Genomic DNA, 454,494 nt, shown 5'->3' with positions numbered 1-454,494 from the left:
CGAACTGTTCGAACAGGTCCGCACCGACCTGCGCCCGGCGGCCGGAGCCGCCGGGGCCACCGTCGAGGCACCCGGACCACTGCCGCTGGTCGACGGTGACCCGGTGCTGGTCCGGCAGCTGCTGCAGAACCTGATCGGCAACGCGATCAAGTACCGCGATCCGTCCCGGGACTGCCGGGTCACCGTCACCGCCGAACACGGCCCGGGCGGATGGACCGTCGCGGTCGCCGACAACGGGCTCGGCATCCCGCCGGAGCAGCGGCGGCGGGTGTTCGAGATGTTCACCCGACTCGGCAACGGCTCCGCCGGTGGCCACGGCATCGGGCTGTCCACCTGCTGGCGGATCGTGGAACGGCACGGCGGTGACATCCGGGTCGACGAGACCCCGGGTGGCGGCACCACCGTGCTGTTCACCCTGCCCGACCGGGCCGCCTCAGAAGAGGGGTGACCGGCCCTTGTATCCGGTACTGACCCGCACCCCGGCCACGAAGCCCTTGCCGTTGCCGCGGTAGACCATCAGGTGACCGGTCGACGTCTGGATCGCGGCCAGGTCGGTCCATCCGTCCCGGTCGAAGTCGCCCACCCCGAGCAGGTCGCGCAGCCCGGTCGCGGTGCCGATCTTCAGCGCCGCCTGGAAACCGCCGGCCTTACCCCGGTAGAGGTAGAGCGCGCCGGTGCTGTTCAGTTTGACCAGCAGGTCCGGGTAGCCGTCCCGGTTGAAGTCGCCGACCCCGGCGAACTCGCTGCGGTTGTTCCAGTCGCCGTAGGCCAGGGCCACCCGCTTGCCGAACTTGGCGCCGGCCACACCCGGGTACAGGTAGACGTTGCCGTTGCTGGTCTGCGCGGCGAGCATGTCCGGGTAGCCGTCCCGGTTGAAGTCGCCGATCGCGGTCAGCTCCCGCATGTGGCTGAAGTTCTTGGACAGCTGCTTGCGGGCGCCGAACTTCCCGGTGCTCAGGCCGGGGTAGAAGAACAGCGCGCCGGCCTTGGTGCGGACGATCAGATCGGTGAGGCCGTCCCGGTTGAGGTCCATCCGCAGCAGCGCGTTCGCCGACGGGTAGACGCCGACGGCGGTGCGGCCGCCCTCGGAGACCCACGTGCCGTTGCCCGGGTAGGCGAACAGGTTGCCGGTCGACGTGGTCCGGGCCATGATGTCCGACCAGCCGTTGCGGTTCCAGTCGGACAGCTTCGCCGACGGCAGCAGGGCGAAGTCCAGGTAGTCGTTGTCGATGTTGATCGTCACGCCGCCCCAGGTCTCCTGGTGGGCGCCGCGGTACTGCTTCATCCGCCGCTTCGGGGTCCAGTAGCTCGCCGGGATCGCCTTGTCGGTGACCGTGACGACCTGGTCCCAGCGGGCGAAGTCGACGTAGTCGGGCCGCACGTACCCCGGCCGGTTCCAGACCGCGACCATGTCGGCGATGCCGGTGGCGGCGCTGCTGTAGTAGCCGGAGAAGTAGCCGTAGTCGTGCAGGCGGGCGGTCCACGAGTTCATGAACGTCAGCACACCGTCGCGGCAGGCGATGTTCTTGCTGTCGTACGACTCCATGTCGTAGATCAGCACGCTCTCCTTCGACAGCCCGAGCGCGGCGGCCTGGCGTACCGCGTCCTCGGCGGTGGCCCGGCCCTGCGCGGCCGCGTTGGCGTTGTCGATCAGGTTCCGCTTGGTGAGCGTGGTGCAGCTGGCCTGCGGGCCGACGTAGAGCGGGATCAGCCGCCAACCGCGGGTCACCTGCTCGCGGACCCACTCGGCGGTCAGGTTGGCCTGGGTGCAGCCGCGGTTGTTGCCACCGAAGTAGATGCCCGCCGCCCGGTACGGCGACGACTTCAGCCACGCCGCCATCGTGTCGCTGGACGGGGCGGTACAGGCGTCGAACCCGTACCCGGTGAAGTTGCCCGGTTGCGGAGCGAGCGCGGCGGCGGCGCCCGCGTTGCCGTTGATCAGCGCCAAGGGGGCGACCGAGAGTGTCACGACCACTGCCGCGAGTAGCCGCCTCCGGTATCTGACGACGCCGGCGGTGAACTTTCGCAGCATGGGAACCTACTTCATCGATACGGAAGGCCCATAGAGGTAAGCAGACCGGGTCCCGACGGTCAATGCCGGGCTCCGCCCCGGCCCGGACGTCGACAGTTCACCTGATGTCCATGTCTCGTTGTGGCGGGTGAACATAAGGCCGCGCCTATGGTGGTCAGACGCCTGAACGCACGGTTAACGAAAGGCAAGTGCGATGCGAGACCCGGTTCTCGAGGTCAGCACGAGCGCCGACGGCAGTGTGGTGATCCAGCCGCACGGCTCGGTCGGTCCGGACGAGGCGGTGGAGCTCCGGCAGCTCCTGGTGCACACGGTTCGCCGGGTGCGGCCGTTGCGCCTGATAGTCGATCTCGCGTACGTCCGTGAGCTCGACCCGATCAATCTCGGTTCCGTCGTCGCCGCCTGCGGCCTCGGCGACGACCATCAGGTGGCCGTCTTCGTCGACAACCCCAGCGGCCCGCTCGCCGCACAGCTCACCGCGGCGGGTGTTCCGTCCCAGCGGCTACGCGTCGGTTGACTGTTTCGATCAGCGGTCATCGTCCGTCCATCCGCCGTTAACCTGCGGAGACGTAGCATCCGGCGATGACCGCTGTTCTCGCTCCCACCCGCGCCCATCTGGCGCGCTCCGTCGCCGAGGCGTTGATCGGCGACAGCGGCAACCGGTGGAGGCACACCGCCGGGGTGGCGGAGCGTGCGGCGGAGCTCGCCGACCGGCTCGACCTCGATCCGGACGTCCTGGTGGCGGCCGCGTGGTTGCACGACATCGGCTACGCCGCGCCGATCGCGCTGACCGGTTTCCACCCGCTCGACGGTGCCGTGCACCTGAGCGCCGAGGGTTGGCCGGCCCGGATCGCCGGCCTGGTCGCGTACCACTCCGGCGCCCGGTTCGTCGCCGTGGCGCGCGGTCTCGCCGGGCCGATGGCCGCCTTCCCGGACGAGCGCAGCCTGATGGCCGACGCGCTCACCTACGCCGATCAGACGGTCGGCCCGGCCGGCGTCCGGGTGGACACCGAGACCCGCTACGCGGAGATGCTGCACCGCCAGGGCCCCTGCTCGTGGAACGCGAAGGTCGGCGCCGCCCGCCGTCCCCACCTGCGGGCGATCGCCGCCCGCGTCGAGCACCTGCTAGCCGTCCAGACCCGTTAGAAACATCTCGAGCGCGCGGCGGTACGGGTCGAGCGTCCGCAGATCGACATACTCCTCCGGCCCGTGCTGCCCGTCGCCGCCCGGCCCGAAGATCACCGCGGGCACGCCCTCGGCCGAGTAGAACCGCCCGTCCGCCGCCCCGTGTTTACGCAGCAGCGACCCGTCGTATCCGGCGTCCCGCGCGGCCTGCTGCAACCGGAGCACGTCGGCACTGCCCGGATCGGCGAAGTGCGGCGCCCCCAGCGCCTCGACGGTGGCGGACAGCCCGGTCACCGCGGTGAGGAACGCGGCCACCTCGTCCGGCCCGCGCCCGGCCAGATCCGGATCGGACGGCGGGAACCTGATGTCCAGCAGCGCACCGGCCTCGGCCGGCACCACGTTGGCGGCCTGGTTCGGGGTGTCGATCCGGGCCACGTTCACCGTCGTCACCCACGCCTCGGCGGCCGGGGTGGGGTACCGCTCGAGCAGCCGACGCACCCCCTCGACCACCGCGGCCAGCGCGTTCGACCCGAGCCACGGGTAGGCGGCGTGCGCGGTCCGGCCGGAGGCGGCGAGCCGGGCCCGGATGATCCCCTTCGACTCGTTGACCACCCGCAGCCCACTCTGCTCGCCGATGATCACGAACCCGGCCCGGATCCCCCGCGCCACCTGGTGACCGGTCCCGTCGAAGCCGCCCACCTCCTCGTCGGTGACCAGCTGCAACCCGATCGGGTAGGGCAGAGTGGCGGCCAGGTCCCGGAAGACCTGGGTCATCACCAGAGCGGCAGCCTTCATGTCGTGGGCGCCGCGGCCGTAGAGCCGGTCGCCGTCCAGGCGCGGGACGAACTGGTGCGGCTCGCCGGGCACCACGTCCAGGTGCGCGTTGAGGATCACCCGCGGCGGGCCGGGCCGACCGGGGGTGGTCAGCAGCGCGCTCGGCCTGCCATGGGACTCGAATCGCCGTACCCGGAAATCCGGACCGGCCACCGTGAGCAGCAGGTCGAGCGCATGCCGCAGCTCGTCCGGGCGATCCGCGGTCGAGCGGATCGCGATGAGCGCCGCGAGGTCCTCCATGGACGGACCCTACGCCGGAATCCTCTCGCCCGCCTCGACCGCGACCGGCAGCTTGTTGCCGGCCGGCGGCAGCGGGCAGGTCGCGAAGTCGACGTACGCGCACGGCAGGTTCGTGGCCCGGTTGAAGTCCAGTGTCACGGTGCCGTCCGCGGCGGGCGCGGCGACGGCCAGGCTCCGGTTCGCCGCGTAGGTGGTCAGCCCCGACGTCGCGTCGGTGAACAGCACGGACAGCGACCCGGGCGTGTTGCCGTTGAACGCGATCAGCGACAGCTGCTCGCCGCCGGCCTCGAACTCGATGCGCCCCGGCGCCTCGTAGACGTGCTCGATGCCCTCGGCCACCGAACCCACGGTGGTCGGCTTCGGCTCGTCGAACCTGACGAACCGCCCGGTCACCACCCACTTCTCGTCGGCCGGATAGGCGGGCGTACCGGTGTAGGCGGTGAGCAGCGGGCTCCGCGGGCTCCGTGGCCGCACCACGTCGTAGCCGCCGCGCCGGGCGATCTCGATGTGCACGTCGCCGTGCTCCACGATCACGTCGGCGCGCTCCGCGATCGGCTCGAACGTGTGCGTGCCGGTGATCGTGCCGGTCGCGGTGGTCAGCGATTCACCCTCACCCAGGGCCACGGTGACGCCGGACGGTCCGGTACTCCACGCGCCGGGGGCGTCGTCGAAGCTCTGCGGCGTCTCGGTGAGCCAGTGCAGGCCGGTGATCGCGAGGAAGCCGTGCGGATCGGCGCGCCGCTTCTCGTGCTCGGTGTGCCATTGGTCCCACTGCTGCTGGAACGAGGTCGTCATGAGGCATGACTGTATTCCCTACTTCGAGCGTGGGAAATGGACGACGGACGTGACATCTGCTAACTTCGGCGGCAGGTCATGAGTGCCAGCGCGTAGCCCCGGCTTGCTGGCCGGCAACCCTTCCGTTCGCGACGGGGTGCCCCGGGTGAGGACCGGGCCGTCTGTCGACCGACAGCGGCAAACGGCGAACCCGTGGAGGCGCGGTCATGCCATCTTCCTCTCTCGCATTCAGCTCCCCGCTCGACGTCATCGGTCCGGACGACGACTTCGTGCATCTCGACTACGCGGCGTCGGCGCCCTGCGTGCGGGCGGCCGCCGAGGCCGTTCAGGACCTCCTTCCCCGGTACGGCAGCGTGCACCGGGGCACCGGGGTGCGCTCGCAGGCGTCCACCCTCGCCTACGAGCTGGCCCGGGACGTGGTGGCCGAGTTCGTGGGCGCCCGCCCCGGCGACTCGGTGATCTTCACCCGGAACACCACCGACGCCCTCAACCTGCTGGCCCGGGCCCTGCCGGCCGGGACCACCACCGTGCAGTTCGAGGGCGAGCACCACGCCAACCTGCTGCCCTGGCCGAACCCGCTGCGTCTGCCCGCCCCGGCCTCGCCCGACGACGCGATCGCCGCCCTCAAGCAGGCCCTCGACGGGCGGGTGGGGCCGGTGGTGTTCACCGTCACCGGGGCGAGCAACGTCACCGGCGAGGTGTGGCCGGTGCGTGAGCTGGCCGACGTGGCGCACTCGTACGGCGCCCGGGTGGTCGTCGACGCCGCCCAGCTCGCCCCGCACGTCCCGGTCGACCTCGACGACCTGGGCGCCGACTATCTGGCCTTCTCCGGTCACAAGCTGTACGCCCCGTTCGGTGCCGGGGTGCTCGTCGGCCGCTCGGACTGGCTGGACGCGGCCGAGCCGTACCTCGCCGGTGGGGGCGCGAGCGCCGCGGTGGGTGACCGTCCCGGCGAGCTGACCTGGGCCACCGGCCCGGCCCGGCACGAGGGCGGCACCCCCAATCTGCTCGGTGCGGTGGCCCTGGCCGCGGTCTGTGAGGCGCTCACCCAGGCCGGCCGGGTCGCCCGGCACGAGCACGAGCAGCGGCTGCTGGCCCGGCTGCGCTCCGGCCTGGCCGGGGTGCCGGGGGCGATCGAGGTCAGCCTGTTCGGCCCGGACCACCCGCGGGTGGGCATCGTGTCGCTGGCGCTGCCGGGTCACGACCCGGCCGAGGTCGCCCAGCGGCTGGGCCGGGAACACGGCATCGGCGTCCGGGCCGGCCAGTTCTGCGCCCACCCACTGGTTCGCCGGCTGACCGACAGCGACCGGACCGGCGCGTGCGGCGACGGCGTGACCGGCCTGCTGCGGATCAGTTTCGGGCTGGGCAGCACCGAGAACGACGTGGACCGGGCGGTCGGTGCGCTGGCCGCGGTACTCGGCACGGATCGCACCTGACCTACAACCGGCCCGGTCCTGTGACCCGTACCCCATCCGGCCGATGCTGCGTTCGTGGCGACGTGGATGGCGAGGCTCCGCGACCGGCTTCCGGCCGGGGGAGGCTCAACGACGAGGACTGGGCGGGTCGGCACCGGCTGCTGACGGTGCTGCTTGCCCTGTGCATGGTGTTCTTCACCGTGTTCGGTGTGCTCCGCGGCGCCGGGGCGCCGGAGCTGCTGATCACCGACGGACTGGTGCTGACCAGCCTGGTGATCGCGACCGCGCTGAGGAACCGGCGGATCCGTTCGGTCGCCGTGGCGCTCGGTTACGTGGCCGCCTGCGGCGGCTTCGTGATCGTCTGCGACGGTCTCACCGAGGCGCATTTCACGTTCTTCATCCTGATCCCGGCGCTCGCCCTCTATCGGGACTGGGCGCCGTTCGGTGGCTTCCTGGTCGGCACGACCCTGCACCACGCCGGGTTCGGTGTGGCCGAGGCGGACCACACCTTCGGCCACGACTCGGCGCAGCAGCACCCGCTGGTCTGGGCGCTGCTGCACGGCGCCGCGGTGCTCTGCGCCGCGTCGTTCCAGCTGGTCGCGTGGCGGTTCAACGAGATCGAGGAGCAGCGTGCCGAGGAGCACCTGAACGAGAGCCAGGCCCAGCTCAGCGTCGCCTTCGACGAGACGCCGGTGCCGATGGCCATGTTCGCCACCGACGGCCGGCTGCTGCGTACCAACGCCGCCTACCGCAACTGGCTGCGCCTGCCCGCCGAACTCCCCGCCGACTTCACGGTCCGCAACCTGCCGCTGCGCCCGATGCAGCCGGACGAGCCGCGGTACGCCCAGCTGCTCACCCAGACCCGCGAGCCGATCACGATGACCCGGCAGTACATGCGTACCGACACCGGCGCGCTGATCTGGGTGCAGACCCACGCGACCGGCCTCTACGACCGGGACGGCGGGCTGCGGCTGATCTTCGTGCACTGCAACGACGTGACCGCGGTCCGCGACCACGAGGCCGAGCTGCGCTACCAGGTGCGGCACGACTCGCTGACCGGCCTGCTGTCCCGCAAGGCGTTCGAGCAGGACCTGACCGAGATGCTCAGGGTCGCGACCCAGCCGGTCAGTGTCATCTACCTGGACGTCGACCGCTTCAAGTCGATCAACGACGGCGCCGGGCACACCACCGGCGACGACGTGCTGCGCGCCCTCGCGGTCCGGCTGACCCACGTGGTCCCGGCCGGCTCCCTGCTCGCCCGGCTCGGCGGTGACGAGTTCATCGTCGCGTTGACCGGACCGTCCGGTGGCGGGCTGCGGGTCGCCGACGACATCCTCGCCTCGCTGGCCGAGCCGCTCGCGGTCGGCGGCTACGAGCTGCCGGTCGCCTGCAGCATCGGCGTCACCACGGTGACCGGGCCGAGCCACGCCGACGACGTGGTCCTGGCCGCCGACACCGCGATGTACGCGGCCAAGCGCGCCGGCGGCAACCGGGTCCAGGTGTTCACCGACGAGCTGCGCGTGCCCGTACAGGAGAAGATCGCCGCCGAGGCCCGGGTCCGCCGGGCGCTGGCCGGCGACCCGCGGCTCACCCTGCCGCTCTGGTTCCAGCCGGTGGTCTCCACCGTGACCGGCCGGATCGCCGGTGCCGAGGCGCTGGTCCGGATGCGTACCCCGGAGGGGGAGATCCTCAGCCCGTTCCACTTCATCCTCGCCGCCGAGGAGACCGGCCTGATCGTGCCGCTCGGCGAGCACGTGCTGCGCTCGGCGATCGACCACCTGCTGCACTGGCAGGACCGGCTCGGCTACGTCTCGGTCAACGTCAGCCCCCGCCAGCTCGCCGAACCGGACTTCGTGCCGATGGTCGCGAGCGTGCTGGCCGGGTTGCCCGGCTTCGACCCGTCCCGGATCGTCCTGGAGATCACCGAGACCGCCCTGCTCGCCTCGACGGTCGACGTCAGCGAGCGGCTCACCGCGCTCAAGCAGCTCGGCGTACGGATCGCGCTGGACGACTTCGGCACCGGGTACAGCTCGCTGACCTGGCTGAAGTCACTGCCGGCCGACATCGTCAAGCTGGACCGCTCGTTCGTGGCCGGCCTGGCCGAGGACCAGCGCAAGGCGTCGATCATCCAGGCCGTGCTGTGGCTGGCCCGCTCGCTGGGCATGTCCACCATCGCCGAGGGGGTCGAGGAGGCGGCCGACTGGGAGGCACTGCGCGTCGCCGGCTGCCCGGCCGTGCAGGGCTACTTCTTCAGCAAGCCGCTGCCCGCCGCCGAGTTCGACGTCATGCTCCGCGAGTCCTTCGAAAGGGCCACCTTCGAGGGAGTTCACTTGCGCGAAACCATGGGGACAGCTGTGGCCGGTTAGAGTCCGGCCATCCTTGACAAAGTAGATCCATTCATCGGCACCGCGGCCACCGACCTGCCCAGGGCACACGGTCTGGCCGCCACGTGGTGGTGGCCGAAGCCGCAGGTGGGTAACACCCACCCCGGGGCCACCTCCCCCCTCGGCATGGTCTCGGCCTGCGCGTACTCGGGGGCGTACCCGACCGGATATGGCCGGTACGCCAAGAACACCGAGGGCGTGCCCGAGGAGATGTTCGACAGGCACCAGGCCTCCGGGTTCACGCATTTCCAGCAGTCCGGCACCGGCGCGATCCGCAAGTACTACAACTACGTGCGGGTCACCCCGATGGTCCAGCCCCTCGACGACCTCGGCCAGTCCTGGCCGCTGGAGGACGAGCGGGCCGAGGCCGGCTACTACGCGGCCAATCTGGACACCGGCGTGCGCTGCGAGATCACCGTGGGGGAGAAGGTCGCGGTCCACCGCTACACGTTCCCCGACCACCACAGTGCCCGGGTCGTCATCGACCTGTCGTGCGGTGGCCTGGCGATAGACCTCGGCCGGACCGTGCCGCTGCGTGCCCAGGCCGAGAGCATGGGCCATGGCCGCGCCCAGGGCACCGTGGTGATGGAGGGAATCCCGCTCTCGGTGCACATCGAGGTGGACAGTCCCGGCTGGCGGCAGATGCTCTGGTACGACCGGCGGCTCATCCCCGGCGGCACCCGGCTCGACTTCGACAGCATCCGGCACACCACGCTGCGCCCGTTCGGCATGCTCTTCATGGGACCGACCCGCGCCGGGCAGACCATCGAGGTCCGGATGGGTTTCTCGCTGCGCGGCTGCGACCAGGCCCGGCAGAACCTGGAGCGCGAGTGCGGCACCGGCGTCTCGGCCTTCGAGACCGTGCGCGACAAGACCCAGGACCGCTGGCGCGACCACCTCGGCCGGGTCCGGGTCGACGGCGGCACCGACAACCGGCGCACCGTGATGGCCACCGCGCTGTACCACTCGCTGATCAAGCCGTGCATCGCCGACGACGAGAGCCCCAACTGGCCCGACCCCGGCCCGTACGCGTTCGACATCTGCACCATGTGGGACATCTACAAGACGCAGATGCCGCTGCTGTCGGCGATCGCGCCGGACCGCTACGCGGACATGCTGGAGTCGCTGATCCGGGTCTGCGAGGAGGAGGGCAACTTCCCGATCGGCTACCGGATGGCCCGTGGCGCCGACCGGTTCTTCCGGCAGGCCAGCGCGCTCGCGCACACCGCCCTGGCCGACGTGCAGGCGCTACGCCGGCCGGGCATCGACTGGACCTGGGCCCTCGTGCACATGGTCGACGACCTGCGGCGGATGTACGGCGAGGACTTCTGGGAACACGGCGTGGTGCATCCGATCACGCACACCCTCGATCTGTCGTACGCCCACCACTGCACCGCCAAGGTGGCCCGCGCCCTCAACGACCACCGCCTCGCCGCCGACCTGGAACGGCGCAGCCGCGACTGGGTGAATGCCTTCGACCCGAAGACCGGACTGCTGCGCGACTCGGAGTTCTACGAGGGCGGCAAGTGGAACTACTCGTTCCGCCTGATGCACGACATGGCCGGGCGGATCGCCCTGGCCGGCGGCGACGCGGCGTTCAGTTTCATGCTGGACCGGTTCTTCGGTTACGGCGCGGCCCCGGTCAAGCAACCCGGCCGCTGTCCCGACCCGGTCGAGATGGCCACCGGGTACGCCTTGAACCGGTTCGAGGGCCTCAACAACGAGCCGGACATGGAGGTGCCGTGGGCGTACCACTACTCGGGCCGTCCGGACCGGACCGCCGAGATCGTCAACTCGGCGCTCACCTGGCAGTTCGGCACCGGGCCGGGCGGTCTGCCGGGCAACGACGACTCGGGTGGCCTGAGCGCCTGGTACGTGTGGGCGTCGCTGGGCCTGTTCCCGGTCGCCGGTCAGAACATGTTCCTGGTCAACGCCCCGGCGTTCGAGCGGGCGGCGATTCAGGTCGAGGGTGGCGAGTTCGTCATCGAGACCTCAGGACATCGAGAATCACCGATTGGTGTCGACGGTGCTGACCGCGACCCGGCACCCCAGTACGTTCAGTCCGCGACCCTCAACGGGAGGCCCCTGCACGCCACCCACCTGAACGCCGCCGACGTCCATCAAGGCGGACGGCTGCACCTGCGACTGGGCCCCGAGCCCTCCACCTGGGGACACGGGATCCGGCCGCCATCCCTCTCAGATTCCCACCCTAAGGAACAACGATGAGCCGACCGACCCGCCGCCTCGTCATCGCGGTACGCGCCGATCCGGTCATCTGCGGGCACTCCGGCGAGGCCCGCAACCTCGCCGAGGTCGCCCTCACCCGTGGCTTCGACGACGTGGTGCTGCTCACCTGGCCGATCCCCACCCTTCAGGCGGCCGGCCTGCCCCTCAAGCCCCTCGACCGGCTCCTGCCGTACAGCCCCGGAATCACCGTCGAGCGTCCCGAGGCGGTCGGCGACTACCGGGTGCCGGACGGCCGTCACCTGGCCGGGCTCACCGGCCGCCTGGTCGAGCTGCTCTCCGAACCCGTACCCACCGTCTGCCTGTCGATGTACCTGGTACCCCACACCCAGGTGATCAACGACGCGGTCACCGCGGCCCGGGCCGCCGGGTTCGACCCCGACGTGCACACCATCGCCAAGGCGGTCGGCTCGGACGTCACCAACGTCATCCGCTCCTGCCTGCGGGAGGGCCGGTTCGGGGCGGCCACCGTCCTGCTCACCACGTTCCTGGCCAGCGACGAGGTGGTGGCGGTCTCCGAATACACCCGCAACGAGATCATCGCCTCGGCCGAGGAGGTCGACGCGCACTGCGGCACCACGTTCGCCGAGCAGTGCCGGGAGCGGGTCGCCGTCAGCTATCCGCCGATCGACTCGTCGGCCTTCACCGACCTCGACCCGGCCGCCGTCGACGCGGCCCTCGAACGCCGCGGCCTCAAACGCGACCGCTATGTCCTCTTCCTGTCCCGGGTGGCCCGGGCCAAAGGCATTTACGACCTGGTCATCGCGTACGGCCAGATGCGCTGCCGGGACGACGTGAAACTCGTGGTCGCCGGGACCGGGCCGGCCCTCGAACACGTGCAGGCGATGGCCAAGGAGGACGACCGGATCATCTTCCTCACCGACGTCGACGACGACGAGAAACCGCTGCTGATGGCCGGTTGTGCGGCGTACGCCCTGCCCACCAAGCCGGAACCGGACTTCGTCGAGACCTTCGGCATCGCTCTCGCCGAGAAGGGCCTCGCCGGAGGCGGGCCGATCATCACCACCACGACCGGTGGTGTCCTGGAGGCGGTCGGCGACGCCGCGGTGATCGTCGAGGCGGGCGACATCGGCGGCCTCGCCGACGCGGTGGACCGGGTCGTTCTGGACATGTCCGAACAAGAGCGGCGAGACCTGGAGATCCGGGCGCGGGAGCACGCCATGGCCTTCGACCGGGTCGCGGTCTTCGACCAGCTCTTCGCGGCAAAACCCCTTTAATCGGTACGGGGCGCGCCGCTCGATGCGACGCGCCCCGTCCCCCTGTTCACTGTGACGACGATCTCCGATATGGTCTCCTCCGCTGTGGAGGGGTCGTATCGGGGGATGAGCATGTTCAAGTGGATCAGTGCTTGGTTCAACGAGCGCGTCGACCCTGCGCCCAATCCGCTGCGGATGACCGTCGCCGATGTCGACGCCGAGCTGGCCGCCGTCCGGGCCGTGCCCGGCTGGGAGCGGGACAGGTTCGCCCGGGAGCGGGCCGACCAGCTCCTCGACGTGCGGGCCGTGCTCCTGCGGCACGAGGCCGAGGACGCCGCCGCTCAGATGCGGCCCTCGACGGCCAGCCGCTCCAGCTTGGCGTACCCCTCGTCGACGCCGACCTCCATGCCGCTCTTGAGCCAGGCGTCCCGGCCCTCGAAGCTGTCCACCAGCGACTGAGCGTGCAGGCGGGTCCGCCCGTCACCCAGATCCTCGAACCACAGGGTCTCCAGGGCGACCCCGTCGGGCTGGCCCTCGAAGGTGAAGGTCTGCACGATCCGGTCCGCCCCGACGTGATGGAACGAGCCGTGGAACGCGTACTCCTCGCCGTCGCGGGAGGCCACGTAGCGCCAGCTCCCGCCGGTCCGGGCGTCCCAATAGTCGATCTTGTTGACCAGTGAGTCCGGCCCACACCACTGCACGAACAGATCCGGGTCGGTGTGCGCCCGCAGCAGCTGCGCCGGGGTCGCGGCGAAATCCCGGGTGATCCGGATGATCGGCAGCTTCGGGTCGGCCTCGATTTTCGCCTCGCTCATGACTCTTCCTCTCCCTCGGTGTTGTCGTCCTCGTTCATCTCCGCCAGCACGGCGTCGAGCCTCGAGTAGCGCTCCTCGGCCCGCCGGCGGTAGCGCTCGATCCACGCTTCCATCCGGTCGAAGACCTCCGTCTCCAGACGCACCACGCGGGGCTGCGGGCCGGGCGGGCGGCTCACCAGACCGGCGTCCTCGAGGACGCGCAGGTGCTTGTAGACCGCTTGAAGCGACATCCGGTACGGCTCGGCGAGCTGGTTGACCGTGGCATCGCCGCCGGCGAGCCGGGCCACCATGTCGAGCCGGGTCGGGTCGGCCAGCGCGCCGAAGACCCGTTCCATCGTGTCCGCCGACATTAGCCCCTCATTTCAACTTTCTGGTTGAAACACAAGGTAGACGCGTCTGGCGGCGGATGTCAACCGGGAAGTTGAAAGGCCTGCTCAGAGGCGTGCGTGGCGGATCGTCCCAAAACCTGAACGCGATGCCCCGGAAAACGATCCGTAAACGTACTCTCGACAGATGGTTACCGAACCGTGCGCCTCGGGGTCACCTCGGAACCTACGATCAATCTCACTCGCCGCGTCGCGGGGCACGCATCCCTGACCCACCCTGGACTGTTGCTGCCCGGCGGCCCGCCCGGAACGGGAGGGATGTCCACGTGCACGACGAGATGCTGACACTGTTCGACGACTGCATCGAGCGGATGCTCCAGCTCCGTGCCCACCTGTCGGCCAGCCGCCGCGTCCATCCGGGCGAACGCCACGCCACCGTGGTCAGCGCCATCGAGGTGGCGGCCCACTTCGCCTCCGAAGCCACCCGGACCGTGTCCCTCATCGACCCGCCCCCGGCGATCCCCCTGGCCCTGCCGCGCCCCGCTGCCGTGCCGCCTGCGGCTTTGCGCCCGGCTGCGGCTGCCGTGCCGCCTGCGGCTTTGCGCCCGGCTGCGGCTGCCGTGCCGCCCGCCGCCTTGCGCCCGGTCGTCGCGCCGGCTGCTGTGGTGCGTCCCGCCGCCCTGCCGGCCGCGCTGTCGGCCCTTCCCGGCGAGCCGGCGCCCTCGGCGAAGCCGATGACCACCTTCCCCACCCTGACCGCCACCGCGTAGCCCATCGGCCAGGGCGCATGCGACACCGGCCGGTCGCCACGCGGTTCGCGGCCCGGCACCCCTGATCGCATTTGCGCCGGGCGGGTGTCGAGCCGGGGTCGCCGTCAATCTTCGGCGTGGTGGCTCAGGGGTGGGCGGCGACCGTGTCCAGGATGTCGTCGGCGGGGCAGCGGCCGCGATAGACGTACCGCTCGGTGAACTCGGCGACCTCGTCACGCAGCTCGCGGGAGACACCCTGGCGGGTGAGTGCCGCGTAAGCGGCCAGGAAACAATCCCGTGCCGCGGCGGCCAGCGCCGGATCGGTGAGGGCGTCGCGGGCGGCCCGTTCCCAGAGCGCCGGTGAGTCGGCCAGGTGGGCGGTCGCCCCGGTCGCCTCCTCGGCGGCGCGCGGGTCGTCCAGAAGTACCGAAGTCACCGCGGCCGGAAGGCGCCACCCGTTGCCGGGCTGCCGGTCCGCGGCGTCGATCTCGAGATGGCCGCGAGCGGCCACCGCGGGCCGCAGCCCGGCCATGTGCCGGTCCAGATCGGCGGTGGTCACCCGGCCACCGGCCCGGATCGTCTGCCGCGGCGTCCTCCCGGAGCTTCCCGGGGCATCCAGGACGTACGCCGCCCACGCGTCCCGCGGCTCCCCGGCCGGTGGGCGAACCGGCTGGTCACGGCGAAGGGCCTGGCGTGTGCTGCGCCATCCGGACGGCCGACCGTCGCGCAGTGGAGAGTTCGCGAAAGCGGCCGCCAGCACCGGGGCCAGGGTGTGCGCCAGCTCCCAGCGGCGCGGCAGCCCGAGCGGCCCGCCCCCGTCGAGCCCGGCCTCCAGCCCCACCCGGACGCCCGCCGTCGCGAAGTCGAGAGCCGGCCCTTCCGGAGCCGCCGCCTGCGACAGAACGGTCAGCCGATGCTGATCGACGATCCGCCCCGAGGCGCCCAGGTCATCGCCCATCCGGCGCAGCGCCACCTCCAGCCCCGGCGACGGCGGCCCGCTGACCACGAGAACCCGCGACGACCTGGTATCGAGGAATCCATGCCGCAGCGGCCGTCGCCCAGTCGGAGCCCAGGCCGGATCAACCAGAAGATCAACAGCGATCCCGACGAACCCGGGCAGCCCCGGCGAGAACGCCCGCGCCGCGACGAACTCCTCGGCTGCCTGCTCGCTAAGGATGCCCACGCCCGCTCACTCCTTCTACCCCGGGGAGCGGCGAGCATATCATTCCTATCTGCCAAATAGGAGAAACGACGACGCGTGCCGCCATCGTTCGGCGCCTCCGCACCATGCTGCTTCGCCGCCTCGCGCCGCACCGCGCCTCGCGCCGCCTCGCGCCGCCTCGCGCCGCCCGCCCGCGCTGCGTATGCCGGTCTCGGCGCCGCACAGGTCGACTGGTGTCGGTTCCTTGGGGGTTGGAACGGCGGCAGCCGGGATTTGGGATGGGTTCCTAGGATGCCTTAGGGGTTGTGGGGTGGGCACCTGGGGGTGGAACCGGGGTTGTGCCAGGGAAAGCGCCGGAACCACCGATTTGCCGCTCGGCCGTACGGTCGGGCCATGCCTTCGAGTCGGACCAGAGCATCGGGAACCGTCACTGTTCCGGGTAGCGTGACGCTGCTGGAGGCCCCCGCGATGCGGAGCGTCGTCACGGTTCCGGACGATCGCGTGGCGCCGATCGGGGCCGGGGCGGTGGTCGCGCACAGTCTCACGGTTCGGCATGCGGCGGTGGATGCTCCGGTTCTGCTGCTCGTCTACGGGCTGTTGCGGCTGGTCGACGGGCTTGACGGTGCAACCGGTCGAGGGCTCGCCGCCGACTTCGCGCACCTGGCGCTGTTCGCCTCGATGGTGTTGTTCGGTGTACTGGCCGCGGCGGTCCGGCCGCTGGTGCCCGTGGGTGCGCGTCCGGTGGCCGCGTTCGCTGCGGCGGCGACCGTGGCCGGCACGGCCTGCTTCCTCTGGACGCTCGTCTCGACGGCGATCGCCGGGGTGACGCCACTTCCCGATCTGCTTCGTCTCGCCGGTCCGCTGCTGTTCTCGCTGGGCATGCTCACGCTGCTCGGCCTGTTGGTCGCGTCCCGGCACGCTCCGGCGTGGAGCCCGCTGCTGTTCGGTGCCGGCATCGTGGCGGTGCTGATCGACGCCGACTCCCTGCCTCCGGCCGCGCTGATCCTGCTCGCCGCACTGGCCCCGCTGGCCCGCCCGTCCGAGCCCCGCCCGTCCGGCGTTCGGGCACCCTGAGGCGGGACCGGCCAAGGCCCGCCTGTCCGAAGACCTGCCTGTCCGAAAACCGCCCGTCCGGCGCCGGCGGGGCCGACTCGCGCGGCTGAGACCCGCGCGACGAGGATCCGCGCGACGAAGATCCGTGCGGCGAGACCCGCGCGACGAGGATCCGCGCGACGAGGATCCGTGCGGCGAAGATCCGTGCGGCGAGACCCGCGCGACGAGGATCCGCGCGACGAGGATCCGTGCGGCGAAGATCCGTGCGGCGAGACCCGCGCGACGAGGATCCGCGCGACGAGGATCCGTGCGGCGAAGATCCGTGCGGCGAGACCCGCGCGACGAGACCCGACCGGTTGTAGCCTGGCCGGGCGGTGTCGGGATGGCTCAGGGGGCGATCTCGACGGTGACCAGGCCGACGGTCATGGGGGCGACCTGCGTCAGCACCTCGCCGGCCGGGCTGATCACGCTGGTCGGGCCGTAGCCGATGTGTGAGGTGCCGCGTTCGCCGGTGACGTCGGCGGACACCAGCCACATGCCGGTTTCGCGGGCACGTTCGGCGCGGATCCGGTGGTGCAGGGGTTTCCAGTGTTCGGCGTTGGTTCGTCGCATCATGTTCTGGGCGGGCACGAGCAGCACCCGCGCGCCCTGTGCGGCGACCGCGGCCGCCGGTGCCGGGAACCGGGTGTCGTAGCAGATGTTGATGCCGAAGCGGACGCCGCCGATGTCGAACACCGGATATCCGTCGCCGGGGGTGAAGGCGGCTTCCCCGTCGACGAGGTGTGTCTTGCGGTAGGCGCCGAGCAGGGTTCCGCCGGAGATCACCGCGGCCGTGTTGTGGAAGCGGGTTCCCCGGCGTTCGATCAGGCCGAGCACGAGGGTCGGCCGGATCGGGGCGAGCCGCTCCAGGATCGCGGCGAACGAGGGGGACGCCAGGTCGTATCCGGTTCGGAGGAGATGTTCCGGTGTGACCGTGTAGCCCTGGAGGAAGCACTCCGGGAACAGCAGCACGTCCATCCCGGACGCCTCGGGTCGGGCCGCGAACTCCTCCACCGTGGCCAGGGCGGCCGGCACGTCGTCGAGCAGTTCCGGGGTCTGGCAGGCACCGATACGCATGTTCGCAGGCTATTGGCATGATGCGTATCCGTGATGCTGCTGGTGCCCTCCGATGTTCTTCGCCCGCGTCGTCCGGACGAGCATTTCGCCGACGAGGCGGGTGCCGCCCGGGAGGCCGGGATCGAGGTGGCGCTGGTCGACCACGACGCCCTGGCGAGCGATGACGCGGACGGCGGGGTGGCGCGGGTTCCGGCCGGTGCCGATGCGGTCTATCGCGGCTGGATGCTGGACGCCGACCGGTATGCCGCGATGGCGCGGGCCCTCACCGCCCGTGGGGTGTCGCTGCGGACCGGGCCGGAGCAGTATCGGCGGGCGCACGAACTGCCCGGCTGGTATGCGGCGATCGTCGGGGACACCCCGGAGTCGGTGTGGACGGTCGGGGACGGGCGGGCGGAGTTCCGGCGGGTGTGCGGTGAGTTGGGTGCGGGACCGGCGGTGCTGCGCGACTACACGAAGTCGATGAAGCACTACTGGCATGAGGCGGCGTACCTGCCGGACGTCGCCGACGATGCTGCGGCGTGGGCGGTGGCGAGCCGGTTCCGGGAGTTGCGGGGGAACGGTTTCGCCGGTGGGTTCGTGGTGCGGCGGTTCGAGTCGTTCGTCGGCGCCGAGGTGCGTACCTGGTGGGTGGGCGGGGTGTGCCGGTTGGTCACGGCGCATCCGGACACTCCGGGTGAACTGCCGCCGGCGGACGTCGTACTCCCGGATCTCGGTGGGGTTGATCTGCCGTTCGTGACCGTCGATCTGGCGCGGCACGTGGATGGCCGGTGGCGGGTCGTCGAGATCGGTGACGGTCAGGTCAGTGATCGTCCGCGGAGCACGGAGGCGGCGGCCCTGATCACGGCTCTGGGTTAGCGAGCAGGGCGGCTCGTTTGGCGGTGTACTCGTCATCGGTGAGCACGCCCGCGGCGTGGAGTTCGGCCAGGTTGTGCAGCAGCGCCGTGTGGTCGGGGGCGGCGGTCATCCGCCGGCGGATCAGGGCGGCCAGGTAGGCGGCGGTGTGTCGGTCGGCGCTGAACGACAGCGTGTTGCCGCCGGTGCTGATCTCGACCGACGACCGGATCAGGCGATCACGGGCGGTCACGTCGTCGACGGAGGTGAGGGGTACGCGTTCCCGGCCGGCGCCGGTGCCCATCAGGCTGCCGGTGCTGGCGAGTTCCAGTCGGTCGGGGTAGACGAGCAGGTAGATGTCGGTGCCGCTGTTGCGGTTGTGGGCGACGGCCAGGGCTCCGGTGGTGTCGACGCTGTGCCGCCGGGCCCGGTCGAGGGCTTGGGTGCAGTGATCGGGAACCGTCATGCCGTCGTCGGGGTTCACGATGAGTCACCGTAGCGCATCGACGTGGGTCCATCGGGTGCGTAGGCTTGCCGCCCATGGAGGAACGGGTCTTCACCGATCGGGGGGAGCTGGTCCTGCGGAGCCGGGATGGACACTTCGAGCTGATCAGCAACGGTGTCTTCCTGATGGACACGCGGTCCGGCCGTTCGGAGCGGGTGCTGGTGCGGGCTGCCCTGGCGGCGGTCGGGCCGCGTCCGCGTCTGCTTCTCGGTGGGCTGGGGGTGGGGTTCGCGCTGGCCGAGGCGGTTCGTACGGACGCTGTCGAGATCATCGTGGTGGAGGTCGAGCCGGCTGTCGTGGCGTGGCATCGGGGGGTGTTGCGGCCGTTCAGCGAGGGGGCGCTGGACGATCCGCGGGTGCGGGTGGTGACCGCCGACCTGGCGGTGTGGTTCACCGGTACCAGTGATCGGTTCGACGCGATCTGCCTGGATGTCGACAACGGTCCGGGTTGGACGATCGTCGATCATGGCACCGGGTTGTTCCGGCGGTCCGGTCTGGCCATGCTGCGGGAGCATCTGCGGCCGGGTGGGGTGCTTGCGCTGTGGAGTGCGTCCACCGCTCCGGGCTTCGCGGCGACGTTGGATCGTCTGGTGGGGCCGGTGCACACGGTTCGGATCCCGGTGGAGCGGGGTCGGCCGGATGTCGTCTACGTGGCGTCGTGTGTGGGTGACGACCGTGGTGGCGTGCGTGGCGTCCGCAGCCCGTGAGGTGGTCGGGGAGTCGCGGGGTGGGTGGGTGTGGTGCGGGCGGGCAGGTGGTATTCCATGAGCTCCGGGTGTGGCGGGAACTCGTCGGGGACCGAGATCCCGGTCGGCTGCCAGCCCATTCTCTGGTAGAAGCGTCTCGCCCGGTGGTTGCCGGTGAGCACCCACAGGCGACCGGTGCCACCGAGCATCTCGACGAGTTCGTCGTGCGCGGCCGAGGCCAGCCCGGTGCCCCAGGTGCGGGTGGCCGTACCGAAATGAAGAAGTTGATCTTGAAGTAATGCGGCATATCCGGCGACCCGTCCGTCCTGGAGGATCACCAGGACCCGGATCGCCGGGTCGTTGATCTCGGTGAGCCACCGTTCGGTGAGTTCGGCGCGGGGGAACGGGTACTCGTCCTGCGGGAAGATCTCGGACAGCGCCCGGACCGAACCCTCCTCCTGGACGTCCATGATCGCTTCGACGTCGGCCGTGGTGGCCGGACGCAGCACGGTCATGCCACACCGAACCAGCGTTCGGCCAGCTCGTCGAAGGACGCCGCCGGTGGTAGCCGTTTCATCCAGGCGGGCAGATTGCTGAAATAGTGCAGCAGCGACCAGGCCACCATCCGGCGCGGGAACCCGTCGTCGACCGGGTGCCGGTAGGCGCGCAGGAACCGCCCCAGGAACCGCCGGTCACCCTCGGCGACGAAACAGCCCACGCCGACGAACTCGTACTCGGGTGCGCCCCGCATCGCGGGTTCGAAATCGATCAGTCCGCTGAACCGCCACCGGCCGTCCGCGCCCGGTGCCACCAGCAGATGGTCCCGCATGATCTCAGTGTGCAGAAGCACCCGCCGTCGGTCGGTCAGATCGACGTCGAGCGCTTCCGGGATGCGGTCCAGCCAGGCCTCGCTCAGGCCCCGACTGCGCTGGCGGTCCACGCACCCGGCGCGCTGCCCGGCCACGAAGCCGTCCCAGTCGTCGGGCCACCAGTCGTCGATCTCCGGTGGTGCGAGCGCGTGCAGCGCCGCCACCGCCGTCCCGAGTTCGTCGGCCAGCCGGTCCCGGTCACCGGGCGCGATCCGGTCCCACACCCCGGTCAGCGGTGTCCCGGGCATCCGTTCCATCAGCACGAACCCCCAGCCGTCGCGCTCCCCGGCCGCCGTCACCCGCGGCGTGGCGATCGGCAGCTGTCCATGAATCGCCCGCAGAACCCCGGTCTCGACCGGAAACTCCGACCGGTAGACCTGCGGAAACAGCTTCAGAACGAGTTCGCCGGCGGCATAGACGGGCAACGAGCCGGACGCGAACCGGTGCGCCGCCGCATCCACCCCGAGCTCCCGCAGCAGCTCCTCGGCCCCGGCCCGCAGCACCCCCTCGTCGAGGGCGTCGAACGCCTCCGCACTCTCGGCCTTCGGCAACTTCAACACCGGAAGACCATAATGCCCATGCGGTACGGCCACACCCACCCGACCACACCGACCCCGCACCCGGCTGCGCCGCGACCGCCCTCCTGGAGGCTGCCGGAGCCGGGCGTCGACGATCTCGTCGTCGGCCGGAGTGCGGACCGCGGGCCGGTTCGGGTTCCGGTGATGGATCTGCGGGCCTCGGTGATCCGGCCGCCGCGAGGGATGCGGTGTACGCCTCCACGCCCGCCCGGGCCTCGATCGCCGCCGGGATCTCGACGGGGGTGCGATAGCGGGCCACCCAGCCCGTACGCTGGATCACAAGACCTACCTGCACCAGCCGGAACAGCACCTCACGCACCGGGTGTGCGGCCGGCCTCCAGTCGGTCGTCTCCACGAGGCGGTGATCGGGGCGCACCTCGGCCGGGAGGACGGCCTCACGCAGCCGCTCGTGGACCACCTCGGCCGGGTCGCCGGAGCGGGTCGGAGGGGGCGGTGTGGTCATGAGTGACTTTGGTATACACGTTGGTACACCGTTGCGCCTCCGGGCGGGATTGAAATGTTTCAAGCGTCGTGCTTACCATCAGGGCGCCCGTCCCCGCCACGGTTAGAAAGGCCCAGGTGTTGACTCAGCAGCCCCGCAACGGTCGAGCCCCCTCGGTCAAGGACGTCGCCGCCGCCGCGGGCGTCTCCCTGGGCACCGTCTCCAACGTGCTGAACCGGCCCGCCGTGGTCAGCGCCGCCACCCGCGAGCGCGTCGAGCGGGCGATGGCCGAGCTCGGATTCGTGCGCAACGAGTCGGCCCGCCAGCTGCGGGCCGGCACCAGTCGGGCGCTGGCCTACGTGATGCTCGACGGCGGCAACCCGTTCTTCCACGACGTCGCCGAGGGCATCGAGACCGCCGCCGAGGACGCCGACCTGTCGCTGTTCGTCTGCAACAGCAACGGCCGCTCCGAGCGCGAGGCCAAACACCTCGACCGGCTCCTCCAGCAGCGCGTCCAGGGCATCCTGATCACCCCGGTCGACCCGGACGCCCCGCACCTGGCCGACCTCGCCCAGCGCGGGCTGCCGTTCGTCATGGTCGACCGGTTCAGCCGGGCCGGCGGGCACTGCTCGGTCGCCGTCGACGACGTCCTCGGCGGCCGGATCGCCGTCGAGCACCTGATCGATCGCGGACATCGGCGGGTCGCATTCGTGGGCGGGCCGGCCAGTATCGGCCAGGTCCGGGAGCGGCTTCAGGGCGCGCGGGCGGTGTGGGACGAGTTCGGGATGCCCGAGGACGACCTGATCCACCTGCCCACCGAGGCGCTCACCGTCAACGAGGGGCGCTCGGCCGGCGAACGGCTGGCCGGCCTGCCGTCCCGGCGTCGGCCCACCGCCGCGTTCTGCGCCAACGACCTGCTCGCCCTCGGGCTGCTCCAGCACGCCGTCACGGCCGGCCTGCGGGTGCCCGACGACCTGGCGATCGTCGGATTCGACGACATCGACTTCGCGGCGGCCGCGGCGGTGCCGCTCACCTCGGTCCGGCAGCCACGGCAGGAGCTCGGCCGTACCGCGGCGCGCCTCGTCCTGGACGAGGCCACCAATCCGGATCACGTGCACGAGCAGGCGACGTTCGTACCGGCCCTGGTGGCACGCGCCTCGACCGGCACCGTCCGGCGCTGATCCCCATCACGGTCCTGCCTCGGGCGGCGGTGACCCGGCGTCCCGCGGCTGATACCGTCCGTCGGTGATCGAGGGGCTCTACGACGTCATTCACCGCCGCCGGGACGTTCGGGCGGAATTCACCGGAGAGCCGGTCCCCGACGAGGTCCTCGACCGGATCCTCACCGCCGCGCACGCCGCACCGAGCGTCGGCCTCTCCCAGCCGTGGGACTTCGTGCTGGTCCGCTCGAAATCGGTGCGGGCGGCCTTCCACGAGCACGTCCGCACCGAACGGGACGTCTTCGCCGCCACGCTCAGCGGGGAGGCCGCCGAACGGTTCGCCCGCATCAAGATCGACGGGGTGCTGGAGGCCGGACTGTCGATCGTGGTCACCTACGATCCGTCCCGCGGCGGGCCCGCCGTCCTCGGCCGGCACGCCATCGCCGACGCCGGGCTCTACTCGGTCTGCCTCGCCATCCAGAACCTGTGGCTGGCCGCCACCGCCGAGGGCCTCGGTGTCGGCTGGGTGTCGTTCTACCGCGAGGAGTTCCTCCGTGAGCTGCTCGGCATCCCGGCCGGGATCCGGCCGGTGGCCTGGCTCTGCGTCGGGCCGGTCAGCCACCTCGCCACGGTCCCCGACCTGGAGCGGCACGGCTGGCGGCAGCGACGGCCCCTCGACCGGGCCGTGCACGCGGATCGGTGGGGTTCGCGGTGAGGCTGCACGTCGGCTGCGCCATGTGGAGCCTGAAGTCGTGGCAGGGCCGGTTCATCCCGGCGTCCGGAACCGATCGTCTTCGGTCGTACGCCGGGTGGTGCAACGCGGTCGAGGGCAACACCACCTTCTACGCGACGCCGACCCTCGACACGGTTGCCGGCTGGGCGTCGCAGGCACCGGCCGACTTCCGGTTCGTCCTGAAACTCCCGCGCGAAGTGACACACTCGTCCTTCACCGACACCTCCGGACTGTCGGAATTCCTGCGCGTGATCGAGCCGCTCGGCGACCGCGTGCACGCCCTGTGGGCGCAACTGCCGGGATCCTTCGGACCCGGCGACCTCCCGGCTCTCTCCCGGTTTCTGCGGCGCCTGCCCGACTCCTTCCGGTACGCCGTGGAGGTCCGCGATCCAGCCTTCTTCCACGAGCCGCGCCGCCTCGAGGAACTGCTCGCCGACACCGGCGCCGAGTGGGTGCCGTTCGACACGACCGAGTTCTTCCGCACGCCTCCGACCAGCGACGCCGAACGTGACGCGTGGCTCAAGAAGCCCCGCATGCCGCTGCGGACCGAAGCCCTCACCGACCGGCCGATCATCCGCTACCTCGGCCGGGACGCCACCGACCGCACCGTCGACGGCTGGCGGCGCTGGGTCCCGATCGTCGCCCGGTGGCTGCGCGAAGGCCGGTCGCCCACGTTCTTCGTGCACACCCCCGACAACGCGGACGCGCCCGAGTTGTGTCGCCGCTTCCACGACGAGGTGCGTGCCCTGGTGCCCGGCCTGGAGCCGCTGCCCGAGCCGCCGCCTCTGCCGGCACCGGAGCCGGACGGCCCGCCGACCCTGTTCTGACGCCCGCCGCCGGTGTGCTGAGTGGAGGGTTGTAGGTTGCCGTCCATGATCAAGACCCGGCTGCTGGGTGCGGCACAGTTCCTGCTGATCACGCTGTACCTGCTCGGCGGATTCGGGGTGCTGGTGCTCGCGGTGGTACGCAGCGGCGACTGGGGTGCACTGTTCGCGCCCGGACTGGATCGGCTCGGCGACCCGAAGGACTCGATCCCGCTCGGCTGGGACTCGGCCACCAACCCGTTCGCGTGGATCTTCGGCATCGCCCGGGTGACCACCATGCTCGTCGTCCCGGTGGCGACCGCCGGCGTGCTGCTCGGCGGCTTCACGGTGGCCGCCGCCCGACAGGACGGCGACGGCCGGCGAACCCGACGGGCCCTGCTGGCGATCGGTGTCTGGGTGCTGCTGGCGGCGCTGGCCTTCACCCCGTACGGCGGAGCCCTGCACACCTGGCTCGCCGATTAGAGAGTCACCGGAGTCTAGAGTGCTGCGCCATGGGTGTGATGTATGACTACTTCCGAGGTCCGGACGCTGCGACCGTGACCGATCTGATGGACCGGACCGATGCTGATCCTCCGGGCACCATCGAGGAGTGGGTCACCGAAGTGGTCGACGTCAAATGGCTGGACGCGGCCGTGTGCGTCGGTGCGTTGTGTGCGTTCATCGCCGGAGTGGGCCGGGCGGCCGGTTCGTCCGGCATTCGTCTGGTGTGGCCGGTGCTCGACCCGGAGGATCTCATGGAACACCAGGGGCCCTGGGTCGAGCAGTTGACCGACGAGATGCGCGACACGCTCGCCGGGGTCGATGACGGGCGGATCCCGGAGCTGGCCGCCCGGTGGGTCCGGATCGAGGAGATCTACCGACCCGGCGCGGCCGACGACGAGCTCGTGCCGGTGGTCACCGACCTGGTGGCCCTCGCCCGCGCGGCCCGTGCGGGCGGCGAGCACCTCTACTGCTGGGTCTGCCTCTGAAACAGGCCGCGAGAGGGTCCGGCCGCGCGGCCGGACCCTCGGTGCGGAGCGTCAGGAGTGCGGGCAGGTGTCCCGGTACTCCTGGATCGCGGTGCCGGACGGGGCCGGGCACAGGAACTGGTCGTAGCGGGTGTCGTTGTCGATGAAGCGCTTCAGCCAGGAGAGGCTGTATTTGGCGACGGTCACGCTGCCACCCTCGGTCGGTGCCGAGTGGCTCGCGTTGTTGAGTTCCAGATAGGCCTTGTCGGGCGCGGTGGTCAGGCTCGTGTAGAACGGTTCGGCGTGTGACGACACCGGGGCCACCGTGTCGTTCTCGGCTCCGATGATCAGGGTCGGTACGCGGACGGTGGTCCAGCTCTTCGTGCCGTGCCACGGGGTCATCGGGACCGCCGCCTGCAGTGCGGGTCGGGTCCGGGCCGCGGCCAGGCTGCCTCCGCCGCCCATCGAGTGGCCCATCACGCCGAGGCGGGTGGCGTCGATGCGGGTGCGGACCGAGCTGGTGTTCGTCAGGTAGTCGAGGGCACCCAGCAACTGTGTGCCGCGGCTGTCCGGCTGGTCGAGGGTGCTGCGGGTGTCGATGGTGATCACCACGAAGCCCTGTGAGGCGAGCCGCGGGCCGAGCCAGGCGATGCTCGACTGCGACGCGGTGAAGCCGGGGGAGATGGCGATGGCCCCGAACGTTCCGGCGCTGGTGTCGGTCGGGTAGTAGATGGTTCCGCCACCGAACGTGGAGACGCTGGCGCGTGCCACGGTGACCTGGGCGATCGCGAACGTGCCGCGGGACGCCTCGATGCTGGCGTTGGTGGGTGCCGGGCCGCGCTCGTACGGGTTGGCGGCCGCGGCCGGTAGTGCGGGCGTCGCCAGGACGAAGGCGGCGCAGAGAGCGGTCAGTAGCGGGGCCTTCCGGATTCGGGCAGGAACGGGCATGGGAACTCCCTGGGGTATTGGGGCTCCTGGAATCGATGGATGTCAATAAGTTAACCCGCCGGTAACAAACGAGGTAATCCCAGCCCGTACCTGAACCCGGCGGTATGTCAGGCGGACCTTAAATCGGTTGCCGTGGTCCGGCCGGTCCGGTTGGGTGGACCGCATGACGTACTGAGGCCTTCACCCAGCGCACCCCGCGGCGTCCCCTGCCGCGCCACTCCGGCACCGCCCTCGTCGGCGTGCCGTGAACCGTGCCCTCAGCCTGGCGCCCCCGCTCTCCGCGGGCCGCGCCCCACCGTCATGGGAAGAAGCATTTTGTCTTCACAGCAGTCCACACGTGCCACCGTCACCGTCTTCGCCGAGCCCGGCAGCTGGATCGAAACCGACGCCGTCGACCAGTGCCACCAGGTCGCCGCCCTGGACGGCATGATCCACGTCGCCGGGATGCCCGACCTGCACCCCGGCAAGGGCGCCCCGATCGGCGCCGCCATGCTCTCCTCGGTGCTCTACCCGTTCCTGGTCGGCTCGGACATCGGCTGCGGGATCGCGGTGTACCCCGTCAAACTCAAGCGGGTCGTCCCGGAACGCCTGGCCGGGCGCTTCCCCGACCTGGACGAACCGGTCGACCCGACCGGCCTCGACGTCCCGGCCGGATACACCGACCAGCTCGGCACCGTCGGCCGCGGCAACCACTTCGTCGAACTCGCCCGGGTCGACGAGATCCTCGACAGCGGTCACGCCGAGCGGCTCGGCCTGGCCGCCGGTGACACCGTCCTCATCGTGCACAGCGGCTCCCGGGGACTCGGCGAGCGCATCCTGCGGTCGCACACCGAGGTGCACGGGGCCGGCCCGGCCGCCGACCCGCCCGCCTACCTGGCCGCGCACGACGACGCCGTCCGGTGGGGACACCTCAACCGGCGGATCATGGCCGAGCGGGTCGCCGAAGCGCTCGGCGCCGAACTCGGCGAACCGGTCACCGACGTCTGCCACAACTCCGTCGAGATCCGCGACGGTCACTACCTGCACCGCAAGGGCGCCGCGCCCGGCGACGGCGCCGACGTGCTCATCGCCGGCACCCGCGGCACCCGGTCCTTCCTGGTGACCGGGCACTCCGGCCCGTCGGCCGGGCATTCGGTGGCGCACGGCGCCGGACGCAAGATGTCCCGGACCGACGCGCTGCGGCGCGGCAAGGCCAAACACACGGTCGAGGAGCTTCGGCGTACGGCCGTCGGCTCGATCGTCGTCTGCGGCGACCGGCAGTTGCTCTTCGAGGAGGCACCGGGCGCCTACAAACGGATCGAGCAGGTGATCGGCGACCTGGTCACGCACCGGCTCGCCACGCCTGTCGTCAGCACGGTCCCGCTGGTCACCTACAAGACGGCCGATCTCGCGCCGCGGAAGGGAGGCCGTCGATGAGCGCGGCTGCTTCGTCTGCTTCATCTGCGTCGTCCTCGTCCTCGTCCTCGTCGAGTGCCGCGGCGCTGCGGGGGGTCACCGGGTGTGTGCCGGTGCTGCGGTGGAAGCGGTTCGCCGACCGACCGCCCCGGCCGGTGTTCTTCACCAGACCGCCCCGGCGCGGTGGGTCCCGGCACGCGGTCGGCGGTGGCAGCCGGTGATCGGCTGGTGGAAACGCGCTGCTCATCCGGCGCCGGCCACCGGCGGACTGTGTCGGCCGGTGTTCACCGGGCCGGAGCCTCGCCGCGGGGCGGGTTCGGTCGGCGGCTGCCGTGGAGCGGGCTCCTGTCGGGCGACGGGGGCGATCGGCGGCTGCCGAACAGTGCCGTCCCGTCCACTGGGCACCGGCCGAATCGCGCCGTTCCGGAGGTGGGCGTGATCCCGAGCGCGGACCGTCCACAGGTCGGTGTTTTGGCCGGTTCCGGCGTGGGTGTTTTGTCGGGCGGGGTGAGGGCGGGCGGGATGGCTCACCCATCGGGGACGGCCGGCCTCGCACCTTCTGGAAGGGGGGCACGATGGCCGTACGACATCTGATGGTTTCTGCTGGTCGCGGGCCGCAAGAGTGCTCGTGGGCGCTGGCCCGGCTGGTTCGTCGGCTGGAGGCCGATGCCGCGAAGCGGAAGATCGTGACCCGGCGGGTGGAGAGCGTGGCCGGGGAGCGAGCCGGGACGTTTCGGTCGATTCTGCTGGAGATCGGTGGGGACGGGGCGGCGGAGTTCGTGGATTCGTGGAGTGGGACGCTGTGCTGGCAGGCGCCGAGTCCCTATCGGGCCGGGCTGGGGCGCAAGAACTGGTATGTGACAGCGCAGCCCTGTTCGGTGGATGTCGAGCGGACCGTCTTCGACGAGGCCGATGTGGAGATCGTGCCCACCCGGACCGGTGGGCCCGGTGGCCAGCATCGGAACAAGGCGAGCACCGCGGTCCGGGCCACGCATCGGCCCAGCGGGATCGTGGTGGTCGCCGACACCGAGCGGCAGTTCAGCCTGAACCGCGGCATCGCGCTGCGGCTCATCCGGGAACGCCTGGAAGCCGGTGATGCGGCAGCGTCACAGGCCGCCGAGACGGCCCGGTGGCGGATCCACGACGAACTGGTCCGCGGCAACCCGACCCGCGTCGAACGCCCATAGGAACCCTCGCGCTCACGGCCGTGCGAGACGACTGCGGAGGCGGTCCCGCGAAACGCTCGGGTGAAACCGTCGTGTGAAACGCTCGGGTGAAGCCGTCGTGCGAAACGCTCGCGTGAAGCCGTCGTGTGAGGCGGGCGTTTGAAACGGACATGCTGAGGGGCGGCGGCCCGAACCGGTGCCGCCGCCCCTCGCAAAGAGCTCCGTCACACCGGCCGACCGCGAACCGCGATCCCGCCGACGCGCCGGGCGTGACGCCCTCATCGATCAATGACGTCCCCTGGGGGCCGATGGTTGCCCGAGACGCGGGAACGTAACGGGGTGTTCACACTCGGCCGAGCTGCTTCACATGCCGCAACAGGGGCGCGGACTCGACCCGGTCGACGCCGTCGAGGCCGCTGATCCGTTCGGTCAGGTAGCGGTAGAAGGCCGCCATGTCGGTGCAGATCACCGTCGCGACCAGGTTCGTCGAGCCGGTGGTGGCGGCCGCGAAGACGACCTCCTCGTGTTCGGCCAGGGCGGCTCCGACGGCGGCCAGCCGGGACGGTGCCACCGTCACCCAGAGCAGCACCGGGGCCAGGAAACCGAACACCTGCGGCTGCACCTCGACGTCGTAGTAGAGGGCCCCGCTGCGGCGCAGCTCGCGCATCCGGCGACGAACCGTCGACTCCGGCCAGCCGGTCGCCGCCGCCAGCTCGGCGTAACCGGCCCGCCCGTCCCGCGACAGCACCCCGAGCAGCGCCTCATCACCGTCGGCCAGCCGCACCGGAGGAAGCCCGGTCGGCCGCACCGGAGGAAGCCCGGCCGACTCGGCCGGCGGAAGTCCGGCCGGCCGCACCGGAGGAAGCCCGGCCGATTCAGCCGGCGGAAGTCCGGCCGGCCGCACCGGAGGACGTCCGGCCGATTCGGTCGGTGGGAGCCCGGCTGGTCGCGCTGTCCGGATGTCGAGCGGGACGTCCGGGTCGCCGGGCTGGGGGGAGCCGCCGATCGTGAACGGCGGGGGTGGTGGTGCCGGCACCCCGTCGGGGGTCAGTGCGGCGACCTGCTCGGCGGTCAGTGCGTCGTCGCGCCGGTCCGGGCCGACCGCGCCGCCGACGAAATGGTGGATCAGGCAGTGTGCGGTCACCGACACCAGCCGGGGCGTGCGCGGCAGCTTGTCCAGCAGCAGCGACTCCCGGTCGGCGTGCGCGGCCAGCCGGGCCAGGCAGCTGATCTCGGTGCCGCCGGAGAACACGCTCACCCAGGCCGTGTCGGGTCGGCGGGCCAGCGCGTCGGCGAGCGGCCCGGCCATGTCCGGTGAGGTGTGCAGCCGCAGCATCCACGACTCATACCCGAGCCGGATCGGATTGGGCATGCCCACCACCCGGACCCCGGCGCCCTCCCGTAGACGCCGGTAGCGCCGGGCCACCGTCTGGTCGGAGACACCGAGAACCGCGCCGATCTCCCGGTAACCGGCCCGACCGTCGACCCGCAGCGCGTGCACGATCTGCCGATCCAGCGTGTCGATATCCACCCGCAAGACCCTAGCCGAATGTCGAGATCCGCCGCATGCCGTCGAAAACGTGGTGCGTTCGGAAGGACGGGCGGCAGAGTACGGCGCATGCGAAAGTGGTCACCCCTGATCGCCGTCTGTCTCGGCACCTTCCTGCTCCTCGTCGACGTCACGATCGTGATCGTCGCGCTGCCCAGCATCTCCGCCCACCTCGAAGCCGGCCCGGACGACCTGGCCTGGGTCCTGGACGGCTACGCCCTGGCGCTCGCCGCACTGCTGCTCGGCGCCGGAGCCCTCGCCGACCGCTACGGCCGTCGAGTCACGTACCTCATCGGTCTTCTGCTCTTCGGTGTGTCCTCGCTGCTCTGCGCGGTCGCGCCGAGTGTGGACACGCTGGTCGGCGCCCGCGTGCTGCAGGGCGTCGGCGGAGCCGCGATGTTCGCCACCACGGTGGCCATCCTCAACGTCACCTATCGGGGGCCGCGACCGGGGCGTCGCGTTCGGCGTGTGGGGCGCGGTCAACGGCGCCGCCACCGCGGCCGGGCCGCTGGCCGGCGGCCTGCTCACCGAACATCTCGGCTGGCGTTGGATCTTCCTGGTCAACCTGCCGATCGTCGTGGTCGCGGTCTGGTTCACCATGCGTACGGTCACCGAGTCCCGCTCCGACCGGGCCGGCCGTTTCGACATCCCCGGCACGGTCACCTTCACCCTGGCCGCCACCGCCCTGGTCTACGGGCTGATCCGGGCCGCCGACGAGGGCTGGACCGCCGCCGTCGTGCTCGGTCCGCTCGCCCTCGGCCTGGTCGGGGTCGTGCTGTTCGTCGCCGTCGAACGCCGCTCGGCCGCTCCGATGCTGGACCTGAGCCTGTTCCGGCAGCCCGGGTTCACCGGCCTGATCGTCGCCGCGTTCCTCTGCCAGGCGGCCGCGTTCGCCTACCTGCCGTTCACCACGATCTGGCTGCAGCGGGTGCTCGGGCACGGCCCGGTCGACGCCGGGCTGCTCGGCGCGCTGCCGCTGAGCGGGGCCGCCCTGCTGGTCGGCGCGCTGGCCGGTCGGTTCCTCCAACAGGTCCGGCCGTGGCCGGCGATCGGGCTGGGCCTGCTGCTGATCGCGGCCGGTGACCTCGCCCAGTCGGTGGTCGGCGCGGACAGTTCGGCGACGGTCCTCATCCCGGGCCTGATCCTGGTCGGGCTGGGCGCCGGGGTGGTGCTGCCGGTGCTGTCGTCGGCGGTGCTGGCCGAGGTGCCGCACGAGCGCAGCGGCATGGCCGGCGGGACGTTGAACACGTTCCGGCAACTCGGGTTCGCGTTCGGTGTTGCGATCTTCGGCACAGTCGTCGCCGACGTCTCCCCGCAGCAGAACCGATACGCCGACGGGCTGAGTGACGCGGTCCTCATGGCCGGCGGGTTCGCCCTGGTAGCGGCCCTGGCCGTGGTGCTGCTGGCCCGGCCGAACGTGGAACAGCCGGTGAAAATCGGATGACAGGCCCCGGCGGCGGTGCGGCAGCATGGCCGATGTGGTGGATACGCGCGGACCCGTCCGATATCTGTGGTGGCTGGCACGGCAGGTGAAAGGGTGGGTGGCGCGCGGGGCGATGTACGGCTCGCTCTGGTTCGTCAGTCTGGCCGTCACCCCGTACCTCATCTCCCAGGCCATCGACCGCGGCCTCGCGCCGCGTCGTGCCGGTGTCCTGTTCGCCTGGGCCGCGGTGGTCCTGCTCGTCGGGGCGGCCAGCGCGGGCCTCGGCATCATGCGGCACCGCAGCATGACCAAACTGCGGCTGGCCGCCGCGCTGAAGACCGCCGACCTGGTGATGACCCACGCCACCCGGCTCGGCGCCGCGCTGCCCCGCCGGGTCACCGCCGGTGAGGTGGTCACCATCGGCATCTCCGACGTGTGGACGGTCGGCCGGGCGATGAACGCGGGCGGCGTCGGCGTGGCCTCGATCATCGCGTTCTGCGTGGTCGCGTTCCTGCTGGAGCAGATCTCCGGCCTGCTCGCCGCGGTCGTCCTGATCGGGGTGCCGGTGCTGGCGCTGATCATCGCGCCACTGCTGCGCCGCACCCAGCGGGCCGCCGGTCGGTACCGCCACCACCAGGGCGAACTCAACGGCCGGCTGGTCGACGTGATCGGCGGGCTGCGGATCCTGAACGGGCTCGGCGGCAAACAGACCCACCTGGAGCGGTACCGGCGGGAGTCGGCGAAACTACGCGACCAGGGCTACCGGGTCGGCGGGCCGTCCAGCTGGATCGGGGCGCTCGGCGACGGCCTGCCGGTGGTGTTCCTGGCCGTGGTGATCTGGCTGGCCGCCCGGCTCGCCGTCGACGGTGACCTCACCGCCGGGCAGTTGGTCGCGGTCTACGGCTACACCGCGATGCTGGTCATCCCGGTCAACGTGATGATCTTCGTGGGGTTCGACGTCACCCGGGGCATCGTCGCCGCCCGCCGGATCACCGACTTCCTGCGGCTGCCCGAGGACGACCCGGCCGGCGAACCGGCACCGCCCGGCCCGGCCCCGCTGCGCGACCCCGAATCCGGGGTGTGCGCCGAACCCGGCCGGTTCACCGCGCTGGCCGGTGACCGCCCGGCCGACGCCGCCGAAATCCTCGACCGGCTCGGCCGCTACCGGCCCAGCGACGCCACCTGGGGCGGCCGGCCGCTCGCCGGGATCGCCCAGCCCGACATCAGGTCCCGGATCCTGGTCGCCACCCACGACGCCGACCTGTTCGCCGGGCCGCTGCGCGTCGTCGTCGCCGGCCCGGCCGAACCCGACGACGACCGGGTCCACCGCGCCCTGCAGACCGCGGTCGCCCACGACGTCGGCGACGACCTGGACCGGCCGATCGACTGGGGCGGGCGCAACCTGTCCGGCGGGCAGCGGCAGCGGGTCCGGCTGGCCCGGGCCGTCTACGCCGACCCGGAGATGCTGCTCGCCGCCGAACCCACGTCGGCCGTCGACGCACACACCGAAGCGGCCATCGCCGACCGGCTCAGCACCGCGCGTACCGGCCGCGGCACCGTCCTGGCCACCACCTCACCGGTGCTGCTCGACCGGGCCGACACCGTGCACTACCTGGTCGGCGGCCGGGTCGCCGCCACCGGCACCCACCGGGAACTGCTCGCCGCGGAACCCGGCTACCGCGCCCTCGTGGCCCGCGCGTTCGGAGACGACGAATGACCACGCTGCTACCCGTCGCCAGTCCCCGTGAGGTCGTCGTCGCCGCCCGGCGGCTGATCGCCGCCGACGGCCGGGCCGTCACCGGGATGCTCGTCCTCAGTGCGCTGGCCGCCGCCGCCGGGCTCGGCGGGCCGTGGCTACTCGGCCGGATCATCGACACCGTCGCCGCGGGCGGCCGGGTCGGCGACGTCGACCGGCTCGCCCTCGCCGTACTGGTCTGCGCTCTCGCACAGACCCTGCTGTCCCGGTACGCGCTGTCGGCCGCTTACCGGTTCGGCGAACGCACCGCCGCCCGCATCCGGGAACTCTTCCTCGACCGGGTTCTCGGCCTGCCCGCCTCGGTCGTCGAACGCACCCCGGCCGGTGACCTGGCCGCCCGCGGCAGCACCGACGTGGACGGCGTCGCCACCGCGCTGCGCGACTTCCTGCCACCGATCTTCGTCGGCCTCGTCCAGATGGTGTTCCTGATCGTCGCGGTGATCGTGCTCGACCCGCTGCTCGGCGTCGTCGGCGTGATCGGCTTCTCCGGCATCTGGTTCGTCACCCGCTGGTACCTCAGACGGGCCCGCGGCGCCTACCTCACCGAGGGCGCCGCCACCTCCCGACTCGCCGACGAACTCGCCGCCACCACCGACGGCGCGCGGACCGTCGAAGCGTTCGCCCTGCATCGGCAGCGGATCACCGCCGGTGACGCGGCCCTCGCCGAGACCCGCCGCACCAGGCTCGTCACCCTCGGCCTGCGCAGCGTGTTCTTCCCGCTGGCCGAGACGTCGTACGCGGTGCCGGCGGTGCTCGCCCTGGTTCTCGGCGGGCTCCTGCACATCGACGGCCGGGTCACCGTCGGCACCGTCGCCGCGGCCGTCCTCTACCTGCGGCAGCTGGTCAGCCCGCTGGACACCATCCTGATCTTCCTCGACCAGATGCAGGCCGGTGGCGCGTCGTTCGCCCGGGTCGAGGGCCTCGGCGCGGTCCCGGCCCCGGTACTGACCGTCGACCGGGAACCCGTCGACGAGCGGATCGAGGTACGGGCCGTCCGGTACGCCTACGACGAGGGCCGGGATGTGCTCCACGACGTCGAACTGACCGTCCGCCCCGGCGAACGGCTCGCCATCGTCGGGCTCTCCGGCGCCGGCAAATCCACCCTCGGCCGGCTCGTCGCCGGTGTCGAACGCCCCACCGCCGGCAGCGTCACCGTCGGCGGCGTCGCCATCGCCGAACTGCCACCCGACCGGCTACGCCGCCACGTCGTCCTGGTCACCCAGGAACACCACGTGTTCCGGGAGACGCTGCGGGAGAACCTGATGGTCGCCGCGCCCGACGCCGAACTCGAGGCCGCGCTGCGCACCGTGGGCGCCGACTGGGCCGACGACCTCGACCGTGACCTGGGGGAACACCCGCTCGACGGCGCGCAGGCCCAACAGTTGGCGCTGGCCCGGGTGGTCCTCGCCGACCCGCACACGGTCATCCTCGACGAGGCGACCGCACTGCTCGACCCGACCGCGGCCCGGGCTGCCGAACGGTCGCTGGCGGCGGTGCTGCACTCGCGTACCGTCATCGCCATCGCCCACCGCCTGCAGACCGCCCACGACGCCGACCGCGTCGCCGTGATGGAGGCCGGCCGGATCATCGAACTCGGCACCCACGACGAGCTGGTCGCCGCCGACGGGCCGTACGCGGCACTGTGGCGTTCCTGGCACGGCGGCGAGAGCATGCCCTCCCCGGCGTGACGGCCTTCGATTCTCGACGGCCGCCCTCAGGTCGGCGGTCGTCGGTCTTTCGGGGGCCGCCCTCCGGTCGCCGATCTTCGGGGCCGCCTCCCGGTCGCCGGATGATTAGGGTGCGTCCATGATCGACGATGAGCTCGCCGGGCTGCTGGACGACCCGGGCGCGAACCTCGACGAGATCTGGGACGCGATCTTCCCGCAGGGGGCGCTCTCGGCGGGCCACCGTCGCGGCCGTGCCGATCCTCGCTGCGGCCGCCCGGACCGCCTCGGCCCGGCGAGCTGACATCCTCTGGCTGGTCGGCATGATCGCCGACGACCGGCACGCCTACGGCGACCTGCTCCCGGACGCCCGCGCGGCGGTTGCGGCGCTTCCGTCGCCGCCCCTCGACGACCCGGACCCACGGGTCCGAGCGGCGGCGGCCTACGTCGTGGCCCGGGCCGGCGGTCCGGTCACCGCCCTGCACGACAGATTCAAACTCGAGGATGTACGGCCATCGCTCCTGCTCGCACTCGGCGAACTCGATCCGGAGGGTGCCTCCGCGCGCTTCCCCCACGACGGTCCGGCCGCCGAACGCTACGCGGCCGGGCTCGCCGTGATCCGCGCCGGCGGGATGCTCCCGATCGGGGGAGCGGACGCGGTCACGGACGCCATCGACGACGGCGTCGAACCGGACTACGCCTGGGTGACCCGCGAACCCGTCGACGAAATCGTGCTGACCGCCACCCCGACCGCCGCCGGTGACCTGGTGGCCGCCCTGGTTCGCAGTCCGGTCCCGGCCACCCGGCAGGCCGCCGCCTTCGCCGTCGCCGAACGGTCCCGCGGCCTCCGGTCCGGCACCCGGCTGGTCGCGCTGCTCTCCGGCCTGCGCGACGACCCGGACCAGGCCGTCCGCGACGAGTTGCTGGAGACACTGCGCTCCTGCGGCCGGGCAGCCGCCACCCCGTTCCGGGAATGGCTAGCCGCCATCGCCACCGGCTCCGCCGTCCCGGACATATCCGGTTCTGCCGTCTCGGCCGCGTCCGGTTCTGCCGTCTCGGCCGCGTCCGGTTCTGCCGTCTCGGCCGCACCCGGTTCCGCCGTCCCCGACACATCCGGCTCTGCCGTTTCGGCCGCGTCCGGTTCTGTCGTGCCTGACACATCCGGCTCTGCCGTTTCGGCCGCGTCCGGTTCTGTCGTTTCGGCCGCGTCCGGCTCTCTCGGCCCGGATCGTCCCGTCGCTTCGGGTGGTGGCCCCTCGGATGTCCGTCGGCGGCGCAAGGCCGTCGAGACGCTTCGGTGGCTCGGCGACCCGCGCTGGGTCGAGCTCGATCCACGCCCGCGGGCCGGTGAGCTGCGGTGGATCCCCTGCACCGCCGAGGTGCTGGCCGCCGTGCGCCGCCACCTGCGCGGCAATGACGCACTGGTGGACCTGCTCGGTGTCTGGGGACCTGAGGCGGCGGAGGCCGTACCAGATCTGATCGATCTTCTCCCGGACCTCGGATCCGTCGCCGCCGGGGCCCTGGCCCGGATCGGGCACGCCGATCCGCGGATGCAGCCGCACCTGTGGAGCCTGGCCGCCGACGGTGACCTCGCCGCGGCCGCCGCCGTCCGGCGTCTCACCGGCGACCCGCGAATGCTGCTGGAGGCACTGGCCGGCGCGTTCCGGACGGGCGAAACCGGTGGCGTTCTGGCGCAACCGATGGCCCCTGCCCGGCTGCTGCCGCTGAGCCCCCAGCCGCCGCTGAGCCCTCGGCCGCCGCTGAGCCCCCGGATGCCGCTGAGCCCTCGGCCGCCGCTGCTGGATCCCGGAGCCGATCTGTTGCCCGCCGTTCCCGCCGCCCGGACCTGGCTCATCGGGGACTCCCTGCGGACCCACGACGGACGACAGACGCAGATCCTCGCGGCCGCCACGGTGCTCGCCGCCTCCGACGGCACCGTCACCGCGGAGGACGCCACCGCGGTCCGGGACACGCTCCGTGCCCTGCTGGTACCCGGCTTCTACGGTGTCGCCGACGCGGCCGCACTGCTCGCCGGCCTCGACCCCGAACTACCGCGGCGGGTCACCGACCTGCTCCGCGACCCGGTGATCAGATCCGGCAGCGCCACCGACCTGATCTGGCTCGACGAGCTGGTCAGCGCCCGGCTCCGAGCGCACCTGACCGAATGACCCACCGCCACCGGCCGGCCACGTGCCGGGCGCTTTTGCGTTCCCTTTTTCGGCCGGCGGTCGTATCAGCGGGTCGGCGCGCTTCAGGCGGCCCCAGGTTTCGGATCTTGTGTCGGCTGGGTGTCAGGGCTGTCCCAGGGTGTCCGGAGCAGCCCTGAGGACCAGCTGGACTCGACCTTGATCGTTGCGTGTCCGGCGGTGCTCGGGTCTGTTCGGGCATCGCCGGACAGACCTGATCCGATCGGGCTGATCGGCAGCGCTGATCCCGGCGCCGTCGGACAACCCTGGGAGCCGGCCGGGATTTGATCTCGGCGGCCCTGCCCGGGCTAATCGGTTGCCTTACCGCCCGGCTGCCCACCTGCCCAGTTACCTTACCGCCCGGCTGCCCACCTGCCCGGCTGCCCACCTGCCTGCTGATTTCAGGGCCTGGCTGCCGGATATTCGGTTGAGTGGGGGGATCGGGGTGCCGGCTGTCAGGCTCTGGTCGGGCGTCGGGCGTCGGGCGTCGGGCGTCGGGCGTCGGGCGTCGGGCGTCGGGCCTCGGGCGTCGGGCCTCGGGCGTCGGGGGGTGGGGTGGGAAGAGGGCGGAGATGGCCTTGACCCGGGTTGGCGGGCGTGCGTAATCTACCGGTAACTCTGAAACGTTTCACGATCTGACGCCGAACACGACGAAGAAGAGCGGATCACCGATGACCAACCCCGCAGTCTCCGAGCTCCTCGCCCGCTCGAACCGCCTCGGTGCGGATCCGCGGACCACCAACTACGCCGGCGGGAACACGTCCGCCAAGGGGGCCGACATCGACCCGGTGACCGGGGACGCCGTCGACCTGGTGTGGGTGAAGGGCTCCGGCGGCGACCTCGGCACCCTCACCGAGAAAGGGCTGGCCGTGCTCCGGCTGGACCGGCTGCGGGCGCTGACCGGGGTCTACCCGGGGGTGGAGCGCGAGGACGAGATGGTCGCCGCCTTCGACTACTGCCTGCACGGGCGCGGGGGCGCGGCGCCGAGCATCGACACCGCGATGCACGGGCTGGTGGACGCGCCGCACGTGGACCACCTGCATCCGGACGCCGGCATCGCGATCGCCACGGCCGCCGACGGGCCGGCGTTGACCAAGGAGATCTTCGGCGACCGGGTGCTGTGGGTGGACTGGCGGCGGCCGGGCTTCCAGCTGGGCCTGGACATCGCCGCCGCGTACCGGGCGAACCCGCAGGCGATCGGCGTCATCCTGGGTGGGCACGGGATCACCGCGTGGGGCGCGACCAGCGACGAGTGCGAGGCCAACTCCAACGAGATCATCAACACGGCGGCGGCGTACATCGCCGAGCACGGGCGCAGCGAGCCGTTCGGGGCGCGGACGGTCGCCGCGTTGGAGGAGACCGCGCGACACGAGCGTGCGGCCGCGCTCTTCCCGGTGGTCCGGGGGCTGGCCTCCACCGACCGTCCCCAGGTCGGGCACTACAACGACAGTGATGTGGTGCTGGAGTTCGCCGGCAGTGAGCGGGTCGGCGAGCTGGGCGCCCTCGGCACCTCCTGCCCGGACCACTTCCTGCGCACCAAGGTGAAGCCGCTGGTTCTGGACACCGCACCGGACGCCCCGCTGGACGAGGTGATCGCCCGGCTCAAGGAGCTGCACGAGGCGTACCGGGCGGACTACCGCGGCTACTACGAGCGGCACGCCACCGCGGACAGCCCGGCGATCCGGGGTGCCGACCCGGCGATCGTGCTGGTCCCGGGCGTGGGCATGTTCTCGTTCGGAGCGAACAAGCAGACCGCCCGGGTGGCCGGCGAGTTCTATGTGAACGCGATAAACGTGATGCGCGGCGCGGAGGCGATCTCCCGATACGCGCCGATCGACGAGTCGGAGAAGTTCCGCATCGAGTACTGGGCGCTGGAGGAGGCGAAGCTGCAGCGGATGCCCAAGCCGAAGCCGCTCGCGACCCGGATCGCCCTGGTCACCGGCGCCGGTTCCGGCATCGGCCGGGCGATCGCGCTGCGGCTGGCCGCCGAGGGCGCGTGCGTGGTGGTCAGCGATCGGGACACCGAGGCGGCCGCGAACGTGGCGGCGGAGATCGGCGGCGCCGACGTGGCCGTGGCGGTGAGCCTCGACGTCACCGACGAGGACGCGGTGGCTGCCGCCGTACGGCAGGGGGTGTTGGCTTTCGGTGGTATCGATCTGGTCGTCAACAACGCCGGCCTGTCGCTGTCGAAGTCGCTGCTGGACACCACCGCCCGGGACTGGGATCTGCAGCACGACGTGATGGCCAAGGGCTCGTTCCTGGTGTCGCGGGAGACCGCGCGGGTGCTGATCGCGCAGGGTCTGGGCGGCGACATCATCTACATCTCCAGCAAGAACTCGATCTTCGCGGGACCGAACAACGTCGCCTACGGCGCCGCCAAGGCCGACCAGGCCCACCAGGTCCGTCTGCTGGCCGCCGAGCTCGGCCCGCACGGCATCCGGGTCAACGGCATCAACCCCGACGGAGTGGTACGGGGATCCGGCATCTTCGCCGGGGGATGGGGCGCCGACCGGGCGGCCGTCTACGGGGTGCCGGAGGAGAAGCTGGGCGAGTTCTACGCGCAGCGCACCCTGCTCAAGCGGGAGGTCCTGCCGGAGCACATCGCGAACGCGGTCTTCGCGATCACCGGTGGCGACCTGACCCACACGACCGGCCTGCACGTCCCCGTCGACGCGGGTGTCGCCGCGGCGTTCCTGCGATGAGCGACGCGTTCGCCGCTGTCGATCTGGGCGCGTCCAGCGGGCGCGTCGTGGTCGGCCGCTTCCACGACGGCACCCTGGACCTGGAGGTCGTGCACCGGTTCCCGAACGAGCCGGTGCGGGTCGGCGGCACCCTGCATTGGGACATCCTGTCGCTGTACCGGGGGGTGCTCGACGGACTCGCCAAAGCCGGGCCGGTCCGCAGCATCGGCATCGACTCGTGGGCCGTCGACTACGGGCTGATCGACGTCGACGGGGCGCTGCTCGGCAACCCGGTGCACTACCGGGACTCGCGCACCGACGGGATCGCCGACCGGGTCAAGGACCTCTACGGTGTCTGCGGGCTGCAGAAGCTGCCGTTCAACACGGTGTATCAGCTGCTCGCGGCGGAGCCGACGGCACAGTACGCGGCGGCCGACCGGCTCCTGATGATCCCCGACCTGCTCGCCTACTGGCTGACCGGGCAGATCGGGGCGGAGTACACCAACGCCTCGACGACCGGGCTGCTCGATGTCCGTACCCGCGAATGGTCCTTGCCGTTGATCTCCGAACTGGGGTTGCGGGCCAGGCTGTTGCCGCCGGTGCGGCACCCGGGCGACCGGATCGGCGACTTCGAGGGCACGCCGGTGATCGCGGTCGGGTCGCACGACACGGCCAGCGCGGTCGTCGCCGTCCCGGCCGAGGGTGACGATTTCGCCTACATCTCGTGCGGCACCTGGTCGCTGGTCGGCCTGGAACTCGACGAACCGGTGCTCAGCGAGGAGTCGCGCGCGGCGAACTTCACCAACGAGGGCGGCGTCGACGGCACGATCCGCTACCTGCGCAACGTCATGGGCTTGTGGCCGCTGCAGGAGTGCGTGCGCGAATGGGGTTCACCGGATCTGCCGGAACTGCTGGCCGCGGCGGCCGCCGAACCCGGCCTGGCACACGTCGTCGACCTGGACGACCCGGTGTTCCTGCCGCCCGGTGACATGGCGGGCCGGCTGCGGAAACTGGCCGGGCTGCCCGACGACGCGAGCCGCGCGACGATCGTGCGCTGCATCCTGGACAGCCTGGCGCTCGCGCAACGGCGCGCGGTGCGCCAGGCCCGGGAGCTCGCCGATCGGCAGGTCGGTGTGGTGCATCTGGTCGGCGGGGGAGCGCTGAACGAGTTGCTCTGCCAGTTGACCGCGGACGCCTGCGGACTGCCGGTGCTGGCCGGGCCGGTCGAGGCCACCGCCATCGGCAACCTGCTCGTCCAGGCCCGCGCGGCCGGAGTGGTCGAGGGTGGACTGGATGCGATGCGGGCGCTGGTGCGCGAGACTCAACAGATCGTGCGCTACGAACCGGGCGGAACACCGGCCGCCTGGGACGCCGCGGCCGCACGAGTGGGGAGGTGACCGTGCGGATCGCGTTCTTCGCCACCTGTCTGGCCGACACCCTCTTCCCGGAGGCGGCCAAGGCCACGGTGCGGCTGCTCGAACGGCTCGGGCACGAGGTGGTGTTCCCGCCCGAGCAGACCTGCTGCGGGCAGATGCACATCAACACCGGATACCAGAAGGAAGCATTACCCCTGGTCAAACGGTACGCGACGACCTTCGACCGCTACGACGTCATCGTTGTTCCGTCCGGGTCGTGCGCCGGGTCGATCCGGCACCAGCACAGTATGGTCGCGTCCGCCTACGGCGAGGCCGGGCTGGCCGCCCGCAGCGAATCGGTGGCGGCCCGCACCTACGAGCTGTCCGAGTTGCTCATCGACGTGCTGAAGATCGAGGACGTGGGGGCGTACTACCCGCACCGGGTCACCTACCACCCGACCTGTCACAGCCTGCGGATGACCCGGGTCGGTGACAAGCCGCTGCGCCTGCTGCGTCAGGTGCGCGGGCTCGACCTGGTCGAACTGCCCGCCGCCGAGCAGTGCTGCGGGTTCGGTGGCACGTTCTCGATCAAGAACGCGGAGACGTCCACCGCGATGCTCGCCGACAAGATGACCAACATCGTGTCCACCGGCGCCGACGTCTGCACCGCCGGCGACACGTCCTGCCTGATGCACATCGGCGGTGGACTGTCCCGGCTGAAGACCGGGGTGCGGACGGTTCATCTCGCCGAGATCCTGGCCTCGACGGAGTACGCATGACGACCTTCTTGGGAATGCCGGCCACGGCGCCGCGCGGGGTCGGTCATCTGCGCGGTGACCAGACCTTCCCCCGGGCGGCCCGGGACGCTCTGCAGAACTCGCAGCTGCGGCGCAACCTGCGGCACGCCACCACGACCATCCGTGGCAAGTCCGGCCGGGTGATCGCCGAGCTGCCCGACTGGCAGCTGCTGCGTGACGCCGGCTCGGGGATCAAGACCGACGTGATGTCCCGCCTTCCGGAACTCCTCGAACAGCTGGAGGAACGCGTCGTCGCCGTCGGTGGCGTGGTGCACTGGGCGGCCGACGCAAACGAGGCCAACACCATCGTCACCGAACTGGTGAAGGCGACCGGCTCGGACCGGGTCATCAAGGTCAAGTCGATGGCCACCCAGGAGATCGGCCTCAACGAGGCCCTGGAGGCGGCCGGGATCACCCCGGTCGAGACCGACCTCGCGGAACTGATCGTGCAGCTCGGCGACGACAAACCCAGCCACATCCTGGTCCCGGCCATCCACCGGAACCGGTCGGAGATCCGGGAGATCTTCCTGCGGGCCATGCCCGGGGTGGATCCGGCGCTGACCGACGACCCGCCGGTCCTGGCCGCGGCCGCCCGGCGCTACCTGCGGGAGACGTTCCTGTCGACGAGGGTGGCCGTGTCCGGGGCCAACTTCGCGATCGCCGAGACCGGCACACTCGGGGTCGTCGAATCCGAGGGCAACGGGCGGATGTGCCTGACCCTGCCGGACACCCTGATCACCGTGATGGGCATCGAGAAGGTCCTGCCGTCCTGGCGTGACCTGGAGGTCTTCCTGCAACTGCTGCCCCGGGCGTCCACCGGGGAGCGGATGAACCCGTACACGACCATGTGGACCGGGGTCACGCCCGGGGACGGGCCGCAGAACTTCCATCTCGTGCTGCTCGACAACGGGCGCAGCGCGGTCCTCGCCGACACCGTGGGGCGGTCGGCGCTGCACTGCATCCGCTGCTCGGCCTGTCTCAACGTGTGCCCGGTCTATGAGCGGACCGGTGGGCACTCGTACGGCTCGGTCTATCCGGGACCGATCGGGGCGGTGCTGTCGCCGCAGCTGACCGGGGTCGCCGACAACGCCTCACTGCCGTTCGCGTCGTCGCTCTGCGGAGCCTGCTTCGACGCCTGCCCGGTCAAGATCGACATTCCGTCGCTGCTCGTGCATCTGCGCAACCAGGTACCCCATGCGGCGGTCGAGAAGGCGGCCATGGCGGCCGCCGCGCGGATCATGGACAGCCCGCGGTGGTACGCGTCCGCGCAGCGTGCCGCCAAGATGGCCCGGATCGCCGGCCGGCGTGGACGAGGGCTGCCGCCGCCGCTGTCGGGATGGACCGCCGGTCGTGATCTGCCGGAATTCCCGAAACAGACGTTCCGCGACTGGTGGGCCCAGCGAACGGATGCCCCCGCCGCCACGCGTGCGTCCGGCTCTTCCGGTGGCCCGTCCGGCTCTTCCGGCGGCGCCGCTGCGGCTTCCGGCGGCCCGTCTGCGGGTTCCGGGGACCGGTCTGAGGCGCCGGATGGCACGCGTTCTGAACGGGAGGACGGGCGATGAGCTCGCGGGACCTCATTCTCGGGCGGGTGCGGGCCGCGCTTCGCGACGCTCCCGTGGTGCCGGAGGCGCCCCGCGACTACCGACCGGCCGGAACGAATCGGGTCGACCTCGAGATGCTCGTCGACCGGCTCGTGGACTACAAGGCCGAGGTCTACCGGGTGACCTCGGCCGAGGTGGCCGCGACCGTGTCCGGGCTGGTCGGGGCAGGCGGCGCGGTCCTCGTACCCCCTGGTCTGCCGGAAGAGTGGCGCCCGGAGGGTGCCTTCGCCGACGAGAACCTGCCGCCGGACCGGATCGCCGCCGCCGACGCCGTGCTGACCGCCGCGGCGGTGGCCGTCGCCGAGACCGGAACGATCGTGCTGGACGCCTCACCCGACCAGGGGCGGCGGATCATCACCCTGCTCCCGGACGTGCACGTGATCGTGCTGCGGCCGGCGCAGGTGGTCGCCTCGGTGCCGGACGCGATCGCCCGCCTCGATCCGACCCGGCCGCTGACCTGGATCAGCGGGCCGTCCGCGACCAGCGACATCGAACTCAACCGGGTCGAAGGCGTGCACGGCCCCCGCCACCTGCACGTCCTGCTCCTGACCGACTGACTCGGCTACCGGCGTCGGACGCCGCCACGGTCACCCTGTCGTCCACCCGCAAGGCGGCGTTCACCGAGGCCGGCATGTTGTCGACGGCGTGGTTGAGGGTGCCGCACAGCGGGTCGACGAGCCATACCCGGTCGCCGTCGCCGGTGCGCCCGCTCTCCTCACCGAGCACCTGATCGCCGGGTCGCGCGTCCCGCGAGGAGGGCGAGGATCGCCTGCTCCGCCTCGATGTCGGCGATGGTCGCGAAATCGTCCCCGTCCTCGCCGAACCGTTCCAGCGGCGAGCCGTAGCGGGCGCGGACGACGGCGGTTCCGGCCCCGGCCGCAGCGATGGCCGGTTCCCGGTCGTTGATCGACATGAATGCCCCCGACGAGGCCGGCCTGCGCGGCGGTCGGCTGTTACGCTAGTTTGCGATCAGTGTTCGCGAATGGCGGGCGGTTGAGTCGACTTGCTCGTATGGTTAATACTCGTGGGCGAGTAATCGGCGGCGAGTTCGAATCGGGAGGGGCGGCGATGGGAAAGCGTCGCAAGGTGGGCAACCTGCTCGGGTTGCACATTCTGGCCACGCTGACCCTGCAGCCGATGCATCCGTATGAGATCGCCGCTCAGTTGCGGGCCTTCGGCAAGGATCAGGACATCAAGATCCAGTGGGGCTCGCTCTACACGGTCGTGCGAAATCTGGAGAAGCACGGGTTCATCGAAGCGGCGGAGACGGTCCGGGAAGGCCGTCGGCCCGAGCGCACGGTGTATCGGCTGACCGAGGCCGGCCGGCACGAGATGACCGACTGGCTGCGCGAGCTGATCGGGCAGCCGGAGCCGGAGTACCCCCGGTTACGGTCGGCCCTGTCGGTCGCCGGAGTGCTCCCGCCGGACGAGATGATCGAGCTGATCCGCCGACGGCTGGCGGCGCTCACCGCGGAGAACCAGGCGGCCCGGGCCGCACTCGCCGCCACCCGGCGGGAGGTGCCGCGGCTCTTCCTCATCGAGGCGGAGTACGCGTTGGCCATGCGTGAGGCCGAGCAGGTCTGGCTGGCCGGCCTCGACCGGGAACTGCACGACGGGTCGGTCCCGGGGCTCGGCGCGTGGCGCCGGTTCCACGAGACCGGCGTACTGCCCGACCTCAGCGAGCTGATGGGGCCGGATTGAAACGGGCCCCGGCCGGTGCGGGAACACCGGACGGGGCCGCCACCTCACCACCGACCGCGGGAACGGTCCGGGCATCCGAGGCGTGTAGCAGCATCCAGGATATCCGGACACGGCCCGTGGAGATCAGGAGTGATCACCATGAGTCATGCCGTGACGGCTGACGATCTGCGCAAGTCCTATCCCGGCGGCGTGCGGGCCCTCGACGGGTTGAGCCTCGACGTAAGGGCCGGCGAGGTGTTCGGTCTGCTCGGGCCGAACGGTGCCGGCAAGTCCACCACCGTCAAGATCCTGACCACCCTGGCCCGGCCCGACTCCGGTACCGCCTCGGTCGCCGGCCACGACGTGCTGCGGCATCCGGAGCGGGTCCGCCGCGAGATCGGCGTGGTCGCCCAGAGGTCCGCGCTCGACCCGATGGCGAGCGGCCGGGACAACCTCACCCTTCAAGGGCGGATCTTCGGGGTACGGGGACCCGCCCTCCGTCGCCGAGTCGACGAACTCCTCGAGCGCTTCGACCTGACCGGTGCCGCCGGCCGGATCGTGCGCGGCTGGTCCGGCGGCATGCAACGGCGCCTGGACGTGGCGCTGGCGCTCGTGCACCGCCCCGGGGTGCTGTTCCTGGACGAGCCGACCACCGGGCTCGACCCCGAGGGGCGGGCCGCCATGTGGGCCGAGATCGGGCGCCTCGCCGCCGACGAGTCGATGGCGATCCTGCTCACCACCCACTACCTGGACGAGGCGGACCGGCTGGCCGGTCGGCTGGCGATCGTCGACGGTGGACGTGTCGTCGCCCACGGGACGCCCGCCCACCTCAAGGAGGAACTGCGCGGGGACGCCGTACATCTGGAATTGCGGCAACCGCCCGATGAGCCGACGGCGCGGCAGGTGATCGAGCTGGTGACCGGCTTGCGGGAGGTCGCCTTCGACGGACGGCGGCTGAGTGCGCGAGCCGACGACGGCGCCGCGGCTGTTCCGGCGGCCCTGGCCGCACTGGAGTCGGCCGGCATCGGCGTAGCGACCGTGACCGTGGCCCGGCCGTCCTTGGACGACGTGTATCTGCGGCACGCGGGACGGAGGTTCGCAGCGTGAGCACCCTTGTCCTGCACACCTGGTGGATGACCGGTCGGCGGCTGAAAGTGCTGGTCAAGCAGCCGGCGTTCGTGGTGATCCTGCTGGTTCAGCCGGCCATCTGGCTGTTCCTGTTCGGCAATCTGTTCCGTCGGGTGGTCGAGCTGCCGGGCTTCGGGGCGGCGAACTACCTCGACTACATCGTGCCCGGTGTGGTGGTGATGACCGCGGTGTCGTCGAACATGTGGGCCGGCATGGGTGTGCTCGAGGAGATCGAACGCGGCACCCTGAACCGGCTGCTCACCACCCCGGTGTCGCGGTCCGCGATCATGAACGCGGCGGTCGTCGAACAGGCGATCAGCACCGCCGTGCAGGTGCTGGCGATCATGCTGCTGGGCCTGCTGGCCGGGGCCGACTACCCGGGCGGGCCGGCCGGACTGACCGTGCTGCTGGCGTCGGCGCTGCTGCTGGGCACCGTGTTCAGCGCGCTGTCGAACACGATCGGGATGCTGGTCCGGCAGCGGGAGACCATCATCGGCATCAACACGCTGCTGCTGTTGCCGTTGACGTTCCTGTCGTCGGCGTTCATGTCCGAGGCGCTGATGCCGTCCTGGATGCGGACGATCGCCGCCGCCAACCCGGTGAACTGGGCGCTCGAAGCGTCCCGGGCGGCGATGAGCGCCGACCCGGACTGGGCCGTCGTCGCGAGCCGCTGCGGATGGCTGGCCCTGCTGGCGGCCGCGATGGTGTTCCTGTCCACCCGGACCTTCCGGGCCTACCAGAAGTCGGTGTAGCGGCTCACCGGGCCAGGGCCTCGACCCGACGGACGAGGTCCTGGGCGGTGAACGGTCTCGACAGGTAGTCGTCGGCACCCGCGTCGAAGGCGGCGGCCGCCTCCAGCCAGCGGCCCCGCTCGGTGATCAGCAGGATCGGGACGTCGGCGGTGTCCTCGGCCGAGCGCAGCGCGTGGCAGAGGTCGGAGGCGGTCATGTCCCGGCCGGTGGCGAGCACCGCGCAGTCCGGCCGGTGGGCGTGGGCGGCACGGAGGGCGGCCTGGGCGGTGTTGCGCGTGGACACCTCCAGGCCGGCCGACGTGAGAACGGTTTCGATGATGCGCAGCAGGGTCGGATCGTCGTCGACCACGAGAACCGAAGTCACCCTCACCCCAAATCGTCCCCGGCGGCGTTGATCACTCCCTACAGTAAGGGCCGTGCCGGAGGTCGGGGACCGGATCTGGAGCGTCAGGCGCCTGGTGCGCGTGGCGATGTCACTGACGCTGACCGCGGTCGCCGTGGTGGCGGCCACCGGGTTCCTCCGCAACAGCGAGAGCCTGGACGCCCACGCCGAGTTGCAGCGGTCCGGCGAGATCATGGACCGGATCATCGCGCTGCGTACCCCGGCGCCCGCGGATGCCGTCCGTTTCCAGATCGACGAGCTGGGCCGCCTGGCCGGTGCCGACCCGGTCCACCGGGAACTGCTCCAGCGGATCGACCCGGCCGCCGACCTCAGCGTCCTCCGGGCCGCCGCCGACGAGATGCTGGACCACGAGCAGACCCGGTTGGACCGCCGGATCGGGGACAGTGGCGCGGTCGCCCGCAACAGCCGCTGGATGATCGTCTGGGTCGCGGTCCTGATGTCGGTGCTGGTCCTGATCGTGGGCCGGCGGCTGGAACGCCACTTCACCGCGGCCGCCGACCGGATGGCCGCCGCCACCCGCCGCGCCCGGGCCGGTGATCTGACCCATCCCGCCGTCGTCGACGGCCCCCGCGAACTCGCCGAGATGACCACCGTCTTCAACGAGTCGATGGCCGAGCTGGCCGAGGCGCGCGACGAGGCGAACGCGGCGACCACGGCGGGCGCGGCGTTCCTGGACGCGATGAGCCACGAGGTCCGTGCGCCGATGACCGCGCTGACCGGGATGACGAGGCTGCTCCTGGAGACCGGCCTCGACGACAGGCAGCGCGAACTCGTCACGACGGTCCACGACAGCGGGGCCACGCTGCTCACCGTCGTCGACGACCTGCTGGACCTGGCCCGCATCGAGACGGGTGACCTGCCGCTGGAGCGCCGCCCGTTCTCGCTGCGCGACTGTGTGCGCCGGGCCATGGATCCGGTGGCCGACGCGGCCGCGGCGAAGGGCCTGCACCTGGCCGCGCACCTGGGTACCGGCTGTCCGGAACGGGTCCGCGGCGACGACGCGCGGGTCCGCCGGATCCTGACCGCCCTGTTGCGGCAGGCGGTCGAGTCGACGGAGCACGGGTCGGTCACGGTGAGCGTCTCCGCTCACTCCCGGTCGGACGGCGTGGAGGTCCACTTCTCGGTCCGGGACACCGGACTGGGTGTGCCGGCGGAACATCGGCCGGATCCGGGTGGCCGGCTGGCCCGCTGTCTCGCCGCGTCGATGGGCGGCGGCGTCACCGTGGAGGACCGGCCCGGGCAGGGGACCACGGTCACCGTCACCGTGCTGCTGGGCGAGGCGCACCAGCCGGACCGGTTCGGGCGGTCGCCGGTCATCGGCCGCAAACAGCAGCTGCTGGTGCTGGTGGCCGAGGACGACCCGGTGGATCAGCGGCTGACCAGGCGCCTGCTGGAACGCCGCGGCCACCGGGTGGTCACCGTCGCCGACGGGGAGGCCGCGGTCGAGGCGGTCCTGCGCGACCGGTACGACCTGGTCCTGCTCGGCTGCGGGCTGCTCGTGCTGGACGGGCCGACGGCGGTCCGGCTGATCCACGCCGACCCGCCGGTGCACGGTGTGCCGCGGATCATCGCGATCTGCCCGGACTCCGAGGAGAAGGACGACTTCGTCACCGCCGGTGCGGACGGGATCCTGGCCCGCCCGGTGGACGCCGGGGACCTCGACGTGGTGCTGGCGACGGCGGCCGCGTACGCCGATGTCCGGCTGGCCGGTGCCGGGCCGCTGCCCGGACCGGACGACGGCGAACCCGCGATGATCCGTGCCTGTGTCGACGTGATCGCCGGCCCGGACGCCGATCCGGCGGACCGCCGCCGGCTAGCCGAGATCCTGCACAACTTCGCCGACCGCCTGCCCGGTCTGCTGGAACGCATGGACCGGGCCGCGGCCACCGGCGACACCCGCAACCTGGCCCGCCTCGCGCACGGTCTGAAGGCGTCCTCGGCGACGCTCGGCGCCAACCGGTTCGCCGCGCTCTGTGCCGAGCTCGAGGACCGCGCCCACCGTGACCCGGCCACCGTCGACGTGCTCCACGACCTGCACGCACGGGCCCACGAGATCAGCGAGACGATGGAGACCATCTCCCGGCAGCTCACCCGGGCCTCCTGAGCCCCACAGGTCTTGCAGATTTCGGCCGCCGACCCGGCATGAACAGTAACAATCACGTTCGTGAGCAATGAAACGGGGCAAAGCGCGAGTAAGCGGCGTATGCGGTGGACCGGTGCCGCGATCGTCGTCAGCGGGGCCGTCGTCGGAGGCGTGATCGGGGCCCTCAACCGGGACGGCGTCGACCAACCGGCGGCGATCGTGGTGGCGGTCGCCGACCGCGGCGCGGTCACTCTGGACGTGGCGACGATCGGCACCGTCGAACCGGCCACCACCCGGAGCCTGACCTTCGCCCTGTCCGGAACCGTGGCCTCGGTGCACGTCCGGGCGGGCAACAAGGTCAGCAAGGGCCAGAAGCTCGCCGCACTGGACACCACGGACGCCGCCGACGCTCTCGCCGACGCCCGGACCGCTCTCGCCGAGGCCCGCGACCGGCTCAGTGACTCCCGGACCGTCGCCGCCCGGGCCACCGCGAGCGCCACCGCCTGCGCCCGGCCCGGAAAGACGGTGGAGCCGGCGGCGGTGCCGGAGATCCAGCTGCCCGTCATCGAGCCGATGGCCGTGGAGCCGGCGCCGAGCGCGGAGCCGGCGATCCGGGGGCGGGCGGCCACCCCGTGCGCGACCCACGGCTACCCGGACACCGGCAGCGACCAGGTGCTCACCGCGGAACAGCAGGTCAACCGAGCCGAGCGCGCGGTCGAGACGGCGCAGCGGGCCCTGGACGGCACGGTCATCACCGCCCCGATCGCCGGGACCGTGGTCGCCGTCGAGGGCAAGGTCGGCGACCAGGTTCGGACCGGGTCGACCTTCGTCAGCCTGGCCGACACGTACACGATGCAGGTCCGCGCCGACTTCCCGGAGGCCGATGCGGGAGCCCTGACCGCCGGGCAGGGCGCGACGGTGAGCCTGGCCGACTCCGACGACACGTACCAGGCCGAGGTGGTCCAGGTCGATCCGGCCGGCACCTCGGACGGCACCCTGGTCCGCTACGGCGTGCTGCTCAGCTTCGCCGATTCGCCGTCCGACCTGCTCGTCGGGCAGAGCGCCCAGGTACAGGTGCGCACCGGTGAGGTGGCCGACGCGCTACGGGTGCCGTCGACGGCGGTGCACGACGTGTCCGGCGGATCGGGCACCGTGCTGGTGCGGGCGGCCAACCGGTCGGAGGAACGCGTTGTGGCAGTCGGGCTCCGCGGGGACCGATACACCGAGATAACCGGCGGACTGGAGCAGGGCGACCAGGTGGTGCGTTCCTGGTAGCGACCGGGTTGTTGATGGCGAGGGTGGGCGAGGGTGGCCGAGGGTGATTGCTGGAAGACAGCACGCCACGAACCGGCCGGAAGGCATGATGACGGTGTGAATGCGCTGCGTCGTCCCAGCACGGCCGTGAACGCCCTGCTGGCCCTCCTGATCGTCGGTGCCGGTTTCTGGGGCTGGGCCCTGCTGCGGGACACCTCGGAGACGACCCGGGCCAGCGCGTCCGGCTCCCGGACGGTCACCGCCACCCAGGGCACCGTCACCCGTACCGTGTCCGCGGACGGGGCGGTGGCCAGCGCCGCGACCGCCACCGCCACGTTCACCACGTCCGGTACGGTCACCGCGATCGGCGTGAAGGTCGGCCAGACGGTCACTTCGGGCGCCCTGCTGGCCCGGGTGGACGCCACCGACGCCAAACGTGACCTGGAGCTGGCTCAGGCCAACCTGGACGCGGCGCAGGACGCGCTGGAGCGGGCCGAGGACGCGGGCACCGACACCGACAACGCGTCGAATGCGGTCACCGAGGCCGAACTGGCCGTGGACGAGGCGGAGGCGTCGGTGGCCGGGACCCGGCTGACCGCGCCGATGGCCGGCACCGTGGTGGCGGTCAACGGGAGTCTCGGCGGCTCGTCGCAGGGCACCGGCGGCACCGGCGGATTCGTTGATCTCGCGGATCTCACCAAACTCCAGATCACCGCGGCGTTCTCCGAGGCGGACGCCACCGAGCTCAAGGAGGGGCAGAGCGCGACGATCGTCTGGAACGCTCTGCAGAACGCCGAGACGACAGGCACCGTGGTGGCCGTCGACCCGACCGCGACCAGCGAGAACAGTGTCGTGACGTACGGCGTGACGGTAAGCCTGCCGAACCCGCCGGACGGCGCCAAACCGGGCCAGACGGTGACCGTCTCGGTGGTCACCGGCAGCGTGGAGAACGCCGTCATGGTCAACTCGGCAGCCGTCACCACGATCGGCAACCGGCACAGCGTGACCGTCCTGGACAGCGCCGGCCGGCAGGAGGTCCGCCAGGTGCAGGTGGGCTTGGAGGGCGACGACGCCGCGCAGATCACCTCGGGCCTGGCCTCCGGTGAGCGGGTGGTGGTGCCGACCAGCACGACGACGACCACGACCACCACCGACATGCGCGGTGGCGGCAACGGCTTCCCCGGTGGTGGCGGCGCGCCCCCGGGTGGTGGCGGGAACGGCGGGCGCTGATGAGCCGGCCGGTCCTGGACGTACGGGAGATCACCAAGATCTACGGCGAGGGCGACACCGAGATCCGTGCCCTCGACGATGTCAGCCTGGCGGTCGAGCGGGGCGAGTACGTGGCGGTGATGGGTTCGTCCGGCTCCGGCAAGTCGACGTTGATGAACATCCTGGGCTGCCTGGACGTCCCCACCACGGGCACCTACCTGCTGGACGGGGTGGACGTCGGCTCGCTCAGCGACGCCCAGCTGGCCCTGGCCCGGAACCGGCTGATCGGGTTCGTCTTCCAGGCGTTCAACCTGATCCCGCGGACCAGTGCCGTGGCCAACGTGGAGCTGCCTCTCGCGTACTCCGGGATGAAGGCCGCCGAACGGCGCCGCCGGGCGATGTTCTCGCTGGATCTGGTCGGTCTCGCGGACCGGGCCGAGCACGAGCCGAGCCGGCTCTCCGGCGGCCAGCAGCAGCGGGTCGCGGTGGCTCGCGCGCTGGTCACCGAACCGGCGCTGCTACTGGCCGACGAGCCGACCGGCAACCTGGACAGTCACGCCACCGAGGAGGTGCTCGCCGTGTTCGACGACCTGAACGCGGCCGGCCGCACCATCGTGCTGATCACGCACGAGGACGAGGTGGCTGCCCGGGCCGGCCGCCTGATCAAGCTCTTCGACGGCCGGGTCACCTGCGACTCCCGGCAGGAGCCGTCCGGACGACACGCAGCGGCGGGGGTTTAGGGTGAATTCTGCGGAGATTTTGAGATTTGCTCTGCGGGGGATCGCGGCGAACAAACTGCGCTCGATCCTCACCATGCTCGGCATCCTGATCGGTGTCGCCGCCGTCATCCTGCTGGTCGCGGTCGGCAACGGCTCCGCCAAGTCGATCGCCTCCCGGATCGAGGCGCTCGGCACCAACACGCTGACCGTGATGAGCACCAGCCGCGGCAGCGGCGGCCTCACCATGCGGATCGCCGAGTCCCTCGACGACCCCGCGGTCGCGCCGGACGTGCGGTCGGTCTCCCCGGTGGTCAGCACCTCGGCCACCCTCACCTACGAGGGCGCCGAGCACGAGATCAGCTCGTTCGTCGGCACCACACCCAGCTGGTTCGCCGCCTCCAACTTCCCGGTCGCCACCGGCGCGATCTTCACCGCCGACGACGAGGCGCAGGCCCGCCGGGTGGTGGTGATCGGGCAGACCGTGGCCGAGGAGCTGTTCTCCGGCGTCGACCCGGTCGGCCGGCAGGTCACCGTCGGCGGCGCGCTGTTCACCGTGACCGGGGTGCTGGCGGAGAAGAGCTCGTCCGGGTTCCAGGATTCCAACGACACCGCGGTCGCCCCGATCGGCGCGGTCCGGCAGGTGCTCGCCGGATACGGCTCGCTCAGCTCGATCCTGGTCGAGGCGGCCGACCCGTCGATGGTCGACACCGTCCAGTCCGAGATCAGCACGATCCTCGACCGGCGACTGGACTCCGACGCGTACCGGGTGCAGAACGCCTCCCAGCTGCTGGAGACGCAGACCGAGACCGCCGACACGTTCACCACCCTGCTCGGCGCGGTGGCCGCGATCAGCCTGCTCGTCGGCGGCATCGGCATCACCAACATCATGCTGGTCACGGTCACCGAACGGACCCGGGAGATCGGCATCCGCAAAGCCCTGGGCGCGCCCCGGCGGGTGATCCTCTCCCAGTTCCTGATCGAGGCCACCCTGCTCAGTGTCATCGGCGGTGGGCTGGGCGTGGCCGCCGCGGTGATCGGCAGCCGCTTCTCGATCGTCGGGGTGCAGCCGGTGATCGTACCCAGCTCGGTCGTGCTCGCCCTGGGCGTGTCCGTACTGATCGGGCTGTTCTTCGGTGGTCTGCCCGCCGCCCGTGCCGCCCGCCTGCGCCCGATCGACGCCCTCCGCTACGAATGAGGTAGACCACGTGACTCCGACGAACCACGACACCGAGGTCCTGCCCCGCCCGTCCGGCACCCACCCGGAGCTGAACGAGGCGCTGGCCGCCGCCGCGCCCCGCCGCTGGTGGAACCGCACCACGCTGGCGCTGCTCGGCGCGGTGCTGCTGGCCGGTGGTTTCCTCGGCGGCGTGCAGGCGCACGAACGCTGGGGCACCTCGGACAGCCCCTCCGGAGTGCCGAACGGGGCCGGTATGCCCAGCGGGTTCGGGGGTTTCGGCGGTGCCGGCGGCCCGTCGCGGGGGCCCGACGGCGGCGCCCAGCCGGCCGCCGCCGGTGGGACGACCGGGACGGTCAAGATGGTCGACGGCACGACGCTCTACGTGCAGACCGCAGACGGCGGCACGGTCACGGTCCGGACCGGCGACACCACCACCGTCAAGGTCAGCCAGACGGCCACGCTGGAGAGCATCACGTCCGGTGTCCCGGTGACCGTCGAGGGCGTACCCGACTCCGAAGGCATCATCACCGCGACCACCGTCACCGCCGGCTGAAAGATCACAGGATGCCCGGCGGGCCGCCGATGACTGACGGCCATGACCACGATCAGCGGCGTGCCCGCCTCCACCGGCGCCTACTCCTACTACTGGATACCGGCCACGCAGCGCCGGGAGAACCCGATGGTGCGGGTCGCACAGACCCTCGGCATGACCGCCGACGAGCTGCGCGCCCAACTGGACACCGGCCGCAGCCTCAACGACATCGCCACCACCCGCGGCATCACCCACGATGCGCTGATCAGCGCGATCAAATCCGGGCTGACCCCGGAGACGACCGCGGCCGAGGGAGCCGACGCGGTCGCCGAACGGATCGCCGGAAAGACCCACACCGACCCGGACACACCACCGCCGCTACCACCCGGCGGCCCCCGCGGGAACAACGCCGGCCTGCGTGACGAGACCAAACTCGCCGGGGTGAGCCGCCTACTCGGCATGCCCGCCGAGGACGTCGCGGCGGCCGCCACCGGACCGGCCGCCGTGGTCACGCTCCTACAGACCAAGGGCGTTCCTCTGTACGCCCTCCGCGGCGTCCTGAACAGCGGCGACCTCGTGGACGTGGCGGTCTGACCGGCGTGGCGCCCACCAATTGGCCCGCCCCATCAGCGCCATCGACGCCGGGACGAGCAGCCCCCTGATCACCGTCGCGTCGATCGCCACCGCCACCGCCAGCCCGAGACCCGTCATCTTCACCACCGGACTCGGGCTCAGGACGAAACTCGCGAACACGCAGACCATCACCACGGCGGCCGAGGTGATCACCATCCCGGTGCCGGCCAGCCCGTCCCGCACCGACCGCCGGTTGTCGCCGGTGACGTCCCACGACTCCCGGACCGCAGTCAGCAGGAAGACCTCGTAGTCCATGGAGAGCCCGAAGAGCAACGCGAACAGCAGCATCGGCACATACGACTCGATCGGCACCGGCCCGTCGAGCCCGACCAGCGTGACACCCCAGCCCCACTGGAACACGGCGGTCAGCACCCCGTAAGCGGCCGCCACCGAGAACAGGTTCATCACCGCCGCCTTCACGGCGACCACCGGGGCCCGGAAGGCGATCAGCACCAGGAGAGCGGCCAGGACGACCACGAGCCCGATGACGTACGGCATCCGCGCCCCCACCCGCTCGGCCAGCGCCGCCTTGACCGCGGTGGGACCGGTAACGAACACCCGTGTGCCGGACACCGCCACCCGTTCCAGCGCGGCCACCGTGCCGACGGTCGCCGGGTCACCCGGCCCGGTCGCCGGGACCACCCGCACCGACACCACCCGCCCGTCGCCGGAGACCCGGGCGGGGTGTGCCCGGGCCACCCCGGGAACGCCGCCGACCGCCCCCACCAGCCCGGCGACCCGCGGATCCGATGCCCCGCCGGGCGGCGTCAGTTCGGCGACCACGGTGAGCGGCCCGTTCACCCCCGGCCCGAACGCCTCGGCCAGCACGTCGTAGCCGGCCCGCCCCGCGGTTCCGGCGGGTTCGTCCCCCGCATCGGTCTGTCCCAGCGTCATCCCGGTCACCGGCGCCGCCACCACGAGCAACAGGACCACGCTGACCAGCGCATACGGCCAAGGCCGCCGGGTGACCCGATCGGCGAGGCGCCCCCAGGCCGACGCCTGATCCGCCGTCGGCGCTCTCCGGCCGCCGGGTTCGCCCTGATCGCCGGGTCCGGTGTCCGGTGGGGTCGGCGCTTTCTGGCCGCCGGGTCTGCTGTCCGGTGGCGACGGCGGGCGGGGGATCCGGAGGGCGTGGATGTGCGGGCCGAGGACGGTCAGCAGGGCGGGCAGCAGAGTGACGGCGGCGGTCACCGCCACCAGGACGATCAGACCTGCGGTCCAGCCGAGCGTGACCAGGACCGGCACCCCGGAGATGGTCAGGCCGGCCAGGGCCACCACCACGGTGCCGCCGGCGAAGGCCACCGCGCTGCCCGACGAGGCGACCATGGCGGTCACCGCGTCCGGGACCGGTGTGCCGGCGGCCAGCAGCGCCCGATAGCGGGTGATCATGAACAGGGCGTAGTCGACGCCGACCCCCAGCCCGATCATGGTGGCGATCGTGCCGGCCACTGCCGGGACCGCGGTGAGATGGCCGGCCAGGCCGATCAGGCCCAGCCCGCTGACCAGCGTGAACAGCGCGGTCAGCAGTGGAAGCCCGGCCGCCACCAGCCCGCCGAAGGCCAGCACCAGCACGACCAGGGCCACCCCGAGGCCGAACGCCTCGCTGCGCCTGGTGTCCGGCTCGGTCCGGGCCAGCGCGCCACCCGGAAGCACCTCCACACCCGGTCCGGTGGCCGCCCGCGCCGCGTCCAGCACTTCGCCGGTCAGTCCGCTTTCCAGGTCACGGGGCCCGACGTCGAACTGGACGGACAGGTAACCGGTGGACCCGTCGGCGGTCAGCGAACCGGCGGCGACGCTCGGCGGGGTCACCGAGGTCACGTGCCCGATCGCCTCGATCCGCGTCACCGCCTCGGCCGTCGCGGCCGTGTTCAGCGGGCCGTCCGGCGAGCGCAGGATGACCGAGCCGGTCGCCCCGTCGGTTCCCGGGAAATGCTCGGCCAGCAGGTCCCGGCCCCGCTGGGCGGAGCTGCCGGGCAGCGTGGTGTCGTCGTCGGTGGGCCGGCCGAACACGATCACCAGGGCCGCCACCGTCACCGTGCACAGCACCCATCCGGTGATCGTCCACCACGGCCGCCGCACGGCCGCCCGGCCGATGCCGGCGAACAGCAGGTGGGTGCGGGTGCCCGTGCGGGCGGCGCTCATGCCGTGCCACCGGGGGAGCCGCAGCGCGCCGAGGACCCGGCCGCAAGGGTGTCCGTGGTCAGGCCGGTGCCCTCGACCGACAGGCGCAGGCCGTCGGGGGTGGCGGTGACCCCGGTCCAGGACAGTCCGCCGGGGAGTTCGGGCAGGCCGGCACTCGGCAGCTGCTTCAGCGCGCCGAACCGGGTGGCCGGCAGGCGCAGCCCGGCCGACGGCACCTCCACCTCGACCGGCCGGACGGTCAGCTCTCCGCCGGAGATCTCCGGGGTGGCGATGACGGTCACCGGGATCTTCCGGCCGAACAGCGTCCGGGTGGCGGAGAACAGAAGGTGACCGGAGTCGTCCGCGGTGACCTCGTCCAGCAGCCCGGCGACCGCCGTCGGGGTGGAGCCGTCCGTTGCTCCTGCGGCGCGCAGCAGGTCGTACCCGATGGTGATGGTGGCCTTGAGGGAATCGGCCCGAACCGCGCCGCCGTCCGGAAGCCGCACGCCGGTCGCGGTGGCTTCGACACCCACCCGGTAACGCCCGGCCGGCACGTCGTCGGCGGCGACCCGGATGCTGTCGAAGGTGCCGAGGGCCAGCTGGCTCAGGAACGGGAAACCACCGAACGAGACAGACGGGTCGGACGACAGGCCGGCGGCGCAGCGCAGCCGCTCAGTGAGCCGGCCGGCCGCGGCCGAGGCCGTGACCCGATCGGTGATGACTGTCGTGACCAGCAGAAGACCGGCCACGACACCGAGAATCAGACGTTTTCGCATGGGGCCATGTCACAGGTCGCCGATGACGGCCCGGCGGGAACCGGATGAGAGTCAGATGGGAATCTCGAACCACACTGTGAGACCCGGCCCGCCCACGTCGATGCCGGTGGCGCCGCCGTGGGCGCGGACCGCTTCGGCGACGATGGCCAGGCCGAGCCCGGCGCCGTCGGTTCCGGCGCGCGACGGGTCCGCCCGCCAGAACCGCTCGAACGCCCGGCCCGCCTGGTCCGCGGGCATCCCCGGGCCCTCGTCGGCGACCGTGACCCGGACCCGGCCGCCCGACGGCACCGCGCTGACCAGCACCGCCGTGCCCGGCGGGGTGTGCGCCCGGACGTTGCTGAGCAGGTTCGCCAGGACCCGTCGCAGCACCCCCTCGTCACCGGGAACCGTCACCGGCCCGGCGACCGACACCTCGACCGGCCGGTCCGGCTCGACGGCCCGGGCGTCGGCGGCCGCGTCGCCGATCAGCCCAGCCAGATCGACCGGATCCCGGCGGGCCGGCGGGTCGGACTCCAGCCGGGCCAGGTACAGCAGCTCGTCGACGAGGGTGCCCATCCGGGTGGCCTCCTCCTCGATGCGCCGCAGCACGTCGGGGCGGGTGGACAGGTCGACGACACCGGTCCGGACCAGTTGCAGGTAGCCGCTGATCGACGTCACCGGGGTACGCAACTCGTGTGAGGCGTCCGCGACGAACGCCCGCATCCGCTGCTCGGACCGCTCCCGCACGACCATCGCCGCCTGGATCCGGGCCAGCATCCCGTCCACGGCCACCGACAGCCGCCCCACCTCGGTGCGGGCCGCCGCCGAACCCGGCTCCGGCGCGCCGACCCGGCGGTCCAGATCACCTGCGGCAATCGCCCCGGCGGTGGCGGCGATCTCGTCGAGCGGGCGCAGCCGCCTGATCACCAGCCAGCGGGCCAGGACGGTGAGCAGCGCGAGCACCAGCACGGCGGTGACGGCGGCGACCCACGCCAGCCGGGTGACGGTGTCCCGGACCGGGGCGAGCGGCAGCCCGACCAGCACCGTGCCGTTGCCGACCGGCACCACCCGTACCCGGTAGTCGCCCGCCACCGTCTGCGGCCCGGTGTCGTCCGGCCGGACCCGGTCGAGCAGCGGCGTGCCCGGCAGTGGGGTGCCGCCGACCAGGCGAACCGTGTGCCCGTCGGCGCGGCGGAACTCGATCAGATAGTCGGTGACCGACACCGCCGACCGGAGCTCGGCGCCAGTCGGGCCACTGATCAACGCGGCCCGCTGCCGGACCAGCACCGCCGCCGCGGCGAGTTGCTCGTCGGCGCGTTCCATCAGGTACGACCGGAGCGCCACCGCCGCTGTCACCCAGGTGATCACCAGCGCCGCCGCGGTCAGCCCGGCCACCCCGGCGACCAGCGAGAACCGCAGCGACCGGCGGCCGCTCACCGGTCGGCTCGCAGCGCGTACCCGAAACCGCGGTGGGTGACGATCAATGGTGGCCCGTGCCTGTCGAGTTTGCGCCGCAGATAGCCCACATATGTGTCGACGACGTTCGACACGTTGCCGGAACCGCAGTCCCACACGGCGTCCAGGATCTGTGCCCGGGACAGCACCCGCCCCGGATTGGTCAGGAAATATCGCAGCAGCCTCAGCTCGGTCGGCGACAGCGTCAGCGGCTCGCCGTTGCGGGTGACGGCCAGGGTCTCCGGGTCGAGGACCAGGCCGGCGTAGCTCAGCACCGCAATCGCACCGTCTGCCCCGGCCGGAACCCGGCGTAGCACCGCCCGCACCCGGGCCAGCAGCACCTCCACGTCGAACGGCTTGGTGACGTAGTCGTCGCCGCCGTATGCCAGACCGGACACCTGATCGGTACGCCCGTCACGCGCGGTGAGGAAGATGATCCCACCGGTCATCCCACCTGCGCGCAGCCGCCGGCACACCTCCAGCCCGTCGCCGTCGGGCAGCATCACGTCCAACAGCACCAGGTCGGGCCGGTGGTCGGCGGCCGACGCGACGGCCGCCTCGGCGGTGCCGGCGGTGTCGACGGTGAAACCGTGGAAGGCCAGCACGGTTTGCAGCAGGTCGACGATGTTGGGCTGGTCGTCGACGACGAGGACACGGGCGCTCATGGTCCTGTCATAGGACCACGTCCGGATGAGAGCCCGATGAGAGAACTGTCAGCGGCGCAGGTGGCGGCGGACCAGGACGACCACGACACCGGCCACGAAGAGGTCGAGCACCACGATCAGGCCCGGCCAGCCGAACAGCAGCATCACCGGTGGGACCAGGATGAACAGGGCCGCACACAGCACCGCGATCACCGGGAACGGCACTTCCCTGGGCGGGCCGGCCATCCGCGCGGCGAAATCGGGGTCACTCAGGTGGATCCGGCGTTCGAGTTCCGCGATCGTGCGCCGGTCGTCATCGTTCAGCATCGATGCCCCTCCCGGAGGCTACGAACAGCCCCCATTCCCGGAGATCCGCGAGTCTAAACGACTCGTTGGAGGGAAATCTGTACCCATGACGAAAGACCCGACGAAAAACCCGACCATTCAGCCGTCCGAGACCACCGTCGAACGGTTGCCCCGTCACCCGGCGTCACGGCCCCGCGCCGAGGCCGACCGTGAGCTGGTGCCGCCCGATGCCGATTTCGGCGAGCCCGCCGACGCCGCCGGCGGGCGGGAGGCAGCCGCCCAGGGCTGATCAGAGACCGGTCAGAAGGGCGGCGAGGAGGGCGGTCCGCTCGGCGATGCCGGCGACGGAGACCCATTCGGTACGGGCATGCGCGCCACCCCCACGTGGGGCCAGGCCGTCGACCGTGGGGTGGCCGAGCGCTCCGGCGGTGTTGGTGTCGGCGGCACCGTCGGCGGGCCGACCGTCGACCTGTCGGCCGATCCCGGCGGCGATCACCCGGATCCGGTCCAGCAGGTCGGCGCCGGCCGGGCCGGGACGCCAGGTGGGCCGGTGTGACAGCAGCCGGGTGGCCACCGACGCCCGGTCCCGGACCGGGCGCAACCGGTCGAGCGCGCCGAGCACCGCCTCCTCGTCGGCCGGGTCGGAGAACCGCAGCCCCAGGTCGGCGTGCGCCTGCCCGGCGACCACGTTGGTGCGGCCGCCACCCGCGATCGTCCCGGTGTTCAGCAGCACCGGCCGGTCCGCCACCACCGACCGGATCAGGATCAGCTGGTCGACCAGTTCGTCGATGGCGCTGGCCCCGGCCTCCGGGTCGAGGGCGGCGTGCGCCTCCACCCCGGTCACCTGGATCCGGGCCCGGGTGCTGCCGCGACGGCCGGTCTTCAGGTCGCCGCCCGGGTGCGGTGGCTCCAGCCCGAGCACCGCGCGTGCCCGGGCCGCCTCCGCGCGCACCAGGTCACCGGCGGACGGCGAGCCGATCTCCTCATCGGCGACGACGATCACCCGTACCTCCGGATGGTCTTGATCCTTGATCTCACCCGCCGCCGAAAGGAGCGCGGCGAGGCCCGCCTTGGTGTCGTAGACGCCCGGCCCGCGGAGCACGTCGCCGTCGACCGACCACGGCATCGTCGCCAGCGTGCCCACCGGCCAGACCGTGTCGTAGTGACTGAGCAGCAGGATCGGATCACCGCTCACGCCGCGGGCGGGCAGCGACCAGATCAGGTGATCCCCGGTCGGGTGCGTCTCGCGGGCGGTGTGGAAACCGGCCCGGGCGGCGTCGGCGTCGAGGACCTCGGCCAGGGCGGCGAGCGAGCGGGGGTCCCCGGTGGGCGACTCGCACAGCGTGTACCGATGCAGGGCGTCGAGCGTGGCTGGCGACATATGCGAAAGCTAAATTGTACGCTGCCCGTTGTCAACGAGCGATGATGTTGCCACGATGACGTTCATACGAAACGTATCTTTCGATCGGAGGCCGTCATGGACGTTGTCGTGCGGGAGCTGGACGGGCCGTCCGAGCTGACCGCGGCCGCCCGCCTCTACCGTTCCGTCTTCGGCTACACCCAGCCGGAGTACGGGGTCAGCCCGCGCCTGCTCGCCGCCCTGCGGGAGAACTCCGGGTCGGTCATCGGCGCCCTCGACCCGGCGGGCACGATGATCGGCTTCTGTTTCGGGTTCTCCGCGGTCGACCGCGGCGAGCTCTACCACTACTCACAGGCGGCGGTGGTCGACGCGGCGGCGCAGGGCCTCGGCATCGGGCGGCGCCTCAAACAGGCCCAGGCGCAGACCGCGCGCGGCACCGGGGCACGGACCATGCGGTGGACCTTCGATCCGTACGCACTGCGCAACGCCCACTTCAACCTGAACGTGCTGGGCGCCACCGGGATCCGGTTCCTGCCCGACTACTACGGCGGTGGCACCGACCGGGTCCTGGTCAGCTGGGATCTGTGGCACGCCCGCAAACCGGGTGTACCGGCCGGCACGCTCGAGTCCCCGGCCACCGACCGGGCCGCCCAGCGCTCCGGCCTGGAACGGCACTTCGCCACCGGCGCCCGCTGGACCGGCGTGACCCACGACGCCGACCGGGTCACCTGCACGTTCGAGAATGACGAATCGTGACGACCCATCGCTCCACCCCGTCCGAACGGTTCGACCGCAACGTCCAGCGCCGATCCGCGCACGTCCTCAAACAGCGGGTCCTCGAACAGCAGCGGGAGGAATTCGACAAGGCCCTGGCCTGGGCGGCCGAACAGGACGCCATCGAACGGGCGGCCGCGCTCATCGTCTCGGCCCGGCGCCGATACCTTCTGGGGTACGGCAAATCGCTCGCCTACGCGTCGATGCTGGCCACCGACCTGAGCGCCGGACTGTCCGGGGTGCACCTGGTCGGCGACGGATCGCTGCGCGCCCTCGACGTGCTCAGCGACGTCCGCCAGGGCGATCTGCTCGTCGCCGTGTCGATGTCCAGATACCGCCGGGAGACCGTCGACGTCGCCGCCGCCTACGTCCGGCACGGCGGTGACCTGGTCCTCATCACCGACGCCGAGGACGCCCCGCTCACCACGGTCGCCACCACGAGCATCGTGATCGGTACCGGGAGCGCCTCCTACGCGAACTCGCCGACCTCGGTGATGCTGGCCCTGCATCTGCTCGCCACCCTGACCATCGCCAGCTCGAAGGGCGCCGGCCGTCGCCTGCACCTCCGCGACGAACTCGCCGCCGAACTGGGACTCTATGCGGAGGATCATGATCAAGATTGACCGCGTGGAACTGCGCCGTGTCCGGCTGCCGCTCGTCCACCGGTTCCGGACCAGCTCCCACGCCAAACGCTCGCTCGAACACATCATCGTCACGCTGACCAGCACCGACGGGGCCGTCGGATGGGGCGAGACCGCCTCGCCGAGCGGGCCCTACTACTCGGCCGAAACCGTGGACAGCTGCTGGGCGGTGGCCCGGTCGTTCCTCGCGCCGCTCGTGCTCGACACCGGCTGGGAACATCCGTCGGAACTCGCCGCGGTCATGGCCAGAGTGCGGGGCAACCACTTCGCCCGAGCCGGATTCGACACGGCCGCCTGGGCGCTGTGGTCCCAGGTGTCCGGGGTGCCGCTGGCCGAAGCGCTCGGCGGAGACCGGGCCCGGGTCGAGGCCGGCGTGTCCCTCGGCATCGAACCCACCGTCGACGAACTGCTCGAACAGGTCGCCCGGCGAGTCGGCGAAGGCTACCGGCGGGTCAAACTCAAGATCGCACCCGGCTGGGACGTCACCCCGGTCCGTGCGGTCCGGACCGCGTTCCCCGCCGTGCCGCTGCACGTCGACGCCAACGGCGCCTATCCGGTCGACGAGGTCGCCGTCTTCCGGCAGCTCGACCACCTCGGGTTACTGATGATCGAGCAGCCGTACGCGCCACGCGCCCTCGTCGACCACGCCGCCCTGCAAGCCGTCCTGGAAACCCCGCTCTGCCTCGACGAATCCATCGAAGAGGTGGACGACCTGGTCACCGCCCTCCGATTGCGGGCCGGCCGGATCGTCAACATCAAGGTCTCCCGGATGGGCGGCCTCACCGCGGCGGTCCGCGCCCACGACCTGGCCCTGGCCCACGGGATCCCGGTGTGGTGCGGCGGCATGCACGAGTTCGGCATCGGCCGTGCGGCGAACGTGGCGCTCAGCTCCCTGCCCGGCTTCACCCTGCCGTCGGACGTGTCCGGTTCGGCCAAGTACTACGCCCGCGACATCACCACGGCCCCGATCGTCTGCACGGACGGCTGGGTCGAGGTGCCCACCACGGCTGGTCTCGGCTACACCCCCGACCTGCCGTTCCTGACCTCGCAAACCCTCGACCACCACACCACCGCCCGGTGATCCCGGTCTTGCCCCGACCGGTCCTCAGGACTGCTTTCGGCGTGTCTTACGCCGGCCGGTCCGCAGGGCGGTTTCGACGTCTCTTTCGCCGGCCGGTTCTCAAGGCCGTCCGGTGAAGGCCGACTCCACCTCGGCGGAGGTCAGGCCCCGCGAGCGGTAGCCGGTGGTGCCCGACTCCAGCAGCTCGCGGGCGGCGTCGCGAAGCGCACCGTAGGCCGCCCATGCCAGCGAGCCGCCGGTGGACACCCGGCGCACGCCCAGAGCGGACAACTCGGCAACGCTCGGCGTGCCGCCCAGGGCCAGCACGTTGACCGGAGCCCGCACCGCCTCGACCACCCGGGTGATGTCCTGCCGAGCGGTCAGGCCGGGGGCGAACAGCACGTCGGCGCCGGCATCGCGGTAGGCGATCAGACGGGTGATGGTGTCGTCGAGGTCGGTATGGCCGTACAGCAGATTCTCGGCCCTCGCGGTCAGGACCAGATCGTGGCGCCGCGCCGCCTCGGCCGCCGCACCGACCCGCTCCGCGCTGACGGACAGCGACTGGACGCTCCCGGTGACCGGGTTGTAGTCCTCGATCGACAGCCCCGACGCACCGGCCGCCGCCAGCAGGCCGACAGTCTCCGCGATGCCCTCGGCGGAGTCGGCGAACAGCCACTCCGAGTCGACACTCAACGGCACGTCGACCGCCGCCGCGACCGCCGCCACATGGGCGACCAACTCGTCCCGGGTCACCTGCTGGTCCCGCTTGCCGAGACTGGCCGCGAGCCCGGACGAGGTGGTGGCCAGCGCCGCGAACCCGGCCTGCCGCAGAACCCGGGCCGACCCGACGTCCCACGCGTTCGGCATCACGAACGTCCCGGCCGAGTGCAACTCCCGAAAGCGTTTCCGAAGCGGATCCATCCCCACACCCTGCCACACCCGGCCCGCACCCCGGCGGCCCGCGACCGCCGGGGTGGCGGGTGATCTGATCGGCAGTTCCCGTCGCCCCGGCTGGGCCGGCGCCGGCGCTGGACGGTGGTCTCTAGGGTTTGCGGCGTGGCTGTTTCTGAATACATCAAGCGCATGCGCGGCTCGATCGGGCACGACCTGCTGATGCTGCCCGGGGCGAGCGCCGTGGTCACCGACGACGACGGGCGGGTGCTGCTGGCCCGGCGTTCGGACAATGGGCGCTGGTCGGTCCCGGCCGGGGTGGTGGACCCCGGCGAGCAGCCCGCGGACACCGCGGTGCGGGAGGTCTTCGAGGAGACCGGGGTACGCGCGGAGATCGTGCGGCTCGCCGGGGTGGCGTCGCATCCGGTGGTCTACCCGAACGGGGACCGGTGCGAATACCTCAACGTGTGGTTCCGGTGCCGGGCCGTCGGCGGCGAGATCGGGACGACCGACGACGAGTCCCTGGAGGTGGGCTGGTTCGCGCCGGACGCCCTGCCGGCACTCGACGAGTGGTCGCTGCTGCGCATCCGGACGGCACTGGGGTCAGAGGGCCCGGCCTGGTTCGCGACGGCCGCCGAGAAACACCCGGCGCTGAACCGGCCGGACGCCCTCTGACCGGCCCCGGCCGGAAGGCATTCAGCGGGCGCCCTTGACCAGTCCTCGGCCGAAAATGATCAGTCGAGTCAGTCGAAGACCGAGATTCGGGTGCGGTGGTGCGCCGGGGTCTCGATCTCGTCGACCACCGCGACCGCCAGGTCCGCGTAGGACAGGGTGACCCCGCCGCCGGTCTCGCCGCCGCTGCGGTAGGCGCCGCGCCGCGGGGCGTCCGGGAGGAGCTGGGCCGGCGGCGTCAGCACCAGCCAGTCGACACGGGTGTCGGCGGCCCGGAGCCGGTCCAGACCGGCCGTGTGGGCGACCGCGAAGTGCCGGAACTCGGCGGGTAGCACCGCCGGATCGTCGTAGAGCGGTTCGCCGTCGGCGTCGACCAGGTTGGCGAACAGTCCGATCACGACCAGGCGCGGGACCCCGGCCGCGGCGAGGCCGTCGAGAAGGTTGTCGGTGGCGGTGATGTAGAACCTGCCGTCCAGGGTGCCGAGCGCTTTGAGGGCTTCCGGGTCGGAGGCGGGCGAGACGGCGTTGACGGCGGCGTCGTGGCCGGCGACGAGCGCGGCGACCGACCCGGCGTCGAGGATGTCGCCCGGCACGACCCGGCCCGGCAGCCGGTGCTTGGCGGGGTCGCGGACGACTGAGGTCACCTGGATGCCACGGCGTTCGGCCTCGGCGGACACGGCCCGCCCGGCCCGGCCACCGGCTCCGAAGATCACGATGCTGGTCATGCGGCGGACGCTATGCGACGGGGGCCTGGTTACCGCAACGAAACCGGCGCTAACGTGGGCGGATGGAAACGCTGGATCCGGAGATGTTCGCGCCGGAGTGCCCGACGCGGCTGGTGCCGATGCGGGTCGGTGACAAGTGGACGGCGATGGTGGTGATCTGCCTGGAGGGCGGGCCGCGACGGTTCGGTGAGCTGTTGGTCCCGCTGCGCTCCATCACGAAGAAGGTGCTGGCCGAGACGCTGCGCGCGATGGAGCGCGACGGCATGGTGACCCGCCGGGAGTTCCCAGCGAACCCACCACACGTGGAGTATGAGCTGACCCCGCTGGGGCGGAGCCTGCTCACTCTCATCGACGCCGCCCGCGACTGGTGCCACGAGCACCTGCCGGAGCTGATCGAGGCCCGCCAGGCGCACTACATCTGAAGCTCCTTCAGCGCCGCATCGAAGATCTCGTGGTGCCGGGCCACGTCGGCCAGGGACGTCTCCGGGCACATCAGCGCCATGTTGTGGAAGGGGGTCAGCAGCACACCCCGGTTCGCCAGGTAGAGGTGCAGGAAGTCCTCCAGTTCACCGTTCGCGTTGGCGGCCGACTCGGTGCCGTTGCGTGGGGCGGGGCTGGCGAACCGGTATTCGACCCGCGCACCCAGCCTTGAGACGGACCACGGTAGCCCGTACCCCTCGATGATTTCGATCAGTCCGTCGGCGAACGCCGACGCCGTCTCGATCATGGTGGCGAACGCGGCGTCGGTGAGGACCTTCTGCAGCGTGGCGCGGGTCGCGGCCATCGACACCGGGTTGCCGGCCAGGGTGCCGCCGACGCCGCCCATGTCGACCAGGTCCAGGTCGCCGCGGCCGCTCAGCGCGTCGGCGAGTTCGGCGCTGAGGCCGTACGCCCCGACCGGCACCCCGCCACCGATGGCCTTGCCGATCGTCAACACGTCCGGTTCGAGGCCCCAGAACGCGGTCGCGCCGCCCGGCCCGGCCGAGAACGTGTGCGTCTCGTCGTTGATCAGGTAGGTGCCGTGCCGCCGGGTCAGTTCCCGCACCCCGGCCAGGTAGCCGTCCTCGGGCAGCACGATGCCGATGTTGGTCAGCGCCGGCTCCATCAGCACCGCCGCCACGTCACCGTGCGCGAGCTCCCGTTCCAGGCCGGCCAGGTCGTTGAACTCGGCGACCCGGCTGGTCAGCGTCACGTCGACGGGCGCGCCGACGTTGCCCTCCCGGCTGACGCCCCGCCCGTCCGGTCCGACCACGATCAGCGACTCGTCCACCGAACCGTGGTAGCAGTAGCTGTTGACCAGGATCTTCGGCCGGCCGGTGACCGCGCGCAGCAGGCGGATCGCCCAGCGGTTGGCGTCGGTGGCGGTCAGCGCGAAACTCCAGGCGGGCAGCCCGAACCGGCGGGCCAGCTCGGCGCCGGCGATCGCCGCGTCCTCGGTCGGCATCATCGTGGCCAGGCCATGCTGGACACGCTCGGTGACCGCGGCGACGACCGGGGCGGGGGAGTGGCCGGCCATCGCGCCGGTGTCCCCGAGAGCGAAGTCGACGAACGTGTTCCCGTCGACGTCGACGATCCGGTTACCGTTCGCTTTCGCCAGGTAGATGGGGAAATCGCCGGCGGTCTTGTTCATCCAGGTCATCGGGACACGACCGAAGAGATGATCAGATCTCTGGTACGCGGCCCGCGAACCCGGATGACGGTCGGCGAAGGTGACGCGCTCCCGCGCCATGAGCGACTGCAAACGTGAATCCGTCGACATGGCGCGACGCTACCAGGGAATCATCACTCCTCGGTCGTTCTCAGCACGGTAACCGTCTTCCCGCGGCCATCGGTCACATACAGCCGCCGTCCGTCCGGGGCGATCGCGTTCACCCGCGGGCTGTCCCCGACCGCGACCGTCGACACCACCTTGCCGTCACCGAGAGCGATCACCGACAGGTTGTCCGAGCCCTCGTTGACGATGTACGCGTGCTTCCCGTCCGCGGAGATCATCACCGCCTGTGGTTCCCTGCCCACGTTGACCCGGTGGACCAGCCGCTGGTCGCCGGTGTCGTACACCTCCACGGTGTCCAGGTCGTAGTTGGTCACCACCAGCCGGGTGCCGTCCGGCGTGACCGCCAGCGCGTGCGGTGACCGGCCCACCTTGAAATTCTTCCGGACCAGCCCGTCGGCCACGTTCACCACCGAGATCTGACTCGACTCGTGGTTCGCGGTGAACGCCGTCCGCCCGTCCGGGGTGAAGACGATCCAGTGCGGGTTCGGCGGCACCGAGATCCGCGCCGCCTCGGTCAGCGACTGCGGGTCGTAGATCTCCACCCGCGCCCCGTTGTGGATCGGCACCCACACCCGGCCGTCCGGCGCCACCGCCGGCTCGAACGGCCGCGGCCCGGTCCGGATCGTCTTCACCAGCGCCTTCGACGCCGTATCGATCACCGCCAGCCCGTTGCCGGTGAAGTTGTTCTCGAACAGTGTCACGTACAGCCGGGCACCGTCCGCGGACAGCGCCAGGAACCGGGGTGTATTCGGCACCTTCACCACGTCGATCTTCTTCGACTTCACGTCGATGAAGTGCACGTCCTTCGAGTTCTGGTCGGCCACGTAGATCGTCTTGTGGTCCGGCGAGACCGTCACGCCCTCCGGTTCCTGGCCGACACTGATCCGGTCCACCACCACCGGTTTCGCCAGGCTCGGCGGCGCCGGAACCTCGGTACCGGCCGGATCGGTCGCCGGCACACTCGCCTGCCCGCCGCCCGGCTGCGTCCCGGTCTGCTCCGGCGTCACGGTCTGCTGCGGCGCCGCCTCCGGCTGGTCACCGGCCAGCGCGAACCGCACCCCGAGGTAGGACCCACCGGCGAGCAGCGCGAGCACCACGACCCCGGCGGCGATCAGCGCGCCTCGGCGGCGCGGTTTTCTCTCTTGGGGGTACGGGGGACCGCCCGCCCCCGGCGGATACCCCGTCCCGCCGTTCCCGGAGTCGTGGCCGCCTCCCGGATCACTCGGGAACCCACCCTGGTAGCCGGCCGGATACCCGGTCCGCGGAGGCCGTCCACCCGGCCCCGCCCCGGGACCGTTCCCGGTCGGTCCCGTCCCGCTTCCGGGATGGCCCGTGCCCGGCCCGGCCGGGGGATACCCGCCGCTTCGGCCCGCGCTCGACCCGCCCTCGTTGAACCCGGTTCCGGTCGGCCCTCCGGGGAACCCGGTCTCGGTCGCCGCTGTGGGGTAGCCGGCTCCTGGCTGGCCGCTCACCGGTCGTCCCGGATACGTGGTGCCCGCACCCGCCGCGTTCCAGGCGTCCGTCCCAGGCCAGGGCGACGCCGGTGAAGTCGGCCAACCGCTCGTCGGCGCAACCGGCCAGCCGCCATCCACCGGCCCGTTCGGGTCCACTCCCGGAGTACCCGGCCACGGAGCGGTGTGCGCATCCGGTTCGGACTGTCCGCTGTTCCGGCCTTCCACATTCGCCGGAGAGCTTCCCCACGGACTGGCCGGGACGCCCGGCTGTTCGCTCCCGACCCATCCACGCCCGGCCGAACCGGCACCCGCATCCGCGAACTCCGCCGACCCCGAGCCGGCCTTCGCCGGTTCGGTCTGCGGTGTCCTCTCCTGGTCCGGGGTGGCCGGCATCGACTCCGCCCGAGCCGGCTCCGCCAACCATGGAGCACTATCGTCGGCGGCTCGCCGGGGCGCCGGAACAGGCCCCCCATGCCCTGGCGCCCCATGCCCTGGCGCTGCGTGCCCAGCCGCCCCGGGCCCAGCCGCCCCGGGCCCAGCCGCCCCGTGTCCTGGCGCCCCGGGCCCAGCCGCTCCGTGTCCTGGCGCCGCACCAGACGCGCCGACCGCCGAATGGCCGGGCGGCCCGGCTTCGGATCCGGCCGGTGAGTCGATCAGCGAAGGGCGGGATGTCCCGGCTTCCGCTTCGATCGATGTGCCGGCCGGCGGCCGGCTGGGCGTCGCGTTGTCGGATTCGGCCGGTGCACGGCCGGACGTCTCGCTCTCGGATTCGGCCGGCGCACGGCCGGAAGTCTCGTTCTCGGATTCGGCCGGTGCGGAGCGGGATGTCTCGGTCTTGGATTCGGCCGGTGGGCCGTAGAGCGGCTGGTCGGATGGCCCGGCCGGCACTCCGCTTCGGGTAGCGGATCGGCTGGGGTCGGCGACAGTTCTCGCCGGGGCGCCGGGCTCGCCAACGAGAGGGCCATCGGCCGCGGACCCGATCTGCTCGGACCGATCGCCTGTCGCCGGGTGCCCGTTGTCTGCGTCATCGGCGGCGGCCGGTTGCCCGGGTTTCCGCCCAGCGGCGGGCCAGACCCCATCCGGATCAGAGCGCCCCCAGGTGCCGGAGTTCCCACCGGGCCAGGTCATCGCCCCGGCGGCCAGACCGGCCGCGGCCCCCCAGCCACCGGCGAACCCGGTCCGCTCACTCGCCAGACCGGCCGATTCACTCCCCGGCCCCGCAGCTTCCCCTGCCACCCGACCCTCGCCGGTCGGTTCACTCGCAGACCCGTCGGCCGGACCTCCGGAGCCGTCGGCCGACTCCCCGTGCCGATCGTCCACCTTGGGGGAATCCTCACTCGCGGTGCCGACCCGATCCGTCGACCCCGCACCGGCGCCACCCACGACGCCGACAGCGCCCACCGACTCCTCGGCGACGCCGTCCGAGCCGATGTCCGGAGTGCGGGACGCGCCCGTGTCCGTCGAGTCACCTGCTGAAGTGACGCCCATGGGGTCGCCGCCCGCAGTTCTGTCCCGGTTCGTGAACTCACCAGCCGCGGTGATGCCGCGGTCCGCCGGGTCCTGAGCTGCGGTGATGCCGCGGTCCGCCCCGTCCTGAGCTGCGGTGATGCTGCGGTCCGCTCCGTCGTCGGCCGCGGTGATATCGCGGTTCGTCGGATCACCGGCTGCGGTGATGTCTCGGTCTGCCGGATCACTGGCGGCGGTCTTGTCTCTGCTCGCCGGGTCGCTGTCTGCTACCGAGTGCGTCGGGCTGTCATGCGTAGTCTGTTGCGGCTGGTCCGGGACGTTCGCGGGATTCGCTCCGGCACCGAACTGGCCCCCCGTCGTGCCGAGCAGCGGTTCGGCCGGGCCGACAACCGGGTTCTGCGGCCTGATCACTCCGTCCGACGAGCCGGTACCGATATCCGAAATATCGGAAGAGTCCGATCGGCGTGATGAGGACGACGGCTCCGGCCATTCAGCGGTCGGCGTCGCTGCCTCCGGCCGGATGGCCGACGGCAGGCCGGCATGAGAACCGGCATCAGCATGGGAACCAGCGTCGGTATGAGGGCTGCCGTCGGCATGGGAACCAATGTCGGCGGGGGGACCGCCGTCGGCATGGGAACCAGCGTCAGCGGGAGAACCAGCGGTGGCATGGGAACCAGCACCGGCGTCGACGTCGGCGCCGGTGACTTCAGGACCGAGTGGCCCGGTGTGGACCACGCCGTCAGCCGATCGCGAGTCTTGCGGTGACTGACCCGTCTCGGAACCTGCCGAACTCCGTTCCGCGTGCAGCGTTGTCGGAATCTCCGGCGTCGACGCCACCGGGAAGGAACCCCGGACAGTGGCCTTCGGCGCGACGAGCAGCGCGTCCTCATCCGCCGAGTCGGACGCCCCGGAACCAGCTTCCTGCCGGACTGACGCTCGACCATCGCCGGGCGTTGCAGATGGCGGCTGAATCGGCGGTCCGGAGGTCGGCTGACTCGGTGTTGCGGAGGGCGGTGCTGCGGAGTGTGGCTGGCTCGGCGTCGCGAAGGGCTGCGGTCCGGAGGCTAGCGATCCGGAGGGCGACGGTCCGGAGGCCTGCGGCCCGGAGAGTGGCGGTCCGGAGGCCGGCGGTCCGGACGGCGGCTGGGTCTGCGGTCCGGAGGACGGTCGGCTTGGTGTTCCGGGTTCGGGATCGGTCGGTGGGAGGGGTTCCGGGCGGCCGCTCACCGGTCGCTGTGCCCAACCGCCGCCGGCCGGTGGCCCGCTGATCGGAGCCCAGGGCGACACACCCCGCCCGACGGCGGGCGCGGGGGGTCCACTGGCGGACGCGGCGGAGGGTGGGCTCGATTCGGGGGGTGCTCCGGCCGTACCGGATGAAGGGTCGGAAACGGTCGTGCCGGATGAAGGGGCGGAGACCGGATCGCCTGCCGGGACCGGCGGGGTCGACACCGGGCCTGTCGGTTGCCAGCTCGTTTCGCCCGGCCAGGTGTGGTCCGGGTTCTCGCCGGGCCAGGCCGACTCGCCCGGCCAGGCCACGTCGCTGCTCGGGAGAGCCCAACCCGCGCCCCAGCCGACGACCCCACCGACCGGCGGCCCGGACGGATCACCGGCCGGAGACCCGAACGGAGACCCGGACGAAACACCCGCCGGAGACCCGAACGGCGGCGCGGACGGAACACCCGCGGGAGACCCCGACGGCGGCGCGGACGGAACACCGGCCGGAGACCCAACCGGCACCGCGCCGTTTCCGCCGGTGGTGGCATCCGCGGAGACCGAACCGGTGACGGCGAGCCGGGCCGCCCCGGCCGGTCCGTCGAGCGTGACCGCCCCGTCGAGGCGTCCCACGGTGGGGAACCACGACACCCGCAGGAGGCTGCCTTCGAGGCGGGCGTGCAAGCCTTCGGCGTCGGTCGACACGACTGATGCGGCGGCCAGTGGCGGCCCCTGCACGGCGATCTCGGCGGCCAGCTGACGGGTGCCGGGGGCGACGGCACCGAAGTCCAGGGACGGCTCGGCGATGCGGATGGACGTGCGGCGCAGGGCGGCGGTCGCGGCGGCGGCGACCCGGCCCTCACCGGTGGCCAGGCGGCGTAGGGCTTCGCGGGCCTCGACGGCGCGGGACAGGTCGTTCCCGGCGGCGGCGACCGCGAGTTGGGCGATCAGGGCCATCTGGTCGCTGCCGGGCCGGCGGACCCGGGCCAGCCACGGCTGCCGGCCCGAGCCGAACACCCACTGCCGCACGCTGGGGTCGCGTTCGCGCAGGTGGTCGTAGAGTTCGCTGATGCCGATCCAGCCGTCCCGGTCGCGGTCGGCGGCGCCGCCGGAGACGCCTTCGGCGATCAGGCCGGCGAAGGTGGGCGGTTCGGGTCGCGGGGTGGCGGCGATGACGACGCGGCTCTGCCATTCGGCGGAGCGGGACGCCCGGAAGTGGTGGCCGGCGTCGACGGGGCCGCCGGTGCGTCCGTCGAGCAGGATCACCGCCTGCCCGGCGCGGCTGCGCTGCATGAGCGCGGCGATCTGCGCCACGTCGATCGCGGTGTCGGTGGGCCGGCCCATCACGGTGTCGGCGGCGGCCAGATACAGCCCACCGCCGGGCCCGGTCAGCATCACGCCCCGGAAGTACAGGAGGACACAATCCTCCTGGTCACGCCCCTCGAACAGGGACTTGACCCGCCCGTAGGCCTCGCGCGCCCCGGGATCCCGCAGATGCGTGGTCTCGAACCCGCCGAGCGCTGGATCCCCGAGCACCTCGGCGAACGTCGGCACATCGGCCGACGGCACGGAGAATCGCCGCAGCACGGGGTCGTCGTGCTGCTCGACGCTGATGACTACCGCAACTCGTCGCCCGTTCATCGAATGCATCACCCGTCATCCATGGTGCGATGCCGAGGCCGGACACGAAACCCCGAGAAGATTACAAACCGCGTTTTCTCCCTCGCGGAGCGTTTTTGATCTCGTTTTCCGGCGTCCCATTCATGATCGATTGCCGAAGCGTGCAGATGTCGATCTACCTGCGGTGATGTTGCTCAGCTGAACGCGTGAACTGCGTTCATTCCATGCTCTTCCGGACGCGCCCCGCAGTCACGAAAATTTCCCGGAGATCACCGGATCCGGTGGCGTGAGGTGGGCGAACGTCAATGTGACGGATACGCGTCACGGCGAAACCTTGCGTCACTCGCCGCCCGCCTTTCTGTCCGACTCAGATCAAACCCCTGCGGCGGTACGCTCCACCCCTCGGACGACCGCAACCGTCGCGAACCCGAGCTACCCCGCAAGCCAGGTGGCCCATCCAGGCCAAAACGCGCCCGCCGGGCCGAAGCGGCCCGTCACCGCTGACCCACACCCACTGACCGCATCAGATCACTGAGGCCGATGCCGCATCGGGGTGCTCGTCGTCGCCGGTTTCACGGCGCCCCGGCACGCACCGGCGAGTCCGGCGATCCGGCTTGTCTTGGTCCGGCTTGTCTCGGTCCCGCTTGCCTCGGTCCGGCACGCGGCGGCCCGGCACGCACCGGCGGGTCCGGCGGTCCGGCTTGCCTCGGTCAGGCGAAGACGTCGAGGAACCGGCCGCTCCGCTGGAAGGCGGCCACCTCACCCGTCCGCGCCGCCTCGATCCTGGCGACCTCGGCCTCGGCGTGGACCACCGCGGCCCGGTCGGCGGTGATGACGGACGGCGCGGCGGCGCAGGGGATCTGGTCGGTGACGAGCTTGGCCCGCGCACTCTGCAACCGGCCGTAGGCGGCCGAGCTGTCGTAGCTAAAGGACGACGCGGCGTTGACCTTCATCGTGGATCCTCCGTTGCTCTTCGGTTGCGCCCCTCGGGGACAGCCCGATACATCGTCTGCTCCACTCCCCAGCTGCAACTTTTCCAAGTGACCTGGGCAACAACCGCCCTGCAACCATCCGGCCCGAGCGGCATCGAGCAGCGCACACCTCCGCGCCCTGACGTGGATCTCCGGCGCGTCGCGCGACATGACGAAGGGCGTGGCCCGGTGCCTCTCGGTACACCGGGCCACGCCCTGTCCGTGCGGTGAGCGCCCGTGGGGCCCACCCGGGGGTTCAGCTGTTCGCGCCGACCAGTTCGCGGGCGCGCTCCGGCCACGTGGCGAGACTCGCCGAACCACGCATGCCGGCCGCGTTGATCGCCTGCTTGAGGCTGGTCACGTCCGAGTCGGCCAGCTTCGCGAAGGTGGTGATGCCGGCCGCGGCCAGCGCGATCGCGACCTTAGGACCGATACCGGGGATCTTGGTCAGGTCGTCGGGCTGGGCGACCGGGGCGGGCGTGCCCACGAGGTCCGGCTCGGCCGTGATGACGGCCTGCGCCGGGACGACGGGCTCCGGAGCCGCAACGGGCTCAGGCGCGGCGACCGGCTCAGGCGCCGCGACGGGCTCGGCGGCGGCGACGGGTTCGGGCGCGGCGACCGGCTCGGCGGCGGCGACGGGCTTAGCGGCGGCGACCGGCTCAGGCGCAGCGACGGGCTCAGCGGCGACCGGCTCGGGCTCGGCGGCCGGGGTGACGACCGGGACGGGCTCGGAGACGACGGTCGCGGCGGGCTCGTCCACGGTGGTCGCGGACTGGGCACCCTTGCCGTTGGAGAGCTTCACCGTCGGCTCGTCGGAGTCCGCGGGGCTCTCCGCGACCGGCTCGTCGACGATGGCGACCGGTTCGGTGGCGGCGGATTCAGTGGCGGCGGGTTCGGCGGTGACGGGCTCAGCGACCGCGGCCTTGGGCTCGGCGTCGGCCACAGTCGCCTCAGCGGCGCTTGCGGCGGCGACAGTCTCGGCCGGCTCAGTCGCAGCAGGCTCGGCGGCGGCCTCGGCGGCCTCGGCGGCCTCAGCGGCGTCGGCGGTCTCGGCGCGCTCGGCGGCCGCGACAGACTCGGTCGCGCCCGGCGTGGCGAGGGTCTCGGCCTTCTCCTCGGCGTCGTCCGAAGCCGCCGCGGCGATCGACTCGGTGGGGGTGTCCGAGGCGTCGGTAGAGGGCTTGGTGGGTACGGCCGCCGCGTCGTTGTCGGCGGTGGGGCTCTCGGCGACGGCCGGGGCGGCGACAACAGCCGCCGAGGCGGGCTTGGTGGTCGTGGTGGCGCCGGTGCGGCGTCTCCCAACCAACCAGCCGCCGATCGCGCCGATCACGAGCCCGGCAACAAAGTAGAGGAATGATGCCATATCGGGCCTCCGGACAGGAGAGGAGGGTGCTTGTGGTAGCGGGCAGCTTTGCACATCCCGATGAGCTGTCTCGACGTGGGTGTCGACCAACGTCGAACAGCTACCACCTGCGACGTCCGGGGGTTTTACACCAAAGGTGCGGGACAACCGTCAAACGACCGGTCACCCGATCAGGTACGGGAGATCGCGCCCGGAATGAACCGGTTGGACAGATAGGTGATCACCCACAGCACCACCCCGATGAGCAGCAGTACCCCGGCCACCCGGTAGTCGGCCGTGGCCCGCCCGGACAGCGGGCTGGCCAGGAAGGCACAGGCGACCGCTCCGACGATCGGGATCGCGGTGGGCGCCCGGAAGTGCTGGTGCGAGACCGGGTCCCGGCGCAGCACCAGCACCGCGATGTTGACCACGGTGAAGACGCAGAGCAGCAGCAGTGCCGTGGTCCCGCCGAGCGCGGTGAGGTCGGCGAACCAGATCAGCCCGAACGCGATGAGCGTGGTGAAGACGATGCCGACCCACGGCGTGCGGCGGGTGCGGTGCACCTTCCCGAGGACGGTGGGCAGGACCCGCTCGTTGGACATCCCGTACAGCAGGCGGCTGGCCATCATCATGTTGATCAGCGCCGAGTTGGCGACCGCGAACATCGTGATGAACGCGAAGATCGACAGCGGGAAGCCGGGCGCCCCGGCCGAGACGACCTTGAGCAGCGGCGTGTCGCCGGAGCCGAGCTCGGCCGGCGGGACGAGCGCGACCGCCGAGATGGCCACGAGCACGTAGATCGCCCCGGTGACACAGAGGCCGATGAGCATCACCTTGGGGAAGATCCGTACCGGATCGCGGGTCTCCTCGGCCATGTTGACCGAGTCCTCGAAGCCGACCATGGCGAAGAAGGCGAGGGCGGTTCCGGCGGTGACCGAGAGCAGCACGCTCTCTCCGGGCGGGGTGTTGAACTCGGTGAGTCGGGACAGGTCGCCGTTTCCGCCGCCGAGCGCCCACGCGCCGACCCCGATCACGATCAGCAGACCGGTCAGCTCGACGCAGGTGAGCACCACGTTGGCCTTGACGCTCTCGCCGACCCCGCGGAAGTTGATCAGCGCGACCAGGGTCATGAACCCGAGGGCGACCGCGGTGAGCGCGATGCCGTCGCCGAGGGAGAGGTCGAAGGCCTTGGCGAAGTTCCCGGCGAAGGCCTTGGACGCGCTGGACGCCGAGGTGAGCCCGGAGCACATCACCGCGAACGTCACCATGAACGTGAGGAAGTGCAGCCCGAACGCCTTGTGCGTGTAGAGCGCCGCCCCGGCCGCCCGTGGGTACTTGGTGACCAGCTCGAGGTAGCTGAACGCGGTGAGCAGCGCGACCACGAACGCCAGCAGGAACGGCAGCCACACCGCACCACCGACCTCGTTGGCGACCTTGCCGGTCAGCGCGTAGACGCCGGTGCCGAGGATGTCGCCCACCACGAAGAGCAGCAGGAGGGCCGGGCCGATGACACGGTTGAGTTCCGGCTGCTGGGAAACCGGTGCCACATCCGCCATGAGTGCTCCCCGAGAAAAAGGTCCACTGCGGATAAGTGACGTTACGCGTACCTTGAGTGACATGCATATCGTGCTCGCCGCAAACCCCGAGACGGAGCAACCGTGGGTGACCGATGCGGTCGCCGATCTGGTGCGGCAGACCGGCGCGTCGGTGGCGGTGGTCGCGGTGGACGAGCTGGAGAGTGAGCATCTCGCGCCGCTGCCCCGCAGTGTCTACACCGAGCGGGCGCGGAAGGCGGCGGAGGCGGCCACGGCACGGCTGGCGGCCGCGGGCATCGAGGCGACGCACACGGTCCTGCCGGGCCGTCCGGCCGAGCAGATCATCAGATTCGCGGGGGAGCAGCGGGCCGACCTGATCGTGTCCGGCTCGAGCGTCCGTCCGGCGATGGCCCAGCGGCTGCTGGGCAGTGTGCCGCTGACCCTGATCGAGAAGGCGGGCCGTCCGGTGCTGGTGGTCACCCGCCCCGTAACCGGGTGACCACCAGCGGGTGTTACGGGACTGCCGGGTAGTTCGTCACGAAGACCGGCTGGCCGACCTTCGTGGTGTCCGCCGCCTCGCCGACACCGTTGACCACGTGGTCGACGATTCCGGCGCTGAGGTTGACGGTCATGATGTGCTTGAGCTTGACGCCGGGCGTGTTCGGCACCTCGAACCCGTTCTCCGTGTGGATCGACGGGTTGTTCTGGTTGAACACGTAGACGCCACCGCCGTACAGCTGGTGCTTCTTGACCTTGTTGCCGACCTTGTAACCGGCGTAGCCCTCGACGGATCCGTTCATCCAGTCGGCCTGCGTGGGCGGGTCGTACGGCAGCTCGTTCTGGTACAGCACGGTGGTGCCGCGCTCGCCGTTCCAGACGGTGTTGTACTTCTGGAAGTGCTCGACGAACAGGCCGGTCGCGGTGACGTCGTCACCGTTGATGACCGCGCCGTACCGTCCGGTGTTGGTCTTCCACCGGTCGGTGTCGCCGTTCACGCCGTTGGTGAAGCCCTCGACGCCGTGGTCGCCGCGCCACACCCAGGTGTGGTCGATCAGCACGTCGTCGCTGTTCACCTCGAGCGCGATGTTGGTCTTGCCGATGTGCGGGCCACCGACGCGGAAGTACACGTCGTTCAGCGTGGTCGGGTTGGCCGCCGAGGTGAAGCCCAGGCCGTGCTGCCGGCCGACGCGCAGCAGAACCGGGGACTCCTTGGTGCCGGCGTCGATGGTGACACCGGCGACGATCACGCCGGGAACGTCGGCGACGTCCAGCGGGATCGAGCCGTTGACCGCGGTGAGCGTGGCGTGGCCGAGACCGAGCACCACGGTGTTCGGACGGAACACGTGGATGCTCTGGGCGATGTCGTAGACGCCCGGCGTGAGCAGCAGGTTCTTGCCGAGAGCCAGCTGCAGGTTGATCTTCGCGACCGAGTCACCGGGCTTCGCGACGTAGAAATCGGAGAGCGCGATGGTACGGCCGGAGGTGTCGGTCCACGAGGAGCCGACCGTGTTGCGCTTGGCCGCGGGCACCCGGACCTGGTACTTGCCCTTGGCGTCGACGAACAGGAACGGCTTCTCCCGGCTGACCGGCGTGGTCGGCAGCGTGGTGTACGGCGGGTTCGGGAACGCCGAGTCGTCGGGCGCTCCGGTGACGCCGGAGAAGACCTGGTTCCACACGGCGTTGGACCAGCTCTCCACCTCGCTGTTGCGGGTGAGCCACTGCTGCTGCGAACCGTTGACCGTGGTCGGCAGCTTGGAGTTGGCGATGAAACCACCGGAGGCGTACTGCGGACCGGCGGTGCAGTAGTCCATCAGCGACAGGGTGCCGCCGGTGAACTGGGTGCGGCGCAGCGAGACGGCCTGCGACACGGCCCAGAAGTTGGCCGTCTGGCGGCAGCCGTCCTGGCCGGCACCGTTGATGTTGACGGTCAGGTTGGACAGGGTGCGCCAGAAGTTGACCAGCGCGATGCAGTTCGGGTTGGCCGGGTCGGAACCGAGGCAGCGGTTGTACGCCTCGACCTTGCCGTTGATCACCACGTCCCCGGGGTTGGCCCCGAGACCGGCGATCTCCGTGTAGTAGCCGACCTTGATCTGGAGCGGCTGCTCGGCGGTGCCGTAGGTACCCGGCTTGAACAGGTACGCGTACCGGGCCGTACCCATCTCGTTGTCGACCTGCTTGGCGTAGGTCGCGTCCAGGGTGGCCTGGATCTGGCTGACCGGCGTGCTCGGGTCGAAGACGGTGACGTTGGGGCCGAGGTCCTGGACGCCGGCGGTCCAACCGTGCGCGGCGGCCGGCAGAGCCGGTGCCACGCTGAGGGCGAGCCCGAGGGTGAGCGCCACCGTGGCGGCGCGACGGATCGGGCGGGGTCTCGTCATGCGGAGGGATTCCTTCCGAAACAAGATCGCAATGATGCCCGTCACAGAACCAATCGTCGAAGCTCCATGTCAAGCAGGGGTAACCGGCATACCGCGAAGATCGGTATGAACCTGGCGAGTTCCGGAACCAAGCTGACCGAAAAGAGGGGTGGAACCGGTCCCGGAATCGGTTTCGGACCCCTAATGCGCGGCGTCGGCGAACACCACCACGTTGCTCCGGTAGCTGCCCTCACTCCGGTCGAAGGCACCGCCGCACGTGATCAGGCGGAGCCCCGGGCGGTTGATCGGCGCGTACACCTCGGCCGTCGGGAAGTCCCGCTTGGCATAGAGCGCGACCCGCGACACCCGGAACGTCGCCACGGTGCCGTCGTCACGCCGTACCGCGATCGGGTCTCCGGTCTTGAGCTCCCGCAACCGGAAGAAGACCGCCGGGCCGTCCCGCGCGGTGTCCACATGCCCGGCCAGCACCGACGAGCCGGTCTCGCCCGGCGTCGGCGAGTCGCGATACCAGCCGGCCGGCGCGTCGCCGCGCAGCGGCGGCACCTCCAGAGACCCGTCCCGTTGCAGCCCCAGCTGCATGATCGGAGTGTCCACACCGATCGCCGGAATCCGCAGCCGCACCGGGATCGCCCGCTGCAGGGCCGTCACCGGCGTGGGCGCCGCCTTCGCCGCCGCCGGGGGTGTGGCGTCCGCCTCCGCAGCCCGGGGCGCCGCCTGAGCCGGAAGCACGGGTGCGGCGGCCGGAAGCGGTGGCAGGCCGTCCTCGGTGCGCAGTCCGATGGCGACGGTCAGGGCGCCGAGCAGCGCCAGGACGACGGCGAACGCCGCCGCCCGACGATCACGGATGCGCGGCCGGGGCACGGTCAGCGATGGTGCGGAGGTCGACGGATGGCGTACGTCCCGACGCCCGCCGCCGCGACCAGGAGGAATCCACCCGTCACCAGAAGGGCGAGTCGTCGGCCGTCGGTCTGGCTGCCACCACCGGCGTCCACCCCACCCTCCGGTGTGGACGTGTCCTCCGGGTCATCGCCGCCACCGCCGGTCTCGTCCTCCGGTGACCCGGTGGGATCCGCGGTGGTGACCTCCTCGGTCGGCGTGCCCGGGGTACTGCCGCTGGGTATCGGCGCGGCCTCGCCGCCTCCGTTCGGCGGCACCGCCGAACCGGTGGCCGACGCGCCCACGCTGCTGCCCGGATCCGCGGTCGTCGAACCCGGATCGTCGGGTGTCGTGCAGTACGCCAGCAGCGCGAAGAGCAGGATCACCAGCAGCGCCACACCCACGCCGACGGCGATCAGCCGGTTGCGCTGAACCGAACCGGGCGCACGATGTGCCGGCGAACCGTTTCCGGACATGCGGTCCTTCCGCCGGAGGGCTGGGACTGACCGAACCACGTGGTGATCACGCTATCCGTCCAATACCCCAAGCGCACCCGTCTATCCGTGATCGGTCACTTCGGACTTCCGCGGCCGGCTCTCAGAGCCGGCCGGAGTGATCGAACAGTTACCGTCCGAGGGCTTGACAGGGGCCGGGAGAATGCCCGGCATGATCGAGATCCGGGATCTGACGAAGACCTACGGGAAGGTGGACGCCGTCCGCGACGTGACGTTCACCGCCGCTCCCGGCCGGGTCACCGGCCTGCTCGGGCTCAACGGCTCCGGCAAGAGCACCACCCTGCGGATCCTGCTCGGGCTGACCCGGCCCACCAAGGGCGCCGCCCTGATCAACGGCCGCCGCTACCGGGAGCTCGACCACCCGGTCCGGCACGTCGGCGCGGTCATCGAGCAGGGCCTGAGCCATCCGGGTCAATCCGGGTACGCCCACCTGCGCACCCAGGCGCTGCTCGGCGGCTTCCCCCGCGAGCGGGTCGGCCGACTGCTGGAGTACGTGGGCCTGGAGGACGCCGCCACCAAACGGACCGGCGACTACTCGCTCGGCATGAAGCAGCGCCTCGCGGTGGCCACCGCCCTGCTCGGCGAACCGTCTGTGCTGGTGCTCGACGAACCGGCGAACGGCCTGGACCCGCCGGGCATGGCCTGGCTCCGGGAGTTGCTGCTGGCGCACACGGCGGGCGGGGGCACCGTGCTGATCTCCAGTCACCTGCTGGCCGAGCTGGAGCACTTCGTCGACGACGTGGTGATCATCGGGCAGGGGCGGATCCTGGCGTCCGGGACGCTGGCCGAGCTGACCGGGACCGCCCGGCTGCGGGTTCGGGGCGCCGACCCGGAACGGCTGACCAAGGCCTTCGAGCATTACGGCGCGAGTGTCGTACCGCAGGGGCCGTTTCTGTTCGTCTCTGGTCTCAGTCCGGAGGAGGCCGGTGACATCGCGCTCGCCGCGCAGGTCGCGGTCTACGAGCTGGTGGCCGAGTCGCAGAACCTGGAGGACATCTTCATGAGCGTGTCGGAGGCCCGATGATCGCCGTCGTGCGCAGCGAGTTGTACCGCAGCGTCAGCATCATGTCGTCGTGGCTGGCACTGATCGGGTTCGCCTTCATGGCCGCGCTGTTCGGCTGGTTCAGCCGGGAGGCCTGGTCGCTCTTCGCCGGGCTGGGCGCCTTCGGCATCGCGGTGACGGTGACCGCGCAGCACTTCCAGCACCGGACCATGGTCCTCGTCTACCTCAACCACCCGCACCGGTGGCGGGTCCTGATCGCCCAGTGCCTCTCGGCGGCGGTGCTCGGCACGGTGCTGGCCGCGGTCAGCGGGGTGGCCGTGCTGCTCGACGACAACGCCGCCCACTACCGGTCGACGGTGCTGGTGGCGCCGGTGATGGCGGTCTTCGGGACGCTGTGCACCGCGGTGGTCCGGCGTCCGCTGTGGCTGCTCGGTGGCGTTTTCGCCTGGCTGCTGTTCGCCGAGGGAATCATCAACCGGATGGCGATCGGCCTGCCGTTCGCCTCGTTCGCGATGGCCTCCGCGGGCAACACCAAGGCCCTGCTGTTCCTGCTCGCGTGGACCGCGGCGGCGGTTCCGGTGGCCCTGTGGGCGATCCACCGGGACCTGTCCGACTGAGGATCGGTCCGGGCCGGGCGGGGCTGCAGCTTGGGGCGTGAACCCCGCCCGGCGTGGTCACAGGATCGTCGACGGCGCTCTCGAAACGCTCTCGGTGCGCTCCCGGCCGTTGACCGGACCGGTCAGTGACCCAGCAGGATGAAGGTGACCAGGGCCAGCACGATCGCCGCGACCAAGGCGAGGGCCACCGGCCCGGCCATCCGCCGCCAGCCGGCCGGGACCGGCTGTTGCGGGGCCGGGGCGGGCGGGGCGAAACCGAGGCGTTCGGCGACGGCGTCGACGGGCGGCATCGAGTACGGCACGGTCGGCACCTCGGGATGCGGCGGCGGAGCGGCGGGCCGGGACTCGGCGAGGGTCGGCAGGCCACCGTGCTGGAATCCGGCCGGCTGGGTGGCGTAGAGCGGGGCCTGTTCCGGGTCGTCCGGCGCGATCGTGTGCGCTCCGGGTGCGGCCGGTCCGCTGGGCGGGACCGGTGGGAAGTACCCGTTCGGCGGCGGTATCGGGGTGCCGCCGGGCTGGACGTGGTCGGTCCACTGCCGGCCGTCCCACCAGCGTTGCGCCGGCAGGCCGCTCGGATCGGCATACCATCCGGCGGGCTGCGTCATGGGGGTGCTCCTCACTACTGACCGGGGCCGGGACTGAGGTCCCCGATCGGCCGGGAGCATCCGGGGTTGAGGATTTCCGCCCGCCGGCACGGGGCCGGCGGGCGGATCCGTCCTACGAGCGGGTGATCACGAGGTTGTCGACGGCCGCCTCGACCAGTGACGCGGTGCCGGCGTCGGCTGCCTCCACCTGGATGCGGATCGTCTGTCCGGCGTACGACGACAGGTTCGCCGTCGCGGTCGTCCAGGCCGCCGCCTTGTTGGCCGCCGCCGCGGTCTGGCTGAGCACCGTCGTCGTGGTCGTCCCGGACACCACCCGGACGCGCAGGTAGTCGGCGCTCGTGGCGTTGTTCAGGTAGGCCAGGTACCAGGACAGGCTGAGGGTCAGCGTGCCGGTCGGCAGGGTGATCGACGGCGAGGTGATCGTGGTGATCCCGCCGTCCAGGTCGTTGGCGCCCGCGCTGGCTCCGGCGGTGGCCCCGGTCACCAGGGCGTAGCTGCCCTCGGCGGCCGCGTTCAGCTGGGTGGCGACGCCCGAACTGGTGGTCGCCTCCGGGTTGCCGCGCTCCAGCCGGCCGGCCGTGGCGGTGTCGGTCGTGCCCTGGGTCCAGCCGGTCGCGGTCTCCAGTCCGTCGGACCAGACCGTGGTGCCGGGCGGCGTGGTGGTGCCACCGTCGGCGAGCGTCCACACCGTGTACGCGATGGCGTCGCTGTTGCGGTCCAGCGCGGTGTCGTTGATGTTCGACGTGGTGTCGCACGACGCGTGGTAGCAGGGGTCGAACCGGCCGGTGGTACCGCCCCAGAGCGCGACCTGCGCGGACGTCTTGGACTGCTCGGCGCCGGTGAAGATGCCACCGGCCGGGATGCCGGCGGCGATGAACGGGCCGTAGTCGCTGCGGCCGTCGAAGTCGGTGCCGCGGGTCGGTACACCGATCGAGGTGAAGTACGCGGCGAGGGTGGCTTCGATCTGTGCCGAGCCGGCCGGGCCGGGGCCGGATCCGGTGCCGTCGGAGTTGTCCCCGTCGTAGAGGAAGTACCCGGGGTTGGGCGAGCCGATCATGTCGAAGTTCAGGTACCCGGTGATCGCCGCCTTCTGCGCCGTGGTCAGCGAGTTGACGTACGCCGTCGAGCCGCGCAGCCCCAGCTCCTCCGCACCCCACCAGGCGAAACGCAGGTGCCGGTCGGGCTGGAAGCCGGAGCGGGAGACCTGCAGTGCCACTTCGAGGATGCCCGCCGAGCCGGATCCGTTGTCGTTGATGCCGGGGCCCGCGGTGACGCTGTCCAGGTGCCCGCCGATCATCAGGGTGTCGGACGTGTCGCCGCCCGGCCAGTCGGCGATCAGGTTGTAGCCGGTCGCTCCGTTGTAGGTGAACGACTGCTGCGTGGTCGTGAACCCGGCCGCGTCCAGCAGGTTCTTCACGTAGGTGACCGAGGCCAGGTATCCGGGCCGGCCGTGGGCGCGGTTGCCGCCGTTGGCGGTGGCGATGCTCTGCAGCTGGGTGAGGTGGGCCTTCACGTTGGCGACCGGGATGTCCGGCGCCGCGGCGGCCGCCTGGGCCGGGGTGGCGACGGCGAGGCCCGAGGCGATCAGCCCGGCCACGCCCACGATGGATAGTGCTCGCACGGGGTGGTCCTCCGTGTACTGAGGGGAACGGACAGAGTCCGAAGCATCGCACCGGAGAGCGGCTGGGCTTTCATATCAATCGATACCTACCGTGGCATGAACTCATGCCCATATCTGCATGTGGGCGCATGTCCATGTCTGGATGGTTAGGCTGCGGGAACCGCCCCGGGCCGGACCGGCTGGACGGGCGGCTCGACAAGCGGAAGGCAAGGGATGCAGAAAATCCTGGCGGCCACCATCGCCGCCTCCGTCGGTCTCCTGATCGGCGCCGGCACGATTCCGGTCGCGGCGGCAGCGACGGCCAAGACCGGCGGCTACACCCCACCAGCCATCGACTGGGGTACGTGTACGCGCCCCAGTCTCCAGGCGCGTGGCGCGCAGTGCGGGTTCCTGGTGGTGCCGCTCGACTACGCCAAGCCGAACGGCACCAAGATCAAGATTGCCGTCTCGCGGATCAAGCACAAGTCCGCCGACTCCGCCTACCAGGGCGTCATGCTCACCAACCCGGGCGGCCCCGGCGGCTCCGGTCTCGGCCTGGCGGTGCTCGGCGAGTACGTGCCGAACGGCGCGGGCGAGTTCTACGACTGGATCGGCTTCGACCCGCGCGGCGTCGGCTCGAGCGTCCCGTCACTGGCCTGCGACCCGAACTACGCCGGTTACAACAGGCCGTTCTACGTCCCGGTCACCCGGCAGCTCGAGAACACCTGGCTGAACAAGGCCAAGGGGTACGCGAAGGCGTGCGACGCGGCCGGTGGCGCCCTGCTCGACCACCTGAAGACCACCGACTCGGTCGCCGACATGGAGAGCCTGCGCAAGGCCCTCGGCCAGTCGAAGATCAACTTCTACGGCTTCTCGTACGGCACCTACCTGGGCCAGGTCTACGCGACGCAGCACCCGGACCGGGTCCGCCGGTTCGTCTTCGACGGCGTGGTCAACCCCGAGCGGGTCTGGTACGACGCGAACCTCGACCAGGACATCCAGTTCGACAAGAACATGGACGTCTTCTTCGGCTGGGTCGCGAAGAACGACGCCACCTACCACCTCGGCAAGACGGCCAAGGTGGTGAAGCAGAAGTACTATTCGACGCTCTACTCGCTGATCAAGAGCCCGGCCGCCGGCAAGATCGGCCCGGACGAGTGGAACGACATCTTCGTCTCGGCCGGCTACTACGTCTTCGGCTGGGAGGACGTCGCCTCGGCGTTCGCCGCCTGGGTCAACGACAAGGACCCGGCGCCGCTGCTCGATCAGTACGCCGAGCCCGGCGCGGCCGGTTCGGACAACGGTTACGCCGTTTACCTGGGCGTCCAGTGCACCGATGTGAAGTGGCCGCAGAACTGGTCGAAATGGCAGCGGGATAACTGGAAGATCTATTCCAAGTACCCGTTCATCACCTGGAACAACGCCTGGTACAACGCACCGTGCCTGAACTGGGGCGCCAAGGCCGGAAAGCCCGTCGAGATCAACGGCAAGAAGGTTCCGCCGATCCTGCTGATCGCCGAGACCAACGACGCCGCGACCCCGTACTCGGGCGCCATCGAGGTGCGTAAGCGCTTCCCGAAGTCGGTCCTCATCGAGGGCGTCGGCGGCACCACCCACTCCGGTTCGCTGAACGGGATCGCCTGCACCGACGACACCATCGCGGCCTACCTGGCCACCGGCGAACTGCCGGACCGGGTCCGCGGAAACCGTTCCGACAAGCAGTGCGACCCGATTCCGCAGCCGAATCCGGCCGCCGTTTCCGCCTTCGGCTTCAGCGGCGCAGACAATGCGCGGGCCGAGATCCAGGACGCGATCGGCGTTCGCTGAGTCAAAAAGGGCCCGGTCATCTCGTACGGATGACCGGGCCCTTTTGTTCTGCGGGTTTATTGTCCGGCGTTCTTCTTCGCCGCCTGGATCTGCTCGTAGACCCTGGTCCGCATCGCGATGAACGCCGGGTCGGCCCGGGTGGTCAGCTGGTCGCGCTCGGCCGGCAGGTCGATGACCAACTCGTCCTGCACCACGGTAGGTGACGACGACAGCATCACCACCCGCTGCCCCAGATACACCGACTCGTCGATGTCGTGGGTGACGAACAGGATCGTCACACCGAGCCGTTTCCACAGCTTACGGACCAGGTCCTCGAGGTCGGCGCGGGTCTGCGCGTCGACCGCCGCGAACGGCTCGTCCATCAGCAGCGTCTGCGGCTCATAGGCGACCGCCCGGGCGATCGCCACCCGCTGTTGCATGCCGCCGGAGAGCTGCCACGGGTAGGCCGACTCGGAGCCGGACAGGCCGACCGCGTCCAGCGACTGCTCCACCAGTTCGGCCCGGCGGGCCTTGGCCACCTTCTTCTGCTTGAGCGGCAGCTCCACGTTGTCCCGCACGCTCATCCAGGGGAACAGGCTCCGCCCGTACTCCTGGAAGACCACCGCCATGCCCTCCGGCGGACCGTCGACCGCCTTGCCGTTGACGCGGACGTCCCCGCCGGTCGGGTCGAGCAGGCCGGAGATGCAGCGCAGCAGCGTCGTCTTGCCGCAGCCGGACGGGCCGACCAGGCAGACCAGATCGCCGTTGTCCACAGTGAACGTCAGGTCCCGAAGCGCTTCGACCTCGCGACTTCCGGACCGGTAGACCTTCCGCAATCCCTTGACTTCGAGCATCGTCGCCCCCTAGCCGGCGCGCTGCGCCGCGCGCAGGCCCTCGTACCACCGCAGAACCCGCCGCTCGGCGAGCCGGAAAAGCAGCGACAGCATGAAACCGAGCAGGCCGAGCAGGATGATCCCGCTCCACATCTCGGGGATCGCGAAGCTGCGCTGGAACTGCACGATGGTGAAACCGAGACCGTTGCTCGCGGCGAACATCTCGCTGATCACCATCAGGATGATCGCGATGGACAGCGCCTGGCGCAGTCCGGCCGCGATCTGCGGGCTGGCCGACGGCAGCACCACGTGGGTGAGCCGGGCCGGCCCGTTCACCCCGTACGAGCGTGCGGTGTCCAGCACCACGCTGTCCACCGCGCGGACGCCCTCCACCGTGTTCAGCAGGATCGGCCAGATGCACCCGAACACGATGACGGTGACCTTCATGCCGTTCCCGATCCCGGCGAACAGCATGATCACCGGCACCAGCACCGGCGGCGGGATGGCCCGGAAGAACTCCAGAACCGGCTCCATCGTGGCGCGCAGCCGGCGGTTCAGGCCGATCGCCACACCCAGACCGATGCCGATCAGAGCGGCCAGCAGGTATCCGGCGAACAGGCGCAACAGGCTCGGCAGCACGTCGGCCTTCAGACGCTCGGTCTGCCAGGTGTCGCCGAACGCGGTCAGGATCTTGGACAGCGGCGGGGCGTAGAAGTTCGTGCTGCCGGCACTGAACACGTACCAGCCCACGAACAGGACCAGCGGCAAAGCGACCGCCAGCCCGACTCTCTTGGCGATGGTCACCATCACACAGGCACCTCTCCCCGCACGGACTGGTGCCAGGCGAGCAGGCGGCGCTCGCCGGTACGAGCCAGCAGGTTGATCAGGACACCGAGGATGCCGGTGACGACGACCAGGGCGTACATGGTGGGCACGGCGTCCGAGGACTGGGCGACCGCGATCTCCTTGCCCAGGCCCGGCGAGCCGATCACGAGTTCGGCGGTGATCGCCAGGACCAGAGCCACCGAGGCGGCCAGGCGGATGCCGGTGAACACGTACGGCAGGGCAGTCGGCCACAGCACGTACCGGATCCGGGCCCACGCCGAGAAGCGGAAACTCTTCGCGGTCTCGAAGGCGACCGGATCCACGTCCGCCACCCCGTACAGGACCTGGACCAGGACCTGCCAGAACGAGGCGTAGCAGACCAGCAGCAGGGTCGAGCCCAGGTCGGTGCCGTACATCAGCACCGCGAGCGGGATCAGCGCCACCGACGGGATCGGCCGCAGGAACTCGACTGTCGACGCGGTCAGCGCCCGCAACACCGGAACCGACCCGATCACCAGGCCGGCCAGCACCCCGGCGACGACCGCGATGGCCAGGCCGATCGCCCACGCGACCATGGTGTCGGACAGCGCCGTCCAGAACGCGGCGTCTGACGCTTCGTCGACCAGGGCGCCCAGGATGGTGCTGGCCGGCGGCAGGAACCGCTCGTCGACCAGCCCGATCCGGGGCGCCAGTTCGATGACGAGGAGCAACCCGGCCAGGCCGGCAACCCCGAGCAGAGCGGGGTTGCCGGACCGGACCGGGTTGGCCGGGCGGGCCGTTGTCACGGCAGCAGCTTCGCCAGGTCCGGAGTACCGGTGAAGATGCCGTCCTTCTCGCCGAGGGACGCCAGGGTCTGCACCGACGCCTCGTTGATCTGGGTCGGCCACTTCGGCAGGACCAGCGACGCGCGCAGCTTCTCGTCGATCTTGGTGTATGAACCGAGGATCGTGCGGACCTCGTCCGGGTGCGAGTCGGCGTAGGTCAGCGACTCGTTGATCGCCTCGGTGAAGCGCTTGACCAGGTCGGCGTTCTCGGCGATCAGCTTCTCCGAGGTGAAGTACGCGGCGACGGTCAGGTTCGGGGCGGCGTCGACGAAGGTCGAGGCGATCTCCCGGCCACCGGCGGCCTTGATCGTGGACAGCTGCGGCTCGACCACCCACGCGGCGTCGACCTCGCCCTTCTCCAGGGCGGCGGGCATGGTCGGGAAGGCCATCTCGACGAAGTTCAGCGTCTTGTCGTCGCCGCCGGCCTTGCGGACCGACTCGCGGGTGACGGTGTCGCCGATGTTCTTCAGCGTGTTCACCGAGATCTTCTTGCCGGCCAGGTCCTTCGCCGTCTTGATCGGGCTGTCCGCCTTCACGACCACGGCGCCGAAGTCCTTGCCGGCCTCGCCGGTCGACGAAACACCGGCGGCGACCGCCTTGATCGGCAGACCCTTGGTCTGGGCGATCATCAGGGAGGTCAGGTTGGAGAAGCCGAACTGGGTCTGGTTGTTCACCACACCCGGCACGATCGCGGCGCCACCCTGACCGGCTTCCAGGGTGAGCTCGATGTTGCGGTTCTTGAAGAAGCCCTTCTGCTGCCCCAGGTAGATCGGGGCCACGTCGACGATCGGGATGACGCCGACCTTGACCTGGTCGGCACCGCCCTCGGTCTTCGCCCCGCCGCCGGAATCGGAACCACAGGCCACCAGGGAGCCGGCGAGCGCAGCCGCCGCGAGCCCCGCGAGAAGTCGCCGCATATTTACTCCTTCGAAATGTGTGCGCATGACGAACGTGAGTTCTCATGGAGAACGCTATGATGTGCCCCGTGTCACGTCAACGATTCGGGTCGATCATCTGATGCCGCGCGAACCGTACTACGTTCAGTCGCTGGAGCGGGGACTGGCGGTGATCCGCGCGTTCGACGCACAGCACTCCGAGCTCACGCTCAGTGACGTCGCCCGGGTCTGCGGCCTCACCCGGGCCGCGGCCCGCCGGTTCCTGCTCACCCTCACCGATCTCGGGTACGTGCGCACCGACGGGCGGCTGTTCTCGCTGGCCCCGCGGGTGCTCGAGCTCGGGTACTCGTACCTCTCCAGCATCTCGCTGCCGGAAGTCGCCGAACCGCACCTCGAACGTCTCGTCGCCGAGGTCCGCGAATCGTCGTCGATGTCCGTGCTCGACGGTGACGATATCGTGTATGTGGCCCGTGTCCCGACAAGTAGGATCATGCGGGTCGCCATCAATGTGGGCACCCGATTCCCGGCATACGCCACATCGATGGGCCGGGTCATCCTCGCCGGGCTACCCGCCGCCGAGTTGGAGGCCTACCTGGGCCGGGCCAAACTCGAACCCCTCACCGACCGGACCATCTGTACGCCGGACGCGCTCCGCGCCGAACTCGTGCAGGTCAGGCGGCAGGGCCACGCGATCGTCGACCAGGAACTCGAGGAGGGCCTGCGCGCGATCGCCGCCCCGATCCGGGACCGCGCGGGCACCGTGACCGGAGCCGTCAACGTCTCCATCCACGCGGCCCGAGCCACCGTCGACGACATCCGGGCGCGCATCCTGCCCCCGCTGCTCGCCGCCACCGCGGCCATCGAGGCCGACCTGAAGATCGCCCCGCGCCGCTCGGCCTCCTGACAGCCCCTCGCGCCGTCCGTCTCGCGTCGGCTCGGCCCGCCCTTCGTCTTGGCCGCCGGCCCACCCGTCCTGTCCGGCTGCTGCGGGTCGGTGACGTTCCGCGCCGCTGCGGCGCTGTCACTCTTGTGGACGAGGTAGGCGGACTCCGGGTCGCGTTCGGCGGCGTGCATCGCGGTATCCGCGCGCCGCAGCGGGTCTGCCACGTCGTCGCCGGCCGTGCCCATGGCGTGGATGCGCGGCGGCCCGCCCCGGGTGAGCCGGGTGCTCAACTCCGGCCGGGTCCGGCCGATGGTGACCGTCGTGCCGAGACTTGTGCGTGTCCCCGGATGGCTGGTCTGGCTGATGTGCGGGCTGGTCGTCGCCGTCGGATACACCGCACTGCCCTACGGGTGGGTTTCTCTCACCGTCTCGACCGCCGTCTCTGCCGGATCCTGCGTCGTCATGATGGCCGGCACCCGTCGCAACCGTCCGGCCTCGGCCGGCAACTGGTACCTCTTCGTGAGCGGAGTCGCCACCTGGATCCTCGGCGACATCGTCTACGCCGTCCAGATCCTGGTCGGTGGTGCGGCCGCTTTCCCCTCCTGGGCCGACGCCCTTTACCTCGGCGCCTACCCGATGCTCACGGTCGCGCTCTTCCGCCTCACCAGGGAACGCCGCACCGACCGCGGTTTCCTCAGCGGCAACCTCATCGACTCCGCGATCATCGGTGTCGGCGTCGGCATCGTCTACTGGACCTTCATGATCGAGCCGGTCGTCACGGACTCCTCGATACCGGTCCTCACCCGCCTGGTCACCGCCGGATACCCGACGGTAGGCGTCCTGCTCTGCGCCGTGATCACGCCGATCCTGCTGCGCCGCGGCCCGCGCAGCCCCAGCCTGTGGCTGCTTACCGCGGGCAGCGCCATCACACTGGCCGGCAACATCTCCTACACACTCCTGCCCCATGCGGTAGACCCGGTCTATCTCTACGCCGGATACCTCGTCGCCTACACCTGCTGGGCCGCCGCGGCCGCCCACCCATCGATGGCCCGGCCGGTCACCGGCGACCGGGACGGCCTCGGCCGCAGTCGCCTGCTCGTCCTCACCGGCTCCACCCTTCTCGTCCCCGCCGTGCTCCTGGTCCAGGGTGAACACGGCGGCGGCCGGGTCAGCTGGGCCGCCGTGGCCGTCGGCTCGATGGCCCTCTTCGTCCTCGTCGCCACACGCATGAGCGGCTACGTCTCGCGTGTCGACATACAGGCCCGACAGCTACGCGAACTGGCCATGCGCGACGACCTCACCGGCCTGCCCAACCGCCGCGACTTCGAACAGCGGGCCACCCTCGCCGTACAAACCGCCCCCTGTCACATGATCATGATCGACCTGGCCGGCTTCAAACACGTCAACGACCGCCTTGGCCGCGCCGTCGGTGACCAGGCCCTGATCGCCGTCGCCGAACTGCTCCGCCAGAGCATCCGCGACGGCGACGTGGTGGCCCGGATGGGCGCCGACGAATTCGCCGTCCTCGTCCACGACACGCTGCCCGGCGACGGCGAGGCCGTGGCCGGCCGTCTCGCCGAGGTGTTGCGACACCCCGTCCACGCCGGCGAGCACGAACTACTCCTCAACGCCCGCATGGGCGTCGCCTCCTCTGCTCCCTCGGCCCTGCCCGCTACCTCTTCGGGCCCGCGTCTGTCGTCTATCTCCTCTTCGGCCCTGCCCTCGTCTTCTACTTCTTCTATCGCCGACCGTGCCGGAACCGGTTCTGTCTCCGGAGCCTCCTCTGGTGTGTCGGGCGTCTCTCTCGACGGTGCGGCCGAGCTGATCCGCCGCGCCGACACGGCCCGGTACGCGGCCAAGACCAGCGGCGGCCAGCTCGTCGAATACACGCCGGAGCTGGACGAACGCACCGAAGCCGCCGAGCGGCTCGGCGCCGACCTGCGGCACAGCCTCGACGACGGCGACTTTCAGGTCGTCTACCAGCCGATCATCGACCTTCGCGACGATCGCCCGGTCGCCGTCGAGGCCCTGGTGCGATGGACCCATCCGGTACGCGGGCCGGTCAGCCCCGCCGCGTTCATCCCCGTCGCCGAGGACAACGGCCTGATCGTCGAACTCGGCGAGTGGATCATGCGAACCGCGTGCCGACGGCTCGCCGACTGGCGTACCACCCTGGGCGCGGAGGCGCCGCTCTACATCAGCGTCAATGTGTCCCCGCGCCAGCTGAGCGAACCCGGCTTCCCGGCCGTCGTCCTGGCGATCCTGGCCGAGACCGGCCTTGAGCCGGCCGCCCTCCTGGTCGAGGTGACCGAGACCGCCATCTTCGGCGGCGGCACCGCCATCGAGGCCGTCGAGACCCTGCACCGGGCCGGCATCCGGATAGCTTTGGACGACTTCGGCACCGGGCACTCATCGCTGGGCCTGCTCCGTACCGTGCCGGTCGATGTCTTGAAGATCGACAAGTCTTTCGTCGACGAGATCACCGAACCGGGGCGACGCGCGGTCGTCGTCGACGCCCTCATCCACGTCTGCGCGGGCTTGGACCTGCGGGCGGTCGCGGAGGGGGTGGAAACGGCGGAGCAGGCCGAATATCTGCGCGAACTCGGCTACCACTACGCCCAGGGCTACCATTTCGGCCGCCCGGTCCCCGACCCGATCACCCCGGTGGCGGACACGCTGCCGGTTTGACCGGATGGGTTTGGCTGGACGCGGACTGGCGGGGCTATTTGTCAGCGGTCCGCGGCATGCTGTGCCAGGGCAGAGGATCTGTGGTCCGATGCCACCACCAGCGGTCCGGCACCGGGCCGCTGGCAGCGGTGAGAGATTCGCCCCGGTCATCGACAGTGGCGACGGTGAAATGGCTGTCGATCGTCTCCAGGGCAGTCACGAACTCGGCTCGAAGCGAAATCGGAAGCACCTCGAAGGCGTCGCCTAGCTTGTCCCGTAGTTCCATGTCATCCCGGTAATAGTCAGGCGGGTACCAGCCGTCCGGGGGCCAGCCGGAGACGAGCCGGGCAACTGCGGCCTCCCAGTTCGCGAGAACCTCGATCGCAGGCTGGACCATGGTCTGCTCCGTCGTCGGGAGCCTTCTCCGCAAACCATCGGCGATCGGCGTCGGCATCCGATACTCGCCGATCACTTCGACGAGAGGCGCCACCGGAACGTCGGGAAGCAGGGGCAGCACGCTTTCCGTGGCGGCTATCCGACGGCCCGATGACAGGAGATTCCCCTTCTCGTCCTCGTCGAGAAGCCGGGCCCGGGTGCGCTGTCCATCAGGTCCCACCAGCCAGTAGGCGCTGGGCGGTAACGGAACAGACTTGTACGCGACGACCGTGTTCAGGCGAGCCGCCAGCCAGGCAGCGGCATCTGCATCCGATGGTGCCGCGACGCTGTCGTTGAAGTAGATGTCCAGGTGGAGCGGAAGGTCGCCGTCCAGATGGGAGACCGTGCAACTGATCGGAGCCGCCCAGTTGCGCTCGTTCACGCCGTCATCACCGACGTCGATCGCTGTCACCGGCAGCGACAGCATCTCGGCGAGGACCTCAGCGAGCGACGACCGGTCGACTTCGTGTCGAAGAAGAAAGAGGTAGCTCACTGCTCGTACGTCCCGTCGTAGATGGCCTTCGCCTTGGCGATCACATGAGGATTCTCGAAGAAACGCGGGTTGAACTTCAGTTGTGGTGCGGCCTCCGGATCGCCATTCGCCCTGGCGATCTCCCTCAGGGCTGTGTATTCATTCCGATCCAGCTTTACGAGACCGACTCCGGAATCCGGGTACACCCGACCGCCAGGTTCCACTCCATATGTGCGGCCGTTGACCCTGTAACGGCTGATTTCTTTCTCCCACTTGGCCTCTCCCGCGGCGATCGCGGCGACATCTTGAGCTGCGGCGTCTTCATATGTTCGCAGGTAGACGCTGTTGTGCTCGTCGGTCTGGCCGGAGCGGACGCCTGAAAGGGTGTGCCGAGGATGCGGCAGTTTGACTACTCCCCATCTCTGGGCCGGACCCACGACAGAATCGGCGACCGGCCAGGTCGGTTCGTTGCGGCCGGCGGGGTCGGCGTTCACGAACGGGGTGGTGCCGTCGGTCATCGGGGTTGGGGTGGCCTGGGGGTCTACTACCAGGGCGTCCATTCGGAGTACGTCGCCTGGTACGTCCAAACCGGTGTGGGTCTGGATCGGGAACGTGCTCACCCGGCGGGACTGGGGGTCCAGGTAGAGGATCGTGCCGTTCTGGTTCACCGCGGCGAAGGCGTGGGTTCGGCCTGCCTGGTCCTGGGTTTCGATGAATGCGAAAGCACCGTGGCCCAACGACGTCAGGTGGGTTCTCAGGCTGATCTCGGCCATCTTCATCTGGACTCGGGCGTCTTCCGGGTCCAGGTTTCCGACGTCGGCCACGCCCTCGAAACGGCCGCCTACCGTGTCCTCGATTCGGGCGGTCACTCCGGTTTCGGCGCCTATCGGGCGGGACGGGTCGCCGTCGTGATAACCGTCGAACGTTCGTGGGGCGGAAACGCGCGGGCGGGCGTGTACGTACGTCTCGTACAGCGACAGGACATTGTCGCCGCAATTGTTCGAGCGGGTCGGGTCGGCTTCCGGGCCGCCGTCGTTCTGCAGGCCGAACCAGTCGCCCTCGCGCGGGTCGGCGTGGCGGATCACGTTGCCGTTCTGGTCGCGGGGCATCGCCCGTTCCAGATCGGTCTGGTGAGTCTTCAGCGGCGGGCGCAGGCCACCGCGACGGTTGTACGGGCGTGCGCGATCGGCCGACGGTGGATGGTCGTTTCCGGTCAGGGCGGATCTGTCGTCGGTTTCCACCGGGCCGGGGGCCAAGTCGCTGGCACTGTCGTTTACCAACTCCCAGTCGTTGCCGGTGAGCTGGACATCATCCATCGGGCCGTCGCCCTCGATGCGTCGCGCCTGGTCGAGAAGATCGTCGGCCTCGGCCTGCAAACGGTTGGCTTCGATCTCGGCGGCGGCGCGGTCCGCGAGGGCGCCCCGATTCGCGTCATAGCGACGGTCCTCGGCGTCCAACGCCTTGTTGTTTGCCTTTTTCCGCAGGTCCCGAGCGGTTTCCTGACGATGCTCATCGGCGAAACGATGCCGCCGCTGATGGCCCTCGTAGTGGTAATTCTCCCGGGCCTGCGCGTCGGCCGCGTCCCGGTCGGCCGTCACCGGCACCGCCGGCGTCGGCGTGGTCTCCGCCAGCCTGGCATGATGCTGGGGCTTGGCGCCGTAGTCAGGATCAAGAACGGACAGCGGGTCCTTGACTGTCGGTCCGTTCATGGAGACCGGATCCAACACCGAGAGCGGATCGAAAACCGGGCGATTCGGCGCGGCGTCCGTTTTCGGAGACGATTCCGATTCGGTACGGCCAAACTCGTCCACAGTCGGAGCCGGCGACAGCGGCACCGTATCCGTCCGTATGGTCAGCTCCTCCGGCCGCACATCGTTGAAGTCGGGTGCGGTATCGGTCCGGGTGGTGAGTTCCTCCGGCCGGACGTCGTTGAAATACGGTTCCGGTTGTTCGGACGGAGGTACATCGTCGGTCCGGATCGTCAGCTCGTCGGGCCGGATGTGATGGAGATCCGGCTGCACTGTGTTCGTCTGCACCGGAGCCGGAGCCGGAGCCGGAGCCGGAGCCGGAGCCGGAGCCGGTGCCGGTGCCGGTGCCGGGGTGGGTGCCGGGGTGGGTGCCGGGGTGGGTGCCGGAGCCGGAGCCGGAGCCGGAGTGGGCGTCGGTGTGGGCGGGGGCGTGGGCGCCGGTCCGGGCGCCGGGGCCGGCGGGACGATCGGAGGAGGCGGCGGCGGAAGCGGCGCCGGCTGGTTGCTGACCGGCGGCACCGGCGGCTGCTGGAGCGCCTGCTGCTGCAACTGGTAGGCGATCGGCGGCGGAGGCGGCGTGGACCGGTTGCTGTAGAACGGCGCCGGCGGCGTGTTCGGAACCGCCATCGGGTTGCCGCTACCGTCGACCATCAAGGCGTTCAGCGCGACGACGTTGCCGTTGCGCGGGGTGCCGTCGTGGCCGTACAGCGTGGGGGGCCGGGTTGCCGAGAAGTTCGCGGAGTCGGCCCACTGGCCCAGCTGCGGGTCGACGAAGACGATGGTCCCGTTGTGGTTGACGGCGTTCCAGGCGTGGGCGCTGCCGTCACCCCACACGTTGATGATCACCGCGGTGGAGCCGTGACCGCCCAGCGCGAGGGTGTCGATGATCTGCTGGAAGCCGTGGTCGACGGCCGCCTTCACCACGGCCTGTGGGCGCGGGTCGTTGTTGATGTCACCATAGAACGGGGCGAGCTGGGTGAAACCGCTGCCGGTCACCCGTTCGGCCCGGAGATGGCCGTCGAACTCGCCGACGTGATTGTCGGTCTGCCCGATGCCGTAGGTGTCCACGGTTCGCGGAGCGGAGACGGTCGGACGGCCGTGCAGGTACGTCTCCAGGAACGACAGGGCACAGTCCAGACAGTTGACACCACGGGTCGGGTCCGCGGCCGGTCCGCCGTCGTTGAGCACCCGCAGCCAGGGCCGGCGGGGGTCCGGATTGCGTTCCGGCTGGTTGTTCGCATCCCGCGGAACGGCCCGCTCCAGGTCCGCCTGATGGATCTGCAGGGGTACGCGGAGCCCGCCCCCGGTCGTGTAGGCCCGGGACAGGCGTGAATTCGCCCGCTGGCCCGGACCCGGAATCGCGGACTGGTCGTTGCTCCAGATCGGCGCGTCGGAGAGGACGCCGCGGTCGGTGTTCGCCGGGAGGAAGCTCGACGAGTTCGTGAGGTTCCACTGGCCGGCCAGGACGGCGCGGGGATCCTTGCGCAGGGCGTCGAGCCGCTTGCTCGCGTCCCGGGCGGCCCGGCGATGGCCGGCCTCCTCCTTGAGCGCGTCCCGGACACCCTTGAAGTCGAGCGCCCGAGCGGCATTGCGTGCGCTGCGCCGGGAGTCCTCCGCGTCGGCGCGCTCCTGGGCGATCTCGGTGGTCAGCGCCTGGTGCCGGAAGTTGTAGATCTCCTGGAACGTGTTCTGCCGGTTTGCGGCGAACTGCGCGAAATATTCTTGCTCGCGAACATTGTCCTGAAAAGTCCGCGGCTGCATGGGAAGCGGCATCGGTACGGGCGCGGTCCCGGCAAGCGCCGGATCGGCACGCCCGGGATCGGGCCGTCCCGGGTCGGGCCGTCCCGAATCGGGCTGCGTGGTGGTACCCGGCTGCGAAGGGCTGGTCGCCGACGGCCCGCTCTGGGTTCCGGGAGTGGCCGGAGCGGCAGGCGAGGTCGAACCAGGGGGAGAAGTGGTGCCCGGGAGGGTCGTGCCCGCCGGAGAGCCGGCATTGGCGGAGGTGACGCCGACCGGAGACGTGGTGTTCGGTGGGGTCGTTCCGGCCGGAGGTGTCGTGCCGACGGGCTGCGGAGTGGCGGGAGCGTGGTGCGGCGCTGGCGTGCTGCTGGTGGGCGTGGTCGTGCTGGTCGACGGCGTCGGGGAGCCGGTCGGGCCGTTGCCCGGATTCCGTCCGCTGTCCAGGTTCTGTGGAGGGGTGCCGTTAGTCGACGGATTCGTGAGGTTCGGCCCGCCGTTGGGGGTGCCGACCGTGGGATTCGTCGTCGAATGACCGCCATTGGCGAGCGACACGTTGGGCGCGGGATTGGCGGAGACATTCGAGGTGGTGGAAACGGACGGCCCGGAAGACACGCTCGGCCCGCTGGACACGGCCGGGTTGGCGGACACGGAAGGCCCGGACGAGTAGCTCGGCCCGGAGGAGACAGCCGGGCCGGTGGAGAGCGGAGTGCCGGAGGAAGCGGACGGGCCGGTGGAGACGGACGGGCCGGGGGAAACCGACGGGCCGGAGGAGACGGACGGGCCGGTGGAGAGCGGCGCGCCGGGGGAGGTGGTCGCGATCATCGGGGACCCGGCCGGTCCGGTATTGCCGGTGGACGGCGCGAGGCCGACCGGCGCGGTGGCGGTCGGCGATCCGGCCGAGGCGGGCGCCGAAGACGGCATGCCGGCGCCGGTGGCGGCGCTACCCGGCGCTTCCACCGGTGGCGCGACCGACGACAGCGTCACGTTGCCCGGCGAGGACGCGGACGAGACGGATGACGCGACATGATCGGCCGCGGTGGTCGACGTCGGCGCGTGCGCGGCAGCCGCCGAGGTCTCGGCGTGACCGGCCGAGGCCACCGCCGACGACGCATCCGACGCCGAATAGGAAGGCCCCGAAACCGACGAATCCGACACCGAATAGGACGACGCCGAAACCCCGGCGGACGAAAAGGACGATCCGGACGAGGTGGAAGGCGCCGAGGTGGAGGACGCCGAGGCGGAGAAGGCCGAGGTGGACGATGTCGAAGTGGAGGACGCCGAGACGGAAGACGCCGAGGAGCCGGAAGACGCCGAGGAGTAAGACGACGAAGCGCCCGCCGACCCCTCGGACGCCCCACCGTTGGACAGGCCGGTGACGGCGGAGCTTCCACCCGTACCGGATGAGGGGTTGGAAACCGACGAGGGACCGTCGAGCTTGAGGTCTCCGTTGAAGCTCGCTCCGAAATCGGAGAAGGCGTCCCGCGTGCCACCGACCGCCGATCCGGCGGCGCCGGAGGTGCCGGCCTTGGCCAGGTCCTCGAACGACGGCAACTGGCCACTCGCGGCCGACCCGCCCAGTTCACCGAAGACCTCACCGGCCGCGCCGCGGAACAGTCCGCCACCCTTATTACCGGCCCCGATCATGGCCCCGCTGGCCGAGGCGCCACCGGCGGCCCCGGCCAGGGTCGACATCCCGAGATCCTTCAGATCGATTCCGTCGGAATGCCCCACCCCGGCCTGATACGTCTGGATGCCGAGGTTGGTGAGGAACTCCTCGCGGGCCTCCTCCTTACCCTCCTTGAGCGCCTTCTTGCCGAGGTTCTGCAGGCCCTTCTTGGTGAGCAGCTCCTTCCCGGCGCGCTTCGCGGTCTCCTTGACGGCGGCCTTGATCGCCTTCTTGGAGAGCTGCGCGATCAGCCGTTTGAAGATCTGCTGGATCGCCATCCGGGTGGCCGCGATGATGCCGCCGGCCGCGGGCGAGGCGGCACCGAGGGTGAGCGCCACGGTGACCGCGAGGCCGATCAGCTCGATGACGAACAGGCCCAGCTCGATCCACGCCTCGAGTTTCGCGGCCTCGATGTCCTGGGCGCACTCGTCGACGACCTTGCCCATCTCGGCGGCGAACGCGACGAGCGCGTTGAGTGGCGCCTCCTCGCCCTCGGCCACCTCTTTCCACGCGGCGATGAACGCGTCGACGGTGGTGCCGCTGCCGCCGTACGCCGCGATGAACTGCCCGGCCGCGTCGGCGGCGTCCTGGCGTGGCGCGGCCATCGAGTCGACCAGGTCATACCACTGGTCGGCGAGGTCCCAGGTGGTCTTCTCGTTACCCTCGGGCCAGTCGAAACCGACGACCCATTCGAGCGCCTCGTACGCCCAGCCGGGCAGGTCCCAGGGCGAGTAGTCGAGCGGATGCGGGATCGGGCTGGGCAGGATCGTCATGCGGTCAGGCCCGGTAGGACTTGGTGACGGTGGCCGAGGCGCGTGAGTCGGCGGACTCGTTGTCGGTGACGGTCTGCACCGCGGCCTCGCCGATGCCCTCGACGTAACCGGAGACCTTGCCGAACGCCTCGACGAACTTCTGCACCATCGGCCCGTAGTCCTTCTGGAACGCGGCGCCGATGTCGTCCCGGCCCCATGGCTGGTCGGCGCTGACCGCGGCGATCTCGGCGACCGAACCGTTGCTCATGCCGACCAGCTGCGCGCCCGCCGCCGAGAGGTCACGGCCGCTCGCGGTGGCCTTGGGCGCGTCGAGATAGAGCTGCTCACCGGCCATCGTCGTCGCCCGCCTCGCGCATGATCCGGTCCTGACGGGCCAGCAGGTTGCCGAAATTGCCGTCACGCATGAAACCGGCCGCGGCCGAGCCGGACGGCAGGAACTCGCCGACCATCTCCTGCACCCGGTCGCCGGTCCGGGCGACGGCCCGCTCGACGGTACGCAGAATCGTGCGCGCCAGCTCGTCGGGATCACCCTGGCGGTAGATGTCGCGGCTGAGTCGCAGGTCGATCAGCTGGCCGCGGGCGCCGACGGTGGCCCGGACCGAGCCGTCCGCCGACTCCTCGGTGACGGCCAGTGTGGACAGCCGCTCCTGGATGTCGTCCAGGCCCAGACGCAGGCGCTGATACTGCGACACGACGTCGTCGAACCTGGCGCGCAGGGCGTGGTTCACGTCCCGATCGGCCTGTCTGCTCACGGCTGTCTCCCCGAGGACTCGCGAATTGACTGCAAGAACCTACCAGCCGCGACCCGGTCCGGGGCCGCCGCCGAGTGACCGGCCCCGATAGCTCTAAGCTCGCAGTCCGGGGACCGAAGGGGGCGGGCCAGGATGATCACACGGGCCGAGGCGGAGCACATCGCCGACGGCTGGGCGCATCGCCAGTCGATCCGGCGGGGCTATCCGTGCACGCCGTTCGTCGAGGAGTTGGCCCTCGGCTGGGCCGTGTCGATGGTGCTGCCACCTGATGCGCGCCCGGAGCCGGGCGCCGACGTGACCACCGTCATCGACCGGGCGACCGGCCGCCTCTCGCACTGGCCACCGTCCCTCGGCGCCGACCTGGACCAGCACTACACCGAGCGCCGGGAGGCCGCGGTCGGCGCGCACCAGACCGCCGACCCGATCGCCGAGCTGCGCCGCGAGTCGCACCGCCGGGTCAGCCCGTCGGTGGCCGCGCACCTGACGCTCGGCGGCCGGCTCTTCCGGGCCCGCGGCGCCAAGGGCGACCAGGAGCTGCGTCACCATCCGATCGTCGCCGCCCGGCTGGCCGTGATCCCGCCGGGGCGGATGGTCCGGGGCGCCGCCCGGCACGCCGAGCTGCTGGTCGTGTCGGACGTGCTCGTCGCGGCCGACCGCACACGGGCCGCCGACGGCATCGCCCCGCTGACCGACGATGAGGCCCGCGCCCTGCTGCGGCACGGCCGACTCGAGACGTTCCACATCCGGGAGAGCGGCGACCGGATCGGTGGCCAGGCCGCGACGTTCTGTGTGACCTGCGCCGACGTGCTCTTCGACCTGACCGTGATCACCGACGCCGAGCGGGCCCACCCGCGGCCGCGGGTGCTGACCTCGGGGACCGATCCGCAGCCCGGCCGTTTCCCGGAGGAGGTGGCCTGGCAGCTGTCCGCCGGGGACTGGGGCGCCGAGCCGGAGTGGCGTGAGCGGCGCGGTGCCGGGTTGGTCGAGCGGATCGAGAAGTCTCCCGGGCGTGAGCACACCCTGACCCGGTTCCCGGTGGTGGAGGCCGCGTTGCGCGAGTTCTCCGACGTGGCACCCGGCCGCAACGGGCCCGGTGTGGCGCAGTGGGTCAGATGGTTCCACCTCGGCGGCGGCAACCTGTTGCACCTGGCCGACCCGCTGCACGAGCTCGGCTCGATCGTCGGCGCCCGGATGTTCCCGATCGGCCGCGAGGGCTTCGACGAGGCGGTGCTCGCCATCGACGAGCACGGCCGGGTGTTCGCCCTGGACCAGGGCGGTGAGTGGTTCATCGCCGACACCCTCGACCGGGCGATCGTCGCGCTGGCCACCGGCCTGCCGGCGGCCCGGATCCGTGACGACGGCACCTGGCAGGAGACATCATGATCACTCGTGCGGAGGCCGACGCGGTCGCGGCGGCGTGGGCCCGGTCCGAGTCGCTGGCCCAGGGCCGTGAGCACCAGGCGACGGTGGAGGAGTTCGATCTCGGCTTCGCGGTGAAGACCGCGGCGGTCCGGCGGCTGTTCTCGCCGTCCGAGGTCGGCGCCGGGTGGCGGATCGTCGACCGGGCGACCGGCCGGGTGTCGAACTGGCCGAACTGGCCGGTCGAGACGCTGCGGGAGGTCTACCGGGAGCAGCGGGGCGACATCGTCGATCCGCCGAAGACCGCCGACCCGGAGGTCCAGCTGCGCCGGGAGATCCACCGCCGACCCGCCCCGGGCATCGCGGCGCACGCCACCGTGCAGGGCCGGGTGTACATCGCCCGCGGTGCCAAGGGCGACCAGAAACTCAACCATCATCCGCTGGTGCTGGAGCGGCTGGCCGAGCAGACCCCGCAGGAGAAGATCCGCGGGTGCGAGCGGCACGCCGAGATGCTGGTCTGCTCGGACGCGCTGCACGACGTGGACCGGCGGCGTGGCCTGGACGGTCTGCCGCCGCTCACCCTGGACGAGGCCCGGCAGGTGCTCGGCGAGTCGCTGTTCGAGACGTTCCAGATCCTCGAACCGGGCGCGGAGCACGCCGGCGAGCCGAACACCCCATGCCCGACCTGCTCGTACGTGCTGACCCAGCTCGCGCTCCTGCCCTGGGGGTCGACGGCGGCCCTCTACGTGGACGTCGCACCGGAACGGCCCAACCCGGACCCGGCCAGGTTCTCCGACGTGACCGCCTCGGAGCTGCTCAACGGCCGGTGGAAACCGGAGACGCCGTACCAGGTCCGTTACCGGATGGCCGAGGTGATGGCCGGCGACACGGTGAAGGCCAAGGGCCAGGAGCACCGGCACGAGTCGTTCCCCGCCGTGTTCGAGGCGTTCGGCCTCACCGGCAAGCTGCTCGTCAAGCGCCGGGCGCCGGGTGTGGAGCAGCGGGTCCAGCTCTTCGAGATCTGGTCGATGCCGGTCCGGCACACCGCCGACGTGCTGTACGAGTTCGGCCGGGTGATCGGGGCCCGGCTGTTCCCGCTGGGTCGGGTCAACTTCGAGTCGGTGCTGGCCATCGACGAGCACGGCCGGGTCTTCCACCTGGACCAGGCCGGTGAGTGGTTCGTCGCGGACAGCTACGTCGAAGCCCTGGAGACGCTGATCCAGGGGCGGCGGACCCACCGGGTGCGCGACGACGGCACCTGGGGGTAGGGCCGGGCGGCCGATGGCCGCGGGGTCGGAGCCCGTCGATACTTTCCCGGTGGATCAACCTGCCGGTACGGCCGGAGCGAACCGCCGGATCGCGATGGCCCTGTTCGTCGCGGTCATCGCACTGCTGGTGCTGCCGTGCGTGCTGGTGGTGCGGCCGTGGCAGCGGTACGGCGTACCGCTGACCGTGATCGCCGTGGTGACCGGGGTCGGACTGGTCGGCCTGTTCTGTGCACTGCTCTACCGCAGCGCCGAGAACCGGCCGGACTGGAACCACGCCCGGGTCGCCACCGAGTTGACCGACCGCGGGACCGTCATCGTGACGATCACCTGCACCGACCTGATCCCGCGGGCCACGTTCCGGTCGTTGACGCAGGACCTCCGCACCGCCTTCGAACAGCCCGGCCACGACGGCATCGTGCTGACCGTCGAGCCGCTCGAGGGCCGCGAGCACGTGCTGCATCTGGAAACGACCCCACCCCGGCTGGAGGCGGCGATGCGGGTGCTGCGGGACGAGTTCGCGCGGCACGGCATCGCCCGGATCGGACCGTCCACGAGTCAGTGAGGGCGTCGGCAACCGGGTGCGACCGGTCGGGCAACCGATTCGCAACCGGTGGATGGCATCGTCGCAGCGTGACCGGAGCCCGTACCCCCGTATCCCGCCTTGCCAAAGCCGGCCTGGCGGCGGCCACCGTGGTGCTCGGCACCGGCCTGGCGCCGCTGCCGGCGAGCGCCGACGGGCCCGGTTACGGCGGCAACGCCGACGCGCTCACCGTGATCTGGGAGATCAACGCCCAGCGGCGTGGCCTGGCGGTGTACGCCGTCGGGTTCCGGGGCGGCTCGTCGGTGCGGGTCCGGATCGGTTCGGATGCCGAGCGGACCGTCGTCGCCGACCCGTACGGGGCGGTCGACCTCCTGTTCATCGCGAAGATCGCCAGCACCGGCAAGGTCAAGAGCACCTGGAAGCTGGCCAGTGCCACGACACCCCTCGGCGCCACCACCCTCGCTGACGGCGGCACGTCCGAGCTCACCGCGGCCACCGGCGCGAGCGTGCTGGTCAGCGGACACACCCCGGCGGGCGAGTTGCGAACGCTGGTCGGCGCGGTCCCGCCGGAGATGACCGAGAAGGGGGCGGCCGAGCTCATCCCGTGGGTGGTCGCGCTGGCCGGTTCCCTGATGGCCGGACTGTGGCTGCGCCGCCGGTACGGCTTCGCGTTCGCCGGCGACCCGCGCCGCCCGCCGGCCCGGCACCGCCATCTGGCCCGCCACCGGGCCTGACCGGTCTCACGGCTCCTTGAGGTACTCGGCCATCGCGACCGCAGCCGCCGCGGCCGCCCGGTCCACCTCGGCCACGGCGGCGGCCAGGACACCCGCGTCGACCGGGGAGCCGGCCAGCCGTTCGACCCGGGCGCAGGCGTCGGCCAGGGTCTGTGCGCCCAGCAGGGCGCTCGACGACTTCAGGGTGTGCGCCACGGCGGCCAGCCGGTCGTTTCCGCCGGTCTCCAGCGCGGTGGCCATCGACTGGCGGCGGCCGTCGAGTTCGCCCAGGAACATGTTGACGGTCATCGCCACCAGTTCCCGACCCTCCAGTTGTTCCTCGAGCTCACGGAGCTGGGTGCGGGACAGGACGTCGCCCGATGCCGGCGGGGCGGCCGGTTCCGGTTGCTCGGGTTCGGCCGGGGCGGTCAGGTACGGCTCCAGCGCCCGGCGTAGCTCCGGCAGGGTGACCGGCTTCGGGAGGTGGCTGTTCATGCCGGCGTCCAGGCAGCGGTCGTGGTCCTCGGTCAGGTTGGTCGCGGTCAGCGCGATGATCGGGATCCGGCTTCCGGCGGCCCGGATCGCCCGGGTGGCGGTCAGACCGTCCATGGCGGGCATGTGCATGTCCAGCAGTGCCAGGTCGTACTTCTCGTCGCCGAGCAGTGCCGTGACGGCGGCCGCACCGTCGGGGACGGTGTCGCACTCGACGCCCAGCACGCTGATCATCCGCTGCAGGACGGTCCGGTTCACCTCGTCGTCCTCGGCCAGCAGCACCCGCCCCGGCGGCAGCGGTTCCAGCGCCGGCCGGCTCCTGGCCGACGGCGAAGGCGACGGCGAAGACGAAGACGAAGGCGACGGCGACGGCGACGGCGAAGGCGAAGGCGACGGCGGCCCGGCCAGCTGCTGGCGTAGCGCGGAGGTGAGCCGGTCCAGGGGCACCGGGACGCTCAGGGTGACAGCCCGGCCTGCGGCCTGCTCCCGCGGACCGGCCGGGCCGATCGTGAGGATCGGATCGGGCCGGTCCTCGCAGCGGAGCACCAGGTCAGCCCCATGATCGTCGGCGTCGGCCGGGGTCGGCTCGGCGCCGGTCGCAGCGACCAGCCAGGTCAACGCCAGGGTGGCCCGGGGACTCGGCGCGGCGACGGCGACCCGGCCTCGGACCGGTTCGGCCCGGTCCGGACCATTCGGACCGGGCAGTGGGCGCATCGGCAGCCGGACGCTCCATCGGAACCGTTCACCGGACTCCACGCCTACGATTCCCGTCGCACCCCGGGAGGCGGCGGCACTCCGCATGGCGGCGGTGCGGCTCAGGGAAGTGGTTTCACCGACGACTCCGCCGCCGGCCGGCGTGGTGGTGCCGGTCATGGTGGCGGCCAGCCGGGAGGCCAGGGCCAGACCCGCCCGGTCGTCCGGGTCGAGGTCCGGTTGCGGGTCTCCTTCGGCGGAGACCTCGATGCGGTACGCCTCCACACCATCCGCCTCGGCGGTGACCACCACCTCGCCCCGGGCGATCCGCCGGATCGCGTGACCCACCGCCGAGGTGAGAACCCGGCGCAGCACACCGGCATCACCCTCGACCGCCGCGGGCAGACCCGGTGCCGGGGCGGTGAACAGGCGGATCCCCTTCGCCCGACAGTCGGCCCGGAACGATTCGGCGACATCCTCCAGCACCCGCCGCGGCACCACCGGCCCGGTCGGCGACGACGGCTGACCGGTCTCCCGGCGGGCGAGCTCGGCCAGGTCGTCGGCGAACGTCTGCAGGCCGCGGGCGGTTCGTTCGATGTCGTCGATGGTCTCCTGGGCGGCGTCCGGCAGGGCCTGGCCACGCAGGAGGTCGATGGCGGCGGCCACGGCGGCCGCCGGGGTTCGGATCTCCGGGCCGAGCAGCCCGAGCAACCGGTCCCGACCGTCGGCCGGGGCGGTCTCGATCGTGACCAGGCGACGCTGCGCTCCGCAGGTACTCTCCAGGGCGGTCACTCGCAGGGTGCCGGTGGCCGCCGGATCACAGCGGCACGGCCGGACCGTGTCCGATTCGGTGCTTGTCGTCCGTACCAGATCGGGCAGGTCCTGATGTCCTGGGCAGTCGGGATCGGTGGCGGTGACCGACCATCGGGCGTTGGCGACCAGGACCCGGCCGTCGTCGTCGGTGATCGCCGCCGGGTACGGCAGGGCGTCGGCCAGGCTGCGTGCGGCGAAACTCATGCTCTGACCCCTTGCAGAACCGGTGTGCGGCGTGTCCAGGCCCGGCCCTCGGCCACCGCGATCACCAAGAGCGTGGGCAGCAGTGCGGCGGCCGAGCACGCGGCGATCTGGGCGGCCGAACCGTGCCACAGCTGGATCAGGACGATCTCCAGAACGGCCCCGGCCCAGGGCACCAGTGTCATCCAGGAGTGGCGGGCGAGGGCGGCGTTCGTCAGGACGGTCACCAGGGAGGTGACCCCGGCAACCCCACTGAGCACCTGGACGAGCGTGGTCGCGCCGGAGTAGCCGTCGCCGTAGAGCACGGTCAGCACCAGCGCCGGGACCACCGCGACGACCGCCGCGCCGACCAGCGCCGGACCGGCCACCGCAGCGCACGCGGTGAGCAGGGTGCGGGCCCGGCCGGGCCGGTCGTACGCGGCGACCAGGCGTGGGAACACCGCCGCCATGATCGCGGCGGGCAGCGCCAGGACGGTCTTCGCGACGGTCGCGGCGGCGACGTACGCCCCGGATTCGGCGCCGGCCAGGTGGTGCCGGGCGAGCAGCAGATCGACCGTGGAGAACAGGAACAGGCCGGTCACCGCGACCGCGGCGCCGCCGACCGCGCCGAGCCGTAGCGTGGTCCCGGCGCCCGGTTCGCGGTCGCGGACCAGCACCCGGACCGCGGCGGCCAGCGCCGCGACCTCACTGAGCAGGGTCGCGGCGAGCGCCCCGGTGACACCGAAAGGCAGAGCAAGAGCAACACCGAGAATCAGTCGTACGGCTGTCGCGATCAGATACGTGCCGGCGACGGCGGTGATTCGCCGGGTACCGAGGAGGAGCCCGCGTGCGGTGGCGAGGAGGGCCGCGACCATGAGGTAGGGCCCCAACTGGGCGCTACCGGCCATCCCGTCGAGGTGGAACCAGTCGCTGAGCAGCGGCGCGCAGAGCAGGGTCAGCACACCGGCGGGCAGGCTCCACAGCGTCACCGCCCGCAGGGTGCCGATCGTGGTCGCCCGGCCCGCCCCGGACGCGGCCGCGTGCGCCGAAGCCGCCGTCTGCAGCGCGCCGAGCGGGATGCCCAGCATCACCATCGCGGCCAGCAGCGCGCCGAGCGCCCCGTAGGCGGCCGGTTCGAGGAGCCGGCCCACCAGGGCGTGGAAGGCCAGGTTGCCGGCGCTCTGCACGGCCACCGCGACGGCGATCGGTCCGGCGGCCCGGAGGAGCGCGCCACCGGCACGCCTGTGGTCGAACTGCACGTGATCCATATCGGCCGGCCGGTCCCTAAGCTGCTGATTCTCCGGAACGTTGCTCGCATCGGGAGGTGTTTGGCGTACTTATAGGGGTATGTCCGGGAAAATAGTTTCAGGTTCGGTGGACGGCCGGGTCGCGGTGCTCGACACCGTGGTGGCCGCCCTCAACACCACCGGAGAGGACTGGGCCTGGCAGGGAGCCGCCGGCGCCCCGGACCGCTGGGTGACCGACCACGGTCCCGCCGACCTGGACGTGTGGCACGCGGGTGGCCGGTCGGGTGCGGCCGACCCGGTGGCCGCGCTGGCCCGGGCGCATCCGTGCGCGGTGGTCGCCGACGCCTCGGATCCACGGCGGCTGCGGCACACCAGCGTCGCGGTGCTCACCGACGCCGGGCTCGCCGTCGTCGACTTCACCCACGGTGACCTGCGGGTCGGTCCGGTTCTGCTGGTCCCGGCGGCGGAGATCACCGTGGACCGGGTGAGTCACCGCCTGACCGGGGTGGCCGCCGTCGCCGATCTTCTGGTACGCCCGGTGCTGCGCGGCCGGATACCCGACGAGGAGCGCCTGGCCGAAGCCGTCGAAGCGTGGGCGAAGGCCGAACCGGCGCGGCGATCGTCGCTGGCCCGGCGGCTCACCGGGCAGCTCGGTGCGGCGGTCGCCGCGGATCTGATCGGCATCGCGGGCGGCGCCCGGCCCGATCCCGGCCTGCCCCGTCGTGCCCGTCTCCGGCTGGCGGCCCGCAGCCTCACCCCGGGCACCGTCGGGGCCACCTGGGCGCAGCGGCACAGCGTGGTGCCGGCCGGTCCGGCCACCGGACCGCTCGGCCTGCGAACCCGCGGTGTCGTCGTCGCGCTCGTGGGCACCGACGGTTCCGGTAAGTCCACGGTCGCCGCCATGCTCGGTGATCGTCTCCGCGGCCGGGGTTTCGCGACGTCCTCCGCCTACTTCGGGATGGCCCGCGGAAACCTGCCCGGGGTGGCCCTGGCCCGCCGCCTGTTGGGCGTCGGCCCCACCGTCCCCGACGCTCATCCCGGCGTCTCTCCCGACGATCTTCCCGACGCCGATTCCGACGATCTTCCCGGCGTCTCCTCCGGTGCTCTTTCCGGCGGGTCTCCCGGTGTTCTTCCGGGCGTCTCCGCCGGTGTTCTTCCGGGCGTCTCCGCCGGTGTTCTTCCGGGCGTCTCCTCCGGTGCTCCTTCTGGCGCGGACGACCCGGTGGCCGGGCTCGATCACCCCCGGTTGCGGCGGGTGGCGGCCTGGTACTACGCCGGCGAATACGGCTGGCGTTACCTGCGTGACGTCCTCCCGGCGCTGGTCCGCGGCCGGGTGGTGATCGCCGACCGCTGGGTCTACGACCTGCGCGAATCGCCCTGGCCGGGTTCACCCGCGGCCCGCTTCGCCGAACTGCTCGTGCCCGCGCCGGATCTGCTGGTGCTCCCCGACGCCCCGATCGACGTGATCCACAAGCGCAAGCCCGAACGCGGCCCGGCCGAACAGCGCGCCCAGCAGAACCGCTTCCACGACCTGCTCGCCGAACATCCGGCCCGGCACGCCGAGATCCTGGTCGACACCTCCGGCCCGGCCTCCGCCGGCGACGTGATGACGCTGGTCGCGGCCGTGATCGAAGCGGCCCACACCCCTCGGCGCCGCCGCCGACCCCCATCCGGTCAGGGTTCGAAGCGGTAGCCGACGCCTCGCAGGGTTCGGATGTGGCGCGGGGAGGACGCCGACTCGCCCAGCTTGCGGCGCAGGTTGCCGACGTGCACGTCGATGATGTGGTCGTCACCGAAGAAGTTGTCGCCCCAGACGTGTTCCAGCAGCTGAGGGCGGGTGAAGGTGCGGCGCGGCGCGGATGAGAGCAGGTCCAGCAGATCAAATTCGATCTTGGTCAGCTCGATCACCGTGCCGGCTCGGGCGACCTCCCGGACCTCCAGGTCGATGCGGAGTTCGCCGTACTCGCGGACGGCCTCGCGCCGGGCCTGGGCGGTGGCGCGGGGGCGCCGTCGCATCGCCTGGATGCGGGCGGCCAGTTCCCGCGGGGAGAACGGCTTGGTGACATAGTCGTCGGCGCCGACCGAGAGGCCGACCACCTTGTCCAGCTCGTCGGTGCGGCCGGTCACCATGATGATGTACGCGTCGGTGAACTGCCGGATCTGCCGGCAGACCTCGATGCCGTCGAAATCGGGCAGGCCGAGGTCGAGGATGGCGATCTCGGGACGCTGCTTCTGGGCCTGCGTGACAGCCTCCTGGCCGTCTCCGGCGGGCACTACCTCGAAGCCCTCCTTCTCCAGCAGATGACGGCAGATCATCATGAACTCGGGGGAGTCCTCGACGACGAGCGCGCGTGGCATGGTCACGGCACCTCCGATGGCGATGGAACGACGGGCAGATCTCTCATCGGCCGCGGGGCGGGCGATCAAAGGTTGTGCGGCGGTGATCCTCAGGCGCGTTCGCGGGCCTGGTGCAGGAGCTCGACGAAGCCGTACGCGTCGATCTCGGCGGCGCTCTCCACGTCCAGGACGGCGACCCAGCGGCCGGAGGTGACCGCGGCACCGGCCCGCACCGAGGTGTTGACGAACCGGGTCAGCGGCAGGCCGTTCACCTCGTCGGTGGCCAGCGCGGTGGCGTCCGCGACCCCCACCACCTCGAAGCTGATGCACTGCGCGTAGAGGGCCTCGGACAGCCGCTCGACGACGTTGCGGACCGCGGCCGCGGGCCCGTTCACCGGAAGGACCAGGGTGAGGTCGACACCGGTCTGGCCGAGCCCCGGGACGACGGTGGGAGCGGCCGGAACCGGGGCGGCGGTGGGAGCGGCCGGAACCGGGACGGCGGGCGCCAGGAAGGTGGCGGCGGGCACGGTCGCGGGCGGCCGGAACGCGACGGTGGTGGTGGCCACCGGCGCCGGGGCGCGGAAGGTGACGGCGGGCAGGACCGGGGCGATGAGCTGTGAGTTCGTCATGAATTGAGGATGCTGGCCGAACCTCAAGCGCGGCTCATCCCGATGTCAAGCGGTGGGCAAGCCCGCCGGTCAGACCTCGGTACGCCGCCGCGGCCCGGTCGGTGGCCTGCTCCCAGCCCATGTGGTCGCGTGCCGAGTCCCGTCCGGCGGCGGCGTATCGGTGCCAGGTCGCCTCGTCGGTGAGCAGGCTGATCAGGGCCCGGGCCAGTGCCGGCGGGTCGGCCGGCGGGACGGACAGCCCGTTCACCCCGGGGTCCAGCACGGAGCGGACACACGCGACGTCGGTGCCCACCACCGGCAGGCCCACCGCCATCGCCTCGACCAGCGCCATCGCGGGCGGCGAGGTGGTGTAGTCGAACTTGAACGGCCACGTCCCGACCTGCGCCGCCGCGAACTCGCCGAGCAGATCCGGAACGGGTTCGGTGACGACGTCGATCGCCTCGCCGGCCTCTCCGGCCCGGGCCAGGATGGCGGGCAGCTCGGGGCGAGGGATCAACAGCAGCCGCAGCCGTACGCCCGGCACCCGCTCGCGAACCGCCGGGAACGCGTCGAGCAGCGTGTCCAGCCCGCGTACCGTCTCGGCCCGCCCGGCGAACACGATCACCGGTGACGTCCGGTCGAACCGGGCCCGGCGCTCGTCGTCCGGGGCGCCGCACGCGTATCGCACGATCTCCGGACCGCCGGGCCGCCCGAGCCGTTCCTCGACCCGCGGATCGGGGGTGAGCACCGTGGTGACCCCGGCCCGGCGCAGCGCGGCGGCGGCCAGCGCGGGCGGCAGCACGGTGGTGACCGCGACCCGCGGCCGCAGCACGTTCGACGACCACATCTCGGCCGGGGTGCCCCGGCGCCAGGCGCGCGGGCCGGGCAGCGTGGGCCAGGCGTAGACGGTGAGTAGTTTCGGGTACGGCCGCAGCGCCGGATGCAGCGCGAGCAGCGGCCCGAGCGCACCGGCGTGCACATGCACCAGATCGGGGCGCATCCCGGCCAGCACACCGGCCAGTTCGGCCGCCCGGCCCAGTGGGAACGTCTCCAGGGCGCCGCCCAACTCGTGGGTGCTCGCGAAGATCCGGCCGCCGTCCACGACGTGTGTGGTGATCAGGTGGTGTTCGGCGGGCACCCGCTGGACGGTCTCGGTGACGGTACGCCCCATCGCCTCCCGCCCGGAGAACTCGGCGATGACATGCGCGACCCGGGTCACGCCGGCACCATCCGGGCGGCCGGACGGACCCGACGCAGCACGTGCCCGGCCGCCCCGAAACCGAACTCACTGATCTTCATGAACCACATGCCGGCGTAGAGCAGTGGGTGGGTGCGCAGGTAGCCGATGTTGCGCAGGTAGAGGGCGAACCGGTGCAGGATGTTGATCTGCCAGCGGAACGCCTCGGGGTGCTCCTGCGCGAAGACGTCGGCCGTTCCCACGTACCCCAGCTTCTTCTTCAGGGTCCGGGAGAGCCGCAACCCGCCCTCGTTGTGGAAGAGGAAGCCCCGGGTCCGGCCGACGCGATAGCCGGCCGCCCGGACCCGCAGGTCGAGATCCTTGTCCTCGGAGAAGACCATCCGCTCGTCGTGCCCGCCGAGCTTCTCGTAGATGTCGCGGCGCAGACAGCGCAGCGATTCGATCTGCTCGACGCCGTCGTAGCACTTCTTCTCCAGCCATTTGCACCGCGCCCAGAACGTGGTGCCGAACGACTCCTCCGGGATGACCAGGGCGTCGTAGTCGCCGTCCAGCAGGTCGGCGCACTCGCCGAGCAGGCTCGGCGTCACCGTCATGTCGGTGTCGAGGTGCAGCAGGATGTCGCCGGTGGCCTCGGCGGCGCCGCGTCTACGGCCCTGGGCCATCGACCGGTTCTCCTTCAGGTAACGCACGGCCAGGCCGCGGGCCTGATGTTCGGCCACCACCTCCGGCGTCTCGTCGGACGACCGGACGTCGTCGTTGACGACGATCTCGAAGTCACGGAAGTCGGACGCCTGGAAGGAGGCCAGGAACTCGCGGAGCAGCGCGGCGCTGTTGTACGCGGGCACGATGACCGAGAGCGTCGGAGGACGGGTCATGACCCAGTATGGCCACATTTCTCCGCCTCTGGAGGCAGGTATGACGACGGTGGGCCGGGGCTCCACGAGCCCCGGCCCACCGATGTGGTTCCTGCCCTAGCGGGTCAGGACCAACGACAGCGCCCAGAAGGTCAGCGTCGTCGCCTGGACCGGGGTGAGAACCGGCTTGGCGCCGTTCGTCATCGCGGTCACCTTGGCGATGTACGCGACGATCCGTCCCGCGTAGAGGTCGTTCTCCAGCTGCTGGAGGGTGACCGCCGAGGCTGAGGCCGCGTACTTGCGGGTCAGCGCGACCAGCCACGCGACGTTCAGCTTGACGCTGTAGGTGATCTGCGTCGGCGTGGCGGCGTTGCCGGCCTTGTCGACCGCACCCGTGCACTTCACGGTGTGCGTGCCGTTGTTCTCGGTGTGGCTGAGCACGGCGGCGGTGGCCACGCCCGACAGCGGGTCGGCGGTGGCGCAGGCGACCACCGGGTTGGCGTCCGGGCCGTAGACGGCGCCGTCGACGGCTCCGGTGACCGAGACGACGGGCGCGGTGCGGTCGACCTTGACCGTCACCGAGGCGCCGGCGGTGTTGTCCGCCTTGTCGACGGCGGTGCCGGTGACGACCTGGGATCCGTCGGCGTTGACGGTGGTGTCGGCCGGGCAGGTGGCGATGCCGGAGGTGCCGTCGGTGCAGGTGTACTTCACCGACGGGGCGGTGCGGTACCAGCCGGAGGCACCGACCGTACCGGTCAGCGTCGCGCTGATGGTGGGGGCGGTCCGGTCGATGTTCAGGGTGACCGTGGCCGTGGAGCTGTTGCCGGCCTTGTCGGTCGCCGTGCCGTTCACCACCTTGCCCAGGCCCTCGGTGTTCACCGTGGTGTCGGCCGGGCAGGTGGCGATGCCCGAGCCGGCGTCGATGCAGGTGAACCTGGCGGTGGGGGCGGTCCGGTACCAGCCGGCCGCGTTGGCCGCCGCGTCGACCGAGGAGGTGATCGCCGGGGCGGTCTGATCCAGGTTGACGGTCACCGAGGTGGTGGCGGTGTTGCCGGCCTTGTCGACGGCGGTGCCGGTGATCATGTGACCGGCGATGTCGGTGCCGACCTTGGTGTCGGCCGGGCAGACGTCGATGCCCGAGCCGGTGTCGGCGCAGGTGAACTCGACGGTCGGCGGGGTGCGGTGCCAGCCGGCCGGGTTGGCGGTGCCGGTCAGGGTCGCGGTGATCGTCGGGGCGGTCCGGTCGACGTTGACGGTGACCGAGGTACGTGCGGTGTTGCCGGCCCGGTCCACGGCCGCGCCGTCGACGACCTGGGTGCCGTCGGTGTCGACGGTGGTGTCGGTTGGGCAGGTGTCGATCGCGGAGCCGGTGTCGGTGCAGGTGAAGTGAACCGTGGGAGCGGTGCGGTACCAGCCGTTGTCGTTCGCGGCCTGGTCGACGGAGGAGGTGATGACCGGTTCGTTCCGGTCCAGGTTGACGGTGATCGACGTGCCGGCGGTGTTGCCGGCCCGGTCCACGGCGGTGCCGTGGACGACCTGGGTGCCGTCGGTGTCGATGGTGATGTCGGCCGGGCAGGTGTCGATGCCGGAGCCGGTGTCGGTGCAGGCGAAGTGAACCGTGGGGATGGTGCGGTGCCAGCCCGAGCCGTTGGCGGCGGTGGACAGTTCGGCGGTGATCTGCGGTGCGGTGCGGTCCACATTGACGGTGACCGACCGGCTCGCGCTGTTGCCGGCCTTGTCGACCGAGACGCCCTCGACGACCTGGCCCGCACCCTCCGTGGTCACCGTGGTGTCGGCGGTGCAGGAGGCCAGCCCGGAGGCGGGGTCGGCGCAGTTGAAGTGGACGGTGGGGACGTTGCGGTACCAGCCGGCGTCGTTCGCGGGCTGGTCGACCGAGCTGCTGATGACCGGGGCGGTCCCGTCGAAATCCAGGACCATGGTCTTGGTGCTGGTGTTGCCGGCCTTGTCCACCGCGATGCCGCTGACCTTCTGGCCGAGCCCTTCGACGCTGACCACGGTGTCGGCCGGGCAGGTGGCGATCCCGGATCCCGCGTCCGTGCAGGAGTAGTGGATCGTCGGAGGCGAGGTGTACCAGCCCGCGGCGTTCGGGGTGCCGAGCACCGTGGCGGTGATCTCCGGCGCGGTCACGTCGACGTTGACGGTCACCGTGGTGGTGGCCGTGTTGCCGGCGGCGTCCCGGGCGGTGCCGGTGAACCGCTGGGCCGCGCCGTCGGTGCCGGCGACCATCGGAGCCGGGCAGAAGGCGACCGTCCCGCTGTCGTCGTCGCAGGTGAACTCGATCGTCACCGGGCTACCGAACCAGTCGTCCACCGGCTGCCGGGACAGCGCGGCGGTGATCGTCGGGGGAGTCCGGTCCACGACCGGCGCGACGGTGGGTTCGGTGGTGGGCGCCGGGGTGGCCGGCACCTCGGTGACGGTGGCCGGGACGGCGCTGGTGACCGCGTTGCTGCCACCGTTCTCGTTGTACGCCTTCAGCTCGACGACCCAGCGTTTGTCGGCGGCCAGGGCGAGGGTGCTGGACCGGGCCGACGCGTCGACCTTGACCAGCTTCGTGACCTTCTCGGTGCCGTACCCGATCTGGTAGTAGGTGGGCACCGGCCCGCCGGTCGGAGCCTTCCACACCATCTCGACCGTGCCCGGCGCGTCGGCCCGGCGTTCCGCGACCACGTTCGTCGGTTCGGCCGGTCGGAAACGGTCCACCAGCGACCTGGTCGTGACGCATGCGCCGTATTCGTTGACGGTGGTCAGCGACAGTGTGTAGGCCCGCTCCGGGTCGGCTCCCGAGTAGCGGAACGACATGTCGGTGCCGGTCTGGTCGGCCAGCACCGCGCCGTCGATCATCCGGGTGAAGACCGCGCGATAGCCGGTCAGCGGGGTGTACCCGGTCCACGCCGGGAGCTTCCAGGTGGCGGTGGCCGTGGTACCGTCGTCGGCCCGGCCGGTGGACACACCCGTGACGGCGCTCGGGGTCAACGCGCGCAGCGAGTAGTAGCCGGTGTTCGCGATCACGCCGGCCGAGTCGACCGCGCCGACGCGGATCTTGTACGCCGTACACGGGTTCGGCGCGTCGATCGTGTATTCGGTGGTGGTGGCCGGCAGATCCAGCACGGTCTGGATGTCACCGGCGGTGATGTCGATCGCGTAGTGGTCGGCGTCGGGAACCGCCTTCCAGACGACGCGTAACTTGTACACGTCGTCGGCGGTTCGGTTCACCGCCAGTGTCTTGGGCGCCGTGAGAGCGGCTTGGGCGCTCGACGGGAGGGCGACCGTTGAGGTCACCACCCCGAGCGCCGCCGCGCCCACCGCGACCATTAGTCGCCTCAAGTCCATCAGGACCTCGTTCTTCTGTGGGGGGATCCGGGGGATACAGCGGCGGTGGAATCTCAGACCGGGGTGTGGTCGAGTTCGGGAACCACGGCCGGCTGCGGATCGCCGGCCCTCCGTGCCGGCGGCAGGGTGAACCAGATGCGGGCTCCGCCACGGAACGAGGGATCGGCGCCGATCGCGCCACCCATCCGTTGCACGATGCGGCGGCAGATGGGCAGACCCAGACCATTTCCCGGGTACGCCTCGGGATGCGCCCGGTGAAGTTCCTCGAAGATGGCCTCGTGCTGCCCGTCCTGGATTCCGATTCCGTGGTCGGTGATCTCGATCCGGACCATGTCGTCGAGCACCCGGGCCGAGACGTGCACCCGGGCCGCCTCGCCGAGCGGCACGTACTTGATGGCGTTGCCGATCAGGTTCTCCAGCAGCCGCCGCACCATGCCGTGGTCGCCGTGGACCGCGGGCAGGATGTCGTGGGTGATCGTGGGGGTCGGCCGGATCAGGCCGACGGCGTCCGCGGTCAGGTCGTCGACCAGCGTGGACAGGTCGATCGGGCCCAGCCGCAGCGGACTGTCGGCGGTCGCCGAGTAGGCCAGCACGTCGTCGATGAGCCGCCGCATCCGGTCGGCGCTGCGGTTGATCTCGGAGACGAACTCGTCGTACCCGGGCGGGCGGGGCAGTCCGAAGTCGAGGTGCTCCAGCAGCTGGGCGTAGCCGAGGATGCCGGCCAGTGGCGCCTTCAGGTCGTGGCTGACGTCGCGCGCGAAGGTCCGCAACTCCTCCACCGACCGGTTCAGCCCGTCCATCGTGGCCCGGAGGTCCGCGTTGCGGTCGCGCTCCAGCTCCAGCTCGGCGCGGAGACCGGCGATTTCGACGTTCACGGGTGCGGCGCTGTCGGACACCGTGGGCCTTTCCTGGGATGAGTTCATCGGGCCATCACCGGCGCCGGGTCGTCGTCGGTCTGGATCGGGGAGAGGGTCGGGCCGTCCGGGTCACCCGGTGGCGCGGTCGCCGCGGGATGCAGATAGGGCGCCAGCGCGGCCCGTAGTTCGGGCAGCGTGATCGGCTTGCTGAGCCGCCCGTTCATCCCGGCCGCCAGGCATCGGTCCCGGTCCGCGGGTGCGGTCGCGGTCAGAGCCAGGATGGGGGTACGGCACCCGGCCGCCCGGATCAGCCGGGTCGCCTCCAGGCCATCCGTGCGGGGCATCTGCACATCCATCAGCACCACGTCGTATTCGGGCCCGCCGAGCGCCGCCCGGGCCGCCGCCGCGCCGTCCACGACGGTGTCGCAGGTGACGCCCATCAGCTCGATCATGCGGCGGAAGACCGTACGGTTGACCTCGTTGTCCTCGGCCAGCAGCACCCGGCCGCCGGACAGCGGCGGCACCGTCACCGGTGCACCGCGGACGCCGGTCCGCTCCTGGTTCAGGGCGGCGACCAGCCGGTTGAGGATCAGCGGCGCGGTCAGCACACCGGGCCGGCGGACCACCCCGGTGCGCGGGTCGGTGGTGCTGATCATCAGGCCCTGACCGTCCGGGCCGACCGCCCGGCCGACGGTGTCCGCCCGGTAAGCCGCCTCCGGGTCGTGCGAGTCGTCGCACCACACCACCGTGTCGACGTCCGCCATCGGCCGGATCACCTCGTCGAACACGGCCGCCACCGGCTCCGCGCCGGCCCCGGCCAGCAGCCAGGACAGCGCCCGCGTGGACCGGGCGGTGGGCGCCACCACGGCGATCCGCCGGCGGATCAGCGGGCGCGGCTCGGGCTCGGCCGCGGCCGGGGCGACCTGCAGGGGCAGCCGGATCCGGAACATCGCCCCGGCGCCCGGCGACGACTCCACGTCGATGGTCCCGCCCATCCGGGCGACTAGCCGGGACGCCAGCGCCAGGCCGAGACCGGCGCCCTCATGCCGCCGGGCGCTCGACGAGTCGGCCTGGGTGAACGGCTGGAAGATCCGGGCCCGCTGCGGTTCGGTGATGCCGGGACCGGTGTCCGACACGGTCATCACCCAGGTGCCGTCACCGGGAGCCTCGGCCAGCACCACGACCTCACCCTCGGTGGTGAACTTGACCGCGTTGCCGACCACCGCGTCCAGCACCTGCCGCAGCCGCCGGGCGTCACCCATGAGCACCGGCGGGAGATCCGGGGCCGGGGCGGTCAACAGCAGGATGCCCTTGCTGCGGGACTCCCGCTGGAGCGGCTCGACCACGCCCTCCAGCAGTGCCCGTACGGTCACCGGCTCGTCGGTCAGACGCAGCCGGCCGGTCTCCAGCTTGCCCAGGTCGAGCAGGTTGTCGGTGAGTGTCTCCAGGGCCCGGGCGGAGAAGTAGACGTTGTCCACGATCTCCCGGACACCCTGTTCCAGCGACTGCGCGCGGAGCAGCTCGACCGCCGCCACCACCGTGGTCACCGGGGTGCGCGCCTCGTGGCTGAGCAGGGCGAGGAACTCGGCACGGGTGTCCTCGCCGGGTTCCTCGGCGATCTCGGTGACCAGGCACTGGCGTTCGCCGTCGCCGGTCGCCAGGGTGGCCACCTGCAGCACGCGTTCGCCCGCCTCGTCGCACCGGCACCGGATCCGTACCGGTGGGGCGGTCGGCGTCAGATGCCACACCGCCTCCAGCACCCCACGGTGCCCACCGCACGGTCCGGGCGCGGCGCTGAGGAAACCGCCCTCGGCCGGGTAGAGCTCGCCGTCGCGGCCGGGCGCGGACCATCGCCCGTTGGCGACGAGCACACGACCGTCGAGGTCCAGGATCGCCGCGGGTGCGGGGATCGCCTCGACGAGGGTGCGCGCTGCATATCCCATGCCAGACCTTTCGCGTGGGAGCGACCCGGGCGGGGGAGCCCGGAATTTCATGTTGTGCGGTCTCGGGAGCGGGGCGGGGTGGCCCTCGGTTGCCGATCGGTTTCAGACACCGCGGCGGCCCGGCCGAACCGGTTGTGTCGGTTCGACCGGGCCGGCGGGGGGCGTGGCGGCTGCGGTGGCCCGCCGGGGTGGCGACCGGGCCGGCGGGGGCGTTGCGGCGGAGGTTCAGGCGGCGTGGCGGCTGCGGTAGCCGGCCGGAGCGGCGACCGTGCCGGCGGCGGTGCGCCGGCCGCGGCGCAGCCAGAGGCCCAGCGGCAGGGCGGCCAGGGCGAGGGCGCCGAGGCCCCAGGGCAGCAGGTCGACCGGGCCGCGGGCGGCCGCGCGGGGCGGGATCGCCGAGATCAGGATGCGCGAGGTGCCGGAGACCGAGCGGCCCGCCAGGACGATGCTGGCGCCGGACATCCCGGCGGTCAGCAGATCCTGCGGGACGCTGACCTCGATCCGGCCGTTGTCGTCGCCGCGGGTCTGCTGGATCGGGCTGCTGCCGAGCCGGACCTCGACCAGATCGCGGGCCCGGTAGCCGACGCCGCTGACGACCAGGCGGTCGCCGCCCTCGGCCCAGTTGAGCACCAGCCGGTCGCTGCTCGCCGCGGCGCCGGCCGGCTTCGCGTCGAGAACCAGCGCCATGCCGCACACCGCCAGGAAGATCATCAGGGCGGTGACGGTACGGCGAGCGGCGGCGCTGGTGTTCGTCATGGGTAGGAGCTTGCTCGACCCCGACCGCCGAGGGAACGCCTACGAGGCAACCTTGCCTGCGTCCTGACCTGCTCTTGAGCTTGTTCCGGCGGGCTTGAGACTGCACCCGCTCAGCGAAGCCGGGAACGCGCCGAAGGGTAGTTCGAGGGCAGATGTCCGGAGGTTCGCCGTGGCGCTCGATCTTGCCCAGCCGGTGGTGCCGGACCGGGTGGTGTCCGCGCCGGATCCCGGCCGTCCGGTGCGCCGGGAGGCCGCCCGGCATCGGCGCCGTCGTCGTGACCTGCGGGCCCGGGCCGTCCGGCTGTGGCGTCCGGCGCTGCTCGCGGCGGTGGTCCTGTTCGCGTTGAGTGGACCGGCGCACGCGTTCGGCCGTACCACCGTGGTGTTCTGGATGGTGTTGATCGGCCTGGCGCTCGCCGCGGCGGCCGTGCCCCTCGGACTGCTCGCGCTCCGCGGCCGTGGCCGCCCGTTGGCCGATCTGCCGCGCCGCGCCGCGCTGGTCGCCGCACGTCCGTATCTGATCGTGTTGGGCCTGGACGTGCTGATCGTCAGCCGCTGGTTCCGGACCGGGACGTTCATCGCCGGCGGCGACATGGGCGCCTTCATCCGGCGCGGCTGGGAACCGGAGATGGCCTGGTCGTGGAACCACCAGATCACCGGGGCGGGTTCGGCCGCCTACACGATGGCGCGGGGTTTCGAGTTCGTGCTGATCCGGCTCTGCCGGCTGGTCGGGCTGACCGAATATTCCGCCCAGTGGCTGTACTACACGTGCATCTACGGGTTGGTCGGGTTCGGGGTGGCGTACCTGGCCGGGGCGTTCGTCCGCAGCCAGGCCGGGATCGTGGTGGCCGGCGCGTTCGGGATGCTCAACGGTTTCTTCCTGACCCGGCTGCCGAACCCGCTGAACGTCATCTCGGTGGGCTCGGTCGCGCTGATCACCGGCGTGGCGATGCGGGTCGCGTTGGGCCGCCGGGTGCCCGCGCCGATCGCCGGGTTCGCGCTGATGCCCACGTCGTTCCTGAGTTTCAACCCGCCGATGCTGGTGGTCGCGTACGCCTGGGCGGTGGCCGGCACCCCGCTGATGGCCGCCCTGCTGATCGGGCGCGGTGCGGCCTGGCGGCTGCTCAAGTGGTTCGTCGCGGCCACGCCCTGGGCGCTGTGCCTGAACGCGTGGTGGCTGCTCCCGCTGGCGCAGAGTTTCACCGGTGGCGGCGGGGCGACCGCGAACGCCACCTTCACCGACCCGACCAACTGGTCCTGGTCGCAGGTGAACAACATTCCGCCGAACATCCTGACCATGGTGGCGAACTGGGCCTGGTTCCTGCCCCAGTACCTGCCGTTCGCCACCGATCTGGACCGGCCGTGGTGGATCTGGATCCGCTACCTGTTGCCGGCGCTGGTCTTCATCGCCCCGCTGGTGGCGTCCCGCCGGCTGCGACGGGTCACGCTGGGCCTGCTGGTGGCGATCCTGGTGTTCGTGTTCCTGGCCAAGGGGCTGCGCCCGCCGCTCGCCAAGATCAACATGTTCCTGTACCTGCACGCCCCGGGCTTCTGGCTGTTCCGGGAACCGATGAGCAAACTCGGTCAGCTGCTCATCTCGTTCTTCGGGGTGATGCTGGCCGTCACGGTCGAGGGCCTGCTGCTGCGGCTGCGCCTGCTACCACGACCCCGGCGGCGGTACGGCCTGGTCGCGGCAGCCGTACCGGTGGTGTTGGCGCTGGCCTACCCGTACCCGCTCTACACCGGCGGGGTGATGCCGGACGAACGCCCGACCCAGCCCTCCATGCATGTCCGGGTGGCACAGGAGTGGTGGGACGTGGCCGAGCACATCGACGCCGACCCGCGCCCCGGCAAGGTGTTCGTGCTCCCTCTGGACGACTACTACCAGATGCCCACGACCTGGGGTTTCTTCGGCGCTGACAGCATCGCCAACCTGCTCGTCAAGCATCCCGTGGTGCAACCCAAACCGGACGGCTACTTCGGCGACGTGCCGGGGTTCGCGGCCGGTCTGCGGCTGATCGAGAGCGCCCTGCTGGCCGGCGACCTGGAGCCGGTACCACGACTGCTCCAGTCGATCGGCGCCAGCCGGGTGATCGTCCGGCACGACCTGGTCCGCGGTCTGCCCAACCGGTACTTCGCCGACGACCGGGTGCTGGCCGCCGCGATGGCCCGGGTGCCGGGCGCCACCCTGGAGGTCGACGGCCTGCTCCAGGTGTGGCGGCTCGGCGACGGGTCCAGCCAGACCGTGCGTACCTATGACCGGGTCCTGGACGCCCCGGCCCGACCGGACGCCGGAGCGGCGGTGCTCGGCACGGTCGGCGAGACCACCGCGATCCGGGCCCGCCCGGACACCACCGCCGCGGCCACCAGCCCGCAGGTCGACGACACCGCCGCGGTCACCCCGGACGTGGTGCACTGGCCGGTCCCGGCGGTCGACGAGGGCGCACCGTCGACGACCGTGGAGGTGGCCGCCGGCCGGTACACGGTGGCCCAGCGGGCCCGGGCCGCGCCCGCGCTGATCCCGCGCGTCGACGGCGACGAGCTGCTGCTGGAGGACCGGACGGTGGTGAAGATCGACGGCCGTACGGTGTCGCGCCGCCCGGCCGTCCGGGTGCCGCTGCCGGACGGCCGTCGGGTGCTGGCCGTCAAACCGGCGGGCACCCGCCGGGTGGTCTCCCTCGACGTCGAGAAACCGGCCCCGGTGCCGGTCGGCGCGGCCACCGAACTGACCCTGCTGGCCGCCGACCCGACCCCGGCCAGGGTGAGCGGATTCAGCCCGGTCTTCGACTGCAACAACTACGAGCCGCGGCCGTTCAAGGAGCTGGGCCTGTCGGCCGAGATGACCGACACCAAACACGGGCGGAAGGTCCGGCTGAGCGCCGCCGACCACGCCGGCTGCACCCGGATCATCGTCAGTGACGCCGCGCCCGGCCAGATCTACCGGGTCCGGCTGCAGTACCGGCACGTCTCCGGGCCACGCCCGCAGATCTGCCTGTGGCAGTCCGGCGCAGCCGGGTGCGAACTGTCCTCCCGGCCCGCGCTCAGCCGGGACTGGACGTCCTACGAGGGCGTGGTGACCATGGACGCCGGCGGCCTGTTGCAGATCATCCTGCACGCCGACGTGGGTCGCCGACTCGCCTCGCCGACCGTGGTCGAGTACCGGGACGTGCAGGTGCAGGCGCTGGAGGAGGTGGGCAGCCACGAGGTGTGGCCGCCGGCCGTGCCGGAGACGACAGTCGACCTGACCGCCGGGAAGCACCAGCTGCGGGTGGACGGCGGGCTGTCCGGCTCGATCCTGTCCGACTTCGAACCGCTGGAGGACTGTTACCGCTACGACGACCAGACCGCCGAGCAGGCCGGGCTGGCCGCCGAGTCGGCGGTCGGCGGAGACGGCGAGACCACCTACACCCTCAAGGCGGTCAGCCACCTGGCCTGCATCGGCGCGACCGCCGACGACTTCGGCGGCTCGGCGCTGTACGAATTGTCGATGGAGGCGCGCAGCGTGGCGCTGCGCAACCCCAAGTTCTGCCTCTACCTGCGCGGACCGGACCTGTGCCGGAAACTGCCGACGGTCGCGGTCTACAACGGGTGGACGCCGTACGAGGCGCTCATCCCGCCTGACCCGAACACCGTCGAGGCCCGCCTCTACCTGTACGGGCTGCGTGACCTGGAGGGCCGCCAGCAGTCGCAGGTGGAGTACAAGGGCGTCCGGATCCGCCCGGTCGCCTCCACCTCGGCGGTGGTCCTGATCCGGCAGGACGAGCCCGGCCCGGAGTCGGTGGTGGACTGGCAGCGGGAGAACCCGGCCCGGTTCTCCGGCACGGTCACCGGCGACGGCCCGGCGGTGCTGGCCCTGGCCGAGAGCGCGGCTCCCGGCTGGCGACTGACCGGCATCGACGGGGCGGAGAAGGTGACCCTGCAGGGCTGGATGAGCGGCTGGACGCTGCCGGCCGGCGGCGACTTCACCGTCCACTACACCCCGGCCACCCTGTCCCGGTACGCCTTCTACCTGCTGCCGGTCACGGTGGCGCTGTCGATCGGGTTCATGTACGCGGTCCGCCTGCCACCCGGCCGTCCGGGCGCCTGGACCATCCGTCACCGTCGCCGGTTCCGGTGGCGTCCCGATCTCCGGTGGCGTCCCGGTGTCCGGTGGCGGGTGTGGCGCCGATGATCGGGATCGTCGGGCGGCTGCTCGGCGGCCGGTCCCGGCGGCGGATGCGCTGGGCCCGTCGCCACCTGATCCTGTGGACCTCCGGCGCCCTGGCCGTCGCACTGGTCGCGGTGCTGTTGTGGCCGGCCGGGCGACGGTTCATCATCGCCCCGTCGGTGGTCACCGTGGTCGCCGTCGGGGACATGGCCTGCGACCCGGCCGACCCGGACCTGAAACCGGCCGGCGAGCCACCCGGCGACCGGTGCCGCCAGCAGTCGGTCTCCGATCTCGCGGTCGCGGTGGATCCGGACTACCTGCTGGCGCTGGGCGACGTCCAGTACGAGGTGCCGACCCGGGAGGCGTTCCGCACCGTCTACGGCCCGTCCTACGGCCGCCTGCGCAACCGCACCGTGCCGGTCTTCGGCAACCAGGAGTACAAGGTGCAGGACGCGTCGTCGTTCAAGACCTACTTCGGTGATCGGGTACGCGACCCGCGCGGCTTCTGGTCCGAGGAGATCGGTCAGTGGCACCTGGTGGTGCTCAACTCGAACTGTTCGGCGGTGTCCGGTGGCTGCGCGCGGGGCTCACCGCAGCAGACCTGGCTGGCCGCCGATCTGGCCGCCGCCGGGGACCGCTGTGTGATCGCCGCCTGGCACCATCCGCGCTGGTCCAGTGGTCTGGCCGGATCCGACGAGCGGACCGCCGACCTGTTCCGGACCCTCTACGACAACCAGGTGGAGCTGGTGCTGTCCGGCCACGACGCGCACTACGAGCGGTTCGCCCCGCTGAACCCGGAGGGGCGGACCGACGACAAGGGGGTGCGGCAGTTCGTCGTCGGCACCGGGGGACAGGCCCATTACCGGCCCGAGCTGCCGCCCGCGGCCGGGGCGGTGAAGGGCGAATACGTCGACTACGACCACCACGGGGTGCTGTCGCTGACTCTGCGGCCGACCTCCTACCAGTGGGGGTTCCGTCCGCTGGAGGCGTCCGAGACACTCACCGACGAAGGGTCGGCGAACTGCCTGTGAGCTGTCGTCAGGCCGCCACCCGCATCGGGCCGCGGGGCACCCTGGCGTGCCGCTGGACCTCGGCCAGCAGGGTGTCGGCGACGGTGTCCCAGGAGTGGGCGCCGCCGTACGGCAGCGGTGCCGGCGCCGCCCGCAGCCAGCCGGGCAGTGACTCGGCCAGGCTCGCGGCCATCGCCTCGGGCCGGGCCGCCACCACGACCCCACCGGCCGCCGTGGTCGAGTCGCGCAGCCCCGGCACGTCGTACGCGATGGTCGGGGTGCCGAGCGCGGCGGCCTCGGTGACCACCAGGCCCCAGCCCTCCCGCACGCTGGCCGCCAGGTGCACGTGCGACCGGGCCATCAGGTCGTGTTTCTCCTCCTCGGAGACCCGTCCGTGGAATGTGACGTGGGCGGGCGCCGCGGCGGCCAGCCGGTCCAGCAGTGGGCCCCCGCCGATCATCCGCAGCCGTAGCCCGGGCACCCGCTCGCGGGCCAGCCCGACCGCCCGGATCACGTCACCGGGCCGCTTGTAGCTCACCATCCGCCCGCAGAAGACGGCCGTGGGCTGCTCGTCCTTGGCCGGCCGAGGCAGCGGCAGCGGTGGCTCGTAGCCCTCCGGCACCACCGTCACGTCGTCCGCGCCGAACCGGGCCAGCGCCTCCCGCGTCGACTCGGACACCGCCAGGATCGGACCGCCGCCCAGGCGCCGCAGCCAGTTCGGCTCCAGCCGGTGCCGGCCCAGATGCGCGAGCACCGGCGGCGCGTTGATGTGCCAGATCTCCTCGCAGGTCTGGTGGACCAGGGCGACCGTCCGGGTACCGTCGTCGACCCACTCGTGCGCGTGGAACGGCACCGTGTTGGTCTCGTCGATCACCACGTCGAAATTGCCGCGCCCGTGGCGCTGCCACCACCGGCGGGCCTCCCGGTAGACGGTGAACCGGCTGCCGGCGCGGACGATCCGGTAGCCGTCCCGGATCTCGTGCGCCGGCCGCCCGTGCACCGCCGCCGCGAACAGGGTGACCTGGTGCCCGGCCGCCGCCCACCGGCGCAGCACCTGCTCGGTGTAGACCTCGGCCCCGCCGGCCGCCGGGTGGCTCAGGTCGCGCCAATTCAGGATCAGGATCCGCATGACCGGGAAGATCGGTCGCCCCGCACCGTGGTTGAGAAACGTTCGCTGATATCCACACCGCAGCTCTGACCAGCGGCGATAGTGGATTAAGTGACCGATGACCGCCGAAACCGGTCCGGCCGGCATCGGCGGCGGCTGGTCGTGGCCCGGTTCAGCGGGCCGACCGCGGAGTCCGTGCTGCTCGGCCTGATCGCCGGTGTGCTGGTGGTCGCGCCGTGGACCCGGTCCGGCTATCTGCTGCTGCTGGACTGGGTGTCCGGGCCGCACCAGGCGCTCACCCCGGGTCTCTACGGGCTCGACCCGGCGGCGCTCGACGCGCTGCCGTACCGGCTGGCCACGCACGGGATCAGGGCCGTCTTCGGGGCCGGGGCGACGAGCTGGCTGATGATCCTGGCCTACTTCCCGATCGTCGCGGGCGGTGTCTCCGCACTGGCCGGTGGCAGCCGGTGGCGGCGGCACCCGGCGGCGCTGTTCGCCTGCCTCAACCCGTTCGTGGTGGAGCGGATCCAGGCCGGGCACGTGCCGTTCCTGCTGGCGGTGGCGCTGCTCGGCCCGATGGCGGCGTCGGCCGTGCACGCCCGGCGCCGGGGCCGCTGGTTCGCCGCCCGCCCGGCCGGCTGGTACGCGTTGGCCATCTCGGTCGGCGCGCACGCGGCCTGGCTCGGCGCGACGCTGCTGATGGCGATCGCGCTGCTGCCCCGCCCGCGGTGGCCGGATCTGGTCCGTACCGTGGTGGTGATCGTGTCGGCGGGCTGCGTCTACGCCTACGCCGCGGTCGTGGTGGCCAACGCGATCCTCACCGTCCGGGTCGGTGACCAGGACCTGGACGTGTACCGGACCTACCCGGGCCAGGCGGGTCTGGCCGGGGCGGTCTTCACCCTGCGCGGTTTCTGGCGGGGCGCCGCCGACAGCAGCCCGCAGGCCGCCCTGAACGTGGCCCCGGCCACCGTCCTCGTGGTGTCCGCGCTGGCCGGGCTGGCGGTGCTGTGCTGGCGGGAGCCGGTGATCGGCCTGCCGTTGAGCGCCGTCACCGTGGCCGGGGTGACCCTCGGCGCGGGTGTCGACGGTCCGCTCGGCGCCGTCTACCGGATCGCCTTCGACGTCCTCCCTCTCTTCGAGGCCATGCGTGAGCAGCAGAAATGGGTTGCGCTGGCGATGCTCGGGTATGCCGTCGGGGTCGGCGCCACGGTGGAGGCGGTGATGACCCGGCTGCGGTCGAGCACCTCCGGTCTGCGGCAGGCGGTCGCGATCACGGCCGCGCCGGCGCTGATCGGGATGTACGCCACGCTGGGCGCCTCCCTGGTGTGGGGGCTCGGCGGCACGGTACGGGTGAGTCACTACCCGCAGTCCTGGTACGCCGCCGACCGGATCATGGGGGCCGGTGACGAGTCGGTGCTGTTCCTGCCGTGGCACCAGTACCAGCCGTTCGCGTTCACCGCGAACCGCAGTGTGGCCACCCCGGCCGGGGCGTTCTTCCGGCGGCCGGTGCTCAGCAGTGACGCGGCGGAGCTGGGCCAGGTGCGAACCAACTCGGCGTCGCGGCGGATGGCGTACCTCGACGAATTGATCGCGCGGGGTGGCGGTGGCCAGTTCGGGCAGTTGATCGCGCCGCTCGGGGTCAGGTACGTCGCGCTGGCCCGGGATCGGGAGAGCGACATGTATGCCTGGTTGGACCGGCAACTCGATCTGGCGCCGGTGCTGAGAACCCGTGAACTCGACCTCTACCGGGTGTCGGCTGAGGGTACGGGCCGGGTGGTGAGCGCTCGGAACGGGGATCTGGCCGATGCGCTGGGCTGGGCCGCGAAGCGGCGCCTGGGAACGGAGACGGTGCTCGCCGGGGCCGGTGACGGGATCGTCCCGTCCACCGCTACGGGGAGTCTGCGCCGCGCCGGTTCGACACAGTGGCGGGTCGCCGAGGGCGCGGCCGGCTGGGTGGTGGTGCCCGAAGAGTGGTCGGCGAACTGGACCGCAGGTGATCAGGTCACCCGGCCGACCGTCGCGGGGACGGTGGCGGTCCGAGCCGGTACCGGAGCCTTCACGGTGCGGTACGCGCCGTGGAAGTGGTTGCGTCTGGGTCTGGCGGTGTCGCTGTCGTCACTGGCGGCGCTGCTGGTCGTCGGGGTGCTGGAGCACCGGCGGGAGTGGCTCAGGCGGCGGCCTGACGGTAGTGACCGGCCAGGTGCCGGCGGTGGATCGTGACGGTGTCGCGCAGCGTGCGGACGATCGTGTTGGTGGTGACCGTGCTGCCGTTGGCGCCGGTGTTCAGGGCGACCGGGGCGGCCTGCATGTTGCCGATGCCGGCGGCCTTGGCGGCGACGAAGAACTCCAGGTCGAAGGCGAACCGCTGCTCACGCAGGTGCGGCAGCAGCTGGGCCAGCGCGTCCCGGCGGATGATCTTGCAGCCGGTCTGGGTGTCCTTGACCTTGAGCAGGAAGAGCAGGGCGACCAGGGTCGAGTAGACGATCGAGATGAGCTTGCGGAGTCGGGTGGCACCGCTGACCGAGCCGGAGTGTCGCTTGTCGGCGTAGACCGCCGTGTGGTCGCCACCGCGGGCCAGCATCAGGTAGGTGGCCAGGTGGTGCGGCGCGATGTCGCCGTCGGCGTCGATGAACCCGATCCAGGCGCCCCGTGCGGCGGCGAAACCCTGGTGCAGTGCGTTGCCCTTACCCGAGTTGGTGCGGTTGTCGATCAGGCGGACGCCGGGGATGCCGTACACGTGGTGCTGCGAGCCGTCGGTGCTGCCGTCGTTGACCGCGATGATCTCGTGCCCGACGCCGGCGGCGGTGAGCGTGGCGGCGATGTCGCGGATCGTGCGGGCCACCACCGGGCCGCAGTTGTAGAAGGGGACGACCACGGTCAGCTCGATGCCCGCGGTGGCCGGGGCCCACAGGTTGGGGTCGGCCGCCGGCGCCAGGGTGGCGACGGCGGCGGCGGTGACGGGGCGGTGGATGGTGGCGGTTGCGTTCATGGCCAAAACGTTCGAGCCGCAACCTCAAGCTCAGTTCTGGCCGGATTCAGGCTTGAGACAAGGGTGTTCCCACCGGTAATCCAGAGCCCGGGTTGAACCCGGCTTGAGAAAGGCTCCGCACCATTTGGGCATGACTTCGCAGACGGCGGCTACGAGCCAGGCCACGATCGACATCCTGCACGGGGTGCTGCGCACCGAGGCGATCGAGCCGATGTTCCAGCCGGTGCTGCGCCTCTCCGACGGCGCGGTCATCGCCTACGAGGCCCTCGCGCGGTTCCACAAGGACACGTGCCTGAACCCGGACATCGCGTTCGCCGCCGCCAACGAGGCCGGCCTCGGGGTGGAGCTGGAGCTGCTGGCCATGCGGCGGGCTCTGGCCGCTCTGGACGAGGTGCCGGCCGGCGCCTACCTGAGCACGAACCTGTCGGTGGAGGCCATCCTCGACCCGCGGGTGCAGGAGATCCTGCTGGCCCACGCGCACCGCCGGATCGCGGTCGAGCTGACCGAGCACACCCAGGTCTTCGACTACCCGGGGCTGGTCGCGGTCACCGAGCAGCTGCGCGCCTACGGGATCCGGATCGCGGTCGACGACGCCGGCGCCGGGTTCGCCAGCCTCAGCCACATTCTGCAGCTGCGCCCGGACATCATCAAGCTGGACATCACGCTGACCAGCGGCATCGACATGGACCCGGTACGGATGGCGTTGGCCCGCTGCCTGGCCGGGTTCGCCTCGGACATCGGCGCCATGCTGGTCGCCGAGGGCATCGAGACCGAGGCCGAGCGGGAGAAGCTGCAGGAGTTGGGCATCCGCCTCGGCCAGGGCTACCTGCTGGGCCGCCCGGCCCCGCTGCCGAAGCAGGGCCGGACGGTCTGACTCAGGGCAGCCACTTCTCCCAGACGGTGCGGTGCGCGTCGGCCCACTTCTTCGCGGCGTCCTCGGCGGACAGCCCGTTCTGGACCATGTCCTTCGCCACCTGGTTCTGGTCGGCGTTGGTCCACTGCCAGTTCTTGATGAAGGTCGCCGCCGGGTTACCGGAGTCGACCCACGCCTTACGGCCGATCTTGTCCAGGTCGTACGGCTGGTAGTCGCAGGCCACCTTCTCCGGGTCGGAGTCACAGCCCGGCGTGTAGTTGGGCAGCGGGATGTGCACCAGTTTCACGTCCGACAGGAACCACTGCGGCTCGTAGAAGTACCCGAGCAGCGGCGTCTTGTCCGCCTGTGCCTTCCGGAACGCCGCGATCAGCTTGTCCTCGCTGCCGGCGTACACCACCGTGAAGTTGAGCTTGAGGTTCTCGATCAGCGCCGGGTCGTTGGAGACGAACGACGGATCGCCCGCCAGGAACTGGCCCTTCGCCCCGGATTTGGCCGTCTTGAACAGTTCGGCGTACTCGTTGAGGTTCTTCCAGTCGGTGATGTCCGGATAGGTCTTGGCCATCCACGGCGGCACGTACCAGCCGAGCACGCCCTTGTTGCCGGTCAGACCCAACTCGACCGCGATCTTCTGCCGGTCGATGTATTTCTTCTTGAGATCGTCGTGGCCCCAATTCTCCAGGATCACGTCGATGCTGCCGTCGTTGAGACCGGCCCAGGAGGCGGTCTCGCTCAGTTCGGCGGTGGCCACCTTGCAGCCCATCTCCGATTCGAGCAGATAGCTGACCACGGCGGCGTTCGCGGCGTACCCGGACCAGGGGTTGACCGCGATGTTGACGGTCCCGCAGCGGTTGTTGACCGGCACCCCCGGTGGCGGGCTGATCGCCGCCTCGCTGGTCGAGCAGCCGGCCAGGGCCGCGAGACCGATCGCGGCGATCACCCGGGGCAGGATCCGCCCGGTCACCACGCCGAGGCCCGTTCCCGGGCGGCCCGCTTGAGCAGGACCTGCTCGGTGAGCGCCACCAGCACGCTCTTCACCGACTCGCGCTCCCGGGCGTCGCACTCCACCAGCGGCAGGCCGGGGCCGACGCCGAGCGCGTCGCGGACCTCCTCCAGGTGGAAGCGCTGCCCGCCGCTGAAGCGGTTGATGCCGACGATGAACGGGATCTCGTGCTCCTCGAAGTAGTCGATGGCCGGGAACGAGTCCTCGATCCGGCGGGTGTCGACCAGCACGATGGCGCCGAGTGCCCCGTCGACCAGGTCGTCCCAGAGGAACGCGAACCGGTCCTGTCCCGGAGTGCCGAACAGGTAGAGCAGCAGCGCGTCGTCGAGGGTGATGCGGCCGAAGTCGAGGGCGACGGTCGTGGTGGTCTTGCCGGACACCGCGGAGGTGTCGTCGATGCCGATCGACTTCTCGGTCATCTCGGCTTCGGTGACCAGCGGTTCGATCTCGGAGATGGCGCCCACGAACGTGGTCTTGCCGACGCCGAAACCACCGCTGATAACGATCTTGACAGCGACGGGGTGCGCTGCCGAAGGCTCCCTAGAGCGCCCGGACACGGTCCCTGATCCTTTCGATCAAACTGGTAGAGAGCTCGCCGACCGACTCCTGCACGGTCAGATAGCCCTGCGTGATCAGGTCGGCCACGATCACTCGGACCACGCCGAGCGGCGCGCGCAGCGCCACCGACAGGTCCGCGACCGACCTCGGCGACTGCGCGAGCTCGACGATGCGCCGGGACTCGAAGCGCAACGGCGCCGACAGAGCGGCCGGAGCCGCGTACAACAACGTCTCGATCCGCAGCCCGTCCTGCAGAGGCTGGGTCCGCCCGTTCGTGAGCATGAACGGGCGGATCACCGGGTCCTCGTCCGGGTCGGTGGAGTGCAGCCCGGAAGACGGCCGGTGGGAGCCGGCGTACGGGATCATCTCGGGCTCGGAGCCCCACGAAGGGCTGGTCATCGCGGTAGGTGTTGCCGGGACTCTGCGATCAGGGCCGGGGTGAGCAGGTCTCCGAACCGGTCGGCGAGCAGGGAGATCTCGTAGCCGACCAGGCCCAGATCGCACTCGCTGCCGGACACCACGCCGAGGACGCTGCCACCGCGGATGACCGACACCAGCAGGAAGCCCCGGTGCATCTCGATCATGATGAGTTTGAGGCCGTCGAAGTCGTACCGCCGGGAGGCGCTGCGCGCGAGGCTGGCCAGGCTGGAGACGATGGCGGCCAGTTGGTCCGCCTCGGCCCGGTTCAGCCCGTCCGAGCTCGCGATCAGCAGGCCGTCGGAGGACACCGCCACGGCATCACGCACGCCGTCCGTCTGGTGCACGAAGTTGCCGAGCAGCCAATTGAATTGGTGCCGATCCGCCGACGTGTCTACGCTCATCATTCTTCTTTCCAGGTTGCTGCCAAGGGGCCATTTCGGGATAGCAGTCACGACAACCCCGCTGTTTCGGCACTGCCACGCTGGATGCCGCCACGCAGCGCGTTGAGCCGGTCACGTACCGACTCGGGCGAGTCGTTGATCAGGCTCGACTTCTCGATCGTCGGTGCGGCCGTCTCGGCCTTCCGTGGCTGGCCGCCACGCTGCGCGCGGGGGGTGCGCTTGCGCAGGCCGTTCGCCGTCCGGGGCGCGCTGTCGTCGGAGAGCGAGAAGGTGTCCATGCTCTCCAGGGGCTCCCGCTGCGCCGGGATCGACACCGGCGCCGGTGCGGGCACGGGCGCCGGCGCGGCCGCATGTCCGTCGTCCACCACCACGTACTCGATGGCCGTCGACTGCAGCGGCCGGATCGGGGCGGCGTCCATGGTCGGCAGCGGCGCCGGCATGACCACGGTGGGCGCCTCGATGGTCGCGGTGATCTGGCGGGCCGACGAGGACGCCGGGCGGGCCGCGGGCCGCGGCGCGGCGCCGACCGGCTGCGCACTGGCCAGGATGTCGGCGGGCAGCGTGATCCGGGCCGTCACACCGGTCACCGGCGACGGCGTGAGCTGCACCTCGATGCCCATCTGCATGGCCAGACGACCGACCACGTAGTGACCGAGGAACCGGGCCGGCGCGGTGATGAAGTCGCCCTCGCCGCGCAGGCGCTCGTTGGCCCGGGCCATGTCGTGCGGGGACATGCCGATGCCCTGGTCGCTGACCGCGATCAGATAGCTGTCACCGATCCGGCGACCGTGGATCTCCACGTCCACGTCCGGCGGGGAGAAGGCCAGACCGTTCTCGATCAGCTCGGCCAGCATGTGCGCGATGCCGCTGACCGTGGAGCCGGTGACCAGGCTGTCGTCCACCCGGCGCAGGGTGACCCGGCGGTACTCCTCGACCTCGGAGACCGCGGCCCGGATCACGTCGGTGACGTTCAGCGGCTCGGAGAGCTGCCGCGGACTGGACGCGCCGACCAGGATCAGCAGGCTCTCCGCGTTCCGCCGCATGCGGGTGGCCAGGTGGTCGAGCTCGAAGAGGTTGGCCAGACCGGTCGGGTTCGACTCCTCCCGCTCCAGCTTGGTGATGAAGCCGAGCTGGCGGCGCAGCAGGTTCTGGTTACGGCGGCCGAGGTTGGCCAGCGACTCGGCGGTGGTACGCCGCAGCACCGCCTGCTCGGTGGCCAGCTCGTAGGCGGTGGCCTGGATCCGGTCGAACGCGTCGGCCACGAGTCGGACCTCGATACTCGCGCCGCGTGGCACGAGCACCGGCAGTGGTGGCGCGGTGCTGTCGCCGGTCGCCGCCCGCTGGACCGCCTCCGGCAGCTGGAGGACGGCCAGTCGGTTCGCCTCACCGGCGAGCACGGTCAGCGGCCGGGCCACCGACTGCGAGGCCACGGTGGCCAGCCAGATCGAGCCGGCCAGACAGATCAGCACGGCGCCGAGCAGCACGCCCATCCGAACCGACGCCTCGTCCTCGAGGGTGTTGGCACGGGCCGAGATGACCGAACCGACGTGCCGCTCCAGCTGGAGCATGTCGTCCAGCAGCGTGGTGTGCGCCGACCACCACGCCTGCGGGTTGACCTGGAGGTAGCGCCCGTCGCCGGAGAGCAGGGCGACCTGCTCGAAGTAGGCCGCCTCCCGGGCCGGGCCGGTGTCGAACAGGTATTGCCGGGCGGCCCGCTCGGTGTCGTTGGCGTACCTGTCGAACGCGGTCAGCGCCGCGTCCTTGGTGGACCGCTGGGTGACGAACTGGAGGAACTCGCCCTGCTTGAAACCGCCGGCCGAGAAGACACCGTTGAGGAAGGCGCGCTCCTGGGCGATCGCCTCCTTGGCGGCACTGAGCGACTCCAGGGCGGCGGCACCGCGGCGCAATTCCTCGTCGCCGGTGCTGTCCAGGTCGAAGTCGAGATTGCTCAGGTCGGCGATGCGCGCGGTGTAGAAGGCGAAGGTGGCGGCCCGCACGCCGGAGCCGGTGTCGGTGCCGGCGCGGACTCCGGCCAGGCCGTCCAGCTGCTGGACCGCGGCGGCCACCCGGTCCTCGACGTCACCGCCGTCCGAGACCAGCACTTCGAGCTGGTCACGGCTCAGGTCGACGGCGTCCCGGGCGGGCAGCAGCTCGTCCTGGAAGCCCTCGTTGCCGCCCAGGTAACCGGCGGTCAGGCCACGCTCGGTCTGCAGATCCTGCACCAGTTCCTGCACCGCGACGTTGATGTCGACGGCGCGGGCGGTGGCCGACGCCTCGCGATAGTTGGCGACCTCGCCGACGGCGACGATGGTGAGCAGCACGAGGGTGGTCGCGACCGGCAGGGCCAGGGTACGGATCACCCGCCGGCGGATCGTGCCGCCGGTCCGGTGGCTCAGGACCTGCTTGTCACCTGCGTGGGCGCCGGGGGCCGGTGTGGTGTCACCGGCCGGCTCGGACAGCTCGGCGCCCTCGACATGGACGGACAAGCGATCAGCTCCTCTGTCGGCTGCCGGCGGGGCCCCGTCCTGCGCCGGCACGCGATGCGATTCACGGCAATGAATCGTTAAAGTTTGTTAAGCAAAGTGGATCCGAAGCAGCGCGCGATGACGGTCGCGGAGTCGGAAATCCGACCTTCCGTGATCGCCGGACAAGAATCTTCTTTTCCTTGTTGATGGTCAACACCGCAGACCGAAATTTACGATGGTGCAACCTCTTTACGCATTGCGCGTATTACTGTCCGTAGTATGGGAGCGCTCTCAGTGACCGGCGGTGAGTTCTGGGCTCACGTCGAGAATCCACGCCGCGAGATGCGCCGCGAATGACGAACGCACCAGAACCCGGAATCCCGATTCGCGGCGCTGTAACACCACGGGCGTGTGCGCGAGAATCGTCTGCGCGCAGTCGCCGATCGCGAAGACACGCGGATGCAGATCGATCGAGCAACCGAACGCCAGAAGCTCCCGGACGGCCGGACCGCTCAGATCGAGCGCGGTGCGTTGCGCCGAGACGTCCACAACGGACGCGTCCGGGCCGTGGTACGCCGCGGTCAGCCGGTCCTCCGAACCGGGCGGTCCGACGACGAGGAACTCGTCCGGCCCGAGGGGGAGCACGTCCACATCGGCGGGCCGCGACGACGGAAGGCCGCCGGTCCGCACATTGATCTGGGCCAGGAACGGCACCTCGGAAACGGTGATCGCGCCGCTCAGCGTCGCGAGCCGGTCACGGAGATCACCGAGGGGTGACTTTCGGAAGTTCCGGTCAGCCGTCACGGCGCGTTCCTTCCGGGTCGTAGAGCACGGAACCGGTGACGGTCACCGGCGCCAGGCCGTCGTCGAGCGTGGCCCAGACCGTCTGTCCGATCAGGTCACGGCCACCGCGGAGCAGGGCGAGAGCGAAGGTACGGCCCAGAGCCGCGCTGTGGTACGAGGAGGTGACGTGCCCGAGGACCCGCTCGGCCCGGTCGGTGACCAGATGAGCGCCCTCCGGCAGCAGCCCGCCACCGTCCGGGATCAGCCCGACCAGCTGTTTGCGGTCGGGGCGCGCGGTGTCCGTACGGCTGAAGGATCGTTTGCCGATGAAGTCGGCCTTCTTCTTCGAGACCGCCCAGCCCAGCCCCAGGTCGTGCGGGGTGACCGTGCCGTCGGTGTCCTGGCCGATGATCGGGTAGCCCTTCTCGGCCCGCAGCACGTGCATGGTCTCCGTGCCGTAGGGCGTGATGTCGTGCGCCGCACCCGCGGCGAGCAGCGCCTGCCACAGCGCGAGCGCGTCCCACCAGCTGACGTTGATCTCGTAGGCCAACTCGCCGGAGAAACTGATCCGGCAGACCCGGGCGGAGATCCCGGCTACCTCGGTGTCCCGCCAGGTCATGAACCCGAAGCCGGCCCGGCTGACGTCCAGATCGGGCGCGACGGCGGCGAGGACCGTGCGGGACTTCGGGCCGACCAGCGCGACGGTCGCCCACTGCTCGGTCACCGACGTGCAACGCACCCGCAGCTCGGGCCACTCGGTCTGCAGCCACTCCTCCATCCAGTCGAGCACCGCGGCGGCGTTGCCGGTGGTCGTGGTGACCAGGAACCGCTCGTCGGTGAGACGGATGACCGTCCCGTCGTCGAAGACCATCCCGTCCGGCTTGCACATCACGCCGTAGCGGATCGCGCCGGGCTTCAGCGTGCTGATCAGGTTGGTGTAGAGCCGGTCCAGGAACTCGCCCGCGTCCGGCCCCTGCACGTCGATCTTGCCGAGGGTGGAGGCGTCCATCATGGCCACACCGTCCCGGGCCGCGTAACACTCGCGCAGCACGGCGCTGAACATGTCCTCGCCGTCGCGGGGGTAGTACCAGGGCCGCTTCCACTGGCCGACGTTCTCGAACAGCGCGCCGTTCGACTCGTGCCAGCCGTGCAGCGCGGTCACCCGCACCGGGTCGAACAGCATGCCCCGGTCGCGGCCGGCCAGCGCGGCGAAACTCACCGGCGCGTACGGCGGCCGGAACGTCGTGGTGCCCAGCGCGCCGACCTCCACACCGAGCAGTTCGGCGACGACCCCGCTGGTCAGCGTGCCGCCGGTCTTGCCCTGGTCGTGCGCGGTGCCGGCCGTGGTGTAGCGCTTCACGTGCTCGGCCGAGCGCATCCCGGTGCCGGTCGCGCGGGCCAGATCGGCGACCGTCACGTCCCGCTGCAGATCGGCGAACTGCGTCGCCGGGTCACCGCCGGGCAGCGTCCAGACCGCGAGCGGCGGCGTTCCGGTCGGGCCCGGAGCCGCCGGCAGCTCGATCCCGCGAGCGGCGAAACCGGCGGCCTCCGCGGCGCGCTCACCCATCGCGGCGCCTTCGGCGAGACAAAGCCCGATATCGTACGATCCACCCGCGGCCCCGGCCACGAAGAGGTTCTGACGGCAGTCCTCGGTGGGACGGAAGGCACCCAGTTCCGGGTCGTAGGCGAGCCGCCCCCCGGCCTGGCTGAACAGCGCACCCACCGGGTTCCAGCCGCCGGACACCAGCAGCAGGTCGGCGTCCACCTCGCGCTCGCTTCCGTCCGGCGACCGCAACGTCACCGCCGCCACCCGTTGCTCGCCGTGCACCCGGGCCACCGCCCAGCCGGGCAGTGCCCCGTCGAGTCGCGCTTCGGGCCGCAGGTCGGCGATCGCCGCGATCTCCACCCCCGCGGCGGCCAGATCACGGGCCGCCGGGTAGGCGCTGTCGTTGGTGGTCAGCACGACGGCCCGGCGGCCGGGCAGCACGCCGTACCGGTTCACGTAGGTCCGGGCGGCGCCGGCCAGCATCACGCCGGGCCGGTCGTTGTCGGCGAACGCCAACGACCGCTCGTGCGCGCCGGTCGCCAGCACGACCTGCTTCGCCCGGATCCGCCAGACCCGCTCCCGGGACAGATGCCTCGGCGCGAGCGCCCCGAGGTGGTTGGTGCGCCGCTGGACCGCGATCACATGGTTGTCGTCGTAGTAGCCGAACGCCGTGGTCCGGGTCAGCACCCGGGTCTCGTCCGCGGCCGCCAGGTCCGCGGCCACCGCGTCCACCCAGTCCAGGTGTTCGCCGGTGCCCAGCAGACTGCCACCGAGGCGCGGCTGGTCGTCGAGCAGGATCACCCGGGCGCCGGACGACGCGGCGGTCGCGGCGGCCGCCAGACCGGCCGGCCCGGCGCCGATCACCAGCACGTCGCAGTGCGCGTGGGTCGAGTCGTAACGGGCCGGGTCGGGATCACCGGCGAGCCGCCCGTGCCCGCGTAGTGACCGGGCCACCAGACCGCCGTACAGCTCGATCGTGGTGGCGGTCAGCATCGGCTCCGGGAACGGCTCCTCGATCTGCACGATCGCGTTCGGTTCCTCGATCCCGGCCGAGAAGATCCCGCGCGGCCGGCCGAGCCGCAGGCTGTCGGCGACCCGCAGCACCCCGTTCGCCAGCAGCGCCGACGCCAGGGTGTCGCCCTGGAACCCCGGATACTCCCGGCCGTCGAACCGGAAGCTCAGCGGCGTCTCCCGGTCGACCAACCCGCCCTGCGCCAGACGGAACTGCTGCGTCATGACAGCACCTCGTTCGTGACCGTGTCGCGGACCAGACTGAACCAGCGGCGGCACCCGGCGCTGTGGCTCCACCGCTCCCGGAACGGGCCCTTCGGGTTGTCCCGGAAGAACAGGTACTTCGCCCACTCCTCGTCGGACAGGGCCGCCGGGTCGGCCGGATAGGCGACACCGGCCTGTCCGCCGTAGTGGAACTCGGACTCGTCGCGGGGCCCGCACCAGGGGCAGGGGATGAGCATCATGGCGTTTCCTAAACAGAACTCAGTGGGCGACCGCGGCGGCGCCGTGCTCGTCGACGAGAGCGCCGGTGACGAAGCGCTCGAGGCTGAACGGGGCGTTCAGCGGGTGGGGCTCGCCGTGTGCCACGGTGTGCGCGTAACACCAGCCCACACCGGGGGTCGCCTTGAACCCGCCGGTGCCCCACCCGCAGTTCAGGTAGAGGTTCTCCACCGGTGCGAGGCCGACGATCGGGGACGCGTCCGGGGTGACGTCGACGATGCCGCCCCAGGTCCGTAGCACGTGCGCCCGCGCGAACACCGGGAACAGTTCCAGCGCCGCGGACATCTGCCGCTCGATGATGTGGAACGCGCCGCGCTGGCCGTACCCGTTCCACGTGTCGATGCCGGCGCCCATCACCAGCTCGCCCTTGTGCGCCTGGCTGACGTAGACGTGCACGGCGTTCGACATCACCACCGTCGGGTGCACCGGCTCCAGCAGTTCGGAGACGAGCGCCTGCAGCGGATGGCTCTGCAGCGGCAGGTCGATCCCGGCGCCGGCGGCCACCACCGAGGTGTGCCCGGCCGCGCTCAGCGCCACCTTCCCGGCGCCGATGGTGCCCAGGTCGGTGTGCACGCCGGTGACCCGCCCGTTGCTGATCTGCAGTCCCTGCACCTCGCAGTGCTGGATCAGATCCACCCCGAGCGCGTCCGCCGCGCGGGCGTAACCCCACGCCACGTAGTCGTGCTTGGCGATGCCCGCGCGCGGCTGGTAGGTCGCACCGTGCACCGGGTAGCGCACGTCCGGGGAGATGTTGACGATCGGGCAGACTTCTCGCACCTGCGCCGGGGTGAGCCACTCGGCGTCCACCCCGTTGAGCCGGTTGGCGTGCACCCGCCGCACGCTGTCCCGCACGTCCTGCAGGCTGTGCGCCAGGTTGAGCACACCCCGCTGGCTGAACAGGATCGGGTAGTCGAGTTCCTGCTCCAGGCTCTCCCACAGCTTCAGGGAGTGCTCGTAGATGCCGGCGCTCTCGTCCCACAGGTAGTTGGACCGGATGATCGTGGTGTTGCGGGCCATGTTGCCGCCGGCCAGCCAGCCGCGCTCCAGCACCGCCACGTTGGTGATGCCGTGGTTCTTCGCCAGGTAGTAGGCGGTGGCCAGGCCGTGCCCGCCGCCTCCTACGACGATGACGTCGTAGGAGGCTTTGGGCTCCGGGTTGCGCCACAACCGGTCGGGGTGCTCCGGCAGGTCGCCGCCCGGGGCGGGGCGGGTCCCTACTGGGCCAGCCACGCCTTCACCTTGTCCGGGTTGGCCTCGACCCACTTCTTGGCGGCGTCATCGGCGGACAGCTTGTCCTCGGAGATGTACTTGGCGACCAGGTTCTGGTCGTCGTTGGTCCAGGTGAACTTCTTGACCAGCTGGTAGGCCGGGCCGCCGGCGTCGGCGAACTTCTTGCTGACGATCTTGTCGAGCACGTACTCCGGGTAGTCGCAGGCGACCTTCGCGGCGTCCGCGTCACAGCCGGTCTCGTACTTCGGCAGGTTGATCTTGACCAGCTTCAGCTCGGACAGGAACCACTGCGGCTCGTAGAAGTAGCCGATCAGCGGCGTCTTCTTGGCCTCGGACTGGCGGAACGCGGTGATCAGGGCCGCCTCGCTGCCGGCGTACACCACCTTGTAGTTCAGCTTCAGGTTCTTCACCAGAGCCTCGTCGTTGGTGACGAACGACGGGTCACCGTCGAGCAGCTGACCCTTGTCACCGGACTCGGAGGTCTTGAACTGCGCCGCGTACTTGTTCAGGTTGTTCCAGTCGGTGATGTCCGGGTACTGGGCGGCCATCCACGGCGCGACGTACCAGCCGATGACGCCCTTGTTCCCGGTCTCGCCGGCCGCGACCGCGGTCTTCTGCTCGTCGATGTACTTCTTCTTGAGGTCGTCGTGGCCCCAGTTCTCCACGATCGCGTCCACCTCGCCGGTGCCGAAGCCCTGCCAGGCGATCTCCTCCTTGAGGTCCTTCTTGGTGACCTTGCAGCCCAGGTTCTTCTCGGCGACGTACGCGATGACGGCGGCGTTCGCCTCGTACCCGACCCACGGGTTGACCGCCAGGTTGAAGGTGCCGCACGCCGCCGCTCCGGAGGAGGCGCCGGCCGCCGGGGTATCACCGATCTTCTCGCCACCGCAGGCGGTGAGCGCCAGCGCCGTGAGCGTCGCGGTCGCCGTGAGGCGCAATAGCTTCATGGTTGGTTACTACCTTTCGAGGGGGAAGAGGCTCGGGCGATCCGGTCGAGCATGATCCCGAGCACCACGATGGCGGCGCCGGCCGCGAGGCCCTTGCCGTAGAGCTGTCCCTGGGAGAAACCGGCGACCACGTCGTACCCGAGCGCACCGGCTCCGACCAGGCCGCCGACCACGACCATGGACAGGACATAGATGAGGCCCTGGTTCGCCGCGAGGGTGAGCGACGGCCGGGCCATGGGGAGTTGCACCTTGGTGATCATCTGCCAGGTGCTGGACCCGGCGGCGGTCGCGGCCTCGGCCGTGGTGGCCGGGATGCCGCGCACCCCGTCCGCGACGATCTTGATGGCGACCGGCGCGGCGAACACCACCGCGGCCACGATCGCGGTGAACCGGGTGGCCGAGAACAGCGCCAGGAACGGCACCAGGTAGACGAACGCCGGCATGGTCTGGCCGGCGTCCAGGACCGGGCGGATGACCCGGTCGGCGAGCCGGTTGCGGCCCATCCAGACCCCCACGACCACGCCCAGGATCATCACCATCGCGGTGGCGACGATCGTCATGGCGAGGGTGGTCATGCTGTCCTGCCACAGCCCGGTGCCGATCAGCACGGCCACGCACACCGCCGTGACGATCACCGCCCGCAGGTTGCCGAGCAGCGCGGCCAGCAGCACGGCGACCGCCCCGACCAGCCACCACGGCGACTCGACGAGCAGGGCTTCGAGCGGGTTGAGCAGGGCGTACGTGATCGCGTTCTTGATCGCCTCGGTGGTCGTGGACAGGTCCTCCTGCGCCCAGAGAGCCACCGAGTCGGCGCCCTTGGAGAGGGTACTGCCGATCGCGAAGTCGTCCGGGAACTCGGCTGCCCAGAAGTAGGTGTGCGACAGGTAGGCGCACACCGCCGCGACCACGCCGAACACAACCAGCAGCGGCTTGCGGAACCGCTGCACCCGGCCGGTCGTCCGGACCCGGTTCCCGGCCGCGGTGGTGACCCGGTCGAGCACCACGGCCATCACCACGATCGCCAGGCCGGCGTTGAACGCGGTGCCCACGTCGAGGGTCTGCAGCGCCTTCACCACGGTCTTGCCCAGGCCCGGGGCGTCGATCAGGGCGGCGATGGTGACCATCGACAGTGCCGCCATGATGGTCTGGTTGACACCCAGGATGATGGTGCGCTTGGCGAGCGGCAGCAGTACCCCGGTGAGTTTCTGCCGACCGGTGGCGCCGAGCGACTCGGTCGCCTCGACCGCCGAGCGCGGCACCGAGCGGATGCCGTGCGCGGTCAGCCGGATCGCCGGTGGCACCGCGTAGATCAGCGTGGCGATCGTCGCCGACGCCGGCCCGATCAGGAAGAACAGGGTGAGCGGGGCCAGGTAGACGAAGGTCGGCATGGTCTGCATGAAGTCCAGCGCCGGTGTCACCAGGCGGTGGAAGCGGTCCGACAGCCCGGCCCAGATCCCCAGCGGGATGCCGATGAGCAACGAGATCAGCACCGCGCCCAGGGTGAGGGCGAGCGTGTCCATGCTCTCCTCCCACAGGCCCTGCAACCCGAAGAAGACGAAACCGGCGGCGGCCAGCAGGGCCGGTTTCCACCCGGCGAAGACCCAGGAGAGGTACGCGACGACGGCCACCACCCCGAGCCAGCCGAGCACCGGTACCGGCCGCCCGTAGGACGGCTGGGCGATCAGGTCCTGCAGGAGCGTGACCAGGCTGTCGACGGCGGCCCGGATCTCGTTGAAGAAGTACAGGAAGATCGGGCTGCTGTTCCGGTTCGCGCCGACCGTGTCGTTCACGTCGTTGAGCCAGTGGTGCAGGGGGGTCAGGTCGGCCGGGGAGAGGCCGAGGGTGTGCAGGCCCCGGGTCGGCAGCCAGATCAGCACCCAGGCCAGCAGGACCCCGGCCACCAGCACCGGTTTGCCGGGCCGCCGCCAGGTCCGCTGCAGGGGAACGGTCGTGGCGGCCATCAGGCGACGGCTTCCACGTCGGTCACGACGGTGAGGATCTCCTCGGCGGTGACGACCCCGAGCAGCGTCCCGTCCTTGACCACCTTGACCGGCCGGTCGGCGGCCAGCACGGTCCGGACCGCGTCCCGCACCACCACGTCGGGGCCCAGCTCAGGGCCGTCCAGCACGTCGTCCGGGCGGGGCTGCCGCATCACCCAGCGCAGGGTCAGCACCGACGCGCGCGGCACGTCCCGGACGAAGTCGCGCACGTAGTCGTCGGCCGGGGCGCCGACCAGCTCGTCCCCGGTGCCGCACTGGACCTGCCGGCCGTCCCGCATGATCAGGATCCGGTCGCCGAGCCGCAGCGCCTCGGACAGGTCGTGGGTGATGAAGACCATCGTCTTGCCGACCTCGCGGTGCAGGCGGATGACCTCGTTCTGCATGTCCCGCCGGATCAGCGGGTCGAGCGCGGAGAACGGCTCGTCGAAGTAGAGGACGTCCGGGTCGACGGCCAGCGCCCGGGCCAGGCCGACCCGCTGCTGCATGCCGCCGGAGAGCTGGTCGGGGAAGCTGTGCTCGTAGCCCTCCAGGCCGACCAGGTCGATCACCTCGCGGGCCCGGCGCAGCCGCTCGGCCTTCGACGTGCCACGGATCTCCAGGCCGTACGCCACGTTGTCGATGACCTGCCGGTACGGCAGCAGCCCGAAATTCTGGAACACCATCGAGAACTTGTGCCGGCGCAGATCGCGCAGCCGCCGCCGACCGGCGCCGAGGATGTCCTCACCCTCGAACACCACCTGCCCGGCGGTCGGCTCGACCAGTCGGGTGAGACAGCGGACCAGGGTGGACTTGCCGGACCCGGACAGGCCCATCACCACGAAGACCTCGCCCGGCGCGACGTCGAACGACACCTCCCGGACCGCGGCCGTGCAGCCGGTCTTCTCGATCAGCTCACGCCGGGACAGCGCCTTCAGCTCTTCCGAGCGGGGCACCTGCTCCGCCTTGTGCCCGAACACCTTCCACAGGTCCCGGACCGAGATGACGGTCTCGGTGGTCATCGAAAACTCCAAAAGTTAGGGGCGGAACCAGTGCTGCGGCTGCGGGTCGATGTTCTGCCAGACGTGCTTGGTCTCGCGGTACTCGTCGAGCCCGGACGGGCCCAGCTCACGGCCGATGCCGGACTGTTTGAAGCCGCCCCACTCGGCCTGCGGGACGTACGGGTGGTAGTCGTTGATCCAGACGGTGCCGTGCCGCAGCCGCTGCGCGACCCGCTGCGCCTTACCGGCGTCACCGGTCCACACCGCCCCGGCCAGCCCGAAGTCGGTGTCGTTGGCGATCCGGACCGCCTCGTCCTCGTCGGTGAACGTCTCCACGGTCAGCACCGGCCCGAACGACTCGTCGCGGACCACGGTCATCCCGGACCGGCAGCCGTCCAGGACCGTCGGCAGGTAGTAGAAGCCGTTCGCCAGGGCCGGGTCGTCCGGCCGCCGCCCGCCGCAGCGCAGTACCGCACCCTCGGCGAGACCGGCGGCCACGTACTCCTCGACCTTGGCCAGGTGCTGCGCCGAGATCAGCGGTCCGGTCTCGGCTTCCGCGTCGAACGGTCCGCCCAGCCGGATCCGCCGTGCCCGCTCGACCACCGCGTCCACGAACGCGTCGTGGATCGACTCCTCCACGACCAGCCGCGCGCCGGCCGAGCAGACCTGCCCGGAGTGCAGGAACACCGCGGTCAGCGCGAAGTCGACGGCGGTGTCGAAGTCGGCGTCGGCGAAGATCACGTTCGGGTTCTTGCCGCCCAGTTCGAGGGCCACCCGCTTGACCGTGGCGGCGGCCGACGCCATCAGGATCCGCCCGGTCCGCAGGCTGCCGGTGAACGACACCAGGTCCACGTCCGGGTGCTCGGCCAGCGGCGCGCCCGCCTCCGGCCCGGTGCCGAGCACCAGGTTGGCCACCCCGTCCGGCAGCCCGGCCTCGGCCAGCAGCCGGAGCAGGTGGATCGCCGTGGACGGGGTCAGCTCGCTCGGCTTGAGGACGAACGTGTTGCCCGCGGCCAGCGCCGGGGCGACCTTCCACGACGTCTGCAACAGCGGATAGTTCCACGGGGTGATCAGCCCGCACACGCCGATCGGCTCGTGGGTGATCCGGCTGATCGCGTCGGTCCGGCCGGTCTCGATCACCCGGCCGGCGTCGGTGGCGGCGATGCCCGCGTAGTAGCGGAACGCCTTGGCCACGTCCTGCATGTCGTACTCGGCCTCGACCAGGCGTTTACCGGTGTCCAGGGCCTCGGCGCGGGCCAGCTCGGCGGCGTCCCGGTCGATCAGGTCGGCCACCCGGAACAGCAGCGTGCCCCGCTCGATCGCCGGGATCCGCGGCCAGGGGCCCTCGTCGAACGCCTTCCGGGCGGTGGCGATCGCCGCGACCGTGTCGTCGCGCGACCCGTCGGTCACCGTGGTGACCAGGCTGCCGTCGGCCGGGCAGCGGATCTCCCGTTTCCCGGTCATCGGTCGCTGCCCTGCCGGAAGAACGGCACCTCGACCGGCGCGAGCGGGGTGTTGCCGAGGATCAGGTCGGCGGCCTTCTCGGCGACCATCATCACCGGGGCGTAGATGTTGCCGTTGGTCACGTACGGCATCACCGAGGCGTCGACGACCCGGAGCCCGTCGACACCGTGCACCCGCATGCTGCCCGGGTCGACCACCGACATCTCGTCCACGCCCATCCGGGCCGTGCACGACGGGTGCAGCGCGGTCTCACCCTCGCGGCGCACCCAGTCGAGGATCTCCTCGTCGGTCTGTACCGACGCACCCGGTGACGTCTCGCCGCCGTTGAACTCGTCGAGCGCGGCCTGGTTGAGGATGGTGCGGGCCACCCGGACCGCCTCCACCCACTCCCGGCGGTCCTGATCGGTGGAGAGGTAGTTGAAGCGCAGCGCCGGGTGCTCCCGCGGATCCCGGCTCCTGATCTTCACGCTGCCCCGGGCGTCGGAGTACATCGGGCCGACGTGCACCTGGTAGCCGTGCCCGCCGGCCGGGGACGACCCGTCGTAGCGGACCGCGATCGGCAGGAAGTGGAACATCAGGTTCGGGTACGCGACGTCGTCGTTGCTGCGGACGAAGCCGCCCGCCTCGAAGTGGTTGGTGGCGGCCGGGCCGCTGCGCAGGAAGAGCCACTGCGCGCCGATCCACGGCCGGTGCCGCCACTTCAGGTACGGCTGCATCGACACCGGCTGCGTCGACGCGTACTGGATGTACACCTCCAGGTGGTCCTGCAGGTTCTCGCCGACACCCGGCAGGTGGTGCACCGGGGTGATGCCCAGGGCGGACAGTTCCGCGCTGTCGCCGATGCCGGACAGCTGGAGCAGCTGCGGGGTGTTGATCGCGCCGCCGCAGAGGATGACCTCGCTCGCGTAGACGCGGTGCGGCGCGCCACCCCGCCTGGTGGTGTACTCGACGCCGGTCGCCCGGTTCCCGTCGAAAAGGACGCGGGAGACGTGTGCTCTGGTCCGTACCGTCAGATTGGGCCGTTTCATCGCCGGGTGCAGGTAGGCGCCCGCCGCGGAGAGACGCCGGCCCCGCCGGATGTTGCGATCGAAGAGGGCGAAGCCCTCCTGACGCTCTCCGTTGACGTCCGTGGTGGGCGGATAACCGGCCTGCTCACTGGCCTTGAGCATGGCCTGGAACAGCGGATTCGTGCCCGGCCCACGTTCCAGCACGAGCGGCCCGTCGTGCCCCCGGTACGGATCGTCCGGGTCGGCGGCCAGGCAGTTCTCCATCCGGTTGAAGTACGGCAGGCAGTGCGCGTAGTCCCAGTCGGACATGCCCGGATCGGCGGCCCAACGCTCGTAGTCGAGCGGGTTCCCGCGCTGGAAGATCATCCCGTTGATGCTGCTGGAACCGCCGAGCACCTTGCCGCGGGCGTGGTAGATCCGCCTGTCGTTCATGTGCGGCTCGGGTTCGGACTCGTACTTCCAGTCGTAGAAGCGGCTGCCGATCGGGAAGGTCAGCGCGGCCGGCATGTGGATGAACACGTCCCACGGGTAGTCGGGACGGCCCGCCTCCAGCACCAGCACCTTGTTCAGCGGGTCGGCGGAGAGCCGGGCGGCGAGCGCGGAACCGGCCGAACCGCCGCCGACGATCACGAAGTCGTACTTGGTCATGGCTTGGCTCCGGGTGGCAGGTTCGGTGCTTCCGTCGAGAGTTCGACGTGGACGACCCCGTCGGTCACCGCGACCCGGTGGGTACGGACCGGGAGTTTCGCCGGCGGCGCGTCGACCCGGCCGGTGCGCAGGTCGAACTTCGAGGCGTGCAGCGGACACTCCACCTCGCAGCCCTCCAGCCAGCCGTCGGCCAGCGAGGCGTCCTGATGGGTGCAGGTGTCGTCGATCGCGAACACCTCACCGTCCTCGGTGTGGAAGATCGCCACCGCGGGTTCGGTCGCCCACCGGTACGCCTCACCCGGTGGTATCTCGCTGAGCGGGCAGACGGGTTGCAGCATCAGGCCTCCTGAGGAGCGGAGCGCAACTGACGGCGCCACCGGGTGAACAATTTCGGCTGATCGAGGCCCAGCACGGCGGACGGCTGCCCGTCGCGTTCGTACACGGCGAGGAAACTGCGCTGCTCCGGGTCGCCCTCGACGATCCGGACCGTGTCACCCGGCGCGCGGTGCCCGGCGAACTGGATCATCACGCCGTACTGGTCGGACCAGAAGTAGGGGGCCTTGGCAGCGGGTGGTTCGGTGCCGAGCAGGGTCGCCACCACGGCCGCCGGGTTCTCCAGGGCGAAGGTCCAGTGCTGCGAGCCGGTGACGTCGCCGGTCGCCACCACACCCGGCACACTCGTCGCGGCGGCCAGACCGCCCGCGCCGGCCAGCCATTCCACGTTGGGGATCGCGCCGATCCCGGCCACCACCAGGTCGGCCGGCAGCCGGGTGCCGTCCGCCAGCTCGACCGCCTCGATCTGATCGGTTCCGGTCAGGCCGCTCACCGGGAGGCCGGTCAGCAGCCGGACGCCGTGGTCGCCGTGCAGCCGGGCCACCACCTCGCCCATCTCGGTGCCGAGCGATCCGGACAGGGGAGTGGGCAGCGACTCGACGACCGTCACGTCCCAGCCCAGCTTCCGGGCGCTGGACGCCACCTCGGCCCCGATGAAGCCGGCACCGATCACCACCAGGCGCCCGCTCTGCTTGAGGGCGTCACGCAGGACGATCGCGTCGTCCAGAGTACGTAGCGTGTGGACTCCGATGTGGTCGATCGGTCGCGCCCGGGCGCCTGTCGCGATCACCACGCCGTCGGCCCGGAGCACCTCGCCGGAGTCCAGGTGAACGGCCCTGTTGTGCGGATCGAAACCGGTCGCGGTGACACCGAGGCGCCAGTCCGCGCCGAGGTCCTCGTCGTCCGGGGAGAGCGCCAGGTCGGCGGCCGTGACCGCGCCGGTCAAGAAGTCCTTGGAGAGCGGCGGGCGATCGTACGGTCGATGACGCTCCGCGCCGACGACGACGATCTCGCCGGTGAAGGACTGTCGGCGCAGCGCACGGACGGCTGCGAGACCGGCCAGGGACGCCCCGACAATCGCGACTTTCTCCACGCAAACGACCGCCCGTCGTTGTGCAAAACGAAACAGCTCGTGAGATCCGCAACAGACTGCCCGGGACCTTGATCGATAGTCAAGAGTGCGACACCGAGCCGTCACGTCTTGCAACTTTCCGGAAACTGAGGCCTTATTGTTGCGCCATGAGCAACGAACGCGAGTCTGGTCCGGCGCTCGTCCAGTCCGTCGACCGGGCATTGAATATCCTCGAAATCTTGGCACGACGCCGCGCGGCGGGTGTCACCGAGATCGGCAAAGAGCTCGGCGTGCACAAATCCACCGCGTTCCGGCTGCTCGCGGCCCTGGAGGCGCGCGGCTTCGTGGAGCAGGCCCAGGACCGTGGCACGTACCGCCTCGGCCTCGGTGTGGTCCGGTTGGCCGGTGCGGTCACCGCGCAGCTCGACCTGAGCCGGCAGGGCCACGACGCGTGCGACCGGCTCGCCGCCGACCTCGGCGAGACGGTCAACATCGCGATCCTCGACAGCAACCGTGCCGTCAACATCACCCAGAGCCGCGGCGCCGCCTCGGTCACCAGCCACAACTGGGTCGGCCGGCAGACCCCGCTGCACGCCACCTCCAGCGGGAAGATCCTGCTCGCGCACGCCCCGTCCGAGGTGCGGGCCGCGGTCTTCGCCGAGCCGCCGGAGCGGTTCACCGACGCCACCGTCACCACCGAGGCCGAGCTGACCGCCGAGTTGGCCCGGGCCCGCGAGCTGGGCTGGGCCTTCACCGCCGAGGAGTACGAGGTGGGCCTCAACGCGGTGGCCGCGCCGATCCGGGGCGCCGACGGCGCGGTGATCGCGGCGATCAGCGTCTCCGGCCCGGCGTACCGGCTGGATCCGGACACCTTCCCGGCCGTGGCCAAGCGGGTGATCGCCGCGGCCGACGAGGTGAGCGCCCGGATGGGCTGGGTCGCGTAAGACAACGCAGGTTTAACAGTCGATGCCTTGACTCCGGTCCCGCCGTTCGTCGAAGCTGTTGCGTATTCCAAGCGGTGTTGCGCTCTGTGAAACGCAGGCTTTGTGAACACTAGGACTGCCATGAACCCTCGTGTTGTCATCATCGGCGCCGGAGTCGTCGGCAGCGCCCTCGCCGACGAGCTCACCGAACGCGGCTGGGCCGACGTCACCGTGGTCGACCAGGGCCCGCTCTTCACCCCCGGCGGCTCCAGCTCGCACGCCCCCGGCCTGGTCTTCCAGACGAACCCGTCGAAGACCATGACCGAGCTGGCCGCGTACACCGTGCGGAAACTCAGCGGGCTCACCCTCGACGGCCAGTGGTGTTTCCGGCCGGTCGGCGGTCTCGAGGTCGCCACCACCGAGGCCCGCTGGCACGACCTCAAACGCAGACACGGCCTGGCCACGTCCTGGGGCGTCGAGGGTGCACTGCTCAGCCCTGCGGAATGCGCGGCCCTGCACCCTCTCATCGACCCGGCGAAGATCCTCGGCGGCTTCCACGTCCCCACCGACGGGCTGGCCAAGGCGGTCCGCGCGGTCGAGGCGCAGGCCCGGCGGGCGATGGAACGCGGCGCCCGCTTCCTCGGCGAGCACACCGTCACCGGCGTCGGTCGCCAGGACGGCCGGGTGACCGGTGTCGAAACCGATCGGGGCTTCCTCCCGGCCGAGGTGGTGGTCTGCGCGGCCGGATTCTGGGGCCCGAGGATCGGCGAGATGGTCGGCCTCACCATCCCCCTGCTGCCGCTGGCCCATCAGTACGCCAAGACCGGCCCCGTCCCCACCATGGCCGGCGTGAACGACCTGGTCCTGGAGGCGAGCAGGCCCATCCTGCGCCACCAGGACCAGGATCTCTACTACCGGGAACACGGCGACCGGATCGGCATCGGCTACTACGGGCACCGCCCCATGCCCGCCGATCTCGGCGCCCTGGGCACGGAGATGCCCAGCGTCCTCGACTTCACCCCGGACGACTTCGAGCCGGCCTGGCGGGAGAGCGTCGACCTGCTGCCCGACCTGGCCGGGACGTCGGTCGAGGAGGGGATCAACGGCATCTTCTCGTTCACCGCCGACGGGTTCCCGCTCATCGGCGAACACCGCGAGCTCGCCGGATTCTGGGTCGCCGAAGCCGTCTGGGTCACCCACTCGGCAGGTGTCGCCCGCTCCCTCGCCGAATGGCTCGTCGACGGCCGGCCCGGCATCGACCTGCACGAAGCCGACCTGCACCGGTTCGAGCAGGTGCAGTTGGCGCCGGACTACGTCGAGGAGCGGGCGAAGCAGAACTTCATCGAGGTGTACGACATAGTGCACCCGTTGCAGCCGATGGAACGTCCGCGTCCGCTGCGTACCAGCCCGTTCCATCCGCGGCAGGTCGCCCTGGGCGCCGTGTTCCTGGAAGGCGCCGGGTGGGAGCGGCCCTACTGGTACACCGCCAACGCCCCCTCCGAAGTGCCGGCGCGGGACGAGTGGTCGGGCCGGTACTGGTCACCGATCGCCGCCACCGAAGCGCGGATCACCCGGGAGCGGGTGGCGATGTACGACATGACACCACTCAAGCGGCTCGAGGTGTCCGGTCCGGGGGCCCTCGAATTCCTCCAGTACCTGACGACCAACAACCTCGACAAGACGGTCGGCTCGGTCACGTACACCCTGATGCTCGATTTCGCCGGCGGGATCCGCAGTGACCTGACCGTGGCGCGTCTCGGCCCGCAGGTCTTCCAGGTCGGGGCGAACGGGCCGCTCGACGAGGACTGGATGCGGCAGCACGCGCCGGACAGCGTGCAGATCCGCGACATCACCGGCGGGACCTGCTGTATCGGGCTGTGGGGGCCGCTCGCCCGGCACGTGCTCCAGCCGCTCACCCGGACTGATTTCTCCAACGACGCACTCAAATACTTCCGGTCGCAGAAGGCCTTCATCGGCGAGGTCCCGGTGACCGCGATGCGGCTGTCCTACGTCGGTGAGCTCGGCTGGGAGATCTATACCAGCGCTGACCTGGGGCTCCGGTTGTGGGACACGCTGTGGGAGGCCGGTCTTCCGCACGGGATCGTCGCCGCCGGGCGCAGCGCCTTCAACAGCCTGCGACTCGAGAAGGGCTATCGGGCCTGGGGCACCGACATGACCACCGAGCACGATCCGGTCTCAGCGGGCCTGGAGTTCGCGGTCCGGATGGACAAGGGCGACTTCATCGGGCGTGCCGCCCTCGGCTCTTCGGAGAACGGCCGCCGTCTGACCTGTCTCACGCTGGACGATCCGGCCGCCGTCGTGCTCGGTAAGGAACCCGTCTTCGCCGGTGGCGCGCCGGTCGGCTACGTCACCAGCGCGTCCTACGGATACTCCATCGGCCGCACCGTCGCGTACGCATGGCTGCCCGTCGGTTTGTCAGTGCCGGGCACCCCGGTCGCCGTCGAGTACTTCGGCGAGCGGATCCCGGCGACCGTGGCGGCCGAGCCGCTGTTCGACCCGAAGATGGAACGCATCCGCCGATAGAGGTGCCGCCGTGACCGCCAGTCTCATCCCCACTCTCCCCGGCCACTACTACACCGACCCGACGATCTTCTCGCTCGAACAGTCGCGGATCTTCGAGCAGATGTGGTTCTGCGCGGCCCGCGCCGCCGACCTGCCGAAACCGGGCAGCTTCAAGTCGGTGGAGATCGGGCGAGAGAGCGTCTTGATCGTCCGCGGGCGCGACGGCTCGCTGCGCGCGTTCCTCAACATCTGCCGGCACCGTGGCGCGAAACTGTGCACCGAGGAGAGCGGTGAGGTCAAACGGGCCTTCCAGTGCCCCTACCACGCGTGGACGTACGGCCTCGACGGCAAGCTCATCGCCGCCCCCAACCTGACCAGGATGCCGGACATCGACCGTGTCGAGTACGGGCTGGTGAACGTGCATCTGCGGGAATGGATCGGATACGTGTGGGTGTGCCTCGCCGACGAGCCGCCGTCGTTCGAGGACGACGTGATGGGCGCGGTCACCGAACGGCTCGGGACGCTGTCGGCGATCGACTCGTACGAGATCGACACCCTTCAGGTCGGGCGGCGCATCACCTACGACGTCAAAGCGAACTGGAAACTGATCGTCGAGAACTTCATGGAGTGCTACCACTGCGCGACCATCCACCCGGAGCTGGTGGAGGTGCTGCCGGAGTTCGCCGACGGGTATGCCGCCCAGTACTACGTGGGGCACGGCGCCGAGTTCGGCACCGGCATCCAGGGTTTCACCGTCGACGGGTCGGAGGGGTTCGAGAAACTGCCCGGCGTCACCGACGACCAGGACCGGCGCTATTACGCCATCACCATCAAGCCGCAGGTCTTCGTCAACCTGGTGCCCGACCACATCATCCTGCACCGGATGTACCCGGTCGCCGCCGACCGCACGATCGTCGAATGCGACTGGCTCTACTCCAACGAGGTGGTCGCCTCCGGCCGTGACGTGTCCCGCTCGGTGGAGCTGTTCCACCGGGTCAACGTCCAGGACTTCGACGCGTGCGAGCGCTGCCAGCCGGCGATGAGCTCCCGCGCCTACGCCCGGGGCGGAGTCCTGGTCCCCTCCGAACACCACATCGGCGCCTTCCACGACTGGGTGACCACCCGCCTCAGCGTCTGATTCGGGGCCTGTCCGTCAGCGTTCGTTCGGGTAGTCGGGGTCGCCGGGGAACTGTGTCGGCCGGCTGCCGCCGCGCCTCCAGATCGCCGGGGTCGTCGGTGATGACGGTCCGTAGCTCGTTGATCCGGGTGATCTCACTGCGCAGCACGGCGGCAGCCTTACCCGGTCAGGACATGACCATCAGGGCGAGCATCATGCCGTCGTCCTCGTGGATGACGTTGTGGCAGTGCAGCATGTACATGTACTCGTTGTCGGCGTAGTCGGTGAACTGCATCTTGATCACCACGCTGGTGCCGGGGGCCACCTCGATGGTGTCCCGCCAGGCCGTGTTCGCGCCGGTCGGGGCGGCGCCCGCCACCGAGACGATCTGGAACGGCACGTCGTGCAGGTGGAAGTTGTGGTAGATGTTCGTGCTGCTGTTGGTGATCGTCCACTGTTCGATGGCGCCGAGTGTGGTCATCACCGCGTTGGCGTCCATGATGTCCATCGTGGTGCCGGCGATTCCGTTGATCAGCATGCTGGCGCCGCTGTTGCTCAGCGTGAACGTCCGGGTGGTGGCGTCCGTCGCGTCGAGGTCGGTGATCGTGTTGAGGGTCGTCGGCAGGTCGTCGGCGGCGGATGTGGCGGTGCTGCTGACCGACAGCATCGACGCCGTGTAACGCGTGCCGTTCGTGGTGTTGCGGACGGTGGCCTGCAGTTTCACGGCGTCGTCGGCGGCGGTCAGGTCGAGCACGATCTCGGCGCGTTCGCCGGGGCTGATCCGCAGGCTGGTGATCGAGAGCGGTTCGAGGAGCAGCCCGGCGTCGCTGGCGACCTGGGTGAAGCTCGCGCTGTCGGAGCGGGCGACGGTGATGCTGTCGGTGAGTGAGGCGTTCAGCAGGCGCAACCGGACCCGGCCGTAGGCGACCTCCAGCGTCGGTGTCTCGTCGGTCGCGCTCATCCCGTTGACCAGGAACTTCAGCGTGGAGGCGGAGGCGGTGAAGTTGTTGTTGGCGGTGGCGAACGCACCCGCGCTGGTGACCGCGGTGGACTGCATGATGATCGGGATGTCGTCGGCGCCGTAATCGTGGGGCAGGGCCGCGTTGGCGTCCGAGCCGTCGTCGATGATCATCAAGCCGGCCAGGCCGAGGGCCACCTGGTCGGCGGTGGTGCCCAGCCCGTGCGGGTGGTACCAGAGTGTGCACGCCTCGCCCTGGTTGATGGTGGTCGCCGGGGACCAGGTGGCCCCGTCCTCGATGGTGTTCTGCGGGCCGCCGTCGTTGGACGGGGCGATGTGCAGCCCGTGCCAGTGGACGGTGGTCTCCTCGCCGAGGTTGTTGGTGATGTCGAACCGGACCGACTGGCCGTCGGTGAGCTGGATGGTCGGGCCGAGGAAGGTTCCGTTGTATCCGGCCGTGCTGATCGTCTTGCCGCTGACCAGGGTGGTGTTGGTGCCGGTCTGTGCGTCGAGCGCGAAGACCGAGACGCCGTCCTCGTCGGTGGCGGTCAGCAGATCGGGGATGGGCAGGGTGCCGCCGGCGGCGGTGGCGAGGGTGACGGCCTCGGTCGCCTCGACGGAGGTGGCGGTCTCCTCGGCGAAGGAGGTGCCGGTGCCGATCCGGGCGAGGGCCGCGACGGCGCCGATCCCGAACGCTCCGGCGAGAACGTGCCGTCGGCTGATCCGGCTCGGGCTGCGGTGGGTGTGTGTCATGGACCGAGAGGTTCAATGTGGATCATGGTAGGACCCTGAGGAATTCCTGGGCAGAACGTGTGTAGCTGAGAGTTAGCTGAACGCGACGGTGCCTCGCCGGGCCTCGACCAGCATGGCCACCCCGTCGAGCCAGCGAGCAAGCCGGACATCCGCCTCCCAAGCCCCGGACGGGACGGCGGGCCCGGGCGGCGAAACAAGACCGGGCGGCGAGGCGGGCCCGGGAGGAAGGTTCGCGAAGGCGAGCAGCCATGGCCGTACCAGATGGGGATGGTCGGGGATCGGCTCTTGAAGTCGCGCCGCGAAGACGGCGCCGCCGCGGCGGACGATCTCGGCCAGGAAGGTCAGCGACCGTGGTGAAACGCCGAGCCGCCCGGCCTGAACGGCCGCGGGCACGAGCGCGTCGGCGAACCGCCCGTCGGCCAGCAGCGCCGCCACATCGGAACGCGCGGCCTCCTCGTCGGTGCGGATCCGCATCAGCCCACCCCGTCCGGAAGGCGTACCGAGGTCGGCGTCCGCGGCAGGCCCGGGTCACCGTTGCTGATGTCACCGTCGGTGAAGGCGTCTTCGGAAACCCAGTACGTGTAGCCCCAGGGGTTGTAGATCTGCAGCTCACCGCCCTGATGCCCGATGATCATCAGCTGGTGGGCGGTGCCGTCCGAGCGGGTGGTCACCGGCACCGGATGACCGTCGTCGACGGCCGCCTCGATCCGCGGCAGCATGCCGGCCCGGCCGTCGGCACTGTCCATGTCCGCATTGGCGTAGACCACCCCGGTCCGCGTGCCGATCTGTTCGTCGGCGATCGCCGCGGACTGCCCGGACGTCATCCCGTCCGTTCCGGCGATCTTCTGCACCAGGTCCCGCCCGTCGTCGTAGATCCGCAGCTGCTCGGCCCGCCACCGCTCGCGGAAGGCGGCCGGGCTGTCGTACGCCGGATCGCCGGGGCGCCCACCCGTGGTCAACTGCAGCGCGTAGATCGGGTCGACGGCGGCCCGCGCGGCCACGGTCGACGCGGCCACGCAGGTCGGAAGCTGTTCCTGCGACCAGCCGGGCCCGGCCGCCGGCCCCGGCCCGGAGTCCATGTCGAACGGTCCGAGCCGCGCCGCCAGCCACGGTCCGTCGTCACCGTGTCCGGCGATCAGGCCGTTGAACTCGGCGACCTCCTCGACCGGATATCCGGCGGCCAGCGCTTTCATCAGATGGGCGCGCTGCTCCGGCGAGACCGCCGACCGCAGCAGATCGATCATGGCGCGCCGGTCGGCTGCCTCCAGCCGGTCGAGAGCCGCGGCCGCCCGCTCGGCCTGGGAGGGCGTCAGCACACCGGGGTCGGCCGACCGCCAGTCACTGCCGGCCTCGGTCAGCACCACCTCGTCCAGCGCGCTCAGCGGCGAGCCGGCCATCCGCCGGGCGCGCGCCTGGGCGGCTCGATCCCGCAGGTGGGAGGCGAGATCACGGCCGGCTTCGGTGATCGCGTGATGCCCGGTCACCCGGTCGTTGATCGATCGCATCGCACGTTCGTGCAGGACGGCCATCAGTCCGGCGTCGTAGTCGGACGGGTCCGGCAGACGATTCAGCGCGGTCATCCGCGCGGCGTGCGCCGCGACATCGTTCAGGTCCTCGGTCGCGGCCAGGTCGGTGTTTCCCCAACGTTCGATCATCATGCGGTACGCGTCGACGCGCGCCGGAAGATCACCGAGGGTGTCCAGCAGCCCGTGCACCGCGGAGAACAGCGCCTCGACGGCTTCGGCCGCCTCGACCTGGGTGTCCCCGGCCCAGCCGGCGGCGACGCCACGGTCCCGCAGGTCACCGACGACCTCCCCGGCGAGGGCGGTGATCCGGCGTACCTCGGTGAGGTTGCGGGCGATGTCGTCGAGGGTGCCCGGGTCGCCGCCGAAACCCGGCACCCGCGCCCCGGCCCGGCAGCCGGCGGTCAGTTCGTCGGTGCCCCACAGCCCGTACGCCGCCCGGATGTTGCCCTGCTCGTGCCGCAACGCCCGCAGATCCTCGTCGGTCACCGCGGCCCGCCGCCCCACCGGTGTGCGGCCCGATCGTCGGACTGCCGGTAGTCGGCCGCGGTGCGGTCCAGGGCGTCGGCCAGTTCGCGTGCGGCCTGTTCGAGCAGGCGCAGCTCCTGCTCGACCGCGGCGGCGAGCGCCCGGTACGGGATCGCGGTGGTGTACCTGTCGAACGCGGCCTCCACGCCGTACCGCTGGTCGGGTAGCCGTACCCGGTCGGCCGCCTGCCGGAGACCCTCGGCGGCGTCGTCCCGTAAGGCCCGCGCCGCGTCCCGCAATTCGTCCGCATCGACCCGCACGGCACGGATCGTAACGCCTGGCGACCTGCTTGATATACGTTCGTCAATGGATATCGACATCGAGGGGGAGTCACCGACAGAGAGGCCAGGACATGCGACTCGGCACCGTGCCCAGGATGATCGCCGCCTTCACCGTCGTCTCGCTCGTCGCCGCGTGCTCGGGCGACGGCGGAACCGACAGCGGCGGCGGGTACCCGGACCAGAACATCACCATCGTCGTCCCGTTCAGCGCGGGCGGGCCGACCGACACCGTCACCCGGATGATCGCCGACCCGATGGCGAAGGCCCTCGGCGGCCGGATCGTCGTCCAGAACGTCGAGGGCGCCGGCGGAACCGTCGCCGCCGGTCAGGTCGCCGCCGCCCAGCCGGACGGCTACACCGTGCTCATGCACCACATCGGCATGTCCACCGCGCCCGCCCTCTACAAGGACCTCGGCTACCAGCCGCTCGCGGACTTCGCGACGATCGGGCTGGTCACCGAGGTGCCGATGACCGTGGTCGCGCGGCCCGACCTCCCACCCGCCACGTTCACCGACCTGACCGCGTACCTGAAGGCGAACGCCGGCACGGTCACCCTGGCCAACGCCGGGATCGGCGCCGCCTCGCACCTGTGTGGCCTGCTCTTCCAATCGGCGGTCGGGGTCAAGCTCCAGGAGGTGCCCTACCAGGGGACCGGACCGGCGCTGACCGACCTGGTCGGCGGGCAGGTCGACGTGATGTGCGATCAGACCACCAACACCACCGGACAGATCACCGCGGGCAAGGTCAAGGCGTACGCGGTCACCACCCCCGAGCGGGTGAAGAGCCTGCCCGACCTGCCCACCACGACCGAGGCCGGCATGCCACAACTTCAGGTCAGCGTCTGGCACGGCCTCTACGTTCCGGCCGGGACACCCGACGAGGTGGTACGGAAGCTGTCCGGCGCCCTGACCACGGCCCTGGCCGACCCGGCCGTGATCGACCAGATGGCCAAGCTCGGCACCGCCCCGGTGCCGGCCGCCGACGCCACCCCCGAGGCGCACCGCACCCACCTCGAGGAACAGATCGCCACCTGGGCCAAGGTCATCTCCGACGCCGGCGTCAAGGCCTCGTAGATGCGCCGCTCGTTCCCGGATCTGCTCGCCGGCGGGATCTTCGTCCTGATCGGCGGCCTGTTCGTGGTGGGGTCCCTCGGTTACGACCGGGGGACCCCACTGCGGATGGGGCCCGGCTACTTCCCGCTGCTGATCGGCGCGGTGGTGGTGGTACTCGGCCTGGCCATCGTGGTCAAAGGACTGATCGCCGCCGACGACATCACCTTCGGGCCGGTGCCGTGGCGGGCCGTGCTGCTGATCCTGTCGGCCGTGGTGTTCTTCGGCGTCTTCGTCAGGCGGCTCGGGTTCGTGCCGACCTCGATGGTGACCGCCATGCTCGCCACCCTGGCCGCCCGCCGGGTCCGGCCGCTCGCCGCGCTGGCCGTGTCGGCCGGGCTGACCGTGGCGGCCACCCTGATCTTCGTGGTCGGACTCCAGCTCCGTGTCCCGCTCTGGGGCTGGTGATGGACCTCCTCGACAACCTGGTCCTCGGTTTCTCCACCGCCTTCCTGCTGCAGAACGTCCTCTACTGTTTCGCCGGTGTGCTGCTCGGCACCGCGGTCGGCGTGCTGCCCGGCATCGGGCCGACCGCCACAGTGGCCATGCTGCTGCCCATCACCTTCGGATTCGAGCCGGTCACCGCGCTGATCATGCTGGCCGGCATCTACTACGGCGCCCAGTACGGCGGCTCCACCACGGCGATCCTGATCAACCTGCCCGGCGAGTCGTCGGCCGCGGTCACCGCGCTCGACGGCCACGAGATGGCGCGCCAGGGGCGGGCCGGACCGGCTCTGGCGGCCGCCGCGATCGGTTCCTTCTTCGCCGGTACGGTCGCCACCGTCGTGCTGGCGGTCGCCGCCCCGCCGCTGGCCGAGATCGCGCTCCGGTTCGGTCCGGCCGACTACTTCGCGCTCGTGCTGTTCGGCCTGATCGTGTCGATCGCGCTGGCCCGCGGCTCGGCGTTGAAGGCGCTCGCGATGATCGCCCTCGGCATCCTGCTCGGCACCGTCGGCCAGGACATCTACACCGGCACGCCGCGGTTCGTGCTCGGGCAGCGCGAACTCTACGGCGGCATCGACTTCGTGTCGGTCGCCGTCGGCATGTTCGGCATCGCCGAGATCCTGCGCAACCTGGAGAACGAACGCGACCGACCGGCCCTGCTCGGCGGCGTGACGAACCTCTGGCCGACCGGCGAGGACCGGCGGCGGATCGTCGGTCCGATCCTGCGTGGTACGGGACTCGGCGCGGCCCTCGGTGTGCTGCCCGGCGGCGGGCACGTGCTGGCCTCGTTCACCTCGTACGCGGTGGAGAAGCGGATCTCGAAGCGGCGCGCCGAGTTCGGGCGCGGTGCGATCGAGGGGGTGGCCGGTCCCGAGTCGGCGAACAACGCGGCCGCGCAGACGTCGTTCATCCCGCTGCTCACCCTCGGACTGCCCGCCCATCCGGTGATGGCGCTGATGGTCGGGGCGTTCATCGTGCACGGCATCACCCCCGGACCGAACGTCATCACCGAGGAACCGGCCCTGTTCTGGGGCCTGATCGCGTCGATGTGGATCGGGAACGTGCTGCTCGTCCTGCTCAACCTGCCGCTGATCGGGATCTGGGTGCGGATGCTGCGGATCCCGTACCGGGTGCTGTTCCCGATGATCGTGCTGTTCGCCGTGATCGGCACCTACTCACTGGCGTTCAACGCGTTCGACGTCTATGCGATCGCGTTCTTCGGAGTCCTCGGCTACGTGCTGATCAAGTGCGGCTGCGAGCCGGCACCGCTGCTGCTCGGCTTCGTGCTCGGGCCACTGCTGGAGGAGAACCTGCGGCGCGCGCTGATCATCTCCCGGGGTGACCCGTCGGTGTTCGTCACCCGGCCGATCTCGGCGGCCCTGCTGTTCCTCACCCTGTCTGCGCTGGTCGTGGCCGCGCTCCCGGCGATCCGGCGGCGGCGCGAGGAGGTGTTCACCGAGGGCGGGTGATCGTCGCGGCGAAACGGGATCGTCCCAACGTAGACGTATTGGCGTGGGCGCCCTACAGTGTGCGGACCGATCAATCGAGGGGGTCCCGTGTCCGAGCCGCCGCCTGAACAACGAAAACCGTCGGAAGCCCCACCACCCCAAGTCCTCGTCATGCCGTCGACGGACGCGATCCCGTCGATCGTCTGGCCGGGCCCCGAGGGCGCGCCCGCCTGGGCGATTCCGGTGCAGATCCCTTCCGGTACGCGGGGGTACGCGCTGTTCGTACCGATGCTGCCGGTGGCCGCGCCGTCGGATGACGCCGCGCCGGCCGCATCGCCGGCCCCCGCATCGCCCGACGTCGCCCGATCCGTGCCGCCCACCGCGGACCCGGCCGCGCCGCAGCCCGCGGTCACACCAGCCGCCGCGGACGCGAAGGCCGCGGACGCGAAGGCCGCCGACGCCACGCCGGCCAAGGGTTCCGACAAAAGCGATGCGCCGGTTGAAGCCGGTAAGGGAGATGTTGCGGCGAAGTCTGGCCCGGCCGACGCGGGAGCGGCCGGCCAGAGCAAGCCCGCACCCTTGGCCCGCCCGTTGGTGACCGGCCAGGAGGCCTCAGCGGCGCAGGGAAGCCCGGCCCCCGGTGCTCCGACTGCGGGCCGGCCGATTCCGGTCAGCCGGGTGGCGCCGTTGACCGGTCCCTACGGTGCCTACGAGCCGCTGCCGCCGTCGACCTGGAGGAAGTTCCGGGACAAGAACTGGCCCGGCCCGAAAGCGGCCCGTGGCCGCGCCGTACCCGCCGGGGTGCTGGCCGGTGCCCTCGGTTTCGTCGTGTTCCTGCCGCTGGGCCGGGTCGGCATCGGCTGGTTCCTGGCCGCGCTGGCGCTGACCGCCGGTGTGGTCGCCGCGGTCCGCAAGGCCGGCGAGATGTCCCGCACCGACCGGTGGACCCGGATCGGCTGGACCGTGTCGGCGCTGGCCCTGCTCCTGGTTCCGGCGTTCCGGAACGCCTGGTGGCTGGTGACGTTCAGCGTGCTCGGCGCGCTGGGCTGCGCGACCCTGGCGATCGTCGGCGGCAAGCAGATCAGGTCGATCCTGTTCAGCCTGTTCGCCGCACCCTACGCGGCGTTCCGCGGCCTCCCGTGGGTTCGCGACCACCTGCAGTCCTCCGGCCGTAACCCGGGGATGGCCGGCCGGGTGGTGTTCTCCGCGGTCCTGACGATCGTGATCCTGCTCGTCTTCGGCGGCCTGCTGTCCTCGGCCGACGTCGCGTTCTCGGCGCTGCTCGACGACGTGGTGCCGGACTTCGAGATGGGCCATGTCTTCGAGTGGCTCTTCCTGGCCGCCGTCGGTGGCCTGCTCGCCGTCTCCGGTGTCTACACGCTGTCGGCACCGCCCGTCACGTCCGGTCTGGACACCCCGGGCCGCGGCCGGTTCGGCCTGGTCGAGTGGGCGCCCGCCTCGTCCGCGCTGGTGCTGTTGTTCGCCGGTTTCGTCGGGGTCCAGTTCACCGTCCTGTTCGGCGGATCCCGGCACGTGCTGGAGACCTCGGGCCTGAGCTACGCCGAGTACGCCCGCAGTGGTTTCTGGCAACTCGCGGCGGTCACGCTGCTGTCATTGGGGGTGCTCGCGGCGCTGGCCCGGTGGGCGAAACGGGACCAGCGGATCGAGCGGGTCCTGCTGCGGGTGCTGCTCGGTCTGCTGTGCGCGCTGAGTGTCGTGATCGTCGCGTCCGCGCTGTCGCGCATGTGGGCGTACCAGCGGGTCTACAGCTTCACCGGCGAGCGGATCTTCGTGATGTCGCTGGAGTTGCTGCTCGGTACGGTGTTCGTGCTGATCGCGGTGGCCGGAATCAGCTGGCGGGGCCGGTGGATCCCGCAGGCCACCGTGGGCCTGGCCGTGGTGATGCTGCTGGGTCTGGCGGTCCTCGACCCGGAGGGTTACGTGGCCAGCCGTAACGCGGTCCGCTACGAGGCGACCGGCAAGATCGACGCCTGGTACCTGCGGGCGCTCTCGGCCGACGCGACCCCGGCGCTGACCAGGCTGCCCGATCCGGTCCGGCGGTGCACGCTGAGCTGGATCGCCGACGACCTGAAGGAGCCCGACCCCTGGTACGCGTGGAACCTGGGCCGGGCCCGGGCCCGGGAGGCGCTGAAGAGCCTGGGTGCGGACGCGGTCGGCAATCAGAAGGACTGCCGCCGCGCCGACCAGTTCGACCTACCCAAGACCCGCCGGTGAGATGGGCCCGGCTCCGTCACACCGACGGGGCCGGGTCCCGCCGCAACAACCGCCGGCCGGTGCGGAGGGCCCATCGGTAGAAGCGGTCCGGCAGGAAGACCAGATCCGACAGGACCATCACCGCGGAGAACATCGGCAGCGCCATCAGGAAGGCGATGCCCAGGTGCATGCCGATCAGGATCGGCAGCACGACGTACTTCAGCTTGCTGAACAGGCTGAACGGGAAGGCCACCTGCACCAGTACGGTCATGTAGCAGGCGAGCGCGATCATGATGTGGTGGCTGTCGAGGAAGTCGGACAGCGCCGGCCACGGCCGGAACAGGTCCTGTTTGAAGACGTAGTGCAGGGCCGTTCCGTCGCCCCATGTCTCGCCCTGCACCTTGTAGAGACCGGCGGCCCCGTACAGGACGCACATCTGGGCCATCATCACGAAGAGCCCGCAGTTGTGCACGACGGTCACCACGAATTCGCGGAAGCCCGGCCGTGGCTCGGCCGTCCCGGTCCGCCGCGCGTCGAGGGACCATCGTCGCCCGCACGCCGTGAACATGATGTACATGGCCATCAGGACCATCAGGTTGTCGCCGCCGTCGCTCATCAGCACGGCGCGTGAGTAGAACGAGACCACCGCGACGGCGAACAGCACCGACATGATCCGGGTGTGCCAGCCGAGCAGGAACAGCACGCTGATCAGGATCGCCCCGACGTAGCACATCTCGAAGTACCACGGGTCGTCGGAGAGCGTGAGGAGACTGAACCCGCCGTTCTCGGCGAACATGCGACGGGCCAGGTCGGGACTCCAGGCCGCGTCGGGTCCCCAGATCATGTGCCGGTTCGGGAACTCCCGTAACAGGATGATCGGGAACAGCAGGCCGTACCCGATGCGGAGGAACGCGGTGGCGTACAGCGACAGCGGTCGTTCGGTGAGGAGGCCGTAGAACCTGTCGAAACGACTGGGTGTCTTGCCCTTCTCGTCCGGCGTCGGTGCCGGTGCGACGAGGGGCGTCTGGTCAACTGCCATCGGACGTCACATTCCACCAGGGCAGGATCCTGGTAACGGGTTCGGCCGAGCCGGTCTCCGAGGTGTCGCCGGGCACCGTGATCGGTTCCGTCACGACCTTCAGGCGGATCACCTGGAACGGCTGCGGGCTGAGCGGGGTGGCCCGCTGCACGGCGATGTTGCGCAGGTACTCGGCCCGGATCTGCGCCCATTCGTTCTCGGACACGTCACTGTCGCCGTGCGCCCACTGGTAGGCGCTCCACGCGCGGCGGAGCATGCTCTGGTTCGTACGACTCGGGTAAGGGTTGTGGGTGATCGCGGCGTCGTCGGCGGCGGTGATGTCCAGCCAGTCGCTGGTGCCGTGGCCGCCCTCCGGTGTGTCCCAGCCGGTGCGCGCGTAGATGTACGTCCGGGTGGGTTCCGGATTGGGCGCGAAGAGCAGCCAGTTCTGCTCGAAGTACGGGTTGATCCAGGCGTCGATCTGCTCCTGGTAGCGCTGGGAGACCGGGTTCGACGGCGCCACGTGCAGGAACACCAGCAGCACGTGGGCCAGGGCGGCGGTCGCGCACAGACCGGCGACGGCCCCCTTGGCCAGGCGTAGCCGCTTGTCGTCGAGTTCTCCGTACCGTTGCCGCACTTGGGTTTTCCGCCTTCCATCGGGTTTACCGCCCGATGGTCAGCCCAAATCAGTGATAAACGGCGTAATACGTTCTTTCGGCGGCGTGTCGATCATCCGGTTCCGCTCCGCCTGTGGCAGGGAGCAGGCGGCGGTGCCGCCGGGCAGCATGTGCCGGTGCCGGGAGATCCAGCGGTACGCCGGCCAGGCCAGCAGACGCACCGGCGTCCACTGCAGCGCCGCCCCCGGCACCTGCCACATCCGACCGGCGTCCCGCAGCAGCAGCGCGAACGCATCCGGCCCGGCCGCCCGGGTGTCGCCCACCCACTGCACCGCCTGCTCACACTCGTCGCTGGTGAGACCGAGCGCCCCCAGGTCGGTGAACTGCCACGGGACCAGGCGGGCGCGGGTCGGGATCCGGCGCTCGATGAACCGGGCGCAACTGCTGCAGAACGCGCAGTCACCGTCGTAGACGAAGGTAGGCGTGGCCATGCCGGGGACTTTATCCCTTTTGCGGTACGGATACCCGCAGCCGGAAGCGTGAAATCGGTCGGATGGCTCTGGTGGATTTCCGACACACCGTCGTCGCCGACCTCCACCGGATCGGTGCCGGCCGGGACAGCTCGCCAGCGGACCGGATGATCAACACGCCTACAGTCGCGGTATGACGGAGAGAGTCGCGGCGATCATCGGGGGCGGCATCGGCGGGCTGGCGACCGCGGTCGCGTTGCGGCGGGTCGGCTGGCGGGTCACCGTGCATGAACGGGCGCCCGCGTTCACCGAGGTCGGCGCCGGCATCTCGCTGTGGCCCAACGCGCTGCACGCCCTGGACCGGCTCGGCCTGCTCGACGAGGTGCGGAAACGGTCCGAGAGGGAGGTCGCCGGCGGTGCGAAGGACCTCCGCGGCCGCTGGCTGACCCGGGTCACCTCGGCCGAGCTGGAACGCCGATTCGGTCACCCGGTAGTCGTGCTGCACCGGGGCCGGCTGCTGGAGGCGCTGCTCACCGCACTGCCGGACGAGGTCCTCCGTCCCGGCGAAACCGTGACCGACCCACCGGACGCCGATCTCGTGGTCGCCGCCGACGGCCTGCGCAGCACGATCCGGTCCCGGTTGTGGCCGAACGTCCGGCCTCGATACGCGGGACACACCGCCTGGCGCATGGTCACCCGCCCGCTGCCACCCCTGGGCGAGGGCGCGGTGCTGTGGGGTCGCGGCGAGCGATTCGGTTACGCCCCGCTTCCGGGCGGCGCCGTCTACTGCTTCGGAACGGCAACGGTCCCGGAAGGCAGCTCAGCCGCCCCCAAAGGCGGCGCTGCCATCCCGGAAGGCAATGCGGTCGTTTCGGACGGCGGCGCGGCGGGTCCTGGTGGCCCGGTCCCCGTTTCGCTGGCCGCCTCCGAGTTCGCCGAGGTGGTGCGCCGATTCGGTGGCTGGCCGGACCCGATTCCGACATTGCTGGACGGCGTCGATCCCGAGGCGGTGCTCCGGCACGATCTCTACGACCTGCCGCCGCTGCCGTCGTTCGTGCACGGGACGACGGTGCTGGTCGGCGACGCCGCGCACGCCATGACCCCCAGCCTCGGCCAGGGCGGCTGCCAGGCGCTGGAGGACGCGGTGGTGCTGGCCGACTGCCTGGCCGGGGACGTCGACACGGCCACCGGCCTGGCCCGTTACGACGCGCTGCGCCGCCCTCGCACGCAGGCGGTCGTGACCCGTTCGGCCCGGCTCAACACGATCGGCCAGATCGCCTGGCCCCCCGCGGCCGCGGCCCGGGACCTGCTGGCTCGCCTCGTGCCGGCCGAGGCGGTGCTCCGGGGCATGACACCGGTGATCGGCTTCCGCGTGTGATCATGTCCGCGTGCCGGACTGGACCTATCACCCGCTCCGCCCGATCACCGCACGCGTCCTCGGTCGGCAGCGGTCCCAGCGTGCCGCGTTGCACCTGCTGGCGACGCTGACCGCCCGGCCCTTCGGGGCACGGGCGGTGGCGGCGGTCTTCGCCCACCCATCGGCACCACCCGGCCTGGCCGCCCGGCTGGGCGCCACGGTGCCGGTCCGGCACGCGCGAGACGCGATCCGCGCCCTTCCCGTACAGGGCGCTGGTCTGATCGAAATCGGTCCGGTGACGATGGCCGACGTCCCGGCCGTGCGCGCGGCCACCACCGGGCGCCGCTGCCCGGTCTGGGCCCGGACCGCCGATCCGGCGGTCGCCGCTGCCCTCGAACCATACGTCGACCACGTCCTCACCGAACAGGCCGCCGAGGACGCGGCGGAGACCGCCGCGGGTGGGGTGAAGGCTGATGGGGGTGCGGCGGCGGCCGGTATGGGTGCGGCGGAGGGCGGTAGGGGGACGGCGGGTACCGGTATCGGGACGGCGGGTACCGGTATGGGCGCTGGGCAGCCCGGTATGGGCGTCGTCGGTCCCGGCATCGTCCGTCTCACCGATCCGGCCGTGGCGGGGGCGCGGCGGGCACTGGCCGACCCGGACGCGATCGTGCTGGCCACCACGGAGGTGCTGGTCGCCGCCGGACCGGGCTGGTTCCAGCGGGTCATCGAAGCCGAGACGCCGACCGAGTCCGCCCCCGGCCCGCGCGACGCCGGGACGGATCCGCGCCGCTGGCCGGCCTGGATCTGGGGCCTGCTGGTCGGCCTGGGGATGATCGGTGCCGGGATCGGCGCCGCGCTGATCACCCTGGGCCCGGTGCTGCTCTGGTACGACAACGACTACCTGGGCATGCGCCGCGAACAGCTCGCGGCTCTGAACGAGCGTCTGGTCCCGTTCCTGCAGCACGACCGGATCACCATGTCCGGCACGATGATCGCCATCGGAGTCCTGTACGCCGGTCTGGCCTGGGGTGGCCTACGGCGGGGCTGGCCGTGGGCCCGGACGGCCTACCTGCTGTCCGGCGCGGTCGGGTTCCCCAGCATCCTGTACTTCCTGGGGTCTGGCGGTTTCGTCGAGCCGTTGCACGCCGCGGTGACGATCGTGCTGGCCCCGATGTTCGTGCTGGCGGTGGCGCGCCGCCCGGACACCCCACGATGGACGCTGCTCCCGGACGGCCCGGAGCCGGACCGCCGCCGCGCCCTGACCGGTCAGCTCCTCATGATCGTCACCGGGGTGGGCCTGCTGATCGGCGGTGTGGTGGTGTCGGTGGTCGGCCTGACCGACGTGTTCGTCACCACCGACCTCGGTTTCCTGCGCACCCACGCCGATCCGCTGCGGCACGCGAACCCCCGCCTGCTGCCGTTCGTGGCCCACGACCGAGCCGGTTTCGGCGGCGCCCTGATCGCCGCCGCGCTGGCGGTGATCACCCTGAGCATGTGGGGCTGGCGGCGAGGCGATACCTGGGTGTGGTGGACACTGGCCGGTTCGGCGGCGGCCGGTTTTCTGCCGGCCGTGGCGGTGCACATGGTGATCGGCTACACCGACCTCGTACACCTGGCGCCGGTCTACATCGGCATCGCGCTGAGCCTCACGGCGCTGACGCTGTCCCGCCGTCACCTGTGCGGGAGGCGACCGGCGGAAGCCGCACTGTAACCGCCGACCGTCCGAAAACGCCGGCGGAGCGCCCTGCGGAAGCCCCCCGAAAACGCCCGGCAGACTGACGGTGGGCAGGCCGCCGTGAAAAGACGCCGACGGCGGCCGCCGCTAAAGGGCGGGCGGTGTGACGGCGGCCGGGGCGGATGCCCCGAGGGCGGCCGACACCTGACGGGCCGCCGCGATCACCTCGGCCGCTCGTGCCTCCACCCCCGCCATGTCCATGTCGAGCGCGAGAGTGGAGATGGAGATCCCGCCGAGCACCTGCCCGGTGTGGTCGAAGACGGCCGCCCCGACGCAGCGGATCCCCGGCTCGTTCTCCTCGTCGTCGATCGCGTAGCCCACCGCCCGGACCCGGGCCAGATGCGTGAGCAGGTCCTCTTCGCTGGTGAGCGTGTTGGGTGTACGCCGCGGCAGCCCGGTGCGCCGGCTGATCGCCTGCACCTCGGAGTCGCTGAGCTCGGCCAGGATCGCCTTACCGATGGCCGTGGTGTGCAGGGCGAGGCTCATCCCGACCCGGGACGGCATCTGATAGGGCCGCCGCCCCTCCTGCTTGTCGACGTAGACCGCCTCGTCGACGCTGCGGATCGCGAAGTGTGTGGTGAACCCGGTGGCCTCGCAGAGCGCGTGCAGTGCGCCGGACGCCTGCCGGGCCGGGTCGAACCGGTGCATGACCCGCCCGGCCAGGGTGAGGATCCGCGGCCCGGGCTCGTAGCTGCCGAGCCCGTCGGGACGGGCGAATCCCCAGGTGACCAGTGCTTGGAGGATGCGGTGCACGGTCGACTTGGAGACGCCCGTCGCGACGGCGATGTCGGTGACGCGGTGGTGCTCGGCCAGCGCTTCGAGCACCGCCAGCGTCTTGTCGATGGAACTGCCTTCCCTCACCACGAGGTCAGCCTACTGGTCGTTATCGGGCCGGCCGGCCTTCCTCGACGGCCACCGCATCGACGGCCGGATCGGTCTCCAGCGAATCGATCAGGGTGTCACGTTCGGCGGTGCGCTCCGGCCGGAGCAGGCCGATCGCGACGTACAGCACCAGGGACGTGACCAGCGGGACGCCGACCACCATGGTCTGACTGGTCTCCTCCATGATCCATTTGACGACGACCCAGACGCCGAGGCCGGCCGCCCACGAGACCAGGGCGGCGGTCGGGCCACTGCGCCGGAACCAGGGGAGCAGTCCGAGCATCAGCGGGATCGAGATCGGTCCCATCGTGGCGGCGACCAGGTCGACCACGATCTTCAGGACCACGCCCTGGCCCTCGGTGCTGATCGCGATGACCATGCTGATCACCACGAAGGTGAACGTGGTGACCCGGGCGAAGGTCAGCTCGGCCCGTTCGCTGAGGTTGCGCACCGCCCGGACCAGCACCGGCGCGATGTCCCGGGTGACCACCGACGAGATCACGTTGGCGTCCGAGGAGACCATCGCCATGGTGTGCGAGAAGAAGCCGGCCAGTACCAGGCCGATCACACCGGGCGGCAGCAGGGTCTTGGCCAGTTCGACGTACGCCTGCTCGGCGTTGGCCAGACCGGGCACGATCAGCGGCGCCGCGAACATCGGTAGGAACAGGATCAGCGGCCAGACCAGCCACAGCCCGCTGGACAGCAGCGCGGACCGTTTCGCGGCCGAGCCGGACGGCGCGGCCATGTAGCGCTGCGCCAGGTTCCACATGCCGCCGTTGTACTCGAACGTCTTGATGAAGAGCAGGGCCAGGAAGAACGTCATGGTGTACGGCCCACTGAACGGATCGCCGTGCCCGTCCGGCAGGTCGCCCCACATCGTCCACAGTGCCGACACGCCGCCGAGGTGGGCCAGGAACGCGAAGAACATCGCGATGCCGGCCACGGCCTGGATGACGAACTGCCCGAAGTCGGTGAGCACGTCGGCCCAGAGCCCGCCGAGGGTGATGTAGACGAGCGTGACGACGCCGGTGATCAGGATGCCCCAGATGATCGGCACGCCGGCGAACCCGCGCAGCAGGATCGAGATGGCCACCCACTTGGCCGCGATGTCGACCACCTTGAGCAGCGCCCCGCTGTAGGCGAGGGCCTGCTGGGTGGGCAGGTTGTAGCGGCGGGCCAGGTACTCCAGCGGGGACGCCACCCCGTGCTTGGAACGCAGCCGGTTCCAGCGGGCGGCGAAGACGAACGCGCCGATGCCCACGCCGAGACCGATGGTGAGGGCCCACCACACGTACATGGCGAGGCCGTAGTTGTAGGCGACGGCGGCGAAGGCCACGAACATGACCGCGCTGTAGCCGGACATGTGATGCGAGATGCCGGCCAGCCACCAGGGGATCCGGCCTCGTGCGGTGAAGAAGTCGGCGACGTTGTGCACGCGGCTCTTGGCCCACAGGCCGATGCCGACCATCACCAGGAAGTATCCGCTGAGTATTGCCCAGTCGAGCGCGGTCACGTGAGCTCCCCTCCGGTGCATGACACGCGTTACAGGGACGTTTCGTGCACCGGATGTTCTGCTACATGGAACACCTTGTCAATACATGGAACACAGTGATCGCAGTCTATGAAAGAAGGGTCGGGGTCTTGTGTGTCAATCGTAAGGATGGTTATCTGTTAACCGTCTTGCCGATTCCCCCGACGGTAGCGAGGTCATCCCCCATGCAGCGACGCACCGTGCTCGCCCTCTCCCTGTCCACCGCCGCGGCCGGCGCTCTCGGTGCCCTCGGCATCGGCAGTGCCTCGGCCGCGACGCTCGACCCGAGCCTGCCGCCCGGCGGCAACTTCGACCTCTCGGTCTGGTCGCTCCAGCTGCCCACCGGTTCGCCCGGCAGCCCCGACACCATCTCTCCGGGGCAGCTCAAGGGCGCGAACGGCTACTCGAACCCGTCCTTCTTCTGGACCGACAAGAACGACGGTTCGATGACGTTCTGGGCGCCGGAGAAGGGCGTCACCACGCCGAACTCGAAGTACGCCCGGTCCGAGCTGCGCGAGATGAACGCCAACGGCAGTGCCGCGAACTGGACGCTGGCCGGAAACCACACACTCAGCGCCCAGCTGCGGATCGTTTCGGTGACGAAGAACGTCGCCGTCGGGCAGGTCAAGCTCGGCACCGGCGGCACGTCCACCAAGCCCCTGGCCGAGCTCTACTACCGCCCGAACGGCGACATCTACTTCGGCACCCAGAACTCACCGGACGCCAGCGGCCAGACCCTGCACAAGGTCGGCACCGTGGCGCTCGGCACGAAGTGGACCTACGTCATCAACGTCAACGGCAACAACCTCAGGCTCACCATCAACGGTACGACCACCGCGTACACGATCCCGTCGGCCTTCAATCCGTACCGCCAGTACTTCAAGGCGGGTTCCTACAACCAGTCGTCGTCGGAGAGCACCACCAACGGCGCGAAGGTGAAGTTCTACAGCCTGACCGTCAAGCACGGCTAGGCCGCGTTTCGTAAAAGCCATCAAAGCCACTGGTTGATGACGGCGATGGTGACGGTGGCTTCGAAACGGACGGCGAGTTTGTCGTACCGGGTGGCCATCGCCCTGTTCTGTTTGAGCTGGTTGATGCCGCACTCCACGGCGTGACGCTGCCGGTAGACGACCGGGTCGAACGCTGGAGGACGCCCGCCCTTGGAGCCTTTGGCTTTGCGGTGGGCGTCCTGGTCGGCCTTGCTCGGGATGCACACCCTGATCTTGCGGCGGCGGGCATAGCCGCGATTGCCTTTGCTGGTGTACGCCTTGTCTGCCAGGACCAGATCCGGCCGGGTCCGGGGCCGGCCACCATCGACCCGATAGACCTTGATGCGTTCGAGGACCGTGATGAATTGCGGGCTGTCACCCCGCTGACCAGCGGTGATCACCGTCGACAGCGTCTTACGGCCCTGTTCGCAGGCCAGGTGGGTCTTGGTGGTGAACCCGCCCCGGGACCTGCCCAGAGCATGATCGGCGGGTTCGGTGAACACCCCACCCGGCGGTTCCTTCTGCAGGTCACCGTCGTGACGGGCGCCGGCGGCATGCTGATGGGCACGGCTGATCGTGGAGTCGACGCTCACCGCCCATTCGATGTCGCCGGCGGCGTCGGCCCGGGTCTGGAGCCGGGCCAGGATCCTCGCCCAGGTCCCGTCGCGCTGCCAGCGCCGGAACCAGCGATACAGCGTCTGCCAGGGCGCGTACACCTCGGGCACGTCCCGCCACGGGGTTCCCGCCCGGACCCGCCACCGAATCCCATCGATGATCTGCCGTTTCGTCCATCGTGGCGGACGACCCCTTGCCGGCTCCGCAGGCAGTGCCGGTTCCAGCACCGCCCACTGAGCGTCGGTGAGATCGTGTCGCCTCGCTGCCGCTACGCTGGGCACGAGGTCTCCGGTGGTTCAGGTTTGCTTGGTCGCTAACCCGTTTACCGGAGACCTCACTTCGTATCGACAACCGCCACGCCGAGACCCGTCACACTTCGACCGCACTTACGAAACGCGGCCTAGGCGGACGCCGACGGGGACGGTGACGTGGACGGCGGCGGTCCGGGCGGAGGGCCACCCGGGCCGCCGGGGCCGCCGCCGCTGTCGTCGTCGCCGACCTCGGTGTCCGACAGGTCCAGGCCGATCGCGAACCGGGCCGTCCAGCCGCCGCGTACCCGGCGCGGCGACAGCAGCATCTGCTCTCCGGCCGCCAGGTAGATGAAGTCGGTGGCGTTCGTGGTGTCCGGGGTGCCCTTGGCCGCATACGGTTCGGTGGCCAGGAACGCGCTGTTGAAGGTGTCGGTGAAGAACAGCTGGGACGTGAACTCGTACGGATTGCCGTCCGTCCCGATGGTTCTGATCTTGAGGTGGAAGTGCACGGTCCGGCCCTGGTACCAGCCGGGCAGTACGGTGACGAACCGGACCCGCCCGCACTCGTCGCTGACCTGGTATCCGCGCAGGAACGTGTGACCGACCGAGTCGTTCGCCGCCTGGTCCGAGTAGACCCCGTAGGCGTCGCAGTGCCAGAGGTCGACGATCGCGCCGGGCAGTGCGCTGCACGCGCCCGCGGCGATCTGGAGCACGTCGAGGTCGAGGGTGAACCGGGTGCCGTCGGAGATCGTGCCGTCCAGGGTGTCGACGCGGATGTCCGAGCGCTCCAGCCCCTCGTCGACGTAGTACGGCCCCTCGGTCATCTCCGGTTTCGCCACGCAGTCGACACTCGTCGCCACCGGGGCGGCGGTCGTCCTCGTGGCGGCCTGCGCGGCCGTCCCGGCCACCGCCAGGCCGGTGCCGGTCAGCGCGAGTAGGGCGAGCGCGTGCCTGCGGCTGAGCACGCGGCCGACGGGTTCGTCGTCGTTGTCCATGGATCCTCCTTGTGGGATGGGACCCGGCAGACGCTAGAAATCGATGCTCATAAATGACTCAAGGATGCCTGTGTCTGAGCTGTGCAAGCCCTGATCAAGGCGCGACCTCGGTGCCGGCCATCAGATCGGCGAACGCGGCGGCGGCCGGTGGTGACCGGAACAGCCGGTCCAGGCGGGCCAGGGCCAGTTTGCGGCGGAACGCGCCGGACGGCGAGTCGTCGCCCGCGTCGTGCACCATCTCCGCGTACCACCGGGAGAACTCCTGGTAGTCCCAGGTCCGGCGCAGGCAGGTGGCCGAGTAGCCGGTGAGGCCCTCGCCGTCGATGATCGCCCGGGCCAGCACGTACGCGTCGGCGATCGCCAGGTTCATGCCCTTCGCGCCCATCGGCGTGATGATGTGCGCCGCGTCGCCGACCAGGAACATCCGCCCCCACGACATCGGCTCGGCCACGAAGCTGCGCATCTCCACCACTTCGCGGCCGGTGATCGTGCCGGCCGGCAGGCTCTCGTCGCCGAGCCGCAACCGCAACTGCTCCCAGGTGTGCTCGTCCGGCCACTGCCGCGGGTCGTCGCCGGGCTGATACTGCAGATAGAACCGGCTGGCGTACGGGCCACGGGCGAACTGGGCGGCGAACCCGTACCGGCTGACCGCCATCAACGGGTAACGCGGGGCGGGGGAGTCGGCGAGCACCGTGTACCACCCGATTCCGTGGTCGAAGGAGTAGGTGGACAGCTCGCCCTCCGGGATGCTGCGCCGGCTCACCCCGTGGAAACCGTCGCAGCCGGCCACGTACTCGCAGGTCAGCTCGTGCTCGGTGCCGTCCGTATCGCGGTAGGTGACGCGGGCCCGGTCGCCGTCGAGGTCGTGCGGGGTCACGTCGGCCGCCGCGAACCGCAGGTCGCCGCCGCCGTCCAGGAAGGCGCCGATCAGCCGCTGGACCAGCATCTGCTGCGGTACCAGCCGGCTCGGCCGGCCACCGGCGAGCGCCGGGACGTCGAGCAGGCGGGGCACCCCGTCGGTGCGGATCTCCAGCAGCGTCTCGACCGGCCCGCCCGCGGCGACCGGTCCGTCCAGGCCGAACTCGGCGAAGATCTCCCCGGCGCGGTGGTCGATGACGCCGGCCCGTTGGCGCCCTTCGACGTACTCCCGATCGCGCATCTCCAGCACCACACAGCTCACGCCGCGCCGCTGCAGGAAGTTGGCCAGCGACATCCCGGCGGGCCCCGCCCCGATGATCACGACCGTGGTGTCCGCCGGCATCGCGCCTCCCTGTGACGTCAGTCCACAGAGGATCCTAAGGGCGGATGCCGGCGGATCGATCGTCCTACTGGACGGGGTTCCAGCCGTCCGAGCCGGCCAGGTACTTCTGCGCGGTGTAGTTCGCCGCTGTCGACGCGCTCATCTGCGGCCGGTCCGAGGTGCCGTTGGTCGCACCCGCGCCGGTGTTGCCGTACTCGTTGAACCGGCACGTCTTCCAGGACCAGCCGCTCATGTCCTGCCAGGCGCCCGCCTGCCGGACGTGGCTGCCGATCGTCGACTCCCGGACCAGCACCTGGCCGATCGCGTCCGAGGCGTTCCCGGCGTGCCAGCAGCGGCCCAGCGCGACCGTCTGCGCGGCGGCCGAGCTCTTCAGCGTGGAGCGGGTGATCAGGAAGCCGTACGGATTGCCGTCGTCGGTCGCGGCGGCCGTGATGTAGCCGTTGTTCGAGCTGCTGCCGATGTTCAGCGACTCGATGGTGGTGCTGTCGATGACCACCGCGCCGTTGCCGTAGATGAAGTCGACCGCACCGGAGATGTAGGACTTGTAGACGTACTGCCGGATCTGCGACGACCCGGTGCCGCCCCACGACAGGAACGTGTCCTGATAGCCCTTCATCTGCACGTTGCGGTAGACCTGCCGATCCCCGGCGGCGTACAGGGCCAGTGCCTGACTGCCCGCGCCGTACGTGTTCTGCATGGTCAGGCCCTTGATCGTGCTGTTCGGAGCCAGGTTGTAGACGGTCGCGCTGCCCGCGGTGCCGGCGGTCGACTGCGGCTTGTTCCCGGTGATGATCACATCCCCGGAGTTGCCGGTGGCCCCCTGGATGGTGAGCCCCGACTTGCTCGCCGGGATCTGCACCTGCCCCTGGTAGGTGCCGGCCTTGACGGTGATCACCCCGCCGGTGGACGAGGCGGCGATCGCGGCCTGGATCGTGGTGTAGTTCCCGGACCCGTCGGCGGCGACGGTGAACGAGGTGGCGGCGATCGCCGGTGCGGGGGCGGCGATCAGCCCGACCGCGAGGACCACGGCCGCGGGGACGGAGCGTTGCATGGGGGACGTCCTTTCCTCAGCAGGTCGCGGCGATGGGGGATGCGACCTGTAGGTAAGCGCTTTCCTGAACGGTGCGTCCGACGGTAGGCCCGACATAGTCGAGTGTCAATGAGCCGGGTGGGGTCAGGAGAGCGCGCGGAGTCCCTGCATCACACGCAGGATGGTGTCGGCGGACATCGGGGTCAGGGTGTCGATGACGTGCACGTCCAGGTATCCGGCCGCACGCAGGTCGGCGACCAGGATCTTCGTGACCCCGAGGTGCAGGCGCAGCCGGGCCGAGATCTCCGCGACCGACACCGGCTCGACGCACAGTTCGACGATCGCCTGCATCTCCGGCCCGAGCGAGGTCAACGGCAGCCGACCGGTCCGTGGATCGTACGGCCGGAGAGTGACCTGGGTTTCCAGATCGATCTCCGGGTCCACCGCGCTGACCCGGCCCGCGGTCAGGATGAACGGGCGCAGCGACGCCTGGCCGGCCGGCGGCCGGTTCGGGGACCCGGCCGGGGCGGCGCCGGCCGGGTTGGCCCGAAGATACGGTGGGATCCTTCCGATCGACTCGGGGTCCGGCGCGCCGCTCAACTCTGCACTGCGCTTTTCAGTTCGGCGATCAACCCGGGCGTCAGCGTCGCCCCGGCCCGGGTCCCGAAGAGCGTCATCTCGTACGCCACGGTGACCAGATTGGCCGACCGGCTCGCGACGACGCCCAGCGCCGAGCCCCGGCTGATCGTGGTGATCACCAGATAGCCCTCGGCGATGTCGACCACGACCCGGTTCAGCGCGCCCAGCCGGTACCACTCGGAGGCGCCCGCGGCGAGACTCGCCATCCCGGACACCACGGCGGCCAGGCGATCCGAGTCGGCCCGCTCCCGCTTCGAGGACCGGGCCATCAGCAGGCCGTCCGAGGAGACCACGACCGCCTCCTGCACCCCGGCGGTCCGGCTGGCGAACGAGCCGAGCAGCCAGTTGAAGGTCTTCACCTCGGCACTGAGCTGAGTACTGTCCATGGTGGAGCCTTCTTCACTGTCGGGGGTGTGTTGAGGTTTCGTGCAGCGCTTGCGCCACGCCCAGCTCCAGCTGCTCGACGAGCAGGCGGGCCGCGTCCGGGTCCGGCCCGGTCGCCGGGTGCGCGACCAGTGGCGCGGCCTCGGCCGGCGCCAGCTGGGCGCCCGGGATCCGCCGCCGCAGGCCACCCACCGAGGTGGGGGCGGACGCCGGTGGGGGTGCGGGCGCCGGTGGCGCGGGTGGTGGCGGAATCGCGGCCGGCGGCGGGGCGGACGGCAGCTGCCGGGCCACGTCGAAGCCGTTCCAGGTGATCGGGTCGCTCATCACGTCGCTGACCCGGGAGATCGCCTCCCGTACGGTGGACCGTTCCGGACCGCCCCCGTGCGCCCCGTGCGGCACCGGCATCGGCATCGGCATCGGGACCTCGACCGGCCTCGGCCGTTCCAGGCCCGGCGGCCGGCCCGCGACCGGCTCGCCGACGAGCATGTCCCCGGCCAGCAGGACGCTGCCGATGGACACCTGGACGGTGACCCCGCCGCCGGGGGTGTGCGACAGGGCGACGTTCATGCCGTGCCGTCGCGCCAGCCGGCCGACCACGAACAACCCGAGCACCTGGGTCGGCACGAGGTCGAGCCGCTCGCGGCGGGCGATCCGGGAGTTCTCCTCGGCGAGTCGGTCGTCCAGCATGCCGATGCCGTGGTCGGCGATGGTCAGCCGGGCACCACCGGGCACCGCCCGGGCGGCGACCGTCACCCGGGTGTGCGGCGGGGAGAAGACCGTCGCGTTCTCCAGCAGTTCGCCGCAGATCAGCACCAGGTCGCTGACCAGCGACGGCGCCACCAGCAGTTCGAGGGGGACGTCCACGTCGACGCGGGTGTAGTCCTCGATCTCGGCCAGCGCCAGCCGGGCCACGTCGATCAGCCGGACCGGCGAGGAGTGGCTCTCCTCCCGGTCCGCCCCGGAGATCACCACGAGACTGTCGGCACTACGGCGCAACCGGTTGGCGATGTGGTCGAGCCGGTACAGCTTCGCCAGCCGGTCCGGGTCGGTCTCCTCGTTCTCCAACTCGTCGATCAGGTCCACCTGACCGCCGACCAGGTTCTGGGTACGCCGGCCGATGTGCCCGAACATCTCGGCCACGTTGCGCCGGCTGAGGACCTGACGTTCGACCAGCTGCGAGGCGGTCCGCTGGACTCGGGCGAAGACCCGGGCCAGGTCACCGATCTCGTCCTGGGCGTCCAGGTCGAGGACCTCCATGCGGACCGGCTCGATGGTCTCGGCCTCGTCGTCGGCGATCCGCCGCAGCTCCGTCTCGCCCGCCTCGGCCACCCGTTCGGCGGCGCGGCCGAGCCTGGTCAGCGGCACGGCCACGGCCCGGGCCACGGTGGCCACCAGGACCAGGACCACGAGAAGAACAAGGACCACGAGCAGACCGGTGCCGTACGCGATGGTGAGCTGTTCCCGGCGCTGCTCGGCGACGGCCGCCGTGACGTCGTCGACCACCCGTTTCTTGGCGAAACCACCGAGGATGCTGAACGAACGCAGTTGCGGGAAGAGCCGGTCCAGTGGCAGCGCCGTCATCGCGGCCGCCGGGTCGTCGGCGAACCGGGTTTCGAAGTCCTTGCCGACCCGCTCCTGGAACGCGGCCGTCACCAGCTCGTACAGCTCCTGCTGGCCCGGCGTGGCGTAGTCGGCGAACTGATCCAGGTAGGTCTGGAACCGTGCGCTCTCCTCGCGGTACTCGACCGAGTACCGGCCGATGCCGCCGGCCGCCATCATCGCCAGCAGCATGGTGCTGTCGTTGGTGGACTCGTCGATCCGGAACAGGGCGTCGAGCGCGATGAGCTGCCGTCCGGCGGCGGTGCCGGCGTCGGCCTCGTCGGCCAGCGCGAGCGAGTCGATGATGCTGTCCAGCACCAGGTCGAACTCGGCGATGACGATGTCCGGCTGGATCGACCGGTCGCGGACCCGTTGCCGGACGTCCTCCAGACCGTCCACCCGGCCGATCTCGCCCCGCAACCCGGACGTCAGCCGGTCGCCCAGGTCCCGTTGCACCTCGCGGACCCGGTCGGTCACCGCGGCGGTCTGCAGCGCCAGGTCGTCGGCGTCCACGACGTCGAGCAGGAAGCCGACCGAGAGCAGCCGCTCGCGCTGCACGTCCTCCACCAGCGGGCCGACCCGGCCGGCGATGGTCGCGACGGTGTCGATCTCGTTGGCCTTCGCGGCGTCGTTCACCAGGCTGCGGATCACCGGCACCACCAGCGCGACCATCGCCAGCAGCGGGATGATCACCAGCAGAATCAGTTTCCCGCGGATGCGGAGCCTACTGAGGAACACTGACCCGCCCCCACCGTTCGCGCTCCGACTCCAGCTCCGGCACGGCCACCGGTTCCGGTCGTGGTGGCCGGGTGCCGCGGGACCGGGTGGCCAGGGCCAGCCCGGCCGGCACCAGGGCCAGCAGCACCGAGACCACGAAGATGCCGGAGGCCAGCAGAAGGCGCTGGTCGAGCGCGGAGATCCGGTCCTGCAGTCCGATGTCGATCTGGCTGAGCAGCGCAGCCGACAGGTCTGCCGCGGCGGCCTGCATCTCGTCGCGCCGCTGGGTGACCTGCTCGGTGTCGGCCCCCTCGCGTCCGGACATCAGCGGCATCAGGTTGTCGACTGCCCGGTTGAACCGGTCGAGCCGACTCAGCAGCGCGCTGCCCAAGCTCTCACTGCCGGTGCCCTCGACGGCCAGCCGGACGTCGTCGGAGAGGTCCCGGGCGTTACCGGCCAGCGACGAGCCGGCCGTGCTGATGTCGATGAGCGTCGAGGCGCGGTCGGCCGCGGCCAGCCCGGGCAGGCTCACCAGCAGATTCGTGTACCTGGTGGCGGCCACGATGCTCTCCGGGAGTTCCTGGGCGGCGCCGTCACCGAGGTAGAAGAGGTCGGCGTCCGGGTCGCGGACCAGTTTGGAGCTGTTCCGGACCTTGTCCATCAGTGCCAGCAGCAGGTCGTTGACCGTGCCGTACGCCGCGATGGTCTCCGTCTTGTCCGCCTCGGCGGGCAGCGCCTCGATCTTGGCGCGCAGGCCCGCCCACCGGTCCTGGGTGCTCAGCCGTTCGCCGAGCTCCCGGTCGACGGCGGCGACCGCGTCGACGGCCCGGGTCAGGTCCTCCGGTTTGGCGGGGGTGCCGGTGACCGCGGCCGAACCGGCGTTGGTGAGGGCGATCTCCAGTGGCCCGAGAGCCTGGATGTACCGGACGCCGTCCCGTTCCAGCTCGGCGAAGTCGGACTGTTCACCGGTCGACTGCCACACCATGGCGAACAGCGCCGTCACCGACATGGCCAGAAGAATCGGGAGCAGCAGCCGCGTCACGGCGCCGATCGGCCGGCCACGTTGGTGCTGGCGTGTTCTGACGGTCATCTTTCGCTCGCTCTCCGGACAGCGTCGGAAGCGAGTGCCGCGCGTTGCCCTTGAACAGACCACAGGTTCGTCGGGTGAACGTACGACTACAGGACCGCGCGGAGTGACGGCGACTCGACCGAAAGTCACGCCGTATCGGCTGATAGATGAAAACGTTCGGGTGCCAGTGAGGTTTGTCACTTTCCAACGGATCATGACAGGCGTACGGTGGCGCACTCCAGCTATGAGCAGGGGAAACAGTGTTTCACCGACCCGGGGAGTCCTCCGCCGCGGCGAGTCCCGGATGCCACGCCTGCCATCCGCTGCCCCGTCGCTTCAGGTCGTACATGGCGATGTCCGCGCGATGCAGCAGAGCGTCCGAGGTGAACTCGCCGGGTTCGCTGACCGCCAGCCCGATGCTTGCCGACGCGCCCATCGGCCGGCCGGCCACCACGAACGGCCCGGCGACGGCCCGGCTCACCCGCTCCGCCACGGCGACCGCCTCGGCCTCGTCGGCGATCGGGCGTACCAGCACCGCGAACTCGTCACCGCCCAGCCGGCCCACGAGGTCGCTGTCGCGTACCGCATCCCGCATCGCGGCCCCCGCCGCGACCAGGAGCCCGTCGCCCACCTGATGCCCCAGCGTGTCGTTGATCTGTTTGAAGCCGTTGAGGTCGACGAGCAGCACCGCCACGCGTCGGCCGTGCCGGGTGGCCCGGCGCAGCGCGCGGGACAACTCCCGGTGCAGCCGGGCCCGGTTGGCCAGACCGGTGAGTGGATCCGTCTCGGCGGCCTCGGTGATCTCCTCCTGCACCACCAACTGCCGCAGGACGGCCAGGCCGGTGATGCCGGCACCGCCGAGCACCAGCCCGGCCCACGGGAACACCCGCTCCTCCTGGAGCGCGGCCGTCGTCAGGAGCCCGTAGCCGAGGCCGATACCGAGGAACGGCAGCTTGCCGCCGAGGCCCGGCCGGACACCGTCGGCCGTGGTCACCGGCCGGACCGCCTGCCGCCACAACTCGACCGCGGCACACGACAGCAGGAAGTGCGTGGTGAGCCAGACACCGAAGTCGAACGCGGTGCGGTCGAACACGGCGACGTGCGCCTGGACGTACCCGAGCCGCACGTCACCGGCCAGGATCGCCAGGCTCGCTCCACCGAGCATCGCGAGGGTGCGACGGGAGACCTGGCCGGCGCCCCGCAGCAGCACCCGGGCCAGGCCGAACAGCACGAGCAGATCGGCCACCGGATAACAGGCCGCCGCGAGGACCAGCCCGGCCGAGACCTGCTGCCGCTCGATCGACGGCCCGATGATCAGATACCAGAGCAGCATCGAGGCGCCGGCCGCCACGGTGCCGGCGTCGAGGAGGGTCTTCCACCGTTCGCGCCGGGCCGCAGCCCGCAGCGGGGCCAGCATCAGCGCCCCGAAGAGCACGAGCATGACGGCGATGTGGAGGACGTCGCCGAGCTGCGGGAACGCCTTCGTGCCGGTCGCCGTGAAGGTGAGCGAGACGGCGAGGGTCAGCCACATCCCGGCGGTGACCACCCGGGCGAAACGGCGGGTGGGCCGGTCGAGGCCCGGAGCACGCGACGCCCGTACGCCGAAGACCACCCCGGCCACATCGAGCAGGAGCATGGCCGGTCCGGCGATCCGTTCGACCGTGCCGACGCCGGTGGCCGCCGACGTGACGACCCCGATCATCGCCGCGGCGTAGACCGCGGTCAGGGCCGCCATCAGTCTCGTCCCGGTCAAGGACAGGCCTCTCGCCTCGACATTCCCGCCTGTCTGCCCATTCGGCGGGGTGTCACGACTTCTGAGCCGGGGCGGATTTGTCCGTCCCCTGAGTCCGACTTGAGGCTGTGCTGAGACTGCGATCGCAAGCTTTCGGCATGACTTCTTCGCAGCTCACCGCCACCGCCCGGACCGACGGAACCGCCGGTCGGCGCGCCGCAACCGAGACCGAGACGGGTATCAAGGCCCTGTGGGAGCCGTTGCTCGAACTGCTCAACGGCTCCCCGGTCGCTCAGCCGGCCGCTCCGGTGAAGGCGGGCAGGTAGCCGTACCGATAGCCGTTGTTGTTGGGGTGGTAGGAGTTGGTGGCGGGGATGAGGGTCACGCCGTTGAGGTACGGCGTCGACGAGCACACCTCGTGGCCGGAGAACTCGTCGCGCACCTCGGAGTAGACGAAACCGGCGGCCTCGGCACGCTCCTGGATCTTCGCGTCCAGCGTGCGGGCGCCGTCGTTGATCGCCGCCTGCTTGGCCGTGCTGAGCGTGCAGCCGGTGGCCGGCGTGGCGTAGATCAGCGGGTACGACAGCACCACCACCTTGGCGCCCGGCGCCTTCGCCTTGATCGCGGCGTAGGTGGCGTCCAGCTTGCCGCCGAGGGTGCTCGCCGCGTACGCCTTGGCCTCGTTGACCTTGGCCACGCACCCCGAATCGGTGCTGGTCCAGCAGGTGAGCAGGGTCGAGGTGAAACCGACGTCGTTGCCGCCGACCGTGATGCTCACCAGGTCGGCCCCGCTGCTCAGACTGGGGATCTGGCTGCTGCGCACATCGTCGGTGGTGGCGCCGGTGCAGGCCAGGAACTGGAACGAGGCGGGACTGTTCTGGGCGGCCCAGAGCGGACCGTAGGCGTTGTTGCTGCGCAGACACGACCCGGACTGCCCGCTCGCGCCGACCCCTGAGGAGTAGGAGTCGCCGAGCGCGGCGTAGTCGATGCTGCTCGCCGCCTGAGCCGGGGCGGCGAGCCCCAGTGCCAGGACGGACGTGGTGACGAGACAGGCGAGGGGGGTAGCCCTACTCATCGGTGGCCTCCGATAGCCGTAGCGGTAGTTACCGGAGAGTAGATTTCGGTCCCGAGAAAAAGAACAACGTGAATTTCTTGTTACCGCCACCTACCATGATCTGTTCCCGCCTCGCCGTGTCGATCCGGTGGGGCGGCACCTCGACCGGGAGAATTCCCCTATATGTCCGTAAAGCGGGCAGGTGGAGAGTTCGGAGGGCCGGAACATGACCGTCGATCACAGCAGCGCTCGCGGCACCCGCACGGTGGCCGTCGGGGTGCACGAGGACGCCCTCCCGTCGGTGACCCGGGAGCGTTACCCGGCGGCCCGGTTCGGCCGCGAGTTCATTCCGCCACTGCCACCCGGAAAAGAACCGGGAAAGGTGTTCGAACGCATCCGTGACCTGGCCCTGCCGTGGCGTGACGGCGGTGTCTACATCTCCTACAAACCGGCGCCCGGTGAGGTGGCGGCGGGGGACTGGACCCGGGTCCATCGCGACATCGGCCGGTGGCTGGCCGACCACCCGTGGGTCCGGATCATCGTGCACCACGAGCCGGAGGGCGGCCGTGACCGCCTGGACGGCGCGACCTTCCGTGCCGTCTTCGCCCGCTCCCGGGACGAGATCAAGGCCGGCTGGGCGGGCGCGCGGGTGGCGTACTGCGCGATGGCCTACCAGTGGCGGCCCAGCGGCCGGGCCGCCCAGGCGCCCGGCCAGTGGCGGCGGGTCGAGGCCGACGAGTACCTGTGCGACGTCTACTCCGGAATGAACGAGAACAACGGCGCGTTCCCGGCCCACCTGATCCTGCCCGAGCACCCGGGCTACACCGGCTGGTTCGACACGATCGTCCGGCCACGGTTGCGCGACGGAGTGACGTACGGCCTGGCCGAGCGGGGTTTCATGGGCGACGACCGGGTGCGGGCGGACACCATCCGCCGGGAGTCGGCCTGGCTGGATCGGGCCTTCGAACGCTTCGCGGCCACCGGCGATCCGGCCGACCGGCCGCCCACCGTCTACGTCGCCTGGTCCACCCCGGGAGCCGAGGGTGACAAGGCCTGGGTGCTCACCGACGACTCCCGGGCCGCCATGCGCGAGCTGACCGGCGCCCTCGCCCGGCACTGACCCGGCGCGGCCCGGCGGCACAGCTCTGCCGGGCCCCCGGTCCCCGGTCGTCTCCCTCCGAAATGGAGTGATCGCCGTTCATCGACGGTGTTGACATCGCTCGCTCGTCGAGGATGCGACGAGAAATCTCCGCCTACCAGGGTCAGGTCGTCCACCGGGCCGACCTGTGGACCGCCGAGACCAAGGTCGCCGACTGCGCGGTCGCGGCGCCGGCCGAGGTGTGGCGTACCGGCCCGGTCACCGACCGGACCACCTGGCGCCGGCGAAGGACCTCGAACTCGTCGCTCAGCGCAACCTCGGCAAGGGCGTCGTCTGCCCGGGCGCCTACCTGACCGTCGAGGCGGCCGATCTGGTCTCGGCGGCCCTCGCCCGCCGGGAGAAGACCATCACCTTCGGGGTACGGCTGGCGGCCTCCGCCGAGAGCGACCCGAACGCCTGGCGCTCCCTGCGCCCGCTGAACCTGAGCATGTCCACCAACCACCTGCCGACCGTCAGCGGCCTGCGCCTGCGCTACCCGGACCGGCCGTGCGGCACGATCACCGACGCACCGGTCGCGGGTGGGCTCGCCTATTTCACCGCGAACACCGCCGACGCCGACCCGTCGTCCTACCCGACGACCACGTTCGCGATCTGGCCGGTCGACAAGCCGGAGGAGCGCACGCCCATCGGGAGCGGGAGCGGGGCCACCCCGGTGGTGAGCACGAACCTGCGCTCGTACGCCGACGGCACGGTCCTGGCCTGGAGCGCACAGGCCGCCGACTACGACGACCAGGGCGAGTGGGGCGAGACCTGCTACCTGAGGATCGACAACACGGCGCCCGCCGCGGAGCCGGCGATTCTGCCGCGGAAGTACGTCGAGACCGAGTACCCGGGTTCCGGCGGTTCGGGTGTGGCGGGCGTCTTCGTCCTGGATCGGCTCGAAGACCAGGCAGATCTCGGTCAGCGACGCGCCGGGTGAACGTGAACGTACAGGTAGGCCACCACGCCCGGTGAGCTACCGCTACCACTGGGGCTGGTTCCCGGAATCGCCGCAGACCGTCGACGCCGCGCCGGACGGTTCGGCGACTGTCGCCTGGACCCCGGAGTACCCGACCTATGAGATCTTCAACGTGGTCGCGATCTCCCGGGACGGCGCCGAGTCGGACGCCCGCCGGCTCTACGTCGAGATCGTCGACCCGGTCGTCGACTACTACGGCTCGTGGAACGAGTGGAGCCCGAACGGCGGGGTGGGCGTTCCCGGCCGGCTCGGTTTCAGCGGCGCCGAGGTGGCGGCGGGCACGGTCACGGCCGACGCCACCGGGGCGGCCGAGGTCCGCTTCACCCCGGCGACGGCACACACCTGGCACACGCTGACCGTCACCGGCCACACCGCTGACGGCACGGCGACCCAGACCGTCAGGTACGGATTCGGTTCCAGCCGGGGCTGACCCCGAGCCGCGTCGGCCGGTGACCGAACCGGCCGGCGCGGCTCGGGGTGTCAGCCGGTCGCGGTGACCGCGGCCAGCGCCCTACGGCACGTCGTCACGAAGGCCTCGTCGTCCTCGACGTCGGAGCTGCCGTGGCTGTTCGGCCGATACGTCGCCCGCACCGGGTTCGCCAGTTCCGCGCGGAGCAACGGCTCGGCCGCGGCCGCCGCCGGGCCCATCTCGGCCCAGATCTCCGCCGTCAGATTGTGGCGGGACCGCTCGCGGGTGAAGTTCTCCATCAGCGCGGGCAGGTACGTGCCGGTGTCACCGGTGATCTGCCACAGCAGGGTGAGCACCCCCTCCGGCCATCGCGCCGTCTCGACCGCGGCACGCAACCGGGGCACCAGGGGCGCCGCGTCCGGGCCGATGGTGCGCAACGACCAGTAGTCGTCCTCCGCGTAGGCGTGCAGCACCTCCACGGCCGGGACCCCGATCGCGCGGAGTCCGTTGGCGGCGCCGGTACGCACGTGGGCGTCCGCGTCGGCCAGCAGGGCCCGCAGTTCGGCCTCGGCCGTACCGCCCTCGATGGCCGCCAGAGCCTCGGCGGCGTGGCCGACGGTGCGCGGATCGCCGTCGGCGAGACGCTCCCGGACCAGCGGCAGCGCCGGAGCCGCGGCGGGCCCCATCACCGCCAGCGCCCGCAACGACTCACCCCAGAAGTCGTCGTACGGCACCAGGGCCGACACCTCGGGCAACGCCTCGGCCGCCGCCGGGCCCGCGCGGTGCAGGTGCCACAGCAGGTTCAGACCGGACTGGTGATCACCCGCGGCGATCGTCCGCCGGATCTGCCGGCGCAGCAGCGGGACCAGCGGCACGATCTCGTCACGGTAGGCGAACAGGGGTGGCCGGCAGTCGACCGGCAGCGCGTCCTCCTCGAGGGCCCGAGCGATGATCGGCAACACCCGGGGGTCGCGCAGTTTCGCCAGCGTGGTGGTGAGCGCCCAGACCGTACCGCCGTCGAAGCTCCAGAAGTCGGGTTTCTGAGCGGCGTAAACCGGGGCGCCGCGGTCGAGCGCGGCCTCGACGAACTCGAACACCCGGTCGGCGACCGGCGCGACCAGCGGCCAGGAATCCCCGGTCAGCATGCGCAGGCCCAGGGGCCGGGTCCGGGGATCCGGCAGCAGTTCGACGCAGGCCAGCATCACGTCGCTGTAGTCGCCGCGCCAGTGGCTGGTCGCCCCGGACGCCGCCCACATCGCGTTGTTCTTCCGCGCCGGTGGGCCCTCCCGCAAGGTGCGGGCCAGCAGAGTGTTGCGGACGGTGACCCGGTCGCCCAGCGCCTCCCGCAGGTCCCGGAGGTCGATCGCGTCGGTCGCGCCGAGCATGTCGTACAGCGTGGTCGCGAGGTCGTCGTCCGGCTCGTCGGTCAGGCGCAGCCGCTCGGTGAACGCGGCCAGCCGCACGTCGGGATGCGGTGACCCGGCGGCGAGCCCGCCGAGCCAGCCGAGCAGCTCGTCGAAGTCGGCGCCGTGCAGCCGTCCGGCACGCAGACGTCGCGCGATCACACCGATGGCCTCGATGACGGCGGCCCGGGTGGCGACGTCCTTCTCCACGGCGAGCCGGCCCCGCAACGCCGACAGCGTCTCCGCGGTCCGCTCCCGGTCGACCAGCAGCGCCTCGGTCGCCGCCCGCCGGACCTTCTTCCGGTCGTCGGCGAGCAGCGCCAGGAACGTCGGATGACCCTCGGCCACGGCGGGCTGCGCGGCCCGCCACAGGCCGCCCGTCTCGGGCAGCCGGCCGAGGTCGTCGACCTCCGCGCTGCCGATGCTCGCGAGCAGGCGCAGGATCGTCGGCCGGCCCGGCACGCCCGGTGCCGCGGCCGCCTCCAGCAGGAACGGGACGGCCCGGAGCGTGCACTCGTAGACGTCGCCCTGGTGGTGGATGCCACCCCACATGCAGTCCTGCGCCCAGGACCGGATCCGTTTCCGCTTCGCGACCAGCCCGCGGAGCACCTCGGGCATCTCGGTCGCGGGCCCGTAGGCGTGCCGCATCGACGTCCAGTCGATCTCATCCATCCCGGCGAACATGGCGACAACGATTACCACACCCCGTACCGAATTCCACGGATGATCTCCGGCGTGCACAATCGGTCGGCGTTCACCAACGAGGACAGGGACCGGGGCATTGCGCTTCAACGGCTTCATCTCGTACAGCCATGCCGCGGACGGCAAGCTGGCGCCGGCTGTCCAGCGCGGACTGCACCGGCTCGCGAGGCCCTGGCACCGTCGCCAGGCATTGTGGATCTTCCGCGACCAGACCGGCCTGTCGGTGACGCCCGGGCTGTGGTCGTCGATCCAGAAGGCGCTGGACGGCTCGGAGTGGTTCGTGCTCCTCGCCTCGCCGGCGGCGGCCCGGTCGGCGTGGGTGAACCGGGAGATCGAGTACTGGATCGCGACGAAACCGGCCGGCCGGATCCTGCCCGTGGTGACCGACGGCGAGTGGCGATGGGACGCGGAGGCCGACGACCTGTCCGCGGACTCGACGGCCGTGCCGGACGCCCTGCGTGGCGTCTTCGCCGAGGAGCCGCTCTTCCTCGACCTGCGGTGGGCGAACGACGACCGGAGGTTGAACCTGCGCGACTCCCGGTTCCGGGACGCGATCGCGGAGCTGGCCGCGCCCATGCACGGGGTCGGCAAGGACGAATTGGAGAGCGAGGACCTCCGGCAGCACCGGCAGAGCCGCCGGCTGCGGCGGGTGGCGGTGGCCGCCGTCGCGCTGCTGACCGTGGTGGCGTCCGGGACCGCCGTGCTCGCGGACCACAACGCCGACCGGGCCACGGCCTCGGCGGTGGAGGCTCAGCGCCAGCAGCGGGACGCCGCACACCAGCGGGGCGAGGCTGAGCGGTACGCCGAGCAGGCCCGCCGCCAGCAGGACAACGCGCGCGCCCAGGAGGCTCGGGCACGCGCCGCCACCACCGAACGCAAGCGGCAGGAGGAACGCGCCCGGGAACAGCAGCTCGCGGCGCAGCGGGCGGCGGCCGAAGCGGACCGGCAGGAGAAGGCCGCGCGCCGCCAGCAGGAGCTGGCGAAACGCGCCCGGGAGCTGGCCCGGGAGCAGGAGGCGGTGGCCCGCGAACAACGCGAACTGGCACAGCAGTCGTCGCGGGAGGCGACGAGCCAGCGGATCATCGCGGAGCAGCAGCAACGTCTCGCCGAGGAGGCCGCCGCGGAGACCGAACGGCAGCGGCGCAACGCCCAGCAACAGCAGCGGATGGCTGACGAGGCAGCGGAAGAGGCCCGCCGGCAGAAGGCCCTCGCCGAGCAGAACGCGCGGAAAGCGGAAGCGGCCGCCGCGGAAGCGCGCCGACACGAGGCCGGTGCCGAGGAGCAGAAGCGGGTCACCACCGGGCGACGCCTGATCAACCAGGCGAAGGCGACGATCGACAACGACCCGGTGCTGGCGTTGCGCCTGGGAATCGCCGCACAGCGGATCCAGCCGGGCACCGAGGCCCGTACCGAGCTGGCCGGAATCGTCGCCGCCACCCGCCGGGCCGGCACGATGAGCGACACCTGGTACGCCGCTCACGGGTCCGGTGGCGTCATCGCGGTCGTCGAGTCGGATTTCACGGCCGGGTTGTGGAACGTGGCCGACCCGGCGAACCCGGTCCGGCTCGCCCCGCTCGACGGCTTCCTCTTCACCGCCCAGCCCGTCTTCAGCGGGGACGGCCGGCTGCTCGTGATGTCCGGCGGCTTCGAGCTCACGCCGCAACTGTTCGACGTATCCGATCCGGCCCATCCGGTCCTGGTCGGTACCGTGCCCGAACCGGCGGGCAATTGGACCACCTTCAGCCCGGACGGAAAGATGCTGGGTGTCGTCGACCTCGACGGCGTGTGGTCGCTGTGGGATGTGTCCGACCCGGCCCGTCCCGCACTGCTCACCCGGCAGACCGAGGGATATCCGGCGCCGCTGGGGTTCAGCCCGGACGGCCGTAGCGTGGTGGCCGCCGGCGCGCCCGGAACCGTCTGGAACATCACCGACCGCACCCGCCCGACCAAGGTGGGTACGCTGCCCGGCGACTGGACGCAGGTCACCGTCCACCCGGTCCGGCCCCTGCTGGCCACCAACGACGATGCGGGGACTCTGGCGTTCTGGCGCCTGGACGACCCGGCGAGGCCGCAGCGGGGCGACACGGCGCCGACCCGGTCTCACGCCGTGGCGTTCAGCCCGGACGGCCGGACGATGGCCAGCAGCGACGACGACGGGACGGCGCGGCTCTGGGACCTGACCGACACGCCCGTCCCCATGCTCGAACTCAGCGACCAGGGCGGTTCCCCGAGATCGATGTCGTTCAGCCCGGACGGCCGGACGCTGGCCACGGTCGGCAGCACCCGCACGCTGAGCCTGTGGAATGCCACGGCGCACGGTGAGCCGACAGCCGTCGGACAAGCGGACGGGACCGCCGGGCGGACGGTGACGGCGGCCCTCACCTCGGACGGGCGGCGGCTGACCACCGTGCACGCTGACGGGACGGCGACCGTGTGGGACGTCACCGACCGGGCCCACCCGCTCCGGCGAGCCACCGTGCGGGTCCATGACGGGGGCATCGGCGCGGCCGCCGTCAGCCCGTCCGGCGCCCTGATCGCCGCCGGCGGGTTGACGCCCGAAGCGCCGCTGACGCTCACCGAGGTCGGTGACCCGAGCGCGCCGAAGACGGTCCGCGGGTTGCCCGGCGGGGAACCGGGTGGGCGGATCACGTTCAGCCCGGACGGGCGCACGCTCGCCGTCGACATCGGGAACTACTCCATCGCTTTCTGGGACGTCACCGAGCCGTCCCGGGCCGCGCTGCTGTCCCTCCTGCACGGCGTGGACTGGGTCGAGGCCGTCACCTACAGCCCGGACGGGCACACCATCGCGGTGGGTGAAGGGCGGTCGGTCGCGCTCTGGGACGTGACCGACCGGACGAAGCCGGTGCGGCGCACGACGCTCAAGGGGCACGCGGACGCCGTACTCGGTGCGGCGTTCAGCCCCGACGGGCGCATGCTGGCGACCGGCAGCGCCGACCGGACGGCAGCGGTCTGGAACCTCGACGGCCGCGCTCGCCGGCAGGCCATCCTGACCGGCACCAGGGCCGCGGTACGGTCGGTGGCGTTCGCGCCGGACGGGCGGACGCTGACCACCGGCTCCGAGGACGGCTCGGTGGCGTTCTGGGACGTGGGCGAGCTGTCCGGCCCGGTCCGGATGACGGCGATGCGGCGCGCCTCGTTGGGGTCGAAGTCGCTGGTGCCGCATCCGGACGGACGGACCCTGACGGCCAGCGGTGGGGAACTCGGCGGCCGACGCGCGGTGCTGTGGGACTACTCGTCGTTGATCGCGCTGCGCGACGAGCCCGCAGCGGTCGCCTGCGGGGCGGCGGGTGGTGGCTTCACGGCGGACGAGTGGGCCGCCTACATCCCGGAGGTGGCGTACCAGCCGACCTGCCCCGAATAGCGCAGAGGCGGCCCCGTCATCGTCGCGCGGTGCAGGAGGTCGTGGCGGTCGCGCCCGGGTCGCTCTCCGACCTGACCTCGACCGGCACCGCCCGCACGCCCTTGACGTAGACCTCGACCGTGGCCGACCGGTGGCCGGCCACTCCGACGACCGCCCGGGGCAGCACCGCCCCCGGCGCGGAGATCCGGAAGACGTCGGCGTCCCGGCCGGTGTTGCGGATCGGGATCGTGCACCGGGCCCAGCCGGACGGCCCGGGTCGGGCGATGGCCGGCGACGCCCGCACACCGCGGACCGCCGGCCCGGCGCCGTCGAGGGAGCGGACCGCGACCTCGTACGAGAGCACGCCGTGCCGGTCCCGGCTGCGGTCCAGGACGTAGAAGTGCAGCCGGTTGGCCGTGTCCGCGTACTCGAAGAGGCTGCCCGATCCGGTGCCGGCGTGGAACAACGCGTCGGAGAGTTGCCGGTAGTCCCCGATCGTCATCTTCTGTGGCGTGCCGTCCGGCAGCACGAAGTCGACCTTGTCGATGTCCTGCGGGTTGGCGTCGATGGTCCAGATGAACGGGGCGGCATCCGCGTTCTTCGTCTTGGCCAGTAGCACGCCGGAGTCCGGGGTGAACGAGTCGAAGCCCATCCGGTCGACGACTTCCAGGGTGTAGTTGTCGTATCCACCGCCGTCGCAGTACGGGTCCGTCGCGGTGTTGCAGGCCGGCCCACGGTCGCCGCCGTCCAGGGTGACGTTGATACCGGCCGGCCGGCGCGGGCCGGGATCGACCACGCGCGCCGTCACCCGGGTGATCACGACGCCGGACTCGGCCAGGCCCGCGCGGGAGAGCCTCAGCACCGCGGTGTCGTCGACGATGCCGAGCTTCATCTTGTTGCGCAGCATGTGTTGTGCGCCCATCGACGAGCCCGCGGTTCCCGGGATCAGCCACCGGCTGTGCGGTCCGCCGGGTCCGTTGAACGTGCCGCGACTCAGCATCTCCCACGGTCCGCTGTAGTCGCGGCGGGCCGGGACCGAGTACGGGTTGTTGTAGTTGTCGCCGATGCCGAGTATGTGGCTGAACTCGTGCGCGTACGTCGACATGCCGGAGCTCTCCGCCTGCAGTGAGCTGCCCTGGGTGGCGTTCGGCCAGATGTTCGCCGACGCCTGCCAGGAGGTCCACTCGACGTACCGGGTCGCGTTCCAGTTCGGCAGCGACGCGTCCGGCGGGCCGAACTCCTCGCTCACGTCCTCCTTGGCGGTGAACTTCATCGGGCCGAACTCCTGCCAGGTGGCCGACTCGTCCTGGCCAGCCGAGAGGAAGAAGACGAAATCGTACGAGGCCGCCTCCTGCTCGCCGACCGCCGCGATCCAGGCGGCACGCGCGTCGGTACGCAGGTCACGCCCGCACACGTCGTCGGCCGGGCAACCGAGTCCGCGCTGCATGGAGTTCTCGATGCCGTACTCGTGACTGGAGTGCGGCATCTGATAGACGCCGAACGCGCTCAGGTCGATGCCGAAACGCCCGTTCGAGTCCTCCATCCAATATTCGTGGATGGTGTGGCCGCGGTTGAGTGTCCCCGGTTCGTTCAGGAAGTCCCGGTAGAACGCCGGCACTTCAGAGCGATCCAGATTCTGTACGCCGGACGGGTTCCCGTAGATCGTCGAGTTCGCCGGTTGCGTGACCACGAACGGCTGGTTCGGGTAGTCGACCAGCACCAGCGCCCCGTTGAAAGTGCGTTCCGAGCCGCGCACCGCCGGGTCGGCCCAGTCGGTGCCCGGCACGGCGCGATAGTCGTCCCAGGTCATCGTGTCCGGCAGCTCGTACCGCTGGGGGTCGATCGGTTGTGGCGTGCCCGCCGGGCCGCCCAGGGTGACCGCCTCGTCGACCTGCCAGGGCTGGGTCTGCGGCCAGTGCCGCATGCGCCACGGCGTGTCCGGATCGCCGGTCGGTGGCGCGGCCGTCGCCGGTGCGGTGTGGAAGGCGCCGGCCACCACGAGCGCCGCCACGGACAGTGCCGAGAACAACCGTCGCCCCGTCGTCATGGCGTCATCCTGGCAAACTTATCGACGTTGCTCAATGGACGGCCGATTTTTTGGAGGTCGGATGAATCTACGCAGACGGGCAGCGGCCGCGGCCGCCGCGCTGATCACGGTTGCCGCTCTCGCGGTGGGTGGCCCGGCGACCGCCGCCGCTGTCTCGCCACCGGGAGCCACCCACGAGGAGAACCCACGGGTGCCGGAGGGCGCGGTGTGGACCGAAGCCTACTTCCCGTCCGCCGACGACAGCGGCGTCGAGCTGCACGCCGACGTCCTGCGCCCGGCGCACCTGCCGGCGCGCGCCCGTACGCCGGTGATCCTCGCGGTCGGCTCGTACTTCAGCCACGCGGGCCAGACCGGACCGGAGGGGTGGACCCGGACCGGCCCGTCCAGCCGGTTCGCGGACTTCACCAGCGGCACCGGCCTGTTCGCCCGTGGCTACACCTACGTCATGGTCGACCTGCGTGGTTTCGGCGGAAGCACCGGCTGCCTCGACTGGATGGGCCCGGGGGAGCAGGCCGACGTCAAGGCCGCGATCCAGTGGGTGGCGACGCAACCGTGGTCGACGGGCAAGGTGGGCATGTACGGCAAGTCGTACGACGCCGTCACCGGGCTCGTCGGCAACAATCTGCGCCTGCCCGCCCTGAAGGCCGTGGTGGCTCAGGAGCCGGTGTGGGACATGTACAACTACCTGTTCAGCAACGGGGTGCCCCGGCCCAACGTGACCGGTACTCCGAACGCCTACAACGGCATCGCCACGATGGCGCCGCTACCCGACGACACCGGCCGCTATCGGGCCAACGCCCAGTACGAGCAGGCCCACCCCGAATGCCTCGCCGACAACCTCGCGAACAACGACAACCCCGATCCCGGCTCGCCCTACTGGCGCGCGCGTGACCTGGCGGCCCAGGCCAGGGGGACGAACACCCCGCTCTTCGTCACACAGGGCTTCATCGAGAACAACACCAAGCCCGAGGACATGCAGGAGTTCCTCGACAACCACCACGGCGTCGAGCGCGGCTGGCTGGGGCAGTGGGAGCACGTCCGCGGCAACGAGACCAACGGCCAGGGGCAGCTGCTGATGGGTCGCGCCGGGTTCTTCGACGAGGTCATGCGCTTCTACGACCGCTACCTGAAGGGCATCCGCCCGGCGGTGCACGACCCGGCCTACGCCGTCGAGGACAACACCGGCGCGTGGCGCGCCCAGCCGACCTGGCCGACGCCGTCCGCCCACACCAGGTCGGCCCTGGCCGACGGGCGGTACGTCGACGACGGCATCGCCTCGACCCTGGCCGTGCCCACCGGCCAGGAGTGGGACATGGAGCACTACACCGATCCCGCTCCGCCCGCCGCCAAGGGCCTCGCGGCCGACACGCACAGCTATCTCACCTGGTCCACGCCGGTCGAGTCCCGGCTGCGGATCACCGGCACCCCGCAGATCACGATGCACGCGAGCGCGCCGGGCAATGTCATGGCGCGGCTGTGGGACGTCGCCCCGGACGGGACCGCGGTGATGTTCGACGAGAACGTGGCGCTGATCGAACGAGCCGGCCGCGTCGCGTTCGACCTGAAGTCCACGGACTGGACCTTCGAGGTGGGTCATCGGTTGGGCGTGCAGATCGGAACGATCGGCAGCGGAAGCTGGCGCGACACCCCGAGCGGCAACACGATCGAGATCACCCGCGCGCGAATGAACCTCGCCCTGCAGAACCCGCGGCTCGATGTGCCGACCCAGGGTGACCGGTCGCCGTTCCTCGACACGTACCTGCGGCAGTACACCCGCACGTTCACCGACGTCGGCGAGGGAACCTTCACGCTCACCCCGCGCCACCGGCCCTGACGAGCCCCCGCCGCGCGGCCTGCACGGCCGCGCGGCGGGGCGGTCGGTCCGACTTTCACCATCACGGGCGATGGGAGCTGTCATTCAGGAGCTGCGCAACGCCCGAGTCAGCGAGCAGCCGTTCTTCGACGACATCCGGTTCAGCCGCAATGTCGAGTACGCCGCCTCGGTCGTGCGGATCATGGACACCGGCAACCACATCCTGGAGGGCCGGCAGCGCGACCGCTTCCTCGAGGCGCTGCGGATCGCCGCCGGGCGCGGGGTGCGGATCCAGATCCTGTTGCTCGACCCGGACGCCAAGGCCACCGAACAGCGCGCCGAGGAGATCACCCCGGTCGACGTACGCCGGGTGATCGTGGAGAACCTGCGCTACCTGCACCACTGCCGGGACGCCATGATCCCGACACACGCCGACAATCTGATGGTCAAGACGTACGACGCGCTGCCCGCCTTCCAGTTGCACCAGTGGGACGACCGGGCGCTGATCTCGTTCTACCCGGTCGGCACCCGCGCCTCCGCCTCGCCCCACCTGGAGATCAACGTGGGTTCGTCGCTCGGCCAGTTCGCCGAACGGCGCTTCCATGAACTGTGGCACAACGAGATCACCACAACCCTCGACCAGTGGTGGATGACCGAGCTGTCGTTCTGCCGTGATGGCGCCTGGATCGCCAGCCGGGAGGTCCGCTACGTCGAACACCGGGGCGACTCTTACATCGACGGCAGTCACATCGCCGACCTGCTGATCGATTTCGGCCGTGAGCACATCACCGCCGAGGGCAGGCCGGGCCGGCGCCCGTGCGACGTCGCCTGCGGCTACACGCTGACCCGTCTGCAGTCCGACGTCGACCACTACGACCAGATCATCGCCGAGTTCACCCAGAAGTACGGCGAAACCGACCGTCGCCACTCGGCCGAGCCGGTCATCCTCCGCCTCGAACTGATGGACCCCGACGGTCAGCCCGCCGCGTAGAACGTCCGGTTCTCCTTGGCGGCCGCCCACAGCGGCCAGCCGGAATACGCATCGCGCCTACCCATCTGATTGATCTCCGACCGTAGCGGGACCAGGCTGGTCGAGATCCCCGGTCTCATCGGCATCCTCGGGCGAGGATCCGCCGACCAGGGCATCCAGCTCGTGGCGGATCTGCTCGGCTCGGTGCCAGTCGCTCGCCTCGTCGTAGTGGTCGGCGGCCCGGCGCAGATATCCGACGGCCGCCGTGGTGTCTCCCCGGCGCAGGTACGCCCGCCCCAGGTTGGCGAGCGTCACTCCCTCGGCCTCTCGGTAGCCCGCCGCGCGCAGGACGTCGAGGGCGGTGTGCAGGCTGACGAGTGCCTCCTGCACCGCGCCGGTCTCCAGCTGCAGGGCGCCGATGCTGTCCAGCGTGTTGCCCTCCCCGGCCAGGTCACCGTTGCGGCGATGCAGCGCCAGCGCGAGCCTCAGGCATCGATCGGCCCGGCGGGTCTCACCCATCGCCGCCAGCGTTCCGCCGAGATTGTTCAGGATGAAGCCGAGCCGTGCCGCGTCGCCGCTGCCGGCCCGCAGCCGCACCGCCCGTTCGAACGCCGCCCGAGCCTCAGGCAGATGGTTCTGCTCGGCCAGGAGGCGGCCCAGGTTGGTCAGCGCGCCGGCCTCGGCGTCGGCCTGCCCGCCTTCGCGGAACAGCGCGACGGCACGAGACAGGTGTTCGGCCGCCTCCGGCAGCCGGTGTGCCGTCGCGTAGGCGATCCCGGCGCTGTTGTGCAGCGCGGCCTGGGCCGACGGGCTGCCGACCCGCTGGGCCGCGCCGAGCCCGATCCGATAGATCTCGAGGCTGTCCGGGCCGTCACCGCGGAGCTGAAAGTAGGGCCCCAGCAGGTACGCCAGCTGCCAGGCGGGTTCGTCCAGTGCGGCTGCGGCGGCGGAGCGGATCAACGCGACGAGGCCGGGGCGTTCCGCGTCCAGGAACGTCAGGGCCGTCTCCCAGGTGACGGGGAACTCCGGCGGGACGGGTGGATCGGGCGAGGTGACCGGCAGCGTCCGCCGGTGTGGTGCGAGAAGCGCGTGGGCCGCGTGGAAGACGCCGAGATACCAGCCGAAAAGCCGTGCACGGGCCGCTTCCCGGTGCGCGGCCGGCTCGTCGGTGGACAGCCGTTCCCGCGCGTGCAACGCGATGAGGTCGTGCATCTCGTACCGGCCGGGTCGACCGGCCTCCACGAGGTGCGCGTCGGTCAGCACCCGCATCAGCGCCCGGGTCTCGTCGACGTTGCCGCCGGCCAGCGCGGCCGCGGCCGTGATCGACAGGATCGGGCCGGGACCGAGGCCCGACAACCGGAAGAGGCGGGCGGCCGGGGGTGCCAGTTTCGCGTACGAGAGGTCGAAGGCTCGTCGCACCGCGGCGTGGGGATCGCCTTCGACGCTCCATGCGGAAAGGCCGGTCGCGGCCGCCTCCTGCAGGTAGGAGGCGATGGACCGGCCCGGGTCGTCGGCGAGATTGGCCGCCGCGATCCGCAGCGCCAGCGGGAGGTGGCCGCAGGCGCGGGAGAGTGCGTTCGCCGCGCCCGGGCTCTGGTCCATGCGCTCGGTGCCTAGGAACGCTCGCAGCAGACCCATCGCGTCGCTCACGGGCAGGGGGCCCAGCGTGATCCGGACGGCCTTCCCGGCCCCGGGTAGATCGGCCAGCCGGTTGCGGCTGGTGATCACCACGACGCACCGGGGCCCGGCGGGCAGCAGCGGTCGGACCTGTTCGGCGCCGGCGGCGTTGTCGAGCAGGATCAACATTCGTCGCCAGCCGACGACCGCCCGGAATCTCGCCGCCGCCGTAGCGGTGTCGGCGGGCAGGTCGGCAGCGGGGACGCCGAGCGCGCGGAGTAGTTGTGACAGGACGTCGGAGGGCGACAGGAGCGCTTCGGCGGCGAACCCACGCAGGTCGACGAAGAGCTGGCCGTCGGTGAACCGTCTGCGGGCGGCGGCCGCCCAACGCAGGACGAGAGCGGTTTTGCCGACTCCGGCTGCCCCCTCGACGGTGACGAGTGCGGCACCGGTACCGGCCGCGGCGAGCGCGGCGAGATCGCCCTCCCGACCGAAGAAGTGCCGCGGCGCCGCGGGGAGCTGAGCCGGCACCACAGGGGAGGCGAGCGGAGTGGAGCCGCTCGAGGTGAGCGGCGGGTCGATCTCCGGATCACGGCAGAGCACCGCCTCGTGCAGACGGCGCAGGCCGGCACCCGGCGAAATGCCCAGATCGCCGGCCAGCCGGGCCAGGGCGCGGCGGTAGACCTCCAGGGCGTCGGTCTGCCGACCCGAACGGTACAGCGCCAGCATGAGCAGCGAGATCAGCCGCTCACGGTACGGATGATCCGCGACCAGGTCGGTGAGTGCCGGAACCGCCTGGTCATGCCATCCACAGGCGAGCTCGGCCTCGAAGAGATCCTCGGCGGCGCCCAGGCGTGCCTCCGTCAGGTCTTCGCCCACCCGATCCCGCAGCCGGTCGGAGGCGATGTCCGCCAGCAGGTTCCCGCGCCACAGCCCCAACGCCTCGCGCAGAATCCGGCTGCGGCGGTCCGGGCCGGTCACCTGCGAGGCCGTTCGCACCAGGGCGGTGAACCGGTGTACGTCCACCCGGTCCGGCGCCACCTCCAGCAGGTAGGCCGCGCCCTGGCGGCGCAGTCGTACCTCGTTCAGGCCGGACAACGAGCTGCGCAACCGCGAGACGTGACTGCGCAGCATCGCCTCGGCGCGGGCCGGCGGCTCGCCGTCCCAGAGCAGGTCGACCAGGCGGCCCGCGGTCACCGGCCGGCCCGGCTCCAGCAGCAGCAGGCCGAGCAGACAGCGCTCGCGCCGGCGAGGGCAGAGCCGGACGGGCTCGTCCCGATCGCGGACGACCAGCGGTCCGAGCACGAAGAAGTCCATAGCGACCCGAGTCTATGCAAACGGTGCACGCCTGATCACCAGCAGTGATCATGTCCAAGGTCTGTCAACAGCCGCGCCGCACTCTCGACCGAGCGGGACGTCACGGGGGCGTTCCCGGACCCGTCTGTGAAAGGGCATGGCATGAGACGACTCACATCGAAGGTGACGGCCGGCAGCCGGCCGACCGCAGTGGAGCGGATCGGCGACCGTCTGTTCGGTCGGTTCCTCCCGCGGGCGGACGCACAGGCAGCCTGCTGCGGAAGCTGCTGTGGGACCGGCATCTACCGGTGCACCAGCCACGGCGCAGAGCAGCTCTACAACTGCTACACGGAGACTTTCGAGGGCTGCTACGTCTACCGGCAGGTCTGGCGCAACGCCGGCCTGTGCTGAGCGGTCGCCGGCCCGGCGTCCGGTGCGGCCGGGCCGGCACCTCCGACGGGAAGTGATGGTCGCGATGTATCTCTCGACGGCATGTCGAGTCCTGCTCGGCGCCGTGTTCGTAGCGGCGGCCCTGGGCAAACTGAGCTCCCGCACGAGGATGCGCGACTTCACCGAGTCGCTGCGTCAGCTGCGCCTGATGCCCGCCCGGACGGTGGCGTCCGTCGCGGTCGCTCTGGGCCTCACCGAGGCGGCCGTGCCCGTGCTGCTCATCGCCGACGGCACCGCCGCTGCCGGCTTCACCGTCGCGCTGGGCCTGCTCGGCGTGCTGACGGCCGGAGTGGCCGTCGCTCTGGTGCGGGGCACGCCCGCGCCGTGCCGCTGCTTCGGCCACCGGGAATCCCCGCTCAGCCACTGGCATCTGCTGCGTAACGGCCTGCTGGCGGGCGCGGCCGTGATCGGCCTGACCGGACCCGCCGGCAACGGAACGGACCCGGCCGGGGTGCTGATCGCGGCAGTCGCCGGCATCACCGCCGCCGTGCTGATCATCTGCCTCGACGATCTCATCGAGCTGTTCACCGCCGTGCCGCCGCCCCGGCACTCTCCGACGACAAGGACTTCCGATGACGTACGTAATCGCCGCCCTGGTGCTCCTCAGCGTGGTCACCGCCCTGAACCTGCTGCTGATGCTCGGCGTGATCAGGCGCCTGCGCACGCACACGGCCATGCTCGCGGCCGGCGGTGGCAGCGTCGCATCGCCGGGCTTGATTCCCGCCGGTGAGCGTGTCGGCGGCTTCACGGCCACCACCGTCGACGGCGAGCCGGTGAGCCGTGACGTGTTGACCGGCGACACCGTGGTCGCCTTCATGAAGCCCGGCTGTCCGCCGTGCGAGGAGAACCTTCCCGCGTTCCTGCAATTGGCCCGCGACACCCCGGGCGGGCGGCACCGTGTGCTCGCCGTGGTGGCGGGCACCGCCGCTGAGGCCGCGCCGATGGTGGCACAGCTGGGACCGGTCTCTCAGGTGCTGTTCGATCCGGAGGACGGCCCGATGGCGCGGGCGTTCGAGGTGAGCGGCTACCCGGTCTACTACGTGATCGGGGAGACCGGTGTCGTACGGTCGTCGGCGTACCGGCCGCAGCAGATCCAGATCGCCGCGCTCGCATGACCGGTGCCGCGAACGCCGAGAAGGCGGCGCTGAGCCACCTTCCGGCCGTGTGGGGACTGGTCTGGCGCCCGGCCCGGTGGTGTGTGACGGCCTACGTCCTGACGACTGCGGTGGGAGTGGTGGCGCCGGTGGCGGCGGCCTGGCTCACCAAGTCGATCCTGGACCGGGTCACTCAACCCCCGGTCGCGCCCTCGGCGGTGCTCGGTCTTGCGGTCGGGCTGGCCGCGACCGCCGCCGGCACCGCCGTCCTGCCCCAGCTCAACCGCTATCTCCAGGCCCGCCTCAGCCGCCGGTCCGGCCTGCTCGTCCAGGATCGGCTCTACGCCGCGGTGGGGCGCCAGCAGGGACTGCGGAACCTCGAGGACCCGCTTTTCCTGGACCGGCTGCGGATGGCTCAGCAGGCGGAGAACGCACCCGCCCTGGTCCTCGACAGCGTGCTCGGACTACTCGGCGCGGTGGCGATCGTGGTCGGCTTCGTGGCCTCGCTCGCCGTACTGAGTCCGGCGATGACCGTGTTGTTGCTGGGCTCGGCGGTGCCGGCTCTGATCGCGCAACTATGGCTGGCCCGCGGGCAGGCCGCCGCTTATTGGGAGATCAGCCCTCGGCACCGGCGGGAGATGTTCTACGCGACCCTGCTCACCGACGTACAGGCGACGAAGGAGATCAGGCTCTTCAGCGCCGGCGGCTTCCTGCGGAGCCGGATGCGCGCGGAGCGACTCGCCGCGCACTCCGTCGAGGACCGATTGGACCGGCGCACCCTGGTCGTGCACGGCGGACTGGCCCTGACCGCCGCCGTGGTGGCGGGCGTAGGGCTGCTGTGGGCGGTCCGCGCGGCGGCCGACGGACGGCTCAGCGCCGGCGACGTCACGATGTTCATCGCGTCGGTGGCCGGCGTGCAGGCCGCGTTGGGCCGGGGGATCTCGGACGCTGCCCGGGTTCAGCAGTCGTTGTTGCTCTTCGCGCATCACGCTGCCGTCCAGGCCCATCCATCGGATCTCCCGCGAGCCGTCCCGGGGCGCGCGGCGCCGCCGCTGAGGCGCGGGATCGAGCTGCGGGACGTGTGGTTCCGGTACGGCCCGGAGCACCCGTGGGCGCTGCGCGGAGTGAACCTGACGATCCCGTGCGGCGGGTCGGTGGCGCTTGTGGGGCGCAACGGATCGGGCAAGAGCACGCTGGTCAAACTGCTCTGCCGGTTCTACGACCCGACCCGCGGGGCGGTGCTGTGGGACGGCGTCGACATTCGGGAATTCACCATCGAGGATCTGCGAGCCCGGCTCAGCGTCGTGTTCCAGGACTACATGAACTACGACCTGTCCGCCGAGGAGAACATCGCCCTGGCCGACGTGGCCGGAGAGCAGGAGTCGCGTCGCGTCCAGGAGGCCGCGGACCGCGCCGGGATCCACCACGTCCTCAGCCGGCTGCCGCAGGGGTACTCCACCCAGCTCACCCGGATCTTCACCGGCGAGTCCGGTCCGGACGCCGGCGTGGTGCTCTCCGGCGGGCAGTGGCAGCGGGTCGCCCTGGCCCGCGCGCTCGTCAAGGGAGGACCGGACCTGCTGATCCTGGACGAGCCCAGCTCCGGACTGGACCCCGAGGCCGAACAGCAGATCCACACCCAGCTCGCCCGGCATCGACAGGGACGTACCAGCCTGCTCGTCTCACACCGGCTCAGCGCGGTGCGGGATGCCGACCGGATCGTGGTCCTGCAGGACGGTGTCGTCGTGGAGACCGGCCACCACGATTCCCTGCTCGCGGCCGGTGGGGTCTACTCCGGCCTGTTCACTCTCCAGGCCCGGGGCTATCGCGAAGCCCGCCCCGGCGAGGACGTACACCAGCCGATGGTGCGGCGATGACCGGATGGATGCTGCTCATCGGGGTGCTCGGCACGGCCGGTCTGCTCGGTGCGACGGTCCTGGTCCAGCGCCGACGACTCGTCCTGGTCACCGTTCGGGGCGCGAGCATGCTCCCCACTCTCCGCGACGGTGACCGCGTCCTGGTCCGGCGTCTGTCCGGTGCCCAGGTCCGACCAGGGCAGATCGTCGTTCTGGAGCACCCGGACAGCGACGACGGCGGCTACCGGGCCACAGCCGCCGCGGGGGTACGGGACCGGCGCATCTGGATGATCAAACGGTGCACCGCGGTGGCCGGCGATCCGATTCCGCCGGGGCTGCCGGGACGGTGCCACACCCCGGACGGCCGAGTGCCCGCGGGCGTGCTCACCGTGCTCAGCGACAACCCGACGCATCCCAACGACTCCCGACGGTTCGGCTTTCTCCCGTACGAGAGGGTCCTGGGGGTGGCTAGGGTGCGGAACGCAGCGAGTGCGCCGTATCGCAGGTCAGCCGATGTGCGCCCTCGATAGCGACCAGCCCGCCCAGCCGGTTACGGCTGGTGATCAACACCATGATGCCCGGATCGCCGGGCAGCAGCGGGCGCACCTGTTCCGGATCGCGGGCGTCGTCGAGGACCAGCAGCAGCCGGCGACCGGCCACCGAACTGCGGTAGACGCAGGCCGCCTGGTCCACATCGGCGGGAATTCGGTCCGCCGGCAGGCCGAGAGCCCGCAAGAGAACGGTGAGGGCCTCGATCGGCCGCAGTGCTGACGCAGCCGTACGCCCACGGAGGTCGACATGGAGCTGGCCGTCGGGGAACTGCTGTCGTGCCCGACGGCCCCAGTGCACGGCCAGGGTCGACTTGCCGGCACCGGCCGCGGCCGAGATGACCACCACGGTCGGCCCGAGGTCACCGGCATGCGCGGCCAGGATCGCGTCGAGCCGCCGCAAAGCGTCCGGCCCACCGGCGAGCGGCGGCAGTTGAACCGTCGGCCTGTCCTGCGCGATCCACGCGTGCAGCCGGCGCAGGTCCGGCTCCGGTTCCAGCCCGAGTCGCCCACCGAGGAGGTCGAGGGTCCGACGGTAGACGGTCAGGGCCTCGGCTTGCCGCCCTTCCTGGTGCAGCGCGAGCATCAACGCGCCGACCAGCCGCTCCCGTTGTGGCTGGCGGCGTACCGTATCGGCCAACGCAGCGATCACCTGAGACGCCCGGCCGCACGCCAACTCCGCGTCCGCCCAGGACTCCAGCACCGACAGGCGCAACTCGTCCAGACCGGTCGCGGCACGTTGCCGTACCCGCTCGGACGCGACGTCGGCGAGCAACGGACCGCGCCACAACTGCAACGCCTCGCGAAGCAACGCCGACTGTTCGGCCACCCCCGCGGTGTTCCTCGCCCGCTCGTACAGCTCCCGGAACCGACAGACATCCACCGTGGCAGCGCCGACGTCGATCAGATATCCGTCACCGACCCGGATGATGCGTACGCCCAAGCGGCCATCGCGGTGCGGGTCGAGCAGCGACCGCAGTCGGGCGATGTGGGTCATGACCGTGCCCCGTGCCGTAACGGGAGGATCGCCGTCCCAGAGGAGATCGACGAGCCGGTCGAGCGGAACCACCTCACCGGCGTCGAGCAGAAGGAGGCCGAGCAGGCAGCGCTCCCCGCGGCGCCTGCCCAGCACGATCCGTTCCGAACCGCGAAGTACCTCGAGCGGTCCGAGGATTCGAAACTCCATGTCCACCCAAGAATATCGCCGGCGCGAGACCCCCACCCGGTACTGCCGGCCGCCTGCTGCATCTCACGCACCGAGGAACTGCGGTTCGAGTGACCCGATCCTGACTGCACCATGAGTAAGCGCTGAACCGATGGAGCGTAGACGGCGTGTACCGCTTTGAGGGTGCGTAGCAGCTCCAGGCGGGAGATCCATACCTGTCATCGACTTGCTCAGCTTTGCGACCAGACGCGCACTACGTGTCTGCTCGGACCCGGTGCTGTCTGTTGGCGATGCGGTGGCAGGCCAGTGAGGCCTGGCCTATGTAGGTATAGTTACTGTAACTACGCTTACATGAGGGTGGCGATGGAGAAGCCGGGGGAGATCTTCGACCGGGACGCCGAGTGGGAGGAATTGGTCCGCTTCGCTCGGCTACCGCAGCAGGGAGCGACGCTGGGTGTCGTGTCCGGCCGTCGGCGTCAGGGTAAGACGTTCCTGCTCGACGCGCTGGTTCGGGCGGGTGACGGCTTCATGTTCACTGCCACCGAGTCGTCCGAGGCCGACGCGTTACGGCAGTTCGGCCAGGCTCTCAGCGATCACCTCGGTGAGGCGACGCCACTGCGGTTCGTCGACTGGGACGAAGCGATCACCCGGACGATGGCCTTGGCCCGCCGTGGGCCGATGCCTGTGGTGATCGATGAGTTTCCGTTTCTGGCCCGATCCAGCCCAGCGCTGCCTTCGATCATTCAGCGTGCCCTCGACCCGGCCGGTCAACGTTCGAACACGCAGGTGCGGCTGCTGCTGTGCGGTTCGGCGCTGTCGTTCATGGGTGGCTTGTTGTCCGGGACTGCGCCGCTGCGCGGCCGCGCCGGCCTCGAGTTGGTGGTCCGGACGCTTGACTACCGGGCGGCCGCCCGGTTCTGGGACATCGGCGACCCGCGCACCGCGCTGCTCGTCAACGCGATCGTCGGCGGCACGCCCGCCTATCGGCACGAGTTCACCCAGGACGATTCGCCAGAAGGGCCCGGCGACTTCGACGACTGGGTTGTCCGTGCTGTGCTGAATCCGGCGCGCCCGTTGTTCCGGGAAGCCCGCTATCTGCTCGCAGAGGAACCCGACATCCGAGATCCGGCTTTGTACCACTCGGTCCTTGCCGCGATTGCCGAGGGACGCACGCGACGCGGCGAGATCGCCAACTTCCTGGGCCGGCAACCGTCCGACCTGGCTCATGCCCTGGGCGTGCTGGAGGACTCCGGACTGGTCGTACGCGAGGAGGACGCGTTCAAGAGCAACAGGGGCGTCTACCGGATCGCCGAGCCGCTGCTGACCTTCTACCACGCCGTCATGCGACCGGCCTGGGGCGACCTCGAACGTACCGGTCGTGCCCGGCAGGTCTGGCCCCGCCTGCAGCGCACCTTCCTGAGCAAGGTCGTCGGCCCGCACTACGAGACGATCTGCCGGAGCTGGGCCCGCTGGGAAGCCGACCCGGCCCTGCTCGGTGGCTACCCGACCAGAGTCGCGGCCGGCATCGTAAACGACCCCGCGGCCCGGACCCAACACGAAGTCGACGTCGCCGTCTTCGGCCGCGACGATCACGACCGCGAAGAACTGCTCGCCGTCGGTGAGGCCAAGTGGAACGAGACCGTGGGAACCGGTCATCTGCAACGCCTATACCACATCCGCACCCTGCTCAATCGCCGGGACGACATCCGCACCGACCGGTGCCGGCTGCTGCTGTTCAGCGGCGGCGGATTCGCCGATGATCTCCGTGTCGCGGCTGCCGCCGATTCAGGCATTCAACTGATCGACCTGGCCCAGCTGTACGCGACCAACTGAAAAAGGACAGGAAGGCGGGTCGGATCCCCGAGCAGACTCGCCGCGCCCTCGTCGGTCGCGGCCCTGTCGCCCGGTTCGAAAACGGCCTTCCCGAAATGGGCCACCGGCTCGGATGAGGTCGGCCAATGCCATATCGCTCATCTCTCGGACTGGTGGCACGGGACGGTTCGGCGGTACAGGCAAAGTCATGGTTCCTCTCCGAAGATCGTGCGGTACTCCTCGCGAACCAGGTCCCTGACCTTTTGTGATCTCCTGGACAGCGGGGCCGGTAGTCGAGACCGAGACTCGAGCCATGTGCGTCGCGCTGTGGAGGTCCGCAGCGCCGGCCGGAGGCTTGACGTGGCATCCACAACCGACTTCGGTGTGATGCGCAACCGTAACGCCTGCGGCCGGTTCCCAACTTGAAGAATTCTTCAATTGATAAACTAGGTAGGTTGATTCGAGACGGGTGGGTGGGCGCGTGCCGGTGCCGTTGTATCAGGCCAAAGCGGAGCTGTTCCGCACGTTGGGGCATCCGGTGCGCATCCGGGTGCTCGAGCTGTTGCAGGACGGTCCGAGAAAGGTTCGTGACCTGCTGTCGGAGATTGAGGTGGAGGCGTCCAACCTCTCGCAGCAGCTCGCCGTCCTGCGGCGGGCGGGTCTGGTCGAGTCCACACGGGAGGGTGCCGCGACCCGGTACGCGTTGAGCACTCCCGACGTGGCCGATTTGTTGGCCGCCGGCCGCCGGATTCTCGGGGCGGTCTTGACTGATCGCGGTGACCTTCTGGTGCAGCTGCAGGCCGACCGGCCGGCTCGGTGACGGCGGCTACCGTGGCCGGCGCCGCTGGGCGGATGGCCCGGCTTCTGCCGCAGCGTTCGGATTGGGTGGCGGTGCGGCGCAATCCGGGCCGTGATGTGCTGGCCGGGTTGACCGTGGCGGTAGTGGCTCTGCCCCTGGCATTGGCGTTCGGGGTCACCTCCGGGCTCGGCGCGCAGGCCGGGCTGGTGACCGCGGTGGTCGCGGGCGCGGTCGCGGCCGTGTTCGGCGGATCCAACCTCCAGGTGTCCGGGCCGACGGGGGCGATGACGGTGGTCCTTGTCCCGGTGGTGGCGCAGTTCGGGGCCACCGGGGTGTTGATGGTCGGCGCAATGACAGGGGTACTGCTGCTCGGGTTGGCCCTCGCCCGGCTCGGCCGTTACGTGCGATACCTGCCGACCCCCGTCATCGAGGGCTTCACCGCCGGTATCGCCGTGGTGATCGCGTTGCAGCAGGTTCCGGCCGCCCTCGGGGTCGCGGGCGCGCAGGGGGAGAAGGTGTGGGCGGTGGCGGTCGACTCCGTGACCCGTTTTGTCGCCGATCCGCACCCCGCCCCCGTCGTGGTTGCGCTGGGCGTCGCCGCGGTGATGCTGCTCGGTGCCCGGTGGCGTCCACGGCTGCCGTTCTCCCTGATCGCGGTGGCCGCTGCGACGGTTCTGGCCCAGGTGACGCCCCTCGGCTTGACTCCCATCGGCACGCTACCGGCCGGACTGCCCGCCACGTCGCTGGACTTCCTGGATTTGCACGCCGCCGCCGCGCTCTTGCCTTCGGCACTGGCGGTGACGGCCCTTGCCGCGTTGGAGAGTCTGCTGTCGGCCTCCGTCGCCGACGCGATGAGCGTCAACGAGCAGCATGATCCGGACCGGGAACTGTTCGGTCAGGGCCTGGCCAATCTGATCGTCCCGGTGTTCGGCGGAATACCGGCTACAGCGGCGATCGCGCGCACCGCGGTCAACGTACGTGCCGGCGCCGGCTCCAAACTCGCCTCCCTGACCCATGCGGTCGCCCTCATGGGAATCGTCCTGGTCGCCGCGCCGTGGGTATCGCACATCCCGCTCGCAGCGCTGGCGGGGGTGCTGCTGGCGACCACTGTTCGTATGGTCGAGGTCAGTGCTTTGACGGCGCTGGTGCGTTCCGGCCGCGGGGATGCCCTGGTCCTTGCGCTCACCTTCACCGTGACCGTCGCTCTGGACCTGGTCACCGCGGTCGCTGTGGGCCTCAGCGTGGCCGTGGTCCTGGCGCTGCGAGCGGTGGCCCGTTCCGCTCGGCTGGAGCAGGTCGCGCTGGAGCCCGGTGATCACTCGGCCGAGGAACACCGGCTCCTCGCCGAGCACATCGTCGCGTACCGGCTCGACGGTCCGCTGTTCTTCGCCGCCGCACATCACTTCCTGCTGGAGCTGACCGAGGTCGCCGACGTGCGGGTGGTCATCCTGCGTATGTCACGGGTGTCGACCATCGATGCGACCGGAGCGCACGTCCTCGGAAACGCGATCGCTCGCCTGCAACGACGCGGAATCACCGTGCTGCTGTCCGGTGTCGTGCCCGAGCACGAACATATCCTGGACGTTCTCGGCGTTGCCGACCGGCTTCGCCGTGACGGGCACGTGTTTCCCGACACCCCCACCGCCATCAGATACGCCCGCACCCATGTGCTTCCGGCCGGATCCGGTCAGTGACCGCGGACCCGCCGGAGGCGGCTTCGACGGCGAGGATCGGGTCACCGGCCTGATGCCCGCGGCCGACCGATCGCGACCGCGTTCCGGATGACGGCGAGTCACCGCTCGGACGGCTGTCCGCCCGGGGTGGGTCCGGCGCTATCAGACGGCGGAGGGCTCCGCGACGAGCTGCCACTGCTGCTGGGTGACCGCGTTGTAGGCCCACTGGTCGATGTCGGCCCCGTCGCCGGTGCCGGCACCGGCGACGTTGAGTGCCAGGCCGCTGAGCCGGTTGATCAGGATGTGATACCCGTCGCCGAGCGGGGTGACGGCCCACTGCTGCTGGGGCAGTTCCTCGTCGGGCCCGAGTGCGACGTTGCCGCCGTTGCTCCGGGACAGGCCGGCGACCTGTATCAGGGAACCGGTGGTGACGTTGCGGATCTTGCAGTAGCCGTCGACGGCGGCCAGGATCTGCCACGTCTGGGCGGCGGCGCCGGTCCACGAGCCCTGGACGACGTCCGCGCCGCTGCCGACGGCGACCTTGCCGCTGTGCCGGGCGACGAGCCGGTAGGTGCCCCCGGCCGGTGCGGGCGGAGCGACCCGGCGTGGTGCGGTGCGGCGACCCCCGATGTGCAGGCCGCTCACATTGGCGTAGCCACCGGTCCCGGCGTGCACCTCGAGCCGGACGAAACCTGCGGTCCGGGCGGGCCACTCCGCGATCTTGGTGGTCCGGTCGGGTGCCCAGGTCCCCGAGACAGCCTCGGTGAAGGTGACGCCGTCGGCACTCGTGGAGATCGTGTATGACGTGATGTCCCCGTCGGTCAGGTAGCGCCGATTCCACTGCTTGGGCAGATATTCCAGCGTCGACACGCTGCTCCAGATGCCGCCCAGGTCGACGGTGAGAGTGTGCGGCAGCGGCAGGCCCCAGGTCGACCAGCAGGTCTCGTAGTCCCTGTTCCGGCTGGTGCCGCACGTGTTGTTCGGTGCGATGGTGATCACTACCATCGGGCGTCTCGCGGTGGTGTCCAGTGAGCTGTGCTGGGAAGTCGCGCCACCGATCGTTCTGCTCACCGTCTCCTACGGAATCGGGCTGGCCTGCTGGGAGCGGCTACGCCCGGCGATTCGTCATGCCTGGCTGACCGCACTGCTCATCCTGTGGTGCTGGGCCTGCTGGATTCTTCCGGCCCACCTTGCGGCCGGTTACGCCTGGCTCGTCGTGCCGTTGGCCGTGCTCGCTCTGCGGATGTTCGGCGAGTACCGGGCCGTCGCCGTCGTCGCCCTGATCACCGCGGCTCTGGTCGTCTGCCTGGTCCGAGTCGGCAGCGGCCTGCGGCTCGATCTGCTGGCCCCGCCGGTCGCCGCGGTCTGGACCACGGTCGGCCTCTACCGGATGCAGCAGCGGCTGGTCGGTGAGCTGCGCGCAGCTCACGGTGAGCCGGCCCGGCAACAGCGCGAGGCCGGCCGTCTTGCCGAACGGGCCCGGATCGCCCGCGACCTGCACGACGCGGTTGCCCAGGAGCTGGCCGGCAACCGGATGTTGCTCCAGGCCGCCGATCGTGACTGGGATCGCCGCCCGGAGGCGGCTCGCCGGCAGGTGCGGGTGGTGAGCGAGGCCCTCGGCGCCAGCCTGGCCGAAACCCGAAGTATTATCGACGACCTGACGCCGCCCACGCTGGAGCGTGCCGGACTGGTCGCAGCCGTGCGCGAGCTGTGTTCCCGCAATCACGACGGGGCGCCGCAGATCGTCTTCGCCACCCGCGGCGAACCCGGCGAACCCGCCACCGACCGGGCCACCGCGCTGCTGCGGGTGGTTCAGGGGTTGTTGGCCAACGCGGTCGAGCATGCCGGTGCCACGAACATCTGGATCACACTCGATCACCGGCGTGAGGTGATCACTGTAGAGGTCCGCGACGACGGGGTGGGTTTCGACTCCGTTGCCGCCAGCGCCGCCGGCCGCGGGTTCGGTCTGGCCGCGGTGCGGGAACGGCTCGCCGCGTTCGGCGGCGGCTGCGTGGTGCACAGCGCCCTCGGCCAGGGCACCCGGGTGCTGGCGACCCTGCCCACCGGCGCGTGAGCGGCCCGCCGTGATCAGCATCCTGATCGTTGACGACCACGCCGTGGTCCGTGCCGGTCTGCTCGCGTTGCTCGACGGCGAGCCGGGGTTCACCGTGGCCGGTGAGTGTGGTGACGGGGACACCGCGGTGCGGCTGGCTCAGCGGCTGCGGCCCGACGTGGTGCTGATGGACGTCCGACTGGGTGCCGGGCCGGGCGGCGACGGCATCGACACCACCCGGCGGATCCTGACCGCCGTTCCCGGAACCGGGATCGTGGTTCTCACCAGCTACGGCAGCCAGGATGCAGTGATGCGGGCCATCGAGGCCGGTGCCCGTGGCTACGTCCTCAAGGCCGGTGAGCCCGAGGAACTGTTCCGTGCGGTCCGAACGGTGGCGGCCGGAGGCATGACGCTCGCGCCGGGAGCCGCCGAACGTCTGATCAGCCGGGTGTCCGACCCGGAGCCGCTGCTGAGCGACCGGGAGACGCAGGTGGTCCGGCTGCTGGCTCGCGGACACAACAACCGGGACATCGCCGCGGCACTGTTTCTCAGCGAGGCGACCATCAAGACTCATCTGGTCCGGATCTACCGCAAGCTCGGTACCGGCAACCGGGTCAGCACGGTGGCCGAGGCAACCCGGCGCGGCCTGATCGAGCCCGGCTGAGAGTTACTGAACCCGATCGGGGCGGGTGGTGACCGCCGGCCCGCATCGTGCCGGTCTCGGTGTCCAGGCCGACGGTCTGGCGGACCTGCTCGGTGAGGTGTGCCTGGGCCTGCCGGATCAGGATCATGATGTGCTCAGGTCCGCGCCGGTGGTGTGCAGGGCCTGATCGTCAATGCTCAGCGATTCCCGGGCCCCGGACGATCCGACCGTGACGGTGACGGACCCGTCCCGGCTGCGGGCGGCGCCGGTCAGCCCGCCACACGGCGGGACAGCTCGACGGTGCGAGAAGCCTGAGCATCGACTCCGGCCACCCACGAGTCCAGCCATTCCTCGGCGGAATCGAGGTTCTCCATGACAACCAACTTATGGATGTCGATGTCGATGTGACAACCCGCCTTCGACTGGGCGTCATTCTCGCGGCCGCGGCGATCCGGGCTGGCAGAATCGGCGCATGTCTGGTCTGGATCTCGTATTGGTGCTGCGCTATCGCAAGGCGGTGACGTACGGCTTTCATGCGCTGCTCGGCGCGTTGGGCCAGCATGAGACCGCGACCCGGTACGAGGTGCGCTTCGGCGAGAGCGTGGAGGAGACCGCCCGTCACATCCGTGAGGCGGCGGGCGTAAGGACCCTGGTGTTGTGGTCCTTCTATTCGCCTGATGCCGCCGCTCTGGCCGAGGAGCTGAAGCAGATCCGGCAGTTGGCCGACCCGCCGGGTGTCATCCATCTGGCCGGGGGAGTGCACGCCACCGCGGAGCCGGTGCAGACCCTGGACGCCGGCTGGGACATGGCGGCGATCGGCGAGGGCGAGTCGACCCTGCTTTCTTTGGTCGACGCGAAGGGTGACCCGACCGGCATCACCGGCCTTGCCTACCGGGACGCTACCGGCAACCTGATCCGGACCGGGAAGGCGAAGCAGCGCGATCTCAACGACTTCCCCGGCTTCGCTCTGAAGTGGGACAAATTCAACGCCCTGGAGATCACCCGGGGATGTATCTACGCCTGCCGTTAGTGCCGTAGCCTACCCACTATGACAGTGGGGGTGTACCTGCGGATGAGCATGGACCGAACCGGCGAGGAGATCGGCATCGACCGCTACCGGGCGATGTGCCGCGCGATCACCGACCGGCACGGATGGACCAGCGTCACCGAGTACGTCGACAACGACGTGTCCGCGAGTAAGCCGCGCGGGCCGAAGAGTGACTACGCCCGCCTGCTCGCCGACGTGCGGGCTGGACGGATCACCGTCGTCATCGCGCACGACATCGACCGCCTGACCCGCATCCCGCGCGAAGTCGAGGACTGGATCGAGATGGGGCAGCGCGGCGAGGTGCGGCTCATCACCGCAGACGGCGAGGTCGACACGTTCACCGAGAACGGCCGCATGTACCTGCGGATCAAAGCCGCGGTCGCCCGACACGAGGTGGAGCGCAAGGGCCAGCGGCAGCGTGACCGCAACCAGCAGGCCGCCGAGCAGGGCCTGCCGCCCGGCGGCCGCCGCGCGTTCGGCTACGACTCGACCGGGGCCAATCAGGTCCGCCCCGAGGCCGCTGCAGTGAAGAAGGCGTATGCGACGCTCCTTGCCGGGGGCACCCTGTCCGGCATCGCCGCCGACCTCAACAGGGCTGGCCTCACCACCACGATGGGCGGCCCCTGGAAGCACAACGCTGTCCGGGGGATGCTCATCAACCCACGCAACGCCGCACTGCGAGCTCACAAGGGCGCCGTGGTGGGTAAGGCCACCTGGCGGCCGATCATCAGCGAAAGCGTCTACCAAGCGGCTGTGGCGCTGCTCAGCGACCCGGACCGCAAGACGAACCGGCGCGGCAACGCGCTCTCCTGGCTCGGCACGAACCTCTACCTGTGCAGCCGGTGCCCGGAGCAGACGATGATCTGCACCTACCGGGGAGCCAAGGCGCGTGGTGATCAGCGCCGGGTGTACCGCTGCCCGGCCTGCTACCTCACCCGGGCCGCCGAGGCGATAGACATCTTGATCCGACTGGTGGTCGTCGAGCGTTTACGCCGGCCGGATCTGGCTTCGCTGCTCGCGGAACCGGCCCCTGACGCCGCCCCGCTGCGCACCGAGGTGGTTGCGTTGCGGCGGCGCCTGGACACCTTGGCCGACAACCTCGACATCGACGAGCGGGACCTCGCCCGGCGTAGCCGCAAGATCCGTGACCGGCTGGTCGACCTCGAACGGCAGATGGCGGAGCTGGGCCGCGGAAGCGCGGTAGGGGCGTTGCTCAGCGCTCCCGACCCGGGACAGGCGTGGCTCGATTACCCGGACGTCGGCCGGCGCCAGGCCGTGATACGGGACCTCGGGATGAGGATTCGCCTGCTGCAAGCCGGACCTGGCCGCCGGCTGTTCAGCAAGGACAGCGTGGTCATCACCTGGGACGGCTAACCGTCAGTTCTCCTCGGGGCGTCCGGCGGTGAGAGCTCCGGTGCCTTGGAAGGTCGCGGTGTTCCCCGTGCGGGCATCGATCTCAGCGTGCAACTGGAGCACCCTGCGGATCGCGTCGAGCTTCTGCTCCGCGGTCATCGACTTCGACCCGTAGATCATCTCAATGGCGTCGCCGACCTGTACGGGCCGCTGGGTCACGGTCTCCGTCGCCGCGCCTTCCAGCTCCTCGATCGCCGCGCCTTCCGGTTCCTCGATCGGCGCTCCCTCCACCGCAACGGTGGCCCGCAGCGTTTCGGCAGCGTCGTCCCTGCCGGCCTCGATGAGGTCGTCCGGACCCAGACCGACTGCTCGCGCCATACGCGCCAGGGTCTTCGCGTTGGCGACGACCGGGACGACCACGCCCTGCACGCTCATCGATCCCTTGACGATCTGGCGCCAGCGGGCGTCGCTCATCCCCGCCCGCTCGGCAACGGCGTAAATCGAGAGGCCTGACGCCTTCTGGGCGTCGTGCAGCAACCGGCCCTCAGGCAGCTGTCGGGGCGACTCGGTGTCCATGGGGCGGATCCTCTCACGCGAAAAGACGCGAAGTCCACGATGCGGAACGAGAACCTTCGCGTCAGGTTGTTCACATATTCAAGCACATCAACGTATTCGATCTCGGCCTTGCCGCGTGCGAAGTTCCGCCGATCAGAGTCTTGCTAAGTCGCGAAACTTCGCGCATGCTTCGTTCATGACTTCGACACGGCGGCCGCGGCGCAAGAGCCCGGTCGATCACGACCCCCGCAAGCTGCGGGAGGCGCGGATCCGTGCTGGCATGCAGCAACAGGAACTCGCCGCACTGATCGGCATTTCACCGAGTGTGATTAGCGAGGCGGAGCGCGGAACCCGGGGAATCACCCCGAAGGTTCGCGTTCGTCTCGGCGAAGTTCTGGCCTGCGACCCCATCACCTTCGCGCCCTCCAGGGTGGCGGCATGACACCCGAGCAGGAAGCGGAACTTCGCGAATACGCCCACCAGGTGGCCGCGGAAGCTCCGCCGCTGTCCGAGGAGCGGCGTCAGCGCATCGCGGACGTACTGCGTCCTGCCTGCGGGCCGAAATCCACCACCCAGCCGCAGAAGGCGGCTTGAGCCCCGGCCCAGGTCAGCGGGACACGAGTCCGGCAAGCCCCTAACTCGCCGGCGAGACCCCGCAGGCCCGGGCCGGTCACAAACAGCAGCCCTCCAGCTCCACCGACAAGCAGCGCTGAAGGGCCAACCAGCAAGGAGTATCCCATGACCGATCCGGTCACCACCGACTTGCGGGCGCAGATCATCGCGCTGCTCGCCGAGGTCAGCCGCGGGGGAAGCGCCGACAAAGTCGCCGACGCCCTGCGCTCCCGCGACATCAAGGGCCGTATGTCGGACACCTGCGAGTGCCCGATCGCGCACCTGATCAAGACGCTGCCCGGCATCGACCAGGTCGACGTCGTCAACGGGCACGTCGTCATCTGGGCGTCCGGCGTCGAGGAGCCGTTCAGCGTCGACCTGACGGGGCCCCTCACGACCTTCGTCTTCCTGTTCGACCAGGGCGTCTACCTGGACCTGGTCCAGCTGCTGCCGGCGGTGTCGCGATGACCGTCTACGCCACGCCCGGCCCGGCCATCGAGTTCACCCCGGAGGGCCGCATCGTGACCGTGCACACCAGCACCAACACCCCCGGCCGGCCGCTGCGGCTCGTCGGCGAGGGCACTCGAAACCTGGCCCCGTACCGGGAGGGCCTGCCGCCCCGGCTGCGCCGCCCTGACGCCGACCCGGACCTGGCTACCACCGTCGAGTTCCGTACGACCGCGCCGCGTGACGCCGTGCAGGAGCGGTTCGACCGGTTCCGCCCCGAGGCGAAGCGGGTCGGCCGCCACCGGTTGAGCCTGGCCGGTCGCATCCGGCGCCTGCTGGGCCGCGGCCGTAAGGACGGTGTCTGAGATGACCGTCATCGACAGCACCACCATGGCCGCCGACTACTACCGGATGCGTGACCGGGTCCTCGCCCAGGTCGGCTGCATCCCGCGCCGGGTGTGCCGGCTCGCCCTCGACCAGCGGTACGCCGACGCCATCGCCGAGCTCGAGCACATCACCGGCGCCGCGGCCCCGGCCGGTCAGGGGGTGTTCGCCGACGAGGTGGCGCCGCTGACCGCCAAGGCGACCACCGACATGCGCAACCGGGCGCTGGCCCACATCCAGGCCGAGGTCCACAACGCCGGGCCGGAGACGCTGGCCCACTTCGCCCGGATGAGCGAGGCGCTGTGCAGCACCGTCCTCGGTGAGCAGATGCGTGACCTCGTCGACGACGAGCGGTCCCGCCAGATGTTCGCCCTGGCGCACACCCGGCCCGGACTGCAGGCGTGGGCAATCCGTGAGGAGCGCTGGGAGCGGGCCGGCAAGGTCGGCCACCCCGCGGATCCGGAGTACGACGACTTCTTCTACCAGGGCCGTGACAGCGGCGAAGGCGGGTCGCAGCGATGATCACCTTCCTCGCCGGCGCCGTAGCGGTGCTGGTCACGCTGGCCGGCCTGGTCGTCGCGGCCGCCGTGGCGGTCACCCGCAAGCGCAACCGGATCGCCGCAGCGCTGGTGACATCGGCTGGACTGCTGTTCACCGGTGCGGTGATCTACCTGGTCCAGCTGGGCGAGGCGGGTGCGCGATGACCGCCGAGAAGCTGATGTTCGCCTTCGCGGTGACCGCGGTCGTGGTCGGGCTGGGCCTGGCCGCCGGGCTGGTCGGCATGCAGCGGCGACTGTGCGAGCTGAAGACCGAACGGGACGAGGCCCGGCAGCAGCTGCGCACCACCGAAGCGGAGCTGGCCGAGTCGCGGCGCCACGAGCGGCAGGCCCTGGCCGACCTCACCGATGCCGAACGCCGGGCCCGTCTGGCCACCAACCTGCTCGGCGAGCAGCGGGAGCGGCGGGAGCGGCTCGGCTTCGAGCACGTCAACCTCGCCTACCCGCCGGCGTACCCGGCCGACGCCCTTCCCGACATTCCCACCGCCCCTCTCGAAGACGACCCGTGGGTCGCCGAGATGCGCGAGCGGTGGGCCGACAACCCTCTGACCAGCGAGGACGAATACTGATGAGTAACTCTGAGATCAACTTCGATCGGGACGCGCATGAGATCACCCGCCCTGACGGCGGCCGATTCATCGCCAAGGACGACGTCACGTCGTACGAGCTGAACCCCGCGTACAAGGTCACCCCCGTGCGTGGCCATGACGACCCCAAGGGGCGCGGATTCATCGTCACCAATCGGGATGACCAGCGATGAGCACCCACCTGATTTGGTCCAACAAGCACGGCATGTGGTGGCGGCCCGGCCGTCGCGGCTACACCAACAGCCTCCACGAGGCTGGCCGGTACACCGAGGACGAGGCGCGACAGATCTGCGCCGACGCCAACATCACCCCGCAGCGCCGCACCGACCCGTACACGGGCGTCCCGTACGTCCAGGACAACGAGGTCATGATCCTCACCCCCGTGAATGTGGCGGCCCGCCTGAAGACCATCGACACGGTTGAAGCATCTGTGCTCGGCGTCAACGGCAATCGAGAGGTCACGCCCACCGACCTGATCGCTGGCGACCTGATGTCGGCCTGTATCGACCGCGGCATCGAGCTCAGCCCGCTAGACCGCGATGTTCTGCGCTGGATCTCCAGCCACGGAGCGATGGCTGCTCAAGCCGTCAGCGACCTGATCAGCCGGGCATCCGCCGCCGGGGCGAAGCAGAGCGCCGAAGTGCGTGAGCTTGCCGAGCGATGGGTGGTCGACCCGGGCGCCTTCCCGGACGGCGCCGCCGACCCGCTGATGCAGATCGCGGAGCTGCTGGGGGTGACTACTCGTGGCTAACTCACAACTGCTACCGGATCTGGAGGGCTTCGAGGAGTTCTTCGGCATCAAGGTCAGCACGCTCGGCGAAGACGGCGGGATGGTTGCCCTCGGCCACCACGAGCCGAAGCGGGCACTGGCCGCCTTTAACGCCTACGCCAAGAGCCTCGGATTCACCGACCTGGACGACTTCTCCAGCTTCGGCGGCGACTGGGCCAAGGCGCTCGACCGCATCCGGACCGGGCAGGCCGTGCTCCGAAAGCAGTGCGAATACGCCGGCCGCAAGGACCACGAGACGAACTGCAGCGAGTGCGCCCAGATGTCGCAGTTCCCCTGGTGGATGGACTGCTCTCCGACCGTTGACGACGTGGACACCTTCCCCGTCACGAACTGGGAGGTGTGAATACCCGTGCGTAAATCTCCGTTCCGCGTGCACCAGCTGCTCGACGGTGATGACGAGATCGGTCTGATCCGGTACGACGGCGACCCCGACGTCTTCACCGCCCTGGCGTGGGCCCACTGCATCAACCACGAGATCGACAGCAGCATCATGCCGCCGACACCTCGGCTCTACCGGTGCAACCCCGATTTCACCGGCGAGTACGGATGGCTGCTCGGGATGCCCAGCAAGCCCGGCCCGGGAGCGTTCCTGGGCGCGACCATCCGCACCGCTCGGTACTTCGAGCCCGCGTGGCTGCGCGAGCTGCGGCTGACGAATTGCCGTCCGTCTTCATCTGAGGGCGGTGAATAGCGTGGCTGACGAAACCACAGAGCAGCGCCGGGCACGCATCCTCGCGTTGTCACCGGAGGACCGGGCCTTCCTGGCCGGAATCATCCGCAGGCAACTCGACCGGATCCCGGACCAGATCGCCAAGCTCCGCGAAGACGAGCAGGCCCTGACTGAATGGCTCACCGAGTTCGCACCGGAGATGCTGCCGGTCCTCTCCTGCATCAACGCCGGAATCAGCTGCCAGAGCAGCCCGGACTGTCCGGAGTACGCGCAGAACAAGGCGTGCCGTCAGGGACCCCCGGCTTACGCGCCGTATCCCACCGGGGAGGCGGACCGTGGCTGACCCTCGTGATCACCCGATGCACATCGACAACGTCCGGGCACAGCGCGCCGCCGACGAGGCCGAGCGGGACATGTTCCGCAACATCGCCCGGGAGATCGACGGCCCGCCGCCGCCCGGCATCGGCACGCTGCTCAAGCAGGCGCTGCGGAGTACCGGTTCGAATCCGTCGGGCGGCGGCGAAGGCGGGTCGCTGTGACCGTCTTCCTGATCGGCGCCGTCGTCGTGATGGTCACGCTGGCCGGTCTGGTCATCGGCGCCGCCATCGCCAACGAACGCAAGCGGGACGGCCTGGCCTCGCTGCTGCTGCTGGCGGCCTCGGTGGAGTTCGCCAGCGCGCTGGCCTACCTGGCCCAGATGGGCGAGGCGGGTGCGCGATGACCGGCACCACGATCGTCTTCGCCGGAGCGGTGTCCGCCGTCGTGATCGGGCTGGGCCTGGTCGCCGCCCTGGCCTCCATGCAGGAACGACTGTGCGAGCTGAAGACGCAGCGCGACGAGGCCCGGGCCGAACGGGACAACTTCGCCGCGGCGCTGGCCGATGCCCGCCGGCACGAGGCCGATGCCCTGGCCGCCGCCGAGGACGCGGAGGGGCGGGCCCGGTTCGCCACCCGGCTACTGGCCGACCTGCGGGACTTCTCCCACGTCAACCTCGCCTACCCGCCCGACGCCCTTCCGGACATCCCCACCGGCTCCCTCGATGACGACGCCTCCGCGTGGGTCGCCGAGATGCGCGAGCGGTGGACCTACGACTCCCCTGAGCAGTGAGGACACCTGCCATGACGAATTCCCTTCCCACACCCGACGAGATGCTCGCCAACGCTCAGGCCGAGCTGGACAAGGCATATCGAGCCTTGGGCAACGCCGCCGACTGGCTGCGCTCCGACTGGCGTCCCGTCGACTCCTCGCTGACCGCGGACCAGGCCCGCCGGCGTACCGCGATGCAGAAGTCCATTGCGGCGGCCAAGACCGCGATCAACCAGGGGCGGTGAAGTGCTGATGATTAGCTCTCACCAGACCGCGGACGCGATGATCAGCCTCGGAGGGCTCGCCCTCGACTTCGGCCGCGTCAATCGGATCACCTACCACCAGGACGGCCTGACTCCCGAGTCGGACACCGACCACACCGTGATGCTCGGCCTCATCGCCTGCGCCTTGGCCGACCGATACTTCCCGGACCTGAACGTCGGGCTCATCGCCCAGTACGCCCTCGTACACGACTTCGTCGAGGTCTACGCCGGCGATACCCCCACGCTTCGAATGCAGTCCTCCGACGCCAAGGCAGAGAAGGCCGCACGCGAGCAGGCCGCCCTCGTACGGATCCACAGGGAGTTCCGCGGCACCTTGCCCTGGGTCGCCACCCTCATCAGCAGCTACGAGACCCGACTGACGCCTGAAGCGCGCTTCGTGAAGGCGCTCGACAAGCTCCTGCCGAAGATCACGCACATCCTCAACGGCGCCGTGACCATCCGCAAGCAGGGAATGCGCCCCGAAGAGCTGGCTGATCGCTACGAGGCTCAGATCGGCGAGCTCCAGACGTACGCCGCCGACTTTCCCGCGCTGTTCGACCTCCGCTGGGTGCTCGTCGACCGCGTCCTCTGCAGTCTCGGCGAGCAGGACGCCAGTGTCGCCCCTCAGGTGCCGTCCCGCATGAAGACCGTCGAGGACGCCGCTCCTGCCGGAGGTGTGCTGTGACCGCCGCAGAGACCTACGGGCGAGACAAGGTCTGCCAGCGCACCGCCTGCACGGCGGACGGACCTGCCGACCACGTCGGTGGTGCTCACCTCGACCCGCGTGACCGGAACCGCTTCGACGGCAACGGCACCTCGCTGCGGGCTACCACCTACCGGGTCCGCAGCGAGCTGTACGCGCTGGAGCGGGTGAAGGCCGACCACCCTGACCTGGCCGAGGTCATCGACGTGGCGGTCCACGCCGTGCTCAAGGAAATCCAGTTCCTCAACGACCAGAACGTGCACATCAAGGTCGACGCCGACCGCAAGGTCCGCGAGGCATCCCGCAACGCTCTGGACTGCGAGCACCACGGCAAGACGATCCAGGGGTTGGAGGAGCAGCTGACCCTGGTTGACCAGTCGGGCGACCGCTCGGAGAAAGGCCGGCTGGCCCTTCTCGGTGGCATCGTCGCCTTCGACGAGTTCATCCGCCAGATCGATGCCGGCGCCACGGTGCCGGACCTGCCCAAGCTGGTCGCCGCGATCCGGGACGTGCTGAAGAAGACGCACGCCGCCCACGACCGGGCCTGGAAGCGGTGAGCGCGATGACCGTCTTCGGTCCTTACGACACCGAGACCCAGGCCGCTGCCGAGCCGCTGGCCACCGAAGTCCGGGCGGTGCCGCTGTCCAACAAGCCCGGCGGGGTGGTCGCCGCCCTCCAGCTCAGCCACCTGCGCGAGGCGTGCACCGACGCCGGGGTCGAGCTGGGCCGCTTCGACGCGCGGATCCTCGCCTGGCTGGCCACCTACGAGGCCACCACCGTGCAGGTCGTCGTCGGCCTGATCAGCCGGGCGCACGCCGCGGGGGCGAAGCAGACCGCCGGGGTCCGTGAGATCGCCCAGCGATGGGTCGTCGACCCGGGCGCGTTCCCGGACGGCGCCGCCGAGCCCCTGGGGCAGATCGCGAACCTGCTGGGGGTCAGGCGGTGACCGTCGAGACGTTCTACCTCGGCACTCACGAGACCAGCTGGCTCGGCGCGGCCCAGATGCCCACGGACGCCTGCCTGTTCGTCTCTCACCGGCGCCTCAACGAACGGCGTTCCCTGCCGTCTGCCCGGGTCAACTGGGCGCTGGACTCCGGCGGCTTCACCGAGTTGCAGATGTACGGCGAGTGGCGCACCACCCCGCAGCAGTACGTGGCCGCGGTGCGCCGGTACGACGCCGAGATCGGCCGGCTCGAGTGGGCGGCGCCGCAGGACTGGATGTGCGAGCCCATTGTCATCTCCGGCGGGAAGGCCGGGCCGGTCACGTTCGCCGGGACCAAGCTGAGCGTCGAAGAGCACCAGCGGCGCACCGTCGACAACTTCATCCAGCTCAGCGAGCTGTGGGGCGACGACTTCACCAATCCCTTCATGCCGGTGCTCCAGGGCTATGAGCGCGACGACTACCTGCGCTGCTGGGACCGCTACGACGCCGCGGGAATCAGCCTGGGCAACTACCCGGTCGTCGGGCTCGGGTCCGTCTGCCGGCGCCAGGCCGAAGACGAGATCGGTGACATCGTCACCACGCTGCTCGCCCTTGACGAAGGCCTACCGGTTCACGGATTCGGGGTGAAGCTGCGCGGCCTGGAGAAGTACGGCCACCTGCTCAACACCGCCGACTCGATGGCCTGGTCGTACGACGCCCGCTACGCCGCGCCGCTGCCCGAGTGCGTCGAGGACCCGGCGGTGCGGCACAAGAACTGTGCGAACTGCATCCGCTACGCCCTGCGCTGGCGTCGCAACGTGCTCGGCCTGCTGGCCAAGGGCGGCGCGAAATGACGAGCACCCTCACCCGGCCGAACACCTACAGCGCGTACGTCGACGGGTTCGGGACCGCGCGGCGGATCCAGGCGCTGTGCCGTCTCGGCTGGTCGCTGGCGGAGCAGGCGCACATCACCGGCCGGACCGTCGCGGAGTTCGAGACGCTCGTCCGGGCCGAGCCGGTACCGACACGCGTGGCGTACCTGATCGCCCGGCTCTACGACCGGCTCGCCACCAGCGGATGGCGCCGTAGCCCGGCCGCGGAGGCCACCCGGGTGTGGGCGGCGGAGCAGGGATGGGCCCCGCCGATGGAGTGGACCACCGAAACGATCGACGACCCGGCCGCCCTGCCGGCCAGCACACCTGGGTCCGGTCCGCAACGACTGGCCGCCTGGCTGGTGAACTACCGCCTTCTGGAAGCCCAGGGCCTGACCCGCCGGCAGATCGCCGACAAGCTCGGCACCCGCCCGGAGCTGATCCGGCACCGGCTGCGGCGCGCCCGGCAGCACGGATGGGCCTCGGCGGCCACACACCCCACCACTGCGCTCGAAGGGAGCCGTCGATGACCCGCGTCTCGTTCATGGAAGATCCGGCCAGGGGGTGCGCTCCCGGCCGGGTCGACCCCGACATCTTCTTCGCCAGTCCACGACTGCCCGAGGTCGTCGAGGCCGGGCTAGCGTTCCAGGCGAAGCTCGACAAGGCCCGCGCCCGGCGAACCTGCCGCGAGCGCTGCCGGTTCGCCCAGGCCTGCTTCACCCGGGCCGAGAGCAACGGGGACCGCTACGGCATCTGGGGCGGCGTCGACATGGCCAACAACGCCGAGCGGCGCCAGGCCCGCAAGCGGTTCGGGCTGGCCGAACGCGGCGAGGTGACGCCGGAGACCGACGAGGTGCTCGTCGAGCGGGTGCTGAACTCCGGGCCCGCCGCGTTCAAGGCGCTCACCGACGATCGGCGGGCCCTAGTGGTCCGGGCGGCCGTCGGGGGCGGGATGAGCTGGACGGCGATGGAGCGCAAGTTCCGGGTCCGTCAGGCGACGCTGCGGGCGCTGGCCGGCGAGGGTGTCGAGGGCTTCGACCAGCAGGTGCAGCGGCTGTACCACGAGGGCCGATCCGACCAGGCGATCGCACTGACGCTCGGGTGCGACCAGAAGAAGGTCAAGAACACCCGGGCCCGACTCGGACTGCCTGCCCTGTTCGGACCGGGTGGCCGGCTGCGGCGCCGAATCGCTGACGTGCACCGTTCCCGGGCGGGGGTGCCGGCATGAGCAGCACCGAGGAGTACCGCGAGGTCATCGCGCGGCACCTGCCGAAGAACTGGTCGCAGGACCGGCGTGACGCCGCAGCTGACGAGATCTTCTCCGATCTGGAGGGCTCCGGCCTGCTGGTCGCGCCGAAGTGCACGGTCGTCGAGGTCGGCGGCCGGCCCCTGGTGCCGGTGCAGACGGTCCGGGCGTACGGGCTGGAGCTGGCGCTCGACGCCCACGGCGAGGCCTCGGAGATCCGGCACCCGGCCGGTCTGGTGGTCGTCGAATGAGCAACAACGTCCCTGCCCAGCGCGCAGCCGTCGAACCGGGCAGCCGCCTGGACGACCTGCTCGCCACCTACGCGGAGTTGAAGCCGCGCGTCGACGAGCTGACCGGTCGGCTGAAGTCCGTGACAGACGCGATCAAGGCGGAACTGACCTCGGCGAACCCGGCCGCGGTGCGGGTCGACGTCGATCACCCGGCGCTCGCCATGCCGCTGCGGCTGTCGTACGTCGAGAGCTGGTCGTTGGACACCAAACGCCTCAAGGAGGAGCAGCCCGCGGTGTACGTGACCTACGCCCGCAAGGGCGGCCGCTGGGATCTTCGGGGGCGATCGTCGTGAGCAGGCCGATGCGCATCAGCGAAGTCCTGGCTCAGCTCGGACCCACCTTCACCGCTCGGTACGAGAGCGAGTGCTCAGGTTGCGCCGAGGTGATCCTGCCCGGGGACAACTGCCGCGCGGACGGCGCCGGGGGCTGGATCCACACCGACAACGAATGTCACCAGATTCACCCCGAACCACGACCCGCGGCGCGTCCGGCTTGCACGGAGTGCTTCCAGGTGCCGACCGCCAACGGATCGTGCGGGTGCTTCTGATGAGCAAGATCGACGAGTTCATGCGGGCGGCTCCGGCGCGGCTGGAGGGCAACAGCCCGTGGGCCAGCCGATACGCGTCCGAGCTGCGCCGGGTGGTGGTCGCGCAGGCCAACGGGTCGGCGCGCAACGTACAGAAGCACCTTGGCCCGAGCGAGCTGGGCGTGCCGTGTGACCGGCAGGTGGTCGGCAAGCTGGCCGGCATCCCGGTGACCAACCACGTCGTGGACCCGTGGCCGTCGGTCGTCGGCACTGCGGTGCACGCCTGGCTGGCCGATGCGTTCACCGCCGAGAACCTGAAGCTGCCGGCGCCCCGGTGGCTGGCCGAGCAGCGGGTCGTTCCGCACCCGGACCATTCCGGGACCGCGGACCTCTACGACGCTGCTGAAACGGCGGTCGTCGACCACAAATGCCTCGGCGAATCGTCGATGGCGAAAGTCCGCAGCCCGAAGGGGCCGCCGGTCAAGTACGTCATTCAGCTCCTGCTCTACGGCAAGGGCTACCGCAATCTCGGGCTGCCGGTGACGCGCGTCGCGCTGGCCGCCTACCCCCGCACGGCGTCAAGCCTGGACGGCCTCTACGTCTGGGAACGCGCCACGGGGCCTCAGGACGACCCACTGATCGAGGAGGTGTTCAGGCTCACCGACCGCCGTAAGGCACTGGCGGAAGAAGTCGTCTCCGGCCAACTGACATTCACCGACATTCCCATTTCCAGCGATGACGACGAGTGCTTCTTCTGCCCCTTCTACCGCCCGCAATCCAAGCGTGACAACGGACCCGGATGTCCCGGGCCGAACAGCTGAACAAGGAGATCAGAAATGCAGCCTCAGTACCCCGGCCAGCCGGCGATGCCGCAGTACCCCCAGCAGCCGCAGCAGGGCTACCCGGCCCAGCCCGCCTACCCGCAGCAGCCGCAGTTCCCTGTCCAGCCGGCCTACCCGCCGCATGGCTACGGTCAGCCGCAGTACGCCCCGCAGCAGTACCAGCAGCCCGTTCCGGCGCAGCCGCTGCCCTCGGTGGGCCTCGACGACTACTGGCAGCAGCCGAGCTCGGCGGGTGGCCCGTCGCTGAAGTTCAAGGACGCCCAGGGCAACCCGCAGATCGGCAAGGCCTACGAGGGCTTCATCGCCCGGACCATCACCGACGGCGACATCCGCCCGCAGACCGACCGCAACGGCCAGGTGCAGACCTACCGCGACGGCCGGCCCAAGGCGGTCATGGTCGTTCCGCTGATCATGCAGCCGTCGCAGGAGTTCCCGGACGGCCAGGCCGGCTGGTGGGTCAAGGGCCAGTCCCGTGACGAGCTCGCCCGGGCCATGGCCGAGGCGGGTGCTCCGGCCGGTGCTCCGGAGTCGGGGGCCTGGGTGCGGATCACGCTCGTCAGCGTCCGGCCCATCCCCAACATGAGCCCGGCGTTCCAGTACCGGGTCGAGTACCGGCGGCCCGCGCCGACGGTTGATGGTCCGGCTCCGGGTCTTCCTATCCCGACGCCGCCGGTGCCCGCCCCGGCACCTGTGTACGCCCCGCAGCAGCAGGCGGCTCCGGTCATGTCGACGGCCTCCGGTCAGCCGATCGTGCACCAGCAGCCCGTTCCGCCGGCGCCTCCGGCCCAGCAGCAGCAGCAGCCCCCGGCCCCGCAGCCGGTTCCGGCACAGGCTCCCGCGCCCGCAGCAGCTCCGGCTGCCGGGCCGGCCGGGTTCAGCCCGGAGCAGCAGGCCCTGTTCGCGCACCTGACCGGCCAGTCGGCGGGCTGAGCGGGTGACTGTCCGGCCCGGGTGGCTCTTCCCCACGCCCGGGCCGGGCGGTGACCTTCTCGAACTCCCGACTCTTCCAGGAGGTGCTCCGTGACCTTGTTCGACACACCCGCCGCGCCTCCCGCCATGCTGCACGGCGAGCTGACCGCCGACGGTAAGACGATCGTGCTGATCGGCGTCGGGCCCGACGCGGCGATCGCGCACATGGCGGTGCAGGTCCAGTTGATGACCCCCCTGATCAAGCCCAGCAACCCGCCCGGTGCGCTCACCCTGCCCGCGACCTGGGCGGCGGTCGTCCAGCTGGCGCACCTGTTCGGCTCGGCCTGGCGGCCGGGACCGCGGCTCACCGAGTGGCTGATGGCCGAGACGATGCGTCGGACTCCCGACGGCGGGGACCTGTCCGTCGAGCTGCCGGAGGGGCTGACACCGCGGCCGTACCAGGTCGAGGGCGCCCGGATGATCGGGGCGGTCGGCCGGGGGCTGCTGTTCGACGAGCCCGGCACCGGCAAGACCATCACCACGATCCTCGGGCTGCTCGAGCGCGCCGCTCAGGGCCATCAGGTCACCCCGGCGGTCGTGCTCGCCCCGATGTCGGTAGTTGACCCGTGGATCGAGGCGTGGCAGACGTGGGCGCCGCAGTGGCGGGTCAACGCGTGGCGGGGCAGCCCGGAGCAGCGCCGCCGGCTGGCTGCCCGGTCACCGGAGCAGCAGGCGGATGTGCTGGTGTCCAGCTACGACACCGCCGCACGGGACTCCGCCAAGGGAGGCCTGCTGACCCGGGTCGGGCCGCGCACGATCGTGGTCGACGAATGTCACCTGATCAAGACCCCGCACTCGGCCAGGTCGATGGCGGCGCGGCGGCTGGCGAAGCGGGCGGACAACTTCGTCGGGCTGTCCGGTACCCCGATCACGCACCACCCCGGTGATCTGTGGCCGGTGCTGGAGGCGATGGCGCCGCTGGCGTGGCCGTCGGGGGAGCGGTGGAAGGCCCGCTACTGCAGCACCATCCCCGGCGACTACAGCGCGAAGGTGGTCGGCCTGAACCCGTACGCGGAGGCCGAGATGCGCATGACGCTGCAGGGCCAGCACCGCCGGGTCGCCAAGGCCGACGTGCTGCAGCAGTTGCCGCCCAAGGTCTACAGCGTGCGCCAGGTCGAGCTCCCGCCGCCGTACCGCAAGGCCTACGACCAGATGGAACAGGACATGATCGCTGAGCTGCCCGGCGGCGAGGAGCTGTCGGTGATGTCGGTGCTCGCTCAGCTGACCCGGCTGCAGCAGCTGGCCAGTGCGGCCGCCGACGTCACGGTCACCACCGAGGTGGTCGAGGAGGACGGTCTGCAGGTCGAGCGCCCGCACGTCCAGGTCGTGCTCAAGGCCCCGTCGTGGAAGGTCGACGCACTGCTGGAGGTGCTCGCTGAGCGGCCGGGCGAGCCGGTGGTGGCGTTCGCCCCGTCTCGGCAGCTCATGCAGCTCGCCGGTGAGCAGGCCACGAAGGCCGGGCTGCAGGTCGGCTACATCATGGGTGGCCAGTCCGCGAAGGACCGCACGGCCACGACGGACGCCTTCCAAGGAGGAAAGCTCGATCTGCTCTGCGTCACCACCGGCGCCGGCGGCGTCGGGCTCACCCTGACCGCCGCGCGGACCGTCGTGTTCCTGCAGCGCCCCTGGTCACTCGTCGAAGCCGCCCAGGCCGAGGACCGCTGCCACCGCATCGGCTCGGAGATCCACGACTCCATCGAGGTCATCGACGTGGTGGCCACCAAGACCATCGACACGCGCATCCGTGCCGTGCTCCACGAGAAGGCCGGCCAGCTGGCGGATCTGCTGCAGGACAAGCGGATCGTCACCGAGCTGCTCGGCGGATCAACGCTGCGAAAGGCCTGACCATGTACGTCATCGGTGTTGATCCCGGCCCGCTCCCGGGCATCGTCCGCCTGCACCTGATCGTCGACTCACGCGGCGTTGAGCCGTCCCGCCTGATCGGCGTTGAGCCGTCCCGCCTGATCGGCGCTGAGGCGCTCCAGGTGACCCCGGGCGTCCTGCTCACCGTCGCCACCGCGCTGTGCGAGGGGATCGGGCAGGCCTTGGCCTACGAGCGGTTCGTCGTCGGGCGGCGCGCGGCCAGGTCGGCCACCGCGGCCGCCGGCACCCGGACCCGCAGCGTCATCGGTGCGCTGGAGGAGTGGGGCCACACCCGATGCAAGGTGCACGCCCGCTCGGCCGCCGAGGTGAAGCCCTGGGCCACCGACGCCCGCCTCGACGCCGCTGGCCTGCTGGAGCTGACCAAGGGGATGCGCCACGCCCGCGACGCCGCCCGGCACGCCTTGTTCTGTGCCGTCCGCGACTACGGCCTCCCTGACCCGCTGAGCCGGAAGGCGAACCTGTGACCCCCGAGGAGATCGCGGCCGCGCTCGACGTCGCCCGCCGGCTCGCCACGGCCGGGGTGCCGATCTTCATCGCGTACCCCGACGCCACCGCCAAGACCGGCTACCGGCCGCCGTCGCGTTGGGAGCAGACCGTCCCCGACCCGGCCGTCGTCGACCAGTGGCGGCCCGGGCTGGCGCTGTGCGCGGTCATGGGCTGCGGCATCGACCTGATCGACTTCGACCCCCGCAACGGCGGCGATCCGACCGCCCTCAACGGGATGACCCCGCAGTTCCTGGCGCTCGCCGCTACCCCGTCGGGAGGCGCACACGGCTTCATCGCCTCCCTCGGCGTCGGCTCCCGCGACAACGTGCTGCCCGGCGTCGACGTCAAGGGCGGCGCGGCAGACGGATCGTCGCGGGGGTTCGCGTTCATCGCGCCCACCGTGCGGGTCAGCGCGGTCACCGGCGAGCCGATCCCGTACCGCTGGCACCAGGCACCCGACTTCAGTCGCTTCGGCCTGCTGGACACGTCAGGGGCGAACCTGGCCGCCCGCATCCGGGAGCTGAAGGCCTCCACCGACACTGTGCGCGTCGCCGGTGGTCCGCAGTGGTGGCAGGAGTTCATGTCCCAGCGCGAGCCACAGGCCGCCGCCGCCGCCGACAAGGCGATCGAGGGCAAGCTGGCTGAGGTGTCCGGCTGGACGGCCGGCTCCGGCACCGGCTTCCGGACCGTCCTGCTGCGCGCCGCGCTCACCCTCGGCGGCTACACCGGCGGCGGCTACCTCGACCGGCTCGACGCCCAGAACCTGCTCGAGAAGGCCGTCACGGGCGTCTGGGGCACCCCGGACACCGACGACCTGCTCTGGATCCAGCAGGGCCTCGACGACGGCGCCACCAAGCCGTTCTACGTCGTCACCCCCGAACAGGAGCGTGCTAATTCCGAGGCTGCGCAGGCAGTGGCCCGCGAGGGGGAACTGCCCCCGGCCGCCGGAGGGTCGCAGGAACCGCCCTGGTCGGTGTTCGGCGTGCTCGGCGGGACGCCCTTCGACCCGGCCGGCGACACCACCGACCAGGGCCTGGCTAAGGCCGTCGCCTACCGGATGTACCCGGCGCTGCGCTACGCCACCGACGCGGGGCTGTGGGTCAAACGAGGCCGCGACGTGTGGGAGGAATGCGCGGACGACATGTCCGACTGGATCATCTCGCTGCTCGCCGAGCTCATGCCGCTGGGTGAGCGCCCGATCCCGAAGAACGCCGAGGACCGCACTGAAGCGCACTGGCAGGCCGCTCGGCACGCGCTGTTCATGAGCTCCGGCGGCACCGGGAAGATCGGCCGGAAGCTGCGCGCCATCGTCCGCAGCGACCACCCGGCCTCACTGCGCATCACCGAACTGGACACCAACCCTGAGGTGCTGTGGGCCGGCGGCGTGCCGTGGAACCTGCGCACTTCCGGCGACGTGCCCACCCCCGCGCACTGGGTCGACCCGAACACCCCCCACCTACGGACAGCCCTGTGCGCCCCGGACCCGACCGTGCCGACCCCGCGCTGGGACGCCTTCGTAGCCGCGGTGCTGCCCGACCCCGAGGTCCGGGCCTGGGCGATGCGCGTGCTGTCGATCGCGCTGACCGGCTACCCGGACGCCGCCCTGCCGATCCTGTACGGGCGCGAGCGGTCCGGGAAGACCTCGCTGATCGAGATGCTGGTGACGGTGCTGGGCAGCTACGCCCACGCCGCCAACCCGAAGCTGCTGAGCTCGCAGGACAACTCCCACGACGCGATCCTGTACGACCTGCGCGGCCGCCGGCTGTCGTTCATCGACGAAGGGCCGAAGCGCGGCCACGACGCCACCGAGCGACTCAAGCAGCTCACCGGCGGGGGCTCGCTCACCGGCCGGCCCATGCGCGCCAACCCGGTCACCTTCAAGCCCAACCACACCCTGGTCATGACGACCAACCCCGAGCCCAACCTCACCGACCCCGCCCTGCGCGCCCGCGTCCGGCTCATCCCGTGCGACACGCCGCAGGAGATCGTCCGGCCGCTGAGGGTCGCCCTGCTCGGCGACGGGCTGACCACCGAGGCTCCCGGCATCCTCGCGGCGATGATGCGCGAGGCCGCGGCCTTCCTCGCCGACCGCGACACCGCCGCCACCACGGCCGCGCCGATCAGCATCCGCGGCCTGGCCGAGGAGATCGCCGAAGGGCAGGACCCGATCCAGGAGTGGGTCGAAACCTGCACGGTGCCGAGCGACCCGGGAACCCAGAGCCGGATCCTCTACAGCCAGCTGTTCGCCCGCTGGCACCAGGAGCACCCGCGGTTCCGTCGCCTGTCCCTGCCGACCGAGACGGGCTTCGGCCGTCGGCTCACCGAGCTGGGCTACCCGGCGCACAAGAGTGACGGCCGGATGTACCGGCCACTGTCCGTGTTGAACGGCGGATTCGGGATCACCCCCACCCCGCCCACGCTGGCTGCGTTCATGGGAGCACCCGGAGGACTACAGGGAGGGTCTCAGGGAGGCTCAGGGGAGGTTCCGGAAGGTTTCCGAGGCAACCGTCCGGAGGTAGTTACCCCAGCTCAGGGCGTACTTTCTAGTAGGTCTAGGGAGGGTAGGGAGGGTTTTTCCTCTGCCCAGAAAACTGAGTCACAAAAAGTAGAGGTAGAAGAAAATACAGACCAAAGGGGGGCCGGACCCTCCACCCTCCCTACGCCCTCTATTTTTGAGGCCCCCACCTCGGATAACACCACCGGAGGGATGGTTTCGGAAGACCTCCCGGAACCTCCCGGGGACAACGAAGCCCCTACACCGGCCCGGCGGACCGATTCGGCTACAGGGCGTTACACCAAGGCGGCGGCCAAGGCAGCGGAGAAGGAAGCCGCCCGGCAAACCTCGGTGGGCGAGCGCACCCCGCTGCCGGTGCTAGTCGACCGGGCCGGCACCATCACCGCGATCGACCCCGCCCGGGCCGCCTCCGAGATCGGCCTGGCGGTGGTCCGGGCCGGTGGCGCGCTGACCGTGGACGTCGAGCACTCCGGCTACCCGGTCGGACACCCCGACTACGTGCTGCGCACCGCCCAGCTCGGCGATGAGCAGGCCGCTGTGGTTCTCGACCCGGCCGACCCGGCGCAGGCCGAGGTCATCCGGGCCGCCCTGGCTGGCGCACCCCGGCTGCACGCGCACTCGGCCACCGCCGACCTGGTGCCACTCGTGTACGCCGGGCTGACCGATGAGTCCGCCTGGGAGCGGATGCATGACACCGTCATCCCGGCCAAGCTCGCCGACCCGCAGAGCACCGGCAGCGACCCCGGGCTCAAGCAGCTGGCCGGCACCCTGCTCGGCAGCGCGGCCACTGCGCCGGAGGCGGACAAGGCCCGTGGCCACATGTTCAAGCTGCACGGCTGGCTGACCGAGACCAAGGCCACTACTCCGGTCGAGAAGTCCGGCTGGGCCCAGGTCGACCCGACCAGCGAGACGATGGAGCGGTACGCCGCCAGCGACGTGCTCGACACCGCCGCCCTCGCCGTCCGGCTCCCGCAGCTTCCCGCCGAGGTGGTGGAACGGGAACGGGCCGTGCAGCGCATCACCGCCCGGGTCGCGCACCGCGGCGTCCGGGTAGACCGCGACCAGGTCACCCGGCTCGAAGCCGAGCACACCCCGGCCATGCACGCCGCCGCCGCTCGGATCCGGGGCCTGGGCCTGGACAACCCCGGCAGCGACCGGCAGCTCGCCGACCGGCTCACCCAACTCGGGGTCACCCTGCCCCGCACCCAGCCCAGCGCCAAGTTCCCCGAGGGCCAGCCCAGCGTCGCCGCCGGCGTTCTCGAGGGCCTCAAGAGCACCCCCGGAACGGCCGGTGAGCTCATCACAGCCGTCCTGGACTACCGGCACCACGAAACAGTGCTCACCACGTTCCTGGAGCCCTACCGAGTGCTCTGCGACCGTGGCGACGGTCGGGCCCGGCCCACCGTCTACACCCTCGGCACCGACACCGGCCGCATGAGCTGCGTGCGCCCCAACCTCCAGCAGCTCCCGCGCCAGGGCGGCGTCCGCGCCTGCATCACCGCCGATCCCGGCCACGTCCTGGTCTCCGCCGACTTCAGCGGCGTGGAGATCCGGGTCATGGCCGCGCTCAGCCAGGACCCGGAACTGATCCGTCAGCTCCGCGAAGGCGTCGACCTGCACGCCATGGTCGCCGAGCAGGCCTTCGGTGCCGGCTGGACCAAGGCCGACCGGTACACCGCCAAGCGCGGTGTCTTCGGCTGGGCCTACGGCGGTGGCGTGGCCAGTCTCGCCCGTCAGGTCGGCGTCCCCGAATCGACCATGCAGGCCGTGGTCGACGCCCTCGGCCAGATCGCCCCCGGCTACGTCCGGTGGGCCGACGAGGTCAAGCGAGCCGTCCGCGGCGGCGCCACCCAGATGCCGACCTACGCCGGCCGGGTCATCCACCTCGACCGGCAGTTCCCCCACAAGGCCCCGAACTACTGCCTCACGCCGGACACCCCCATCCTGCGATCAGACCTGCGGCACGTCTCAGCCGCTGACATCCGGCCAGGTGACCGGCTCGTCGCCTTTGACGAATTTCCCGGCGACGCGGGCAGCGGGAATAAGTACCACCGGATGCGTACCGCCATCGCGGAGAAGGTGTCGACGGTGGTCAAGCCGTCCGTGACTGTCCGAACGGCGGATGGGAAGGCAACCACATGCAGCGCCGACCACCTGTGGCTTGCGCGCCCGCTGAAGGTGCCGCACCGCGGTCCCCGTATCCGCTGGATCCGGGCAGATGCTCTTCGGCCAGGAGATTCGCTGCTCTCACTCGGTACATGGCAGGAGGGCGCCTCGCGGACGGCCGGCTACCTGGCGGGTCTGTACGACGGGGAGGGCTCGCTCCAGTCCCGCGGTTCCGGCCACCAAACCACAGGGCTGACTTTCGCCCAGCTTGAGGGTCCGGTCATGGACGCCTTCTGTGCCGGGATGACCGAACTCGGGCTGCCCTTCGGGTACCACGGTCGGGCGCCACAGAGCACCTCGCCGACCGACCTCGTGCAGGTCAGCGGAGTCCGGAACATCATGCGCGTGCTTGGCACGTTGCAGCCGGAGCGCTTCCAGCACCGGTTCGAGGATGTCTACGAGGGGGCTGCGATCACAGCGGGACTGGCCGAGTCAGTGGCTGTAGTCGCTGTCGATGGCGCCGGTGATCTGGAGCTGACATCCATCCAGACCAGTACCCGGACCTTGGTGGCCAACGGTTACCTCTCGCACAACTGCATCCAGGGAACCGCGCGCGAGCTGCTGGTGGACGCCCTTCTGGAGTGGGACCGGACCCGTTGGGGCGGCGGTGTGGTTCTGCCGGTGCACGACGAGATCGTGGCCATGGTCCCCGAGGCCGACGCCGTCGAGGCCACCGCCGCGCTGGTCCGCTGCATGAGCCGGGAGCTGTACGGCATCGAGATCAAGGCCGAGGCGTCCGAGCCCTCCTTCGCCTGGCGGGACTCGGCATGAGCACCACCATCACCACCCGGACGACCCTGAGGAGCGCCGACGTGACAGATCTGCCGACCCCCGAGCACCTCCGGGCTTCCGCCGCCTTGTGGTCGCTGCGCGCCTCGCTGAGCACGCTGTCCGACCGCGAGGCGGCCGAGGACAAGGCGATCGCCGACGAGCGGGTGGCCGCCGCCGACCCGCTGAAGAGCCCGGTCTGGGGTGGCCGGCAGGCGCTCGGTGGTCACAGCGACCCCACCACCGACGCCCTGCTCCAGCTCACCGGCCCGGTCCGGGAGAACCGGTTCACACCCCTGCTCGAGGAGGTGACCGGCCAGCTGGCCAACGTCGCCCAGCACCTGCCGCCGGCCGGCGTCACCAGCCTCGTCCGGATCGTCGCCGCCCTGCCCCAGCTCAGCAAGCCGGCCGCGTTCTCCACCTGGCAACTCGCCGACCGCATCGACTCCCGGATCCGGCGCCTGTTGTCGCTGCCCGGCGACCGGCAGTACGTGCCCCGGGTGAAGTGCCCCTGGTGCGACGCGGTCAGCCTGGTGATGCGCCTGGAGCCCCCGCAGCCGGATCGGGTGGTCGAGTGCACCACGTGTACCGGCGCGTGGCTGTGGGCCGATGTGGCAGGAGCCCGGCCGTGATTGAGGTGGCGGGGGAGTGGTGGGGCACGGCGGACGAGGTGGCCGGGCACATCGGTCAGGGCGTCACCGCGGATGCGGTCCGCTGGTGGTCCCGTTATGACGGGCTGACCAAGGCCCGGACGACCGACGACCACGGCCGGCCCCAGGTGCGGTACCCGCTGAGCCAAGCGATCCGCATCGATGCGGCCAAGCGGGCTGGTAGTCGAGGGCGTAAACGCGCAGCGTGGGCCGCTTGACAGACGTCTAGATCATTCTCCAAACTGGTGATGGCAGAGGACTGCCCACAGCCCGGTCGAGCGCACAGCTCCCGGGCTGTCGCCATTCCCGGGGGTGACCATGACGTCCCACCGTGCGCCCGAGACCCTGTGGGCCTACATCGGCGGCTGGATCATCGACGGACTGATCGGCCTGTTCATCGGCATCACCCTCGCCCTGCTCGGTCTGCTGGCCACGCTGTGGGTGATGGCCCTGTCAGGGCACGCCTGGTGACCGATGTGGATACCACCCACAGGACCATGCCGGGCACCTGAGCAGCCGATCCCGTACCGGATCCGGACACGGCATCCTGACCGTCCCACCACGGACGGAAGGGCCCATCATGACGGACTACACGACCACCAGGCCTCAGCAGCGCACCGGCCTTCAGAAGGCCCGTGACATCGCCCTCACCGTCATGGCGGTGCTGGTGAGCATCGTGTGCCTGCTCCTGCTCTATGTCGGGGTCGCCGCCGGATCCGCGCTCTCCGACGTCAGCAACCGGCTCAGCGAGTCCACCCCGACGCCGGCGTTCACCTTCGACACCCCGGCCGTACCTGACCCCGTGCGCACCAACGCCGACGGTGTGGAGTGCATTGGTGAGGAGGCGATCCCTGGCTGCTGAACCTGGAGGGGGCCATGCCTGCTAAGGCCACCACCAGTGAGCGGGGATACGGTGCCCGGCATCAGCAGCTGCGAGAGCAGTGGGAGCCCAAAGTCAGGGCCGGGCTGGTTGACTGCCATGCGGCCCAGTGTGTCGAGCCCGGCCGCCGCATCGAGCCGGGCAGTGACTGGGACTTGGGCCATACCCCGGATCGCACCCGATGGACCGGGCCTGAGCATGCTCGCTGTAACCGTGCCGAGGGTGGGCGCCGTGGAGCTGCGGTCACCAACGGCCAGCGCGCCGCGCTCCGTCACTCGCGGACCTGGTGATCCCGAGGCGCAGAAAAAATCCGGGCCGCAGACCGCGTGACCCCCGCGCGAGTCAGTTGTCCCCTCCCTGTCTGGGTGTTGCAACAGTCCGCAGCACTGACGCGAACTGTTGCAACGGTGCCTGACCAGCGAGGAGGCAGCCGTGGAGCACGATGTGACCTGCTCCTGTGGCAAGGTCTTCCGGGCACGGTCGGAGCGGGCGACCTATTGCAGTTCGACGTGCCGGTCCCGGGCGTCCCGGGCGGGTCTGGTCGGCCCGAAGGCAAAGGTGGTGCAGCTCGGCGCCGTGCCGGCCGCAACGCCGGACGACAAGACAGAGCCCCTCTTGGTCGCGATCACACGGGAGGAACTCGACCGGGCCGGTCAGCTGAACACAGCACTCGGTCAACAGGCTCTGCTGCTCGCCGAGCGTATGGCCTCACCCTTCGCCTCGGCTGCCGCGGTGGCCTCGTTGGCGAAGCGCCACTCAGACCTGATCGCAGCGCTGGTTCCGCCGGCTCCCGGGAAGCCGGACTTCCTGGACGAGCTGGCTGAGCGGCGTCTGAAGAAGGCCTCCGGTGAGTGAGCCGATCGCTCCGGCGCACCTGTGGGTCCCGCCAAGCGCAGGCTCTTACGGTGACGAGGCCGTCGACCTGATGCGGCTCGCGGGCCGCGAACTGGATGCCGAGCAGGTGCACGACGTCACCTGCATGCTGGCCTACCGGCCTGGTGGGCGCTGGGCGGCGTTCGAAGAGGTGATTATCGAGCCGCGCCAGAACGGCAAATCCGGCGGCGTGCTCATGTCCGTTGTCGTGTTCGATCTGTTCCTGCTCAAGCCTGACCGGATCGTGTGGACAGCGCACCTGTTCAAGACCGCCCGAGAAGCGTTCATGGACCTCAAGAACTTGATCGACGCCACCCCCGAACTGTCGAAGCGGGTCAAAGCCATCCGTGAGGGCAAAGGCGACGAGGCGATCGAGCTGCACGGCAAGTCGCGGACCAGCCAGGGCGCTCTCTTAGAGTTCCTCGCCCGGTCGGAGGGCGGCGGCCGCGGCCTCGGCGGAAAGCGGCTGGTTTTCGATGAGGCCCTGTTCCTAGGCGCCGATTCGATGGGTGCGCTCATCCCCACCCTCGCCGCCCGGTCGATCACCGGTGATCCGCAGATCATGTATGGCTCCTCGGCCGCCGTGCTGCGCTCCGATCACCTCCGGGTCCTGCGCGACCGTGGGCGCAAAGGCGGCGACCCCTCACTTGTCTACATCGAGAGGTGCGCCCCCGGCAGTTGGGACGATCCCGGGTGCGCCGATGGGCCCGAATGCACGCACATGGTCGGCGTGGACGGCTGTGCGCTGGATGACGAGACGTTGTGGTTGCTCGCGAATCACGCGCTCGGCAAGCGAATCTCGTACGAGTACATCCGCAACGAGCGCCGCTCCATGCCGACGCCGGAGCAGTTCGGCCGCGAGCGCCTCGGCTGGCATACCGACCCGATCGGCGCCGGCGAACTACCCGTTGAGGCGTGGGCGCTGTGCTTCGACGCCAACTCCGCCCCGACCACCCGGCCCGTGTTCATGATCGACGCCTCGCCGGGCCTCAAGTCCGTTGCGATCGCCGCAGCGATGTGGCGCCCAGACGGCCTGCCTCACCTCGAGCTCGTCGCCCATTCACCCGGTTCGACCTGGGTGGCGGAGCGCGCAGCTCAGCTACGGCAGCATCGGCCCCTGGATTGGGTGCTTGACCCGTCGGGCCCCGCCGGCGCACTGTTGCCCGCCCTACGCGAGGCCGGCATTGAGCCGACCCTGATGACACCCCGCGACATGGGCCAGGCCTGTGAGGCTTTTGCCGCGGCGGTCGAGAACCGGGCACTGCGGCACCTGGATGAGCCGGTCCTGCGCAAGGCCCTGGCCGGCGCTGGCCGTCGCGACGTCGGCGACGGGCTGTGGGTGTGGTCCCGGCGCAAGTCCGACATCGACATCTGCCCTCTCGTTGGCGCCACGGGCGCGTTCTGGGGCCTGTCCGTCGTTCCGCCGGAGACGCCACCGCCGCCGTCGCCGCTGGTGGAGACCCTGTCCGGATCGAACCGTGCGGAAACCGACTACCTGGCGGGCGCCGGGTTCTGACCGATCAAGGGGGTCGTCGTGGTCGCCGTCCCTCAGACCGAGATCGGGTACGCCCAGAACACCGGCTTGTCGAACTGGTGGATGACGCTCGATGACGAGCCGACGCCCGAGCTTCAGTGGCCCCGCTCGGTCGGCGTGTACGACGCCATGCGCTCCCAGGACGCCCAGTGCGCCTCGGTGCTCCGTGCCGTCGCCTTCCCCGTCCGCCGGACGCCGTGGCGCATCGATCCGGCCGGCGCGCGGGACGACGTGGTGCGACTGGTGGCTGAGGATCTGGGCCTGCCGATCGCCGGCGACGGGCAGCCTGCTGCACCGGTGCGTACCCGGGACCGGTTCTCCTGGGCCGAGCACCTACGGCTGGCGCTGCTCATGCTGCCGTTCGGTCACATGTTCTTCGAGCAGGTCTACCGCATCGAGGCAGGCCGGGCCCGGCTGCGCAAGCTCGCCCCGCGACTGCCCAGGACCATCGAAGACATCAAGGTCGCCCCCGACGGCGGCCTCATCTCGATCATCCAGCACTCGGCCCGGGCGGACCACGTTCAGCGCCCGATCCCGGTGGACCGGCTGGTCGCCTACGTTCACGACCGGGAGGGCGGTAACTGGCTCGGCCGGTCGCTGCTCCGGCCGGCGTACAAGCACTGGCTGATCAAAGACAGGCTGTTGCGGGTCGACGCACAGACCATCGAGCGCAACGGCATGGGCATCCCCGTCTACGAGGGCGCTGAGGGCGAGGCCGACCTCGGTCCGGGCCTGGCAATGGCGAAGGCCTGGCGCTCAGGCGAGTCAGCCGGCTCCGCCACCCCGAACGGCGCGAAACTCCGGCTGGCCGGCGTCGAGGGAAGCCTGCCCACCGCACTGCCGTCCATCCGGTACCACGACGAGCAGATCGGCCGGGCCGTCCTGGCGCACTTCCTCAACCTGGGCACCCAGACCGGCAGCTGGGCGCTGGGCACTACGTTCGCCGACTTCTTCACCCTGAGCCTTCAGACCCTGGCTCAGCAGATCGCCGACACGGTCACCCAGCACGTCATCGAGGACATCGTCGACCTCAACTTCGGCGAGACCGAACCGGCCCCGCGGCTGGTCTTCGACGAGATCGGCTCTCGCCAGGCCGCCACCGCCCAGGCCATCAAGATGCTCGCCGACGCCGGGATCCTGCTGCCCGACCGCTCCCTCGAGGAAGCCGCCCGCCAGCAGTTCGGCCTGCCGCCGAAGGACTCGCGCCCCACCACGACCACACCACCCGCGGAGGACGCGTGACCACCAGCCCAGCCCCCAAGCAGTGGTTCCACATCGGTCCGCCGGTCCTTGCCGTGGCCGAGCCGCAGAGCCCGGCGGAGGAACCCAAGCCGGCCACCACCGCCGACGTTTACCTGTTCGACGAGATCGGCGGCTGGTGGGGCGCCACCGCCGAGGACTTCGTCAAGGAGGTCGCCGGCCTCGACGTCGACCGGATCGTCCTGCACCTCAACAGCCCGGGCGGCGCCGCCAAGGAGGGCGTGGCCATCGCCAACGTCCTGCGGGCGCACCGGGCCCACGTCGAGGTCCGCGTCGACGGCTGGGCCGCCTCGGCCGCCTCGGTCATCGCCATGGCCGGCAACGAGATCGTCATGGGCGTCGGCAGCCAGATGATGATCCACGACGCGTGGGGATTCGCTCAGGGCGACGCGAGCGAGATGCGCAAGGCCGCCGACATGCTCGACTCGACCAGCGACTCCCTGGCCGCCGCCTATGCGGCCCGCACCGGCATACCGGCGGCTGAGTGGCGCGCGGTCATGAAGGCCGAGAGCTGGTACACCGCCGAGGAAGCCGTCCAGGCCGGTCTCGCCGACCGGGCGGCCGCCGCCGACGAGACCGGCACCGCCTCCGACCGGCACATCACCCCCGGCGCCAGGTCGAGCAGTTCGTGGGACCTGTGGGACTCGCTGGCCAGCGTCGACCGCTTCGACACCCGCCGGTTCGCCTACGCCGGCCGGGCCGCAGCACCACCCCCGCGCATCCCCGCCCGACCGGCTCCGGCCGCATCCACCCAATCCACCCCGCCAGGGGCGGCACCGAACACGAGAGGAGCCGGTATGGACCCGGCAAAGATCCGAGAGGCGCTGGGTCTGACCGCCGACGCCTCCGACGACGAGGTGAAGGCCGCGCTCACGTCGGCCGGGCTCACCGCTGCGTCGACCGCCCCGGCTCCCGACACGGAGCCCGTGGCCAAGCCCAAGCCCGGCAACGCCCCCGGCACCATGACCGTGGACGTCTCGGCCTGGCAGGACCGCGAGGACCGGCTCAAGCGCCTCGAAGCCCAGGAGGGCAAGCGGCGTATCGCCGAGCGTGACCAGATCCTCAACCAGGCCGTCATCGACGGGAAGTTCGCCCCGGCCCGCAAGGAGCACTGGGCGCGGCTGTGGGACGCCGACCCCGAGGGCACCCGCGAGGTCGTGGCCGGGCTCACCAAGAACGTCGTGGCGGTCTCCGAGATCGGCTCGGCCGGCGACGACTCCGAGTTCGACGACGAGTTCGCGAGGTTCTTCTCGCCGACCTACACGAAGGGCTCCTGAGACATGGCCGACTACCAGCCCATCGTGACCGGCGGCGCGAAGCCGTGGACTGCCACCACCTCCGGTGCCGTCACTGGCGGTCGCGTCCTGGTCGAGTCCGGCAGCGGCACCGTCGCCCAGGCCGGAGCCGACGCCGCCGACGCGGTCGGGGTCGCCGCTTTCGACGCCGCCTCCGGCGCCAAGGTCACCGTGTGGCCGCTCGACGGTGTCGTCCACGAGTTGGAGGCCTCCGGCGCCATCACCAGCGGCGCTGGCATCGCCACCGACGCCAACGGCCAGGTCAAGACCGGCGTCATCGCCACCCTGGCCGCCGCCGGAACGCTCATCGGCACCGCCCTGACCACCGCGGCCGGATCGCCGCTCAAGCTGCGCGTCCAGGGACGCCGGTAAACCCCGAGAGGAGTAGACAGTGCCCGGTACCTACCCGGCAGCTGCGCCGACCCTGTCGGGCGACACGCTGACCATCAGCCGGCTTCTGCAGAACCCGGCCTTCATCGCGAGGGTCCTGCGCACGTTCCGCAACCTGCGGTTCGTCTCCGACCAGATCCTCACCCAGCGGTTCCGCTCCAACGGCGGCGCCGTGCTCTACGACCAGTCCGAGCCGTTCGTGTCCGACCGCACGGTCGAGGCCGTCGCCCCCGGCTCGGAATACCCGTTCGCCAGCCTGCCGACCGGCACCGCGGCGATCGCCGCGATCGTCAAGTGGGGCCAGAAGCACCGCCTCACCGACGAGGAGATCGCCCGCAGCGCCTACGCCGGCGACGCGATCGGCCGGAGCATGCAGAAGGTCGTCAACTCGGTCATCAAGCAGGTCGACGCCGTATCGATGTCGGCGATCCAGTCGGCCGCCGCGGACACCGCCACGGCCGGGACCTGGGATAACGCGACCGCGGCGAACCGCAAGCCGCTCGACGACATCCTGCTCGGCGTTCAGCGCATCGAGGACCGCAACCAGGGCTACACCCCGGACACCCTGGTCGTCTCGCCGAAGGCCTACACCTACCTGATGCTGTCCGAGCTCATCGCGACGCTGCGGCAGCGCGAGTCCACTGACAACCCGGTCTACACCGGCGAGATCGAGAAGGTCGCCGGGCTGACCATCCTCAAGACCCCGGCCCTGACGACGTCCGTGCTGGTGCTCGACTCCAAGTCGCTCGGTGGCATGGCCGACGAGATGGACGGGGCCCCCGGCTACGCGGTCTCCGACCTGGCCGTCCAGGTCAAGGCGATCCGCCACGACGACCTCGACGCCTGGGACCTGCAGGCCCGCCGCAAGACCGTCCCGGTCGTCCTCGAAGGCGGCGCCGTCGAGGAGATCACCGGGGTGGTGAGCTGATGACGACCCACATGGTGGCCGCGCCGTACGTGACCCTGCGGGTGCTCGACGACAACGGCCAGCCGGTCCTGCGCGGTTTCCACGAAGGCGCTCTCGTACCGGCCAGCGTCAACGACGAGGACCTGGCTCGGCACCTGCGCAAGGGCATGATCACCGAGGCCCGGCTGGAACCCGTCGCCACTGAGTCCGAGGAGCCCCCGGCACCCAGCAAGCCGAACGGCGGGGATTCCCGGGCGAAGTGGGCGGACTACGCCCGCAGCAAGGGCGCCCCAGACTCCGAGTTGGCCGCGCCCGAGGACGGCGGCCTGACCCGCGACCAACTCCGCGACAAGTACGGCAGCTGACGCCGTGGCGGACCTGTTCGAGCTGACCGATCTCGCCTCCTACCTGCAACGGGCTGACCTCGACGTCGAGACCGCCGTCAGGGCACGGCGGATCGCCTCCGGCAAGCTCAGGTCCGCCACCCGGCTCGCCGCCTGGCCGGACCCGGTCCCGGACGACCTGTGGACGTGGGCGGTCGAGCTGGCCGGCCTGGCCTACAACAATCCGGAGCTGCTGGCCACCGAGACCACCGGCGCCGTCTCCTCCACCTGGGAACGGGGGCGGCAGGCCGAGATCCTGGCCGCCGCCCGGGAGACCTACGGCGGCCCCGGTGGGATCCCGGCCGGCGGCCCGCTGTTCTCCTTCCCCGAACCCGACTGGCGTTGGTCGTCCACCAACCCCAACACCTGCGTCTGAGGAGGCCCAGTGGGCACCGACACCGCACGCGCACACGACCACCTCGGCGTCAGCGTCCGCACCCCGCTCGCCGACCGGTCGTTCGGCACCACCCTGTGGCGGGTGGAGCGCTGGGACGCCGACCAGACCCGCTGGGTGAAGACCCGCACCGGTCTGGCCGCGCCGACCGGCGCCGACTTCAGGCAGCTCGGCGTCGAGTCGTACGAGACCAGTGAGGTGCTGGGCAACCTCATCACCAACGCCGGCTGGACCCGGTTGATGAACCTGCTCACCAACCAGGGCGCCACCCAGGCCCTGGACGCCACCCATGTACGCATCGGCGTGGGCAACGGCAGCACCGCCGAGGCCTACACCGACACCGATCTCGCCGCCGCGGCCGGCGCGTCCAACCGCTACTTCCAGCCCGTCTCCGGCGCCGGCTCGCTTGGCACCCGCACGCTGACTTTCAGCGCCACGTTCGGCACCGCGGACGGCAACCACGCCTGGAACGAGTTCGGCCTGGACGTCACCTCCGGCACCGCCGCGGGCGGCACCACGGTGGGCGCCCTGCTGTTCAACCGCAAGGCCGGCATTGCCCAGGGCACCAAGGCGAGCGGGCAGACCTGGACCGCATCTGCCGTCGTGACCTTCAGCTGATCGGAGCCACCATGCCCGCGCTGTCCGGCCAGGTCATCATGATGCTGACCAACGACCAGGGCCTGCCGGTCCTCACCGTCACCTGGTTCTTCAACCCCACCACGCGTGCGCTGCGGAACAACCCCACGGCCTGGACCGCCCCCGACGGCACCGTGTACGCGGCCGGCACCGGCGCGCTCATCGCCGACAACCAGCTCGGCCGCACCGTCCGGGTAAGGATCAACGACGAGAACGGTGCCCTGGTCCGCCGGGTCAACATCCCCGCCGGTGGCCGTTCGGTGACGGCTAATCAGCTCGCCAACGCGCCGGCCCCGGACGGCCCGTACATCACCGCCGACGACCTCAACGGCCTGACCTTCGACGTGGTGTGACCGGTGGTCGCCGCCGTCGTCCAGCGCCTCGGGAAAGGTTCCGCCGGGGCGGTCGCCTCGCTCGCCGTTGGCGCCGGGGACGGTTGGGCAACCCCCACCGCCGGCAACATCCTGGTGGCCACCGCGAACTCCGACGCCACCGTCACGATGAGCACCGCCGGATTCACCCCCGGCCCCTCCATCATCGACGGCAACGGTGCGTACTGCTGGTACAAGGCGGCCGCCGGTACGGAGTCCACGATCACCGTGACGCCCGGCTCCAGCGCCCGGACCGCGATGACCGTGCACGAACTGAGCGGCGTCAGCCTGCCGATCGACGCCTCGAACTCCTCGACGATCGCCGGTTCCAACGGCACCGTCACCACAGCGGCCACCGTGACGACCACCGGCGCCGGAGACTTCATCCTCGCCGCAGCGTTGCTGCACTCTTACTCGGGCGTCTCCCCGAGCGCACCGTCCTGGTCGAACGGGTTCACGAACACGCTGAGCCCCGAGTCCAGCCCGATCGTCAGTGGCGATTGCAAGACCTTCATCGGTGAGTTGATCGCCGGGAGCGCCGGGTCGTACAGCACCGTCTGTTCCTGGACCTCCGTGGCGGGCGACCGGCAGCACATCATCCTCGCGTTCAAGGCGTCCGGTGGCGGCGCGGCAGGCACCCTCGTCATCCCGCGCCGCCCCGCGCGCGGCCTCGTCATGCGATAGGAGCCCCGGGTGGCGCAGAACCGCATCTACACTGTCAGCTTCTCGGCCGTCGCGGTCACCGCCGCAGTCGACCTGTTCGAGATCACCCCGGCCGACGACAAGCCGTGCGAGGTCATCGGCCTGTTCATCGGCCAGAGCAGCGACGTCGGCGACGCCGCAGCCGAACTCCTGCCGTACACAGTGCTGCGCGGGCACACCACCTCCGGCTCCGGCGGCACCGCCACCACCCCGCGTCCGCTGAACCGCTCGGACACCGCGGCCGGGTTCACCGCCGAGACCTGCAACACCACCGCGGCCAGCGCCGGCACTGCCGTGGCCCTGCACGCCGACACCTTCCACGTCGCGTCCGGCGAGAAGCTGTGGCTGCCGGAGGGCTGCGAGTGGGAACTCACGCAAGCCGACACCACCCTGGTGGTCCGGCTCGCTGCCGCCCCCGCTGACTCGCTGACCATGTCAGGCACCCTTTACGTGCGTGAGCAGGGCTGACCTGTGGGCTGGCCGCGCCGCGGCCCGCTGCGCCGGCAACCGGCCGCCCGCCGCCGCTTCATCCACGCCGTCACCGCCGGCCCGGTCCCGATCAACCTCGACGACACCGGGTCAGCCACCGACACCCTTACGGTCACCGCCGCCGTAGCGATCGCGGACACCGGTGCCGCTTCCGACGCGGTCTCGGTCGCCGCGGCCGCCGGGCTGACCGACACCGGCTCAGCAGGCGATGCCCTCACCGTCACCGCGGCGTCCCCGCTCGCGGATGCCGGAGCCGGGGCGGAGACGCTGACACCCACGGCGACGGTGCCCTTCAGCGAAGCGGCTACCGGCTCGGACGTCCTGACCGCCGCCGCGGTGGTCGCGCTGGCGGACACCGGATCAGCAGCCGACGCGCTCGACAACGGCACCGGCAGCAACAAGCAGCTCACCGACGTCGGTACGGCCACCGAGACCTTGACTGTGTCTGCGGTGACCGTACTCACCGACACGGCGGCTGCCGCCCTGGCCCTCACGGTCGCCGCCGCGGTATCCCTGGCGGACACCGCCACCGCGGCCCAGACCCTCACCTCCGGCGCCGCCGTAACTCTGTCCGATACCGGCACCGCCGATCAGGCGCTGACCGTCGCAGCCACCCTGGCGCTGGCCGACAACGGCTTGGCCGCAGACTCCGCCACCGGATCCGACGACTCGATCACCGTCAAGACGCTGACCGACACCGGCTCAGCCACCGAGGTGCTGCGCATCAAGCGGACGATCGTGCGGCCCTACTCAGGGACAGTGCCCCGGCCTTACTCCGGCACCGTTGTCCGCCCGTAGAAGGAGGCGGCCGTGCAACTGCGCGACAGCGTCATCCGGCAGCGGGCGGCCACCGTACCGGATGGCTACGGCAATCAGCGACCGGACTGGAGCAGCACCGACGACGCCGCCTACCCGGCCGACGTCCAGCCGCTGGCCACCGACGAGCAGGTCGTCGACGAGCAGCGAACCACCACCCGCTGGCGGCTCATCCTGCCCGCGACCGCCGACGTGATCGCCTCCGACCGGATCGCATGGGACGGCGACGTCTACGAGATCGACGGCGACGTCCAGCGCTGGAAACGCCGCGGCGTCGTGCACCACCTCGAAGCGGTGCTGCTGACGGTGAACCAGGGGTGAGGTGAGCGTGGCGTACCAACTGCTGCCCGACCTGGACGCCGTGCTGGTGGCCTTCCTGTCCGGCCACGCCGCGCTCGTCCCGCTACATGAAGGCCGCGTCGGCACCCGCCTGGCCGCCGGCACCGATCCTGCCCAGCGCGTCACCTCGCTCGGCGGCTCCCCGGAGTGGCCGTGGGAGGACCGCCAGGACTTCCAGATCGAGTCCTGGGGCGGCGACCAGGGCCAGGCCAAGACGCTCGCCCGCACCACCGAGGTCTGCATCTACGACCTGATCGGCCCAGTTGCGGGTGGCCACGTCCGCGGCCTGTCCGTTCAGCTGTCCCAGCTCTGGTCACCCGACGACACCACCGGGCGCGCCAGATACATCACCCAGATTTCCTGCACCTGCTACCCGGAGGGGTCATGAGCCAGCTCGTAGTCACCACCGACATCCCGCTCGGCGATCCCGGTCGCGGCGTCTTCGCCTTCCGGGTGGGGGACAAGGTCGACGAGACCGACGTCAAGCAGAACGGCTGGGAGGACTACGTGTCCGGCCCGAACACCAAGGCAGCCCGGCAGGCCGTCTCCACGGCCACCAGCGAGAGGGAGTAACCGGTGGCCACACCAACCATCGCCCCAGGCCAGGTCAAGACCGGCCCCGGCATCATTTATTACAAGTACGGCCTGACCACCATGCCCGCCCCGACCGCGGCCGGTAGCAAGGTCGTCTACGACTTCGTGACCAACACCTGGGTCCAGGTCGGTGCCACCGACGCCGGCCTGACCTACAACGAGTCGACCAGCGTCGAGGCGATCCGGGTGGCCGAGTCGCAGTATCCGATCCGCCGGGTGACCACGGAGAAGGAGGGCACGGTCAGTTTCAGCCTGGCCCACATCTCCGACCTCAACTGGAAGCTCGCCATGAACGGCGGCACCATCGTGGTCTCCGGCTCCGGCGCGACCAAGCTGTCCGCCTACGTGCCGCCACTGATGGGCGCCGAGGTCCGGGTCGCGCTGGCCTTCCACAGCCTCGACGAGGAAGAGCTGATCGTCTGGCCGCAGTGCTTCAACGGCGGCAGCGTCGAGACCGCCCGGGCCGCACTGGAGACGAAGGCCCTGCTGCCCGTCGAGTTCGGTGTCGAACTGCCGGACGCGTCGGTGCTCACGACCCCGTACAAGCGCTGGACTGCCGGCTCGCTGGCCCAGGGCACCTGATCCACCCACCCTTTCGCCCGCCACCGCCCGGTGAGCGGGCTTCTTCGTGCCCAGTCCTGGATCGCCTGGCGGTGTCCGGGGCTGGGCCGTCAACCGCCAGGAGATGAACGTGGCAGGACAGCAGGAAGTAACCCTCACCGTGAAGCCGGAGATCTCACCCGAGTTGGAGGTGCTGCTCGCCAACGCTTCGCTGGGCCGTGATGCCATCGAGAAGATCAACGCTGGCGCTGGTCTCGTTTACGCGCTCTACCACTTGCCCGTCGAGAAGGTCAGGGCGCTGCTCGACGGCACGACTCCCGGCTTCTTCGACGCCTACAACCGGGCGCAGGCTGCGTTTTCCGTGAGGAGCCGGTCGTGACCCACCTCGGATCCTTCGGCGCCGCCGTCCGCGAGCTCGACCCCGCAGAGCGCGACGACTTCGACTTCTTCGGCGAGAAGTTCATCGTCGTGGGGGTCATCCCGCCCATGATCATGCTCCAGATCGGCGCCGCCACCACCGGCAAGATCGACGACCAGGAGAGCCTCGGCGCGATGTGGGAGGCGATGCGCACCTCCCTGACCGCCCCGGCCGTCGGCGACGACCCGCCGGACGACGAAGCCTTCCGCCGCTTCTACCGGCTCGCCGTCGCCCGGTGCTGCGACCTGGAGGGCCTACTCGCTCTGGCGATGGCGTTGTTCGAGGCGCAGAGCGGCCGCCCTACCGTGCCGGCGTCCACCTCCTCCGATGGGCTGCCGGGAACTTCGACGACCTCGAACACCTCGTCTACTCCCTCCCCGGCCTCGCCGCCGCAACATCCGGCCCTGAGCGGGATGACCCCGGTCGCCTCGGTGCTGGGTGGCTGAACCGCATCTCACCCCGGCTGCTCTGCAACATCATCTATATCCACCTGCGTGACCGGCAGAGCCACGCCACCGAGTGCACCCGCGAGCAGTGCGCCACCGGGTGCGGCTACCTCGCCTTCGAGGCCTGGCTGCGCAGCCCCGTCCTGCCCGCCGACCAGCGGGCCGACGCCCGCCGAGCCGAACGGGCCGCGGCCCTGATGCGTGGCGAGATCCCTACCTGACGACCCCGGAGGGGGTGGATGCCGTGCGCCTCGACCCCCGCCCGATCCGCCGGGAGGTTCTCGCCGCGCTGTCGCAGATGCCCGAAGTCACCAAGCAGACCCGGGCCGTGGCCAACGCCATCCGCCGCGACGCCCGCCGACTGGCCCCCAAGCGCAAAGGCACCCTGCGCCGCAGCATCGCCGTCGAGCGGGTCTTCGACCCCCGCACGCGCGCGGTGCATTTCATCGTCGGCTGGGCTCCGCAGGGCTGGTACGGCTGGATGGTCGAGACCGGGACCGAGGACACCACCCCGAAGCCCCACCTGGTCCCGGCCGCGATCAAGAACGGCGCCGGCCGGACCAAGGCCCTCGACAGGGACCTCACCTGATGGCCGTCCTGCGTACCGCCTACGTCAAGGTCAAGCCGGACACCGACGGCTTCGACGGCGAACTCACCCGCCGGCTGCGCCGCATCGACGCACGCAAGGCGGGTCAGTCCCTCGGGCAGACCCTCGGCTCGGGTATGGCCAAGGGCTTCTCCGCCCAGGGCACCGCTTTCGCCAAGACTGTCGCCGCTTCGGCCGGACGGCTCACCCTGCTCACCGCCTCCGCCTCCTCCGCCGCTCCGGCCGTGGCCAACCTCGGCGCCGCGCTCGCTCCGGCGGCCGGCGCCCTGGTGGCGCTGCCCGCTGCCCTCGGCGCAGTGAAGGTCGCGTCGGGGGTCTTCAAGGTCGCCGTCATGGGCGTTGGCGAGGCCGTCCAGGCTGGGCTTTCCGGCACCGCCGAGCAGGCCAAGAAGGCCCTGGAGGAGCTACCGCCGGCCGCCCGGACCTTCGCCCGTAGCATCATCGACCTCAAGCCCCAGCTCGAAGGGCTGCGCGCCGCCGTCAGCGGCAGATTCTTCGCTCCGCTGCAGAACGACGTCACCCCGCTGGCGGAGAAGTACCTACCCCTGCTGAAGACTCAGATGGGCGATGTCGCCGCCCAGCTCGGCGGCCTGGGCAACAAGTTCGCCCGCGCTGCGGGCCAGGCCCGGGTCTTCAACGCCGTGAAGGCGCTCTTCGCCGGAACCTCCGGGGCGCTCGCCCAACTCCGCGGGGCGGTCACTCCGGTCACCAACGCCTTCGCCGATCTCATCGCGGCCACCGCGCCGATGCTGCCCCGCATCGCCGACGGACTAGCCGACGCGGCGACGAAGGCCTCGACGTTCGTGTCCGCCGCGGCCAAGTCGGGCCGGATCAAAGAGGTGTTCAACAACGCCATTACCACGATCAAGGACCTCGGCGCGATCCTCGGCAACGTCGGCGGCATCATCAAGACCGTCTTCTCCGCGAGCGGTGTCGACGGCGGTGGCCTGCTCACCAATCTGCGGGAGCTGACCGGACAGGTCGAGGCCTTCCTCAAGGCGGGTGAAGGTAACACCGCGCTCACCAGCATCTTCAGCACGCTGAGCACCCTCGGCCAGTCGATGCGCACCGCACTGGGCGCCGTGCTGCCTGCCATCGCCCAGTCCGTCAGTGTGCTCGCCCCGGCCATCAGCGGCCTGGCCCCGGCCTTTGCCGGGCTGGTTGCGGCGGTCGCGCCACTGCTGCCCTACTTCACCCAGATTGCGGCGACCGCGCTGACCGCGCTCATCCCGGCCGTGTCGGCGCTGTCCGGGTGGCTGACCGAGAACCGCGACGTCCTTAAGGGCGTGGTCATCACCCTCGGTGTGGCCTACGGGGCGATTCAGCTGTACACCGCCGGAGTCAAGATCCACGCTGCGGCCACCGCCATCTCCGCCACGGTGCAGAAGCTCTGGAACAGCACGTTCGTGCTACGGCTGCGGGTGCTCGCCCTCGACGCGGCGGCGATGGCCCGGTCCACCGCGGCGACCGTCGCCGGCACCATCGCCCAGACCGCGTCTCGGGTCGCCACCATCGCCGGCACCGCGGTGACCTGGCTGGCCGCCGCGGCCACCACCGCCCTCGGTGTGGCCTGGCGGTTCCTGACCGGCCCGATCGGCCTCGCCATCACTGCGATCACTCTGATCACCGGGGCGATCATCTACCTGTGGAAGAACAACGAGACCTTCCGCACCGTGGTGCTCCGAGTCTGGGCCGCGATCAAGTCGGCGATCTCCGCAGTCGGAGCCTGGTTCACCGGCACGCTGTGGCCATCGCTCCAGCGCGCCTACAGCCAGCTGGCCAGCGGCTTCGTATGGATGAGAGACAAGGTCGTCGGCGCGTTCCGGGCGGTCCGTGACGGGATCCAGAACGCGTACGGATTCATCCGTGACAAGGTCTTCGCGCCACTGCGCGATTTCATCACCAAGACCATCCCGGATGCCTTCCGTAGCGGCACCGCGGCGATCGGCAAGATCTGGGACGGCCTTCAGGAACTCGCCAAGAAACCTGTTCGGTTCGTCGTCGAGCAGGTGATCAACGGTGGCATCATCGGCGCCTTCAACCAGGTGTCCGGCTTCTTCGGGGGCCCGAAGGTGTCACCAATCTCTCTGCCCCGCGGGTTCGGCGACGGCCACGGTCACGCCGGCCCGGCGAAGAAGCGCACCGGCGACGGCTTCGGCGACATCGCCGATTTCGTCTCCGGCCCCGCGAACTGGGTCAAGGGCAAGGTCGGCGGGCTCATCGGTCGCATCGGTGACCACCCGTTCGCACGGATGCTCAAGGGCATGGCGGGCAAGCTCGTCGGCAGCCTGGTCGACAAGGCCAAGGGCCTGCTCGGCGCCAGCGAGTACGGCGGCCAGAGCTCCGGCGTCGGTGGCCTGCAGGCCGGGATCTCCGGTGTCCTCGGCGCGTTGCGTGGTGCGTTCGGTTCGGTGCCGCTGATCTCCGGGCTGCGGCCCGGTGCGACGACCCTGTCCGGCAACACCAGCTATCACGCCTCTGGACGGGCCATCGACATCGCCCCGATCCGCGGCTGGGCCGAGTTCATCCATGGCGTGTTCGGGCCGAGGCTGCGCGAGCTGATCACCCCGTGGCAGGACCTCAACCTGCTCAACGGACGTCCGCACACCTTCCGGGGCGCTGTATGGAACCAGCACAACTTCGCGGGCGGTAACGCCCACATCCACGCGGCTCTCGACGACGGCGGCTTCCGGACCCTGCGGCCCGGCTACAACGTCATCCCCAACTGGACCGGCATGCCCGAGCCGATCGCCGGCCCCAACGCCATGGCCGCGCTGGCCGGCGGCAACACCTACCAGATCACCATCAACGTGCCGCCGACCGCGCACCCGGCGGAGGTCGGCAAGGCCGTCGTCGGCGTCATCCAGGCGTACGAGCAGACCAACGGCAAGAGGTGGCGGCAGGAGAAGAAGCCGTGACGTTTCTGGTGCGGGTGGGCTTCTCGACCGGCGCCGGCGTCCCCGAGGAATACCTGCGCCTCGACGACCCGGTCGCCGGCCTGCTCGACGTCGGCCTGCTCGCCCCCGACGGACTGACCACCGACATCTCCACCGACGCGGCCGGTCACCAGCGGGTCATGGAGTTCTCGATCGACCGCGGTTCCAGCCAGAACGCCGGAGCCCTGGTCGAGTATGCGGCCGGCACGCTGACGTTGACCTTGCGCGACGATAACGGCGATCTCGACCCGGCCACCATCGACGAGCCGCTGCCCGGCATCAGCATCCAGCTGTCGAAGGTGTGGGCCGGCGAGGTCTACCCGTTGTTCACCGGCACCGTCGACGCGTGGCTGCCCGAGCACCGGTGGCCGGATCAGGCGGTCGTCGTCATCACCGCCTCGGACGCCCTGGCCTCGGTGGCCGGCTACAACCGGGGCGAGATCGCGGCCACCGGGGCGGGGCAGTTGTCCGGCGCCCGCGCCAACCTGTGGCTCGACGCGATCGGCTGGCCCGCCGGCCGCCGGGACATCGACACCGGCACCGTCACCCTGGCCGCCACCACCCTGGGAGGCAACGTCCTCGACGGGCTGCGCGACACCGCACTGGCCGAAGTCGGCGACCTGTGGGCCACCCCAGGCGGGACGATCCGGTTCCGAGACCGCTACGGCCTCTACCTCGACGGCGCCACCCTGCAGGCTACCTTCGGCAGCGACACCGCCGGGGGAGAGCTGCCCTGGGTCGACAAGCTCGACATCTCCTATGACCGCACCGGCCAGATCAACCTGGTCCGGGCGGCCCGGGATGTCGAGGGTGCCACCGTGTTCGAGTCCAGCGACGAGGTGTCCCGCAGTCGGTACGGCGATCGCGGCCCCGACACGTTCGCCCTGGATCTCGACACCGACGCCCAGGTCGCCACCTGGGTCGACTACGTCCGCGCCCGCGAGGCCACCCCACAACTGCGGTTCAACGGCATCACCATCGACCCCCGGGTCAACGAGGACGCCCTGTACCCGTTGGTGCTCGGCCTCGACTTCGGCGACCGGATCGCCGTGGTCCGCCGCCCGCCCGGCGTTGCCGCCGACACCCGCGAGGCCTATATCCGCGGCATTCGGCACAGCTTTTCCGCGCCGAACCGCTGGCAGACCTCATGGGAGTTGGAGCACGCCCCCATCGGGTCCGCGTTCATCGTCGATGACGCAGTTCACGGCCTGCTCGACTCCAACGTACTGATCCTCTAGGAGAGCAGATCATGGGCTACAAGCTCTGGACCACCAACGAGCTGCTCACCTCGGCGGACCTCAATGCGTACCTGATGAAGCAGACGATCATCGTCTGCACATCGAGCACTCGGCCGGCCTCGCCGACCGAGGGCATGGTCATCTATGAGACCGACACTGACGCGCTGATGATCTACAACGGGTCGTGGCTGCCGCTGCTGGACAGCATGACCCAGTCGTACGCCCCGGTGTTCTCCGCGTCGACGTCCGGTGGGGCGGTGGGCAACGGCACCCTGACCGGGCGGTACGGGCGCGTCGGCGGCTGGACGCAGTTCCAGATCAACTTCACGATCGGTTCGACCACGACCGGCGGCACCGGCCGTTGGCAGTTCACCCTGCCAACGGGGCCAACGCTCGAAGGCGTGGCGGCCGCAGTCTGCGAGGACACCTCGGCGTCGCAGCGTTTCGGCGGTAGCGCCTGGTTCACCGGCTCGGGAATCTTCTCCGTCGCCGTCGGCGCCGGCGGCAACATCGGCGTCGCCAGCGGCACCCCGTTCACCTGGGCCACCGGCGACAAGCTCATGATCTGCGGCCGCTACTACTGAGGAGCGCCATGACCACCTTCCCGCTACCTCTCGAAGAGGGCCTGGTGCTGGCCGGCCACATGTCCAAGTCGGCCGCCCGCAACACGGCCCGGACGTGGCTGATCACCGTGCGCGGCCTGTCCGAGGATGACGCCGACGACGCGGTGGACGGCGTGACGGTCGCCCAGGGCGCCCTGTGGAGCGACGAGCCTGACGGTAACGGCTTCGCCCCGGCCGGTTTCGTCATGAGCCCCGACTACCCTGGCGCCACCCCGGTCACCGTGGTGCACCTGGCCCGGCCGCTGCTGGTGGAGGACTGATGGCCGCCACCTACGCCCCGGATTCGCTGCAGGCCGCCCGGCGCCTCCTGCTCGCACACCTGCCCGGCCTCACCTCCCTCGAGGTCGGCATCGTCGGCGACACCGCACACGCGGACGGCGGCGACTCCTACCACCTGGGCAAGGGGCAGATCCGGGACCGCAACGGCCGCGACCGGTACTCGGTCGACGAGTCAAGCCGGGACCGCAACGGCCTGAGCAACGCCGCCAGCGCCCTCGACATCGGCACCTTCGCCGTCGCGATCGGCGGCAAGCGGCACGATCTGCGCACGTTCTCGGTCTGGCTGGTCGCCCAGTGCAAGGCGAACACCGCCGACACCCGGGACATCCGCGAGGTCATCTACAGCCCCGACGGCAGCACGGTGAAGCGCTGGGACCGGCTCGGCATCCGGTCGTCGGGCGACTCGTCGCACACCTTCCACACCCACATCAGCTACTTCCGCGACTCCGAAAGCCGCGACAAGACCGGCCTGTTCCGCCGATACCTGACCGAGATCGGACTCCTGGAGGCTCCCGTGACCCCCGCAGACGTCGCCGACATCTGGACGACCGACGGCATCATCCCGGCCCCGGCCAACGCGGCCTCGGCCGCCACAAACACGCACTGGACGCCGGGCAGCTTCCTCAAGGACTCGTCCGAGCTGGGTCGGTCCAACGCCCAGGCGCTCGCCCGAGTCGAGGCCGGACTCGCCGCGATCCTGGCGAAGGTGTCCGGCGACCTGGTCGACGAGCAGCAGATCGTCACCGGCGTGCTGGCTGGCCTCGACCCGGCGGCCATCGCCGCGGCCATCCCGGCCGAGCTGGCCGAGCAGGTCGCCAACGAGCTCGCGGCCCGGCTGGCGTCGTGACTGAGCGGCTCGCCTCCCGAATCGGAAGGCGCGGTGCCGCGCTGCTGTTCTTCACCCTGCTCGACACCGTCTACTGCATCGGCCTGCTGACCGCCCCTGAGCCGCTGGTGCCGTTCTACGCCTGGATGGCCGAGATCGCCCCGCTAGGCGTGTGGGCGGTCGGCTGGGGCGGCGTGGGCCTGGTGTGCCTGGTGTACGCCTTCCGCACCTACGACACCATGGCGTTCATGGCGGCCGTCGCCCTCAAGGTGGCGTGGGGGATGCTCAGCCTCTTCGGCTGGCTGGCCGGCCAGGTGGACCGCGGGTACGTCTCCGCGGTGATCTGGCTCGGGTTCGCGGCGTTCGTCTTCCTCATTGCTGGTGGCATTCCTGCCGCCCCGACGCGGCCAGCAGGGCGGAGGTGGGCGTGGACCCGCTCCTGACGTACCTGGGGCCGATCCTGACCTTGACGGGCGTGCTGGGCGCGGCGTTCTTCACCTACCGGGCGAGCAACCGGAAGCTCAAGGCCGACACCGGTCTGGCCCTGCTCAACGAGCACCAGGAGGAGATCGCCAGCCTCCGCAAGGAACTCGCCGACGTGCGGCGAACTCAGCGCATCCAGGGCGACTACATCGGCCAGCTGCGCCGCCACATCGCGGACGGCTCCCCACCACCGCCCCCGGCCTGGCCCGACGGGCTGGTCACGTAACTCGCAAAGAGGAGGACGCCATGGCGTTCGGATGGTTTATCGGACCGATGCACGCCGGACCGGCGGCGCCGAAGGTTGGCCACCCCAAACGGGATCGCGCGAAGGTCAAGGCTGGCCGCAAAGCGGCTCGGCGTCGATGAGCACCGGAATGCCTGCCGGGATCTGGCTGGGCAAGTTCGGCACGATCATCCGCGATTACTTCGGCCACGTGCCGTACCACGTCGACGTCGCTCGATCGCAAGGACTGGCGCGACGTCGACGTCCGCCTGATCTTGCCCGACGACGAGTTCGCTGAGCGGTTCGGCGACAACCTCAGCAGCTGCACCAACCGCAAGCTCGCCGCAGTCACACTGGCGTTCGCGGCGCTGGGCAAGGAGATGACCGGCCTGCCGATCGACTTCCAGATCCAGCAGCAGACCCATGCCAACAAGGCGTACCCCGGCGTGCGCAGCGCGCTGTTCGAGCTGGACTAGGAGCGTTGATGGCTGCCACATGTGTCGACGCCGAACGGAACCAGCCGAGCTGGGATCTCGACTTCCTCGATTTCCCTACTGCCTGGTACATCGCCGATAAGGGTGTTGTGCACACCGACCGTCGATGCTCATACATCCAAACGTTTGGCGCCTTGCTCTGCGACTGCGGGGCGGTGGAAGCGGAGTGGCGCCGTCGAACGCGATCGCGGCTTGTCGGACCGCTATAGTCACGGGCATGCCTAAGCCAGTCCGCCTCATGGGCGCCCACGAGATCCGCGTCCGCCTCGGCGGAGTCAGCCGCCAGCGCGCCTACCAGATCACGAGCCGCGCCGACTTCCCCACGCCGGCCGCCGACCTGGCTCAGGGCAAGATCTGGTTCACCGAGGATGTCGAGAAGTGGATCTCGGAGCGTCGCCCGCACCAGGCCGACGTGGAGGACACCGAGTCGTAGTCTGACCCCATGGTCAACCCCGGCTCCCGCCCCGTCGACGACGCCACCGAAGAGCAGGCCACCCGCAACCTGGCGCTGTTCGTCGAGGAGGCGACCGACCGTGGTCTGCACCTGGCTGGCGACCCGCAGCGTGACCCGGAGGCCGACGCCGGTGGCCGGTACGGCTGGATCCTGACGGTCGAAGGCGGGGCCCGGGTCCGGATCGGGATGCCCGGCGCCGAACTCGAACAGCTGCGCCACCTCGGCGCGACCGCCTACTGCGTGCGCGTCGACGACGGGAACTGGTGGTGGAACGACGCGGTGGGCATGGCCATCCCGCTCGACCCCGGAGCGCGAGGCCGCTGAATCCCAGCAGAAGCCGTCTGACAGAACTGGATCACGGGCACCACTCGGCTTGCCAGTCAGGATGGCCGCTGTAGAGCGCTTCGCCGAGCGCCATAATGATCCACCCCTCACGGCCTTCACCGTGGAAGCTGTCGACGGCCTCGCGCAGCACGGCTGTCAGGGCCAGCGCGCGCACCGGGTCCCAGCGGGCAATGTGCTCGGCGTCGGTCCATGATCGGGTGGCGATGGCGGCTACATCCCCGGCGCCCTGGCCGGGGAGGGTGACACCGAACGCCAGATCGCCGAACCCTGGCCCCAGCCCTGGACGGCCACGCCACGCGCTCCACGGGCCGGACGAGGCTCCGGCGGCCGCGAGCGTCTCCTCCGCCAGTCGAGCCTGAAGAAATGCGAGCAGGTCGTCCATTCGGCCATGCTCTCACCCCCACATGCCCGCGCCGGGCCGGCCGTCTCCCCGCAGAGCGCCCCTGCCGGTCCGGCGCGTCTACTTTCTCGGCCGTACCTGTGGCCCGTGCCGCATCCGCGCCTCCTGGTACGCCCAGAGGTTGTCCGGCGCCTGCTCCGACTCGTACGCGGCCGTCAGGATCGCCACGATCGCCGCGGCCCGGTTCCCGCCGTGGTCGCGGTCCGCGATGGCCTGCACCCACGCCTTCACCTGCTCGGTCGGTTCCACTCCACTCACCCCACGATTAGAACATCCGTTCGGACGGGAGTCTCCATGTACGGCAAGGCCATCGTCGCCATACTCACCGCCGGCATCGTCGCGGCCTATCAGGCGCTGTCCGGCGACCAGACCATCGAGCCCGCCGAGTGGGTCAGCGTGGCGATCGCGATCGTCACCGCGGTCGGCGTCTGGCTCGTCCCGCTCGCCCCCGGCGCCGCCTGGGCCAAGACCGCGGTGGCCGTCGTGCTGGCCGTGCTGCAGGTGCTCACCACCGCCATCCTCGACGGGCTCGGCACCGACGAGATCCTGCTGATGCTCATCACCGCCGCCGGCGCCGCGGGCATCTGGATCGCCCCGGCTGAATCCACCACCGGCGTCTCGGTCGGAGTCGGCGCCGACCGGTAGGCCTGCGTCCGTCCCGCAGGAAGAAGCCCCCCACCGCCCTTGCCGGGCGGTGGGGGGCTTTCTCTGTGTCCGGGTTCAGTTCTTGCGATCGCGGCCCGCCTGGATCCGGGCCTCCCGGGTTACCCGCAGCGCATCGACGCGGGCCTTCAGCTTGTCGACGTCCAGAGGCCGGATGTCCGCCGGCCGGTCCGGCAGTTCTCTCACCATCAACACGCCCCCTCTCAGGTCACCCGGATGTTCACCGTGTCGCCCCGGCGCGCATGGAGCCTGATCGCGTGCCGTGCGCCGGCGACCTCCTGCTCGTGCAGTTCGTGAAGCTTGCCGGACCGGGTGCCCTTGCGGCCCTGAATCTCCCACTCGACGTCCCAGCGGGTTACCCCGTCCGAATCCATGGTTGCCACCATGTCACCCCTTCTCTGGCTTCAGGAACTTTTCGACCTGACCCTTGGTGTAGTGCCGGGTCTGACCGTCCGAACCGACGACCATCGCGCCGCCGTCCTTCGTCCGCTCTTTGATGAAGCCCTTCCCGCCGGCCCCGTTCGTCTGGACCTTCTCCCAGTCGCCCATCCGTGCCCTCCGTTTCCTCAGCGCGCGCTGTGCCGCCCTGACCCCTTGGGGTTCTTCTCGTTCGCCTTGACCTCTTTGAGCTTCGCTGTCTGACGGTCCCGGGCCATGTCGTCGTTCGACCGGCGGCCGTTCAGGTCGACGTCGGGAATCCAGCCGTACTTCTCCGTGCGACGCACCTCTTCTCCTCTCAGCCGATCGCGTCCTTCTTCACCCTCGCCAGCTTCGACCAGACCCGCCGGCCGTAGCGCACCCGCGAGCCCGATCCCCGGCACCGGCGGCAGTGCCGCCACGCCCGCCCCGACGGCGATCGGAACTGCCCGCGGCCCTCGCACTTGCGGCACGCCGCGTACGGCCACACCCGGCAGGCGATCACGTACCCGGCCGCCCACAGGATCGCTGCCGTAACGGCCCAGAAGCTCATCCACCCCTGACTCATCTCACCCCCTTTCCTTGGCGCGGCACGGAATCTTGGCGCGGATCCGCGCCATGCCCCGCGCCACGCGCTGAGCTGCTGAAACACCCTGCTTGGCGCGTGGCGCGGGGCCGTTTGACAACCGCCGAAAACACCTCTACAAGCACCTGCAAAGGGGGCATGGGCCGCGCCATGTCAGTCCTCCAGTGCGTGCTTGGTCTCGGCCTGCTCCAGCGAGACCCGGCGCATGCCCTTGAGGCTTCGCCACTCGCCGTCGACCTTCCACTTCACCGACTCCGTGAAGACGTCGTAGCGCTTCATCGCTTCGCGGACCATGTCGCCGGTGACGCCCTCGTAAACCTCCGGAACCAGGACTGCGAGCCGTTCGGCCAGCACGTCCCACGGCACACCGGCTTCGCCTTGACGGATCACCTGGCGCACGTCGGCCAGCATGTTGCGGGCCTTGACGCGCTCCTCCCGCTGCCCGACGACCGAACCTCCGCGCAACTGGCGCATCCGCTCGACGATCGCCGCCTGGGTCTGTGGGTCGGGGAAGTATGTTTTGCCGGTCTGGCCGTCGCGCTCCAGGCCCTGCATGACACCCCAGCCGGCGTCGAACTTCGGCCGGTACATGGTGGCCGAGTGGCCTCGCTTGTAGGCGCCGGTACCGAGGATCTGGTCGTTGGCGACCTGGTCTGCGACCGACATGCACACCCGGACCGAGACGCACTTGGTGATGCCCGACGGAATCGTCTTGGCGTCCGGAATCTGGGTGGCCAGCACCAGGATGATGCCGAGCGCGCGGCCGCGCCGCAGGACCCGCTCCGCCTTCTCCGCCACCCCCTTGCGGTTGAGCAGCAGCTCATGGAACTCGTCGATCAACACGAAGATCGGATGCAGGCCGGAGCCTTTCCGGGCCGCCAGCTCAGGGGTGATCTTCCCCTCGGGTGCCTCACCGGTCAGACGCAGCTTCTTGATCCGGGCTCCGCGCCGCTCGCACTCGGCGAGCAGCCAGTCGATGATGGCCTCGCCGATGTCGAACGCCTCGTCGTCTACACCGCAGGCGTACTGGGTGCACAGCTCCGACATGTCCAGGAAGTCTCCGACGCCCTTGAACTCGGCGATCATCAGTTCACAGGTCGGGTCCAAGCCGGCGATGGTGGCGAACGTCCGGGCCCCATAGCTCTTGCCGGCGCCGGGCTGTCCTCCCATCAAGATGTTGATCTCGAACAAGCTGATGTTGATGGGACGCCTACGGGCGTCGGTAGCGAACGGGTGCGGATCGAACACGCTGGTCAGCGCGTCCGGACGAGCCAGCGCCCACGGCGGATCGCCCATCTTCGAGGCAGGTTGGAAACCGACCCACAGGTCCACCTGTGCCAGATGATCGGGGCCTACCTCCGGCCACACCTGATCGATGGGCAGTCGCATTGCCCCGGACAGTCGATCGCGTTTCTCCAGAACATCCGAGGCGATAAGTCCCGGCGGTAGTTCGAAACGGGCCAGCCAGCCCGGGCCGTCGGTATGGATGCCCGGCGGCGGGAACGTGATGTCACCAGGGCCCTTGATACCGGTCAGCCGAAGCGCCACCACCGCGTCACGCACCATCTCCGCGGTGAGCCGGGTGAACCGGCGGCCCAGGGTGATGTGCTCGATGATGGGCTTGTCGGCGGGTCGGCCGAACCTGGCGAGCACCGGTACCAGCACGACCGCGGTCAGCCACAACGCCCACGCGGGCGCCAGGAACCACAACGCGCCGCCAGCGGCCGTCAGCACGAGCGCCTCACCGGTGAGCACCCAGACGCGGGCCTTGCGCTTCTCACCGACCTGCCGGGCGATCAGCGGCCCACGGTCCAGGTCGGTCTTGCGCGCCGCGGCCTGCTCCAGCTCGGTGAGCTCGGGATGCCACATCCACCGAACCTGACGGCCGACCAGGCGGAACACGCCCCACGGAGCGTAGAACGCTGTCTTGATCAGGTACTTCGGCGACTTCAGCGCCTGACGGGCGACGGTGTACCAGAACAAGCCCCAGGCCTGAGCGAACACAGCCTTGCGTTCCTGCGCGTTCTTCACCCAGGACGGGATGAGAGGCGGACGCTCACCGTCGGACAGCCGGGTCACCGTGGCATGGACGGTGGGCTTCTCCGCCCGGGACTCCACGCGTACCGTCACCTGCGGCTCTTCGACGTACGACTCCGCATCGCCGGGGCGCGGAACATCGTCCGGGTCGGCACCCGGCTCATAGGCCCGAACGTCTGTCATGCTGGTCTCTCCCTCGTGCAGGGGTTAGGGGCGCGTACGAGGCGGAATCTCGTACGCGCCCGCTGAGCTGCTGTTACTTGCCGTCCCGCTCACGCTTGCCGTCCGGGCGGATCTTCGCCCAGGACTCCTGACGGCCCGTCTTCTTGTCGGTGGTCTCGAAGTCGCCGTTGGGATAGGTGACCTTCGTCTTCGAGCGCGTCTCGGCGACCGTCACGCCATCAGCGCGGGTCGTGGTCGTCTTGCTGCCGAACAAGCCCATCAGCTACGCCCCCGAACCCGCCGCACGGCGACCAGCGCGCCGGCGTCCCGCAACTCCTTGACCTGCCTATTCGTCGCTGTCGTCATCGCCTCGCCGCCCTTGCCGCTGCGGTACGTGACCACCTTGTTGTCCTTCGCCATCACCGCTTCCCCTTCCGGTCGGCCGCCCGGCGCTGGGCCTCGGCGGCGTTCTCGCTGTTCATGCGCTTGATCTCGTCCTGCTCGGCGCGGCTGAGCGTGCGTCCCATCCGATCGCGCACGTCAGCCCACCGCCTTGCGCACGAACTTCTGCCAGCGCGTCTGCGGGCCGGCCGTCCACGGGATCAGCCGCTCGGCCGACTTGCGCTGGTGCCGGGTCGGCTTGTGGCTGACGATCCGGCCGTCGTCGTCCATCTCCGTCACCGTCTTGGCCATGTCAGCGGCGCCCCTTGCCCTTGTCGGAGCCCTTGTCGTCCTCGCGGGCCGGCTGCCGGGACCGCTTCAGAGCGTCCTCGATCGCCTTCGCCGAACGGGCGTACGCCTTGTTCCACTCCGGTGTGCCGTAGTCGTGCGCCACTCCACCTCGCTGCATTGCCTTTCCTCCCCTCGCCGTCACCCTGACGGCCACCACGGGCGCCCCACCGGGGGCAGGGAGCCCACGGAAGCCGTCAGCGCTTGTTCTTGCGCTGCTGCGCCTGGTCGTACTTCGCGTGAGCGTCCTCGATTCCGCGCAACTCCTCGTCGAGCTGGGCGTTGGTCGCCGTCGCCCAGGCGTTGTACTCCGCGTCCCGCCGGCGTTTTTGCGCTGCGGTCGGCTTACCGAACAAACCCATCGGGGATCTCCTTCTCTGCCGCCACCCTGGCGACTCCGCACCCGCACCGACCTGGGCCGATGGGGCACGGGGCCGTCAGGACTCGGCCTTCTCCTTGCGCGCCACCCGCCGCAGGGCGTTCTTGACGCGCTGATCCATCTCCGGCGAGATCCCCATGACCGTGTCGCGGCGGCCCTCGTCGCGCAGCTTCTTGACCGACCACTCCTGCTGTAGGCGGTCGTGCCGCTTCTCCCAGCTGCTCATCGCAATCTCCTCCCTGGTCAGGCCACTGACGGCCAGTTCTTGGCGTCCTTCATCTGCTTGCCGCGCAGCTCATGCCGCGCCCGGTCCTTGCGCTCCAGCCGTTCCTCGTAGGGGCGGCGCCGGCCGTCCCGGCAGCCCTGCCCGGCGTTCATCGCCAGCCCCGCAGCCTGCGGAAGTCAGCCACCGCACTCCGGTGCTCGTCGCGTCCTTGGGCCGCGTCCTGGCCGAGCCTGGCGTCGGACTCCATCCGGTCACCCGCCGCCTGGACCCGGTCGCGGGCCCTGTCGAGCTGCTTCTTCGTCGCCATCACCGCACCCCTTCCGATGCCAAATCGGGCTTCCTGCCGTTGGCTCGGGTCGTCGGCCCGGCGTTGACAGCTCGTCGCAGAGCCCTCCGGACGGTGGGTTCTGTGGTTGCCACCAGGTGCGCGATCTCGGTCTGCTTCAGCGACGGCATCTGCGCCTTCAGCGCCCGGATGACGGTGTCCCGCTCGGTCGTCGACCGGGGGTCGGGCCGGACCTCCGGAGCAGGGGCGATCACCCGGACCGGATGCGTCGCACATACCGCCCGGCGCAGGCTGCGGTACCGCCGGCGGGCGGCCCGTTGCGACGCCGCACGCGACGCCGGAAGAGCAGGCCGGGGGAGAGGCCGAGCAGGGACTTCCGCTCGTCGCTGTTCCATCTCGGCCTCGTCGGCGCCGAGCGGGGACGGACCGAGCAGGTTCATGACCGCGTCGATCCGGGACAGCTGGGCGTGCACCCGCTCGACGACCTGCTCGCTCGCCGTCCGGGCATCCTTGCGCAGCCGGGACTTGCCCCACCGCGCCAGCAGACCCTTGCCGGTGGCCCGCTGATAGGCGACCACCATTCGATGAACCTGCCGGGCCGCCGCCATCGCGATCAGGTCCGGGTCCTCGTCCGGAATCAGCCAGCCCCACCGCTCGGCCAGCCGGCGTGGCGAGTAGGCGAACCGGGAACGGGTGTGCCGCTGCCCGGCCGCGGTGAGCGCCGCCCACCACATCAGGAAGATCACGCACGGCACCGCCAGGCGCAGCAGCACCTCCGTACGGGAGTGCGCATTGCTCGCCACCACCACGCCGGACAGGACGGCGATCAGCGCGGCCACGTACAACATGTGACCCGGGTGGCCGGGGGAGGCGACCGTGCCGTCCGGCCGGTAGACCGAGGTCCGCCGGTACTGCTCCGCCGCCAGGCTCGTCGCGGTCAGGAAGCAGATCTCGAACACCGCGAACACCAGCACCGCGAACAGCGGCGGCAGATTCAGCCCGGTCTTGGCCGTCGCGATGACCCACATGCCCTCGGCGTTCAGCAGCAGCGCCAGGTTCATGCTCACCGCGAGGGCGATCGGGCGCAGCGGCCGCATCGTGTGGCGAGCCCAGGCGACCATCGCGATCAGGGCGGAGACCCCGCAGAGTCCGGCGGTGAGCAGCGCCAACGCGCCGTAATCGGCCCAGAAGCCGAGCAGATCAGCGTTCGTCATCGCGCTCACCAGTCCCCAAAGGTGCAGACCGGTCCGCACCTACCCGAGCGGTGCCCGGCACTGTTGAAGTGATCGTTGAGCGCCTCCCGGCTGAGCTGCTCGTCAGACTCACGGCGCCTCTTGCGCTCGACCCAGCCGAGCTGACGTGGAGCCGCACCGCCCAGCAGTTCGTCGCAGCGGGGGCAACCCGGCGTCTTCTTGCCGAAGGCCGGCCCACGGCCGCCGTTACAGGTGTGCTTGGTCATCGCGACACCGCCCGGACCCTGGCCTGCTCCTGACGCTCGGCCGCCAGGACCATCAGCTCACCCGCCCGTGAGTCCAGACCGGCGCGCCGGGCGTCCCAGCGGGCCACGACGTTCTTCAGCGTCCAGCCGAGCGAGAACACCACCACCGGGAAGGCGATCCCACCGGCCACCATCGGCGCCGACACGTCCGCCCATCCGGCCAGCGCCGGCGGGACCAGGAACAGCGAGGAGAACCCGGCACTAGTCGCCGACACCGTGACCACCCGGACCTCGGACGGCGACAGGCCGCGGTGGGCCTTGGCCTTGCGGCCCCACTCGTCGACACCGAGCTGCAGCAGGTACCGCCGCCGCTCATCGGTCTCCGTCTTCAGCAGCCGTGCCGCGTCGTCGGCCTTGCGCTGCCACACGGCCGCCTCGGCGAGGCGCTTCTTGTCGAGCGTGCGGATCACCACCGGGCACCTCCGGCCGGGTAGGGCGCGCCAGCGAACACCGGGCGCGGGGAACGGGGTCGGGTCGAAGCGGGGACCGGCCACTGCAGGAACGCGGGCAGCCCGACGGCGCCGACGGCCAGGAACGGGCCGAGGACGATCAGGAGCCAGAGGGCGAGGTTCACAGCACCGCCCCCAGGCCGTAATAGGTGGCCGCGGCCAGGAGGCCGATCGAGGCCACGTCGATCACGGCGAGCAGGGCCAGGCGCAGGGCGACGGACAGGGTGTCAGCCACGGCCGAACACCTCCAGCAGCCGGTACGCGCCGGCGGTCAGGCAGGCGAGGACGAGCGTGCCGAGCAGGATCACCAGCGACGCGTTGCCCATCGGGACGTTGCCGGTGCGCATCGCCGTCCCGCCCACGAAGATCCCGACGAACGCCAGGCCCAGGCAGAACCGCATCACCTTGTGGAGGAAGTTCACGGCGTCACCGTCCGCGAGGCGCGCGCCAGCAGGGCGATTCGGGCATCCTGCTCACGACGCAGCTGGTCGCGCTGCCGGCGCAGGGTGCGGATCTCGGTCGCGTTCGTCTTGCTCCGTCGCCAGCTCACGACTGGTCCTCCCACTCGGTCAGGAGGTCGTTGAGGATCGCCCGCAGGCGGTAGTCATCCGGCGTAACGGCCGGTGCCTGAATCTGGCTGAGCGTCCACGCCTTGAGGTCGTCCTCGCTCAACGGCTCGGGGTCAGGGAAAGGGGCAGTACGCTGCACGGGGACCTCCTAGTGGTCCTGATCAGGCCCTCGGTCGGTGTTCCAGCACCGCCGGGGGCCGCTTCGCGTTTGTGTGTCACTTGGGAACGCTTAGACCGAAGCTAGCCCCGCGGGGATTGCGTGTCAAGTGGGAGCATGTTTACGATGTCCACACTTAAAGATCGTGACGCGACCTACCTGAAGGGATGTGACACTTGGGAACACCGAACGGGTATTCTCAGCGCGTGCCGAAGCCGAGATACAGTCCGCCTGACGAAGACGCGGCTGCTCGGATTCAGCGGGTGGTCGACCTGCACCGTCAGGTTGAACGTGCCGAGGCGGAGTACCGCGAGGCGCTGGCAGCAGTTGTCGACCCGGATCGAGATGGCGTGCCGATCGCGTACATGGCCCGGGAGTTGGGCCTGGAGCGAAAGACGGTGTACCGCCACCTCGGTCGGTCAATGACTTGAGGCGGCGACCGGCCGAGGTGGCGTGTCGGTTGCGTGCGGTTCATGTCTCTATTGAGCCTGCTCAACCGCTATGTCCACGACGACATCTCGGGCGTCAGGGCGGCGAAAGCAGGGCGACATTCGGGCGTCATGAGCGCTACCATCGATCAATGCCGAACCTTGCTCTGGTCGCCGCCCGTGTGGCTCGCAACCTCACTCAGGAAGAGATGGCCGAGCGCCTCGGGGTGTCTCGGCGGACGGTCCAGCGGTGGGAGGACGACGAGCCCAGCCGCCCACAGCCGGCCCACGTCCGGAAGCTCCAGTCCGCCCTCGGCCTGCCGGTCGAGCAGCTCGGCTTCCCGGCGGACAAGAATGCCATGGTGGTCGAGGACGGCCGCGGTGGTCACGACCTGGAAGTTCGCTTCCCGCCCATCTCCGTGCCCGCTCGACCGCCAGCCAGCGACTACTCGGGGATCTGGGTCAGCCGGTACGAGTACTTCTCGTCGTCGCGCTCGGAAACGTACACCGGGTTGCACTACGTCGTACTTCAGCAGGACGGCGGCACCGTCAGCGTGCGCAGCCTGCCCAACTCGGCCAGCTCGACCATGGGGATGGACCTCCAGGTCGACGGTGTCATTCTGACCGGCACGTGGGTCGAGGATACCGACAAGACCGGCTACTACCGCGGCAAACGCTACGTCGGCGGCATTCAGCTGGTTGCGGATCCGAGCGGTGCACGACTGGCCGGCAAGTGGGTCGGGCACGGCAAAGACGGTGAGGTCAATACCGGCCCCTGGAGGTGCGATTATCTGGCTCCGGCGACTCGCGCCACGGTGGCAGAGTACGACCGGCCGCCGAACGACTGAGGGTGTGTCGTCCGGGCCCGAAGGCATCAGGGCTGAACGCTCCGGATCTCTGAAGATCTGCAAATGGTGAAGGCAGCTCCCCGTTCGGGTGGCTGCCTTCGTCGCGTCAGGGGGCCTCCGGCTTTCCGGCTTCCTCAGCGAGGTGGGGACGGTGAACCTTGATCCACTCTTCGACGTCTGTGGCCGCCCACACGCTTCCCATCGCCAGGACGGCGTACGGCTCCGGGAACCCGCGCTTGTGAATGATCTGCTGGGCGCGTAGCCGAGAGACATTCAGGCGGTCGGCGATCTCGCGTGCGCCCATCAGGCGAATCTTGGCAGCCACAGTGGACCAGTCGACAACACGTGATCTTGTCGGTATGCGGCTGAGGACAGCACTCATCATGTGATGAGTCCGTACGACTAGTCACTTATGAAGATTCAATCCACCGAACGGATCTCCGAGATGTCCGAATCGTGACGGCCGTTAACCAGGCGTTCACGCGGCCTGTGCGGGCCGGGTAACGATCGACAGCCGTTCCGGGTGCGGGTATCCGCCGGGTATGCGATTGATGATCCGCAGCACTACGAGCGGTAGCCAAACGGTCGCCGAGCAGCAAGAATGCAGTTTCAGCTTCCCTGGGGGGTGCGTAGCAGGGCAGAGGGAAGCAGCGCGGCCACGGAGGGGAAGCATGACCATTCACATCGGCGAGGATCGCCGGTTACGAGCCCTGCAACCGTCAGGCGAGATGTCCGAGTCGGCCCACGGCCCTCGATGGCTGATCCGCGGCGTGGCCGGCTTCTGTGCCGTCACCGCGCTGTCCGGGGTCGGGAGTAGTGCCTGGGCCTTCGCCCACCACGAGTGGCGCCTGGCGCTGGTCGGCTCGACCCTGCTGATCATGTCCGTGATCGCCGGTTCGGTCCTGGTGGGCAACCAACTGCTCGCAGACCGGCAGGAGTTCTACCGTCGCGGTGAGCTGAACGGGTGGATGCGGGGCTGGCGGGGACAGGAACCGGAGGCGGGGGATCCACTACTGCGCCAGTAGACAGGGCATCTGGAGAGGTCGTCCGCTCGGGCAGGGTGGGCGGCCTCTCTGTTTCACCAGGTCAGCCGCCCCGGCTTCTATGTGGGTATCCCACGTCAATACGCGTGCCGGTTCTGCCAGACGCCGTTCATGTTCTCCGCGAAGTTCCGGCACCGCAGCCTGGCTGGCATCCGCTGGCACGTCGACCGGATGCGGGAGCGTGGGCTGCGTGACGTCCGGTTCATCACGCCGACCGCGCTCTCCTGGGGGACGCAGACCGAGGAGCCGGACCTGGCCGCCGTCGAGGAGATGCTCGCCTCCTGCAAGGAGGGTATCGGGCCGAACGGGCGCGTGTTCTTCGGCTCGTTCCCCAGCGAGATCCGCCCCGAGCACGTCAGCCGCGACGCGTTGCGGCTGGTCAAGAAATACTGCGCCAACAACAACATCATCGTGGGCGCGCAGTCCGGTTCGGACCGGGTTCTCGGTGCGGCAAAACGAGGGCACGACACCGAGGAGGTACGCCGTGCCGTGCGCCTGGGCGTCGAAGAGGGCTTCCGGATCAACGTGGACATGATCTTCGGGATGCCGGGGGAGGGGCGGGCGGATGTCGACGCCTCGCTCGGGCTGGCCCGTGAGCTGGCCGATCTCGGCGCCCGAATCCATGCGCACACGTTCATGCCGCTGCCCGGCACGCCGTGGCGCGACGCCCCGCCCGGCGACGTCGACCCGGAGACGATCCGCGAGGTGGACCGGCTGTCGCGGCGCGGCGCTCTCTACGGCCACTGGCAGAAGCAGCGCGAACACGCCGCCCGTCTGGCCGCCGCGGCCGAGGCCTACCCGCGCCCGGGCCGCTCCCGCACGCTGCTGCCGATGGCTCAGCCGCCCGACGCCTGCTGAGACGCCCCGGACGCCTACGGAGAAGACGCAGACGCCTGCTGGGACGGCGCGGACGCCTACGGAGAAGACGCGGGCGCCTGCTGGGACGGCGCGGACGCCTACGGAGAAGACGCGGGCGCCTGAACGGACCGGCCCAGAGCGGCGGCCCGCTCCAGGTGACGGGCCTTGAGCGCCGGCCAGTCCGCCCCGGCCGTCGCCGACCCGCCGAGCACCACGAACTCGGACGTCTCGGCCCGCGCGCCGATCCGATCGTCCAGCATGACCGCCCGCATGGCCTGGTGGTGCCCGCGGACCTCCAGCTCCTCGAGCGTGTAACCGGCGGTGCACAGCACGATCGCGCGACGGGCCGGCCGCAACCGCATCGGCTGATAGGCCCACCCGGTGGTCCACACCCGGTCGAACCAGCCCTTGAGGATCGCCGGGCAGTCGGCCCACCACACCGGATACACGAACGCCCACACGTCGGCCGCCTCGAGACGTTCCTGTTCGGCGGCGACGTCCGCGGGCACCGGGTCGGTCGCCTTCCGGGTGTACTCCGCCGCGCTCATCACGGCCGGAAAACCCACTTCATGAAGATCGGTCAGGGTGTACGCCGAGAGCCCGCTCAGAAACGAGTCGAGCACCTCACGCGTGAAACTGCCCGGCGACGGATGCGCGTAGACGACATGGACCCGGCTCACCACTCGATCCTCGCATCTTCCGTCCCGGTCGGTAATGATGCCCTCACATATCGAGGAGGTGCGATGAGGCCGGTTCTGCGCAGGCTCGACGAGATCGCCGCGGTCCTGAAGGAGCGGGGCGACACCGTCGCGCTGCTCGGGCTGGGGTCGTGCGGCGCCCAGCCGGCCCGTCTGGACGACCATTCCGACCTGGACTTCTACGTGATCGTCGAGGACGGGGCGACCTGGCGCTACCTGGATCGGACCGACTGGCTGGAGGCGCCCGGGCCGGTGACCTACCTCTTCGCCCACCAACGTGCCGGTCGCCGGGCCCTCTACGCCGACGGGGTCCTCGTCGAGTACCGGGTGCTGACCGTCGCCGAACTGGCCCGGACGCCGTTCGCCGGTGCGCGGACGGTGTGGCGCCGGCCGGACGCCCCGGCCGATCTGGTCACGTCGGGCGCGCCGGTTCCGCGGCCACCGTTCGACACCGAGGAGTACCACCTCAACGACGCCCTGGTCAGCCTCTACATCGGCCTGCACCGGGAGCTGCGCGGCGAGCGCCTGGCCGCGGCCCGGCTCATCCAGCACCGGGCCGTCGACGCGGTGATCGCGTTGCTGCGCCTGGGCGGCGGCGAACCCCCGTACCGGGATGCCTTCGAACCGGCCCGCCGCGTCGAACGCGCCTATCCGGTCGAGGTGCTGCCGCTGGCCGCGATGGTCCCCGGCTACACCGGCAGTCCGGCGGCGGCCCGTTTCACCTTCGCCTGGCTGGAGAAGCGGTACGCCGTACCGTCCGGGATCGGTGATGCTCTTCGGGAACTGATCCGTTCGGTCGATGTCCGATGATCTCCGAAACGAGGAATGTCGATCCCATGGCTGAGGTCGTTCCGAAGTGGCGTGCCGTCGTCCTGGACTTCGTCGAGCGGGCCGGCTGGTCGGCCGGCCAGGTGTTCGTGGCGACGCTGCTGGCCGGCGGGGTCGGGTCGGTGATCAACCTGCCGTGGAAGTACGCGCTGACCCTCGCCGTCAGCGCGTTCGTCTCGTCGCTGGTGCTGACCGCCGTCCAGTACCTGTCGAAGCTGACGAACCTGGCCTTCTGGCCCGACCTGCTGGTCCGCCTGGCGAAGACGTTCCTCGCGGCGCTGTCCGGCTCGATGGTGGCCGGGGCCTTCGACATCACCTCGTTCGACTGGGAGAGCGCCCTCAACATCGCCTTCGTCGCGACCGTGGGTTCGTTCGGCAAGGGTCTGCTGGCCCGTGAACCGGCCGCACCGAACGGGCAGGTCCCGCCGGGTGCCAGCCCGTCCACGCTGCCGATGGGCACCTACCGGGAGGCGGTCGACCACGCCCCGCCGCCACCGACCGTGGCGGCGACCAACCCGCCGGACGGGTCCGCGTCAGTACCCGATGGGCAGGCCGGCGTAGTTCTCGGCGAGACCGGTGGCACCGGCCCGGCTGCCGGCGACCCAACGTAGCTGCGACAGCTGCAACTCGGCGTCGAACGGGTCGCCCGAGGTGTGCAGCATCGTCGTCATCCACCAGGAGAAATGCGTGCAGCGCCAGACCCGGCGCTGCGCGTCGTCGGAGTACGCGTCGGCGTACCGCTGATCCTTGTCCTTGATCTTGGTGATGAGGGCCTTGCTGAGCAGGGCGACGTCGGCGATCGCCAGGTTGAGGCCCTTGGCGCCGGTCGGCGGGACGATGTGCGCGGCGTCGCCGGCCAGGTAGAGGTGGCCGTGCCGCATCGGTGTCTGCACGTAGCTGCGCATCGGCAGCACGCTCCGGTCGGTGATCGGCCCGGGGTTGAGCTTCCAGCCGTTCTGCCCGTGCCCGAGCCGGGTCGACAGCTCGTCCCAGATCCGGTCGTCGGACCACGACTGCGGATCGGTGCCGTTGGGGACCTGCAGGTAGAGGCGGCTGACGCTCTCCGAACGCATGCTGTGCAGGGCGAAACCGTTCGGGTGCCAGGCGTAGATCAACTCGTCGGTGGACGGCGCCACGTCGGCGAGGATCCCGAACCAGGAGTACGGGTACACCTTCTCGTGGACCTGCGCGGCGGGGACGGCGGACCGGCTGGGCCCGAAGGAGCCGTCGCATCCGGCGATCACCGTGGCGTCCAACCGGCGACTGACTCCCTCCCGGTCGGTGTAGGTGACGTACGGCTGATCCTCGATGTCGTGCAGGGCTACGTCGGAGACCTCGTAGTGGATCTCCTGGTGGTCCGCCCGGCGAGCCGCGATCAGGTCCTTCTGCACCTCGGTCTGGCCGTAGACCCACACGCTGCGGCCGGTCAGGTCGACGAAGTCCAGATGGTGCCGTTCGCCCGGCCACTGCAGGTAGATGCCCCGGTGCTCGTCGCCCTCGGCACGGATCCGGGCGCCGAGCCCGGCCGCCTCCAGCAGTTCGACGCTGGAATGCTCGAGGATGCCGGCCCGGATGCGGGCCGCGACGTACTCCTCCGAGCGGGTCTCCAGCACGACCGACTCGACCCCGCCCTGGGCGAGGAGATGGGAGAGAAGCAGGCCGGCCGGGCCGGCGCCGATGATGGCGACCTGGGTACGCATGTCCTCAGACTTCGATAACAAGAGGCCGGGACACAAGACCCTATTTCCATTGGACGGAAGCCAGGGTGCGACTGATCCCGTGCGCGGCCACCTGGAGCGCCGACACCAGCCGGGGGAGTTGCCGCCGCAGGTCGGGCACCACCATGCCGAGAGCCGCGACCACGGTGTCGCCGTTGCGCACCGGCACCGCCACCGAGCACGCGCCCAGGCTCATCTCCTCGCCGGTGGTGGCATACCCCTCGGCCCGGACCCGGCGCAGCTGCTCCAGCAGGCGGGCCGGTTGGGTCACGGTGTACGCGGTGATCCTGGTCAGGTGCTGCAGGACCTCGACGCGGACCTCCTCCGGGGCGTACGCCAGCAGCACCTTCCCGACCCCTGTCGCGTGCATCGGCAGGCGGGAGCCGACCCGGCTGACCACCGGCACCGACACGTGGCCGGCCAGACGTTCCACGTACAGCACCTCGAGGCCGTCGCGGACCGCCAGATGTACGGTGGCCAGCGTCGTCCCGTACAAATCGTGCAAAAATGGCGAAGCGGCCTGGCGTAGGCCGCTCTGCACCGGGGCGAGCAGGCCCAGCTGCCAGATCCGGCGGCCGATCACATACTCCCCGTTCGGTTCCCGGGCCAGCGCGCCCCACCGGTGCAGCTCGCCGACCAACCGGTGCGCGGTGGCCAGCGGCAGATCGGCGCGGCGGGCCAGATCGGTCAGCGAGAGGCTGCGATGCTCCCCGTCGAAGGCTCCCAGGAGGTCCAGCGCACGCGAGGTGACGGTGGCGCCCATACTCTGCCCCTTCCGCTCAGCGGAAGAACTTTATCGCCGACTGCCGTCCGACCGCCTAGCGTCCGGAGCGTGAACATGGAGTCGTCACAAGCTGACATCAACCGGGAGATCGAGGCGGCGGCCCAGCAGCCGGGCGGCCCACAGCCGAAGATCGACTACGCCCCGTACCGCAGCAGCATCCTGCGGCACCCCAAACAGCCGGCCCACCTGGTCGACCCGGAATCGGTCGAACTGTGGGCGCCGGTCTTCGGTCACCGCGACGTCGCCGACGACGAGGCCGACCTGACCATCCAGCACGCGGGCACCCCGCTCGGCGAACGGATCGTCGTCACCGGCCGGGTCCTCGACGGCGACGGCCGCCCGGTGGCCGACCAACTCGTCGAGGTGTGGCAGGCCAACGCCGCGGGCCGCTACCGGCACCAGCGCGACCAGCACCCGGCGCCGCACGACCCCAACTTCACCGGCGTCGGCCGGATGCTCACCGGCCCGGACGGCACCTACCGCTTCCAGACGATCAAGCCGGGGCCGTACCCGTGGCGCAACCACGTCAACGCGTGGCGACCCGCCCACATCCACTTCTCGATCTTCGGCAGCGACTTCACCCAGCGCCTGGTCACCCAGATGTACTTTCCCGGCGACCCGCTGTTCCCCCTCGACCCGATCTACCAGTCGATCACCGACCCGAAAGCCCGGGAACTGCTGATCGCCCAGTACGACCACGACGTCACCACCCCCGAGTGGAGCACCGGCTACCGCTGGGACATCGTGCTCACCGGCACCCACCGCACCCCGCTCGAATCGGACATCGAGGAAGACAACGCATGAGCGCCGTCCCCGGCCAGACCGTCGGCCCGTTCTTCCACCTGGGCCTGGAATACGACGGCATGAACGAGTTGGTCCCGCCGAGCCACCCGAAAGCGGTCCGCCTGCACGGCCACGTCTACGACGGCGCCGGAAACCCGGTGCCCGACGCGGTGATCGAGATCTGGCAGGCCGACCCGCAGGGCCACATCCCGCGCCGGCCCGGCTCACTGCGCCGCGACGGCTGGACCTTCACCGGCTGGGGCCGCGCCGCCACCGACCCGGACGGCCACTACCAGTTCGCCACCCTCGAACCGGGCCCCACCGAAGCCGGCCGCGCCCCGTTCTTCGCCGTCACCGTCTTCGCCCGCGGCCTGCTCGACCGTCTCTTCACCCGCGCCTACCTCCCGGACACCCCGGCCACCCTCTCGAACCCGTCGCCCACCGCCGTCTCCGCGGACGAGTCGCTCGGCCTCCTGGCCGCGGACCCGCTACTGCGTGCGGTGGCCCCCGACCGCCGCGACACCTTGATCGCGACCCGTTCCGAGTCCGCGCTGGTCTTCGACATCCACCTGCAGGGCGAGCGGGAAACCGTCTTCCTCACCTACCCCCGGCTACGAGACGCATGGTCCTGACCATCCGGAAACCCCGCCCCAGCACTCTTCGCACCGCCGGTCCTGCGGCTTTCTCCACCGCGGGGTGTGGGTGGCGGGTATGGGTGAGAGCGGGAGTGCACGGTGACTGACCTGTTGTGGCCGGGCGACGACCGGGCCGGTGACGTCTTCACCGATGCGGCGGTTCTGGCGGCGATGGTGCGTGCCGAAGCCGCCTGGCTGGACGCGTTGGTGACGCACGGTGTGGCCCCGGCCGACGCCGCCGACGGGCTGGACGGCTTGATCGGCGCCGACGACGTGCCCCTGGTCGCGGCCGGCGCGGAAGCCGGCGGCAATCCGCTGATCCCGCTGCTGAAGCTGCTCCGCAACCGCCTGGAGGCCCGCAACCCGGCCGCCGCCCACTGGCTGCACAAGGGCCTGACCAGTCAGGACGTGATCGACACGGGACTGGTTCTGTGTCTGCGGGACGCCACCGACCGGATCCGTGACGACCTGGCCGGCCAGTCCGCCGCCCTGGTCCGGCTGGTCGCCGAGCACCGGGACACGCCGATGGCCGGCCGGACTTTGACGCAGTACGCCGTACCGATCACCTTCGGTCTTAAGGCAGCGACCTGGCTCACCGGAATCCTGGACGCGCGGGACCGCCTGGCCGCCGTGTCGCTTCCGGCGCAGGTCGGCGGAGCCGCCGGCAGCCTCGCCGCGCCGGTCGCGCTGGCCGGTTCGCCGATCGTGGCCCGCGCCCTGGTCGAGACCACGGCCGCGACGCTCGACCTACCGGTCCGGGAGCCGTGGCACACCGCCCGCGCGCCTCTGACCGGACTCGCCGACGCCCTGGTGACCTGCACCGACGCGTGGGGCCGGATCGCCAACGACGTGCTGGTGGGCGCCCGCCCGGAGGTGCACGAACTGTCCGAGGGCGCGGTCGCCGGCCGTGGTGGCTCGTCGGCGATGCCGAACAAGCAGAACCCGGTCCTGTCGATCCTGATCCGCCGGGCCGCTCTGGCCGCGCCGTTTCTGGCCGCGACCCTGCACGCCGGTGCGGCGGCGGCCGTCGACGAACGTCCGGACGGCGGCTGGCACGTCGAGTGGTCGACCCTGCGCACGCTGGCCCGACGTACCGTGACGGCCGGTTCGCAGACCGCGGAGCTGCTGGCCGGCCTCCAGGTGGAGACGTCCTGGATGACCGCGAACCTGACCGCGGCGCGGCCCGGCATCGACGCCGAACAGCGTTCGATCAACCCGGACGCGGGTCCCTATCGGGGCGCCACCGACCAGATCATCGACGCCGTCCTGGCCCGCGCCGCAGAGACCCGCAGAGAGACCCGAGAGGGAGAGCCGTGCTGACCGCGACCACCTTCACCGACGCCCCCGGAAAGCCGTTGCTGCTGCTCGGGCCGTCCGTCGGGACCAGCGCCGCGACCCTGTGGGCGGCGTGCGCCGACCGCCTGTACGGCCGCTACCACGTGGTCGGCTGGGACCTGCCCGGGCACGGCGCGAGTGCCCCGGCGACCGGCCCGTTCACGATGGCCGACCTGGCCCGGGACGTGCTGGCGCTCGCCGACCGGATCCGCCCGGGAGAGACGTTCGGCTACGCCGGTGATTCGATCGGCGGCGCGGTCGGTCTGCAGCTGCTGCTGGACGCCCCGGACCGGGTCGGTGCCGCCGCGCTGCTCTGCACCGGCGCGAAGATCGGCGAGCCGGCGATGTGGCACGACCGGGCAGAACTGGTCCGGGCCGAGGGCGTCGAGGCGGTGGTGGCCGGTGCCCGGGAGCGCTGGTTCGCGCCGGGCCCCGAGCCGGCGGCGGCGGAGTCGCTGATCGCGGCGCTGCGTGCGACCGATCCGGAGAGTTATGCACGAGCGTGTGAGGCGCTCGCCGAATTCGACGTACGGGACCGGCTCGCCGAGATCGCCGCCCCGGTGCTGGCGGTAGCCGGCGGGCACGATAAGCCGACCCCGCCGGACAGTCTCCAGGCGATCGCCGACGGCGTGCTGCACGGGCGTCTGGTCGTCCTCGACACGGTCGCGCATCTGGCGCCCGCCGAGTCCCCGGAGGTCGTCGCGTTCCTGCTGGATCAGCATTTCGACGAGACCCGGTCGGCGGGCATCGCGGTCCGCCGGGAGGTGCTCGGCGCGGCACACGTGGACCGGGCCACCGCCGGGACCACCGCGTTCACCCGCGACTTCCAGGACATGATCACCAGGTACGCCTGGGCCGAGATCTGGACGCGTCCCGGACTGGCCCGCCGGGACCGTTCGCTGATCACCCTCACCGCCCTGATCGCTCTCGGACATCACGAGGAGCTGGCGATGCACGTACGGGCGGCCCGCACCAACGGTCTGTCCGACGAGGAGATCAAGGAGCTGATCCTGCAGACCGCGATCTACTGTGGGGTCCCGGCCGCCAACACCGCGTTCCGGATCGTCCAGAAGGTGCTGGCCGACCTCTGAAATACTGGTCGTCCCTCCGAGGCGATGGTCGCCCCTCCGAGACGATGGTCGCCCCTCTGAGACGATGGTCGCCCCTCTGAGACGATGATCGCCGTGAATCAAGTGCGCCAGATGTGGCGGATCGTCGAGCCGATCCACGCCGTCCTCTACTACGCCCCCGAGGTCTACGCCGAGGCGAAGCAGCTCGGCCATCCCGTCGACGTCCGCTGGCCGAGCTATTTCGCCTGGCGGGCGGCCCCGCTCGGGGCGGCCGGAGCGGCGGCGGTGTCGTCGGCGTTCTACAGCTTCAGCCCGCGGATGGTCGCCGAACACATCCCGGGGGTGTGGCGGGTCAGTGATCCGGAGACGGTGCTCGCCCGGCGGTGGCCGGCGGTCGACCGCGCGTTGCGGGCGCTGCTGGGCGACACGGTGGACGGTCCGGAGATGGCTGAGGCGGCGGCGCTGGCCCGCCGCGCCGCGGAGGCCGCCGACACGGCCGGTCGTCCGCTGGCCGCCGCGAACCGTGATCTCGGCTGGTCCGGCCGGCCGCACGTGGACCTGTGGCAGGCCGCGACGGTGCTGCGGGAACATCGCGGCGACGGCCACATCGCGGCCGCGGTGACCGCCGGGTTCGGTCCGTGCGAGCTGCTGGTCTCCTTCGCCGCGGCCGGTGCCGCGCCACCCGAGGTGTTCGCGAGCCGCGGCTGGACTCCCGAGGAGTGGGCGGAGTCTCGCCGAAGTCTGGTCACGCGCGGCTGGTTGGACCCCGACGGCGTTCCGACCGGATCCGGCGCCGCCGCCCGCGCCGAGTTGGAGGACCGCACCGACACCCTGGCCGCCGCCCCGTGGCGCGAGCTCGGCCCGGCCACCGGCCGCTTCGCCCAGCTCGCGGGCCCGATGGCCGCACGGATCGCCGCTTCCGGTCTGCTTCCGAAACAGAGCACTCTCGGCATGAGAACCGATATCTAGTACGGCTACCAGGACGAACCGTGAGCCACACCGCGAGGCGGGCGAACCCTCCGACCGAAACGCGACCGCCGGGCTGATCCGGTGGTCACCCCCAGATCCGGGTACGCCGTGCATAGGAACGGACGGCCACGGCGAGCGCCCCGACCCAGACCGTGAACTGACCGATCCCGTAGACCCCGGTCCACGGACTGAAGATCGCCTCCGGCGAGTCCCACTGGACGGCCGACAGCACCACCGCGAGTGCGGCGTACCCGCCGAGCGCCGCGACCAGCGCGTATCCCGGGGCGATGAGCAGCATCCGGGGTACCCGCCGGCCGTCCCGGAAGGTCAGCCCCCAGGGCCGGATCAGGGCAAGGGCGTACCCCGCGGGCAGGAGAGCGAGCGTGGTGAGCGTCCACAGATAGAACCCGCCGCCGTCCGAGTGCCACACCCGGAACCGTTCGGCATCCGCGAACAGCGGAATTCCCGCCGCCCAGACGACATGCAGCGGCATGAACCCCACGGTCGCCGCGAGTGCCGCGACCCGCCCGGCCAGCACCGCCCGACGTCCCGGCGGCGGCACCTCGGGTCTGCTGATGACCACTGCGGTGTTCCTGATCTCCCCGTGAATGCTCATGAACGCATTCTTATGGAAGTTGCCAGTCCCGCGCCGTCCCGCGCCCACCCGCGCCGTGTCGCGCCGTGTCGTGTCGTGTCGTGTCGTGTCGTGTCGTGTCGCGCCGCGTCGTGTCGCGCCGTGTCGCGCCGTGTCGCGCCGCGACATCCGCGCCGTGCCGCGAGACCCGCGCCGCGAGACCCGCGTCGTGTCGCGTCGCGAAATCCGCGTCGTGCCGCGGAACCCGTGCCGCGCTGCGTCGCGAAAACCCCGGCCGGGGTTGGACATGGCGGGGCAGCGGCACCGGAGCCGGAGGGTGCCGGCGGTCGGTGCCGCTGCCTATGCGCTCAGCCTCGGCGGGGACCGGGGCTGGGGTTGCTCCTCCGCGGGGCGGAGGTTTCGGGGATCGAGGTGGGGCCGCCTCGCTCCCCGGTGGAGAGGCACTGCGTGGACGGAGCCGTGCCACGCGGGGGATTCATGCCTCCGATCTGCGATGGGGGACGAGATGGGAGTTGGGAGCGCTCCCACTTAATCGCACTGTAACAAAAATGAACCGATGAGGGGAGATGTCAGGTCGTGGCACTACAGGTGATCGTGGGTGTCGCCGCGCTGCCCGAGCCGAGGAAGCCGAAACTCGTGGCGGCTCCGGCGGCCACGCTGCCGTTGTACGACACGTTCGTCGCCACGACCGTGTTGCCGTTGGTGGTCAGCGTCGCGTTCCAGGCCTGAGCGATGGGCGGGGTGCCCGGGTAGGTGAGGGTCACCGTCCAGCTCTTGATCGCGGCACTGCCCGCGGTCACCTTGATCTCACCCTGGAAGCCGCCGGACCACTGCGACGTCACCGCGTGGGTGGCCGCGCAGGAACCGTTGACCGGCGGGTTCGACGTCGAAGGCGAGACCGACGTGGACGGAGAGGTGGAGGGGGAGGGCGGGTTGGAGGGGGAGGGAGACGACGGGTTCGACGGCGACGGAGTGGTGGTGCCGCCGAAGTTCACGTCGCTGCAGAAGTAGTACGACTGGTCCGCGTGGCTGGCCTGCCAGATCGTGTAGATCATGGCTCGCCCGGAACGCCCCGACACGCTGGCCGGGATGTCGATCTGCACACCGTTGGACAGTTGCTGGGTCCACTGTGCGGCGGGAGTGTTCGGAACCGTCTTGATGAGTTCCAGATCCGACCACTTCAACGCGGTGGTGAGTGGGTTGTAGCCGGCCTTGGTCACGTAGACGCGGATGTAGTCGGCGCCGTGTCGTGCCCCGTCGAACAGCGAGACGGTGAACGAGTTGCCGAGCGACGCGGCCTTCCAGTCGCCGGCCACGTCCATGGCGTTGTAGCGGCCGCTCTCGGTGTGTCCGCCGCTGCACAGTTGACCGTCCGGGATGACGGTCTCGTGCCGGCCGGCCACACCTTCACGGAACAGGCCGTTCCAGTTCCACATGGCGTTCGGGTTGGCCTGCCAGGCCTGCCAGCACATCGGGTCCTCGGTCGCCATCACCGGGTCCTGGAACCGCGACCCCCAGCGTTCCCAGCAGCCGTAGTTGCGGGAGGCCGGACTGACGACGTTGCCGTGGGCGGCCGCCGGACCGCTGTGCACGGCGAGCAGCGCCATCGACGCGGCCAGGGCCGCGACCACAGCGGAGATCAAAAACTTGATGCGTACGGGTTTGAGCATCTGAACTCAGCACTCCTGAGCTCGGGGCCGTCGACATGAACGGCCCGCCTGCGGTGGATGTGCGCGGAAGCTGCCCAGGCTTGCGCGCGCCGCGTGGCTCCGGCGGCAGTGCTGGCCACAGCCTGCTTGATCGATCGAGTTAAGTCAATGTGAAATTCGGGTGCCCCGGGCGGCGACCGTGCCTACGGTGAGGGGATGTCCGTTGAAGCCGCGCACGCCGCCGGCCTGCTGATGCTGCTCTCCCACCCGGTCCGTCTGCGGGCCTTCGCCGAGTTGGCCCGGCACGGTAAAGAGGGCGCCACCATCTTCGAGATGACCGTCCACCTGGACCTGCCCCGGGCCGAGGTCGGCGAACTGCTCGGCCGCCTGGTCGGCGCCGGGGTGGCGACCGGAACCGGCGACGGCATCTACCGGGCCCGCGAGGGTGTGCTGCGCGAGGCCGCCCAGGCGCTCGACCGGGTCCAGCCGATCGGCCCGCTCCTGTCCGAATATCCGCAGCTCAAGTCGTTCTTCGCGCATGGTCGGCTGGCCGGTCTGCCACCCACGCTGAGCACGCGTGCCCAGCAGATGGCCGAACTGTTCGCCCGCTTCATCGCAGTCGACGGCATCCTGAGCGAGTCCGAGGTGAACGACCGGATCGCCCGGGCCGCCGACGACGTGGCTGCGGTCCGCCGGATGCTCGTCGAGTCGGGCTGGCTGGAACGAGACCGCGCCGGCACCTCCTACGGCTCGGCCCGCCCGCTGCCCACGTCGGCCCTGTCCCTGACCTGACCGCCGGGATCACCGCGGCACAGCACCGGGGGCGGGGTGGACGCCTCTGCTCGGGGCGGTGCGCGTGGCCGTATCGCATGGGGGGGTGCGGTCCCGCTGGAAAGCGGGACCGGACCGGATCGTCAGTCGTGGGTGACGTCGAGTGGGTTTGCGTTTCGGGGGACGATCGCCAGGCTGGCGGCGGCGAGGACCGCGGTGAGGACACCGAGGGCACCGAGAGCCGGCCGGAGGCCGCCGAAAGCGCCGGCCAGCGCCGTGATCAGGACCGGGGACAGGAACTCGCCGATGAAGAGGGTGCCGGTCCAGAGGCCGGTGCCGCGGCCGCGTTCGGCGAACGACAGGCCGTTCGTGGCCCAGGTCAGCAGTACCGGGAGCAGCAGGCCGGTGCCGGCGCCGGTGAGGACCGCGCCGACCGTGATCACCGGAACCGAACCGCTCGACCAGATCGCCAGGAGACCGGCGGCGGGCAGTCCGAACGCGACCGGCAGCAGCTCGCGCGGGGTACGGCCGGAGAGTTTCGCGAACGAGCCGGCGGCGATCGCGGTGGCCAGTGACATCAGAGCGCTGAGCGCGCCGATCGTGGCGGTGGCGGTGACGCCGACCTCGTCGAGGACGAACGACAGTTCCACGATCAGGGCGTAGAACACGATTCCACCGGCCAGCGTGACCAGGCACGGCACCCGCAGTCGACGCCACGGGATCGGCGGGAGTGCGTTCTTCTCGGGGGCGGAGACCGGCTGCCAGATCACCAGCGCCATGGGTACGGCTAGCACGACCGCCACCAGGTAGAGCCAGAACGGGGTGCGCCAGCCGGACGAGCCGAGCGCCCCGCCGATGCCGAGGAAGACGGTCGCCGAGACGGACGCGAGCAACGTCTGCAGACCGAGGTACCGGCTGCGCCGCGGACCCGACCAGTAGTCGGCGATCAGCGTCGTGCAGCACGTCATGATCGCGGCTTCGCAGAGTCCGACGAGGACCCGGCTGCCGATGATCGAGCCGAGGGAGTCCAGGTAGAGCGGCGCGGTCCCGAAGATCGTGTAGCCGACCATCGCGATGATCAGCACCCGTTTGCGGTCGATCCGGTCGGCGATGAAGCCGGCGAACGGCGCGGTCAGGCCGATGATCAGCGCCGGGACGGTGAGGACGATCGGTACCAGCACGTCGGCGCCGGGTGTGCCGGCGAAGTGGTCGGTCATCTGCGGCAGTACCGGCGCGATGAGGACGGCGCCGAGAACGGACAGACAGCTGCCGGCGAGCAGCAGGACGAGTTGCGGCAGGCCGGCTTGTCGCTGGAGAACAGCGGGCATGGAAGGCCCTTCATGATGAGTGGTCCAGGTCACACGTGGTGGCCCTGAACTATGTGCGGACGCGCACCATCAGCGGAAGACGGATCCGCTGATGCCCTCTATAAGTCAGGCTGATGGGCGCAGTTCGGCGGCGGCTTCCATCAGGACATCGCGCAGCCACATGTGGGCCGGGTCGTTGCGGAACATCGGGTTCCACCAGAACGCCTCGGCCACCGGCACGACGTCGAACGGGCAGTCCAGGAGCCGGATTCCGGCGACCGGGGCGACCAGCCGGGCCAGCCGTTCCTGCAGCAGGGCGACCCGGCGGGTGCCGGCGACCAGGAACGGCATCTGCGCGAACCCGTCCACGACGACCTCGACGCGGGCCTCGATACCCAGCATCCGCAGTTGCCGGGACGCCGGGGCGAACGCGGTGGGCCGGTCGAAGATGACGACCCAGGGCAGTTCGGCGAGCTGGTCCATGGTGAGCGCCGCGCCGACGTCCGGATGGTCGGCCGAGACCACGCACACCCAGCGGTCGGCGTAGAGGTCCAGATAGGGCAGCCCGGTGACGAAACCGTGCGGGATGATCAGCCCGTCGGCGCTGCGCAGCGTGTCGGCGGCGTGGTCCACCGCGTACGGCGTGGTCTGCTGCAACCGCAGCCGGGCCCCGGGTGCCTGGGCCGCGAACCGCCTGGCGATCAGCGGGCCGAGGATCGTCGCCGCGTAGTCCGAGCTGACGATGGTGAACTCACGGTCCAGTCCGGACGGGTCGAACTCGGCCGTCGCGTCGAACACCCGGCGCACCCCGGCCAGCGCCGGGCCGGTGAGGGCGGCGACCCGGGTGGCGAGCGGCGTCAGGTCGTACCGGTTGCCGACCCGGACCAGCAACTGGTCGCCGAAGTGCCGCCGCAATCGGCTGAGCGCACCGCTCACGGCCGGCTGGCTGACCCCGAGACGCTCCGCGGTGCGTGTCACGTTCCGCTCCCTGAGCAGGGCATCGAGGGTGAGCAGCAGGTTGAGGTCGAGGTTCGCCAGCACCCGGTCGACGGCCATCCCGTCACTATAAGCCCGGCCTATGGCTGCGATCACCAACTTGAGCTTCCCTGATGGCCCGGCCGCACGGGACAGTGGTCCCAGTCACAGGGGAAACAGAAGGGAAACCGCCGTGCCGGCAGTTCGTAATGTTCTGGTCGTCGGTGGCGGCGCCGCGGGCGCCGCCGCGGCGATCCTGCTCGCCGAGGGCGGCGTCTCGGTCGAGCTGGTCGACCTGAAACCCGATGTGGCCGCCCTCGGCTCCGGCATCACCCTGCAGGGCAACGCGTTGCGGGTGCTCCGGCAGCTCGGCGTGTGGGAGAAGATCAAGGCCGAGGGGTACGAGTTCGACACGCTGGGCCTGCGCGCCCCGGACCCGGCCGGCACCCTGATCGCCGAGCTCACCGACATCCGCACCGGCGGCGAGGACCTGCCCGCCACACTCGGCATGTACCGGCCGACCCTCGCCCGGATCCTGATCGACCAGGCCTCGGCCAAGGGGGCCGAGATCCGTTTCGGGGTGCAGCCGACCGCCCTGAACGGCACCACGGTCACCTTCGACGACGGCTCGGTCGACAGCTACGACCTGGTGATCGGCGCGGACGGGCTGCGCTCGTGGACCCGGAGGCAGCTCGGCATCGACGTCGAGCCGCAGCCGGTCGGCATGGGTATCTGGCGCACGTTCACCCGGCGGCCGGCGAGCGTGACCCGGACCGACCTGTTCTACGGCGGGCCCGCCTACATCGCCGGCTACTGCCCGACCGGGGCCGACACCCTGTACGCGTACCTGGTCGAGGACGTGCGGGACCGCTCCGGCCTGTCGCCCGAGGAAGCCCTCACGGCCATGCGCGAGCTGGCCGCCGCCTATCACGGGCCGTGGGACGAGATCCGGGAGAACCTGACCGACCCGGCCCGCGTCAACTACACCGCCTTCGAGAGCCACGTCATCGACGGCCCGTGGAACCGGGGCGACGTGGTCCTGATCGGCGACGCCGCGCACAGCTGCCCGCCCACCCTGGCCCAGGGCGCCGCCCAGGCCCTGGAGGACGCGTCGGTCCTGGCCGAACTGCTGCTCCGCGACGACGCCCTGACCGACGCGCTCTGGTCGGAGTTCACCGCCCGCCGCCTGGACCGCGCGAAGACGGTCGTCGAGGCCTCCCTGCAACTGACCCGCTGGCAGCTCGCCCACGAGCGCGGCGACGTCCCGGGTCTGATGGCCCGCGTCGCGCATCTGGTCGCGGAACCCGCCTGAGCCGAGGAAGAGAAGATGAACGACGAACGCCTCATCACCCACCTGCGCCACGTCGACCTGGCCGTGCCGGACTACGACCGGCAGCTCGAGTTCTACACGAACATGTGGGGCCTGGACGCCGAGACCACCGACGAGGGCATCGCCTTCCTGGCCGCGGCCGGCTCCCCCGAGCAGTACTCGGTACGCCTCCGGAAGGCGGCGGAGAAGCGGCTCGACCTGATCGCCTTCGGTGCGGCGAACCAGACCGACGTCGACGCGCTGGCCGAACGCCTCGGCCGGTCCGGCGTCACACTGATCAACGAGCCGGGCGGACTGCAGACCCCGGGCGGGGGGTACGGCTTTCGCTTCTTCGATCTCGACGGCCGTACCGTCGAGGTGTCCTGCGACGTGGCCGTCCGGCAGCACCGCAAGCTGGCCGAGGGCGAGGCCGTCCCGGTCAAACTCTCCCACGTGGTGATCAACTCGCCGAACCCGGAGGCGACCGTCGCCTTCTACCACGAGCACCTCAACTTCGCCCTCTCGGACACCCTGATGCACCCGCGGATGGGCGAGATGATGTGGTTCATGCGGACCAACCGATGGCACCACAGCCTCGCCATCGCGCGCGGCCCGCACGTCGCCCTGCACCACGCGTCGTTCGAGATGCGCGGCATCGACGAGTACATGCGCGGCACCGGCCGGCTGCTGCGCGGCGGTGTCGAGAAGGTGTGGGGGCCGGGCCGGCACATGGCCGGGAACAACACGTTCAGCTACTTCCTCGACCCGCACGGGAACACCATCGAGTACACCACCGAGCTGGAGGAACTCGACGAGGACACGTGGCACCCGCACATCTACGACTTCTCCGACCCCACCGTCAGTGACCAGTGGGGGACCGCGAACCCGATGACCGAGTTCGTCGCCAAGCAGTCCTTCAACGACGTCGACCGCGGCGTCTTCGTCGCGCCGCCGGTCTGAGAGAGAGCCACCGACATGCGCCTCGCACGTTTCCGGCACGCCGGCACGATCAAAACCGGCAGGATCCAGGACGATACGGTACGGGTGTTCGCGGGCGGTCCGACGATGGAGGCGATCGTCGCCGACGGGATCGACGCGGCGTACCGGCTCGGCGTCGCGGAGACCCTGCCGCTCGCCGAGGTCCGTCTGCTGGCACCGCTGAGACCGGCCTCGTTCCGTGACTTCGTCGCGTTCGAGGAACACGTGGACGGTGTGCGGCGCAGCATCGACGGCGCGGCCGGGGTGCCGGACGCCTGGTATGACGCGCCCACCTTCTACTTCACCAACCCGCACGCGATCTACGGCCCCGGCGACGACATCCCGTTTCCGGCCGCGTCGGTGGCCCGCGACTTCGAGCTGGAGGTCGCCGCGATCGCCGGCCCCGGCCGGACCGTCTTCGGCTACACCGTGTTCAACGACTGGTCGGCCCGTGACCTGCAGGGCCGCGAGATGCAGGTGCGGCTCGGCCCGGCCAAGGGCAAGGACTTCGCGAGCAGCCTCGGCCCGTGGATCGTCACCGCCGACGAACTGGAACCGTCCCGGGACGCCGACGGGTTCCTGGACCTCTGGTGCACGGCCGAGATCAACGGCGTCGAGGTCGGGCGGGACCTGCTCGGCAACATGGGCTGGACCTTCGAGACGATGATCGCCTACGCCGCCCGGGATTCCCGGGTCGAGCCCGGTGACCTCCTCGGCTCGGGCACCGTCGGCAACGGCGGCTGCCTGGCCGAGCTGTGGGGCCGCAACGGCCGTCAGGACCCGCCCCCGCTGGCCGACGGCGATGTGGTGACGCTGACCGTCGAGGGCATCGGCAGCCTCACCAACCGGGTCACCTCGGCACCTCCCACCGATGAGCTTCCCCGCGTCCGGCGTCGTGACACGGCCCGGGCGCGCGCAGAAAGGCAGCACTGAATGTTCGAGTATTTCCCCGGCAACTACGTCTGGAACCTGGGCGTCGTCGCCACCCTGAACAGCGGCGGCCTGATCGACGAGGTGGACCGGGCCTGCCGGCCGATCAAGGAGCTGGCCGCCCAGGGCGCCGACGTCGGGACTCGTGAGTTCATGGCGTCCTGGGCCGCCGTGGCCGAGGACCTGGCATCGCAGGCGGCCGCGGACGAGGCGGCCGGGCACACCCGTACCGCCGGACAGAAGTATCAGCGGGCCACCAACTACCTGGCCCAGGCCGAGCGGATGCAGAGCGCCAAGTCGCCCGACCGGAAGGCGTTCTACCAGCGGCTTCTCGACCTGCAGCAGAAGACGTTCGACCTGATCGACCCGGACACCACCCGGGTGGCGATCCCGTTCGAGGGTGCGCTGCTTCCGGCGTACTTCAAGAAGGCCTCGGATTCTCCGGCGCCGGTGATCATCCTGTGGAACGGGCTCGACTCGACCAAGGAGCACATGTACGCCTCCGGGTTCGCCCACGAGATGGCCGCCCGCGGCATCCACACACTGATGGTCGACTGCCCCGGCAGCGGGGAGGCGTTGCGTTTCCACGACCTCAAGTCCCGGGTCGAGACCGAGGACTGGGCCGCTGCCTGCGTCGACTACCTGCTCACCCGCGAGGACGTCGTCACCGGGAAGATCGGGCTGGTCGGCTGGTCGCTGGGTGGCTACTACGCGCCCCGGGCGGCCGCGTTCGAGAAGCGGCTCGCGCTCTGCGTGGCCTGGGGCGCCAACCACGACTGGGGTGCCGTGCAGAAGCGCCGTCTGGAGCGCGAGGGCGAGAACCCGGTCCCGCACTACTGGGACCACGTGCTCTGGGTGTGGGGCGAGGACGACCTCGACACCTTCATCAAGAAGGCCGAGGCGGTCAACCTGGACGGCGTGGTCGAGCACATCACCGTGCCGTTCCTGATCTGCCACGGCGAGAACGACCGGCAGATCCCCCTGCACTACGCGCACCGCTCGTACGAGCAGGCGGTCAACTCACCCCGGCGGGACCTGCGGATCTTCACCCCGGCCGAGGGCGGGGCGGAGCACATCGGCCTCGATCACTTCGCGCATGTCCAGACGTACATCGCCGATTGGATCCTCGATGTCCTCCAGGGCTGATCCTTCGGTCGACCCTTCGATGCTCTCCCGGGCCGACCCGGAGGGCGCGGTCGCGGCGGCCGCGAAACGGTGCTCCAACTGGGGCCGGTGGGGTGCGGACGACGTACGCGGAACGATGAACTTCCTGACCCCGGCGAAGCGGGTCGAGGCCGCGGCGCTGGTGCGTCGTGGGGTGTCGTTCTCGCTGTCGCAGTCGTTCGACGCGAACGGCCCGCAGAAGGGCTGGCGGCGCCGCACGAACCCGGTGCACACGATGCTCGACACCGGCACCGACGCGGCCGCCGGCGTGCAGGGTTTCCCGCACGGCATCGGTGGAGCCGACGACGTGATCGCCATGCCGCTGCAATGCTCCACCCAGTGGGACGGGCTCGGCCACATCTTCGACCACGGGTATGCCTGGAACGGACGCCGGGCCGCCGACGTGGTGACCAGCCTCGGTGACGGGTTCACCGGGATCGAGACGGTCGCCGACGTGATCACCGGGCGGGGTGTGCTGCTGGACTTCGGTGACCTGCCGGACGGTTTCGCGATCACCGAGTCGCACCTGGTCGCCACCGCGGCGCGACAGGGCGTCGCGATCGGGAGAGGCGACATCGTCCTGGTACGCACCGGGCAGCTCGCCCGAGCCCGCCGCGACGGCTGGGGTGACTATGCCGGTGGGCCCGCTCCCGGTCTGTCGTTCACCACCGCCGACTGGCTGTACTCGACCGAGATCGCCGCGATCGCCACCGACACCTGGGGTTTCGAGGTGCGGCCGAACGAGTTCGACGACGCCTTCCAGCCGCTGCACCAGGTGGCGATCCCGCACATCGGTCTCTTCCTGGGCGAGATGTGGGACCTGGACGCCCTGGCCGCGGACTGCGCCGACGACGGGGTCTACGAGTTCTGGCTGACCGCCGCCCCGTTGCCGATCACCGGCGCGGTCGGCTCACCGGTGAACCCGATCGCGGTCAAATGACGTGTGGGGGCGCGTCGGCAGACACGCCCCCAACGCCGGCGGAACTCAGGCGGTGGCGGCCGCCGGCTCCGCCGCCGGGCGGCGCCTGGCCACCCAGCGCTCGAAGATCAGTGTGGTGAGCGGCGGGATCGACGCGGCCAGCCCGAACAGCACCCGCCACAGCGACCAGCGCTCGGCCCGTGCCACCCACAGCGTGGCGGCCAGGTAGGCGATGAACAGGGCGCCGTGCAGCCGGCCGAACAGCCACACCCCGGCCTCGGTGGTCTCCGTGACGTATTTCAGATACATCCCGACGAGCAGGCCGGTCCACGAGAAGGCCTCGGCGATCGCGGTGACCCGGAAGATCCGGAACGGTTCCACCCTTGAACTCCCCTCACATGCTTCCCCCGCAGCGTACGACCGGGAAGATGTGTAAATCCTGAAGGATGATCCGTCCGGTTTCGGGTAACTCGCCCCTGTCCTGAGAAACAGAGGAGGGGTCGTGCCGGACATTGTGGAGATCATCAAGGAGCAGCACCGTCAGGTCGAGGAGCTGCTGACCCGGGCCGAGAAGGGCGACGGCGACAGCGCGGCCCTCATGCAGGAGGTGGCCCGGCTGCTGCTGCCGCACTCCGAGGCCGAGGAGTCGTTCGTCTATCCCGCCATCCGTGACCTGGCCGCCGAGGCCGGCGACGAGGTCAAGGACGGGGCCGTCGAGCACCACCAGGTCGAGGAGATGCTGCAGAACCTGCTGCGCGGCGACGCCGACGACCCGGGTTACGACGGCACCGTCGCGGCGATCGCCGGCGAACTGCGCCACCACGTGCAGGAAGAGGAGGAGGAACTCCTGCCGGTCCTCGCCGAGCGCCTGGGTGACGACGAGCGCGCGGAGATGGGCCGCCGCTTCCTGGAGGCGACCAGCGGCGACCCGCACGAGGCGACCCGGCGGGAGCTCTACGAGAAGGCCCGTGAGCAGGAGATCCCCGGCCGGTCCCGGATGAACAAGCAGGAACTGGCGGACGCGGTCGGCGAATCCTGACCGGCCCGCCGATACTGGTCGGGTGGGTGAGTCGTCAACGGAGCGGATGCGCCCGTGCCGGCGCTGCGGGCACCCCACCCGGGTGGATCGCATGGTGCAGGGGTACGGGCGCAACTGCGCGGCCCTGCTCGGCCTGATCGGGGGCACGGTCGACACCGGGCACTCCGGGCCGGACCTGCTCGATCTCATCGAGGTCGAGCCGGAGGACAGCTGCGACGGCTACGACCGGCCGGCCGACGCCGGGATCGCTATCGCGAGGCGACGCCGGCCAGGGTCAGGAATCGTTCCGCGTCGCTGACCGGGTCGCCGTCCGGGCGCCAGAGCGGGCCCAGGACCAGGCCCGGCTCGACCAGTTCCCAACCGTCGAAGAACTCCGCCACCCGGTCGGCGTCACGCAGCACCAGCGGGGTCCCGCTGCGGCCGTAGAGCTCGGCGATCCGCGCGGTCAGCTCGGGCGAGCCGCACGCGGTGGCGTGCGAGATCGCCAGCAGGCTGCCCGGGGCGGCCGCCGCGCGGTAGGCGTGCAGGGCCGAGTCCAGCTCCGGCCCATCCGGCACGAAGTGCAGCACCGCGATCAGCAGGACGGCCACCGGCCGGCTCGGATCGAGCAGGCCGCGGACCGCCGGCGTGGCCAGGACGGTCGCGGGGTCGAGCAGATCGCCGTGCACGATCGCGGTCTGCTCGTCGTCGTCGAGCATGTGCCGGGCGTAGAGCACCGCGGTCGGGTCGGTGTCGACGTAGACGACCCGGGTGTCCGGCGCCTCCGCACGGGCCACCTCGTGCACGTTGCGCTCGGTCGGGATGCCGGAGCCGAGGTCGAGGAACTGGCGGATGCCACGGGCGGTCGCATACCGCACGACGCGGTGCAGGAAGTCCCGGTTGGCGCGGGCGATCAGGGGGATCTCGGGCAGGATCTCGGCGGCCCGGCTGGCCACCGCCCGGTCGGCGGCGAAGTTGTGGGTGCCGCCGAGGAGGGCGTCGTAGATGCGGGCGGCACTGGGACGGTTCGGGTCGATCGGCGACGGTACGGTGCTCATGCCAGCTTTTCCCCTAAGCCCCCAACCTCGTACCGAAATATCAGGATAGACGTATTTTATGGGGTGGGAGGGCATCGGTGGAGTCAACCGGCATCCCGGGGCTTCTGCTCGACGCCGCCCCGGACGCGATCATCGTGAGCCGCTCGGACGGCACGATCACCATGGCCAACCGTCGTGCCCACGACATGTTCGGCTGGACCGACGACCTGGTCGGGCGATCCGTCGACGACCTGGTTCCGGAGGACGCCCGGGACCGGCATCCCCGGCACCGGGGGAGGTACCTGTCCGGCGAGCATCAGCCCCTGCGGCGCATGCCGCTGCGCGGTCTCCGGCGTGACGGCAGCGTCTTCCCGGTCGAGATCTCGCTGGCCGCGGTGGCCGCACCGGACGGGGAGACGTACGTGACCGCCGTGCTCCGCGACGACACCGTGCAGCGTGAGGCGGCCCGCACCCGCTCGCTGCTCGCCTCGATCGTGCAGTCGTCGCACGACGCCATCGTCACCACCGACCTGGACGGTCGGGTGCTCTCCTGGAACCCGGGCGCCGAGATCCTCTACGGCCATCCGGCGTCCGACATGATCGGCCGGTCGATCGACGGCATCATCCCGGAGGACCGCCGCAGCGACGAGGAGCAGGTCCGGCTGATGGTGCGCCTGGGTGGCCGGGTGGATCGCTACCGCAGTGTCCGCCGGACCGCCAAGGACGAGATCATCGCGGTGTCGACGCTGGTGTCCCCACTGGTCGACGAGCGCGGCACGATCGTCGGCACGACCAGCATCACCCGCGACATCAGCGACCGGGAACGGGCCGAGGCCCGGGTGCAGGCGATCCTCGACGCCGCCCCGGACGCGGTCCTCGGTGTCGCCGAGTCGGGCGAGGTGGTGCTGGTCAACGCCGAGGCCGAGCGGCTGTTCGGCCATCCCCGCTACGACCTGCTGCACATGCCGGTGGCGTTGCTGCTGCCGGACGGTCTGCCCGCCGCGTCGGTGGTGCTGCGCACCGGCGGCGACAGCACCCCGCTCGATTCGGAGCGTTCCGCCGAGGAGCCCGACCAGCGTTGGGCGACCCGCCGGGCGGCCCGCCGCGGTGGCATCGAGATCCCCGTCGACATCGCGTGCAGCGCCCTGCACACCGACAGCGGCGTGGTGATCGTCGCGGTGGTCCGGGACGTCTCCGACCGGCTGGCCGCCGAGGAGGAGCGTCGCCGGCTGCGCGAGGAGACCGACCGGCAGCGTCTCGAAGCCCGGATGCAGCAGGCACAGCGGCTGGAGAGCCTGGGTCAGTTGGCCGGCGGGATCGCCCACGACTTCAACAACCTGCTCGCGGTGATCCTGAACTACGCGTCGTTCATCGTCGAGGACGCCGCCGGCACCCCGCCCGCGGTCGACGCCGAGCAGATCGCCCGGGCCGCCCGCCGCGGCAGCGACCTCACCCACCAGTTGCTCGCCTTCGCCCGCCGGGAGGTGATCCGCCCGCGCCCGCTCAACCTGAACACCGTGGTCACCGAGGTGCATCAGATGCTGAAACGGTCACTGGGGGAGCACATCGCGCTGACCGTGCGGACCACCGCCGAGTTGCCGTCGGTGATGGCCGATCCCGGCCAGTTGGAGCAGGTGCTGGTCAATCTGGCCGTCAACGCCCGCGACGCGATGCCCACCGGCGGCCGCCTGACCATCGACACCGCCCTGGTCGACGTCGACTTCGAGCACGCCGCCGCCCGGGCCGGCCTGCCGCCCGGCCGGTACGTGCGGGCGCGGGTCTCGGACACCGGCACCGGCATGCCGAAGGAGGTGATCGACAAGGCGTTCGAGCCGTTCTTCACGACCAAGCCCAGCGGTCAGGGCACCGGGCTCGGCCTGGCCACCGTCTACGGCATCGTCACCCAGGCCGGCGGGACCGTGCAGATCCACTCCGAGCCGGGCATCGGCACCACGTTCACCATCCTGCTGCCGGCCACCGACGCCGAGGCCCTCCAGGAGAGCGCCGAGGAGTCGGCGGCCGGGCTGGCCGGGCACGGCGCCACCGTGCTGGTGGTCGAGGACGAGAGCGCGCTGCGCGAGGTGACCTGCCGGATCCTGCGGCGCGGCGGCTACACCGTGCTGGCCGCCGACGGCGGCGACGAGGCGCTGCGCCTGGCCGCGACGCACAGCGTCGACGTCCTGCTCACCGACGTGATCATGCCGAACATGCTGGGCCGCGACCTGGCCGACGCGGTCCGGTCCCGGTGGCCGGAGACCAGGGTTCTCTTCATGTCCGGGTACGCCCAGCCGGTGCTCACCACACACGGCACCCTCTCCGCCGACGTGCATCTGCTGGAGAAACCGTTCACCAGCACCGATCTGATGCGGGCCCTGCACGACGAGCTCCGTGCCCGCCCGTGACCCCGCCCCGGTCCGGTGCGCCCCGCGCCGTGGCTCAGCCGTTCAGGAACAGTCCGATGCACGCGCAGACGGCCAGCGTGGCGGCACCCACCAGCAGCGCGGCGGCGGCCACCGCCCCCGGATAGCGCTGCGGCGGGAGCCCGAGCGCGCCGCGCAGGAACGACAGCATCGGCGCCCGGTACTCCAACTCCACGGTGTGCCCCGGCAGCGCCACCACGGTGGTGTCGGCCGACCCGATCCGTGACGGGGCCAGGCACGGCACGTGGACGTGCACATGGTGCTCGCCGAGCGCCACCGACTGCACGACCCGCCCCCAGTACGCCGGCACGCCCTGCCCGTCGATCTCCAGCACCGGCACGTAGAGCCGGAGCAGGACGGCGAGCGGTGCGTGCCGAAGGGTGACCGCGATCGCCGAGCCGTCGTCACGGCGCGACGAGTCGACCGGCGGGAACCCCGGCGAGGAGGGCCGATACGGCGGCGCGACGATGGCCATGGCCAGCGCAGAATATGCCGGGCGGCGGTCACCGGAAAACCCCGTCGTGGTCCTGTGTGGATCGGGTGGTGGTGACTCCGTTCCGCTCCACAACCTTGCGCGAACGTCGTACCGTCTGGTACGGGATCGCGCAGGACCAGCACTTTCTCAGCGTTCGTTCAGCGGGCGTTGTTAGGTTTCACCAGGCACGTATTCGAAGCGGGAGAACATCGTGGTCTTCAAGAAGTTGCTCGGTGCCCTGGGAGTCGGTGGCCCGAGCGTCGACACTGTGCTGTCGAACCCGAGCACCTACCCGGGTGCTCCGCTGACCGGCAACGTCAACCTGGTCGGCGGCACGCAGGACGCTGACATCGAGCACATCACCCTCGGCCTGGTCACCCGGATGGAGGTGGAGGGCGGCGGCGACTACTCGGCGGTCGCCGACTTCCTGCGGGTTCCGGTCACCGGTCCGATGCGCCTGCACCCCGGCCAGCAGCTGGCCATCCCGTTCCGGATCGACATGCCGTGGGAGACCCCGATCACCACCGTCTACGGGCAGACGCTGCGCGGCATGGTGATGGGCGTGCGCACCGAGCTGGCCATCGCCCGGGCGATCGACAAGGGCGACCTGGACGCGGTGCACGTGCACCCGCTGCCGATCCAGCAGCGCATCCTCGACGCGTTCCAGCAGCTCGGATTCCGGTTCAAGTCGGCCGACCTGGAGTATGGGCAGATCTACGGCGTCCACCAGACGCTGCCGTTCTACCAGGAGATCGAGTATTTCCCGCCGCAGCAGTATGCGCACGCCATCAACGAGGTCGAGCTGACCTTCGTGACCAGCCCGCACCAGGTCGAGGTGGTGCTGGAGTTCGACAAGCGCGGCGGCCTGTTCACCCAGGGCCACGACACCTACGGTCGATACACGGTGTCGCACGCCGACGCCGACACCACCGACTGGCGTCAGGTCGTCGACGGCTGGGTCCGCCAGTCGGTCGACCGCCGCAAGTCGATGCCGGGCTTCGGCGCTCCGCAGCCGGGTTACGGTCACCACCCGCAGCCGGGTTACGGTCACCACCCGCAGCCGGGCTACGGCCACCCCCAGCCCGGTTACGGCCACGGGCCGGGTCACCACGGTCACTACCGGCAGGGCCACCACGGTCACTACCGGCGCGGCCACCACGGTTCGGGCATGGGCGGCATGGCCATGGGCATCGCCGGTGGTCTCGCCGCCGGCTACCTGGCCGGTGAGGCGATCGACGAGGTCGGCGACGCGTTCGAGGACTTCGGCGAGTAAAAAGCCAGGTCAAAGGGGCGGGAGCGGTTGCTCTCGCCCTTTTTCGCGACCCAATCTCTACTCACTCTATGGGAAATGCATGTGGCCTGGGTCACAAAATGGCTGACGTAGCGTGCGGGGCCATTTACGTTTCTCGCATGACCCGAAGCAAGCGCCTCATCAGGCGACGCTTCGTCGACTTCCTCCGGGTGTGTACCTGCGCCTGTTGAGTGGGACGGCGAAGTCCCGCCCCTCCAGGCCCCCGCTCTGAAACCGCCGGCACTCCGCCGGCGCGCTGAAACCTGCCTATGAAACCGGCGACCGACGCGGCCCGCCGGTCGATGACACGCGCCCTCCCTCCCTAAGGAGCCCCGATGACCACCCGCAGATCCGCTCTCGCCGCCGCCCTGGCCGGTGTCCTCGCCGTCTCCGGCCTCGCCGCCTGCGGTGGATCCGACGAGCCCGCCGCCGCCGGCGACCAGGTCAAGGAACTGCGCTACCAGGGCAACGTCGGTTCGGTGACGCTGCCCGAACTCGCCGCCGACCTCGGCTACCTCGGCGATCTCAAGCTCAACTGGATCGGCAACACGATCAGCGGCCCGCAGGACATTCAGGCCGCCACCACCGGCGACACCGACTTCGGCGGCGCCTTCAACGGCGCGATCGTCAAACTCGCCTCCTCCGGCGCCCCGATCACCGCGGTCATCGGCTACTACGGCGTCGACGACGTCACCTTCAACGGCTTCTACGTCCTCGACGACAGCCCGATCAAGTCGGCCCGCGACCTGATCGGCAAGAAGATCGGCGTCAACACCCTCGGCGCCCACTCCGAGGCGATCACCAAGACCTACCTGGCCGAGGCCGGTCTCACCGACGACGAGATCAAGCAGGTCGAGCTGATCGTGGTGCCGCCGGTCAACACCGAGCAGTCGCTGCGCGCCAAGCAGATCGACGTGGCCGCCCTCGGCGGCACGCTGCGCGACAAGGCCCTCGAGCGGGGCGGTCTGCACGCCCTCTACACCGACTACGACCTGCTGGGGAAGTTCACCGCGGGCAGCTACATCTTCCGCGACGACTTCCTCAAGAAGAACCCGGACACCGTGAGGACCTTCGTCTCCGGCGTCGGCAAGGCCATCGAATGGTCCCGCACCACCCCGCGCGAGCAGGTGATCAGCAAGCTCCAGGAGATCATCAAGAAGCGCGGCCGCGAGGAGGACGACAGCCAGACCACGTTCTGGAAGAGCTATGGCGTCAACGGCAAGGGCGGCGTCATCGAGGAGCGCGAGTTCACCACCTGGATCGAGTGGCTGGACCGGGCCGGTGAGCTGAAGAAGGACATCAAGGCCGGCGACATCTACAGCAACGACTACAACTCCTACGCCACCGGCGGTGCGGCGTGACCGCCAAGATCGCCTTCGAGAACGTCGGCAAGACGTTCAACGCCCGCGGCAAGACGGTCACCGCCCTTCAAGACATCAACCTGGCGGTACGCGACGGCGAGTTCCTGGTCATCGTCGGCCCCAGCGGCTGCGGCAAATCCACCCTGCTCGACCTGCTCGGCGGCCTCAGCGAGATCAGCAGCGGCCGGATCCTGGTCGACGGTAAGCCGGTCACCGGCCCCGGCCTCGACCGCGGCATCGTCTTCCAGCAGTACGCGCTCCTGCCGTGGCGCACCGCCCAGGGCAACGTCGAGTTCGGTCTCGAAGCCAAGGGCGTCGCCCGGCGGGAACGCGCCGAGAAGGCCCGCGAATACCTCGACCTGGTCGGGCTGGCCGGCTTCCACGACCGCTACCCGCACGAGTTGTCCGGCGGCATGAAACAGCGCGTCGCCATCGCCCGCAGCCTTGCCTTCGACCCCGACGTGCTGCTGATGGACGAGCCGTTCGCCGCCCTGGACGCACAGACCCGCGACGGTCTCCAGGACGAACTGCTGCGGATCTGGGAGAAGACCGGCAAGACCATCGTCTTCATCACCCACGGCATCGAGGAGGCGGTCTACCTCGGCCAGCGGGTCGCCGTCCTCACCTCCCGACCCGGACGGATCAAGGAGGTCGTCGAGGTGCCGATCGACGCCCGATCGGCCACCGAGGACCTGCGCTCCGACCCCGAGTTCACCAGGTACCGCCACGAGATCTGGACGCTGCTGCGCGACGAGGTCGACCGGGCCCGCAACGAGGAGTTGACGGTTGATGTCTAGCATCATCGGGACCCGCCCCACGATCGGCGAGCTCTCCGGTTACCCGCTCAGCCGGGCGATCCGGGCCACCGGCCGCGTCACCGGGGCGGTCCTCACCCGTACGATCGCGATCGGGATCCTGGCCCTGGTCTGGGAGATCCTGCCGCGCCTCGGCGTGGTCGACGCGACCTTCCTGCCGCCGCTGTCCGAGGTGCTCGTCGCCTGGTGGGACCTCCTCGTCTCCGGCCAACTGTGGAGCCACACCGAGGCCAGCCTGGTCCGGTCGGCCGCCGGATTCGGCCTGGCCATCCTCATCGCGGTGCCGCTCGGCCTGCTGATCGGCTGGTACAGCCCGGTCGCCAACCTGCTGAACCCGCTGCTCGAAGTGTTCCGCAACACCGCGGCCCTGGCCATCCTGCCGGTCTTCGTGCTGATCCTGGGACTCGGCGAGACCTCCAAGATCTCGATCATCCTGTACGGCTGCACCTGGCCGATCCTGCTGAACACGGTCAGCGGTGTCCGTACCGTCGACCCGCTCTTGATCAAGTCGGCCCGATCGTTGGGCCTGGGACCGATCCGGCTCTTCCAGAAGGTCGTCCTCCCGGCGGCCGTGCCGACGATCTTCACCGGCATCCGGCTGGCCGGCGCCGCCTCGATCCTGATCCTGATCGCCGCCGAGATGGTCGGCGCCAAGGCCGGGCTGGGCTACCTCATCAACTACGCCCAGTACAACTTCGCGGTCCCCGACATGTACGCCGGGATCATCACCATCTCCGCCATCGGCCTGCTGGTCAACCAGCTCCTCATCGTCACCGAGCGCCGGTTCTCCACCTGGCGTACCAACTAGTCCGTTTTTGGAAGGGACCGAGAATGAGCATCGACATCACGCGCATCGGTGGCCGTATCGGAGCCGAGATCTCCGGCATCGACCTGAAGCAGCCGATCGAGCCCGGCGACGCCGGCGCCGTCCACGACGCCCTGGTCGAGCACAAGGTACTGGTCTTCCGCGGCCAGCACCTCGACGACGAACAGCACCAGCGGTTCGCCTCGATCTTCGGTGAGCTGACCCTCGCCCACCCGACCGTCCCGTCGGTCGACGGCCAGGCCAACGTCCTCGAAGTAGCCGGTGGTGAGGGCGCCCGCGCCAATGCCTGGCACACCGATGTCACGTTCGTGGTCGCCCCGCCCAAGGCCACCACCCTGCGCAGCCTCGTCATCCCGCCGTACGGCGGCGACACCCTGTTCTCCAACACCGCGGCCGCCTACGCCGACCTGCCCGAACACCTGCGCCTGCTGGCCGACCGGCTGTGGGCCGAGCATTCCAACGAGTACGACTACGCCGAACACCCGCAGTTCCGCTCGGCCGAGGTCGACGAATACCAGAAGGTCTTCGTCTCCACCCGCTACCGCACCGCCCACCCGGTCGTGCGGGTCAACCCCGACTCGGGGGTGCCGAACCTGTTCATCGGCAACTTCGTCACCGGGATCATCGGCCTCTCCAAGACCGAGGGCCGCGACATCCTGCGCCTGCTGCAGCACTACGTGACCCGCCCGGAGAACACCCTGCGCCACAAGTGGCAGGTCGGCGACATCGTCGTCTGGGACAACCGGTCCACCCAGCACTACGCCGCCGACGACTACGGCGATCTGGCCCGCAAGCTGCACCGCGTCACCGTCGCCGGGGACGTCCCGGTCGGTGTCGACGGCGAGAAGTCGCGGATCCTCGAAGGCGACGAGGCCACCCACTACACCCCGCGGGTGCAGTGACATGACCCGCCCGGGACAGTTGCACCTCAACGCCTTCCTGATGAGCGTCGGCCACCACGAGGCCTCCTGGCGGCTGCCGGAGAGCGACCCGTACGCCGACCAGAGCGTCGAGCACTTCCAGAACCTCGCCCGGATCGCCGAGCGCGGCAAACTCGACTCGCTCTTCCTGGCCGACGGGCCGGTCCTCTGGGACCAGGTCGGCCGCCGACCGTCCGGCGTCCTCGAACCGACCCTGCTGCTCACCGCCCTGGCCGGGGCGACACGGCACATCGGCCTGATCGCCACCGCGTCCACCACCTACAACGAGCCGTACAACCTGGCCCGCCGGTTCGGCTCGCTCGACATCATCAGCGGCGGCCGGGCCGGCTGGAACATCGTCACCACCGCCGGGCTCGACGCGGCCCGCAACTTCAACCTCGACGAGCTGCCCGCCCACCGGGAGCGCTACGAACGGGCCGCCGAGTTCGTCGACGTGTCGCTCAAACTCTGGGACTCCTGGGACGACGACGTGATCGTCGCCGACAAGGAGACCGGCGTGTGGGGCGACGACACCAAGATCTACCCGCCGGCGCACCGGGGGCACTACTACTCGGTCGCCGGAGCGCTCAACGTACCGCGCTCCGCGCAAGGGCACCCGGTGCTGGTCCAGGCCGGATCGTCGGAGAACGGCCGCAACTTCGCCGCTCGCTATGCCGAGGCCGTCTTCACCGCACACCAGACGCTCGCCGACGCGCAGGAGTTCTACGACGACCTGAAACGCCGCACGGCCGAACACGGCCGCGACCCCGACCACATCAAGATCCTGCCTGGCATCGTCCCGATCATCGGCCGCACCCGGGCCGAAGCCGACGCGCTCGAAGCCGAACTGGAACGCCTGATCCGCCCCGAGTACGCCCTCACGCAGCTCGCCGGACTGATCGGCGTCGACCCGTCGGAACTGTCGCTGGACCAGCCGCTGCCGGCGAACCTGCCCGAGGAGGAACAGATCGAAGGCGCCAAGAGCCGGCGCACCCTGGTCGTCAACCTCGGCCGCCGGGAGAACCTCACGGTCCGCGAACTGATCGGCCGACTCGGCGGCGGGCGAGGCCACCTCACCTTCACCGGCACCGCGGTGCAGGTCGCCGACAAGATCGAGCACTGGTACACCAACGGCGCCGCCGACGGCTTCAACATCATGGCCCCGGTGCTGCCGTCCGGACTCGAAGCCTTCGTCGACCAGGTGGTGCCGATCCTGCAGGAACGCGGCCGCTTCCGCACCGAATACACCGGCCGCACCCTGCGCGAACACTACGGCCTGCCCCGCCCGGCGAACCGCAACACCGCCGTCACCGCGGACGCGCTCACCGGATAACAGCAGCGCGCCCGCCCTTTGGACCCGGCGGCGGACGGCCTTTCCCGGCCCGCCCGCTGCCGGCCTTCCTCGGCCTGCCCGCTGCCGGCTTTCTCCAGCCCGGCCGCCGATGGTCTTGTCCGGTTCGGCCGCCGCTGGCTTTCTCCGGTCCGGCCGCTGCCGGTGTTGTCCGGTCCGGCCGCTGCTGGCCCTCTCCGGTCCGGCCGCTGCCGGTCTTGTCCGGTCCGGCTGCTCACGGTCTTCGCTCCCGCTCGGCACCGCTCGGGGGAACGCCGTGGGTGGAGCAGCCGCGACAGGTCCACGGGACGGACCGAATGTGGGTAGTGCGGTACCGGGACGGTGCTTTCCGGGCGCGGTGGAACGTACGACATGAGGGGTCTTGATCTTTTGAAACGCGCCGCCACGGCCGCGCTGGGTGGCCTCTGCCTCGCCACCGCCGCGTATTCGGTCCTGCAGTCGCTGGTCGTGCCCGCACTCGGCGTGTTCCAGCGCGAACTCGGCACCACCCCGTCCGGCGCCGCCTGGCTGCTGACGGCCTTCCTGCTCAGCGCCTCGATCTCCACACCGGTGCTCGGCCGGCTCGCCGACGCCTACGGCAAACGCCGCATCCTCCTCGTAGCCCTGACCGCCATGAGTATCGGCGCCCTCACCTCCGCTCTCGCCGCCGACCTGCCCGTCATGGTCGCCGGCCGCGTCATCCAGGGCCTCGGTGGCGCCGTCTTCCCGCTCTGTTTCGCCCTGGTCAGAGACCACCTCCCATCCGAATCCCGCCCGCGCGCCTTCGTCGTGATCTCGACCGTGATGAGCGTCGGGGGTGCCGCCGGAACCATCACCGCCGGCCCGATCCTCACCCTGCTCTCCTCACGTTGGCTGTTTCTGATCCCCGCACTGATCTCCGCGCTCGCGATGATCCCGGTCGCCCTCCTACTGCCGCGGGCAAGACCGACAACCGCGCCAACCAAGATCGATTGGTACGGTGCCGCCCTTCTCTCCACCTGGCTCGGCCTCCTGCTGTTCGCCATCAGCCGCTTCCCGGAACCGGGCTGGCCGTGGCCCCTCACCGCCACCGCCGTCGTCGCCCCCCTCTGGTGGCGCGGTCAGCGCCGCACCGCTCCCACTCCGCCGAACCGGCGAAGCCCGCTGATCGACGTGCGCACCCTGGCCCTGCCGACCGTCCGGGCCACCAACGCGGCAACCCTCCTGCTCGGCTTCGGCATGTTCGGCTCATGGATGGTGATCCCGCTGCTGATCGTCGACCGGTTCGCCGCCGGCCCCACCGTCGTCGGACTGGCCATGCTCCCCACCGCGGTCGGCAACCTCCTGGTCATGCCGGTCCACCGCCGACTCACCGCCCGTCAGGGGCCGCGCGCCGCCCTCGCCGCCGGGATCGCCGCGGCCGGCCTGTCCTACCTGGCACTCGCCGTCTGGCATGACACCCTCCCGCAGGTCCTCCTCGGCATCCTGGCCATGGGCGCCGGCATCGGACTGGCCTTCAGCGCGGTCGGCGCCCTCGTCGTCGAGGCCGTCCCCGCCGAACAGACCGGCGTCTCCGCAGCCGTCAACACCGTCATGCGCACCGTCGGCGGCAGTCTCGGCACCGCCGTCGGCGGCTCGGTGCTCACCTGGTCGGCGGGTGAGTCGTCCTACGTGACGGTCCTCCTGCTCTACGCCGCCGCCTTGGCCGGCGCGCTGATCTGCGCGATCCAGGTGCCCCGCCCCACCCTGACCGCGCCCGCCGGCGCCGTCGAATCGCCGGCCTGACCCCGCCCGCCGCGCTTCGTCAACCGGGTCGGTCGGGCTCGGCCCAGCCGGTGACCGCATCAGGGGAAACTGTTGCTCGATAACCGGGTCGGTCGGGCTCGGCCCAGCCGGTGACCGCATCAGGGGAAACCGTTGCTCGATCGTGAACGCCTCCGCGGTCGTCGTGGTGTGGACGATCTCCGAGATGGTGAACTCGCCGCTCAGCGATCTGCCGCGGAACGCCTCCCAGCACTCCGGGCCACGACTCGACGTGCGCGGATGCACGATCGTCGCGTGCGGCGGGAAGTCGACGGTCAGACCGGGCGCGGGTCCCAGGAGCCGATGGCGGAGGTGCGCCCACGCGCCGTCGACGTCCTCAACGGCCACGAACACACCGCCGCGTCCCTCATCGAGGGTGATGATCGCCCCCAACCGCAGCCGGAACGGCATCGTCTCCGCGATCAGCTCCCCGACCTGCCGATGCTCCAGGACCCGTTCCGTCGCCTGTCCCTCGCCACGGGACTCCCACCGCGGTGCCGAGGCGGCCGGTCGCCGGATCAGAGCCTCCTCGGGGTAGATCAGCGTCACGTGCGCGGGGACCACCGCCGCCATGACCGGATCCCACGTGCGTCGCAGGCTCTCCAAGAGCGCGGCCGTCGGCCCGGTCAACAGGATCGTCAGGTGGCGTCTCATCCGAGGTCCCCGTGCATGAGCCGGTCGATCAGAGCTCGGCCGGAGCGGACTGGCGACGAGCCTCGGTGACGTCGGCCATCAGCTCGTCCCAGCGCGGATCGGGACGGAACCGGGCCAGGGGGACCGTGGTGGCTGCCCGAGCTGAGGTGTACTCCCACCAGGCGGCGACCCGGACCGGCCACAGACCGACCCGCATGGCGCCCGCGATGAAGCAGCGGTGGGCCAGGATCGTGGCGGCGAGCATCTCCGGGTCGAGCTCCACGGCCGGGTCGTCGATCGCCTTGCCGAGCGCGCGCACGTCCCGGTGCATCTCCGAATACGCGATCATGCCGGGCATCGCCGGCACCAGCAGCTCGTCCTCGGGGTCGACCAGATCGTCGGCGTAGACGGGAGCGAAGACGACGTCCTCGACGGTGAAGATGAGTGGCAGGGACTCGCGCTTGCGCTTGATGTCCACCTGCACCGCTGGGGCGCCGGTCGGCACCATCACCTCATACGCATCCAGGACGTCCCGGAACAGGATGCGGGCCGTGTCGTCGATCGCCGGCACCCGCACGGTGACGATGCCCGGAACCGCGGAGACCTCAGTACCCGGTATCTCGGCGATCAGGTCGGCGAGCTCGTCAGTGCGCATGCGTTCGTTATATGCCTTCCATGCACGTAGCACCGCCCCGCGATCCACAGCCGCTCCGCGTGGTGACGAATTGCCCGGCTTTGTCGGCCAGAATGGCGCTGACCTGAGCCTATTAGCTCGACCGGATGATGTGACGCCCGTCGCCGCCCCCCCGATTTGGTGTCGCGCAGGGGGACGAGTAATGTTTACCGAGCCGCCAGGGAGACGGGCGAGCGAGCGGGACCTGAAGTTGGGGCCCGGCCGGCCGTCCTGACGGAAACCCTTACAAGATCGCACGATCTAGTGTCGTGTGTGTTTTTGGGGTGCCTGTGCAGTTTCTGTGGTTGTTGAATTCGGTTGCGAAACGCGGATTTGACACGGCGGAAACGGCGGGTAAAGTAGAGCGAGTGCCCCGGAGGGCGGGCCGCGAAAGCGGTTCGGTTTAAGGTGTGCGGTTGTTCTTTGAGAACTCAACAGGGTGCTTGATAAGCCAGTGCCAATTATGGCAATACCCCGGCTTGTCGTTTAGGCGATAAGTGGGAGATTCCTTTGGCAACATTTTTGTTGCCGGGATGAGTTTTTCAACAGATTTTGTTGGAGAGTTTGATCCTGGCTCAGGACGAACGCTGGCGGCGTGCTTAACACATGCAAGTCGAGCGGAAAGGCCCTTCGGGGTACTCGAGCGGCGAACGGGTGAGTAACACGTGAGTAACCTGCCCTGGACTTTGGGATAACCCTCGGAAACGGGGGCTAATACCGAATACGACACTCTACCGCATGGTGTGGGTGTGGAAAGTTTTTTCGGTCTGGGATGGACTCGCGGCCTATCAGCTTGTTGGTGGGGTAATGGCCTACCAAGGCGACGACGGGTAGCCGGCCTGAGAGGGCGACCGGCCACACTGGGACTGAGACACGGCCCAGACTCCTACGGGAGGCAGCAGTGGGGAATATTGCACAATGGGCGGAAGCCTGATGCAGCGACGCCGCGTGAGGGATGACGGCCTTCGGGTTGTAAACCTCTTTCAGCAGGGACGAAGCGCAAGTGACGGTACCTGCAGAAGAAGCGCCGGCCAACTACGTGCCAGCAGCCGCGGTAAGACGTAGGGCGCGAGCGTTGTCCGGATTTATTGGGCGTAAAGAGCTCGTAGGCGGCTTGTCGCGTCGAATGTGAAATCTCAGGGCTCAACTCTGACATTGCATTCGATACGGGCAGGCTAGAGTTCGGTAGGGGAGACTGGAATTCCTGGTGTAGCGGTGAAATGCGCAGATATCAGGAGGAACACCGGTGGCGAAGGCGGGTCTCTGGGCCGATACTGACGCTGAGGAGCGAAAGCGTGGGGAGCGAACAGGATTAGATACCCTGGTAGTCCACGCTGTAAACGTTGGGCGCTAGGTGTGGGGACCCTCTCCGGGTTTCTGCGCCGCAGCTAACGCATTAAGCGCCCCGCCTGGGGAGTACGGCCGCAAGGCTAAAACTCAAAGGAATTGACGGGGGCCCGCACAAGCGGCGGAGCATGCGGATTAATTCGATGCAACGCGAAGAACCTTACCTGGGTTTGACATGCACGGAAATCTCACAGAGATGTGGGGTCCTTCGGGGTCGTGCACAGGTGGTGCATGGCTGTCGTCAGCTCGTGTCGTGAGATGTTGGGTTAAGTCCCGCAACGAGCGCAACCCTCGTTCGATGTTGCCAGCGCGTCATGGCGGGGACTCATCGAAGACTGCCGGGGTCAACTCGGAGGAAGGTGGGGATGACGTCAAGTCATCATGCCCCTTATGTCCAGGGCTTCACGCATGCTACAATGGCCGGTACAAAGGGCTGCGAGACCGTGAGGTTGAGCGAATCCCAAAAAGCCGGTCTCAGTTCGGATCGGGGTCTGCAACTCGACCCCGTGAAGTCGGAGTCGCTAGTAATCGCAGATCAGCAACGCTGCGGTGAATACGTTCCCGGGCCTTGTACACACCGCCCGTCACGTCACGAAAGTCGGCAACACCCGAAGCCGGTGGCCTAACCCGTAAGGGAGGGAGCCGTCGAAGGTGGGGCTGGCGATTGGGACGAAGTCGTAACAAGGTAGCCGTACCGGAAGGTGCGGCTGGATCACCTCCTTTCTAAGGAGCAACTCTTACCGAAAGGTAAGCAGTAGCCCGCGGTCGACGAATGCTCGACCGGGGTGCTCACAGGCGGAGACACTGGCCAGTTTTAGCCGGCAACGGCCACATGGAGCTAGTACACGGGTTTCGGCCCGGCGGAACGTCCGGTGGTGCGGCTGGTGAGAGCGAAAAACAAGCATCCTGTTGGGTATCTGAAGGAACAACCGCCCCGGCTGAGGCCGGCGGACCAGGCGAGAGTCTGGGGTTGTTTTTCAATGCCAGGCACGGCCTGGACCTTGATATCGGCCACTGGGTGGTGCTGATTTTGGTCTGTGTGGGTTGTGGGTTGGTCGTTGGTTGAGAATTGCACAGTGGACGCGAGCATCTTGTTTTCTGTGGTTAAGTTGTCAAGGGCGAACGGTGGATGCCTTGGCACCAGGAGCCGATGAAGGACGTGGGAGGCCGCGATAGGCCTGGGGGAGCTGCCAACCTAGCTGTGATCCCAGGGTGTCCGAATGGGGAAACCTGGCACGAGTCATGTCGTGTCATCCATGCCTGAATTCATAGGGCATGTGAGGGGAACGCGGGGAAGTGAAACATCTCAGTACCCGTAGGAAGAGAAAACAACCGTGATTCCGTGAGTAGTGGCGAGCGAAAGCGGATGTAGCCTAAACCTTTTGCGTGTGATACCTGTCAGGGGTTGCGCATGGGGGGTTGTGGGACCCACTTGAAGGATCTGACAGTTCTTCGAAGAGTTACAAAGCTTAGTGTTAGTTGAACGGTGTGGGAAAGCCGGCCGTAGAGGGTGAGAGCCCCGTAAGCGAAAATGCTAAGCCTCTTTGTGGTGTTCCCGAGTAGCAGCGGACTCCTAGAATCTGCTGTGAATCTGCCAGGACCACCTGGTAAGGCTGAATACTTCCTGGTGACCGATAGCGGACTAGTACCGTGAGGGAATGGTGAAAAGTACCCCGGGAGGGGAGTGAAATAGTACCTGAAACCGTTCGCCTACAATCCGTCAGAGCCTTTAGGGGTGATGGCGTGCCTTTTGAAGAATGAGCCTGCGAGTTAGTGGCATGTGGCGAGGTTAACCCGTGTGGGGAAGCCGTAGCGAAAGCGAGTCTGAATAGGGCGTTTTCAGTCGCATGCTCTAGACCCGAAGCGGGGTGATCTAGCCATGGGCAGGTTGAAGCGTGGGTAAGACTGCGTGGAGGACCGAACCCACCAACGTTGAAAAGTTGGGGGATGACCTGTGGTTAGGGGTGAAAGGCCAATCAAACTCCGTGATAGCTGGTTCTCCCCGAAATGCATTTAGGTGCAGCGTCGCGTGTTTCTTGCCGGAGGTAGAGCACTGGATGGTCTAGGGGGCCCACAAGCTTACTGAAATCAGCCAAACTCCGAATGCCGGTAAGTGAGAGCGCGGCAGTGAGACTGCGGGGGATAAGCTTCGTAGTCGAGAGGGAAACAGCCCAGATCGCCAGCTAAGGCCCCTAAGCGTGTGCTAAGTGGAAAAGGATGTGGGATCGCATGGACAACCAGGAGGTTGGCTTAGAAGCAGCCACCCTTTAAAGAGTGCGTAATAGCTCACTGGTCAAGTGGTTCCGCGCCGACAATGTAGCGGGGCTCAAGCACACCGCCGAAGCTGTGGCATTCACACATTAACTCCGCGACGCCCTTGAGGTTGTCGTGCAGGTGTGTGGATGGGTAGGGGAGCGTCGTATGGCGGGTGAAGCGGCGGAGTGATCCAGCCGTGGACGCCATACGAGTGAGAATGCAGGCATGAGTAGCGAATGAAGGGTGAGAACCCCTTCCGCCGGATGACCAAGGGTTCCAGGGCCAGGCTAATCCGCCCTGGGTGAGTCGGGGCCTAAGGCGAGGCCGAGAGGCGTAGTCGATGGATAACGGGTTGATATTCCCGTACCCGCAAAGAAGCGCCCAAGACGAACCCATCTGTACTAACTACTTGATCAATTCAATGGCTTCGGCCGGCGATGCGGGAGACTAGGACCTTGGGTGGTAGTAGTTTAGCGATGGGGTGACGCAGGAAGGTAGATGATCCCGGCCGGTGGTTGTGCCGGGGTAAGCGTGTAGGCCGTACCGTAGGCAAATCCGCGGTGCATGTAGGCTGAGACGTGATGCCGAGCCGTTCTGGTGAAGTCATTGATCCTATGCTGCCGAGAAAAGCCTCTAGCGATGTTTCGAGCGGCCCGTACCCGAAACCGACACAGGTGGTCAGGTAGAGAATACCGAGGCGACGGGTGAACTGTGGTTAAGGAACTCGGCAAATTGCCCCCGTAACTTAGGGAGAAGGGGGGCCGGACGCGTGAAGCCCCTTGCGGGTGGAGCGTGGTATGGCCGCAGAGAGCAGGGGGAAGCGACTGTTTACTAAAAACACAGGTCCATGCCAAGTCGTAAGACGATGTATATGGACTGACGCCTGCCCGGTGCTGGAACGTTAAGGGGACCTGTTAGCTCTTCGGGGCGAAGCGGAGAACTTAAGCGCCAGTAAACGGCGGTGGTAACTATAACCATCCTAAGGTAGCGAAATTCCTTGTCGGGTAAGTTCCGACCTGCACGAATGGCGTAACGACTTCCCCACTGTCTCAACCACAGGCCCGGCGAAATTGCAGTACGAGTAAAGATGCTCGTTACGCGCGGCAGGACGGAAAGACCCCGGGACCTTTACTATAGCTTGACATTGGTATCCGAATTTAATTGTGTAGGATAGGTGGGAGCCGGTGAAGCTCGGACGCCAGTTCGGGTGGAGGCATTGTTGAAATACCACTCTGTTGGGTTTGGGTATCTAACTTGCGGCCCTGATCGGGTCGAGGGACAGTGTCTGGTGGGTAGTTTAACTGGGGCGGTTGCCTCCTAAAGGGTAACGGAGGCGCCCAAAGGTTCCCTCAGCCTGGTTGGCAATCAGGTGTTGAGTGTAAGTGCACAAGGGAGCTTGACTGTGAGACTGACGGGTCGAGCAGGGACGAAAGTCGGGACTAGTGATCCGGCACTTGCGTGTGGAAGCGGTGTCGCTCAACGGATAAAAGGTACCCCGGGGATAACAGGCTGATCTTCCCCAAGAGTCCATATCGACGGGATGGTTTGGCACCTCGATGTCGGCTCGTCGCATCCTGGGGCTGTAGCAGGTCCCAAGGGTTGGGCTGTTCGCCCATTAAAGCGGTACGCGAGCTGGGTTTAGAACGTCGTGAGACAGTTCGGTCCCTATCCGCCGTGCGCGTTGGATACTTGAGAAGGGCTGTCCCTAGTACGAGAGGACCGGGACGGACGAACCTCTGGTGTGCCAGTTGTTCCGCCAGGAGCATGGCTGGTTGGCTACGTTCGGAAGGGATAACCGCTGAAAGCATCTAAGCGGGAAGCTCGCTTCGAGATGAGGTATCCCACCACCTTGAGTGGGTAAGGCTCCCAATAGACTATTGGGTTGATAGGCCGGAGATGTAAGCACGGTAACGTGTTGAGTTGACCGGTACTAATAGGCCGAGGGCTTAACCACCCTATACATTGCGCTTGCGTCCACTGTGTGATTCACAGCAAACGAACGACCACCCTGAGGCTTGAGAGAGTCTGAAGGTTGCTGGTTGTACGTGAAGCTGATGGCTGTTTCGGTGGTCATAGCGGAGGGGAAACGCCCGGTTACATTCCGAACCCGGTAGCTAAGCCCTCCAGCGCCGATGGTACTGCACTCGGGAGGGTGTGGGAGAGTAGGACGCCGCCGGACTCATCGTATGGAAAGGCCCACCCGGAAACGGGTGGGCCTTTCTGTGTTTTCCGGGGTGTTTATCGGGCTTGCCGGGGCACGGGACGGGCTGACGGCCGGCGGTCGCGGCGCAGCCGGGGGCTGGGATCTTGCGGCTGGGGAGCGGTGGCCGTGCCACCGAAATAGGTTGTCCTTCTTGACAGGGATGGCTCCGGTTAGGCATAGAAGTGGGTAACGCGGGGCCGACCGGTGCAGGACCAGTGCGAGGGAGGGACGATGCGGATCAGCGACATTCTGCGGGTCAAGGGCGGGCAGGTGGTCACTGTCCGACCCGAAGCGAGTATCGAGAGGCTGCTTGCTGTTCTGGCGGAACACGGGATCGGGGCGGCCGTCGTGTCGCGGGACGGTTCGGTGGTGGACGGGATCGTCAGTGAGCGGGACGTGGTACGGGCCCTCGCGGCTCGTGGGGCGGGAGTGCTGACGGAACCGGTGAGTGCGATCGCGACCGCCCAGGTGCGGACGGTCACTCCGGAGGCGCAGCTGGAGGACGTCGAGCGGTTGATGACCGAGCGGCGGTTCCGGCACGTGCCGGTCGTGGTGGACGGTGTGCTGCGCGGGGTGGTCAGCATCGGTGACGTGGTGAAGAACCGGATCGGGGAGCTCGAGGACGAGCGGAGTTCTCTGGCCGACTACATCACCGGCGAACGGGTCTGAACACACAGGTGCCGCCGCCCTTCCGAAAAGGGCGGCGGCACCTGTCCGGGTCAGCGGTGGAGTAACGCGGCCAGGCGGCTGCGGCTCCGGGCCTTCCGGCGCCGGCTCACCAGCACCGCGGTCGCCGCCGCGGCGGCCAGCAGCAGCGTCGTCGCGGTCACCGTCTTCTTGGGATTTCGGCGTACGGACTCGGTCACCCGCTGGCGCGCCTGCTCGGACGTGCCGTTGATCTCGACGGGGACCTCACTGATCGTGGTCTGGTTCGTGGTCATCGTTCACCTCTCCAGGGGAGAATCGCAGGGCCTGGCGGCCTGTATGCCCGTTGTGTCACGGGATCCAACCCTGCGTCATGGTTCATTCACGCTCCAGAGCCGACGTTAATCCGACACCGCGGCGGGCGTTGTCGCCGATCCGACAGGATTAATCCCGTCGGTCTCGTCCGGCTTTCCCTCGGAGGAGAGCGCGGCGGTCGGCTTCTTGTGAGCGGATGTCCTGGTCGAGGGCGCGGCGGTCGGCTTTCTGCGGCCGGCGGCCGCCCTGTTCCCGGCAGCAACCGAAGCGGAAGGAACGGCGGCCGGAGCGGCGGGCGCGGGCGGTGCGGAAGGAGCGGCGGCCGGAGCGGCGGGCGCGGGCGGTGGCGGTGGTGCTGCGGTTGGCGCGGGAGGCGCGGCGGCTGGGGTGGCGGACGCCGTGGCCGAAGCGGAAGGCGCGGTGGGTGCGACAGCCGCGGCTGAGCGAGTAGAGGCCGGCGCTCCATAGATCACCGGGATGGCGACGGTCTTGGTCCGGGCGTGATGGTCGGCCATCGGATCGTCCTGGGTGTCCTCGACGTCCACGTAGGAATACGAGGTCACGGCCGGTGGTGCGACGTCGTCGGCGTCGGACACCAGGCGGTCGCGGATCGGTGTGGGCGATATGCCGGGTCGGGTACGGGTACGCGGGACCAGCGCCCCGGCGCTCTTGGGCACGTTGACCAGCACCGGGCTGACGTTGCCGGACAGCACCTCGGAGAGCTCGGCGAGCGCGCGCCGGACCGTGTCACGGCGCGTGCGGGCGAAGTCGGCGACGAAAAGCACATGATCGCTGAGAGCGGCCAGGGCGATCGGATCGGCGGCGCTGAGGACCGCTGGCGAGTCGAGGACGATCACGTCGGCGTGTTTGCGCACGGCTCGCAGCACCCGGCCCAGCTCACCGCTGTCCAGCAGGTCGGCGTGCTCGTCGCCGCGCGGCCCGGCGGGAATGAGACGCAGGCGCGGCACCGGCGTCCGCTCCAGCACCTCGGAGACCGTGGCGTCGCCGTCGAGCAGTGTGGTCAACCCGTGGTCGACGGTCGTCTGAAAGGTGTGGTGCAGCCGTGGATTGCGCAGGTCGGCGTCGATCAGCACGACACCGCGGCCGGATCGGGCGAGGGCGACGGCGAGGTTCGCCGCGGTGGTGGTGCGGCCCTGCCGGTCACCGGGGCCGGTCACCAGGATCGTGGTGGTGCCGGTCGGGCGCAGCGATGATTGCAGGCGGGTCCGCAGGTAGCGGTACGACTCGGCGGCGGGGGAGGTGGGCTCGCGCAGCACGATCGGCGAGCCGTCGGAGCGTCGGTGGCGGGGCACGGTGACCAGCACCGGCCGGCCGACGAGCGCGGCGAAATCGTCCCGGTCGCGGATGGTGCCGCGGGTGCGGGCCCGCAGGAACGCGGTGCCGACGCCGAGCAGCAGGCCGGTGAGGACCCCGGCGGCCAGATCGGGCACGAGCGGCCGGGCGGTCGGCGCGGTCGGCAGGAACGGCTCGCTGAGCACCGACGATCCGGGACGGTAGGCGACATACGACTCGACGAGCGCACGAGCCCGGACCCGGGCGCTGAAACCGTCGTCGGCGGTGTAGACGAACCGCAACACATCCGGCCCGGCGGTCTCGACGCTCAGGCCGGTCAACAGCCGGGCGGCGTCGATGCCGAGCCCGGCGGCCGCGGGTAACGCGACCGCGTCGGACCGGATGATCTGCCGCTCGGTGACCAGGTCCGGCCGGGCGTCGACCAGGACTGTCGCCTCGGTCTCGTAACGGACCGGCGCCGACCGGTGCAGGCCCCAGGCGGCGGCGCCGGCGGCCACCGTCACCACCAGCACCCAGGGGCCGTAGCGGTGCAGTATGCGCGCGGCCCGCCCATAGGTCGTCATCGCTGGTGGTCCTCCCCGTTTCCTGACTCTCAGGCCGGGAATTCTCCCACCGGGGTACGACAGTCCGCGTCGATCTTTCCGGCGATTCTCAGCGGACCACGGTCAGCCCGGCGCGGCGTGGTGAGCGGAGCCGCCGGAGGGTGTTGACGGCGAGTGGCACCAGGAACAGCATGACCAGGTCCCGGCCGAACGGTACGGGCGGCGGGAGGCCCTCGGAGCCGGTGTCGATGACGGCCCAGATCACCGTACCGGCGGCCGCGGTCAGGAACGCGATGCCGGCCAGCCGGAGCAGGGCCGCGCCGGGCCGCCGGAACCGGTCGCCGTGCCCGCGCCAGTAGCCGGGCAGCAGGCGGTCCAGCAGAACCGCGAAGAGCAGCGACGGCAGCACCGCCCACACCGCGATGGTGAGCGACAGGAACAGGCCGGCGCCCTGGAAGGTGGCACCGACCGCGGCGGCGGTGGCCAGCATGATCACGTCGAAGCGCCGTAGCCCGTGACCGGCCTGGGCGGTCAGCCAGATCGCGCCGACCACGAGCGGGGCCGCCGGGAAGACCGGGATCGACGGGGTGATCAGGAATCCGGCCAGGAACACCGCCACGAACACGGCGGAGCGCAGGACGTAGCGAGGGTTGCTCACGGCGGCGAACTTCGGCAGGCCACGGACGGGGTTGAGGGTTTCGGCAAGAGCGCGGCAAAGTCCCGTTCCGTCCGGGGCGGCCGGACGTTCGGCGGTTGCTTCCGCTTTCTTGCGGTTCGCGTCATCCGGGGTACCCGGGCGGCAGCGGTCGCATTCACTAAACGCCCCGATCGTACGCATCATGACGCGCATCGATCGCCGTTACTTCGTGCTCGGCGGTGCCGCCGCCGCTGGATCGCTCGTCCTGGCCACCTCCGCCTCGGCCGCGCCACTGAATCCGTTCAAGCTCGGGGTCGCCTCGGGTGACCCGTACCCGACGAGGGTCGTTCTCTGGACGCGGTTGGCGTTCCAGCCGCTCAATGGCGACGGGCACGGTGGCATGCCGCGCAAGCCCGTCGCGGTGCAGTGGCAGGTGGCCACGACCCCGAGATTCAGCAGGATCGTCGCCTCGGGGACGGTCGATGCCCGCTGGGCCGACGCCCATGCGGTTCACGTCATCGCGCGAGGACTCCAGCCGGGCGCCGTCTACTACTACCGCTTCCGGGCGTACGGCCAGATCTCGCCGATCGGACGGACGCGGACCGCGCCGGCACCCGGAACGTTCGGCCCGGACCTGCGGGTCGCGGTGGCGTCGTGCGCCAACTACGAGAACGGGTTCTACACGGCGTACCGGCGGATCGCCGAGGAGAACCCGGGGCTGGTGCTGTTCCTGGGCGACTACATCTACGAGGAGAGCGGCGCGCCGGGGCGGGTCCGGTCGCACGCCGGTGGCGAGACGATCACGCTGGCCGACTACCGGCGGCGGTACGCGCAGTACCGTACCGATCCGGACCTGCGAGCCGCGCACGCCGCCGCGCCCTGGCTGGTGGTACCGGACGACCATGAGGTGGAGAACAACTACGCCGATCTGGTACGCGCGAACACCCGCCCGGCGTTGACCGGGGCACAGTGGCGGGCCCGCCGGGCGGCCGCGTACCGGGCCTACTACGAGAACATGCCGTTGCGTTCCGGCACCTTCCACCGCCGGATCGGCTGGGGGCGGCTGGCCACCTTCCACATGCTCGACACCAGGCGGTTCCGCGACGACCAGCCGTGCGGTGACTATTGGAAGGTGTGCGCGGCCGCGGAGGCCCCGAACCGTACCCTCACCGGGGCGGCCCAGGAGAAGTGGCTGCTCGACGGCCTGGCCCGGCATGACGGGACCTGGGATGTGCTCGGCCAGCAGGTGTTCTTCGCCAGGTACGCCGACGAGGCGGGTGCGGCCAACATGGACGCCTGGGACGGGTACGCGGGTGCCCGGAACCGGCTGCAGCGCGGCTGGCTGCAGCGCGGGGTCCGCAACCCGCTGGTGCTGACCGGTGACGTGCACGCGGCGCTGGCCAACGACCTGAAACTCGACTACCGCGATCCCGGTACGGCCACCATCGGCACCGAGCTGATCTGCACGTCGGTCACCTCGAACGGGGACGGTACCGCGCGGCGGGACATCCCGTGGCCCGGGGTGAACCCGCACATCAAGCACTACTCGGAGCGGCGCGGGTACACGATGGTCACGATCGGCCGGGACCGGATCCGAGCCGATTTCCGGGTGCTGCCGAGGGTCAGCCGACCCGGTGCCGCGGTGTCCACGAACGCGTCGTTCGTGGTCGAGGCCGGGCGTCCCGGTCTGCAGCGGGTGTGACGGTCAGCGGGCGGCGCTGGTCAGGAACCGCAGGAGGGGGCGCAGTTCCGTCGGCACGCACGGCTCGGCCACGGTGCCGCGCCAGTGCCGCCCGCCGTATTCGACGGCCAGCTGGTAACGGGTCAGGTCGGCGTGGGAGGCGGCGCCGATCTCCGCACCCACCCGGGTCAGGTCGATCTGTTCGACCAGCCGGGCCAGCTGGGCGGCCTGATCGTGGGGGAGGGTGGCGGAGTCCAGCACGACGCGCAGCGACCGTTCCCGGAATCCGCCCGATCGACGCAGCTCGGCTCGTACGCGAGGGGTCACCCTTCCGACGGTGTCATCCGGCCGCCGGGAACGCTGTCAGATCAAGGGCAGTTCTGGACTTCGAGATATCCTACTGAACCCATAGAGTTATCGCGCACAGTGAAGATCGTGATTTCCCTGAAGATCGCGGCCGCCCTGCTGGCGACCGCTGTGGCCGCCCCGCAGAACCCGTCACCGCGCCGGCCGGCGGTGCCGGTACCCATGGCGACAGCGCCTCGTCGAAGACGTTCACCGGTGCCGGCCCGGCCGGGAGCGGCACCCGGGCGACCCGGTACAACCTGCTCGCGGCCTGCCCCACCCTGCTCTTCGGAAGCGACAAGGCCCTGCTCGCGCTCTGCACCGAGTACCTCGGCCAGGCCCCGGTGCTCAAACTCATCGACAGGTCCGGCAGCGGCACCCTCGCCTCGCTACCGATCACCAAGGGCTCGCTGCTCGGCGGCGTCTACGCCTACCTCGACCAGCAGAACCAGGTGGTGATCGTCGACGGCAACCGGGACCTGCTCCGCATCGCGCACACGTCGAACTCGCTGACCGTCACCTCGCGCCTCTCGCTGGCGAGCGCGATCGCCGCCGACGACGCCGTGGTCGGGGTGATCCCCGCCTACGACGGACGGGTCTGGTTCGTCACCGCGGCCGGCACGGTCGGCGCCGTGGACACGGCCACCGGCGCCGTCGCCACCTACGAACTGCCCGCCGGGGAGAAGGTCGCCAACAGCGTCTCCACGGTCCCCGGCCGGTTCGCGGTCACCAGCGATCACGCCCTCTACCTCTTCGACACCACGGCCACGACACCGGCGCTGCGCTGGCGGTACGCCTACGACCGCGGCGCCGCCCGCAAACCCGGGCAGCTCAGCTGGGGCAGCGGGGCCACCCCGGTGTTCTTCGGCCCGTCGACCGGCCACGAGTACGTGGCGATCACCGACAACGCCGACCCGCACACCAACCTGATCGTGCTGCCCACCGACGGGCCGGCCACCCCGGTCTGCGTGCGGCCGCTCTTCACCGACCTGGCCGCCAGCGGCACCGAGAACGCACCGGTCGCCTACGGCCGCAGCGTCTTCATCACCAACACGTACGGCTACGACTACCCGAAACTGCCCGACGACGCGGGCACGAGTGTCCCCGCCGACGCCGACTTCACCGGCGGTGTCACCCGCATCGACGTCGACGCGACCGGAACCGGCTGCTCGGTGACCTGGAAGACGACCACCAGGAGTGCCGCCCTGCCGCGGCTGTCGCTCACCGACGGCAAGCTCTACACGGTCGTCCAGGAGGGGCTGCTCAACACGTTCTCGTTGGCCGCGATCGACTCCGGTACCGGGGTGGTCAGCGATCGGACCACCCTCGGGTTCGGGCTGGTCGACCCGCTGCAGACGGCCGGTACGGTCATCGACCGCACCTACTACCAGGGCACCGTCACCGGGCTCGTCCGGATCGAGGCGACCAGCTGAGCCGTGGGGCCGCCGGGTCGGTGTTGTCGATCACGGCGGTGGCCCGGTTCCGTGGATCACACGCCGCGAAGTAGATCCGTTGCGCCTGCACGTAGCGGCGCATGCCCGGATGGTCCGGATCGGGTGGGGTGCCGTCGCGGACCGCCATCCGCCGGGCCGTCTCGGTGAACGGCACCTCCAGGAACAGCGACAGGTCCCACTGGTCGTGCAACTCGTCGCGGTGCAGGAACAGGCCGTCCACGATCAGCACCGTGCCGGTCGGGGCCTGCCGGGGCTCCGGGTTCACGACCCGGTCGGTGTCCAGGTCGTGCCCGGCCGGGCGGTAGCGGCGGTCGCCGCCCGGGGCGAACGGGTCCAGGACGAACTCGCGGAACCTGTCGTAGTCGTAGGAGCCCAGCCAGAACCCCTCCGGTGAGTCCCGGCCACGGCGGTAGCGGACCGCCCGCACGTGGTGGAAGTCGTCGATCGACACCTGGACCACCTGACGACCGCGGTCACGCACCACGTCGGCCAGTTCGGCGGCCAGCACGGTCTTGCCCGAGCCGTCCGGGCCGTCGACTCCCACCCGTACGACATCGGGGGTGACGGCCTTTGCGATCTTGGAAAGGACGTCCGCGCGGGCGGCGGTCAGCACTCAGGGCGGCCCAGGCGCCAGTAGCCCATGAACGCGACCGCGCGCCGGTCCACGCCGCACTCGGACACCAGGTGGCGGCGCAGCGTCTTGATCACCGCGGCCTCGCCGGCCAGCCACGCGTAGAAGCCGTCCGGGGTGCCCGCCGACTCCTCCGGGACCTCCCAGAGGATGTCGTGGTCGACGTCGACGTCCTCCAGGACGGCGGTCGCCGGGGCGGTGCAGTCGCCGAGCAGCGGCTGCGCCGCCTCGCGGACCGCCGGGATCAGCTTGACGCCGTGTTCGGCACCGTCGCGCGGCAGCCAGGTCACGGTGAAACCGGCCGGCTTGACGATCTCCAACTGGTCGCCCGACTCCGGCACCTCGAGCAGCGCGTGACCGACCGCGTCCTGCGGCAGGCGGGACAGGATCGACGCGATCGCCGGGACCGCGGTCTCGTCACCGACCAGCAGGATCCGGCGGGTCGCGGCCGGCGGGTGGAAGTCGATGCCACCGGAGACGCCGCCGAAGTCGGCGTTCGGGCCCATGATGCACATCCGCGAACCCGGACCGGCGGCCACCGCCCAGCGCGAGGCCGGGCCGTTCACCCCGTGCAGCACCATGTCGACGTCGATCTCACGCTGCTCGGCGCGGACGTTGCGCACCGTGTACGTCCGGATCGGGTTGCGCCGGTCGTCGGGCAGGCAGCGCCACCGCGTGTACCAGTCGGGGCCGGTCGGCAGGTGCTCGTGACCGGAGTCGGCCAGCGGCGGGATCAGTTTGATCCGCTGGTCCCACCCGTTGTCGGCGAACCGGTCCAGGTCGTCTCCGGTGAACGTCACCCGGAGGAAGTTCGGGCTCAGCCGGACGATGCGGGCGACCTCGACCGGGAAGAACCGGAACGGGGACGCCTCGGTCGGCACGACGGTCTGGGTCACGGCTCGCCTCCTCGTTTAGGTAACCCTAACCTAACCGTTGCTCCGGTCGGTGTCATCACCGGCCCCGGTCGCACCCCTTTCGCAACCATGACCATCCTGCGGTCCGGCTGCGGCGTGCCGATCAGAACGGTCCCAGGGCGCACCCGTGTGCCCTACCCGTGCGCCGCTCAGGCTCTCGAAGGAGATGACATGCCGCAGACCCCGTCCGCAACGACCACGGCACTGACGTTCAGCGACGCCGATGCCCTGCCGTGGCCCGCGGACGACTGGGCCGCGGCGCTCCAGCCGCCCACCGTCCTGATCGCCGACGACGACGGCGACGTCCGTGACCTGGTCGCCGTCAAGCTGCGCGCCGCCGGATACCGCATCCTCGAAGCCGACAACGGCCGCACCGCGATGTCACTCGCCGTGAACGAGCGCCCGTCACTGGTCCTGCTCGACGTCTCCATGCCCGGCCTGGACGGTCTCGGCTTCTGCTACGAACTGCACTCCTCCCCGCAGACCGCCCACATCCCGGTGATCATCATCAGCGGCCGCGGAACGCCGTCCGACATGATGCTCGGCGAGATGGTCGGCGCCGAGGACTACCTGGTCAAGCCCTTCGCCCCGGCGGAACTCCTGCGCCGCGTACAGCACCTGGTCCCCACCCACCCCTGACCACCGCCACGTCTCCGCGGCGATCTTGTGAGCTTCTGCCCTGGTGGTAGCCGCAACCTCACAAGATCGCCGGTGGGGTCAGACCCGGAATCGCTGAACGACCTCGCGGAGTTCGCCGGCCACCTGGGTGAGTTCGCCGACGGAGGATTCGGCTTCGCCGAGGGCGGCCGTGGTGGCGTGCGCGGCGCTGGCCACGGCGTTGATGTTGCCGGCGATGACGGAGCTGCCGTTGGCGGCCTCGCCGATGCTGCGGGACATCTCGTTGGTGGTGGCGGTCTGTTCCTCGACGGCGGAGGCGATCGTGACCTGGTAGTCGTTGATCTCGGAGATGATGCGGGAGATCTCCTGGATGGCGACCACGGCGCTGGACGTGTCGGCCTGGATCGCCTCGACGCGGCGGGCGATGTCCTCGGTGGCCTTCGCGGTCTCCTGGGCCAGATCCTTGACCTCGGTGGCGACCACGGCGAAGCCCTTGCCCAGCTCCCCGGCGCGCGCCGCCTCGATCGTCGCGTTCAGGGCGAGCAGGTTGGTCTGTTCGGCGATCGCGGTGATCACCTTGACCACGTTGCCGATCTCCTCCGACGACGTGCCGAGTTTGGCGACCGTGTCGTTGGTGGTCTGGGCGACTCCGACCGCGCTGGAGGCGACCTGGGCGGCGTTGTTGGCGTTCTCGGAGATCTCGCGGATGGAGGCGCCCATCTCGTCGGAGCCGGCGGCCACCGACTGGACGCTCGCCGAGACCTCGCCCGCGGTTCCGGCGACGAGTCCGGCCTGTTCGGAGGCCTCACGCGCCTCGGCGTCCAGGCGGGTGGTGACCGAGGTGAGGCGCTGGGTGACGTCGCTGAGCACCTCGGCGCCGTGGTTGAGCTGGCGGACGCTGGTGAGCAGCCCCTCCCGGGCGCGGTTGGTGGCTTCGGCCATCTGGCCGAGTTCGTCGCGGGAGCGGACCTCGGCGGGCACCGTCAGGTCGCCGTCGGCGACCGCCCGCAGAGCCGTGGAGACCGTTGCCAGCTGGCGTTTGATCAGGCGCATCACCCCGATACCGACGAATCCGGCGATCAGGAAGCCGACCGCGAGGCCGCCGAGCGTCATCCACAGGGCGCGGTGGTAGGCGTCGTTGCCCTCCTTGGCCATCGCGTCGGCGTCGGCCTCCTCGGCCGCCTGCAGGTCGTTCATGGCGTCGGCCATCCCGGTGTCGCCCTTGTTGAAGGCGGCGAGGATGTCCTGCGGGGCGGGCATCTCGAACCCGGCCGGCGGCGCCTCCTGGAAGATGATCACGTTGCTGAGGGCGCGGTGGTATTCGACGGCCTCGGTGAACGCGGCGAGTTTCTCCAGACGGTCGGTGGCTCCGGAGGCGGTCGCGATGTCGCGGTAGGCGGCGAGGGCGTCGTCGATCCGGGTGGCGGCCGCGTTCTTGTCGTCCAGACCCATCTGCTTGAGCTGAGGGTTGTCGCCGGTGGCGCCGGCGTTGTACTTGAGCGCACTGCGGAACCACTCGGTGAGCCCATACCGCATGTTCGCGATCAGTTCCATGCTGTCGACGTGCTGGTCCTTCATGTCCTGGAGGCTGTCGCGGAGGGTGGCGATCCGGGAGAGGGCGACCGCGGTGACGGCGACGGCGACGAGGGCCACGCAGGCGGCGGCGATCGTGCTCTTGAGCAGCAGGCTGCGGTCTCCGAGGACTCGTTCGAGCAGGGTTCGCCGCATGGCCTCACTGTAGGAGCCGGTACGGGTGATTTTCGGCAGATCGCCCAGGTAGGTCAGCGGCTGCCGTGTACCAGGGCGATGCTGCACCGGGCCCGGTGCAGCAGGTGCCGGCCGATCGACGGGCGCAGCGACATCCGCAGAGCCCGCCGGGCCCGGGCTCCGGCCACCACCAGCTGCGCGCCCGCCGCGGCCTCGGCCAGCACCTCACCGGGCCCGCCGACCAGGACCTCGGCGCTGACCCGGACCTGCGGGAACCGGCCGCGCCAGCAGTCCACCACGGCCTCCAGACGGCGGCGCTCGGCCGCGACCGCGTCCAGGTTGGCGTCGCAGAGCAGGTCGCCGCCGGGTGCCGGCCAGCCGTGCACGGCCCGGAGCGGGACCCCGCGGACCGCCGCCTGCTCGAAGGCGAACCCGAGGACCATGGCGGCGGCCGGCGAATCGTCCACACCGGCGACCACCGGGTCGGTGTCGCGGGGCTCGCCACGCACCACCACGACCGGGCAGCGGGCGTGCGCGCTCACCGAACCGCTGGTCGAGCCGAGCAGCGCCCGCACCGGCGAGTGCCGTGGCCCGCCGACCACCACGAGCGAGGCCTCGGCGCTGCGCTGGGCCAGAGCGACCGCGGCGGTGCCGTGCTCGACCCGGGTGCGCAGCCGGACACAGGGATGAGTGACGCCGGCGGTCTCCAGGGCTCGACCGAGCATCTCGCCGACCGCGCCGTCGGTGTCGGCGTCCGGATAGACGGCGGCGGCGGGCATCATCGCGGCGGCGGGGACATAACTGGGCCATTCGTACGCGTAGAGAAGCTCCACTGTGGCGCCGGTGCGCTGCGCCTCGTCGAGGGCCCACCGCGCGGCCTTGCGTGCGTCGGGCGAGCCGTCATAACCCACGACGATCCTCTGAGTGGCCACGGCGCCTCCTCCTGCGTCCTCCCCTGATCGTCGTGGGTCGGACTCACTTCTTCAAGACCGCCACGACGGCTTCGGCGACACCTGTCGACGAGGCCGGGTTCTGCCCGGTGACCAGGTTGCCGTCGGTGACCACGTGCGGCTGCCAGTCGGCGGCCCCACTGTGCTTCGCGCCGAGCTCCTCGAGGCGGCTCTGCAGCAGGAACGGCACCACCTCGGTGAGGCCGACCGCGGTCTCCTCGCTGTCGGTGAACGCCGCCACCCGTTTCCCGGCGACCAGGGCGGTGCCGTCGGAGAGGGTGAGCGCGGTGAGCGCGGCCGGACCGTGGCAGACCGCGGCCACCACACCGCCGCGTTCGTAGAGGTCACGGGCGAAGGTCGCCAGGCCGGGGTCGGACGGGAAGTCCCACATGGCGCCGTGGCCGCCGGCGAACAGCACCGCGTCGTAACCGGTCGGGTCGAGCTCGGCGAACGTCGGTGTGGCGGCCAGGGAGACCTGCTCGGTGAACTCCTTCTGGATCGGGTCGGACAGGTCGGCGCCGTCGACCGGGGGTTCGCCGCCGGCCACCGAGGCGAACTCGACGGTGTATCCGGCCTCGGTGAACACCTTCCACGGATGGGCCGCCTCGGGCAGGTAGTAGCCGGTGGACCGCAGGCCGCCCAGGTCGCCGTGACTGGTCAGGCCGATCAGGATCGTGTTCGTCGTCATGCTTGAACCATGCCCCCGCACAGCCATCGGGAACCAACAGAACTTCCGATGCCGGCCATAGGAATACTGATGGCATGCTCGATCTGCTGCACACGTTCCTGACCGTCTACCGCAGCGGCACGATGACCCGGGCGGCCGAGACACTCGGCCTCTCCCAACCGACCGTGACCGGGCAGCTGCGCAGTCTGGAGACCCGGATCGGGCAGCCGCTGTTCGTCCGCGGCGCACGCGGGGTGACGCCGACCGCGGCCGCCGACGACCTGGCCCGCCGCCTCGACGGCCCGATGGACGCGCTCGCCGCGGTGGCGTCCGGGCTGACCGGATCGCCGTCGGCCGGGCGGACCCTGCACCTGGGCGGGCCGGCCGAGCTGATGAGCGCCCGGGTGCTGCCCGCGTTGGCCGGGGTGATCGCCGACGGGACCGACGTGCGGGTCCGGCTCGGGCTGGCCGACGATCTGCTCGCCGAACTGTCCGACGGACGGCTCGACCTGGTGGTCAGCGCGATCCGCCCGCGACGGGCCGGGCTGCGCGCCGAGCCGCTCTGCGACGAGGAGTTCGTGCTGGTCGGCAGTTCCGACAAGGCGCCGGACCGGCTGCTCGCCTACGCCGAGGACCTGCCGATCATCAGACGCTGGTGGCGGCACGTGCACGGCACGCCGCCGCCGAGACGAGCGGTCCTGGTGGTGCCGGATCTGCGGGCGCTACGGGCGGCCGCGGTCGCCGGGATCGGCGCCACGGTGCTGCCCCGTTACCTGGTGGAGGAGGAGCTGCGGACCGGGGCGCTGGTCGACCTGATGCCCACCGAGGATCCGCCGATCAACACCCTCTACCTGGCCACCCGGACCGGCGCCCGGGATCTCGCCGAGGTCCGCGCGGTCCTCCTCGCGGCAGCCCGTAACTGGTGAACGTTACCGGGATCACCCATCCACGGTGCGGGATCGGAAACATGGAGTTGATCTGCGGCGGATATCGTCCTCGCGCCGGGCCTGGGTTTATCACCTGTTTATCAGTGTTGTTCAGGCTTAGCGGAGTACGCCCCGAGTACGCCAGTTTGAGGAGAAAACGCACAATGGCTGTCAAGGCCGAGTACCTCTGGGTCGACGGAACCCAGCCCACCGCGAAGCTGCGCTCCAAGACCAAGATCCTCGCCGCCGGCGAGAAGCCCGGCATCTGGGGCTTCGACGGATCGAGCACCAACCAGGCGCCCGGTGACAAGTCCGACTGCGTCCTCCAGCCGGTGTTCATCTGCCCCGACCCGATCCGCGGCGGCGACAACATCATCGTGCTGTGCGAGGTCGAGCTGATCGACGGCACCCCGCACCCGACCAACACCCGCGCCCCGCTGCGCGCGGTCGCCGAGAAGTACGCCGACCAGGAGTCGATCTTCGGCATCGAGCAGGAGTACACGTTCTTCAAGGACGGCCGTCCGCTCGGCTTCCCGGTCGGCGGCGGCTACCCGGCCCCGCAGGGCGGCTACTACTGCGGCGTCGGCGCGGACGAGGTCTTCGGCCGTGAGATCGTCGAGGAGCACATGGACGCGGTGCTCGCCGCGGGCCTGCACCTGTCCGGCATCAACGCCGAGGTCATGCCCGGCCAGTGGGAGTTCCAGATCGGCCCGGTCGGCGCCCCGCTGGTCGCCGACGAGCTGTGGGTGGCCCGCTGGCTGCTCTACCGCATCGCCGAGAAGCACGGCGTCTCCGCCACCCTCGACCCGAAGCCGGTCAAGGGCGACTGGAACGGTGCCGGTGCGCACACCAACTTCTCCACCAAGGCCATGCGTGAGGGCTACGACGCGATCATCGCGGGTGCCGAGGCCCTGGGCAAGAAGCGCCAGGAGCACGTCGACGGCTACGGCGCCGGCATCGACCAGCGCCTCACCGGTCTGCACGAGACCGCCCCGTGGACCGAGTACAGCTACGGCGTCTCCGACCGTGGCGCGTCGGTGCGTATCCCGTGGCAGGTCGCCAAGGACGGCAAGGGCTACATCGAGGACCGTCGCCCGAACGCGAACGTCGACCCGTACGTGGTCACCCGCCTGCTGATCGACACGATCTGCTCCGAGCTGGCCTGATCATCGTTTCGCGAAAGCCACCGCGCGTACGCTCGCGCGGTGGCTTTCGACGTTCTGCCGGGCGATTCCGCGTCGCCGGTGATTCTGCACGTTCCCCATTCCTCCCGGCAGATCGTGGAATCCGGCCTTTTTCCGGAAATCGTCGACGAGGAATTGGACCATCTCACCGACGCCCATACCGATCTGATCGCCCTTGGTGCGGCCGACCTGGCCGCCCGCCGACCGTGGATCTTCGTGAACCGGCTGTCCCGACTCGTCGTCGACCCCGAGCGGTTCCTCGAGGACGAGATGCTCGCCGTCGGCATGGGCCCGATCTACACCCACGGCCACGCGGGGCGACGGTTGCGCGCCGACGACACGTCCCGCGACGCGATGCTCCTGGAGACCGTCTTCCAGCCGTACGCCGAAGCGATGACCACACTCGTCGGGCGACGTCTGGCCGCCACCGGTCGGGCGCTGGTGCTCGACGTGCACTCCTACCCGACCGCCCGGCTGCCCTACGAACTGCACGGCGACGGCCCGCGCCCACCCGTCTGCCTCGGCACCGATCCGTTCCACACACCGGAGTCGCTGGTCGCCGCCGCCCGGGCCGCGTTCGGTGACACCGGCCTGGACAGCCCGTTCGCCGGCTGTTACGTCCCGCTCCAGTACCACCGCCGGGAGGCCGCGGTCCAGGCGCTGATGATCGAGATCCGCCGCGACCAGTACATGACCGAACCCGGCGGCCCGCCCACCGGCGGACTCGACCGGATCACCCGCGCCCTGGCCGCCCTGGTCGACACCGTCGATCCGGTCCCTCCGACGGGGCGACCGGCGATCACCCCGATTTCGTGGCAAGGATGACATGATGGCCGGGGCAGGCGGAGCGCCGCCGGGGAGGATACGGCGATCGATGGCGAACTTCGAGGCGAGGACCTCCGCCGCGAGCGGTCGGATCACCGTGTCCCTGACCGGCGAGTGCGACCTCGCCGCACGTGACCATCTGACCGCCGTCCTGCTCGACGCCGTGCACCGCTCCCGGGCCGTCTTCGTCGACTTCACCGGCCTCACCTTCATCGACTCCAGCGGCGTGCACAGCCTGGTCACCGCCCATCACGCGGCCAAACAGACGGGCGGCCACGTCTACGTGATCAACGCGGTCGGCCCGGTCGCCGCGGTCCTCGAGATCACCGGCCTGGACACTCTGCTTCGTGCCCCGGCCGAAGAGCGCCGTCATGTCTGACCTCTACGCCGAGGCCGTCGACGGCATGTCCTACGAGGTCCCCGACGATCTGCGCCGGGTCCGCGCCTTCGTCACCGAGCGGGCACTGGCCCTCGGTCTGCCCGAGGCCCGCATCGAGGTGCTCACGCTCGCCGTCAGCGAGCTCACCACCAACACGCTCCAGCACACCAGCGGCGGCGGCCACATCCGGGTCTGGGCCGAGGAGGGCCGTCTGGTCTGCGACGTCGTCGACAAGGGCTCGGACCGCCCGTTCGGTCGCAGCATGCCGTCGGCCGAAGCGGTCCGCGGCCGGGGCCTGGCCATCGTCGAGCGGGTCTGCGACTCCGTGTACACCGCGGCGGTGCCCGGCGGAACCCTCGTACGGATCTGTCTCAATCTCTGAAGTTTCGGTTGTCGCCCGGCCGGTGCGGCATCTACACGGGTGTCCCTTCCCCCGCATCCCCATGCGAAAGGAACATCCCCGTGTCCTTCTCCTCACGAACCCGGCGTGTCCTGCTCGCCGTCGCCGTGCCGACCGTCGCGGTTCCGGTCGGCATCGTGGTGGTGTCGCTGCTGCCGGCGGCCGCGGCGACCACCCCGGTCGCCGGTGGCGTCTACACGCTGGCCTCCGGTTCCAGCGGCAAGTGCGTCGACGTCACCGGCGCCTCCACCGACAACTCGGCCCTGCTGGTCCAGGTCGCCTGCAACGCCGCGGCCACCGACCAGCAGTGGACGGCCGTGGCCCGGGCCGGCGGCCAGTTCAACCTGGCCAACGGCAACAGCGGCCGCTGCATCGACGTACCGAGCTCCAGCACCACCTCCGGCGTTCAGCTCCAGCAGTACGGCTGTGGTGACGGCCTGAAGACCAACCAGCTCTGGACCTTCGCCGCCTCCACCGCGGCCTCCGGGAAGTTCCTGGTCAAGAGCGTCGCCACCGGCCTGTGCATCAGCAACAAGGACGGCTCCACCGCCGGCAACAACCCGATCGTGCAGGAGACCTGCTCGGACATCGCCCGCCAGCAGTGGTCGTTCAACCACGTCTCCGGGCCGACCGCCACCCCGACGACACCCCCGGCCACCGGCGGCCGCCAGATGGAGGACCTAGACCGCGGCGTGATCAGCGTCCGGTCGGGTAGCGCCAACCTGGTGTCGTGGCGGCTGCTCGGCACCGAGGCGTCGTCGACGGGCTTCAACGTCTACCGCGCGGGTACCAAGGTGAACTCGTCGCCGATCACCAACTCGACGAACTACCTCGACTCCGGTGCGGCCGCCGGCGCCTCCTACACGGTCCGGGCCGTCGTCAACGGCACCGAACAGGGCGACTCGCCGGCGTCGCTGAGCTTCGCCAACGGCTACCTCGACGTCAAGCTGCAGGTCCCGGCCGGTGGCACCACACCGGACGGCGTCGCCTACACCTACTCGGCCAACGACGCCTCGGTCGGGGACGCCGACGGCGACGGCGACTACGAGATCTTCGTCAAGTGGGACCCGTCCAACTCCAAGGACAACTCGCAGTCCGGGTACACCGGCAACGTCTTCGTCGACGCCTACACCCTGCAGGGCACCCGTCTCTGGCGCATCGACCTGGGCCGCAACATCCGGGCGGGCGCGCATTACACCCAGTTCCAGGTGTACGACTACGACGGCGACGGCAAAGCGGAGATCGCGATGAAGACCGCCGACGGGACGGTCTCCGGCACCGGCGTCACCATCGGCTCGTCGAGCGCCGACTACCGCAACTCCTCCGGTTACATCCTGTCCGGTCCCGAGTACCTGACCATGTTCAGTGGCCAGACCGGCGCCGCGCTCTCCACGGTCGATTACAAGCCGGCCCGCGGCACCGTGTCGTCGTGGGGTGACAGCTACGGCAACCGGGTCGACCGGTTCCTGGCCGGCACCGCCTACCTCGACGGGCAGCGGCCCAGCCTGATCATGGCCCGTGGCTACTACACCCGCGCCGTGGTCGCCGCCTGGGACTTCCGCAACGGCACCCTGACCAGCCGCTGGACCTACGACTCGGGCAACAGCAACGTCGGCGCCTACGGCCAGGGCAACCACCAGCTGTCGATCGCGGACACCGACGCCGACGGCAAGGACGAGATCATCTACGGCGCCGCGGCGATCAACGACAACGGCACCCTGATGTGGCGCAGCGGCCTCGGTCACGGCGACGCGCTGCACGTCGGCGACCTCATCCCGGCCCGCGCCGGCCTCGAGGTGTACCGCCCGTCCGAGTCCACCTCCCAGCCGACCGACGCGATGCTCGACGGCCGTACCGGCGCCGTGATCTGGTCCCACGCCTCCTGCGGCTGCGACAACGGCCGTGCGGTCGCGGGCGACGTCTACGCCGGCAGCCCCGGAGCCGAGGCCTGGTCGTCGTCGGTGTCCACGCTGTCCAGCACCACGGGCGCCGGCATCGGCCGCAAGCCGTCGTCGACCAACTTCCTCGCCTGGTGGGACGCCGACCCGGTCCGTGAACTGGTCGACGCCACCCGTGTCGACAAGTACGGCACGAGCGCCGACACCCGTCTGCTCACCGCCTCCGGGGTGGCCTCCAACAACAGCACCAAGCAGACCCCCGCCATCTCCGGCGACCTGCTGGGCGACTGGCGCGAGGAGATCGTCTGGCGCCTGTCCGACTCGTCGGCGCTGCGCATCTACAGCACCCCGACGGTCACCGACCGCCGCATCCACACGCTGGTGCACGACTCGCAGTACCGGGTGGCGCTGGCCTGGCAGAACACCGCCTACAACCAGCCGCCGCACCCGAGCTTCTTCCTCGGCGACGGCATGGCCACCCCGCCCCAGCCGAACATCTACGTCCGCTGATCCCTCGCGGGCGGGCCCGGCGAAATGACGTGCCGGGCCCGCCCGCGAGGGTCCATCATGGTCCGCGTGACCGCGGCCGACCTCCTGGTGGACATCACGGCGGCCGGTCGCCCGGCGCTGCGCGTCGAGGCGGCCGGCCGGAGCCTCCTGCTGATCCGCCAGGGCGACGAACCGGTCGTCATCGCCCGGGTCGAAGACGACCACTACGGCGTCGAGTACGTACGCACCGATCGGTACCGGTCACCGGTCCCACCGCTGCGGGCCGACCACGCGGCCCGTGTGGCGGCCGGCGGCGAAGCCGACTGGTGGACCCGGTGGGCCCATCACTTCCGGTCGGAGCTGCGCGACGGGCCACTGCACGCCGGTCGCTGGCTGATCAGCTCGCGGATCCCGCGGCTGCAGTCCGGGCTGTGGCGCTGGGAGGTGCTCGGCGCCGACCGCGGCTACCTGGAATGGGTCGGCGACTGGCCGGTGCTGCCGCTGCGCGCCCTGTCCGGCGTGGACCACGGCCGGGTCAAGGCCTACCGCAGACAGGCCCGGGACGGGATCCTCCCGCCGGTGCTGCTCTGGTGGGTCAGCGGCCTGGTCGGCTACGTGGTGGTGGACGGGCACGACCGGCTGGCCGCCGCGCTCGCCGAGGACCGCAAGCCGCCGCTGCTCGCGCTCACTCTCGTCGACCGGGCGGAGACCGCCGCGTCCGAGCGGGCGCTGGTCGACCGGTACCTGGCGAACGAGGCACGGATGCGACGTCACCCGGGTACCGCCGCCGCCCTGACCGTTCTCGGACAGTGCTTCGGCAAGGACCTGTGGGCGGCGGCGCGGCGGGAGGGCCGCACCCGGGCGTGGCCGCTGCCCGGCGGAACCCCGGCGTGGACCCGCCTGGCCGCCCGGCACGCACCGGACCTCGCCGGGCTCGCCGACCGGTGACCCGGCCGGATCCCCCGCGAGCGCCGGGTCAGATGACGCGGAGAGCCAGGGTGCAGGTGTCGTCGTCGGGGCTCGGGGCGTGCAGCAGGCGATGGAGGCGGGGCAGCAGCTCGGCGTCCGGGGCGGCGGAGATCGTCGCCAGGTGGTCGCGGACCTGCGCGGTACGGCCGTCGGTGCCGTCGTCACGTCGTTCGACCAGGCCGTCGGTGTAGAGGAGGAGCAGGTCGCCGGGGCACAGACGGGTGGTGGCCGTCGGGAAGTCGATCTCCGGTTCGGCTCCGAGCAGCAGGCCCGGCGGACGTTCCAGCTCGGTGGTGTGCCCGTCGCGGGCCAGCAGCGGAGACAGGTGGCCGGCCCGCGCCCAGGGCAGGTCACGGGTCCGCGGGTCGTAGATCGCGATCAGCGCGGTGCCGGTGATCTCGAGTTGCGCGCACAGACGGTTCATGTGGCGCAGCAGCTCACCCGGGTTGCGGATGCCGATCGACAACCACGCCACCAGGGCGAACCGCAGGTGTGCCATACCGCTGGCCGCTTCCAGCCCATGGCCGGCCACATCGCCGATCGCCAGGGCGACCAGGCCGTCCGGCAGGGTCTGCGCGTGGTACCAGTCGCCGCCCACCCGGATGGCGCTCTCCGCCGGCAGATAACTGACCATCGCCTCCAGGCCGGCCAGCGCGAACGGCGCCAGGGGCACCGGCTGGATCATGGTCTGCAACTGCCCGGCCAGGCGGTGCTCGGCCAGGGCGGTCATCTCCCGGGTCCGCAGGCGGTCGCTCAACGACTCGATCTCGGTACGGGAGTCGACCCGCGCCGTCACGTCCTGGACCACCGCGTAGATCTTCACCGGTGTGCCGGACGCGTCGCGGGCCACGTCGGACAGGATCCGCAGGTGCTTGACCCGATCGCCGGTACGGAAACGGACCGTCACGTCCGAGGTCGCGCCACTGTCCAGGGTCTGCCAGGCAGCCTCGGCGATACCCCGGTCCTCCGGCAGCATGGCCCGGGCCTGATCCGTGCGTGGCAGGGGCCCGTCCGCCGGATCGCGCTCGAAGATCGGATACATGCCCGGGGACCAGTCGGTGCGGCCGGTCGTCAGGTCGTACTCGGACCAGCCGAGACTGCCGAGCGCCTCGGTGTGCTCCAGGCGGCGCTGGTATTCGTCCACCCGCTGCCACCAGATCAGGAGTCCGCCCAGCACCCGGTAGACGCTGATCTCGAACCGGGACTCGGCGATCACGCCCGAGCGGCTCTCCTCGAACCGGAACTCGTCCATCCGGCCGGGTGTGCCGGTGGTCATCACCTCGACGTACAGATTCCACAGCGGACCGCCGATCAGCTGCGGATACAGCTCGCCGAGCAGACTGTCGATGCGTTGGGTGCCCCGGCCGAAGACATCCCGGATCCGGTCGCTGGTCGCGGCGATCCGGAAATCCACGATCGTGTCGTCCGGCCCGTGGACGGGCACCAGCCAGGTGCAGCCCACCGGAATCGCGGCGAGCAGTTCCCGCACCACGGCCTCATCCGCCATCCGGGCAGCCTATCGGTGGAACGCTCCCAACGGACCCCTTCACCGTCGCCACCCACCGGTGAGTCGGCGGCCGGCCCGGCGGTCGCGTCGCGGCCTGCGGGATTCGGTCGGCTCGCGTGACGGGGCGGTGCGCTTACCGGCCGTACCGGATGAGGGTCTGCAGGAACGCCGCGTTGGAGGTGCTGGAGCGCAGCTGTTTGAGGAAGCCCGGCATCGCGTCGCGGGGGTTGCCGTTGGTCAGGGCCCGGCGGAGCTGGGTGATCGGTGCGAGTTCGGCCGGATGCAGCAGGGCCTCGTCGTGGCGGGTGCCGGAGGCGGCCACGTCGATCGCCGGGAAGACGCGGGATTCGGCCAGGCCGCGGTCCAGTTTGAGGTCGGCGTTTCCGGTGCTCTTCAGTTCTTCGAAGATCAGGTTGTCCATGGCCGAGCCGGTTTCCACCAGGGCGGAGGCGATGATCGTCACCGAGCCCCCGGACTCCAGCGCCCGAGCGGCTCCCAACAGGCGTTTCGGTGGATGCAGGGCGCTGGTGTCCAGACCGCCGGAGAGGGTGCGGCCGCGTGCCGGGGCGGCCAGGTTGTACGCGCGGGCCAGGCGGGTCAGCGAGTCGAGCAGCAGAACCACGTCGTCGCCCTGTTCGGCCAGGCGTTTCGCGCGTTCGACGGCCAGTTCGGCCACCGCGATGTGCTCGTGAGGCGGCCGATCGAAGGGAGAGGCGACGACCTCGCCCTTCACGGTGCGGGCCATGTCGGTCACCTCCTCGGGGCGTTCGTCGACCAGCAGGACCATCAGGTGGCATTCGGGGTGGTTGCGGGTGACCGCGTGGGCGATGTCGTGCAGGATCGTGGTCTTTCCGGCCTTCGGGGGTGCGGCGATGATCGCCCGCTGGCCCTTGCCGATCGGCATGACCAGGTCGATCACCCGGGTGGTCAGTCGGTTCGGGTCGGTTTCCAGACGCAGGCGGTCGTGCGGGTGCAGCGAGGTGGCCTGGTAGAAGTCGGTGCGATGGCTCGGCGGGCGGTCGTTGACCGAGCTGAGATGCAGTTTTCGGTCGGGCGTGAACCGGCCGGTCACCCGGTCGCCCCGGCGAAGGTGCAGGCGGCGGACTTCGCCGCGGGCCAGCGGCAGGTCGGTGGCGGCGGGGGCGTAGCCGTGCGGTCGCAGGCAGGCCCGGTCGTCGATGATGTCGACCAGGGCGTCGACGGGTTGGAATTCGGACATTGCGCTACTCGATTCTGGGATGGGTGCGTCGGAGCCGGCGCGCGGCGGAATGCCGGCCGGTCTCGGTCGAACGCCGAGGGAGGAAGGCGCCTCGGGGCCGGAGAACCGGTGCCTCGGGAGCCGGATGAACCGGTGTCTCGGTAACCGAGAAGACCGGTGCCGCGGAATCCGGAAACACCGGTGAAGGTGAGTGGGTATCCGCGAGTGCCGTCGTGGCGGCTTGGGGATTTCGATCTCCGGGGGCGTTGAGACTCGCCTGCAACCGGGACCGGATCTGGGGCCACTTTAGCACCGCGCGGCGAATACAGCGATGATGGGTTCGGACGGACGCGCGGGGAGGGAGACCGGGATGCCACTGTTGCGGCGGGTCATCGGGGCGGTGCTACGCCGGATTCGGCTTGGTCAAGGGCGCACTCTGCGGGAGGTCGCCGCGGCTGCCGGGGTGTCGTTGCCCTACCTGTCGGAGGTGGAGCGCGGGACCAAGGAGGCGTCGTCGGAGGTGCTGGCGGCGATCTGCCGGGCGCTCGGCCTTCCGATGCCCGACCTGCTCGACGAGGTGCGTAAGGAGATGCTGCGGCAGGCTGTTCCGGCGCCCGCTTCGCGGTTCGTCACGCACCTGTCGGCTCAGCGCAACGGTGGGCCGCGGTGTTCGGCGTCGCGATGGATGGTGTGCGCGAGCGCGGCGCGGGTGACCGTCAGGCGGTGACCACCACGGGGGTGCCCGGGTCGAGTTGGGCGAGGAGCTCGCGCATGCCGGCGGCCGGGGTGCGCACGCATCCGTTGGAGACGTTCCGGCCGAAGGCCGACTTGTTCGTCCACGCGTGGATGCCGGTGTGGGCGTTGCGCAGGGAGGCGGCCAGTTTCTCCGGCTCCTCCGGGACCGAGCCGAGCACCAGGGCGTCCAGGCCGGCGTAGACGGCGCCGGATGTCCCGGTGCGGCCCATCACGAACGTCCGGCCGTGCGGGGTCGGTGTGGTGTCGGAGCCGATCGCCACGGTCCAGCGGCCCTGCTCGGTGCCCTCCCGTAGCCAGGTCATCCGGCGGTCGGCCAGGCTGACGACGATCTGGTCGCGCAGCGGCTCCGGCTTCCATCCGGTTTCCGGAATCCACCCGATCGTGCGGTTGGACGACGGGGTCAGCACGGCGGCCCAACCGCTCTCACGCGCGACGATCGGGACCACCACCGGCAGGCCGCTGATCTGGGGTGGCAGGTAGGCGCGGGGCTTGCCGCCGGGCGCGTCATACAGCGCCATCGCGGTCTCCGGGCGCAGCGCCTCGGTGATCGCCACCACCGAGGTCGGCTCGGGGTCGGCGGGCAGGCCTCGCGGGCCCTTCGCGTAGGCGATCACCGGCAGGTCGGCGGGTGGCTTCGCGGCCGGTGGCACGGTGGCCGACGGCTCCGCCGACACGGCCGGCGAGGCGGTGGAGACGATCGGCTGGGCGCGGTCCGACGGCGCCGGGTCGCCGCCGCCGGCCAGGCGGACGCCCACGAGGACGGCGACGATCAGCGCGATCGCGGTCAGCGTCAGCACGTTTCGGCGGGTCCGGCTGATCGGCATCAGCCAAGGGTAGCGGTGTCCTCTTCGAGCGGATTATCGGCCGGTGGTGTCGGTAACTCCCACTGGGGAGGAAGGGAATAGCGGGCTAGGGTGAGCACATGCTGCGGAAGCTGGGTTTCCTGACCATCGGGCTGTTCGACGAGGCGGATCCGCGCCGAGGCCACGAGTCCACCCTCGAGATCATCGAGCTCGGTGAACGCCTCGGCTTCGACAGCGCCTGGCTCCGGCATCGGCATCTGCAGTTCGGCATCTCCTCGCCGGTCGCGGTGCTCGCCGCCGCGACGCAGCGCACCAGCCGCATCGAGCTGGGCACCGCCGTAACCCCGCTGGGCTGGGAGAACCCGCTGCGCCTGGCCGAGGATCTGGCCACCGTCGACCTGCTCTCCGGTGGTCGCCTCAACCCGGGCGTCAGCGTCGGCCCGCCGATGCAGTTCGACCGCGTCAAAGACGCGCTCTATCCGGACACGGCCGAGGCGGAGGACTTCAGCTTCGCCCGGGTCGAGAGACTCATTTCCGCGGTACGGGGTGAGCCGGTCACCTCGTTCGCCGGTTTCGAGGGGTTCGAGCAGTTCTCCGACCGGGTCCAGCCGCACGCCCCGGGTCTCGCGTCCCGCCTCTGGTATGGCGGCGGCAGCCTGCGGTCGGCCCGGTGGGCCGGTGAGCACGGGATGAACCTGCTGACCAGCAGTGTGGTGAAGGCGGAGGAGTCGGAGGACTTCGAGCGGATCCAGCTGTCGCACATCCGCGAGTTCCGGGCCCACCACCCGGACGGTGACAAGGCACGCGTCTCGCAGGGCCTGGTGGTCATCCCCACCGACAGCGCCACGCCGTCCCAGGTCACCAGGTACCGGGCCTACGCCGAGAAACGCACCCCGCGCACGCGCACCCCGCAGGGCCCGGCCCGGATGATGTTCGCCCCGGACATCGTCGGCACCTCGGACGAGATCGCGTCCCGGCTGTCGGAGCACGCCGCCTTCCGCGAGATCGACGAGGTCGCGTTCGCGCTTCCGTTCACCTTCGAGCACGACGACTACGTACAGATCCTCACGGACATGGCGGAGAGTCTGGGCCCGGCTCTGGGCCGGCGTCCGGCAGTCGCACGGTGACGACCAGCCCGCCGCCGTCGCGGGGTCGGGCGTCGACACCGCCGCCGTGGGCGCGGGCCACCGACCTGACGATCGACAGTCCCAGGCCGGCGCCGTTCGACGAGGTGATCCGGTCGCCGTCGAGCCGGCGGAACGGTTCGAAGAGCGCCGGCACGTCGTAGGCGGGGATGACCGGCCCGGAATTCGTGACGGTGACCGTTGCTTTCGGGCCGCTTTCCACCCGTACCCAATCGTCGGGCTGTTGATTGTTATGTCTTATGCCGTTCTCCACCAGGTTGCGGACGAGTTGTTCGAGCAGCAGGCCGTCACCCCGGGTGGGTGCCGTGCCGGCGTGCAGGGTGACCGTCACCCCGGCGGACCGGGCTTCGGCGGAGATCTGCTCGACCACGTGGGAGACCACGTCGGCCAGGTCGACGGGTCCGGCCGCGGGAAGTTCCTGCTCCGATCGAGCGAGCAGCAGCAGGCCGCTGATCAGGCGTTCGTGCCGGGCGTTGATCTTCAGGAGGTCCTCGCCGAGCCGGATCACGTCGGCGGACGCGGTCTTGCGGTGCATGGCGAGCTCGACGAGCGCCCGGTTGAGGGTGAGCGGGGTGCGCAGCTCGTGGGACGCGTTGGCGACGAACCGGCGCTGCCCGTCGAAGGCGTGTTCGAGGCGTTCCACCATGCCGTCGAACGTGTCGGCCAGTTCCTTCACCTCGTCGTCCGGGCCGTGCAGGTGGATGCGCTGCTGCAGGCCGCGCTCGGCGGCGATCCGGCGGGCGGTGGCGGTGACCCGGTGCAGCGGCGCGAGCATCCGCCCGGTCAGCACCCAGGCGGATGCTCCGGAAATGATCGCCACCAGCAGGAACGCGACCGCACCCTGCTGGAAGAACGACCGGCTGACCTCCTCGACCTGGGCCTGGATCAGCTGGTCGGCGGCCTCGCCGGTGAGGACCACATTGTTGTTGACGATGACCCGTTTCAGGTTGCGGCCGTCGGCGATGCCGGGCGGGGTGAGCGTCCACGGCAGCTGGTTGCGGAACAGCAGGTAGGTGACGCCGAGCAGGGCCAGACCGGCGACCAGGAAGAACCCGAACCAGACCAGGGTCAGCCGCAGGCGCAGCGTGGGCCGGGGGAGCCTCATGCGATCCGGTACCCGACGCCGGACAGCGTGTCGATGATCTGCGGGTCGCCGAGCTTGCGCCGCAGTTTGAGGATGGCGAGCCGGACCGCACCGGTGAACGGGTCGGCGTGCTCGTCCCACGCCTTCTCCAGCAGATGCTCGGCGGAGACCACCGTCCCGTCGGCGCGCAGCAACTCGAACAGCACGGCGAACTCCTTCTTCGACAGCGACACGTACCGGCCGTCGCGGGTGACCTCGCGGCGGGCCGGATCCAGGGTGATCCCGGCGCGGCGCAGCACCGGCGGCGCGCCGGGCCGGGTGCGGCGGCCCAGCGCGAGGACCCGGGCGGCGAGTTCCGGCATGGCGAACGGTTTCGTCAGATAGTCGTCGGCGCCCAGTGACAGCCCGGCCACCCGGTCGCCGATCCCGGCCGCCGCGGTCAGCATCAGCACCCGGGCCTCGCTGCCGTCCGCGACCATCCGCCGGCACACCTCGTCGCCGTGCACCCTCGGCAGGTCGCGGTCGAGGATCACCACGTCGTAGTCGTTGACGCCGATGCGTTCGAGGGCGGCCGCGCCGTCCCCGGCGACGTCGACGGCGTGTGCCTCCTCGCGCAGCCACTCGGCGATCGCGTCGGCGAGCATCCGCTCGTCCTCCACCACCAGGATCCGCATCCGCCGATCGTGTCAGAACGCGTGTTTCCACGGTGTTGGCGTCGCGGCCAACACCGCGGAAACAGCGTGCCGGGTTCGCTGTGTCCCCATGAAGCGACTCATTCCGTTCGTGGCCGTCGTCCTCCTCCTCGGCGGCTGCGCGAACGAACCGGAGACCACCGCCCCCGACCCGGACGCCCGCAACCTCAAGTTCGCCGAATGCCTGCGTGAGCAGGGCCTGGACGTGCCCGATCCGGAGCCGGGCAAGGGCATGACGCTCAAGTTCGGTCCGGGCAGCGACCAGCAGAAGGTGCAGGCCGCGATGGAGGCCTGCCGGGAATGGGCACCGGCGGGCATGACCGGTGGCGCGGCGCCGGATCCGTCCCGGGACGCCACGATGCGGGGGTACGCGCAGTGCATGCGCGACAACGGCGTCGAGGCGTTCCCCGACCCGGAGGGCGGCATGATCCGCCTCAACGGCGACGCCGGTGAGGACCCCGACTTCAAGGACGCCGAGAAGGCGTGCGCGTCGTTGATGCGGGCCCCACAGTGAGCGGGCGCACCGCGAAGATCGTCGCCGGGGTGGTGGCGGTCGCCTCGGCCGGCGCGGCGGCGGTGCTGGCGGCACGGCCGGGTGCGGGCGACGACCCGGCGAGCGGCGACCGGCTGCCGCCGGCCACCGCCACGATCACCCGGGGCACGTTACGGGAGTCGGTGGAGGTCGACGGAGATCTGGGGTACGGCCCGACACGCACCGCCGCGGCCCGGACCCCGGGCACCGTCACGTGGCTACCGGACAGCGGCGCGACCGTGACCCGCGGCGAACCCCTGTACCGGCTCGACGAACGTCCCGCGGTGCTGATGTACGGCCCGGTGCCCGCCTACCGCGACATGGCACCGGGCACCGAGGGTCGCGACGTCGCCCAGCTCGAACGCAACCTGTCCGCTCTGGGCTACGACGGCTTCACCGTCGACGACGAGTACACCGGCGCCACCGCCGCCGCCGTCGACCGGTGGCAGGGCGACAACGGCCTGCCCTCGTCGGGTGTGCTCCGGCTGGGCCACGTGGTGTTCGCGTCCGGCCCGATCCGGGTCGGCACGCTGATCGCCGAGACCGGCCGGTCCGTCGCCCCCGGCCGTGACCTGCTCACCTGGACCGGCACCGGCAAGGTCGTCACGGTCCGGCTCGACCTGGCCGACGGCGCCCTGGCCGGGGTGGGTGCGACCGCCGCGGTCACGCTGCCGGACGGGAAACGGGCCGAGGGGAGGGTCACCGAGGTCGCCACGGTGATCGAGGAGCGTGTCACCGAGGTCGAGGCCCAGATCGCGCTCACCGGCGTCGCCCTGGAGAACGCGGCCGTGGACGTCACGTTCATCGCCGCCGAACGGGCGAACGTGCTGATCGTGCCGGTCGCGGCGCTGATGGCGGCCCCGGGCGGCGGCTTCGCGGTCCAGGTGGTCGACGGCGGCACGACCCGGCAGGTGCCGGTGCGGACCGGTCTGTTCGCCGACGGCCGGGTCGAGATCTCCGGGGGCGGCCTGGCCGAGGGCGTGACCGTCGGGGTGCCGCGGTGATCGAACTGACCGAGGTGACCAAGACCCATCCGGGCGGGGTGACCGCCCTGGACCGGGTCAGCCTGCGGATCGAGGCGGGCGAGATGACCGCGGTCGTCGGACCCTCCGGCTCCGGCAAGTCGACGATCCTGCATCTGATCGGCACCCTGGACCGGCCCACCTCGGGTGAGGTGCGCATCGACGGGCACGACGTGGCCACCATGCCGGACCGGCGGCTCGCCGCGCTGCGGGCCGCCCGGATCGGGTTCGTCTTCCAGCAGTTCCACCTCGCGGCCGGGACCAGCGCCCTCGACAACGTCGCCGACGGGCTGCTCTATCAGGGTGTACGGCGCAGCGAACGGCGACGGCGGGCGGCCGGGGCACTGGACCGGGTCGGGCTCGGGCACCGGCTGCGACACGACCCGCACGAACTGTCCGGTGGGGAGCGGCAGCGGGTGGCGATCGCCCGGGCCGTGGTGGGGCAGCCCGCGTTGCTGCTGGCCGACGAGCCCACGGGGGCCCTGGACTCGGCGGCCGGTGACGGGGTGATGGAGCTGCTGGTGGAACTCAACGCCGCCGGTACGACAGTCGTGATCATCACGCACGACCGGGAGATCGCGGCGGCCGTACCCCGTCGGATCCTGATGCGGGACGGACGGATCCGATGAGGCTCTCCGACGTGGTCCGGGTCGGTGGCGCCGGCCTGCGCACCCGGCCGACGCGGGCGTTGCTGTCCGCGCTCGGCATCGCCATCGGCATCGCCGCGATGGTCGCGGTCGTCGGCATCTCGTCGTCATCGGGGGCGGAACTGGACCGCACCCTGTCGGCGCTCGGTACCGACCTGCTGACCGTCGGCCCGGGCCGGACCCTGCTGGGCGAGGACGCGGAACTGCCGGTGGAGGCCGAGTCGATGATCGAACGGATCGACGGGGTCGAGCAGGTCTCGGCGGCCGGGCGGGTCGGCGACGCCAAGGTGTACCGCTCGGAGAAGATCCCGGCCGCACGGACCGGTGGCATCGTCGCCTACGCGGCCCGGGAGGACCTGCTCGGCACGGTCGGCGCCACGATCCGTGACGGCGTCTGGCTGAACACCGCCACCGGGAGTTTCCCCGCGGTGGTGCTCGGCTCGGCGGCCGCCGAACGGCTCGGTGCCGGTGCCGCCGGTGCGGACATCCAGGTGGTGATCGGCGGGGTGCGGTTCACCGTGATCGGCATCCTCGACCCGGTGCCGCTCGCCGCCGAACTGGACACCGCCGCCCTGACCGGCTGGTCGTCGGCGAGCCGGTGGCTGGACTTCGACGGGCACGCCACCACCGTCTACACACGATCCGACGAGTCCCGTCTGCAGACCGTGCGCGGGCTGCTCGCGGCCACCGCCAACCCGTCGGCGCCGAACGAGGTCGACGTGTCCCGGCCGTCCGACGCACTCGCCGCCAAGCAGGCCACCAGTCAGGCGTTCGCCGGGCTGCTCCTCGGAGTCGGGGCGGTGGCGCTGCTGGTCGGCGGGGTCGGGGTGGCCAACACGATGGTCGTCTCGGTGCTGGAACGGCGGCCGGAGATCGGCCTGCGGCGGGCGCTCGGCGCCACCCGGGGGCAGATCCGCCTGCAGTTCCTCGCCGAGTCGTTGCTGCTGTCGGCGCTCGGCGGGGCCGGGGGAGTGGTCCTCGGCGTCGCGGTGACGGCCGGTTACGCCACGTACCAACGCTGGCCGTGGGTGATCCCGCCGTGGGCGGCCGGTGGCGGCCTGGTGGCCACGCTGATCATCGGTGGGGTGGCCGGTCTCTATCCGGCGGTACGCGCGGCGCGCCTCGCCCCCACGGAGGCGTTGTCGACGCCGTGAACATACCCGCTATCTGGAGAAATAGACGGGCGTAGCTGAATTTCGGGGATAATGTTGGCGTACCAGATCAGTTCCCTGGACAGGCGGTGGCGCGCATGTCCGATCGTCGATCCGTGGTACGGCAGCGTCAGCTCGACCCGACGCTCTGTCACCTTCTCCGGGCGACCGCGGTGTCGCACGCCCGGGTCCAACGACTGGCCGCTCTCCGGATCGGCATCTCCGTCGCGCTCGCCGTGACCGGGCTGCTCGCCATCCTGGCCGGGTCGCTGAACACCACGGCGTTCACCCGTTCGCTGAGCATCACGGTCACCGTGGCCGGTGCGCTCTGGGCGCTGCTCTACTCGCTGGGGCTGGCGTCCTGGGCGCACCGGGAACTCTTCCGGGCGGCGCTGTTGCAGGAGACCTTCGAGGTGCGGCTGTTCCACCTGGCCTGGAACCACGTGCTCGCCGGGGACGAGGTGCCGGCCGAGGATGTGCACAAGCTGAGCAGCCGGTTCCGTGGCTCGGAGGACTCGCTGCGGGTGTCCTATGCGATGCCCAACCTGCCGCCGCCGTTCGACGTGCTGGCCCGTCAGCAGCAGAACCTCGCCTGGGGCGGCCGGGTCCGCCGCCGATACGCCCGCACGGTCCTCGCCGGCCTGCTCGTCTGGACCGGGTTCGGGCTGTTCACCGCGATGCTGCGGGGCTCGACGGTGACCGATTTCCTGGTGCAGTGGTGCGTACCGTCGCTGGGTCTGCTGATGCTCGGCTGGGACACCTTCCGGGAGCAGCGCGGCGTCTTCACCGACCGCCGTCGAGTGTCGCGCTGGTCGCGGGCGCGCTGCCTGCACGCCGCTCCGGCCAGCCTGGAGCCGGCCGTCCGGCAGGAGTTGTGGCTGATGGCGCGGCAGGTCCAGGACCAGCTGTTCCTGACCCGGCGGCGGGCGCCACGCGTACCGTCCTGGTTCTTCCGTCGCTACTACCTCCAGGACAGCAGCGACTTCACGGCCGGCCTGGCCGAGACCCGCCGCAACCTGGTCGACGCCGGCCTCACGATCCGCCCCCGCCCCCGCCCGTGAGGACAGGCTGGTTCGGGGAGCCGTCCCGACGGGCTGCCGGCGGCCCGGAGAGCCGGCCGGGTCTCAGCCGTGGGCCAGCCGGGCGGCCAGGCCGTCGACGAACATCAGCAGGGCGAACTCGAAACTGTCCCGGTCGACGCTGTCCGCGTGCTCGCGCAGCCGGTGGGCGTCACCCAGCGACGGATAGCGATCCAGGTAGACCTGCACGTCGTCGACGAACCCACGGGAGAAGCTGCCCATCGCCGCCCCCAGCACCAGGTATTTCGTGGACGCGCCGATCATGGTGGCCTCCCGTGGCGGCCAGCCCGCCGCGACCAGCCCGCCGTGGATCGCGTCGGCCCGGCGCAGCGACGCGTCCCGCTGGCCGGGGCCACGGGCCAGGAACGGCACGATGTTCGGATGCTCGGCGAGCGCCGCCCGGTAGGACCGCGCCCAGGTCAGCAGCCCCGCCCGCCAGCCGTCGGAGAACGCGGAGACGTCCACCTTCTCCATGATCTCGCTGGCCACGTCGTCGAGTAGCTGCTCCTTGGTGGGGTAGTGGAAGTACAGCGCGGGTGCGGACACCCCGAGGGCGGCGGCGAGTTTGCGCATGCTGAGCCCGTCGAGCCCGTCCCGGTCGATGATCTCCAGCGCGGACGCGCGGATGCCGGTCTGGCTGAGCAGCGGCGTCGTCGGCCGTGGCATGCGAACCCCCTTGGTTTATCTAACACCGTTAAGTTAGCATGGCCCGAGAAACCTGACAGCGTTCAATTACGGGAGCCGCTATGGACCTCGGCCTGACGGCGGAACAGCAGCAGTTCCAGGACCTGGCCCGGGAGTGGGTGGACCGTGAGGTCGTGCCGCACGCCACCGAGTGGGACCGGGCCGAGCAGGTCGACACCAAGATCGTCGGCAAGCTCGCTGAGCTGGGTTTCCTCGGCCTCGGCATCGACGAGGAATGGGGCGGCTCGGGCGGCGACTTCCTGACGTACTGCCTGATGATGGAAGAACTCGGCCGCGGTGACACGTCGGTCCGCGGAATCGTCTCGGTCTCCCTGGGTCTGGTTTCCAAGAATATTCAGAAATACGGGACACAAGAGCAGAAGTCGTACTGGCTCCCGCGGCTGTGTGGTGGCGAGATGCTCGGCTGCTTCGGCTTGACCGAGCCCGGCACCGGCTCCGACGCGGGCTCGCTGACCACCAGAGCGGTCCGCGACGGCGACGACTGGGTGCTGAGTGGCGAGAAGATCTTCATCACCAACGGCACCTGGGCCGGTGTGGCCCTGATCTTCGCCCGCACGGGCGGCCCGGGTCCGAAGGGGATCACCGCGTTCCTGGTCCCGACCGGAACGCCCGGCCTGGAAAGAGCCGAGATCAAGGGCAAGCTCGGCCTCCGTGGTCAGGCCACCGCGTCGATCAGCCTGAACGAGGTGCGGGTCGGCGACGACGCGAGGCTCGGGGCGGAGGGCGAAGGCTTCAAGATCGCCATGACCGCCCTCGACAAAGGCCGCATAGCGGTGGCCGCCGGGTCGGTCGGCCTGGCCCGCGGCTGCCTGGAGGCGTCCGTGGCGTACGCCAAGGACCGCACCCAGTTCGGTAAGGCCATCGCCGGCTACCAGCTGGTCCAGGAGATGATCGCGGACATGGCGGTCGAGACCGACGCCGCCCGCCTCCTGGTCTGGCGCGCCGCCGACCTGGTCGACCGCGGTCTGCCGTTCCGTACCGAGGCGTCGATGGCCAAGCTGTTCGCCACCGAGTCCGCCGTCAAGGCCGCCAACCAGGCCATCCAGGTCTTCGGGGGGTATGGCTACGTCGACGAGTTCCCGGTCGGCAAGGCCATGCGCGACGCCCGGGTCACCACCCTGTACGAGGGCACCAGCCAGATCCAGAAACTGCTCATCGGCCGTGCGCTGACCGGAATCAGCGCGTTCTGACCACGGAGGTTGAAATGAGTCGCGTCGCCATCGTCACCGGGGCCGCGAGAGGTATCGGCGCCGCCACCGCCATCCAGTTCGCCCGTGAGGGCGCGTCCGTCGCCGTGCTCGACCTCGACGAGCAGGCGTGTGCCGAGGTCGTCGACCGGATCAAGGCGTCCGGCGGGACGGCGGTCGCGTTCGGCTGCGACGTCTCCGACGAGGCCCAGGTCGACGCCGTGATCAACAAGGTCGCCGGTGAGCTGGGCGGGGTTGACGTGCTGGTCAACAATGCCGGCGTGCTCCGCGACAACCTACTGCACAAGATGTCCGCCGCCGACTGGGACATCGTGATGAACGTGCACCTGCGCGGCGCGTTCCTGTGCAGCCGGGCCGCCCAGCGGCACATGGTCGCCAAGCGCTCCGGCAAGATCGTGAACACGTCGAGCGTGTCCGCGCTCGGCAACCGCGGCCAGGCCAACTACTCCGCCGCCAAGGCCGGGATCCAGGGCCTGACCAGGACTCTCGCGATGGAGTTGGGTCCGTTCAACATCAACGTCAACGCGGTGGCACCGGGTTTCATCGTCACCGAGATGACCGACGCGACCGCCGCCCGGGTCGGTGTGTCCGCCGCCGACATGCGGGCCAAGGCCGCCGAGATCACCCCGCTGCGCCGGGTCGGCCGGCCGGAGGACGTGGCCCGGGTAGTCGCGTTCCTCGCCAGTGACGCGGCATCCTTCATCACCGGGCAGACGATCTACGTCGACGGCGGACGCCGTCTCTAGCAAAGAGGATCACTGATGCGCCGCACTGTTTTCAACGAGGACCACGAGGCGTTCCGCCAGACTCTGCGGGACTTCATCGAGACCGAGGTCGTGCCCCGCTACGACCAGTGGTTCGCCGACGGCCAGGTCCCGCGCGACTTCTACAAGCAGCTCGCCGAGCTCGGCCTGTTCGGCATCGAGGTGCCGGAGGAGTACGGCGGCGCCGGCATCGACAGCTTCAAGTTCGCCGCCGTCCAGACCGAGGAGACCATGCGCGCCGGGGTCTCGTTCGGAGCGGCCGGGGCACACGTCGCGCTCGGCCTGCCCTACCTGCTGGATCTCGGCACCGAGGAGCAGAAGCGCCGCTGGCTGCCCGACTTCGTCTCCGGCGACACGATGTACGCGCTGGCCATGACCGAGCCCGGCACCGGTAGCGACCTGGCCGGCATGAGCACCACCGCCAAGCTGAGTGCGGACGGCACGCACTATGTCCTCAACGGCGCGAAGACCTTCATCACCGGCGGTGTCCTCGCCGACCGGGTGATCGTCTGCGCGCGCACCTCCCCGTCCAAGCCGGACGACCGCCGCTACGGCATCACCCTGCTCAACGTCGACACCACGCTGCCCGGCTACTCGGTCGGCCGCAAGCTCGACAAGCTGGGCCTGAAGACGTCGGACACCGGCGAGCTGGCCTTCGTCGACGTGCGGGTGCCGGTGGAGGACCGGCTCGGCGAAGAGGACAAGGGCTTCTACTACCTCGGCAAGAACCTGCCGAAGGAGCGCCTGAGCATCGCCTACGGCGCGTACGCGCAGGCCGCCGCCGCGGTCCGGTTCGCCAAGCAGTACGTGCAGGACCGCAAGGTGTTCGGCCAGCCGGTCGCCAGTTTCCAGAACACCAAGTTCGAGCTGGCCGCCTGCCAGGCCGAGGTGGACGCCGCGCAGGCGGTCGCCGACCGTGCTCTGGAGGCCCTCGACGCGGGTGAGCTGACCGCCGCCGAGGCCGCGTCGGCGAAGCTCTTCTGCACCGAGGTCGCGCACCGGGTGATCGACCGCTGCCTGCAGCTGCACGGCGGCTACGGCTTCATCAACGAGTACCCGATCGCCCGCCTCTACGCCGACAACCGCGTCAACCGCATCTACGGCGGCACGTCCGAGGTGATGAAGATGATCATCGCTAAGGACATGGGCCTTTAAAACGCTCATCTGGTACGGGTGACCCCGTACCGCCGAAGCCGACGCAGTTCCCGGGCTACCGCGCGACCACCGCGGTGGCCCGGGCCGAAACGCGACCGCCGGGCTGAATGCGATGGTCACCGGTACGGCGTGACGTTCAGCGGCGCGGCGTTGCATGACCGTCAGCGGCATGGCGTGACGTTCAGCGGTTCGGCGTGCCGGGCCACATCCGCGAGCGCGGCTCCGGCCGTACCGCCGCAGGGTCCGGACGCCGGGCGAGGGCAGCCCCGGTGACCACCACGGTCCAGGCCGTCAGGCCGATGATCAGGGCGCTCGACGCCGTGTCGCCCCAGTCGCCGAGGAAGGCCGGGCCGATCTCCCCGGCACCCAGCGACAGCGACGCCATGCCGATCGCGGTGGCCGCGGCCAGCGGCGGGACCATCCACAGCAGCGCTGCCGGGAAATCGATCCGCCCGACCTGCATCAGCCCGACGACGCTCACCACCGACCAGCCGATCGTCAGGAGCACCACCGCGACCACTCGGGTCCGCCGTGACCCGAGCCGGTCCGCGAGGAGCACACCGAGGCCGGCACCCAGAAGGGCATAGAGCGGGAACGCCACGAGCAGGGGACCGTGCTGGACCTCGCCGAGGATCGTCGGTTCCCAGAGCACCCGTCCGTCCGCGGCCACCCGCAGCCGTTCACCGCCGAGCGCGTGCGCCGTCAGGAACGCCGCCGCGGCCATCGCCGCCCCCATCCCCGCCGCGATCGCGAGCGCCACCGGAAACCGGCGCCGGCGGGCCGACCACGCTCCGGTGACCAGGGCGAGCAGGTGTCCGTACAGGTATCCGGAGGTGTTCCGCATGATCTCCCGGTTGTACCGCCATTCCCACTGCTGTCCCTCGCCCTGCGGATCGAAGTTGATCCAGGTCAGGTAGAAGTCGTCGTTGAGCGGCAGCAGAACGGCGGCCAGCAGCGCGGTGACCGGAATCGCCCAGAGAACCCTCATCCGCCCAGACTGCCCGCACGTGCCGGTGCTGTCGAGGTGGGGTTCTAGGCTGCCGGGCATGGCGATTCTGCACAAGGCGACGATCGTTCCCAGCAAGCTCGAACTGCTCGCGGCCTGGCTGCCCGGCCGGCCCTGGTATGACGGCTCGACCGGTGCTGACGGCTCAGCCGGGAATGACGGCTCGGCCGCCGGACCGGAGCGGGTGGCCGCGGCCCGGTTCGACGACCCGGCCGGCGAGGTCGGTATCGAGACGTTGATCGTCCGCGTCGGTGCCGGCCCGCTGCTGCACGTGCCGCTCACCTACCGGGGTGCGCCACTGGCCGGGGCCGACGAGTGGCTGGTCGGGACCACTGAGCACTCGGTGCTGGGCACCCGCTGGGTCTACGACGCCGAGGGCGACCCGGTCTACCGGGCGGTGGTCGCCGAGACGATCCGGTCCGGCGGACACGAGGCGGCCGAGGAGTTCGAGGTCGACGGCGTGACGGTCACCCGGGAGCCGGCGATGCGGCTGCGCGGCAGCACCGCCGACCCGGGCGACGTGTCCGGCGATCTGACCGTGGTCCGGACGATCGGCCCGGTGATCGCGATGGGCGCCACCCTGACCGGCACCTGGGACGGTGGGTCAGCGGTCCTGGCACTGCTCACCTAGAAAGCGGCGGGGCTAGAGGGCGTCGCTCGCTTTCCGGGCGGCGATCAGGATCGGGTCCCAGACCGGGGCGTACGGCGGGGCGTAACCGAGGTCGAGGGCGGTCATCTCGGTGACCGTCATCCGGTTCCACACGGCGACCGCGAACGCGTCGATCCGTTTGGCCGCCTCGGCCCGCCCGACGATCTGGGCGCCGAGCAGCAGCCCGGTGTCCTTCTCGGCGATCACCTTGACGGTCATCGGGACGGCCCCGGGGAAGTATCCGGCCCGGTTGGTGGACTCGACGGTGGCGGTGACGAACCGGAACCCGGCCGCTTCCGCCTCCTTCGAGGACAGCCCGGTCCGGGCCACCTCCAGGTCACAGATCTTGGTGATGGCCGTGCCGATCACACCGGGGAACGTGGCGTATCCGCCGCCGATGTTGATCCCGGCGACCCGGCCCTGTTTGTTGGCGTGCGTGCCGAGCGGGATGTGCATGGCCCGCCCGCTGACCAGGTGGGTGACCTGGGTGCAGTCGCCGGCGGCCCAGACACCGTCGACGATGCCGTCCGGGCCGGTGACCCGCTGCCGCAGGTCGGTGGCGATCGCCCCGGTGACGCCGAGCGGCAGTCCGGCGTCGTCGGCGAGTGCCGTGTTGGGCCGCACGCCGAGCCCGAGGACGACGACGTCGGCGGGCAGCACCCCGTCGTCGGTGACGACCGCGCTGACCCGGCCGCCGTCGGTCTCCAGACCCTGCACGGTCACCCCGGTACGCAACTCGATGCCCAGGTTGCGGATCGAGTCGGCGACCAGCGCACCCATGTCCGGGTCGACCGTGGCCATCGGCTGGCCGGACCGCTCGACGAGGGTGACCCGCATGCCACGGCGTTGCAGGGCTTCGGCCATCTCGACCCCGATGTAGCCGGCCCCGATCACGACGGCGGTGTCCCGCCCGGGTTCCAGCCACTGCTGCAGGGCGGCGGCGTCGCCGAGGGTCTGCACGCCGTAGACGCCCTTGGCGGGAGTGTCGGCCCAGGCCGGCCGGATCGGGGTGGCGCCCGTGGCGTACACCAGTTGGTCGAAGCTCTCCGAGCGGTCGCGGACGGTGACCGTTCGGGCCTTGAGGTCGATGCCGGTGACCTCGTGTCCGGTGTAGACGTCGATGCCGTTGGCCCGGTGGGTGGCCGGGTCGCGGGCGATGAGCTCGTCCGGCCCGTCGACGAGCCCGCCCACCCAGTACGGGATCCCACACGCCGAGTAGGACGTGTACTCGCCCCGTTCGAAGGCCACGATGTCGAGGTCGCCGGGCTTGAGTAGACGGCGCGCCTGGGACGCGGCGGACATTCCGGCCGCATCACCGCCGATGACGATCAATCGCATCCGGTCATTCTGCCTCTGTTACCGGTGGATTTCCGGAAAGCTGCGCGGAGTGGTTGCCCGGCGCATCGGCCCCGCTCTATGGTGACCTCACCGCACCGGATGTCTTTCGGGGTTTCTTCAACCAATCGTCGAAGCGCTTCGACCGATTCCTGCGCCTTTTATATAAGAGGAGACTGCCATGCGTCTCAGACGCGGTCTCGCCGTGCTTGCGGCCGCCGTCCTGGTCCTCCCACTGGCGCCGGGAGCGGCACACGCCGACCCGGCCTACCCGTTCCGGAATCCGGCTCTTCCGCTGGCCACCCGCCTCGATGACCTGCTCGGCAGGCTCACCCTGGACGAGAAGATCTCGCTGTTGCACCAATATCAGCCGGCCATTCCACGCCTCGGACTGGAAGTCTTCAAATCCGGCACCGAGGCGCTGCACGGTGTCGCCTGGTCCAACGACTACTACGACAACTCAGCCAAGATCGACGCCACGGCGACGGTTTTCCCGCAGGCCGTCGGCCTGGCCGGCACCTGGGACCCGGCCCTGATCGAGCGGGTCGGTTCGGCGGTCGGCGACGAGTTGCGCGGCTTCCACGCGCAGAACCCGACGGTCTGGGGCTTGAACGTCTGGGCGCCGGTGGTCAACCTGCTGCGTGACCCGCGCTGGGGCCGCAACGAGGAGGGCTACTCGGAGGACCCGCTGCTGTCCGGCGCGATCGCCACCGCCTACGGCGACGGGCTGCAGGGTGACGACCCGGACCACCTCAAGGTCGCGCCGACGCTCAAGCACTACGCCGCCTACAACAACGAGACACTGCGCGACCGGACCTCGTCCAACGTGCCGCAACGGGTGCTCAACGAATACGACCGCAAACCGTTCGAGATCGCGTTGCGCAACAGCGCCGCGACCGGGGTGATGGCCTCCTACAACCTGATCAACGGGCGGCCCGCCACCGTCGACCCGGACCTCGCCACCCTGGTCCGCGACTGGAGTGACCAGCGGCTGTTCAACGTCAGTGATGCGTGGGCGCCGACCAACCTGACCGGGTCGCAGGCCTATTTCGCCACCCAGGCCGAGGCGAACGCGGCCACCCTCAAGGCCGGCCTGGACAGCTTCACGGTCAACGACACCAACGCCGTACCCACGGTCACCGCGGTCCGGGAGGCGCTCGCGCAGGGCCTGATCACCGAGGCCGATGTGGACGAATCGGCGGGCAACGCGCTGAGCATCCGCTTCCGGCTGGGGGAGTTCGATCCGGACGGTGGACCGTACGCCGGAATCTCGCCCTCGGTGATCGACAGCCCGGCGCATCGCGCGCTGGCCCGGGAGACCGCCGCCGAGGCCGCGGTCCTGCTCAAGAACAACGGCATCCTGCCGCTCCAGGCGGGCGGGTCGGTCGCGGTCGTCGGCCCGGTCGCCGACAAGCTCTACAGCGATTGGTACGGCGGGCAACTCCCGTATCGGGTCAGTGTCCTCGATGGGATCACCGAGCGGGCGTCCACGGTGTCCACCGGAACCGGCGCCGACCGGATCGTCCTGAAGGACACCGCCACCGGCCGTTACGTGACCGCCGGTTCGGGCAGTGTCAGCCTCACCGAGACCAGCCCGACGACGGCGGCCCAGTTCGACACGATCGACTGGGGCGACGGCGTCTCCACGTTGCGCAGCGTCGCCAACGGCAAGCTGGTCGGCTACGGCTGGGGCCCGTTCGTCACCCAGGCCCAGGACCCGACCGGCTGGTTCGTCCAGGAGCAGTTCAAGATCGAGGACCAGGGCGACGGTACGGTCGTGCTGCACTACGCGGGCTACGAGACCCAGGAGTCGTGGTTCCCGGACACCGACTACGTGACGGTGGGCAGCGACGGAAACCTGACCCTGGGCAACCTCGCCGCCGCCACCCGGTTCACCAGGGAGGTGCTGGTCGACGGGGTGGCCGAGGCCGCCGCGAGCGCGAGGAGGGCGCAGACCGCCGTGGTCGTCGTCGGCACCGACCCGTTCGTCGCCGGCCGTGAGGTCCACGACCGGACCGGACTCGGCCTCGGCGCCCGCCAGGAGGCGCTGATCAAGGCGGTCAAGGCGGCCAACCCGCGGACCGTGGTGGTGGTGCAGAGCAGCTATCCGCAGACGATCAACTGGGCGCAGCAGCACGTCCCGGGCATCCTGTGGACCACGCACGCCGGTGCCGAGACCGGACACGCGGTCGCCGATGTGCTCTACGGCGCGGTCAACCCGTCCGGCAGGCTCACCCAGACCTGGCCCCGCTCGGTCTCGCAACTGCCGGACGACCTGCTCCAGTACGACATCGTCAAGACGAAGCAGACCTACCTGTACAGCGATGCGAAACCGCTCTACGCCTTCGGGCACGGGTTGTCCTACAGCTCGTTCAGGTATAGCGACGTCACGATGAGGCCGGGCCGAGTGTCGGTGACCGTGACCAACGCCGGCAAGCGCGCGGGTGCCGAGGTCGTCCAGCTCTACACGCATCAGCGCACCTCCCGGGACGCCACCGCGACCAGGCAGCTCCGCGGTTTCCAGAAGATCTCCCTCGCGGCCGGTCAGTCGAAGACCGTCACGTTCGACCTGCGTCCGGCGGACCTCGCCCGCTGGGACCAGACCCGGCAGCGCTGGGTGACCGAGACCTCGGTCCACGACGTCCTGCTCGGCTCGTCGTCGGACGACATCCGGCAGCGGGCGACGCTGCGGGTGACGGGGGAGACGATCCCGGCCCGCGATCTGTCCCGGGTCACCCGGGCCGAGACGTTCGACGACTATTCCGGCGTCGCGCTGCTCGACGAGAGCAAGGCGTCCGGCACCGTGGTCGGCGCGACCACGGCGGGGGACTGGCTGGCGTTCAAGGACGCGGCACTGCGTGGTGGCACGACGTTCACGGCCCGGGCCTCGGGCAGCGGAACCGTCCAGGTCCGGCTCGGCTCACCGGCCGGCCGCCTGCTCGGCACCGCGACCGTGGCCGGCCCGGGAGGCGTCTACGACTACACGACGGCGACCGCCACCCTGGCCCGCTTCTCCGGCCGCCAGACGGTCTACCTGCTGCCGAGCCCGGGGGTACGCCTGGCCACGTTCAGCATCACCTGACCGGGGCGGGGGTGTGCCCGTCCGGGTGCACCCCCGCTGATCAGTAGGATCGGCGGAAGGACCGGCTGTGGCGACCTGGGGAGGCTCAATGCCGACGATCAACGATGTCGCCAAAGCGGCGGGGGTCTCGCCGAGCACGGTGTCCTACGTCCTGAGCGGCCGCCGCCCGATCTCGGCCGAGACCCGCGCCCGGGTGCAGGCCGCGATCGCCGAGCTCGGCTTCCACCCGCACGCCGGCGCACGTGCCCTGGCGAGCAGCAAGACGAATGTGATCGCCCTGGTCGCGCCGCTGCGGGTGGACGTCAACGTGCCGGTGATCATGCAGTTCGCGACGGCGGTGGTGACGGCGGCCCGGTCGTACAACCATGATGTCCTGCTTCTGACCAAGGACGAGGGCACCGCCGGGCTGGAGCGGGTCGCGCACAGCACCATGGTCGACGCGTTGATACTGATGGACCTCGAGCGCGACGATCTGCGGATCCCGGCGCTGCGCAAGCTCAAGCAGCCGTCGGTGTTGATCGGCCTGCCGTCCGACCACACCGGGATCGCCTGCGTCGACCTGGACTTCGGCGCCGCCGCCCGCGAGGCGCTCACCCATCTGGCCGGGCACGGGCACCGCAAGATCGGCCTGGTCGGCCCGTCCCCGGCGGTGTACAAGCGGCAGACCACCTACGCCGACCGGTTCCTCACCGGGTTCCTGGAGGCGTCGGCCGAGCTCGACCTGCGTACGGTCACGCACCCGTGCGAGCCGGGCGCCGAGGGGGTGCGGTCCTGCCTGGCCGACCTGGACGCCGAACTCGACGGGATCACCGCCCTGGTGGTGCACAATGAGGAGGCGCTGCGGCCCCTGCTCGATCTGCTGCACGCCACCGGCCGCCGGGTGCCCGACGACGTCTCCATCGTCGCCGTCTGCCCGCGTGACGTGGCGATGGCGATGCCGATCAACCTGACCTCGATCGACATTCCGGCGCACGACGTCGGCACCCTGGCCGTGGAGACCGCGATGCGGCTGCTGGACGGGCGCCGCGTCGAGTACACCAGGCTGCTGGCGCCCAGCCTGGTCGAGCGCGACTCGTGCCGCGAAATCTCGCCGTCACACCGTTGACATGAAGCGGGCTCGTTCCATAGCGTCTCGACAAGGCCGATCGTCGAAGCGCTTCGACGACGAGGACTTCCCGCTCTCATTCCTCCGGGAGGAACGGTTATGCTCCGATCACGATCCGGTCTCGCGGCCGGTGCTCTTTTGCTGGCAGCGACCCTCGGTCTCACCGCGTGCAGCAGTGACGACACCTCGACCGAGGGCGCCGACGCCAAGTCCCTGACCCTGTGGCATTACGAAGGCCCGAACAGTGCCATGGGCATCGCCTGGAACAAGGCGATCGAGCTGTTCAAGGCCAGCCACCCCGGCGTCGAGGTGAAGTTCGAGGAGAAGGGCTTCGAGCAGATCCAGCAGAACGCCCAGATGATCCTCAACTCCGACAGCGCCCCGGACATCCTCGAGTACAACAAGGGCAACGCGACCGCCGGTCTGCTCTCCAAGCAGGGCCTGCTCACCGACCTGTCGGACGAGTTCACCAAGCGCGGCTGGGACAAGAAGCTGAGTTCCAGCCTGCAGACGACGGCGAAGTACGACGAAGACGGCATCATGGGCAACGGCAAGGTCTTCGGCGTGCCCAACTACGGCGAGTTCGTGACCGTCTACTACAACAAGAAGATGTTCGACCAGTACAAGCTGGCCGTCCCGACCTCGTTCGACGAGTTCACCAAGGTGATGGACACCTTCGTGCAGAACAAGGTGACCCCGCTCGCCGTCGGTGGCGCCGAATACCCGGCGCAGCAGATCTTCTACGAGCTGGCCCTGTCGAAGTCGGACCGGGCGTTCGTCAACGACTACCAGCTCTACACGAACAAGGTCGACTTCAAGGGGCCGCAGTTCACCTACGGCGCGCAGACCTTCGCCGACTGGGTTTCCAAGGGCTACATCAGCAAGGACTCGGCCGGCATCAAGGCCGAGGACATGGGTGTCTCGTTCACTCAAGGCAAGTTCCCGATCCTGATCTCCGGCTCCTGGTGGTACGGCCGGTTCGCCTCCGAGATCAAGGACTTCGAGTGGGGCACGTTCCTCTTCCCGGGCAACACCCTGCACCCGGGCTCCAGCGGCAACCTCTGGGTGGTGCCGGAGAAGAGCAAGGCCAAGGCGCTGGCGTACGACTTCATCGACATCACCATGCAGCCTGAGGTGCAGGCGCTGCTCGGCAACAGCGGCGGTGTCCCGGTCGCGGCGGACCCGGCGGCGATCACCGACCCGAAGAACAAGGAACTGGTCGAGACCTTCAACAAGATCTCGACCGCGGACGGCCTGGCCTTCTACCCGGACTGGCCGGCGCCCGGCTACTACGACGTCCTCGTGGCGGGCACCCAGGGCCTGATCAACGGCTCGAAGACGCCGGACGCCTTCCTCGACGAGATCGCGAAGCCGTACAACGAGAACCTGTCCGACCTCGGCAAGTGAGTGTGGCGCGGCGCGGGCGGTGACCAGCCGCCTGCGCCGCGCGAGGAAAGGGGTCCGGCATGGCCGGTCGTAACCGCGGTTACGCGCTGTATCTGATTCCCGGTGTGCTCGCCTCGCTCTTGGTGATCGTGGTGCCGCTGGTGATGACCGTGTACGTCAGCTTCACCAAGTGGACCGGCGTCGGCGACCCGCGCTGGGTCGGCTTCGACAACTACACCCGGCTGTTCGGCGACACCCTGTTCTGGCAGTCGTTCGGCAACATCGGCCTGCTCGTGTTCGCGATGGCGATCATCCCGACGCTGCTCGGCCTGGTGCTGGCGGCAGTCCTGTTCGACTACGTGGGCAAGAAGTTCGGTGATCGGTGGGCCGGCCTGTTCCGCTCCGGCTACTACCTGCCGCAGGTCATTCCGGTGGCGGTCACCGGCATCATCTGGAGCTGGATCCTGCACCCCAGCTACGGCGCGCTCAACCGGATCCTGGAAGCGGTCGGGCTGGGCGGGCTGGCGAAGAACTGGCTCGGCGACCCCGACTACGCGCTGTACAGCGTGATGCTGGTGATGATCTGGTTCCAGATCGGCTACCCGGTCGTGATGTTCATGTCCGGGCTGTCGCGGATCGACCCGTCGCTCTACGAGGCGGCCGACCTGGACGGCGCGACCTGGTGGCAGCGGTTCCGCAAGATCACCGTGCACATGATCCGGCCCGAGTTCTACGTCGTGCTGATCACCACCACGATCGCCGCGCTGAAGATCTTCGGCCAGGTCTTCGTGCTCACCAAGGGCGGCCCGAGCAACTCCACCCTGGTGCCGTCCTACTTCGCCTACAAGAACTTCTTCGAGAAGGCCCAGGTCGGGTACGGCTCCGCGATCTCCACCGTACTGACCGTGCTGATCGTGGCCCTCGCCTTCCTGTTCCTCCGTCTCCAGCACCGTTCGGAGGAGCTCCGATGACCGTTGTGAAAGAGGCGCCGCCGGCTGTCTCGCAGCAGGCGCCGTCGGCCCTCCGGCACCGCAACCCGCTGCGTTGGGCCGTCCTCGTCGCGCTTCTCGTCCTGCTGCTGCTCCTGGTCGGGCCGCTGCTGGTGATCGCCGTCAACGCGGTCAAGAGCCCGGCCGACTACGCCGCCAACGGGCCGCTGTCGATCCCCGGCAGCCTCTACTGGGACGGCATCGTCGACTTCTGGAACCGGGTGAACTTCGGCCAGAAACTCCTGAACAGTTTCGTCACCGCGCTGGTGGTGGCGGTGCTCGGCGTGGTGCTGTCGATCCTCAACGCGTACGCCCTGGGCATCGGCCGGGTCAAAGGCCGCGTCTGGTTCCTGGTGTTCTTCCTGGTCGCGAACCTGCTGCCGCAGGAGGTGCTGGTCTACCCGCTGTACTACATCTCCAAGGAGGTGGGGCTCTACGACAGCCTGTTCGCGATCATCATCATCTTCACGGTCATCCAGAGCGCGTTCGGTACGTACCTGCTGACCTCGGTCTACACCGAATTCCCCCGGGAGTTGCTGGACGCGGCCTCCGTCGACGGCGCCGGAAAGTGGCGGACCCTGTGGCGGGTCGTCGTGCCGGTCAGCGGCCCCACCCTCGCGGTGCTGTTCACGTTCTTCTTCATCTGGACCTGGAACGAGTTCTTCCTCCCCCTGGTCTTCCTCGTCTCCAACGACAACCAGACCGTTCCCGTCGCCCTCGGTGTCCTGCAGGGCGACCGGATGATGGACGCCACCACGACCAGCGCCTCCGCCCTGATCGGCATCCTCCCCGCGATCCTCTTCTTCCTGATCTTCCAGCGGACTCTCACGCGCGGCATCGCCGCCGGCGCCATCAAGTAAAGGACTTTTCGTGAAGTTCACCGACGGCTATTGGCGCAAGCGCGCGGGCTTCACCGTGCTGCACCCCGCCCACCTGCAGGACACGGCGACCGGACCGGACACGCTCACCGCCTGGGCCGCGACCAGGCCGATCACGCACCGCGGTGACACCCTCAACTCCGCCCTGATCACCGTCGACCTGTCGGCGCCCGCACCGGACGTCATCCGGGTCACCATCTCCCACTTCCAGGGAGAGCGCTCCAAGTCCCCGAATTTCGCGATTTCCGGCGAACCCGGTGACGTCTCCGTCGACAGTCGCTCGATCACCTCCGGCGCGCTGACCGCCCGGGTCTCCGACGGCGACCACTGGGCCCTCGACTTCCTCGACGCCGACGGCCGGCGGCTCACCGGCAGCGGCTGGAAGGGCATCGGCATCGCCGACGGGCCCGACGGCAGCTACGTCCACGAGCAGCTCGACCTCGGTGTCGGGCACGTCGTCTACGGCCTCGGCGAGCGGTTCGGGCCGCTGATCAAGAACGGCCAGACCATCGACGTCTGGCAGGAGGACGGCGGCACCAGCTCCGAGCAGGCGTACAAGAACGTCCCCTTCTATCTCACCAACGGGGGGTACGGGGTCCTCGTCGACCATCCGGGCAAGGTGTCCTTCGAGGTCGCCTCCGAGATGGTCACCCGCACCCAGTTCAGCGTCGCCGGGCAGAGCCTGTCCTACCTGGTCGTCTACGGTCCTACGCCGGCCGACATCATCCGCAAGTACACCGCGCTGACCGGCCGGCCCGCGCTGCCGCCGGCCTGGTCGTTCGGACTGTGGCTGACCACGTCGTTCACCACCGACTACGACGAGGAGACGGTCAACAAGTTCGTCGGCGGGATGGCCGACCGGGACCTGCCGCTGTCGGTGTTCCACTTCGACTGCTTCTGGATGCGCGAATTCAACTGGTGCGACTTCGAGTGGGACCCGCGCGTCTTCCCGGACCCGCCGGGCATGCTCAAACGGCTCGCCGACCGGGGCCTTCGCACCTGTCTGTGGATCAACCCGTACATCGCCCAGCGGTCCCCACTCTTCGCCGAGGGAGCCGCTTCCGGCTTTCTCGTGAAACGTCCCAACGGCGACGTCTTCCAGTGGGACCTGTGGCAGGCCGGGATGGCGCTCGTCGACTTCACCAACCCTGCTGCTCGCGAATGGTATGCGGGAAAACTCCGCGGACTGGTCGAGATGGGTGTCGACGCGTTCAAGTCGGACTTCGGTGAGCGCGTCCCCACCGACGTGGTGTGGCATGACGGATCCGACCCGGAACGCATGCACAACTACTACACCCAGCTCTACAACCAGGTCGTCTTCGACGTCCTGCGGCAGGCGAAAGGCGAGGGCGAGGCGGTCCTGTTCGCCCGGTCGGCGACCGTCGGCGGGCAGCAGTTCCCGGTGCACTGGGGCGGCGACAACTCCAGCACCTACGAGTCGATGGCGGAGAGCCTGCGCGGCGGACTGTCCCTGATGTCGTCCGGTTTCGGTTTCTGGAGCCACGACATCGGCGGTTTCGAGGGCATGCCCGACCCCGCGGTGTTCAAGCGCTGGGTGGCGTTCGGCCTGCTGTCGTCACACAGCCGGTTGCACGGCAGCTCCTCGTACCGGGTGCCGTGGCTGTTCGACGAGGAGGCCGTGGACGTGCTGCGGTCCTTCACCCACCTCAAGTACCGGCTGATGCCGTACATCTTCGGCGCCGCCCGCGAAGCCCACCTGACCGGCCTTCCGGTGATGCGGCCGATGCCGGTCGCGTTCCCGCACGACCCGGCCGTCACCTACCTGGACCGCCAGTACATGCTCGGCCCCGACCTGCTGGTGGCGCCGGTCTTCACCGCCGGTGGCGAAGTCTCCTACTACGTCCCGTCGGGCCGGTGGACCCGCTACCTTCCGGCCCCCGGAACCGCTTCGACGATCGAGGGCCCGCGCTGGGTCACCGAGACCCACGGTTTCGAGACGGCCCCGCTGCTGGTGCGCCCCGGCACGATCCTCCCGGTCGGATCCCGCCAGGACCGCCCTGACTACGACTACCGCGACGGCGTGACCCTGCACCTGTTCGAGCCGGCCGAGGGCCGCACCGCGGTCGTCGTCCCCGGCCCGACCGGCGCCGACACGGTCTTCACGGTCTCCCGCTCCGGCGACGACGTGGTGGTGGGCCGAATGGGCGACGCCCTCCCCTGGCGGGTCCAGATCGGTTCCACGGTGACCGACCTGGCCGCCGAAGAAGACAGCTGCACCCTCACCCTGGGCTAGCAGCTACCGACGCCCGGCCCGCCCACCGGCGGCGCCGGGCGTCCCCATCCCCAACGACCCCACTCGTGACCGGTGCCGGGCGTTCTCGTCCGCAATCGGCCCACTCGTCACCGGTGCCGAGCGTTCTCATCCTCAATCAGCCCACTTGCCACCAGCGCCAGGTGTCCTCATCCACAGCCGGGCCTGTCCGCCGGGAGGGTGGGGTGTCGTCGTCCATAGTCTGGCTCTCCCGCGATCGGCGTCGGGCGTTCTCGTCCACAGTCGGGCCTGCCTGCCTGCGGCGTCGGGTGTCTTCATCCACAGTCCGGCCCGCTCCCCGGCGGAGGATCCGGCCTTCTCCGCATCGGCGCACAGACGAACCCGTGCGTCGACCGCACCGCGGCACAGGATGGTTGTTCTCGGGTCTGGGCGGATCGGCTGGTGACATGCGGTGACTGTGCCGGTCGGCCGTACCAAGGGATGGTTTGGTATCGACTGCCGTCAGCGGCGGATGTTAGCGTGCACATTCGGCCGATGATGTCCGCGTTGTCCCCGTGCTGGGAGCGCGCCCAATCCCCAGGGCGCCCGGCGAACCGACGCGTGCATCCGGCATGTCCCCCAACATCCGGAGCATCCCCCATGACATCCCCTGACCCTGTCGTGCCCGCGAAATCCCGCCTCAACCGGCGCAGCCTGATCAAGGCGACCGGTGTCGGCGGCCTCGTGCTCGGTGCCGGTGGGTTGGCCACCGTGGCCGGGCCGGCGAGCGCCGCCGCGTTCGGCTGGAGTGACGACGGCTCGAACTTCGTCGTCGACACCGGCGCCAACCTGGTCTTCAAGGTCAGCAAGAGCAACGGTGACCTCAACTCGTTCGTGTATCGCGGTGTCGAATACCAGGGCTACGGCAAGAACTCGCATGTCGAGAGCGGTCTCGGCGCGTCCACGGTGACGCTGACGGCGAGCGGCTCGACCATTCTGATCAAGGTGGTGCACGGCTCGCTGATCCACTACTACGCGGCCCGGTCCGGCGAGAACAACATCTACATGTGGACCTACAAGGCCGCCGACTCGGTGACCATGCAGCGCTACATCGTGCGGCTCAAGCCCGGGCTGCTGCGGTTCAGCGGTGGTGACGCCTGGGACTCGGCGGCGACCACGACGATCGAGGCCGGTGACGTCTTCCAGGCGACCGACGGCACCACGCACTCCAAGCACTACTCCGGACTGCGGGTGATGGACTACGACTACATCGGCGCGAAGAACGCGGCCGGCACGGTCGGTATCTGGATGGTCCGCAGCAACCACGAGAAGGCCTCCGGCGGCCCGTTCTTCCGGTCGTTGCTGCGCAGCGGCAGCACCGCGTCACCCGATCTCTACGAGATCGTCTGGTACAACATGGCGCAGACCGAGGCACAGAGGTACGGGCTACACGGCCCGTACATCCTGTCGTTCACCGACGGCGGCGCCCCGTCGAGCGCCCTGTACGCCCGCAACCTGACCACCTCGTGGGCGGACGGGCTGGGTATCCAGAGTCACGTGCCGGCCGGTGGTCGCGGCCGGGTCGCCGGGGTCGGCATCAACGGGCGGGACACCGCCTACACGTACACGGTCGGGTTCGCGAACACCGCGGCCCAGTACTGGGCCGTCGCGAACGCGTCGACCGGCTACTTCTCCTGCGCCGGGATGCTGCCGGGCACGTACACGATGACGATCTACAAGGACGAGTTGGCGGTGCACACCGGCTCGGTCACCGTGACGGCGGGCGGCACCACGACCCTGAACAGTGTCACGATCAGCGGCGATCCGAGCACCGCGGCCGCGATCTGGCGGATCGGCGACTGGACCGGGTCGCCCAAGGGCTTCAAGAACGCCGACCTGATGACGTACGCCCACCCGTCCGACCCACGTGCGGCGACGTGGACCGGGAACTTCATCGTCGGTACGGCCGCCGCCTCGGCGTTCCCCTGCTACCAGTGGATCGGCGTGAACAACGACGTGCTCGTCTACTTCAAGCTGACCGCGGCCCAGGCGGCGGCCGCGCACACGCTGCGGATCGGTCTGTCGGCGAGTTACGCCGGGGCCGGCACCGCATCTCGGTGAACAGCTGGACGTCGGCGATCCCGGCCGCCCCGAGCAACTCGGGGACCCGGAGCCTGACCGTCGGCGCGTACCGTTCGTACACGTCGACGCTGACCTACACGGTCCCGGCGTCGGCGTTCCAGACCGACGTGTCGCAGTGGAACATCCTCAAGCTGACGCTGGTCAGCGGCTCCTCCGGGGACGGCTACCTGAGCCCCGGCGTGGCCTTCGACTGCATCGACCTGCTCACTTAGGCGGGGCGAGCGCGGCCAGGCGCTGAACCAGGTCGGGGCGTCGGCCGGTGACCTTGCGGACCAGTGCGTCGAACCGATCGCGGGACCTCAGTTCGAGGACCGCGGGTACCGGCAGGCCCAGCTCGTGTAGACGGACCAGGGCGTCGGCGGCCAGGATCGGGTCGGCGCCGCCGAGGTCGGGCATCAGCACGGCCTCGGCCAGCGCGGCCAACCGGTGGCTCAGTTCCCGGCCGTGACCCAGATAGGCGAGCAGACAGTGCAGGAAGCCGGAGGTCAGCCGGCCCACCCGGAACGGCGTCATCGATTCGTGCAGCCGTTCCAGGAGGTCGGCGGCCTCCGGCGGGGGCACCGGGCGGCCCAGGGCGAGCCGCTCCAGGATCATCTCGGCGCAGCGGAGCTGGATCTGTTCGGCCCAGGCGGGGGCCTCACACGTCGCGATCGTCAGGCAGCGACGGAACGCGTCGATCCGTGGGTCGGTCCACAGGTCGAAGATCGCGTTCACCGGTAGCTGGATGCCGGCGCCGGGCAGGCTGACGAACTTGTCGAGGTTCCAATCGGAGGAGACGGCCAGGGCGTCGAGCGCGTGCTGGGTGATGTCGGCCGACGGGCGGCACATGAAGTTCGCGGTGCGGCGGCGGTCCTCCTCGTCGGACGCGGTGCCGATGCGCAGCCACGCCGGCCGGTCGGTCGGCGGTGACCAGTCGAGCGTCCAGGACAGGTTGATCGGTGACGCGGTCCATCGGTCGGTGTAGCCGGCGACGCGGACATCCCGGCCGGCGGGGGAGGTGATGCGTTCGACGGCGAGCCGTTCGACGAAACCGTCCCAGCCACTGCCGTCCGTCTGGGAGTGCCACAGGTGGGCCTGTCGGCTCCAGGCGCCGACCGCGTCGTCGTGGTCGGGGAAGAGTTCGCTCGCGAGGACCCGGTCGCTGACGCAGGTGAGGAGCAGCAGCAGGTTGGCGCTGTAGACGGCGTACCGGGCCGGCTCGCCGTTGCCGGAGGGTCGGTAACCGGCGTAACGCGGGCCCTCGGGGGTGTGGCGCAACCCCTGGAAGACCCGCAGCAGCAGTCCGCGCAGGGTGGCTCGGACAGCCTCACCCGATGCCCAGGCCATCTCGGTGAGGAAGTCGACGATGGTGGCCCGGCGGCTCAGCGGCTGATGGGACAGCAGGGTGCGGAGCAGGTCGTCGTGGACCGGGGTGGGCCCGAACGGCGAGGTCGACGCCGACGCCTGCGCTCCCATGTCGAGCAGTGCCTGCCAGGTGAGCCGCGCGACGAAGAACTCGTTGAACGTGGCGTGCAGGAACTCGTACGTCTGCAGGGGTTTGTCGTGCAGGCCCGACCGTGCCCGGTGGATGAAGAAGAATCGGCCGAGCGTCAGCTCGGCAGGCCTCAGCGCGGGCCGCAGGCCGACCGGCGCCGTGGGCGTCGGGCCGAGGAGACCGGTCAGATCGTTCTCGAGTTCGGCCTCGCCGATCCACAGAGCGGACCTGTTGAACATGGCGAACGCGACCACCGACAGGCGTCGAAGCTCGTCGTCGACGGCGGCCTCCCGGTCACGTTCCGAGAGTCCGGGACGCGACTTGAAGACCTCGCGGTAGGCGAAACTGCGCAGCAGGCGTTCGTAGAGCTGATCCTGGCGCAGGTCCGCGTCGCCGCGTTGCAGCGCGTTGCCGCGAGCCGCGTCGTAGAGGGCCAGCATCAGCAGCAGCAGTGGCTGTTCGGCCAGGTGGCGGTGAGCGAGGACGGTTGCGGCCGGGAGCGTGGCCAGGCCGCGGGCGGCGAACCCGGTGGTGTTGGCCCGGTTCCAGACGTCCAGCCAGGCGGTGATCTGCTGCTCGTCGAAGGGTTCGAGCCGCAGGGTGACGGTGTCCTCGGGTGCCCGGGCCCGGTTCGCCACGGCGATCCGGCTGGTCACCACGACCGCCACCGGTCGGCCCTGAACGGCCTCGCGCCGTTGGAAGGCGGCCACCCGTTCCAGATAGTCGGTCTGGCTGACCCCGGTGGCCTGCAGCAACTCGTCGAAACCGTCGAGCAGGACCAGCGGCAGGGCGTCGCCCGCCGACCGGGCCAGGGCCGGCCAGCCGATGTGTTCGCCGGTGGCCGCGCGGAGGGCGTGCTCGATCTGGTCCTGGATCTGGTCGAGGGCCGGGGTGTCCCGGAGGACCACCCGGACCGGCAGGAACTCGCTGGCCGGCAGACCCGCCGCGAGGACCCGGGTGAGTACCGACTTGCCGGAGCCGGGCTGACCGAGCACGAGCAGCGGTGCCCGAGTCGCCCGCGGCGAGGTGAGGTGCCCGGCCAGGAAGTCCCGCAGATCGTCCCGGACCGGCAGGACCGACCATCGACCCTCGTCGCTCACCACCGCCGGTGCGGCGCTCCGGTACACCCGGAACCGGGGCGGCAGGTAGGCGTCGGCGAGGGGCGGAACGGTGATGCCGTCCGGCCGGTCACCCGAGTCGGCCACCGGCAGCCGCAGGTCGTCGCGGTAGGCGGCGGCGAGCCCGGCGCGACGTTCGTCGGGGGCACGGCCGGTGTGTACGGCCAGCAGCACCGTGCCGAGTTCGGTGAGCGCCACGCGGGCCGCCCGCTGCTCCCGGCGGTCGGCCCAGTAGGCGACCTCGGGGAAGTCGGCGGTGAGCCGCAGCAGCGCGTCGTCGTACCGGTTCAGGGCGGGGTGGACGGCGGCGTACACGGCCTCGCTGAGCCGACGGTCCTCGAAGGACGACAGACCGGTGAGGAACCGGATCAGCCGCTCGGCCAGTTCCTCGTAGTAGAACCGCAGGTCCCGCCGGAAGTCGCTGAGCGGGCGCTCCGGACCGGGCAGCCGATCACCGGCCGACATGATCAGGGTCACGAAGTCGTCCGGGCCGGCCGGTCCGCCGGTGGCCAGGGCGATCTGCTCGCCGGCGGGCAGCCGGACCTCGGCCAGGCTCTCGAAGAAGGCGGCGACTACGATGACCGTGTGAGCGGCCTCGATCCGCTCGGTACGGCCGTGGCGGGACAGGCCGCTGCGGCGCTCGGACAGGTCCCGGACCAGTTGCCGGCTGAGGCGGCCGAGCTCGGCCTTCGCATCGAACCAGCTCAGTACCTCGGCCAGCACCGGCGCGGTGCCGAGCATCAGCCAGCCGGCGGTCTTCTCCAGGGCGGTGACGATCCGACTGTCCGTGCCGCCGAGGAGGCGAGCGGCATCCGCGTAACTCAGCGACCGTCCCATCGCTCCATCATGGCGGGGAGTCGAACCGGCGGGCCAGTTCGCGGTGGGCGGCGGCCGCGTCGGCGGCCTCCATTCCGGTGAACGGTGAGCCGGGACCGGCACCGAGGAGGGCGACCTGATCGGCGAAGCGACGATGCCGCTCGGCGGCGTGTTCGCGACAGGGCAGGCAGGTCACGGTGTCCGGCTCGGCGGAGGTCATGGCGAACGGCACCCGTACGCCGCAGGCGGTCGTCACCTCGGCCGGGAGGTCGCCGACCAGCCCGAACACGGATGCGAGCAGGTTGCGTTCGAAGGCGCGGGAGCGCAGCTTCCCGGCCTCGACGTGGATGTGCGGGTCGTCCACTAATCGTCCTCCCGCTGGTAGACGTCGGGGACACCGTCGGCGTCGAGGTCCTGCTGCTCGGCGGCGCACAGTCGACGATAGTGACGGTTGCGGATCCGCAGTACTACCGTGGCCAGCAGAGCGGCCAGCAGGGAACCGCTGAGCACGCCGAGTTTGGCCTGGTCGTCGAGGGCGGTGCCGGAACCGAAGGCGAGCTCACTGATCAGCAGGGACACGGTGAACCCGACGCCGCCGAGCAGCCCCAGGCCGAGTACGTCCCACCAGCTCAGCCCGTCGGAGAGGCGGGCCCGGGTGAACCGCTGGACCAGCCAGGTGGAGGCGGTGATGCCGATCGGTTTGCCGAGGACCAGGGCGAGGACGACGGCCACCGTGACCGTGCCGGCGCTGCCTCCGACGGAGACGCCGGAGGCGAAGAACGCGAAGATCGGGACCGCGAAACCGGCCGAGACCGGCCGCCAGATGTGCTCGAATCGTTCGGCCGGGGTGATGCCGCCGGGCCGGTTGACCGGCACGGTGAAGGCGAGGGCAACGCCGGCGACGGTGGCGTGGACGCCTGACGCGTGGGTGAGTGCCCAGGTCAGCATGGCCAGGGGCAGAAGCAGCCACCAGGGCGTCCGGCCCCGCCGCACCAGCAGACCGAACACGGCGACACCGAGCGCGGCACCGAGGAGGGGGAGCGGGTGCACGGCGGACGTGTAGAAGATCGCGATGACCAGGATCGCCAGCAGGTCGTCGACGACCGCCAGCGTCAGCAGGAAGGTGCGCATGGCGGTCGGCAGATGGGTGCTGATCACCGCGAGCACGGCCAGCGCGAACGCGATGTCGGTGGCGGTCGGGACGGCCCAGCCGCGCGGATCACCGCCGACGATCAGGTAGATCAGCGCCGGGGCGATCATGCCGCCGACCGCGGCCGCCACCGGCAGAGCCGCCCGTCGGGGATCACGCAGGTCGCCGTCGACGAACTCGCGTTTGAGTTCCAGCCCGGCCACGAAGAAGAAGATCGCCAGGAGGCCGTCGGCCGCCCAGGCGGACAGCGTCAGGTTCAGGTGCCATTCCGCCGGGCCGACCCGGAACGACGACAATTCCTGGTAGAAGTTTCCCCATGGGGAGTTCGCCCAGGCCAGCGCCAAGACCATGGCACCGAGCAGGAGCAGGCCGCCGACCGTCTCGGCGCGCAGGACATCGGCGATCCGTCGGGCCTCGGGCCAGGATCCGCGGGAGAAGAGCGTCATGGTCGACCTCCGGGCAGGGTTCGGTATCCGCCGACCAGGCTTCCCGGCACACCATCCGCCACTTTACGTGACCTTCATTTCCGGTCGGCGTGTGCCGTGGTTCGGCGGGGGTAACGTCCCGAACGGACGGGCCGAAAGACCCGTGCCGCCGAAATGCACCGCCGATACGTTGATCGTGACCAGTCAGGGACTCGAGAAAACCATCCGAGAGGAATGACCGTGACCGCCGTTTCGGACAACCGGGCCGCCACGCTCGACCACCAGGAACTCGTGCGGAAGCTCGCCGCTCCGGACGATGCCGAGGTCGCCGGCCTCGACGCCTGGTGGCGGGCCAACAACTACCTCACCGTCGGACAGATCTACCTGCAGGGCAACCCGCTGCTGCGGGAGAAGCTCACCTCGGAGCACATCAAGCCGCGCCTGCTGGGCCACTGGGGGACGAGCCCGGGCCTGTCGTTCGTCTACGCGCACGTCTCCCGCCTGATCAAGCAGACCGGGCAGCAGGCCATCTACCTGGCCGGCCCGGGGCACGGCGGCCCGGCGCTGGTCGCGGCCGGCTACCTGGAGGGCACCTACTCCGAGGTCTACCCGAAGGTGGATCTCTCCGAGGGCGGCCTGCTGCGGCTGTTCCGCCAGTTCTCCAGCCCGGGCGGCATCCCGAGCCATGTCAGCGTGACCACGCCGGGCAGCATCCACGAGGGCGGCGAGCTCGGCTACGTGCTGGTGCACGCGTTCGGCTCGGTCATGGACAATCCGGACCTGCTGGCCATCGCGGTGGTCGGCGACGGCGAGGCCGAGACCGGCCCGCTCGAGGGTTCCTGGAAGGGCGTCTCCTTCATCAACCCGAAGCACGACGGCGCGGTCCTGCCGATCCTGCACCTCAACGGCGCGAAGATCGCCGGCCCGACCGTCCTGGCCCGCAAGGACCCGGCCGAGGTGCGCAAACTCCTCGAGGGCCACGGCTACGACGTGATCGAGATCGAGGGCGCCGACCTGCCGGGCATGCACCACCGGTTCGCGGCGGTGCTCGCCGAGGCCTGGGGCAAGATCAAGGACATTCAGAACCAGGCCCGCGGCGGTACGTGGGACGGCAGCCGCCCGCGCTGGCCGCTGATCGTGATGCGCACGCCGAAGGGCTGGACCGGCCCGGAGAAGATCGACGGCATCACCGTGACCGGCACCTGGCGCTCGCACCAGGTGCCGCTGTCCGGTGTCAAGGGCAACGACGACCACCTGGCCGAGCTGGAGAAGTGGCTGCGCTCGTACAAGCCGGAGGAGCTCTTCGACGCCTCGGGCGCACCGGCGCAGATCATCCGTGACCTGGCCCCGCCCGGTGACCTGCGGATGTCGGCCACCCCGCACGCCAACGGCGGCCTGCTCACCAAGGACCTGGACCTGCCCGACTTCCGTGACTACGCGGTCGACGTGAAGCAGCCGGCCGCCGAGCGCGCCGAGTCGACCCGCAGGCTCGGCGAGATGATGCGCGACATCTACTCGCGTAACCCGGACAGCTTCCGGCTGTTCTGCCCGGACGAGACCAACAGCAACCGGCTCGGCGCCGTCTTCGAGGTCTCCGACCGGGCCTTCATGGAGGGCGTCACCGGCGACGACGTGAAGCTGAGCAACTCCGGCCGGGTGATGGAGGTGCTGTCCGAGCACAACTGCCACGGCTGGCTGGAGGGCTACAACCTCACCGGGCGGCACGGCATGTTCGCCACCTACGAGGCGTTCGCCATGGTCAGCGCGTCGCAGACGGTCCAGCACGGCAAGTGGCTGCAGGAGGCGTCGCACCTGCCGTGGCGGGCCAAGGTGCCGAGCCTGAACATCCTGCTCACCTCGACCGCGTGGCGCAACGACCACAACGGCTTCTCCCACCAGGGCCCCGGCCTGATCCAGGTGGTGCTCAACCAGCGCGGCAACGTGGCCCGGGTCTACCTTCCGCCGGACGCGAACACCCTGCTCTCGGTGGCCGACCACTGCTTCCGCTCACGGTCGTACGTCAACCTGATCGTCATCGACAAGCAGCCGCAGCTGCAGTGGCTGGACATGGAACAGGCGATCGAGCACTGCCGGAAGGGCGCCGGCATCTGGGAGTGGGCCGGCACCGACGACGGCGATCGTGACCCGGACATCGTGCTGGCCTGCGCGGGTGACGTGGTGACCATGGAGACCGTGGCCGCCGCGCAGATCCTGATGAAGAAGCTGCCGCAGCTCAAGGTCCGGGTGGTCAACGTGGTCAACCTGATGACCCTGCCGCGGCCGAAGGACCACCCGCACGGCATGAGCGAGACCATGTTCCGGGAGCTGTTCACCGACCACGTCGACGTGGTGTTCAGCTTCCACGGCTACCCGGGCGCCATCCACCAGCTGGTGCACGGCCGACCGGACGCCGACCGGTTCCGGGTGCGCGGCTTCATCGAGCAGGGCACCACGACCACCCCGTTCGACATGACGGTCCGCAACAAGGCGTCGCGTTACCACCTGGTGATCGACGCGATCAACAACGCGAAGCGGCTGCCGGCCGGCGCAACCGAGTTGAAGGCCTGGTGCGAGGCCCAGCTGGCCAAGCACGAGAAGTACGTGGTCGAGCACCTGGAGGACATGCCCGAGGTCCGGGACTGGTCGTTGGGGGATTGGGCCGAGAGCTGATCCCGGCGTGGGAAATCCCACTACCGGGTGCACGTAGATGAGCGATACCGCGCGCGAATTCACAGATTCGCGCGCGGTTTGCCTATTGGAGTTCGCGAATCAGACAGCAAGCGGTCACCAATTCTTGCGAAAGTGCGCCCGAGACCTGTCTCACCCTTTTATTCATCGGCGCGGGAAGCGAAAGTGAGGGGAGCAACTACCCGTCGCTCGACGATGAGGAAGGGGACCCCCGTATGACCGCCACCCTGAACCCCTGGCCGACGACCCGGCAGGGATCAACTGACCACCCGGTGCAGACGCTGCAGTACCTGCTGCTCGCCCATGGTCACACGGTCACCGTTGACGGCGTTTTCGGCTCCGAGACCGGTGACGCGGTGCGCGCCGTGCAGCGGGCCAAGAACCTTCCCGACAACGGGGTGGTCGACGCTGACACGTGGCGTGCGCTGCTGGTACCGGTACGGCCCGGGATGCGGGGCAGTGCGGTACGCGGCCTGCAGGAGGAATTCGCCCTGGACGGCGCCGACGGGATCTACGGGCCGAAGACCGAGGCGGCCATCCGTGACCTCCAGCGCACCATGCGGGCCGGGGGCGGCGTCGTCGAGGTGGACGGGGTGGTCGGCCCGCAGACGTGGCAGGCGCTGGTCAGCGGCCTGCGGGAGGCGGCTCCGCTCTCCAAGGCCGCCTGAGAGCCTGCACCGTGGTGACCTGTGGCGCGGATTGCGCCGCGGGTCACCACGCTGCATCTCCGGCCCGCGTCGCTGGTCAGCGCGCCGCGGCGGGGTCGAAGCCGAACGGCAGCTCCAGCCGGTGCGCGGACATCCGGGAGCGGTCGGCGAGCAGTTCGCCGGTGGGGGCGTCGGCGACGATCCGGCCGGCGTCCAGGATCACCGAGCGGGGGCAGAGCTCCAGCGCGTACGGCAGGTCGTGCGTCACCATCAGCACGGTCACCGGCAACGACTGGATGATCTCGGCCAGCTCGCGGCGGCTGGCCGGGTCGAGGTTGGACGACGGTTCGTCGAGCACCAGCAGCGACGGGCGCATCGCCAGCACGGTGGCCACGGCCACCCGGCGCCGCTGGCCGAACGACAGATGCTGCGGGACCTGATCGCGGTGCTCCAGCATCCCCACGGCGGAGAGGGCCTCGGTCACACGATCGTCGAGGTCGGTTCCCCGTACCCCCAGATTGGCCGGACCGAAAGCGACGTCCTCGGCGACCGTCGGCATGAACAGCTGGTCGTCGGGGTCCTGGAAGACGACGCCGACCCGGCGGCGGATCTCGGTGATCGCCTTCCGGTCGCCGGGCGTGACCGGAAGGCCGGCGATCTCCACCCGGCCCTCGCCGCCGTGCAGGATGCCGTTGAGATGCAGCACCAGGGTGGTCTTGCCGGCGCCGTTCGGGCCGAGCAGCGCCACCCGCTCGCCCTCGGCGAGGGTGAGGTCGATGCCGTGCAGCGCCTGCCGCCCGTCGGGATAGGCGAAGGTGAGGCCGGTGATCTGGAGCGCCGCGGTCATCCGATCATGCTAGGACGGCAGCGGTGCCCGGCCGGGCCGAGGCTCATGCCAGCACCGCGGCGGCGACGGCGATTCCGGCGGCCGCCACCGGCAAGGTCGAGGAGAGTGCCCACTCACGGGCCGGCGCCGGGTCGCTGTCGAGGTGCGGCATCCGGCCGGCGTAACCGCGGGACAGCATCGCCAGGTAGACGCGTTCGCCACGCTCGTAGGAGCGCAGGAACAGCGCGCCGACGCCGACCGCGAACGCCTTCACCTGCCAGAGGAACCGCGGGTCGTAGCCGCGGGACAGCCGGGCGATCCGCATCCGGCGGGCGTCGTCGATCAGCACGTCCACGTAGCGCAGCATGAACGTCATGATCTGGGTGATCACGGTCGGGCAGCGCAGCCGGTCCAGGCCGAGGATCAGGTCACGCATCGTGGTGGTCGCGGCGAGCAGCAACGACGCCAGGACACCCAGGGTGCCCTTGGCGAAGATGTTCCACGCGCCGTAGAGGCCGTCGACCGACAGTGACATTCCGAGCCAGTCGATCCGCTCACCGTGGCCGGCGAACGGCAGCACCACGGCCAGCAGCACGAACGGCAGCTCGATGGTGGACCGCTTGAGCAGCCAGCCGGCCGGCACCCGGGCCAGGGCGGCGACCAGCGCGATCAGCACGGCGTAGCCGGCGAAGGCGGTGAACTCCTCGCGCGGCGTGACCACCACGACGATGGTGAACAGCAGCACCGCCACGATCTTGACCTCGGGCGAGAGCCGGTGGATCCGGCTGTCCTGGTCCAGGTGGAGCGGGTGCGCGTGGCCCGCCCCCATCAGGAGACCGGCCTACGGCGGCGCAGCACCCAGAAGAGGCCGCCGCCGATGGCGAAGGTCAGCAGCACTCCGGCCACCCCGGACAACCCGGTGGAGAGGTATTCGTTGTCGATGCCCTTGATGCCGTAGTCGGCCAGCGGGCTGTCGCCGAGCTGATGCTCCTGCTCCTGCTGGGCCATGCAGGTGCCGCCGGTGATCTCGTCGTCGGCGTTGAACGTGCAGCCCTCACGGGCGGCGTAGTCGAGGCCGTCCGGGCTGCCGGAGGCGAAGCTGGAGGCGACCCCGGCCAGCAGCAGGGCCACGAACAGGCCGGCGATCAGGAACTTCTTCACGCGGTGACTCCCGTCTTGGCGACGGTCGGCTGCCTACGGAAGGCGCGCAGCGCGTACACCAGGTCGGGACGGACCTTCGCCACGGTGACCACGGTGGTCGCGGCGATCAGGCCCTCGCCGACGCCGATCAGGGTGTGCACGCCGGCCATGGTGCCCGCGATCGCGCCGAGCGACAGCTCGGTGGTGCCGCCCAGCGCGTACTCGACGACGAAACCGAGCGAGGCGACCACGACCCCGACGATCGAGGCGATCAGGGCGGTCGCGCCGAGGCCGGTGGTGGTCCGCGGCAGGACCCGCAGCAGCAGGGCGACCAGCAGGTACGCGGCAGCCGTACCGATCAGGGCCATGTTGGTGATGTTGAGCCCGATCGCGGTGAGCCCGCCGTCGGCGAAGACCAGCGCCTGCACCAGCAGGACCGTCGCCACGCAGAGGGCGCCGACCCACGGGCCGACCAGGATGACCGCGAGGGTGCCGCCGAGCAGGTGGCCCGAGACACCCGGCAGCACCTGGAAGTTGAGCATCTGCACGGCGAAGATGAACGCCGCGACCAGGCCCGCCATCGGGGCGAGCCGGTCGTCGAGGTCGACCTTGGCGCGGCTGACACAGATCGCCAGGCCGGCCACCGCTATCACTATGAAGATCGCCGAGACGGGACCGTTGATGATCCCGTTGGCGATGTGCATCGCCCGCACGTCGTCCATGGCGCCAGCATATTCACCGCCAGTGGTTGTTGCATATAGTTGGCAACTGGGTCAGTGATGATCTTCACCCGACCAGGACGTCGGCCACATCCCTGCGCGGCGACGGGTGGCCCGGCTGGCCGTACCCGATCCGGAACGCGATCTGCGGGAACCCGGACCGGCCTAGCGAGCGCCGCAGCTGGTCGCGGGCCGTCGCCACCTCGATCGGCTGGGAGATCAGCGAGCTGGACAGCCCGGCGTCGGTGGCGGTCAGCAGCACGTGCTGCAGCGCCTGCCCGGCCATCAGCTGATCGAGCTTGCGGTCACCGGCCGTGCCGAGGATCCCGACCAGCGGCTCCGGCTCGTAGTCGCGCCCCGGCGCCCGCCGCCGCCCGCCGAAGTTGCGCTGCGGGATCAGGTCCTGCGCCTCGGCCACCGACGCGGCCGCCGCCACCGGGATGCCGTCGTTCGCCGACTCGGTGTCGGTCCAGGTGATCATCTCGGCCTGATACCTGTTGTCGCGCCGCAGCACCCGGTCGGCGCTGTGCGCGATCTCCGAGAACCCGGTCAGCGCGGTCATCCCGACCAGCAGGTCCAGCCAGGCGCCCTCGACCCGGGCCGCCTCGATCAACCGCACCCGCACATCGGCCGGAACCGGGTCCGGCCAGAACGGGTGCCGGTTGCTGTACCGGCGCTCGATCGACGTGTACAGGTCACGCTCGGTGTAGGTCGGCGGCCGGTGCGGGGCCGGGGTCAGCCGGGCGACCACGTCCGGCTCGTCGAAATCCGGCAGCAGCTTCACCTCGGCCGGGGTGCCGGCCCAGGCGAGCGCCAGGCGGGCGTTGAAGGTGGCCGCGCCGAGCGCCAGCCGCAACGCCCAGCCGCCGTGGTCGGCGATCGTGATCTGCCGTCCCGGGTCCGCGAGAACCTCGATGGCGCCGTCGTGCAGACGGAACGCCCACGGCTGGCTGTTGTACATGGACGGGGCCTGGAGGCCGGCCGCAGCGGCGCGCCGCAGGTCGGACGAGTCGTAGCGGTTCATACCCTTACGTTGCCCCGTCCGGCGCCCGGCGATAAGGGCCGAAGGTCCTACAACGGCACCCGCCAGAGCAGCAGCGTGCCGGGCCCGTCCGTGCGCGGCCCGATCTCGAACTCGCCGCCCAGGTCGCTCGCCCGCTCACCCATGTTGACCAGGCCACCCCGGGCCAGACTGGGGTCGATGCCGACGCCGTCGTCCTCGACCTGGAGGATCGCCTGCCGGTCGGCCACCCGCACGGAGACCCGCACACTACTGGCCTGGGCGTGCCGTGCCACGTTGGACAGGGCCTCGCGCAGCACCGCGATCAGCTCCGGCACGATGTCGTCCGGCACGGCGCTCTCCACCGGCCCGGTCGTCTCCAGGGTGGGCCGGAACCCGAGCGTGTCCAGCGCTGCGTCACAGGTGTCCCGCAGTTCGGTCCGCAGGGTCGCGCCGACCGGAGCCCGCAGCTCGAAGATCGACCGGCGGATGTCCTTGATCGTCGCGTCCAGGTCGTCGACGGCCGTGTTCACCCGCTGCACCACCTCGGGCCGGACCCCCGGCGCCATCGCACCCTGAAGTTGCATGCCGGTCGCGAACAGCCGCTGGATCACCACGTCGTGCAGGTCACGGGCGATCCGCTCGCGGTCCTCCAGAACCGCCAGCAGCTCCCGCTCCTCCTGCGCGCGGGCCCGCTCCAGCGCCAGCGCCGCCTGCCCGGCGAACGTGGACAGCAGCGCCGCGTCGTCCGGGCTGGCCGGGCCGCTCACGATCAGCACACCCTGCGGGCTGCTCTTCAGCGGCGCCACCAGGGCCGGTCCGGCCGGCAGCGGGGCCGGCCACTCGGCCGCGTCCGGCAGGTTCTCCACCAGCCGGTACGAGTCGTCGAACGCGGGCAGCACCTGGCCGGCCAGCCCGGAGTCGCCACCCTCGACGACCTCGATCCGGTAGCGGTCACCATCCGGCTCGAAGAGCAGCACCAGCACCAGCTCGGCGTCGGCCACCTCACGGGCGCGGCGGGCGATCAGCCGCAGCGCCTCGGTGCGCCGGACCGTACCCAGGAGCACGCTGGTGATCTCGGCGGCCGCCGCCAGCCACCGCTGCCGGCGCTGGGCCAACTCGTAGAGGCGGGCGTTGTCGATCGCCACACCGGCGGCCGCGGCCAGCGCCACCACCAGCTCCTCGTCGTCGTCGGTGAACTGCTCGGCGGTGCGTTTCTGGGCCAGGTAGAGGTTGCCGAATATCTGGTCCCTGGTCCGGACCGGCACGCCCAGGAAGCTGTGCATCGGCGGGTGGTGCGGCGGGAACCCGAACGAATTCGGATGCTTGGTGATGTCCGGCAGGCGCACCGGTTTCGGCTCGGTGATCAGCAGGCCCAGCACGCCCCGGCCGTGCGGCAGGTCGCCGATCTTCGCGTGCGCGGCCGGGTCGATGCCGTGCGTGACGAAGTCCGACAGACTGTTCCGGTCCGGTGCGAGCACGCCCAGCGCGCCGTAGCGGGCGTCGGCCAGCGCGCACGCCGCCTCCACGATCCGCTGCAACGTGCTGTTCAGGTCGAGGTCGGTGCCGATACCGACGACCGCGTCGAGCAGGGCACGCAGCCGCTCACGACTGGTCACGATGTCGCCGACCCGGTTCTGCATCTCCTGCAGGAGCTCGTCGAGACGGACCCGGGAGAGCGGGCTCAAACCGAGCGAGGGGGTTGTTCCTTCGGCCACGCGAGAAGGCTATCGGGTGCCGTGATCGACCCGCCCGGGACCTTAGGCCCTAGGTGGCAGGGACCCTCGCGCGGTAGGAATGAGACATGATCCGAGTCTTTCTCCTCGACGACCACGAGGTCGTCCGCCGCGGCCTCGTCGACCTGCTCCAGGCGGGCGGCGACATCGAGGTCGTCGGCGAGTCGGGGTCCGCCCAGGAGGCGGCCCGGCGCATCCCCGCCCTGCGTCCCGACGTCGCCGTTCTCGACGCGCGGTTGCCGGACGGCAACGGCATCGACGTCTGCCGTGACGTGCGGGCCGTCGACTCGTCGATCAAGGGACTCATCCTCACCTCCTATGAGGACGACGAGGCGCTCTTCGCCGCGATCATGGCCGGCGCCTCCGGTTATGTGCTCAAGCAGATCCGCGGCACCGACCTGGTCGACGCGGTCCGCCGGGTCGCCTCCGGCCAGTCCCTGCTCGACCCGGCGGTCACCCAGCGTGTCCTGGAGCGCATCCGCAACGGTGTCGAGCAGCCCCGCGAGCTGGCCTCCCTCACCGACCAGGAGCGCCGCATCCTGGAGTTCGTCGCCGAGGGCCTGACCAACCGGGAGATCGCCGGCCGGATGTTCCTCGCCGAGAAGACCGTCAAGAACTACGTCTCCAGCCTCCTGGCGAAACTCGGCCTCGAGCGGCGCACCCAGGCCGCCGTCCTGGCCACCAAACTCCTCGGCGACCACCCTTCCCACCACTGATCATCCGGTACGGGCGGTAGGCCGTTGACAGGCAACATGTTTGTCACAAAACTATCCGCCCATGAGGATCGTGATCGCGGGTGCGGGCATCGGTGGGCTGGCCGCGGCGTTGAGCCTGCACGCGGCCGGGTTCACCGATGTCACGGTCCACGAGCGGGCGGACGTGCTCCGGCCGCTCGGTGTCGGCCTCAACCTGCTGCCGCACGCCGTCCGGGAACTGACCGAACTCGGGCTCGGCGACCGGATCGCCCGGCTCGGCACCGCCCCCGGCACCCTCGCCTACTACAACCGGCACGGCCAGCCGATCTGGTCCGAGCCGCGCGGCCGGGAAGCCGGCTACCGATGGCCGCAGCTGTCGGTGCACCGCGGCCGGCTGCAGATGGAGCTGCTCGCCGCGGTCCGCGAACGCCTCGGCGACGTGGTCCACACCGGCCACCGCCTGCTCACCGTCCCGACCGACGCCGGCTCCCAGGGCTGTCGAGACGCGGCCCTGGGAGCCTGCTTCGCCACCGGCGACGGTGAACTGACCGTGGCGGCCGATCTCGTCATCGGCGCCGACGGCATCGGCTCGGCGCTGAGAAGGCAGTGGTACCCGGACGAGGGCGCCCCCGTCTGGAACGGGCTCACCCTGTGGCGGGGCACCGCCCGCGCGCCCGGTTTCCTGGACGGCCGCACGATGATCATGGCGGGCGACGCCGAGCAGAAGTTCGTCGCCTATCCGATCGGCAACGGCGAGATCAACTTCATCGCCGAGCGGCGCACCCGCGGCTACGCCGGAGAGAACGCCGACTGGAACCGGGCCGTCGACCCGGCACCGATCATCGACCTGTTCCGCGACTGGCGATTCCCCTGGCTGGACGTGCCCGGACTGGTGGCCGCCGCCGGCGAGATCCTGGAGTACCCGATGGTCGACCGCGACCCGGTCGGCAGGTGGACCCACGGCCCCGCAACCCTGCTCGGCGACGCCGCCCACCCGATGTACCCGAACGGCTCCAACGGTGCCTCCCAGGCCGTCCTGGACGCCCGTACCCTGGCCTTCCAACTGGCCGGTAAACCCCTGGACGAGGCGCTCGCCGCCTACGAGGCCGACCGCCGCCCGGCCACCACCGCGCTCGTCCTGAGCAACCGCCGTCAGGGCCCCGAGCAGGTGATGGTCCTCGCGCACGAACGCGCCCCGGACGGTTTCGCCCACATCCACGACGTCCTCACGCCGGACGAGCTCACCGAGATCGCCACGGGGTACAAGAAGGCCGCCGGATTCCATCCCGACGCCCTCAACAACCGGCCGTCGCTGAGCGTCGCCGGATGACCGCCCTCGACGCCGCCCGGCTCGCCGCGGTCATCTCCCCGCTGCGGCGCACCCTGCTGACCGCCGCCCGGGCCGCCGAGCACCTGCCGGAGATCCCGGACGCCCAGATCGAGATCATCCGGGCGCTGCCCCGCGACACCGTCACCACCCCCGGCGAACTCGCCGGACGCCTCGGGCTCAGCCGGCCCACGGTGAGCAACCTGCTCACCCAGATGGAGACCGCCGGCCTGGTCGAACGCCGCCCCCGCCCGGAGAACCGCCGTCAGGTCGAGGTGCTGGCCACCGCCCGCGCCCTCGACCTGTTCGACCGGTTCGACCGGGCCGGCGGCGAGATCGTCGCGGCCGCCGCGGCCACCCTCACCGACGCGGACCGGGCCGCCCTGGCCGCCGCCCTGCCCGCCCTGGAACGACTGCGCGACGCCCTCGCCCCCCGGTCCCACCTGAGGAGTGCTCCATGAGCCGGCGGTTCTCCCGATGGATCCAGACCCGTACCCTCCCCGGCCTGGTACCAGGCCCCTACGACATCCGGATCCAGAAGAACCTGCGGGTCCCCATGGACGACGGCGTGGAACTGCTGGCCGACCTGATCCAGCCGATCGGCTCCGACGAGGACCTGCCGGTCGTGCTCATCCGGGGACCGTACGGCCGCAGTGGTCCGGTCGCCGGTGAGGCGAAGGCCCTCGCCCGGTACGGCTTCCCGGTGCTGTTCCAGAGCTGCCGCGGCACCTGGGGGTCGGGCGGCACGTTCACCCCGCAGGTCGACGAACAGCGCGACGGCATCGCCACCCACCGGTGGGTCCGCGCCCAGCCGTGGTGCACCGGCCGGGTCGTCACCTTCGGGCCCAGCTACATGGGCTACACCCAGTGGGCGGTCGCCGGGAGACTGCAGCGTGACGACCCGGACAACGCGCCCGACGCACTCTGCCTGGTCGTCACGATGCCCGACTTCGGGGCCATCACCTGGGACAACAACGCGTTCGCGCTGCGCAACGCGCTCGGCTGGTCGCAGATGATGAGCCGGATGATCCGCCGGGAGATGCTCCCGCTGCTGCTCGGCATGCTCCGCCCGGACCGCAGACTGCTGCGCGGCTTCGGCACCCTGCCGCTGCTCGACGGCGACGTCGCCGCCACCGGCCGCCGGATCCACTGGTACCAGGACTGGGTCACCCACGAGAAGCTCACCGACGACTACTGGACCAGCCAGTCCCACACCGCCTCGGTCACCGACGTCACCGCGCCGGTCTACATGATCACCGGCTGGTACGACATCTTCCTGCCCTGGCAACTGCGCAACCACGCCCAGCTCACCGCGGTCGGCCGGGCACCGCGACTCACCATCGGTCCGTGGGGCCATTCGGCCCGCGAACTCGGCGCCACCGCGGTCGGCGAGGCCGCCGCGTTCCTCAAAGAGCATTTCAGCGGTACGGCCACCGAACGCCCGGCACTCGTGCGGGCCTTCCGGACCGGCTCGGGACAGTGGCACGACCTGCCCTCCTGGCCGCCGCCGGGCGTCACCGGCCGGACCTGGCACCTGCACGAGACCGGTCGCCTGCACGCGGACGTCCCGGACGGCGGAGTGACCGGTTACGTCTACGACCCCGACGACCCGACTCCGGCGGTCGGCGGCCCGAGCCTGGAACCGCGACAGGGCCCGGTCGACAACGCCGCGCACGAGAGCCGCCCCGACGTGGCGGTGTTCCGCGGTGACGTGCTGACCGAGCCGGTGACGATCGCCGGGACCCCGGTGGCGCGGATCCGGTTCCGGTCGTCGCGGCCGAGCGCCGACGTCTTCGTCCGGATCTGCGACGTGCACCCGGACGGCCGTTCGATGACCGTCTGCGACGCGATCCGCCGGGTGCGCCCGGCCGACGGCGACTTCCAGGAGGTGGCGATCGAGTTGTGGCCGGCGTTCCACACGTTCGCCGCCGGCCACCGGATCAGCGTCCAGGTCAGCTCGGGCGCCCACCCGCGTTATGCCCGCAACCCCGGCTCCGACGAACCGGCCGCGTCGGCGTCCGAGACGCATCGCGCCGAGCAGGAGATCTCCCACGATCCGGCCCGCCCGTCGCACCTCCGGCTTCCGGTCTGGGCACCTCACCCGGTCGAGTCGGCGTGACCGCGCCCGCGGTACCCGGGCTGGAGGCGGCGTTCGACGTCGAGGTGCGGCTCGGGCCGATGGAGGACCACGGGACGACCCGGGCCGGGCATCGCCGGGTGGTGCCGATCGTCGGCGGCCGGGTGAGCGGCCGGTTCGAGGCGGAGATCCTGCCCGGCGGCGCCGACTGGCAGATCGTCCGCCCGGACGGCGGCATCGAGATCGACACCCGGTACTCGGCCCGCACCGCCGCCGGCGCCCACGTCTACCTGCGTACCTTCGGTGTCCGCAGCGGCCGGCCGGAGATCCTCGAGGCGCTGCTGCGCGGCGACCCGGTCCCGCCGTCCGACTACTACTTCCGGATCGGCGTCCGGCTGGAGACCGCCGACCCGGCCCTGTCCCACCTGGAACAGTCCATCTTCGTGGCGTCCGCGATCCGCGAGGCGAACACGGTCCGTTACACCGCCTACCGAGTCACCTGACCGGACCCGGCCGGGGTTCAGTAGACGGTCAGGCCGTGCGAGCGGAACTGGGCTCGGACGCGGTCCAGCAGTTCGGCGGACGGGGCCGGCGTGTCGGCCAGTGGGAAGGGCTGGTTGAGGGCCGCGTACTTGGCCGCGCCCAGGCGGTGGAACGGCAGGACCTCCACCCGTTCCACGGTCGGGATCGAGGCGGCGATCCGGGCGACCGCCTCGACGTTCGCCACGGTGTCGGTCAGACCGGGGACCAGGACGAAGCGGATCCAGATCGGAATGCCACGGTCGGCCAGGCGGTGCGCGAAGTCGATCGTCGGCTGCAGCGTTCCGGTCCGGGTCACCTGGTGGTACGTCTCCTCGTCACCGGACTTGATGTCCAGGAGCACCAGGTCGGTCACGTCCAGCAGCTCGTCGGACGCCTTGGCACCGAGGTAGCCGCTGGTGTCCAGGGCGGTGTGCAGGCCTCTCTCGTGGCAACGGGTGAAGATCTCCCGTACGAAATCGGGCTGTTGAAGTGCCTCTCCACCGGAGAGGGTGACGCCGCCCCGGGCGACCTTGATGAAACGCTCGTATCGCGAGATCTCGGTCATCAGTTCGTCGGCGCCCATCTCGCGCCCGCTGCGCCGGTACCAGGTGTCCGGGCTGTGGCAGTACTGGCAGCGCAGCGGGCACCCGGCCAGGAACGCGACGAAACGCGTTCCCGGCCCGTCGACGCCGGTCGAGACGTCGAACGAGTGCACACTTCCGGTCATGGTGGAGGTCATAGCGAGCCGTGGAAGGTCCGCGAGATGACGTCGCGCTGCTGGGCCTTGGTGAGCCGCACGAAGTTCACCGCGTAGCCGGACACCCGGATGGTGAGCTGCGGGTACTTCTCCGGGTGCTCCATCGCGTCCTCCAGGGTGGCCCGGTCCAGGACGTTGACGTTCATGTGGAAGCCGTGCCCGTCGGTGTAGCCGTCGAGGACCCCGACCAGGTTGCCGACCTGCTCGTCCTTCGTACGGCCGAGGCCGTCCGGGGTGGAGGTGATGGTCAGCGAGATGCCGTCGCGGGCGCTGCGGTACGGCAGTTTCGCCACCGACAGCGCGGCCGCCACGAGTCCGTGCTTGTCACGGCCGTTCATCGGGTTGGCGCCGGGCGCGAACGGTTCGCCGAGCCGCCGGCCGTCGGGCGTGTTGCCGGTGTGCTTGCCGTAGACGACGTTCGACGTGATCGTGAGGACGGACAGGCTGGGTTCGGCGCCGCGGTACATCGGCTGCCGGCGGATCTTCTCCATGAACCGGTCGACCAGCTCCACCGCGATCGAGTCGACCCGGTCGTCGTTGTTGCCGAACGTCGGGTAGTCGCCGTCCACCTCGTAGTCGACGACCAGTCCGGTCTCGTCCCGGACCGGCTTGACCTGGGCGTGCTTGATCGCCGACAGGCTGTCCACGGCGACCGAGAGGCCGGCGATCCCGGTGGCCAGGAACCGGTGCACCGGGTAGTCGTGCAAGGCCATCTCGAGGCGTTCGTAGGCGTACTTGTCGTGCATGTAGTGGATGACGTTGAGCGCGTCGACGTAAACCTCGGCCAGCCAGTCGAGGGTGTGGTCGAAGGCGAGAGACACCTCGTCGTAGTCGAGGACGTCATCGTTGAGCGGGTGCGACGCCGGTGCCACCTGGGCGCCGCTGATCTCGTCACGGCCGCCGTTGATCGCGTAGAGCAGCGCCTTCGCCAGGTTGGCCCGCGCGCCGAAGAACTGCATGTCCTTGCCGACCCGCATGCCGGACACGCAGCAGGCGATCGCCGCGTCGTCACTGAGGTAGGGGCGGAGCAGGTCGTCGTTCTCGTACTGGATGCTGCTGGTGTCGATGCTGACCTGCGCGCAGAATTCCTTGAAACCGAGCGGCAGCCGCTGCGACCACAGGACCGTCATGTTCGGCTCCGGCGCCGGGCCCAGGTTGTACAGCGTCTGCAGGTACCGGAAGCTGGTCTTCGTGACGAGCGGCCGGTCGTCCGCCCCGATGCCGCCGATCGACTCGGTCACCCAGGTCGGGTCGCCGGAGAACAGCTCGTCGTACTCCGGGGTGCGCAGGAACCGGACGATCCGCAGCTTGATCACGAAGTCGTCGATCAGCTCCTGGGCGAACTCCTCGGTGATCCGGCCCTCGTCCAGGTCACGGGCCAGGTAGACGTCGAGGAACGTGGAGGTGCGGCCGAGCGACATGGCCGCGCCGTTCTGCTCCTTGGTGGCGCCCAGGTAGGCGAAGTACAGCCACTGGACGGCCTCCTGCGCGGTCGTCGCCGGGCCGGCGATGTCGAAGCCGTAGGACGCCGCCATCGTCTTCAGTTCGCCCAGCGCCCGGATCTGCTCGGAGATCTCCTCCCGGTCGCGGATCACGTCGGCCACCGACAGGCGCGCGTCCAGGGCGACCTTGATCGCCTTGCGCTCCTCGATCAGCCGGTCCACGCCGTAGAGGGCGACCCGCCGGTAGTCGCCGATGATCCGGCCGCGGCCGTACGCGTCGGGCAGGCCGGTGATGATGTGCGAGCGGCGGGCGGCGAGCACGTCGGCCGGGTAGGCGTCGAAGACACCCTCGTTGTGGGTCTTGCGGTAGGTGGTGAAGACCTTCTTGACGTCCGGGTCGAGTTCGCGGCCGTACGCCTTGAGGCCGCCCTCGACCATCCGCAGGCCGCCGAACGGCATGATCGCCCGGCGCAGCGGCGCGTCGGTCTGCAGACCCACGATCAGCTCGGCCTCCCGGTCGATGTATCCGGGGGCGTGCGCGGTGATCGTCGACGGGGTGGTGGCGTCGGCGTCGTAGATGCCGTTCGCGCGCTCCACCGCGAACATCTCGGAGAGCTTCGACCAGATCCCGGTGGTACGGGCGGTCGGCCCGGCCAGGAAGGCGGCGTCACCGTCGTACGGCCGGACGTTGTCGTGGATGAACCCGGCCACGTCGATCCCGGTGCGCCACGTCGTGCCCGCGAATCCGCGCCACGCGTCCATGTTTCCTCCCAGCATGACCCCTCCTAGTGGTTCCCCCTCAGCGTCTCGTCCCGGTGTTCCCTGCGGGCAGGGCCAGAGGTCCCGGATCGACGGGGAAGCCGGACCGTCGCGACCGTGCCGCCGCCGTCGTTGCCGCTCAGCGTGATGGTGCCGCGGTGCAGTTCGACGATGGCCCGGCTGAGCGCCAGCCCCAGCCCGGCACCCGGGATACCGCTGTGCCGGGCGTTGGTGGCCCGGTAGAGGCGGGCGAACAGCCGGTCCCGTTCCCCGGACGGGATGCCGATGCCGGCGTCGCTGACGGTCAGCACCGCGGCGTCGTCGTCGGCGGCCAGCGCGACGTGCACGGTGGCGCCGTCGGGGCTGTACTTGACCGCATTGCCGATCAGGTTCTCGGCGACCTGCCGCAGCCGGGCCCGATCGCCCGGGATCACCAGCCGGGCCGGCAGGTCGGTCCGGATCGGCGCGTCCGGCAGCGCCTCGGTGACCACCGCCGCCAGATCCACGTCACCGACCGTGAGCTGCGCGTGCCCGGCCTCCAGGGCGGACAGGTCGAGCAGCCGTTCGACGAGGGACCGCAGCCGGGCGTTGTTGCGCTCGATCACCCCGAGCAGCTCCCGGACCTCGCCGACGGTGGTGGTGTCGTCCTCCTCGGCGATCAGGTCGGTGTACGTGCCGATCGACGTGAGCGGGGTGCGCAGCTCGTGTCCGACCAGCGCGATGTACTCGCCGATACTGGCCGCCAGCTGGTGCGACAACTCCTCGGCCCGGCGCCGCTCCAGGTAGCCGCCGATGTGCCCGGCGATGCCGCTGAGCAGCACGGTCAGGGCCGGGTCGGGTTCCTGGTGCTCGACGGTGAACGAGCTGAGCACACCTATCACGTTGTCCGCGCTGCGCACCGGGACGGCCACCGCGGCCCGGTAGTGTTCGGCCTCGACGGTCACCGGCAGGTCCGGGGCCAGCAGGTCGGGCACCCAGATCGGCTCGCCACCGGCCCAGCACGATCCGGCCAGCCCCTGACCGCGGTCGAGCACGGCCGGGAGCTGGATCGGCGGGGCGCCCTCGGCGAGGTGGGTGGCGGCCGGGCGGAGCCGGTCGGTCACCGGGTCGACCAGCCACAGCCGCAGGTACGGCCACCCCAGCTCACCGGAGATGGCGCGCAGCACCTCGGTGCCGGCCCGGTCCGCGTCCGGTGCGTGCACCAGCGCCTTGAGCACCTCGGTCTTGCACCGCTCGTACTGGTGCTGGTGGTGCTCGGCGGTGACGTCGTGGACCGCCGCGACCGCGCCGAGGATCTGCCCGCCGGCGTCCCGGACCGGCCGTGCGTTGATCGCGAACCAGCGGCGCCGGTTCTGCCGGTCGTGGGCGAGCACCCCGTCGTGCCGGATCTCCTCGCCGCCGAGCGCCCGGTAGAGGGCGACCTCGTCGGGTGGCAGCGGGCTGCCGTCGTGGCGGCGCAACCCGAACCGCTCGGCCCAGTCGCGGGCCGGCACGCCGAGGCTCTCGTCGCCGAAGAAGTCCCGGACCGCCTGGTTGATCACCACGAGCCGCCCGTCCAGGTCGCAGGCCACCACTCCGGCGTCCAGGCTGCGCAGCAGGGCCTCGGTGAAGGCCGGGTCGTGCCGGGCCGGCGGCGACTCCAGACAGGTGCGCAGTGTCTCGGAGAGCTCCCGGACACTGAACGGTTTGGGCACCACGGCGTCCGCCTCGGCCGATGCCAGGCTGGTGTCGCCGGGCGGCAGGTAGGCGGTGATCAGGACGACCGGGACGGTGGCGGTGACCGGGTGCTCGCGCAGCGCCCGGCACATCCGGATGCCGTCCAGGTGGGGCATGTCGACGTCGGCGACGACCAGGTCGGGGCGCTCGGCGATGGCGGCGGCCAGCCCCTCCCGGCCGTCGCCGGCCAGGGTGGCGCTGTGCCCGAGGCGGCGGACCACCTCGGCGATCACCGCTTGATGTTCGGGGTTGTCCTCGACGACCAGCACCGATGCCATGTCGCCAGCCTAAATCATGATAAATGCGGCAGAGGTTTCGTCGCCGCCGGAAGACGGGTACCGTGCAGCCGCATATCGGCGACTCTCGGGGTTTTGCATGAGTGAGCTAACCGCCCACCTGGACGTTCCACTCGATCGTGGCGCCCCCGCCGCCGCCCGCCGCGCGGTGACCGCGGTGCTGGCCGGCTGGGGGTTCCGGGATACCGACTGGCTGGACGCGGCCGCCGTCGTGGTCAGCGAACTGGTCACCAACGCGGTCCGGCACGGCGGCGGCTGTGTGGCGCTGGCGCTGGAGTCGCACGACGAGCGGGTGACCGTGTCGGTCGCCGACGGCTCGTCGGTGGTCCCACGCCGACGCGCCCCCGACGACGCGGGTGGCCGTGGCATCGCCCTGATCGAGGCGCTGTCCGAGGGCTGGACGGTGGAGAACTACCGCGGCGGCAAGCGCGTCCTGGTGCAGCTGGTGCCCTGCCCGCGGGGTGGTGCGGCATGAGGATCGTCCGGCTCGACGACGGCGGCACCACCCGCCTGATCCTGCGCGGTGAGCTCGATCTGGACACCGGCGACATGTTCCAGGACCAGGTGGCCCGGGCGCTCGCCGACCGCCCCGGCGAGCTGGTCGTCGACATCGGCGGTCTGACCTTCTGCGACTCGTCCGGCATCGACGTGTTGATCGGCGCCCAGCAGGCCGCCGGGCGGGCCGGCATCGGGTTCCGGACGACCATGCCGAGGGGCATCGTGCTCCGGTCCCTGACCGTCACCGGGGTGCTGCCGTTCCTGATCGGCCCGGGGTCAGATCGAGAACCGGCCGGCGGACGCCCGTAGCCGGTCGGCCAGCGCCTGTACGTCCTCGGCGGTACGGGCCACCTCACCGACCGCCTCCCGGCTGGACGCGGTGCCGTGCGCGACGCTGGCGATGCTGTTGGCGATGTCGGTGACACCGTTCGCGGCCTCGCTGACCCCGCGCGTCATCTCGCTGGTGGTGGCGCTCTGCTCCTCCACGGCCGAGGCGATGGTGGTCTGGAAGTCGCTGATCTGCTCGATGATCCGGCTGATCTCGTCGATCGCGGTGACCGCCTGACCGGTGTCGCTCTGGATCGCGGCGATCTGCTGGGAGATCTTCTCGGTGGCCCGCGCGGTCTCCTGGGCCAGGTCCTTGACCTCGCTGGCGACCACCGCGAACCCCTTGCCCGACTCACCGGCCCGGGCCGCCTCGATGGTGGCGTTCAGTGCGAGCAGGTTGGTCTGCGAGGCGATCGCGGTGATCGTCTCGATCACGTCGCCGATCTGCGCCGACGACTCGCCGAGCCGGTTGATCGTCTCGCTGGTGGCCCGAGCCGCGGCCACCGCGTCGGTGGCGACCTGGGCGGCGTCGGCCGCGTTGCGGGAGATCTCGGTGATCGCCGAGCCCATCTCCTCGGTACCGGCGGCGACCGTGTGCACGTTTCCGGAGACCCCGTTGGCGGCCGCCGCGGCCAGCCCGGCCTGCTGGTCGGCCTCGGCGATGGCGCTGTCGATCTGGTGGCTGACCCGGCGCATGGTGTCCGACGCGTCGGTGAGCCGGCCGCCGTTCTCGACGATCTCGGCGACCGTGGTCTTCACCCCGGCGACCGCCTCGTCGACGGCGCGCGACATCACGGCCACCTCGTCGCTGCCGGTGGTGTCCGGGCGCACGGTCAGGTCACCGCGGGCCATCCCGCGCAGCACCTCGACCAGCCGGCCAATCGGGCCGGTGACGCTGCGGGTCACCGCGATCGTGCAGAGGACCGCGGCGATCACCGACAGGACGAAGACCACGATCATGACGGTACGGAGATACGCCGCCTCGTCCTGAGCCTCCTGTGCCGCCTGGTCGGCCCGGCCGACGACCGAGGTGACCAGCTCGCCGGTCACCGTGATGATCTCGAAGTAGACCGCGTAACTGTCCTTGAGCAGCAGCGCGTCACCCTCGTCGACCCGGCCCGCGGCGTACAGGGCGACCATCTGGTCGTCGGTCGACTTGAACTTCTGCCACAGGTCGACGAGCTTGGCGAAACCGGCGCGCTCGGCGTCGGTCATGGCCGCCGTGTCGGTGTCCTTGAGTAGCTGGAGCAGCAGTTCGAGGTCGGCCAGGAAGCCCTTGCGGTTGTCGCTGTCCGGGCCGACGGCCTTCGCCGGGTTCATCCGCCGGGTGTCCCACACGTAGGCGATCTGCCAGCCGGAGATGTCACCGTTGTAGTACTTCTGCTCGTCCACCTGGTGCATCAGGTGCAGCATCCGCTGCAGGTGGTCAGCCGACTCGGACTGCCTGGTGAGCCCCCACCCGCCGATGCCGACGGCCACCCCGAGCAGGACCAGCACCATCGTGAAGGCGCCACCGAGACGCCCGGCCAGTCGCATCCGCCGCAGAATCGCCATCGAATCCCCCGCTCGCCGCAAACCTCCCGAATCTCCCTTCGGCAGTCTCGGTGCGGCACTGAGGGGCGAAGTTCACTTCGGGACGGTCATCCTGGCGCGGGTGCCGCGGCCGAGCCCGGCCGACTCGACGGTGAGCGTGCCCTCGTGCGCCCGCATGATCCGGTCGGTGATGCTCAGACCCAGCCCGACCCCGGGAACGGCCTGCTCCCGGGCGTACTGGCCGCGATAGAACCGCTCCACCACGTGCGGCAGCTCGTCGGCCGGGATGCCGGCACCGGAGTCGAGGACCTCGAGGTTGCCCACGGTCACCCGGATGGTCACCGTCTGCCCGGTGGCACTGAAGATCACCGCATTGCGTACGAGGTGCTCGGCCGCCTGACTGAGCCGGGTGAAGTCACCCGGCACCGCGTAGGGCCCGGGCCCCGACTCGATCACGATCGGCACGTCCCGCTGCGACGCCTGGCTCCGGCACGCGGCCATCGCCGCCTCGGCCACCGCGACCAGGTCGGTGCTGGCCCGCAGCAGCGGCAGGGGAGCGGCCGCCGGACGGGTACCGGCCAGCAGGTGGTCGACCATCCGGACCAGCCGTTCGCCGTTGCGCTGAATCGGATCGATCAGCCGCCGGTACGGCGCCAGCTCCTCGTTGTCGACCAGCAGCTCCAGATAGCCCTGGATGGTGGTGACCGGGGTGCGCAACTCGTGCGACACGGTCGCCACGAAGTCCTCCTCGCGGCTGATCGCCCGGGACAACTCGTCGCCGATCTCGGCCAGCAGCTGCCGGTTGCGCAGCGCGGCCAGATGCCCGGCGGCCTGCCCGGCCATCGTCTTGAGCAGATCCAGCTGCCGGTCGCCGACGGTGCCCGGCTTGTCGTCGAGCACGCACATGCTGCCGAGCGCGTGCCCGTCCTCGTCGATCAGCGGCACCCCGGCCCAGAATCTGATGTTCGGCGCCGCCCGCACACACTCCCAGGAGCGGTAGTGCGGCTCGGTGAGGGTGTCCTCGACGACCAGCGGCTCACGCGTGACCACCACCCGCCCGGAGAACGAGGTCGCCAGCGGCCCGCCGTCGCCGGGCACCCCGGTCTTGCCGGCGAACCACTCCCGGTCGGCGTCGATCAGGGTGACCGTGGACATCGGTGTGCCGAGGACGGCACCGGCCAGCCGGGTCAGCTCGTCGAGCACGACCGGGCGCGGGGCGTCCAGCAGGTGATAGCTGTGCACCGCCGCGAGGCGGGCGTCTTCCCCTACTGCGCTCACATCAGTATCCGTTTCTCCGGGGCGGCCGACGGGTTCCCGCCGTGGCTCACCGATCGCATTTCGACCGCCCGCGGGAGCCGGTTGAGGAGTTCACTCGGCCGGAAATCCGGTCTCGGCCAACCCTCAGTCCTCGGCCGGATGAGGCGATAGGGAGCCACGTAGCACCAAGGCCGGTCAGTCGAAGGAGGGCACCATGCGGACCGAGCTGTACCGGTCGGGCGACGCCGATAACATGAAGAAGCCGACACTGCTGCTCGTCGACGACGACGACGTGGTGCTGGAGACCCTCTCCATCCAGCTGGGCCGGGATCACCGGCTGCTGATGGCCGGAGACGCCGAGCAGGCACTCAAGCTGCTCGCCGCGAATGAGAACGTCGCCGCGGTGGTCAGTGACGTGCGGATGCCCGGGATGGACGGCATCGCGCTGCTGGGCAAGATCCAGCAGGACTTCCCGGACGTGGTCCGGATCCTGCACAGCGGCCACGGTGACATGAAGACCGTGATCGCCGCGATCAACTCCGGTGGGGTGTACCGGTACCTGGCCAAGCCGGCCAACCGTACCGACATCATGGACGCGATCAAGGGCGCGGTCACCCGCCACGATCACGCCATGGCCGAGCGCAAGATGGTCGACACCACGCTGAAGACCAGCGTGCAGGCCCTCTTCGGGATCCTCGAACTGTCCAGCCCGCTCGGCTTCGCCCGGGCCGGCCGGATCCGTAAGCTGGTCGGCGAGCTCACCACCGCCCTCGAACTCGACGGGCTCTGGGAGATCGAGGTCGCCGCGATGGCCTCGCAGATCGGCGCGGTCAGCGTGCCCTCCGACGTGATGAGCAAGCTCACCGAGGGCGCCAACCTCACCCCGGACGAGCAGAAGGCCGTCAACGGGATGCCCGGCATGGTGCTTCCGCTGATCAAGGACATCCCGATGATCGAGGACGTGGTGTCCACGGTCCGCGGGCTGGCCGGTGAGAAGCCCCCGCCCGGTGGCTGGTCGCCGCTGGTCGAGGGCGCGATCAGCGTGGTCCGGACGGCCATCGAGTACGACACGGCGGCGGCCCGCTCCAGCTCGCCGGCGATGGCGATCACCGCGCTCACCCGGGCCGGCACCTGCGCCCCGCACGTGCTGGCCGCCCTGCGGCAGGTCAAGGGCGTGGAGAGCCCGGCGGCCGGCAGCACGCAGGCCTACGCCGTAGCCGATCTGCAGGTCGGGATGCGCCTGGCTCAGGACGTGATGGCCACCAACGGCCTGGTGCTGATCGGCAGCGGCACCGTGGTGACCGAGGCGATGCTGGACCGGCTGGTCAACTTCTCCCGCGTGGTGGGTCTGGTCGAGCCGGTGCTCACCGCGGCCTGACCCAGCACACATCAGGGGATCCGTTCGAATTCGAGCGTGAGCACCCGCACCGCCCGCAGCGCGCCGTCGGTCTCGGCGCGCAGGCGATCTCCCGTCGGGCCGGGGTCGGAGACGGCCCCGGCCCGCGCGGCGTCCTCCACCCGCGAACAGATCGCCGCCAGCTCGGCGGCGCCGATGTTCGCGGCCGAGCCCTTCAGGTTGTGTGCCTGGTCCCGCACCGGGCCCGGGTCGCCCGCGTACAGGAGCCGGATCAGTTCGTTCGCCGCGAGAGGGGCCTTCGCGGCGAACGACCGGAGCAACCGGAGGACCAGGGCCGTCTCGGCGGGCGACGGAATCGGCTCGACGAGATCGGCGAGGCGGGCCCGTACGCCGGCCACCCGGGCCAGGTCCTCCGGCTGTGTGGCGGTCTCCATCCGCTCATGGTGCGCCCGGATGGCGGTGATCAGGGGTAGTTCGGCGCGATTACGCTCCCCAGCTGGCCTGGGTTCCGCCCACGCGCTCGGCGGCGGCCGTCTGGGCGTACCCCGATGAATGGAAGGCCTTGGCCGGGTCGCGCGGCAGCCCTCTCGCCTCCCGCCGGTCCGCGAGTGCGGACCGCACGTCGGTCTCGTAGGCGTCCATCAGTACCTGGTGTGCACCGAGGACGTCGCCGTCGCGCTGCGCCGTGGCCAGCGCCGCCTGATCCACCTGAAGGGCCTTGGCCAGCGCCTGCTCGACGTTGAGCACCGACAGGATCTGGCCCGGGATCTTCTCCTCGATGTTGTGGCACTGGTCGAGCATGAAGTTGACCCCGGACTCGGGCCGATGGGCGTCCGCGGCCACGATCTCCGACATGATCCGGAACAGCTGGAACGGGTCGGCCGAGCCCACGATCAGGTCGTCGTCGGCGTAGTAGCGCGAGTTGAAGTCGAACGCGCCGAGCTTCTTCTGCCGGATCAGCTGCATCACGATGAACTCGATGTTCGTTCCCGGCGCGTGGTGACCGGTGTCCAGCACGACCGTCGCCCGCTCGCCCAGGGCCAGGCAGTGCAGCAGCGACGTGCCCCAGTCCGGGATGTCGGTGGAGTAGAAGTACGGCTCGAAGAACTTGTACTCCAGCAGGATCCGGTGGTTGTCGTCGGACGCGTCGTAGATCTCGCGCAGCGACTCGGCCAGCCGGTCCTGCCGGCCCCGCAGCGAATCCTGGCCGGCGTAGTTCAGGCCGTCCGGCAGCCAGATCTTCAGATCCGTCGAACCGGTCTGCCGCATCACGTCGAGGCACTGCTTGTGGTGGTCGATCGCCTTACGCCGGATCGCCGGGTCCGGGTTGCACAGCGAGCCCAGCCGGTAGTCGTCGTCCTGGAAGACGTTCGAGTTGATCGCGCCGATCTGCACCCCCACCTTGTCGGCGTGCGCCTTCAGGTCGCTCCAGTCGTCGACCAGGTCCCACGGGATGTGCAGCGACACCCGGTTGGCCAGGCCGGTGAGACGATTCACCTGCGCGGCGTCGGACAGCTTCTCGTACGGGTTGCGTGGCCCACCGGGACGGGTGAAGACCTTGAACCGGGTGCCCGAGTTCCCGTACGCCCAGCTCGGGACCTCGATCGTGAAGCCGTCCAGACCGTCGAGGTTCATGATGTGGTACCTCCGTACCGTCGATTGGTGAGCCCGTTCAACAGCGCGGCGAACACCAGCACCGCGCCGAGCGCGAGGAGCTGGTACTGCGAACCCTCGTTACCGACGAAGGCCAGCAGGATGCCGGCGTTGAGCCAGACGATGAGCAGAGTGGCCAGCACGACCCCGGAGACCCGGCCGATGCCACCGGTGATCGCCACCCCGCCGAGGACGGCGATGGTGATCGCGGGCAGGGCCATACCGTTGCCGGAGACGCCCGCGTCCGGGCGGGCCGAGGCGAACTGCCCCACCGTCACCACGGCCACCAGGCCGGAGATCAGACCCGCATAGACGTACGCCTTGAAGCGCGTGTCCCGGACCGGGAGGCCGGCCCAGCGAGCGGCGACGTCGTTGGTGCCGATCGCGTAGAGACGCCGCCCGTACGCGGTGCGGGCCAGCAGCAGCCAGACCGCCACCACGGTGGGCAGCAGGAAGGTGAAGATGCCCAGCGGCACGTTCGGGACGTACTCGCCGAACAGCGGTAACTCCACCGACTTGCTCAGGGAGAACAGCTCCTGGATCGGCTTCGTGCTGATCGGCTGCTGGTTGTTGACGACGATCGCGATGCTCTTGTACGCGTAGAACGTCGCCAATGTTGCGATCAGAGCCGGGAAGCCGATGTAGGACACCAGGAAACCGTTGATCGCGCCGAGGAACGCGCCGAACCCGGCCGTGGCGAGGATCGCCAACCACAGGGGCCAGCCCCACTCGCCGTACGCGAAGCCGAACACCATGCCGGCCAGGCTCACCATCGCGCCGACCGACAGGTCGATGCCGCCCCGGCCGGAGAGGATGACCAGCATCTCGGCCAGGCCCAGCATGGCCAGCGGGACGGCGCTGATCAGGCTGGCCGACATATAGTCGAAGTCGTAGGGTGCGGTGAGATAGCCACCGGCGTCGTTGATGAAGAACGTGACGACGACGATGACGATCAGTAGCGCTAGCAGGGCGATTCGCTGCGTCAGTAGGATCTTGAGCCAATCCGACTTTTCCGACTTTTCGGTTTTTGTCGGTTTTTCTGCGACCGTGGTCATCGGGCCCTCCTCGCGCGGGCGCGCAGCAGGTCGGCGCCGACCGCCACGATGATGAAGATGCCGACGAACAGGTCGGACAGTTGCGAACGCCAGCCCAACTGGGTCACCCCGGAGGCCACCGACTGCACCAGCAGCGCCCCCAGCAGGGTGCCCAGCACCGAACCGCGGCCGCCCATGATGCTGGTGCCGCCGATCACGACCGCCGCGATCACCGCCAGTCCCTTGCCGGAACCGACCGACTGGTCGAGCGTCGACGTGCCCTGGGCGATCACGAAACACGACGCCAGGCCGACGAGCACCCCGGTGAAGACGTAGGCCAGCAGCACCCGCCGCTGCACCCGGACCCCGGCCAGGCGGGCGGCGACCGGGTCCCCGCCGATGGCGTAGAAGTGACGGCCACCCGCGGTGTGCCGCAGGTACCACCAGACGGCCGCGGTGATGACGACGGTGATCAGGAAGGCGTGCGGGACGCCCAGCGTGCGCCCGTCCGGTCCACGACCGAAGAACGCCAACGTGCCAGGGATGCCGTTGACCGTGCCGGAGCCGAAGATCTGCAGGCCGAGGAACATGAACAGGTTCGCCGTACCGAACGTGATGATGATGGCGTGCACCCGGCCGTAGGCGATCAGCACCCCGTTGACCAGGCCGAGCACCGCGCCCGCGGCGATCGACAGCAGCACCGCCGTGGCGAGGCCCACCCCGTCCGCGCCGACCAGCGCCTTCGCGGTCAGCACCGAACACACCATGATCGCGCCGCCGACCGAGACGTCGATGCCGCCGGTGATGATCACGATGGTCATCGCCACGCCGACCAGCGCCACCGGGGCGGTCGCCACCAGCAGCGGCTGGATCGAGCCGGCCGTAAGGAACGCCGGCGTGCTGACCGCCAGCGCCGCCCACAGCACCGCGATCACGCCGACCAGCACGACCTCCTGCCCGGTGATCGGGCTCGGCAGTACTCGCCGCTTGATCTTCGCTTCCGCAACCGCGGTCATGCGTCACCTCCCGCGGCCGTCGTCCGTCTCGTTCCGCCGTCTTGGGCGGGTGCTTTGTTCGTTTCGCCGTCTTGGGCGGTTGCCTTGTCGGCTTCGCCGTCTTGGGCGGGTGCTTTGTTCGTTTCGCCGTCTTGGGCGGTTGCCTTGTCGGCTTCGCCGTCTTGGGCGGGTGCTTTGTTCGTTTCGCCGTCTTGGGCGGTTGCTTCGTCGGCTTCGCCGTCTTCGGCGGGCGCCCTGTTCGTTTCGTCTTGGGCGGGCGCCGTCTTGTCCGTTTCGTCTTGGGCGGGTGTCGTCTTGTTCGCTTCGCCGCCGCCTGCGGCGGCGGCCAGCAGGTCGACCTGGCTGGCGTCCGGGCCGAACTCGTCGGTCGTCGTGCCGCCTCGTACCACCTGGATGCGGTCGGCGATCCGCAGCGCCTCCGGCAGGTCGGACGTCACCACCAGGACGGCGGTGCCCTCCTCGGCCAGTTCGGTGATCAAGCGGTGGATCTCCTCTTTGGCCCCGACGTCGACACCCTGCGTCGGCTCGGCCAGCACCAGCACCTTCGGCCGCTCCACGAGCTGCCGTGCCAGCACCACCTTCTGTGCGTTGCCACCGGACATCGCGCTGATCGCCTGCCGCTCGTGCGGCGTCTTCACCGCGAGCCTGTCGATCAACTTGAGCGCCACGGCCTTCTCCCGAGCCCGGTCCACCCACACTCCGAACCTCGACAGCAGCCGCAGATGACCCGCCGAGATGTTGAAGGCGATCGACTGAAAGCCGAACATCCCCTCGACCTTGCGGTTCGCCGGCAACAACGCGATGCCGAGCCGCTGTGCGTGCTCGGGACTCTTGATGTTGACTTGACTTGAGTTGACCAGAATCTGTCCATGTGTACTGCGATCAATGCCGTACACACATGCCGCGATCTCGGACACGCCCGAGCCGACCAGTCCGTACAGTGCGACGATCTCGCCGGCCTTGACGCTCACGTCGACATCGCGGAACCGGCCGTCCCGACTGAGGCTCCGCAGCTCCAGCACCGCCGGGCCGTCCGGCACCTCGCGATGCGGGCGGGCGTCCGACAACTCCTCGCCCACCATCAGATGAGCGATCTGCCGGACGCTCAGATCCCCGATCGGGTACGTGCCGATGGTGCGCCCGTCCCGCATGACCGTGACCTCGTCGGCGATCCGGAACAGCTCGTCCAGCCGGTGCGAGATGTAGATGACCGCCACACCGGCCGCCGTCAGCCGGCGGACCACGTCGAACAGGACCTCGATCTCGGCGTCGGTCAGGATCGCCGACGGCTCGTCCAGGATCAGCACCTTCGCGTCCGCGGCCAGCGCCTTCGCGATCGACACCTGCTGCTGCTCGGCCACCGACAGGGTGCCCACCTCGGCGGTCGTGTACCGCTCGGGCAGGCCGAGCAGCTCCAGCAGCTCGACCACCTTCGCGTTCTGCGCCGCCCAGTCGACCCGTCCGGCCTTCTTCAACTCGCGGCCGAGGAAGATGTTCTCGGCGACCGTCAGCTCCGGGAAGAGCTGCGGCTCCTGATAAACGGTGGCGATGCCGAGCGCGATCGCCGCCGTCGTCGAGCCGAGCTTGACCGGCTCACCCTCGAACTCGATCTCGCCGGTGTCGGCGACCTCGGCCCCTGCCACGATCTTGATCATCGTGGACTTGCCGGCGCCGTTCTCACCGACCAGGGCGTGCACCTTGCCCGCCCGTACCGTGAAATCGGCGTGCTGGATGGCCCGGACCGCGCCGAACCGCTTCGAGATAGCGGTAAGGCGCAGCCGCGGGTTTTCGATCTCGTCGGTCATCAGTAGTTGAACTGGTCGACGTTCTTGTCGGTGATCGCCAGCGCCGGCCCGAGGAGCAGCATCTTGTTCGCCTCGGTGTAGGCGACCGCGGACAGGTCACTGGACACGTTGTTGGTCGCCGCGAACGGCTTGCCCTGCGCGATCTGGGCGCCCGCCCACGCCGTCAGGTAGCCGAGGTTCTCCACATCCCAGAGGATCGCGGCGGTCGACGATTTGTCCTGCAGGTACGGCTTCATCGCCTGCGGGGTGCCCAGGCCGACCGTGAACACCTTGCCGATCTTGCCGGCGTCCTTGACCGCCTGCGCCACACCCGGCGCCGACGACGTGCACTCGCCGACCAGGCCGGTCAGGTCCGGGTGCGCGTTCATCAGGTCGGTCGCCATCTGGGTGGCCTTCGCCTGGTCCTCACCGGCGTAGACGATGTCGACGATCTCCGCGTCCGGGTACTTCTCCTTGGTGTACGCCTTCTGGACCTCGATCCAGGAGTTCAGGTTTTCCGCGGTCTGGCCGCAGGACACGATCGCGTACTTGCCCTTGCCGCCCATCGCGGTCAGCAGCGAGTCGGTCAGACCCTGGCCGATACCCTCGGCGGTGGCCTGGTTGACGAACACCTCCCGCACACTCGTCGGCGCGTCGGTGTCGGCGGTCGCCACATGGATGCCGGCGTCCTTCGCCTGCTGCAGCAGCGGCGCCATGCTGTCCGGGTCGTTCGGGGCGACGATCAGCGTGTCGACCTTCTGCTGGATGTACGACCGGACGATGTCGGCCTGCGCGGCGGCGTCGGCTTGAGTCGGGCCCTGGTAGAGCCACTCGACGTTGCCGAGCGCGGCGGCCGCCTCCTTACCGCCCGCGTTCATCGCCTCGAAGTAGGGAACACCCTGCAACTTCGGGACGAACGCCACCTTGTAGGTCTTCTTACCCGCGTCACCCGAGGCGGCGGTGTCGGTGTCGTTCTTCTTGGTGCAACCGGTGAGCGCTATGGCAGCCGTCGTGGCCATGACGACGGCAGCGGTAAACCGAGGACGCATGACGCCTCCTGTTAAAGGGTTCTTGAAACGTTCTAGCTGAGGTGTGAGTCACGTTACGAGCCCGTTAGGGCAGGGTCAAGAGTTGATTCCCAGGGTGCCCTTGATTTCTTCCGCTAGCAGGTCATTCGCCCCAAGCCCCATCCTGATACGTTTCAAGAAGCGTCACCGTTACCCCCTTTCGTCCTGTCCCCGCCATCGTGTCCCGTCCGCCGCCCGGCCTCGCCCCGTCTCTGGGCCGTCGCCGCCTCGCTGGGTCTCTGGGGCCTCGCCCGGCCTCTCGATTCGCCCGGCCTCTCGATTCGCCCGGCCTCTCGGTTCGGCCGCCTTTCGAGTTGGCTGCCTTTCGGTTCGCTCGGCCTCTCGGGTTGGCTGCCTTTCGGTTCGCTCGGCCTCTCGGGTTGGCTGCCTTTCGGTTCGCTCGGCCTCTCGGTTCGGTCGCCTCTCACAGTTCGCGCCCGCATGGTTGATCCGCGGCCCGTGGTGTCCGTGTCTGCGCGGCCTCTCTCGCGATGTCCCGGCGGCGCTCCGGTGCCCCTGCCCTTCGCCCGGTTTGGTGCCTAATCGGTGTCTTGCGCTTCGTTGGTCGCTCGCCTCCGCCGCCAGCCGCTTGCCCATCCCCGCCGCCCGGCGCCTGTCTCCGTGCTCGTTGCCTGTCTCCGTGCTCGTTGCCTGTCTCCGTGCTCGTTGCCTGTCTCCGTGCTCGTTGCCTGTCTCCGTGCTCGTTGCCTGTCTCCGTTGCTCATCGGCTGTCTCCGTTGCTCATCGCCAGCCGTTGCTCGCCGCCGGCCGCCAGTTGTCGCCGGCGACCGGTCACGCTGGACGCCGGTCGCCCGTTGCCCGCCGTCCACGACGGCTGGCAGGGGCCCCGTGCGGCGGTGTGGCGGGGGCCTCCGTGCACCTTGGGGTGGTTGTCGACGGTTTGACGGTGGTCTTTCGGCTTGACTTGAGTTGAGTTGAGTTGACGTGGTGCTGGGTGCGAGCGGGCTCGGAGGGGAGATGGCGACGGGCCCCGCCGGTGTGCGGCAGGGCCCGTTAGGTGGTAGATCGGTCAGCGGAGTCTTCGGATCAGGACCGCTGCCACCGCTGCCACGGCCAGGGCCGCTCCGATCAGGGCGTACTGCTGACGCCGACGGGTCGGGTGATCCGGGTCGGTGCTGAGTGCACGGTCCCGGAGGGCGCCGATGGCTTCGGAAGCCCGGCTCGGGAGTGTGCCGATCGCGGTGGTGGCTCGTTCGGCTGCCTCGGCGGCTGTTTCGGCCAGGTGGGTTCGGGTTTCGGCGGACTCTTGTCTTGCCTGTGCACGAGGGTCGGCGGGTGTTCCGGGCTTGGCGGTCACCGATGCCGAACCGGCATGTGTGGTGCCTGTATCGTCGGTCTGGGAACGGGACTCCCGGATCGAATCGGTCACGGCTTCCGCCTTGGCGGCGATACTTCCGGCGGCATCCGCTGCCATCTGTTTCAGCCGGTTCGGTTCGGAGTCGGCGGTCGGGTCGTTCGGCGTACCGATCAATTTCGCCTTGGCGGTCTCGGCGAGATGGCCGGCCTTTTCCGCGGCGGCTTGGGCCAGCCGGTCCTTCCCGTCCGTGGCGGTGTCGGTGAACTGCGCCTTCTTCTCCGTGGCCGCGTCGGTCAGTTGCGCCTTCTTCTCCGTGGCCGCCTTGGCGAGTTGGGCCTTCTTTTCCGCGACGGCATCGGTGAGTTGATTCTTCTTCTCGGCGGCGACCTCGGTGAGCTGGTTCTTCTTGTCCATGGCGGCCTCGGTGAGCTGGGCTTTCTTCTCTGCGGCGGCCGATTTGACTCGGCTTGGGACGTCCATCTTCTCGATCAGCGCGGCCGCGGTGTCGCCCATCTCGGCCCTGGTCTGCTCGATTTCCGCCCGTAGCGCCTCCGCCTGATCCGCGGCGTCGCCTTTGCCGTTCCTCGCTTTCTCGGCCGCGGCGTGGACATCGTCGGGGCGTGCCGTTGTCGCCTTCGGCTCGTTCGACTTGGACACGCCGTGGGAACCGGTTTGCGGCTCGCGGCCCGGACCTTGGGCGGATCGAGTTTCCGCCGGGGCCGGAGTGTCGGACTGGGCGGCGGCGGGGGAGTGGCTTCGGGCGGCTGACGTGTCGGTTGCCGAACTCCCGGTCTTCGTGGGCGCCGGATGATTCTGGCCAGATGCACTGGGCGCTGTCTGATTTGGGCCGGATGCATTGGGCGCTGGATGATTCGGGCCGGATGCACTGGGCGACGTTGCGCTCGGCGGACCCGGTTTGGGCACTGATGCGCGGCCCGTGGGGCGACCGGGGGCCGGCGTGGCGGCGGGTGCGGCGCTGATTGTGGAATGCGGGGTCTCCGCAGTACCTGCCGCAGTACCTGCGGGTGTCGACATGCTGCCGGGGGTCCGCGTTGTGTCGCCCCCTTGTGGAGCGGTCGCTGATGGGCTCGAGGTGGTGGTCGGTGGTGTCGGTTTCGCTGTGGCCGGTGCCGGCTGTGCGGTGGTGGCCGCGGGCGAAGTGGAGTTCGCTGCTGTGGACGATGGCGGTGCCGGGTTCGGAGTGCTTGCCACGTTCCCGCCTGGAGCCTTCGGCGGTGTGGGTTTCGGCGGTCCCGGGTGTGGAGTCGGGGTCGGCTTGGCCTCGCCGATCGCAGCTCCAGAGCCGGGCTTCGGCGAAGTAACCCCTCCGTGCATGGAAGGAGAAGCGGTGCCACCCGAGTGCGTCGCGGCCGCGCCGGCCGGGCCGGGCTTCGGAGACGTGGCGCCGCTCGCGGTAGGCGAGGCAGGTGTGGCGCCGCTCGTGGTCGGCCTGGAAGGGGCGGTGGCGCTCGTAACCGGTGTGGAAGGGGCGCCGCCGCTCGTATTCGGCGAGGGAAGTGTGGCGCCGCTCGTAGCCGATGAGGGAGAGGCGGCGCCGCTCGGGGTGGGCGAGGCGACGCTGTGCGGGCCGGGCTTGGGAGGGGCGCCGTCGGGCTTGGGAGCGGTGCTGCCGCTCGGACCCGGTGAGGCGACGCTGCCCGGGCCGGGTTTAGGGCTGGTGGCGCCGCCGGGCGAAGGCGAGGCGGTGCCGGGACTCGGCGTCGAAGCGGTGAGGCCGCTCGGGGCGCGCGAAGTGCCGGCCGGGTGCGAATCGCCCGGTGCGAGGCCCGGCGGTCGGCCGGATGTCGCTGACTGGCCCGAGGTCGCTGGCCGGCCGGAGTTCGTCGGTCGGCCCGGGTTCGCCGGTTGGCCGGAGCCTGCCGGGCGGCCGGATGTGGTCACCGTGCTGCGTGAACCGGGGCCGGGTGTGACGGTGCTGCGGGTGGCCGTACCGGATCGGGTCGTGGTCGGATCGGGGTTGGTTTGTCCTGTGGATTTCGCGTCGGAGGAGGGTGTGGCCGCCGACGGGCCGGGCTTCGGTGGGTCCTCGCCTGTGGTGCGGTTCGAGGATGGTGGGCCCGGTTTCGGGCGGTTGCGGTTGGCGGTGGGGCGGCTGCGGTTGGGAACGCTCATGAGCGCGTCCCCCGCCGGGCCGCGGTCATGAACTCGTTCACGTCACGGCGGCCACTCGCGATGGCGGCCTCCGGAGTCGGCGGCACCGCCTGCTGTACCTCGCGTTTTCCGGCGATCGCGGCGATCCCGGCGCCTGCGAACAGCACCACCGCCACGATCAGGGCGGACGCCCATACCGGCATGACGAGTGACAGGGCCGCGCCGGCGGTGACGAGTAGTGCGCCGACGCCGTACAGCGCGATCACCCCGGCCCCGCCGAGCAGCCCCGCGCCCTTGCCGGCACGGCGGCCCTTCTCGGTCATCTCTATGCGGGCGAGCGCCAGCTCGTCGCGGATCAGGGTGGTCACCTGTTCACTGAGTCGGCTCACCAGTTCCGAGGCCGACTGATCGGTTCGTGCGTCTGTGTGGGTCATCGTCCCTCCGTCCTGCACGGTTGTCCTGCAGACGTACCCACACCAATCCTGACTAATCGCCCGCTGTCGGGCCGCCGATTCCGGTAAGTGAAGGTGAATGCCCGTTATGCGGCTTGGGTCAGGTGGGGGTCCGCTTGATGCGTGCACCGGCCGGGTATAACGGTGCGCATGCCTGATGCGCCCGTGCTGCTCGCCGGACGGTACCGGCTGGGCGAGAGCCTGGGCCGCGGTGGAATGGGGCAGGTTCTCCTGGCCCGCGACGAGACTCTGCAGCGCGATGTGGCGATCAAGGAGATCGACCAGCCGTTCGGCGCCGACGGTGGGGCGGCGGCGCGGCGCACGCTTCGGGAGGCGCGGGCGTCGGCCCGGATCAACCATCCCAACGTCGTTCAGGTGTACGACGTACTGCAGCTCGACGACCGCACCTGGATCGTCATGGAGTATGTGCCGAGTCGTTCGCTCCGGGAGGAGATCGCCGAGCAGGGCCCGCTCGACCCGTACCGGGTGGCCCGGATCGGACTGGAACTGCTCGGGGCGCTGCGCACCGCTCACCGCCTCGGCGTCGAGCACCGCGATGTGAAGCCGGCGAACGTGCTGCTCGCCGACGACGGGCGGGTGCTGCTCACCGACTTCGGCATCGCGGCCGTCGACGACGACGGCGTGATCAGCCGTTCCGACATCCTGGTCGGGTCGCCGCAGTTCATGGCGCCGGAGCGGGCTCAGGGCAACCCGAGCGGGCCGGAGGCCGACCTGTGGTCGCTCGGCGCCACGCTCTACGCCGCGATCGAGGGTCGCGCGCCCTACCAGCGCGGCTCGACGATGGCGACCCTCGCCGCGCTGGCCACCGAGGAGCCGGACCCGCCCGCGCACGCCGGTGTGCTGCGCCCGCTGCTCGACGGCCTGCTCCACAAGGATCCGGCCACCCGGATGACCGCCGAGGACGCGGAGGGCTTGGCCCGCGCCATCATCACCGGCCTGTCGGAGCCCGCGGAGACGGTGGAGGAGAAAGCGAAGCCGTCCGGTCTGGCCGGTCTGGCTGCGGTGTTCCGGATTCCACGGCCGCGAGCGTCCGGAGAGCGGTTGCCCGACGGTGGCGCCTCGGCCGCCGGGTCCGGGCGGAGCGCTCCGGCATCGCCCCTGAGTGGTGGCAGGGTCGAATATGCGGATAAATACGACAATGGTTCGGCGCTTGAGAAGGGCGCGGTAGCCGCCGCCGGAGAAGTCGGCGTCGCTGCGGGAGCGGGGCCGGAGGCGGGCGAGGAATCCGCCGATGAGGCAAGGGCGAGCGGTGCTCCAGGGGCTGTGGAGGGTGCCGAGGTCGAGGCTTCGGCGGGCACGAAACCGCAGACGAGTGACACGTCCGGGGCCGGACCAGGTGCGACGCCGGAGGCTGGTGAGAATTCCGGAAGCGCCGCCGGGACCGGGTCGAAGCCGGGTGGTGAGTCCGTAGCCGCCGCAGGTGCGATGCCGAAGTCCGAGTCGGTAGCGGTGCCGGGGTCTGAATCGGCAACGGTTTCAGAGTCGACAACGGTGCCGGAGTCCGAGTCGGCAACGGTGCCAGAGTCGACAGTGGTGCCGAGGTCTGAGTCGGTAGCCGTGCTGGAATCTGAGTCGGCAACGGCGCCGGAGCCCGAGTCGGCAGCGGCGCCGGAAGTGGAGCCGGTGACGAAGCGGGACGGTGACCGGGGGCTCCGGAAAGTCACCGGAGCACCCCCGCTGGAGGCTCACCGGACGGAGCAGGCCACGCGGGCGACGTCGGCGGCCGTACCAAATGAGGCGACCGGGACGGATCGTCGGCGGCGCGGCCTGATCGTGGCGGTGGCGGCGTTGGCGGTGGTTCTCGTGTTGGGGGTCGCGTGGGCCTTGACCGGGCGGCCGGACAACCCCGAGACGCAACCGGCCGCGTCGGCCGCTGCGCCGACCGGAGGTCTGCCGGCGGGTGGCCCGGCGACGTCGACCACCCCGTCATCGGCTGCTTCGTCGGCGGCGCAAGCGTCACCGAGCCCGGCGTCACCGAGCCCGACACCGACCGGCGACGAGCGGCCTCCACTCCCGGCCGGGTGGGTGGAATACAAGGACGACACCGGATTCTCCCTGTACGTCCCGGCGGGCTGGAAACGGTCGAAGGAGGGGTCGATCGTCTACTTCCGGGGCGATGGCAAGATCCTCGGTGTCGACCAGACCGACGAACCGAAGTCGAACCCGGTGAAGGACTGGCGCACCCAGGCCGACAATCGGGTCGCGGGCGGCGACTTCCCGCAGTACGACGAAGTGCACATCAAGGCGGTCGACTATTTCCTGAAGGCCGCCGACTGGGAGTTCACGTTCATGCGCGACGGTGTCCGCCGGCACGTCAACAACCGCGGCACGGTGGTCTCGAAGAACCGGGCCTACGGCATCTACTGGCAGACTCCGGACTCCGAGTGGTCCGACTCCCGCGACGACCTGCAGTTGGTCTTCGACAGTTTCGTCCCGGACAAGAACTGACCCGCTCAGTGGTCGAGCAGGAAACCGGTGTCGACGGCTATCGAAAACGGAACGTCGCCGGTCAGCGTCTCGCCATGCTTCGCCGACGCGTCATCGTTGGAGGCCGAGCAGGCTGTTGCCGTTGATGGCGACCCGGAACGGCTCGTCGAGGGTCAGTGTCTGGTCGCCCTCGGCCACCGCGTAGGTCTCATAACCTGTGGCTCTCGGCCGGAAGAGATGCAAGGCTGCTGATTCGTACCTGGTCATTTCCGGCTCGATCAGTAGATACCACCCGATCCGTGCGGCGGCGTAGAGCTGCTTCTTCAGGACGCGGTCCGTCGTGGTGTTGCTCGGCGATGCGATTTCGCATGTGAGCAGCACGTCGGAGGCCTCCACGACCGTCACGACTCGTGGACCCCGGGCGACGACGAGATCCGGCCTCATGATCGTGCCGGTGGACAGGCGAACGTTCATGTCGGTGAGGATCCAGAACTCGGCCGCGTCGGCGGCGGGTAGGAGGCCCGCCGAGAGCCGAACGCTGATCTGTTGATGCGGTGCGTTCGGTCGAGGTGTCACCTGGAGGCTTCCATCGAGCAACTCGATCCGGTGGCTCGCGGCATCGAGCGCGAGAAACTCCACCTCGGTCCAGGGGCCCGAGTGGTCGTCGAAGGAGGCCGGCGGAGTCTCGCAAGCGCTCATGCCGCCCTGGTCGTACACCGACTAGGCCCTAGTCAAGTTGGTTCGGGTCAACGGGGGATCGGCTGGATCGCGGCCCGGGCGGCGGTGGCCAGGCGCTCGGCGACCTCGGCGTGGTCGGTGGTGATCAGACCGACGGTCACCCGCAGGTGGGGTTCGGCGGCCGGACCGACCGTGAACGCGGTGCCGGCCGCCGCCCCGATCCCGGCGCTGGCCAGGCTCAGCAGGGCGGCCTGTTCGTCGGCGACCGGCAGCCACAGGTTGAGGCCCTCGCCCGACGGCAGCACGATCCCGGCCGACGCCAGTGCCGAGGTGACCAGCCGGCGGCGACGGGTGTACTCGTCGCGGGCGGCGGCCACCGCGGCGATCGAGGCCGGGGCGGTGAGCAGGGTGAGCAGCAGGTGCTGGAGGAGCCGGCTGGTCCAGCCCTGGCCGAGCAGCCGCCGCTCCAGGATCGGGTCGAGGACCGTCGCCGGGCCACTGATCGCGGCCAGCCGCAGGTCGGGGCCGTGCGACTTGGAGAAGCTGCGTACGTGGACGGTCTGCCGCGGGATGTGCGTGCCTACCGACAGCGGCGAACCGGAGGACAACTCGCCGGCCGAGTCGTCCTCTACGACGTACACCTGAGGGGTCTGGCCGAGGACCGCGGCGAGGGAGGCGGCCCGCGACGGTGACCACGACGCGCCGGTGGGGTTGAGGGCGCGCGGCTGGAGGAAGACCGCGGCGGGTCGCCGGGTGAGGGCGGCGGCGAGCCGCTCGGGGATCATGCCGTGCGCGTCGGTCGCGACTCCGACGACCCGGACGCCGAGCGTGTCGAGGAGATCCAGCAGCGGCGGGAAGCACGGGTTCTCGACCAGTGCGAGATCGCCGAGCCGCAGCAGGGTGGTGGCGACGTGGTCGATCGCGTCCATCGCCCCGTCGAAGATCGCCAGGCGTTCCGGCGGGTACGGCCACCGCTCCCGCAGCAGCGCCCCCAGGGCGGGCAGGACCGGTTCGTCCAGGTAACTGCTCGGCGCCGGCGACAACCCGTGCAGATCGGGCAATGGCGGAAGTAGCGCCGGATCGGGGACTCCGGTGGAAAGATCCAGTCCGAAACCCGAAGTCTGCCGCAGGGCTGCCCGATAACGACCAGGACCGCCCGCGCCGGGAGTGGCGACGACGGTGCCCCGCCGCCCGTCGGTGCGGATGGTGCCGGCCCGCCGCAGGAGCTGCCACGCCGAGTTGACGGTGCTGGGGGAGAGCTGCAACTCGGTGGCGACCGAGCGCACCGGCGGCAGCTTGAGCCCGCCGGCCAGGGCGCCGTCGCCCACCGCGCGGCTGACCGCTTCGGCCAGCCCGCGGGCGCTGGCGTCGGACAGTCGTTCCATGACGGCCTGGTAAAACATTATGTGACAGTACAATCGAGTCATTGTTCGGTCCAGAGTCGTCACATAATCTCGACACATGAATCACATCGCGCACTGGATCGGCGGCGCCGAGACCGCCGGCACCTCGGGTCGTGTCGGCCCGGTCTACAACCCCGCCACCGGCGAGCAGATCGCCGCGGTCGATCTCGCCGACGTGAAGGAGATCGACGCGGCGGTCAGGGTGGCGAAGGAGGCGGCCCGGAGCTGGCGCGAGGCGTCGCTCTCGAAGCGCTCCGCGGTCCTGTTCAAGTTCCGTGAGCTGCTCGCCTCGCGCACCGGCGAGATCGCCGCGATCGTCACCCGCGAGCACGGCAAGGTGCTCGCCGACGCGGCCGGTGAGGTGGCCCGCGGTCTGGAGAACGTCGAGTTCGCCACCGGCATCCCGAACCTGATGAAGGGCAGCTTCTCCGAGCAGGCCGCGACCGGCGTGGACGTCTACTCGATCCGCCAGCCGCTCGGTGTGGTCGCCGGCATCACCCCGTTCAACTTCCCGGCGATGGTCCCGCTGTGGATGTGCGCCACCGCGATCGCCGCGGGCAACGCGTTCGTGCTCAAGCCCAGCGAGAAGGACCCGTCGGCCTCGCTCTGGCTGGCCAGGCTGTGGAAGGAGGCGGGCCTGCCGGACGGCGTCTTCACCGTCGTCAACGGTGACAAGGAGGCGGTCGACGCGATCCTGACCCACCCGGACATCGCCGCGGTCAGCTTCGTCGGCTCGACCCCGATCGCCAAGTACATCTACGAGACCGGCACCTCGCACGGCAAGCGCGTGCAGGCCCTCGGCGGCGCCAAGAACCACATGATCGTGCTGCCCGACGCGGAGCTCGACGCGGCCGCCGACGCGGCGATCAGCGCCGGTTACGGTGCGGCCGGCGAGCGCTGCATGGCGATCTCCGTGGTGGTCGCGGTCGGCGAGATCGCCGACCCGCTGGTCGAGGCGATCGCCGCCCGGCTTCCCAAGATCAAGATCGGCGATGGTACGGATCCCGCCTCCGAGATGGGCCCGCTGATCAGTGCCCAGCACCGGGACAAGGTGGCCGGCTACATCGAGGCCGGTGCCACCGAGGGCGCCACCGTGGTGGCCGACGGCCGCACCGACGACCTGCCCGAGAACGGCTTCTTCCTGGGCGCGACCCTGCTCGACAACGTCACCCCGGAGATGACCGTCTACACCGACGAGATCTTCGGCCCGGTGCTGAGCGTGGTCCGGGTGGACACCTACGCCGAGGCGCTGAAGCTGGTCAACGACAACGAGTACGGCAACGGCACCGCCATCTTCACCCGCGACGGCGGTGCGGCCCGGCAGTTCCAGTTCGACGTCAACGCGGGCATGGTCGGCGTGAACGTGCCGATCCCGGTGCCGGTCGCCTACTACTCGTTCGGTGGCTGGAAGGCGTCGCTGTTCGGCGACACCCACATGTACGGCCCGGACGGCATCCACTTCTTCACCCGCAGCAAGGTCGTCACGTCCCGCTGGCCTGACCCGGGAACTTCGTCGATCGACCTCGGTTTCCCGCAGACTCGTTGAGGATCAGCTAGTGAGTACTGAATCGCAGGTGCGCGCCGACGACCGCGCGCACGTCTTCCACTCCTGGTCCGCGCAGGGCCTGATCGACCCGCTGCCCATCGAGAGCGCGCTGGGCAGCCACTTCTGGGACTACACGGGTAAGAAATACCTGGACTTCTCGTCCCAGCTGGTCAACATCAACATCGGGCACCAGCACCCGCGCCTGATCGCGGCCATCCAGGAGCAGGCGGGCAGGCTCGCCACCATCCAGCCCGCCTTCGCCAACGACAAGCGCGGCGAGGCGGCCCGGATGATCGCCGAGGTCGCCCCTCCCAGCCTGAACAAGGTGTTCTTCACCAACGGCGGCGCCGAGGCGAACGAGAACGCGATCCGGATGGCCCGCCTGCACACCGGCCGGCACAAGGTGCTGTCCACCTACCGCAGCTATCACGGGTCGACCGCCACCGCGATCACCGCGACCGGCGACCCGCGCCGCTGGCCCAACGAGCCGGTCGCGATCGGGGTCGTGCACTTCTGGGGGCCGTACCCCTACCGGTCGCCGTTCTATGCGACGAACGAGCAGGAGGAGTCGCAGCGGGCGCTTCAGCACCTGCGCGACACGATCGTCTTCGAGGGCCCGGCCACGATCGCCGCGATCCTGCTGGAGACCGTGGTCGGCACCAACGGCATCCTGGTCCCGCCGCCCGGCTACCTGGCCGGCGTCCGGGAGATCTGCGACGAGTTCGGCATCGTCTTCATCGCCGACGAGGTGATGGCCGGCTTCGGTCGGTGCGGCGAGTGGTTCGCGATCGACCGCTGGGGGGTGGCCCCCGACCTGATCACCTTCGCCAAGGGCGTCAACTCCGGCTACCTGCCGCTGGGTGGCGTGGTGATCTCCGACGAGATCGCCGAGACGTTCCGGGAACGCCCTTTCCCGGGTGGCCTCACCTATTCCGGGCACCCGCTGGCCTGTGCCTCAGCGGTGGCCAGTATGCAGATCTTCAAGGAGGAGGGGATCGTCGAGCACGCCCGTGCGCTCGGCGACGACATCATCGCTCCCGCCTTAAAAGAAATGTCGGAAAAGCACCCGAGTATCGGTGAGGTTCGCGGTCTCGGCGTGTTCTGGGCGATCGAGCTGGTGCGCGACAAGGCGACCCGGGAGCCACTGGTACCGTTCAACGCCGCCGGTGCCGCGGCCGCGCCGATGAACGCGGTCGCCGCGGCCTGCAAGGAGCGGGGTCTCTGGCCCTTCATCCACTTCAACCGGCTCCACGTCGTGCCGCCGTGCACGATCACCGCCGAGGAGTTGCGGGAGGGTCTGGCGATCCTCGACGAAGCCCTCTCTGTCGCCGACGAGTTCTGCGCCTGAAACCTTGGAATACGTAGCTGGAACGGGGTCAGATCTTCTGATTCCGTTTCGGTTTTGGAAATTACTTCGGATTCCCTTGCTAGCTCACTCGCCTGTGTGACAAGGTCCCTCCAGTCCGGGTGAGATCGCCCTAGACGGAAGGCCAAAATCCCTGTGAGCACCTCTGTTCCCGTGCTGCGCAACTTCGTCGCCGGGTCCTACACCGGCACCGAGGACGGCGTCACGTCCCCGGTGATCGACCCCAGCACCGGGGAGACGTACGCGCAGGCCCCGGTCTCCTCGGTGCGGGACGTCGAGAAGGCGGTCGCCGCCGCGGCGGACGGTTTCGAGGTCTGGCGGGACAGCACCCCGGCCGAGCGGCAGCGGGCACTACTGCGCATCGCCGACGCGATCGAGGCCCGGGCCGACGAGATCATCGCGGCCGAGGTCCGCAACACCGGCAAGCCGGTCGAGGCGACCCGGGCCGAGGAGATGGGCCCGATCCTCGACGAGTTGCGTTTCTTCGCCGGTGCGGCGCGGATCCTGGAGGGCAAGGCCGCCGGGGAGTACCTGCGGGACCACACCTCCTTCGTACGCCGTGAGCCGATCGGCGTCTGCGCGCAGATCACCCCGTGGAACTATCCGATGGTGATGGGTGTGTGGAAGTTCGCCCCCGCCATCGCCGCGGGCAACTCGGTGGTCCTGAAGCCGTCGGACACCACCCCGGTCAGCACGCTGCTGCTGGCCGAGATCGCGAACGAGTTCCTGCCGCCGGGCGTGCTGAACGTGGTCTGCGGCGACCGCGACACCGGTCGTGCCCTGGTCACCCACCCGACGCCGCAGTTCGTGTCGATCACCGGCTCGACCCGGGCCGGCATGGAGGTCGCCGCGGCCGCCGCCCCCGACCTCAAGCGGGTTCACCTGGAGCTGGGTGGCAAGGCCCCGGTGGTGGTCTTCGACGACGTCGACATCGCCGCCACCGCCGCCGCGATCGCCGGAGCCGGTTTCTTCAACGCCGGCCAGGACTGCACCGCCGCGACCCGGGTGCTGGTGCACGAGCGGATCGCCGCCGACTTCACCGCGGCGCTCGCCGAGGCGGCCAAGGCCACCAAGGTCGGACCGCCGAGCGAGACCGACGCGTTCTTCGGCCCGGTCAACAACGTCGACCAGCTGGACCGGGTCACCGGCTTCCTGAGCCGCACCCCGGACCACGCCGAGGTGGTCGCCGGCGGGCACCGGGTCGGCGACCGCGGCTACTTCTTCGCCCCGACCGTGGTGGCCGGCCTGCGGCAGCCCGACGAGATGATCCAGGACGAGATCTTCGGCCCGGTCGTCACCGTGCAGTCCTTCACCGATGAGGATCAGGCGGTCCGTTGGGCCAACGACGTGCGGTTCGGGCTGAGCGCCAGCGTCTGGACCCAGAACCACGGCCGGGCCATGCGAGTGTCCCGCCGGCTGGACTTCGGTGCCGTCTGGATCAACACACACCTACCCTTCGTATCCGAGATGCCGCACGGCGGTTACGGTCACTCCGGTTACGGCAAGGATCTCTCGATGTACGGGTTCGAGGAATACACCCGTATCAAGCACGTGATGAGCTTCAATGACACCCCCGCTCAGAGGTGATAGATGACCACTCCTCCCTCCACGCCGGTCCCCACCCCGGCGATCGAGTTCGCCGGCGTGCGCAAGGACTACCTGTCGCACGGTGAGGCGGTGCCCGCCGTCAAGAGCCTGGATCTGGCGATCGGACAGGGGGAGTTCTTCTCACTGCTCGGGCCGTCCGGCTGCGGCAAGACCACCACGATGCGGATGATCGCGGGCTTCGAGGAGCCCACCGCCGGCAAGGTCTTCCTGGACGGTAAGGACGTCACCGGCGTCGCGCCCAACAAGCGCGACGTCAACATGGTCTTCCAGTCGTACGCGTTGTTCCCGCACCTCACCGTGCAGCAGAACGTGGCGTTCGGCCTCGAGCGCAAGAAGGTCGCCAAGAACGACATCAAGCGCCGCGTCGGCGAGATGCTGGAGATCGTCTCGCTGACCGGCATGGAGCGGCGCCAGCCCAAGGAGATGTCCGGCGGCCAGCAGCAGCGGGTCGCGCTGGCCCGGGCGCTGGTCAACCACCCGCGGGCGCTGCTACTCGACGAGCCGCTCGGCGCCCTCGACCTCAAGCTGCGCCAGCAGATGCAGATCGAGCTCAAGCGTATCCAGCGCGAGGTCGGCATCACCTTCGTCTACGTCACCCACGACCAGGGCGAGGCGCTCACCATGAGCGACCGCATCGCCGTGATGAACAGCGGCCTGATCGAGCAGCTCGGTTCGCCGCGGGACATCTACGAGCGCCCGTCGACCCGGTTCGTGGCCGGCTTCATCGGCACCTCCAACATCATCGACGGCAAGGTCAGCTGGTCCGACCAGGGCTTCGCGGTTCTCGACAAGGCCCCCGGCGAGCGCGTCGTGGTGCCGGTCCCGGCGGGCGTCGCCGTGGGCCGCGAGATCGAGGTCTCGGTCCGGCCGGAGAAGATCGACCTGCACCGGACGATTCCGAGCAACGTCAACGGGAGCCTCCTTTCCGGCACCGTCACCGAGGTCGTTTACCACGGGACCTCGACGAATTACACAGTGGCGACCACCGCTGGAACCGACTTCGTGGTGTTCGACCAGAATGCTCACGACGCAGAGGACGTCGCGTCTCGTGGCGAGCGCGTCTTCCTCACTTGGGCCCCGCAGCACTCGTACCCGATCGGAGTCTGATGTTCCCCACCGATAAGCCGAGCCCCTCCCTCCTGCGAGGCATGACGCAGTCGCGGCTCGGTCGCCGTGACGCGCTGCGCCTCGGCGGGTTGTCGGCGATGGGCGCCTTCCTCGCCGCCTGTGGCGTGGAGGGCAAGGGCAAGCCGCAGGCCAGCATTGCCCCCGACGCCGTTGCGAAGTTCTGGAACGGCAAGACCCAGAAGGGTCAGCTCAACTTCGCCAACTGGCCGCTCTACATGGACCCGAAGAAGCCGGAACTCAAGAAGTTCACCCAGAAGACCGGCATCCAGGTGAAGTACGACGAGGTCATCCAGGAGATGGGCCCGTGGTTCGCCAAGGTCCAGCCGCAGCTGTCCGCCGGGCAGTCGATCGGTTACGACCTGATGGTCATCACCAACTCGATCCAGTTCGGCCAGTTCCGTGACTCCGGCTTCCTCGCCCCGCTGGACCACTCGAAGCTGCCCAACTACGCCGCCAACGCGGCCAAGTCGTACGCCGCCTCCTCGTACGACCCCGGCAACGTCTTCAGCATCCCGTACGCGTCCGGTATCACCGGCATCGCCTACGACCCGTCGAAGATCACCGACCCGGTGACCAGCCTGGCCGACCTGTGGAACCCGAAGTACAAGGGCAAGGTCGGCATGTTCAAGGACCTCCAGGAGCTGGGCAACTTCGGCCTGCTCGCGGCCGGTCTGGACCCGTCGAAGTCGGACGAGACCGCGTGGAAGACCGCGGCGGCGAAGCTCAAGGAGCAGAAGGACGGCGGCATCGTCCGCAACTACTACGACCAGAGCTACGTCGACGCGCTGGGCAAGGGCGAGGTCTGGATCACTCAGGCGTGGTCCGGTGACATCTTCCAGAAGAACGTCTCCGACGGCACGAACTTCAAGTTCGTGATCCCGTCCGAGGGCGGCACCATCTGGACCGACAACATGGCCATCCCGGTCACCGCCGAGAACCCGGTCGACGCCATCGAGCTGATGGACTTCCTGTACGACCTGGAGAACGCCACCACCCTGGCCGAGTACATCAACTACGTGTGCCCGGTGCCCGGCGCGCAGGCCCAGATGAAGAAGCACGCGGCCGCCGCGTCCGGCGAGGACAAGGAGTTCCTGCTCTCGGTGGCCGACAGCCCGCTGGTCTTCCCCGGTGACGCCGAGTACAAGCGGCTGCACTACTACGTCAACTTCAACACCGCCGAGGAGAAGAACGACTTCGAGCGGGTGTTCCAGCCGATCGTGCTCGGGTAATCGCATGGACCGGGTGAAACGTACACTCACGCCCTATCTGCTCGTCCTGCCCGGCGGGCTGTGGCTCCTGCTGTTCTTCGCGGTGCCGATGGTCACCATGCTGTCGTTGTCGCTGCAGGAGGGCGACATCGTCAACGGCTTCGTGTTCACCGGCCACTGGCAGAACTACACCGAGTCGTTGGCGGATTATCAGACCCAGTTGATCCGCTCGCTGGTGTACGGCGCCGTCACGTCGATCGTGCTGATCGTGCTGGCGTTCCCGGTCGCCTACTGGATCGCCTTCTACGGGGGTAGGAAGAAGGCGACCTACCTGTTCCTGATCATGCTGCCGTTCTTCGTGTCGTTCGTGCTGCGCACCATCTCCTGGCGGATGCTGCTCACCGACGACGGCGTGCTGCTGCACCCGCTGAAGTCGGCCGGGATCCTTCCGGACGACTTCCAGGTGCTCGGCTCGTCCAGTGCGGTCATCTTCGGGTTGGTGTACAGCTTCCTGCCGTTCATGGTGCTGCCGATCTACGTGGCCCTGGAGCGCATCGACCCGCGTGTGGTCGAGGCGGCGCGGGATCTGTACGCCTCCCCGATGACCTCGTTCCGCAAGGTGATCTTCCCGCTGGCGCTGCCGGGTGTCTTCGCCGGCGTGCTGATGACCTTCGTTCCGGCCAGCTCCGACTACGTCAACTCGGAGCTGCTCGGCAGTTCGGAGACCACCATGATCGGCCAGGTCATCCAGGCCAAGTTCCTGTCCAACTCCGACTACCCGTCGGCGTCGGCGCTGTCGTTCACCCTGATGGCGGTGCTGCTGATCGGTGTCTTCTCGTACGCCCGTGCGCTGGGCACCGAGGACGTCATGAAGGTGGCCGCCCGATGAACGGCCGCGGCGTCCGCCTCATGCAGGTCTACACCTGGATGCTGATCGGCTGGCTGATCCTGCCGATCTCGGTGATGATCCTGTTCGGGTTCAACAATCCGAGCGGCCGGTACAACCAGACCTGGCAGGGCTTCACGTTCAAGTGGTACAAGGACGTGTTCGCCCTGGAGGCGCTCACCGACGCGCTGGTCACGTCGTTGCTCGTCGCGGTGCTGACCGCGCTGATCGCCGGCGCGCTGGGCACCGGCATCGGCTACGCGCTGGGCCGCTTCCAGTTCCGCGGTGCCGGCGGCCTGAACCTGCTGATGTTCGCCGCGATCTCCTCGCCCGAGCTGGTGATGGGTTCGTCGCTGCTCAGCCTGTTCGTGTCGATGGGTGCCTCGCTCGGCGCGGTGACCATCACCATCGCCCACGTGATGTTCTCGGTGTCGTTCGTCGCGATCGTGGTCCGGGCCCGGGTGGTCACCCTGGACCGATCCCTCGAGGAGGCGGCGGCGGACCTGGGCGCGACCGGGTGGACCACCTTCTGGAAGGTGATCTTCCCGATCATCCTGCCGGCCGTCATGTCCGGCGTGATGCTCGCGTTCGCGCTGTCCATCGACGACTTCGTGATCACCAACTTCACCGCGGGAACCACCGAGACGTTCCCGCTGTGGATCTGGGGTGCCACCCGTGTCGGCCTGCCGCCGCAGGTGAACGTGATGGGGACGATGATCTTCGCGGCCGGCGTGCTGTTCGCGGTGATCTCCAACGTCCGCTCGCGGTCGAAGAAGAAGGTCGCCGCGTAACAGACGGTGCGAATCGGCCCGGCGCTTACCTCAAGCGCCGGGCCGATTTCTGTTAAGCCTGCGGAAATAGTGGTGGGATCTCTTGTGTGCTACGGATTCCGTGGGCAGGATCATGGTTACCTCTGGAACTAGTGGGAGAGATACCCGTGACAGACCGATCACCCGCTGACGTGGACGCACTGTCCAACACCGCCCGAGACCACCTCTGGATGCACTTCACCCGCCTCTCGGCCTACCAGAGCGCCCCGGTCCCGGTGATCACCCGCGGTGACGGCTGCTATGTCTGGGACTCCACCGGACGCCGCTACCTGGACGGCCTGTCCGCCCTGTTCGTGGTGCAGACCGGGCACGGCCGGCAGGAGCTGGCCGACGCCGCCGCCAAGCAGGCGTCCGAGCTGGCCTACTTCCCGATCTGGTCGTACGCCCACCCGAAGGCGATCGAACTGGCCGCCCGTCTCGCCGACCTGGCGCCCGGCGACCTGAACCGGGTCTTCTTCACCACCGGCGGCTCGGAGGCCGTCGAGTCGGCGTGGAAACTGGCCCGCTCCTACTTCAAGCGGGTCGGCAAGCCGCTCAAGACCAAGGTGATCTCCCGGGCCGTCGCCTACCACGGCAGCTCGATGGGTGCCCTGTCGATCACCGGCATCCCGCCGTTCAAGCAGGACTTCGAGCCGCTCGTACCGTCGACGATGCGGGTGCCGAACACCAACTACTACCGGCGCCCCGACGAGAACATGACGCCCGAGCAGTTCGGGATCTGGGCCGCCGACCGGATCGCCGAGCAGATCGAGTTCGAGGGCCCGGACACGGTCGCCGCCGTCTACCTGGAGCCGGTGCAGAACGCCGGCGGCTGCTTCCCGCCGCCGCCCGGTTACTTCCAGCGGGTCCGCGAGATCTGCGACCGCTACGACGTGCTGCTCGTCTCCGACGAGGTGATCTGCGCGTTCGGCCGCCTCGGCGAGTACTTCGGCGCCGACAAGTACGGCTACCAGCCCGACATCATCACCGTCGCCAAGGGCCTGACCTCCGGTTACGTCCCGCTCGGCGCGATGATCGCCTCGGACCGCCTGGCCGAGCCGTTCCTGTCCGGCACCAACTGGTTCGCGCACGGCATCACCTACGGCGGCCACCCGGTCGGCTCCGCGGTCGCGCTGGCCAACCTCGACATCATGGAACGGGAAGGCCTCAACCAGCACGTCCGCGAGAACAGCCCGCTCTTCCGTTCCTACCTGGAGCGCCTGCTGGACCTGCCGATCGTCGGCGACGTCCGCGGCGACGGCTACTTCTTCGGCATCGAGATGGTCAAGGACAAGGCGACGAAGGAGACCTTCAACGCCGACGAATCCGAGCGCCTGCTCCGCGGTTTCCTCTCGCAGGCCCTCTTCGAGGCGGGCCTCTACTGCCGGGCCGACGACCGCGGCGACCCGGTGATCCAGCTGGCGCCGCCGCTGACCGCGACGGAGACCCAGTTCGCCGAGATCGAACAGATCCTCCGTTCGGTCCTGACCGAAGCCCAGAAGCTCCTCTGACCGTCATCTCACCGCAGGCGCGCCGGTTCCGATCGGCGCGTTCTGCTTTTGTACGGCTACGAAGAGCACCGTCCCCTACACCGCGACGCACGGGTCCGGTCCGGCCCGACAGCGCGACCGCCGGGCTTATGCGGTGGTCCGGCGAGCCCCCCACCGGCGACCCGAGCCGTGCCGCCGTCTGTCGCGGGCGAGGTGAACCAGGTTGAAGACGTGTCGCCGTCTGTCGTGGGCGGGGCGGAGCCGGCCGGAGCCGTGTCGCCGTCAGTCGCGGGCGACGTAGACCCAGGCGGTGTCACCGGACGCGAGCGGCGCCGCGACCCGGTGGTAGTCGTCGACCTCGTAACCGTCGGCCAGCAGCAGCTCCGCCTCGGTCACCTCGAGCGCCGACCCCTCGACCGTCTCCCCGGAGTCATCGGTGCGCACCAGAATCGGGTGGAAGGTCTCGCCACTGACCGCGAGCACCTCCGGATCGGTGATCTCCAGCCGCTCGACCCGGAACCCGACGATCCGGTCGGCGCGCCCGTCCAGCTCACGCCCGAACACACTCCGCTGCACAGCCGGATCACGCAGGGTCCCGTAGGAGAACAGCAGCGCCATGATCACGATCCTATCCGGAGGCCCCGGGATGATCATGCCGCAGACGGTGGGCGCAGCGGGTTAACCTGCGGCGTGAACCAGCCGCCCGGCCTCCCCGATCCGGACCACCCGCGCACGCTCTCCGCGGCCGACCACCTCGCCTACCCCTATTGGGAGAAGGCCCTCGACCTGAACTGGGCCATGAGGTTCGCGGGCGCGCCGGGCGACGACGTCCCACCCGGATTGCGCGGCCTGGCCTGGCTGGCCGGCATCCACAGTGCCACGATGGCCAACGGCATGAACTCCGCCCTCGAGCATCTCACCCCGGAACAGGTGACCGAGGCCGTCGACTTCGCCACCCGGATCGGCCTGCACGACATCGCCGCCCTGATCACACTGGCCCGCACCGCCGAACCCTCCGACGACCACGGCATCCGCTACCGGCACCTGAGCCACGGCACGTCCGGCGACGCCGGAGCCATCCTCGAAGCGGTGCGCCGCGACCTGGCCGCAAACCCCGCCCATTGGGACCCACCCTAGAAGCGCCGCGAGGCGCAATCTGGTGAGGTTGCGGCTACCCGGGCGCAAGCTCACCAGATCGCGAGGGCGCAAGATCGCGGGATGCGGGGTCGGGCGTCGGCGGGGTGAGAGGGGCGGTCACGGGGTCAGTGAGCTCAGGAGGGATGCGGCGCGGGCCGGGTCGCCGGACTCGGTGGCGGCTTCGGCGTCGGCGATCAGGGACTGCCAGCCGTCCGGGGCCGCGCCGGCCGCCACCCGGTCGACGGCGACGGCCCGGGTGTCCTTGACGCCCGTGTGCAGGCCCCAGCCGTACGGGAAGAGGGGCTGGTAGGTCTCGTCGCCGACGTTGACCGGAACCTGATCGGCCGAGCGCGGCCAGGACACCGGCAGCCGCCCGGTGAACGGTTTCGTGCCGAAGAGCACGTCGGCGACGCCCGCGCCCTCGCTGCCGGGCAGCCACGACGCGACAAGCGCGTCGATCCGGCCCAGCTGGTCGGTGATCAGCTGCGGCCGCCCGGAGACGATCAGTACGACGCACGAGGAGACCGCGCCGCAGACCTTGTCGACCACCGCCCGGTCGGACGGCTGCAGGCTGAGCGACTTGGGTTCCCGCTGTTCGGCGGTGCCGTGCTTCCAGGGCGCGCCGCCGACGTCACCGAACCCCTCGGCGTAGGGCGTCTCGCCGACCACGACGACACCGACGTCACCGGCCCGGATCGGGGCGGACGCGTCGGCGCTGAACGTGACGTCGGAGGCCATCGCCCGGATGCCGTCGAGGATCGTGGTCCCGGGGATGACGTCGCCGCTGCGGCCCTGCCAGTCGACGGTTCATCCACCGGACTGGTTGCCGAGGTCGTCGGCGTTGCGACCGGCCACGTAGATCCGCGCGTCCCGGCGTAGCGGGAGCACGTTCCCGGTGTTCTTGAGCAGCACCTGGGAGGCGGCGACCGCGTCCCGGGCGAGCGTCCGGTGCTCGGCGGTACCGACCGGTCCGGTGGCCGGATACGGGTTCTCGAACAGCCCGAGCCGAAACTTGACCCGCAGGATCCGCTTGACGGCGTCGTCGATCCGGTCGATCGGGACACGCTCCGCCCGTACCTCCGCCTCGAGATTCTCTTGGAAGAGGGCCGCGGTCGTCGGCTCCATGAACATGTCGACGCCCGCGTTGACCGCGGCCCGGACCTGGGCCGCGGTGGGTTCGGGAGTTCCGGCCGGGGCGTCCGGCGGCAGCTGGTGGATGGCCTCCCAGTCGCTGACCACGAAGCCGTCGAAGCCGAGCCGCTCCTTGAGCGTGCCGGTGAGCAGGTCCCGGTCGGCGTGCATCTTGACCGGCCTGCCGGTCAGGTCGGTGCTGGAGAACGACGGCATGACGCTCCACACCCCGTGCCGCTGGACGGTGGCGGCGTACGGCGCGAGCGAGACCCGTTCGAAGTCGTCCCGGCCGGCGACGGTGACACCCTGGTCGATCGGGTAACCACTGTCCCCGGTGCCGTACCGGGTGTCGCCGTCCCCGGCGAAGTGCTTGACCGTGGCGACCACCCCGTTGCGCTGGAGCCCGTCGACGGCACTGCCACCGAGCCGGGCGACCAGGGCCGGGTCCTCGCCGAAGCTCTCGTACGAGCGGCCCCACCGTTCGTCGCGGGTGACGCACACGCACGGCGCGAAGTCCCAGGGGATGCCGGTGGCCCGCATCTCCTCGGCGGTGGCCCGGTACACCTTCTCGACCAGGGCGGAGTCACGGGTGGCGCCGAGGCCGACGTTGTGCGGGAAGACGGTGGCGCCCGGCACGTTGCCGTGGCCGTGCACGGCGTCGACGCCGTACAGCAGCGGGATCTTCAGCGGTGTGGCGAGGGCGGCCTTCTGGAGTTCGCCGACCATCGCGGCCCAGGACTCCGGGGTGTTCGGGGTGGGCGCCGATCCGCCGCCGGACAGCACCGAGCCGAGCCGCCACCGGGTGACCAGGGTGGGATCGCCGGTCACCTCGGCCCGTTCGGCCTGGGTCATCTGGCCGATCTTGTCGTCCAGGGTCATCCGGGACAGCAGGTCGTCGACCCGGCGTTCGACGGGCTGCCCGGCGTCGAGATAGACGGCCCCCGGAGAACCGACGGTCCCGGCCGACGCCGGGATGACCGCCACGGTCAGTGCCGTGACGGCGCCCAGCGCGGCGAGGCGGAGGTGTCGTCGCATCCGGTTCTCCTGGTCAGGGTTCTTCACGAGGGGAGAACGCGCGAGTGCCAGGTGGCGATATGCGGTTCTTGCCCCGGTCCGTAGCGGGCTGGCGCATGCTGGAACGACGGACCTTCTCCACGGAGCTGACATGGCCGTATTGCTGATCGCTGAGGACGACGAGGACATCGCCCTGGTTCTGGTCAGGGTGTTCAAGCGAACCGGAATGACCGTGCTGCGGGAATCGGACGGAAGGGCAGCGTTCGACGCCATCCTGGAGCACCGCCCGGACCTCGTGCTCACCGATCTGGGCATGCCGGTGATGGACGGCTGGGAGCTGATCGACGCGATCCGCGGCCACCCGGACGACGACATCAGGCGGATCCCGGTGGCCGTGCTCAGTGGTCACCTGCGTCCCGGTGAACCGCGGGCCGCGTCGGCGCAGATCTGCGCGATCATGCTCAAGCCGTGCCCGAACGATCAGCTGCTCGCGACCATGGGTGAGCTGGTGGCGATCGGCCCGCACGACCACGACGCGGCGGACAACAGGTGCCCGGCCGACATACCCGTCTCAGTATGAAAAAGTATAGAGAATCAGGAAGTGGGTAAGGCTTGGCACAGCCCGTGACCACGGGCCTGGCGTGAACAGGATCGGGCGGGTCATGGTGGTGCTGGACGAGGCCGCGGCCGCGCTGGACAACGGTGCCTTCCTCGGCGCCCTGTTGCAGAGCATGGACGCCGGGGTGCTCGCCTGTGACGCCGACGGTCGGGTGGTCTTCGCGAACCGGGCGATGCGCGAGATCACCGGAGTCGGCCCGGACGGCCCGCTGCCGCCGGACTTCGACGACCGGGCGTTCCGGCATCTGGCCACCCCCGACGCGCGGCCGATGACCAGGGCCGAGAACCCACTGCTGCGCGCCCTGCACGGTGAGCACGTGATCTCCGAGGACATCCTGGTCAGCCGGCCCGGGCACCGGGTGAGGATCTTCGACACCAGCGCGCAGCCGATCCCCGGGCCGGGTGGGCACCCGCTCGGTGCGGTCGCGGTCGCCCACGAGGTGACCGCGCTGCGCCGGGTCGAGCGGTTCCGCAACTGCCACATCGCCGTCGAGCACGTGCTGAAACAGGCGTCCACCGCGGTCGAGGCGGCGCCGAACCTGCTGCGCGCGGTCACCGCCACCCTCGGCTGGCCGTGCGCCGAACTGTTCCTGATCGACGACGCGACCCGGCTGCTCCAGTCGGTCGGCCACTGGGACGCGGCCGGTCTCGACCCGGAGGGCTTCTTCGGCCACACCCCGGAGTGGGGGCAGGGCATCACCGGCCGGGTGTGGGAGAGCGGCCGCCCGATCTGGGTACCGGACATCGCGCTCAGCTCCGACCTGCGGACCGCCCACGAACGGGAGCGGGTGCAGATCTGCCTGCGTCGCGGGGTACGGACCGCGCTGGCCGTGCCGGTCCGCGACGGTGGCAGCCTGCTCGGGGTGCTGACCTGCTACGCCGGCACCCAGGAGTACGAGCCGGACCTGCTCACCGTCCTGCTCGACGGGGTGGCCGCACAGATCGGGATCTTCGTCGCCCAGCGCCGCGCCGAGGGGCTGTCCCGTCAGCTGGCCCGGGCCCAGGCCGACTTCGTGGACCTGGTCGGACACGAGTTGCGTACCCCGCTGACCTCGATCACCGCGAACGCCACCCTGCTCGCCGAGGAGAGCACCGGCCTCGACCCGGACGTGCGGGAGATGACCCGGGTGATCGCCCGCAACGCCGAGGCACTGCAGCGGATCGCCGACACCCTGCTCGACCTGGCCGGGCTGGACTCCGGGCACCTGGGCCTGAACGTGCACGAACTCGACCTCGCCTCGCTGGTGGCCGACGCGGTGACCTGCCTGCGGCACGGCGGTGGGCGGCTCACGCTGGTCACCGAGGTGCCGGCCACGCTGCGTCTGCCCGGCGACCGGGTCCGACTGCGGCAGGTGGTCGACGACGTGCTGTCCAACGCGGTCCGGTACAGCCCGCCGGGCGCGCCCATCCACGTCCGGCTGCGCAGCGTCGACACGACCGCCGAGCTGTCCATCGCCGACAGCGGCATCGGTACGCCGGAGGGCGAACACGGCCGGGTCTTCGACCGGTTCTTCCGCGGCAGCAACGTCCGACACCAGGGCAGCACCGGCAGCGGGCTGGGCCTCAGCCTGGCCCGGGCCATCGTGCTGCTGCACGGCGGCACGATCCGGCTGTCCGACAACCGGCCGTCCGGCACGGTCGTCTGCATCCGGCTGCCGCTGGCCGGTCCCTAGCGGCAGCCGGCCCGGCCCGGTCTCAGGCGGCCGGGGTGATCTGCTGGCGGGCCAGCACGTACGCCGGGAGCATGGCCTGGTACTGCTTGTTGTCCAGCCCGCTGAGCGTGACGACGGCGATGCCCTGCGAGGTGGCCACGGCGAAGGCCCGCTCCCGCTTGCCGGCCGGCTCGGTCGGGCCCTCCCGCAGGTAGGTCGCCTCGACCGCGGTCAGGCCGCCGGCGTCGACGTCCCGGTAGGCGACATCCGTCAGCCCGCGGTCCGCACCCAGGAAGGACTCCAGGACCGGGCGCGGCTGGGTGGCGTCCGGGCGGGCGATCCAGACCCGCAGGAAACCGATCGGTCCGGCCGGTTTCGCGTCGATCTCACACGCCATCGTGACGTCGCCCTGCTGGGCGAGGGCGTCCATCGGGCCGCCGTCCAGCCGTACCGGCTTGACCCGCCATCTCTCCACCACCGGCAGCTTGACCGGCAGCGCGCACGCGGTGGCGGGGCCGGCCGAGGCGGCCGCGGTCACCTCGTCGAACCAGGGCGCGCCGGTCTGCTTCCCGGCCGTGCCGTCGCCGTCACCGCCGCCGCCCGAGCAGGCGGTGAGCGCGGCGGCCACCAGCACGGCGCAGGCGGTCATACCGATCCGAATTCGCAAGATTTCCTCCAGTGATCACTGTTCTCCGGCGGCCGGTACGGGTGGCGGGCGCCCGGCCGGCGCCCGCCACCCGGTGTCACCAGACCATGTTCAGAGCCCGGCCCCGCTCGACGACGGCCCGTTCGCCGTCATTGCGCGGCGCCAGTGGCCGTCCGCACCGCTCCAGCAGAACCGTGGACGGTGGCAGCACCCCGTCCAGCAGCGCCAGGATCTCGCCGTGGGTCGTCGAGGTGTACGCCGACAGCACGTGCCGGACGAACGCCTCGAACCGATCGGGGTCGATGACGTGCAGATCGTCGGCCCGGGCGGTCATCCCGGTCGGTGCCGCGTACACGTCCGCGACCACGTTGATCATCCCGACGTACAGGGCACCGGCCCTGCTCACCGGGCTCCACACCGTACGGCGTTCGGGTCCGTCCGCGAGGAACACATATGTCACGACGGCCACCGTATCCGGATGTCGACACCGGTCTGCAGCCGTAGCTGCGCGACCTTCTTCTCCACCGCCGGGCGCAGCAGGGCGGGGATGCCGGCGTCGTGGAAGTTGAAGCCGACCGGGGCGTTCTCGTAGTCCTTGATGAACTTCCGCGCCTCGATGTACTTCCGGATCTTCGGGCCGATGTGCGTCTCGACCCACTCGTCCACCGCGTCGGCGTTGTTCCACAGGTTCTTGGCCGACTTGTTCTCCCAGAGCACGCCGTCCTTGATCCAGTCGATGTCGGTGATCGTCCGGCTGAAGTCCTTCGGGTCGTAGATCTTCTCCTCGGTGTCACCGTCCTTGAGGCGATACTTCCCGTCCTTGTGGAGCTTCGTCTTGTCCTTCGTGTACGGGAACGCCTCGGGATCGTCGTAGTCCCATTCCGGGCAGTCCGGATCGGTGGCCGCGCTGAGGCTCATCGTCCGGCTCGCGACCGGGACCGGTGGCATCCAGGGGCAGCTGGGCCCGTCCGGCTTGTCCGGCCCCTTCTTGGACCGCTCGATCATCTCGGTGAACCGGTCGATGATCTTCCGGGCCCGGCTGCCGGCCCGGAAGAACGCCCCGATGCCGGTGCTGATCCGGACGATCGCGGCGGCGATCGCCGGGATCTTGAGAACGACCGCGGCGGTGGAGATCGCGTTGACCGCGGTCCACAGGCAACCCTCGATGTCGCCCTCGGTGAAGCACGCCTTGGCGTCGGTCCAGCCGATCATGTCGAGCAGGATCTGCCCGCCGTTGGCCTTGACCCAGTCGAGGACGTCCTGGCCGGAGATCTGCAATGCGGCGCGGTACTCGTCGACGCACTGCTGCCCACACAACCGGAGCAGGATCGCCAGGTCGTCCTCGCCGATCGCGGGTGGCCCGCCACCCGACATCTGGCCCTCGCGGGCGGCCAGTTCGTCGCGGCGCTGCTGCTCCTCGGCCCGGGTCGCCGCGTCCTGTGCCTGCCGGGCGTACTCGTTGGCGTTGGCCGCGGACTCCTCGGCGTCGTCGGCGGCGGAGTCGGCCCGGGTCGCGTACCCCGACGCGGCCTTGGAGGAGGTCTCGGCCCGGGTTGCGGCGGTGCGAGCGGCACCGGCGTCACGTTCGGCGTCGGTGGCCTCCGCGTCGGCCTGCCGGGCCTCGCTCTCCGCGGTGGTCGCGGCGATGTCGGCGTGCAGCGCGTCGAGTTGGGCGCTGTTGTCGTACACCGCGGCCCGGTCGGCGGCCGCCTGAGCCGCCGCGGCATCGGCCGCCGCCGCCACCGCCGAGGCCCGCGCCTGCAACGCGGACTGTGCGGCCGCCGCCGCGTCGGCCGCTGCCGCCGCCGCTGCCTGCGCGGCGACCTTGGCGTCGGCCTGCGCCTTGGCGGCCAGGTCGGCGGCGGCCTTCGCGGCCTTCGCCGCCTCGTCCGCCCGCGTCTGTGCGGTCGCGGCCTGCTGCTGCGCGATGGTCTTCGAGCTCTGCCCGACCAGGACGGCGAAACCCGCTGACGCGTCGGTCTGCGCGAACGGCGTACCCATGGTGATCGCCTCGTTGGCGGCGGTCACCGCCTGGGCCGCGGAGTCGCGGGCCGCGAACGCCGCCTCGGCCGCCGCGAACGCCGCGCCCGCGGTCCGGGCGCTCTCCGCGGTGGCCGCGTCGGCGTGCACCTTCGCCGCGTCGGCGTTCACCCGGGCGGTGACCGCCGCCTCGGCCGCCTTCGCCGCCTCCAGTTCGGCCTGGTCCGCGTGGTACGCGGCGTTCTCGGCCGCCTGCAGCGCGTCCGCGGCGGCCGCGGTGGCCGTCAGGTACGCGCTGCGGGTCTTGGCCGCGGCGGCACCCGAGGCGTCGGCGGCGGCACGGGACCGTTTCGCGGACGCGCCGGACTGGATCGCCGCCGCGCGGGCCGAGACCGCTGCCGCCGTCGCCGAGTCGGCCGCCGACCGGGCACTGCTCGCCGCGGTCGCCGCGTCCGCGGCGGCCGCCCGTGCGTCGTCTGCCGCGGCCCGTGCCTCACCGGCGGCCGATGTTCCGGCCGCGGCCGCGGCCAGTGCCTCCAGCGACCGGGACCGCGCGGCTGTCGCGTCCCGGTTGCGTTCCGCCTCGATCGCCCGGTCGCGGGCCAGTTTGGCGGTGTACTCGGCGTCCTGGGCGTCACCGGCCCGGGCGATCGCCGTATCGGCCGCCGATCCGGCACGGCTCTCCGCCTCGGCGGCCGCCGCCTGTTCCTGCTCGGCCCGGTCCCGGGCGGTCGCCGCCTTCCGGCGTTCCGCCGTCGCCAGGTCGTGGGCGGTGGCCGCCTTGTCCCGTTCGGACTCCGCGACGATCCGCTTGGCCCGCGCGATCTCCGACTGCTTCTTCGCCTCGGCCTCGGCGGCCACCGCCGTGGCCCGGCCGTTCCTGGCCCGGGTGGCCTCGGCCGCGGCAGCCGCCGCCTGCTCGGCCGCCGCGGTGGCGGCCGCCTTCGCCTGGGCCGCGGCCTCCTGGGCGGCCACCCGACGGAACTCCGCCTGCATCGCCGACTGCTGCACCAGCGCCAGCGACTGCAGCGCGGCGCCATCGGCGTTCGTCGCCTTGGCCGCGTTCAGCGTCGTCTCGATCGCCTTCTGTGCCGACAGGGCCGACGCCGCGGACGCCTTCGTGACCTGCGAGGACTGTCGGGCGTACTCCAGGCCCCGGTACAGCGGGGTCTTGTTGGTCTTGGCCGTGGCCGCCGCCTGGGTGAGCGCCGTGGTCACCGCGGTGGACTGGTTCTGGGCCGAGGTGGCGGCGGTCTTGGCCAGGTTCAGCTGGGCCGCGATCGCGTTGGTCGCCGTGGTGATGTCGGTCTTCGCCTTGGTGAAATGCGCCGCCGGCGGGTAGTGCAGGTCCGTCTTGGGCCGGCCGGCCCAGTACTTCTGCCACTTGAACAGCTGGCCGACGACCCAGGCCTGGCCCTGGGCCTCGACCAGCGCCGCGGCGGCGGACCGGACATCGGCCTGGGCACGTGTCTCGGCGGCGACGATCGTGTTGCGCTGGGCCGCGACGGCCGCGAGCTCGGCCGCCCACTCCTTACGGGCGGTCTCGACCACGCCGCTCAGCGGGCCGTCCTTGCGGTAGAGGAAGTCGGGCGCCGACGTGCCGTCCGGGTCGGCCGGCTCGCACGCCGCCCAGAGCAGCTTGACCGACTCGACCTCGGTGCGGTACTCCAGCGTCCCCTCGGCGGGCGCCGTCTTCGGGTAGCCGCCGAAACGCAGGAACCGGGCGATCTGACTGGCCGACCAGCCCTGCACCTGCCAGTCGGCCGGCGCGAACCAGGGGTCGACCGCCCGCATCTCGGCGGCGATGGCGAGCGCCCGGTCCAGCTCGGCCTGGGCCGGCTTGGCCGGGGCCGGGAGGACGAAGTACTTGTCGTCGGTCCGCTGCATGAGGAAGCGGTGCATCTCCTCGCCGTACTCGGGTACGTCGTGGAACGTCCCGAAGTCGTCGCCCCACACGGTGTACGGCTCGATGACCGCGCCCCACGCGTCGTACCGCGCGCCCTGCGCGTAGAACGCCTCCCGGTACGTGGTCTGGTCGGTCCAGGTGGCGCCGTTGAGCTCGGAGTCGACGAAGTCGTAGGCGTGTGACGCGACCCGCCGGTCGTAGGCGGTGCCCGCCAGCACCCGTCCGGCCAGCGCCTTCACCGCCGGGCCACCGGCGTGCAGGTAGTGCCCGGCGTAGCAGCGGTCGGCGCGTTCCCGGGCGGGGGCGACCACCAGCTCGCCGACCCGGCGGGCGTCCAGGGTGTCCTGGTAGATCCAGAGCTGCTTGAGGTTGCCGTCGGTGAAGGCGCCCGGGCCGCCGGCGACCTGCCCGCGGCCCCACTGCACGCCGCCGTTCGCGGCCGCCCACGGCGCCGTGTGCGTCCCGGCGGTGGCCGCGACGCCGTTGACGTAGAGGGTCATCTTTGCGGCGGCGGCGTCGTAGACGCCGGTGAGATGAGTCCACTTCGACACCGTCGCGGCCGGGCCGGTGACCGTGTCCCAGGCGGTGCTGTCGGCGTCGGCCCGGGCCATGGTGAACTGCCACTTACCGGCGGCGTCCAGCCCGATCCGGAAGTTCGACACCCGGTTGCCGCTCTGCGAGATCACCGCGGCGGTACGGTCGACCCGGTCGAGTTTCACCCAGGAGGCCACCGTGAAGCCGGCCGCCGTGTTCAGCGTGACCGGGGTGTCGGCGTAGTCGTCGGTGCCGTCGAGAGCGACCGCGCTGTTGGTGTTGCCGCTGGGGAACGGCTGATCGACGACGAGAGTCGGCCCGTTACGCAGGACGGCGTTCCCGACACCCTCGATGGAGCTGTAGAGCGACGCGGTGTCGCTGTAGTGGCTGATGTCGTAGATCGCCAGTGGGCCGGAGGAGCCGACGGCGGCCGAGGCGGCCGGAGCCGACTGGTCGGGCGCCGGGGCGGCCCGGGCCGGGACCGCCGTGTATCCGGCGGCAAGGGCGCCGGCGACGACGCCGGACAGACCCATGCGCCATCTTCGTGTTCGTGAGGTTCCGGATGTTGACACTGATGCGCTTCCGTTCTCTCGGACGAAAAGAACGAGACCCCCGTGCCGGTCGCGGCCAGCGGGGGTCAGCGCATCAGGGCACGCGGAAGCGGTGCGATGCCCGTCAGGTCACGTCAGCGGATCCCCCCGTGGATCGCCGATCATGAATCTCAGGCATCAGCAAACACGAATGAATTCCGGAACGTCAAGATGAACGTCGATGAAAGGCGCGGCTCTGACCGAAGAGTCAGGCGGCCCGGCGCCGATCGATCGCGTCCAGCAGAGCGGTCGCCCGCAGGCCCACGTTGATGCCGAGCCAGCGAGCCGGCTCCGGCTCCCAGCGGCGCGAGCGATGCCCGACCCACGGCAGGCGGGTCAGGTCGCTGTCCACCCCCAGGATCAGATCCGCGAGGGTACGCCCGGCGAGGTTGGCGGCGGCGACACCGTCACCCACGTAGCCCCCGGCCCAGGCGATCCCGTGGCGCAGGCCGACCGAGGGCATCCAGTCCCGGGGGATGCCGAGCGGCCCGCCCCAGCGGTAGGCGATCGGCGGGTCGATCCCGAACAGTTCGGTGATCGTCGCCCGCAGCGCCTCGAACACCTCCGGGACCAGGTCGTACTCCGGGCGGATCTTCGACCCGAAGTGGTACGGCGCACCGCGCCCACCGAACGCCAGCCGGTCGTCGGCGGTCCGCTGACCGTAGATGACCAGTCGACGCTCGTCGGTGAACGTCTCCCGCCGGGCCAGGCCCACGCGCTGCCAGAACTCCTCGGGCAGCGGCTCGGTGACGATCATCAGGGAGTAGACCGGCGCGATGTCCCGCCGGTGCCCGGCCAGGCCGGCGGTGTAGCCCTCCAGTGCCCGCACGATCGTGGGCGCGTGGACCGTACCCCGCATGGTGTTGATCTGTCCGGTCTTGATCTGCTCGGCGCGGGTGCCCTCGTGGATCGTGACGCCGAGGTTCTCGACCGTCGCGGCCAGGCCGCGGACCAGTTTCGCCGGGTGCAGCGCGGCGCAGTGTTCGCTGTAGACACCGCCGAGCACATCGGTGGCGTGGCAGATGGCCCGCGCCCGGTCGGCGGTGATGAAACCGGGGTCGCCCTGGGCCCGGCGCAGCTGGACCGTGCTGCGGACCAGGGAGAGCGTGCCGCCCTTGGCGTAGTCGCAGTCGATGCCCTCGGCGGCGGCGACCCGGCCGACCTCGTCGACGGTGTCGGCCAGCGCGTGGTGCATGGCGGCCGCCGCGTCCGGCCCGAACCGGCGGGCCAACTTGGCCTCGGAGACCGGGAAGAGTCCGGAGGCCCAGCCGCCGTTGCGGCCGGACGCTCCGAAGCCGCAGAACTCGGCCTCCAGGATCACGATCCGTTTCGACGGGTCGGCCTTGGCCAGGTAGTACGCGGTCCACAAGCCCGTGTACCCGCCGCCGGCGATGGCCACGTCGGCGTCCAGGTCACCGGCGAGCGGCGGGCGCTTCTCGATCGGGCCCAGACTGTCGAGCCAGAAGGAGGGGCTGTTCATAGGTTTACCGTGTTCCCCAGGCGTAGGTCTGTTTGGCGAGTCGCAGGTACATGAACGTGTCGGCCTCGGTGACGCCCTCGATGGTGCGCACCTTCTCGTTGAGGATGTCGAGCAGATGCTCGTCGTCGGTGCAGACCAGCTCGACCAGCAGGTCGTACCGCCCGGCGCAGATCACCACGTAGTCGACCTCGGGGACCTCGGCGATCCGGTCGGCGATGGTGCGCAGGTTGCCGTTGACCCGCAGGCCCACCATCGCCTGCCGGGCGAAACCCAGGGTCAGCGGGTCGGTGACCGCCACGATCTGCATCAGCCCGTTGTCCAGGAGCCGCTGCACGCGTTGGCGCACGGCGGCCTCGGAGAGACCGATCGTCTTGGCCAGCGTGGCGTACGACATACGGCCGTCACGCTGCAGATGCTCGATGATCAGTTTGTTCGTATCGTCCAGCGTCACGTCCGTCACGCCGCGATTCTTCCCTGGAACGCTTGACGTCAGCAAAGGGGTCGCCCGTCAGGTGCGCAGAGCGCTGCGGAGGATGTCGAGTCCGCGGCGCAGATCCTCGTCCGGAATGACCAGAGGTGGCAGGAAACGCAGCACATTGCCGTAGGTGCCGCAGGTCAGCGTCAGCAGTCCGGCCTCGTGGCAGGCCTTCGACACGGCCGCGGTGCGGGTCGCGTCAGGTTCGATCGTTCCGGGGATCACGAACTCCATGGCGATCATCGCCCCCCGGCCACGTACCTCGGCGACACCCGGATCGAGGTCGGCGAGCGCCGCCTTGATGGTTTCGCCGATGCGCTGAGCCGCGGTGTTCAGGTCCAGCTCACGCATGGTCTCGATGGCGGCCAGGGCGGCCGCGCAGGCCACCGGGTTACCGCCGTACGTGCCACCGAGCCCACCGGCGTGCACCGCGTCCATCAGATCGGCCCGGCCCACCACACCGGCGATCGGCAGCCCGCCGCCCATGCCCTTGGCCGTGGTGATCAGATCCGGTTCCAGGCCCTCGTCCTCGGAGGCGAACCACTGCCCGGTACGCGCGAACCCGGTCTGGATCTCGTCGGCGATGAACACCGCCCCGTTCGCCTTCGCCCACGCCGCGATCGCCGGCAGGAAGCCCGGCGCCGGCACCACGAAACCGCCCTCACCCTGGATCGGCTCGATCAGCACGGCCGCCACGTTGGCGCCGCCGACCTGCTTCTCGATCACATCGATCGCCCGCCGGGCGGCCTCCGGACCGGTCAGTCCGCCGTCGCGCAGCGGGTACGACATCGGCGCCCGGTAGACCTCCGGGGCGAACGGGCCGAACCGGTGCTTGTACGGCATGTTCTTCGCGGTCAGCGCCATCGTCAGGTTCGTCCGGCCGTGGTAGGCGTGGTCGAAGACGACGACGGCCGGCCGCCCGGTCGCGTGCCGAGCGATCTTGACGGCGTTCTCCACCGCCTCGGCACCCGAGTTGAACAGCGCCGCCCGCTTCTCGAAGCTCCCCGGTGTCAGGTCGATCAGCTGCTCGCAGACCGCCACGTACGACTCGTAGGGGGCCACCATGAAACAGGTGTGGGTGAACCGCTCGACCTGCGCGCGGACCGCCTCGACCACCCGTGGGGCGGCGTTGCCGACGTTGGTGACCGCGATCCCGGAGGCGAAGTCGATCCACTCCCGGCCGTCGACGTCGGTGATCGTGCCGCCGCCGGCTGAGGCCACATAGCTCGGGATCACCGACCCGACACCCTTGGCGACGGCCGCGAGACGGCGCTTGTGCAGTTCCTCCGAGGTGGTCACGGTCACGCCCCCACGTTGTGCATGACGTGCTTGATGCGGGTGTAGTCCTCGAACCCGTACACCGACAGGTCCTTGCCGTGCCCGGAGTGCTTGAAGCCGCCGTGCGGCATCTCGGCGACCAGCGGGATGTGGCAGTTGACCCAGACGCAGCCGAAGTCGAGCCGCTGCGTCATCCGCATCGCCCGGCCGTGGTCCTTCGTCCAGACGCTGGAGGCCAGGGCGTACTCGACACCGTTGGCGTAGGCGACCGCCTCGTCCTCGTCGCCGAACTTCTGCACGGTGATGACCGGGCCGAAGACCTCGTTCTGGATGATCTCGTCGTCCTGCCGCAGTCCGGAGACGACCGTCGGGGAGTAGAAGAAGCCCCGGTCGCCGACCTGCGACCCACCGGCCTGCAGCACCGCGTGGTCCGGCAGCCGGTCGATGAACCCGGCCACCCGGGCCAGCTGACCGGCGTTGTTGACCGGACCGTAGAGCACGTCCTCCTGATCCGGGGCGCCGGTCTTGATCTCCCGGGCCTGCGCCGCGAGCGCGGCCACGAAGTCGTCGTAGACACCGGCCGAGGCCAGCACCCGGGTGGCGGCGGTGCAGTCCTGCCCGGCGTTGAAGTAGCCGGCCTCGGCGATCGACGCGGCGGCCGCCTCCACATCGGCGTCGTCGAAGACCACCACCGGAGCCTTGCCGCCCAGCTCCAGGTGGGTGCGCTTGAGGTCGGCGGCGGCACTGCCGGCCACCTCCATGCCGGCCCGCACCGAACCGGTGATCGACACCATCTGCGGGGTCCGGTGGGTGACCAGGGCGCGACCGGTGTCCCGGTCGCCGAGGACCACGTTGAACAGGCCGGCCGGCAGGAACTCGGCGGCGATCTCGGCCAGCAGGACGCTGGTCACCGGGGTGGTGTCGGACGGCTTGAGCACCACGGCGTTGCCCGCGGCCAGTGCCGGTGCGATCTTCCACATCGCCATCAGCAGCGGATAGTTCCACGGGGTGACCTGCGCGCAGACACCGATCGGCTCGCGGCGCACGTAGCTCTCGAACCCGTTCATGTACTGCCCGGCCGAACGGCCCTCCAGCACCCGGGCGGCGCCGGCGAAGAAGCGCAGGTGGTCGATGGCCGGCGGCAGTTCCTCGCTGGCGGTCAGACCGAGCGGCTTGCCGGTGTTCTTCGACTCGGCGGCGACCAGCTCGTCGGCCCGCTCCTCGATGGCGTCGGCGAACTTCAGCAGAGCCCGCTGCCGCTCGCCGGGCGTGGTGTCGCGCCACTGCTGGAACGCGGCCGAGGCGGCGGTCATGGCCCGGTCGACGTCCTCGGAACCGGAGACCGGCGCCGAGGCGAACACCTCACCTGTGGACGGGTCGATGAGATCGGAGTACCGCCCCTCGACGGGCGCGACGGCTTCGCCCCCGATGAGGTTGTGCAGTACCGTCTTCGCGGTCATCCGGCGCCTCCAGCTGTGGTATCAGCGAATTCGGCCCCATCTTTTCTGCTGAATCCGTTGCGAACAAGAGTTCGCAGCAATATTTCCGTAGGAGCTGGGGCCGGTAACCAACCTGCCATCGAACGGTGACACACCCGCCGTCACCCGCGGCGGCGAACCGCCAGAACCGCCACGTCGTCGGTCGGCCGCTCGGCGGCGGCATCCGACATGACGGTAGCGCAGACCACCTCCGGCGGGTCGGTTCGAACGATCGCGACCAACCGGTCCAGTCCGGCGTCGATCACCTCGCCGCGGCGCTCGACCAGGCCGTCGGTGTAGCAGAACAGCAGTGCTCCGGGCGCCAGCGGCACCGCGGTGCTGCGGCGCGGCCGGTCCGGGCGGGTCACCCCGAGCGGCGGGTCGACCGGCACGTCGGCCAGCCCGGCCGGGCCGTCCGGAACGGCCAGCACCGGGCGCAGGTGACCGGCCGTGGAGATCACCGCCCGGTCCCGGTCGGGGCTGATCATCGCGTAGAGGGCGGTGGTCAGGCTGCCCGCCTCGAAGTGCTGCACCTTGCAGTCCAGCAGGGTCAGCGCCTGCGCCGGGTCGTCGCAGATCAGCGCGTACGCCCGGAGGGCGCTACGGATGCGGCCCATCACCACGGCCGACGCCAGGCCGTGCCCGGACACGTCGCCGATCACCACACCGAGCCAGCCGGACGGCAGGACGAACACGTCATACCAGTCGCCGCCGATGCCGGTCGCGTGGCCGGGCACGTAGCGCGCGGCCAGCTCGACGCCGGGCACCGACGGCAGCCGGGCCGGCAGCAGGCTGCGCTGCAGGGCCAGGGCGGCCGACTGGTCGAGTTTCGCCGACCGGATCCGCCCGGCCACCGCGGCCCGGTCGGCCACCAGCTCCAGCAGCTTCACGTCGTCGTCGCCGAACTCGCGGCGGCTGAGCGTGCCGACGTGCAGCACCCCGACCAGGTCCCGGCCGGCCAGGATCGGCACGCCCAGCAGCGACCGGATCCCCTTGCCGACCAGGATCGGGTTGACCACGTCGGCCGGGGTGACGTCGATGAGCCGGACCGCGGCGCGGGTCGCCGCGACCCGGCCGGCGAACCCGCGCCCCACCGCCACCCGGAACCCGGCCCGGACCTCCTCCTCCAGGCCCTTGGCCGCGGTCGCGACGAGCTGCTGGGAGTGCGCGTCGAGCAGCAGGATCGCCGCGGTGTCGACGCCCAGCAGATCACGCACCCGGTCCAGCAGCTCGTCGAGGAGATCGGAGGCGTCGAGCCGGGACAGCGTCGCATCGGTGACCGCTTCGAGCCGGCGCAGCCGCTCGTCGTCGTTGATGCGTGGGGGCACGGGGTCAGCCTAGTTGTTCCGGGCGCACCTCCACCGGTGTGGTGATGACCCGTCCGGGCCCGACCGGCCGGGTCGGCCCGGTCAGCTCGACGGTCGCCGCGCAGGGCAGGTCGCCGGCCGACGTCCCGGCGAGAACCCGCAGCTCACCGGGCTCGACGATACGTTTCAAAGCACGGCCGGTGAAAGCCGTCCGGTCGGTGTGCACGTGGAAGACGACATCCGCGGCGGCACCGGCGGCCAGCTCCACCCGCTGGAAACCGGCGAGCTGAATCACCGGACGGGTGACCTGGGCGACCGGGTCGGACAGGTACAGCTGCACCACCTCGGCGCCGTCCCGCGCGCCGGTGTTGCGGACCCGCACGGTGGCGCTGAACTCGCCGTCGGTCGGCACCCGATCGCTGGACAGGCGCAGGTCGCCGACCTCGAACGTGGTGTACGACAGCCCGTGCCCGAACGCGAACAGCGGAGTCGGGTCCAGGTTGCTGGTTCCGGTGTGCACCGCGCCCAGTCGTGGCTGCAGGTAGGTGCCCGGCTGACCACCCGGGGTCCGCGGGATCTGCACCGGCAGCTTGCCGCTGGGCTGCACCCGGCCGGACAGCACACCGGCGATGGCCGGCCCGCCCTCCTCGCCCGGCATGAACGCCTGCACCAGGGCGGCGGCCCGGCCGTCGAAGTCGCCCAGCGCGTACGGCCGACCGGACACCACGACCACCACCACCGGTGTGCCGGTCCCGAGAAGCGCTTCGACGAGATCCGCCTGGACACCCGGCAGTCGCAGGTCGGCGGCGTCGCAGCCCTCGCCCGAGGTGCCCTTGCCGAACAGTCCGGCCAGGTCACCGACGAAGACCAGGCACACGTCGGCGTCCCGGGCGGCGGCCACCGCCTCGTCGAACCCGGACCTGTCGTCGCCGTCGACGGCACAACCGCGGGCGTACGTGATCTCGGCCGCCGCGAACTCGGCCCGCAGCGACTCGGCCGCGGTCGGCAGCTCGATCTCCGGGTCGACACCCGGATAGCGGGGGAGAACGTGGTTGGCGAACGCGTAGCAGCCCAGGAACGTGCGCGCGTCGTCGGCGCACGGGCCGACCACCGCCATCCGCCCCGTGCCGGACAGCGGCAGCACGTCACCCGGGTCGAGCAGGACGATCGAGTGCTCGGCCACCTCGCGGGCCAGTGCCCGGTTGGCCGCCGAGTCGAGGACCACCTCGGCCGAGTCGGCCACCGAGGCCTCCGGGGTCCACTCCGGATCGAGCAGGCCGAGGGCCGCCTTCTGGGTCAGGACCCGGCGGGCGGCGCGTTCCACGTACGACTCGTCGACCTCACCCGAGCGGACCCGGGCGACCAGCTCGGCGCCGTACCCGATGGTGTCCGGAAGTTCCACGTCGATGCCGGCCTCCAGGGCCCGGGCCCCGGCGCCGCCGTCGTCGGCCGCGATGCCGTGCATGCCGGCCAGGAACGGCACCGCCCAGTAGTCCGAGACGACCGTGCCGGTGAAGCCCCACTCGTCCCGCAGCAGGTCGGTGAGCAGCCAGGAGTCGGCCCCGGCGGGCACCCCGTCGACGTCGGAGTAGGAGTTCATGACGGATCCGGCACCATCGCGGACGGCGGCCTCGAACGGTGGCAGGATCATGTCGAGCAGCTCGCGACGGCCCATCGGCACCGGGCCGTGGTTGCGGGCGCCGCGAGAGGCGGAGTACCCGGCGAAGTGCTTGAGCGTGGCCAGAACCCCCGAGCTCTGCAGACCGCGGACGTACGCCGAGCCGACCGTGCCGACCAGGTAGGGGTCCTCGCCGATGGACTCCTCCACCCGGCCCCACCGGTAGTCGCGGACCACGTCGAGCACCGGGGCCAGCGCCTGGTGCACGCCGAGCGCCGCCATGTCACGGCCGATCGCGGCGGCCATCCGCTCGATCAGCTCCGGGTCGAAGGTGGCGCCCCAGGCGATGGCGGCCGGATAGACCGACGCGCCGTGCATGGTGAACCCGGTCAGGCACTCCTCGTGCACCATCGCCGGGATGCCCAGCCGCGAGGAGGCCATCACGATCCGCTGCTGACGGACCAGTTCGGCGGTCCCCTCGGAGACGGTGATCGGGTAGCTGCCGTAGATCCGGGTGAGCTGGCCGAGGCCGTGCCGACTGGCGTCCTCCAGCGCGGGCCCGCCGCTGAACTCGCTCTCCATCGGGGCCACCGAATGTTCCGACTCCGGCTCGGGACCGGCCGGGCCGGTGGCGCCCTTGTCCTTGCCGATCCACCGGCTGCCGAGCTGGGCCACCTTCTCCTCGAGCGTCATCGCGGCGAGCAGAGCCTCGACGCGCTCGGGAACCGGCAGCGCCGAATCCTGCCAGGGATGTGTTGTCAACGAAACCTCCGAAACTTTCGGCACCGTCCAGCCGCTGGTCGGCGGGCCTCGGCGGACGGTGACGCGCCCACGGGCCTTTGTAACTCTCGCGCTCCGGGCACGGTTAGGGCAAGAGCCTTGACACTCGGAACGGCGAAACCCTACGTTAACGAAACCTCGCGTTAATTTGCGGCTGTCACTCGAAACTTCCGGCAGTTGCTACCGCTCAAATTGCTTCTGACAACGGAGATCAGCGTGAAGCGCAGGAACTTTTTGACCCTTTCGACCGGCCTCGGCGCCGGGGCGGCGCTCGCCGCCTGTGGCACGTCCGGCCCGGCCGGCGGCGGTGGCACCGCCAAGGCCGGCGAGGCCTCCTACTGGTTCCTCAGCGGGCCGCCCGGCGAATCGGTCCGCACCGGGGCCGTGGAGCGGTTCAACAAGGCCAACCCGAACGGCCAGATCAAGCTCACCGCGTTCCAGAACGACGCCTACAAGGACAAGCTCAAGACCGCGCTCGGCGCCGGCCAGCCGCCGACGATCATCTGGGGCTGGGGTGGCGGCGGCCTGAAGAGCTACGTCGACGGCGGCCAGGTCGACGACCTCACCGACTGGTTCGGGCAGAACGCCGCGGTCAAGGACCGGCTCTTCCCGGCCTCCTTCGGACCGGCCACCATCAACGGCAAGATCTACGCCATGCCGGCCGAGACGGTCCAGCCGATCGTGCTGTTCTACAACAAGCAGGTCTTCGCCGACGCCGGGCTCACCCCGCCGCAGTCGTGGGGCGAGATCATGGACCTGGTGCCCAAGTTCAACGCCAAGGGCATCGCCCCGTTCTCGCTCGGCGGCCAGTCCCGCTGGACCAACATGATGTGGCTGGAGTTCCTCTTCGACCGGATCGGCGGCCCGTCGGTCTTCGGTGACGTCTTCGAGGGCAAGGCCAACGCCTGGAGCAACCCGCTCGCCATCGACGCGCTCACCAAGATCCAGGACCTGATCAAGGCGGACGGCTTCGTCAAGGGCTTCTCCTCGATCACCGCCGACTCCAACGCCGACCAGGCGCTGCTCTACAAGGGCAAGGCGGCCATGATGCTGCACGGCAGCTGGTCGTACGGCATCATCCAGGCCCAGGGCGGCTCGTTCATCGCCGACGGCAAGCTCGGTTACATGAACTTCCCCGGCGTCGACGGCGGCAAGGGCGACCCGAACGACACCGTCGGCAATGCCGGCCAGTACCTGTCGATCTCCTCCAAGGCCTCGGCCGAGCAGAAGGAGATCGCCAAGAAGTTCTTCACCAGTCTGCTCGACGACACCGAGCAGTCCGACTGGATCAAGACCGGCGGTGTGCCGATCATCAAGGGCGCCGACGCCAAGCTCGCCTCCTCGCCGGACGCCGATTTCCTCAAGTTCGTCTACGGCGTGGCCAGCAACGCCAAGGTGTTCGCCCAGTCCTGGGACCAGGCGCTCAGCCCGACCGCCGCGGAGACCCTGCTGTCCAACATCTCCAAGCTGTTCACCCAGTCGATCGGTCCGCAGCAGTTCGCCGACAACATGAACGCGGTCATCGGGAAATGACGATAGCTCCGCCTGTGGTGCGGACCGCTCCCCCCGGCAGCAACAACGCCGGGGGGAGCGGGTCCGTCTCGTGGATGGCCTGGCCGGCCCTGATCGCCTTCACCCTCTTCGGGGTGGTCCCGCTGCTCGGGGTGCTGGTGCTCAGTTTCAGCTCGTGGACCGGCCAGACCACCGACATCCCCTTCTCCGGGTTGGACAGCTGGCGCGCCGTGCTCTCCGACCCGGACCTGCCGCACGCGCTCTGGGTCACCTTCCTGATCATGGCGCTGTCCTGGCTGGTGCAGACGCCGATCTCCATCCTGATCGGGGTGTTCCTCGCGGCCCGGCACCGTTACCGTGCGGTGCTGGCGGTGCTCTACTTCATCCCGCTGCTGCTCAGCCAGGCCGCCATCTCGATCACCTACAAGGCGCTGCTCGACCCCAACTTCGGGCTCGGCGCCGGGCTCGGCTTCCCGTTCCTGCAGCAGGACTGGCTCGGCGACGGCACCCTGGCCATCGGCGTCGTGGTGTTCGTGGTGTCCTGGCAGTTCATCCCGTTCCACTCGCTGATCTACCAGGGCGGGGTGCGGCAGATCCCGGCCTCGATGTACGAGGCGGCCCAGATCGACGGCGCCGGCCGGATCCGCCAGTTCTTCAACATCACCCTGCCGCAGCTCAAGTACACGATCATCACGTCGTCGACGCTGATGGTCGTCGGGTCGTTGACCTTCTTCGACCTGATCTGGGTGCTCACCGCGGGTGGTCCCGGTGGCGCCACCCAGTCCCTGGCCGTCGACATGTACCAGCGCGGATTCAAGGCCAACCTGATGGGCCCGGCCAGCGCGATCGCCGTCATCCTGGTGCTCTTCGGCCTGCTGCTGGCGCTCGGCCTGCGCCGGCTCGGCGGGCGCGACCAGGCCGACAGCCAGCTGGAAGGAGCCTGACATGCCGACGATGCTCGACCGCCGTACCCCCGCGCCGGTCCGGAAAGATCCTCAGGTGAAGGCCCGGCGCCGTTTCCACCCGCTGCACTGGAACTTCGCGGGTGGCCTGGCCGGCTGGCTGTGGCTCGCGATCGTGGTGATCCCGATCTACTGGATCGTGATCACCAGCCTCAAGCTGCAGGACGACTACTACGACGCCAACCCGCTCGCCTGGCCGTCCGACCCGACGCTGGAGAATTACCGGTTCGTCCTGGAGAACGACTTCGTCCGGTATTTCATGAACAGCGTCATCGTCACGGTCGGTTCGGTCGGGCCGGCGGTGCTCGTGTCGTTCATGGCGGCCTACGCGATCATCCGCGGTGGCGCCGGCAGCCGGTTCCTGCGGACGGTCAACGGCCTGTTCCTGATGGGCCTGGCGATCCCGCTGCAGGCGGTCATCATCCCGATCTACCTGATCATCATCCGGATCCAGATGTACGACACGCTCGGCGCGATCATCATGCCCTCGCTGGCGTTCGCCATCCCGCTGAGTGTGCTGGTCCTGGCGAACTTCATCCGCGACGTGCCGAAGGAGCTCTTCGAGTCGATGCGGATGGACGGCGCCACCGAGTGGGGCACGCTGTGGCGGCTCGCCTTCCCGCTCACCCGGCCGGCCCTGGTGACCGTCACCATCTACCAGGGACTGACCGTCTGGAACGGGTTCGTGCTCCCGCTGATCCTCACCCAGAGTCCCGAGCAGCGGACCCTGCCGCTCGCCCTCTGGGAGTTCCAGGGCCAGTTCAGCGTCAACATCCCGGCCGTGCTGGCCGCGGTCGTGCTGACGACGCTGCCGATCCTCACCCTCTACGTGATCGGGCGCCGCCAGCTATTGAGCGGCCTGACCGCCGGATTCGGCAAGTGACCTGGTGCTCTCCCGCACCATGAGCTTGGTGGCCAGTTCCACCCGGGGGGTCTCGATGGCCTCGCCGCGCGACAGCCGCAACACGGTCCGCGCGGCGAGACCGCCCATCTCGGCCAGCGGCTGGCGGATCGTGGTCAGCGGCGGCGACGACCACCGCGACTCGGGCAGGTCGTCGAAACCGACCACACTCAGCTGATCGGGCACCCGCAGGCCACGCCGCCGGGCCGCCTCGCACACGCCGAGCGCCATCAGGTCGCTGGACGCGAAGACCGCGGTCGGCCGCTCCGGCAGGTCGAGCAGCCGGTTGCCGGCCAGGAACCCGGCCTCGTGCCGGAAGTCGCCCGTGGTGATCAGCTCCTCGTCGACCCGGATCCCGGCCGTCTCCATCGCGGCCCGGTAACCGTCCAGCCGGGCCCGGCTGCACAGCAGGTGACTCGGGCCGGCCACGAACCCGATCCGTCGGTGGCCCAGCGACAACAGGTGATCGGTCGCGGTCCGCCCGCCGGACCAGTTGGTCGCCCCGATCGTCGGCACGTCGGAGGCCACCCCGCCGGCCGGGTCGATGATCACCACCGGCACCTTGAGACGGTGCAGCTCACTGTGCACCGGCTCGGCCACGTCGGAGGTCACGAAGATGACGCCGTCGGAGGCGCGGGCCCGCAGATTCTGCAGCCACTGCCGGGTCGCGGTGCTGCGTCGGTGCACCTGGGACACCACCGTGCCGACGCCGGCCGCGTGCGTGATGTCCTCGACGCCGCGCACCAACTCCAGCGCCCACGGGCTGTCCAGATCGTTGAAAACCAGGTCGACCAGACGGGCGCGCCCGGAATGCCGAGAGTTGCGGGGACGGTAATCGTGCTCTCGCAGCAGCCGTTCGATCAGCTCGCGGGTGCCCGGTGACACGTCGGAGCGACCATTGAGCACCCGAGACACCGTCGGCACGGAAACCCCCGCGGCCTCCGCTATCGCGGCGATCGTCACTCTTCCCCTGCCAGTGGCCACGGGGCTGCTCCTTACCGCCGGCCCATCTCGGCTGGAACTTTCGGAAACCGGCATCGGAATTCTGCCATGTCCCGCCCGAACGGAAAATGCCTGGTAGGGCTGGGATCGCTCCCAGCCCTACCAGGCGGCGAATCGATCAGGAGAACTGCGGGATGACCTCCTCGGCGAACCGCAGCAGCGGCTCGTGGTCGTAGGCGACCCGCGGGATGTAGACGATCACGTAGTCGGCGCCCGCCTCGGCGAGCTTCTCCAGCTTGGCGATGTGCTCAGCGCTGGACAGGCTCAGGTCCACCGGGTAGCCGGTCGACTTGATGATCCGGTCGTAGTCACGGTCCAGCCGGTCGCAGTGGGCGCGCAACACCGCCGCCTTCTGCTGGAAGATCTCCGGATCGCCGTTGCCGAAGTTGGCGCCGTCGGCGTACTGCGCGACCAGCTTGAGCGTCACCTTCTCGCCACCGCCGCCGAGCCAGAACGACGGGTGCGGCTTGCGTACGCCCTTCGGCTCGTTGATCGGCTTGTCGATCCGGTAGTGCTTGCCGGTGAAGACCGGCTCGTCCTCGGTCCACATCTTGTGCACGATCTCGACGGCCTCCCGGAACGCGGCCATCCGCTCCGGGACGTCGGCCCACTCGTAGCCGTACGCCTTCCATTCGTGCTCATACCACCCGGCGCCGAGACCCGCGTAGAGCCGGCCGTGGCTGGCCACGTCGACCGTCGAGGCGATCTTGGCGTAGAGGGCCGGGTGCCGGTAGCCGTTGCAGCCGACCATCTGGCCGATGTTGACCCGGCTGGTGTCCCGGGCCAGCGTCGAGGTGACCGTCCAGGCCTCGAACGTGGTGTTCATCGTGGGCTCGGGAACCGTATGGAAGTGGTCGTACACCCAGATGCTGTCCCAGGGGCCGGCGTCGGCGACCTTCGCCACCGCCGTCATCGCCTCGTACTGCTCGACCGGGTCGGCGATCTCGACCAGGTCCATCCGCCACCCCTGTGGCACGAAAACCCCGAAACCAATGCTCATGCCCTCAACCTACCGCCGGGCGACCCGCGCCGGCCCGTGGTGATCATCCCCACTTATCCTATCGACTATGAGCTGTTGCACGCCCGCCTCCGGCCGGGCCGCCGAACCGGCCCCGGCGCCCGTTCCCGGCGCCGGAACGCATGCGATCCAGCAGGTCGCCGTGCCGGCCCAGGCCTTCGCGATGGGAGACGCCCACGACGACGGGGTACGGGCCGACGGCGAACAGCCCGTGCATGAGGTACGCCTGCCCGCCTTCACCATCGACGCCACCTCGGTGACGGTGGCCGACTTCCGCGCGTTCACCACCGCGACCGGCTTCCGCACCGACGCCGAACGGTTCGGCTGGTCCGCGGTCTTCCACCTGGCCCTCACCGACCCGGACCGGGTGGCCGGCCGGCTGCACGGCACCCCATGGTGGCTCGGTGTCGAGGGCGCTGACTGGGCACACCCCGGCGGCCCCTCCGACACCGCCCTCGACGACCACCCGGTCGTCCACGTGAGCTGGAACGACGCGCAGGCCTACTGCGTCTGGGCGGGCCGCCGCCTACCGTCCGAGGCGCAGTGGGAGTGCGCTGCCCGGGCCGGTCTGCCGTCGCGCCGCTACCCGTGGGGTGACGAACTGCCCGCCGACGGGCACGCGGTCAACATCTGGCAGGGCGAGTTCCCGCTGCGCAACACCGCGGCCGACGGCTTCGTCACCACCGCCCCGGTGCGATCCTTCCAGCCCAACGGGTACGGCCTGTGGCAGCCGGTCGGCAACGTGTGGGAGTGGTGCGCCGACTGGTTCTCCCCGGTCTACTACGCACAGTCGCCTGTCGACGATCCCCGCGGACCGTCGACCGGCGCGGCGAAGGTCATCCGGGGCGGCTCCTACCTGTGCCAAGACTCCTACTGCAACCGCTACCGCAACGCGGCCCGCTCCTCGAACACGGTTGATTCGTCGACCGGGAACATGGGCTTCCGTACAGTGGCCGCATGAACGGCTGGATCTCTGTGCACTCCTCGACCGGCGGCGAACGATTCTCCCTGGCCGGTTGACTGGCCCACCGCGGCATCGACTGGGATCCCTTCCGCGAGGGCGAGGTCCGCGGCGGCGTGGCCTGCGGCCGTGACGACGAGACCGGTCGCTGGTGGTGCCACTACTACCTGGACATCGACGCCCGCGCGCTGTGGCGGCTCGGCCCGCATCCCGACCAGCCGACCGCCCGGATGATCAGCCCGCCCCTGGCACCGTCACACGTCAAAAAAATCTTGGCGGAACGGTTGGCACTCCAGGCATGGCAGTGCTAAAAAATGTCTTGTCGGACCTGGTCAGAGAGAAATGACCACCGACCTCGGCGAGAGTTGTCAGCCGAGCGCCACGCGCCGCCGGACGGTCCGGCGGCCGTTTCGAGGAGGTTGATCGTGGTGCTGACTTTCGATCCTTTCCGCGAGTTCGACCGTCTGGCCGACCGGATGCTCGGGGTCCCGGCCGTCGCCGGCGGCGCCGCCGCCGTGGCGATGCCGATGGACCTGTACCGGTCCGGTGACCACTTCGTCCTGCACTGCGACCTGGCCGGGATCGATCCGGGCTCGGTCAGCGTGGACGTCGACGGACGGGTGCTCACCATCCGCGCCGAGCGGTCCGCCCGCACCGACGCCGACGTGCAGTGGCTGCGCCGCGAACGGCCGACCGGCACGTTCGAGCGGCGGCTCACCCTCGGCGACGGCCTAGACCTGGCCCGCGTCGACGCGACCTGGCAGGACGGCGTCCTCACCGTGACCATCCCGGTCGCCGAGGCCGCCAAGCCCCGCCGCATCGAGATCAACACCGGCCGCGCTCCGGCGATCACGAGGTCCGAAGAGCCCGCCACCATCGACGGCGACACCACCTCGCCGAAGTCCCTGGCCGGTTGACCCCTCGGCCGGCCGATCCGTTCGGCCGGCCCTCCACCCGGTGATCCCTCGACCACCCGACCCTCACCTGGTGATCGTTCGACTTCTGGTCTCCACCCGGAGGGTTTCGGACTTTCCGCCGGTGAGCAGTCGATTGCGCGGCCCTAACCTGGGTGATCCCGCAGCTACCGGGTCCCGCACTCGGTGGAACTCCCCTCGCCCAGCCGGGTCGGCGATTCGCCGGCCCGGCTCTTCACCGTCCGACGGACGGCTGGAAGGTCGGCCGACAGAGCCGTTGCCGCTGGAAGGAGTGGTAGGGGAGGGTTGCGGTCCCCCGTCAGCCACACCCCGGGAGCCTGCCTTGCCCCGCTCGTACCTGCAGGTGGCGGCCGCCGCCGCGCTCGTCTTCATCGGCGCCGCCCTGGTGGTCTTTAGCAGTTCCCCGGCCGGGCTTCCCGGCACGGTGATGTCGTCCCTGCTCGCCGTGGCCTGGCTCACCGCCTGCTGTAGCCTCGCCGGCCTCGCCCTGGCCTCGATCCGTCGCTGATGCGGCCGGCCCGGTCTTGATCCGTCGCTGATGCGGCCGGCCCGGTCTCGATCCGCCGTCGGTCCGGCCGGGGTGGAATGCCTCCACCACGGCCCACCTCGGGCGCTCGGCCCCGGTGACCGACGAAGGCGTTCCACCCGACCATGTCCTCGCCGGGTCGGGAACCTGGGGATGGGCTGGGAACCGGCGGAAACCGCCGGTGCCGCGGCGCCCGGATTTGTACCGTCACCCCAGGGAGGGAGGCGGCATGAATTTCTTCGCGAACCTCGGCGTACGGCACAAGATCGGCGCTCTGATCCTGCTCGGCGTGGTGCTCTCGGTCATCTCCGGCATCCTCGCGAACCGGTCCCTGAATCGCACCGCGGCCGCCGCACAGCATCTCTACCACGGCAATCTGATCAGCCAGACGGCTCTGAGCGAGTTGCAGGCGGTGAGCATCCAGACCCGGGTCGACCTGGCGAATCTGCTGGTCTCGCTGACCCCGGCGGACGACGCGAAGTACGAGAAGGCGGTCCGTGACGGCCTGGCCGCCTTCGGCGCTGCGCTGGCCGCCTATCGGGCGGCCGGTCCGGCCGGGGAGGCCGCGGTGGTGGCCGATCTGGAGAGCGACTGGGCGCGCTACAGCGACATCGTCCTCGACACCCAGATCGGTCATGCGCTGGCCAAGGACTACGAGGCCTACGCGCGGATCCGGGACGGCGAGACCGCTCCGATCATCAACCGGGTCAAGGAGGCCTTCGGCGGCCTGTCCGCGGCCGAGGCGGCCGACGCCGCGGCGGTGGTGGCCGCGGCCGAGGACACCCACCGGAACAGCCGGTGGATGATGGTGTTGGTGGAGGTGGTCGGCAATCTCCTCGCCGTCGCCGTCGGCGTGCTCGTGATCCGGGCGGTGGTCGGCGCGCTGAGCCGGGTCAAGCGGGTCTGCGAGGGCCTCGCGGCCGGTGATCTCACCCTGCGTACCGGGCTGACCAGCGATGACGAGCCGGGTGTGATGGGGCGGGCGCTGGACGCTGCCCTGGACAGTCTGCGCCACACCGTCGTCACGATCAGCGGGTCGGCGACCGCGCTGACCGGGGTGGCCCGGCAGGCCGGGTCGGTCGCCGCGGAGATCGCCGGGTCCGCGGAACGGACCACCGCCCAGGCCCAGACCGTGTCGGCGGCGGCCGAGCAGATCTCCCGCAGCGTCGACACGGTGTCGGCGGGCAGCGAGGAGATGGGCGCGTCGATCCGGGAGATCGCGCAGAACGCCACCGAGGCGGCCCGGGTGGCGGGTGAGGCGGTCGGTCTCGCGTCCCGGACGTCGGCGACGATGAACCAGCTCGGCGTCTCGTCGGCGGAGATCGGCGACGTGATCCGGACCATCACGGCGATCGCCGAGCAGACGAACCTGCTCGCGCTGAACGCGACGATCGAGGCGGCCCGGGCCGGGGAGGCCGGGAAGGGGTTCGCGGTGGTCGCCAGTGAGGTGAAGGACCTGGCCCAGGAGACCGCCCGGGCCACCGAGGACATCTCCCGTCGGGTCGAGGCGATCCAGGCCGACACGAGCGGCGCGGTACGGGCGATCGAGGAGATCACCCGGGTGATCGCGCGGATCAGCGATTTCCAGACCACCATCGCGTCCGCTGTGGAGGAGCAGACCGCCACGACCGCGGAGATGAATCGCAGTGTCGGCGAGGCGGCCACCGGCACCGGCGAGATCGCCGAGAACATCACCGGAGTCGCCGAGGCGGCCCGGTCGACGAGCGACGGCGCGACCCGTTCCCAGGAGACCACCGCCGAACTGAGCCGGATGTCCACCGAGCTGACCGCTCTGGTCGGCAACTTCCGGTACTGAGACCGGCTTGTCGACAGAGCTGCCGCGACGTCTGCGGGACAGCCCCGTCGAACAGCCGAGTAGGTTGGGATCATGTCCCGACCACAGCTGCTGTCGGCTTTCGCGGGCCACTGGACCGGGGTCGGCACCGGCGTCACGGTGATCCTTCCGCCGCCCGGCACGGTCGGCTCCGGCGAGGTCCGCGGCGGCGCACCGGCCACCCGCGAGTTCGCCCTCCTCGAACCGGGCCGCCTGGTCGAACACGTGGACGCGGTCGTGCTTTCCGGCGGCTCGGCGTTCGGCCTGGCCGCCGGCGACGGCGTCGCGCGCCTGCTGCGCGAGCGCGGCCGCGGATTCCCGACACCGTTCGGCCCGGTCCCGATCGTCGTCGGCATGTCGATCTTCGATGCCTCGGTCGCGGCCGATCCCCCGGGTGCCGACGCGGGGCGCGACGCGGCGCTCGCGGCCCTCACCGGACAACCCTTCCGCAGCGGTACGGTCGGAGCCGGCGCCGGGGCCACCACGGGCAAATGGCGTGGCGCCCTGGAACCGGGCGGCCTGGGCCGGGCCACCGGACGGGTCGGTCCGGCCACGATCGAGGCGGTCGCCGTGGTCAACGCCTGGGGGGATGTGATCGGCGGCGACACGGGAGCGGTTCCGGACCGGTCGGTCACCCCGTTCGGCCAGGCCGGCACCAACACCACGATCGCCGTGCTGCTCACCGACGCGAAGCTGAGCAAGCTCGACTGTCACCTGCTCGCTCAGAGCGGCCACACCGGGTTCGCCCGGGCACTGCACCCGGCGCACTCCCGTTACGACGGCGACGCCGTGGTCGCGCTGGCCACCGGCGAGGTCGACGGCGCCGACCTGGACCTGCTGGGGGCGGCCGCCACCGAGGTGATGGCGGCCGCGATCCGCGACGCGGTCCGGCCCGCGTGATCCTCGTCAGTCCTTCGTGATCGCCACCTGGAGTTCGGTCACCCAGTCGTCGCGGTTCTCCGGGCACTCCAGGTTGATCTCCCGGGCGTAACCGGCGGCCCGGTAGCCGTTCGCGTCGATCCACTCGGCGAGCGCCTGACCGGTCGGTACCACGGTGTCCATCGAACCCCGGTGCACGATCGTCGCGGCCTCGGCGATCAGCGGCAGGTCCCGTACCGTGAAATCGCCCGAACCCGGACCGGCGGCGACCTGGATCGCGGCATGCACGGTGATCCGGCCGTCGCTCGCGTCCTCGTAGTAGGCGACGCCCGGCCCGGTCGGCCGGACCCCGGCCGCCTCCAGCCGCCGGAACAGCTCGTCGTAGAGCGGATTGATCACCGGGCCGATGTGTTCCGGCTCGTAGCCGTCGGCGACCGCGGTCAGCTCGGCGACCCGGACCGGCGGGATCCGTTTGATCACCACGTCGTTGCCGGGCATGTGGCCCTCCCTTTCGATGGCTCGCAGACGCGCCTCGACCCGGACCAGCCGTGCGCTCGACTCGGCCACCGCCGCGGCCAGCTCGGCGCGGCGCAGCCGGAGCATGCCGCGCAGCTCACCGGCGTCGAGCGAGCCGTCGATGATCTCGCCCACCTGGTGCAGGCTGAACCCGAGATCCTTGAGCGCGATGATCCGGTTGAGCCGGGCCAGTTGGGCGGCGGTGTAGTGCCGGTAGCCGGTGGCCGGGTCGACGTGGGCCGGCCGTAGCAGGCCGGTCGCGTCGTAGTGCCGCAGCATCCGGATCGACACGCGTCCGTGGCGGGCGAAGTCTCCGATGGTGAACATGATGGCTCCGAGTTGACTGCCTCACACAGTGTGAGAGTCAAGATCTGGTATTCGTGGGGGATGTTGGTTGACTACGCCGCCGCCATCGCGGCCTCACCGTCCGAGGCCGAGACGGCCGCCGTCTCCGCCGAGCAGGTCGGGTATGACGGTTTCAACGCGGCCGAGACCAAGCATGACGTGTTCACCACACTGACGCTGGTGGCCCGGGCGACCGCCACGCTGTCGCTGCAGTCGTCGATCGCGGTGGCCTTCGCCCGTAACCCGATGAATGTCGCGGTGCTCGCCAACGACCTCCAGCTGATCTCCGAGGGCCGGTTCCGGCTGGGGCTGGGCTCGCAGGTCAAGCCGCACATCGAGCGGCGGTTCGCGATGCCGTGGAGCCGGCCGGCGGCCCGGATGGAGGAGTTCGTGGCCGCGCTGCGGGCCATCTGGCACTCCTGGGCGACCGGCGAGCGGCTGGCCTTCCGCGGATCGTTCTACCAGCACACGCTGATGACACCGTTCTTCGATCCGGGGCCCAACCCGTTCGGTAACCCGCCGGTGCAGTTGGCCGCGGTGGGGGAGCGGATGGTCGCGGTGGCCGGGCGGGTCGCCGACGGGCTGCTGGTGCACCCGCTGACCAGCCCCACCTATCTGGCGGAGCGGTTGCTCCCGGCGGTCCGCGAGGCGCGCGGTGGTTCCCTGGCCGGCTTCGCGATGGAGATGAGCGCCTTCGTGGTGCTCGGCGCGGACGAGGCGGTCCGGGCGAAGGCGGAGCGGGCGGTGCGCGGACAGATCGCCTTCTACGCGTCGACGCCCGCCTACCGCCCGGTGCTGGAACTGCACGGCTGGGGTGAGCTCGCCGACCGGCTGAACCTGCTGTCGCGCCGGCAATCGTGGGACGAGATGACCGACGCGATCACCGATGACGTGCTCGACGCGTTCGCGGTGGCCGGTGACCCGGCGGCGGTGGCCGCCGGGCTGCTCGGCCGATTCGGTTCGGCGATTGATCGGATCTCGCTCTACACGCCGTACGAGGCGGATCGGTATCAGCTGGCCGCGGTGCGATCGGCGATCCGGACGTCCGCCTTGTCGGGGTAGAAGGCGACGTGGCCCTTGATCTCGGCGACCGCGTCGTACGGGTCCTGGTAGCCCCAGACCGAGTTCTCCGACTCGGGCAGCGACCAGTAACTCGCCTCCCCCTTGTACGGGCAGTAGGTCTGGTGATCGGTCGCCGAGATCAGTGCCGGGTCGACGTCGGCCAGCGGCACGTACTGCACCGGCGGATAGTTCGCCTCCTGCAGCGTGAGAGCGTTGACGGTGTCGGCGACCACCTTGCCGCCGGCGGTGACCGTCACCCTTGAGCCGGTCGGGGTGATCGTGATCGGATGATCCGGGCCTGGTTGAAGACGAGGCTTGGTCATGTTGAGGAGCCTAACGTTGTCGAGTGCCGTCGAAGCCGTGTCCGCCGCCGGGATCGAGTACGAGGTGATCCGGCACGGACCGGTCGGCAGTGTGGCCGAGGCCGCCGCCGCCCAGCAGGTCGAGGTGCGTGACCTGGTGAAGACGCTGGTGGTGCGCCGGGGGGACGACGACTTTCTGTTCGTGCTGGTGCCGGGGGACCGGTCGATCTCCTGGCCCCGACTGCGCGCCCTGCTCGGGGTGAATCGGCTGTCGATGCCGGACGCGGCGACCGCCAAGGAGGTTACCGGGTACGAACGGGGCACCATCACCCCGTTCGGATCCCGGCGGCCGTGGCCGGTGATCGCCGACGAGACCACCCGGGGCCGGACCATCAGCCTCGGCGCAGGCGTTCGCGGCGTCGGCCTGCGAGTCGCCGCCGACGCCGCGGTCAAGGCCCTGGGCGGAACCTTCGCGGAGGTGACCGACCTCAGCGCGTAGCCGCTTCCGGACGGCCGGTTTCGGGTCTCAGCCCTTGAGTGCGGCCGCCACCGCGTCGGCGAGCGGGGTGGTCGGGCGGCCGATCAGGCGGGACAGCGTCTTGGTGTCGTCGTCCAGGTGGCCGTCACGGATCTTGACGTCGGTGTCGGCGAGCAGGGCGGCGAACTGCTCCGGCACGCCCGCGCCGACCAGCGCGGCCTGGTACTGCTCGGCGGGCAGGTCGGTGTAGGCCACCGGGGCGCCGGACGCCTCAGCCACCGCGGCGGCCAGCCCGGCCAGCGTGAACGGCTCGTCGCCGGCCAGCTCGTAGACGCCCGCCTCGCCGCTGAGCAGGACGACCGCGGCCGCCTCGGCGAAGTCGGCCCGGGTGGCGGCGGCGATCCGGCCGTCGCCGGCGCTGCCGTACAGCGCGCCCTGGGCGATCGCCGGCCCGAACGAGCCGGCGTAGTTCTCGATGTACCAGCCGTTGCGCAGGAAGGCGTACCGAATCCCGCTGCTCTTGATCAGTTCCTCGGTGGCCAGGTGCTCCGGCGCGAGGCCGACCGGGCTGGTGTCGGCGCGCAGGATGCTGGTGTAGGCGAGGAAGCCGACACCGGCCTGCACGGCGGCGTTGATCACCGCGGTGTGCTGGGGGATCCGCTGGCCGACCGCGTTGCCGGAGATCAGCAGCAGCCGGTCGACCCCGTCGAATGCGGCGGCCAGGCTCTCCGGGCGGTCGTAGTCGCCCTCGCGCACCTGGACGCCGAGCGCCAGCAGGCCGCCCGCCTTGGCGGTGTCCCGGACGACGGCGACGATCTCGCCGGGCGTGGCGCCCCGGGTGATCAGCGCCTCGACGACGAGGCGGCCCAGCTGTCCGGTGGCTCCGGTGACGGCGATGGTCATGTCGACTCCCTGTAGAAGATCCGGCCGGCGAAAGTGCTGCCCACCGGCCGGTGGCGGTTAGCGCTGCCCAGAACAATGGCACTAACTTTTTGAAAGCGCAAACCCAGGCGCAGTGCTGGTATCGTCTGCGGCGTGGACGACGACGAGCTGATTCCCAGCGTTTTCGCGCGGGACTGCGCCTCCCGCGGCGTGCTCGCCGACGTGACCGGGCGGTGGGGCGGCCTGGCTCTGGCCGCGCTGCACGACGGGGCGTTCCGGTTCAACGCACTGCGCCGCCGGGTCGACGGGGTGAGCGAGAAGATGCTGGCCCAGACCCTGCAGGCGCTGGAGCGCGACGGCCTCGTCATCCGCGAGGTGCAGGCCACCATCCCGCCCCGCGTGGAGTACAGCTTGACGCCCCTCGGCGAGAAGGTCGCGGCCAAGTTCGTCGAGCTGATCGAGCTGGTCGAGGGCGAGTTCGGGCAGATCGCCGTGGCGCAGGCGGCGTACGACCGTACCCATTGATAGGTTCTCGCCGTGACCAGCGACGCACCGATCCGCACCGACGTCCCTCCCTCCGGCACCGGCTGCGCCGAGTGTCTCGGCGCCGGAGGCTGGTGGTTCCACCTGCGCCGATGCGCCGAGTGCGGCCATGTGGGCTGCTGCGACAGCTCGCCCTCGCAGCACGCCACGGCGCACTGGACGCAGACCGGGCACCCGGTCATCCAGTCCTTCGAGCCGGGCGAGGACTGGTTCTGGAATTATCAGACCGGGCAGGGCCTGTCCGGGCCGGAATTGGCCCCGCCGGCCAGCCGTCCCGACGATCAGCCGGCGCCCGGTCCGGCCGGTGCCGTACCGTCCGATTGGACCCGTCGTCTGAACCGCTGAATGTGCCTTTCCTCAGGTGACCGCCGCCACATCCGATGGTGTGGGCGTCGGATGCTAAGGAGGGCAGATGCGGGCGATTCAGAACATCGGTACGGCGAAGCGGTTGGGGGTGATCGTCGCCACCGGGGCCGTCGCGCTCGGCGGTCTGGCCGCCATCACCCTGACCAGCCAGTCGACCCTGACCAGCCAGGCTGAGCAGATGCGCAGCCTGGAGGCCTGCCTGGCGGCGATCAACCACCTGAACAACCGGCAGAGCGAGCTGAAGGTGGACGCCTACCGGGCCGCGCTCGGCCAGGACGTCAACCAGGACGCGGCCGAGGACGTGGATTCGTCGACGAACGCCGCCAACAAGGTCGACGAGTGCGGCCTGCCGACCGCGATGCTCGAGGAATTCCGAGGATATCGCCCGGATTTCGTGGCCTTCGGCGAGTTCATCACCCAGTTCGTCAAGGACGGGGTGGCGGACCCGAAGTCGGTGCTCGGCCGGATCGACGAGATCCCCGAGGCCAACAACAAGACCGACGACCAGCTCGACGCCCTCACCGAGAAGGTGGAGGCCGCGGTCGCCCAGGAGAAGGCCGACATGGAGGCGGCCGTCTCCTCCACCCGTGACATCGCGATCCTGGTGGCCGGTCTCGGCCTGGTCGTGCTGGTCGGCATGGCGATCCCGATGGTCCGCTCCATCCTCGGCCCGATCCGGCAGCTCGGTGAGGTCATCGACGCCCTCGACAAGGGCGATCTCACCGCGCGCAGCGGCATCACCAGCCGCGACGAGTTCGGTGTGATGGCCGCCGGCCTGGACCGCTCCCTCGACAAGCTGCGCAGCTCGATGCAGACCATCGCCGAGGACGCCGACAAGCTCGCCACCGCCTCCAACCAGCTCGCCGGGGTCTCCGCGCAGATCGCCGACGCCGTCGACAACACCGACCGGCAGAGCTCGTCGGCCTCGGCCGAGGCCGACGAGATCTCCCGCAACGTGCAGACCGTCGCCGCCGGCTCCGAGGAGATGGGCCTGTCGATCCGGGAGATCTCCCGCAACACCAGCGAGGCCGCCCAGATCGCGTCGGTAGCCGTGACCGAGGCCGCCCGCGCCACCGACACCATCCGTCAGCTCGGCGAGTCGTCCGCCGAGATCGGCAACGTGATCAAGCTGATCACCTCGATCGCCGAGCAGACCAACCTGCTCGCCCTGAACGCCACCATCGAGGCCGCCCGCGCCGGTGACGCCGGCAAGGGTTTCGCCGTGGTCGCCTCCGAGGTCAAGGACCTCGCCCAGGAGACCGCCCGGGCCACCGAGGACATCCACACCCGGGTCAACGCCATCCAGCAGGACACCGGCGGCGCGGTCGAGGTCATCAACCGCATCTCCGAGGTCATCGCCCAGATCAACGACTTCCAGACCACCATCGCCTCGGCGGTGGAGGAGCAGACCGCCACCACCGGTGAGATGAGCCGCAGCATCGCCGAGGTCGCCGCCGGTTCCAGCCGGATCGCCGCCAACATCAGCGACGTCTCCTCGGCCAGCGCCGCCACCGTCGGCGGCGTCACGCAGACCCGGGAGGCCAGCGCGGCCGTGTCGCGTACCGCCGATGAGCTGCGCAACCTGGTGGGCGCCTTCAAGTTCTGAGATCCGTTCCGGCGGGGCCGGTCGCCATCACGGCGACCGGCCCCGCTTCCGCGTTCCGCTCAAGGCTCGCGGTGGCTTGCCGATCTGAGATTCATGCGTACGCCCACCCGCCGCTCAACCGCTCCGGTGGACGACGACGCGCTCTCCCGACGGCGACGCACCATCGAGACCGGCGCCCTGGTGGCCCGCAGCTTCGGAATGGCGTCCACGGCCGTCGCCGCGGCCGGGATCGGTGCCGGCGCGGCCGCCGTGGCCAGCGACGACATGCGCCTGGTCTGCTGGGTGGGCGTCGCCACGATGGGTCTGTCGAACGTGCTGTCCTACCTCGGCCGCCGTCGGCCGGACTCGCGATGGTACCCATGGCTCAACACCGGCCAGAGCGTGATCGACACCGCGACGATCATCGCGATCGTGGCGCTCGCCTCGCGGGAGACCGCCGAGACCACCTGGCCGCTGCTGGCACCGGCGATCGCGGTGGCCGCCCTCCGGCACCGGATCCTCGGTGCGCTGGCGGTGTTCGCGGCCACCACCCTCGGCTTCGCGCTGCTGGTGCCGGGCACCCACGATCTGTTCTACCTGATCGTCGTCGGATTCATGATCGCGGTCATCACCGGCACCCAGTCGTCGGCGCTCGACCGTCATCTGCGGGCGCTCGACGAGACCCGGCGGGCGCTGCAGCACCAGGCCACCCACGACGGGCTCACCGGCCTGCCGAACCGGGCCCACCTGGCCGCGTACGCCGACCGGCGCGCCGGCCGACCGCTGGCCGTACTCCTGCTCGATCTCAACGGATTCAAGCAGGTGAACGACGAACACGGACACGCCGCCGGTGACCTGTTGCTGCACGAGGTCGGCGCCCGGCTGACCGCGGCCCTCGGCGAGGACGGGCTGGCCGGCCGGCTCGGCGGCGACGAGTTCCTGGTCCTGCTGCCGGAGGGGGACAGTGCCGCGGCCGCCCGCGTGATGGTGCGGATCCGGGACGCGATCCGGCGGCCCGTCGACATCGGTGACGGGCGTGCGGTGACCGTCGGCGTCAGTGCCGGGGTGGCGCTGCGGGCGGCCGGGGGCGATGCCGATCTGGACACCCTGACCGCTGAGGCGGATGCGGGCATGTATCGCGACAAGCGTGGCCGTACCGTGGCAGCCTGACCCTCAAGGTCATGCCCGTCACTGCCGATGGGAGGCTCATGCGGAAGGCGTACGTCGACGACTCGCTGCTGTCCCGGCGGCGCACCGTCGAGGCCGCCGGGCTCGTCTCCCGTACCCTCGGGCTGATTCTGACCGCCGTCTACATGAGCGGCGTGACCGACCTGGCGCCCGCGGTCCTCAGCTCCGACATGACGACGGCCTGCCGACTCGGCATCGTGCTGATGGTCGCCGCGGACCTGCTCGCCCTGCTGGCGCGGCGGCGGCCGGACGGGTCCCGCTACCAGATCTGGAGCGCGCTGCAGGTGCTGCTCGACACGACCACGATCATCGCGTTCGTGGTCGTCTCGGAACGCGACTTCGAGCAGACCACCTGGCCCCTGCTCGGCCTCAGCATCTCCATCGCGGCGATCCGGCACCAGTTGCTCGGAGCCCTGCTGACCTTCGTGGCCACGTCCGCCGCGTTCATCGTGTTCGTGCCGGACTCACCGGACACCGCGTTCGTGCTCGGCACCAGTGCGATGACCGCGATCATCGCCGGCTCGCAGTCGACCGCCTTCGCCCGGCAGCTCACCGCACTCCAGGAGACCCGGCGGGCCCTGCAGCACCAGGCCACCCACGACGGGCTCACCGGGCTGCCCAACCGGGCGCACCTCGACGAGTACGCGGGCCGGCTCACCGGCGGAGCGCTCGGCGTCCTGCTGCTCGACCTCAACGGATTCAAGCAGGTCAACGATACGTACGGACACGCGGCCGGCGACCGGCTGCTGCACGAGGTGGGGGTCCGGCTCACCGCGGCCGCCGGGCCCGGAGTGACCGCCGGCCGGCTCGGCGGCGACGAGTTCCTGGTCCTGCTACCCGGGGCCGGAGCGGGCGCGGTCGCCGCCACGTGCGAGCGCATCCGCGACGCCGTCCACCGGCCGGCCGACCTCGGCGACGGCATCGTGGTCACGGTCGGCGTCAGCATCGGCGTGGCCCTGCGCCCGGCCGGCGGCGAGGCCGGGCTCGACGCCCTCACCGCCGAAGCCGACGCCGCCATGTACCGGGAGAAGCAGACCCGCCCGGCCGCCTGACATCGATCCATTGCGATACAGCCCGGTGGCGGGTAGCGTGACCGGCACTGCCCGGGGCGGGGCGTTCACCGAACGCCGTTCTCATCCCCCTCAAGAGGCAGACCATGAAGAGAAGACTGGCCACGCTGGCCGCAGTCCTCGTCACCCTCACCGCAGCGGTGCTGACCGTCGTCACCCCCGCCTACGCCGCCACCGGCCTGCACATCAGCGGCCGGAACATCGTCGAGGCCAACGGCAGCAACTTCATCATGCGCGGCATCAACCACATGCACACCTGGTACGCCGGGCAGACCGGCTCGTTCGCCGACATGAAGGCGGCGGGCGCCAACACGGTCCGGGTCGTGCTCAGCGGCGGCCGCTGGACCGCCAACACCGCCGCCGACGTCACCAACGTGATCAACCTGTGCAAGGCGAACCGGCTGATCTGTGTCCTGGAGGACCACGACACCACGGGGTACGGCGAAGACGGTGCCGCCTACACCCTGGACCAGGCCGTCAACTACTGGATCTCGCTCAAGAGCGTGCTCCAGGGCCAGGAGAACTACGTCGTCATCAACATCGGCAACGAGCCGATCGGCAACACCAACCCCGGCCAGTGGACCGCCGCCACCGTCGCCGCCATCCAGAAGATGCGCAGCAACGGCTTCCAGCACCTGCTGATGGTCGACGCCCCCAACTGGGGCCAGGACTGGCAGTACACGATGCGCGACAACGCGCAGACGGTGCTGGACGCCGACACCCAGGACAACACGGTGCTGTCCATCCACATGTACGCCGTGTTCAACACCGCCGCGTCGATCCGCAACTACCTCGACGTGTTCCAGAACAACAACTGGCCGCTCGTGATCGGCGAGTTCGGCTGGCAGTTCGCGTCGGGTGAGGTCGACGACCAGACGCTGATGGCCGAGGCGCAGGCGCGTGGGCTCGGATACCTCGGGTGGTCGTGGGCCGGCAACACCGACCCGATCCTCGACATGACGAACAGCTTCAACGCCGCCTCGCTCACCACCTGGGGCCAGCGGATCGTCAACGGCACCAACGGACTCAAGGCCACCAGTAAGGAGGCCACCATCTTCGGTGGGGTCCAGCCCAGCTCGCCCACCCCGTCGTCGCCGTCGCCGTCCCCGTCGTCACCCTCGCCCTCGCCGTCCACGCCCGGTGGCGCCTGCACCGCCACCTATGCGATCGCCGGCCAGTGGCAGGGCGGATTCCAGGGCGACGTGAAGGTCACCGCGGGCAGCGCGGCGATCAAGGGCTGGACGGTGACCTGGACTTACGCCAACGGCCAGACCGTCAGCAACTCCTGGGGTGCCACCGTGACCAGCAGCGGAAGCACGGTGACGGCCCGGAACGCGGCCTGGAACGGCAGTCTCTCCGCGGGGGCGAGCACCAACTTCGGTTTCCTCGGCTCGTGGACCGGAACCAACAGCGTCCCCACGCTGACCTGCACCGCCGGCTGATCCGTCCGCCCGTTCCACCGGTGCCGCCGGCCCGCATGCGGTCGGCGGCACCCTCTCGGTCTCGCCGGCCCGCACCTGGTCGGCGGCACCCTCGGTCTCGCCGGCCCGCATGTGGTCGGCGGCACCGTCTCGGTCCGCCGGCCCGGCCGGTCGTTCTCCCGGCCGGGCCGGTTGCTTTGGGAGCGCTCCCATGTAGGATGTCAGCAGACGCGCCCGCCCCGGCGCAGATCCCCATCCCCGTCGAGAATCCCCTGCACCCGAAACATCCCGGCCAGGCGCTCGCCACCGCTCCCACGTGGGGTGGAAGCGAGACGAGCCCCTGGCCGGCCCCTCATCCCCACGAAGGCATCGAAGACGCCCGCCACCGCATCAGCCCGGCGGGCGCGCTTCGGCCCGGCACCGTGGCCACCTCGCGGGGTGGTTCGGTGCCGGGCCGTTGCGGTTGTGTGGTCGTGGCCGTACCGGAAAGGTCATGACCAGGAGGAGAGGACCTCCGGGACCGATGCGGTCCGCAGGGCGGCGGGGGTCGCGGCGGGGGTTCGTTGTAAGCGCGGCGCCGGCGCCGGCTGGACTATGCCGCCGACCTCGATGAACGCCTTCCTCGCCTCGTTGTGCGGGTGCAGCGGGGCCTCGGTCAGCGACAGAACGGGACTCACGCAGGCGTCCAGGGGTTCGAAGATCGCGGCCCATTCGTCGCGGGTCTTCTCCAGGAAGCGTTCGGTGAAGCGGCGCCGCAACTCCGGCCAGGCGGCGAAATCGAACTGGCCGGGCAGCGTCGGATCGCCCGCCAGCTCCAGGCCCTTCAGCAGCGCCGCGTAGAACTGCGGCTCCAGCGAACCGACCGCGAGGAAACCACCGTCGGCGGCCCGGTAGGTGTCGTAGAAGGGAGCCCCGCCGTCGAGCAGGTTCCGGCCTCGGGGTGCGGGCCAGCGACCGACCGCGGCCATGCCGTGGATGAAGGTCATCAGCAGCGAGGAGCCGTCCACCATCGCGGCGTCGACCACCTGGCCCCGACCGGACCGGGACCGTTCCACCAGGGCGGCCAGAACACCCACCGCCAGCAGCATGCCGCCACCCGCGAAGTCGCCCAGCAGGTTGATCGGGGCGTGCGGTTTCTCCCCGGCGCGGCCCAGCGGATCCAGGGCGCCGGCGATCGCGATGTAGTCGATGTCGTGGCCGGCCGCGGGGGCCAGCGGGCCGTCCTGACCCCAGCCGGTCATCCGCGCGTAGATCAGAGCCGGGTTCAGCCGCTCGCAGACGTCCGGGCCGAAACCCAGCCGCTCGGCGACACCCGGGCGGAAGCCCTCGACCAGGACGTCGGCCTTCTCGATCAGGCTCAGCAGCTCGGCCACCCCGGCCTCGGACTTCAGATCGATCGTCACGGTACGGCGTCCGCGCTGCATCGGCCCGGGCGGCGGACCGGCCGGTCCGTTACCTCCGGGGCGCTCGACCAGGACCACGTCGGCGCCCAGATCGGCGAGGATCATGCAGCCGAACGGGGCCGGCGCCAGGCCGGACAGTTCGACCACCCGGACACCGGCGAGGGCGGTCATCGGGTGAACCCGATCTCAGAGGACACGGGAGATCAGCTCCTTCATGATCTCGTTGGTGCCGCCGTAGATCTTCTGGACCCGGGCGTCCGCATACATCTTCGCGATCGGGTACTCGGTCGTGTACCCGTAGCCGCCGAAGATCTGCAGGCATCTGTCGACGACCTCGCACTGCCCCTCGGTCAGATAGAGCTTGGCCATCGCGGCGGTCGCCACGTCCAGCTCACCACGGGCATGCCGTTGGATGCAGTCGTCCAGGAAGGCCCGGGAAACGCGGGTGCGGGTGGCCACCTCGGCCAGGACCATCCGGGTGTTCTGGTGGCCGATCAACGGCTTGCCGAAGGCCACCCGCTCCTTGGCGTACGCCGTGGCCAGCTCCACCGCGCGCTGCATGGCCGCGACCGCACCGACCCCGATGACCAGACGCTCCTGGGGCAGCTGCTGCATCATCTGGATGAATCCGGACCCCTCGGTCCCCAAGAGGTTCGCGGCGGGAACCCGGAAGTCGTCGAAGAACAACTCGGCCGTGTCGTTGGCGTGCAGGCCGATCTTCTCGATCTTGCGGCCGCGGCGGAAGCCGGCCGGGTCGCCGGTCAGCTCGCACACCAGCAGCGAGATCCCGTGCGCGCGTGCGGACGTGTCGGTCTTCACCGCGAGGACCAACAGGTCCGCAAGGATTCCGTTGGTGATGAACGTCTTCGAACCGTTCACCACATAGTCGTCGCCGTCGCGGGTCGCCCGGGTGCGGATCGCCTGGACGTCCGAGCCGCCGTCCGGCTCGGTCATGCCGATCGCGCCGACCAGCTCGCCGCTCACCAGGCCCGGTAGCCAGCGACGTTTCTGCTCCGCGGAGCCGTAGTCGTTGATGTACCCGGTGACGATGCCGCTGTGCACGGCGATGCCCAGGCTACCCTCGCCGGCCAGCGTCTGTTCGTGCAACAGCGTGGCCTCGTGGGTGAAGTCGCCGCCCCCGCCGCCGTACTCCTCCGGGATGGAGAGGCCGAGCAGCCCCAGCTCGCCGGCTCGGCGGTAGTGCTCGCGGTCGGGGTGGCCCTGCTGCTCCAGGCGTGCGGCGTGCGGCAGCACCTCCTTGGTGAAGAAGGTGCGGGCGAGCTCGGCCAGGTCGTCGTGTTCCGGCTTGCGCCACGGTTCGACGTAACCGTCCAGTCCAGGGGTCGGCATCGACCCACCATCGAACACTATTGGCGATGTGTCAATAAGGCGCGTATGAATTGCCGCGATTCATCGTTCCGGCCGATGGAAACATAGATGAATCGGGCATCTCGGATTGAGATCGATCGACGTGCCGTAAGGTCGGCCTGGTGAGTGTCGAGGCGATGCGCCGGCGCCGGCTGGAACCGGACGCCCGGCGCGAACAGATCCTGTCGGTGGCGATCCGCCTGTTCGGGGCGAAACCCTACGCCGACGTCTCCACCACGGACGTCGCCCGGGACGCGGGCGTCGCCCGCGGGCTGGTCAACCACTATTTCGGTACGAAAAAGGACCTCTACCTCGAAGTGGTGCGAGTGATGCTCACCGTGCCCGAAGTGGCGCTGGATCAGCTTCCCGAGGGCGAACTTCCCGAACGGGCCGATTCCATCGTCAGCTGGTTCCTGGATGTGGTGTCCCGACACAGCACCTCGTGGCTGGCCGCGACCGGCGCCGGCGGGATGGCCGGTGATGCGGAGGTGAACGCGGTGATCGCCGAGGCGGTCGATGTCGCCGCGGCGGGAGTGCTGCGTGCGGTCGGGATGGGCGACGACCCGTCGCCGGCGTTGCGAGGGATGACCCGGTCGTATGTCGGGCTGGCCATCTGGACCGCGCAGGAGTGGCTGCAACGAGGCGTGCTGACTCGCGAACAGGTGCACGTGCTGCTGTCGACGGCGCTGGTCGCGATGGTGGAACGAGCGTTCCCGCAAGCCGTTTAGACAGACCGGACAGTCCACGACCGGGACGTTCCGGTCCGGCTTTCGAACTAGCCTCCTAGGAAGCCGAAGGCAGTGGGTCGGCCGTCACGACCGCCTTTCCGTCGATGTAGCAGCGCTGCCGTTCGTTGTCCGGCTCGTGGGACGCGCGAGACAGCGGCGACGACCAGCCGGACAGGATCCACCGTTCGGCTCGGACAGTCCCGGCGGCGGTGGAGAGCGCGGTCCAGAGAGGACGGATGGGGTGGTTCTGCGCGACGATGCTTGGCATGTACTCGCGGCGGCGGATCCGGTGGGTGGTCGGTGGTGCTGTCGTCGGGGTGCTGACCCTTGTCGCGGCGTTTCAGCTGCTGTCGCCCGGGGAGCGGGACACCGCCG

The 454,494-nt window shown here is 70.4% G+C and carries 435 protein-coding genes, 3 rRNA genes, 5 pseudogenes and 1 riboswitch (2 of these 444 running past the window's edge); of the genes and pseudogenes, 255 read left to right on the top strand and 188 right to left on the bottom strand.

The features are described 5' to 3' along the window. Positions 1-448, top strand: the end of a protein-coding gene (locus Q0Z83_RS30810) for a GAF domain-containing sensor histidine kinase (RefSeq protein WP_317786739.1). 1,184 nt of this gene lie to the left of the window's left edge; only the last 448 of its 1,632 coding nucleotides appear in the window; its start codon lies beyond the left edge, outside the window; it ends in the stop codon at positions 446-448. Here Q0Z83_RS30810 and Q0Z83_RS30805 read toward each other — a convergent pair. Then, the gene (locus Q0Z83_RS30805) at positions 434-2,032 is read right to left on the bottom strand and encodes a glycoside hydrolase domain-containing protein (RefSeq protein ID WP_317786738.1); all 1,599 of its coding nucleotides are present in this window, start codon (positions 2,030-2,032) and stop codon (positions 434-436) included. The genes Q0Z83_RS30810 and Q0Z83_RS30805 overlap by 15 nt on opposite strands. A 193-nt stretch (positions 2,033-2,225) precedes the next feature. On the opposite strand from Q0Z83_RS30805, the gene Q0Z83_RS30800 reads away from it, so the two are divergent. Together Q0Z83_RS30800 and Q0Z83_RS30795 are read left to right on the top strand one after the other, a co-directional pair. Continuing rightward, positions 2,226-2,546 (top strand): hypothetical protein, encoded by a 321-nt coding sequence (locus Q0Z83_RS30800; protein WP_317786737.1) that lies wholly within the window; start codon positions 2,226-2,228, stop codon positions 2,544-2,546. A gap of 65 nt (positions 2,547-2,611) precedes the next feature. Further along, the gene (locus Q0Z83_RS30795; RefSeq protein WP_317786736.1) at positions 2,612-3,175 is read left to right on the top strand and encodes an HD domain-containing protein; all 564 of its coding nucleotides are present in this window, start codon (positions 2,612-2,614) and stop codon (positions 3,173-3,175) included. Here Q0Z83_RS30795 and Q0Z83_RS30790 read toward each other — a convergent pair. Both Q0Z83_RS30790 and Q0Z83_RS30785 read right to left on the bottom strand, forming a co-directional pair. Further along, the gene (locus Q0Z83_RS30790) at positions 3,155-4,228 is read right to left on the bottom strand and encodes a M20 family metallopeptidase (protein WP_317786735.1); all 1,074 of its coding nucleotides are present in this window, start codon (positions 4,226-4,228) and stop codon (positions 3,155-3,157) included. The two genes, Q0Z83_RS30795 and Q0Z83_RS30790, sit on opposite strands and share 21 nt — an antisense overlap. A gap of 9 nt (positions 4,229-4,237) precedes the next feature. After that, a complete protein-coding gene (locus Q0Z83_RS30785; RefSeq protein WP_317786734.1) occupies positions 4,238-5,023 on the bottom strand; it encodes a DUF1684 domain-containing protein in 786 nt (261 codons plus the stop codon). A 74-nt stretch (positions 5,024-5,097) separates the two neighbouring features. Next, positions 5,098-5,213, top strand: a riboswitch (SAM riboswitch). Positions 5,214-5,229: 16 nt separating this feature from the next. On the opposite strand from Q0Z83_RS30785, the gene Q0Z83_RS30780 reads away from it, so the two are divergent. From Q0Z83_RS30780 to Q0Z83_RS30765, 4 genes are all read left to right on the top strand, one after another. Further along, a complete protein-coding gene (locus tag Q0Z83_RS30780) occupies positions 5,230-6,459 on the top strand; it encodes an aminotransferase class V-fold PLP-dependent enzyme (RefSeq protein WP_317786733.1) in 1,230 nt (409 codons plus the stop codon). Between the two features lie 62 nt (positions 6,460-6,521). Then, positions 6,522-8,804: a putative bifunctional diguanylate cyclase/phosphodiesterase gene (locus tag Q0Z83_RS30775; RefSeq protein WP_317786732.1), complete on the top strand. Its 2,283-nt coding sequence runs from the start codon at positions 6,522-6,524 to the stop codon at positions 8,802-8,804. 9 nt (positions 8,805-8,813) lie between these two features. Continuing rightward, positions 8,814-11,048 (top strand): glycoside hydrolase domain-containing protein, encoded by a 2,235-nt coding sequence (locus Q0Z83_RS30770; protein WP_317797165.1) that lies wholly within the window; start codon positions 8,814-8,816, stop codon positions 11,046-11,048. Beyond that, a complete protein-coding gene (locus Q0Z83_RS30765) occupies positions 11,045-12,304 on the top strand; it encodes a glycosyltransferase (protein WP_317786731.1) in 1,260 nt (419 codons plus the stop codon). Before Q0Z83_RS30770 ends, Q0Z83_RS30765 begins: the two co-directional genes overlap by 4 nt. Positions 12,305-12,624: 320 nt before the next feature. Here the strand turns inward: Q0Z83_RS30765 and Q0Z83_RS30760 are convergent, their stop codons facing one another. Further along, on the bottom strand, positions 12,625-13,098 hold the full coding sequence (locus Q0Z83_RS30760) for an SRPBCC family protein (RefSeq protein WP_317786730.1): 474 nt from the start codon (positions 13,096-13,098) through the stop codon (positions 12,625-12,627). Further along, a complete protein-coding gene (locus tag Q0Z83_RS30755; RefSeq protein WP_317786729.1) occupies positions 13,095-13,448 on the bottom strand; it encodes an ArsR/SmtB family transcription factor in 354 nt (117 codons plus the stop codon). The genes Q0Z83_RS30760 and Q0Z83_RS30755 overlap by 4 nt, the downstream gene beginning before the upstream one ends. Before the next feature lie 302 nt (positions 13,449-13,750). Here Q0Z83_RS30755 and Q0Z83_RS30750 point away from each other — a divergent pair, with 302 nt between their 5' ends. Continuing rightward, the gene (locus Q0Z83_RS30750) at positions 13,751-14,194 is read left to right on the top strand and encodes a hypothetical protein (protein ID WP_317786728.1); all 444 of its coding nucleotides are present in this window, start codon (positions 13,751-13,753) and stop codon (positions 14,192-14,194) included. Between the two features lie 124 nt (positions 14,195-14,318). Here Q0Z83_RS30750 and Q0Z83_RS30745 read toward each other — a convergent pair whose 3' ends face one another. Continuing rightward, positions 14,319-15,356, bottom strand: a complete 1,038-nt coding sequence (locus Q0Z83_RS30745) for a glutamate-cysteine ligase family protein (RefSeq protein WP_317786727.1) — start codon at positions 15,354-15,356, stop codon at positions 14,319-14,321. Positions 15,357-15,728: 372 nt separating this feature from the next. On the opposite strand from Q0Z83_RS30745, the gene Q0Z83_RS30740 reads away from it, so the two are divergent. Beyond that, entirely contained in the window at positions 15,729-16,409 is a 681-nt protein-coding gene (locus tag Q0Z83_RS30740) for a hypothetical protein (protein ID WP_317786726.1), read from the top strand. Between the two features lie 366 nt (positions 16,410-16,775). On the opposite strand, the gene Q0Z83_RS30735 is transcribed toward Q0Z83_RS30740, so the two are convergent. Further along, positions 16,776-17,504 (bottom strand): carbon-nitrogen hydrolase family protein, encoded by a 729-nt coding sequence (locus Q0Z83_RS30735; RefSeq protein ID WP_317786725.1) that lies wholly within the window; start codon positions 17,502-17,504, stop codon positions 16,776-16,778. A 33-nt stretch (positions 17,505-17,537) separates the two neighbouring features. Between Q0Z83_RS30735 and Q0Z83_RS30730 the strand changes: the two genes are divergently transcribed. Beyond that, positions 17,538-18,359, top strand: coding sequence for an ATP-grasp domain-containing protein (locus tag Q0Z83_RS30730; RefSeq protein ID WP_317797164.1), 822 nt, complete (start codon positions 17,538-17,540; stop codon positions 18,357-18,359). Here Q0Z83_RS30730 and Q0Z83_RS30725 read toward each other — a convergent pair. Beyond that, positions 18,343-18,819 carry an SHOCT domain-containing protein gene (locus Q0Z83_RS30725; RefSeq protein WP_317786724.1) on the bottom strand — a complete coding sequence of 159 codons (477 nt, stop codon included), beginning with the start codon at positions 18,817-18,819 and terminating at the stop codon, positions 18,343-18,345. The two genes, Q0Z83_RS30730 and Q0Z83_RS30725, sit on opposite strands and share 17 nt — an antisense overlap. Before the next feature lie 56 nt (positions 18,820-18,875). On the opposite strand from Q0Z83_RS30725, the gene Q0Z83_RS30720 reads away from it, so the two are divergent. Then, positions 18,876-19,547: a spermine/spermidine synthase domain-containing protein gene (locus Q0Z83_RS30720; RefSeq protein WP_317786723.1), complete on the top strand. Its 672-nt coding sequence runs from the start codon at positions 18,876-18,878 to the stop codon at positions 19,545-19,547. On the opposite strand, the gene Q0Z83_RS30715 is transcribed toward Q0Z83_RS30720, so the two are convergent. Continuing rightward, positions 19,487-20,041 (bottom strand): GNAT family N-acetyltransferase, encoded by a 555-nt coding sequence (locus tag Q0Z83_RS30715; RefSeq protein WP_317786722.1) that lies wholly within the window; start codon positions 20,039-20,041, stop codon positions 19,487-19,489. The two genes, Q0Z83_RS30720 and Q0Z83_RS30715, sit on opposite strands and share 61 nt — an antisense overlap. Next, entirely contained in the window at positions 20,038-20,955 is a 918-nt protein-coding gene (locus Q0Z83_RS30710) for an aminoglycoside phosphotransferase family protein (protein WP_317786721.1), read from the bottom strand. The genes Q0Z83_RS30715 and Q0Z83_RS30710 overlap by 4 nt, the downstream gene beginning before the upstream one ends. A gap of 597 nt (positions 20,956-21,552) precedes the next feature. On the opposite strand from Q0Z83_RS30710, the gene Q0Z83_RS30705 reads away from it, so the two are divergent. From Q0Z83_RS30705 to Q0Z83_RS30685, 5 genes are all read left to right on the top strand, one after another. Continuing rightward, positions 21,553-22,596 (top strand): LacI family DNA-binding transcriptional regulator, encoded by a 1,044-nt coding sequence (locus Q0Z83_RS30705; protein WP_317786720.1) that lies wholly within the window; start codon positions 21,553-21,555, stop codon positions 22,594-22,596. Positions 22,597-22,663: 67 nt separating this feature from the next. Next, positions 22,664-23,290: a 5,6-dimethylbenzimidazole synthase gene (gene bluB, locus Q0Z83_RS30700; protein ID WP_378078121.1), complete on the top strand. Its 627-nt coding sequence runs from the start codon at positions 22,664-22,666 to the stop codon at positions 23,288-23,290. Continuing rightward, entirely contained in the window at positions 23,287-24,135 is an 849-nt protein-coding gene (locus tag Q0Z83_RS30695) for a DUF72 domain-containing protein (protein WP_317786718.1), read from the top strand. Before bluB ends, Q0Z83_RS30695 begins: the two co-directional genes overlap by 4 nt. Before the next feature lie 45 nt (positions 24,136-24,180). Further along, positions 24,181-24,594, top strand: coding sequence for a hypothetical protein (locus Q0Z83_RS30690; protein ID WP_317786717.1), 414 nt, complete (start codon positions 24,181-24,183; stop codon positions 24,592-24,594). Between the two features lie 29 nt (positions 24,595-24,623). Further along, a complete protein-coding gene (locus Q0Z83_RS30685; RefSeq protein ID WP_317786716.1) occupies positions 24,624-25,100 on the top strand; it encodes a hypothetical protein in 477 nt (158 codons plus the stop codon). Between the two features lie 51 nt (positions 25,101-25,151). Here Q0Z83_RS30685 and Q0Z83_RS30680 read toward each other — a convergent pair whose 3' ends face one another. Then, positions 25,152-26,027 carry a poly(ethylene terephthalate) hydrolase family protein gene (locus Q0Z83_RS30680; RefSeq protein WP_317786715.1) on the bottom strand — a complete coding sequence of 292 codons (876 nt, stop codon included), beginning with the start codon at positions 26,025-26,027 and terminating at the stop codon, positions 25,152-25,154. Between the two features lie 315 nt (positions 26,028-26,342). On the opposite strand from Q0Z83_RS30680, the gene Q0Z83_RS30675 reads away from it, so the two are divergent. Further along, positions 26,343-27,443 carry an RNA ligase RtcB family protein gene (locus tag Q0Z83_RS30675; RefSeq protein WP_317786714.1) on the top strand — a complete coding sequence of 367 codons (1,101 nt, stop codon included), beginning with the start codon at positions 26,343-26,345 and terminating at the stop codon, positions 27,441-27,443. Between the two features lie 554 nt (positions 27,444-27,997). Next, positions 27,998-28,609 (top strand): peptide chain release factor H, encoded by a 612-nt coding sequence (gene prfH / locus Q0Z83_RS30670; RefSeq protein WP_317786713.1) that lies wholly within the window; start codon positions 27,998-28,000, stop codon positions 28,607-28,609. A gap of 322 nt (positions 28,610-28,931) precedes the next feature. On the opposite strand, the gene Q0Z83_RS30665 is transcribed toward prfH, so the two are convergent. Then, on the bottom strand, positions 28,932-30,119 hold the full coding sequence (locus tag Q0Z83_RS30665; protein ID WP_317786712.1) for an Lrp/AsnC family transcriptional regulator: 1,188 nt from the start codon (positions 30,117-30,119) through the stop codon (positions 28,932-28,934). Positions 30,120-30,137: 18 nt separating this feature from the next. On the opposite strand from Q0Z83_RS30665, the pseudogene Q0Z83_RS30660 reads away from it, so the two are divergent. From Q0Z83_RS30660 to Q0Z83_RS30610, 11 genes and pseudogenes are all read left to right on the top strand, one after another. Continuing rightward, positions 30,138-30,527 (top strand): annotated as a pseudogene (locus Q0Z83_RS30660) (MFS transporter); the annotation flags it as partial. A gap of 76 nt (positions 30,528-30,603) precedes the next feature. After that, complete coding sequence (locus tag Q0Z83_RS30655) at positions 30,604-31,581, top strand: MFS transporter (RefSeq protein ID WP_317786711.1); 978 nt, start codon at positions 30,604-30,606, stop codon at positions 31,579-31,581. A 112-nt stretch (positions 31,582-31,693) separates the two neighbouring features. Then, complete coding sequence (locus tag Q0Z83_RS30650; protein WP_317797162.1) at positions 31,694-33,277, top strand: ABC transporter ATP-binding protein; 1,584 nt, start codon at positions 31,694-31,696, stop codon at positions 33,275-33,277. After that, positions 33,274-35,004, top strand: a complete 1,731-nt coding sequence (locus Q0Z83_RS30645; RefSeq protein WP_317786710.1) for an ABC transporter ATP-binding protein — start codon at positions 33,274-33,276, stop codon at positions 35,002-35,004. Before Q0Z83_RS30650 ends, Q0Z83_RS30645 begins: the two co-directional genes overlap by 4 nt. A 118-nt stretch (positions 35,005-35,122) precedes the next feature. Continuing rightward, entirely contained in the window at positions 35,123-35,284 is a 162-nt protein-coding gene (locus tag Q0Z83_RS30640; RefSeq protein WP_317786709.1) for a hypothetical protein, read from the top strand. Next, the gene (locus tag Q0Z83_RS30635) at positions 35,235-37,148 is read left to right on the top strand and encodes a hypothetical protein (RefSeq protein WP_317786708.1); all 1,914 of its coding nucleotides are present in this window, start codon (positions 35,235-35,237) and stop codon (positions 37,146-37,148) included. The genes Q0Z83_RS30640 and Q0Z83_RS30635 overlap by 50 nt, the downstream gene beginning before the upstream one ends. A gap of 689 nt (positions 37,149-37,837) precedes the next feature. After that, positions 37,838-39,868 (top strand): bifunctional aldolase/short-chain dehydrogenase, encoded by a 2,031-nt coding sequence (locus Q0Z83_RS30630; protein ID WP_317786707.1) that lies wholly within the window; start codon positions 37,838-37,840, stop codon positions 39,866-39,868. Continuing rightward, positions 39,865-41,244 carry a rhamnulokinase gene (locus Q0Z83_RS30625; protein ID WP_317786706.1) on the top strand — a complete coding sequence of 460 codons (1,380 nt, stop codon included), beginning with the start codon at positions 39,865-39,867 and terminating at the stop codon, positions 41,242-41,244. The genes Q0Z83_RS30630 and Q0Z83_RS30625 overlap by 4 nt, the downstream gene beginning before the upstream one ends. A 2-nt stretch (positions 41,245-41,246) precedes the next feature. After that, positions 41,247-41,981: a (Fe-S)-binding protein gene (locus Q0Z83_RS30620; RefSeq protein ID WP_317786705.1), complete on the top strand. Its 735-nt coding sequence runs from the start codon at positions 41,247-41,249 to the stop codon at positions 41,979-41,981. Next, complete coding sequence (locus Q0Z83_RS30615) at positions 41,978-43,561, top strand: lactate utilization protein B (protein WP_317786704.1); 1,584 nt, start codon at positions 41,978-41,980, stop codon at positions 43,559-43,561. The genes Q0Z83_RS30620 and Q0Z83_RS30615 overlap by 4 nt, the downstream gene beginning before the upstream one ends. Next, positions 43,558-44,157, top strand: a complete 600-nt coding sequence (locus tag Q0Z83_RS30610) for a LutC/YkgG family protein (RefSeq protein WP_317786703.1) — start codon at positions 43,558-43,560, stop codon at positions 44,155-44,157. The genes Q0Z83_RS30615 and Q0Z83_RS30610 overlap by 4 nt, the downstream gene beginning before the upstream one ends. A gap of 16 nt (positions 44,158-44,173) precedes the next feature. Here Q0Z83_RS30610 and Q0Z83_RS30605 read toward each other — a convergent pair. Next, positions 44,174-44,513, bottom strand: a pseudogene (locus tag Q0Z83_RS30605) (inositol monophosphatase family protein); the annotation flags it as partial. Positions 44,514-44,668: 155 nt separating this feature from the next. Here Q0Z83_RS30605 and Q0Z83_RS30600 point away from each other — a divergent pair. The 3 genes from Q0Z83_RS30600 to Q0Z83_RS30590 all read left to right on the top strand — a co-directional run bounded on the left by Q0Z83_RS30600 (position 44,669) and on the right by Q0Z83_RS30590 (position 47,160). Continuing rightward, positions 44,669-45,301 carry a PadR family transcriptional regulator gene (locus Q0Z83_RS30600; protein ID WP_317786702.1) on the top strand — a complete coding sequence of 211 codons (633 nt, stop codon included), beginning with the start codon at positions 44,669-44,671 and terminating at the stop codon, positions 45,299-45,301. Between the two features lie 138 nt (positions 45,302-45,439). Continuing rightward, a complete protein-coding gene (locus Q0Z83_RS30595; protein WP_317786701.1) occupies positions 45,440-46,387 on the top strand; it encodes an ABC transporter ATP-binding protein in 948 nt (315 codons plus the stop codon). Next, complete coding sequence (locus Q0Z83_RS30590; protein WP_317786700.1) at positions 46,384-47,160, top strand: ABC transporter permease; 777 nt, start codon at positions 46,384-46,386, stop codon at positions 47,158-47,160. Before Q0Z83_RS30595 ends, Q0Z83_RS30590 begins: the two co-directional genes overlap by 4 nt. Before the next feature lie 4 nt (positions 47,161-47,164). Here Q0Z83_RS30590 and Q0Z83_RS30585 read toward each other — a convergent pair whose 3' ends face one another. Further along, positions 47,165-47,524, bottom strand: a complete 360-nt coding sequence (locus tag Q0Z83_RS30585; protein WP_317786699.1) for a response regulator — start codon at positions 47,522-47,524, stop codon at positions 47,165-47,167. 52 nt (positions 47,525-47,576) lie between these two features. Here Q0Z83_RS30585 and Q0Z83_RS30580 point away from each other — a divergent pair, with 52 nt between their 5' ends. From Q0Z83_RS30580 to Q0Z83_RS30550, 7 genes are all read left to right on the top strand, one after another. Next, positions 47,577-49,667 carry an ATP-binding response regulator gene (locus Q0Z83_RS30580; protein ID WP_317786698.1) on the top strand — a complete coding sequence of 697 codons (2,091 nt, stop codon included), beginning with the start codon at positions 47,577-47,579 and terminating at the stop codon, positions 49,665-49,667. 99 nt (positions 49,668-49,766) lie between these two features. Next, on the top strand, positions 49,767-50,921 hold the full coding sequence (locus Q0Z83_RS30575; RefSeq protein WP_317786697.1) for an efflux RND transporter periplasmic adaptor subunit: 1,155 nt from the start codon (positions 49,767-49,769) through the stop codon (positions 50,919-50,921). A 96-nt stretch (positions 50,922-51,017) separates the two neighbouring features. Beyond that, positions 51,018-52,130, top strand: coding sequence for an efflux RND transporter periplasmic adaptor subunit (locus tag Q0Z83_RS30570; RefSeq protein ID WP_317786696.1), 1,113 nt, complete (start codon positions 51,018-51,020; stop codon positions 52,128-52,130). Further along, positions 52,130-52,849 carry an ABC transporter ATP-binding protein gene (locus Q0Z83_RS30565; protein WP_317786695.1) on the top strand — a complete coding sequence of 240 codons (720 nt, stop codon included), beginning with the start codon at positions 52,130-52,132 and terminating at the stop codon, positions 52,847-52,849. The genes Q0Z83_RS30570 and Q0Z83_RS30565 overlap by 1 nt, the downstream gene beginning before the upstream one ends. Position 52,850: 1 nt before the next feature. Continuing rightward, the gene (locus Q0Z83_RS30560; RefSeq protein ID WP_317786694.1) at positions 52,851-54,023 is read left to right on the top strand and encodes an ABC transporter permease; all 1,173 of its coding nucleotides are present in this window, start codon (positions 52,851-52,853) and stop codon (positions 54,021-54,023) included. A gap of 10 nt (positions 54,024-54,033) precedes the next feature. Continuing rightward, complete coding sequence (locus Q0Z83_RS30555) at positions 54,034-54,558, top strand: hypothetical protein (RefSeq protein ID WP_317786693.1); 525 nt, start codon at positions 54,034-54,036, stop codon at positions 54,556-54,558. Positions 54,559-54,600: 42 nt separating this feature from the next. After that, complete coding sequence (locus Q0Z83_RS30550) at positions 54,601-55,131, top strand: hypothetical protein (protein WP_317786692.1); 531 nt, start codon at positions 54,601-54,603, stop codon at positions 55,129-55,131. Here the strand turns inward: Q0Z83_RS30550 and Q0Z83_RS30545 are convergent. The 5 genes from Q0Z83_RS30545 to Q0Z83_RS30525 are packed head-to-tail and all read right to left on the bottom strand — an operon-like array spanning position 55,054 to position 60,472. Continuing rightward, on the bottom strand, positions 55,054-57,312 hold the full coding sequence (locus Q0Z83_RS30545) for an MMPL family transporter (RefSeq protein WP_317786691.1): 2,259 nt from the start codon (positions 57,310-57,312) through the stop codon (positions 55,054-55,056). The genes Q0Z83_RS30550 and Q0Z83_RS30545 overlap by 78 nt on opposite strands. After that, positions 57,309-58,067 carry an LmeA family phospholipid-binding protein gene (locus Q0Z83_RS30540; protein WP_317786690.1) on the bottom strand — a complete coding sequence of 253 codons (759 nt, stop codon included), beginning with the start codon at positions 58,065-58,067 and terminating at the stop codon, positions 57,309-57,311. The genes Q0Z83_RS30545 and Q0Z83_RS30540 overlap by 4 nt, the downstream gene beginning before the upstream one ends. A gap of 51 nt (positions 58,068-58,118) precedes the next feature. Further along, positions 58,119-59,483, bottom strand: coding sequence for a sensor histidine kinase (locus Q0Z83_RS30535; RefSeq protein ID WP_317786689.1), 1,365 nt, complete (start codon positions 59,481-59,483; stop codon positions 58,119-58,121). Continuing rightward, the gene (locus tag Q0Z83_RS30530; protein ID WP_317786688.1) at positions 59,480-60,166 is read right to left on the bottom strand and encodes a response regulator transcription factor; all 687 of its coding nucleotides are present in this window, start codon (positions 60,164-60,166) and stop codon (positions 59,480-59,482) included. Before Q0Z83_RS30530 ends, Q0Z83_RS30535 begins: the two co-directional genes overlap by 4 nt. Before the next feature lie 48 nt (positions 60,167-60,214). Beyond that, entirely contained in the window at positions 60,215-60,472 is a 258-nt protein-coding gene (locus Q0Z83_RS30525; protein WP_317786687.1) for a DUF3040 domain-containing protein, read from the bottom strand. An 85-nt stretch (positions 60,473-60,557) separates the two neighbouring features. Here Q0Z83_RS30525 and Q0Z83_RS30520 point away from each other — a divergent pair, with 85 nt between their 5' ends. Then, the gene (locus tag Q0Z83_RS30520; protein WP_317786686.1) at positions 60,558-60,740 is read left to right on the top strand and encodes a hypothetical protein; all 183 of its coding nucleotides are present in this window, start codon (positions 60,558-60,560) and stop codon (positions 60,738-60,740) included. Here the strand turns inward: Q0Z83_RS30520 and Q0Z83_RS30515 are convergent, their stop codons facing one another. Then, a complete protein-coding gene (locus Q0Z83_RS30515) occupies positions 60,741-61,832 on the bottom strand; it encodes a M20/M25/M40 family metallo-hydrolase (protein ID WP_317786685.1) in 1,092 nt (363 codons plus the stop codon). 96 nt (positions 61,833-61,928) lie between these two features. Here Q0Z83_RS30515 and Q0Z83_RS30510 point away from each other — a divergent pair, with 96 nt between their 5' ends. The 3 genes from Q0Z83_RS30510 to menC are packed head-to-tail and all read left to right on the top strand — an operon-like array spanning position 61,929 to position 64,307. Continuing rightward, on the top strand, positions 61,929-62,567 hold the full coding sequence (locus Q0Z83_RS30510; protein ID WP_317786684.1) for a GNAT family N-acetyltransferase: 639 nt from the start codon (positions 61,929-61,931) through the stop codon (positions 62,565-62,567). Beyond that, the gene (locus Q0Z83_RS30505) at positions 62,564-63,208 is read left to right on the top strand and encodes a MurR/RpiR family transcriptional regulator (protein WP_317786683.1); all 645 of its coding nucleotides are present in this window, start codon (positions 62,564-62,566) and stop codon (positions 63,206-63,208) included. Before Q0Z83_RS30510 ends, Q0Z83_RS30505 begins: the two co-directional genes overlap by 4 nt. 4 nt (positions 63,209-63,212) lie before the next feature. Then, on the top strand, positions 63,213-64,307 hold the full coding sequence (gene menC, locus Q0Z83_RS30500) for an o-succinylbenzoate synthase (protein WP_317786682.1): 1,095 nt from the start codon (positions 63,213-63,215) through the stop codon (positions 64,305-64,307). Between the two features lie 99 nt (positions 64,308-64,406). Here the strand turns inward: menC and Q0Z83_RS30495 are convergent, their stop codons facing one another. Next, a complete protein-coding gene (locus Q0Z83_RS30495; RefSeq protein ID WP_317786681.1) occupies positions 64,407-65,207 on the bottom strand; it encodes an isocitrate lyase/PEP mutase family protein in 801 nt (266 codons plus the stop codon). Between the two features lie 135 nt (positions 65,208-65,342). Between Q0Z83_RS30495 and Q0Z83_RS30490 the strand changes: the two genes are divergently transcribed. Beyond that, positions 65,343-65,852, top strand: coding sequence for an NUDIX hydrolase (locus Q0Z83_RS30490; RefSeq protein ID WP_317786680.1), 510 nt, complete (start codon positions 65,343-65,345; stop codon positions 65,850-65,852). A gap of 68 nt (positions 65,853-65,920) precedes the next feature. Here Q0Z83_RS30490 and Q0Z83_RS30485 read toward each other — a convergent pair whose 3' ends face one another. Continuing rightward, positions 65,921-66,574, bottom strand: a complete 654-nt coding sequence (locus Q0Z83_RS30485) for an NAD(P)-dependent oxidoreductase (protein ID WP_317786679.1) — start codon at positions 66,572-66,574, stop codon at positions 65,921-65,923. A gap of 62 nt (positions 66,575-66,636) precedes the next feature. Between Q0Z83_RS30485 and Q0Z83_RS30480 the strand changes: the two genes are divergently transcribed. After that, positions 66,637-66,996: a winged helix-turn-helix transcriptional regulator gene (locus Q0Z83_RS30480; RefSeq protein WP_317786678.1), complete on the top strand. Its 360-nt coding sequence runs from the start codon at positions 66,637-66,639 to the stop codon at positions 66,994-66,996. On the opposite strand, the gene Q0Z83_RS30475 is transcribed toward Q0Z83_RS30480, so the two are convergent. Both Q0Z83_RS30475 and Q0Z83_RS30470 read right to left on the bottom strand, forming a co-directional pair. After that, the gene (locus Q0Z83_RS30475) at positions 66,987-68,333 is read right to left on the bottom strand and encodes a transaminase (protein WP_317786677.1); all 1,347 of its coding nucleotides are present in this window, start codon (positions 68,331-68,333) and stop codon (positions 66,987-66,989) included. The two genes, Q0Z83_RS30480 and Q0Z83_RS30475, sit on opposite strands and share 10 nt — an antisense overlap. 23 nt (positions 68,334-68,356) lie before the next feature. After that, on the bottom strand, positions 68,357-69,442 hold the full coding sequence (locus tag Q0Z83_RS30470) for a YncE family protein (protein WP_317786676.1): 1,086 nt from the start codon (positions 69,440-69,442) through the stop codon (positions 68,357-68,359). Positions 69,443-73,531: 4,089 nt separating this feature from the next. Between Q0Z83_RS30470 and Q0Z83_RS30465 the strand changes: the two genes are divergently transcribed. Further along, the gene (locus tag Q0Z83_RS30465; RefSeq protein WP_317786675.1) at positions 73,532-74,221 is read left to right on the top strand and encodes a hypothetical protein; all 690 of its coding nucleotides are present in this window, start codon (positions 73,532-73,534) and stop codon (positions 74,219-74,221) included. Positions 74,222-74,811: 590 nt separating this feature from the next. Here Q0Z83_RS30465 and Q0Z83_RS30460 read toward each other — a convergent pair. The 3 genes from Q0Z83_RS30460 to Q0Z83_RS30450 form a co-directional block, all read right to left on the bottom strand. Beyond that, complete coding sequence (locus tag Q0Z83_RS30460) at positions 74,812-75,054, bottom strand: hypothetical protein (RefSeq protein WP_317786674.1); 243 nt, start codon at positions 75,052-75,054, stop codon at positions 74,812-74,814. A 274-nt stretch (positions 75,055-75,328) separates the two neighbouring features. Then, entirely contained in the window at positions 75,329-76,435 is a 1,107-nt protein-coding gene (locus tag Q0Z83_RS30455) for a helix-hairpin-helix domain-containing protein (protein ID WP_317786673.1), read from the bottom strand. A gap of 170 nt (positions 76,436-76,605) precedes the next feature. Continuing rightward, the gene (locus Q0Z83_RS30450) at positions 76,606-77,970 is read right to left on the bottom strand and encodes an APC family permease (RefSeq protein ID WP_317786672.1); all 1,365 of its coding nucleotides are present in this window, start codon (positions 77,968-77,970) and stop codon (positions 76,606-76,608) included. A gap of 61 nt (positions 77,971-78,031) precedes the next feature. Here Q0Z83_RS30450 and Q0Z83_RS30445 point away from each other — a divergent pair, with 61 nt between their 5' ends. Next, positions 78,032-78,448, top strand: coding sequence for a universal stress protein (locus Q0Z83_RS30445; protein ID WP_317786671.1), 417 nt, complete (start codon positions 78,032-78,034; stop codon positions 78,446-78,448). Between the two features lie 13 nt (positions 78,449-78,461). Here the strand turns inward: Q0Z83_RS30445 and Q0Z83_RS30440 are convergent, their stop codons facing one another. From Q0Z83_RS30440 to Q0Z83_RS30430, 3 genes are all read right to left on the bottom strand, one after another. Next, positions 78,462-80,324 (bottom strand): glycosyl hydrolase family 28-related protein, encoded by a 1,863-nt coding sequence (locus tag Q0Z83_RS30440; RefSeq protein ID WP_317786670.1) that lies wholly within the window; start codon positions 80,322-80,324, stop codon positions 78,462-78,464. 180 nt (positions 80,325-80,504) lie between these two features. Then, a complete protein-coding gene (locus Q0Z83_RS30435) occupies positions 80,505-81,185 on the bottom strand; it encodes a class F sortase (protein ID WP_317786669.1) in 681 nt (226 codons plus the stop codon). A 2-nt stretch (positions 81,186-81,187) separates the two neighbouring features. Continuing rightward, complete coding sequence (locus tag Q0Z83_RS30430; protein ID WP_317786668.1) at positions 81,188-81,676, bottom strand: hypothetical protein; 489 nt, start codon at positions 81,674-81,676, stop codon at positions 81,188-81,190. A gap of 190 nt (positions 81,677-81,866) precedes the next feature. On the opposite strand from Q0Z83_RS30430, the gene Q0Z83_RS30425 reads away from it, so the two are divergent. Both Q0Z83_RS30425 and Q0Z83_RS30420 read left to right on the top strand, forming a co-directional pair. Next, the gene (locus Q0Z83_RS30425) at positions 81,867-82,739 is read left to right on the top strand and encodes an ABC transporter ATP-binding protein (RefSeq protein WP_317786667.1); all 873 of its coding nucleotides are present in this window, start codon (positions 81,867-81,869) and stop codon (positions 82,737-82,739) included. Continuing rightward, positions 82,736-83,335 (top strand): hypothetical protein, encoded by a 600-nt coding sequence (locus Q0Z83_RS30420; RefSeq protein ID WP_317786666.1) that lies wholly within the window; start codon positions 82,736-82,738, stop codon positions 83,333-83,335. Before Q0Z83_RS30425 ends, Q0Z83_RS30420 begins: the two co-directional genes overlap by 4 nt. Before the next feature lie 122 nt (positions 83,336-83,457). Here Q0Z83_RS30420 and Q0Z83_RS30415 read toward each other — a convergent pair whose 3' ends face one another. Continuing rightward, complete coding sequence (locus Q0Z83_RS30415) at positions 83,458-83,940, bottom strand: DUF2510 domain-containing protein (protein WP_317786665.1); 483 nt, start codon at positions 83,938-83,940, stop codon at positions 83,458-83,460. Positions 83,941-84,052: 112 nt separating this feature from the next. Beyond that, positions 84,053-85,561, bottom strand: a complete 1,509-nt coding sequence (locus Q0Z83_RS30410) for a M28 family metallopeptidase (RefSeq protein ID WP_378078107.1) — start codon at positions 85,559-85,561, stop codon at positions 84,053-84,055. Between the two features lie 213 nt (positions 85,562-85,774). On the opposite strand from Q0Z83_RS30410, the gene Q0Z83_RS30405 reads away from it, so the two are divergent. Further along, positions 85,775-87,367: an alpha/beta hydrolase gene (locus Q0Z83_RS30405; protein WP_317786664.1), complete on the top strand. Its 1,593-nt coding sequence runs from the start codon at positions 85,775-85,777 to the stop codon at positions 87,365-87,367. A 56-nt stretch (positions 87,368-87,423) separates the two neighbouring features. Here the strand turns inward: Q0Z83_RS30405 and Q0Z83_RS30400 are convergent, their stop codons facing one another. From Q0Z83_RS30400 to Q0Z83_RS30385, 4 genes are read right to left on the bottom strand one after another with little or no spacing between them, the layout of a single operon-like run. Then, positions 87,424-88,200: an ABC transporter ATP-binding protein gene (locus tag Q0Z83_RS30400; RefSeq protein ID WP_317786663.1), complete on the bottom strand. Its 777-nt coding sequence runs from the start codon at positions 88,198-88,200 to the stop codon at positions 87,424-87,426. 9 nt (positions 88,201-88,209) lie between these two features. After that, a complete protein-coding gene (locus Q0Z83_RS30395; protein ID WP_317786662.1) occupies positions 88,210-88,986 on the bottom strand; it encodes an ABC transporter permease in 777 nt (258 codons plus the stop codon). After that, positions 88,986-89,789, bottom strand: coding sequence for an ABC transporter permease (locus tag Q0Z83_RS30390; RefSeq protein WP_317786661.1), 804 nt, complete (start codon positions 89,787-89,789; stop codon positions 88,986-88,988). The genes Q0Z83_RS30395 and Q0Z83_RS30390 overlap by 1 nt, the downstream gene beginning before the upstream one ends. After that, positions 89,786-90,745, bottom strand: coding sequence for an ABC transporter substrate-binding protein (locus Q0Z83_RS30385; RefSeq protein WP_317786660.1), 960 nt, complete (start codon positions 90,743-90,745; stop codon positions 89,786-89,788). The genes Q0Z83_RS30390 and Q0Z83_RS30385 overlap by 4 nt, the downstream gene beginning before the upstream one ends. A gap of 100 nt (positions 90,746-90,845) precedes the next feature. On the opposite strand from Q0Z83_RS30385, the gene Q0Z83_RS30380 reads away from it, so the two are divergent. Continuing rightward, complete coding sequence (locus Q0Z83_RS30380; RefSeq protein WP_317786659.1) at positions 90,846-91,628, top strand: IclR family transcriptional regulator domain-containing protein; 783 nt, start codon at positions 90,846-90,848, stop codon at positions 91,626-91,628. Between the two features lie 342 nt (positions 91,629-91,970). Then, a complete protein-coding gene (locus tag Q0Z83_RS30375; RefSeq protein ID WP_378078122.1) occupies positions 91,971-94,295 on the top strand; it encodes a putative bifunctional diguanylate cyclase/phosphodiesterase in 2,325 nt (774 codons plus the stop codon). A gap of 34 nt (positions 94,296-94,329) precedes the next feature. On the opposite strand, the gene Q0Z83_RS30370 is transcribed toward Q0Z83_RS30375, so the two are convergent. From Q0Z83_RS30370 to Q0Z83_RS30355, 4 genes are read right to left on the bottom strand one after another with little or no spacing between them, the layout of a single operon-like run. Beyond that, on the bottom strand, positions 94,330-95,202 hold the full coding sequence (locus Q0Z83_RS30370; protein WP_317786657.1) for a hypothetical protein: 873 nt from the start codon (positions 95,200-95,202) through the stop codon (positions 94,330-94,332). Beyond that, positions 95,199-101,108 carry a toxin glutamine deamidase domain-containing protein gene (locus tag Q0Z83_RS30365; protein ID WP_317786656.1) on the bottom strand — a complete coding sequence of 1,970 codons (5,910 nt, stop codon included), beginning with the start codon at positions 101,106-101,108 and terminating at the stop codon, positions 95,199-95,201. Before Q0Z83_RS30365 ends, Q0Z83_RS30370 begins: the two co-directional genes overlap by 4 nt. 4 nt (positions 101,109-101,112) lie before the next feature. Then, entirely contained in the window at positions 101,113-101,442 is a 330-nt protein-coding gene (locus Q0Z83_RS30360; RefSeq protein WP_317786655.1) for a hypothetical protein, read from the bottom strand. Then, positions 101,432-101,860 (bottom strand): YbaB/EbfC family nucleoid-associated protein, encoded by a 429-nt coding sequence (locus tag Q0Z83_RS30355; protein ID WP_317786654.1) that lies wholly within the window; start codon positions 101,858-101,860, stop codon positions 101,432-101,434. Before Q0Z83_RS30355 ends, Q0Z83_RS30360 begins: the two co-directional genes overlap by 11 nt. 132 nt (positions 101,861-101,992) lie before the next feature. Between Q0Z83_RS30355 and Q0Z83_RS30350 the strand changes: the two genes are divergently transcribed. The 4 genes from Q0Z83_RS30350 to Q0Z83_RS30335 all read left to right on the top strand — a co-directional run bounded on the left by Q0Z83_RS30350 (position 101,993) and on the right by Q0Z83_RS30335 (position 105,762). Continuing rightward, positions 101,993-103,243, top strand: coding sequence for an SUKH-3 domain-containing protein (locus Q0Z83_RS30350; protein ID WP_317786653.1), 1,251 nt, complete (start codon positions 101,993-101,995; stop codon positions 103,241-103,243). Next, positions 103,240-104,487, top strand: coding sequence for an SUKH-3 domain-containing protein (locus tag Q0Z83_RS30345; protein ID WP_317786652.1), 1,248 nt, complete (start codon positions 103,240-103,242; stop codon positions 104,485-104,487). The genes Q0Z83_RS30350 and Q0Z83_RS30345 overlap by 4 nt, the downstream gene beginning before the upstream one ends. A gap of 49 nt (positions 104,488-104,536) precedes the next feature. After that, positions 104,537-105,049, top strand: a complete 513-nt coding sequence (locus tag Q0Z83_RS30340; protein WP_317786651.1) for a hypothetical protein — start codon at positions 104,537-104,539, stop codon at positions 105,047-105,049. Between the two features lie 68 nt (positions 105,050-105,117). Then, positions 105,118-105,762 (top strand): hypothetical protein, encoded by a 645-nt coding sequence (locus Q0Z83_RS30335; RefSeq protein WP_317786650.1) that lies wholly within the window; start codon positions 105,118-105,120, stop codon positions 105,760-105,762. Positions 105,763-105,768: 6 nt separating this feature from the next. On the opposite strand, the gene Q0Z83_RS30330 is transcribed toward Q0Z83_RS30335, so the two are convergent. After that, positions 105,769-107,943 (bottom strand): hybrid sensor histidine kinase/response regulator, encoded by a 2,175-nt coding sequence (locus tag Q0Z83_RS30330; protein ID WP_317786649.1) that lies wholly within the window; start codon positions 107,941-107,943, stop codon positions 105,769-105,771. Further along, positions 107,940-109,178 carry a lipopolysaccharide biosynthesis protein gene (locus Q0Z83_RS30325; RefSeq protein ID WP_317786648.1) on the bottom strand — a complete coding sequence of 413 codons (1,239 nt, stop codon included), beginning with the start codon at positions 109,176-109,178 and terminating at the stop codon, positions 107,940-107,942. The genes Q0Z83_RS30330 and Q0Z83_RS30325 overlap by 4 nt, the downstream gene beginning before the upstream one ends. 115 nt (positions 109,179-109,293) lie before the next feature. Here Q0Z83_RS30325 and Q0Z83_RS30320 point away from each other — a divergent pair, with 115 nt between their 5' ends. Continuing rightward, the gene (locus Q0Z83_RS30320; protein WP_317786647.1) at positions 109,294-110,859 is read left to right on the top strand and encodes a nucleoside/nucleotide kinase family protein; all 1,566 of its coding nucleotides are present in this window, start codon (positions 109,294-109,296) and stop codon (positions 110,857-110,859) included. Here Q0Z83_RS30320 and Q0Z83_RS30315 read toward each other — a convergent pair. From Q0Z83_RS30315 to Q0Z83_RS30280, 8 genes are all read right to left on the bottom strand, one after another. Then, positions 110,841-111,524 carry a response regulator transcription factor gene (locus Q0Z83_RS30315; protein ID WP_317797160.1) on the bottom strand — a complete coding sequence of 228 codons (684 nt, stop codon included), beginning with the start codon at positions 111,522-111,524 and terminating at the stop codon, positions 110,841-110,843. The genes Q0Z83_RS30320 and Q0Z83_RS30315 overlap by 19 nt on opposite strands. Before the next feature lie 89 nt (positions 111,525-111,613). Next, a complete protein-coding gene (locus Q0Z83_RS30310) occupies positions 111,614-112,132 on the bottom strand; it encodes a hypothetical protein (protein WP_317786646.1) in 519 nt (172 codons plus the stop codon). A gap of 34 nt (positions 112,133-112,166) precedes the next feature. Further along, positions 112,167-113,330: a glycosyltransferase family 4 protein gene (locus Q0Z83_RS30305; protein ID WP_317786645.1), complete on the bottom strand. Its 1,164-nt coding sequence runs from the start codon at positions 113,328-113,330 to the stop codon at positions 112,167-112,169. After that, positions 113,327-114,184: a glycosyltransferase family 2 protein gene (locus Q0Z83_RS30300; protein WP_317786644.1), complete on the bottom strand. Its 858-nt coding sequence runs from the start codon at positions 114,182-114,184 to the stop codon at positions 113,327-113,329. The genes Q0Z83_RS30305 and Q0Z83_RS30300 overlap by 4 nt, the downstream gene beginning before the upstream one ends. Positions 114,185-114,280: 96 nt before the next feature. Beyond that, the gene (locus Q0Z83_RS30295; protein ID WP_317786643.1) at positions 114,281-117,514 is read right to left on the bottom strand and encodes a Neogenin; all 3,234 of its coding nucleotides are present in this window, start codon (positions 117,512-117,514) and stop codon (positions 114,281-114,283) included. Positions 117,515-117,567: 53 nt separating this feature from the next. Continuing rightward, positions 117,568-118,389 carry a sensor histidine kinase gene (locus tag Q0Z83_RS30290; RefSeq protein ID WP_317786642.1) on the bottom strand — a complete coding sequence of 274 codons (822 nt, stop codon included), beginning with the start codon at positions 118,387-118,389 and terminating at the stop codon, positions 117,568-117,570. 44 nt (positions 118,390-118,433) lie between these two features. Beyond that, a complete protein-coding gene (locus Q0Z83_RS30285; RefSeq protein ID WP_317786641.1) occupies positions 118,434-120,314 on the bottom strand; it encodes an ATP-binding protein in 1,881 nt (626 codons plus the stop codon). A 225-nt stretch (positions 120,315-120,539) separates the two neighbouring features. Continuing rightward, complete coding sequence (locus Q0Z83_RS30280; RefSeq protein ID WP_317786640.1) at positions 120,540-121,070, bottom strand: hypothetical protein; 531 nt, start codon at positions 121,068-121,070, stop codon at positions 120,540-120,542. Between the two features lie 169 nt (positions 121,071-121,239). On the opposite strand from Q0Z83_RS30280, the gene Q0Z83_RS30275 reads away from it, so the two are divergent. Continuing rightward, positions 121,240-125,241: a hypothetical protein gene (locus tag Q0Z83_RS30275; RefSeq protein ID WP_317786639.1), complete on the top strand. Its 4,002-nt coding sequence runs from the start codon at positions 121,240-121,242 to the stop codon at positions 125,239-125,241. Continuing rightward, positions 125,238-126,248, top strand: a complete 1,011-nt coding sequence (locus tag Q0Z83_RS30270) for a metallophosphoesterase family protein (protein ID WP_317786638.1) — start codon at positions 125,238-125,240, stop codon at positions 126,246-126,248. Before Q0Z83_RS30275 ends, Q0Z83_RS30270 begins: the two co-directional genes overlap by 4 nt. A 7-nt stretch (positions 126,249-126,255) precedes the next feature. Here Q0Z83_RS30270 and Q0Z83_RS30265 read toward each other — a convergent pair whose 3' ends face one another. Continuing rightward, entirely contained in the window at positions 126,256-127,356 is a 1,101-nt protein-coding gene (locus Q0Z83_RS30265; protein WP_317786637.1) for a glycosyltransferase family 4 protein, read from the bottom strand. Between the two features lie 90 nt (positions 127,357-127,446). Here Q0Z83_RS30265 and Q0Z83_RS30260 point away from each other — a divergent pair, with 90 nt between their 5' ends. Continuing rightward, the gene (locus Q0Z83_RS30260) at positions 127,447-129,555 is read left to right on the top strand and encodes a hypothetical protein (protein WP_317786636.1); all 2,109 of its coding nucleotides are present in this window, start codon (positions 127,447-127,449) and stop codon (positions 129,553-129,555) included. On the opposite strand, the gene Q0Z83_RS30255 is transcribed toward Q0Z83_RS30260, so the two are convergent. Next, positions 129,503-130,324: a glycosyltransferase family 2 protein gene (locus Q0Z83_RS30255; protein ID WP_317786635.1), complete on the bottom strand. Its 822-nt coding sequence runs from the start codon at positions 130,322-130,324 to the stop codon at positions 129,503-129,505. The genes Q0Z83_RS30260 and Q0Z83_RS30255 overlap by 53 nt on opposite strands. Before the next feature lie 130 nt (positions 130,325-130,454). On the opposite strand from Q0Z83_RS30255, the gene Q0Z83_RS30250 reads away from it, so the two are divergent. Beyond that, positions 130,455-131,198: an EAL domain-containing protein gene (locus Q0Z83_RS30250; protein ID WP_317786634.1), complete on the top strand. Its 744-nt coding sequence runs from the start codon at positions 130,455-130,457 to the stop codon at positions 131,196-131,198. Between the two features lies 1 nt (position 131,199). Here Q0Z83_RS30250 and Q0Z83_RS30245 read toward each other — a convergent pair whose 3' ends face one another. From Q0Z83_RS30245 to Q0Z83_RS30170, 16 genes are all read right to left on the bottom strand, one after another. Further along, entirely contained in the window at positions 131,200-132,162 is a 963-nt protein-coding gene (locus tag Q0Z83_RS30245; protein WP_378078112.1) for an ABC transporter substrate-binding protein, read from the bottom strand. Continuing rightward, the gene (locus tag Q0Z83_RS30240; protein WP_317786633.1) at positions 132,156-132,755 is read right to left on the bottom strand and encodes a GTP-binding protein; all 600 of its coding nucleotides are present in this window, start codon (positions 132,753-132,755) and stop codon (positions 132,156-132,158) included. Before Q0Z83_RS30240 ends, Q0Z83_RS30245 begins: the two co-directional genes overlap by 7 nt. Continuing rightward, positions 132,739-133,155, bottom strand: coding sequence for a DUF742 domain-containing protein (locus tag Q0Z83_RS30235; RefSeq protein WP_378078114.1), 417 nt, complete (start codon positions 133,153-133,155; stop codon positions 132,739-132,741). The genes Q0Z83_RS30240 and Q0Z83_RS30235 overlap by 17 nt, the downstream gene beginning before the upstream one ends. Then, on the bottom strand, positions 133,152-133,577 hold the full coding sequence (locus Q0Z83_RS30230) for a roadblock/LC7 domain-containing protein (RefSeq protein WP_109599425.1): 426 nt from the start codon (positions 133,575-133,577) through the stop codon (positions 133,152-133,154). Before Q0Z83_RS30230 ends, Q0Z83_RS30235 begins: the two co-directional genes overlap by 4 nt. A gap of 47 nt (positions 133,578-133,624) precedes the next feature. Next, on the bottom strand, positions 133,625-136,063 hold the full coding sequence (locus Q0Z83_RS30225; protein WP_317786632.1) for a sensor histidine kinase: 2,439 nt from the start codon (positions 136,061-136,063) through the stop codon (positions 133,625-133,627). A gap of 270 nt (positions 136,064-136,333) precedes the next feature. Then, a complete protein-coding gene (locus tag Q0Z83_RS30220) occupies positions 136,334-136,756 on the bottom strand; it encodes a sarcosine oxidase subunit gamma (RefSeq protein WP_317786631.1) in 423 nt (140 codons plus the stop codon). 79 nt (positions 136,757-136,835) lie between these two features. After that, positions 136,836-139,607 carry a 2Fe-2S iron-sulfur cluster-binding protein gene (locus Q0Z83_RS30215; protein ID WP_317786630.1) on the bottom strand — a complete coding sequence of 924 codons (2,772 nt, stop codon included), beginning with the start codon at positions 139,605-139,607 and terminating at the stop codon, positions 136,836-136,838. Further along, entirely contained in the window at positions 139,604-139,846 is a 243-nt protein-coding gene (locus Q0Z83_RS30210; protein ID WP_317786629.1) for a sarcosine oxidase subunit delta, read from the bottom strand. Before Q0Z83_RS30210 ends, Q0Z83_RS30215 begins: the two co-directional genes overlap by 4 nt. A gap of 19 nt (positions 139,847-139,865) precedes the next feature. Then, positions 139,866-141,113, bottom strand: coding sequence for a sarcosine oxidase subunit beta family protein (locus tag Q0Z83_RS30205; protein ID WP_317786628.1), 1,248 nt, complete (start codon positions 141,111-141,113; stop codon positions 139,866-139,868). Then, positions 141,098-142,060 carry an ABC transporter substrate-binding protein gene (locus tag Q0Z83_RS30200; protein WP_317786627.1) on the bottom strand — a complete coding sequence of 321 codons (963 nt, stop codon included), beginning with the start codon at positions 142,058-142,060 and terminating at the stop codon, positions 141,098-141,100. Before Q0Z83_RS30200 ends, Q0Z83_RS30205 begins: the two co-directional genes overlap by 16 nt. Next, positions 142,057-144,021, bottom strand: coding sequence for an ABC transporter permease subunit (locus tag Q0Z83_RS30195; protein WP_317786626.1), 1,965 nt, complete (start codon positions 144,019-144,021; stop codon positions 142,057-142,059). The genes Q0Z83_RS30200 and Q0Z83_RS30195 overlap by 4 nt, the downstream gene beginning before the upstream one ends. Then, on the bottom strand, positions 144,021-145,058 hold the full coding sequence (locus Q0Z83_RS30190; RefSeq protein ID WP_317786625.1) for a quaternary amine ABC transporter ATP-binding protein: 1,038 nt from the start codon (positions 145,056-145,058) through the stop codon (positions 144,021-144,023). The genes Q0Z83_RS30195 and Q0Z83_RS30190 overlap by 1 nt, the downstream gene beginning before the upstream one ends. A 15-nt stretch (positions 145,059-145,073) precedes the next feature. Then, positions 145,074-146,501 (bottom strand): aldehyde dehydrogenase family protein, encoded by a 1,428-nt coding sequence (locus Q0Z83_RS30185; protein ID WP_317786624.1) that lies wholly within the window; start codon positions 146,499-146,501, stop codon positions 145,074-145,076. After that, positions 146,498-148,156: a choline dehydrogenase gene (gene betA / locus Q0Z83_RS30180; RefSeq protein WP_317786623.1), complete on the bottom strand. Its 1,659-nt coding sequence runs from the start codon at positions 148,154-148,156 to the stop codon at positions 146,498-146,500. Before betA ends, Q0Z83_RS30185 begins: the two co-directional genes overlap by 4 nt. Continuing rightward, the gene (locus tag Q0Z83_RS30175) at positions 148,153-148,494 is read right to left on the bottom strand and encodes a bifunctional 3-phenylpropionate/cinnamic acid dioxygenase ferredoxin subunit (RefSeq protein ID WP_317786622.1); all 342 of its coding nucleotides are present in this window, start codon (positions 148,492-148,494) and stop codon (positions 148,153-148,155) included. Before Q0Z83_RS30175 ends, betA begins: the two co-directional genes overlap by 4 nt. Beyond that, positions 148,494-149,582 (bottom strand): NAD(P)/FAD-dependent oxidoreductase, encoded by a 1,089-nt coding sequence (locus tag Q0Z83_RS30170; protein ID WP_317786621.1) that lies wholly within the window; start codon positions 149,580-149,582, stop codon positions 148,494-148,496. The genes Q0Z83_RS30175 and Q0Z83_RS30170 overlap by 1 nt, the downstream gene beginning before the upstream one ends. A gap of 146 nt (positions 149,583-149,728) precedes the next feature. Here Q0Z83_RS30170 and Q0Z83_RS30165 point away from each other — a divergent pair, with 146 nt between their 5' ends. The 3 genes from Q0Z83_RS30165 to Q0Z83_RS30155 all read left to right on the top strand — a co-directional run bounded on the left by Q0Z83_RS30165 (position 149,729) and on the right by Q0Z83_RS30155 (position 154,145). After that, positions 149,729-150,505, top strand: coding sequence for an IclR family transcriptional regulator (locus Q0Z83_RS30165; RefSeq protein ID WP_317786620.1), 777 nt, complete (start codon positions 149,729-149,731; stop codon positions 150,503-150,505). Between the two features lie 120 nt (positions 150,506-150,625). After that, on the top strand, positions 150,626-153,028 hold the full coding sequence (locus Q0Z83_RS30160; protein WP_317786619.1) for a GcvT family protein: 2,403 nt from the start codon (positions 150,626-150,628) through the stop codon (positions 153,026-153,028). 10 nt (positions 153,029-153,038) lie between these two features. Continuing rightward, positions 153,039-154,145 carry an aromatic ring-hydroxylating oxygenase subunit alpha gene (locus Q0Z83_RS30155; RefSeq protein ID WP_317786618.1) on the top strand — a complete coding sequence of 369 codons (1,107 nt, stop codon included), beginning with the start codon at positions 153,039-153,041 and terminating at the stop codon, positions 154,143-154,145. Between the two features lie 166 nt (positions 154,146-154,311). On the opposite strand, the gene Q0Z83_RS30150 is transcribed toward Q0Z83_RS30155, so the two are convergent. From Q0Z83_RS30150 to Q0Z83_RS30135, 4 genes are all read right to left on the bottom strand, one after another. Beyond that, the gene (locus tag Q0Z83_RS30150; RefSeq protein ID WP_317786617.1) at positions 154,312-155,835 is read right to left on the bottom strand and encodes a multicopper oxidase family protein; all 1,524 of its coding nucleotides are present in this window, start codon (positions 155,833-155,835) and stop codon (positions 154,312-154,314) included. Between the two features lie 72 nt (positions 155,836-155,907). Beyond that, the gene (locus Q0Z83_RS30145) at positions 155,908-156,309 is read right to left on the bottom strand and encodes a hypothetical protein (RefSeq protein WP_317786616.1); all 402 of its coding nucleotides are present in this window, start codon (positions 156,307-156,309) and stop codon (positions 155,908-155,910) included. Then, complete coding sequence (locus Q0Z83_RS30140) at positions 156,309-157,847, bottom strand: hypothetical protein (protein WP_317786615.1); 1,539 nt, start codon at positions 157,845-157,847, stop codon at positions 156,309-156,311. The genes Q0Z83_RS30145 and Q0Z83_RS30140 overlap by 1 nt, the downstream gene beginning before the upstream one ends. Further along, the gene (locus Q0Z83_RS30135; protein ID WP_317786614.1) at positions 157,844-158,146 is read right to left on the bottom strand and encodes a hypothetical protein; all 303 of its coding nucleotides are present in this window, start codon (positions 158,144-158,146) and stop codon (positions 157,844-157,846) included. The genes Q0Z83_RS30140 and Q0Z83_RS30135 overlap by 4 nt, the downstream gene beginning before the upstream one ends. A gap of 92 nt (positions 158,147-158,238) precedes the next feature. Between Q0Z83_RS30135 and Q0Z83_RS30130 the strand changes: the two genes are divergently transcribed. The 4 genes from Q0Z83_RS30130 (at position 158,239) to Q0Z83_RS30115 (ending at position 163,403) form a co-directional block, all read left to right on the top strand. Beyond that, on the top strand, positions 158,239-159,240 hold the full coding sequence (locus Q0Z83_RS30130) for a tripartite tricarboxylate transporter substrate-binding protein (RefSeq protein ID WP_317786613.1): 1,002 nt from the start codon (positions 158,239-158,241) through the stop codon (positions 159,238-159,240). Further along, positions 159,241-159,684: a tripartite tricarboxylate transporter TctB family protein gene (locus tag Q0Z83_RS30125; RefSeq protein WP_317786612.1), complete on the top strand. Its 444-nt coding sequence runs from the start codon at positions 159,241-159,243 to the stop codon at positions 159,682-159,684. Next, positions 159,684-161,189, top strand: a complete 1,506-nt coding sequence (locus tag Q0Z83_RS30120; protein ID WP_317786611.1) for a tripartite tricarboxylate transporter permease — start codon at positions 159,684-159,686, stop codon at positions 161,187-161,189. Before Q0Z83_RS30125 ends, Q0Z83_RS30120 begins: the two co-directional genes overlap by 1 nt. Positions 161,190-161,339: 150 nt before the next feature. After that, positions 161,340-163,403 carry a DUF4153 domain-containing protein gene (locus tag Q0Z83_RS30115; protein WP_317786610.1) on the top strand — a complete coding sequence of 688 codons (2,064 nt, stop codon included), beginning with the start codon at positions 161,340-161,342 and terminating at the stop codon, positions 163,401-163,403. A gap of 16 nt (positions 163,404-163,419) precedes the next feature. Here the strand turns inward: Q0Z83_RS30115 and Q0Z83_RS30110 are convergent, their stop codons facing one another. The 3 genes from Q0Z83_RS30110 to Q0Z83_RS30100 are packed head-to-tail and all read right to left on the bottom strand — an operon-like array spanning position 163,420 to position 165,508. Further along, complete coding sequence (locus tag Q0Z83_RS30110; RefSeq protein ID WP_317786609.1) at positions 163,420-164,421, bottom strand: HTTM domain-containing protein; 1,002 nt, start codon at positions 164,419-164,421, stop codon at positions 163,420-163,422. Next, the gene (locus Q0Z83_RS30105) at positions 164,411-165,037 is read right to left on the bottom strand and encodes a DUF5819 family protein (protein WP_317786608.1); all 627 of its coding nucleotides are present in this window, start codon (positions 165,035-165,037) and stop codon (positions 164,411-164,413) included. Before Q0Z83_RS30105 ends, Q0Z83_RS30110 begins: the two co-directional genes overlap by 11 nt. 39 nt (positions 165,038-165,076) lie before the next feature. Beyond that, a complete protein-coding gene (locus tag Q0Z83_RS30100) occupies positions 165,077-165,508 on the bottom strand; it encodes a thiol-disulfide oxidoreductase DCC family protein (RefSeq protein WP_317786607.1) in 432 nt (143 codons plus the stop codon). A gap of 172 nt (positions 165,509-165,680) precedes the next feature. Here Q0Z83_RS30100 and Q0Z83_RS30095 point away from each other — a divergent pair, with 172 nt between their 5' ends. Both Q0Z83_RS30095 and Q0Z83_RS30090 read left to right on the top strand, forming a co-directional pair. Continuing rightward, positions 165,681-166,865, top strand: a complete 1,185-nt coding sequence (locus tag Q0Z83_RS30095; protein WP_317786606.1) for an FAD-dependent monooxygenase — start codon at positions 165,681-165,683, stop codon at positions 166,863-166,865. Positions 166,866-166,875: 10 nt separating this feature from the next. Then, complete coding sequence (locus Q0Z83_RS30090) at positions 166,876-168,555, top strand: hypothetical protein (RefSeq protein WP_317786605.1); 1,680 nt, start codon at positions 166,876-166,878, stop codon at positions 168,553-168,555. Between the two features lie 111 nt (positions 168,556-168,666). On the opposite strand, the gene Q0Z83_RS30085 is transcribed toward Q0Z83_RS30090, so the two are convergent. Continuing rightward, positions 168,667-169,443 (bottom strand): IclR family transcriptional regulator, encoded by a 777-nt coding sequence (locus tag Q0Z83_RS30085; protein WP_317786604.1) that lies wholly within the window; start codon positions 169,441-169,443, stop codon positions 168,667-168,669. A gap of 19 nt (positions 169,444-169,462) precedes the next feature. Continuing rightward, the gene (locus Q0Z83_RS30080; RefSeq protein WP_317786603.1) at positions 169,463-170,974 is read right to left on the bottom strand and encodes a sodium:solute symporter family protein; all 1,512 of its coding nucleotides are present in this window, start codon (positions 170,972-170,974) and stop codon (positions 169,463-169,465) included. A gap of 203 nt (positions 170,975-171,177) precedes the next feature. On the opposite strand from Q0Z83_RS30080, the gene Q0Z83_RS30075 reads away from it, so the two are divergent. Then, positions 171,178-171,963, top strand: a complete 786-nt coding sequence (locus Q0Z83_RS30075) for a polysaccharide lyase family 7 protein (RefSeq protein WP_317786602.1) — start codon at positions 171,178-171,180, stop codon at positions 171,961-171,963. 20 nt (positions 171,964-171,983) lie between these two features. Here the strand turns inward: Q0Z83_RS30075 and Q0Z83_RS30070 are convergent, their stop codons facing one another. The 9 genes from Q0Z83_RS30070 to Q0Z83_RS30030 all read right to left on the bottom strand — a co-directional run bounded on the left by Q0Z83_RS30070 (position 171,984) and on the right by Q0Z83_RS30030 (position 182,294). Further along, positions 171,984-172,877: an IS5 family transposase gene (locus Q0Z83_RS30070; protein ID WP_317786601.1), complete on the bottom strand. Its 894-nt coding sequence runs from the start codon at positions 172,875-172,877 to the stop codon at positions 171,984-171,986. Between the two features lie 119 nt (positions 172,878-172,996). Beyond that, positions 172,997-173,842, bottom strand: coding sequence for a dioxygenase family protein (locus Q0Z83_RS30065; RefSeq protein WP_317786600.1), 846 nt, complete (start codon positions 173,840-173,842; stop codon positions 172,997-172,999). Positions 173,843-173,936: 94 nt separating this feature from the next. After that, the gene (locus tag Q0Z83_RS30060) at positions 173,937-175,103 is read right to left on the bottom strand and encodes a 4-hydroxybenzoate 3-monooxygenase (protein WP_317786599.1); all 1,167 of its coding nucleotides are present in this window, start codon (positions 175,101-175,103) and stop codon (positions 173,937-173,939) included. 64 nt (positions 175,104-175,167) lie between these two features. Then, entirely contained in the window at positions 175,168-176,154 is a 987-nt protein-coding gene (locus tag Q0Z83_RS30055) for a pectinesterase family protein (protein WP_317786598.1), read from the bottom strand. A 123-nt stretch (positions 176,155-176,277) separates the two neighbouring features. Next, positions 176,278-176,733 carry a DUF742 domain-containing protein gene (locus Q0Z83_RS30050; protein ID WP_317786597.1) on the bottom strand — a complete coding sequence of 152 codons (456 nt, stop codon included), beginning with the start codon at positions 176,731-176,733 and terminating at the stop codon, positions 176,278-176,280. Further along, complete coding sequence (locus Q0Z83_RS30045; protein WP_317786596.1) at positions 176,730-177,158, bottom strand: roadblock/LC7 domain-containing protein; 429 nt, start codon at positions 177,156-177,158, stop codon at positions 176,730-176,732. Before Q0Z83_RS30045 ends, Q0Z83_RS30050 begins: the two co-directional genes overlap by 4 nt. Positions 177,159-177,171: 13 nt before the next feature. Beyond that, the gene (locus tag Q0Z83_RS30040) at positions 177,172-179,493 is read right to left on the bottom strand and encodes a sensor histidine kinase (protein WP_317786595.1); all 2,322 of its coding nucleotides are present in this window, start codon (positions 179,491-179,493) and stop codon (positions 177,172-177,174) included. Beyond that, complete coding sequence (locus Q0Z83_RS30035; RefSeq protein ID WP_317786594.1) at positions 179,480-180,562, bottom strand: hypothetical protein; 1,083 nt, start codon at positions 180,560-180,562, stop codon at positions 179,480-179,482. The genes Q0Z83_RS30040 and Q0Z83_RS30035 overlap by 14 nt, the downstream gene beginning before the upstream one ends. 244 nt (positions 180,563-180,806) lie before the next feature. After that, complete coding sequence (locus tag Q0Z83_RS30030) at positions 180,807-182,294, bottom strand: GGDEF domain-containing protein (RefSeq protein ID WP_317786593.1); 1,488 nt, start codon at positions 182,292-182,294, stop codon at positions 180,807-180,809. Between the two features lie 137 nt (positions 182,295-182,431). Here Q0Z83_RS30030 and Q0Z83_RS30025 point away from each other — a divergent pair, with 137 nt between their 5' ends. Further along, positions 182,432-182,599: a hypothetical protein gene (locus tag Q0Z83_RS30025; RefSeq protein ID WP_317786592.1), complete on the top strand. Its 168-nt coding sequence runs from the start codon at positions 182,432-182,434 to the stop codon at positions 182,597-182,599. Here Q0Z83_RS30025 and Q0Z83_RS30020 read toward each other — a convergent pair. Continuing rightward, complete coding sequence (locus Q0Z83_RS30020) at positions 182,566-183,348, bottom strand: SGNH/GDSL hydrolase family protein (RefSeq protein WP_317786591.1); 783 nt, start codon at positions 183,346-183,348, stop codon at positions 182,566-182,568. The genes Q0Z83_RS30025 and Q0Z83_RS30020 overlap by 34 nt on opposite strands. A gap of 205 nt (positions 183,349-183,553) precedes the next feature. Between Q0Z83_RS30020 and Q0Z83_RS30015 the strand changes: the two genes are divergently transcribed. The 3 genes from Q0Z83_RS30015 (at position 183,554) to Q0Z83_RS30005 (ending at position 185,874) form a co-directional block, all read left to right on the top strand. After that, positions 183,554-184,447 carry a hypothetical protein gene (locus tag Q0Z83_RS30015; RefSeq protein ID WP_317786590.1) on the top strand — a complete coding sequence of 298 codons (894 nt, stop codon included), beginning with the start codon at positions 183,554-183,556 and terminating at the stop codon, positions 184,445-184,447. A gap of 220 nt (positions 184,448-184,667) precedes the next feature. After that, positions 184,668-185,405 carry a hypothetical protein gene (locus tag Q0Z83_RS30010; RefSeq protein WP_317786589.1) on the top strand — a complete coding sequence of 246 codons (738 nt, stop codon included), beginning with the start codon at positions 184,668-184,670 and terminating at the stop codon, positions 185,403-185,405. A 31-nt stretch (positions 185,406-185,436) separates the two neighbouring features. Next, positions 185,437-185,874, top strand: a complete 438-nt coding sequence (locus tag Q0Z83_RS30005) for a hypothetical protein (protein WP_317786588.1) — start codon at positions 185,437-185,439, stop codon at positions 185,872-185,874. A 50-nt stretch (positions 185,875-185,924) separates the two neighbouring features. Here the strand turns inward: Q0Z83_RS30005 and Q0Z83_RS30000 are convergent, their stop codons facing one another. Then, complete coding sequence (locus Q0Z83_RS30000) at positions 185,925-187,928, bottom strand: HEAT repeat domain-containing protein (protein ID WP_317786587.1); 2,004 nt, start codon at positions 187,926-187,928, stop codon at positions 185,925-185,927. Positions 187,929-188,037: 109 nt separating this feature from the next. Here Q0Z83_RS30000 and Q0Z83_RS29995 point away from each other — a divergent pair, with 109 nt between their 5' ends. Continuing rightward, positions 188,038-191,340 carry a TIR domain-containing protein gene (locus tag Q0Z83_RS29995; RefSeq protein ID WP_317786586.1) on the top strand — a complete coding sequence of 1,101 codons (3,303 nt, stop codon included), beginning with the start codon at positions 188,038-188,040 and terminating at the stop codon, positions 191,338-191,340. Between the two features lie 16 nt (positions 191,341-191,356). Here Q0Z83_RS29995 and Q0Z83_RS29990 read toward each other — a convergent pair whose 3' ends face one another. Beyond that, positions 191,357-193,366 (bottom strand): M6 family metalloprotease domain-containing protein, encoded by a 2,010-nt coding sequence (locus Q0Z83_RS29990; RefSeq protein ID WP_317786585.1) that lies wholly within the window; start codon positions 193,364-193,366, stop codon positions 191,357-191,359. Positions 193,367-193,427: 61 nt separating this feature from the next. On the opposite strand from Q0Z83_RS29990, the gene Q0Z83_RS29985 reads away from it, so the two are divergent. Next, the gene (locus tag Q0Z83_RS29985; RefSeq protein ID WP_317786584.1) at positions 193,428-195,200 is read left to right on the top strand and encodes a CocE/NonD family hydrolase; all 1,773 of its coding nucleotides are present in this window, start codon (positions 193,428-193,430) and stop codon (positions 195,198-195,200) included. A 70-nt stretch (positions 195,201-195,270) separates the two neighbouring features. Beyond that, positions 195,271-196,170, top strand: a complete 900-nt coding sequence (locus Q0Z83_RS29980; RefSeq protein WP_317786583.1) for a hypothetical protein — start codon at positions 195,271-195,273, stop codon at positions 196,168-196,170. Between the two features lie 57 nt (positions 196,171-196,227). Here Q0Z83_RS29980 and Q0Z83_RS29975 read toward each other — a convergent pair whose 3' ends face one another. Continuing rightward, complete coding sequence (locus tag Q0Z83_RS29975; RefSeq protein ID WP_317786582.1) at positions 196,228-199,083, bottom strand: AfsR/SARP family transcriptional regulator; 2,856 nt, start codon at positions 199,081-199,083, stop codon at positions 196,228-196,230. Between the two features lie 141 nt (positions 199,084-199,224). On the opposite strand from Q0Z83_RS29975, the gene Q0Z83_RS29970 reads away from it, so the two are divergent. The 5 genes from Q0Z83_RS29970 to Q0Z83_RS29950 all read left to right on the top strand — a co-directional run bounded on the left by Q0Z83_RS29970 (position 199,225) and on the right by Q0Z83_RS29950 (position 202,989). Continuing rightward, positions 199,225-199,473 carry a hypothetical protein gene (locus tag Q0Z83_RS29970; protein WP_317786581.1) on the top strand — a complete coding sequence of 83 codons (249 nt, stop codon included), beginning with the start codon at positions 199,225-199,227 and terminating at the stop codon, positions 199,471-199,473. Between the two features lie 64 nt (positions 199,474-199,537). After that, positions 199,538-200,242: a MauE/DoxX family redox-associated membrane protein gene (locus tag Q0Z83_RS29965; RefSeq protein ID WP_317786580.1), complete on the top strand. Its 705-nt coding sequence runs from the start codon at positions 199,538-199,540 to the stop codon at positions 200,240-200,242. Next, positions 200,226-200,627, top strand: coding sequence for a TlpA disulfide reductase family protein (locus tag Q0Z83_RS29960; protein ID WP_317786579.1), 402 nt, complete (start codon positions 200,226-200,228; stop codon positions 200,625-200,627). The genes Q0Z83_RS29965 and Q0Z83_RS29960 overlap by 17 nt, the downstream gene beginning before the upstream one ends. Beyond that, a complete protein-coding gene (locus Q0Z83_RS29955) occupies positions 200,624-202,480 on the top strand; it encodes an ABC transporter ATP-binding protein (protein ID WP_317786578.1) in 1,857 nt (618 codons plus the stop codon). The genes Q0Z83_RS29960 and Q0Z83_RS29955 overlap by 4 nt, the downstream gene beginning before the upstream one ends. Then, positions 202,477-202,989 carry a S26 family signal peptidase gene (locus Q0Z83_RS29950; RefSeq protein ID WP_317786577.1) on the top strand — a complete coding sequence of 171 codons (513 nt, stop codon included), beginning with the start codon at positions 202,477-202,479 and terminating at the stop codon, positions 202,987-202,989. The genes Q0Z83_RS29955 and Q0Z83_RS29950 overlap by 4 nt, the downstream gene beginning before the upstream one ends. On the opposite strand, the gene Q0Z83_RS29945 is transcribed toward Q0Z83_RS29950, so the two are convergent. Then, positions 202,928-204,193 (bottom strand): AfsR/SARP family transcriptional regulator, encoded by a 1,266-nt coding sequence (locus Q0Z83_RS29945; protein WP_317786576.1) that lies wholly within the window; start codon positions 204,191-204,193, stop codon positions 202,928-202,930. The two genes, Q0Z83_RS29950 and Q0Z83_RS29945, sit on opposite strands and share 62 nt — an antisense overlap. Before the next feature lie 285 nt (positions 204,194-204,478). Here Q0Z83_RS29945 and Q0Z83_RS29940 point away from each other — a divergent pair, with 285 nt between their 5' ends. From Q0Z83_RS29940 to Q0Z83_RS29930, 3 genes are all read left to right on the top strand, one after another. Beyond that, entirely contained in the window at positions 204,479-206,005 is a 1,527-nt protein-coding gene (locus Q0Z83_RS29940; RefSeq protein WP_317786575.1) for an AAA family ATPase, read from the top strand. 460 nt (positions 206,006-206,465) lie between these two features. After that, complete coding sequence (locus Q0Z83_RS29935; RefSeq protein WP_317786574.1) at positions 206,466-206,804, top strand: ArsR/SmtB family transcription factor; 339 nt, start codon at positions 206,466-206,468, stop codon at positions 206,802-206,804. A gap of 32 nt (positions 206,805-206,836) precedes the next feature. Then, positions 206,837-208,477 carry a SulP family inorganic anion transporter gene (locus Q0Z83_RS29930; protein ID WP_317786573.1) on the top strand — a complete coding sequence of 547 codons (1,641 nt, stop codon included), beginning with the start codon at positions 206,837-206,839 and terminating at the stop codon, positions 208,475-208,477. A 141-nt stretch (positions 208,478-208,618) separates the two neighbouring features. On the opposite strand, the gene Q0Z83_RS29925 is transcribed toward Q0Z83_RS29930, so the two are convergent. Continuing rightward, entirely contained in the window at positions 208,619-209,461 is an 843-nt protein-coding gene (locus tag Q0Z83_RS29925; RefSeq protein WP_317786572.1) for an RICIN domain-containing protein, read from the bottom strand. On the opposite strand from Q0Z83_RS29925, the gene Q0Z83_RS29920 reads away from it, so the two are divergent. From Q0Z83_RS29920 to Q0Z83_RS29905, 4 genes are all read left to right on the top strand, one after another. Then, positions 209,430-210,530 (top strand): sensor histidine kinase, encoded by a 1,101-nt coding sequence (locus tag Q0Z83_RS29920; protein ID WP_317786571.1) that lies wholly within the window; start codon positions 209,430-209,432, stop codon positions 210,528-210,530. The genes Q0Z83_RS29925 and Q0Z83_RS29920 overlap by 32 nt on opposite strands. 10 nt (positions 210,531-210,540) lie before the next feature. Next, on the top strand, positions 210,541-211,173 hold the full coding sequence (locus tag Q0Z83_RS29915) for a response regulator transcription factor (protein ID WP_317786570.1): 633 nt from the start codon (positions 210,541-210,543) through the stop codon (positions 211,171-211,173). A 451-nt stretch (positions 211,174-211,624) separates the two neighbouring features. After that, a complete protein-coding gene (locus Q0Z83_RS29910) occupies positions 211,625-212,182 on the top strand; it encodes a hypothetical protein (protein WP_317786569.1) in 558 nt (185 codons plus the stop codon). A gap of 18 nt (positions 212,183-212,200) precedes the next feature. Beyond that, positions 212,201-213,574 (top strand): recombinase family protein, encoded by a 1,374-nt coding sequence (locus tag Q0Z83_RS29905; protein ID WP_317786568.1) that lies wholly within the window; start codon positions 212,201-212,203, stop codon positions 213,572-213,574. Positions 213,575-213,577: 3 nt separating this feature from the next. Here the strand turns inward: Q0Z83_RS29905 and Q0Z83_RS29900 are convergent, their stop codons facing one another. Further along, entirely contained in the window at positions 213,578-214,129 is a 552-nt protein-coding gene (locus Q0Z83_RS29900; protein ID WP_317786567.1) for a helix-turn-helix domain-containing protein, read from the bottom strand. A gap of 175 nt (positions 214,130-214,304) precedes the next feature. On the opposite strand from Q0Z83_RS29900, the gene Q0Z83_RS29895 reads away from it, so the two are divergent. The 63 genes from Q0Z83_RS29895 to Q0Z83_RS29585 all read left to right on the top strand — a co-directional run bounded on the left by Q0Z83_RS29895 (position 214,305) and on the right by Q0Z83_RS29585 (position 256,118). Further along, the gene (locus Q0Z83_RS29895; RefSeq protein WP_317786566.1) at positions 214,305-214,550 is read left to right on the top strand and encodes a helix-turn-helix domain-containing protein; all 246 of its coding nucleotides are present in this window, start codon (positions 214,305-214,307) and stop codon (positions 214,548-214,550) included. After that, positions 214,547-214,702 (top strand): hypothetical protein, encoded by a 156-nt coding sequence (locus tag Q0Z83_RS29890; RefSeq protein ID WP_317786565.1) that lies wholly within the window; start codon positions 214,547-214,549, stop codon positions 214,700-214,702. Before Q0Z83_RS29895 ends, Q0Z83_RS29890 begins: the two co-directional genes overlap by 4 nt. Before the next feature lie 144 nt (positions 214,703-214,846). Next, positions 214,847-215,188, top strand: coding sequence for a hypothetical protein (locus Q0Z83_RS29885; RefSeq protein WP_317786564.1), 342 nt, complete (start codon positions 214,847-214,849; stop codon positions 215,186-215,188). Continuing rightward, complete coding sequence (locus Q0Z83_RS29880; RefSeq protein WP_317786563.1) at positions 215,185-215,532, top strand: hypothetical protein; 348 nt, start codon at positions 215,185-215,187, stop codon at positions 215,530-215,532. Before Q0Z83_RS29885 ends, Q0Z83_RS29880 begins: the two co-directional genes overlap by 4 nt. Before the next feature lies 1 nt (position 215,533). Then, the gene (locus Q0Z83_RS29875; RefSeq protein WP_317786562.1) at positions 215,534-216,073 is read left to right on the top strand and encodes a hypothetical protein; all 540 of its coding nucleotides are present in this window, start codon (positions 215,534-215,536) and stop codon (positions 216,071-216,073) included. Continuing rightward, positions 216,070-216,255 carry a hypothetical protein gene (locus tag Q0Z83_RS29870; RefSeq protein ID WP_317786561.1) on the top strand — a complete coding sequence of 62 codons (186 nt, stop codon included), beginning with the start codon at positions 216,070-216,072 and terminating at the stop codon, positions 216,253-216,255. The genes Q0Z83_RS29875 and Q0Z83_RS29870 overlap by 4 nt, the downstream gene beginning before the upstream one ends. After that, positions 216,252-216,677 carry a hypothetical protein gene (locus tag Q0Z83_RS29865; RefSeq protein WP_317786560.1) on the top strand — a complete coding sequence of 142 codons (426 nt, stop codon included), beginning with the start codon at positions 216,252-216,254 and terminating at the stop codon, positions 216,675-216,677. The genes Q0Z83_RS29870 and Q0Z83_RS29865 overlap by 4 nt, the downstream gene beginning before the upstream one ends. After that, positions 216,677-216,868 (top strand): hypothetical protein, encoded by a 192-nt coding sequence (locus tag Q0Z83_RS29860; protein ID WP_317786559.1) that lies wholly within the window; start codon positions 216,677-216,679, stop codon positions 216,866-216,868. Before Q0Z83_RS29865 ends, Q0Z83_RS29860 begins: the two co-directional genes overlap by 1 nt. Further along, positions 216,865-217,446: a hypothetical protein gene (locus Q0Z83_RS29855; protein WP_317786558.1), complete on the top strand. Its 582-nt coding sequence runs from the start codon at positions 216,865-216,867 to the stop codon at positions 217,444-217,446. Before Q0Z83_RS29860 ends, Q0Z83_RS29855 begins: the two co-directional genes overlap by 4 nt. Next, entirely contained in the window at positions 217,439-217,828 is a 390-nt protein-coding gene (locus tag Q0Z83_RS29850; protein ID WP_317786557.1) for a hypothetical protein, read from the top strand. Before Q0Z83_RS29855 ends, Q0Z83_RS29850 begins: the two co-directional genes overlap by 8 nt. Before the next feature lie 6 nt (positions 217,829-217,834). Continuing rightward, positions 217,835-218,176: a hypothetical protein gene (locus Q0Z83_RS29845; RefSeq protein WP_317786556.1), complete on the top strand. Its 342-nt coding sequence runs from the start codon at positions 217,835-217,837 to the stop codon at positions 218,174-218,176. Between the two features lies 1 nt (position 218,177). Next, positions 218,178-218,498, top strand: coding sequence for a hypothetical protein (locus tag Q0Z83_RS29840; protein ID WP_317786555.1), 321 nt, complete (start codon positions 218,178-218,180; stop codon positions 218,496-218,498). Then, positions 218,491-218,694 carry a hypothetical protein gene (locus tag Q0Z83_RS29835; protein WP_317786554.1) on the top strand — a complete coding sequence of 68 codons (204 nt, stop codon included), beginning with the start codon at positions 218,491-218,493 and terminating at the stop codon, positions 218,692-218,694. Before Q0Z83_RS29840 ends, Q0Z83_RS29835 begins: the two co-directional genes overlap by 8 nt. Further along, a complete protein-coding gene (locus Q0Z83_RS29830) occupies positions 218,691-218,876 on the top strand; it encodes a hypothetical protein (protein WP_317786553.1) in 186 nt (61 codons plus the stop codon). Before Q0Z83_RS29835 ends, Q0Z83_RS29830 begins: the two co-directional genes overlap by 4 nt. Continuing rightward, complete coding sequence (locus tag Q0Z83_RS29825) at positions 218,873-219,262, top strand: hypothetical protein (RefSeq protein ID WP_317786552.1); 390 nt, start codon at positions 218,873-218,875, stop codon at positions 219,260-219,262. Before Q0Z83_RS29830 ends, Q0Z83_RS29825 begins: the two co-directional genes overlap by 4 nt. Positions 219,263-219,273: 11 nt before the next feature. Next, entirely contained in the window at positions 219,274-219,486 is a 213-nt protein-coding gene (locus Q0Z83_RS29820) for a hypothetical protein (RefSeq protein WP_317786551.1), read from the top strand. A 37-nt stretch (positions 219,487-219,523) separates the two neighbouring features. Further along, a complete protein-coding gene (locus Q0Z83_RS29815) occupies positions 219,524-220,189 on the top strand; it encodes an HD domain-containing protein (RefSeq protein WP_317786550.1) in 666 nt (221 codons plus the stop codon). Then, on the top strand, positions 220,186-220,764 hold the full coding sequence (locus Q0Z83_RS29810) for a hypothetical protein (RefSeq protein WP_317786549.1): 579 nt from the start codon (positions 220,186-220,188) through the stop codon (positions 220,762-220,764). Before Q0Z83_RS29815 ends, Q0Z83_RS29810 begins: the two co-directional genes overlap by 4 nt. Before the next feature lie 5 nt (positions 220,765-220,769). Next, entirely contained in the window at positions 220,770-221,153 is a 384-nt protein-coding gene (locus Q0Z83_RS29805; protein WP_317786548.1) for a hypothetical protein, read from the top strand. Beyond that, a complete protein-coding gene (locus Q0Z83_RS29800; RefSeq protein WP_317786547.1) occupies positions 221,150-221,983 on the top strand; it encodes a deazapurine DNA modification protein DpdA family protein in 834 nt (277 codons plus the stop codon). Before Q0Z83_RS29805 ends, Q0Z83_RS29800 begins: the two co-directional genes overlap by 4 nt. After that, a complete protein-coding gene (locus Q0Z83_RS29795; protein ID WP_317786546.1) occupies positions 221,980-222,531 on the top strand; it encodes a hypothetical protein in 552 nt (183 codons plus the stop codon). The genes Q0Z83_RS29800 and Q0Z83_RS29795 overlap by 4 nt, the downstream gene beginning before the upstream one ends. After that, complete coding sequence (locus Q0Z83_RS29790; RefSeq protein ID WP_317786545.1) at positions 222,528-223,229, top strand: WhiB family transcriptional regulator; 702 nt, start codon at positions 222,528-222,530, stop codon at positions 223,227-223,229. The genes Q0Z83_RS29795 and Q0Z83_RS29790 overlap by 4 nt, the downstream gene beginning before the upstream one ends. Then, positions 223,226-223,498, top strand: coding sequence for a hypothetical protein (locus Q0Z83_RS29785; protein ID WP_317786544.1), 273 nt, complete (start codon positions 223,226-223,228; stop codon positions 223,496-223,498). Before Q0Z83_RS29790 ends, Q0Z83_RS29785 begins: the two co-directional genes overlap by 4 nt. Further along, complete coding sequence (locus tag Q0Z83_RS29780; RefSeq protein WP_317786543.1) at positions 223,495-223,830, top strand: hypothetical protein; 336 nt, start codon at positions 223,495-223,497, stop codon at positions 223,828-223,830. The genes Q0Z83_RS29785 and Q0Z83_RS29780 overlap by 4 nt, the downstream gene beginning before the upstream one ends. A gap of 253 nt (positions 223,831-224,083) precedes the next feature. Continuing rightward, positions 224,084-224,884: a hypothetical protein gene (locus tag Q0Z83_RS29775; protein WP_317786542.1), complete on the top strand. Its 801-nt coding sequence runs from the start codon at positions 224,084-224,086 to the stop codon at positions 224,882-224,884. Between the two features lie 15 nt (positions 224,885-224,899). Beyond that, complete coding sequence (locus tag Q0Z83_RS29770; RefSeq protein WP_317786541.1) at positions 224,900-225,835, top strand: hypothetical protein; 936 nt, start codon at positions 224,900-224,902, stop codon at positions 225,833-225,835. 90 nt (positions 225,836-225,925) lie between these two features. Further along, positions 225,926-227,719, top strand: a complete 1,794-nt coding sequence (locus Q0Z83_RS29765; protein ID WP_317786540.1) for a DEAD/DEAH box helicase — start codon at positions 225,926-225,928, stop codon at positions 227,717-227,719. A gap of 2 nt (positions 227,720-227,721) precedes the next feature. After that, positions 227,722-228,222, top strand: a complete 501-nt coding sequence (locus tag Q0Z83_RS29760) for a hypothetical protein (protein WP_317786539.1) — start codon at positions 227,722-227,724, stop codon at positions 228,220-228,222. Beyond that, the gene (locus Q0Z83_RS29755) at positions 228,219-233,696 is read left to right on the top strand and encodes a DNA polymerase (protein WP_317786538.1); all 5,478 of its coding nucleotides are present in this window, start codon (positions 228,219-228,221) and stop codon (positions 233,694-233,696) included. The genes Q0Z83_RS29760 and Q0Z83_RS29755 overlap by 4 nt, the downstream gene beginning before the upstream one ends. Then, the gene (locus tag Q0Z83_RS29750) at positions 233,693-234,325 is read left to right on the top strand and encodes a hypothetical protein (protein ID WP_317786537.1); all 633 of its coding nucleotides are present in this window, start codon (positions 233,693-233,695) and stop codon (positions 234,323-234,325) included. The genes Q0Z83_RS29755 and Q0Z83_RS29750 overlap by 4 nt, the downstream gene beginning before the upstream one ends. Continuing rightward, complete coding sequence (locus Q0Z83_RS29745) at positions 234,322-234,561, top strand: hypothetical protein (protein ID WP_317786536.1); 240 nt, start codon at positions 234,322-234,324, stop codon at positions 234,559-234,561. The genes Q0Z83_RS29750 and Q0Z83_RS29745 overlap by 4 nt, the downstream gene beginning before the upstream one ends. Positions 234,562-234,661: 100 nt before the next feature. Beyond that, complete coding sequence (locus Q0Z83_RS29740) at positions 234,662-234,814, top strand: hypothetical protein (protein WP_317786535.1); 153 nt, start codon at positions 234,662-234,664, stop codon at positions 234,812-234,814. Positions 234,815-234,923: 109 nt separating this feature from the next. Continuing rightward, the gene (locus Q0Z83_RS29735) at positions 234,924-235,205 is read left to right on the top strand and encodes a hypothetical protein (RefSeq protein WP_317786534.1); all 282 of its coding nucleotides are present in this window, start codon (positions 234,924-234,926) and stop codon (positions 235,203-235,205) included. Between the two features lie 450 nt (positions 235,206-235,655). Beyond that, the gene (locus tag Q0Z83_RS29730; protein WP_317786533.1) at positions 235,656-236,078 is read left to right on the top strand and encodes a hypothetical protein; all 423 of its coding nucleotides are present in this window, start codon (positions 235,656-235,658) and stop codon (positions 236,076-236,078) included. Continuing rightward, positions 236,071-237,612, top strand: a complete 1,542-nt coding sequence (locus Q0Z83_RS29725) for a hypothetical protein (RefSeq protein WP_317786532.1) — start codon at positions 236,071-236,073, stop codon at positions 237,610-237,612. Before Q0Z83_RS29730 ends, Q0Z83_RS29725 begins: the two co-directional genes overlap by 8 nt. 18 nt (positions 237,613-237,630) lie before the next feature. Then, positions 237,631-238,872, top strand: a complete 1,242-nt coding sequence (locus tag Q0Z83_RS29720) for a phage portal protein family protein (RefSeq protein ID WP_317786531.1) — start codon at positions 237,631-237,633, stop codon at positions 238,870-238,872. Beyond that, positions 238,869-240,167 (top strand): head maturation protease, ClpP-related, encoded by a 1,299-nt coding sequence (locus Q0Z83_RS29715; protein ID WP_317786530.1) that lies wholly within the window; start codon positions 238,869-238,871, stop codon positions 240,165-240,167. Before Q0Z83_RS29720 ends, Q0Z83_RS29715 begins: the two co-directional genes overlap by 4 nt. 3 nt (positions 240,168-240,170) lie before the next feature. Beyond that, positions 240,171-240,557, top strand: coding sequence for a capsid cement protein (locus Q0Z83_RS29710; protein ID WP_317786529.1), 387 nt, complete (start codon positions 240,171-240,173; stop codon positions 240,555-240,557). Between the two features lie 19 nt (positions 240,558-240,576). After that, on the top strand, positions 240,577-241,503 hold the full coding sequence (locus tag Q0Z83_RS29705; RefSeq protein ID WP_317786528.1) for a phage major capsid protein: 927 nt from the start codon (positions 240,577-240,579) through the stop codon (positions 241,501-241,503). Then, complete coding sequence (locus Q0Z83_RS29700) at positions 241,503-241,847, top strand: hypothetical protein (protein ID WP_317786527.1); 345 nt, start codon at positions 241,503-241,505, stop codon at positions 241,845-241,847. The genes Q0Z83_RS29705 and Q0Z83_RS29700 overlap by 1 nt, the downstream gene beginning before the upstream one ends. A 4-nt stretch (positions 241,848-241,851) precedes the next feature. After that, positions 241,852-242,241 carry a hypothetical protein gene (locus Q0Z83_RS29695; protein ID WP_317786526.1) on the top strand — a complete coding sequence of 130 codons (390 nt, stop codon included), beginning with the start codon at positions 241,852-241,854 and terminating at the stop codon, positions 242,239-242,241. A 9-nt stretch (positions 242,242-242,250) separates the two neighbouring features. Then, on the top strand, positions 242,251-242,877 hold the full coding sequence (locus tag Q0Z83_RS29690) for a hypothetical protein (protein WP_317786525.1): 627 nt from the start codon (positions 242,251-242,253) through the stop codon (positions 242,875-242,877). Positions 242,878-242,888: 11 nt separating this feature from the next. Next, positions 242,889-243,248 carry a hypothetical protein gene (locus Q0Z83_RS29685; protein WP_317786524.1) on the top strand — a complete coding sequence of 120 codons (360 nt, stop codon included), beginning with the start codon at positions 242,889-242,891 and terminating at the stop codon, positions 243,246-243,248. A gap of 3 nt (positions 243,249-243,251) precedes the next feature. Continuing rightward, positions 243,252-243,950, top strand: coding sequence for a hypothetical protein (locus Q0Z83_RS29680; protein WP_317786523.1), 699 nt, complete (start codon positions 243,252-243,254; stop codon positions 243,948-243,950). 9 nt (positions 243,951-243,959) lie between these two features. Continuing rightward, complete coding sequence (locus tag Q0Z83_RS29675; RefSeq protein ID WP_317786522.1) at positions 243,960-244,436, top strand: hypothetical protein; 477 nt, start codon at positions 243,960-243,962, stop codon at positions 244,434-244,436. A 3-nt stretch (positions 244,437-244,439) separates the two neighbouring features. Further along, positions 244,440-245,255, top strand: a complete 816-nt coding sequence (locus tag Q0Z83_RS29670) for a hypothetical protein (protein ID WP_317786521.1) — start codon at positions 244,440-244,442, stop codon at positions 245,253-245,255. Positions 245,256-245,267: 12 nt separating this feature from the next. Next, the gene (locus Q0Z83_RS29665; protein ID WP_317786520.1) at positions 245,268-245,594 is read left to right on the top strand and encodes a head-tail adaptor protein; all 327 of its coding nucleotides are present in this window, start codon (positions 245,268-245,270) and stop codon (positions 245,592-245,594) included. A gap of 7 nt (positions 245,595-245,601) precedes the next feature. Continuing rightward, positions 245,602-246,000: a hypothetical protein gene (locus Q0Z83_RS29660; RefSeq protein ID WP_317786519.1), complete on the top strand. Its 399-nt coding sequence runs from the start codon at positions 245,602-245,604 to the stop codon at positions 245,998-246,000. Next, positions 245,997-246,185 (top strand): hypothetical protein, encoded by a 189-nt coding sequence (locus Q0Z83_RS29655; RefSeq protein WP_317786518.1) that lies wholly within the window; start codon positions 245,997-245,999, stop codon positions 246,183-246,185. The genes Q0Z83_RS29660 and Q0Z83_RS29655 overlap by 4 nt, the downstream gene beginning before the upstream one ends. A gap of 3 nt (positions 246,186-246,188) precedes the next feature. Further along, a complete protein-coding gene (locus Q0Z83_RS29650; RefSeq protein WP_317786517.1) occupies positions 246,189-246,788 on the top strand; it encodes a hypothetical protein in 600 nt (199 codons plus the stop codon). Between the two features lie 109 nt (positions 246,789-246,897). After that, positions 246,898-247,146, top strand: coding sequence for a hypothetical protein (locus Q0Z83_RS29645; protein WP_317786516.1), 249 nt, complete (start codon positions 246,898-246,900; stop codon positions 247,144-247,146). After that, positions 247,143-247,631 carry a hypothetical protein gene (locus Q0Z83_RS29640; protein ID WP_317786515.1) on the top strand — a complete coding sequence of 163 codons (489 nt, stop codon included), beginning with the start codon at positions 247,143-247,145 and terminating at the stop codon, positions 247,629-247,631. Before Q0Z83_RS29645 ends, Q0Z83_RS29640 begins: the two co-directional genes overlap by 4 nt. A 244-nt stretch (positions 247,632-247,875) precedes the next feature. Then, a complete protein-coding gene (locus Q0Z83_RS29635) occupies positions 247,876-248,220 on the top strand; it encodes an HK97-gp10 family putative phage morphogenesis protein (protein ID WP_317786514.1) in 345 nt (114 codons plus the stop codon). Next, positions 248,220-251,156: a phage tail protein gene (locus Q0Z83_RS29630; protein WP_317786513.1), complete on the top strand. Its 2,937-nt coding sequence runs from the start codon at positions 248,220-248,222 to the stop codon at positions 251,154-251,156. Before Q0Z83_RS29635 ends, Q0Z83_RS29630 begins: the two co-directional genes overlap by 1 nt. Then, complete coding sequence (locus Q0Z83_RS29625; protein ID WP_317786512.1) at positions 251,153-252,412, top strand: hypothetical protein; 1,260 nt, start codon at positions 251,153-251,155, stop codon at positions 252,410-252,412. Before Q0Z83_RS29630 ends, Q0Z83_RS29625 begins: the two co-directional genes overlap by 4 nt. A gap of 11 nt (positions 252,413-252,423) precedes the next feature. Further along, a complete protein-coding gene (locus tag Q0Z83_RS29620; RefSeq protein WP_317786511.1) occupies positions 252,424-252,996 on the top strand; it encodes a hypothetical protein in 573 nt (190 codons plus the stop codon). A gap of 8 nt (positions 252,997-253,004) precedes the next feature. Next, positions 253,005-253,295 carry a hypothetical protein gene (locus Q0Z83_RS29615; RefSeq protein WP_317786510.1) on the top strand — a complete coding sequence of 97 codons (291 nt, stop codon included), beginning with the start codon at positions 253,005-253,007 and terminating at the stop codon, positions 253,293-253,295. Then, positions 253,295-254,161, top strand: a complete 867-nt coding sequence (locus tag Q0Z83_RS29610; RefSeq protein WP_317786509.1) for a hypothetical protein — start codon at positions 253,295-253,297, stop codon at positions 254,159-254,161. The genes Q0Z83_RS29615 and Q0Z83_RS29610 overlap by 1 nt, the downstream gene beginning before the upstream one ends. Beyond that, positions 254,158-254,583 (top strand): hypothetical protein, encoded by a 426-nt coding sequence (locus tag Q0Z83_RS29605; RefSeq protein WP_317786508.1) that lies wholly within the window; start codon positions 254,158-254,160, stop codon positions 254,581-254,583. Before Q0Z83_RS29610 ends, Q0Z83_RS29605 begins: the two co-directional genes overlap by 4 nt. Next, on the top strand, positions 254,568-254,849 hold the full coding sequence (locus Q0Z83_RS29600; RefSeq protein WP_317786507.1) for a hypothetical protein: 282 nt from the start codon (positions 254,568-254,570) through the stop codon (positions 254,847-254,849). The genes Q0Z83_RS29605 and Q0Z83_RS29600 overlap by 16 nt, the downstream gene beginning before the upstream one ends. A 272-nt stretch (positions 254,850-255,121) precedes the next feature. Next, positions 255,122-255,322, top strand: a complete 201-nt coding sequence (locus tag Q0Z83_RS29595; RefSeq protein WP_317786506.1) for a hypothetical protein — start codon at positions 255,122-255,124, stop codon at positions 255,320-255,322. Between the two features lie 235 nt (positions 255,323-255,557). Further along, the gene (locus tag Q0Z83_RS29590; RefSeq protein ID WP_317786505.1) at positions 255,558-255,773 is read left to right on the top strand and encodes a DNA-binding protein; all 216 of its coding nucleotides are present in this window, start codon (positions 255,558-255,560) and stop codon (positions 255,771-255,773) included. Between the two features lie 9 nt (positions 255,774-255,782). Continuing rightward, positions 255,783-256,118: a hypothetical protein gene (locus Q0Z83_RS29585; RefSeq protein WP_317786504.1), complete on the top strand. Its 336-nt coding sequence runs from the start codon at positions 255,783-255,785 to the stop codon at positions 256,116-256,118. 31 nt (positions 256,119-256,149) lie between these two features. Here the strand turns inward: Q0Z83_RS29585 and Q0Z83_RS29580 are convergent, their stop codons facing one another. Together Q0Z83_RS29580 and Q0Z83_RS29575 are read right to left on the bottom strand one after the other, a co-directional pair. Continuing rightward, positions 256,150-256,521, bottom strand: a complete 372-nt coding sequence (locus tag Q0Z83_RS29580) for a DUF6221 family protein (protein ID WP_317786503.1) — start codon at positions 256,519-256,521, stop codon at positions 256,150-256,152. Positions 256,522-256,599: 78 nt separating this feature from the next. Further along, complete coding sequence (locus Q0Z83_RS29575; protein WP_317786502.1) at positions 256,600-256,797, bottom strand: hypothetical protein; 198 nt, start codon at positions 256,795-256,797, stop codon at positions 256,600-256,602. Between the two features lie 36 nt (positions 256,798-256,833). Here Q0Z83_RS29575 and Q0Z83_RS29570 point away from each other — a divergent pair, with 36 nt between their 5' ends. After that, a complete protein-coding gene (locus tag Q0Z83_RS29570) occupies positions 256,834-257,184 on the top strand; it encodes a hypothetical protein (protein WP_317786501.1) in 351 nt (116 codons plus the stop codon). Positions 257,185-257,259: 75 nt separating this feature from the next. Here the strand turns inward: Q0Z83_RS29570 and Q0Z83_RS29565 are convergent, their stop codons facing one another. The 20 genes from Q0Z83_RS29565 to Q0Z83_RS29470 all read right to left on the bottom strand — a co-directional run bounded on the left by Q0Z83_RS29565 (position 257,260) and on the right by Q0Z83_RS29470 (position 264,679). Further along, a complete protein-coding gene (locus tag Q0Z83_RS29565; RefSeq protein WP_317786500.1) occupies positions 257,260-257,391 on the bottom strand; it encodes a hypothetical protein in 132 nt (43 codons plus the stop codon). 14 nt (positions 257,392-257,405) lie between these two features. Continuing rightward, on the bottom strand, positions 257,406-257,588 hold the full coding sequence (locus tag Q0Z83_RS29560; RefSeq protein ID WP_317786499.1) for a hypothetical protein: 183 nt from the start codon (positions 257,586-257,588) through the stop codon (positions 257,406-257,408). Between the two features lies 1 nt (position 257,589). Further along, entirely contained in the window at positions 257,590-257,751 is a 162-nt protein-coding gene (locus tag Q0Z83_RS29555; protein WP_317786498.1) for a hypothetical protein, read from the bottom strand. A 17-nt stretch (positions 257,752-257,768) separates the two neighbouring features. Next, positions 257,769-258,176 (bottom strand): hypothetical protein, encoded by a 408-nt coding sequence (locus tag Q0Z83_RS29550; protein WP_317786497.1) that lies wholly within the window; start codon positions 258,174-258,176, stop codon positions 257,769-257,771. Positions 258,177-258,358: 182 nt separating this feature from the next. Next, a complete protein-coding gene (locus Q0Z83_RS29545) occupies positions 258,359-260,425 on the bottom strand; it encodes an FtsK/SpoIIIE domain-containing protein (protein ID WP_317786496.1) in 2,067 nt (688 codons plus the stop codon). A gap of 73 nt (positions 260,426-260,498) precedes the next feature. Further along, positions 260,499-260,684 carry a hypothetical protein gene (locus Q0Z83_RS29540; protein WP_317786495.1) on the bottom strand — a complete coding sequence of 62 codons (186 nt, stop codon included), beginning with the start codon at positions 260,682-260,684 and terminating at the stop codon, positions 260,499-260,501. After that, a complete protein-coding gene (locus Q0Z83_RS29535; RefSeq protein WP_317786494.1) occupies positions 260,684-260,824 on the bottom strand; it encodes a hypothetical protein in 141 nt (46 codons plus the stop codon). The genes Q0Z83_RS29540 and Q0Z83_RS29535 overlap by 1 nt, the downstream gene beginning before the upstream one ends. Positions 260,825-260,944: 120 nt before the next feature. Beyond that, on the bottom strand, positions 260,945-261,097 hold the full coding sequence (locus tag Q0Z83_RS29530; protein WP_317786493.1) for a hypothetical protein: 153 nt from the start codon (positions 261,095-261,097) through the stop codon (positions 260,945-260,947). A 1-nt stretch (position 261,098) separates the two neighbouring features. Beyond that, entirely contained in the window at positions 261,099-261,254 is a 156-nt protein-coding gene (locus Q0Z83_RS29525) for a hypothetical protein (RefSeq protein WP_317786492.1), read from the bottom strand. A 76-nt stretch (positions 261,255-261,330) separates the two neighbouring features. Next, positions 261,331-261,495 (bottom strand): hypothetical protein, encoded by a 165-nt coding sequence (locus Q0Z83_RS29520; RefSeq protein WP_317786491.1) that lies wholly within the window; start codon positions 261,493-261,495, stop codon positions 261,331-261,333. Positions 261,496-261,570: 75 nt separating this feature from the next. Next, complete coding sequence (locus Q0Z83_RS29515; protein WP_317786490.1) at positions 261,571-261,738, bottom strand: hypothetical protein; 168 nt, start codon at positions 261,736-261,738, stop codon at positions 261,571-261,573. A 17-nt stretch (positions 261,739-261,755) separates the two neighbouring features. Further along, entirely contained in the window at positions 261,756-261,890 is a 135-nt protein-coding gene (locus Q0Z83_RS29510; RefSeq protein ID WP_317786489.1) for a hypothetical protein, read from the bottom strand. Then, complete coding sequence (locus Q0Z83_RS29505; protein WP_317786488.1) at positions 261,887-262,045, bottom strand: hypothetical protein; 159 nt, start codon at positions 262,043-262,045, stop codon at positions 261,887-261,889. Before Q0Z83_RS29505 ends, Q0Z83_RS29510 begins: the two co-directional genes overlap by 4 nt. Then, entirely contained in the window at positions 262,045-263,238 is a 1,194-nt protein-coding gene (locus Q0Z83_RS29500; protein WP_317786487.1) for a hypothetical protein, read from the bottom strand. Before Q0Z83_RS29500 ends, Q0Z83_RS29505 begins: the two co-directional genes overlap by 1 nt. A gap of 5 nt (positions 263,239-263,243) precedes the next feature. After that, positions 263,244-263,483 carry a hypothetical protein gene (locus Q0Z83_RS29495; RefSeq protein WP_317786486.1) on the bottom strand — a complete coding sequence of 80 codons (240 nt, stop codon included), beginning with the start codon at positions 263,481-263,483 and terminating at the stop codon, positions 263,244-263,246. Next, positions 263,480-263,932 (bottom strand): hypothetical protein, encoded by a 453-nt coding sequence (locus Q0Z83_RS29490; RefSeq protein WP_317786485.1) that lies wholly within the window; start codon positions 263,930-263,932, stop codon positions 263,480-263,482. Before Q0Z83_RS29490 ends, Q0Z83_RS29495 begins: the two co-directional genes overlap by 4 nt. Then, on the bottom strand, positions 263,929-264,096 hold the full coding sequence (locus Q0Z83_RS29485; protein ID WP_317786484.1) for a hypothetical protein: 168 nt from the start codon (positions 264,094-264,096) through the stop codon (positions 263,929-263,931). The genes Q0Z83_RS29490 and Q0Z83_RS29485 overlap by 4 nt, the downstream gene beginning before the upstream one ends. Before the next feature lie 102 nt (positions 264,097-264,198). After that, positions 264,199-264,393, bottom strand: a complete 195-nt coding sequence (locus tag Q0Z83_RS29480; RefSeq protein WP_317786483.1) for a hypothetical protein — start codon at positions 264,391-264,393, stop codon at positions 264,199-264,201. Next, entirely contained in the window at positions 264,390-264,521 is a 132-nt protein-coding gene (locus Q0Z83_RS29475) for a hypothetical protein (RefSeq protein WP_317786482.1), read from the bottom strand. The genes Q0Z83_RS29480 and Q0Z83_RS29475 overlap by 4 nt, the downstream gene beginning before the upstream one ends. Beyond that, positions 264,518-264,679, bottom strand: a complete 162-nt coding sequence (locus tag Q0Z83_RS29470; protein ID WP_317786481.1) for a hypothetical protein — start codon at positions 264,677-264,679, stop codon at positions 264,518-264,520. The genes Q0Z83_RS29475 and Q0Z83_RS29470 overlap by 4 nt, the downstream gene beginning before the upstream one ends. 281 nt (positions 264,680-264,960) lie before the next feature. Here Q0Z83_RS29470 and Q0Z83_RS29465 point away from each other — a divergent pair, with 281 nt between their 5' ends. Further along, a complete protein-coding gene (locus Q0Z83_RS29465) occupies positions 264,961-265,128 on the top strand; it encodes a hypothetical protein (RefSeq protein WP_317786480.1) in 168 nt (55 codons plus the stop codon). A 149-nt stretch (positions 265,129-265,277) separates the two neighbouring features. Further along, positions 265,278-265,973, top strand: a complete 696-nt coding sequence (locus tag Q0Z83_RS29460) for a helix-turn-helix transcriptional regulator (RefSeq protein ID WP_317786479.1) — start codon at positions 265,278-265,280, stop codon at positions 265,971-265,973. 106 nt (positions 265,974-266,079) lie between these two features. Here the strand turns inward: Q0Z83_RS29460 and Q0Z83_RS29455 are convergent, their stop codons facing one another. After that, positions 266,080-266,277, bottom strand: coding sequence for a DNA-binding protein (locus Q0Z83_RS29455; RefSeq protein WP_317786478.1), 198 nt, complete (start codon positions 266,275-266,277; stop codon positions 266,080-266,082). A 367-nt stretch (positions 266,278-266,644) separates the two neighbouring features. On the opposite strand from Q0Z83_RS29455, the gene Q0Z83_RS29450 reads away from it, so the two are divergent. Beyond that, on the top strand, positions 266,645-266,998 hold the full coding sequence (locus Q0Z83_RS29450) for a hypothetical protein (protein WP_317786477.1): 354 nt from the start codon (positions 266,645-266,647) through the stop codon (positions 266,996-266,998). 81 nt (positions 266,999-267,079) lie between these two features. Next, positions 267,080-267,874 (top strand): TIGR04013 family B12-binding domain/radical SAM domain-containing protein, encoded by a 795-nt coding sequence (locus tag Q0Z83_RS29445; RefSeq protein ID WP_317786476.1) that lies wholly within the window; start codon positions 267,080-267,082, stop codon positions 267,872-267,874. A 98-nt stretch (positions 267,875-267,972) separates the two neighbouring features. Here Q0Z83_RS29445 and Q0Z83_RS29440 read toward each other — a convergent pair whose 3' ends face one another. Further along, positions 267,973-268,554, bottom strand: a complete 582-nt coding sequence (locus Q0Z83_RS29440) for an NAD(P)H-dependent oxidoreductase (RefSeq protein ID WP_317786475.1) — start codon at positions 268,552-268,554, stop codon at positions 267,973-267,975. 63 nt (positions 268,555-268,617) lie between these two features. Between Q0Z83_RS29440 and Q0Z83_RS29435 the strand changes: the two genes are divergently transcribed. Beyond that, positions 268,618-269,382: a hypothetical protein gene (locus Q0Z83_RS29435; protein WP_317786474.1), complete on the top strand. Its 765-nt coding sequence runs from the start codon at positions 268,618-268,620 to the stop codon at positions 269,380-269,382. Positions 269,383-269,408: 26 nt separating this feature from the next. Then, positions 269,409-270,011 (top strand): holin, encoded by a 603-nt coding sequence (locus Q0Z83_RS29430; protein WP_317786473.1) that lies wholly within the window; start codon positions 269,409-269,411, stop codon positions 270,009-270,011. Here Q0Z83_RS29430 and Q0Z83_RS29425 read toward each other — a convergent pair. Next, on the bottom strand, positions 269,934-271,100 hold the full coding sequence (locus Q0Z83_RS29425) for a 4-hydroxybenzoate 3-monooxygenase (protein WP_317786472.1): 1,167 nt from the start codon (positions 271,098-271,100) through the stop codon (positions 269,934-269,936). The genes Q0Z83_RS29430 and Q0Z83_RS29425 overlap by 78 nt on opposite strands. Positions 271,101-271,140: 40 nt before the next feature. Then, positions 271,141-271,881, bottom strand: coding sequence for an IclR family transcriptional regulator (locus Q0Z83_RS29420; protein ID WP_317786471.1), 741 nt, complete (start codon positions 271,879-271,881; stop codon positions 271,141-271,143). Between the two features lie 75 nt (positions 271,882-271,956). Between Q0Z83_RS29420 and pcaH the strand changes: the two genes are divergently transcribed. From pcaH to Q0Z83_RS29395, 5 genes are all read left to right on the top strand, one after another. Continuing rightward, positions 271,957-272,706, top strand: a complete 750-nt coding sequence (gene pcaH, locus Q0Z83_RS29415; protein WP_317786470.1) for a protocatechuate 3,4-dioxygenase subunit beta — start codon at positions 271,957-271,959, stop codon at positions 272,704-272,706. Further along, a complete protein-coding gene (pcaG, locus tag Q0Z83_RS29410; protein WP_317786469.1) occupies positions 272,703-273,317 on the top strand; it encodes a protocatechuate 3,4-dioxygenase subunit alpha in 615 nt (204 codons plus the stop codon). The genes pcaH and pcaG overlap by 4 nt, the downstream gene beginning before the upstream one ends. A gap of 102 nt (positions 273,318-273,419) precedes the next feature. Then, positions 273,420-274,640 (top strand): lyase family protein, encoded by a 1,221-nt coding sequence (locus tag Q0Z83_RS29405; protein WP_317786468.1) that lies wholly within the window; start codon positions 273,420-273,422, stop codon positions 274,638-274,640. Next, positions 274,634-275,746 (top strand): bifunctional 3-oxoadipate enol-lactonase/4-carboxymuconolactone decarboxylase PcaDC, encoded by a 1,113-nt coding sequence (gene pcaDC / locus Q0Z83_RS56085; RefSeq protein WP_317786467.1) that lies wholly within the window; start codon positions 274,634-274,636, stop codon positions 275,744-275,746. Before Q0Z83_RS29405 ends, pcaDC begins: the two co-directional genes overlap by 7 nt. A gap of 93 nt (positions 275,747-275,839) precedes the next feature. Then, positions 275,840-276,694, top strand: a complete 855-nt coding sequence (locus tag Q0Z83_RS29395) for an SCO6745 family protein (protein WP_317786466.1) — start codon at positions 275,840-275,842, stop codon at positions 276,692-276,694. 85 nt (positions 276,695-276,779) lie between these two features. On the opposite strand, the gene Q0Z83_RS29390 is transcribed toward Q0Z83_RS29395, so the two are convergent. Then, complete coding sequence (locus tag Q0Z83_RS29390; protein WP_317786465.1) at positions 276,780-277,310, bottom strand: hypothetical protein; 531 nt, start codon at positions 277,308-277,310, stop codon at positions 276,780-276,782. A 548-nt stretch (positions 277,311-277,858) separates the two neighbouring features. After that, positions 277,859-278,959 carry a lytic polysaccharide monooxygenase auxiliary activity family 9 protein gene (locus tag Q0Z83_RS29385; RefSeq protein WP_317786464.1) on the bottom strand — a complete coding sequence of 367 codons (1,101 nt, stop codon included), beginning with the start codon at positions 278,957-278,959 and terminating at the stop codon, positions 277,859-277,861. A gap of 195 nt (positions 278,960-279,154) precedes the next feature. On the opposite strand from Q0Z83_RS29385, the gene Q0Z83_RS29380 reads away from it, so the two are divergent. Beyond that, the gene (locus tag Q0Z83_RS29380; protein WP_317786463.1) at positions 279,155-279,730 is read left to right on the top strand and encodes a DUF2087 domain-containing protein; all 576 of its coding nucleotides are present in this window, start codon (positions 279,155-279,157) and stop codon (positions 279,728-279,730) included. Between the two features lie 122 nt (positions 279,731-279,852). On the opposite strand, the gene Q0Z83_RS29375 is transcribed toward Q0Z83_RS29380, so the two are convergent. After that, positions 279,853-281,037, bottom strand: coding sequence for an MFS transporter (locus Q0Z83_RS29375; RefSeq protein WP_317786462.1), 1,185 nt, complete (start codon positions 281,035-281,037; stop codon positions 279,853-279,855). Between the two features lie 105 nt (positions 281,038-281,142). After that, the gene (locus tag Q0Z83_RS29370; protein ID WP_317786461.1) at positions 281,143-282,072 is read right to left on the bottom strand and encodes a LysR family transcriptional regulator; all 930 of its coding nucleotides are present in this window, start codon (positions 282,070-282,072) and stop codon (positions 281,143-281,145) included. 112 nt (positions 282,073-282,184) lie between these two features. Here Q0Z83_RS29370 and Q0Z83_RS29365 point away from each other — a divergent pair, with 112 nt between their 5' ends. Genes Q0Z83_RS29365 through Q0Z83_RS29345 form a run of 5 tightly spaced genes read left to right on the top strand, consistent with a single transcriptional unit; the run spans position 282,185 to position 287,312 of the window. Continuing rightward, complete coding sequence (locus Q0Z83_RS29365; RefSeq protein WP_317786460.1) at positions 282,185-283,303, top strand: FAD-dependent monooxygenase; 1,119 nt, start codon at positions 282,185-282,187, stop codon at positions 283,301-283,303. Between the two features lie 15 nt (positions 283,304-283,318). Then, the gene (locus tag Q0Z83_RS29360; RefSeq protein ID WP_317786459.1) at positions 283,319-284,260 is read left to right on the top strand and encodes a VOC family protein; all 942 of its coding nucleotides are present in this window, start codon (positions 283,319-283,321) and stop codon (positions 284,258-284,260) included. Between the two features lie 15 nt (positions 284,261-284,275). After that, entirely contained in the window at positions 284,276-285,211 is a 936-nt protein-coding gene (locus tag Q0Z83_RS29355) for a fumarylacetoacetate hydrolase family protein (RefSeq protein WP_317786458.1), read from the top strand. Beyond that, complete coding sequence (locus Q0Z83_RS29350) at positions 285,212-286,354, top strand: alpha/beta hydrolase family protein (RefSeq protein ID WP_317786457.1); 1,143 nt, start codon at positions 285,212-285,214, stop codon at positions 286,352-286,354. Then, on the top strand, positions 286,338-287,312 hold the full coding sequence (locus tag Q0Z83_RS29345; RefSeq protein ID WP_317786456.1) for a cyclase family protein: 975 nt from the start codon (positions 286,338-286,340) through the stop codon (positions 287,310-287,312). The genes Q0Z83_RS29350 and Q0Z83_RS29345 overlap by 17 nt, the downstream gene beginning before the upstream one ends. Before the next feature lie 45 nt (positions 287,313-287,357). Here the strand turns inward: Q0Z83_RS29345 and Q0Z83_RS29340 are convergent, their stop codons facing one another. Next, entirely contained in the window at positions 287,358-287,672 is a 315-nt protein-coding gene (locus Q0Z83_RS29340; protein WP_317786455.1) for a DUF3817 domain-containing protein, read from the bottom strand. A gap of 121 nt (positions 287,673-287,793) precedes the next feature. Here Q0Z83_RS29340 and Q0Z83_RS29335 point away from each other — a divergent pair, with 121 nt between their 5' ends. Both Q0Z83_RS29335 and Q0Z83_RS29330 read left to right on the top strand, forming a co-directional pair. Continuing rightward, positions 287,794-288,330 carry a hemerythrin domain-containing protein gene (locus Q0Z83_RS29335; protein WP_317786454.1) on the top strand — a complete coding sequence of 179 codons (537 nt, stop codon included), beginning with the start codon at positions 287,794-287,796 and terminating at the stop codon, positions 288,328-288,330. Between the two features lie 22 nt (positions 288,331-288,352). Next, entirely contained in the window at positions 288,353-288,628 is a 276-nt protein-coding gene (locus tag Q0Z83_RS29330) for a hypothetical protein (RefSeq protein ID WP_317786453.1), read from the top strand. Here Q0Z83_RS29330 and Q0Z83_RS29325 read toward each other — a convergent pair. Next, positions 288,579-289,367, bottom strand: coding sequence for an SAM-dependent methyltransferase (locus Q0Z83_RS29325; RefSeq protein WP_317786452.1), 789 nt, complete (start codon positions 289,365-289,367; stop codon positions 288,579-288,581). The two genes, Q0Z83_RS29330 and Q0Z83_RS29325, sit on opposite strands and share 50 nt — an antisense overlap. A 77-nt stretch (positions 289,368-289,444) precedes the next feature. On the opposite strand from Q0Z83_RS29325, the gene Q0Z83_RS29320 reads away from it, so the two are divergent. After that, positions 289,445-291,748 (top strand): PAS domain S-box protein, encoded by a 2,304-nt coding sequence (locus tag Q0Z83_RS29320; RefSeq protein WP_317786451.1) that lies wholly within the window; start codon positions 289,445-289,447, stop codon positions 291,746-291,748. 34 nt (positions 291,749-291,782) lie between these two features. Here Q0Z83_RS29320 and Q0Z83_RS29315 read toward each other — a convergent pair whose 3' ends face one another. After that, complete coding sequence (locus tag Q0Z83_RS29315; RefSeq protein WP_317786450.1) at positions 291,783-292,241, bottom strand: hypothetical protein; 459 nt, start codon at positions 292,239-292,241, stop codon at positions 291,783-291,785. Between the two features lie 211 nt (positions 292,242-292,452). Between Q0Z83_RS29315 and Q0Z83_RS29310 the strand changes: the two genes are divergently transcribed. The 7 genes from Q0Z83_RS29310 (at position 292,453) to Q0Z83_RS29280 (ending at position 300,548) form a co-directional block, all read left to right on the top strand. Beyond that, complete coding sequence (locus tag Q0Z83_RS29310) at positions 292,453-293,514, top strand: sporulation protein (protein ID WP_317786449.1); 1,062 nt, start codon at positions 292,453-292,455, stop codon at positions 293,512-293,514. A 353-nt stretch (positions 293,515-293,867) separates the two neighbouring features. Continuing rightward, positions 293,868-294,893, top strand: coding sequence for an ABC transporter substrate-binding protein (locus Q0Z83_RS29305; RefSeq protein WP_317786448.1), 1,026 nt, complete (start codon positions 293,868-293,870; stop codon positions 294,891-294,893). Further along, positions 294,890-295,690: an ABC transporter ATP-binding protein gene (locus tag Q0Z83_RS29300; RefSeq protein ID WP_317786447.1), complete on the top strand. Its 801-nt coding sequence runs from the start codon at positions 294,890-294,892 to the stop codon at positions 295,688-295,690. Before Q0Z83_RS29305 ends, Q0Z83_RS29300 begins: the two co-directional genes overlap by 4 nt. Beyond that, positions 295,683-296,516, top strand: coding sequence for an ABC transporter permease (locus tag Q0Z83_RS29295; RefSeq protein ID WP_317786446.1), 834 nt, complete (start codon positions 295,683-295,685; stop codon positions 296,514-296,516). Before Q0Z83_RS29300 ends, Q0Z83_RS29295 begins: the two co-directional genes overlap by 8 nt. Positions 296,517-296,539: 23 nt before the next feature. Continuing rightward, the gene (locus tag Q0Z83_RS29290; protein WP_317786445.1) at positions 296,540-297,436 is read left to right on the top strand and encodes a TauD/TfdA dioxygenase family protein; all 897 of its coding nucleotides are present in this window, start codon (positions 296,540-296,542) and stop codon (positions 297,434-297,436) included. Between the two features lies 1 nt (position 297,437). Continuing rightward, entirely contained in the window at positions 297,438-298,787 is a 1,350-nt protein-coding gene (locus tag Q0Z83_RS29285; protein WP_317786444.1) for an LLM class flavin-dependent oxidoreductase, read from the top strand. 369 nt (positions 298,788-299,156) lie between these two features. Then, complete coding sequence (locus Q0Z83_RS29280; RefSeq protein WP_317786443.1) at positions 299,157-300,548, top strand: MFS transporter; 1,392 nt, start codon at positions 299,157-299,159, stop codon at positions 300,546-300,548. A gap of 183 nt (positions 300,549-300,731) precedes the next feature. Here the strand turns inward: Q0Z83_RS29280 and Q0Z83_RS55935 are convergent. Both Q0Z83_RS55935 and Q0Z83_RS29275 read right to left on the bottom strand, forming a co-directional pair. Then, a pseudogene (locus Q0Z83_RS55935) lies at positions 300,732-301,220 on the bottom strand (2'-5' RNA ligase family protein); the annotation flags it as partial. 28 nt (positions 301,221-301,248) lie between these two features. Then, positions 301,249-301,854: a hypothetical protein gene (locus Q0Z83_RS29275; protein WP_317786442.1), complete on the bottom strand. Its 606-nt coding sequence runs from the start codon at positions 301,852-301,854 to the stop codon at positions 301,249-301,251. 570 nt (positions 301,855-302,424) lie between these two features. On the opposite strand from Q0Z83_RS29275, the gene Q0Z83_RS29270 reads away from it, so the two are divergent. From Q0Z83_RS29270 to Q0Z83_RS29255, 4 genes are all read left to right on the top strand, one after another. Then, positions 302,425-303,942: ribosomal RNA gene (locus Q0Z83_RS29270) — 16S ribosomal RNA — on the top strand. A 379-nt stretch (positions 303,943-304,321) separates the two neighbouring features. After that, a 23S ribosomal RNA gene (locus Q0Z83_RS29265) occupies positions 304,322-307,429 on the top strand. A gap of 108 nt (positions 307,430-307,537) precedes the next feature. Then, positions 307,538-307,654, top strand: a 5S ribosomal RNA gene (gene rrf / locus Q0Z83_RS29260). Together the 16S, 23S and 5S rRNA genes form the textbook arrangement of a ribosomal RNA operon. Before the next feature lie 255 nt (positions 307,655-307,909). Further along, entirely contained in the window at positions 307,910-308,347 is a 438-nt protein-coding gene (locus Q0Z83_RS29255) for a CBS domain-containing protein (RefSeq protein ID WP_317786441.1), read from the top strand. Between the two features lie 50 nt (positions 308,348-308,397). On the opposite strand, the gene Q0Z83_RS29250 is transcribed toward Q0Z83_RS29255, so the two are convergent. The 3 genes from Q0Z83_RS29250 to Q0Z83_RS29240 form a co-directional block, all read right to left on the bottom strand. Beyond that, complete coding sequence (locus Q0Z83_RS29250) at positions 308,398-308,619, bottom strand: hypothetical protein (protein WP_317786440.1); 222 nt, start codon at positions 308,617-308,619, stop codon at positions 308,398-308,400. Positions 308,620-308,724: 105 nt separating this feature from the next. Beyond that, positions 308,725-310,515: a polysaccharide biosynthesis tyrosine autokinase gene (locus Q0Z83_RS29245; protein ID WP_317786439.1), complete on the bottom strand. Its 1,791-nt coding sequence runs from the start codon at positions 310,513-310,515 to the stop codon at positions 308,725-308,727. Positions 310,516-310,603: 88 nt separating this feature from the next. Next, positions 310,604-311,152, bottom strand: a complete 549-nt coding sequence (locus tag Q0Z83_RS29240; protein ID WP_317786438.1) for a hypothetical protein — start codon at positions 311,150-311,152, stop codon at positions 310,604-310,606. A 181-nt stretch (positions 311,153-311,333) separates the two neighbouring features. On the opposite strand from Q0Z83_RS29240, the gene Q0Z83_RS29235 reads away from it, so the two are divergent. Continuing rightward, on the top strand, positions 311,334-312,833 hold the full coding sequence (locus Q0Z83_RS29235) for an alkaline phosphatase D family protein (protein ID WP_317786437.1): 1,500 nt from the start codon (positions 311,334-311,336) through the stop codon (positions 312,831-312,833). A 3-nt stretch (positions 312,834-312,836) separates the two neighbouring features. Here Q0Z83_RS29235 and Q0Z83_RS29230 read toward each other — a convergent pair whose 3' ends face one another. Then, positions 312,837-313,139, bottom strand: a complete 303-nt coding sequence (locus Q0Z83_RS29230) for a protealysin inhibitor emfourin (RefSeq protein WP_317786436.1) — start codon at positions 313,137-313,139, stop codon at positions 312,837-312,839. Positions 313,140-313,501: 362 nt separating this feature from the next. Between Q0Z83_RS29230 and Q0Z83_RS29225 the strand changes: the two genes are divergently transcribed. Then, positions 313,502-314,590: an NHL repeat-containing protein gene (locus tag Q0Z83_RS29225; RefSeq protein WP_317786435.1), complete on the top strand. Its 1,089-nt coding sequence runs from the start codon at positions 313,502-313,504 to the stop codon at positions 314,588-314,590. Here the strand turns inward: Q0Z83_RS29225 and Q0Z83_RS29220 are convergent. Together Q0Z83_RS29220 and Q0Z83_RS29215 are read right to left on the bottom strand one after the other, a co-directional pair. Continuing rightward, on the bottom strand, positions 314,556-315,155 hold the full coding sequence (locus Q0Z83_RS29220; RefSeq protein WP_317786434.1) for a nucleoside/nucleotide kinase family protein: 600 nt from the start codon (positions 315,153-315,155) through the stop codon (positions 314,556-314,558). The genes Q0Z83_RS29225 and Q0Z83_RS29220 overlap by 35 nt on opposite strands. Before the next feature lie 62 nt (positions 315,156-315,217). Then, positions 315,218-316,138 carry a siderophore-interacting protein gene (locus Q0Z83_RS29215; RefSeq protein ID WP_317786433.1) on the bottom strand — a complete coding sequence of 307 codons (921 nt, stop codon included), beginning with the start codon at positions 316,136-316,138 and terminating at the stop codon, positions 315,218-315,220. A gap of 189 nt (positions 316,139-316,327) precedes the next feature. On the opposite strand from Q0Z83_RS29215, the gene Q0Z83_RS29210 reads away from it, so the two are divergent. After that, positions 316,328-316,795: a response regulator gene (locus Q0Z83_RS29210; protein WP_317786432.1), complete on the top strand. Its 468-nt coding sequence runs from the start codon at positions 316,328-316,330 to the stop codon at positions 316,793-316,795. Positions 316,796-316,873: 78 nt separating this feature from the next. Here Q0Z83_RS29210 and Q0Z83_RS29205 read toward each other — a convergent pair whose 3' ends face one another. From Q0Z83_RS29205 to Q0Z83_RS29195, 3 genes are read right to left on the bottom strand one after another with little or no spacing between them, the layout of a single operon-like run. After that, positions 316,874-318,502 carry a methyl-accepting chemotaxis protein gene (locus Q0Z83_RS29205; protein WP_317786431.1) on the bottom strand — a complete coding sequence of 543 codons (1,629 nt, stop codon included), beginning with the start codon at positions 318,500-318,502 and terminating at the stop codon, positions 316,874-316,876. A gap of 53 nt (positions 318,503-318,555) precedes the next feature. Beyond that, the gene (locus tag Q0Z83_RS29200) at positions 318,556-319,413 is read right to left on the bottom strand and encodes a universal stress protein (protein ID WP_317786430.1); all 858 of its coding nucleotides are present in this window, start codon (positions 319,411-319,413) and stop codon (positions 318,556-318,558) included. A 43-nt stretch (positions 319,414-319,456) separates the two neighbouring features. Beyond that, complete coding sequence (locus Q0Z83_RS29195; protein ID WP_317786429.1) at positions 319,457-320,119, bottom strand: type 1 glutamine amidotransferase domain-containing protein; 663 nt, start codon at positions 320,117-320,119, stop codon at positions 319,457-319,459. A 74-nt stretch (positions 320,120-320,193) separates the two neighbouring features. On the opposite strand from Q0Z83_RS29195, the gene Q0Z83_RS29190 reads away from it, so the two are divergent. The 7 genes from Q0Z83_RS29190 (at position 320,194) to Q0Z83_RS29160 (ending at position 327,147) form a co-directional block, all read left to right on the top strand. After that, complete coding sequence (locus Q0Z83_RS29190; RefSeq protein WP_317786428.1) at positions 320,194-321,024, top strand: LysR family transcriptional regulator; 831 nt, start codon at positions 320,194-320,196, stop codon at positions 321,022-321,024. 164 nt (positions 321,025-321,188) lie between these two features. Then, the gene (glnII, locus tag Q0Z83_RS29185) at positions 321,189-322,190 is read left to right on the top strand and encodes a glutamine synthetase (RefSeq protein WP_317786427.1); all 1,002 of its coding nucleotides are present in this window, start codon (positions 321,189-321,191) and stop codon (positions 322,188-322,190) included. Positions 322,191-322,229: 39 nt separating this feature from the next. Then, on the top strand, positions 322,230-323,033 hold the full coding sequence (locus Q0Z83_RS29180) for an N-formylglutamate amidohydrolase (RefSeq protein ID WP_317786426.1): 804 nt from the start codon (positions 322,230-322,232) through the stop codon (positions 323,031-323,033). Positions 323,034-323,082: 49 nt separating this feature from the next. After that, on the top strand, positions 323,083-323,412 hold the full coding sequence (locus Q0Z83_RS29175) for an STAS domain-containing protein (protein WP_317786425.1): 330 nt from the start codon (positions 323,083-323,085) through the stop codon (positions 323,410-323,412). Further along, positions 323,405-323,794 carry an ATP-binding protein gene (locus Q0Z83_RS29170; protein ID WP_317786424.1) on the top strand — a complete coding sequence of 130 codons (390 nt, stop codon included), beginning with the start codon at positions 323,405-323,407 and terminating at the stop codon, positions 323,792-323,794. The genes Q0Z83_RS29175 and Q0Z83_RS29170 overlap by 8 nt, the downstream gene beginning before the upstream one ends. 80 nt (positions 323,795-323,874) lie before the next feature. After that, on the top strand, positions 323,875-326,220 hold the full coding sequence (locus tag Q0Z83_RS29165; protein WP_317786423.1) for a rhamnogalacturonan lyase family protein: 2,346 nt from the start codon (positions 323,875-323,877) through the stop codon (positions 326,218-326,220). Between the two features lie 66 nt (positions 326,221-326,286). After that, positions 326,287-327,147 (top strand): hypothetical protein, encoded by an 861-nt coding sequence (locus Q0Z83_RS29160; protein WP_317786422.1) that lies wholly within the window; start codon positions 326,287-326,289, stop codon positions 327,145-327,147. 28 nt (positions 327,148-327,175) lie between these two features. On the opposite strand, the gene Q0Z83_RS29155 is transcribed toward Q0Z83_RS29160, so the two are convergent. Beyond that, complete coding sequence (locus Q0Z83_RS29155; protein WP_317786421.1) at positions 327,176-328,675, bottom strand: PP2C family protein-serine/threonine phosphatase; 1,500 nt, start codon at positions 328,673-328,675, stop codon at positions 327,176-327,178. Positions 328,676-328,808: 133 nt separating this feature from the next. Next, the gene (rho, locus tag Q0Z83_RS29150; RefSeq protein ID WP_317786420.1) at positions 328,809-329,894 is read right to left on the bottom strand and encodes a transcription termination factor Rho; all 1,086 of its coding nucleotides are present in this window, start codon (positions 329,892-329,894) and stop codon (positions 328,809-328,811) included. Positions 329,895-330,243: 349 nt separating this feature from the next. Between rho and Q0Z83_RS29145 the strand changes: the two are divergent. Next, positions 330,244-330,489, top strand: a pseudogene (locus tag Q0Z83_RS29145) (helix-turn-helix domain-containing protein); the annotation flags it as partial. Between the two features lie 100 nt (positions 330,490-330,589). Here the strand turns inward: Q0Z83_RS29145 and Q0Z83_RS29140 are convergent. Next, entirely contained in the window at positions 330,590-331,453 is an 864-nt protein-coding gene (locus tag Q0Z83_RS29140; protein ID WP_317786419.1) for a L,D-transpeptidase family protein, read from the bottom strand. A 98-nt stretch (positions 331,454-331,551) separates the two neighbouring features. On the opposite strand from Q0Z83_RS29140, the gene Q0Z83_RS29135 reads away from it, so the two are divergent. Beyond that, positions 331,552-332,559, top strand: a complete 1,008-nt coding sequence (locus Q0Z83_RS29135; RefSeq protein ID WP_317786418.1) for an LLM class flavin-dependent oxidoreductase — start codon at positions 331,552-331,554, stop codon at positions 332,557-332,559. Here the strand turns inward: Q0Z83_RS29135 and Q0Z83_RS29130 are convergent. Both Q0Z83_RS29130 and Q0Z83_RS29125 read right to left on the bottom strand, forming a co-directional pair. Next, positions 332,498-333,682 carry a sensor histidine kinase gene (locus tag Q0Z83_RS29130; RefSeq protein WP_317786417.1) on the bottom strand — a complete coding sequence of 395 codons (1,185 nt, stop codon included), beginning with the start codon at positions 333,680-333,682 and terminating at the stop codon, positions 332,498-332,500. The genes Q0Z83_RS29135 and Q0Z83_RS29130 overlap by 62 nt on opposite strands. After that, entirely contained in the window at positions 333,679-334,335 is a 657-nt protein-coding gene (locus Q0Z83_RS29125; protein ID WP_317786416.1) for a response regulator transcription factor, read from the bottom strand. Before Q0Z83_RS29125 ends, Q0Z83_RS29130 begins: the two co-directional genes overlap by 4 nt. Positions 334,336-334,423: 88 nt before the next feature. Here Q0Z83_RS29125 and Q0Z83_RS29120 point away from each other — a divergent pair, with 88 nt between their 5' ends. The 5 genes from Q0Z83_RS29120 (at position 334,424) to Q0Z83_RS29100 (ending at position 338,766) form a co-directional block, all read left to right on the top strand. Beyond that, positions 334,424-334,867, top strand: a complete 444-nt coding sequence (locus Q0Z83_RS29120; RefSeq protein ID WP_317786415.1) for a hypothetical protein — start codon at positions 334,424-334,426, stop codon at positions 334,865-334,867. After that, positions 334,837-335,889, top strand: coding sequence for an efflux RND transporter periplasmic adaptor subunit (locus tag Q0Z83_RS29115; RefSeq protein ID WP_317786414.1), 1,053 nt, complete (start codon positions 334,837-334,839; stop codon positions 335,887-335,889). Before Q0Z83_RS29120 ends, Q0Z83_RS29115 begins: the two co-directional genes overlap by 31 nt. After that, the gene (locus tag Q0Z83_RS29110) at positions 335,886-336,536 is read left to right on the top strand and encodes an ABC transporter ATP-binding protein (protein ID WP_317786413.1); all 651 of its coding nucleotides are present in this window, start codon (positions 335,886-335,888) and stop codon (positions 336,534-336,536) included. The genes Q0Z83_RS29115 and Q0Z83_RS29110 overlap by 4 nt, the downstream gene beginning before the upstream one ends. Further along, entirely contained in the window at positions 336,533-337,708 is a 1,176-nt protein-coding gene (locus tag Q0Z83_RS29105; protein WP_317786412.1) for an ABC transporter permease, read from the top strand. The genes Q0Z83_RS29110 and Q0Z83_RS29105 overlap by 4 nt, the downstream gene beginning before the upstream one ends. 95 nt (positions 337,709-337,803) lie before the next feature. Then, on the top strand, positions 337,804-338,766 hold the full coding sequence (locus tag Q0Z83_RS29100; protein WP_317786411.1) for an S-4TM family putative pore-forming effector: 963 nt from the start codon (positions 337,804-337,806) through the stop codon (positions 338,764-338,766). Between the two features lie 63 nt (positions 338,767-338,829). Here the strand turns inward: Q0Z83_RS29100 and Q0Z83_RS29095 are convergent, their stop codons facing one another. Next, complete coding sequence (locus Q0Z83_RS29095) at positions 338,830-339,450, bottom strand: TetR/AcrR family transcriptional regulator (RefSeq protein ID WP_317786410.1); 621 nt, start codon at positions 339,448-339,450, stop codon at positions 338,830-338,832. Between the two features lie 80 nt (positions 339,451-339,530). Between Q0Z83_RS29095 and Q0Z83_RS29090 the strand changes: the two genes are divergently transcribed. Genes Q0Z83_RS29090 through Q0Z83_RS29080 form a run of 3 tightly spaced genes read left to right on the top strand, consistent with a single transcriptional unit; the run spans position 339,531 to position 342,616 of the window. Next, positions 339,531-340,679 carry an acyl-CoA dehydrogenase family protein gene (locus Q0Z83_RS29090; RefSeq protein ID WP_317786409.1) on the top strand — a complete coding sequence of 383 codons (1,149 nt, stop codon included), beginning with the start codon at positions 339,531-339,533 and terminating at the stop codon, positions 340,677-340,679. A gap of 14 nt (positions 340,680-340,693) precedes the next feature. Then, the gene (gene fabG / locus Q0Z83_RS29085) at positions 340,694-341,443 is read left to right on the top strand and encodes a 3-oxoacyl-ACP reductase FabG (RefSeq protein WP_317786408.1); all 750 of its coding nucleotides are present in this window, start codon (positions 340,694-340,696) and stop codon (positions 341,441-341,443) included. A gap of 15 nt (positions 341,444-341,458) precedes the next feature. After that, positions 341,459-342,616 (top strand): acyl-CoA dehydrogenase family protein, encoded by a 1,158-nt coding sequence (locus tag Q0Z83_RS29080; protein ID WP_317786407.1) that lies wholly within the window; start codon positions 341,459-341,461, stop codon positions 342,614-342,616. A gap of 181 nt (positions 342,617-342,797) precedes the next feature. Here the strand turns inward: Q0Z83_RS29080 and Q0Z83_RS29075 are convergent, their stop codons facing one another. After that, entirely contained in the window at positions 342,798-343,604 is an 807-nt protein-coding gene (locus Q0Z83_RS29075; protein WP_317786406.1) for a hypothetical protein, read from the bottom strand. A gap of 58 nt (positions 343,605-343,662) precedes the next feature. Between Q0Z83_RS29075 and Q0Z83_RS29070 the strand changes: the two genes are divergently transcribed. Next, complete coding sequence (locus tag Q0Z83_RS29070) at positions 343,663-344,253, top strand: CG0192-related protein (protein WP_317786405.1); 591 nt, start codon at positions 343,663-343,665, stop codon at positions 344,251-344,253. A 12-nt stretch (positions 344,254-344,265) separates the two neighbouring features. Here Q0Z83_RS29070 and Q0Z83_RS29065 read toward each other — a convergent pair whose 3' ends face one another. Next, positions 344,266-345,609 (bottom strand): FAD-dependent oxidoreductase, encoded by a 1,344-nt coding sequence (locus tag Q0Z83_RS29065; RefSeq protein WP_317786404.1) that lies wholly within the window; start codon positions 345,607-345,609, stop codon positions 344,266-344,268. Between the two features lie 178 nt (positions 345,610-345,787). Between Q0Z83_RS29065 and Q0Z83_RS29060 the strand changes: the two genes are divergently transcribed. The 7 genes and pseudogenes from Q0Z83_RS29060 (at position 345,788) to Q0Z83_RS29030 (ending at position 357,612) form a co-directional block, all read left to right on the top strand. Next, positions 345,788-348,688, top strand: coding sequence for a glycoside hydrolase family 3 protein (locus Q0Z83_RS29060; protein WP_317786403.1), 2,901 nt, complete (start codon positions 345,788-345,790; stop codon positions 348,686-348,688). An 88-nt stretch (positions 348,689-348,776) separates the two neighbouring features. Beyond that, on the top strand, positions 348,777-349,793 hold the full coding sequence (locus Q0Z83_RS29055; RefSeq protein ID WP_317786402.1) for a LacI family DNA-binding transcriptional regulator: 1,017 nt from the start codon (positions 348,777-348,779) through the stop codon (positions 349,791-349,793). Positions 349,794-349,892: 99 nt separating this feature from the next. Next, positions 349,893-351,200 carry an extracellular solute-binding protein gene (locus Q0Z83_RS29050; RefSeq protein WP_317786401.1) on the top strand — a complete coding sequence of 436 codons (1,308 nt, stop codon included), beginning with the start codon at positions 349,893-349,895 and terminating at the stop codon, positions 351,198-351,200. 59 nt (positions 351,201-351,259) lie between these two features. Continuing rightward, complete coding sequence (locus Q0Z83_RS29045; protein WP_317786400.1) at positions 351,260-352,150, top strand: carbohydrate ABC transporter permease; 891 nt, start codon at positions 351,260-351,262, stop codon at positions 352,148-352,150. Then, positions 352,147-353,028, top strand: coding sequence for a carbohydrate ABC transporter permease (locus Q0Z83_RS29040; protein WP_317786399.1), 882 nt, complete (start codon positions 352,147-352,149; stop codon positions 353,026-353,028). Before Q0Z83_RS29045 ends, Q0Z83_RS29040 begins: the two co-directional genes overlap by 4 nt. A 10-nt stretch (positions 353,029-353,038) precedes the next feature. Further along, a complete protein-coding gene (gene yicI / locus Q0Z83_RS29035) occupies positions 353,039-355,300 on the top strand; it encodes an alpha-xylosidase (RefSeq protein ID WP_317786398.1) in 2,262 nt (753 codons plus the stop codon). 459 nt (positions 355,301-355,759) lie between these two features. Further along, positions 355,760-357,612 (top strand): annotated as a pseudogene (locus Q0Z83_RS29030) (rhamnogalacturonan lyase B N-terminal domain-containing protein). Here the strand turns inward: Q0Z83_RS29030 and Q0Z83_RS29020 are convergent. From Q0Z83_RS29020 to nhaA, 3 genes are read right to left on the bottom strand one after another with little or no spacing between them, the layout of a single operon-like run. Then, positions 357,605-360,829 carry an NACHT domain-containing protein gene (locus Q0Z83_RS29020; RefSeq protein WP_317786395.1) on the bottom strand — a complete coding sequence of 1,075 codons (3,225 nt, stop codon included), beginning with the start codon at positions 360,827-360,829 and terminating at the stop codon, positions 357,605-357,607. The pseudogene Q0Z83_RS29030 and the gene Q0Z83_RS29020 overlap by 8 nt on opposite strands. 7 nt (positions 360,830-360,836) lie before the next feature. After that, the gene (locus Q0Z83_RS29015) at positions 360,837-361,172 is read right to left on the bottom strand and encodes a hypothetical protein (protein ID WP_317786394.1); all 336 of its coding nucleotides are present in this window, start codon (positions 361,170-361,172) and stop codon (positions 360,837-360,839) included. Beyond that, entirely contained in the window at positions 361,172-362,404 is a 1,233-nt protein-coding gene (nhaA, locus tag Q0Z83_RS29010) for a Na+/H+ antiporter NhaA (protein WP_317786393.1), read from the bottom strand. The genes Q0Z83_RS29015 and nhaA overlap by 1 nt, the downstream gene beginning before the upstream one ends. 213 nt (positions 362,405-362,617) lie before the next feature. On the opposite strand from nhaA, the gene Q0Z83_RS29005 reads away from it, so the two are divergent. Together Q0Z83_RS29005 and Q0Z83_RS29000 are read left to right on the top strand one after the other, a co-directional pair. After that, entirely contained in the window at positions 362,618-365,053 is a 2,436-nt protein-coding gene (locus Q0Z83_RS29005; RefSeq protein WP_317786392.1) for a phosphoketolase family protein, read from the top strand. A 233-nt stretch (positions 365,054-365,286) separates the two neighbouring features. Next, positions 365,287-365,739 (top strand): peptidoglycan-binding domain-containing protein, encoded by a 453-nt coding sequence (locus tag Q0Z83_RS29000; RefSeq protein WP_317786391.1) that lies wholly within the window; start codon positions 365,287-365,289, stop codon positions 365,737-365,739. 76 nt (positions 365,740-365,815) lie between these two features. On the opposite strand, the gene Q0Z83_RS28995 is transcribed toward Q0Z83_RS29000, so the two are convergent. The 6 genes from Q0Z83_RS28995 to Q0Z83_RS28970 form a co-directional block, all read right to left on the bottom strand. After that, positions 365,816-366,565, bottom strand: coding sequence for an energy-coupling factor ABC transporter ATP-binding protein (locus Q0Z83_RS28995; protein WP_317786390.1), 750 nt, complete (start codon positions 366,563-366,565; stop codon positions 365,816-365,818). 43 nt (positions 366,566-366,608) lie between these two features. Continuing rightward, positions 366,609-367,373, bottom strand: coding sequence for a cobalt ECF transporter T component CbiQ (gene cbiQ / locus Q0Z83_RS28990; RefSeq protein ID WP_317786389.1), 765 nt, complete (start codon positions 367,371-367,373; stop codon positions 366,609-366,611). Next, entirely contained in the window at positions 367,373-367,705 is a 333-nt protein-coding gene (locus tag Q0Z83_RS28985) for a PDGLE domain-containing protein (protein ID WP_317786388.1), read from the bottom strand. The genes cbiQ and Q0Z83_RS28985 overlap by 1 nt, the downstream gene beginning before the upstream one ends. After that, positions 367,702-368,406: an energy-coupling factor ABC transporter permease gene (locus Q0Z83_RS28980; RefSeq protein WP_317786387.1), complete on the bottom strand. Its 705-nt coding sequence runs from the start codon at positions 368,404-368,406 to the stop codon at positions 367,702-367,704. The genes Q0Z83_RS28985 and Q0Z83_RS28980 overlap by 4 nt, the downstream gene beginning before the upstream one ends. A 64-nt stretch (positions 368,407-368,470) precedes the next feature. Beyond that, entirely contained in the window at positions 368,471-369,427 is a 957-nt protein-coding gene (locus tag Q0Z83_RS28975) for an Acg family FMN-binding oxidoreductase (RefSeq protein WP_317786386.1), read from the bottom strand. A 47-nt stretch (positions 369,428-369,474) separates the two neighbouring features. Then, a complete protein-coding gene (locus Q0Z83_RS28970; RefSeq protein ID WP_317797157.1) occupies positions 369,475-371,046 on the bottom strand; it encodes a GAF domain-containing sensor histidine kinase in 1,572 nt (523 codons plus the stop codon). A 161-nt stretch (positions 371,047-371,207) separates the two neighbouring features. Here Q0Z83_RS28970 and Q0Z83_RS28965 point away from each other — a divergent pair, with 161 nt between their 5' ends. The 5 genes from Q0Z83_RS28965 to Q0Z83_RS28945 all read left to right on the top strand — a co-directional run bounded on the left by Q0Z83_RS28965 (position 371,208) and on the right by Q0Z83_RS28945 (position 375,741). Beyond that, positions 371,208-371,855, top strand: a complete 648-nt coding sequence (locus tag Q0Z83_RS28965) for a response regulator (RefSeq protein ID WP_093616533.1) — start codon at positions 371,208-371,210, stop codon at positions 371,853-371,855. A 61-nt stretch (positions 371,856-371,916) separates the two neighbouring features. Next, complete coding sequence (locus Q0Z83_RS28960; protein WP_317786385.1) at positions 371,917-373,164, top strand: flavin-dependent oxidoreductase; 1,248 nt, start codon at positions 371,917-371,919, stop codon at positions 373,162-373,164. Beyond that, positions 373,161-373,622, top strand: a complete 462-nt coding sequence (locus Q0Z83_RS28955) for a MarR family transcriptional regulator (protein ID WP_317786384.1) — start codon at positions 373,161-373,163, stop codon at positions 373,620-373,622. Before Q0Z83_RS28960 ends, Q0Z83_RS28955 begins: the two co-directional genes overlap by 4 nt. Next, the gene (locus tag Q0Z83_RS28950; RefSeq protein WP_317786383.1) at positions 373,619-375,280 is read left to right on the top strand and encodes a CocE/NonD family hydrolase; all 1,662 of its coding nucleotides are present in this window, start codon (positions 373,619-373,621) and stop codon (positions 375,278-375,280) included. Before Q0Z83_RS28955 ends, Q0Z83_RS28950 begins: the two co-directional genes overlap by 4 nt. After that, a complete protein-coding gene (locus Q0Z83_RS28945) occupies positions 375,277-375,741 on the top strand; it encodes a DUF3237 domain-containing protein (protein ID WP_317786382.1) in 465 nt (154 codons plus the stop codon). The genes Q0Z83_RS28950 and Q0Z83_RS28945 overlap by 4 nt, the downstream gene beginning before the upstream one ends. A 17-nt stretch (positions 375,742-375,758) precedes the next feature. On the opposite strand, the gene pflA is transcribed toward Q0Z83_RS28945, so the two are convergent. The 3 genes from pflA to Q0Z83_RS28930 are packed head-to-tail and all read right to left on the bottom strand — an operon-like array spanning position 375,759 to position 380,712. Continuing rightward, positions 375,759-376,487 carry a pyruvate formate-lyase-activating protein gene (pflA, locus tag Q0Z83_RS28940; RefSeq protein ID WP_317786381.1) on the bottom strand — a complete coding sequence of 243 codons (729 nt, stop codon included), beginning with the start codon at positions 376,485-376,487 and terminating at the stop codon, positions 375,759-375,761. Between the two features lie 8 nt (positions 376,488-376,495). Beyond that, positions 376,496-378,736 (bottom strand): formate C-acetyltransferase, encoded by a 2,241-nt coding sequence (pflB, locus tag Q0Z83_RS28935; RefSeq protein WP_378079183.1) that lies wholly within the window; start codon positions 378,734-378,736, stop codon positions 376,496-376,498. 8 nt (positions 378,737-378,744) lie between these two features. Beyond that, positions 378,745-380,712, bottom strand: a complete 1,968-nt coding sequence (locus Q0Z83_RS28930) for an ATP-binding protein (RefSeq protein WP_317786380.1) — start codon at positions 380,710-380,712, stop codon at positions 378,745-378,747. 97 nt (positions 380,713-380,809) lie between these two features. Between Q0Z83_RS28930 and Q0Z83_RS28925 the strand changes: the two genes are divergently transcribed. Both Q0Z83_RS28925 and Q0Z83_RS28920 read left to right on the top strand, forming a co-directional pair. Beyond that, positions 380,810-381,205 (top strand): ATP-binding protein, encoded by a 396-nt coding sequence (locus tag Q0Z83_RS28925; protein WP_317786379.1) that lies wholly within the window; start codon positions 380,810-380,812, stop codon positions 381,203-381,205. Continuing rightward, positions 381,202-381,537: an STAS domain-containing protein gene (locus Q0Z83_RS28920; RefSeq protein WP_317786378.1), complete on the top strand. Its 336-nt coding sequence runs from the start codon at positions 381,202-381,204 to the stop codon at positions 381,535-381,537. The genes Q0Z83_RS28925 and Q0Z83_RS28920 overlap by 4 nt, the downstream gene beginning before the upstream one ends. Here Q0Z83_RS28920 and Q0Z83_RS28915 read toward each other — a convergent pair. Both Q0Z83_RS28915 and Q0Z83_RS28910 read right to left on the bottom strand, forming a co-directional pair. Next, a complete protein-coding gene (locus Q0Z83_RS28915; protein WP_317786377.1) occupies positions 381,505-383,109 on the bottom strand; it encodes a methyl-accepting chemotaxis protein in 1,605 nt (534 codons plus the stop codon). The genes Q0Z83_RS28920 and Q0Z83_RS28915 overlap by 33 nt on opposite strands. Before the next feature lie 72 nt (positions 383,110-383,181). Further along, positions 383,182-384,366 (bottom strand): GAF domain-containing sensor histidine kinase, encoded by a 1,185-nt coding sequence (locus Q0Z83_RS28910; protein ID WP_317786376.1) that lies wholly within the window; start codon positions 384,364-384,366, stop codon positions 383,182-383,184. Positions 384,367-384,559: 193 nt separating this feature from the next. Between Q0Z83_RS28910 and Q0Z83_RS28905 the strand changes: the two genes are divergently transcribed. After that, positions 384,560-385,723 carry a response regulator gene (locus Q0Z83_RS28905; RefSeq protein ID WP_317786375.1) on the top strand — a complete coding sequence of 388 codons (1,164 nt, stop codon included), beginning with the start codon at positions 384,560-384,562 and terminating at the stop codon, positions 385,721-385,723. Between the two features lie 11 nt (positions 385,724-385,734). Here Q0Z83_RS28905 and Q0Z83_RS28900 read toward each other — a convergent pair whose 3' ends face one another. The 7 genes from Q0Z83_RS28900 to Q0Z83_RS28870 all read right to left on the bottom strand — a co-directional run bounded on the left by Q0Z83_RS28900 (position 385,735) and on the right by Q0Z83_RS28870 (position 394,498). Further along, positions 385,735-386,136, bottom strand: a complete 402-nt coding sequence (locus tag Q0Z83_RS28900) for an Hpt domain-containing protein (RefSeq protein WP_317786374.1) — start codon at positions 386,134-386,136, stop codon at positions 385,735-385,737. 49 nt (positions 386,137-386,185) lie between these two features. Next, positions 386,186-387,337 (bottom strand): L-rhamnose isomerase, encoded by a 1,152-nt coding sequence (gene rhaI / locus Q0Z83_RS28895; protein WP_317786373.1) that lies wholly within the window; start codon positions 387,335-387,337, stop codon positions 386,186-386,188. Beyond that, positions 387,334-388,410, bottom strand: a complete 1,077-nt coding sequence (locus Q0Z83_RS28890) for an ABC transporter permease (RefSeq protein ID WP_317786372.1) — start codon at positions 388,408-388,410, stop codon at positions 387,334-387,336. The genes rhaI and Q0Z83_RS28890 overlap by 4 nt, the downstream gene beginning before the upstream one ends. After that, a complete protein-coding gene (locus Q0Z83_RS28885; RefSeq protein ID WP_317786371.1) occupies positions 388,407-389,405 on the bottom strand; it encodes an ABC transporter permease in 999 nt (332 codons plus the stop codon). Before Q0Z83_RS28885 ends, Q0Z83_RS28890 begins: the two co-directional genes overlap by 4 nt. Next, positions 389,402-391,210: a sugar ABC transporter ATP-binding protein gene (locus Q0Z83_RS28880; RefSeq protein ID WP_317786370.1), complete on the bottom strand. Its 1,809-nt coding sequence runs from the start codon at positions 391,208-391,210 to the stop codon at positions 389,402-389,404. The genes Q0Z83_RS28885 and Q0Z83_RS28880 overlap by 4 nt, the downstream gene beginning before the upstream one ends. Further along, entirely contained in the window at positions 391,210-392,238 is a 1,029-nt protein-coding gene (locus Q0Z83_RS28875) for an autoinducer 2 ABC transporter substrate-binding protein (protein ID WP_317786369.1), read from the bottom strand. Before Q0Z83_RS28875 ends, Q0Z83_RS28880 begins: the two co-directional genes overlap by 1 nt. Before the next feature lie 1,048 nt (positions 392,239-393,286). Then, positions 393,287-394,498, bottom strand: a complete 1,212-nt coding sequence (locus Q0Z83_RS28870) for a DUF3618 domain-containing protein (protein WP_317786368.1) — start codon at positions 394,496-394,498, stop codon at positions 393,287-393,289. Positions 394,499-394,907: 409 nt separating this feature from the next. Between Q0Z83_RS28870 and Q0Z83_RS28865 the strand changes: the two genes are divergently transcribed. Next, positions 394,908-395,738, top strand: coding sequence for a hypothetical protein (locus tag Q0Z83_RS28865; protein ID WP_317786367.1), 831 nt, complete (start codon positions 394,908-394,910; stop codon positions 395,736-395,738). Here the strand turns inward: Q0Z83_RS28865 and Q0Z83_RS28860 are convergent. Then, on the bottom strand, positions 395,704-396,120 hold the full coding sequence (locus Q0Z83_RS28860; protein WP_317786366.1) for a phage holin family protein: 417 nt from the start codon (positions 396,118-396,120) through the stop codon (positions 395,704-395,706). The two genes, Q0Z83_RS28865 and Q0Z83_RS28860, sit on opposite strands and share 35 nt — an antisense overlap. A gap of 168 nt (positions 396,121-396,288) precedes the next feature. On the opposite strand from Q0Z83_RS28860, the gene Q0Z83_RS28855 reads away from it, so the two are divergent. Continuing rightward, on the top strand, positions 396,289-398,607 hold the full coding sequence (locus tag Q0Z83_RS28855; protein ID WP_317786365.1) for a serine/threonine-protein kinase: 2,319 nt from the start codon (positions 396,289-396,291) through the stop codon (positions 398,605-398,607). Positions 398,608-398,697: 90 nt separating this feature from the next. On the opposite strand, the gene Q0Z83_RS28850 is transcribed toward Q0Z83_RS28855, so the two are convergent. Beyond that, the gene (locus Q0Z83_RS28850; RefSeq protein ID WP_317786364.1) at positions 398,698-399,285 is read right to left on the bottom strand and encodes a Uma2 family endonuclease; all 588 of its coding nucleotides are present in this window, start codon (positions 399,283-399,285) and stop codon (positions 398,698-398,700) included. 47 nt (positions 399,286-399,332) lie between these two features. Next, positions 399,333-400,649 (bottom strand): GntR family transcriptional regulator, encoded by a 1,317-nt coding sequence (locus Q0Z83_RS28845; RefSeq protein WP_317786363.1) that lies wholly within the window; start codon positions 400,647-400,649, stop codon positions 399,333-399,335. A 76-nt stretch (positions 400,650-400,725) separates the two neighbouring features. Between Q0Z83_RS28845 and Q0Z83_RS28840 the strand changes: the two genes are divergently transcribed. The 8 genes from Q0Z83_RS28840 to Q0Z83_RS28805 all read left to right on the top strand — a co-directional run bounded on the left by Q0Z83_RS28840 (position 400,726) and on the right by Q0Z83_RS28805 (position 410,729). After that, entirely contained in the window at positions 400,726-402,213 is a 1,488-nt protein-coding gene (locus Q0Z83_RS28840) for a CoA-acylating methylmalonate-semialdehyde dehydrogenase (RefSeq protein ID WP_317786362.1), read from the top strand. 10 nt (positions 402,214-402,223) lie between these two features. Further along, complete coding sequence (locus tag Q0Z83_RS28835) at positions 402,224-403,561, top strand: aspartate aminotransferase family protein (protein WP_317786361.1); 1,338 nt, start codon at positions 402,224-402,226, stop codon at positions 403,559-403,561. A 153-nt stretch (positions 403,562-403,714) separates the two neighbouring features. Then, the gene (locus Q0Z83_RS28830; protein ID WP_317786360.1) at positions 403,715-405,166 is read left to right on the top strand and encodes a gamma-aminobutyraldehyde dehydrogenase; all 1,452 of its coding nucleotides are present in this window, start codon (positions 403,715-403,717) and stop codon (positions 405,164-405,166) included. A gap of 3 nt (positions 405,167-405,169) precedes the next feature. Further along, on the top strand, positions 405,170-406,294 hold the full coding sequence (locus tag Q0Z83_RS28825; protein ID WP_317786359.1) for an ABC transporter ATP-binding protein: 1,125 nt from the start codon (positions 405,170-405,172) through the stop codon (positions 406,292-406,294). Between the two features lie 41 nt (positions 406,295-406,335). Next, positions 406,336-407,544 carry a polyamine ABC transporter substrate-binding protein gene (locus Q0Z83_RS28820; RefSeq protein WP_317786358.1) on the top strand — a complete coding sequence of 403 codons (1,209 nt, stop codon included), beginning with the start codon at positions 406,336-406,338 and terminating at the stop codon, positions 407,542-407,544. Positions 407,545-407,548: 4 nt separating this feature from the next. After that, positions 407,549-408,412: an ABC transporter permease gene (locus Q0Z83_RS28815; protein ID WP_317786357.1), complete on the top strand. Its 864-nt coding sequence runs from the start codon at positions 407,549-407,551 to the stop codon at positions 408,410-408,412. After that, positions 408,409-409,200: an ABC transporter permease gene (locus tag Q0Z83_RS28810; protein WP_317786356.1), complete on the top strand. Its 792-nt coding sequence runs from the start codon at positions 408,409-408,411 to the stop codon at positions 409,198-409,200. Before Q0Z83_RS28815 ends, Q0Z83_RS28810 begins: the two co-directional genes overlap by 4 nt. Positions 409,201-409,346: 146 nt before the next feature. Beyond that, positions 409,347-410,729 carry an aspartate aminotransferase family protein gene (locus Q0Z83_RS28805; RefSeq protein ID WP_378079185.1) on the top strand — a complete coding sequence of 461 codons (1,383 nt, stop codon included), beginning with the start codon at positions 409,347-409,349 and terminating at the stop codon, positions 410,727-410,729. A gap of 261 nt (positions 410,730-410,990) precedes the next feature. On the opposite strand, the gene Q0Z83_RS28800 is transcribed toward Q0Z83_RS28805, so the two are convergent. After that, the gene (locus Q0Z83_RS28800; protein WP_317786355.1) at positions 410,991-411,326 is read right to left on the bottom strand and encodes a gamma-glutamylcyclotransferase family protein; all 336 of its coding nucleotides are present in this window, start codon (positions 411,324-411,326) and stop codon (positions 410,991-410,993) included. Positions 411,327-411,398: 72 nt separating this feature from the next. On the opposite strand from Q0Z83_RS28800, the gene Q0Z83_RS28795 reads away from it, so the two are divergent. Continuing rightward, on the top strand, positions 411,399-411,845 hold the full coding sequence (locus tag Q0Z83_RS28795) for a hypothetical protein (protein ID WP_317786354.1): 447 nt from the start codon (positions 411,399-411,401) through the stop codon (positions 411,843-411,845). Between the two features lie 117 nt (positions 411,846-411,962). On the opposite strand, the gene Q0Z83_RS28790 is transcribed toward Q0Z83_RS28795, so the two are convergent. After that, entirely contained in the window at positions 411,963-412,619 is a 657-nt protein-coding gene (locus Q0Z83_RS28790) for a glycoside hydrolase family 3 protein (protein ID WP_378079186.1), read from the bottom strand. 33 nt (positions 412,620-412,652) lie between these two features. Further along, positions 412,653-414,011, bottom strand: coding sequence for a glycoside hydrolase family 3 protein (locus tag Q0Z83_RS28785; protein WP_317786353.1), 1,359 nt, complete (start codon positions 414,009-414,011; stop codon positions 412,653-412,655). A 130-nt stretch (positions 414,012-414,141) separates the two neighbouring features. Here Q0Z83_RS28785 and Q0Z83_RS28780 point away from each other — a divergent pair, with 130 nt between their 5' ends. Both Q0Z83_RS28780 and Q0Z83_RS28775 read left to right on the top strand, forming a co-directional pair. Further along, positions 414,142-414,570, top strand: coding sequence for a response regulator (locus tag Q0Z83_RS28780; RefSeq protein ID WP_317786352.1), 429 nt, complete (start codon positions 414,142-414,144; stop codon positions 414,568-414,570). A 61-nt stretch (positions 414,571-414,631) separates the two neighbouring features. Continuing rightward, entirely contained in the window at positions 414,632-416,281 is a 1,650-nt protein-coding gene (locus Q0Z83_RS28775; RefSeq protein WP_317786351.1) for a sensor histidine kinase, read from the top strand. A gap of 22 nt (positions 416,282-416,303) precedes the next feature. Here the strand turns inward: Q0Z83_RS28775 and Q0Z83_RS28770 are convergent, their stop codons facing one another. From Q0Z83_RS28770 to Q0Z83_RS28730, 9 genes are all read right to left on the bottom strand, one after another. Next, positions 416,304-416,927, bottom strand: coding sequence for a lipoprotein (locus Q0Z83_RS28770; RefSeq protein WP_317786350.1), 624 nt, complete (start codon positions 416,925-416,927; stop codon positions 416,304-416,306). A 76-nt stretch (positions 416,928-417,003) separates the two neighbouring features. Next, the gene (locus Q0Z83_RS28765; protein ID WP_317786349.1) at positions 417,004-417,366 is read right to left on the bottom strand and encodes a DUF6086 family protein; all 363 of its coding nucleotides are present in this window, start codon (positions 417,364-417,366) and stop codon (positions 417,004-417,006) included. Beyond that, entirely contained in the window at positions 417,363-421,859 is a 4,497-nt protein-coding gene (locus tag Q0Z83_RS28760; RefSeq protein ID WP_317786348.1) for a LamG domain-containing protein, read from the bottom strand. Before Q0Z83_RS28760 ends, Q0Z83_RS28765 begins: the two co-directional genes overlap by 4 nt. Before the next feature lie 265 nt (positions 421,860-422,124). Further along, entirely contained in the window at positions 422,125-423,396 is a 1,272-nt protein-coding gene (locus Q0Z83_RS28755; protein ID WP_317786347.1) for an NAD(P)/FAD-dependent oxidoreductase, read from the bottom strand. 4 nt (positions 423,397-423,400) lie between these two features. Next, positions 423,401-423,856, bottom strand: coding sequence for an Lrp/AsnC family transcriptional regulator (locus Q0Z83_RS28750; protein ID WP_317786346.1), 456 nt, complete (start codon positions 423,854-423,856; stop codon positions 423,401-423,403). 48 nt (positions 423,857-423,904) lie between these two features. After that, entirely contained in the window at positions 423,905-425,170 is a 1,266-nt protein-coding gene (gene gabT, locus Q0Z83_RS28745) for a 4-aminobutyrate--2-oxoglutarate transaminase (RefSeq protein WP_317797154.1), read from the bottom strand. A gap of 2 nt (positions 425,171-425,172) precedes the next feature. Beyond that, complete coding sequence (locus Q0Z83_RS28740; protein ID WP_317786345.1) at positions 425,173-426,609, bottom strand: gamma-aminobutyraldehyde dehydrogenase; 1,437 nt, start codon at positions 426,607-426,609, stop codon at positions 425,173-425,175. A gap of 140 nt (positions 426,610-426,749) precedes the next feature. Further along, positions 426,750-427,955 carry a PP2C family protein-serine/threonine phosphatase gene (locus Q0Z83_RS28735; protein ID WP_317786344.1) on the bottom strand — a complete coding sequence of 402 codons (1,206 nt, stop codon included), beginning with the start codon at positions 427,953-427,955 and terminating at the stop codon, positions 426,750-426,752. A 4-nt stretch (positions 427,956-427,959) separates the two neighbouring features. Next, the gene (locus Q0Z83_RS28730; protein ID WP_317786343.1) at positions 427,960-430,314 is read right to left on the bottom strand and encodes a glycoside hydrolase family 3 N-terminal domain-containing protein; all 2,355 of its coding nucleotides are present in this window, start codon (positions 430,312-430,314) and stop codon (positions 427,960-427,962) included. Between the two features lie 234 nt (positions 430,315-430,548). Here Q0Z83_RS28730 and Q0Z83_RS28725 point away from each other — a divergent pair, with 234 nt between their 5' ends. Genes Q0Z83_RS28725 through Q0Z83_RS28715 form a run of 3 tightly spaced genes read left to right on the top strand, consistent with a single transcriptional unit; the run spans position 430,549 to position 433,689 of the window. Beyond that, complete coding sequence (locus tag Q0Z83_RS28725) at positions 430,549-431,865, top strand: extracellular solute-binding protein (RefSeq protein ID WP_317786342.1); 1,317 nt, start codon at positions 430,549-430,551, stop codon at positions 431,863-431,865. A gap of 17 nt (positions 431,866-431,882) precedes the next feature. Further along, a complete protein-coding gene (locus tag Q0Z83_RS28720; protein WP_317786341.1) occupies positions 431,883-432,788 on the top strand; it encodes a carbohydrate ABC transporter permease in 906 nt (301 codons plus the stop codon). A gap of 1 nt (position 432,789) precedes the next feature. Then, on the top strand, positions 432,790-433,689 hold the full coding sequence (locus tag Q0Z83_RS28715) for a carbohydrate ABC transporter permease (protein ID WP_317786340.1): 900 nt from the start codon (positions 432,790-432,792) through the stop codon (positions 433,687-433,689). Here Q0Z83_RS28715 and Q0Z83_RS28710 read toward each other — a convergent pair. Together Q0Z83_RS28710 and Q0Z83_RS28705 are read right to left on the bottom strand one after the other, a co-directional pair. After that, a complete protein-coding gene (locus Q0Z83_RS28710; RefSeq protein ID WP_317786339.1) occupies positions 433,654-434,691 on the bottom strand; it encodes a LacI family DNA-binding transcriptional regulator in 1,038 nt (345 codons plus the stop codon). The genes Q0Z83_RS28715 and Q0Z83_RS28710 overlap by 36 nt on opposite strands. Positions 434,692-434,827: 136 nt before the next feature. After that, the gene (locus tag Q0Z83_RS28705; RefSeq protein ID WP_317786338.1) at positions 434,828-435,709 is read right to left on the bottom strand and encodes an LLM class F420-dependent oxidoreductase; all 882 of its coding nucleotides are present in this window, start codon (positions 435,707-435,709) and stop codon (positions 434,828-434,830) included. A 67-nt stretch (positions 435,710-435,776) separates the two neighbouring features. Here Q0Z83_RS28705 and Q0Z83_RS28700 point away from each other — a divergent pair, with 67 nt between their 5' ends. The 6 genes from Q0Z83_RS28700 to Q0Z83_RS28675 all read left to right on the top strand — a co-directional run bounded on the left by Q0Z83_RS28700 (position 435,777) and on the right by Q0Z83_RS28675 (position 440,883). After that, complete coding sequence (locus Q0Z83_RS28700; protein ID WP_317786337.1) at positions 435,777-436,688, top strand: formylglycine-generating enzyme family protein; 912 nt, start codon at positions 435,777-435,779, stop codon at positions 436,686-436,688. A gap of 116 nt (positions 436,689-436,804) precedes the next feature. Next, on the top strand, positions 436,805-436,999 hold the full coding sequence (locus Q0Z83_RS28695; protein ID WP_317786336.1) for a hypothetical protein: 195 nt from the start codon (positions 436,805-436,807) through the stop codon (positions 436,997-436,999). Positions 437,000-437,113: 114 nt separating this feature from the next. Next, on the top strand, positions 437,114-437,605 hold the full coding sequence (locus Q0Z83_RS28690) for an Hsp20/alpha crystallin family protein (RefSeq protein ID WP_317786335.1): 492 nt from the start codon (positions 437,114-437,116) through the stop codon (positions 437,603-437,605). Positions 437,606-437,945: 340 nt separating this feature from the next. Next, a complete protein-coding gene (locus Q0Z83_RS28685; RefSeq protein WP_317786334.1) occupies positions 437,946-438,131 on the top strand; it encodes a hypothetical protein in 186 nt (61 codons plus the stop codon). Between the two features lie 247 nt (positions 438,132-438,378). Further along, on the top strand, positions 438,379-439,965 hold the full coding sequence (locus Q0Z83_RS28680; RefSeq protein WP_317786333.1) for a methyl-accepting chemotaxis protein: 1,587 nt from the start codon (positions 438,379-438,381) through the stop codon (positions 439,963-439,965). 72 nt (positions 439,966-440,037) lie between these two features. Next, positions 440,038-440,883, top strand: coding sequence for a P1 family peptidase (locus Q0Z83_RS28675; protein ID WP_317786332.1), 846 nt, complete (start codon positions 440,038-440,040; stop codon positions 440,881-440,883). A gap of 6 nt (positions 440,884-440,889) precedes the next feature. Here the strand turns inward: Q0Z83_RS28675 and Q0Z83_RS28670 are convergent, their stop codons facing one another. Next, on the bottom strand, positions 440,890-441,705 hold the full coding sequence (locus tag Q0Z83_RS28670) for a MerR family transcriptional regulator (RefSeq protein WP_317786331.1): 816 nt from the start codon (positions 441,703-441,705) through the stop codon (positions 440,890-440,892). A 60-nt stretch (positions 441,706-441,765) separates the two neighbouring features. On the opposite strand from Q0Z83_RS28670, the gene Q0Z83_RS28665 reads away from it, so the two are divergent. Continuing rightward, on the top strand, positions 441,766-442,785 hold the full coding sequence (locus Q0Z83_RS28665) for a TIGR03617 family F420-dependent LLM class oxidoreductase (protein WP_317786330.1): 1,020 nt from the start codon (positions 441,766-441,768) through the stop codon (positions 442,783-442,785). Here the strand turns inward: Q0Z83_RS28665 and Q0Z83_RS28660 are convergent. After that, entirely contained in the window at positions 442,734-443,108 is a 375-nt protein-coding gene (locus tag Q0Z83_RS28660; protein WP_317786329.1) for a DUF427 domain-containing protein, read from the bottom strand. The genes Q0Z83_RS28665 and Q0Z83_RS28660 overlap by 52 nt on opposite strands. Positions 443,109-443,124: 16 nt before the next feature. Between Q0Z83_RS28660 and Q0Z83_RS28655 the strand changes: the two genes are divergently transcribed. Further along, complete coding sequence (locus tag Q0Z83_RS28655; protein ID WP_317786328.1) at positions 443,125-443,586, top strand: aminoacyl-tRNA deacylase; 462 nt, start codon at positions 443,125-443,127, stop codon at positions 443,584-443,586. Between the two features lie 27 nt (positions 443,587-443,613). On the opposite strand, the gene Q0Z83_RS28650 is transcribed toward Q0Z83_RS28655, so the two are convergent. Next, a complete protein-coding gene (locus tag Q0Z83_RS28650) occupies positions 443,614-444,468 on the bottom strand; it encodes an SDR family oxidoreductase (protein WP_317786327.1) in 855 nt (284 codons plus the stop codon). 132 nt (positions 444,469-444,600) lie between these two features. On the opposite strand from Q0Z83_RS28650, the gene Q0Z83_RS28645 reads away from it, so the two are divergent. The 6 genes from Q0Z83_RS28645 (at position 444,601) to Q0Z83_RS28620 (ending at position 450,641) form a co-directional block, all read left to right on the top strand. Beyond that, the gene (locus Q0Z83_RS28645) at positions 444,601-444,972 is read left to right on the top strand and encodes a winged helix-turn-helix transcriptional regulator (RefSeq protein ID WP_317786326.1); all 372 of its coding nucleotides are present in this window, start codon (positions 444,601-444,603) and stop codon (positions 444,970-444,972) included. A 12-nt stretch (positions 444,973-444,984) separates the two neighbouring features. Further along, on the top strand, positions 444,985-445,335 hold the full coding sequence (locus Q0Z83_RS28640) for a UBP-type zinc finger domain-containing protein (RefSeq protein WP_317786325.1): 351 nt from the start codon (positions 444,985-444,987) through the stop codon (positions 445,333-445,335). Between the two features lie 67 nt (positions 445,336-445,402). Then, positions 445,403-446,962 carry a methyl-accepting chemotaxis protein gene (locus Q0Z83_RS28635; protein ID WP_317786324.1) on the top strand — a complete coding sequence of 520 codons (1,560 nt, stop codon included), beginning with the start codon at positions 445,403-445,405 and terminating at the stop codon, positions 446,960-446,962. Between the two features lie 93 nt (positions 446,963-447,055). Continuing rightward, positions 447,056-448,111 carry a GGDEF domain-containing protein gene (locus tag Q0Z83_RS28630; protein WP_317786323.1) on the top strand — a complete coding sequence of 352 codons (1,056 nt, stop codon included), beginning with the start codon at positions 447,056-447,058 and terminating at the stop codon, positions 448,109-448,111. 38 nt (positions 448,112-448,149) lie between these two features. Beyond that, complete coding sequence (locus Q0Z83_RS28625; RefSeq protein WP_317786322.1) at positions 448,150-449,181, top strand: GGDEF domain-containing protein; 1,032 nt, start codon at positions 448,150-448,152, stop codon at positions 449,179-449,181. A 104-nt stretch (positions 449,182-449,285) separates the two neighbouring features. Next, on the top strand, positions 449,286-450,641 hold the full coding sequence (locus tag Q0Z83_RS28620) for a cellulase family glycosylhydrolase (protein WP_317786321.1): 1,356 nt from the start codon (positions 449,286-449,288) through the stop codon (positions 450,639-450,641). A gap of 470 nt (positions 450,642-451,111) precedes the next feature. Here the strand turns inward: Q0Z83_RS28620 and Q0Z83_RS28615 are convergent, their stop codons facing one another. Continuing rightward, the gene (locus tag Q0Z83_RS28615) at positions 451,112-452,194 is read right to left on the bottom strand and encodes a CaiB/BaiF CoA transferase family protein (RefSeq protein WP_317786320.1); all 1,083 of its coding nucleotides are present in this window, start codon (positions 452,192-452,194) and stop codon (positions 451,112-451,114) included. A gap of 15 nt (positions 452,195-452,209) precedes the next feature. After that, on the bottom strand, positions 452,210-453,373 hold the full coding sequence (locus Q0Z83_RS28610; protein WP_317786319.1) for an acyl-CoA dehydrogenase family protein: 1,164 nt from the start codon (positions 453,371-453,373) through the stop codon (positions 452,210-452,212). 140 nt (positions 453,374-453,513) lie between these two features. On the opposite strand from Q0Z83_RS28610, the gene Q0Z83_RS28605 reads away from it, so the two are divergent. Together Q0Z83_RS28605 and Q0Z83_RS28600 are read left to right on the top strand one after the other, a co-directional pair. Beyond that, positions 453,514-454,119 (top strand): TetR/AcrR family transcriptional regulator, encoded by a 606-nt coding sequence (locus Q0Z83_RS28605; RefSeq protein ID WP_317786318.1) that lies wholly within the window; start codon positions 453,514-453,516, stop codon positions 454,117-454,119. A gap of 266 nt (positions 454,120-454,385) precedes the next feature. Beyond that, on the top strand, positions 454,386-454,494 hold the start of the coding sequence (locus Q0Z83_RS28600; RefSeq protein WP_317786317.1) for a hypothetical protein. It continues 2,153 nt past the right edge of the window; the window shows 109 of its 2,262 coding nt (coding positions 1-109); the start codon lies at positions 454,386-454,388; its stop codon lies off the right edge, out of view.

This window comes from Actinoplanes sichuanensis, assembly GCF_033097365.1.
Lineage (GTDB): Bacteria > Actinomycetota > Actinomycetes > Mycobacteriales > Micromonosporaceae > Actinoplanes > Actinoplanes sichuanensis.
Note: the sequence above shows the minus strand (reverse complement) of the source record. Positions and strands in the feature narration are given on the sequence as shown.

Bases quoted from the DNA above. Each gene is read 5' to 3' on its own strand.
- Q0Z83_RS30805 (WP_317786738.1), bottom strand. From the start codon at position 2,032: ATGCTGCGAAAGTTCACCGCCGGCGTCGTCAGATACCGGAGGCGGCTA.
- Q0Z83_RS30800 (WP_317786737.1), top strand. From the start codon at position 2,226: ATGCGAGACCCGGTTCTCGAGGTCAGCACGAGCGCCGACGGCAGTGTG.
- Q0Z83_RS30795 (WP_317786736.1), top strand. From the start codon at position 2,612: ATGACCGCTGTTCTCGCTCCCACCCGCGCCCATCTGGCGCGCTCCGTC.
- Q0Z83_RS30790 (WP_317786735.1), bottom strand. From the start codon at position 4,228: ATGGAGGACCTCGCGGCGCTCATCGCGATCCGCTCGACCGCGGATCGC.
- Q0Z83_RS30785 (WP_317786734.1), bottom strand. From the start codon at position 5,023: ATGACGACCTCGTTCCAGCAGCAGTGGGACCAATGGCACACCGAGCAC.
- Q0Z83_RS30780 (WP_317786733.1), top strand. From the start codon at position 5,230: ATGCCATCTTCCTCTCTCGCATTCAGCTCCCCGCTCGACGTCATCGGT.
- Q0Z83_RS30765 (WP_317786731.1), top strand. From the start codon at position 11,045: ATGAGCCGACCGACCCGCCGCCTCGTCATCGCGGTACGCGCCGATCCG.
- Q0Z83_RS30760 (WP_317786730.1), bottom strand. From the start codon at position 13,098: ATGAGCGAGGCGAAAATCGAGGCCGACCCGAAGCTGCCGATCATCCGG.
- Q0Z83_RS30755 (WP_317786729.1), bottom strand. From the start codon at position 13,448: ATGTCGGCGGACACGATGGAACGGGTCTTCGGCGCGCTGGCCGACCCG.
- Q0Z83_RS30740 (WP_317786726.1), top strand. From the start codon at position 15,729: ATGCCTTCGAGTCGGACCAGAGCATCGGGAACCGTCACTGTTCCGGGT.
- Q0Z83_RS30735 (WP_317786725.1), bottom strand. From the start codon at position 17,504: ATGCGTATCGGTGCCTGCCAGACCCCGGAACTGCTCGACGACGTGCCG.
- Q0Z83_RS30730 (WP_317797164.1), top strand. From the start codon at position 17,538: ATGCTGCTGGTGCCCTCCGATGTTCTTCGCCCGCGTCGTCCGGACGAG.
- Q0Z83_RS30720 (WP_317786723.1), top strand. From the start codon at position 18,876: ATGGAGGAACGGGTCTTCACCGATCGGGGGGAGCTGGTCCTGCGGAGC.
- Q0Z83_RS30715 (WP_317786722.1), bottom strand. From the start codon at position 20,041: ATGACCGTGCTGCGTCCGGCCACCACGGCCGACGTCGAAGCGATCATG.
- Q0Z83_RS30690 (WP_317786717.1), top strand. From the start codon at position 24,181: ATGATCAAGACCCGGCTGCTGGGTGCGGCACAGTTCCTGCTGATCACG.
- Q0Z83_RS30685 (WP_317786716.1), top strand. From the start codon at position 24,624: ATGGGTGTGATGTATGACTACTTCCGAGGTCCGGACGCTGCGACCGTG.
- Q0Z83_RS30680 (WP_317786715.1), bottom strand. From the start codon at position 26,027: ATGCCCGTTCCTGCCCGAATCCGGAAGGCCCCGCTACTGACCGCTCTC.
- prfH (WP_317786713.1), top strand. From the start codon at position 27,998: ATGGCCGTACGACATCTGATGGTTTCTGCTGGTCGCGGGCCGCAAGAG.
- Q0Z83_RS30650 (WP_317797162.1), top strand. From the start codon at position 31,694: ATGTACGGCTCGCTCTGGTTCGTCAGTCTGGCCGTCACCCCGTACCTC.
- Q0Z83_RS30645 (WP_317786710.1), top strand. From the start codon at position 33,274: ATGACCACGCTGCTACCCGTCGCCAGTCCCCGTGAGGTCGTCGTCGCC.
- Q0Z83_RS30640 (WP_317786709.1), top strand. From the start codon at position 35,123: ATGATCGACGATGAGCTCGCCGGGCTGCTGGACGACCCGGGCGCGAAC.
- Q0Z83_RS30630 (WP_317786707.1), top strand. From the start codon at position 37,838: ATGACCAACCCCGCAGTCTCCGAGCTCCTCGCCCGCTCGAACCGCCTC.
- Q0Z83_RS30625 (WP_317786706.1), top strand. From the start codon at position 39,865: ATGAGCGACGCGTTCGCCGCTGTCGATCTGGGCGCGTCCAGCGGGCGC.
- Q0Z83_RS30615 (WP_317786704.1), top strand. From the start codon at position 41,978: ATGACGACCTTCTTGGGAATGCCGGCCACGGCGCCGCGCGGGGTCGGT.
- Q0Z83_RS30610 (WP_317786703.1), top strand. From the start codon at position 43,558: ATGAGCTCGCGGGACCTCATTCTCGGGCGGGTGCGGGCCGCGCTTCGC.
- Q0Z83_RS30600 (WP_317786702.1), top strand. From the start codon at position 44,669: ATGGGAAAGCGTCGCAAGGTGGGCAACCTGCTCGGGTTGCACATTCTG.
- Q0Z83_RS30595 (WP_317786701.1), top strand. From the start codon at position 45,440: ATGAGTCATGCCGTGACGGCTGACGATCTGCGCAAGTCCTATCCCGGC.
- Q0Z83_RS30575 (WP_317786697.1), top strand. From the start codon at position 49,767: ATGCGGTGGACCGGTGCCGCGATCGTCGTCAGCGGGGCCGTCGTCGGA.
- Q0Z83_RS30565 (WP_317786695.1), top strand. From the start codon at position 52,130: ATGAGCCGGCCGGTCCTGGACGTACGGGAGATCACCAAGATCTACGGC.
- Q0Z83_RS30550 (WP_317786692.1), top strand. From the start codon at position 54,601: ATGACCACGATCAGCGGCGTGCCCGCCTCCACCGGCGCCTACTCCTAC.
- Q0Z83_RS30545 (WP_317786691.1), bottom strand. From the start codon at position 57,312: ATGAGCGCCGCCCGCACGGGCACCCGCACCCACCTGCTGTTCGCCGGC.
- Q0Z83_RS30540 (WP_317786690.1), bottom strand. From the start codon at position 58,067: ATGCGAAAACGTCTGATTCTCGGTGTCGTGGCCGGTCTTCTGCTGGTC.
- Q0Z83_RS30530 (WP_317786688.1), bottom strand. From the start codon at position 60,166: ATGAGCGCCCGTGTCCTCGTCGTCGACGACCAGCCCAACATCGTCGAC.
- Q0Z83_RS30525 (WP_317786687.1), bottom strand. From the start codon at position 60,472: ATGCTGAACGATGACGACCGGCGCACGATCGCGGAACTCGAACGCCGG.
- Q0Z83_RS30520 (WP_317786686.1), top strand. From the start codon at position 60,558: ATGACGAAAGACCCGACGAAAAACCCGACCATTCAGCCGTCCGAGACC.
- Q0Z83_RS30515 (WP_317786685.1), bottom strand. From the start codon at position 61,832: ATGTCGCCAGCCACGCTCGACGCCCTGCATCGGTACACGCTGTGCGAG.
- Q0Z83_RS30510 (WP_317786684.1), top strand. From the start codon at position 61,929: ATGGACGTTGTCGTGCGGGAGCTGGACGGGCCGTCCGAGCTGACCGCG.
- Q0Z83_RS30495 (WP_317786681.1), bottom strand. From the start codon at position 65,207: ATGGATCCGCTTCGGAAACGCTTTCGGGAGTTGCACTCGGCCGGGACG.
- Q0Z83_RS30485 (WP_317786679.1), bottom strand. From the start codon at position 66,574: ATGACCAGCATCGTGATCTTCGGAGCCGGTGGCCGGGCCGGGCGGGCC.
- Q0Z83_RS30480 (WP_317786678.1), top strand. From the start codon at position 66,637: ATGGAAACGCTGGATCCGGAGATGTTCGCGCCGGAGTGCCCGACGCGG.
- Q0Z83_RS30475 (WP_317786677.1), bottom strand. From the start codon at position 68,333: ATGTCGACGGATTCACGTTTGCAGTCGCTCATGGCGCGGGAGCGCGTC.
- Q0Z83_RS30460 (WP_317786674.1), bottom strand. From the start codon at position 75,054: ATGAAGGTCAACGCCGCGTCGTCCTTTAGCTACGACAGCTCGGCCGCC.
- Q0Z83_RS30455 (WP_317786673.1), bottom strand. From the start codon at position 76,435: ATGGCATCATTCCTCTACTTTGTTGCCGGGCTCGTGATCGGCGCGATC.
- Q0Z83_RS30450 (WP_317786672.1), bottom strand. From the start codon at position 77,970: ATGGCGGATGTGGCACCGGTTTCCCAGCAGCCGGAACTCAACCGTGTC.
- Q0Z83_RS30445 (WP_317786671.1), top strand. From the start codon at position 78,032: ATGCATATCGTGCTCGCCGCAAACCCCGAGACGGAGCAACCGTGGGTG.
- Q0Z83_RS30440 (WP_317786670.1), bottom strand. From the start codon at position 80,324: ATGACGAGACCCCGCCCGATCCGTCGCGCCGCCACGGTGGCGCTCACC.
- Q0Z83_RS30430 (WP_317786668.1), bottom strand. From the start codon at position 81,676: ATGTCCGGAAACGGTTCGCCGGCACATCGTGCGCCCGGTTCGGTTCAG.
- Q0Z83_RS30425 (WP_317786667.1), top strand. From the start codon at position 81,867: ATGATCGAGATCCGGGATCTGACGAAGACCTACGGGAAGGTGGACGCC.
- Q0Z83_RS30420 (WP_317786666.1), top strand. From the start codon at position 82,736: ATGATCGCCGTCGTGCGCAGCGAGTTGTACCGCAGCGTCAGCATCATG.
- Q0Z83_RS30415 (WP_317786665.1), bottom strand. From the start codon at position 83,940: ATGACGCAGCCCGCCGGATGGTATGCCGATCCGAGCGGCCTGCCGGCG.
- Q0Z83_RS30405 (WP_317786664.1), top strand. From the start codon at position 85,775: ATGCAGAAAATCCTGGCGGCCACCATCGCCGCCTCCGTCGGTCTCCTG.
- Q0Z83_RS30400 (WP_317786663.1), bottom strand. From the start codon at position 88,200: ATGCTCGAAGTCAAGGGATTGCGGAAGGTCTACCGGTCCGGAAGTCGC.
- Q0Z83_RS30395 (WP_317786662.1), bottom strand. From the start codon at position 88,986: ATGGTGACCATCGCCAAGAGAGTCGGGCTGGCGGTCGCTTTGCCGCTG.
- Q0Z83_RS30385 (WP_317786660.1), bottom strand. From the start codon at position 90,745: ATGCGGCGACTTCTCGCGGGGCTCGCGGCGGCTGCGCTCGCCGGCTCC.
- Q0Z83_RS30380 (WP_317786659.1), top strand. From the start codon at position 90,846: ATGCCGCGCGAACCGTACTACGTTCAGTCGCTGGAGCGGGGACTGGCG.
- Q0Z83_RS30375 (WP_378078122.1), top strand. From the start codon at position 91,971: ATGTGCGGGCTGGTCGTCGCCGTCGGATACACCGCACTGCCCTACGGG.
- Q0Z83_RS30365 (WP_317786656.1), bottom strand. From the start codon at position 101,108: ATGACGATCCTGCCCAGCCCGATCCCGCATCCGCTCGACTACTCGCCC.
- Q0Z83_RS30360 (WP_317786655.1), bottom strand. From the start codon at position 101,442: ATGGCCGGTGAGCAGCTCTATCTCGACGCGCCCAAGGCCACCGCGAGC.
- Q0Z83_RS30350 (WP_317786653.1), top strand. From the start codon at position 101,993: ATGATCACACGGGCCGAGGCGGAGCACATCGCCGACGGCTGGGCGCAT.
- Q0Z83_RS30345 (WP_317786652.1), top strand. From the start codon at position 103,240: ATGATCACTCGTGCGGAGGCCGACGCGGTCGCGGCGGCGTGGGCCCGG.
- Q0Z83_RS30330 (WP_317786649.1), bottom strand. From the start codon at position 107,943: ATGAGTTTCGCCGCACGCAGCCTGGCCGACGCCCTGCCGTACCCGGCG.
- Q0Z83_RS30315 (WP_317797160.1), bottom strand. From the start codon at position 111,524: ATGCCACGCGCGCTCGTCGTCGAGGACTCCCCCGAGTTCATGATGATC.
- Q0Z83_RS30310 (WP_317786646.1), bottom strand. From the start codon at position 112,132: ATGACGAACTCACAGCTCATCGCCCCGGTCCTGCCCGCCGTCACCTTC.
- Q0Z83_RS30300 (WP_317786644.1), bottom strand. From the start codon at position 114,184: ATGACCCGTCCTCCGACGCTCTCGGTCATCGTGCCCGCGTACAACAGC.
- Q0Z83_RS30295 (WP_317786643.1), bottom strand. From the start codon at position 117,514: ATGGACTTGAGGCGACTAATGGTCGCGGTGGGCGCGGCGGCGCTCGGG.
- Q0Z83_RS30285 (WP_317786641.1), bottom strand. From the start codon at position 120,314: ATGGGATATGCAGCGCGCACCCTCGTCGAGGCGATCCCCGCACCCGCG.
- Q0Z83_RS30280 (WP_317786640.1), bottom strand. From the start codon at position 121,070: ATGACGAACACCAGCGCCGCCGCTCGCCGTACCGTCACCGCCCTGATG.
- Q0Z83_RS30270 (WP_317786638.1), top strand. From the start codon at position 125,238: ATGATCGGGATCGTCGGGCGGCTGCTCGGCGGCCGGTCCCGGCGGCGG.
- Q0Z83_RS30265 (WP_317786637.1), bottom strand. From the start codon at position 127,356: ATGCGGATCCTGATCCTGAATTGGCGCGACCTGAGCCACCCGGCGGCC.
- Q0Z83_RS30255 (WP_317786635.1), bottom strand. From the start codon at position 130,324: ATGAACGCAACCGCCACCATCCACCGCCCCGTCACCGCCGCCGCCGTC.
- Q0Z83_RS30250 (WP_317786634.1), top strand. From the start codon at position 130,455: ATGACTTCGCAGACGGCGGCTACGAGCCAGGCCACGATCGACATCCTG.
- Q0Z83_RS30235 (WP_378078114.1), bottom strand. From the start codon at position 133,155: ATGACCAGCCCTTCGTGGGGCTCCGAGCCCGAGATGATCCCGTACGCC.
- Q0Z83_RS30230 (WP_109599425.1), bottom strand. From the start codon at position 133,577: ATGAGCGTAGACACGTCGGCGGATCGGCACCAATTCAATTGGCTGCTC.
- Q0Z83_RS30215 (WP_317786630.1), bottom strand. From the start codon at position 139,607: ATGACGCAGCAGTTCCGTCTGGCGCAGGGCGGGTTGGTCGACCGGGAG.
- Q0Z83_RS30210 (WP_317786629.1), bottom strand. From the start codon at position 139,846: ATGATGCTCATCCCCTGCCCCTGGTGCGGGCCCCGCGACGAGTCCGAG.
- Q0Z83_RS30200 (WP_317786627.1), bottom strand. From the start codon at position 142,060: ATGAAGCTATTGCGCCTCACGGCGACCGCGACGCTCACGGCGCTGGCG.
- Q0Z83_RS30195 (WP_317786626.1), bottom strand. From the start codon at position 144,021: ATGGCCGCCACGACCGTTCCCCTGCAGCGGACCTGGCGGCGGCCCGGC.
- Q0Z83_RS30190 (WP_317786625.1), bottom strand. From the start codon at position 145,058: ATGACCACCGAGACCGTCATCTCGGTCCGGGACCTGTGGAAGGTGTTC.
- Q0Z83_RS30185 (WP_317786624.1), bottom strand. From the start codon at position 146,501: ATGACCGGGAAACGGGAGATCCGCTGCCCGGCCGACGGCAGCCTGGTC.
- betA (WP_317786623.1), bottom strand. From the start codon at position 148,156: ATGACCAAGTACGACTTCGTGATCGTCGGCGGCGGTTCGGCCGGTTCC.
- Q0Z83_RS30175 (WP_317786622.1), bottom strand. From the start codon at position 148,494: ATGCTGCAACCCGTCTGCCCGCTCAGCGAGATACCACCGGGTGAGGCG.
- Q0Z83_RS30165 (WP_317786620.1), top strand. From the start codon at position 149,729: ATGAGCAACGAACGCGAGTCTGGTCCGGCGCTCGTCCAGTCCGTCGAC.
- Q0Z83_RS30160 (WP_317786619.1), top strand. From the start codon at position 150,626: ATGAACCCTCGTGTTGTCATCATCGGCGCCGGAGTCGTCGGCAGCGCC.
- Q0Z83_RS30150 (WP_317786617.1), bottom strand. From the start codon at position 155,835: ATGACACACACCCACCGCAGCCCGAGCCGGATCAGCCGACGGCACGTT.
- Q0Z83_RS30145 (WP_317786616.1), bottom strand. From the start codon at position 156,309: ATGCGGATCCGCACCGACGAGGAGGCCGCGCGTTCCGATGTGGCGGCG.
- Q0Z83_RS30130 (WP_317786613.1), top strand. From the start codon at position 158,239: ATGCGACTCGGCACCGTGCCCAGGATGATCGCCGCCTTCACCGTCGTC.
- Q0Z83_RS30125 (WP_317786612.1), top strand. From the start codon at position 159,241: ATGCGCCGCTCGTTCCCGGATCTGCTCGCCGGCGGGATCTTCGTCCTG.
- Q0Z83_RS30120 (WP_317786611.1), top strand. From the start codon at position 159,684: ATGGACCTCCTCGACAACCTGGTCCTCGGTTTCTCCACCGCCTTCCTG.
- Q0Z83_RS30115 (WP_317786610.1), top strand. From the start codon at position 161,340: ATGCCGTCGACGGACGCGATCCCGTCGATCGTCTGGCCGGGCCCCGAG.
- Q0Z83_RS30110 (WP_317786609.1), bottom strand. From the start codon at position 164,421: ATGGCAGTTGACCAGACGCCCCTCGTCGCACCGGCACCGACGCCGGAC.
- Q0Z83_RS30100 (WP_317786607.1), bottom strand. From the start codon at position 165,508: ATGGCCACGCCTACCTTCGTCTACGACGGTGACTGCGCGTTCTGCAGC.
- Q0Z83_RS30095 (WP_317786606.1), top strand. From the start codon at position 165,681: ATGACGGAGAGAGTCGCGGCGATCATCGGGGGCGGCATCGGCGGGCTG.
- Q0Z83_RS30075 (WP_317786602.1), top strand. From the start codon at position 171,178: ATGCAGCGACGCACCGTGCTCGCCCTCTCCCTGTCCACCGCCGCGGCC.
- Q0Z83_RS30065 (WP_317786600.1), bottom strand. From the start codon at position 173,842: ATGGACAACGACGACGAACCCGTCGGCCGCGTGCTCAGCCGCAGGCAC.
- Q0Z83_RS30060 (WP_317786599.1), bottom strand. From the start codon at position 175,103: ATGCCGGCGGACACCACGGTCGTGATCATCGGGGCGGGGCCCGCCGGG.
- Q0Z83_RS30055 (WP_317786598.1), bottom strand. From the start codon at position 176,154: ATGCAACGCTCCGTCCCCGCGGCCGTGGTCCTCGCGGTCGGGCTGATC.
- Q0Z83_RS30045 (WP_317786596.1), bottom strand. From the start codon at position 177,158: ATGGACAGTACTCAGCTCAGTGCCGAGGTGAAGACCTTCAACTGGCTG.
- Q0Z83_RS30035 (WP_317786594.1), bottom strand. From the start codon at position 180,562: ATGACCGTCAGAACACGCCAGCACCAACGTGGCCGGCCGATCGGCGCC.
- Q0Z83_RS30025 (WP_317786592.1), top strand. From the start codon at position 182,432: ATGACTTCTTCGCAGCTCACCGCCACCGCCCGGACCGACGGAACCGCC.
- Q0Z83_RS30020 (WP_317786591.1), bottom strand. From the start codon at position 183,348: ATGAGTAGGGCTACCCCCCTCGCCTGTCTCGTCACCACGTCCGTCCTG.
- Q0Z83_RS30015 (WP_317786590.1), top strand. From the start codon at position 183,554: ATGACCGTCGATCACAGCAGCGCTCGCGGCACCCGCACGGTGGCCGTC.
- Q0Z83_RS30000 (WP_317786587.1), bottom strand. From the start codon at position 187,928: ATGGATGAGATCGACTGGACGTCGATGCGGCACGCCTACGGGCCCGCG.
- Q0Z83_RS29990 (WP_317786585.1), bottom strand. From the start codon at position 193,366: ATGACGACGGGGCGACGGTTGTTCTCGGCACTGTCCGTGGCGGCGCTC.
- Q0Z83_RS29985 (WP_317786584.1), top strand. From the start codon at position 193,428: ATGAATCTACGCAGACGGGCAGCGGCCGCGGCCGCCGCGCTGATCACG.
- Q0Z83_RS29980 (WP_317786583.1), top strand. From the start codon at position 195,271: ATGGGAGCTGTCATTCAGGAGCTGCGCAACGCCCGAGTCAGCGAGCAG.
- Q0Z83_RS29975 (WP_317786582.1), bottom strand. From the start codon at position 199,083: ATGGACTTCTTCGTGCTCGGACCGCTGGTCGTCCGCGATCGGGACGAG.
- Q0Z83_RS29970 (WP_317786581.1), top strand. From the start codon at position 199,225: ATGAGACGACTCACATCGAAGGTGACGGCCGGCAGCCGGCCGACCGCA.
- Q0Z83_RS29965 (WP_317786580.1), top strand. From the start codon at position 199,538: ATGTATCTCTCGACGGCATGTCGAGTCCTGCTCGGCGCCGTGTTCGTA.
- Q0Z83_RS29955 (WP_317786578.1), top strand. From the start codon at position 200,624: ATGACCGGTGCCGCGAACGCCGAGAAGGCGGCGCTGAGCCACCTTCCG.
- Q0Z83_RS29950 (WP_317786577.1), top strand. From the start codon at position 202,477: ATGACCGGATGGATGCTGCTCATCGGGGTGCTCGGCACGGCCGGTCTG.
- Q0Z83_RS29945 (WP_317786576.1), bottom strand. From the start codon at position 204,193: ATGGAGTTTCGAATCCTCGGACCGCTCGAGGTACTTCGCGGTTCGGAA.
- Q0Z83_RS29930 (WP_317786573.1), top strand. From the start codon at position 206,837: ATGGCCCGGCTTCTGCCGCAGCGTTCGGATTGGGTGGCGGTGCGGCGC.
- Q0Z83_RS29925 (WP_317786572.1), bottom strand. From the start codon at position 209,461: ATGGTAGTGATCACCATCGCACCGAACAACACGTGCGGCACCAGCCGG.
- Q0Z83_RS29910 (WP_317786569.1), top strand. From the start codon at position 211,625: ATGTCTGGTCTGGATCTCGTATTGGTGCTGCGCTATCGCAAGGCGGTG.
- Q0Z83_RS29905 (WP_317786568.1), top strand. From the start codon at position 212,201: ATGACAGTGGGGGTGTACCTGCGGATGAGCATGGACCGAACCGGCGAG.
- Q0Z83_RS29900 (WP_317786567.1), bottom strand. From the start codon at position 214,129: ATGGACACCGAGTCGCCCCGACAGCTGCCTGAGGGCCGGTTGCTGCAC.
- Q0Z83_RS29895 (WP_317786566.1), top strand. From the start codon at position 214,305: ATGACTTCGACACGGCGGCCGCGGCGCAAGAGCCCGGTCGATCACGAC.
- Q0Z83_RS29890 (WP_317786565.1), top strand. From the start codon at position 214,547: ATGACACCCGAGCAGGAAGCGGAACTTCGCGAATACGCCCACCAGGTG.
- Q0Z83_RS29885 (WP_317786564.1), top strand. From the start codon at position 214,847: ATGACCGATCCGGTCACCACCGACTTGCGGGCGCAGATCATCGCGCTG.
- Q0Z83_RS29880 (WP_317786563.1), top strand. From the start codon at position 215,185: ATGACCGTCTACGCCACGCCCGGCCCGGCCATCGAGTTCACCCCGGAG.
- Q0Z83_RS29875 (WP_317786562.1), top strand. From the start codon at position 215,534: ATGACCGTCATCGACAGCACCACCATGGCCGCCGACTACTACCGGATG.
- Q0Z83_RS29870 (WP_317786561.1), top strand. From the start codon at position 216,070: ATGATCACCTTCCTCGCCGGCGCCGTAGCGGTGCTGGTCACGCTGGCC.
- Q0Z83_RS29865 (WP_317786560.1), top strand. From the start codon at position 216,252: ATGACCGCCGAGAAGCTGATGTTCGCCTTCGCGGTGACCGCGGTCGTG.
- Q0Z83_RS29860 (WP_317786559.1), top strand. From the start codon at position 216,677: ATGAGTAACTCTGAGATCAACTTCGATCGGGACGCGCATGAGATCACC.
- Q0Z83_RS29855 (WP_317786558.1), top strand. From the start codon at position 216,865: ATGAGCACCCACCTGATTTGGTCCAACAAGCACGGCATGTGGTGGCGG.
- Q0Z83_RS29825 (WP_317786552.1), top strand. From the start codon at position 218,873: ATGACCGGCACCACGATCGTCTTCGCCGGAGCGGTGTCCGCCGTCGTG.
- Q0Z83_RS29820 (WP_317786551.1), top strand. From the start codon at position 219,274: ATGACGAATTCCCTTCCCACACCCGACGAGATGCTCGCCAACGCTCAG.
- Q0Z83_RS29815 (WP_317786550.1), top strand. From the start codon at position 219,524: ATGATCAGCCTCGGAGGGCTCGCCCTCGACTTCGGCCGCGTCAATCGG.
- Q0Z83_RS29805 (WP_317786548.1), top strand. From the start codon at position 220,770: ATGACCGTCTTCGGTCCTTACGACACCGAGACCCAGGCCGCTGCCGAG.
- Q0Z83_RS29795 (WP_317786546.1), top strand. From the start codon at position 221,980: ATGACGAGCACCCTCACCCGGCCGAACACCTACAGCGCGTACGTCGAC.
- Q0Z83_RS29790 (WP_317786545.1), top strand. From the start codon at position 222,528: ATGACCCGCGTCTCGTTCATGGAAGATCCGGCCAGGGGGTGCGCTCCC.
- Q0Z83_RS29785 (WP_317786544.1), top strand. From the start codon at position 223,226: ATGAGCAGCACCGAGGAGTACCGCGAGGTCATCGCGCGGCACCTGCCG.
- Q0Z83_RS29780 (WP_317786543.1), top strand. From the start codon at position 223,495: ATGAGCAACAACGTCCCTGCCCAGCGCGCAGCCGTCGAACCGGGCAGC.
- Q0Z83_RS29775 (WP_317786542.1), top strand. From the start codon at position 224,084: ATGAGCAAGATCGACGAGTTCATGCGGGCGGCTCCGGCGCGGCTGGAG.
- Q0Z83_RS29770 (WP_317786541.1), top strand. From the start codon at position 224,900: ATGCAGCCTCAGTACCCCGGCCAGCCGGCGATGCCGCAGTACCCCCAG.
- Q0Z83_RS29760 (WP_317786539.1), top strand. From the start codon at position 227,722: ATGTACGTCATCGGTGTTGATCCCGGCCCGCTCCCGGGCATCGTCCGC.
- Q0Z83_RS29750 (WP_317786537.1), top strand. From the start codon at position 233,693: ATGAGCACCACCATCACCACCCGGACGACCCTGAGGAGCGCCGACGTG.
- Q0Z83_RS29740 (WP_317786535.1), top strand. From the start codon at position 234,662: ATGACGTCCCACCGTGCGCCCGAGACCCTGTGGGCCTACATCGGCGGC.
- Q0Z83_RS29735 (WP_317786534.1), top strand. From the start codon at position 234,924: ATGACGGACTACACGACCACCAGGCCTCAGCAGCGCACCGGCCTTCAG.
- Q0Z83_RS29710 (WP_317786529.1), top strand. From the start codon at position 240,171: ATGGCCGACTACCAGCCCATCGTGACCGGCGGCGCGAAGCCGTGGACT.
- Q0Z83_RS29700 (WP_317786527.1), top strand. From the start codon at position 241,503: ATGACGACCCACATGGTGGCCGCGCCGTACGTGACCCTGCGGGTGCTC.
- Q0Z83_RS29685 (WP_317786524.1), top strand. From the start codon at position 242,889: ATGCCCGCGCTGTCCGGCCAGGTCATCATGATGCTGACCAACGACCAG.
- Q0Z83_RS29655 (WP_317786518.1), top strand. From the start codon at position 245,997: ATGAGCCAGCTCGTAGTCACCACCGACATCCCGCTCGGCGATCCCGGT.
- Q0Z83_RS29630 (WP_317786513.1), top strand. From the start codon at position 248,220: ATGGCCGTCCTGCGTACCGCCTACGTCAAGGTCAAGCCGGACACCGAC.
- Q0Z83_RS29620 (WP_317786511.1), top strand. From the start codon at position 252,424: ATGGGCTACAAGCTCTGGACCACCAACGAGCTGCTCACCTCGGCGGAC.
- Q0Z83_RS29615 (WP_317786510.1), top strand. From the start codon at position 253,005: ATGACCACCTTCCCGCTACCTCTCGAAGAGGGCCTGGTGCTGGCCGGC.
- Q0Z83_RS29610 (WP_317786509.1), top strand. From the start codon at position 253,295: ATGGCCGCCACCTACGCCCCGGATTCGCTGCAGGCCGCCCGGCGCCTC.
- Q0Z83_RS29590 (WP_317786505.1), top strand. From the start codon at position 255,558: ATGCCTAAGCCAGTCCGCCTCATGGGCGCCCACGAGATCCGCGTCCGC.
- Q0Z83_RS29585 (WP_317786504.1), top strand. From the start codon at position 255,783: ATGGTCAACCCCGGCTCCCGCCCCGTCGACGACGCCACCGAAGAGCAG.
- Q0Z83_RS29580 (WP_317786503.1), bottom strand. From the start codon at position 256,521: ATGGACGACCTGCTCGCATTTCTTCAGGCTCGACTGGCGGAGGAGACG.
- Q0Z83_RS29570 (WP_317786501.1), top strand. From the start codon at position 256,834: ATGTACGGCAAGGCCATCGTCGCCATACTCACCGCCGGCATCGTCGCG.
- Q0Z83_RS29565 (WP_317786500.1), bottom strand. From the start codon at position 257,391: ATGGTGAGAGAACTGCCGGACCGGCCGGCGGACATCCGGCCTCTGGAC.
- Q0Z83_RS29560 (WP_317786499.1), bottom strand. From the start codon at position 257,588: ATGGTGGCAACCATGGATTCGGACGGGGTAACCCGCTGGGACGTCGAG.
- Q0Z83_RS29555 (WP_317786498.1), bottom strand. From the start codon at position 257,751: ATGGGCGACTGGGAGAAGGTCCAGACGAACGGGGCCGGCGGGAAGGGC.
- Q0Z83_RS29545 (WP_317786496.1), bottom strand. From the start codon at position 260,425: ATGACAGACGTTCGGGCCTATGAGCCGGGTGCCGACCCGGACGATGTT.
- Q0Z83_RS29540 (WP_317786495.1), bottom strand. From the start codon at position 260,684: ATGGGCTTGTTCGGCAGCAAGACGACCACGACCCGCGCTGATGGCGTG.
- Q0Z83_RS29535 (WP_317786494.1), bottom strand. From the start codon at position 260,824: ATGGCGAAGGACAACAAGGTGGTCACGTACCGCAGCGGCAAGGGCGGC.
- Q0Z83_RS29530 (WP_317786493.1), bottom strand. From the start codon at position 261,097: ATGGCCAAGACGGTGACGGAGATGGACGACGACGGCCGGATCGTCAGC.
- Q0Z83_RS29525 (WP_317786492.1), bottom strand. From the start codon at position 261,254: ATGCAGCGAGGTGGAGTGGCGCACGACTACGGCACACCGGAGTGGAAC.
- Q0Z83_RS29520 (WP_317786491.1), bottom strand. From the start codon at position 261,495: ATGGGTTTGTTCGGTAAGCCGACCGCAGCGCAAAAACGCCGGCGGGAC.
- Q0Z83_RS29515 (WP_317786490.1), bottom strand. From the start codon at position 261,738: ATGAGCAGCTGGGAGAAGCGGCACGACCGCCTACAGCAGGAGTGGTCG.
- Q0Z83_RS29510 (WP_317786489.1), bottom strand. From the start codon at position 261,890: ATGAACGCCGGGCAGGGCTGCCGGGACGGCCGGCGCCGCCCCTACGAG.
- Q0Z83_RS29505 (WP_317786488.1), bottom strand. From the start codon at position 262,045: ATGGCGACGAAGAAGCAGCTCGACAGGGCCCGCGACCGGGTCCAGGCG.
- Q0Z83_RS29500 (WP_317786487.1), bottom strand. From the start codon at position 263,238: ATGACGAACGCTGATCTGCTCGGCTTCTGGGCCGATTACGGCGCGTTG.
- Q0Z83_RS29495 (WP_317786486.1), bottom strand. From the start codon at position 263,483: ATGACCAAGCACACCTGTAACGGCGGCCGTGGGCCGGCCTTCGGCAAG.
- Q0Z83_RS29460 (WP_317786479.1), top strand. From the start codon at position 265,278: ATGCCGAACCTTGCTCTGGTCGCCGCCCGTGTGGCTCGCAACCTCACT.
- Q0Z83_RS29455 (WP_317786478.1), bottom strand. From the start codon at position 266,277: ATGGGCGCACGCGAGATCGCCGACCGCCTGAATGTCTCTCGGCTACGC.
- Q0Z83_RS29450 (WP_317786477.1), top strand. From the start codon at position 266,645: ATGACCATTCACATCGGCGAGGATCGCCGGTTACGAGCCCTGCAACCG.
- Q0Z83_RS29435 (WP_317786474.1), top strand. From the start codon at position 268,618: ATGAGGCCGGTTCTGCGCAGGCTCGACGAGATCGCCGCGGTCCTGAAG.
- Q0Z83_RS29430 (WP_317786473.1), top strand. From the start codon at position 269,409: ATGGCTGAGGTCGTTCCGAAGTGGCGTGCCGTCGTCCTGGACTTCGTC.
- Q0Z83_RS29425 (WP_317786472.1), bottom strand. From the start codon at position 271,100: ATGCGTACCCAGGTCGCCATCATCGGCGCCGGCCCGGCCGGCCTGCTT.
- Q0Z83_RS29420 (WP_317786471.1), bottom strand. From the start codon at position 271,881: ATGGGCGCCACCGTCACCTCGCGTGCGCTGGACCTCCTGGGAGCCTTC.
- pcaH (WP_317786470.1), top strand. From the start codon at position 271,957: ATGGAGTCGTCACAAGCTGACATCAACCGGGAGATCGAGGCGGCGGCC.
- pcaG (WP_317786469.1), top strand. From the start codon at position 272,703: ATGAGCGCCGTCCCCGGCCAGACCGTCGGCCCGTTCTTCCACCTGGGC.
- Q0Z83_RS29390 (WP_317786465.1), bottom strand. From the start codon at position 277,310: ATGAGCATTCACGGGGAGATCAGGAACACCGCAGTGGTCATCAGCAGA.
- Q0Z83_RS29385 (WP_317786464.1), bottom strand. From the start codon at position 278,959: ATGCTCAAACCCGTACGCATCAAGTTTTTGATCTCCGCTGTGGTCGCG.
- Q0Z83_RS29380 (WP_317786463.1), top strand. From the start codon at position 279,155: ATGTCCGTTGAAGCCGCGCACGCCGCCGGCCTGCTGATGCTGCTCTCC.
- Q0Z83_RS29375 (WP_317786462.1), bottom strand. From the start codon at position 281,037: ATGCCCGCTGTTCTCCAGCGACAAGCCGGCCTGCCGCAACTCGTCCTG.
- Q0Z83_RS29370 (WP_317786461.1), bottom strand. From the start codon at position 282,072: ATGGCCGTCGACCGGGTGCTGGCGAACCTCGACCTCAACCTGCTGCTC.
- Q0Z83_RS29360 (WP_317786459.1), top strand. From the start codon at position 283,319: ATGAACGACGAACGCCTCATCACCCACCTGCGCCACGTCGACCTGGCC.
- Q0Z83_RS29355 (WP_317786458.1), top strand. From the start codon at position 284,276: ATGCGCCTCGCACGTTTCCGGCACGCCGGCACGATCAAAACCGGCAGG.
- Q0Z83_RS29350 (WP_317786457.1), top strand. From the start codon at position 285,212: ATGTTCGAGTATTTCCCCGGCAACTACGTCTGGAACCTGGGCGTCGTC.
- Q0Z83_RS29345 (WP_317786456.1), top strand. From the start codon at position 286,338: ATGTCCTCCAGGGCTGATCCTTCGGTCGACCCTTCGATGCTCTCCCGG.
- Q0Z83_RS29325 (WP_317786452.1), bottom strand. From the start codon at position 289,367: ATGAGCACCGTACCGTCGCCGATCGACCCGAACCGTCCCAGTGCCGCC.
- Q0Z83_RS29315 (WP_317786450.1), bottom strand. From the start codon at position 292,241: ATGGCCATCGTCGCGCCGCCGTATCGGCCCTCCTCGCCGGGGTTCCCG.
- Q0Z83_RS29305 (WP_317786448.1), top strand. From the start codon at position 293,868: ATGACCACCCGCAGATCCGCTCTCGCCGCCGCCCTGGCCGGTGTCCTC.
- Q0Z83_RS29295 (WP_317786446.1), top strand. From the start codon at position 295,683: ATGTCTAGCATCATCGGGACCCGCCCCACGATCGGCGAGCTCTCCGGT.
- Q0Z83_RS29290 (WP_317786445.1), top strand. From the start codon at position 296,540: ATGAGCATCGACATCACGCGCATCGGTGGCCGTATCGGAGCCGAGATC.
- Q0Z83_RS29285 (WP_317786444.1), top strand. From the start codon at position 297,438: ATGACCCGCCCGGGACAGTTGCACCTCAACGCCTTCCTGATGAGCGTC.
- Q0Z83_RS29280 (WP_317786443.1), top strand. From the start codon at position 299,157: ATGAGGGGTCTTGATCTTTTGAAACGCGCCGCCACGGCCGCGCTGGGT.
- Q0Z83_RS29275 (WP_317786442.1), bottom strand. From the start codon at position 301,854: ATGCGCACTGACGAGCTCGCCGACCTGATCGCCGAGATACCGGGTACT.
- Q0Z83_RS29255 (WP_317786441.1), top strand. From the start codon at position 307,910: ATGCGGATCAGCGACATTCTGCGGGTCAAGGGCGGGCAGGTGGTCACT.
- Q0Z83_RS29250 (WP_317786440.1), bottom strand. From the start codon at position 308,619: ATGACCACGAACCAGACCACGATCAGTGAGGTCCCCGTCGAGATCAAC.
- Q0Z83_RS29245 (WP_317786439.1), bottom strand. From the start codon at position 310,515: ATGACGACCTATGGGCGGGCCGCGCGCATACTGCACCGCTACGGCCCC.
- Q0Z83_RS29235 (WP_317786437.1), top strand. From the start codon at position 311,334: ATGACGCGCATCGATCGCCGTTACTTCGTGCTCGGCGGTGCCGCCGCC.
- Q0Z83_RS29210 (WP_317786432.1), top strand. From the start codon at position 316,328: ATGCCGCAGACCCCGTCCGCAACGACCACGGCACTGACGTTCAGCGAC.
- Q0Z83_RS29205 (WP_317786431.1), bottom strand. From the start codon at position 318,502: ATGCGGCGAACCCTGCTCGAACGAGTCCTCGGAGACCGCAGCCTGCTG.
- Q0Z83_RS29195 (WP_317786429.1), bottom strand. From the start codon at position 320,119: ATGACGACGAACACGATCCTGATCGGCCTGACCAGTCACGGCGACCTG.
- Q0Z83_RS29190 (WP_317786428.1), top strand. From the start codon at position 320,194: ATGCTCGATCTGCTGCACACGTTCCTGACCGTCTACCGCAGCGGCACG.
- glnII (WP_317786427.1), top strand. From the start codon at position 321,189: ATGGCTGTCAAGGCCGAGTACCTCTGGGTCGACGGAACCCAGCCCACC.
- Q0Z83_RS29175 (WP_317786425.1), top strand. From the start codon at position 323,083: ATGGCGAACTTCGAGGCGAGGACCTCCGCCGCGAGCGGTCGGATCACC.
- Q0Z83_RS29170 (WP_317786424.1), top strand. From the start codon at position 323,405: ATGTCTGACCTCTACGCCGAGGCCGTCGACGGCATGTCCTACGAGGTC.
- Q0Z83_RS29155 (WP_317786421.1), bottom strand. From the start codon at position 328,675: ATGGCGGATGAGGCCGTGGTGCGGGAACTGCTCGCCGCGATTCCGGTG.
- rho (WP_317786420.1), bottom strand. From the start codon at position 329,894: ATGTCCGAATTCCAACCCGTCGACGCCCTGGTCGACATCATCGACGAC.
- Q0Z83_RS29140 (WP_317786419.1), bottom strand. From the start codon at position 331,453: ATGCCGATCAGCCGGACCCGCCGAAACGTGCTGACGCTGACCGCGATC.
- Q0Z83_RS29135 (WP_317786418.1), top strand. From the start codon at position 331,552: ATGCTGCGGAAGCTGGGTTTCCTGACCATCGGGCTGTTCGACGAGGCG.
- Q0Z83_RS29130 (WP_317786417.1), bottom strand. From the start codon at position 333,682: ATGAGGCTCCCCCGGCCCACGCTGCGCCTGCGGCTGACCCTGGTCTGG.
- Q0Z83_RS29125 (WP_317786416.1), bottom strand. From the start codon at position 334,335: ATGCGGATCCTGGTGGTGGAGGACGAGCGGATGCTCGCCGACGCGATC.
- Q0Z83_RS29120 (WP_317786415.1), top strand. From the start codon at position 334,424: ATGAAGCGACTCATTCCGTTCGTGGCCGTCGTCCTCCTCCTCGGCGGC.
- Q0Z83_RS29105 (WP_317786412.1), top strand. From the start codon at position 336,533: ATGAGGCTCTCCGACGTGGTCCGGGTCGGTGGCGCCGGCCTGCGCACC.
- Q0Z83_RS29100 (WP_317786411.1), top strand. From the start codon at position 337,804: ATGTCCGATCGTCGATCCGTGGTACGGCAGCGTCAGCTCGACCCGACG.
- Q0Z83_RS29095 (WP_317786410.1), bottom strand. From the start codon at position 339,450: ATGCCACGGCCGACGACGCCGCTGCTCAGCCAGACCGGCATCCGCGCG.
- Q0Z83_RS29090 (WP_317786409.1), top strand. From the start codon at position 339,531: ATGGACCTCGGCCTGACGGCGGAACAGCAGCAGTTCCAGGACCTGGCC.
- fabG (WP_317786408.1), top strand. From the start codon at position 340,694: ATGAGTCGCGTCGCCATCGTCACCGGGGCCGCGAGAGGTATCGGCGCC.
- Q0Z83_RS29080 (WP_317786407.1), top strand. From the start codon at position 341,459: ATGCGCCGCACTGTTTTCAACGAGGACCACGAGGCGTTCCGCCAGACT.
- Q0Z83_RS29075 (WP_317786406.1), bottom strand. From the start codon at position 343,604: ATGAGGGTTCTCTGGGCGATTCCGGTCACCGCGCTGCTGGCCGCCGTT.
- Q0Z83_RS29070 (WP_317786405.1), top strand. From the start codon at position 343,663: ATGGCGATTCTGCACAAGGCGACGATCGTTCCCAGCAAGCTCGAACTG.
- Q0Z83_RS29065 (WP_317786404.1), bottom strand. From the start codon at position 345,609: ATGCGATTGATCGTCATCGGCGGTGATGCGGCCGGAATGTCCGCCGCG.
- Q0Z83_RS29060 (WP_317786403.1), top strand. From the start codon at position 345,788: ATGCGTCTCAGACGCGGTCTCGCCGTGCTTGCGGCCGCCGTCCTGGTC.
- Q0Z83_RS29055 (WP_317786402.1), top strand. From the start codon at position 348,777: ATGCCGACGATCAACGATGTCGCCAAAGCGGCGGGGGTCTCGCCGAGC.
- Q0Z83_RS29050 (WP_317786401.1), top strand. From the start codon at position 349,893: ATGCTCCGATCACGATCCGGTCTCGCGGCCGGTGCTCTTTTGCTGGCA.
- Q0Z83_RS29045 (WP_317786400.1), top strand. From the start codon at position 351,260: ATGGCCGGTCGTAACCGCGGTTACGCGCTGTATCTGATTCCCGGTGTG.
- Q0Z83_RS29040 (WP_317786399.1), top strand. From the start codon at position 352,147: ATGACCGTTGTGAAAGAGGCGCCGCCGGCTGTCTCGCAGCAGGCGCCG.
- Q0Z83_RS29020 (WP_317786395.1), bottom strand. From the start codon at position 360,829: ATGGGACGGTCGCTGAGTTACGCGGATGCCGCTCGCCTCCTCGGCGGC.
- nhaA (WP_317786393.1), bottom strand. From the start codon at position 362,404: ATGACGCTCTTCTCCCGCGGATCCTGGCCCGAGGCCCGACGGATCGCC.
- Q0Z83_RS29005 (WP_317786392.1), top strand. From the start codon at position 362,618: ATGACCGTGACCGCCGTTTCGGACAACCGGGCCGCCACGCTCGACCAC.
- Q0Z83_RS29000 (WP_317786391.1), top strand. From the start codon at position 365,287: ATGACCGCCACCCTGAACCCCTGGCCGACGACCCGGCAGGGATCAACT.
- Q0Z83_RS28995 (WP_317786390.1), bottom strand. From the start codon at position 366,565: ATGACCGCGGCGCTCCAGATCACCGGCCTCACCTTCGCCTATCCCGAC.
- cbiQ (WP_317786389.1), bottom strand. From the start codon at position 367,373: ATGGGGGCGGGCCACGCGCACCCGCTCCACCTGGACCAGGACAGCCGG.
- Q0Z83_RS28980 (WP_317786387.1), bottom strand. From the start codon at position 368,406: ATGGACGACGTGCGGGCGATGCACATCGCCAACGGGATCATCAACGGT.
- Q0Z83_RS28975 (WP_317786386.1), bottom strand. From the start codon at position 369,427: ATGAACCGCTACGACTCGTCCGACCTGCGGCGCGCCGCTGCGGCCGGC.
- Q0Z83_RS28970 (WP_317797157.1), bottom strand. From the start codon at position 371,046: ATGCAGAACCGGGTCGGCGACATCGTGACCAGTCGTGAGCGGCTGCGT.
- Q0Z83_RS28965 (WP_093616533.1), top strand. From the start codon at position 371,208: ATGATCCGAGTCTTTCTCCTCGACGACCACGAGGTCGTCCGCCGCGGC.
- Q0Z83_RS28960 (WP_317786385.1), top strand. From the start codon at position 371,917: ATGAGGATCGTGATCGCGGGTGCGGGCATCGGTGGGCTGGCCGCGGCG.
- Q0Z83_RS28955 (WP_317786384.1), top strand. From the start codon at position 373,161: ATGACCGCCCTCGACGCCGCCCGGCTCGCCGCGGTCATCTCCCCGCTG.
- Q0Z83_RS28950 (WP_317786383.1), top strand. From the start codon at position 373,619: ATGAGCCGGCGGTTCTCCCGATGGATCCAGACCCGTACCCTCCCCGGC.
- pflA (WP_317786381.1), bottom strand. From the start codon at position 376,487: ATGACCGGAAGTGTGCACTCGTTCGACGTCTCGACCGGCGTCGACGGG.
- pflB (WP_378079183.1), bottom strand. From the start codon at position 378,736: ATGCTGGGAGGAAACATGGACGCGTGGCGCGGATTCGCGGGCACGACG.
- Q0Z83_RS28930 (WP_317786380.1), bottom strand. From the start codon at position 380,712: ATGGCATCGGTGCTGGTCGTCGAGGACAACCCCGAACATCAAGCGGTG.
- Q0Z83_RS28925 (WP_317786379.1), top strand. From the start codon at position 380,810: ATGAGTGAGCTAACCGCCCACCTGGACGTTCCACTCGATCGTGGCGCC.
- Q0Z83_RS28920 (WP_317786378.1), top strand. From the start codon at position 381,202: ATGAGGATCGTCCGGCTCGACGACGGCGGCACCACCCGCCTGATCCTG.
- Q0Z83_RS28915 (WP_317786377.1), bottom strand. From the start codon at position 383,109: ATGGCGATTCTGCGGCGGATGCGACTGGCCGGGCGTCTCGGTGGCGCC.
- Q0Z83_RS28905 (WP_317786375.1), top strand. From the start codon at position 384,560: ATGCGGACCGAGCTGTACCGGTCGGGCGACGCCGATAACATGAAGAAG.
- Q0Z83_RS28900 (WP_317786374.1), bottom strand. From the start codon at position 386,136: ATGGAGACCGCCACACAGCCGGAGGACCTGGCCCGGGTGGCCGGCGTA.
- rhaI (WP_317786373.1), bottom strand. From the start codon at position 387,337: ATGAACCTCGACGGTCTGGACGGCTTCACGATCGAGGTCCCGAGCTGG.
- Q0Z83_RS28890 (WP_317786372.1), bottom strand. From the start codon at position 388,410: ATGACCACGGTCGCAGAAAAACCGACAAAAACCGAAAAGTCGGAAAAG.
- Q0Z83_RS28885 (WP_317786371.1), bottom strand. From the start codon at position 389,405: ATGACCGCGGTTGCGGAAGCGAAGATCAAGCGGCGAGTACTGCCGAGC.
- Q0Z83_RS28880 (WP_317786370.1), bottom strand. From the start codon at position 391,210: ATGACCGACGAGATCGAAAACCCGCGGCTGCGCCTTACCGCTATCTCG.
- Q0Z83_RS28875 (WP_317786369.1), bottom strand. From the start codon at position 392,238: ATGCGTCCTCGGTTTACCGCTGCCGTCGTCATGGCCACGACGGCTGCC.
- Q0Z83_RS28865 (WP_317786367.1), top strand. From the start codon at position 394,908: ATGGAAGGAGAAGCGGTGCCACCCGAGTGCGTCGCGGCCGCGCCGGCC.
- Q0Z83_RS28860 (WP_317786366.1), bottom strand. From the start codon at position 396,120: ATGACCCACACAGACGCACGAACCGATCAGTCGGCCTCGGAACTGGTG.
- Q0Z83_RS28855 (WP_317786365.1), top strand. From the start codon at position 396,289: ATGCCTGATGCGCCCGTGCTGCTCGCCGGACGGTACCGGCTGGGCGAG.
- Q0Z83_RS28850 (WP_317786364.1), bottom strand. From the start codon at position 399,285: ATGAGCGCTTGCGAGACTCCGCCGGCCTCCTTCGACGACCACTCGGGC.
- Q0Z83_RS28845 (WP_317786363.1), bottom strand. From the start codon at position 400,649: ATGGAACGACTGTCCGACGCCAGCGCCCGCGGGCTGGCCGAAGCGGTC.
- Q0Z83_RS28840 (WP_317786362.1), top strand. From the start codon at position 400,726: ATGAATCACATCGCGCACTGGATCGGCGGCGCCGAGACCGCCGGCACC.
- Q0Z83_RS28825 (WP_317786359.1), top strand. From the start codon at position 405,170: ATGACCACTCCTCCCTCCACGCCGGTCCCCACCCCGGCGATCGAGTTC.
- Q0Z83_RS28820 (WP_317786358.1), top strand. From the start codon at position 406,336: ATGACGCAGTCGCGGCTCGGTCGCCGTGACGCGCTGCGCCTCGGCGGG.
- Q0Z83_RS28815 (WP_317786357.1), top strand. From the start codon at position 407,549: ATGGACCGGGTGAAACGTACACTCACGCCCTATCTGCTCGTCCTGCCC.
- Q0Z83_RS28810 (WP_317786356.1), top strand. From the start codon at position 408,409: ATGAACGGCCGCGGCGTCCGCCTCATGCAGGTCTACACCTGGATGCTG.
- Q0Z83_RS28800 (WP_317786355.1), bottom strand. From the start codon at position 411,326: ATGGCGCTGCTGTTCTCCTACGGGACCCTGCGTGATCCGGCTGTGCAG.
- Q0Z83_RS28785 (WP_317786353.1), bottom strand. From the start codon at position 414,011: ATGCGACGACACCTCCGCCTCGCCGCGCTGGGCGCCGTCACGGCACTG.
- Q0Z83_RS28780 (WP_317786352.1), top strand. From the start codon at position 414,142: ATGGCCGTATTGCTGATCGCTGAGGACGACGAGGACATCGCCCTGGTT.
- Q0Z83_RS28760 (WP_317786348.1), bottom strand. From the start codon at position 421,859: ATGGGTCTGTCCGGCGTCGTCGCCGGCGCCCTTGCCGCCGGATACACG.
- Q0Z83_RS28755 (WP_317786347.1), bottom strand. From the start codon at position 423,396: ATGAACAGCCCCTCCTTCTGGCTCGACAGTCTGGGCCCGATCGAGAAG.
- Q0Z83_RS28740 (WP_317786345.1), bottom strand. From the start codon at position 426,609: ATGACCGCGAAGACGGTACTGCACAACCTCATCGGGGGCGAAGCCGTC.
- Q0Z83_RS28715 (WP_317786340.1), top strand. From the start codon at position 432,790: ATGCCGACGATGCTCGACCGCCGTACCCCCGCGCCGGTCCGGAAAGAT.
- Q0Z83_RS28705 (WP_317786338.1), bottom strand. From the start codon at position 435,709: ATGAGCATTGGTTTCGGGGTTTTCGTGCCACAGGGGTGGCGGATGGAC.
- Q0Z83_RS28700 (WP_317786337.1), top strand. From the start codon at position 435,777: ATGAGCTGTTGCACGCCCGCCTCCGGCCGGGCCGCCGAACCGGCCCCG.
- Q0Z83_RS28680 (WP_317786333.1), top strand. From the start codon at position 438,379: ATGAATTTCTTCGCGAACCTCGGCGTACGGCACAAGATCGGCGCTCTG.
- Q0Z83_RS28675 (WP_317786332.1), top strand. From the start codon at position 440,038: ATGTCCCGACCACAGCTGCTGTCGGCTTTCGCGGGCCACTGGACCGGG.
- Q0Z83_RS28670 (WP_317786331.1), bottom strand. From the start codon at position 441,705: ATGTTCACCATCGGAGACTTCGCCCGCCACGGACGCGTGTCGATCCGG.
- Q0Z83_RS28665 (WP_317786330.1), top strand. From the start codon at position 441,766: ATGTTGGTTGACTACGCCGCCGCCATCGCGGCCTCACCGTCCGAGGCC.
- Q0Z83_RS28660 (WP_317786329.1), bottom strand. From the start codon at position 443,108: ATGACCAAGCCTCGTCTTCAACCAGGCCCGGATCATCCGATCACGATC.
- Q0Z83_RS28650 (WP_317786327.1), bottom strand. From the start codon at position 444,468: ATGACCATCGCCGTCACCGGAGCCACCGGACAGCTGGGCCGCCTCGTC.
- Q0Z83_RS28635 (WP_317786324.1), top strand. From the start codon at position 445,403: ATGCGGGCGATTCAGAACATCGGTACGGCGAAGCGGTTGGGGGTGATC.
- Q0Z83_RS28630 (WP_317786323.1), top strand. From the start codon at position 447,056: ATGCGTACGCCCACCCGCCGCTCAACCGCTCCGGTGGACGACGACGCG.
- Q0Z83_RS28625 (WP_317786322.1), top strand. From the start codon at position 448,150: ATGCGGAAGGCGTACGTCGACGACTCGCTGCTGTCCCGGCGGCGCACC.
- Q0Z83_RS28620 (WP_317786321.1), top strand. From the start codon at position 449,286: ATGAAGAGAAGACTGGCCACGCTGGCCGCAGTCCTCGTCACCCTCACC.
- Q0Z83_RS28615 (WP_317786320.1), bottom strand. From the start codon at position 452,194: ATGACCGCCCTCGCCGGTGTCCGGGTGGTCGAACTGTCCGGCCTGGCG.
- Q0Z83_RS28610 (WP_317786319.1), bottom strand. From the start codon at position 453,373: ATGCCGACCCCTGGACTGGACGGTTACGTCGAACCGTGGCGCAAGCCG.